The sequence below is a fragment of the Sporosarcina saromensis genome (assembly GCF_054901285.1).
In genome coordinates, this window is sequence record NZ_CM142738.1 from 2,310,782 (window position 1) to 2,772,154 (window position 461,373).

Genomic DNA, 461,373 nt, shown 5'->3' on the forward strand with positions numbered 1-461,373 from the left:
AGTTAGGGGCAGACGGTGTCATGCTCGTCACGCCATACTATAACAAGCCAGACCAAAGAGGGATGGTCGCTCACTTTGCACATATTGCGAGTGAAACAAAGCTACCAATCCTTCTTTACAATATACCTGGTAGATCGGCAGTAAATATGCAGGCCGAAACAGTCATTGAACTTTCAAAGATTCATAACATCCGTGCTGTCAAAGAAGCGAGTGGCAGTCTGGATCAAATGGCTGCTATCATTAACGGAACAGATGCAGGATTTAAAGTTTACAGTGGGGATGATGCACTCACATTGCCGTTAATGGCCGTAGGGGGAGATGGAGTGATTTCTGTTGCTTCCCATGTGGTCGGTTTGGAAATGCAACAAATGATCAAAGCGTTCCAAGCCGGTGATATTACGGAAGCTGCAAAAATGCACAGAATTCTCTTACCGGTATTTAATGCAATTTTTTCGGCTCCAAATCCTGTTCCAGTCAAGTATGCTTTGAACAAACTTGGTATTGAAACGGGTGGTGTACGCATGCCTTTAACGGATTTCGGGAAGGAATCCGAAACATTTGATGCGGTTTGGAATGCATTTAAAAAACACGATATGTTATTACCATAAAGTGAAGCCGGAAGCAGTGTCCGGCTTTTTTTGTTTGTGTACTGAGGGTATTGTCACGTATAATGGAAATTAGTCGTTCTGGACGGGTATTCAACATATTTGCACACGCGATACATGTTCGCAGGTTGACAGCTTGTACAATTATGCAAGTTGTTCAATTGATAGCATACATAGACGGTTTATTATCCATCACCAGTCTTTTTAAACAATGTATAGGAGGAAACAATGTGACAAAAACGAAAAATGAAGTTATTAAAGTAATACCCCTTGGAGGAGTAGGGGAAATTGGCAAAGCGATGTATGTAGTAGAAATTGATGACGAGCTTTTCATTGTAGATGCTGGTCTCATGTTCCCAGAGGGAGAAATGCTTGGCATCGATATCGTCATTCCCGATTTAACGTATATCGAGGAGAATAAAGAGCGGGTTAAAGGAATCTTTTTAACACACGGACACGAGGATGCGATCGGATCCATCGCTTATCTTCTCCAAAAAGTGCAAGCTCCTGTTTACGGATCAAAACTAACACTAGCGCTGGCAAAAGAGCATTTAAAATCAATGCCAGCACCAGCAGGCGTGAAATTTTTTGAGGTTTCCAATAAAAGCCGCATGAATTTCAAAAAGACGCATGTAACATTTTTCCATACGACACATAGCATTCCTGATTCGCTAGGTATTGTCTTCCATACGAGTGAAGGAGCTATTGTCCATACTGGTGAATTCAAATTTGACCAGTCTGCGAAAGGAAAATATAGACCGGATATTTCAAAAATGGCTGCTCTAGGCGATGAAGGTGTATTCATCTTGATGTCCGATTCAAATGAAGCTGAAAGACCAGGTTATACGACTTCAGAATCGGTCATTGAAGAGCAATTATCGACAACATTTTATGGAGCGGAAGGACGTTTGCTTGTTGCTTTGTATGCATCCAATTTCATTCGCATTCAACAAGTGTTTGACAAAGCTTTGGAAACAGGGAAAAAAGTAGCTGTTGTGGGAAAAAGTCTAGAAAGTTATTTTGAAGTGGGTATGCGACTTGGGTACTTACAAATCGATGAAGAGATGGTTATTTCAGTTAAGGATATTGGTAAATATCCAGATAACGAAGTCGTCATCATTGTAACAGGGAACAAAGGTGAACCACTCGATGCGTTGGAGAAGATTGTTCGGAAACATCACAAAGATATAAAAATCAAAGATACAGATACAATCCTTATTACGTTCACTCCATCCCCAGGTATGGAAGTTGCCATGTACCAAATGGCGAACGAGTTGTCTAAGGCTGGCGCGAACGTGTTAACAGCGTCGAAAAAAGTCCATGTGTCGGGTCACGGCAGTCAAGAAGACTTAAAGTTAATGTTGAACCTTATGAAGCCAAAATATTTCATTCCGATTCAAGGGGAATATAAAATGCTCATAGCCCACTCAAAGTTGGCACAACAACTTGGATTACAAAAATCGCAAATCTTCATAGCTGACAAAGGAGATATCGTTGAGTACAAGAATGAAAAGATGCGAATGAGCGGTCGAGTTCAAGCTGGAAACATCCTTATTGATGGCATTGGAGTCGGAGATGTTGGCAATATCGTATTAAGGGATCGCAAACTTCTATCGCAAGACGGTATCTTCACGGTTGTCGTTACGTTAAGCCGTAGACAGAAAAAAATTGCTGCAGGACCGGAAATTGTTTCGAGAGGTTTTGTTTATGTGCGTGAATCTGAGGAGCTTCTTGAAGAGTCTAGAAACTTAGTTCGTAAAATAGTTGAGAAATATGTGAATAAAGATACGTTCGAATGGACAAACATAAAACAAGAAATCCGTGATACATTAAGTTCTTATTTGTTCCAACAGACGAAGAGAAGACCGATGATCATACCAATTATTATGGAGTATTAATTAACTTGCATGAGCAAATGATAACCTAACCACATGATATACAACAAAAGGATTTCCAAGCCGACCGTACGGCGGGAAATCCTTTTTCTGAAAGGAGGAGGAACATGTCTAAAAAATCGAAGAAGAAAAAAAAGGCCGCCGCTCCTAAAAAGAAAAAAGATGGACCACATCCATTAGTATTTGAAGTGGCGGGACTGACGATGATTGGACTCGCTATTATTATCATCTTTGAATTCGGAATTGTAGGTAGGGGTCTATCGTCTTTTTCTAGACTGCTATTTGGGAATTGGCATAGCGCAGTTCCATTCTTATTAATTGTTCAAGCATTATTGTTCATGGTGAAAAGGAAGTCAGTTGGGTGGAAAAATCGAATTGTAGGTGGCAGTCTTTTTGTGCTTGCTAGTCTGTTGCTTTTCAGTCACATCCATTTATTTAAAGAGTTATATGAAAGCAAAGTGTTGATGTCGAATTCTGCGATTAAAGAAACATGGAAAGTGCTCATTACCAATGATGGAATCAGTTCTCGTAGTGGTGCATTAGGTGGAGGACTTGCCGGAGCGATGTTGTTTGCGCTTTTTCATGCGCTATTTGATTCCGCAGGTGCGACGGTAGCAGGTGTGCTCTTACTCATTATCGGCCTGATTTTACTGACAGGTAAAGCATTGGTTCCTTATATTGCTGAAAACTATCCGAAGGTAAAAGAAGTCGTTCAAAAGAAAATGAAGAGAAAGCCTACACCGACTAAAACAGCAAACAAAACGAATGCAGATCAAATGAGTAGAATTCAACATAAAAAGAAGAAGCAACAAGATGATGACGAACACGTAGAACAAGTTTCTGCAAGCGTTGAGACGGTAGAAGTGGTCTCAAAGCCCATTATTTCAGCATTTAACGAGAGAGTTCACGCGGAGCCGTCAGTCGAGCAAGCTCAAACTACTCGTCATAACAGCAGCGATTCGAAAGACACGAAAGTTGAACAAAAAGAAACTGCTGACATTTCAACTTATTCAGGTGTTGAAGGGGAGGAAGAAAATGAATCGTACATCTTACCACCACCTTCATTGTTGCGACAAACACCATCGAATGATCAATCTGCTGAATACGATTCCATTCATGCAAATGCACAAAAACTTGAAAGAACGTTTTTAAGTTTTGGTGTTAAAGCTACTGTTACACAGGTTCATTTAGGGCCAGCAGTCACAAAATATGAAGTGCTGCCTGATACAGGTGTAAAAGTGAGTAGAATTGTAAGTTTGGCTGATGATATTGCATTAGCATTAGCTGCAAGCGACATTCGTATTGAGGCGCCAATCCCTGGGAAGTCTGCAGTTGGAATTGAAGTGCCCAATCATGCAGTAGCCATCGTCAGCTTACGTGAAGTTATTGAAGCAAAAGAAAACAACCGACCGGATGCTAAATTGATGATTGCTTTAGGTCGTGATGTCACTGGTCAAGCAATGATGACAGAGTTGAATAAAATGCCTCACGTGCTCGTAGCAGGCTCCACTGGAAGCGGAAAAAGTGTTTGCATAAATGGTATTATCATTAGTATTTTGCTTAGGGCTAAACCACATGAAGTAAAATTGATGATGATTGATCCGAAGATGGTTGAATTGAATGTCTACAACGGTGTTCCGCATTTGTTAGCACCGGTTGTGACAGACCCTCGAAAAGCTTCCGTTGCGTTAAAGAAAGTCGTGTCCGAAATGGAACGAAGGTACGAGTTGTTTTCACATACGGGAACACGGAACATTGAGGGATATAATGAACATATTGAACAATGGAATCTTGAAAACGAAGAAAAACATCCACGCATGCCCTATATTGTTGTCATCGTCGATGAATTGGCGGATCTCATGATGGTGGCATCGAGTGATGTGGAAGATTCCATTACAAGATTGGCCCAAATGGCACGTGCCGCAGGAATCCATTTGATTATTGCGACACAGCGACCTAGTGTGGACGTCATTACGGGAATCATTAAAGCGAATATTCCTTCACGAATCGCTTTTGCGGTATCATCAGCAGTCGATTCGAGAACGATATTAGATGGAGCCGGTGCAGAAAAACTCCTAGGAAGAGGAGATATGCTCTTTTTACCAGCTGGTGCTTCGAAACCTGTCAGAGTGCAAGGTGCATTTGTGTCCGATCAGGAAGTCGAAGCGGTTGTCGACTTTGTCATTGAACAACAAAAAGCACAATATCAAGAAGAAATGATTCCAGGGGAAGTGGAAGAGGTTCAAGCATTTGAGGAAACTGACGAATTGTACGATGACGCTGTGCAACTTGTTATCGAAATGCAAACTGCTTCCGTTTCCATGTTGCAAAGACGGTTCAGAATCGGTTATTCACGCGCTGCAAGAATTGTCGATCAAATGGAGATGAGAGGAATTGTCGGCCCACCTGAGGGGAGTAAACCGAGACAAGTTCTTGCGACAAGAAATGAAACAGACAGTCATGTATAAAAAACTTCATACATTCCCATGTCGGATACACGAAATTGAATTTATTGCCTTCAGGTAGGGACCCATCTATGAACGTCTTGCCATACGTCAGGCTATAGAAGGATTATTGCGTTGCATTTTTCAGTAAAAAGAAGGTATGGAAATCATGACAAAAGAAGTACTTTTTCAAGAAATTTTAGCTGAAGATGAAAATATATGAAATCAGCTGTTTATTTTGTAGCATGGAAATGATATAGTATGAAAGATTGGTATAGTCGTTATACATCAGAGGTCTGACCTCTTTAGGGGGGATTTACATGCTGGTGAAGACAGATCAAAGACATTTATATGTACAAGTAATTGAACGGTTGAAAGAAGACATTGCTTCTGGCGTTTTTCGAGAAAATGAAAAATTCCCCTCCGAATTTGAACTCGCACGTAATCTTGGTGTTAGTAGGGCGACGCTTCGAGAGGCATTGCGCGTCTTGGAAGAAGAGAAAATTATTATTCGTAAACATGGGGTCGGTACATTTGTAAACCCTCGTCCAATTTTTTCTTCAGGTATCGAACAATTATCCAGTATATCCTCTATGATACGGGACGCTGGAATGAAACCAGGTACGATTTTGTTGGAAGTTCAAGAAAGCATTCCGGCAGAGGAATTGATTCGGAAATTTGATTGCGAAAAAGAGGATAAGCTTGTTACAATTAGAAGAGTACGAACAGCTGACGATGATCCTGTTGTGTATTGTGTGGATCACGTACTGTCAAAAAATCTTGAATTAGGTACAGAAGTGTTACAGAACGAATCCATATTCGATTCAATAGAAAAATCAGGACGCATACGAATTGTCCAAGCCATCGCCAATATCGAACCAATTGGGTATGATGATGAGGCATCGAACATTTTAAGGTGTGGTGTAGATATTCCACTTCTAGCGCTCATCCAGTATCATTACAGTGAGGAAGGCGAAATGGTCCTGTACTCAAAAAATTACTTTAGAGCTGATAAATTCAGCTTCCATGTAGTCCGGAAAAGGGTATAAGAAACAGAATGGAATGCTAGGAAACGTCATCCAACTTAATGGGAGTCTTCCTAAGTGGTGAGTTCCGTCAAGAAGGAGCCAGGCATTTCCTGCTTCCAGTCTGTTCTTTAACGACGTGCAAACGTCATATTTATATACCAAAATATAAAAACAGGGAGGGTCCAATCAGTGAGCAAACGTAAATACGGTCTTGCATTATCATTGGTTTTAGCGGCAGGTACGTTACTTGGTGCATGCGGTACGGACAAAGACAAAGACAAAAATACTTCATCTTCAACTGGCGGTAACGAATCTGATTTCTCAATCGCCATGGTAACGGACGTCGGTGGTATTGACGACAAATCGTTCAACCAATCAGCATGGGAAGGTATTAAGAAGTTTGGTGAAGATAACGGTTTAGCTGAAGGAGATGGCGGTTACGCATACCTTCAATCTAAAGACGATTCTGATTACACACCAAATTTGAATGCGCTTACGCGTCGTGACTTCAATCTGATTTTCGGTGTAGGTTTCTTGATGGAAGATGCAATCGGGACAATTGCAAGTCAACAACCAGACACTCATTACGCAATCATTGACGGTGTCGTTGAACAAGATAACGTTGCTAGCATTTTGTTCAAAGAGCAAGAAGGAGCATTCCTTGCTGGAGTAGCAGCAGCACTTATGACAAAAGAAGACAAAATTGGTTTTATCGGCGGAATGGAGATTCCGGTAATTGAGCGTTTCGAAGCAGGATTTGTTGCTGGTGTAGCAGCAGTTAAACCTGATATTAAGGTAGACGTGAAGTATACAGGTTCATTCGACAAAGCGGAATTAGGTAAAGCGGCTGCTGGTCGTATGTACTCTTCAGGCATCGATATTATTTTCCATGCAGCTGGTGGAACAGGTAATGGTGTATTCGCAGAGGCAAAAGAACGTAAAGAAGCTGATAAGAATGCAAACGTTTGGGTAATCGGTGTTGACTCCGACCAATACGATGAAGGTCAAGTGGGCGATGAAAATATTACATTGACTTCAATGTTGAAGCGTGTAGACGTTGCTGTACAAGATATCTCTAAACTTGCTCAAGAAGGAAAATTCCCAGGCGGAGAGACAAAAGTTTATGGGCTACATGATGATGGTGTTGCGCTAGCAGACTCTCGTGGTGCGATCCACAAGATGTATTGGATCAAATCGAAGAGTATAAAAAGAAAATTGCTGACGGGGAAATTGAAGTCCCTGAAACAACGAAATAATGAACTGAACAACGAAGGCCGGTTGATGCCGGCTTTTGTTGTTTACGAGTTGAAATCCACGACAAATTAATAGAGTAAAAGGTTTTTTAAAGACAAACCTTTTATTGTGTTAATTTTAATGCTATGCAACCTAAATAATATTATTGGGCAAGGAAGTGAATCCATTGGAATATGTCATTGAGATGTTGAACATTACGAAGAAATTCGGGAATTTTCGTGCGAATGACAATATTACCCTTCAATTAGAAAAAGGGGAAATACATGCGTTATTAGGTGAGAATGGCGCAGGTAAGTCAACATTGATGAATGTCCTGTTTGGGCTATATCAGCCTGAAGAAGGTGAAATACGTGTCAATGGAAAAAAGGTAAACGTGACGAATCCAAATGTTGCAAATGACCTAGGAATCGGTATGGTGCACCAGCATTTTATGCTTGTCGAGAATTTGACTGTAACTGAAAATATTATCTTAGGCAATGAACCGAAAAAAATGGGTGTTGTCAACATTAAAAAAGCTGCTAAAGATATTGAAGAGATTTCAAAGCTATATGGGTTAAATGTCGATCCATATGCCAAAATCGAAGATATTTCTGTTGGTATGCAACAACGAGTAGAGATTTTAAAAACGCTTTATCGTGGGGCAGACATCCTCATTTTTGATGAACCGACAGCATCATTGACACCTCAGGAAATCCATGAATTGATCGCGATTATGAAAAAACTGATTACAGAAGGTAAATCCATTATTCTAATCACACATAAGTTACAAGAAATTATGGATGTAACGGATCGTGTGACTGTCATTCGAAAAGGCCAAGGCATCGGAACCGTCATTACTGCTGAAACAAATCCAGAAGAACTGGCAACGTTAATGGTCGGTCGACAAGTGACATTTAAAACGGAGAAAATCCCTCCAAATCCTCAGGGAGAAGTTTTAAAAGTTGAAAATCTTGTAGTGACAGATAATCGTGGAATTGAGCGAGTAAAAGGTTTGAATCTTTCAGTTCGTAAAGGTGAAATTGTCGGATTAGCAGGAATTGATGGCAATGGCCAATCAGAATTGATAGAAGCGATTACAGGATTGCGTAAAACAAAAAGTGGACATATCTCGATTAACGATCAAAACATTACGGGAATGAAACCTCGAAAAATTACCGAAGCAGGTCTTGGCCATATCCCTCAAGATCGTCACAAGCACGGTCTTGTATTGGAGTTCTCTGTTGGTTACAATGCGGCTTTGCAAGAATATTATCATGAACCGTTTTCTAAAAATGGTGTTATGAACTATAGTTCTATTTCCGAATATGCAAAAAAAATCATTGCGGAATATGATGTGCGAACGCAAGGTGAATCCGAACCTGTACGTGCATTGTCGGGAGGAAATCAACAAAAGCTCATCATAGGTCGCGAAGTTTCACGTGATCCGGATTTACTGATTGCTGCACTTCCAACCCGCGGATTGGATGTAGGAGCGATTGAGTTTATTCATAAGCGACTAATTGAACAAAGAGATAATGGAAAAGCGGTTTTTCTAATTTCTTTCGAACTGGATGAAATTATGAATGTTTCAGATCGAATTGCCGTTATCCATGATGGTAAAATTGTTGATACGGTCATTCCTGCTGAAACGTCTGAACAGGAACTCGGCCTTTTAATGGCTGGTCATTCTAAAAGTGACCAAGCAAGTAATCACATTGAGGGTAATGAAATAGGTGGTGGTCACGATGTCTAATCGACTCATTAATGTACTTGTACCTGTTGTTTCAATCATTCTTGGTTTATTGGTTGGAGCACTTGTCATGTTATTCAGTGGGTATGACCCTGTTCAAGGGTATATTGCACTATGGAACGGGATTTTTGGAGATTCGTATGCTATTGGTGAAACAATTCGTCAAATCAGTCCATATATATTAGCAGGTCTTGCAGTAGCTTTTGCATTTAGGACCGGTCTTTTCAACATCGGTGTGGAAGGGCAATTGATGGTCGGTTGGTTTGCAGCAGCATATGTTGGCTATGCATTTGAATTGCCTATGTATATTCATTTGCCGTTTGCCCTATTGGCGGCAGCGTTGGCAGGAGCGTTTTGGGGGCTTATCCCAGGCTTGCTAAAAGCAACACTTAGAGTGCATGAAGTAATCGTAACCATTATGATGAACTACATTGCCCTACATGTTGTAAATGCGCTCATCAAAACGGTTTCTGACGGCGGCTTCAAAACAGAAAAAATTCAACCAACCGCTTCGCTTCGTTCGGAATTTCTATCAAATTTAACGGATTATTCCACGTTGCATTATGGGATATTCGTTGCGCTGGCGATGGTAATCGTCATGTGGTTCATATTAGAAAAAACGAAAACAGGTTTTGAATTGAAATCTGTCGGTTTCAACGAAAACGCTTCGCAATATGCCGGTATGAATGTGAATAAAAATATCGTTTTAGCAATGCTCATCTCAGGAGCATTTGCTGGACTTGGTGGAGCGATGGAAGCTTTAGGGACTTTTGGTAATATGTCTTCTCGTGGTGGATTCACAGGCATCGGTTTTGACGGAATTGCCGTTGCCCTATTAGGTGCGAACTCTCCATTAGGTGTTATTTTCGGTGCATCATTGTTCGGTTCTTTAAAATATGGTGCGAACAATATGCCAAATGCTGCAAATATTCCTTTGGAAATTGTCTCCATCGTAATTGCTCTTATTATTTTCTTTGTTGCCTCAGGATACATCATCCGTGTAGGTTTGCAACGGCTGAATAAGAAAAAGGAGGCGAAGTGACATGAGCTTTTTGGAAGTTCTCTATTTTATCATCCCTACTTCAATCGCTTATGCAGCCCCTCTAATCCTTACTGCAATTGGCGGCGTTTTCTCGGAACGATCTGGTGTCGTCAATATCGGACTTGAAGGCTTGATGGTTATGGGGGCGTTTGTCGGTATCGTATTCAATTTGGCGTATGCTGACGTTTTCGGTAGTTGGACGCCATGGATTGCATTACTCGTAGCAATGTTTGTATCTGCTATCTTCTCTTTGATGCATGCTGTCGCTTCAGTCTCTTTCAGGGCCGACCAAGTTGTATCTGGTGTAGCGATCAATATGCTAGGAATTGCGATTGCACTATTCTCTGTGAAAATGATGTTTGATAAAGGTCAAACAGATTTTATCCAACATAAAATACCGCGGGTGAACATCCCGATCTTACAAGATCTTCCGATTATTGGTCCAATGTTCTTTAAGTCGGTTTATGGGACGTCTGTTTTAGCCATTACTGTTGCAATAATTGCTTGGTTCGTCATTTATAAAACGCCATTCGGATTGAGGCTTCGTTCTGTTGGGGAACATCCGATGGCAGCCGATACAATGGGTATCAATGTAACGAAAGTACGTTATACGGCAGTCATCATTTCCGGTGGCTTAGCCGGAATCGGTGGAGCGATCTATTCCCAAACAATGACGGGGGATTTCGGTCATGCAACGATAAACGGACAAGGTTTCATGGCGCTAGCTGCTATGATTTTTGGTAAGTGGCATCCAATCGGTGCGATGGGTGCAGCATTATTTTTTGGATTTGCACAGACATTGGCAATTAGTGCCGGATCAATTGATATTGATTTCATTCAAAAAATACCAACCGTTTACTTCCACATTTTACCGTACGCATTGACAATTCTTGCACTTGCAGGATTTATCGGAAAAGCAAACGCGCCAAAAGCGAATGGGCAACCTTATATTAAAGGGAGCAGATAAGTTTCTGAAAAACCACTTAGATGTCATTGTTGCGTCTAAGTGGTTTTTATTGTTTAGACAGATGGTAAAATGCGTTTATTTTGCCATGTATCTGTTCCGAAATGTATAGTGAAGTAAGGTATTCGTATAATAAGGAAAAACGAGGTGCTTTCATATGTTTACGAAATTTAAATTGCAACAAGGTGTACACTTATACATTCGTAAGACAAACCAATTTAAAACAATTACAATGTCCTTTAAATGGACAAGTACATTAGAGGAAAAACAGGCTGCTCATCGAGCTGTATTATCGAACGTTATGCAAGATTCAAACGCAATGTATCCAAAGCAAAGTGATTTACGAAAAGCGATGGATGAATTGTATGGATCAGTCTTCTATATGGATGCGGGTAAACGAGGAAGTGCACATATCGTCTCATTAAATATGGAGTGCGTAAACGATGAATATCTATCGACGACTGGGTTATTCGATGACGTGCTCGAAATGGTACATGCGGTTATTTTTAAACCGAATTTATCGAATGGGCAATTTGATGAGTCCATTGTAAATCGTGAAAAACGGTCTGTAATCGAACGAATTAAATCCGTTTATGATGATAAAACTCGATATGCACAAAAGAGAATGTTAGAGATCATGCGACCGAATCATCCTGCCAGTATTTCTTCAAGCGGCACTGAGCAACACGTTTCGCAAATCACAAGTGCTTCCCTAGTAGAGGCTTATCACAAAATGATTAATGAAGATGTAATAGACATCTATGTTGTCGGTGATGTGGATGAACAGGCACTTGTTGAAAAAATTAAAAACATGTTCTCCTTTACCGCAAGAGAGGATGTTCGCAAACCGTACGAAGTGACCATTGAAGAGAAAGAGCCTCAAAAAGTATTTGAAAAACAAGACATGAAGCAAGGTAAATTGCAAGTTGGATATCATACTCCTGTGTTGTTCCATCATGATGATTATCCGAAGATGCAAGTAACCAATGGTGTGTTAGGGGGCTTTGCACATAGTAAATTATTTATGAATGTTCGTGAGAAGGAAAGTATGGCTTACACGATCAATAGTATATACGGAGCATACTATGGCATTTTGTACGTAATGGCCGGTATCGATGCGAACTTGGAGGAAAAAGCGGTTACAATGATTGAAGAGCAGCTAGCAGCCTTAAAGAAAGGTGATGTGACGTCCCTTGAACTAGAACAAACGGTCGCATTGCTGTCAAATAGCATTCGGAGCGCGTTCGATTCAGCCCGAGGTCAAATTGAAGTGTACGATCAATACAAACAAGTCGATGAGCATTTCACCGCGGATAAATTAATTCAAAAATGGCAAGCGGTGACCGTACAAGATATCCAGGATATGGCATCCAACATTCAATTAGAACTTATTTACTTGCTATCAGGAAGAGAGGCGTAACGAATGGAAAAACTCTATTTTGATCGTTTGCAGGAAACGTTATATCACGAACAGCTAGACAATGGCCTACATGTATATATATTACCAAAACGTGGCTTCTCGAAGACGTATGTTACATTTACAACGAAATACGGTTCGATTGACAGGACATTTATTCCTCGAGGGAAGAAGGAGTTCGTTACGGTTCCTGATGGGATCGCGCATTTTTTGGAGCATAAGATGTTTGATAAAGAAGATGGTGATGTCTTTCAGAAGTTTGGTGTATTAGGTGCTTCGGCAAATGCATTTACTTCTTTTACCCGCACTTCTTATTTGTTCTCAACGACTGAGAATTTGTATGAAAGCACGAAAGTTTTATTGGATTTTGTGCAAGAACCGTATTTTACAAAAGAAAAGACAGACAAGGAAAAGGGAATCATTGCACAAGAAATTACGATGTATGATGACAATCCAGATTGGCGTAGCTATTTTGGTACAATTCAAAGTATGTATCAAAACTATCCTATCAACATTGATATTGCTGGAACCGTTGAAACGATCCAAGAGATTACGGCTGAACATTTGTATATGTGTTATGAAACCTTTTACCACCCTTCCAACATGGCAGTTTTCGTAATAGGGGCAGTCGATCCAGAAGAGATGATGACGTTTATTCGAGAAGACCAAAAGAGCAAGCGCTTTTCAGAGCCTTTAGAAATTGAACGGAAGTACCCTGAAGAGCCGATGGAAGTAAAAGCGCCGAAAACTGTGCTTGAGATGGATGTACAAAGACCAAAATTCAATTTCGGGATGAAATGTAGTAACACGGCCATTGAAGGCGACGAAATGTTGCGCCAAGATTTAGCAATTAACGTAGTATTGGATATTCTTTTCGGCCGAACATCTGACTTTTACACTAAAGCGTATGCAGAGAACTTGATTGATGAAACATATAGTTATGATTTTACGTTTGAAAAAGGTTTCGGGTTTGCTATGGTCGATTCTGATACTGAACATCCTGAAGCGTTGGAAGCATTAATCCGCTCGACATTACGCGCGCAAAAAGATGAATGGTCGATTACTGAAGAAGACTTACATCGCTCTCGTAAACGGAGAATTGGCCAATTTATGCGCTCGTTGAATTCAATCGAGTTTATCGCTAATCAATTTACGCAATACAACTTTAATCAGATGAATTTGTTTGATGTTGTTCCAGCTTTAGAAAAGATGACGTTACAAGATTTGCAAGATGCATTTGCCACGATTAACGATGAAGCAGGTCATTCAGTAATGACGATCGTGCCAGGATCGAAAGGGAAGTAACGAATGAGACGATATGCAGTTGTTCTCGGAGCATCGGGAGGAATCGGGCAAGCCATTTGCCGAGAACTTGCTAAGGATGGTTGGTCGTTATACATGCACTACAACCGTCATGAACAAAAGATCCTTCAATTGCAACAAGAACTTGCGCAGCAATATGAAGCAGCCGAATTCAACATCGTTCATGCGGATTTTTCCACAGGAAATGCTGCCGATCATGTAACTGCTAACGTCGGTCATGTTCAAGCAGTCATCGTTGCATTAGGTCAATCCCTTTACCAATTAGTGTCGGATACGACAGCCGAACAGATGGACGAATTGTGGCATGTTCATGTCCGAAATCCTGCTGCCTTTATTCGTGATATCTCTCCCCAACTGCGCAGCTTTCCTGTTTCGTATGTCGTATTTATCGGGTCGATTTGGGGGGACACTGGCGCAGCGGGAGAAGTGATGTACTCCGCTGTCAAAGGTGCTCAGCATGCTTTCGTAAAAGCTTATGCGAAAGAGGCGGCGTACTCAGGGATTCGTGTAAACGCAATTGCACCAGGCTGGATTGATACGGAAATGACTGAACAATTGACAGTAGAAGATAAACAACTTGTCATGGAAGAAATTCCATTACAATCTACGGGGAACCCAAGTCAAGTGGGTGCACTAACAAGTTTTCTAGTGAGTGGAAAAGCCGATTATATGACAGGAGAAGTAGTCAAGTTGAATGGCGGATGGTATATCTAAATGCAAAAAGGGAGACAATTTTCTCCCTTCACCTTTTTTCCTTTTCATCGACAGTTGAATCCGCTATGATAGAACTAAGTTACGTTTTGTACGTCCTATACGTATAAGCATTTCCAAAGTAGAAAAAGAATGTAGACAACATGCTTGCTCATTGTCGCTGAACATTCTTTTTTCTATTGTACATTGCTTGGATAATGGATCGGAGGGTGTCGAATGGGTGAATGGTATGTCGAATATGAGGTGCAAATCAACCGACCTGGATTGCTAGGGGATATCGCCTCTCTCTTAGGCATGTTGCGTGTCAACATTGTAACAATTAATGGTGTTGATGGTGGCCATCGCGGCATGCTTGTTCGAACGGAAAACGATGATCAAATTAAACGCTTTGAACTGATTGCTTCCACGATGGAAACGATTCAAGTGAAAAAAATCAGAGAACCGAAATTACGCGATATTCTAGCTGTTCGACATGGTCGATATATCCAAAGGGATGTCGATGATCGGAAGACATTTAGATTCCTTCGAAGTGATTTAGGTGTTCTTGTCGATTTCATGGCAGAGTTATTCAAACAAGATGGCCATAAGTTGATTGGAATCCGTGGGATGCCGCGTGTTGGTAAAACCGAATCGGTTGTAGCGGCAAGTGTCTGTGCGAACAAAAAATGGATATTTCTCTCCTCGACAATGATTAAACAGACAGTAAGAAGTAATCTTGCAGGTGACGAGTTTTCATCCGACAATATTTTCATCTTAGATGGCATTGTCACAAGGAAATCAGGAGACGAACGTCACATGCAGTTAGTAAGGGAAATGATGCGTATGCCAACCATTAAAGTTGTTGAGCATCCGGATATGTTCGTTCAACATTCGGAATATGATATGGAGGATTTTGATTATATCATTGAGCTTCGGACGGATCCAGACCAAGAAATTACATATGAAATGATGGAAAAAAACCATATGATGTCCGATACTGGACAAATGGGTGGTTTTGGCTTTTCTTTTTAACGAATACGCTCACTTTTCTTTGGTAAGGTAACGCTATTGTGAAGTGTAAGTGATTACGGTAAAGGGAATACAAACTAAAATGTCGAGGCGAAATAGAAAGAGGTAGGTGATGAAATATGACCGGATTAGGTGATCGTCTGCGAGAGGCGAGAACAAGTAAAGGCTATTCATTGGATGACTTGCAATCCATAACAAAAATACAAAAAAGGTACCTTTCCGGTATTGAGAACGAAGATTACAGTATGATGCCTGGATCTTTTTACGTTCGAGCATTCATTAAGCAATATGCGGAAGCGGTTGGACTTGATGCAGATGAAATGTTGTCCTTATACAAGGATTCAGCACCAAAGGATGTAATTGAAAAAGAAACACCACAAATTGCACAACCGATGTCGAGGAAACGAGGCATAAGTAGCAGCAGTAAACTAAATGAGACGATACCTAAAATTATTGTTGCGCTCTTTATAATCGTGATCATCGTTGTTGTTTGGGTTTTATGGCAAAGCGGTTCATCCAATAAACCTGAAGAGAACCATGAAACCGAGCAACCAGTAACATTGGATAAAAATCCACCACCAGTCGGCACGAAAGATCCTGCAACGGAGCAGCCTGAAAAAGAGAAACCGAAAGAAAATCCTGAGCCTGTTGAAGAAGTGAAGGAGCAAGTGCTTACGTATCAAAATACAGTCCGTGAGGATTCTACGTATACGTTGACGGATACGGATACATTCAAGCTGAAAATTGTTGTTACTGGTGAAACATGGATTGGTGTAAGAGATAAAAACAAAGAAGAGCTTACAGACAGGGCTAGAGTCATGAACGCTGGTGAGACGGTGGAATTGGACGTGTCCGATAAAGACTACATTAGAATTCGAGTCGGCAGAACATCATATGCAGAGATCTATGTAAATGATGAAAAGTTGACGTATGGCTCTGACAAAATAACACAAAATATCATTATTGAATACAAAAAAGGAGAATAGTCATCTACAGGATGACTATTTTCTTGCTCATACATAATTGTTAGTTGAAAAATTAAAAAGGATAGGTGAGTTTGTTGAATTTACCAAACAAAATTACAGTCGCTCGAATTGTTCTTATCCCCATATTTATTTTGTTCATGGTTGTTGATTTTGGGATGGGTACGATATACATTGGTGGGACTGAGCTTTCATTTGAACATATTTTTGGGGCATTGCTATTTATTATTGCTGCTACGACCGATTGGTTTGATGGGCACTTAGCAAGAAAATATAACTTAGTGACAAATATGGGGAAGTTTCTTGACCCGTTAGCAGACAAACTACTAGTTTCCGCCGCATTGGTCATTCTTGTTGAACTTGGATCTGCAGCTTCATGGATCGTTATTATTATCATTAGCCGTGAGTTTGCGGTTACCGGTTTACGACTTGTGCTTGCAGGAGGTGGAGAAGTCGTTGCGGCCAACCAACTAGGGAAAATCAAGACAGCTACTCAGCTCGTTGCGATTTCATTCCTCTTATTAAATAATATCTTTTTCGAAGCTATCCATTTTCCGTTTGCGACAATCATGCTTTATATTGCTTTGATTTTTACAATCTGGTCTGGTGCTGATTATTTCTATAAAAATCGACGAGTGCTACTCGATTCAATGTAAGGGGATGTAGGCGTGAAGGCAGAGATTATCGCTGTAGGATCTGAATTATTATTAGGTCAAATTACAAACACAAATGCTAAATTCATCTCCGCACGACTTGCCGATATTGGCATTGATGTACACTATCAAACGGTTGTCGGAGATAATCCACATCGGTTAAAGCAAACAATTGAAATTGCCAACGAACGTGCAGATATGATCATCTTCACAGGTGGTCTAGGTCCAACAAAAGATGATTTGACGAAAGAGACAATCGCTAATTTGCTAGATACGCCGCTTGTTAGCCATGATGCAGCTTTGGTTTCCATAGAAGCCTATTTCACTCGAACAGGTAGGAAAATGACGGAAAACAATAAAAAACAAGCGCTCGTCTTACATAATTCAACCGTTTTAGAAAATCATCATGGTATGGCACCAGGAATGGCGATTGAGAAGTCAGGTCGTCACTATATCCTATTACCAGGCCCTCCACATGAAATGCAACCAATGTTTGAGCATGAGGCGCTTCCGTACCTTTTACGCATGTTAGGTAAAAAGGAAGTGATTGTCTCTCGCATATTAAATTTTTACGGAATTGGCGAAGCCGACTTGGAGTTTAGGCTCCAATCAATAATCGATAAACAATCTAACCCGACGATTGCCCCATTAGCATCCGCTGATGCAGTCACTCTTCGTTTGACAGCAAAAGCAGAAACGCGAGAAGAAGCACAACGACTTATCGTTCCAGTGGAAGCAGAAATTCGAGCGCACGTAGGGGAATACCTTTTTGGGATTAATGACGATACGTTGTCTTCAAAAACAGCTAAGCTGTTACACGAACAGAACCTCACAATTGCTGCTGCAGAAAGTCTTACTGCTGGCCTTTTCACTTCAGAACTGGCAAGTGAGCCGGGCATTAGTACAGCTCTAAAAGGGGGCGTCATCGTCTATGATGAGAAGGCGAAAATTGAACAGCTTGCTATTCCTGCTTCATTGTTACGACAATACGGTGTCGTGAGTGCTGAATGTGCGACTGCGCTTGCAGTACATGTGAAACAAAAATTCCAGTCTTCAATCGGTGTCGGATTAACAGGAGTTGCCGGTCCAGGTGCACACGGCGGGGAGGAAGCGGGGACAGTTTGGATAGGGTTAGCGTTGCCCGATGAAAAGGTTGAAACGTACCGATTACAATTATCAGGGTCCCGGAATACAAATCGATTACGAACGGCACGATTTGCGCTTTATTACCTCATCAAGTACTTACAAAGTAAAAATGCCAAAATGTAATTTTGGGCAATATTCTCAATTAAAACGTGAAATAACGAGGGTTTTCTCAATTAAATTTGGATTTTGCGAAAAAATATCGAATAAGCGTTCGTTTTTTGTTTGTGTATTTCTCAGAAAAGGAGTATAGTAGAGACAGGTATTAAAAAGAAAACACCTGTTAAGGGAGGAATTGTTGTTGAGCGATCGTAAAGCAGCTTTGGATCAAGCGTTAAAACAAATAGAAAAACAATTTGGAAAAGGCTCCATCATGAAGTTAGGGGAACAGACAGATCGTGAAATCGCCACTTCATCATCTGGTTCACTTGCACTGGATGCGGCATTAGGTGTGGGTGGTTATCCACGAGGTCGTGTCATCGAAATTTATGGTCCTGAAAGTTCAGGTAAAACAACGGTGGCATTACATGCGATCGCAGAAGTACAAGCAGCAGGAGGACAAGCTGCTTTCATCGATGCTGAACACGCGTTGGATCCCGTATATGCACAAAAACTAGGCGTTAATATTGATGAATTGCTCTTATCTCAACCGGATACAGGAGAGCAAGCATTGGAAATAGCAGAAGCGCTCGTCCGTAGTGGAGCGATTGATATTGTAATTATTGACTCTGTCGCTGCACTTGTTCCAAAAGCTGAAATTGAAGGGGAGATGGGAGATTCACACGTAGGTTTACAAGCGCGTCTAATGTCCCAAGCACTTCGTAAACTTTCCGGTGCAATCAACAAATCGAAAACAATCGCTGTTTTCATTAACCAAATCCGTGAAAAAGTAGGCGTCATGTTCGGAAACCCAGAAGTCACGCCTGGTGGACGAGCACTTAAATTCTACTCTTCTGTCCGTTTGGAAGTACGTCGCGGCGAAGCGATTAAACAAGGCAACGACATTATGGGGAACAAGACCCGGATTCGTGTAGTGAAAAACAAAGTTGCTCCTCCGTTCCGTACGGCTGAAGTGGATATTATGTATGGAGAAGGGATTTCTAAAGAAGGGGAAATCGTCGACCTCGGTGCAGAGTTAGAAATTGTCCAAAAAAGTGGAGCATGGTATTCGTACGAAGGTGAACGACTTGGCCAAGGTCGTGAAAATGCGAAACAGTTCTTAAAAGAAAATAAAGATATTCGTGCAGAAATTGCCGATAAAATCAGAAGTTCTTATGGTTTAGCAAGTGCAAATTACGTAATTGCTGGTCATGATGAAGACGACGAAGAAGAATTAGAGTTATTTGCTGAAGATAAATAATTTAATCAATGTGACTGGGACAGAACCAGAGAAAAATGCATGATGGATTTGACGTCATGCATTTTTTTGCTTTTACAATTTATATTTTCATATTCATGAGTGGACCGAACTATTCGTTGTTCGATTGGCTCAAACGCGCCCTGCGGAAAGCGAGTCTTTTGAAGCGCAGAGAAACGGACTGTTTAATGTTATGTCTCTGTTTTTTAATCCTAACAAAAAGCGATTCCGTCAAGACGATAATACAACGTCCAGCATGATTAATGTGATTTATCGGACTTGTTCGTCAAAAAGAGCGGAAAACTCCGAATAAGCTTTCGAATCCTTGACATGGCAATTTTTCATAGATACAATTAGAATTGTACTATTTCACATCATTGAAATCATTATGGCAGTATGTTGATTGTTGATATACGGGCCGACTGAAAACGAATAAGAAAAGCAGGAGGAGGTGAGCTGATGCCAGATCTCATCATGAACATCATCTCCGCCTTGTTTGGTCTGTTCGTCGGTGCAGTTGTTATCTATTTAGTTATCAAAAAGGTGAATGAATCAAAAGTGACGGGTGCCAAAAATTCAGCTGAACAAATCGTTGAAGAGGCGAAACGTGAAGCGGATGCGATGAAAAAAGAGGCATTGCTTGAAGCGAAAGATGAAAATCACAAACTGAGAATTGAAGCGGAATCGGAAATCCGTGAAAGAAGGGCGGAACTGCAAAAACAGGAAAACCGTCTTTTGCAACGGGAAGAAAATCTTGACCGCAAGGATGATGCTCTCAATAAACGAGAAGCGGGACTGGAGCGCAAAGATGATGCGCTTACCAGTAGACAACAGCATATTGAACAGATGGAACGCAAGGCGGAAGAACTTGTTGCTACACAACAGACCGAACTTGAAAGAATTTCAGCTTTGACAAGAGAAGAGGCGAAGCGCGTCATCTTGGATGAAGTTGAAAACGAACTTTCTACAGACATTGCGGTCATGACGAAAGAATCAGAGCAACGTGCAAAAGAGGAATCCGAAAAGAAAGCTCGAGAAATCCTTTCCCTTGCATTACAACGTTTTGCGGCGGATCATGTTGCAGAGACAACCGTGTCTGTGGTGAATTTACCGAACGATGAAATGAAAGGTCGTATTATCGGTAGAGAAGGTCGGAACATCAGAACGTTGGAAACCTTAACGGGTATCGACTTAATCATTGATGATACGCCAGAAGCAGTCATTCTTTCAGGCTTTGACCCTGTCCGTCGGGAAACAGCGAGACTTGCACTAGAGAAGCTTGTTCAAGACGGAAGAATCCATCCGGCTCGGATTGAGGAAATGGTCGATAAAGCGCGTCGGGAAGTCGATGAATTGATACGTGAAAAAGGAGAGCAAACGACATTCGATGTCGGTGTGCATAATCTCCATCCAGACCTTATCAAGATACTCGGTAGACTTCATTTCCGGACAAGCTACGGTCAAAACGTCTTGAAACATTCAGTCGAAGTCGCCTATTTGTCAGGACTCCTAGCAGCTGAGCTTGGAGAAGATGTAACCCTTGCAAGACGTGCAGGATTGTTACATGACATTGGTAAGGCGATTGACCATGAAGTGGAAGGGAGTCACGTACAAATTGGTGTCGAATTGGCCATGAAGTACAAAGAACACCCTGTCGTGATCAATAGCATCGCGTCACATCATGGAGATGAAGAAGCGACTTCTGTCATTGCAGTATTGGTAGCAGCTGCAGATGCCCTATCAGCAGCTAGACCAGGTGCGAGAAGTGAAACGCTTGAGAACTACATTCGTCGATTGCAGAAACTCGAAGAAATTTCCGAGTCTTATGAAGGCGTAGAGAAATCATTTGCCATCCAAGCAGGGCGCGAAGTTCGCATTATTGTTCGCCCAGACCAAATTGATGATATTACAGCGCATCGTTTGGCACGTGATATTCGAAAGCGGATTGAGGAAGAACTCGATTATCCAGGACACATAAAAGTGACTGTCATTCGGGAAACTCGCGCAGTCGAATATGCAAAATGATCCAATGACTCCTGTCCAGCACGGTGCAGGAGTCTTTTCTTTTTGTGTGAATCTGTCAATTTAAAGACAAATAGGAAGAGGTAGTAAAATGAAAGTAGTGTTTATTGGTGATATAGTAGGATCGATTGGAAGAGACATGGTTTTTGATCATATTGCACGTCTTCGCAGAAAATACAATGCAGATGTCGTTATTGCGAATGGAGAAAATGCTGCTTCTGGAAGAGGCATCACAAAAGCGATTTTTGATGATCTACTCCGAGCGGGTGTAGATGTTGTGACAATGGGCAATCATACATGGGATCAAAAAGAGATTTATGACTTTATTGACGACACGGATTATTTAATACGTCCTGCGAATTTTTCTGACGAAGCACCAGGAAAAGGAATGACTACGATATCGAAAAATGGCGTAACGCTATCCGTTATTAATCTACACGGACGTACTTTCCTGCCGCCTCATGCTGATCCGTTTGAGAAAGCCGAAAAGCTATTGGAAGAAGCACATGCTATTTCTCCTTTAGTATTTGTCGATTTTCATGCAGAAGCGACGAGTGAAAAGATTGCAATGGGTTGGCACTTGGACGGCAAGGCATCTGTAGTTGTTGGGACACATACACACGTACAAACTGCAGATGAACGCATTTTACCCGGAGGAACAGCTTATTTGACAGATGCAGGCATGACGGGACCTTACGATGAAATTCTTGGCATGAAAAAAGAGGATGTCATTTACCGTTTTAAAACAAATCTTCCAGTTCGTTTTGAAGTGCCTAAAAAAGGTCGTGGCCAATTAAATGGCTTGTATGTTGAAATTGACAACCAATCCGGTAAGGCGTTATCGGTCGAACGAATTATGATTAACGAAGACCATCCATTCGAATGAGGAAGTTGCGTCTAATTATCTCCTTGCGTTCATAAGATGATGTATGGATTAATACATTCCATAGACATCGTGAAAACAAGGAGGAAACATGGTGAGTCCATTAAAAGTATCATCCCGCTCTAATCCCAATTCCGTCGCAGGAGCACTTGTAGCGGTTATTCGAGATCAAGGGTATGCAGAAATGCAAGCGGTCGGTGCTGGTGCATTGAACCAAGCGATTAAAGCAGTAGCAATTGCAAGGGGGTTTGTTGCACCAAGCGGAAGCGATCTTGTATGTGCTCCTGCATTCACAGATATTGAAATTAATGGCGAGGGACGGACAGCTTTGAAACTGTTAGTTGAAAAACGGAAGAACCGTTAAACAGTTTGATTGAGCCAGCAATTGACCGAAATGCGAATACAATTTGTACTGACCACGGACGCAACAAGTCCGTGGTTTTTATTAAGAAAACAGTTGGATGTAAAAGATTGATTGAACTGTCACATAGTTGTCGTAATCAATTTAAACGAATGGACGCCTTCACTACAAAGTGTGCAGAAGTTCATGTATAATGGAAGTCAAGTCTGTTCAATTCCCACGAGGTTTGAAGAAAGGGGAAGGAAGTCATGAATGAAGAACAACGCCTACAATCAGGCAAACTAAAACCACTTACAGGATCTACACAGGAGACTGGAGAAAAAGATTATAGTAAATACTTTGAAACGGTTTATACCCCACCGTCCTTAAAAGAAGCAAAGAAACGTGGTAAAGAGGAAATCAAATACCATGACGATTTTAAAATTGATGAACGCTTTGCTGGTATGGGGAAAGGACGTAAATTTTACATCCGTACATACGGCTGTCAGATGAATGAACACGACACGGAAGTAATGGCTGGTATTTTTACAAGTTTAGGATATGAACCGACAAATACCGTTCAAGATGCAGACGTTATTTTATTGAATACTTGTGCAATCCGTGAAAATGCCGAGAATAAAGTGTTCGGTGAATTAGGGCATCTGAAGCCTTTGAAATTGGAAAGACCTGACTTACTCATCGGTGTGTGTGGTTGTATGTCCCAAGAAGAATCTGTTGTGAATAAAATTCTTAAAACCTATGACCAAGTAGATATGATTTTTGGGACGCATAACATCCATCGACTGCCAAATATTTTACACGAAGCGTATATGTCCAAAGAAATGGTCATCGAAGTATGGTCGAAGGAAGGGGATATCATTGAAAACCTTCCAAAAGTCCGTCACGGAAATATTAAAGCGTGGGTCAATATTATGTATGGCTGTGATAAATTCTGTACGTATTGCATCGTCCCTTATACACGTGGAAAAGAACGAAGCAGACGCCCTCAAGACATTATCCAGGAAGTACGACACCTTGCTGCGCAAGGATACAAAGAAATCATGCTCCTTGGCCAAAATGTCAATGCTTATGGAAAAGACTTCGAAGATATTGACTATCGACTTGGTGATCTAATGGACGATTTACGGACCATTGATATTCCGCGGATTCGATTTACAACAAGTCACCCAAGAGATTTTGATGATCATCTCATTGAAGTGCTCGCAAAAGGCGGTAACTTACTAGATCATATCCATTTGCCGGTACAATCCGGTTCGAGTGATATCCTGAAAATTATGGCACGTAAATATTCGCGCGAACATTTCTTAGAGCTCGTTAAGAAAATCAAAGCTGCTATTCCAACTGTAACACTAACAACCGATATTATTGTAGGTTTCCCGAACGAAACAGAAGAACAATTTGAAGAAACGCTTTCTTTATATAAAGAAGTGGGCTTTGAAATGGCGTACACATACATTTACTCGCCTCGCGAGGGGACACCTGCAGCCAAGATGGTTGACAACATTCCAATGGAAGTGAAGAAGGAACGTTTACAGCGATTAAATAAACTCGTGAATGAAATGTCTGCAGAAGCGATGAAATCATATGCAGGTAAAGTCGTCAAAGTGCTCGTCGAAGGGGAAAGTAAAAAGAATCCGGACGTTTTGGCTGGTTATACTGAAAAAAATAAACTCGTTAATTTTAAAGCTCCCCGCGATGTGATTGGACAAATTGTCAATGTAAAAATTACGGAAGCCAAAACGTGGTCGCTAGACGGCGAATTCATTGGTGTCGTAGAAGAGGATAAGGTGATGTCATAATGGAAAAGATGTATACAAAAGAAGAGATTATTGAAAAGGCAAAAGAAATTGCACATATGATTGCCAATACGGAAGAAGTTGAGTTTTTCAAGAGAGCAGAAGAACAAATTAATGAAAACCAAAAGATCCGTGAAAAAATTGCTAGTTTAAAATCATTGCAAACACAAGCAGTCAATTTCCAAATGTATGAAAAAGAAAGAGCGCTCGGCATCATAGAGAGTAAAATTGAAAAGATTCAAGAAGAAATTGATGGTGTACCAATTGTGCAGGAATTTAAACAGTCACAAGTGGAAGTGAACGGACTTCTTCAGTTGGTGACAAATACGATTGCCAATAATGTCACAAATGAAATTATTGAATCTACAGGCGGAGATGTTTTAAAAGGAGAAACAGGTTCTTACGTAAAAAGTAAACAACATAAACCATTAGCATAAAGCTGAAAAATCGGTGAGGATAAATTCCTTGCCGATTTTTTTCACTTTCTGGGCTCTTGTTGCATAGGATAAATAGAAGTCAATGAAGGAGGAAATGAACTGAAGAATTTACGACAGATTGTAACGAAGGCAGTTATCGCAAAAGGGAAGAAACGGACGGAATCGAATGTTTCATTAAAGCCGCCTAACAACCCTTCCAGTATTTTAGGGTGTTGGGTCATCAACCACACGCATCAAGCGAAAAAAGTAGGCGGCTACATTGAAATCAACGGTAAGTTTGATGTCAACGTCTGGTACTCACATCATGACCACTCAAAGACTTCCGTCTACTCGGAATCCGTGCCGTATAAGGACCGTATTAAACTGCACTATCGTGACGAGCCGACGTCAGGGCAAGAAGAGATTATCGTAAGTGTTGTGCAGCATCCGAATTGTACAGAAGCACTCATCTCAGAATGTGGCGAGAAGTTCATTATTAAAGTCGAAAGAGAATTGGTTGCTGAAATTGTCGGGGAAACAAAAGTTTGCATCACGGTACATCCTCATCAGTTTGAAGAAGAGTGGTCATTTAAAGAAGAATCCTCTTCGCATGAGCCAGAAAACATTCAGCAAGAGAAAAAGGGCAAAGACTCACCATTTTAAGCCGGGGGATTAATCCGGCTTTTTTTTATTGAGCAAAGCATGTAAACGAATTTTATTGGAAGTGGATTATATAGGATATTTATTCGTTCAACGATACGCTTCCGAATAATTCTTTATTAGGAAGCATTGCCAGCATGAAATTATCCGCTTTGTTTCTGTGTAGGAACATGTTTTGTTATAATAAGAGGAAATACAAGAGCAGTGAGGTTACAGAATGACAACATATACACCAATGATCCAACAATATTTACAAGTGAAAGCGGAATACGAAGATGCATTTCTGTTTTTCCGTCTAGGCGACTTTTATGAAATGTTCTTTAATGATGCACTTGAAGCATCTACCATCCTCGAAATTACGTTAACGAGCCGAGACGGGGGTAGTAAAGATAAAATACCGATGTGCGGGGTGCCTTTCCACTCTGCCCAAGGATACATTGAAACACTGGTACAGAAAGGTCATAAGGTCGCTATATGTGAACAGACAGAAGATCCTAAAGCGGTTAAAGGAATTGTAAAAAGGGAAGTCGTGAAAGTCATCACACCTGGAACAATCATCGAAGGAAAGTCAATCGATGCAAATTCAAATCACTATATCGGAGCAGCCGATCAATTGGCCGAAAACCAATTTTCTCTTGCCTACTTGGATTTGGCAACGGGAGAAGGGAACGTTGAACTCATAACAGGCGATGAAAGAACATTGATTAGCGAAATTGAAGCACTTGGAATGAAAGAGATTGTCGTGAGAGAACGGCTTCATTTATCGTTAAATGAACACATCTCCAAGCGGAATATTGTCCTATCCATGGATAACGGTGAAACGGATACGGATGTAAAACATTTGTTTCAATCGATTCCAAGTAATTTAACGGAAGCGTGTGAAACGCTCATTTCGTATTTACAGCGTACGCAAAAATCTGCTTTGGAACATTTACGACCTTTTGCATACATACAAAAGTCAGCAAAACTATCCATCGATGCAAACTCAATGCGTAACTTAGAACTTGTTCAATCGATTCGAAACGGGACAAAAGAGGGGACGCTATTCTGGTTGTTGGACGATACATCCACTGCAATGGGTGCTAGGAAATTGCGAAGTTGGATTCATCAGCCACTAGCAGACAAGGAACTTATTGAAAACAGGTTGTCCCTTGTCAGTAGTTTGCTAGAAGATTATTTTTTAAGAGATGAGTTAAAGACTGCCTTAAAAGAAGTATATGACCTCGAACGATTGGCAGGACGAATTGCTATGGGGAATGCAAGCGGAAGAGATCTTGCTCAATTGAGAAATTCTTTACGTAAAATTCCGTTGCTCAAGCAAGTACTAGCTCATGCAAATGAAACAAATCTTCAGCAATATGCGCAACAAATTGATGTATGCGAAGAAGTTCTTACGATCTTGGAAGCTTCAATTGCAGAAAACCCTCCACTCTCTGTGAAGGAAGGCGGAATGATTAAAGATGGCTTTCATGCACAGTTAGACAAATATCGTGATGCATCAAAAAATGGTAAAGAATGGCTCGCTCGGTTGGAAAGAGAGGAAAGAGATCGGACAGGCATCAAAAACTTGAAAATCGGGTACAATCGAATATTCGGCTATTTTATTGAAATTACCAAGTCTAATATTCATTTGGCAGACTTGAGTCGCTATGAACGTAAACAAACGCTCGCCAACGCTGAACGATATATTACAGCAGAGTTAAAAGAAAAAGAAGAGCTAATTCTGAATGCTGAAGCAGATGGCCAAGAGTTGGAATACACATTATTTTGTGAAGTACGAGAAGAAATGAAAACACACATCCGAAGAGTGCAATTGCTCGCAAGCGTATTGTCCGAATTGGATGTGTTAGTAGCATTCGCGACAGTATCTGAAAAATACCGATTTGTTAAACCACAATTTCATAGCGGTCGCGCATTGGAAATAAAAAATGGTCGTCATCCTGTCGTAGAAAAAATGATGGATCAGTCATTATACGTGCCGAATAACTGCATGTTGACGGAAACGGAGAACATGCTACTCATTACCGGACCAAACATGTCGGGGAAAAGTACATTTATGCGACAAGTTGCATTGACCGTCATCATGGCACAGATTGGTTGCTTTGTTCCGTGCGAATCTGCCAAGCTGCCAATTACCGATCAAATCTTTACGAGAATTGGAGCAGCGGATGATCTTGCTTCAGGTCAAAGTACGTTTATGATGGAAATGATGGAATCGAGATATGCCATCGCAAATGCAACAGAGCAGAGTTTATTGTTGTTTGACGAAATTGGTAGGGGTACATCCACATATGATGGCATGTCGCTGGCGCAAGCGATGATGGAATACATCCACCATGAAATTGGTGCAAATACGCTCTTTTCGACACACTATCATGAATTGACGAAGTTGGATGTAGAATTAAATCGACTAGTAAATGTACATGTGGCGGCAATGGAACAAGAAGGTCGTGTCGTATTCTTGCATAAAGTGATGGCAGGAGCGGCAGATAAGAGTTACGGAATTCATGTTGCACAACTAGCAGGTTTGCCGGATTCAATCATTGACCGTGCGAAAAAACTGTTAACAGTATTTGAGAGTACAGAGCAGCCAAAAGTTGAAAACGATGATTCAGCTCAACTATCATTTTTTGATTTGAAGGAAGAAACGTCCCCATTGGCTGAGTCGGCAAAAAAGACGCACTCAGTCCTCGAAGAAGTGAAACAAGCTGATTTGATGAATCTGACGCCGATGCAGGCGATGCAAATGATTCTAGATTGGCAACAGAAATTAAAAATGAAATAAGATAAGCTTGATCATTGGCTGAAAATAACAGCCAGTGATAAATGTCGATTGATAAATAAATTTACTAAGTGCGAGCCTCCTTCAGTCATAGGAGTAAACGATCAAATTGAAAAGGAGGGGTAAAGTGGATGTCATATCAGTGATGGACGATACGTTGTCCAATAAAATTGCTGCAGGTGAAGTAGTCGAACGTCCTGCCTCCATTGTCAAAGAACTTGTGGAGAATTCAATTGACGCTGAGAGTACTGTCATCGAAATTGCTTTAGAAGAAGCAGGACTTACATCAATCCGTGTAACAGACAATGGTAAGGGTATGTCTGCACGGGATGCTGTGGTCGCTTTTGAACGCCATGCAACGAGCAAAATTTCAAATGAGCATGATTTGTTCAGAATTCGGACACTCGGTTTTAGAGGAGAAGCTCTCGCCAGTATCGCATCCGTCTCAAAAGTGAGTTTATGGACGTCTGATGGCGAAACGGAAGGGACGGAAGTGCAAATAGAAGGGGGGACGGTCGTTAAACAATCCAATGCCGCCTACCGGAAAGGGACCGATATGACGGTTGCCCAACTGTTTTATAATACGCCTGCACGTCTTAAATATATGAAAACTATACAAACAGAACTTGGTCATACAATCGATCTTGTGAATCGACTTGCCATTAGCCATCCGCATATATCTTTTAAGTTAATGCATCATAGCCAAGTTCTACTACAAACAGCCGGCAAAGGCGATCAAAGAAGAGTGCTCCATGATATTTACGGAACTGCGGTAGCTAAAAAGATGGTCCCTTTCCACGGGGAAAATGCCGATTTTAAAGTAAGTGGCTTCGTCACACTTCCCGAAATGACAAGGGCTTCGAAAAATTATATGACGCTCATTGTGAATGGACGATGGGTCAAAAGTTACGCAGCAAACCAAGCGGTATTGGACGGTTTACATACGTATTTACCAATTGGACGGTTTCCAATCAGTGTTGTAAATGTTGAAACGGATCCTTTTCTGACCGACGTCAATGTACATCCATCCAAGCAACATATTCGATTGAGTAAAGAAGCAGACTTGTTTGCTCTCATTAAAACTGCTGTCCATGAAGCAGTGAAAAAAGCAATCATCGTCCCTGAAGCAATTAAACGACAGGTCATTCAACAACCTCCTTCAGAACAAGTGACGATGTGGAACGACATGAAGCCTACTCAAACAACTATGAAAGAAATGCATCATCAAGTCGACAGAGAAGAGAAGAAGGAAAGTTTGACAGTTCCCGATAACCTAGAGGTACATTTTGAAAAAGACGTACACAGTAAACAAGAGATTGAACAAGCTGATTCAGTGAAGCAAGCTCAGACAATATTTGAGCAACCATTCCCGATGAAAGAGTCTACTGTTGAAGAAACGATTCATACTAGACAGTTGGAAGAGCAAATCGAGCCACCTCAACAAACGGATGTAAAGATGGACAAAAGATTTCCATCTCTTGTTCCGGTAGGGCAAGTTCATGGAACGTATATCGTCGCACAAAACGAAGATGGTTTTTATTTAATTGACCAACATGCTGCCCAAGAGCGCATTAAATATGAGTTTTTTAGGGATAAATTAAGTAGACCGCAAGAAGACGAACGTCAAATGTTATTAATGCCGCTCATTTTTCATTATTCTGGGGATGAGCGTGTGAAAATAGAAGAAAATATCCAAGCATTACATGATGTAGGCGTCTTTCTTGAAGAGTTTGGCCCTTCATCTTATACCGTAAAAGAATATCCTGCTTGGTTCCCTGCGAACGAAGCGACGACCCTTATCGAAGAGTTGATTGAACAAGTACTTGAAACGCAACGAACAGACATCGGTAAGTTGCGAGAAGAGACAGCAATTATGATGAGTTGCAAAAAATCAATTAAAGCAAATCATTATTTGACGTTTGCAGATATGGAGAGGCTATTACATGATCTTTCATTAGCCGAAAATCCCTATACATGTCCGCACGGAAGACCTGTACTGATCCACTTTACAACTTATGAAATTGAGAAGATGTTTAAACGGGTAATGTAAGGCGTATACGTTCCATCATTGATTGAAGAGGAGTGAAGGTAAAATGGGAGAGTTCATCTTATCGATTGACCAAGGGACAACGAGTACACGAGCGATATTATTTGATCGGCAAGGCAAAATTGTTCATACTGCACAGCGAGAGTTCAAGCAAATTTTTCCACAGCCTGGCTGGGTGGAACATAATGCAAGCGAAATATGGGGCTCTGTATTATCGGTCATCGCATCTGTCTTAACAGAGAGTGGTAACCAACCCGAATCAATTGACGGGATCGGTATCACCAACCAACGCGAAACGACAGTCATATGGAACAAACATACCGGGCAGCCGATTTACAATGCAATTGTTTGGCAATCAAGGCAAACCCAACAGATTGTAGATCAATTACGCAATGACGACTGTGAAGATCTAATTCGACGTAAGACAGGTTTGCAACTCGATCCTTATTTTTCTGGAACGAAAGTAAAATGGATTCTCGACCATGTGGACGGAGCGAGAGCGCAAGCTGAAAAAGGCGAATTGCTTTTCGGAACAATCGATTCATTTCTTATTTGGAAACTATCTAATGGCAAAGCTCATGTAACAGATTACTCCAATGCTTCACGAACGATGCTCTTTAATATTCACGAACTACAATGGGATCAGGAGCTTTGTGAAATGCTGGATATACCAATGGCTATGCTTCCTGAAGTACGGATGTCTTCGGAAATTTATGCAGACACAGATGCATCCATTTTTTTCGGTGCTGAAGTGCCAATTGCAGGTGCAGCAGGCGATCAACAATGTGCGCTGTTTGGGCAAGCGTGCTTTCATGAAGGGATGGCAAAAAACACGTATGGAACAGGTTGTTTCATGCTTCTGAACACTGGTGCTGAACCCGTCCAATCGGATAACGGCTTGCTGACAACGATCGCATGGGGAATCGATGGCAACGTGACGTATGCACTTGAAGGGAGCGTGTTTGTTGCAGGTTCAGCCATCCAGTGGCTAAGGGACGGTTTGCGAATGATTCAAAAAGCAGAGGATTCAGAGCGGTATGCAAACAAAGTGGCATCTACAGATGGTGTATATGTCGTCCCTGCTTTTGTTGGACTTGGTACGCCTTATTGGGATTCGGATGCAAGAGGTGCAATATTTGGGTTAACACGAGGGACAGAAAAAGAGCATTTCATACGTGCAACCGTTGAAGCATTGGCCTACCAAACAAAAGATGTCCTACTGACGATGGAAAAAGATGCACAACGATCCATTGACATTTTGCGTGTAGACGGAGGGGCTGTGGCGAACGAGTTTCTCATGCAATTTCAAAGCGATCTATTACAAATTGATGTAGAGCGATCGGCATATTTGGAAACTACGGCTTTAGGCGCTGCCTATCTGGCCGGATTAGCTACTGGATTTTTTGAATCGAGTGAAAAGGTTGAGGCGTTGTGGGAAAAAGAGAAGACCTATTCACCAAAAATGGATACAGCTACACGTGACGAATATTATGAAGGTTGGAAGAAAGCGGTAGAAGCGACACGTTTGTTCAAGCTTTGAAGAGGAGGAGAACAAAAATGTTATCAGCGATTACAAGACCTAAAGTGAAACAATTCATGGGCAACTATCAATTTGATTTACTCGTCATCGGGGGAGGAATAACCGGTGCAGGAATCGCACTAGACGCTGTGACAAGAGGGTTATCAGTCGCTCTTGTGGATATGCAGGATTTTGCTGCAGGTACGTCCAGTCGATCTACAAAACTAGTGCATGGTGGATTACGGTATTTAAAGCAAATGGAGTTAAAAATCGTTGCTGAAACAGGGCGGGAACGTGAAACGGTGTACCGCAATGCACTCCATGTCACTACCCCTCAACGCATGCTTCTTCCTTTTCATAAAGGAGGCACATTCGGCAAACTGACGACATCGGCAGGTTTGCTCGTATATGACAAGTTAGCGGGTGTAAAAAAAGACGAACGCCGTGAAATGTTAACGGCAGAGCAGGCACTTGAAATGGAACCGTTAATAAGGGAAGATGGCCTCCTAGGTGGAGGGCATTATGTGGAGTATCGGACGGATGATGCAAGACTAACAATCGAAGTGTTGAAAAAAGCGTCTCAAAAAGGTGCATTGTGCCTGAATTATATGAAAGTGCAACGGTTCCTCTATCATAAAGGCAAAGTGATGGGTGCTGAAATCGTTGATACGTTAACAGGCGAATCAATGGATGTACATGCATCTGTTATCGTCAATGCTACGGGTCCATGGGTGGATGAAGTGCGGGCGAAGGATGAAGTTTCAAATCGCAAACGGCTTAAATTGTCTAAAGGAATTCATATCGTGCTCGATCAATCCATCTTTCCGTTACGGCAAGCCGTCTATTTTGATTCACCTGACGAACGAATGATTTTTGCGATTCCTCGTGGAAATAAAGTATATGTGGGTACGACAGACACATTTTTTGATGGTGACCGGGCAAATCCTTCTGCGACAGAAGAAGAAATTAATTATTTGCTAGAAGCCCTGCTGTACATGTTCCCATCTGTAGGAGTGAAGAGAGAAGATGTGGAATCCACGTGGGCTGGTGTTCGACCACTTATTTATGAAGATGGCAAAGATGCAACTGAAATTTCTCGGAAAGATGAAATTTGGGAGGCTTCTACAGGTTTATTGACGATTGCAGGCGGCAAGCTGACAGGCTACCGGAAAATGGCGGAAACCGTTGTGGATCAAGTCGTCAAACGATTTTCGAACACATCTTTCGGTCCATGCGTGACAGAGTATCTACCTCTATCAGGAGGTGAATTTGATAACGAAGAGCACTATCAATCTTTTATTGAAAGTAAATCGAATGAAGCACAATTGTATGGATTAACGAAAGAAGAAGGTAGGCAGCTCGCATCATTGTATGGAACGAACGTCGATGTCGTTTTCAATTACGTCACCGCAACGAAAAATGATCCTCATCAATTACCGGCACGTTGGAAAGCCGAAATCCTTTACGCGATCCATTATGAAATGGCGATGACCCCAGCTGACTTTTTTGTTCGTCGTACAGGTGATCTGTATTTTAATATCAGGCAAGTGAAACAGTATCGTGAAGAGGTCGCTTCTTATATGGCCGAATTGTTAACGTATGAAGCAGAAGTATATGAAAAACTGCTCACTGACCTTGATGAACGCATTATAGAAGCTGTAGGCAAAGGTGGAGAAATAGTTGAATGAAATGACAATTTCAACGTCTGATAACGTTAAGCTCCATACAATTGAAAGCCGTCCGAACAAAACACCAATTGGGCACATCCATATTTTGCATGGTATGGCAGAGCATATAGGTAGATATGAAGGCTTTATCGCTGATCTCGTATCCAGTGGTTATGTTGTAACGGGCCACGATCATCGAGGACATGGTAAGACAGCCGACTTAAACGGTAAACTTGGCCACTTCGGGGACCAAGTGGACTTTGATCGAATTGTGAAAGATGCATTCGAAGTCATTCAGTTGTATCGATTAAAATTTTCTGATCTGCCTTTCAGTTTACTCGGACATAGCATGGGTTCCTTTATTGCAAGAAGGTATGCTCAACTGCATGGAAGTCATCTTGACAAATTGATTTGCGTTGGGACGGCTGGAGACCCTGGTGTAAGTCGTATTGCGGGCGTTGCTCTTGCAAAAATGAGAGGTCGCCTAAGATCATTCGCTCAAACAGATTACGTCATTAATCGATTAGTATTTGGTCGATACAATCAATTGATCAGAAATCCGAAAACTTCCTTCGATTGGCTTTCAGCAAATGAACAAAATGTCGAATCGTACATTAATGATCCATATTGTGGATTTGTACCGACTACTGGATTTTTCAACTGTCTATTTGATGGATTAAAGAAAATACATCAACCTGAATTTGTAAAACAGGTTCCTTCTGACTTACCAATCTTATTAGTATCCGGTTCAGATGATCCTGTAGGTTCGAACAGCAAAGCCGTGTTGCAAGTTGGCCAGCAATTCGTACAACAGGGTGTAACCGATGTAACCGTCATGCTATACGAAGGAAAGAGACATGAAATTTTGCAAGAAGACAATCGTTTGGATGTATTTAACTTCATAAAGGAATGGATTACAAGAACATGAATGAATCATCGTTGGTCATTGCAATCGTTGGGCCCACTGCTTCAGGCAAAACTTCTTTAAGTGTAAAACTGGCGAAGTCGCTTGATGGGGAAATCATCAACGGAGATGCGATGCAAGTTTATAAAGGTTTGGACATTGGTACGGCGAAAATCCGTCCAGAGGAAATGGAAGGAATCCCTCATCATTTATTTAATCTGAAAGATCCGACTCAATCATTTTCAGTCGCTGAATATCAGTCTGTTGTACGCAATTGTATTGATGACATCCAAGGTCGAGGGAAGCAACCGATCATTGTAGGAGGTACGGGCCTGTACATCCAATCTGTGCTTTTCGACTTTCGTTTTACGGAGGAAGGGGCTAATCCTGTTGTACGGGAGAAGTTAGAAAAAGAATTGGAGAAGGATGGTGGGGCAGCACTACTTTATGAACGCCTCGTCAAACTAGACCCAGTAAGTGCAAAAAAGATTCATCCGAACAATCACCGTCGAATCATACGAGCGTTAGAGATAATCGAGGTGACCGGCAAAACGAAAGAGTCACAAGAGCAAGGTAAAGGACAATCGGTTGTTTACGATCATCTTCTTATCGGTTTGGACATTGAACGGAAAACGTTGTACGAGCGAATCGATGACCGTGTCGATGAAATGATTCGACAAGGTTTAGTAGATGAAGCAAGGGGATTATGGAATACGAACGTCCGTAATGTGCAGTCTGTCCAAGCAATTGGTTACAAGGAGTTGTACGATTACTTCGAAGGCAAGATGACACTTGAAGAATCGATCGATGCCATAAAAAAACATACACGAAACTATGCAAAACGGCAAATGACCTATTTTAGAAACAAAATGACCATTCATTGGTTTGATGCATTAGCCAATCAGCAAAAATGTATAGATGAAATTTTAGCGATTATGAAGGATTTTGAACACTCAAAATCGAATAGTGAGAGTAAGCACTAGAAATATAGAATGTACTGGAGGCTGGGGTGTATGGCACAAGGAAACATGCAAGAAACATTTTTGAATGCTTTACGGAAAAACAATACGTTTGTAACGGTTTTTCTTTTGAACGGTTTTCAATTAAAAGGACTCATCAAATCGTATGATAATTATACCGTTCTGCTAGAATCTGAGGGAAAACAGCAATTAATTTACAAACATGCGATCTCAACATATGTTCCAATTAAACCTGTTCAACTAAAAGACCAGGAATAATCAACATCTGACACGAGGAAAAGTGAAATTGAGTGTTCTCAATTCCACTTTTCCTCGTTCTTTTTATAGAATCAGTAAGCAACTATATATTGTGTTGAGCTGATATTTGCTCGCCTTTGAGTTTGAAGAACTATACACTTATGTGGATCTTCAAGATGTTTGTTATTGTTCATTCGTAACCTTTCCATGTGGAAGCTTCCAGTTGAATAAAAAAGAGAGGATACGTAACGTGGCGGTTGCTACAAGTAAAGCATACAAGGCAAGATCATTTTTGTAAAACCCGATTGCAACAATGAAACCAGCAGCTGCAGCCCACACTGCGTAAATATCATCTTTAAAGATTAATGGTTTACGCCCCGCAAGAACATCTCGGATGACACCGCCTCCTGCTCCAGTCAAAACTGCTGCAACCATTACAGCCGCAATAGAAAGGTCCATCTTTACAGCGAGCATCGCTCCTTGAATCGCAAAGGCTGCTAAACCAATTGCATCGAAATAAGTGCCCCATCGATTCCAATGGCTAATGACAGATTTGGAGAAATAAAAAATTAACAAAATGGACAACGTTGCGACGCCGAAAAGGAAATTCTGATCCCATAACACAGATACGGGAACACCTATTACGACATTCCGTAATGCACCACCACCAAAAGCGGTGACCATCCCTAATATGTAAACACCAAAAATATCGTAATCTTCTTCTAACGCAACGAATGCTCCTGAAATCGCAAAAGCAACCGTACCAATAAAGCTAAATACTTCCCAAGCCAATGAATTCCCTCCCTAAACTAAAACCTCTCATAGTATATACGATTCCTACGTAATTTTCTAATGGCGATTCATTCTTGAACTATTTCCTCAGACTGATAAGATAATGAGGGGACTACACGTAGGAAAGAGGAAATCAATTATGTTAATTGAGCAATTTACTGAAGAAATCGAAGACCGAGCGGAGAAGATTGAAGAGGACATCCAAACCTATTTTAAAGCTGCCGAGAAAGTGGCTTTCCATAACCAACGTAAAGTGTTAGCGGCATTTAGAAAAAATCGCGTCAGTGACTTTCATTTAACGGGTTCGACCGGATACGGGTATGATGACGATGGACGGGATGTGCTGGAACAGGTGTATGCAGATGTCTTTGGGGCAGAGGCATGCCTTGTTCGAAATCAAATTATTTCTGGTACACATGCAATTTCATTGAGCCTATTCGGAGTACTTCGCCCAGGTGATGAATTACTCTATATCACAGGCAAGCCTTATGACACATTAGACTCTATCGTGTCAGGGGGAGATGAAGATACAGGCTCGCTTTCCGATTACGGCATTACTTATCAACATGTACCATTGACTGAAAATGGTTCTGTTAATTTTGAAGAAGTGAAAAAAGCGATTCATGCAGCTACAAAAATGATTGGCATTCAACGATCAAAAGGCTATGCAGACCGTCCATCGTTCAGCATTGCTGAAATTAAGGAAATGATTGCTTTTGTAAAAGGAATTCGCGAAGATTTAATCGTTTTCGTCGATAATTGTTATGGAGAATTTGTGGAGAAGCAGGAACCGGTTGAAGTAGGAGCCGATTTGATGGCTGGTTCACTGATAAAAAACCCTGGCGGAGGGCTTGCGAGAACTGGTGGTTATATTGCAGGTCGGGCAGACTTAGTGAAGAAATGTGCGTACCGGATGACTTCTCCTGGAATTGGTGCGGAAGCGGGGGCGTCACTTGATACTTTATTAGAAATGTATCAAGGTTTCTTCTTAGCACCTCATGTCGTGAGTCAGTCGGTGAAAGGTGCGTTATTTACAGCAGCTTTTCTAGAAAGTTATGGATTTGATACGACACCACATGTCTCCAATCCGCGAACAGACCTCATTCAATCTGTCAATTTTACAACCGCTGAACAAATGATCGCTTTTTGTAAAACGATTCAAGAAAACTCGCCGATCAATGCGCATTATTCGCCAGAACCTTCATACATGCCTGGCTATAGAGATGATGTCATTATGGCTGCTGGGACGTTTATACAAGGATCCAGCATCGAACTGACGGCTGATGGCCCGATTCGACCGCCTTATACAGCGTATATTCAAGGTGGTTTAACATATGAACATGTAAAAGCGGCAGTTATGTCTTCCATGCAAAAATTACTACTCGATCAGATGATTCAACCAAAATAATAGAAAAGAGGATGTCCATTGTCGGTAGCGACTCGGACATCCTCTTTTTATTAATGAATTTGACGATAGACGCCCACAACTTTTCCGAGTATGGAAACGTGATTGACGATGATTGGTTCCATCGATTCATTTTCAGGCTGTAAGCGGAAGTAATCCTTTTCTTTGAAAAACCGTTTGACTGTCGCTTCATCTTCTTCTGTCATTGCGACAACAATTTCACCATTCGTTGCAGTATGTTGCTGTTTTACAACAACGTAGTCTCCATTTAAGATCCGGCTTCAATCATACTGTCTCCAACAATTTCAAGCATGAACAAATTATCATCAGAGGCACCATATGTATCAGGTAAAGGGAAATATTCTTCAATATTTTCAATCGCAGTGATGGGAAGACCGGCAGTAACTTTTCCGACAAGTGGAACATGTAGGACTCCGCCTTTCATCGAATCAAGTCCCTCAGGATCCAATATTTCAATTGCTCGCGGTTTTGTAGGGTCCCTACGAATATAGCCTTTGCTTTCCAATCTTGCTAAATGTCCATGGACAGTTGAACTAGAAGCTAATCCGACAGCCTCTCCGATCTCCCGCACGGAAGGAGGATATCCTTTCAATTTCACTTCATCTTTAATGAAATCCAAAATATCCTGTTGCCTTTTCGACATTTTTTTCATCTTTCCACCCCTCCATTTTTACGTAAAAAAGAATGTACTCTTGTACGAACAGAAATTCGTAACCAATGTTATTTCTTATCATAAGTATAACAGGTGTTCGGATGTTTAGCAAACAAAGGTTCGAAAGATTTGTTGACATGCGAAAAAACCTGTCCTATAATGGGAACAAGTATTCCGAACAAACATTCTTGGAGGGGTTAAATGTGACGCTAGTTAAAAAATACGGCTACATACTTTCAATTATCTTACTAAGTTCGACATTCACTTTATTCTTTGTTTTAAAAGAAACACAAGAGAGTACAATTGTTGAAGTAGAAGTTGTGCAAGGGGACACGCTATGGGGATTGGCACAAAAACATAGACCGAACGAAAAGCCAGACAAGTGGATTAAAGAAGTGATGAATTTAAATAATATGCATTCTACTTTGATAAAAAGCGGAGATACGCTAAAATTACCAGGAACGATACAGTCTACGGACGACAATCTAACGGAGTTGGCAGGTGAATAATGTTGACATCTCAATTGAAGACTTGTGTCCTTTATTGCAGAGTAAGTACTGAAAAAGATTCACAAGAAGCTTCATTGGCTAGACAAGAAGAGGAACTTCAACAACTTGCTAAGAAGATGAACCTGCAAGTAGCCCATGTTTTTAAAGAAAAGCATAGTGGTTTTGATATGGATCGTGAAGGATTATTGGATTTACTAGACTGTATCCGAAATGAGGCTATCGATACGCTTTTAGTACAAGATGAAACAAGGCTTGGTAGGGGAAATGCAAGAGTTGCAATTTTACATCTTCTTATGAAAATGAATACGACTGTCATTACAAACCATGATAGCGGTCCAATGAAATTAAACGAGATGGATCACATGCTGCTTGAGATTTTAGCGATTGTTGAAGAATACCAACGAAAGCTTCATAACGCTAAAATACGTAGAGGCATGAAACGTGCTGTGCGTGATGGTTATCGGCCAGAAGATAATTTAAAAAACAAAGGGAATGTAGAAGGACGAGAGCGAATTGACGTTCCTTTGACAGAAATTGTGTCCTTACGCAAGAAAGGACTCACTTTTGAAGAGATTGCTGGTGTATTACGAGGACTTGGCCACAACGTGAGCAAAGCGACTGTACATAGACGATATAAAGAATATGAAGTTGAGCAGGAAGGCTGATAAAATGCACTTCCTGCTTATTTTGATTACTAAACAATGAAGAGTGTTCTGCTTCTAAAAGTGTGCATAGTAGTGCTAAAATAAGAAACGGTGGAGAAAAATAAAGAACATGGTCATTGTTAACCTGCAATTAGCTGTAGGTACACATAAGATAAAGGATAGGAGGAATTCAATGTTATCACCAGATAAGATTCAACGAATTAACGAGTTGTCCAAAAAGTCAAAAACAGTTGGATTGACATTGGAAGAAGCGAAAGAACAAACACAACTTCGGAAAGAATACTTGGAAACGTTTCGTACTTCAATGCGAGAAACAATCGAAAATGTGAAAGTAATTGATCCAGAAGGTAATGATGTTACACCTGAAAAAGTGAAAGAAGCCCGTAATCCTAAATATCTGCAGTGAGCAGATGACGATGACGGATTGTAATTCACTTCTAAATTGACTACACTATAGTAGGAAATAGAAACAGGCTTCTAACAAAAGATACAGTACGGGAAAGGATGTTTTTGAATGACCGAAACTATCGATCAACTTGCTATTAACACGATTCGAACACTCTCCATTGATGCAATCGAGAAAGCGAATTCTGGCCACCCTGGATTACCGATGGGTGCTGCTCCGATGGCTTACACGCTATGGACAAAACATATGCACCATAACCCTTCAAATCCGGATTGGTTCAACCGTGATCGCTTTGTCTTATCTGCAGGTCATGGTTCCATGTTGCTTTATAGCTTATTGCATTTAAGCGGATATGGATTGCCAATGGAGGAGTTGAAGAACTTCAGACAATGGGATTCCAAAACGCCTGGCCACCCAGAATATGGCCATACAGTAGGTGTAGAAGCGACGACCGGTCCACTTGGGCAAGGAATTGGAATGGCTGTAGGAATGGCAATGGCAGAAAAACATCTGTCAGCTGTCTACAATCGACCTGGCTTCAACGTTGTTGACCATTACACATATGCACTATGTGGCGATGGTGATTTAATGGAAGGTGTAGCTGCTGAAGCAATTTCGTTAGCTGGTCACCTCCAACTGAATAAACTAATTGTCTTATATGACAGTAATGATATTTCGCTTGATGGCGATTTAGAAATGTCCTTCACTGAAAATATTAAAAAGCGCTTTGAATCTTACGACTGGAATTATATTCGTGTAGAAGATGGCAATGCTATCGACAGCGTCTCAAAAGCAATAGAAGCGGCCAAAGGAAATACAGGTGGCCCAACGTTAATTGAAGTGAAAACGGTTATTGGCTATGGTTCCCCGAACAAGTCAGGCAAAGCGGATGTTCATGGTGCGCCACTTGGTGAAGATGAAATGAAGCTTACAAAAGAATATTACAAGTGGACGTATGAGGAAGATTTTTCAGTTCCTGAAGGCATATATGAAACATTTAAACAAGCGACAGATGAATTAGGTGTTAAAAAAGAACAACAATGGAACGAGCTGTTTGCGCAATATGAAAGCGAACATGCGGATCTTGCAGAACAATTAAAAACAGCGATTTCCGGTGACATGCCTGCTTCGCTTTTAGAAGCAATGCCTGTGTATGAAGAAGGAACATCCCATGCGACACGTTCTGCTTCAGGAGATGCAATTAATGCAATTGCAAAAGTCGTTCCTTCATTCTTTGGTGGAAGTGCGGACTTGGCTGGCTCTAACAAGACAACGATTAAAGGCGCAGGCGACTTCTTGGCAAACAATTACAGCGGGCGTAATATTTGGTTCGGTGTACGCGAATTTGCAATGGGAACTGCACTAAACGGTATGGCGTTACACGGTGGTTTACATGTATTCGGCGGTACGTTCTTTGTATTTAGTGATTACGTGAGACCAGCAATTAGACTGTCTGCATTGATGGGCTTGCCTGTAACGTATGTATTTACACATGATAGTGTTGCAGTAGGAGAAGATGGGCCAACACATGAACCGGTTGAGCACCTTTCTTCGTTACGATCTATGCCAGGGTTGACAGTTATTCGTCCAGCAGATGGAAATGAAACGTCAGCAGCTTGGCATCACGCAGTTACGTCAAAAAATCGTCCGACTGTTCTCGTGCTATCACGTCAAAACTTGGACATTCTCCCTGCGACAAAGGAGCAAGCTAAGGAAGGCGTCAAACGTGGAGCGTATACTGTTTCACCTGCAGAGAAAGCAGTAGCGGATGCAATTTTAATTGCAACTGGTTCTGAAGTGAATCTAGCGGTTGCAGCACAGCAACAATTACGTTCTGAAGGAATTGACGTTGCAGTCGTCTCAATGCCTTCATGGGATTTGTTTGAACAACAAGACAGTGCGTATAAGGAAGCTGTCCTTCCGAAAGCTGTTAAAAAACGGTTGTCCATTGAGATGGGAGCTTCTCTTGGATGGCACAAATACGTGGGTGATGAAGGCGATGTCCTAGCAATCGACACATTTGGTGCAAGTGCACCGGGTAATAAAGTCATTGCAGAGTACGGATTCACAGAAGAAAATGTTGTCGCAAAAGTAAAAGCTTTGTTCAACTAAATGTAGAGCACGTTGGTTACTTACGTTAACCAGCGTGCTTTTTACAATTGTAAATATTGTTATAAATGTTCCGACAATAATAGTGCTATTCTTTAGCGTAATCTGACAAACTTTTTACAAATCCTACGGTACACTAAGTAAAAAAGGAGGGGACGGTCATGAGAACGTATGATATCTATAAAGTAAAGAAGAGATACCAATCATTCATTTTAGGAAGAGAAGGTCTTCTTTATGACTTGTTAAAAGATTATGCTCCAAAGGAACCTCTACAAGAAGTGCAATACTTGTGTGATGAAATCGAAGAAGCAGCGATTGACCAAGCGATCCTCAGGAATCTTGGTAAAAGCTTTACGACAGTTGAAAGTGACGATGGGGAATATCGACTATCGCATCCAATGAAAGGATCCATCCATATTTCTCTTACACCCTACTCCCTACAAGCGTATTGTAACGGTTCGAGAATGTTGGACTTGGATTTGTTCGTCGCATTATCAGGGACGGATGATCGATTCTTTGCTGTGATGGACGAGCATGGAGAATGGGGATGGCTCAAGCCAATTAAATACGAACAGCATGTCGGAAACGAGAAGGCATTGCTTTTTTAAAAGATTCAAGCTTTAGTAAGAAAATTGTTGCCAGACATTGCTATGTACCACTCCTTTGTTGTATAATCCATCATGGTAGAGTAAACCTGATTTAGGGAAGTGAAGGAGGTAATAGCGGATGTTAAGCACGACTTGGGTAATCCTTATTGCAGTCGTCGCATTAATAGCTGGTGTGGCCCTCGGATTTTTCATCGCACGTCAATACATGATGAAATATTTGAAAGATAACCCGCCAATTAATGAGCAAATGTTACGTATGATGATGATGCAAATGGGACAAAAACCTTCACAAAAGAAGATTAACCAAATGATGGCACAAATGAACAAAATGCAAGATAAGCCGGATAAAAAGAAGTAATTGGACAAGTAGCAAAGGTTGAGTTAACGCAGTTTGTGAGCGTTACAACAAAATGCTCACTAATTGTTCGTATACATTATTTCCTGTCACAATGGTGTACAGGTCAATCATTCTTCCGAAAATCACATTTTGTGCTTAATCTTTCTTTATGCATACAAACTAACCACTTTTCCTGGTGAAGATAAACCGGAGAGGTGGTTTTTTGTTGGAATTTGAAGCTATTAGAAGACAATGGAATCGTAAACAGAATGACGATTTCAAATGGAATCGTTTATGTACACTAAGCAATAAAGCAAAAAAGACCTTTTTCCTTGCCGTTCATTGAAAAAGAGGTCTTTTTGCGTGTATTATGTCGACGTAAATCCGAATTTGTGTAAAAATCGTGAAATTTCTTGTTCATATTCATCTGGATTCTCATTGAAAGATTTGGCATGAACGCCTTTTGGAAATAGTTTCATCATTTTGTTATCCTTTTTCAACGAGTATAATTCCTTCGTCATTTCAGGTAATATGAAATCATCCTCCAAACTATGGATGAATAACATCGGTTTTGAGATATTTCCGATCGCTTCTCGAGGGGATACTAAACTTGTCGTATAGCCATCCCTAATTCGTAAAAATAAGTTTGCTATTCGTAAAGTCATTGAAGAACGTAGTGGGGTACTTGTTCGTAAAATGTGAAGAATCTGCTCAGTAAAATCGGAGAACGGGCAATCGACAATGTAAAAATCAGCTTCGTCTCCATACGTTCCACCATAAAGGATTGTCGTTGCAGCTCCCATAGATTCCCCGTGTATACCAAGCAATGCACGTTTACCGATTCTTTCTCGAATTGCTGCGACGACAGCATGCAAATCGATTTTTTCATAGAAGCCGAAGCTTGTCGTCTTTCCTCCTGAGTCCCCATGTCGCCTATGGTCATATACAACCGAGTTAAAGCCAAGTCTTTCAAACAATCGTGCATACTTAATGGAGTTAATTTTGTTTTCCGTTACACCATGGCATATGATTACAGTTCTAGTCGTTTCAAGCGGCTGTAAAAAGACGGCACGTAACGGATAACCATTTGGCGAATCGACCCAAAAATCTTCTTTACGGACGGTTTCATACCAATGTTCATCAAAGCGTTTTGCACCAATTTCTCTTTTGAGAATAACATCTGGATCTTTAATTTTCATAAACATGAGGCGGCTCGTTGCAATGAATGCAATGATTGTCAATAATGCCGTATAAATGCTTCCAATGATTCCAGTAAAATATAGGAAGCGGCGTTTCAATCCACTTCAACTCCTTTGACATTTCTCATTCTTGTACAATTTGTACATTCCTGTTTCAATTGGTTGTGAAACATGTTTTTCAATACTTTCCACTGCTTCACAAATTTTCTCAACTTCTACACCCGTTTGGATGCCTAATCTGTCCAACATATTAACAACGTCTTCAGTTGCTACATTTCCGGTTGCTCCAGGCGCAAATGGACAGCCTCCGAGTCCGCCGGCTGAAGTATCGAATCGGTCAATTCCAGCTTGCAATGCAGCAAAAATATTTGCTAAAGCCATTTTTCGTGTGTCATGGAAGTGAGCGGTCAGCAATGTAGTGGGGAATTGCTCTTTGAGTGTAGTAAACAAAGTATAGCTCTCAAGTGGATTGGCCATGCCGATTGTATCTGCTACGCTCAGCTCATCAACACCCATTTTGACAAATTGCTCACATACTGCCAACACATCATCTTGATCCATTTTCCCTTCGTATGGACAATAGAAAGCAGTTGAAATGCATGCCCTTACAAAAATTTGTTCACGCTTTAATTTAGCAATGACCGGTTCCAAAGAATCCATACTTTCTTTCGTCGAGCGATTAATATTTTTTTTGTTAAATGAATTACTGACACCTACAAACACTGCAATACTGTCTACATGAGCCTCACTTGCTAACGTTGCCCCTTTTTCGTTCGGTGCTAATACGAATTGACGACCTATCTTCCTCGTTTTCGCTACAATTTGAGCGGCATCTGCCATTTGTGGCACCCATTTCGGGGATACAAAGGATGTGATCTCCATTTCTTTAATGCCTGCCTCTTGCAGTAAGTGGATAAATTCAATTTTATCATTCTCAGCTACAAGATTATGATTGTTTTGCAATCCATCTCGAGGTCCTACCTCGATAATTGTCACGGACTTTGGTAAAATAAACATGTCATCCCCTCCTACTACTATTGTACTGAAGGGGAGAGATAAAGGGAAATAATGTAGAAAGTATTGGTAGAGTAAGAATGAAAAAATGATATGGGGGAGAGTTTAATGTCAAACGATGTCGTAATTGTAAGCGCTGTCCGAACAGCGATCGGTTCGTTTTTAGGTTCATTAAAAAATGTGTCAGCAGTCGAGTTAGGGAGCATAGTGATTAAAGAAGCGCTGAACCGTGCCGGTGTGCAAGGTGAAGATGTCGATGAAGTGATCATGGGGAATGTTTTACAAGCTGGGCTCGGACAAAATCCAGCTCGTCAATCAGCCATTCAAGCAGGATTACCGGAAACAGTTCCGGCAATGACCATTAATAAAGTATGTGGGTCTGGCCTCAAAGCAGTTCATTTAGCTCGTCAAGCAATCCTAGCAGGTGATGCGGATATTATCGTTGCTGGCGGTATGGAGAATATGAGCCAAGCACCCTTTTTAATGCAACATGCTCGTGAAGGATTTAAGATGGGGGACCAAAAGATTGTTGACAGTATGATTTCCGATGGATTGTGGTGTGCATTTAATGATTATCATATGGGGATTACAGCTGAGAATCTTTGTGACCGATATTCTTTAACACGAGAAGAGCAGGATGCGTTTGCTGCTCAATCACAACAGAAAGCTGCAGCGGCGATTGAAAATGGCATTTTTAAAGAGGAAATCGTACCCGTTGAAATTCCCCAACGTAAAGGCGAACCATTCATTTTTGATACAGATGAATATGTAAAAGGAAATACGACAACCGAAAAATTAGGTAAACTACGTCCTGCCTTTAAAAAAGATGGCAGTGTAACAGCCGGGAATGCTTCGGGTATTAATGACGGTGCTGCTGCGTTCGTAATCATGTCAAAAAGCAAAGCGGATGAATTAGGGCTACAACCACTTGCTGTCATTGCAGCAAATGCAAATGCAGGGGTCGATCCCTCTGTTATGGGCATTGGACCGGTACAAGCTGTCAAAAATGTCTTAGTAAAAGCGAACTTGTCGCTTCAAGAGATTGATTTAATTGAAGCAAATGAAGCTTTTGCTGCACAGTCACTTGCTGTCGATAAGGAATTACAGTTCGATCAATCTAAGTTGAACGTAAACGGCGGAGCAATTGCATTAGGTCATCCAATAGGTGCAAGTGGAGCAAGAATTCTGGTGACATTGATTCATGAGATGCATCGCCGAAATGCAAAAACTGGATTAGCAACATTATGCATAGGTGGAGGGCAAGGTGTTGCGACAATCGTCCGACAACCTTAAAGAAAGAGGATAACGATATGGCGAAACGAAAAACAACTCCAAAAGTCAAAGCACGACCACAAGAGTCAGACCAAGCAACTCTGATGGATGCTCTTGATGAGACATTGGTAAAGCGGTTAAAAGCTACGAAAAAAGAACTCGTAGCTGAACAAGAAGCGAAAGAACTTGAGCTACAAGCACAGCGAACGAGAGAACGCAAGGAACGGGAAAAGAACAAAAGCTTTGCTGAATTATTGGATGAGTATGGCGATAGTGGATCTAAATATTAAATGGCTACATCAATCGGATGGGGAAACCTATCCGATTTTTTGCGCGTATTTTCCTTTTCCGCATATACTATAAAACCTCCTTGTATTGGTACTTTTTTTAGTGTATAGACCAAGATGATCTGCACATCCTACTCATGAAAAAAATGAAAAGGAGTGTAGGATTTATGAAAAAATTACTGATGTTGCCACTTACATTGTTCATGCTTTTCAGTTTAGCTGCTTGTGGTGGGGGAACGGACAATGACAATACGAATGACGGAAACACAACAGATACAACAAACGATATGGATGACCAAAACGGTACAGATGAGTCTGCCGTAGAAAACGGTGACTCTGTCGCTTCAGGCAAAAAAATTGAAGTTGCTGATGATGCAGCGGATAAAATTTCAGAGTTGGACGAAGTGGATACGGCTAATGTATTAGTGACGAATGAAAATGCTTATATTGGTGTCGTTCTTAAAGAAGGTGCAACAGATAATGAGGCATTAGAGGGGAAAATTGCAGATGCCGCCCGCAGTGCCAATGCAGAGTTTAAAAACGTCTATATTTCTTTTAATCCAGATTATGCGAAACAATTGACCGACTATGGTGATCGTGTCCGAGGAGGTGATCCTGTTGAAGGGTTCTTTGATGAATTTACAGACAGCATTGAAAGAATGTTCCCGGATGCAAAATAGTGTTCCCCACATTATTTAATAAATGATGTGGTTTATAAATAGATGGAATGGGGTATATAAATTATGTATCCCCATTCTCTTTATTTGTGACAAAGTTATGACATTTAGTTAACAAAGTGAAAATGAACCAAAATACGACATTTTTTTCACGAAACAACGAGTAAGATAGGGAAAGGTGAAAAAAAGCGTAAGATTTGTGATAAAAAATTTGATGGAGGAATAGGTAAAGATGAAATTGGTTAGCAAACAGTTGTTGTCCCTACAAATTTATATTAAGCGGTCCAAGATGATTAAAAAAGCACAAGATCAAGGATTCACACATCCAGAGACAATCGCATATAGCCAACAACTAGACACTTTACTAAATCGATATCAAAATATAGCATGAAAAAAGACATACCTGTTATGGTATGTCTTTTCTCATGCTTTTCGATGTTGTTTGTTTTAAGCAAGTTTGGCTAATTCGTTATTCAGTTGAAGTATCCATCCAAACGGATCTTCTTCATTGCCTGTCTGGATATTTGTCAGCGTATTAAACAGTTGTCGAGCTAATGGACCTGTTTCATTGTGATTGACGACCATTTTATAACCATCCCAATTCAGCTCGCCGACTGGTGATATGACAGCTGCCGTACCGGTACCAAACACTTCTTCCAATGTGCCGTTATCATACGCATCTCGTATTTCATCCATGGAAATTTGCCTTTCAGCAACTGGGATGTTCCAATGGCGGAGAAGGTGTAAAATCGACTTTCGCGTAATGCCTTCCAGAATACTTCCGTTAATCGCAGGTGTTACGACTTCACCGTTGATCTTAAAGAAAATGTTCATGCTACCGACTTCTTCAACATATTTCTTCTCAACGCCATCTAACCATAGTACTTGAGCGTAGCCTTTTTGATCGGCAACTTCTTGCGCTTTCAAACCAGCTGCATAATTTCCAGCTGTTTTTGCTCCGCCTGTTCCCCCTTTAACGGCTCTGACAAATTCATTTTCAACTAAGATTTTCACAGGATGTATCCCTTCCTTATAGTAAGAGCCCACTGGAGATAGGATAATGTAGAACTGGTATTTCTTAGCGGGGGAAACACCAAGGAAAGCTTCGTTTGCAATGACGAATGGCCGGATATACAAAGAGGTTCCTTCTACTGTTGGAATCCAATCTTTCTCAATTTGGATAAGTTGTGTTAATGCATTCAATGCCAAGTCTTCGTCAATTCGAGGCATGCATAAACGATCCAACGACAGATTCATGCGTTTCATGTTCTCTTCCGGACGGAATAAACGGACAGTCCCATTTGGGGATTTGTACGCTTTTAAACCTTCAAATACTGTTTGACCATAGTGGAAAACGATTGAAGCTGGATCTAGGGAAACGGGAGCATACGGCACTATGCGATGGCTATGCCAGCCTTTTCCTTCGTCATAGTCAGCGACAAACATATGATCAGTGAAATTTCTACCAAAGATGAGGGTTTCAGGATTCGGTTTTTCTTTTCGGTTGTCTGTAAGTTTAATCTGGATGGGTAAGCTTTTCATACTGATCAAATCTCCTTAGTTAATAATCGGTATAACGATATTATCGAATAGAATAATTATACTGCTTTTTTAGAAAAAAGAAAGACATAAAATTATTTCATTATTATTACCATTTTGAAAACGTTTTCATGGATAGCGTTTGTTTGTGAAACGTATGCCTTGTACAATAGATGAAAACAATAGGAATTAGGTGTTTAAATTGAAGGAAGTTTTAGTTATCGGTGGCGGTATTTTAGGCGCATCTACTGCTTATCATTTAGCAAGAGCTGGTGTGGACGTACGTATAATTGATCGAGAGGATGAAGGTCAAGCAACTGATGCAGCGGCAGGAATCATTTGTCCTTGGTTATCCCAACGAAGAAATAAAGCATGGTATACACTTGCAAAAGCTGGAGCTGCTTATTATGGAGAGTTGATTGCGCAATTGACTGAAGATGGTGAAACTGAAACGGGCTACCGAAAAGTTGGGGCATTGAGTATAAATACGGATACGGATAAGCTGGAAAAAATGGAAAAACGAGCACGAAATCGCAAGGTTGCAGCGCCCGAAATTGGAGCGATTCACCAATTGACAAAAGAGGAGACAAATCAGTTGTTCCCACCGTTGGCAAACACATTTGCATCTGTTCATGTGGAAGGTGCAGCGCGTGTGGATGGACGAGCACTGCGACTTGCATTGTTAAAAGGCGCGCAGAAACACGGTGCGCACTTTGTTAAAGGACATGCAGACGTAATACTGAAAGACGGAAGGGCAGTTGGAGTACTTGTAAATGGTGAACGTCTTGAAGCTTCAACCATTATTGTTGCGACAGGTGCTTGGGCTTCAACTTTCTTAGCACCTTTAGGCTTCAATCTCCAAGTGACAAGCCAAAAGGCACAAATTGCTCATGTGAGGCTAGAACAAACTGATACAAACAATTGGCCAGTTGTTATGCCACCGAACAATCAATACATGCTCACCTTTGAAGGAGGTAAGATTGTCGTCGGATCGACACATGAAGAAGCAATCGATTTTTCAGTTCGTCCGACAATTTCAGGGATGCATGAAATAATGGATAAAGCGCTAGCGATTGCACCTGGAATAGGAGATGCATTTTTCGAAGAAGTTCGTGTAGGCTACAGACCCTACACGCCAGGCTTCCTACCGGTTATCGGATATGTACCGAAGCACGATAATATCTTGTTTGCCAATGGGTTAGGTGCATCAGGTTTAACGGTTGGCCCTTATCTCGGCAAACAGTTAAGTCAAATCGTCTTAGGTGAAGAATTGGCTATCGATTTAGCGGATTATCGTGTAGAGGAGACGTTCGGTGTGGACGTGTAAATAATATACTTGCTTTTCTTGTAACAAAAGTTTATACTACAAACAAATGTTTAAAGGGTGATGGCATTGAATGAAAAAGAGCTTGCTGTGCTCGATCTAATTCGTAAAAATCCATATGTAACACAACAAGAGATGGCTGATATCCTTCAAATTCCGCGTCCGACTATCGCCAATATCATTTCTTCTTTGACAAGAAAAGGTAAGATTTTCGGAAGAGCTTATGTGCTTGCGGATGAAAAAGAAGTGATTTGCATCGGGGGGGCGAATATTGACCGTAAATTCCATTTAGACGGACAGACACAACTTGGGACATCCAACCCTGCTTCTATGACCGTGTCAGTCGGAGGGGTTGCTCGGAATGTTGCAGAAAATCTAGGTCGTCTCGATCATCGAGTTCGTTTATTATCTGTAGCAGGTAATGATAATGATTGGGAAAAAATTATGCAAGAGTGTGGAAATTTTATGGATGTAACAGATGTTGGCCTACTCTATGGCCATTCTACCGGTTCCTATTCTGCTGTCATCGATCCTGAAGGCGAACTTGTTATTGCGATGGCGAATATGGTCGTTTACGACCAACTAACACCCGAGTATATAGAAAGCAAAATGAAGTTATTTGCGAATGCTTCGATGCTCGTCATTGATTTGAATTGTCCAAAAGACACAGTAAAAGCAGTGAAGAACATTGCACAGATGAATCAGATTCCATTGACAATCGTACCTGTATCTTCGCCAAAGATGAATCGTATGCCCGAAGATTTAACGGGTGTAACTTGGTTCATTTGCAATAAAGATGAAGCTGAAGCGTATACAGGCTTAACGATCCAAAGTGATACTGATTGGCGGAACGTTGTCATTAAGTTGCTTGAATACGGTGCAGAAAATGTAGTCGTAACACGCGGTTCATCAGGAGTTATGGCAGGGTCAATAAATGACGAGCCGGTTTATTACAAAGCGTTTGAAAGCAGTCAGATAGAAGATGTGACTGGAGCAGGAGATGCATTTGTATCTGGTCTCATTCATGGCTATTTGACTGAATCTACTTTAGAAGAAAGTGTACAAATGGGTTTAATAAATGCATCAAAAACACTTGAATGCCCAACTACCGTTAGACCCGACTTAACAAAACAGCAGTTACTAACAGACTTGGAGGAGTACAAATGAAAAACTATCTATCTTATTCAGCAGAAGTACAAGAAGCTATGGCGACAGGGAAGCCGATTGTTGCATTGGAATCGACGATTATTTCACACGGTATGCCTTACCCGCAAAATGTAAAGACTGCAAGGGAAGTAGAGCAAATCATCCGTGACAACGGTGCAGTACCTGCAACGATTGCCCTCATTGATGGTGAGATTAAAATCGGTTTGTCAGATGACGAATTAGAGATGTTCGGGAATAGTCAAGGGGTTGCCAAAGCTTCGAGAAGAGACTTAGGTTATTTGCTCGCGACGAAACAACTAGGAGCCACAACAGTTGCGGCTACTATGATTTGTGCTGACTTAGCTGGTATCCGTATTTTTGTGACGGGCGGAATCGGTGGTGTCCACCGTGGGGCAGAAACAACAATGGATATTTCAGCGGATTTGGAAGAGTTAGCACAAACGGATGTCGCTGTCATTTGTGCAGGTGCTAAATCTATTCTCGATATCGGCTTAACTTTGGAATATTTAGAAACAAAAGGTGTTCCAGTCGTTGGATATGGCACGGACGTACTACCTGCTTTCTATACGCGCGAGAGTGAGTTCGGCGTCAACTTCAAAGCGGATAATCCTGAAACGATTGCTGAGATGCTTCGTGTGAAGTGGGACCTAGGTCTTCGTGGTGGAGCTGTTATTGCAAACCCGATTCCTGAGAAGGATGCATTGCAAAAAGAATTTATTGATGCAATTATTCAAAATGCATTAAAAGAAGCAAACGAACTAAAAATCGCAGGAAAAGATGTTACGCCATTCATGTTAGGAAAAGTAAAAGAGATGACAGAAGGCAAAAGTTTGGATGCTAATATTGCGCTCGTCAAACATAATGCTGTCATTGGCGCACAAATTGCAGTTGCGTTTACGAACTAAATACGAAAGATAAAAGCGGAGTGAAGTTAGATTCACTCCGCTTTATAAATATCGACTGTTAACTTGTATTCATCATCCTTACAACGAGGTCGTCAGTCGTTGTTTCTTTGTTGGGCTCGAGCCTCTCCGCCTTTGCGGCCGATTTCTTCATAGAAGTTTTTATCGTGGTTTTTGGCAGTTGCTTCGCCGCCTTTGCGACCAATTTTTTCGTAAAAACCACTATCATGCTTTCTTGCAGTCGCTTCTCCACCTTTACGACCAATATTTTCATAAAAGGTGCGATCATGTTTTTTGGCTGTTGCTTGACCTCCTTTGCGACCTGCTTCAGCTAAAGACATTTTTTTACGTTCGTTCGTGTTAGATGTATTTACCATAACAAGCAATCTCCTTTCTATATAAATAAAATTGTTTCATTCTTTCTATATCCACTCGAATCCATTTATAAACAGTTATTTACGTAAATTAATTGCCTTGAAATAGATGTCATCGGTTTGAAATATAAAGGATAAAGAAGTGGATGACTAAGAAAATTCCGTCACTATTTTTCTTTTGAAAAAAATGTTGTAACCTGTCGAAACCGTGATATAATGAGTACCTAATCAACTCAATATACTCATATAATCGCAAGGATATGGCTTGCAAGTATCTACCGACCTACCGTAAACAGGTTGACTATGAGAAGCAAAGAAAGTGGAATACTTGCCCTAGCAAGTGATTCTTCACTTCATCATTCGTTGTTTTAATCCTGAATGACATTGCTCCGCTCATAATTGACTGGATGCAAGTTGTTGAGGATTTTTTATTTTTGTTTTTAATGTATGAAAACAGAGGAGGAGTAACAGTGAAGGAATTACATGAAAAAATTATACAAGATGGAAAAGTTTTATCAAATGATGTGTTAAAAGTGGATGCTTTCTTAAATCATCAAATAGATCCCCCGTTAATGCAGGCAATCGGAGAGGAATTTGCTGCACGGTTTAAAGAAGATGGTATTACAAAAATCCTTACAATTGAATCTTCAGGAATTGCTCCTGCAATGATGACGGGTTTGATATTAGGAACTCCGGTTGTTTTTGCTAGAAAAAAGAAGTCCCTTACAATGAGTGATCATCTGTTTACATCCAGTGTTCATTCCTTTACAAAAAAGGAGACAAATGAAATATCAGTTTCAAAGGATTTCCTTCAAAAAGGTGACAAAGTATTGTTAATGGATGACTTTCTTGCGAACGGACAAGCAGTGTTAGGTCTTCTAGATATAATAGAACAAGCTGAAGCAGAGTTAGTCGGTGTAGGGATTGTCATAGAAAAAGGGTTCCAGCCAGGTGGCGCAATGATTCGTGAAAAAGGAATTCGTGTTGAGTCTCTAGCAATAATCCAATCACTAGAAGATGGGAAAGTGACATTTGCTAACGGAGAGTCTAACGAATGAAAACCGTCGTCTTAGGTTTCCAACACTTACTTGCAATGTATGCTGGAGCTGTTTTAGTCCCTTTAATCGTAGGGCAGGCAATTGGTTTAACTCCAACGCAGTTAACATATCTCGTATCAATTGACATTTTAATGTGTGGGGTTGCAACAATTTTACAAATCATGCGTAATCGATTTTTTGGTATTGGTTTACCGGTAGTTCTCGGTTGTACGTTTACAGCGGTAGGGCCAATGATCTCCATTGGTGATAAGTTTGGGATATCTGCCATTTACGGTGCAGTTATTGCATCAGGGATAATCATCGTAATAATCAGTACATTTTTTGGAAAGCTCATTAAGTTCTTTCCACCTGTCGTTACAGGTTCTGTCGTGACAATCATTGGGATTACATTAATACCGGTCGCATTGACAAATATGGGTGGCGGTCAAGGCGCAGCAGATTTTGGGTCTAACACAAATATTTTGCTAGGATTCGGCACGCTGCTCTGTATTATCTTGTTGTACAGGTTTTCAGATGGGTTTATTCGCTCGATCTCAATCTTGCTAGGCATGGCAGCAGGAACAATCACTGCAATCGTGTTAGGCGTCGTCGATTTTAGTGCTGTGCATGAAGCTTCTACGCTTCATATGGTTACACCATTCTATCTAGGTACACCGACATTTCATTTTTATCCAATATTGACGATGACGCTGGTGGCAATGGTATCGCTCGTCGAATCGACAGGTGTTTATTTTGCCTTAGGAGATATTTGTGATAAGGACATTAAAAAGAAGGACTTGGAGAGAGGGTACCGCTCTGAAGGGCTTGCATCTTTCATCGGTGGGCTTTTTAATGCATTTCCCTATACGACATTTTCTCAAAACGTTGGACTTACTCAAATGTCTGGTGTGAAATCACGTAAAGTTATTTTAGTAACTGCTATTATGTTAATCGCACTTGGATTCATGCCGAAAGTTGCGGCATTAGCGACAGTCATTCCTACTTCAGTTCTCGGTGGAGCGATGGTAGCGATGTTTGGAATGGTTGTAGCGCAAGGGATAAAAATGTTGAGTAAAGTAGTCGTGGAATCTCAAGAAAACGCAATGATTATTGCTTGTTCTATCGGTTTAGGATTAGGTGTTTCCGTTGTACCAGATATTTTTGCAAATTTGCCTGTAAACTTTCAAATTCTAACGAGTAATGGAATTGTTGCAGGAAGCTTAACGGCAATTGCATTGAATATTATTTTTAATATGCTGCCTTCTAAGAAACGGAAAGAAGCGGTACAATTAACAGAGCAAGAAGTGTAAGTCATTCGTTCAACTTTTTATAGAATGTATAAAAACCGAGTGATGCCATGTACCATGTCATCACTCGTTTTCTTAATTAGTTCTCTTTTATGAACTGCTTGTACATTATTTACTATCATCAGTCTCTGAATCAGTATCTGTTTCAGTATCCGTTCCAGTGTCAGTATCCGTTTCTGAGTCAGTACCATCTTCCATATCTAAATTAACATCTGTGTCTGAACCATCATCTACTTCGCCATCTGCTGGTGGTGTATTTACATCTACATCCGTATCATCTTCGCCATCTCCACAAGCTGCAAGTAATCCGACAGATAGAAATGCTGCTGCTCCAAGTTTCAACCATTTTTTATCCTCTGTAAGTAATTTCATTAAAATCTCCTCCAAAATTTGTAATTTTTATTCTTGCTTAGTAGTTAGATACCCTTTAAGCGATACTCTAATCATTACAATTTTGTTACGAAGAGATTGCATGTCAGTTCAAACGATGCTGATCATACTGATGAACTTTTAGTAAAGATTCAATGGATTTGTATGTGTACTGGTCAATTTCCTTGTCATAGGCGTTTATGGAATCAAGCAATTGTTCAGTTGTACTTGCACCAATTACTGTAGAAGCAACAATCGGTTGTGCTAAGTTAAACTTGATGGCCGCTGTGTGTATATCATCGGTTAAGGAATGGATAGCGGTAACCGTTTCTTTTAATGCTTCTAGCTCGTACGCTCCAAAACCTTTTGTTTCGTTTAGGCGCTGCAGTCCTTCGGTAGTCAATAATCCTTTTGCAAGTGTGCCACGTGTAAGAAGGGAAGCACCGTAGTTTGCTATAAGTGAAAAGTATTCTTCTGGACGCCGATCAAGGATACTGTATTGCATCATGACAGCGACTGCAGAGCTATCGGATAAGAAACGCTGAATGACCGTTGGACGAATGGAAGAAATCCCGTATTGTCTGATGATCCCTTCCTTTTTCAACGTTTCAAAAGCGTCAATTGTTTCATCGACCTCATCTTCCATTGTCCCACCATGCAATTGATACAAATCAATGTAATCCGTTCCTAAACGCAAGAGGCTGTCTTTTACTGCTTCCATAATGTAAGACTTTGATGGATCCCACCGCCAACCTTCCTCACCGGGGATTCTTCGATTTCCTACTTTTGTCGAAAGAATAATCTTGTCCCTTCGACCTTTTAATGCTGTGCCGACAACCGACTCGTTTCTGCTATTACTATATAAATCGGCAGTGTCGAAAAAATTAATACCGGCATGAATTGCAGCATCAATGATATTTTTTCCTTCTAGCTCATCATGAGGTAGCGACATGCACCCTAAGCTTAACTCGGACACATAGATTCCGCTTTTTCCTAATTCTCTTTTCTTCATATGAACACCTCCGCTTTTGTTTCATCCAGCTGCGGGTGGCAGCGGCTCGGGACGCTTCAAGAAAGAGGTAAAGGCAAAGAGCGCCTTTTCCTCTTTCTCTACAGCGCCTGTCCCCGCTAAACACCACCCTCCGCTTTTGTTACATGGTACAATGTGTTTGTTAGAAGTAAAAGATTCTTGCTTGTTTTGGAGGGGTTGTTATGGATAGATTTGAGGAGAAGACGTTAACGTCAACTACTTTATATGAAGGAAAGGTGATTTCTCTTCGTGTTGAAGAAGTGGAGTTGCCGGATGGGAAATGGGCGAAGAGAGAGCTGGTCGATCATCCAGGGGCAGTTGCCATACTTCCGATAACGAATGACGGTAAAATTGTGTTTGTAGAGCAGTATCGGAAAGCACTAAATCGTTCACTCGTTGAAATACCTGCTGGCAAAATAGAGCCTGGGGAATCGAAGGAGATTACGGCAATACGTGAGTTGGAAGAAGAGACAGGGTATCGATCTGACCAGTTCACCTATTTACAGTCATTTGCCACATCTCCGGGTTTTGCTAATGAAATCATTCATCTATATATTGCGCGAGGGTTGGAGAAGGTTGAAAAACCTGCCGAGGGAGATGAGGATGAATTTATTCATTTGATCGAATGTACAATAGAAGAAGCAGAACAAATGCTAGTTGATGAGCGTATCTACGACGCCAAGACGGCATTTGCTGTACTTTTCGCAAAAAATCTTTTAAAACAGTGAACTATTTTAGAACGGACAAGCATACGTTGTATAAACGATGCGGAGGTGAAGCCTATGGTCCGTTCTTTATCTTTTATTCATCTATTTATCATACTAGCAGTCGGATATATCGGTGGAGCATTATTGTTTCGTGAAGTACCGGTATCAGCATCAGAAAAACTAATTGGATTTTTTGATCCTCGAGTTGTAGCGTTAGCAGATGGAGCTTTGGCAAGACCTCTATTTACGTTAGTTGGATTTCTACTAGTCGTCTTTCTTTTGTCCATGAATGCAAAGTCGCGCTACGTTGTTTTATTGATCGGGGCGATGAAATGTGTGTTGTTCGGTTTGTCTTCCTCTTATTTACTTGCCTCTGGTATGAAACTGGTCACTTATACAATTTGGTGGTTTCCATTCCAGATGCTTATTTGTATGATGTTTTTGCTCTATTGTATTGTATTAAGCCCGCCTTATTTTCAACGGATTGCTAAGAAACAGCGAAATGTACAAGCAATTCCGGTCATTGTCGGTGTCTATTTAGTCATTATACTTATAGAGATGACAATCTATCATTTCTTTGTACGCTAAGTGACATACACGTCAAATGTTTCCTTTCTGTTGTCACATTGATGACCCTTTTGCTATAATGTCTGTAGTGTGTTGAGGGGGGCGTCATATGGAGAGCCGGATTGAACGGATTAAGAAGCAACTGCACGGGGCCAGCTATAAGTTGACGCCTCAGCGTGAAGCTACGGTCATGGTTCTACTTGAAAACGAAGAAGATCATTTAAGTGCTGAAGATGTGTTTTTACTCGTTAAAGAGAAAGCGCCTGAAATCGGACTTGCGACAGTGTATCGTACGTTAGAATTATTAACAGAGCTGAAAATTGTAGATAAAATCAATTTTGGCGATGGCGTTTCACGTTACGATCTTCGTCAGGAAGGTGCATCGCGTTTTCATCATCACCTCATTTGTATAGAGTGTGGGAAGGTTGCGGAAATACAAGAAGACCTTCTTGGTGATGTCGAAAAAATTGTCGAAAGTCGCTATGGCTTCAATATTAAAGATCACTGGTTAACTTTTCATGGGATTTGTCAAAGTTGCAAAACCAGTGGGAATGACAACAAAAAGTGAAGTGAGGGATGGCCTGTTGCTGTCCCTTTTGTCATTTGTACATGAAAGGGTGGAAAGGTATGCTGACCAATACCTGTTTGCTATGAAGGATGGGAGATACGCTTTAGAGGATTATATTCATTTTCTCAAAGTAGAACGTCAACTAACTGAAAATACAATCACTTCTTACAAGAGAGATTTAACAGACTATATGGATTCATTGGAAAGAAACGGTGTCACTTCAATCGATAGTATTGACCGCCCAAGTATCATACTCTTTTTACAACATTTAAAAGATGTAGGGAAATCTTCAAGAACAATTGCTCGTCATATTTCTTCCATTCGTTCATTTCATCAATTTCTATTGAGAGAAAAAGTGGCAACAGAAGATCCGACAGTACATTTAGAGATGCCAAAACTCGATCAAAAGCTACCAAATATGCTGTCTGTCTCTGAAATAGACAAGCTGATTTCCATGCCGGACACAAGTAAGCCACAAGGGAAAAGAGACCTTGCTTTGTTGGAGATGTTATATGGTACAGGAATGCGTGTTAGTGAATTAATTGATTTGAACCTTGAAGATATTCATCTATCAATGGGGTTTGTACGTGTGTTCGGTAAAGGACGGAAAGAGCGGATTGTCCCACTTGGCGGGAGTGCGATCAAAGCGTGTACAATATATGTAAATGAAGTTCGACCCCAATTGATCGCTAAAGCTAAAAATTCGGATGCTTATTTCGTAAATATGCGAGGAACGAGATTGACAAGACAAGGATGCTGGAAAATCCTTAAAGGACATGCTGCAAAAGCGGGTATACAACAAGAACTGACGCCGCATATATTGCGTCATTCATTTGCGACACACCTCATTGAAAATGGGGCGGACATACGAGCTGTACAAGAGATGCTTGGGCATGCAGATATCTCAACAACGCAAATTTATACACATGTAAGCAAGACGAGACTAAAAGATGTGTATGTGAAATTTCATCCTCGCGCATGATTGTGTAGAGGTCATTGAAAAAATCAGGAGGTATTTAAAATGGAAAAAAAACAATTCAACCGTGTTCATTTAATTGTACTAGATTCTGTAGGTATCGGCGAAGCTCCTGATGCCCATTTGTTTGGGGATAAAGGTGCAGATACGCTCGGCCACATTGCTGAAAAAATGGATGGGTTACATATGCCGAACGCAGGTCGTTTAGGGCTATCAAACATAAAAGAAATAAAAGGGATTAACATTGAAACGAATCCGATAGGCTTATATGGCAAAATGCAAGAAGCTTCTGTCGGCAAAGACACGATGACTGGCCACTGGGAGATGATGGGTCTTAACATTGACAAACCGTTTAAAGTTTACCCAGATGGATTTCCTCAGTCGTTAGTGGAGGAGTTAGAAAACCGAACGGGACGAAAAGTTATTGGCAATAAACCGGCGAGTGGGACTGCTATTATTGACGAACTCGGTGAAGAGCATATGAAAACGGGAGCAATTATTGTCTATACGTCCGCTGACCCTGTTCTTCAAATTGCAGCACACGAAGACATTATTCCCATCGAAGAACAATACCGGATTTGTGAGATTGCTCGCGAAATCACATTACAACCTGAATACTTAGTCGGTCGAATCATAGCTCGACCATTCGTTGGTGAACCTGGCAACTTTACAAGAACGACGAATCGACATGATTATGCCCTTAAACCTTTTGAAAGAACCGTCATGAATGAATTGAAGGATGACGGTAAAGATGTCATTGCCGTTGGTAAAATTGCAGATATTTTTAATGGTGAAGGTGTGACATCGTCAGTGAGAACAGTGAGTAATATGGACGGGGTCGACAAACTACTTGATGTGATGAAGCAACAATTTAACGGGATGAGTTTTACAAATCTCGTGGACTTCGATGCATTATTTGGACACCGTCGAGACCCAATCGGATATGGAGTTGCCTTACAAGAATTTGACGCTAGATTACCGGAAATAATGGAAGCGTTGCAAGAGGACGACTTACTCATTATTACTGCAGATCACGGAAATGACCCGACGCATGAAGGTACGGATCATACAAGAGAATTCGTTCCGCTACTCATTTATTCTCCTTTGTTCAAAGAAGGTGGGGAATTACCATTGCGCAAAACGTTTGCTGATATTGGAGCAACGATTGCTGACAATTTTGATGTGAAAAAACCTGCATATGGCGAAAGCTTCTTACATTTATTACAAGAGAAGGTGTGATTGCTTTGTTTAGAATGGTAGATATTATCGAGAAAAAGCGGGATGGAGAAGAGCTGTCCAAAGAAGAAATTGCATTCTTTATCGATGGATACACGAATGAGACAATCCCTGATTATCAAGTAAGTGCGTTACTAATGGCCATCTATTTCAATGGCATGACAGCAGAAGAACAAGGTCATTTAACACTAGCGATGGTGCAATCCGGTGACCAAATAGATCTCTCTGCAATTAATGGGATTAAAGTGGACAAACACTCTACGGGTGGTGTAGGAGATACAACTACACTCATTTTAGCGCCACTTGTTGCTGCATGTGGTGTACCTGTCGCAAAGATGAGCGGAAGGGGCCTAGGGCATACTGGAGGTACGCTCGACAAACTAGAAGCAATTGAAGGTTTCCACATTGAGTTGACAGAAGAGCAGTTCGTTAAACAAGTAAACGAGTTAAAGCTTGCGGTTATCGGGCAAAGTGGCAATCTGACACCAGCGGATAAGAAATTGTACGCATTACGCGATGTAACAGCGACAGTGAATAGTATCCCGTTAATTGCCAGCTCCATTATGAGTAAGAAAATTGCTGCAGGCGCGAATGCAATTGTCCTCGATGTGAAGACAGGGGATGGAGCATTCATGAAGACGATTGAAGACGCAGAAGCATTAGCAAACTCCATGGTAGCAATTGGTGAACAAGTAGGCCGCCATACAATGGCAGTCATTTCGGATATGAGTCAACCCCTAGGTTATGCGATCGGTAACGCCTTAGAAGTAAAAGAGGCAATTGATACATTACAAGGTGAAGGGCCTGAAGATTTAACAGAACTTTGCTATGTGCTAGGGAGTAAGATGATTGTTGCTGGTGGCAAAGCCGAGTCTGAGGAAGAAGCACGTCAGATGCTTGAAGCGGTCATACAAGATGGGTCTGCACTCGAATTGTTCGGTCGTATGATTGAGGAGCAAGGCGGTGACAGCAAAATCATCCATGATCCTTCGCTATTAGCTCAAGCGGACTTTCAAATTGAAGTGCCTGCACCAAAGTCAGGCACGATTTCCCAAATGGATGCGGATGATATTGGTGTAGCTGCGATGATGCTTGGTGCTGGAAGAGCGACGAAAGAGGATACAATTGACTTGGCAGTAGGTATTGTGCTGACTAAGAAAATAGGTGATGCTGTTGTCGAAGGTGAACCGTTAGCAATCATCCATTCAAACAATGAAAATGTAGAGAAAACGATTAGCATGTTACAAAATCATATTCATATTACTGAGGAAGTTCAAACTAAACCTGCATTAATCTTAAAAACAATTGGATAATCATCCAGTCTTCATCTTACAAACGCCTAGTTCCTAAACTTATAGGAGCTAGGCTTTTTTTGATGCAAACATTTAAATAACAATCTAAATGCACTTATTAGTTTTGCCAACTAATGAGAATGTTTTATCCTTTCATGTGTAAACGGTCCTTAAAATGGATAAGCTGATAGCGATACAAAAATCATGTCGAAAATGCGTAGTTTTAAGAATTGGATGACTAGTTATGTCGACTAGAAGGATTTTGCTGATTACATGTTGAATGTTCCGCAAGAAGGAGGGATTCAGCATGGCTGATATTATTCAAATTGATGGGTTTGTAATCGTAACATTGATGGGAGAACTGGACAATTTAGAGGCAAATAGGATTCGATCGACCATATCATCATCCATTTTTACCGGAGCAATAAAAGGAATTGTATGGGATTTGAGCAAACTCAGTTTTATGGATAGCGCGGGAATTGGGCTCATTCTTGGAAGGATGCGTGATTTAGCACCCTACAAAGGAGAGACGATCATTTTGAATCCATCTTCCACAATGGAGAAGATTTTTAATTTTTCCGGCTTAGGCTCAAGCATTCGACATGGCTCGGTGGACAGTGTACTTGGTGAAATCGGAGGGGTTTTACATGAGAAATGAGATGACATTATCATTTGTCGCAATTGAAGAGAATGAAGCGTTGGCTAGGATGGCGATGACATGTTTTATTACACCGCTCGATCCTACGATTGAAGAGATTTCTGAATTCAAAACGATTGTTTCGGAAGCTGTCACAAATGCAATTATCCATGGCTATAACTGTGACGGCGAAAGTATTGTCACAATTCACGCAACAATAGACGGTTCAAAAGTGCGTATGACAGTTGAAGATAAAGGCGAAGGGATATTCGATGTGGAACAAGCAATGGAACCAATGTTTACAACAAAGCCTTTAATGGAACGTTCAGGAATGGGCTTTACAATTATGGAAAGCTTCTCTGAAAACCTTTCTGTTGAATCTACTGTTGGCAGTGGGACAATTGTGCGCTTTGAGAAAACGTTTTCTCCGGTTACGGAAGCAAGCAGAATGAGGTGACCGATGGATACATCTGTTGAAAGACAAGATGCGTTGTTGTCTCAAGACAAGATGAGGGAACTCATCAAAGAATCCCAGGAAGGTGACAAAGAAGCAAGACGAATGATGGTCGAAGGCAATACAAGATTAGTATGGTCAATTGTCCAACGTTTCGCATCTAGAGGCGCTGACTTGGAAGATCTGTTCCAAATCGGATGCATCGGTCTCATGAAATCCATTGATAAGTTTGATTTATCTTACGATGTTAAGTTTTCAACTTACGCAGTGCCGATGATTGTCGGAGAAATCCAACGTTTCCTTAGAGACGATGGTATGGTGAAAGTGAGTCGCTCAATTCGAGAGTTGAGTTTTAAAATCCGTCATGCGACAGATCATTACATTAAACAGCATGGCCGTTCTCCTTCAGTAACAGAAATTGCAGAAGTGTTGGATGTGACAGTCGACGAAATCATTCTAGCTTCAGATGCTTTGCGAGATCCTGCTTCTCTTCATGAACAATTGTATGAGAGTGAAGGGGACAGCTTAACATTGATGGATCAATTAAAAGATGATCGATCGGAGCGGTTTTTTGACCATATCCCTTTGCGCGATGTTGTATCTAAGCTGAGTAAGAGGGATCAAACGATTATTTATATGCGTTATTACTTAGATTACACACAAAGTGATATTGCGGAACGGATTGGCATATCACAAGTGCAAGTGTCGCGATTAGAAAAGAAGATTTTAGCCCAGTTAAAGACATGGATGAGTGCACAACCAGAAGAAAGTGACTGTAAAGTGAGGACGGATTAAAACATGTCAAAGTTATTTACATCTATGAAAGACGGCGAAGAATGGTTTCAAAGTAAGTTCGGTACGAATGAAACATTTGATGCTACTGCGAAAAGTGTACATTTATGGGGAATGCCGGTCGTCGTTCTGTATATCAATGGTCTTATTGACGGTTTGACACTGACGACGCTTTTGACAGAAATGCAAGAGTCGTACAACGATAAGACGAAATATCGTGATGATCCAGAGGCGTTCCTCACTTATTTCCCTTATCATGCATTAGCGGATGTGGATGACAAGGAAAAGTTATTAAACAATCTGTTAAGCGGCCAAGTTTGTTTCATTCTACCGGATGGCTATACGTTCTTAGCAGATGTTCGAAGCTATCCGGGCAGATCCCCTGAAGAGCCGGATACTGAAAAAGTGATTCGCGGTGCACGAGATGGTTTTACAGAAAATATCATTCAAAACACTGCCCTTGTTAGAAGAAGGTTAAGGACAGAGGATTTACGATTTGAGATGCATCAGACTTCGCTAAACGGGAAGACAGATGTAGCGATCACATTTATGAAAGGTGCTGCTAACGAAGAGCATCTTTCTTATATACGTGAGAGATTGGATGAAATTAAAACGGATGGGTTGACGATGGCAGATAAATCGTTAGAAGAATTCCTATTCAAACAAAGGTTTCATCCAATGCCCTTCGTCCGGTTTACAGAGCGACCTGATATTTGTGCTGCGCATTTATTGGAAGGCCACATCGCAATTATCGTTGATACGTCCCCGTCGGTCATTCTAGTCCCTACCACAGTCTTTCACCACCTGCAACACGCTGAAGAATACCGACAAGCACCTTTTATCGGAACGTTTGTAAGGTGGATTCGGCTACTTGGTGCATCACTAAGTTTATTTCTGTTGCCATTATGGTATTTACTATCTACCTACCAACAATATTTGCCAGTTTCAATCAGTTTCATTGGTCCGAATGATCCAGGATCGGTTCCTCTTTTTCTCCAATTATTCATAGCGGATGTCGGGATTGAAGTGTTGAGAATGGCGGCTATTCATACGCCAACCCCTATGTCGACAGCAATGGGACTTGTTGCAGCGATCGTAATTGGACAAGTTGCGATCGATGTCGGATTGTTTACGGCAGAAGTAATTTTGTACGTGGCAGTCAGCGCGATTTTCACATTCGCAATCCCGTCGTTTGAATTAAGTATTACAACAAAGATTTTTAGGTTGTTTATCTTAATTTGTACAGCCCTTTTTGGAGCGGCTGGCTTCTTCTTAAGTATAGTTGTCCTGTTTTACTATTTAGCGTCATTAAAGCCGTTAGGAACACCTTATTTATGGCCAGCTGTACCATTTTTCCCGGAGGCAATGAAGCGAGTATTAATACGTTACCCAATGACGAACGACGCACCTCGGCCTTACATCACGAAGTCGCCGAATAGGGATAGGCTTTCATAAGATTGCTTCCAACCTTTCAGGTATGATAAAGTTTTATCTATATGACTTGGAGGAATGGAATATGCATCTTTACGGTACTCAATCTGTAAATAATTTAGGACATTTGACGATTGGTGGGGTAGATACTGTCGATTTGGCAAATGTATATGGTACCCCGTTACTTGTGTACGACATTGCACTGTTCAGAGAACGAGCAAAAGCTTTTAAAGAGACGTTTAAAAAAGCGGGCATAACGGCACAAGTTGCCTATGCAAGCAAGGCGTTCTCTTCAATTGCGATTTATGAAGTGGCAAAGCAACTGGACCTCTCTTTAGATGTCGTTTCTGGAGGAGAATTGTATACAGCAGTTGCTGCAGACTTTCCGCGTGAACGGATTCATTTTCACGGAAACAACAAAAGTTATTCCGAATTACAGTATGCTTTTGACGAGAAAATCGGATGTATCGTTGTTGATAATTTCTTGGAAATCGAATGGTTGAAGCAAATTTCTGAATCACGTAAAGAAAAAATGAATGTGCTCTTGCGTGTAACTCCTGGTGTGCATGCATCCACACACGATTACATTACGACTGGACAAGAAGATTCTAAGTTTGGATTTGATTTGAAAAATGGCCAAGCAGATGATGCGTTTTTAAAATTGTACAATCACCCCTATTTGACAGTACTCGGTATGCATTGTCATATTGGATCACAAATTTTTGAAACGGATGCATTCAGGTTCGCTGCAGAAGTACTAATGGAAAAAATGGTTGAATGGCGAGAGAAATTTAAATTTATCTGTCCTGTGTTGAACCTAGGTGGGGGGTTTGGCATACGCTATACTGCTGAAGATAAACCTCTTCAACCTGCTGCCTACGTGGAGGAAATGGAAAATGTTGTCCTGTCAATGACACGGAAGCATAACTACCCATTACCTGAAATTTGGATTGAGCCAGGTCGATCGTTAGTAGGGGATGCGGGGACGACGCTTTATACAACCGGAAGTACAAAACTGGTTCCGGGACTTAGGACATATGTGGCGGTTGATGGAGGGATGTCTGATAATATCCGTCCAGCCCTCTATGGTGCAAAATACACAGCAGTCTCAGCTAATCGGATGATGGACCCCCATTCGGATAAAGTGACAATTGCGGGGAAATGTTGTGAATCAGGTGACAAGTTAATTGAAGATACCTATCTTGCTGAACCGGTTGAAGGAGATTTAATAGCAATTTTCTGTACGGGTGCCTACACATATGCAATGGCAAGCAATTACAACAGGTTAGCCAAGCCGGCGATTGTATTTTGCGAAGATGGTAAACACCAATTGGTTGTCCGGAGAGAAACATATGAAGACCTTGTTAAGCTTGACATTCCTTTACAACAAATTGAATCGGAAAATGTGAAATGAGAAAACGTAATATTTGGTTGTTTTCATTCATCGTACTAACGGGCATAATTTGGGGAGCTGTATACTGGTACTTTATTGCCCCTTTTGCTTTGTTAGATAAATAACCTATCCCGCTCATTGAAAAAACGTCAGCAATCATGTACGATAATTTTTACGATATGTAGATGATTTGAAATGACAGCAATTACAAATCTTCACAGCATGATGTGGTTATCAGCTAAGAATAGTAGGATTTTTTGAAAAGAAGGGATTCCAATGATGCTTTTACGATACAAGAAGGCGTATGAAAAAATTGCCATGGGCTTGCTTTCCTATATGCCGGGAGAAAAAGCTGTAAAAAAACTTCAGGAAATGGTTCATCAATACGAAAATGATGAAGACTGGCAGTTATATCTTCTGAAGAAAGGTGAGGATTTTATCGGTCTTGTCGGGATCACATTGGACGAAGACTCGTATACCGTTATGCACTTGTCAGTTAACCCTTCGTTTCGAGGAGAAGGTGTCGGGAGCGAAATGATTTTGAAACTGAATGAACTTTTTCCCGATTTGGTGTGCAAAAGCAACGAATATACACAATCCTTTTTAAGCAAGTGTTTACCTAAGGAAAATGATGCGGAATAGGAAAAGGAGCAGATCATCGTGGTCTGCCCTTTTTCTTTTCGCGTTCTGCTAGAATATCTGAACGGTCTCTTAGCATATGTTTATGAATGACAGCATCACTGTTCATCGGAAGAAGCTGCATGCCATCTGCCGTTGTCTGAAGTAACGTAGACAAGTTGCTCGAGGTCACCTTTATGACGAACGGTGAGAAAGTTCCGGCATTCTCGATTTTTTTTAGGCTTGAATGTATATGCTCGAGTAAATGATTGACATCAATCTCTTCCGTATAACGGTTATCATATTGCGACAAACGGCTTATCTTTTGCTCTGCTTTCACCATTGTTCGATAGGCGCCTGAAAAATTCGCCCTCCTCCAATGATACAGACTCGTAGAGAGTTGAATGAAGCCTGTAAGCGGATGCTCTTTTGTACAAGGTGTAATAGACTTCCAATATTCTTCTAGTACTTCGTGACATTCAAAATAGTCTTGATTGCAATTAAAATAAACAATAAACTTACAAAATAGTGGATGATGATAAGGATGCAAACGAATCATTCCTTTCCATGTTAAATTCATTTTTGAAGCGCGGAGGAAATTGTTATGACATATAGCGTAAAGCTGGAGGCTTTTGAAGGTCCTCTTGATCTATTATTACATTTAATTAACCGACTTGAAATTGATATCTATGATATTCCAATGGCCGAATTGACAAGTCAATACATAGAACATCTACATGCAATGCGGGTATTGGAACTCGACGAACTAAGTGAATACTTAGTGTTGGCCGCTACATTACTCGAAATTAAGAGCAAGATGTTATTGCCAATCCATGAGGAGGAAGCATTGGATGAAGCAGGTACATTCGATTTAGAAGAAGACCCGCGAGATGAACTAGTTGCAAGATTGATTGAGTATAAGAAATATAAAGAAGCAGCGAATTCCTTAAAAGAATCTGCAGATGATCGTGCGGTCCACTTCACAAAACTTCCTGAGGATTTGTCTGGTTATGGAGAAGTGGCAGTTGTTGAATCTGATGAGAAACTGAATGTTTTTGACTTGATTAGCGCTTTTCAAAAGATGTTAGAAAGAAAAAAACTTCGAGCACCATTATCTGCAAGTATTATGAAATCTGAACGATCTGTAAGTGAAAAGATGGATTCAATCATGACCTTGCTCGAACGGTTAGGTGGAAGTTGTAATTTTGAAGCATTGTTTGACGATGGGGATATTGAAGATCTTGTTGTAACTTTCCTGTCACTTTTGGAGCTGATGAAGCGAATGGACATAGTTGTCAAGCAGGAAGGGAATTTTGCTAGAATGATGATTCAAGTAGGAACGGAGGACGACAATGGAAACATTGAATGATCGCATGTTAGGAATGCTTGAGAGTTTTCTGTTTATTGCTGGGGATGAGGGGTTGACGTTAAACCAACTGGCAGTCCTATTACAAACGGAAAAAGAGATTGCAGCTCAAACCGCAGAACAATTACGTCAAAATTATGAAAACAGATATGATGCTGGCATCACCGTCAGAATGTATGGTGGCTCGTATCGTCTTGTCACAAAAGCGGAATATGCAGACGATATAGTACGTATGTTGGAAAATCCGTCACGCAACTCCATTACACAAGCTTCTCTTGAAGTGCTAGCCATTATTGCATACAAACAGCCAGTAACGCGAGTGGAAATTGATGATTTAAGAGGTGTAAAGTCAGATGGGCCCATTCAAACGCTCGTTGCTAAAGGTTTTGTAATGGAAAAAGGGAGACTGGAAAGTAGTGGTCGTCCTATTTTGTATGGAACAACCGATTTGTTTTTAGATCGATTTGGATTAGAATCCATCGATAAGTTACCGCCACTTGCTGAAGACGATGAAGAGTCGTTCGGTGATACTGATTTATTTATGACCAAATTCCAGGAAGCATTTGAACTAACAGGAGAAGGAGGAACGAATGAGTGAAACGGACAATCTGTTTTGTCCTCATCCTATCGATACTGCTCATCCATCAACCAAAACAAGCTTTTGCAGGTGGAAGTGCATGGGCAGTCATCGATGCTGAAACGGGTAGATTATTAGACGGATCCAATGAAAATTTACAATTACCAATAGCGAGTCTCACAAAGATCTGGACCGCGTTAACATTTATCGAAAGTGGTTCTGTTGAAGAAGAAATCACCATTTCACCTGAGGCTGCTTCTGCTGAAGGATCATCGATCTATTTAGAACAAGGCAGTACGATTAGCAGCGAAGCATTGCTGTACGGGTTAATGTTACGGTCTGGAAATGATGCAGCATTTGCGCTTGCTGAATCAGCTGGCGGTTCTGCCGAAGGATTCATTGATCATATGAATGAGAAAGCGAAGTTATATGGATTAGAGCAGACGACATTCAGAAATCCTTCTGGTTTGCACCATGAAGAACACCTTTCAACGGCATATGAAACAGCTCTCATGTTATACTACGCAATGCAAAATGAGGAGTTCAAGAAGATTGCGTCTGCTGAGAATTTTGTTTACCGCAAAGGTGATGATGTAAGAGGATGGAGAAATAAGCACCGACTTATTCATTCTAATCCAAATGTAATTGCGGGCAAGACAGGCTTTACGAAAGCGGCTGGCCGGACGCTAGCAACCTATTTTGAAAAAGATGGTAAAAAAGTCATCGTTGTCACCCTGAATAATGGGAATGATTGGAACACGCATGAACATCTCGCGAACAAGACTTTTGCGGAGTATAAACTCGTAACCGTTGCAAAAAAAGGTAAATACAAAATACTGCCGGGCGTAATTGGGGAGATCGATAAACCCATTCGCTTGCTATTACGAAAAGATGAAATTGAACAAGTGTCACATGTTGTCTACATTCCAAGGGATCAGCACGGTAAGCGTAAAGGGACGTGGACTGTTTCATTAAACAATGAAATGCTCATTTCTGCTCCGATACAAATAAAAAAATAACCGCATCATTCTGTATGTGATGTGTTTGACAAATCTATTTCGGGAAGACTGACGAGTATGAGGTCGGTCTTCTTTTCATTTGCATGAAAATGTGACATAATTTTTTGAGGTAGAAAGAGGGTGACGAGTTGGAAAGATTACAGAAAGTTTTGGCTCAAGCAGGTGTTGCATCACGAAGGAAAGCTGAAACACTCATTGTTGAAGGAAAAGTGAAAGTGAACGGAAAGATTGTGACTGAATTAGGCACTAAAGTGACACGGGCAGACCGTGTGGAAGTTGAAGGGGTTGAACTCGTAAAGGAGCAATTCGTCTATTATTTGTTGTACAAGCCTAGAGGTTATATTTCAACCGTACATGATGATAAAGGAAGAAAGACGGTCCTAGACTTATTACCAATGGTGGAAGAGCGGATTTTTCCGGTAGGTCGTTTAGATTTTGATACATCCGGTATCATCATTCTGACAAATGACGGTGATTTTTCGTATTTGATGACACATCCTAAATACGGTATCCAAAAAAAATATGTCGCAAAAGTAAAAGGGATCCCTCAACGGGAAGCATTGAAAAAGCTTGAGCGAGGGATTGAACTTGAAGATGGTATGACAGCTCCAGCGAAAGTGAAAATGCAGTCTTTTGATAAGAAGACCGGAACTGCGCTTGTAGAAATTACGATTCATGAAGGTAGAAACCGACAAGTCCGTAGAATGTTTGACGCGATTGGTACGCCTGTGCAGAAATTGAGAAGAGAATCCTTTGCGATGTTGACGACAACAGGACTAAATGCTGGTGAGGCTCGTGAATTGACAACCCATGAAGTGAAACAGCTACGTGTCCTTGCAGAAACAGGTAAGCTAGGGTAAGTAAACGTTCACAAACCTATCACGACTTCATCTATTATCCGAATTTAGTTTTGTTATAATGGAAGTTGAATCTTATATCTGTAAGGGGGCTATCTATTTGTCCAAATCGAAAAAAAAGGAATCCCGCCTTATTTTTAGGGGGATTGTTCTTGCCCTTCTGGCAGCCGCGATCATCTTTTCCGTCTTTTCGAATAAAGACAAAGTGAAAGTGTTGGAAGTAGGGGATAAAGCGCCGGACTTTGAATTGGTGGACCTTGATGGAAACAAGCATCGATTATCTGATTTTAAAGGGGAAGGTGTGTTCCTGAACTTCTGGGGAACATGGTGTCCACCTTGTAAGAAGGAAATGCCTTACATTGAAGACCAGTATAAGAAGTTTGAAGAAAAAGGTGTCCATGTCTTATCTGTAAATATTGGTGAGTCTCAATTGAAAGTGGATTCATTCCGTCAACAGTATGGTCTGACATTCCCGATCGTCATTGATAAGACAAAGGACGTGAGGGATTTATACAACATCCAGCCCCTCCCGACCACTTTTCTTATTGACAAAGACGGGATCATTCGAAAAATACTAAAGGCAGAAATGACTGAGGCTGAAATCATCTCCTACATGGAGAGTCTTCAACCGTAAGAAGGAGTTTTCACATGAGTAAAATTAAGTGCCAATGCGGCCATGAAAATCCATTTGGAACAGTACTGTGTGAAGCATGCGGCCGACCGATGACGGAAGAGGCAAAGAATAGTGAAGTCGTCGATATGCGTTATGAAGGTTCCGCGCGACGATCACAAACGTATAAACGTTCGGTGATCGATAAAATATGGAACTTTTTTTCGAGTGTTAAAATAGGTGTTGCCATCATCGTAGCTGTTTTGGCAACGTCGGCAATCGGGACATTGTTTCCACAAAAGTTTTATGTTCCAGTTAATTCGGAAGCTGAATACCTAGCTTATTATGAACGGTTATACGGCATTTTTGGAACGTTGTATTACAAATTAGGTTTCTACGATATGTATAATAGTTGGTGGTTCAAGATATTAATTGGAATGCTCGGGACATCGATTATTATTGCAAGTATTGACCGTGTCGTTCCTTTGTACAAGTCTTTAAAGAAGCAACGGACGAAGCGCCATATGTCTTTCATGAAGCGACAACGGATTTTTGGAGAAGGTGTTCCCCAACAAGATGTAGATGTTGAAGGAGCATTTGCTAAAGCGGAAGAAGAGCTTCGAAAACTTCGCTACAATGTGAAGACGGAAGACGGTGCGATTTTAGCGGAGAAAAACCGGTTCTCAAGATGGGGACCTTACGTCAATCATACTGGACTCATCATTTTTTTATTCGGTGTCTTGTTAAGAGGGATTCCAGGGTTTTACGTTGATGAAACGATGTGGATTAGGGAAGGCGAATTACGCTCTATTCCCGGTGCGCCTGAATATTACTTGAAAAGCAATGATTTTATAATGGAAATGTATACAAAGGAAGAAGCGGATGAGGTGTTTGGTGAGGCGCTCGACCGAGTTGGTTCCATCGTTAAAAACTACCAAACCGATGTTACTTTGTATAAGAAAAAAGAAGATGTGTTACCGGGTTCCACCGATATGGAGTTTGTGAAAGACTATTCGATTATTGTAAACAAACCGTTAAAATTTGATGGCTATAATGTATTTCAAATGGATTACCGTCTGAACGAATTGAAATCAATGACGATGCAATTGATCGAAAAAGAATCAGGCAAGTCGTTCGGGGAATTTACAATTGACTTAGATGATCCCAAAGGTGTGTATGACTTAAATGAAGGTGCTCGAGTCAATTTAATTGGTTATTATGCAGATTACGATGGCGTTGAAAACGGTGAACCTGTTTCTAAATCACCAATTCCAAATAACCCAGCGTTCATCTTCGATATGATTACACCAGAAAAACCACAAGGTGAAAAAAGTTTTGTCGCGATACGTCAGACACTTGAAACTGAGGAAAATGCTTATCAAGTGAAATTCGTCAGTGCCGAAACTCGCGATATTTCCGGTTTAACAATCCGTAAAGATAAAACGCTCTACATTTTATTACTCGGTGGCATTATCTTTATGATTGGTGTCATTCAAGGCTCGTATTGGAACCATCGACGTATTTGGATCCAAAAGGACGAGCAAGGTCAGTTGGTTGTGGCTGCCCATACAAATAAAAACTGGTTCTCATTGAAGAAGGACTTGGATAAAGTACAAGATTATTCCGGATTGCCGACATATGTAGATCGTCAAGATACGGATGCTACGAGTGAGCAAGAGGAAGGAGAAAAATAACTATGGAATTAGCGTCTCTAAGCGCCAATCTTCTATTAGTTTCATTTATCGCCTACTTGGTTGCAACATTGTTTTTCGGTGGTGCAGTCAAAAAGGCGAGCTCTGAAACAACTTATAAAAAAAGTCGTTGGGGACTCATCGGAATTATCATTACGGTAATTGGATTCCTCACGAATGTTGGTTATTTCATCACAAGATGGATGGCATCAGGACATATCCCGTTGAGCAATATGTTTGAGTTCACAGCTGCATTTGGGATGATGCTTGTTGGGGCTTTCATTTTATTGTTTTATCTGTATCGGACGCCGTCTTTAGGATTATTTGCATTACCAATCGCAATTATTATGATTTCATATGCAAGTATGTTCCCTAAAGAAATTACACCATTAATTCCTGCGTTAAAAAGTCATTGGCTAGCAATTCATGTTATTACGACAGTTATCGGAGAAGCAATTTTAGTCATTAGTGCGGTTGCTGGTCTTGTCTATCTGTTAAAACACGTGGACTTGACAAAGCCTTCAAAACAACGTTTTTGGCTTGAAGCGGTCATGGTAGCACTTATTCTTGTCGTCGGATTTGTTGTGTCTTCAACAACGTTTAAACTGACGGGGTACGAAGCGCATTTTACGTATGTTGATAAAAATGAAAAACCTGCAAAGATTGAATACAATTATCCTCCGCTATTTGGTATGAACGGTTATGAAGCACAAACCGAAGGCGTAATGGAACCTGTATTTGAAATGCCTGCAATTGTAAACGCAAAAACGTTAACAACGTTTGTATGGTCCGTCGCAACTGGTATTGTCCTCTACATACTTTTGCGATTAATTATTCGACGACCGGTAGCAACCCTTCTGCAACCATTTGCAAAGAAAGCAAATTCACAGCTGATGGATGAAATCGGTTATCGATCTGTTTTAATTGGATTTCCAGTGTTTACACTAGGTGCATTGATCTTTGCGATGATTTGGGCACATGAAGCATGGTCAAGGTTCTGGGGCTGGGATCCAAAAGAAGTATGGGCACTCATTACGTGGCTCTTCTATGCTGCATTTTTACACTTGCGCCTGTCAAAAGGATGGGAAGGCGAAAAATCAGCGTGGCTTGCAGTCATCGGATTCATTATCATTATGTTTAACTTGATTGCCGTTAACCTGATCATAGCAGGTTTGCACTCTTATGCGTAAATCGATTAGACTGCACAACCGTTGAGGGATTGTGCAGTCTTTCTTTTTAAGGAAACTACTTGTACAATGAAGACAAGCGTATTTGGAAAGGGGTTTTTCGGATGGAAGAAAGCGTGAAGTTATTAGTCGTTGACGATGAAGATCGTATTCGCCGTTTGTTGAACATGTATTTATCCCGTGAAGGGTTTGAGATTGACGAAGCAGTCAATGGTGCGGAAGCGGTTGAAAAAGCAATGATGAACCATTATGATTGCATTTTGTTAGATTTGATGATGCCTGAGAAAGACGGGTTGGAAGCATTAAAGGAATTACGCGATGAAAAGAAAATGACACCTGTTATTTTATTGACCGCAAAAGGTGAAGAATCTGACAGGGTTGTAGGTTTTGAAACTGGAGCAGATGATTACATAGTGAAACCTTTCAGCCCGCGTGAAGTGGTGTTGCGCGTCAAAGCAATATTAAGAAGATCAGTCACTTTACCGGATGCCCAATCAAGTAATACGTCGAAAGATCTTGTCGTCTTTCCGCAATTGACAATCGATCATGATGCACATCGTGTTACTGCTGAAGGGAAAGAAGTCAACTTGACACCAAAAGAGTATGAATTACTCTATTTTCTTGCTAAAGCACCGGACAAGGTGTTTGACCGCGAGCAGCTTTTGAAAGAAGTGTGGCATTATGAATTTTTTGGAGATTTGCGGACTGTGGATACACATGTCAAACGTCTTCGCGAGAAGTTAAGTCGGGTCTCTGAGCGAGCAGCCAAAATGATTGTTACGGTTTGGGGCGTCGGTTACAAATTTGAGGTTCCTCATGAATAAGATATGGCATTCAATCGTCGGGAAGCTATGGGCAACCATATTGCTTCTCGTTTCATTTGTTCTGTTTATTGTGACGGTATTATTACTGGAGTTCCTTGATAACTTCCATACAAAACAAGCAGAGGACTCCCTCCGAAGAGAAGCGACGACGATTGGGAAAATTGTTGTAGATCATAAAAATGAAGATTCCATGCGACAAATCATCCAGGATATTTTAGACGATGAAACGAATGCGATGATTATTGATTCAACTAAGCAGGTCCACTATTCTTTTCATGACGGTTTAAATAAACAGAAAATTGAAGAAAAGATATTAGCTGAGCCAAAGTTTAACTTATCGCCTGAGATGAATGAAAAAGTCGTGAAAGAAATGATTCTTCCATCATTAAAAAATAACGATGTGATGGAACAATATTTAGTTTTAATGTATCCCTATCATGTTGATAATGGAATTACGCACGGAATTGTCATGTACCAAAGCTTGGATGCTGTTCACAGGACGACTAAAAGTACAACACATATCGTTTTTCTCTCTGCATTCATTGCTTTCATCCTGACGACTGTATTTGCCTTTTTCTTATCGACCAGAATCACTTCTCCATTGCGGGGTATGAAACAAGCTGCGTTTGACTTATCAAAAGGAAATTTCGATATGCGACTACCAGCTACACAAAATGATGAGATCGGCCAGTTGGCAACAGCGTTTAACCAGATGGGTAGACAGTTAAAACATCAAATGGAATTGATCAAACAAGAGAAAGAGCAGTTGTCGAGCATATTAACGTCAATGACCGATGCTGTTATTACGTTCAATCGAGATTACTCTATTTTGTTAAGCAACCCACAAGCTGAACGGTTGCTGCAAAAATGGTATTTTGCAAATGGGGCAGACGAAAATGTTTTGCCGCCAGAGATTTTTCATATGTTAGAACATGTCATCTCATTTGCTGAAGAAATTGAAGAGGAACTGGAGTTGGGTGGACAGTTTTACGATGTATCTATAAGTCCTTTATACAGTGAAAATAGTATTAGGGGAGCCGTTGCAGTATTGCGCGATATGACGGACCAACATAAATTAGAAAAACTGCGTTCTGATTTTATTGCAAATGTTTCGCATGAATTACGCACGCCGATTTCTTTGTTGCAAGGTTATAGTGAAGCGATGATTGATGATGTCGTTACTTCAGTTGAAGAGCGCAATGAAATGGCGCAAATTATCCATGACGAATCCAAAAGAATGAGTCGTCTTGTTACCGATCTGTTAGATTTGGCGAGAATGGAATCGGGACATATGCGTTTGTATAAAAACCGAATGGATTTGTATGCATTTCTTGAAAGGGTACTCAATAAATTCATGCAAATTGCACGAGATGCCAATGTGACACTTTCTGTGGCGAAAATGGAGTCAAATGCCGAAATCGTCATATGTGCAGATGCAGATCGATTGGAACAGGTATTTACGAATTTAATCGATAATGCTATTCGACATACCCCGGATGGAGGAAAAGTGACGGTCGGTGTCGAAAGAAAAGGGGAGACAATTGAAATTACAGTTGCCGATACAGGAAGTGGGATTCCTCAAGACGATTTACCGTTTATTTTCGAGCGGTTCTACAAAGCTGACAAAGCGAGAACAAGAGGTAAAGGTGGCACTGGATTAGGTTTGGCAATCGCTAAAAATATTATTGACTCACACGGAGGGCGCATCTCTGCCAGACTGGGTGAATCAGTAGGAACAGTTTTCACATGCACACTACCGCTCACAGATAATTGTAGTGAAGAAGAATACAGTTAAGTGCCACCATTTTCTTAAAACATGGTGTAACTTTATGTCTTGAAACACGACTAATGTAATGAACGGGGGGATTTCGTGGATGACTCCGTGTTCCACCGGTTATATGAGCAATATCATCACGACGTATTTAACTTCCTCATCTATTTGACTGGTGATCGTCACCAATCCGAAGATTTGATGCATGAAGTTTATGTTAGGGTGTTACGTGCGTATGCCGGTTTTGAAGGGAAGAGTTCCGAAAAGACATGGCTTTTTTCAATTGCTAAAAACGTAGCGATTGATCATTTCAGAAAGAAAGCGGTAAGGCAAAAACACCATTTTGATCAGTTTGACTGGGAAGAAAGTGTACTTGTTTCCTCCACTGGGTTGCCTGATGAAGTCGCTGCATTGAATGAAGATATGCAACAATTATTGCGTGTGTTAAATACTTGCACAGGCGATCAAAAGATGGTAATAATTCTTCGCTATTTCCAAGAACTATCAATTGCAGAAACAGCGGAAACGCTTGGTTGGTCGGAAGGAAAAGTTAAAACGACTCAGCACCGGGCGATAAAAGTGCTTCAAAAGAAATTGAATGCTCTTTCGGAAGAAGGGGGAAGATAAATGTCTGGGAACGAATGGAATGACGATAAACTTGAAAAACTTCTTCATTCAATGCCGAAAACAAAAGATGAGCGATCTGCTGATGACATATTAGCGCGTTTGAAGAAAGACGAGCGACTTGTCCCTGCTCGTCAACCGAGACGGAAAAAATGGATGCCTGGTTTCATTGCAGTTGCTGCGATGCTTGTCCTAACATTACTGGTACCATCGTTTTTAAAGGGTGGATTCGAATTATCGGACACCAGCATGGAAATGAGCGAAAAATCTGCACCTCAAAACGGTGAATCAGTCGATACTGCTCAATTTAAACAAAGCGCAGAAGAGTCTGAAACGATGGAGGAGCCTGCGACGCGAAATGCGATTCAGGCGGACTCACCAACTGCTTTTATGGCTGGAAAGGGAATGCAAAGTCATGTTGTTCTTGAAAACGATACGGATGGAATGAAGTTATTTACAATAGGATTAGTCCATGTTGTAGATGTTGTACCGATAACATTTTTAATTCCTACCGAATTGATTCAATCAGATATCTCTTCCGAAAACGTCAACAGTGTGGAGCTTTACAATCATTATGCAAAGTTGATTGATGAGGAAGGACTTGGTTTTGAAGACTACCATCCTTATAAGGGGAAGATTTCTTTCCAAGGTAATACGGTTATTCACCAAATGCCATCTGAGCATGAATATGACATGTCGCCGACAACAATTGGTGCGTACACTTTTTCTGCAATCGCATCGTTTCCGGATTTTAAGGAGATGAAAGTAGTCGATGACAAGAATGAACCTGTTGTTTTTGACTATATCGGTGAAGCGATGGAGGTAACACTTAAGAGGCCGTCTGCTTTTTACAAATACACTGTCAACGAGGAACAATCGTACTTAATCCCTTATGAGAATAGGAAGCTCGATGAAATTCAGGAAGCATTATTGGCGATGAAAAACCCTGAAAATGATATTGTCACTTCCGTTATCCCATCATCTGTGGACTATACAATCCAAGAAACAGATGATGTTGTAACAGTTTCTTTTAAACAGTTATTGGATTTAGATGCTTACCCTCCTAACGAAATACTCGAAATGGTGGAAGCGTTCATGTTAACAGCAGCTAGTTTTGACAAACAAATACAATTGCACAACGTAAAACAAGAATATTTTGAGCGATATACGCTTACAAAACCATTGCCGAAACCCGTTGCAGCCAATCCAATTGTTTGGTGAATAGAGGAAGACTGAATTGTAAACAATACCGTTTACAAATCAGTCTTTTTTCTATACAATGAAATAGTAAGTTAATATTGATTCATCTTCGGGGCAGGGTGTAATTCCCGACCGGCGGAAATAGAAAAGTAATTTTCTTAGCCCGCGAGCTTAACAGCTGATTCTGGTGAGATTCCAGAGCCGACAGTATAGTCTGGATGGGAGAAGGTGAAGGTGCAGCCGTCTTTTTGTGTTGTCTACAAAAAGGGTGCTTTCTTAAGTATGGGTGAAAATAGAGTCACAGGCTCTATCTACAACCATCTATTTAATGACGCCTTAAACTCTCCCTAAAGCATGCAATTGCTTTAGGGTTTTTTCATAGACACACATTATACGGTCAAACCTTTCCTCTTTTGAAGTGAATCGCAAAAGGAGAGAGGAACAAGTGAATAACAAGAAACTACGAAAGATGATTCTCATCGCTATGCTTGGGAGCATTTCAACGGTGCTTATGCAGTTGAACTTCCCATTGCCAGCATTGCCGCCATTCCTGAAAATCGATTTCAGTGAAGTGCCAGCCGTGGTTGCAATTTTAACGATGGGACCAGTTGCAGGAATTGCAGTTGAACTGCTAAAAAATATCTTGTATTGGTTTTTATCGGGAAGTCCGACAGGTGTACCGGTTGGCGAAATTGCAAACTTTGTAACGGGCGTACTTTTCATCATGCCAATTTACTGGATCTTTAAAAAGGTCCAATCGACAAAAGGCTTGACAGTTGGCCTTATTGTAGGAACACTGTCGATGGCTGTCGGTATGAGTGCACTTAATTATTTAGTATTCCTACCGATGTATGTCTATTTCTTGAATATGCCACCTTATACAGGGGAAGCGTTGTTCAACGTAATTGTGCTTGGTATTCTACCATTTAATCTAATTAAAGGCGTCATGCTAATGGTTATTTCTTTGTTATTGTACAAAAGTATGAGCAAATGGATTGATCAGCAACAGCGGAAATTGACGCTTCAATAAAAAAAGCTGTCTAGAAAGTGTGAAAACACTATCTGGACAGCTTTTTTCTATGTGCGGTTATTCATTTGAAGTAGTGGTGACAATTGGACTGCCGACTTCAGTTATGTAAGGGGCGTATTGCCCCTAAAAAATTAATCTTCGTATTTTAACGGATCGCCTTCAAATGGAGCATCCGCGACTTTAATTGAATCAGTAGGGCAACCATCAAACGCATCTTCCATATCTTCCATCAGTTCTTCTGGAACTTCTGTATTACCCGTGTTATCATCTAAAATAACGTAAGCGATTCCTTCGTCATCATAATCGTAGATGTCCGGTGCAGCAGCTCCACAAGCGCCGCATGCAATACATGTATCTTGGTCAACAATGGTGTATTTCTTAGACATAGACGTTCTCTCCTCTTTTCTCCGCACTATCTATTTAGTTCCTTTACTATTCTAAAGCTGTTTTCGTAAGTTTTCAACCTAAAAACATCTCAATGAGGAGGAATTGGACTTGAACTTGTCAACAATCCTATTATTCATCATAGAAAAGATGTCCGGGCAACGTTCAATGAATGCAAGCCTACACATTATTCGTGGGAAGAAATCTGGTCAAACCCTCCAAGATGTAGACTATTTCAATAGTAAGCCTTATTTTGGTATTTGGCCGAAAATTCGACAAGATTTGTTCAACGATGCAATAGAAGAACTATTTCAAGAGGGGTTCATTTGCGCGCAAGACGAATTTATACACGTAACAGAAAAGGGTCGGCAGGCAATTTCAGCGGTAGCCCCATATCAGTTTAAAGGTTGGGATTATCGAGGGAAAGAAATAGTGTTCTTTGGAAGAGTGGCGTTAGTAGTGCAAACGGTGTCGCATTTACGTGATGGAATTAGAACGTTTGTGCCTATGCGAAGTGAAACGGAGATACAAATGTTCGTTAAAAAGCTGATTCTTCAGCAATCGATCTCCAGACAGCAATTAGGCGCTTCTCTAAGGGAAGAACTGATTTTAGCCATTAATAATTGTGGAATGACGGACAGACAAAAATATCTGTTTTCTTATCGTCTAGCTGGGAGCGGGATGTCTGCAAAAACGTGGGAGCAGCTAGCTTTAACGATGGAGTCGCGTGTTGACGAAGTATATTTACTATTCATCGAAAGTTTACATAAGTTGCTTCCTCTTGTTGAAAAGAACAAGGAAGACTATCCATTACTTCATCAGTGTACAGCCGATGTGAAAGTGCACACCTACTTGACTGATTCTGCGTATCGGACGAAAAAAATGTTCGACAACGGTTATTCTATGAAGGATATTGCGACAATGCGTCAATTAAAGCAAAGTACCATTGAAGATCACTTTGTAGAAATGGCGATGAACGATAGTAAATTCCCAATTCGTCACTTTGTGGGCGAAGAAGCGATTGAGGCAGTGCAAAAAAAATCAGAAGCATTGCGAACGAAAAGGCTAAAAGTATTAAAAGATGAGTTTGAGGAGTTGTCCTATTTTCAGCTTCGTCTTATCTTAGCAGTCCAGAAAAGAGGTTTGAAGAATGAATTTGCATGACGCTTTAAAAAAACATTTGGGCTATGATCACTTCAGACCGGGTCAACAAGCGATTGTCGAAAATGTTTTGCGAGGTCAGGACACAATTGGATTATTGCCAACAGGAATGGGCAAATCTCTTTGCTATCAATTGCCTGGATACTTGATGGAAGGAACGGTGCTGATCATTTCGCCTCTTGTCTCATTAATGGAAGACCAAGTCATGCAAATGAAAAGAAACGGAGAAAAACGAGTAATTGCACTGAATTCTTCCTTGGTGCATGAGCAAAGGCAAAAAGCCTTTCGGCGACTCGCAGACTATAAGTTTATCTTCACTTCGCCTGAAATGCTGTCGCAATCTTTCATTGTTGATGTATTCAAAGAAATGAACTTGGCATTAATTGTAATTGATGAGGCCCATTGCATTTCGCAGTGGGGATTTGATTTTAGGCCAGACTATTTACGTATTCGTGAATTTCTTTCCATCATTAACAGGCCTGCCGTTTTGGCATTGACAGCAACTGCGGATCAAAAAGTGCTTGAAGATATTCCTTTTTATTTACAAATGATAAATCCGATAATCGAACGTCAATCTTTGGATCGACCGAACATTGCCTATTCGGTCGTACAGCTTGAATCGGTCGCCGATAAAACAGAATGGATTAAACGGCGACTCCTCTCCACAACAGGTCCAGGGATCGTATATGCTCCTTCAAGGAAGCGAGCGGATGAATTAGCGATCATCCTACAATCAATTGGTGTTCATGCCCAATCCTATCATGCCGGAAAGGAACAAGATGACAGGTCAATTATCCAAGATCAGTTTTTAAACGGTGAAATTGATTGGGTTTGTGCAACAAATGCTTTTGGTATGGGTGTACATAAAGAAAATGTACGACAAGTCATTCATGATCAGTTGCCAGCTACCGTTGCAGGTTACATACAAGAAGTGGGAAGGGCGGGTAGAGATGGTCGTAAATCGGTAGCCACTTTATTGTATACACCTGCTGATGAGCGTCTGACCAACTTTATTATCCAAACAGACTTACCGAGTGAGGAAGAGGTTATCCATTATGCGAAACTGTTAGAAAAAGGGGAAACGCAAACAAACGCAGCCCGTTTTTCGGGTTTGACAGACACAGCGTTAAGGGTAATTGAGTATTATAGGGAACGATGTTCAACAGAAGAAATCATTCAGAGATTCAAAATGCTTGCTATACAAAAAGATGAACAGCTGAAAAAGATGCTAGCACTCGTACATTCTACTACATGTTTACGTCGAACAATTTTGGCATATTTTAATGAAAATATTGTTACGAATTCACGAGATTGTTGTACGGTTTGTGGTCTGTCGGATATGGAATGGTTAGCAAATATCGTTCAAAAGGATGAACTGCAAGCAAAACAACGTTGGGATGAAAGAATTACAAGTCTTCTTACCTAACAGCTATGATCTCCGTTTACTTTTCCGACAAGATTCGTCATAATAGTACCAAGAGCAAGATGGATAGGAGAATTTGTCGATGAAAAATAGTGATTATAAAGTAGATTTCGAGGAACATCGAAAAGAAATAGAACTGGATGAACAATCTGATGCAATCTTGCCCTCTCGCCTTGAGCGGCATGGGAAACGGAAGAAAAGTAAGCAGAACCGTTCATCAAGCCATACGATGATTAATGTCATTTTAGGTGTTTTTACATTTATCCCTGTGTTGATATTTGTCTTTGTCATCTATAATTTTTATTTTGGATCAGATAGTAGTTCGGCGAGCGAAGATTCAGATTTCCGTGTGGAGAATAATACAAGCAGTTCGATTGACAAGAATACATCTAATTCAGGTTTATTAGGTACGGATGATAAAAACGATGATAGTGATGCAGAAGAAGAAAGTGAAAAAGAACAACAGGCAGAAGTGCCCCCTACGACTTCCGATAAAGACAAAACTGTTGTGAACAAACCACAAAGCCCAGCTAATCAGGACAAAGAGAAGCAAAATGCTACTCAACCGAAAGAAGAAACAGATAAGGTGGAAAAAAAACCTGCTACTCCTGTTAGCTCAACTACGCATACCGTAGCTGAAAACGAAACTTTGTATCGAATATCGATGAATTATTATGGAAATGATAGTGGTATTGAAAAAATCAAATCAGCTAACGGTTTGTCTTCGAACGAAATCAGAGTAGGGCAAAAATTAATCATCCCCAAAAATTAATTCTAAAAAAGAAGGAATGAAGAGGCAAAGGTAGGTTCTTTGCCTTTTTCTTATGGTAGGTGTGTAATGAAAATTGTATGGAATAGTATGCTAATTGCATTGAGTGTGTTTGGAAGTATTTTTGCTTATATGTACGCTCTTGCAAATCGGAAACAAGTCAAGCAGCATGCATTTAGTGTTAAAACCGATCAATTAGAACAGAAACAACTAACACTATTTTTTATATCCGATATTCATCGACGAAAAATTGATGAGCGCTTATTAAATAAGATTAGGAAATTTGGTCCCATTGACATGGTTATAATAGGTGGGGATTTGGCTGAAGGTGGCGTACCTGTTGCGCGGATAGAAGAAAATGTAGAAAAACTCTCTATGTTAGGCGAGCTATTTTTCATTTGGGGGAATAACGACCGTGAAGTCGGTGAAGACGTCATTCGACGTATACTCCAGCGTCATGGGGGTACTCTGTTGGAAAATAGTGCAAGCGGGATAGCGAGTCATCCAACTTGGTGTCTATGTGGAACGGATGACCCTTCAAGCAATAATGTAGATATCAGTAGGGCCTTACAAAACAGTCATCGATATAAGCATCTGATCGTTGCGACACATTCTCCAGTTTTATTCCGAAAAGTGAAAGAATATGTACAACCAGATCTTATGCTTGCGGGTCATACACACGGTGGCCAAATAAGAATCGGGCGTTTTGGTTTACATCCATTAGGGAAATTTACCGTTTCAAACGCAAAAGCTACATTAATCAGTAATGGATATGGTACGTCAATTATTCCGTTACGATTTGGAGCGAAACCCGAATGTCATATTATACGGATAAGATACTAACCAGTGGACAGTCCAAATAGGTCTTTTTGGCAAAGGAAAGGAACGATGAAGCATGAATAACCTAGACGCGATTGTCATCGGTGGAGGCCCCTGTGGACTCTCCGCCGCGATTGAATTACAAAACAAAGGCTTACATGTCATTGTTATAGAAAAAGGAAATGTTGTAAATTCATTGTATCGTTACCCGACACATCAAACGTTTTTCAGTTCAAGCATTAAATTATCGATTGGAGACATTCCTTTTATAACAGCGAAAGAAAAGCCGAAACGAAATGATGCACTCGTCTATTATCGTAAAGTGGCTGAATTAAAAGGCTTGAACATTCATAGTTATGAAACTGTTGTTAGTGTAGAGAAGCAAAATGACAGTTTTCAAGTTGTGACGGACAAAGATTGCTATCAAGCGAAGCACGTTATCGTAGCTACGGGGTATTATGACCATCCGAATACATTAAATGTACCTGGAGACGATTTGCCAAAGGTGTACAGCTATTTTAAAGAAGCTCATCCTTATTTCGGGAAGCATGTTGCCGTTATTGGCGGAAAAAACTCCGCTGTCGATACCGCAATTGAGTTAGTAAGAGCTGGTGCGAAAGTGACAGTCATCTATCGAGGTTCAGTCTATTCTCCTAGCGTAAAGCCGTGGATATTACCCAGCTTCGATAGTTTTGTAAGGAATGGAGCGATAACGATGCATTTTGAAGCTAGCGTTGTGGAAATTACACCTACATCTTTGGTATTCAAAAAGGATGGGACGCTTCATATAATTGATAATGACTACGTCTTCTCTATGATCGGTTACCATCCAGATTACAATTTATTATCGAACATGGGCATCACCATTGATGAAAGAACAGGTAAACCCGATTATGACGAAGAAACAATGGAAACGAATGTGCCTGGTTTATACATTGCTGGTGTGATTGCAGCTGGTAATAATACGAATGAAATATTTATAGAGAACGGTCGCTTACATGGTAGTCTACTAGCGAACCATATTAGTGGGAAGAATGCGTGACTGGCATAGCAAGAAATGGTTTTCTCTAGTATGCTAGATGCGTGATATACTATTAGGGAAGGGAGACCGTTGCGTGATGATTATTTTGCTGACAGTTGCGATTGCACCAGGATTGGCGCTTTTCAGTTATTTCTATTTAAGAAAACAAATTGCAAAAGACCCATCCCGTACACTCTTTCATACATTCCTTTATGGAGCGATTATGACCTTTCCGATTATGTTCATCCAACATGTGTTTGAAGAAGAACAAATTATTGAAAACGAATTTTTTCGAAATGCGCTCTTCACAAGTGGATTAGAGGAGTTTTTCAAATGGCTTATTTTGATTATAGCGATTTATAAACACATTGAATTCGAAGACGCCTATGACGGAATTTTGTATGGTGCAAGTGTTTCATTAGGATTTGCCACAGTAGAAAATATTTTGTATTTATTTACTTTCGGTTTGGATACCGCCTTTATTCGAGCATTATTACCTGTTTCAAGCCATGCATTGTTCGGAGTTGTGATGGGCTATTATATAGGGAAAGCAAAATTTGCTACAGCTAAGAGTCAAAAAGGTATGTTATTCTTCGCCTTTTTTGCTTCATTTATTTTACACTTCATCTATAACGGTATTTTAGGCGTCAATGATCATTCGTTGTACTTAATCATTCCGTTTATGTTGTTTTTGTGGTGGTTTGGTTTGACGCGTGTTAAGTATGCACATACATTTGCAATGCAACAATTTAGGAAAAAAGCACAAGTGAAATGAGATATGCAGGTAGTAATTTATCCAAAGTCTTAAATGAACTTTCGATATATTTCTTAGAGTTTTAGTTAATCACCGGATTTTTGAGTTAACGTGTTCGAAAAGTATACTTGTTGATAAATGGATATTTAATGCAGCTGGTAAGTATAAACACCTTTGTGATCCTGTCATATGACAGGATCTTTTTTTATGCCATTCAATTTATAAAAAGAATAATCTTGGACAAACTGAAAAAAAGGAGGGTATGAAATTGAAAAAACTAATACTTAGCATGTTGACAGGTATTTTATTAGTAGGAATGACGTACACGACTGCCCCTATTCAAATTGAAGCATTCAGCTCCAGGATCTTGCGAAAGGGGCAACTGGGGACGACGTCATCGAGCTGCAAGCAAGATTACAATATATCGGGTTTTATAACGGAGAAATTGATGGGAAATTCGGTTATGGAACCTATTGGGCTCTCCGTTCATTTCAAGAGAAGTACGGAATGCCGATCGACGGTATAGCAGGGACGCTAACGAAGAAGAAATTAACTGCGGCATCGTCCTATGACGAAAAGTTTGTGAAAGACAATATTAAGAAAGGCAATCAATTCACCCATTATGGTGGTAAGCCACTTGCTTCCCAAGTAAAAGAAGGTGGAGGAAAGAAGGAAAACATCCATTTGCCTTCCAAATACTCTGAACAAGATTTGAAATTGATGGCAAATGCAGTTTATGGTGAAGCGAGAGGTGAGCCTTATGAAGGGCAAGTTGCCGTAGCTGCTGTCATTCTAAACCGCGTTGAGCATCCTGATTTTCCCGATACAGTAGGGGGTGTAATTTTTCAGCCTGGTGCATTTACGGCTGTTGATGACGGTCAAATTTGGTTGACTCCGAATGAACGGGCGAAAGAAGCTGTTCTCGATGCATTGAATGGGTGGGATCCTTCCGAAAACTCCATTTACTATTTTAATCCTATTACTGCTACGAGCAAATGGATTTGGTCAAGGCCACAAGTTAAAAAGATTGGTTTACACATTTTCTGCCATTAATAAATAGGTGAAAGGAGGATTGGAATAGCTCTATGTAAGAGCTGTTTACGACAAAATGAAAAAAACAGTATTTGTTTTAGTTTATGCGTTACTCGTTGTCGGGGTATTTGCTTATAACAAGTCCGCTGAAAATGAAAATTTATCACTCGCTTTAAGTAATCAGTATGCGCAAAAAATGGCAGATGCTTCTGAGAAACTGGACGAATTGGATTCCGCAGTGAAACAGACATTACTCTTTAACGCTTCGGATGGTTCCAAGGAAGCAAAAGACGATATATGGAGATTGTCATCGGACATAAAAAATTCAGTCGCATCATTGCCGCTGGATACAAGTTTTTCAACAACGTGGATGAATTATCTTGGACGTATCGGCAATTATGCGAAAGAAGCGCAGCAATCTGAAAATCCGGATGAATATTATAAGGTCATGTCACAAGCATCCAAAAACTTAGGTGATATGAAAAATGAATGGAGAGTCGCAACAGCCAGTCTCGTTGAAGGTCAATACTCTGTGGATGAGTGGACTGAAAGGTTGAATGCTACGAATCCTGACTTCGACTGGATGAAGATGAGTCAATCGATTAAAAGTTATACTGAAAGTGATTTTCCTTTAACCGCAAGTGAATCGGATGCGATGAAAAAGAGGGAATTAAAAAACATCGACGAACCAAAAATCACGCAAGACCAAGCTGTGAAAAGGTTTCAAGGTCTCTTCCCTCAAGTGTCCAATGATGTTATCGGTGTGGAAATGAGTAAACCCGGCTCCCCATTTCCATTTTTCCACATTCGCTTCACGGATGGTGAATCTATTGGCTATATTGATATTACAGAAAAAGGTGGGCATGTCTTATCTTATTTAGCTGAACGTCCGTTTGGGAAAGAGAACTTTTCTTTTGAAGAAATTAAAAACAAAGCTGAAGACTTCTTGAAACGAGCAGAATATACAGATCTTGTCTATGAAGAAGCGCGAGAAAATAGTACGTCATGGCATTTAGTTTTTGTGCGTAAAGAACCGTTTTACGGGGCGAAAGTGTTTTCTGATGTAATTCATTTAAAAGTCGCGAAAGACACAGGGGGCATTATTGGCTTAAATGCCGCTGAATACATTCAAAAAGAAAAATTGCACCGCCAAGCAATTGATAAAATCGATTGGAAAGAGTTTTTCCACAATGATGTGAACATTGTACGAAACGAACTAGCTTACGTAGAAAATGAACGTTTTGAACAAAGGCTTTCGTATTACTTAACGGTTACGCGAGATGAACACGGCCATACAGGTACGTACAATGTAATTGTAGATACTGAAAACAAAGAGGTTATTAAAACGGAGAAACTGGATTAGTCCAAATGGATTAAAAAACAATATTGGAATTTTTGCCTACTCATGACATAATAGGATTAACTATTATAAGGTAGGTGTACCAGCATGCGTTTAAAAGTGGGTACCACAGTGACAATTGAAAAAGATTTCATCGAGGATGGAGAAAAGTATAAAAGCAAAGTCGTTGATTCTGGAGAGGATTTTGTTTTAATAGACTATCCGTCCCATATCGAAACGAAACGAACAGCTTTTTTCATGGATGGTACGCAATTGCTCATTTCATTTATTGACAACAAGTTATCGTATGTATTTAAAGCAGAAGTGACAGGCAGGATGAACAAAGGTATACCAATGTTAAAATTGTCTTACCCGGGAGACAATGAGTTGTTAAAAATTCAACGTCGAGAATTTGTGCGTGTTGAAACAGCAATAGATGTTTCAATTGATTTTGACGGAGTGTATCGCCAATTTGTTGCCGAGGATATTAGTGCAGGTGGTATTGCGATTAACTTGGGATCCAGTGAGTCGTTAGAGGAAGCGCAACTCGTGCCTATGACAATTGTACTGCCGTACGTTAATGATGAAATTAAATATATCCAATCAAAGGCGAAAGCTGTACGAATATGGGAAAAGGACGGACGAAGAATTGCTTCGATGCAATTTACAGATATTGATCTGCTAGATCGGCAACATATTATCCGTTTCTGTTTTGAAAGACAAATCAAAGAACGGATGAGTAAATGATCAGATTTGGGGAAAGTCCTGTTTACAATGGGACTTTTCCCATTTTTATATGATACAATGTTTTCGAATTGAATTCGGGGGTAGATGATATGTTAAAAGGGATTACAATTGCAATTGATGGTCCTGCAGCTGCAGGGAAGAGTACGATTGCAAAAAGGATTGCTAAAAAACTAGGTTACACTTACATCGATACAGGAGCAATGTATCGAGCATTGACGCATAAAGCGATTGTACAAGGCATAAATATGGATAGTGACAATGAATTATCCGACTTATTAAGGCAAACAGAGATTGTGCTATTGCCGGTAAATGACACGCAAGCAATCCTGATTGATGGTGAAGACTGTACGGAGGAAATTCGGTCACAGTCAGTTACTGCGGGTGTTTCTAAAGTGGCAGCGCATGGCACTGTTCGTAAACTGATGGTTGAAAAACAACGCGATTTAGCTGCTGGGATGGGCGTTGTTATGGATGGTCGAGATATCGGTACGGAGGTGCTTCCTGACGCTGAAGTAAAGATTTTTATGACTGCTTCGGTTGATGAGCGTGCAGAAAGACGCTTTATAGAAAATACGAAACGCGGTATCCATACACCTTTGGAAGAATTGAAACAAGCGATTGAAAACCGAGACAAGGCAGATAGTGAGCGGGAGATTTCTCCATTGAAGAAGGCGGAAGATGCTATATTAGTAGATACAACCTCCATGTCAATTGAAGAAGTAGTCGATGAAATCGTTGAAATCGCAGAAAAGAGGATGTACTGATGAATTTATATCCTTTTGGCAAGTTTCTCGTTAGTACGATCTTTTATCCTTTATACCGTATTAAAGTGACAGGTGTAGAAAATTTCCCTAAAGACGGTGGTGTTCTTCTTTGTGCGAACCATATTGACAATTTAGACCCGCCTGTAGTCGGAATTACAGCCCCGCGCACTGTCCATTTTATGGCGAAAGAAGAATTGTTTCACGTACCGATCCTAAAATCCATTTTACCAAAAGTTCAAGCATTTCCAGTGAAAAGAGGAATGAGTGATCGGGAGGCTTTTCGGACCGCATTGAAGCTGCTCAGAAGTGGCGAGGTTGTTGGAATGTTTCCTGAAGGGACAAGAAGTAAGACGGGCGAATTAGGAAAAGGTCTTGCTGGAGCTGGGTTCTTTGCATTGAAAGGAGAAGCGGTCGTTATGCCGTGTGCAATCATTGGTCCTTACAAAAGATTTAAACGTTTACACGTCGTTTATGGCAAGCCGATTGATATGACTCCGTATCGTGAACGTAAAGCATCTGCAGAAGAGGTGACCGAAGTAATCATGCATGAAATCCAAACCCTTTTGAAGCAAAACAAATAATTTGATAAGGTGAATTTTTTGTTTTTATGAATCGATTCGAATAATATAGAGATAGGATTCATTATGGAGGAGGACTACATATGACGGAAGAAATGAATTTGGATGCAATGAACGGGTATAAAGAGGGTGACCGTGTCACAGCGACTGTGACGAAGATTGAAGATAAATCGGTAATGGTCGAAATTTCTGGTGCACCGTTTGACGGTGTCATCCCAATAAGTGAACTGTCAAGCCTTCACATTGAGAAAGCATCGGACGCTGTGGAAGTAGGGGACGAGCTTGAATTGATCATTACAAAAGTGGAAGATGAAAATTATGTATTATCCAAACGAAAAGTCGATGCGGAAGATGCTTGGGACTCTCTTGAAGAAAAGTTCCGCAACGAAGAGACCATTGAAACTGAAGTGAAAGATGTTGTAAAAGGTGGACTCGTTGTAGATCTAGGTGTAAGAGGATTCATTCCTGCCTCACTCGTCGAAGATCATTTCGTGGAATCGTTTGATGATTACAAAGGACGTACAATGGAATTCAAAATTGTTGAAATGGACAAAGAAAAAAACAGACTGATTTTGTCCCATCGAGCAGTCCTTCAACAACAAAAAGCTACGAAGAAAGACGAGATTCTTGATGAATTGAAAGAGGGTCAAGTCCTTGATGGTACTGTACAACGGATTGCTTCTTTTGGGGCTTTCGTTGACATTGGTGGTGTTGATGGATTAGTTCACATTTCACAAATTTCCCATGAACATATTGATAAAGTTTCTGATGCAGTCAAAGAAGGCGATCGAGTGAAGGTGAAAGTCCTTTCTGTAGATCGCGATGCTGAGAGAATTTCATTATCCATCAAAGAAACATTGCCGGGACCGTGGGATGGAATTGAACAACGGGCAACAATTGGTTCGACGCTTGAAGGAACCGTTAAACGCCTCGTATCGTATGGGGCATTTGTCGAAGTGTTCCCTGGAGTTGAAGGCTTAGTTCACATTTCAAGAATTTCTCATCAGCATATCGGTACTCCACATGAAGTGTTGGAAGAAGGACAACAGGTTGCAGTAAAAGTTGTTGATGTGAATGCAGATGAGAAGAGACTCTCTCTAAGTATTAAGGATTTATTGGAGAAAGAGGAAGAAGAATCTTTTGACGGATATGAAATGAAAGAAGAATCCGGCTTCTCAATTAGTGACGTCATTGGTGATCAATTAAAAAAGTTCACAGAATAAATTTGACGGATTTATGAACATTTGTCATTGTGGCAAAACTGTGGGTGATGGTGCTTGCATAGGCATCATCGCCTTTTTTGTGTATAATAGCACAAGAGATATACTGGAAGGGTGTTAAGACGAATGAGTAAACCAACCGTAGCAATTGTTGGAAGGCCAAATGTAGGAAAATCTACAATTTTTAATCGGATTGTAGGAGAGCGTGTATCGATTGTAGAGGATGTCGCAGGCGTAACACGTGATCGTATTTATAGCTCTGCCGATTGGCTTTCTCATGATTTCAATATAATCGATACAGGAGGCATCGATATAGGCGATGAACCGTTCCTGGAGCAAATCCGTTTGCAGGCTGAGATTGCGATAGAAGAGGCGGATGTCATCATCTTTTTGACAAATGGACGAGAAGGTGTGACAGATGCTGATGAACAAGTTGCAAAGATCCTATACAAAACGAAAAAACCCGTCGTATTGGCAGTAAACAAAATTGACAATCCAGACATGCGGGATATGATTTATGATTTCTACTCCCTCGGTTTTGGAGAATCCTTATCCGATTTCTGGCTCGCACGGCATCGGTCTCGGTGACTTGCTGGATGCAGTTGCTGCTAGCTTTCCGGCACCTGGTGAAGAAGCTATTGAGGATGACGTCATACGTTTTTCGTTGATCGGAAGACCGAATGTCGGGAAATCATCACTCGTTAATGCGTTGCTTGGAGAAGACCGCGTCATCGTCAGTGACGTTGCAGGTACGACGACAGATGCAATTGATACTCCGTATGAATTTGAAGGTCAAAAGTACAAAATTATAGATACTGCCGGAATGCGTAAAAAAGGAAAAGTGTATGAAAACACGGAAAAGTACAGTGTATTGCGTGCATTAAAAGCAATTGACCGATCCGATGTTGTGTTGATCGTCATTAATGGGGAAGAAGGCATTCGTGAACAGGACAAGCGGATTGCTGGCTATGCAGAAGAAGCAGGAAAAGGGATACTTTTCGTCGTGAACAAATGGGATGCGATTGAAAAGGATGACAAGACGATGAATAAATTCACAGAAGACATCCGGAAAAACTTCTTGTTCCTAGACTACGCACCGATTTCATTTGTATCAGCGAAGACGAAACAACGGGTCACAACGTTGTTCGATCAAATCAAAATGATTAGTGAAAACCACGCGATGCGTATTCAGTCAAGCGTGTTAAATGAAGTGATTGAAGATGCCGTTGCACGAAATCCAGCACCGTCAGATAAAGGCCGCAGACTGCGTATCTATTATGCTACGCAAGTGGCAATCAAACCACCTGTATTTGTTGTTTTTGTCAATGAACCTGAACTTATGCATTTTTCATACGAACGATTCCTTCAAAACCGTTTACGTGAATCATTCGGATTTGAAGGAACACCGATTCGTTTAATAACACGAGCAAGAAGCTGAAAAAGAGGTGTCCTATTTTGGAAAAAATCACAGTACTCGGTGCAGGTAGTTGGGGTACGGCAATTGCGTTTGTATTAGCTGAAAACGGACATGATTGTTTGTTGTGGACTAGAAGAACCGAACAAGCTGTAGAAATAAACGAACAGCATACAAATGCAGCTTATTTACCAGGTATCTCCTTACCAGAAAACTTACATTCCCACGCTGACCTTGCAGCGGCAGTTGCACATGCTCAAACGATTGTCATCGCAGTGCCTACAAAAGCGATACGGGAAGTTTGTAGACAAATAGAAGCGCTTTCTAATGAGCCAAAACTTATTGTTCACGTATCTAAAGGAATTGAGCCTGATTCCTTAAAGCGTATTTCTGAAGTAATAGAAGAAGAAATCGATCATTTAAAACGGCAAGCGGTTGTTGCACTTTCTGGTCCAAGTCACGCTGAAGAAGTTGTCCTAAGACATCCTACAACGATTACGGCAGCATCAAATGACAATGCGGCAGCAGTACGTGTGCAAGACCTTTTCATGAACCAATACTTCCGCGTTTACACGAACGATGATTTAATTGGTGTGGAACTTGGTGCTGCGTTAAAGAACATCATTGCACTTGGTGCCGGGATATCAGATGGAATCGGATATGGAGACAACGCAAAAGCAGCGCTCATTACACGTGGGCTTGCAGAAATTACACGTCTTGGTGTGAAAATGGGTGCGAATCCACTTACATTTTCAGGGTTAACTGGATTGGGTGATTTAATTGTGACGTGCACGAGTGTCCATTCACGCAATTGGAAAGCAGGGAATTTACTCGGTAAAGGACAGACGCTCGATGAGGTGGTTTCTGGTATGGGGATGGTCATTGAAGGGGTACGTACAACGAAAGCAGCCTATCGTTTAGCTGAAAAGTATGATGTTTCGATGCCACTGACACAAGCGCTGTACGCTGTCTTGTTCGAAAGTGTGCATCCGAAAGAAGCTGTTGACCAACTGATGAACAGAATGAAAAAACAAGAAACAGAAGACATTTTTTATAAATGAATAATGTTGTTCTGCCGCAGAGGAAAGGATGATCCATTTGTCCCCGTTGGATAAAATGTGGCTGTCTTTTTACGCGATGGGTTTCATGGCGATTTCCATGGGACTCATCTATGTAAGCAGACACAAGCTGTCGAATAGATTTCTGAAGTTTATTTTTGCGCTAATCGCATATGCTTTGTTGCTCTTTTCGTTTTTTGCAATGATCTACCTTGTATTTAGTGGGCCTTCAGGAGGTGCGAGATGATGTTGATGCAACGAAAAAGCATACTTGCTCTCATGTTGTCCTTCGCACTACTTTTAGCAGGTTGTATGTATCCTGATAATGAGCGAGCGACAAAGGAAAATCCATACGAAGAACAGATTGAAGTTGTGCAAAAGGCGGTAGATGCGTATCAGGAAGCAAATGGTGGTCTCTTGCCGATTAAGACAAAAGACCAAGACACAGACAGATACATAAAATACCCAATAGAATTTGCAAAGATTGTCCCTGGTTATACAGAGAAGATTCCTTCGAATGCGTATGAGAATGGGGGGATTTTTCAATATGTCTTAATGGATGTAGAGGAGAACCCGACTGTAAAATTAGTGGACTTGAGAATTGCCGAACGACTTAGAGATTTGAATTTACGCAGGCAAATCAATGGTAGCCTTCCATTCAAAGAGGAAGTCGGTGAATATGTCTATGAAATCGACTATGAAAAAATGGGTTTCAAAGAGCCGTTAAAAGTCGAAAGTCCGTATTCGGATGCGCAGTTACCAATCGTAGTAGCGGCTGATGGGCATTTTTATGTGGATTATTCAATTGATTTGAATCGGATCTTGCAAGAGGAGAAACCGGACGTGAAAGCAGGAGAAGATATACGGTATTTGCTAGAGGAAAAAAGTGCAGTTGTTCCTGCTTATTCTTTGCCCTATACAGTAAATGAAGATAACGAGCCAATCTTCATGAATAAAAAATAACGTCTATTTAAAACGTTTCATGCATTTTTAGCATGAAACGTTTTTCGTTTACATAAACTAATATGCGCGAAAAAAGGGAGGGCTAAGTATGAAAGAGGAATTATACGAAAATCTTGCTAGACGGACAGATGGGGATATTTATATCGGAGTAGTAGGCCCTGTTCGTGTCGGTAAATCGACATTCGTCAAAAGAGTGATGGAAGAGGTCGTCATACCGAACATGACAGATGCTGGCGACAGGGCTCGAGCACAGGATGAACTACCTCAAAGTTCCCCTGGTCCGGTTATCATGACGGCTGAGCCGAAATTTGTACCTGCCCAAGGTACACAAGTATCGATCGGGGATGGTGAGTTATCTTTTCAAGTCAGGCTAGCTGACTGTGTCGGGTATGTCATTGACGGTGTGAAAGGCTATGAAGACGAGGATGGACCGAAATACGTCCATACACCTTGGCACAATGAGCCGATACCTTTTGAGGAAGCTGCACGGATTGGCACTGATAAAGTGATTCGAGATCATTCGACCATCGGTATACTTGTCACGACGGATGGAACCGTGAACAATATTCCTCGAGCTGCCGCTGCAGTTGCAGAAGAGGAAATTGTCGGCAAGCTAAAAGAAATCGGCAAACCTTTTGTCATTGTATTAAATTCAAAAATGCCTGCTCATGACCGGACAGTTGCCCTTAGAGAGCAGCTTCGTGAGCAACATGGTGTTCCAGTCATTGCAATCAGTGCAGATCAATTAAATGCCCAGGAGATTCAACTCATTTTAAAAGAAGCGTTATATGAATTTCCGATTACGGACATCGAATTACAAAAACCTGACTGGATGGATGTTCTCGGTGCTGAACATGACATGAATGCATCCATCGACAATGTGATAAAAGAAGGCTTTTTAGGTGCTTCAAAAATTCGTGAAGTACGGGCATTGGCAGAGCGTTTGAAAGATGAAAAGTATGTCCGACACGCGGAAGTTGTAGAAGTGGACGCTGGTAAAGGGAAAGCGACAGTTAATATTGAAATGGATGAATTGGCATTCCAGGAAGTTTGTGAAGACTTCATGCAGCAAGAAATGCGTACGAAGAAAGATTGGCTCGTTTTTATCAAAGATGCGGTGAAAGCGAAAAAATCTTATGACATGTATGCAGAAGCAATTGATACAGCCAAAAAGACCGGCTATGGGGTTGCATTGCCGACAATTGATGATTTCCAACCGTCTCCACCAGAATTAATTAAACAAGATAACTTCTACGGTGTGCGTATGAAGGCAGCGGCGCCTTCACTACACATTATCCGAATTGATATGGATGCGGAGTTCTCTCCATTAATCGGCTCCGAATTCCATAGTCACCACCTGCTCAAGGAACTGAAGAATGCATACTTACACGACAGAGAAGCACTATGGCAAACACAACTTTTCGGAACACCGTTACATGAGGTGTTGAAGGAAAGTATACGATTCAAGACATCATCTGTTCCACCGAATGCGCGTAAACGTCTCCGTGAGACAATTGAACAGATGGTTAATGATGGAAATAAAGGCATGATTACATTTATCGTTTAAAATGTCCTGACCATTCAATTTGTCAAGGAATATGCTGAAAAGACCCTTATTTTCCGGGTCTTTTTCTGTTTTTGGTCAAATTAGCTAAAATACGGCCAAAACGTCGATAATATTGTTGCACCGCCGTTTTGAGTATGTTACTCTTTTTACAGTGTTCAAAGAAAAGCGCAGAACACCGTTTAGCTCAACCGGCCACTGGAAGGATCGAGAAGAAATGCTCGCATTTCGTCCGAGAGCCAGAAGTGGACGCGTGAGCTGGTGTTCGGAGCTGGACAAAAAGAAAAGCGCAGAACACCGTTTAGCTCAACCGGCCACTGGAAGGATCGAGAAGAAATGCTCGCATTTCGTCCGAGAGCCAGAAGTGGACGCGTGAGCTGGTGTTCGGAGCTGGACAAAAAGAAAAGCGCAGAACACCGTTTAGCTCAACCGGCCACTGGAAGGATCGAGAAGAAATGCTCGCATTTCGTCCGAGAGCCAGAAGTGAACGCGTGAGCTGGTGTTCGGAGCTGGACAAAAGAAAAGCGCAGAACACCGTTTAGCGGTGTAACAGCAATCCCCTTTGAGAGGAGGTGAATGGTGTGAATAAAACAGAATTGATCAACTCAGTTGCCGAAGCGGCAGGTCTGACTAAAAAAGATGCTACTAAAGCGGTTGAAGCTGTATTCGATACAATCCAATCGACACTTGCAAATGGTGATAAAGTACAATTGATCGGATTCGGTAACTTTGAAGTGCGTGAGCGTGCTGCTCGTAAAGGACGTAACCCGCAATCAGGTGAAGAAATCGAAATTGCTGCTAGCAAGGTTCCTGCATTTAAAGCAGGTAAAGCGCTTAAAGATGCTGTTAAGTAATCTTTAAGCTTACATAGGAGTCCGTCCGCTAATTCTGGCTAACAGATCTAGGGGCGGACTCCTTTTATTATGTACGATGGACGATAGAATCCACGAACTGTACGTATGCTTGGGATTATGCTACTATCTTTGAAGGACTAGCATTTCAAAGGGTTGAGGAGGTTGTTGGCATGAATGAAATGGATCTGCCTAAAATAGAGAAAGCAGTGACAATGATTTTGGAGGCTATTGGGGAAGACCCACAACGAGAGGGATTGTTGGAAACGCCAAAACGGGTAGCCAAGATGTATGCGGAAGTTTTTCAAGGAATCGATAAGGATCCTAAACAATATTTTGAGACCGTTTTTCATGAAAACCACGATGAAGTTGTATTAGTAAAAGATATACCTTTCCACTCAATGTGTGAACATCACCTTGTACCATTTTTTGGTCATGCTCATATTGCATACATACCGCGGAACGGAGTTGTTGCAGGACTCAGCAAGCTAGCGCGTGCAGTTGAGACAACAGCAAAACGCCCGCAATTGCAAGAACGAATTACGTCAACTGTTGCGAATGCAATGATGGACATGTTGAATCCTATTGGCGTATATGTCATTATTGAAGCAGAACATATGTGCATGACGATGCGTGGTATTAAAAAGCCGGGTGCTAAAACCGTAACAACTGTAGCACGTGGAATCTATGAACATGACGATGTGAAAAGAGCTGAAATTCTGTCACTTCTTAAGTCCATCTGATGTCTTTGCGGTTAATTGGTTTTCTGTGATATGATTGGATGTATATGAATGACAGGAGTGGAAAACATGGCTCAACCTGAATTTATCGTGATTAAAGCATTAGAAGACGGTGTGAACGTTATTGGTCTCACAAGAGGGAACGATACTAAGTTCCATCATACCGAGAAATTGGATTGTGGTGAAGTGATGATTGCACAATTTACAGAGCATACATCCGCCATGAAAATCCGTGGTAAATCCGAAATTCACTCGGCCCATGGAATTGTTTATAGCGATGGGAAAGAATAACTCTGATCGTATAACTCTTTCACATTGCAATTGAATGGAGATCCGAAGATGGACAGACAACTACTCAATCGAAAGATTCAATACTATATAAGGGATGTTGAACAATCCATTCAAGAACCCATTATGACCAAAACATTAGGAAGAATGCCGTTGGACGATGCAAAGGCGTTTTTTCTATTGTTACCGTTACTGAACGGCGAAGAATGGTCAGAAGAGCTACATGTGTCTGCTCTTGCAGTTGGAGCTGTACATGCAGCTTTTGATATCCATGATAAGGTGGATATTTTAGATGCCTCTTCTAAAGAACAACAACTAATGGTCTTGTCTGGGGATCATTTTAGTGGCATTCACTACAAGTTATTAGCAACTATTTCTGATTTTGCTTTTATTACATCCATGTCTGAGATGATAGGACGGATTAATGAGACGAAAACGAATTTGTTAATGGAAGAAGTAGAAAGTGTACAATCATTGATTCAATCAATGACTTGCATCGAATCGGGATGCATTTCGGAGTTTCTAAACACGTACGGCTTTTCGCGGTATACCAAAATTACGCAGTCTGCATTGGCACTTATTTGGTTTTCCAGGAAGTTCTCCAAAAATGCAATTGTTCGATATGGTTGGACCGGGAATTCCATGAGTAAAACGGATGTTGAAAAAGCAATATCCGTATTGACGACAATCTTACAAGAAGAGCTTGAGAGTGCTGAATTTCTAAGCCCTTTTTTAAAGCAGGAAATTCTTAGGCTCGCGACACCTCTTTTAGGTAAACCCATTTAAGAAAGAAAGGGGAACCATCTTGAAAACATCTAAAGAAGAAAAAGTGCACCATGTATTTGAAAAGATTGCTACGGATTATGATAAAATGAATTCGGTAATCAGCTTCAATCAACATAAAAAATGGCGTAATGATATTATGTTACGCATGAATGTGAAAAAAGGTGCGAAGGCACTAGACGTTTGTTGCGGTACTGCAGATTGGACCATTGCATTAGCGGAAGCTGTAGGGATGGAAGGAGAAGTGAAAGGGCTCGATTTCAGCCCAAGTATGCTTGCTTCAGCCAAACCGAAAGTTGACAAATACCCTACCATTGAACTGATTCAAGGCAACGCGATGGAATTGCCGTTTCCTGACAACAGTTTTGATTATGTAACAATAGGTTTCGGTTTACGGAATGTACCTGACTATGAGCAAGTATTAAAGGAATTGTGCCGAGTATTAAAACCGGGGGGCATGGCAGCGTGTCTAGAAACATCCCAAGCGGAAATTCCTGGGTACCGCCAACTGTTCCGTTTTTACTTTAAATATATCATGCCGATTTTCGGAAAACTTTTTGCGAAAAGTTATAAGGAATACTCATGGTTACAAGAATCCGCGGATGACTTTCCAGGTGCCAAGCAATTGTCACAAATGTTCGTAGACGCTGGGTTTCGTGAAGTATCTTATAAGAAATATAGTGGTGGGGCAACAGCGGGGCACATCGCATACAAATAATTGCAAGTAGGGGAAGGTAATTGTCTTGGAGAAATTGAAGTTATTGTCACTTTATACTGGGTTTCGAAAGGACCTAACATTTATCGAAAAGGAACTTGAAAAAACCGTAGACTCCTCTTCCCCGGTCATTCGGCAAGCTTCTCTCCTGCTTTTACGTGCAGGGGGGAAAAGGATTCGTCCGATTTTCGTTATATTGTCATCACAATTTGGGCAGTATTCAAAGGAGAATGTTGCAAAAGTCGCGGTCTCCTTGGAGCTGATTCATATGGCTTCACTTGTACATGATGATGTCATTGACAATTCGGATGTCCGACGTGGATTCGAAACGGTCAAAGCACGATGGAATAATCGTATTGCAATGTATACAGGTGATTATATCTTCTCAAGAGCACTCGTGTCGATCGGTGAAATTGAAATGCCGGCAGTCCATCAGTTACTCGCAGAGACGATGTTGGAGATTTGTAAGGGTGAAATCATTCAAATAGAATTCCAACAAAAGATTGATCAAACATTCCGCGATTATTTACGCCGTATTAAACGAAAGACGGCATTGTTGTTATCCTCCAGTTGTGAATTAGGCGCACTCGTTTCAAATGCATCTCCCGATGTTGTCAGGAAACTGAAGCGGTTTGGTTATTTTGCCGGCATGGCTTTTCAAATTGTTGATGACATACTGGATATTACTTCAACAGATGAAAAACTTGGCAAACCTGCTGGTAGTGATCTGTTAAATGGACATTTAACATTACCGACACTTTACATAAAAGATGAACCGGAATTCCAGCCCTATTTGGTACGCTCCTTCAATGGAACGTTGACAGATGTTGAGCGGGGAGAGATGTTGACATATATACGTCAGTCAGGTGCTATTGAACGAGCACAACGTGTAAGTGATCAATACTTGGAAAAAGCAATTGCGGAAGTTGAAATGTTGCCGGATTGCGAGGCAAAAAAATCGTTACTACAAATTGCCGAGTTTCTTGGACAAAGAAAGTTCTAATGAAGAGATACCAGTTGAAAGTTTAGGATCTGAATGGTACGATCAGTAAGGATAAAATTCCATACATACGTGAAGGAGTGTTTATAAATGGAAAAAACATTTTTAATGGTAAAGCCAGACGGCGTACAACGTAATTTAATCGGTGAAATCGTAAACCGTTTTGAAAGTAAAGGATTTACATTAGTAGGCGGGAAATTAATGCAAATTTCTCAAGAACTTGCTGAACAACACTACGGTGAACATAAAGAGCGTCCGTTTTTCGGTGAGCTTGTAGAATTCATCACTTCAGGCCCTGTATTTGCAATGGTTTGGGAAGGCGAAAACGTTATCTCAACTGCACGTCTTATGATGGGTGCTACAAATCCAAAAGAATCAGCTCCAGGAACAATTCGTGGAGACTTTGCTGTAACTGTCGGCAAGAACATCATTCATGGTTCAGACTCACCAAAATCTGCAGTCCGTGAGATCAACTTGTTCTTCAAGGAAGAAGAGCTTGTAAGCTATGACAAAGCAATGGTCAGCTGGATTAACTAATTTAATGACTACCAGTAAGGTTTGATAAAAACAGCCAAGCGTACGAACGCAAGGCTGTTTTTATTATATGTGTCAGCATTTTGATGCTTGCAAAACCATTCTCCATGATAATTCCATAGTAGTTTAAGCAAGTAATGATTTCATCGTCAACCGAGATAGGCATAAATATGCATCCGATTTGCATTTGTCACACATTTTTCAACTCTTTTCCGCTATAATTAGAAAAAAGGTTCGGAAGGAGCGTCGTCAAGATTGACAGATTACATACAGTTTATTGAGAAAGTAAAAAACAAAACGGGTATCGACCTTTCTCTATATAAAGAAGCGCAGATGAAAAGAAGATTGACATCTTTGTATGAAAAGCGAGGATACGATAATTTTTCAGATTATTACACAGCTATACATAATGATGCAAAGTTATTGGATGAGTTCCTAGATAGAATGACAATTAATGTGTCCGAGTTTTATCGCAATGCACAACGCTGGGAAGTGCTGGATAAGAAAATATTCCCTAAACTGCTCAATGAAAATAAAAAACTGAAAATTTGGAGTGCGGCTTGTTCGACAGGAGAGGAACCTTATTCGCTCGCAATGGTGTTGTCATCACACGTACCATTAAAAGATATCTCCATACTGGCAACGGATCTAGATAGCGGCGTGATTGAACGAGCAAAGGTAGGACTGTATGCAGATCGATCCTTAAAGGAAGTACCACGAAAAATTGTCGAGCAGTACTTTATCAATGAAGGTCAACATTATCAAGTAAAAGATTCCATTAAACAAACCGTTCAATTTAAACAGCACAATCTTTTAAATGACTCATACGGATCAGGTTTTGATCTGATTGTTTGTCGGAATGTCATGATTTACTTCACGGAAGAAGCAAAAGATCAGATTTATGAAAGCTTTTCTAAGGCACTTAGACCGGGGGGCATATTGTTCGTCGGAAGCACAGAGCAAATATTCAACCCATCTAAATACGGTTTTGAATCGGAAGAGACGTTTTTTTATCGCAAAAAGTAAGAATGGTTTTTTACGACCTATTTACAAATATTTTTTAACAATAGATATAGTCAAATTCACTTTGTTCTGATAAAGTGCTATGAAACGGATATTTATCCTTTTGACAATAGAGAGAAAGAGAGGAATTGAGATGAGGTATTTTACAGCTGGTGAGTCACATGGTCCTCAACTGACAGCAATTATTGAAGGGTTACCCGCTCAAATGCCGTTAACGGCTGAAATGATTAATAAGGAACTAAAGAGACGACAAGGTGGACATGGTAGAGGTCGTCGCATGCAAATAGAGAAAGACCAGGTGTTAATCACTTCGGGCGTCAGACACGGTAAAACGTTAGGTTCTCCAGTTACGTTAACAGTCGTGAATGATGATTGGAAGCATTGGACGGGCATCATGGGGATTGAACCATTAGCGGATGATGTGAATCCGGAAGACATTAAGCGTAGAATTTCTAGACCGAGACCGGGTCATGCGGATCTCGTCGGCGGGATGAAGTATGGCCATCGCGATTTAAGGAATGTGCTCGAAAGGTCTTCTGCCAGGGAAACAACGATGCGCGTAGCAATTGGTGCAGTTGCAAAACAGTTCCTTCGCCAAATAGGGATTGAAACCGTGTCACATGTTACAGAAATCGGCGGAATTGTTACGGATCCTTCCTCTTATGAAAATTTGTCGATGGATGAATTACGTACAGTTATCGAAAACGACCCGGTTTATTGTGCGGATAAAGATGCTTCGGTTCGAATGGTGTCGGCAATTGACGATATTAAAGGAAGAGGGGATACACTCGGTGGTGTCGTAGAAGTCATTATTGACGGGTGTCCTCCAGGAATAGGCAGTTACGTTCAATTTGATCGTAAATTGGACGGCAAGTTAGCTGGAGCCATGATGAGCATTAATGCTTTCAAAGGTGTGGAATTCGGTCTTGGTTTTAAAATGGCTCAAAAACCTGGAAGTGAAGTACATGATGAGATTACTTGGTCAAAAGACCGAGGCTATTTCAGAAAATCGAATCGCCTCGGTGGCTTAGAAGGTGGAATGACAACGGGTATGCCGATTGTTGTCCGTGGAGTTATGAAACCTATCCCAACATTATATAAGCCGCTAGAAAGCGTTGATATTGATACGAAAGAACCTTTTGTCGCTACAATTGAACGATCTGATCCTTGTGCAGTTCCTGCTGCTTCAGTCGTTGCGGAACACGTCATTGCGACAGAAATTGCAAAAGCGATTATGGAAGAGTTCCGTTCTGATACAATAACGGGATTACAAAAAGAGATTGAACAGTATCGACAATATGTAAAGGAGTTCTAATATGGGCACACTTTCCGTTCAATTAGCAGATCTTCAATACGATGTGCATATTGGCAGTGATGTATATGACTTGTTCTCTACAAAGTATCGCCAATTGCTTTCCAGTGCGGATCAGGTAGGGATCATTGCTGATGAAACAGTTGCGAAACACCATTTACCTGTACTTTGTAATGCGTTACAACAAGCGGGTGTTGAACCGAAATTGAAAGTCGTCCCTTCAGGTGAACAATGTAAGACAGCTGAAGTATATATTGATTGCCAATCCTATTTTTTACGCGAAAATTTTACGCGACAATCCATTCTAATTGCATTTGGCGGAGGAGCGTGTGGAGATTTAACGGGCTTTGTTGCCGCAACGTATATGAGAGGGATTCGATTCATACAGTGTCCAACAACAATCCTCTCTCATGATAGTGCGGTGGGAGGAAAAACGGCCATCAATCTTCCAGAAGGGAAAAACATGGTTGGTTCTTTCCACCAACCTTCCGCAGTCCTTTTTCATACCGATTTGTTCCAGACGCTTCCTCCTAGAGAAATGCGATCCGGTCTTGCAGAACTGGTGAAGCATGCATTCATATCAGACTCTGATTGGTCGTATGAATTACTGCGTAAAGAAAATTTCACTTCGCCATCAGTTGAGTGGTTATCTACTGAATTGTTAAAAGGAATTCAAGTGAAGGCGGATATCGTAGCGGAAGATACATTTGAACATTCATCCAGGAAGTTTTTAAATTTCGGCCATACATTCGGCCATGCAGTTGAAGCAGTTTATGGTTATGGTGGTTTGAGTCATGGTGAATGTGTCTTAATTGGCATGGTGTATAGTCTCATCGCGAGTGAGCAATATGGAGAAATTGAGTCTTGTTTTACAAATGAATTTATTGATTTCGCTAAAGCGAATGGCTATCCTTTTGAACCAGTACATGAACACTCATTTGAAGCGTTTTTACCATACATGTTAAAAGATAAGAAAGCGACGTTTGGTAACATGCATTTTGTATTGTTACAAAACCTTGGATTGCCTTTTGTTCAACAAATGACAATTCCAGTGTGTCATCAGATTTTTGATGAATTAAAGAGAAGAGTTTGAGGGGGAGATTGGATGACAGTACGTGGGATCCGTGGAGCAACTACCGTTGTACGAGACAACAGTGAAGAAGTGTTAACAGTGACTGAAGCCTTAGTAAAAGAGATGGCGCAGTCAAATGGGATACAGCCGGAAGATATCGTATCGGTCATCTTATCCACAACACAAGATATTGAATCGGCATTTCCCGCTAAGGCTGTACGTTCGTTAGAAGGATGGAAATATGTACCTGTCATGTGTACACATGAAATGAACGTTCCCGGCGGTCTGCCGTTATGCATTCGGGTGTTGATGCATGTTAATTCGGATATACCACAAGAAGGAATTCAACATATTTATCAAAATGAAGCCCTAAAGCTTCGGCCAGATTTACAAAAATAAAACTAACAGAGCGGGGGAAGTTCGATGCAGTGGAAACAAGTGTTGAGTGAAATGAATCCATACAAACCAGGTAGATCTACTGAGGAAGTGAAGAAACGTTACGGTTTGAACGAAGTCGTTAAACTGGCTTCCAATGAAAATCCATATGGTTGTCCTTCTACAGTCGCTGAATTTTTAAGAAGCTCGCTCATGCCCTATGAGATTTATCCTGATGGACATGCAACAACTTTGCGTGAAAAGCTTGCGGAAAAACATGGCGTTTCCGAAGAATCGATTCTTTTTGGGAACGGTTCTGACGAAATTATTACAATCATCTCCCGAGCGTTACTAGATGAAAACAAGCATACCATCATGCCGACGCCAACTTTTCCTCAATATGCACATAATGCAAAAATAGAAGGTGCTGATTTTACGGAAGTCCCTCTTGTAAATGGACAGCACGATTTGTCTGCTCATTTAGCTGCGATTACGGACAAAACTGCTGTTATGTGGATTTGCAATCCGAATAACCCAACAGGCAACCTAATTCCTCATGCTGAGTTACTAGATTTCTTACAAAAAGTGCCGAAGTCCATCTTAGTCGTCTTGGATGAGGCATATTTTGAGTACGTTACAGACCCAGCGCATGTTGACTCATTAACTTTGCTGGATAAATTCCCAAATATCATCGTCTTACGGACATTTTCTAAGGCATACGGTCTTGCGTCATTCAGGATTGGATACGGTATCGGTTCATCAGAAATCATTTCACAATTAAACAAAATCCGAAATCCGTTTAATAATAATACGTTGGCGGTTGCTGTTGCAACGAAAGCATTGGAAGATGATGCATTCATTCATCAATGCCGCGATCGGAATGAAGTTCAAAGAAACCGTTATAAGGATTTTGCTAGCAAAAATGGTTTACATATGTTTGATTCTGAAACGAATTTTGTCCTGATCGAAGTACCAGGAGACGCAGATGAAGCTGCTGAATTTTTGTTGAAACAAGGATATATTGTAAGGAGTGGCAATGCATTAGGGACACCCGGCTACATCCGGATTACTGTTGGAACGGATGAACAGAACAGCGGATTGTTTGAAGCATTCGAACAATTATTACTAGAAAATAGGTAGGTAATTATGAAGAATACGGTAGCAATTATTGGATTAGGCTTAATAGGAGGTTCCCTTGGGCTTGCATTAAAACGGGGGAATCTCGATTTACATATTACTGGTTTCGATCGTTCTTATTCGTCAGCAGATGAAGCATATCGGAGAGGCATTATCGATTCAATTGCGCCATCAGCAAAAATAGCATGTGAAAATGCTGATTTCGTTTTGTTTGCGACACCTGTCAATACAACGATTGCGTTAATGAAAGAAGCGCGAGAATGGTCACTAAAAGAAGATGTCATCATTTCAGATACAGGCAGTACAAAAAGTCCAATTATGGAAGCGGCTAAGTGGTTTACGGAACAAGGCATTACATTCATCGGCGGGCATCCAATGGCGGGCTCGCACAAAAGTGGTGTAGCTGCAGCGAAAGCACACCTATTTGAGAATGCCTATTACATTTTGACACCTTTAGAAAATGAAGAACGTCTTAAAATCGATCGATTATCGAATTTATTGACTGCAACGAAAGGTAAAATCGTTGTTTTGGATGCTAGTGAGCATGATCGCATGACTGCTATTGTCAGCCATTTCCCTCATCTTGTTGCTTCCTCACTAGTCGGAAGGTTAGCGGAGCAAGAAATCGACCAACCATTCGTAAAAAAATTAGCGGCTGGCGGATTTCGTGATTTAACAAGGATTGCTTCAGCAGATCCTACAATGTGGCGGGACATTACAATCCAAAACCAAACGGAATTACTTCAGCAACTTGATGGTTGGTTGAATGAAATGAACCGCATTAAAAGCATGTTGTTAGCAAATAATCCTGAAGAGATCTTTGATTTCTTTGCAGACGCGAAGCAGTACAGGGACCGCCTGCCATCCACATATGAGGGAGCAGTGCAAGGGGCATTATACATGACATTCGATTTGCATATCGACATACCGGATCATCCGGGTGTCATTTCAGAAATCACAAAAATATTGGCAGAGGAAGAAATTAGTTTAACGAATATACGAATTGTAGAGACCCGTACGGATGTATACGGAATTCTTGTTATCAGCTTCCAAACAGCTGATGACCGAAAAGCTGCAAGAAATGCGCTATCTACAAAAACGGATTACAGCATGCACATACTTTAGTAAAAGGGGAGCTATTCATGGCTGAACAAAAAACCTTACAATTTCATAAGCCGAGATTGAACGGCTCAATAAAAGTACCTGGGGATAAATCCATTTCGCATCGTTCGATTATGTTAGGGGCGATTGCTGAAGGCAGAACAACCGTGGAAGGTTTTCTTGAAGGTGAAGACTGCCTACGGACGATTGAAATTTTTAAGCAATTAGGTGTTTCAATCGAAAGGCAGGGGACTAATGTAACAATTGATAGTCCGGGTATCGAAAATTGGACAACGCCATCAGATGAATTGTATGCGGGTAATTCCGGTACGACTGCTAGGCTGATGCTTGGAATTTTAGCTGGCTCAAACGTTTCTTCAGTATTAACAGGAGACGAGTCCTTATCCAAACGACCGATGAAAAGAGTTACAATTCCTTTACAGTCAATGGGTGCAAAAATTGTAGGCACGGAAGACGATGAATATTTGCCACTTACAGTAAAAGGTGGCGAGTTAAGTAGAATGACGTACCATGTACCAGTGGCGAGTGCACAAGTAAAGTCTGCTATTTTATTCGCAGGTTTACGTGCGTCCGGAAAGACAATCGTTTCGGAACCGGCAATTTCACGTGACCATACTGAACGGATGTTTGAACAATTCGGCGTCTCGATTGAAACGAATGGGAACACTGTAACGATTGAGGGGGGGCAAACACTTCAAGCATCATCTGTAAAAGTACCGGGTGATATTTCATCTGCCGCATTCTTCTTGGCAGCTGCTGCAATGGTTGAAGATAGTTGCGTTGAAATTGTGGAGGTTGGCCTTAATCCAACACGGACAGGAATTATTGAAGTATTGCGTCAGATGGGTGCTGCCATTGACGTACACGAGGAAACTGGTGGCAGAGGTGAATCCTATGGTACAATTAAGGTTTCCAAAGCCACTTTACATGGTATTGAAATAAGCGGAGAGATTATTCCAACGCTCATTGACGAATTGCCGATCATTGCTTTGTTAGCGACACAGGCTGAAGGTACAACGATCATAAAAGACGCAGCTGAACTTCGTGTAAAAGAAACGGATCGCATTGCAGCAGTCACGACTGAATTGAAGAAGTTAGGTGCATCCATCGAAGCAACTCCGGATGGAATGATCATACACGGACCAACGCCATTAAAGGGGACTAGCATGAACTCCTATGGTGACCATCGACTGGGTATGATGGCAGCGATTGCATCGTTAGTTGCTGACGGAGAAGTGATTATTGAAGACCCTGCTTGCATTGCAGTGTCTTATCCAAACTTCTTTGAGCATTTGACAGCGCTCGTCAACAATGGCTGATAAGAATAATTTTCCTAATGTATACAACATGAAGGAACAGGTGAAAATATGGTGCAGTTACAAGATTTTGAACAGGCAATCCTGGATGGAGACATTCAAAAACTAAATGAGTTAATTGATCAGGCGGAACGATCGCAGGATTTTGAATTGCTTTACGAAGCCGCTAGCATGATCGTGTCTTACGGGTATATTGGACAGGCGGATCATATATATGAAACGTTGCTTACGTACATGCCTGAAGAGTCGCAACTGAAAATTGACAGAGCTTCAACATTACTGGAATTGGGAGAAGAAGATGATGCGTTACTGCTACTCTCAGAAATCACGCCCGATCAAGAAGAGTATGTGCAAGCATTGATGGCGCTTGCTGACTACTACCAGATGATTGGTATGGCAGAGGCTGCGATCGGGAAAGTGAAAGAAGCTCAACGAATCGCTCCACACGAACCGGTTATACGATTCGCGTTAGCGGAATTGCTTCTTGACGGGGGGAGATATATCGAAGCGGCCAAATCTTTCTCTCAGTTGTATGATGAAGGTCATCGCTCCATCGCAGGTACAAGTATCCCATTACGCCTAGCTGAAACATACAGTGCCGGCGCAGCTTACGAAGACGCAATTCCATTCTACGAACTTCTGTTAGAGGATGAGGTAGTCCCCGATACGTTATTTGGTGCAGCTTATGCTTACTATCAGAGCGGGGATGCCGAAAAATCAAGTAACATGTTAGAGGACTTAATTGCAATGGATCCTGATTACTTTTCGGCCTATATGCTGGCGGGTCAGGCGTGTTCAAAATCAGGTAACGACAACAAAGCCTATGAATTTTTCAAAAAAGGCATTGCACGGGATGAATTTGACAAGGAATTAAGATTGTCTGCAGGAAAATCTGCTTTGAAACTCGGTTTGCCAGAGGAAGCTGAAGAGCACTTGCAGCAAGCAATTGCGCTTGACCCCGAATATATGGAAGCGCTCATTACGTTGTCTTCCCTGTATAACGAGAAGGAGCAGGACGAAAAATTGTTAAGTTTGCTGTCAGAAATGCCGGATGGACAAGTGGATCTGCCGATACTTCATGCATTCAAAGCATTTGCATTGGAACGTGAGGAACGTTTTGACGATGCATACGTATCTTACAGTAAAGCATATGCTGGTATGGAAGATGATTTAACGTTTTTGGATAAATACGCAAGATTCCTTTTAGATGAAGGAAAACGAGACGAATCTATCGAAGTAGTTAGAGCACTGTTAAAGATAGAACCCCATGAGGAATGGAGCGCTTTTCTTGAAACGTTGAATGACGAGGAGGTGTGATATGACAGCCATGATTCCTGTCGCTGCCAAAAAAGACTTTGTAAGATGGTTTTTAAAGCGCTATAAGTTAAAGCGCCGGGAATGTGTGTGGATACTGAATTATCTTCTTAGCCATGAGCAACTTCTTCAAAACGTCCACTTTACGGATGAAGCACATTATTGCCCGCGGGCGATGGTAATTTCAACGACAAATTCCGAAAGTATCCCTTTCCGTTTTTACAAAGGGAATTTGATGACAGCCGACGCGGAAAAATCATTCCATGATCTTCGGCTCCATCCTGATGAAAAAATGTATATCCAGTTGAATTTCCCAAACAGTCATTCTTGTCCACACTATGCTAGTGTACGGGAAGAAAATCCTTTCTTGCCGGTAGAGTTGCAAGTGAGCGCTAGAGATCGGAAAATTGCGGAGAAATTGTTAGAAGAGAGTGCAGCATCAATGTCCTTGGATTTACTAAGGAAACGTGTAGATGAAGCACTTGATGCCAATGATCGAGAACGTTTTCTTATCTTATCTGCGATGCTGAATGATATGATGATTACAAATGACTGATGACTCCATCCTTAAGGTGGAGTCATTTGTTTGAAATTGTTTAGGAGTGAATAGTGATGAATTGGACAGGCAAAGATATGGATACATATTTGCAACAGAAAGAATATATTGACACATTAGTCGTCCCGCTTGTAAAAGTGCAGTTGAACATGGATAATATGAAGACAAGCGCATCTTCGACAGAATTTGTCATGCAACTAAGCTCGCTGATTGAAATGCAATTTAAAGGTCGTATGATGTTTGCGCCACCATTCAGTTACACCGCTTCAACTGATCTTGCAAAAATGGCAGAAACGACATTGAGTGATTTTAGAAGAACATCATTTAAACATGTGTTTTTCCTGACAACCGATCACGAATGGAATGAAATGGACTTGCCAGGTCAAGTACTTTGGATGCCTTCAATTCCTCTTGAAAGTATGGAGCCGTCATTGCGTAATTCCATACTGGAAGATCAACTTCGCCAATTATTGCCGAAATTTACAGAACAATGGTCAAAGCAGTAATCTGATTTTAATCTTACAAGTAATCGAGATTTAGCTTCAAAATTTTGCTAATCTGACATACAGAATTCATTATTTGTTCACATTCTTGGGTAACTAAGGAATGCAGGATTGAATTTACATTAATATTGATATATCATAGATATGTCCTAGTATTACAATTAATAAAAGTATGTCCGTTGGACTGATTTTGGAGTAAGAGGAGGGAAACTGATGAGCAGCAAAGTGTCAAGGCGCCAATTCCTAAGCTACACATTGATGGGCGTCGGTGGATTTATGGTTTCGGCCGCAGTCATGCCGATGGTCCGCTTTGCAGTCGATCCAGTCTTGCAGGCAAAAGGTGAAGGTGAATTTGTTCCAACTTCCCAAAAAGTTGACGAATTGACTGAAACACCTGTGCGTGTTGACTTTACGATTAAAGATCGAAAAGATGGTTGGTATAAATCCGACGTTTCAAACACCGCTTGGGTTTATAAAGAAGGCGACGAAGTAATCGCACTTTCTCCTGTCTGTAAGCACCTTGGATGCGTCGTTAACTGGGAAGGGGACAACCATAAGAACGAATTCTTCTGCCCTTGCCATGCCGGACGTTATGAGAAAAACGGTAAAAACGTAGCTGGAACACCACCTTTAGGACCACTAGATGAGTATTTGGTTGAAATCGTGGATGGTTACGTGCATATTGGAAAAACTGTTCCAAACACATTAGTTTAAAATGTAAGGGGGTACGACCGAAGTGCTAAACAAACTATACGATTGGGTTGATGAGCGGTTGGATATCACCCCGATATGGCGTGATATTGCTGACCATGAAGTACCTGAGCACGTAAACCCTGCACATCACTTTTCCGCATTTATCTATTGCTTTGGTGGCTTGACATTCTTCGTAACAGTCATCCAAATACTATCTGGAATGTTTTTGACAATGTACTACACGCCAGATGTTGAGAATGCTTGGAAATCCGTTTACTACCTTCAAAATGAAGTTGCATTCGGTGAGATTGTGCGTGGTATGCACCATTGGGGAGCTTCACTCGTTATCGTGATGATGTTCCTACATACTTTACGTGTATTCTTTACAGGTTCTTATAAGAAACCACGTGAATTAAACTGGGTAGTTGGTGTCCTTATTTTTGTTACAATGTTAGGCCTTGGATTTACTGGTTACTTGCTACCATGGGATATGAAAGCATTATTCGCTACAAAAGTTGGTATCGAAATTGCAGCTTCCGTTCCATTCATTGGTGAGCAGATTAAAATTCTCCTAGCAGGAGATTCTGAAATCTTAGGTGCTCAAACATTAACACGTTTCTTTGCCATTCATGTATTCTTCTTACCAGCTGCTTTGCTTGGGTTGCTTGCAGCACACTTTATCATGATCAGAAGACAAGGTATTTCTGGTCCACTATAAAATTTACATCCAACTTGATGTGATTGTCTGAAACTAGAAGAAGGAGGGGACAACATGCATCGCGGAAAAGGTATGAAATTTGTTGGTGACTCCAGGATTCCAGCAAACCGGAAATCCAATGTCCCAAAAGACTACTCGGAATATCCGGGTAAAACTGAAGCTTTCTGGCCGAACTTCCTCTTGAAAGAGTGGATTATCGGTGCAATTTTCCTAATTGGATACTTAATTTTAACTGTTGCGCATCCTTCACCACTTGAACGTCAAGCGGATCCAACAGATACAACTTACATCCCACTACCTGACTGGTATTTCCTATTCATGTATCAATTATTGAAATATGAATTTGCTTCCGGACCATACAACGTCATTGGAGCAATCGTTATGCCAGGACTAGCAGTTGGTGCGCTAATGCTTGTACCATTCATGGATACTTCAAAAGAACGTCGTCCATTCAAGCGACCGTTGCCAACAGGATTCATGCTTCTTGCATTTGCTGCAATTTTCTACTTAACATGGGAATCAGTTGTGAACCATAACTGGGAACAAGCAAAAGCACAAGGTGAAATCCGTGAAGAAGTTTCATTTGATCCAGAATCTGCTGAGTATCAAATCTATGCTGGATCCTCTTGTATCCAATGTCATGGTGATGCCTTCCAAGGCGCCCTTGGACCTGCGTTAGCGGATACAGGATTAACAGCTGAAGAGATTGTTGATATTGCTCATAACGGTGTCGGCACAATGCCAGCAGGACAGTGGACAGGATCTGAAGAAGATCTTCAAGTGCTTGCTGAATTCCTTGCTAATTTAAAATCAGGTGAGTAACAAAAAAGAGTCAGGAAACTGACTCTTTTTTCTTTACAAGTTTTTAGTTGAAAGTGATACCATACATATATACATATGAAACGGGGAGCTGGTGGTCATTTCGATTGTAACGCGGATTTGGTTAATGTTATTCCACAAATCTTTTTTATGGATTTTATTATTTACCAATATCTTAGGCACAGTGTATGGCTATGATTGGTACATGTGGCAACTTGAAGACACTGAACCGATCTATTGGATTTTCGTGCCGGATAGTCCGACCGCAAGTTTGTTTTTCTCTTTGGCGATTATCGGTTGGTTGGTTGGCAAGAATTTTAAATTAATTGAAGTACTTGCGCTTATTACTCTTGTGAAATATGGCTTATGGGCAGTCGTCATGAATCTTTTAACATTAGCAGAAATTGGTGAAATCGGTTGGCAAGGATGGATGCTCATCGGTTCACATTTTGCAATGGCTGTTCAAGCAATTCTCTACATTCCGTTTTATAAATTTCGCTTTGGTCATCTTGTTATCGGTGCGATTTGGACACTGCATAACGATGTCATCGATTATGTTTTCGGGCAAATGCCGATTTATTACGATTTAATGAAACATATGGACAAAATCGGGTATTTTACATTTTGGTTATCGATCGCTTGTATCACTATTGCGTATACAGTATTGAGAAAAAAGGAAAAAGCAGGACTGTTATAGCATAATAGTAAAAAGTTGCGCTTACATGGTAGACGTTATAAAATATACGTAGAGAAAAGGGAGGGAATTGAACATGTTTTTTGTATACTTGGGCATCATCATGTTGCTTCCGTTGTATGCTCAATTCAAAGTGAAAAGTACGTATAAAAAATATGTGCAAGTGCGTTCTACATCTGGAATGACAGGAGCACAAGTCGCACGTTTAATACTTGACCATAATGGGTTACAGGATGTTAAAGTTGTCGAACACAAAGGTTTCTTGAGTGACCATTATAATCCTTTAACAAAAACAGTTGCGTTGTCTTCAGACAATTTCCATCACGCATCAGTTGCAGGTACTGCGGTTGCCGCTCACGAAGTCGGACATGCGATTCAAGATAAGGAAGCCTATGCATTCCTTCGTTTCCGCCACCGTCTTGCACCTGTAGCGAGTATTTCATCTAATATCTCATGGATTTTCATTATAATCGGAATACTTTCCACGGCGTTCAATTCATTGTTGGGCATTGGTATTGCTTTAATGGCAGTTGGGGTATTGTTCCAAATTGTAACACTACCAGTTGAGTTTAATGCATCCAATCGCGCAATGAATCAAATTATTGAATTAGGGATTATCCGAAATGAAGAAGAACCACATGCTAAAAAGATGCTTAACGCCGCTGCTATGACCTATGTTGCTGCTACTGCGGTCGCGGTCATGGAATTGGTTCGTCTGATTTATATCTTTCAAGCAAGAGATGATGCATAAAAGATTGTGTGATGTGAAACCTTTTTAGTGAAAAAGTGAAATGGAGCCCGCTCTATTTCACTTTTTTTTTGTCATCAAAACATGACAGCTTTGTAGGCAATCAGTGTTACTACTAAGAAAATTTACTGTGTGTCAGAATGGTAACTCCGTCAAATGCGGCATACCAAGCCGAAACAACGCATAAATCAGTCAAACGCGGCATAACCGCTCCAAACGCCGCATTAATCGCGCAATCGCGGCATAACCGCTCCAAACGCCGCATTGATCGCGTAAACTCCGCATAACTCCTCCAAACGCCGCATAACCGCTCCAAACGCGGCATAACCGCTGCAAACGGCGCATTAATCGCGCAAACGCGGCATAACCGCTCCAAACGGCGCATTAATCACGTAAACTCCGCATAACTCCTCAAAACACCGCATAAGCAACATTTCCATGCAATCACTCCACTAGAACTGTCAAATAATGTACTAGCATTTTCCCTACAAAAAAAAGCGTGCAGCCCAGTTTAGCGGCTACACGCAATTATATCCTTCAGTAAAAAAATGCATGACTACATCTCCAAAGGTTGCTTTTTATCATCTAACGTAAAGCCTTCCCCTAATACATCGTGAACATCTGTAACAGAAACGAATGCGTGTGGATCAACGGATGTAATAATGTTTTTTAAACGAATGATTTCATTTTTTCCAACGACGCAATACAAAATCTCTCTGTCTGACTTTGTAAAATGCCCGTAGCCACGCAATACTGTAACGCCGCGTTCCATTTCGAGCGCAATTTTCGAAGCAATTGCATCCTGCATATCAGAAATAATGAACGCACCTCTTGCAGCATAAGCACCTTCTTGGACAAAATCGATGACACGCGCACCGACAAATAATGCGACTAACGTATACATCATTGATCGATAGTCTAAGTAAACAGCCCACGATAAGAGTATGACAAAGGCATCGAACATAAACATCGTTTTTCCCATGCTCCATCCTATGTATTTGTGGGCTAAACGTGCGATAATATCTACACCGCCTGTTGTTCCGCCGAACCTGAAAATAATTCCTAAACCGATACCGATGAAAACACCCGCAAAGAGGGCGACAAGAAACATATCATCTTCCATATGTATCGTAAATTGGTATTTCATGAATACTTTTAAAAAGACTGAAACGGCGACAGTTCCGATAAGCGTATAAATGAATGCTCTTCTTCCTAGCAATTTCCATCCGATTAAAAACATTGGAATGTTTAACACGAGGTTCATGATGGCAGGATCCCATTTAAATGCAAACAAAAGAATTAGCGTAATTCCAGTGAAACCACCTTCAGCTAATTCATGTTGAATGTTAAAATGAACAAGTCCAAAACTGAATATCGCTGCTCCTAATACGATGAAAAATATGTTTTTAATTTTTAGTCCTTGTAACAAATGATGACCACCTTTCTGGATGACTTAGTTTATTATCATCGATTCTTCAATTTTTGACAATAGTTCTGCAAATGAATACGATAACAAATGGAGGGATTGAAGGAAATGAAAACAATGCAAGCTCTGCAAGAAGAAGTACATACGTATATTAACGGTTTTAAAGAAGGGTACTTCCCTCCGATGGAATTAATCGCACGTTTAACAGAAGAGTTAGGTGAACTTTCACGGGAAGTACAACATGTGCATGGCATGAAAAAGAAGAAAAATACTGAAACGGTTAAATCTCTTGAAGAGGAGACAGGGGACCTATTATTTGTCCTCATTTGTTTTGCCAATTCACAAGGAATTCGTTTAGACGAGGCATTAGAAAAAGTGTTAATGAAATTTAAAGAGCGTGATGCGGATCGTTGGACGAAAAAGGAGGAGCAATGATGACGATTAAAGTAGCTATTGCAGGGGCGCGTGGAAGAATGGGTACAACCGCCATCCAGGCAATTGAAGAAGCAAACGATGCGATCGTCGTTGCGGCACTTGATTATAAATACGATGGGTTGCATGTACATAATTCAACAGTGAACGATCAACGTCATGGCATACCGATTTATACAAGTTTGGCCGAACTTGCTGAACATCATGCACCCGATGTGTTATTGGATGTGACAGATCCAGATGCAGTGTTCGTGAACGTTCAGTCGGCAATCGAATTAGGAATCTATCCAGTCGTCGGAACGTCGGGTTTGACGAGATCCCAGTTGGATGAAATTGCTGTCTTAGTGGAGTCGCACCAAATTGGTTGTATCGTCGCGCCAAATTTTTCACTTGGAGCAGTTCTTATGATGAAGTTCTCAGCGCAAGCTGCTCGTTATTTAGGGGATGTTGAAATCATTGAGTTACACCATGACCGAAAGTTGGATGCGCCGTCCGGAACGGCTGTGAAAACTGCTGAGATGATTCAACAATATCGACCTGCCCACATACAGGGGCATCCTGAAGAGCAAGTGCATATTGATGGGGCGCGTGGAGCAGATGTGGATGGTATGAAAATCCATAGTGTTCGATTACCGGGCTTGCTTGCACACCAACAAGTTTTGTTAGGTGGAGAAGGCGAACTGCTTACAATCCGTCACGATTCCTTTGACAGAAAGAGTTTTATGCCAGGTATTATGCTTGCAATTCGTGAAGTGATGGGACGGAAAGAGCTTGTTTATGGGCTTGAACATATTATCGATTAACGTTTTATAGAAGAGGTGTTCTTAGTGAGAAAGTTGAAAGTCGGAGTGATTTGCTATCCTACTTTAGGTGGCTCTGGCGTTGTCGCAACTGAGCTCGGATTAAAAATGGCGGAAAGAGGCCATGAGATGCATTATATTACATCGAGCAGACCTTTTCGTATTCCTGATGTCCATCCAAACATTCAGTTCCATGAAGTTAAAATAGACGGGTACGCAGTGTTTAAATACCCACCATACGATATTGCTTTAGCCAATCGTATTGCGCAAGTGATTGTTGAAGAAAAACTCGATTTATTGCATGTGCACTATGCGGTTCCACATGCAATATCAGCAGCTTTAGCAAAAGATATGGCAGGTTCTACAATCGGTGTCATTACGACGTTGCACGGTACAGACGTTACGATTCTAGGGCAGGTATCCTGCTCTACGGAATACGGTGCGGTACGGTATTGAAAAATCGAATTGTGCAACAGCCGTTTCAGAATCGTTACGACAGGATACAATTGCATTAATTGACCCAACAAAAGAGATTAAGACGATATACAATTTTATAGATGAAGAAAGATACCGTCCAGTCAATCCAGGTACGTTAAAACAAGACTTGGGAATTCGTGAGGAAGAAAAAGTTCTCATTCACATATCCAATTTTCGAAGTGTCAAGCGAATTGGCGATGTCATCGACAGTTTTAAATTGATTCGCCAACAAGTCGAAGCGAAATTGGTGCTTGTTGGAATTGGTCCGGAGCAAGAAGAGATGATGGCAAAGGCAAAAGAAAACGGCTTGGATGCTGACATCATTTTTACAGGAAAGCGTGATGACTTACCTGAGTTGTTGGCAATTAGTGACCTTATGCTTTTGTTATCTGAGAAAGAAGCGTTTGGTTTAGTGCTATTAGAAGGGTTTGCTTGTGGCGTTCCTGCTATCGGAACGAATATCGGTGGCATTCCTGAAGTAATAGAAGACGGCGTGAACGGCTATCTTGTAAAGCTTGGAGACATTAAGGCAGTAGCAGAAAAAGCGTTGTCGCTTCTTCAAGAACCAAGTGTACACAAACAATTTCAACAAGCAGCAATTCATACAGTAAGGGACAAATTCAATTCTGAAGCGATCGTTATCGCCTATGAAAAAATCTATTATGAAGTGGCTGAATGTGTATGATGCAATCATTTGGTTCGCAAGGTAGTCAAGAAGTTATTCGTCAATTGGAAGAAGCCGGTTATGAAGCTGTTTTTGTAGGAGGAGCAGTGCGTGATCACCTCCTTGGGAAAGTAGCAAATGATTTCGACATAGCGACATCAGCTTTTCCGAATGAGGTGAAGAACGTTTTCTCCCAGACAATTGATGTAGGAATCGAGCATGGAACAGTGCTTGTCCTCATGCAAAATGAGCCCATCGAAGTGACGACGTATCGTACAGAAAGCACGTATTCCGACCATCGTAGACCTGATGCAGTTCACTTTGTACGGACTCTAAAAGATGATTTGCAAAGAAGGGATTTTACGATAAATGCACTAGCATTGACGCGGACAGGAGATCTTATCGATCCTTTTGGCGGCCAAACAGATTTGGCGCATGGATTGATACGGGCAGTAGGGAATCCAGATGAACGCTTCAATGAAGACGCATTAAGAATGTTGAGAGCGATCCGATTTGTTTCCGTATTAGGCTTTTCGATTGAAGAAGAAACTAGCTTAGCAATTACACGACATGCCCAGAAAATTCGGTATGTGTCCATCGAACGCATAAAAATGGAAATGGACAAATTGTGGACTGGTCAATATGTGGGACAAGCACTCAAGGCAATTGCGCAAACGAACTTATCGGCCTATTTACCCCTCTTCACTACTTCAGAAAAGTTATTGCACTGTGCACCATTTGAAGGACCGGAACAAGGGTGGGCGATGCTAATGGGAATCGGACATTTTACACCACTTGAATTAGCAAGAGCCTATAAAATGTCGAATCGGGAAAAAGGTTTTTTAACACAAGTCGCGCATGCATTTTTCAACAGACAAAAAAACGATTATACCATTGTTGACTTATACGCTCACTCAATTGACGTGTTGTGGACCGCCGAAAAGCTCTATCATGCACTTTATCCAGAAAGTAAACGTGTCAGCTACGAGCATTTGACATCAGCTTGGGAAGCGTTGCCGATACATTCAAAAGATGATTTGCAAGTAAATGGTAAAGACTTGATGGAGTGGATTGGTCAAAGAGGTGGCCGTTGGGTCGGTGAATGGATGGATAAAATTGAGTCGGCGGTGTTACATCAACAATGCGACAATGATGCATTTCGTATAAAGGAATGGTTTCTAAATGAATACAAACGTGAAAAATGAGTTACTGAAAAGGTTATTCGAAGCAGATGGACGACCAATCTCCGGACAAGAATTTGCGGATGAATTTGGGCTTTCCAGAACAGCGGTTTGGAAATATATAAAAGAATTCGAAGTAGAAGGATATGAAATAGTATCCGTGCGTAAAAAAGGGTATGTATTGATTTCATCACCTGATCGTGTACATGGTGCTACAATTCAACAATATTTAAAAACAAAGCGGTATGGTCGACACATTACTCATTTTGAAACATGTGCGTCGACTCAACTCATTGCTCACGATTTTGCACAAAACGATGCGCCAGATGGGACGCTAATTGTTTCAGAAGAACAAAGTGGCGGTAAAGGAAGGTTGTCGCGTCCTTGGAGTTCAGCTGCGCATAAAGGGATTTGGATGAGTGTAATCGTTCGTCCGGAATTGTTACCACAACAAGCGCCTCAAATGACTTTGGTCGCCGCAGTCGCCATCGTTAGAGCGATTGAGGAAGTCGTCAATATCGAAGCGACGATTAAATGGCCAAACGATATTATGCTCGATGGCAAAAAAGTGACGGGCATTTTGACAGAATTGCAGGCAGATCCGGACCGAGTAAAAGCGATTATTATTGGCATTGGTATGAACATTAACCATGAAGTGAACGATTTTCCTGAGGAACTGCATTCAATTGCTACTTCATTAAAAATTGCAACAGGGCAAGAAATCAATCGGGCAAAACTTATTGCAGCGATTTTAGGCTTTCTAGAATTGTATACGAGCATGTACGAAAAACATGGATTTGGACCAATCAAACTTCTGTGGGAAGGGTATTCAAATACGGCAGGTAAGCGAATCCGCGCGGTTATGTTAAATGAAACAATTGAAGGACTGGCACTCGGCATTTCTGATGAAGGACTGTTAGAGCTTAAATTGGACGATGGATCCATTCGTGGAATTTATTCCGCGGATATCGTTCTAGAAAGTTAATGAAGAATAAGAATTCTACAACTATACAAGGTTCTATCAATTTGGTATAGTAAGTGCGAAGGGCAGTATCAATCGGAACTGCACCTGAAGAAGTACTTTTGTTTTTCCAGTTAAATACGTTCTGCCTTGATCTTGCAAAAGACAGGGACGGAGGAAACCAAATCGATGATAACACAACCCTTCTGTCCTTTTTTGGATAGAAGGGTTTTATTTGCATGGTAGGCGTGCTTATTCTACATTCCTATGCAAGTAGAAAATTGGCTTGATTGGCAATGGTTCTACTCGAATCATCCAGTCGTCTGATCGAAGGTGGCCAATGTGTGTGATTTCCGGTTTTCTCCTTTTACTACCAAAAAAGGAGAGGGTTATTGTGAAACGTACAACCGATTTTCAAAAGATGAAGAAAGAGAATGAAAAAATTGTCATGTTGACCGCATATGACTATCCGTCTGCACAACTTGCTGAAGAAGCGGGAGTTGATGTATTACTCGTAGGCGATTCACTTGGAATGGTCGTTTTAGGGTATGAGACAACGGCAGCTGTCACAGTGGAAGACATGATTCATCACGGGAAAGCTGTGAGACGTGGAGCGAAGGAGACATTCATTGTCGTCGATATGCCTTTTGGTTCGTATCATGGTTCGGAAGATAGAACGTTACAATCAGCCATTCGGATTTTTCAAGAAACAAGAGCAAATGCGTTGAAGCTTGAAGGTAGTGGGAAAGTCATCGAAATGACACGATTGTTGACGGAAACAGGTATTCCTGTTGTCTCACACCTTGGGTTACTTCCGCAATCAGCTGCTGTAGCAGGGGGCTATAAAGTACAAGGGAAGACTGCCGACGCAGCAGAACGCCTCATTCAAGATGCAGTAGCTTGTGAAGCGGCAGGAGCTTGCATGATTGTACTTGAATGTATTCCTTATCAGTTAGGAGAAGCTGTTTCAAAAGCAGTTTCAATCCCGACAATTGGAATTGGTGCAGGGGCAGGGACAGATGGCCAAGTGCTTGTTTTCCATGATACTGTTTTATATGGAAACCATCACGTTCCGAAATTCGTAAAGTCCTATGCAACCATTGGAAACGAGATTCGGAATGGATTACAAGGATATGTGCAAGAAGTGAAGTCTGTACGTTTCCCTTCCGATCAGCATCGTTTTTCCATGCACGAACAAGAATTGGTCGTTTTATACGGAGGCAAAACAGATGAACGTTAAAACAAATACGTTACAAGTCGTCCATACGATCGAACAACTAAGACGACTGCTAGACTCTATGGATCGGTCAAGCTCTACGGTTGGTTTTGTTCCGACGATGGGGTATTTACATGAGGGGCATCTTGAACTGGTAAAACAAGCAAAGATGCAAAATGATCTAGTTGTCATGAGTATCTTCGTGAACCCTACGCAATTTGGTCCTGGAGAAGATTTCGAATCCTATCCGAGAGATTTGAATAGAGATTCCAAGTTAGCAGAAGAAGCAGGCGTTGATATCATCTTCGCTCCGTCTGTAGTAGAAATGTATCCAAATGATGGCGGCATCCGCATTTTACCGGGTCCACAAGCGAACAAATTATGTGGTGCCTCCCGACCTGGTCATTTTGACGGCGTGTTGCAAGTCGTTTTGAAATTGTTTAACATTGTCGCGCCAGATCGTTCGTATTTTGGCATGAAAGATGCCCAGCAACTTGCGTTGATTGAGACATTTGTCAGAGACTATAATATTCCAACAACAATTGTTCGTGTGCCAATTGTGCGTGAAAATGACGGATTGGCAAAGAGTTCGAGGAACGTCAATTTGACAAGTAAAGAACGGCAGGAAGCGCCTGTCATTTATCAAGCGTTGCAAAAAGGGATTGACTGGTTGTTAGAGAGTGTTTCACCTGAAGAGGTAGAACGAAGAATTGCGGAATTCATCACTTCAACAAGCAGTGGCGCCATTGACTACGTACAAGTGTTGGATTATCCAAGTTTAGGACCAGTTACAGAAGAAACGAATGAAATGATAATCGCGTGTGCAATAAAGTTTTCAACGACAAGATTGATAGATAATATTATTATGTCAACTAAGGGTGGATACAATGTTTCGAATGATGATGAACAGTAAGCTACACCGAGCAACCGTTACAGAAGCCAATTTAAACTATGTGGGAAGTATAACAATCGATCGTGACTTGCTTGATGCGGCAGGGATGTTGCCGAACGAAAAAGTCCATATTGTTAACAATAACAATGGTGCACGTTTTGAAACGTATATCATCGAAGGGGAACGGGGAAGTGGAGTTATTTGTGTAAATGGTGCAGCTGCCCGTCTTGTCCAACCTGGAGATATTGTCATTATCATCTCCTATGTGTACGTTACCGATCAAGAAGCGGCCTCACATGAACCGACCGTACTCCTAATGGATGAAAAGAATCGGATTCAACAAGTGATGAAAGAAGTCGCATGCGTAGAGGCGTAATTTTGTACTGATGAGAGAAGAACTTTCTTTCATCAGTATTTTTCAATTGCATACAAAACTGAATGCTACTTCTAACATCCGAAAAATTAAATAGAGCTGATAAGTATGTAATTGCGCAAACTTTAGGCTGAATATGATACAATCTGCTGTAGTATCCAATACAGGAAGTTGATGATTGAATGGATAATCGTACATATGCAGTCGTTGATTTGGAAACGACAGGACATTCGCCTTCAAAAGGAGATCGGATTATACAAATTGCAATTGTGTTCGTTGAGGACGGTACAATTGTCAGGAAATACTCAAGCTTTGTAAATCCCCTCCGTGAAATACCTGTGTTCATCCAACAATTGACGTCAATTACACATCGTGAAGTAAGCGCAGCACCTTCATTTGAAGAGATTGCATTGACTGTCTCCGAAATGCTACAAGGAACAGTTTTTGTCGCACATAATACGGATTTTGATCTTGCATTTTTACAAAGTGAGTTTAAACGATGCCAAGTACCGGCTTGGTCAGGCAAGAAAATTGATACAGTCGAATTGGCGAAAATTCTATTTCCATCTTCTGCTAGTTATCGGTTGCAAGACCTTGCGGAAGAGCTAGACATCATGCTTCCAACAGCACACCGAGCGGATGATGACGCTGAAGCGACAGCTTATTTGTTGTTAACGGCTTTAGCTAAACTTCGAACTTTGCCAGCAGAGACCTTGAACCTCTTACACAGACGTTCTTTTTCGTTGAAATCAAACATATCCACACTTATTCATGAAGCTTTGTCAGACGTTCGTAAAACAGGGAATGTTAACAATCTCCCTTTATTTAGAGGGATTCCTTATCGACAACCTTCATATCCTGATCGAATTGCGGTAGCACGTTGTTCATTTCCGTTTACGGATGATGAGAAAGTGAAAAAATTGTCAAAAGTTTTTCCTGCATTTGAGTGGAGGGAGTCACAACTTCGCTTTATGGATGTCGTTTGGAAGATGCTGACGACGAAAGAAGAGATAGTGGCGGAAGTTCCGACAGGCATCGGAAAAACAATCGGCTACTTATTGCCTGCGGTTATCCATTCACTACAAACAGGAAAACCCGTTATTATTAGTACGTTTACCAATCACTTAGTTGATAAAATTTTAGTTGACGAAGTTGGTAAAATACATGAAATGCTGGAAATCCCATGTACTGCTGTCGTTCTAAAAGGCAAAGAGCAATACATTTCTCTCAGCAAATTTGAGGAATTATTACGTATAACAGACGAGTCGTATGATGAGACTTTTACAATTTTGCAAATTCTCGTTTGGCTAACACAAACAGAGACGGGGGATTTGACGGAGTTAAACGTATCGGGTGGTGGACAGTTATTTATTGACAGAATCCGCAAGCGTTTCAATAAATTACGAGAAGATGAAAAAGATGCAGATTACCACGAACGTATGATGAAGGCTTGTTCAACTGCGAACCTGATCATTACAAATCATTCGTTGTTAGTGGCAGATTTTCAACAGAATCGTAAGAAGTTCCATTTGTTTTCTGGTTTAATTATTGACGAAGCGCATCAATTCATCCATTCGGCATCAAAAGTGCATGAAACGGTCTTTTCCTATATGAATTGGAAATACATTATGGGCCAACTAGGTTCAGATGCTGACGGACAATTATTGCACCGGATGATGAAGTTGCACAGGAAATTGGGTACAGGTGGTTCAGCTGTTTTTCGTCAGTTGAACGATGCCTATGAGCAATTTGTAAGTGCATTTGACAATGTAGCGATGCTATTGACAACGCGTAAATTCCCAAAACGCAATTCAAATTTAGGGAATCGAATTGTATTCCGTTTAAACGAAGTCAGTGGACTCGAACAATCCTTTTTACGAGTGGCTGAAAAGATGACCGAATATATTTACCTTGCTGAGCGTGTACGAAATGAGCTCCATATGACCGAACAGTCGATGTCGGCAAATGAACATGCTTTCATCGCAGAATGGGATTATTGGATAAGGGAACTGAAAATTAAGGCGGCTCAATGGGTTACTGTTTTCCTTGAACGAGAAGAGGAAAACTATACCGTTTGGGTGGAAAAAGATAATCGGAGTCTGCCTGGCAGTTTAACAGTCATTAAAACACCCGTAGATGGTTCAAGAATTATGAAGGAATTCATAAGTGCAGTAAAAGATGAGCAAGTAGGGCTTGTATGGACTTCAGGCACGATGACGGTAAAAGATGATGAGCGATTCGTAACCCGTCAATTAGGGATAGCCGATACGGTGCCTATTAAAGCGTTTGAAGCACCGTTGCATTTTTATAATAAGTCCTCGATTTTTATTGTCGAAGACATGCCTTCTATTCAACATGTATCCCAAAGTGCTTATATTGAAGCGGTTGCAGATGCAGTTATCCAAACCGTCATAGCTACTGGTGGCCGTTTGTTTGTCCTATTCACTTCCCAAGATATGCTTCGCAAAACATATGAATTGATTTTAGAGAGTGAATTACTAAATGATTATGCATTAATTGCTCAAGGTGTAAGTTCAGGAAGCCGTATGAAATTGCTGAAGTCATTTAGGCAGTTCGATAAGTCGGTTCTATTTGGTACGAATTCATTTTGGGAAGGGGTCGATGTTCCCGGTGAGGCACTCACTGCAGTGATAATCGTACGTCTACCGTTCTCGTCACCAGATGAAGTCGTTTTTAAAGCGAAAGCTGATCGATTGACTGCTAGTGGTGCTAATTCATTTAGTGAGTTGGCGTTACCTGAAGCGATTATTCGATTCAGGCAAGGGTTTGGGCGATTAATCCGATCGTCTAATGATAGAGGGTATTTTATCATTTTAGATCGTCGCATCGAAACAAAGTCTTATGGTCGACGATTTCTAAATGCTTTACCTAACGTACCGATAAAAAGAGTATCACTAGAACGTATGGTGAATGAGCTCGAAGATTGTTATAATGAAACAGAATGTAAGCGAAAGCAGGATGACTAGTTGGCATGCTGTTGTGTCGAGAGTAGGATGTGATGCATAATGATGAATTGGATAAAATTTTTCTCAGCATTCCTGTTAGCTTTAGCGATTGTTCTCGTTACAATCATCTTCACCAATGCACAAAAGCCGTTTTCAGCAGCGTTGCAAAATGCTGAAAAGAGTGTACAGCAGTCTGGTGAATTGCTGTCCATCGAGCATGCGGAAATATACAATGGTACGATATCCATGGTGACCGTATTCGGTAAAGATGAAAAAGGAATCGAGAAGGCAGTGTTTGTAGATGAGAAAAGTGACAAAATCCTCGATTCAGTGAAATTGGAAGACGGAATTAATTCTAAGCAAGCTATCCAAACAGTCAAATCAGAGCTGAAAGTGGACAAAATTCTTCACGTTACACTTGGTGTAGAAGGTGAATATCCTGTTTGGGAAGTTGCTTTTAAAAGTGAAAATGGAAAATTGAATTATGTATATGTGTTTTTTGAAAACGGTGAATGGTGGAAGCGGATATTAAATCTTTAACAGCTATATCCATCACTAGAGACTAGATGAGCAGGCAAAAAGGAGAGATTCAGATGACAAAGAAACTGGCAAATCGTGTAAGTACATTGAGTCCATCAACTACACTTGCGATTACTGCAAAAGCAAAAGAGATGAAAGAAGCGGGCATTGATGTAATTGGTTTAGGCGCAGGAGAACCTGATTATAATACGCCAGCAAATATCCTGGAGGCCGCATATGCATCCATGCAAGATGGCAAGACAAAGTATACACCTTCAGGTGGCTTGCCAGCGCTTAAAGATGCAGTGATCCAAAAGCTCAAGCATGACCAGGATTTGGACTACTCGCGTGCTGAGATTATGATTGGTATCGGTGCTAAACATGTGCTTTATACGCTCTTCCAAGTCATTTTAGATCCTGAGGATGAAGTAATCATTCCAACTCCGTACTGGGTCAGCTACCCTGAACAAGTTAAACTTGCTGGTGGGAAATCGGTTTTTGTCGACAGTACTTCTTCTTCACAATTTAAAGTGACAGCAACACAAATTAAAGAGGCTGTTACGGAAAAGACAAAAGCGGTCATCATTAATTCACCTGGTAATCCGACAGGAATGATTTATTCTCGTCAAGAATTAGAGCAGATCGCTTCGATTTGTCAAGAGAAGGATATTTGGATTATTTCTGATGAGATTTATGAAAAATTAATCTATGGAACAGAGCAACATGTTTCAATTGCACAATTGTCGCAAGACGCAAAAGATCGCACGTTCATCATTAATGGTGTGTCCAAATCACATTCTATGACAGGCTGGCGGATTGGCTATATTGCTGGTGATAAAGAAGTCGTTAGTGCAATGACGAACTTAGCGAGTCATTCAACTTCTAATCCAACAACAACTTCGCAATACGCGACAATCGAGGCGTATAACGGGCCACAAGATGCGGTGGAAGAAATGCGAAAAGATTTCGAATCAAGACTAGAGCGGATCTATCCTCAACTTGTTGCAATTCCAGGCTTCAAAGTCATTAAACCGCAAGGGGCATTTTATTTACTGCCTGAAGTGTCAGAAGCAATGGAGAAAACAGGCTTTTCGTCCGTTGACGATTTTGCGGCGGCATTGTTAACCGAAGCAAAAGTTGCTGTCATTCCTGGTTCAGGTTTCGGGTCTCCAAATACAATCCGTTTGTCGTATGCAACTTCCATTGACTTATTGGAGGAAGCGGTTAGCCGAATTCATTCATTTGTAAAAGCGAATTGGAAAGAATAAAATAGTATATTGTGCAAAGCGGTAGGTTAATATAGGGTGCCGCAATTAAACGAAATGTCATACTTATGGAGGAACTTATGAAAACAATAATGATACATGAAATGCCAGACCATGTTGGTGAAACGGTAAGAATCGGTGCGTGGTTGGCAAACAAACGATCAAGCGGAAAAATCGCTTTCCTACAACTTCGAGATGGATCTGGTTTTGTACAAGGAGTTGTTGTGAAGGAAGTCGTGGGAGAGGACATCTTTGCTACAGCAAAGTCGCTTAACCAAGAGAGTTCGCTTTATATTACTGCAGAAGTGACTGAAGATGAGCGCTCTTCATTCGGAGTAGAACTACAAGTGAAAGGCATTGAGGTCATTCACGAAGCAGTGGACTATCCGATCACCCCAAAAGAACATGGGACGGAATTCCTTATGGACCACCGTCACCTTTGGTTGCGTTCACGTAAACAACATGCCATTATGAAAATTCGTGATGAAATCATCCGTTCAACATACGAGTTTTTCCATATGAACGGTTTTGTGAAAATTGATCCGCCTATTTTGACAGGATCTTCGCCCGAAGGAACATCTGAATTGTTCCATACGAAGTATTTTGATGAAGATGCTTACTTGTCACAATCCGGTCAGTTATATATGGAAGCAGCGGCGATGGCACTTGGGAAAGTCTTTTCATTTGGACCGACTTTCCGTGCTGAAAAATCGAAAACACGTAGACATTTAATTGAGTTCTGGATGATTGAGCCTGAAATGGCTTTCGTTGAGCATGCTGAAAGCTTAGAAGTACAAGAACAATATGTTGCGCATATTGTCCAATCTGTACTTCAAAATTGTTCACTCGAGTTGGAACGTCTTGGTCGTGATGTATCAAAACTTGAAAAAATCCAAGCTCCATTCCCGCGAATTACGTACGATGATGCAATTACATTCTTACACGAAAAAGGGTTCGATGATATTCAATGGGGCGATGATTTTGGTGCTCCGCATGAAACGGCAATAGCCGAGAACTTTGACATGCCTGTGTTCATTACACATTATCCAATAGGCATTAAGCCATTCTATATGCAACCACACCCTGATCGAGATGATGTTGTGTTATGTGCGGACTTGATCGCTCCTGAAGGGTACGGAGAAATTATTGGTGGATCACAACGTATTCATGACTATGCGTTGATGAAACAACGTATTCAAGAACACAATTTAGATGAAAAGGCATACGAATGGTATTTAGATATTAGTAAATATGGTGCTGTTCCGCATTCAGGTTTCGGGTTAGGTTTAGAGCGGACAGTCGCATGGATTTCCGGCGTAGAACATGTTAGGGAGTCTATTCCATTCCCTCGTCTGTTGAATCGTTTGTATCCTTGATCACGCACTAACATACGAATGAGGTGTTCGACATGCAAGACGAAGAACGGCTCCGTTTATGGATTGAGCAGGGAAATGTAACCATTTCCCAGCTCTTTTTTCAGCATTACAAGTCTTTGGACATTCAAGATATCGATGCAATGTTACTCATGCATATATTTTCCTTTCAAGCTGCAGGTGCTCAATTTCCTACTCCGACAGACTTGGCAGACAGAATGCATTTAACGGAGAACCAAGTGTCTTCTATTTTACAAAAACTCATGCAAAGAGGCTTATTAGAAATTCAACAGGGTGAGGATGCTTCAGGCGTCTTATTTGAACAGTTTTCCATGTTTCCGCTGTTGAACCGGCTCCTGACAATTGCTCTGGCAAAAGAGACTGCTGAACAAGCACAAGACAATCGTACAGCGGAAGGCGAAGTCTTTTCATTGTTTGAACAAGAATTCGGTCGTCTTTTATCGCCAATGGAATGTGAAACGATTGCCATGTGGATCGATCAAGATGGTCATTCCGCACAAATCATCAAAGCTGCATTGAAAGAATCAGTGCTTGCACAAAAACTTAGTTTACGGTATATTGACAGAATTCTTTTCGAATGGAAGAAAAAGAATGTCAAGACGTTGGCTGATGTAGAAAAACAAACAAAATCATTTCGGACTATAAACGTCCAACCTCCGACAACGCATGGAACAGCTGTAAAAAAAGCACCTTTCTATAATTGGTTGGAGGAACGGGAATAGGTGATGAGGGATGTTAACAAAAAAACAGTGGGAAATCTGCTTGGATGAGATAGGTAAGATGTTTCCGGATGCGCATTGTGAATTGGTCCATGACAATCCGTTTGAATTGCTTGTAGCAACACTACTATCTGCGCAGTGTACGGATGTGCTTGTCAATCGAGTGACAGCAAATCTTTTCAAAAAATATAAGACACCTGCGGATTATGTAAATGTCACAATTGAAGAGTTACAGACAGATATCCGGTCCATCGGCTTGTATCGCAATAAAGCTAAAAATATACAAGCACTTAGCGACATGCTAATTCAGCAATTCGATGGGGAAGTTCCGGCAGACCGAGACGTGCTTACAACATTGCCAGGTGTCGGTAGAAAAACCGCAAACGTCGTTGTTTCAAATGCTTTTGGCATACCTGCACTTGCTGTCGATACACATGTTGAACGTGTAGCGAAGCGGCTTGGTATGAACCGATGGAAAGATTCGCCCCTCGTCGTTGAGGAGAAGATTATGAAGTGGACACCGATGGAAAGATGGACGGATACACATCATCAGCTAATCTTCTTTGGCCGTTATCATTGTAAAGCCCAAAATCCAGCTTGTGAAGAATGTCCGCTTCTTCCTTTGTGTAGGGAAGGGAAGAAAAGGATGAAAGTAATCGGTTAGGGAGATTTTTGTTTTATGCAAACCGATCTTTTAATCGATGTCCAGTTTACTGAAAATCACGCAATAAACAAGTTGGTTATAAATCGAATTAAACAAGTGAAAAAAGAGACAGTCGGCACGGAATGCTTCGACTGTCTCTTTTTACTATGCAATTCGTTTATCAATCGCCTGAATCATCATTCGTACCGGATCCAGGCGTTTTACTACCTTCATTACCGGTTGAGCCATCTCCAGTGCCTGAGGAATCACCGGATGAACCACTGTTATCTCCATCGTTAGACCCGTCTTCATTTCCACTTCCACTGTTGTTACCATTGTTATTGCCGTTATTATTACCGTTGTTATTGCCATTGTTGTTTCCATTATTGTTACCGTTTTCGTTTTCCTCTTGTTCTTCCTCTTGCTCGTCTTCACCGTCATCTTCTGGTTCCTCTACCTGTTCATCAACGAGTAGGGAAGTGGAAGCTGGGCTACTTTGTATATCACCTGCAATCGCTATGACAGAGAATACGTACGTACGTCCAGGCTCTACGCCATTAAAGGTAACCGAATTTTCGGCTGTAGTCGCCATATTTTGAGCGTTACTACCGTCAACAGATACCGAAACCGCAAATTCTACGTCTCCATCAAACAAATCGGAATTAGGTTCGTTATGATCCCATTCTAGCGTCACGGACTTGCTTTCGTCATCATACTCGGCTGATAAGTTTGTTGGTGCTTCCAACTCGGTAAGTACTTCTTCAGCCATTTCCGTTGGCACCGTGCCTCTAACAAATAATTCTGTGCTCTTCATTTCGTCAGGAGTGGAATTGCTAGAGAGAATCAATGGATTAGATCCTTTAACAATTGTCGCTTCTTCCACTGAACTTGGTTGTTTAAAGTGTGGTGTTGTCTTACCTCTGACAAGATCGGTCATTACGTTCCGGAAGAGGTGTTTAGGAACGTCTCGTCCCTGATCAAACGTTTTAATAGGGGTATTACGGTTTTTATATCCACCCCATACAGAAATCGTGTATTCCGTCGTATAGCCAGTAAACCAACTGTCAGGAACGTCAGTATTCTTCAAGCCATTTGCTTTCTTAACTTCTGAAGAATAGTTTGTTGTACCTGTCTTTCCGGCCATATCCAATCCTGATACATTCGCTTTTTTACCAGTTCCTTTTGTAACAACATCACGTAACATATCTGTTACCATGTAGGCGGTTGAATCTTTCATTGCTGTTTGAGGATCCGGCGCAAGGTTCCGTTCAGTTTTGCCATCGCGTAATACGATTTTTTTAATCGTATGTGGCTTTGTGTAAATGCCTCCATTTCCGAATGCGGCATAAGCGCCCGCCATTTCAATTGTAGAAAATTCTGCTTCGCCACCACCAAGTGCATTGGATCCATCAATTTTCTCGTAATTAAGTCCAAGATTTTCTGCGAATTGCTTTGCTTGTTTCCCGCCAATTTCTTCGAAAATTTTAACGGCAGGAATATTTCTTGAGTTATACAGAGCTTGTCGAATTGAAATCGCTCCGTGAAATTTACCATCTACATTGTTTATGGAAGTATTTGTCCCTTTGTATTTATAAGGTTCGTCAACGATCACTTGCCCAGTTGACCAACTTTTACTTTCGATAATTGGCCCATAAGAAAGGATTGGTTTAATAACAGAACCAGGCATTCTTGGGTTGTCACCGGATGCAAAGTTCAAATTACGACCACCGTAGTTACGACCTCCACCAATTGCGACGATTTCACCTGTTTTTGTGTTCAATACGGTCATACCAGCTTGCATCTCTTCTGATTCGTAAATATCGGAATTGATGGCACTTTCCACGGATTGTTGTGCTTTAGGATCAAGTGCTGTGTGTATTGTCACACCTTCCGATAGTAGATCCATCATTCCTGCAGCTTCCAACTCATCAAGTACAACGTCTACATACGCGAGGTATTTGGAATTACTGTTTTCTTGGCGTTGATCTTCTGGCAATAAAGTTTCAGTAACAGGAATTGCCTTTGCTTCTTCCATTTGAGCTTTTGTTATTTTTTCATGTTTGTACATGAGACCGAGGACAATGTTTCGTCGCTTTTCAGCCCGCTCTGGATTTTTAAACGGGTTGTAACCGTTCGGTGATTGTGGTAAACCAGCAAGCATAGCAATTTCGTGTAATTCAAGTTCGCTTAGTTCTTTCCCGTAAAAATGATCAGCTGCTGTACCAAAACCGTGAATTCGTCCAGACATCAATACTTTATTAAAATACATTTCAAAGATTTCTTCTTTTTCGTATTCTCTTTCCAATTTAAAAGCCAACCATGCTTCTTGCGCTTTCCGTTTCAGTGTTTTTTCATCGGATAAGAAAGAGTTTTTAATGACTTGTTGCGTTAATGTGGAAGCTCCTTGAGAACCGAATCCACTTCTGAAGTTAGCGAGAACTGCGCCTCCCAGTCTCCAAAAATCCATTCCGTGGTGTTTAAAGAACCGGACATCTTCAGTTGCAAGAATTGCATCTCTCATTTCTTTCGGAATTTCATCATACGGTACAAATTCTCGTTTTTCTTCCCCTAACTTCATGAAAACATCCCCATTAATGTCTGCAAGGGAAGAGGAGAGGGGGTCTTTCAATAAACTTTCATCAAGGTCAGGTGCGCTGCTAGCGTAAAATGCAAACAGCCCTAAACCACCGACAAACATTGCAATCCCAAGTGCTACAATGCCAAGTATGATTTTCTTTAAAAGCCCTTTTGAATTTTTATTGTTCTTTTTTCCTTTTTTGCGTTCAGACTCCATCTGTTGTCTGCGCGCTGCTCGTGATTTCATTTGATCACTCATACGTTTTCCTGCCTTTCACATCGTTCATAATAAAGATTGCAAATGATTTTCGAGAGCTGCCAAGTAATCCAACCTCGGTTGAAAACTTGCCTGCATTTCGATGGACATCTCTTCCATTTCAGCAAGAGTAATAGATTTTCTTCCTCCTGCTATCATTCTTTCCCACTTTTTTTCGAAATACTCATAGAAAAGGATGAAATACCGGTCAAGTGCGGTAAATTTAATGATAAAAAAAGCTAAACCATCTTGTTCGATCACTTGTTTCATATGTTTTACTTGGTGCTCATGAATGTTTTGCAATGGAAAAGAGGTTTTGCTTGTCGTCTCTTTTGCTTCAAAATCAATGTATAGTCCTTTCCACACTCCGTTATAGTCTGTTGTCGATGGTGATCTAAAATACGCTTCAGTAATGACGGCTGCGCTTCGGGCAGGGTATTTGACGTTTACAATTTGAATGGGTACAGGTTTTTTATGGATGACGGCAATATTGTTGGACAAATAGTATTCATTGGAATCATTCAATTCGTCTTCAAGTGTCTTACCGCGATTACTAAAAGAGATGTTCGCCGTCTTTTTTGTTGTCGACTGATTAACCGGTACATATTTTTTTCCGTTTGGATAACGAATTGTCATGCCTACCACCTCGCATTTCCTATCATACCATAATGATTGGACGGATTCGTCTTTTAAAAGTTCCGTTCTCATCGTTTTCTAATCTAAATGCGGAATGCACGTTCGTTGTAAGGTGGTGATTTGCCTCTATTTTTGGTAGACTATATAAAGGAAGTCGAAAGGAAGAGATAGCTTGTCAAACTTATATAATGATACGGTCAGACTCCTTGCAGTATGTGAAGAATGCATAACAAGGCATGCAGCAATGAGGGAATTGGACCGTGAACCCGATTTCTTTAACGAAGTAAAACCTTACGCAGATACAAATCATAAACTGTTGGACGATTGGTCCGATGAAATGCGACAGCTCATACGGACAGAAAAACCGAAATACGTACATTTGCAACAAATCGAATCATTAAATGACTCGATGAAGCAGTTTATCGTGCAATCTTTTTATGCGAAAACAGGGAAAAAGCGCTTCATCCTTTCAATTAACTCTGCAATGTATACATTAAAAACTGTCATAGATGCACTACAGTCGGAACAGGGAGATGGACAATGACAAGAAAGACTGTTCAAGATGTGGTCCAAGAAATGCTACAAGATCCGGATTTGAAAAGGAACATTAAGCATTACGAAAAAATGGATGGGAAACAAGCCCAATATGCTTCATTTCCAGAAATATTGCATCCGTCCATTGTAAAAGCACTTGCGAGTAAAGGCATTACGCAACTTTATAGCCATCAACGTGAAGCATTTGATAGTGCAACGTGTGGACAATCCATCACTGCGGTTACGCCGACTGCTTCAGGTAAATCACTCTGCTATCATTTGCCAGTGCTTCAGCAAATTTTAGAAGATGATGCATCCCGTGCATTGTATTTATTTCCGACGAAAGCACTTGCGCAAGATCAGTTGGCAGATCTGCACGAATTGATTGAAGCGAGTGGAGAAACCATTTTAAGTTATACGTATGATGGCGATACAGCACCAGGATTACGGACGAAGGTGCGCAAGTCGGGTCATATTGTATTGACGAATCCAGATATGTTGCATTCTGGTATTTTACCGCATCATACGAAGTGGGTGTCCTTGTTTGAGAATCTAAAGTACGTCATCATTGATGAACTGCATACGTACAAAGGCGTGTTTGGAAGTCATGTGGCGCATGTACTCAGAAGACTAAAACGGATTTGCAACTACTATGGGTGTGATCCAATTTTCATATGCACATCTGCGACGATTGCCAATCCGCAAGATTTAGCAGAATCGCTGACGAACACTAAGATGAAGTTAATCGCAAATAACGGCGCACCCGCAGGCGCAAAACATTTTATCTTTTATAACCCACCTGTCGTTCATAAAACGTTTGGGATTCGACGAAGTGCTATTCTTGAAGTAAGGGATATCGCTTCTTATTTATATCGAGAAGGGATTCAAACAATCATCTTCGCAAAAAGCCGCGTGCGGGTAGAGATGCTCGTCACCTATATGAAGGAATTGACGAAGAAAAAATTATTCGACTCGACGATTATGGGCTACCGAGGTGGTTATTTACCGTCAGAACGAAGAACTATTGAGAAACGGTTACGTGATGGGGAGATAAAGACGGTTGTCAGTACGAATGCGTTGGAGCTAGGAATTGACATCGGTCAGTTACAAGCATGCATCATGACGGGGTATCCAGGAAATATCGCAAGTGCACTTCAACAAGCGGGCAGGGCAGGAAGAAGACAGGACGACGCGCTAATCATCTATGTTGCGCAGTCAATGGCGCTTGATCAATACATTATTCAGCATCCAAATTATTTGCTAGGACAGACACCTGAAGAAGCGATGATCCACCCCGATAATATGTTGATTTTAATGGACCATTTAAAATGTGCATCGTTCGAATTGCCGTTTTCACTGACAGAAATGTACGGCGAATTTGAGGTACAAGAATTGCTCGCGTTTTTAGAAGCGGAAGGTGTACTTGTCCGAACGTCCGATAAGTGGCATTGGATGACCGATCGATTCCCGGCAAGTGAAATCAGTCTGCGTTCTGCGTCGCAAGAAAATGTCGTTATCATCGACAAAACGATTCCGAAAGGGACTGTTGTCATCGGAGAAATGGATCGATATAGTGCCATGACCCTCTTACACGAAGAAGCGATTTATATCCACCAAGGCAAACAATATCAAGTCGAAATTCTTGATTGGGATGAAAAGAAAGCATATGTGCGCGAAGTCGATGTCGACTATTATACGGATGCAAACTTAGCTGTCGAGCTGAAAGTAATTAGCGAAGACGAAAAGAAACCATTCGGGAAGGCAACTGTCGCATTTGGGGACATAGCTGTACTGGCGATTCCTACTATCTTTAAAAAGATACGGTTTGATACACATGACAACATCGGCTCCGGTCCGATTTCATTGCCAGCAGAAGAATTGCACACATCATCGACATGGTATTCTTTTCAAACGCCGGACGGTTGGAAGGAATCAGATTTGACAGACGCACTCACTGGTGCAGCGTATGCGATTCAATCATTCATTCCGCTATTTGTCCGTTGTGATCGTACGGATATTCATGTAGTGCCACAAGTGAAGGCCATTCATACTGGCCAACCGACGTTGTTCATTTATGACAGCTACCCGGGGGGCATTGGGTTAAGTGAAAAGCTGTTTAATCAGTGGAAAGAACTATTGGAGCGTGCTGCTGAACATGTACGCAATTGCCGATGTGAAAACGGCTGTCCCGCTTGTATCGGTGCGCAGGAAGAAGGCATACGGATGAAAAAAGATGTCATTGTTCTTCTGAATGCGCTTATTGGAGGCGAAAGCAATGTCTTACGAAGCAAAACTGATGCAAATGAAGAAGCTTCTGAAAAAGAATACAACTGAACCTCAAGTAGTCGAGGAGCAATCTGAACGTCCCATCCCGCCTCCTCCACCATACGAAGATCGTTGGTTGCATGCAGGGTTGACGAAGGAAGTCAATGAGTTTGGGATCGTCTATAAACGGATTGTGAACTACGACTTGCATCACCAACATGGGAAATTCCCACTTTCAGGGCTTGTGCATACGATTGATTCGTGGCGGACATCCCGTGAACCACATCCGTTAGCGCTGAATCCTTCAAGACCACTTGTCTTTTTTGATACTGAGACAACGGGTTTAAAAGGGGCGGGCACACTAATATTTCTAATGGGCTTTATCGAATATACAAATGAATCCTTTACATTAACACAATATGTCTTGGCTGGACCTGATCATGAAGCTGCATTTCTGTATGCTTCTAAACTTTGGGAACAACCGAAGTCGATTGTCATGTATAACGGGAAAAGTTTTGACATGCCCCAAGTCCAAACGAGATGGACGATGAATCGTGAGCACCTTCCTCCGCTAATAAAACATACAGAGATCGATTTATTGCACGGTTCCAAAAGAATTTGGAAGAATGAAATGACCACTTTTAAACTGACTGCAGTGGAACAAGAACAACTTGGTTTTTTCCGTAAAGACGATGTGCCAGGTCATATGGCGCCCATCATTTATCAAGATGCTGTGAAAAACGGACGAGCGGAACTGCTGATGAAAGTTTTGCTTCACAATGAATGGGATATATTATCACTCGTCACGCTGTATACACTGTCTACAAATTTGTTGTTGAAAAACGAACAAGCCGCTTCCTCGACTACCAAAACGAATATTGGAAAGTGGTATGCTGATTTAAAGTCCTACCATCGTAGTAAAGTAGTCTTTGAGAAGGTGATTGAGACGTATGGAGAAGATGAGCCGCGTGCCCATTTCCATATTGGATTCATCCTAAAGAGAGAAGGCGACTACACAAATGCTGTTCAAGCATTTCTTATAGGGGCTGCAGGATTGGCGAGCAAAGAAAAACTCATTGCCTATGAGGAATTGGCCAAGCTCTATGAACATAGGATGAAAGAGTTTGGAAAAGCGTTGGATTGGACGAAGGAGGGAATTATGCTTTTGCAAAGGGATTCAGACTTTACTTCCGATTACAGAAGGAAGAAGGGAAATGAGTTTGCACATCGGGAAATGAGATTGCGTAAGAAACTATTTCCCGGGGAAGCGCAGTAACCGACAAAATCCTACTTCTTTTCACGATATGGAAAGACACAGATGTACAAATTATGCTATAATTGCGATGTGTAAACATTGATGGAAGGGCGTCATTTTATGGAAATAAAACTGGATTCGAAAACGATTCTTGAAAAAGAATTTAAAACTGCAATGCGTGGATACAACCAAGAAGATGTAGATTTATTTTTAGATCAAGTCATACAGGATTATGAAGCTTTCAAAAAAATAGTAGCTGACTTACGCTTAGAAAACGAAAAGTTGAAAGAAGAAGTTGCGGCTGCGGCGAAACGTCCTGCGTCAACGAATACGAATACGACGAACTTCGATTTGTTAAAAAGGATTTCAAACCTTGAGAAGCATGTATTCGGCAGCAAATTGTATGATTACGAATAAGCAAGTTGCTTAAAAACCGTTGTGATTTGTTGAAAATTGTTGTATACTGTTGAAACCATAGTGTGAATTCAGGTAATCGCTGCAACGTTAGTTGTAGAGGAAAGTCCATGCTCGCACGGTTCTGAGAAGACCGTAGTGTTCGTGCTCGGCGAAAAAATAAGCCGGGGCTTCGCGCTTAGCGCGTTGACGGCGGGAATAAATCCTACGTTTGCTTCGACAAATATGGATGAGGTTCCCTGAAAAGTGCCACAGTAACGTAGCTGGCCTGGAAACGGGTCGGATGGAACGCGGTAAACCCCACGAGCGAGAAACCCAAATTATGGTAGGGGCACTCTTCTGAAGGAATTGAACGGAGGAAGGGACAGACTATGTCTGTAGATAGATGATTACCACCCATCGTACGAGGCGTAAGCCGTTTGAGTACACGGGAACAAAACATGGCTTATCGAATTTACGATGGTTCAACAATAACAATCAATGCTCTCCTTTTCGTTTGGAGGGCATTTCTTCATTCATAGGCAATTGAATGAATTCTAGCAACGAAACACACACTACATAAGAATGAATGTACGAAAGATCCAAGCGTGCTAGTGTCTTTTACAAAGAGGTTCTAATAAGAGTCCCTTAAACACGGCTGAACAATAATCCTCTTTTTGTAGCACGTTAGAAACGGAGTTGAAAATGTATGTCAAACTATAAATTAGTCGCCACTTCCGCGATGGGGCTTGAGTCAATAGTTGCGGATGAAGTGAAGGAACTAGGGTTTCAAACGACAACTGAAAATGGCAAAATCTATTTCGAAGGTGATGAAACGGCAATTGCCAAGACAAACATGTGGTTGCGCGTTGCAGATCGCGTACGTGTGATTGTAGGGGAATTTAAAGCAACTACTTTTGACGATTTGTTTGAACAGACAAAGTCCTTGCCTTGGGAACAGTATTTGCCTGTTGACGCCAATTTCCCTGTCGCAGGAAAATCTGTCAAATCAACGTTATATAGTGTTCCTGATTGCCAAGCAATTGTGAAGAAAGCAATCGTTGAAAGATTGAAGACAGCATACAAAAGGAACGGTTTTCTTGATGAATCCGGCCCGTTATTTAAACTGGAAGTATCCATTTTAAAAGATAAAGTTACGCTCACAATCGATTCAAGTGGTGCCGGCTTGCACAAACGCGGTTATCGAGTTGGGCAAGGTGATGCACCGCTTAAAGAAACGTTAGCAGCAGCGCTCGTCAAATTGACGAAATGGAATCCTGACCGTCCGTTCGTAGATCCTTTTTGTGGATCAGGAACCATTCCAATAGAAGCAGCAATGATCGGGCAACAAATTGCACCCGGATACAATCGGGAATTCAGTAGTGAACATTGGCCTTGGATGAAAGAAGCCATTTGGGATCGCGTACGTGAAGAAGCTGAAGAGTTGGCAAAATATGATCAGCCGCTAGACATTACAGGATTTGATGTAGATCCAAAAATGATTAAAGTAGCTCAACAAAATGCAGTAGAAGCGGGTTTTATGGATCTAATCCGATTTGAGCAACAAGATATTAGAAATTTAGCTGTAGAAGGTTTGAATGGCGTACTTGTCGGAAATCCTCCTTATGGAGAACGTTTAGGAGAAATCGAAGAAGCTGAAGATATAACAAAAACGATTGGCCGTATTATGGAGCACTATCCATCTTGGTCAGTTTATATGTTATCTTCACTTGAAAACTTTGAGACAATGTACGGCAAGAAAGCTACAAAAAAACGGAAGTTGTTCAACGGCTTCATCCGTACAGACTTCTATCAATACTGGGGTCAACGACATAAGTAAAAATTAAGTGGTTGTGACAAAATGTGAAAAATGCATGAAGGTCAACTCGCCGTCATGCATTTTTTCTATATGCCTACTTACTTTAAAACGGTTCTTTTTTAAACTTAAGAGTGGATCGGAGCGGAAAAAGGACGACTCCTGCGGGATTTAGCGCGATTGTTGAGACCCCGCAGGAAGCAAAGCGAAGCGTAGCGGACGAGGAGGCTCAAGCGCGCCCCGCGGAAAGCGTGCCTTTTGGAGCGCAGAGGAACGGTCTATATAGAGTTTTTTCTAACCTCTACCATATGCTTAAAAGAAAGGGTCGATGCCGATGAAGCGTCAAATGCCATTTGTATTATCAAAAGAAAAATCATTTTATGAATCGTTGAATGACTGGATTGGCGATACGTTGTATGACGATCTAACAGAAAAAGGTTTCGAATGTCGAGATGAACAGATTTATATGGCATTTCAAATCGAGCAAGCATTAAAAGAAAAGAAAGTCCTAATGGCGGAGGCTGGGGTCGGAACAGGTAAAACAATCGCATATTTATTACCGGCCATTGCTTATGCACGCTATACCGGAAAGCCTGCATTGATTTCTTGTGCGGACGAAACGTTAATCGACCAACTTGTGAAAAAAGAAGGCGACATCCATAAATTAAGTGAAGCATTAGCGATTGACATTGATGTAAGATTAGCAAAAGCGAGGGACCAATACCTCTGTTTGAAACGACTAGAGGAGACCGCCGATTCATCAGAGGAAGAATATGCAGATATCGTTCAAAGTGAATTACCTGAATTTGTACGAGGGAACGCATCACTTCAATCTATTTTTCCGTACGGTGAACGCTCAGATTATCCTGATTTGAATGATGAACAGTGGAAGTCGATTAATTTCCATCCAATCCAACAATGTGCAGCTTGTGATGTGCGCAATCGTTGTGGGCAAACGATCCACAGAAATCACTACCGGGAATCAGTCGATTTGATCATTTGTTCACACGACTTTTATATGGAACATATTTGGACGAAAGAGTCGAGAAAGCGACAAGGACAATTGGCATTATTACCAGAAGTATCAATGGTCGTTTTTGACGAAGGTCATTTGTTAGAGTATTCTGCGCAACGAGCATTGACCTATGAAGTGCAAAATAATACGTTATTGAATCTATTGGAACGGGTAATGGTCGATGGCATTCGTGAAGAGACATTGCAATTGATGGAGCGTCTGATTGATGCCCACGAGCATTTTTTCCGTTTGCTTCGCACAAATGCAAGCAATCATGATGAAACACGAAAAGCCATTGCGAAAACCGATGAACTTGTTGCTGTAGGAAAAGAAGCAATGACAATTTCGACTGCGCTATTGGAAGAATTCGTGTTTGAAGGTGAATTGTACATTATTCCGGAATATGACTTGACGATGGTTGAAGAGTATTTGGAACAATACATTTTCTCGTTGGAACTATTCATCTCTGACAATGAAGCAGTTGATTGGTTGGAGGAAAGAAAAGACGAAATGACGCTTATTATTATGCCTCGTCTCGTTACAGACATTTTAAGAGAAAAGTTATTCTCCTCAAATATTCCAATTGTGTTTTCATCAGCAACTTTATCGGTCGATCAGGACTTTTCTTACATCCTCGATAGTTTGGGAATTGAAGAATTCCTATCATTCTCTGTGGATTCACCATTTGACTATGAACAAGCGATGGAAGTTGTTCTAGCTGACGTCGATTCAGGTGGAAAAACAAATTATGTAGAAAGTCTCCTTGAAAATGAGGAACAAACGTTGATTTTATTCAAATCTGAAGTATCAATGCGTGCGTTCCAACGTGCACTTTCTGATGAACACAAGCAGAACATTGCGTTTGAAGGAGAACGTGAACTATCGGCGATCATTCGGGATTTCCAACAGAAGAACGTGCGCATCCTTTGCTCTTATCATTTATGGGAAGGGCTCGATATTCCGGGGGACGCTTTAACGAGAGTTGTCATCTATGATTTACCGTTTCCACCAAATGATCCGTTGTTTAATGCGCGTAGAAAAAATGCGAAGCATCCTTTTGAAGACGTTGATTTACCATTTATGCTTTTACGTTTACGTCAAGGAGCAGGCCGCCTCATTCGCACTTCCGAAGATTATGGCAGTATACATGTCTTAATGGAAGGTTCAGAAAAAGAGCTGAAAACAACTGTTTCAAAAGCTTTCCCAGTGGAAAGCAAGACAGTTGTACGCAAATGAAATAAGAGAAGCTGTCTTTCATGGTAAGAAACCCATCGTAAGACAGCTTTTGTTATGCTTGCTCATCAATTGTTAAAAGGACATTCATCGTTGTCCCGCTGTCAAAGCGAAGCGGTAACTTGAATGCTTGTGTAAAGCCATAAAGCTTCGTTTCACCAACCATAACTGTCGGCGTCGAAATGTCGAGTGAAAAGTCATGTTGTTCCAAAACGGTACACAAATTTCCTGCAACCATATTGCCTAATTCGCCTGTAAAGGATTCAATCATTTCACCTTCAATACGCATACCGAACATGGATTGGCCAATCATTTGAATGATATCACTATTTGCATCGAGGATTAATCGACCTTTTATCGCGCCAACCATCTGGATGAGAACACTTAACTCCTTCTGTTCATAAGGTTGGGACGTCAGAACTGGTGAAAGCACATCAAATTTAAGGGGTATGATTGTCGTTAAAGAGGAAATAGCACCGTTTAACACTTTTTGAATCGTTGATGAAGTACTCATAAAGGCACTCCTTTCCTTCTAATATGTATAGTCTAATAATACCATTATCGAGGGAATAAAGTATAGAGTAATTTCAAAGCACTTTGTAGGTAGTTAGATTAGAAAAAAGTGTTATGATTAGATGTGGAATCAACTAGATGGAAGGGTCGGGAATTATGTCTCATACTGATGTTTTAGAAAGAACAGCCATCCATGGACAACTGTTCAAGGAAGGTAATGACGAAGATCGAGTAAGAAAAGCACATTCCTTAGCACAAAAATTAGTAGACGAGGAATTTGTTATTGGCTTTGCTGGACACTTTTCAGCAGGGAAATCTTCAATGATTAATGCACTGACCGGGGAAGATCTCTTACCTTCAAGTCCGATACCGACAAGTGCGAATATCGTTAAAGTGAAAAAATCAAACCATGAATTTGCAATTGTACATAAGACAGATGGATCTACCGTAAAATTTGAAGGGCATGGATTTTTTGATGCTATCAAATCATTTAGCAAAGACGGAGCGGAAATTTCTCTTATCGACATTGGCCATCCGCAATCTGCACTGCCAGAAGCGATTACCGTAATGGATACGCCTGGTGTCGATTCAACGGATGATGCTCATCGCTTGTCAACAGAATCGGCATTACATTTAGCCGATCTCGTCTTCTATACGATGGATTATAACCACGTCCAATCGGAATTGAATTTTACGTTTACAAAGGATTTATTGCGTTTCAATCCGAATGTCTATTTAATCATCAATCAAATCGATAAGCACCGAGAAAGTGAGTTGTCGTTTGATGCGTTCAAGCAATCTGTGGAAGACTCATTTTCGTTATGGGGCGTAGAGCCTAAAGGGATTTTTTATACATCATTACGTGCCATGGATCATCCCCATAATGATTTTGTAAAAGTAAAAGCAATAGTAGAAGGGTCTATGGAAAACTGGAAAGAACAGTTTTTATCAAACGCCCAGCAATCATTACGGAAGTTTGAAGAAGAACACGTGAACTTTTTGGAAGATGAGATAGCTGAGCGTCAAACAGCATACGCGCATCTAATCGATGAGGATGAATGGGGTCAATCTGAAGATTTACAAAAGGAATTGAATGCAGTAAAGAAACGTGTATCGCTCCTGTCTGCAGATGCATTTTACGCAACATTCGAAAGGGAACGAAATGAGTTGTTGCGCAACGCATCTATCAGTCCATTCGATACACGCGAGTTGTTGAAACTGTATTTAGAAGCAAAATCACCTCGGTTTAAAGTAGGTTTTTTATTCGGAGCGAAAAAGACAGCTGAGGAAAGAGAAAAAAGGAAAACGGAATTAGCGAATAATCTTGCGTCCCTTATCCATACACAAATTGAAGTCCATTTGAAGGCTTTAATGAAACAAACATTGAAAAATGCAGGTCTGATGTCCGATGAACGTTCTATGGAAATCGATGAGATGAATATGCAAATTCCATTTGAGGAAATTGATGCGCATTTGAATGTATCTGATGTTATGACTGGCGATACAATCTTAAACATGGCAGATCAAATGAAAACAGCAATTCAACAAATCTTCCGTAAGCGGACGGATGACTGGAAAATGAAAATGTCTGAACTCGCTGCGTCAACCGGTAATGAAGAAGCTGAACAACTCCAGCATACCATCGATGTGTACGAACAAAAACTGTCCGCTATCTATCAGGTGGAAGAAATTCGAGAACAACTGAAACAGTTTGAAAAAAGCTTGGCGTCGCCTTCAGCAAAATTGCTTGCTGACAGTCGACAGTTGTTGAAGGAATGGCAAGTACGTGAAGACATGCAGACGATTGACCTTAGTCAGATGGAAACGGATAGTCAAGTAGTATCCGAGGATGAGATCGTACATACAGAAGAAGTTATGGAACCTGAAGTTGTACATCATACTGATGCACAAGCTGTCATCGATCGAGCACTTCACATAGCAGATGCGGTTATGCATATTCCTGGATTCTCAGATACCGCAACGTACTTACACAATAAGTCAGACCGGTTAGCCCAACAAGAATTCACTGTCGCTTTGTTTGGTGCGTTCAGTGCTGGAAAATCATCATTTTCCAACGCACTCATGGGAGATCGTGTATTACCAGTGTCACCAAACCCAACAACCGCAGCCATTAACCGTATTCGACCTATTCAGCCAGGAAAAGAGGATCGAACTGCGGATGTCCATTTAAAATCAGTTCAGCAGATGACAGAAGATGTCGCTTTTTCATTTGATGCTTTAGGCACACCCATTACATCATTAGAGGATGCATTCAACAAAGCGGAAACTGTGCTGACGAAAGCATTAGAAGATGAAAGTCTACATATCCATAAGACGTTCATACGCGCATTCCAAAAGGGATATCCAACGTACGGTGGGCATTTAGGTGAGACGATGAATGTTGATCAAGCAGAATTTACACGATTCGTTGCTGAAGAAGACCGTAGTTGTTTTGTCGATGCAATTGATTTGTTCATTGATTGTCCGTTAACGAGAAAGGGCATTACGCTTGTTGATACTCCAGGTGCTGATTCCATAAATGCCCGCCATACGGATGTTGCTTTCGAATATATCCGTAATGCGGATGCGATTTTATTCATCACGTACTACAATCACGCATTTGCCCGTGCAGATCGCGAGTTTCTTATTCAACTTGGCCGTGTCAAAGATGCATTTGAGTTAGATAAAATGTTTTTCATCGTGAATGCAATTGATCTTGCGGCAAACGAAGAAGAAGCGGAAGCAGTGAAAGACTTTGTGAAACAAGAACTGACGACTTTTGGAATCCGTCACCCGCGTGTTCATGGGATTTCCAGCATCCAGGCGCTTGAAGCGAAACTGAGCAATGAAACGGAACCTGCCATGGCCGAATTTGAGCAATACTTTGAACGCTTCTTAGAAGAAGATCTCAAAAGTTTAGCTGTTCAAGCATTGGAAGATGAAGTGTCGAAAACCGTTGAACGGCTCCGTACATTAATTGAAAGAACGGAATTGAACCAATCCCGTAAAGCGGATCGCATGCAGGAACTTGATCGATTTGAACAAGAAATCCGCTCGCATTTTTCTCAACGCTTTACAGAGGTCATTCGAAAAGCGTCTAGCAACGAATTAAATGAATTGGTTTATTATATTTTACAACGGGTATTCCTTCGATTTGGAGACTTCTTCAAAGAAGGGTATAGTCCGTCGACATTTGCCAATTATTCTTCAGACAAGGCGCTGCACATTGCGTTAGCAGAAACGGTTCAAATGGTCGGTTTCGATTTATCGCAGGAGTTAAAAGTGACGAATTTACGTATGTTGAATTTCATGAATAAGCAATTGAAAGAGCGTCAACGAAACGAGTTACGCCGACTCGCGGAAAAAGACCGATCCATTGCACCCTCTCCATATGAAACAGAGGATGCAGTAATGCTTTCATTCCCTCAACCATTTGAAGATCCTACCATCTATAAAGATGTAAATCGTGCATTTAAAAACCAAAAAGCGTTTTTTGAGAAAGGTGAACGGTTAATCTTAAGAGACTTGTTGGAAGAGCGTTTAAAAGAGGATGCCTCTATGTATTTAGGGAAAGAGAAAGAGCGGATTGAGCAATGGGCGGAGCAATGGATTGAAACGGAAGCGGAAGGTCTCCGTCTTCATTTAATGACGCAAAGTCTACAACAAATCGAATCCGAGCGCGCTCTCTTACTCGATGCTCACCAGCTGGAGGAATGGCGGCAGGTTTACGGTAAAATCCAGTTGAAGGAGATGGGTTGACATGCAAAACTTTTTTAAGTCGATTACACAAGTGGATGCTCAAGTCGTAAAGTGGATTGATACACGATATGATTTGCAAAATCCAGCACTCGGTTTGCAAAAATATGGAGAAAAACATGTCGAAGGCGCGCTCTATTGGGACCTTGAAAAGGATTTGTCAGATATGACGAAGGATGCTGGCAGACACCCGCTACCTGACAAGGAAGCGTTGACACATTTATTCAGAAAGAGCGGTTTGGAGTTGGATGATGAAATCATCGTTTACGATGACGGCGGAAGTCCTTTCGCTGCCAGAGCATGGTGGATTCTGCAATATGCTGGTTTTAGGAATGCCTTTATCGCAATTGAAGGGTTTACAACATTCGAAGAACATGGTGTACCGCTGAGTCAAGAACGAGTAAAACCGTCTCCTTCAAAGGTAGAACCAGAGTGGAAGGAAGAGATACTAGCAACTCGAGAACTAGTCGAAGAGACTGTTCATGGCAATCGGAATCATGTGTTGTTGGATGCACGCTCCGCTGAACGATACCGAGGTGAAGTTGAACCGATCGATCCAATTGCTGGACGTATTCCGGGCGCATTGAACTTTGATTGGGAACAATTGAAACAGAGTGGTTCCTTCAATTTGAATGAAGACATGAAAGACCGATTAGAGGATGTCGTTCAAACAGATCAGTCAGTCATCGTATACTGCGGGAGTGGTGTGACAGCAGCACCGCTATATGCGATGCTGAAGCAGAACGGTTTTGAACATGTCCGCTTATATGTTGGGAGTTACAGTGATTGGATTTCCAAAGAACCGATCGAAATTGAAAAAAGTTGAAAAGAAGGCGGAATGACGATGCAAATGAAATATGCCATTATCGGGGATGTTCATTCTTCGAAAGAAGACTTGAAAAGCGTATTGGCGCACATTAAACAAGAAGTACCCGATGCGCTATTGATCGGAACAGGCGATCTTTTTGAATGCACGATTAGTAAACGTCACGTTAGTGAACATCGTTATAATAATCTTGCAGAAGTCATGCTGTTACCCGATGGATTTGTCGAGTTATTAACTTTTCCATCGGTCAAAGGGAATCAGGAAGAACGAATTCTGCTTATTACAAATACAGATGACCCATTACTCGGCATTCTTTCGGCAATGCCCGAAAAAATCGAACTTGGCATGGCTGAAGTCATTCACGGCCACCAATGGAAATGGGGAGGAAATCCTTGGGCTTTAATAGAACCTGAAGTTTCTCAGCCTGTGACATTTTACGGCCATAGCCATACGTCAGGCTTACAACGAGATGGTCATGTGGAAGAGGTTTTGTTATTTGGGCAGCCCTACGAACTCGGGCAAGAACAGACGCTTGTCAATGTAGGGGCAGTTATCGACGATCAGGAATGGGTTCTTTTTGATAGCATCCAAAACACTGTGACATTCATGAAGGCAAAATAATAGAAAGAGCATTTACCGACAACAGGAGAACCTGTCAGGTAAATGCTCTTTTATTGTCCACTTTTATGGATTGCTTCGCGGGCGAGCGCATCTGCCGCTCGGTTTTCGTGATCTGGAATCCATTTTATAAAAAAGAAGTCAAAGGATTTTGCAATGGATAGAATTTTATGCAAGTACTCTTTATGTAGCTCATTTTTAACAAATTCATTCTCCACTGCTGCGACGACGACTTTCGAATCTGAACGGGCAGAAACGATTCCAGTCGTTAGTTTTGCAGCTTCTTCCATTCCTCTTAGGAGGGCAATAAATTCAGCAGTATGGTTATTTGTTGGTGCAATTGGCTCGGCAATTTTCAGTTGTTGCCCTTCACCTTTAATAAAAATACCGATTCCACTTTTCCCGGGGTTTCCAGCACTTGCTCCATCTACATATACTTCAAGCATGGCGTATCCTCCTTTCATAAGTTGCATCAGAATGGAAAGCATACTACAATAAATGTTACGATCAGGAGGCTTCTATGGATAAATTATCAATTATGAAGGAAATTGATGAACTGCTTGATACGTATTGTGAAGGGTGTTTTGTCAAACGTCAACAGAGAAAAGATAGCGGAAAGACAAAAGCCCATCAATTTTGCATTCAAACGTGTACAATCGGTGAACAATTACAGTTCTTAGGCAATGAAATGAATAAATTAACAAAATAAACCCGCCTTGTCATAGCTTGGCGGGATAATTCGTTATTTTTTACGTGATTGGTAAGACATTTGCCGCTTGAGGACCACGGTTTCCTTCAATAATCTCAAATGAAACGGTTTGGCCTTCATCCAATGTTTTAAATCCATCGGCTTTAATGCCCGTGTAATGTACAAATACATCTTCGCCATTATCCGTTTCAATAAACCCATACCCTTTTTCATTGCTGAACCATTTTACTTTACCTTGGTACATACTTATTCCTCCCTCGGCAATTCAATGTCTTCCCATTATTAACATGGTTGCATTAACTATACATGAATCGACAGTAAACGTCAATGATACGCCTAAATTTTCAGTCGACTCAACGAAAAGGAGCTCTAGCTTATGCAAACAATTATTCAGAAGTGTACAATGGCTGTCAAAAATATTTACAACGAATTCGATGCAAGTCACGATTTTGATCACATCGTACGTGTTTTAAAAAATGCTAAACAGATAGCAGGCACAATCCCACATGCTGACGTGTCCATCATTACGCTTGCTGTGCTGTTACATGATATCGAAGACCCGAAGTATCAATCAGTCAGCGCTCATTCAGTAAGTCAAATTCTATCTCAAGTTGGTGCAGACGAACAAACGATAGAGACCGTTCAAAAGACAATCAACAGCGTTTCCTTTAACGGTGGGAACGAGCGGGACATTACTTCCATAGAAGGTGCGATTGTTCGGGATGCGGACCGATTAGATGCCATGGGGGCAATCGGAATTGCACGAACGTTTGCATTTGGTGGTGCACGCGGTCGGAAATTATACGATGCGGAGGAAGTGACGAGGAAAGACATGACAGAAGCGGAATACCGCTCGAAAGAGACATCCTCTGTCACGCATTTTTTTGAGAAACTGTTATTGTTAAAAGAACGTATGGTGACGGATGAAGGAAAACGGCTTGCCGAACAACGTCATACATTCATGGTTACGTTCCTTCAACAACTGAGTGATGAAACCGATTTAGCATTGGATACACGATAAAAATCCATAGGAGTTTTTTCGTTGAAATTTGATATTTTAATAGCTATTACTTTTTCTCCTTAACATGATTTGTTAAGATGGACGTGTTAGGAGTGATGAATTTTGGATTGGAATGAATGGTTTACGAGGTATGAAGTTGTACATACGGGTATTGCATTAGGAGTCTTATTATTATTTTGGTTGTTTCGGAAAGTGTTTGCAAAATACATTTTTACACTCATTTTAAAACTGAGTAACAAAGCACCGAATAGTTTCTTTTCAACAATATTATTGTCGTTTGAAAAACCGTTTCAATGGCTTGTGACGATCATCGGTGTCTATGTAGCAATCGGGTATTTCCCCTATATCGATCAAAAAAATCTGCTATTCTTACACCTGATCAGATCGTCCATCGTCATTGTCATCGCTTGGGGTTTTTACAATTTGACAGGAGCTACCTCAAGTTTCTTTTCAGGACTGAACAATCGATTCAATATGCGAATCGATGACATATTAATACCTTTTATTTCAAAAGCATTGCGCTTCATTATTATTGTGATTACGTTGAGCATCATCGCTCAGGAATTTGGGTATAACGTCAGTACGTTCGTCGCGGGTCTTGGAATTGGCGGATTGGCGTTTGCGCTTGCAGCAAAAGACGCATTAGCACAATTTTTCGGTGGAGTGGTCATCATTACGGAAAAACCCTTTACGATCGGGGATTGGATCTATACGCCAACTGTCGAAGGAACAGTAGAGGACATTTCTTTTAGAAGTACGAAAATCCGCACGTTCGGTCAAGCGCTTGTAACGGTTCCCAATGCCACATTAGCGAATGAAGCGATTACGAACTGGAGTAAGATGGGCAAACGGCAAGTCTCCTTCACCATTCGAGTAGCGCCTACTACCGACAAAGATGCACTTCAAAGAAGCATTGAAGACATTAGACATATATTACGCAGTCATGAAGGTGTTCATCAGGAGACCATTTTCGTGAAGTTTGATGAATACAAGGAAAACGGCATGAATATTATGCTGTACTTCTTCACGAAGACGACCGATTGGGGAGCCTATCTGGATATAAAAGAAGAAGTAAATTACAAAATCCTTGATATCCTACGCGCAGAAGAAATCACCTTCGCATTGCCAAACACTAAACTGATTGTTGATGAAGAAGCATTATAAAAATAACAAACGGGTATCCCTCATTCAATGAGGATACCCGCTTTTTTTAATGCTGCTTCTGCACTTGTAATTTGACTAGGATTGTCCGCACTGACGGTATGCATATGGACGCCACCCTCTGATAAGTTGGACAAATATACGGCATTTGCTTCGGTCACTCGACGAATGAATGCTTTCACTTCCTGTCGATTGGATACCATGATCGATGCACGCAAATCTCCGTAAACAGGATGTTCGACTCGGACATCTTTTACAATTAACCCGTGATCTACAAGAATATTTAATTCCTCTTCAGTTTGTTCTGGTGTATGTTGGCAAACAAGTGTTTTTTCAATCTTATCGGGGCCGGATGATGTGTGCATATACAAATAGCCTTGACTTGTCGCGATAATCGGCTCGTCTTTTGCTTTTAACAACGTAATATCACCGACGATCACTTGGCGGCTTACGTTTGTCATTTCTCCTAGTTCTTTGCCCGTGAAAGGTTTTGTCGCTGTCCGTAATGTTTCCAATAGCAGTTCCCGTCTTTCTTCACCGGGCATCTTCATGTTGTCACTCATTTGCATCCCTCCAATCTTTCCATAATATCATATCAGTTTTTATGATTTCGTGTATAATGTAAAACTATACATACATAGAGGAGGGGTTCTGAATGGATCAATTATCTATTCACGTACAATTGACGAATCATCCGAAAGAGAAGCCGGCGTTTGATCAGCTTTCGTTCGGAACTGTTTTTACGGATCACATGTTTACAATGGACTATACAGAAGGTAAAGGATGGCATGACGCCAAAGTCGTCCCATACGAACCGATTATGTTGGATCCTGCTGCGATTGTCTTCCACTACGGTCAGACAGTATTTGAGGGATTGAAGGCATATGTCACGCAAGAAGACGAGGTGCTATTGTTCAGACCAGATGAGAATATGAAGCGGTTAAACCGTTCCAATGAACGTCTTTGCATGCCGGCTTTCGATGAAGAGCTCGCGTTAGCAGGTTTGCGGAAGTTAATCCAAATTGATAAAGATTGGATTCCTAATGTTGAAGGTACTTCGTTATACATACGTCCATTCATTTTTGCGACACAACCGTATCTTGGGGTTGCACCTTCGAAGACGTACCGTTTCATGATTATCCTTTCACCAGTTGGTGCGTATTACAAGGAAGGTATTAATCCTGTCCGCATTGCTGTAGAATCAGAATTCGTCCGTGCGGTTAAAGGTGGGACTGGTAGTGCAAAAACGGCAGGGAATTATGCAGGTGCAATGAAAGCACAAGAAGTTGCGGAGGCGAAAGGCTATTCCCAAGTGTTATGGTTGGATGGAAAAGAACATAAGTACATTGAAGAAGTCGGTGCAATGAACGTATTCTTCAAAATAAACGGAGAAGTTGTTACCCCTTCACTAAACGGTAGCATTTTAGAAGGGATTACACGCAAATCGGTGATTGAATTATTGCAACACTGGGCTATTCCGGTTACGGAGCGTCAAATTTCAATGGAAGAATTATTCGAAGCATATGAGTCCGGACTGTTAGAAGAAGCGTTCGGTACAGGAACGGCAGCGGTTATCTCTCCAATCGGCGAACTGTTTTGGCAAGATAAGAAGTTGGTCGTCAATCATGGCGAAATCGGCGAGTTGTCGAAAAAGATCTATGATACAATGACAGGGATTCAAACAGGAAAACTGCCTGATCCTTTTGGATGGCGCATGAAAGTAGAATTGTAATTCCAACAGGCGTCCTGTCATTTTGTGGCAGGATGTTTTTATGAGGTGATGAAATTGCGTATAGCAGAAGTGACCGTCCGAAGACTAAAAATGCGAATGAAAGAACCTTTTTCCACGAGCTTCGGCACAATGCAAGACAAGCAGTTTTTAGTCATTGAAGTTCAAGATGAAAACGGAAATTGTGGATGGGGCGAATCGGTGGCATTTGAAGCCCCTTGGTACACAGAAGAAACCGTCGATACGAATGTACATATGATCCTTGATTTTCTAGTCCCTTTATTGCTAGGAAAAGACATTACTCATCCAGATGAAGTTGGGACAATCTTTTCTTCCATCCGCAAAAATAATATGGCGAAAGCGGCTGTAGAGACTGCCGTCTGGGATTTATATGCTAAGCGTAACTGCATGTCGTTAGCGGAAGCGTTAGGAGGAACTCGAAAAGAGATTGAAGTTGGCATTAGTATTGGCTTGCAAGCAAGTTTTTCGGAACTGGTAGCCAAAGTACAAGGCTATTTGGACGAAGGGTATCGACGTATCAAAGTGAAAATTAAACCGGGTGTTGATGTTGAACTACTTCGTACATTACGCGCTGCATTTCCCGATGTTCCTTTGATGGCAGATGCCAATTCCGCTTATTCACTAGATGATATTGAATTGTTGAAGGAACTGGATGCATTCAACCTCTTAATGATTGAACAGCCACTTGGCCATGACGACATTGTTGACCATGCTGTGTTACAACGAGAATTGAAGACCCCAATTTGTCTAGATGAAAGCATCCTTTCCTTGAACGATGTACGAAAAGCACTCACGCTAGGAAGTACAAAAGTCATTAATGTAAAAATCGGACGGGTTGGCGGATTGTCGGAAGCGAAACGAATTCATGATTATTGTATGGAGCGGGGTGTGCCTGTTTGGTGTGGCGGCATGTTGGAAGCAGGAATTGGTCGTGCACATAACATCGCGTTGACGTCATTACCTAATTTTGTTTACCCAGGTGATACAGCCGGGTCATCACGTTATTGGGAAAAAGACATTATTACACCTGAAGTAGTTGTCCAAGATGGTGTGATTGCTGTCCCGCGTAGCAATGGGATTGGTTATGAACCAGACATGCATGCAATCGACAATTTTACAATTGGGAAGTGGTGTTTTTCGGCTGTTGAATAAAACTGTTTGCAAGTCTATGCAACTTACACGCCAGAAAAATCGTCTAAAGCATTGATGAAGTGTAATTCTTCCAGTAAAATGAACGTAGGTTTTGTAGAGAGGAAGTATATTGTGAAAAAAATACTTAGTGCGTTTGTCGTCAGTTCGCTCGTTCTTCTAGTAACGGCATGTAACAATGCAGAAGAACCACAAAAGAAATTAACAGCTGGTGACTTATTGGACAAATCTGAGCAAGCGATGAATTCTTCACTAACTTCGGTCAGTGCACACGTCGTGTATGACGAATATAATGGAACGGTTTTTGACGGCGATCCTGAAAAGACCGAAAAATCCGGTGTGAATTTCGATATGAATATGGATGCTTTTTTAGACCCAATGAAAGTCCATCGTCAAGTAACAGTCCAGCCAAGAGGCGGGGAAGTATGGAACATGGACATTTATGACGTTGGTGAACAAACGGTTGTCGCGGACAGTCGGGAACAAGGTTTGCGTGAGTCTGAAACGGATCCATTGAAAGAAGCATTCGGAACGCTTGTATCGACAACCAATCCGCTTGTCGATCTTGCCAAGTTCAAAACGTTCAACGATGATTTCAAATTAGAAGCAATCGGTTACGACTATGTATTGAAACTTACATTAGATCGTGATGAATTCCCTAGATTCAAAGAAATCTTCCCAGAAGTCGGACCGAGTGAAGAAGGTTTCCTCTTAATTGATCGCATGGAAATCACTATTAAAATTAACAAAAAAATGTCCTATGTGACGGGCTTCAATATGTATGCGGATATGAAAACATACAGCAAAGGCAACTCTTTTAAAACACGCCAAAAGTTGAACGCGACGTATAGTTATTTCAATGATATCGAAGATTTTACTGTACCGAAGGAAGTAACTGAGTTAGTTTCTCGGTAAGGTAAGTGTACGTAGAAACGTTTTACTGCTGACTGAAAAATGTAGCATAAAAAGATAAATACTGATAGAACAAGAATAAGCACCGTTAATTACGGTGTTTTTTTGTTGAATAAATTCGCACTTAGAGATGGTCATCTGTTAGTATTATTAATATAATTAAAAAAATGAAACTTTTTTTATTTTTTTGGCGTCTATACAGTAGGAGGAGAGGAGCATGCATGTATGGTATCGATCCATTTCACTGGTTGAAATTAATTCTTCTAATCATCATTATCGTGTTAGCAATATCATTGTTCAATCTTATAATGCAGAATTTGCTCAAAGTTAAGAAAAGAAGTAGTTCCTCCTATCATCACATAAATAAACAGCATAAGATGATTGATTGGACACTTCGGATCGCTTGTATTGGCTTTTTGTTCTTTGCTTATTTTATCAATATCGGTAGAATACATGAGGATCGTGATTGGTTTTTGAAATCAACCTATGTCGTTTTTGTGTTAATTGCATTAACAGAATTAACGAGAGCGTTTTTCGAATGGAAGTATGACGAAAACAAAAAAGCTTATTTGCTTACTATTAGCCAATTAGGTTTTGGCGTTATGATCTTGATTGTTTTGTTTACAACGGATTTCTTCGGGTGGCTTGGATAACTTTTATAGGGATAAGGAAATATTGCTAGCATGCCCGGGCGTTAGACGTTTTTGTAGATTTAGCGGGTTAGACTATTGGAGCAATGAAACTATTTAGACATTCATACGTATACAATTGTGAGAGGTGAGATGAATGTGAAAGGTAAAGAGTTATATGTGATGATATTCATCCTCATCCCACTGACACTATTAATGGCTTATGATTTCTTTCCTAAGTTAAATGACTTTTTGTTCTTACCAAAACCAATGCTGATTGGACTTTTACTATTGGTAGTTTTGTTAGGCTTTTTCACAATACATTTTCAAGAAGTGGAGTCAGCGCAATCTTCTTTTTGGTGGAATGTTAGCTTGGTATCTTATTTACTGAGTTTAATCGTTATATTCACGTTGCTTGGCGGCAACTCACAAGTAGGCATATCCTTGTCTAGTCCTGTCTTATGGATTGTGGTTGCCCTAACTGTTTTTGAAATGAAGAAGGAATACGAAAAGGCAAAGGCCCATGAAGTAAATGCTTAGCGAGAAGGGGTGCTGAAACAATGCCTTTCTTACTGGTTACAATTCTACTAATCACGTTTGGCTTATTTGTCGATTGGAGAAGAAAGAGATATAGGGAATTCCATCATGATGCAAAAATGTACGTGATCAATCAGAAGTGAAGTTGGATTACAAGATGGAAGGTGACCGAGAATCGCCTAGTGGGTATTTATAGAATGCATATAACATTATTGCCTGAACACCTTTTGGAAGCGTTTCTACATACAGCGCTTCTTTTTTTTATCGCTAGAAAATGAAGGGTTTTGTGTAGATTTGTGGAATCTAAAAGGGGAGAGCTTGTACAAACGGTCATGGTGATTGTTTGCTTCTTTATCAAATTACAGCACTTTTTAGCAACTAGCCTGTTTTACATACAGAATAATAAAAAGATGGGGGAGGAACACATTGAAGAAGTTTTTATATTGCATACTCGTTGTGTTTTCAATGTTTATGCTAGCGTCTTGTCAAAATAATAGTAGTATTGCATTCAAAGGGGAAAGTGACAACTGGATTTGCGAGTTAATGACTGAGTCAAATTTCTGGGGGAAAGAGACGCAGCGTATAAAAATTACGTACAAAGGAGAAAACCTTGAAAAGCTCGGCAACTTCAACTTCGATGTTGAAAGCAGTGATTTCTTAGGATGGGGTATTCGCGATGTAGTTTTCAATAATAACGGCATTTATGATAGTGGTGATGTCATTAAATTGGATCGCAAAACGCCAAATACATCTACGATTTTAGTAAATGTAGAAGGTGAATTGTCTGAAACAATTACGTTAAGATCAAGTTCATAAGTTCTCTTTTGCATAATAGGTTAGCTTTATCTAGATAAGTGACTAAAAGGAGAGTTAAAAAGTTATGGATAGTCCAATTGGAACGAGAATTAGTACAATTTTCATCCCAGTAAGTGATGTGGCAAAGGCAAGAGATTGGTATTGCGGTTTGTTAGGAGTTCCAGCAGATGGAGAAATTATGCATGGACACATCTATGTGATTTCATTGGAAAATGTCAATCTTGTGCTAGATAGTAAGGTTTTTGAGAAGTTTAAACGTGATGGAATGCCGAGATTTCACTTTGATACGCTAGACATTGAGGCTGCCTATGAATACGCCGTATCTAAGGAAGTCAACATATTGACTGAAATTGAAAATGGTCACTGGTTCAACATTAGTGATCCAGACGGTAATGTGTTAATGATTTGCCAGTGTTAAGGCAATCAAGTATTGGTTTCTCAAAGTAGATTAAAACGGAAATTAAAGATGAATCAAAGAGATGCAATACAACAAACTGGCTCGATTCCGTGAGAACAGTATGAATGGAATAGGCCAATGATGAAGTTTTAATAAAAAAGAATAGGAGTTTAACATGGAATACTGGGAGTTAATTGAGAACCCTAAAGATGAAACATATAGGCAACTAATGAAAGTTTTAACGCGTAATTCTGATAAATTCTATTTCATAACAAGAAGAGAACTCAACTATAATCAAGAAATACTTGCACACTTCGCTCCTTTCACCCTAGAAACGTATAAAACGAAAAAGTGGGCTAATACGATCACAAAAGGTCCAGCTGCAACAGTTTATGTAATCGAGTCAAATGAAGAAACGTATAAGTTGTTAACAAAATTCGCAAATACTTTATATGATTGGGTTGCGCCTAATTTACCCGAAGACATTACATTTATGAAGAATAATTTCGCTTGGTTTTCTTGTACGACACACGAGGAATTTGGCGGTTTTACGTTTCGTTCAGATTATTACAAGCATCTACTTTGTGAAATACCTGGTCTTAAAGTACAACAAATAGTGTAAGACTTAGCATTTATAAATAATCTGTACTTGGAGAGCGGGTACTAGTGAGGGGGAGTAACATTTGAAACACTGTTGTGAAGAGATGAATGTACATGCGAGTTTTACATGTGATTTGCATAGTAATCCGTTTGAATGTCCTGATAAGATTGTAATTTATGATGAAGATGACAATGATTATGGTTTGATCATTCATGATGGTGGTTCTGCAAGTATAGGAATTACCTATTGTCCGTGGTGCGGTTCGAAGTTATAACTTGGGGTAATTTGTGCTATCTCACGAACGAGCGATAGAAAGGAAAAGGTGAGCGTCAATGACTCGGTATATGGAAATTTTTAAAGAAATTGTCGATATCGTACATCATGACTACGCAGGATATGATGAGAAACGAGGCTGGGATGATCCTGCCCATTATTTTGGAGAAATTGAGAGATTGATATCCGGTCAGCAAATTACACCGCAAGTTTTTACGGATCTCGTCAGCGAATATCTCATGGCTTTTCAAGATCGACATATGTCTTTCAATCTAAAAGGGGCGGATGACGTAAAACCGAGCACTCGAGGTTTCCGGATAAGAAGATATGAAGATGCGCTCTATGTCGTGGAGACTTGCGTGGAGGATAGGTTTCCGGTCGGCTCCAAGATCATTTCAATTGATCAACAGGAAATCGAAATGATCATCACTTCGGATCGAAGCTTTTTGCGGGAGACAAGTGCAGAACGTGAGGACTGGACACATCTTCTCAATAATTCATCATCCATTGAAATAGAGGATGATAACGGCGAACGATTAACGTTCGATTTGAAGAATTATGAACCCATCTTCAAAAAGTTAGCACCTTCGTTGGAGGAAGTTGATGAGGAGACGTTACAGCTCACTTTACCAAGCTTCGCCAACGTTGACGAGACGTTGGATTTCGTGAAGAACCATGAAGAAAAGCTAAAAGCATGTACAAATCTGATTATCGACGTACGAAACAATCATGGAGGGAATGGAAAATCTTTTTCGAACTTATTGCCGTACATTTTTCCACCAGATGAACACCCAAGCACGGGCGGTGAGTTGAAGGAGTTCAATTATACCAATCGCAACTCGGAGCTGTTCATCCAACTCTGCCAGCAGCTAAGAAAAGACATCACTGATGTTGAGACACTAAAATTCTTTGATTCGATTGAAGAAGAAGGTGAAAAATATCGCGGTCAAGGTTTTGTGACAATGGACTTTTCGGATGAGTTGGAGACGGAAGCACTTGAGTTTGAAGGTACTAATTCCCCTAAGAATGTAATCGTGATGACGGATGTCTATTGCGCAAGTGCCGCCGAATATTTTGTGGAAATTTGCATGGAATCATCCAAAACGACCGTAATTGGACGCGCAACAATGGGCATCAATGACTACAGCGATTTGCTCATCAAGGAGTGGGATGGCATATACGCACTCTACTACCCGATGTCTCGCCGTATCCATAAAACGTCAAACGATCCGTTGCACGGGAAGGGAATCCAACCTGATCATTATATCCCTTGGACACCTAAGCACATAGATGAAGATTTGGATCTTTTGTATGCCATGAACATGGTACGAGAATGCAAGATTGCAGAAGGATAATTTGTAGACATTTCTGAGCGGATACGGGGAGGATTTTGAATGAAAGTTAATAAAATTTTTATTTCTATTGCTTTCCTATTAGTCGCTATTATTGTAATTATCGCGATAAAGAATATAAATTTTACTAAGCAATATTCATTTTTTGGTGAAATCGAGCGCATGAATATAGCTAGTATTGAAGTATTGGAGATTACTACTAACAAATCGGTTGTTAGCAGTGATATAGATTTCATTAGACAAGTTACATCACTATTGAGCGATTTAGAATTAGATGAAGTAACCCAAACAAGTATTAAGTCAGATAAGTATTATCAAATTTACATTAGTGAAGTTGGCTATTATCCACACCCAGCGATTGGCGTATCTGAAGGGTTAATTGAGCACAATGGAAAAGCCCAATATTTATCTGCCGAGAAGTCAACAAAATTAATTAATCTCTTAGAAGACGAGATGAATAAGTGAATTAAACGGGCATCTTTTTCATTAAAATTTGCTGATAAACTGTCGTTTAAGCAATTCAAGAAGTATAAAAATATGACATTCCGTTCGTTTGCTTAAGATGCGATGACTTTTCATTCAGTGTTTTCTATGTAGTTGCAGTTTATAAATAAAGGAGGAATAGAATGTCAAAGTCGATTATTTTTGATATGGACGGAACGCTTTTTCAAACAGATTTGATATTAGAATACGCACTTGAAGATACGTTTGAGCATTTGCGCTCTATGGATAAGTGGGATGATCCAACGCCTATCCAGCAATATCGGGAAATTATGGGAGCTCCTTTGCCGCAAGTGTGGGAAACACTTTTGCCGAATCACTCCACTAAAGATCGAGAATATATCGATTCGTATTTTTTAGAAAAATTACTGAAAAACATAAGTGCTGGCAATGGGAGCTTGTATCCGAATACGAAAGAAATTTTGAGTTATTTACATGAGAATCATTATGCCATCTACATAGCAAGCAATGGGTTAACTGTATACCTAGAAGCAATCATAAGTCACTACCAGCTGGATCAATGGATTACAGAGATATTTAGTATTCAACAGATTGACTCATTAAATAAATCTGATCTAGTTAAGAGTATTATAGAGCAATATGGAATAACGAATGCGGCGGTGGTTGGTGATCGTCTATCGGATTTCAATGCAGCTAGAGATAATGGGTTACTATCTATAGGATGTAATTTTGACTATGCAAAAGAAGATGAACTGTCCCATGCGCATTACGTTATTGATGATTTGATGGAATTAAAAGAAATATTGTCTTCGAATGAAGGGAAGTATAGCAAAAGGTACTTTCTATCGTAACAAGAAATACTAAAACTTTCTGAATGCGGGTGGGGCTATGGGAGAATTTATTGAGAACTATAAAGGGTTGCTATTGTTCATGTTTGTCTATTGGGGGATTTGTTTTGCCATGCTGTTGGCGGATGGTAGTTTCCTTTATGTGATGTTATCGTGGAATGTCTTGTTAGCTGTATTGCCTCTGTTATTCATCATAAAAGCTGAGATGTCGATCAAAAAGAGAAAACTTGGTGTATCTGTCCTTTGGCTCCTTCTTTGGTTATTGTTTTTTCCAAATTCCGTATATGTTATAACGGACTTTATTCATATATCCAATGATAAATTTTTATGGATGCTAGACGTCGGAAGGTACTCGTCGGAATCGAGTGTTGCATACAGCAACGAAATTATCGTTTGGGCAAAATTGTTTGTGATTGGATTCGGTTTCTTTTTTGCGATCGTAGCAGGGTTAGAGTCTTTGTATATTTTTGAACGGAACGTGAGAAGGAAATATTCAGTCGCCATTAGTTTTTGTGCGCTTACTGTCGTAGCTGTTCTTACGGGGCTAGGAGTGTACATTGGAAGGTTTTTGCGATTCAACAGTTGGGATCTGTTTTTTAATCCGATCGCTTTGATAAAAGAAATCATTGGTGTAGACATATTTGCATTGCAATTTATCTGTGTTTTTACAGTCTTTGTTGCGGGCAGCTATTTACTTTATCGGACAATTCGAAAGCAATCTGGACATCGAGAATATGCGTGAATAAGATCGTGCTTCTCAATCAGGAGTCATTCGTCTATCCATAAGGTATGGACTGTTCCGACTTAGGAAAAGGGTGATTACCATTAGTCGAAATATCATAATAAACAACAAACTGTTAGAAGTACATCAAAAAGGGAGTAACGGTACGCCGATTGTTATCGTCACGGGATTAGGTTGCTCTTTTGATGATTGGTATGAAATCACCGAGGAACTAAGCAAAACGAATCGAGTCATACTGTTTCATAGACCAGGTCAAGGTTTAAGCGAATTTAGGGATGAGAACAGAACTACAGAAGCAACTGTTGAAGAGTTGAAGGAGTTGTTGCAGCAACTGGATATTCAAGAGCCCATTGTTCTTGTCGGACATTCTTATGGCGGATTGTGTGCGCAACACTTTGCTAAGGTTTATCCTGAGCTGCTAAGAGGGCTGGTGTTAGTGGATTCGACTTCTGTTAATTTCGCCATTTTGGATACATTGCAGTTACCGGTTTTGGATGAGGACAATACAGACGAGACATGGATTGAAAAATACCAACTCTATTCTTCTATGACGACTGATGCGTTACGAGAAATTATTAATCCAACATTAACAGAAAAACAAAAACAATTTCCGACTGAGATCCAGCAAAGATTACTGGAATTTCAAGTGAATCCAACACTATACAAGGCTATGAGCTCAGAAATCACCTATTGGAAACGTGATGCTGAAAAGATAAAAGGATTGAGTAGTTCTCCAGACGTTCCTTTAATCGTTATCGGAAGAGATAAAGAATATTGTATAAGTCGTGGAGTAGATGAAGGTTTGCCGGAGTGGGAATTACGGATGTATGAAGAAAAATGGCAAGAACTTATTATTGAGCAAGCAAGTCTATCAAACAAATCACATTTATTTTTCGCGAAACAATCAGGCCACTTAATCTATTTAGACAGGCCTGATGTGCTAATTCAGTGCATGAATAACATTAGATTTTTATAATTCGTAACTGGATTCGTCCAAAGTTTAATCCAATTCGTTAAGGATGTGTTGCGTGGATGTGGAAGGAATATATAGGCACTATATCGAAAGAATACGCATTCAAATCTCCAGATTCTATAGCTGAAATAAGTCACATTACCGATGTGTTACATGTTGAATTACCAAGGAAGTTAGTACAATTATACGGTGAAACAAATGGCGTGTTTGATCAATTTGGCTGCCCCTTAATATGGTCGACCACTCAAATCGTAAAGGATAATTCGTTTTTTAGAAATTTCACTGACTATCAGGATTTGTATATGCCGTTTGATCATCTGTTATTTTTTTCGGATAACGGTTGTGGTGATTTATTCGGCTATCGAATACTAAACGGCTGTATTGAAACGGAAGATATTTACGTATGGAACCATGAAGACGATAGCAGGACGTGGGTCGCTTCCTCTTTGGAGACGTTTATAAAAGGTTGGATTACTGGTGAAATTTCGACGTAAATGAGGAATCATAATAGCGTCTTTTAGCTAATGTACGTTTTTAAACGATATGCGTGCGATTCAGAGTCAGAGATGGTTTGCTGTATTTTGGTTTTCAAAAGTTTCTACACTGTATGGAGTTACCGAATTTTCACAAGGGATAATTGGTTATCCTCGGTGTTCTGAATTCATTGAACGAGCAGAGAGTATGGAGAATAATGACTCACTTATCTCTGATGAAGAAAAGGGTAGGTGTCCTGTATGTTTACGAATGAACAATTACAAAATCTAATCGATGGAAAAATTATTGGGCAGCAATTCCCCTATGATTCCTATTCCGAGGAAGAAATTGAAGCACATATCCGCAGGCTATTTTATCGAATCAACCGTATTCCGAACTTGGTATGTGAAGCGGAGTGGAATCATTTTGGTAGTGGTTATGCGTCTTTTGTCGAGTTTTTTTGCTATCGAAAAGAAGATGCTACTCTCTTTGAAGAGAAGGGGAATCGTCGGACGCTCATTACAAAAGGAATCATTATTGATGTTTGTCGTTTAGCCCCTGTCGCCATCATGGGTGAGGACGACAGATATAAAACGTTCTGTACGGAAACGAACGAACTAGTTGGTGGGGCGTATGGCACTTTGTTAGATGACCCGCGACGATTGTCTGTTGGAGAGCAATTTCAAACAGTGGCACAAGCGTTAATTCAAGCTTTAGTTGAATTCGATTACAACTTGTTAGAAGAACAACATATCCATCACCCGTTAACTTTTCAAACCACTATCCCGACGATCTATCGAAGGCCGAAAGACTATTTAGTGATGGATGCCATTTTTTATTGGATTGATTAATGATGTGGCGACGGAGATTATAACGCAAAGATGTGAGTGAATTGGAAATGCTTGTTAGTTTTTTCATTGGTCTATTGTTTTTATATGTAGGTTTTCTTGCCTCGTTCAAACAGAGTTGGCCTTGGATTATTAGGTTTTTAGTTATTTTCACGGGTGTTGGATGGATTGTTTATTTCTTGTTTTTAGTGTTTCAGACGGTATTTTCTGTTTAACTTCCTTACCATTCCCCTCTATTTGCACAGCTAAATTCTCCTGCAAATCAACTACCCAATAAAAACCATTGAATATGAACGCTTGTTCTGTATATACTATAAAGAACAAGTGTTCTTTATTATGGAGGAATGCGTCATGTATGAAAATTTGCCGGACCGAAAAGTTGTTTGCCTTGATATGCGGAGTTTCTATGCAAGTTGCGCAGCGGCCATGGAAGGATTGGACGTCATGGATACGCCAATCGCTATTATTGGCAATAAAGAACGAAAAGGGGGAGTCGTCTTAGCTGCTTCGCCTGCGCTAAAGAAGGAATTTGGTGTGCAGACGGGCATGCGCCTCTATGAAATTCCTGATGATCCTTCCATTCGATTAATTGAACCGAAAATGCAGTTTTATATCGACGTATCGATGGAAATCGCGAAGCATTTAAATCGATACGTACCTAAAGAGGCGATCCATGTGTACTCTGTCGACGAGAGTTTCATCGACCTGGATGGAACGGAGCGCTTATGGGGAAATGCAGAGGATACTGTGAGACACATACAAGATGAGCTATTTGGACAATTTCAGCTGCGTTCAGCATGCGGCATGGGACCGAATATGTTGCTATCAAAGCTTGCGTTAGACTTGGATGCAAAAAAGACGGGATTTGCCCGTTGGCACTATACCGATGTTCCTGCAAAGTTATGGCCGGTAGCACCGTTAAGCAGAATGTGGGGAATCGGCAATCGATTAGAAAAAACATTAAATACGATGGGGATTTTTTCAGTCGGTGATTTGGCACATACACCACTGGAGCGCCTAGAAAAAAAGTTCGGTGTCATGGGTAATCAGTTGTATCACCACGCGCATGGCATTGACTTGTCCGATATGGGGGCACCTCTCCTTGAGGGACAAATCAGCTATGGGAAAGGGCAAATTTTGTATCGTGATTATACGAAGCGGGCAGATATTCTTGCGGTTCTGCTTGAAATGTGTGAAGATGTCGCACTGCGGGCGAGGGAAGCAAGGAAAGCAGGGCGAACCGTCCACTTGTCCATCGGCTACTCCAAAAACGCACTTGGCGGTGGTTTCGGACGTTCTCGCTCCTTGCCTGAGGCGACGAATGACACGATGGCGATTTACCGATTGTGTACGAAGTTGCTCGATGAATTCCATGACGGCCGACCGGTCAGGCGCATTGCGATCAGTCTCTCCAATTTGGAGAATGAATACACGATGCAGCTCAGTCTGTTTGATGAACATAAATGGCGCAATCGTCAGTTAGGGAAAACGATGGATGCCTTGCGAAAGAAGTACGGGTCTACCGCAATCTTACGTGCAGTCTCTTACACAGATGCAGGGACAGCAATTCATCGATCGAAATTAATTGGCGGCCATTATAAATAAGAAAAACTGTCCGGCTCATCAAGTAGCCGAACAGTTCCGCTTTTACTTTATAGAAGGCAAATGTCGGCGTTGTTTGTAGAGAAGGACAGATGCAAGCAATAGTAATACGCCTGACAGCAAATACGTAATCCGCACATCCCATAATTCGGCCAATAGACCGAACCCTACTGAGCCGATTGCAAACAAAAGGGAAACGAGCGCACTTTGCGCTGCGTACACTTTAGGCAGTTCATCAGCAGTTGCATGTTGCTGCAAATACGTATCCGAGCAATGCCCTTCAGTTGTTGGAACACACCACTTAAGCCGACAAGCACAAGGGCGACCCAACCGATCTGCGTAAAACCAAAAAGGATTGTGACGCCACAAATGCCAAATGACGAGATGAGCAAAATGCGTTTCAGCAACTTTTTTGTTGCAGATGCAAAGCGGGAAAAGAAAATTCCGCCTACGAGCATACCGACAAAAAATGCTGTATTCAAATACCCCCACCATGCTTCGGTTTCTCGTAAAATTTCTGTGACAAACACATAAAGGATGGACGCAATCCAGACGCACTGGCGACTGCCTCAAAAGCAATAGTGACGTGCAAACTTCTAAAAAGCGGCCGTTTTACAATGAGCATCCATCCTTCAACGAGCTCATTCCGTCGCCGAACAGTTGTCGTTTGCTTTGTGAAAACGGTCGGGTCAACGAGCTTCATAAGGAGCGCTGTGGCGATGATATAGACGGCAACCGTCCACAGTAAAACAAAGTGTCCGCCTGCAAACGCAACAAATAAACCGCCGAGCGCCCATCCACCTAAATTGACCGTTTCGTAAACAATCGAGAAAAAGCTGTTGGCTTTGACAAGTTCATGGGGTGCGACGAGACGCGGCACCATCGCTTGGCTTGCTGGTGCGGCCCATCCATCCAAAAAGGCAATGACGAATACGAAAACAAGTATCGACAGCACGCTGAATGACTGGAAAACGAGTACAACGAGGATGCCTAGTGCAATCGTTTTGAAAACTTGTGAATAGACGAGTAATTGCTTAAGCGGATACCGGTTTAATAACAGCGGTGACAACAATCCACTAATGAAACGGCCGATCATCGTAAGGAAAGGGACTAAAGCCAATATGAAAGGCGATTCAGTAATACGGTAAAGCACTGCGATGAGCCCGACAATATAAATGATGTCTCCGGAATTCGCCAATGCCTGGCTCATCCATAGAAGACGGAAAGACTGACTGTTCATTCTTACTACCCCTTTACAATCGTAGTTATCTGATTAATACAGGGCAGTTTTTACACACGTTTCACTCCTTATTTTTAAAAACAAAGTACTGGTCCAGGTGTGCTGATTAACATTTATAAGTAGAATTGGTCGAACTCGTTGGCTTGCGTTTCGGCGCACGCTTTCCGCGGGGCACGGGTGAGCCTCCTCGTCCGCTTCGCTTCCTCCGGGGTCTCACCATTCGTGCTATTCCCCCGCAGGAAAAGCCGTAACGTAGAACGGATTTTGCGAGCAAAAGCGTAGCGTTGGGAGCACATTTTTGCTCTTCGGCGCCTACACTCCAGCCAACTAGCGTGCGTTGACACTTTATAGTTCATGCACTTCAGAAATAAGAGTAGCTGACCCAGGATAGCATCCGCATGAGTGAAAATCCATTGGTTATTGGAAATATAAGATGAAATGTATAATCTTAAATACTATTAGTTAATCAATACGCATGTTACTTTTCATACACAAAAGATCATTTCCTACATGCTAAATAGTGTTACAGGATGGGGTTCGTAAGAAGGTTGACAGTCAATCCGTTTTAGTTGTTTCATTCCGTTTCAATTCAGCTATGTCGGCCTCTAATTGCTCTACTTTTTTCATCAGTCGTGAAGAGTCTATCGCATTGCGCACGATGAAAAAGAAAAGAAAGGAGCCGATGACGAAAGCGAAGATGATCGTCAAAATGAATGTAGTTAAATCGAGACCTACATATTCACCTCGTTTTATTGGATGGTTCTTCCATTATAGCAACTCGTTGCCGGAAAACCAATTAGATTAAGGCAAAAGTATACAAACTCAAGAAAGGACGTGATGCAATGATCCGAGATCGCGGGCGTATTAAATGGACAGCGATGATGTTGCCGGAACATGTGGAGCAACTGCGTGAATGGCAAAAGGAAGATGGCTATGAAGTCAGGAGACAGCCTGATGAGCAACAAATCGAAGAATGGAATTTGCGCATACAGGAAGCACTCGAAACGAAAGAGCAGCTTGTTGTCCACTATTGGCGGGAGCCTGATGTAGTGTGTGCATCGGGTTTCATTCAAAAAGTAGATGTGCTGGAAGGGGTCCTGCAACTTCAATCTCCAACTGGTGTAGCACATCGCATTCCATTTGTCGATATAAAAAGTATTTCAGATTCCGAATAATTTGTGTGTCGTACCTTTTCTATTGTTCACACTTTTGATAGACTATTCAAAGATAGAGAAAAGAGGGGGAATACTGTGAAAGTTCTAGTTCAGCTTGGCTGGTTTTTCAAACAACGGAAGAAACAATACGGGCTCGGAATCGCAGCGCTTGTATTTGTCTCTTTACTGCAGCTGCTTCCTCCAAAGATCATCGGTTTCATTGTCGATGATATTACTGAGGGGACATTGTCGGCGAGTGAGCTGACAAAATGGCTAATTGTTTTGTTGGTCGCAGGGGTTTTGATGTATGTGTCACGCTATTATTGGCGTGTCATGATTTTTGGTTCTGCAGTCTTGCTGTCCAGGACGATGCGGGAAAAGTTGTTCAATCATTTTACAAGAATGTCACCGTCTTTTTATCAAAAGAGACGTGTAGGGGACTTAATGGCTCATGCAACAAATGACATTAATGCGGTTCAACAAACTGCGGGCATGGGGATTCTGACATTAGTTGACTCAATTTCCACAGGAGGATTTGTCATTTTGACGATGGCATTGACCATCAATTGGAAATTGACATTGATCGCTCTCATTCCATTCCCTCTCATGATCTTCTTGACAAGTTATTATGGTCGATTGTTGAGACGCCGTTTCCGATTTGCGCAAGAGGCGTTTTCCAACTTGAACGATAAAACGCAAGAAAGTATTTCAGGCATTAAAGTCATTAAAACATTTGGGCAACAAAAAGAAGACATTGACGATTTTACAGACTTATCGACTGATGTCGTCGCAAAAAATATGCGAGTTGCCAAAGTGGATGCACTTTTCGATCCGACCATTACGGGTATTTTTGCGCTTTCCTACATTTTGTCTTTCTATTTTGGAACAAAGTTCATCATCGCAGACCAAATGACAATCGGAGATATGGTCGCTTTTGGTACATACCTTGGATTATTGACATGGCCGATGCTCGCCTTCGGATTCCTGTTTAATATTGTAGAACGCGGGAACGCATCATATAGTCGGATTACGGAGTTGCTATCCATTACACCTGATATCCAGGACATAACAGGTGCAATCGATGAACGTCCAGAAGGAAATCTTCATTTTAATATTGAGGAATTTACGTTTCCTGACGATAAAATTCCTGCACTCCGAAACGTGCATTTCACGTTAAATCGGGGAGAGACACTTGGTATCGTAGGGAAGACCGGTTCAGGAAAGACAGCTATCCTTAAATTGTTGCTAAGAGAATTTGAAGGCTATAAAGGAAAAATCATTTATGGCGGAAAACCGATTAACCAGTATAAGCAACAGCGTTTACGCGAGTCAATCGGTTATGTGCCGCAAGATCACTTTCTTTTCTCAACAACGATCGCAGAAAATATCGCCTTCACAAATCCTAAAATTGACCGCGAAAAAATTTATGACGCGGCAAGGCTCGCGCATATTCATGATGATATACTCGGTTTCACGGAAGGCTATGAAACAATCGTAGGGGAACGTGGCGTATCGTTATCCGGCGGTCAAAAACAACGGGTGTCAATTGCCAGAGCGCTCATCATGCAACCAGAATTGCTCATTTTAGATGATTCATTATCGGCAGTTGACGCGAAAACAGAAGAAGCGATTCTTGAATCGTTAAAACGTACACGTACAGGAGAGACGACAGTCATCACTTCCCACAGACTTAGTGCGATTCAACATGCCCACAAAATCATTGTCATGGATGAAGGGACGATCGTGGAAGAAGGAACCCATGAAGAGTTGATTGCACTTAATGGAAAGTATAAAGAAATGTACGATTTGCAGCAGCTTGAAGTACTTGTCGAGCAAGGAGGGGAAGAGTGATGCAAATGGAAAAACAACCGAAATTGACGGCAAAAGATCAATGGATCGTGTTTAAGCGATTAATGCGCTATGCCATTCCGCATAAGGTAAGCATTTCTATCGCATTGTTCTTCCTACTCTTAACCATTACAGGAAGTATTGTGGGGCCCTTAATTATCCAATCATTCATTGATAATCACTTAACACCGTTACAGTTTCCAAAGAATGAAGTAATGACACTCGCACTAACGTATATCGGACTCCAAGTATTCATAGTCGTTGTCACGTACTTTCAATTGTTACGCTTCCAAGACATTGCCTTGAAGGTCATTCAGCAAATGCGGATTGACGTGTTTACAAAAGTGCAGGGTCTCGGAATGCGTTATTTTGACAAAACACCTGCAGGAAGCATCGTGTCACGTGTAACAAATGATACCGAATCCATTAAGGAAATGTTCGTCAGTGTCGTCGTCACGTTTTTACAAGCGTTCTTTGTCATTATCGGCGTCTACATCGCACTGTTTTCGCTTGACGTGAAACTGACATTTGTCTCTATGCTGCTATTGCCTTTATTTATGGCGATCATCATTGTTTATCGACGATACAGTGCGGACTTTTATCAGGACATTCGTGAACGACTCAGTCAGTTGAATGCAAAGATTGCAGAATCGTTATCAGGTATGGGCATGATTCAAGCGTTCAGACAGGAGCAGCGTTTAGCGAAGGAATTTGATGATATCAATGAAGGGCATTATAAAGCAGGTATGCGAAATATTAAGTTTGACAGTATTTTGCTTGGACCGTTCATTGATTTACTTTATGCGGTAGCCATCGTTTTTGTCTTAGGTTATTTTGGATTTCTATCACTGGATAGTGCTGTAGAAGTAGGTGTTATCTATGCATTTACTACGTTGATTGGACGATTATTCCAACCTGTGCAACAAGTTATGCAAAGAATGTCCATCTTTCAACAAGCACTCGTATCCGCATCGCGTGTGTTCAAGCTAATGGATGATCCCGATATGGAGCCAGAACAACAAGACACGTCACACAAGGCAATTCAAAACGGAACGATTGAATTTAAAAACGTGACGTTCTCTTATGACGGTAAAAACGATGTGCTGAAAAATATTAGTTTTACAGCGAATGCCGGGGAAACTGTCGCGCTTGTCGGACATACGGGTAGTGGAAAAAGTTCAATCATCAATTTACTCATGCGCTTTTATGAATACAATCAAGGCGAAATCCTCATTGATGGTGTGTCATTGAAAGACTTACCGAAACCGGAACTGCGCAAGAAAATCGGCCTTGTCCTTCAAGATCCATTCCTCTTTTATGGGGATATAGAAAGCAATATCAGGTTGCACCATCAAGGAATGTCTTCCGCAGAAGTTCGCCATGCAGCAGAGTTCGTTCATGCGAATGAATTCATCGAGAAGCTGCCAGATAAGTATGCACAAAAAGTGACGGAGCGGGGTTCGACGTTCTCAAGTGGACAAAGACAACTCGTCGCGTTTGCAAGAACAATTGCAACCAATCCTAAAATCCTTGTGCTAGATGAAGCGACCGCAAATATTGATACAGAAACGGAAGTCGCCATTCAAGCTAGCTTGGAGAAGATGAGAAAAGGAAGAACGACAATTGCAATTGCTCATCGGTTAAGTACGATTCAAGATGCAGAACTAATCCTCGTGTTGCATCAGGGAGAGATTGTTGAACGTGGAACGCATCAGCAGTTACTTTCTCAAAAGGGATTGTACTATATGATGTACCAACTACAAAACGGTATTATGGACGACGTCAGTTGATGAAAAACCAGCCCTTTCACTCAAGAAATGAGTGGAACACGGCTGGTTTTCTTTGTGGACAGGAAACTCGCAAATAATTTGTTCATAAACTGTTCACAGTCAAATATCGCGTATTTTCCAGTTGAATTTGATACGATGAGGAAAGATTACGTAAAGGGGAGAGAATGATGGGTACAGATTTAAATATTTTCCTCGCTTTTGGAGCGGGCTTTCTCAGTTTTATATCGCCATGTGTCCTGCCATTATACCCGGCGTTCATATCTTACATTACCGGAATGTCCATTGAAGACTTGAAGTCGGATTCCAAACGCATGAGTCGTAATGGGATGCTTCACACTGTATTCTTTTTACTTGGATTTTCAGTCGTATTCGTCTTTTTGGGCTTCAGTACGTCTTTTGTAGGAAGTTTCTTTATCCAGTATAAAGATCTGTTAAGACAAATTGGTGCAATTTTCATCGTCTTATTCGGCTTAATGGTTATCGGGTTGTTTACGCCGAAGTTCTTAATGAAAGAACATAAACTTCAGTTTAAAAACAGACCGGCGGGTTATTTAGGAACAGCTTTAATCGGGCTTGCATTTTCAGCAGGTTGGCAACCGTGTATGGGACCGATCATTGGTGCAATCATCGGCCTAGCAGCTGCTAATCCAAGTTCCAGTATGTTGTATATGATGATGTATGTATTAGGTTTTGCCATTCCATTCTTCGTCTTGTCATTTTTTATTACACGACTGGGCTGGATCAGAAGAAACAATCTTATGATCATGAAAATTGGTGGTTATGTGATGATTGCGTTCGGTCTATTGCTGTTCTTTGACGGCATCACATTCATTACAAGTTTACTCAGCCCAATATTTGGGGATTTCCAAGGGTTTTAATAACGTTTAATGCCGTTAAGCATGTAGCTTAACGGCATGTCTTATAGAAGTGGAGGAAAAGCCGATGAACGAAATCGGAAGTTTTGGCCAATGGTTGGAAGTATCAGCAACTGAAAAACAGCTATTATTATTTGTGAAGACGGATCATTGTTCTGTATGTGAAGGGTTATACCCCCAAGTAGCAACACTGCAAGACAATTATTCGTTTCCTTTTTACAAAGTAAATGTGGCAGTTGTTCCTGAAATGGCCGGGCAATTGTCATTATTCACAGCACCTGTCGTTCTTTTATTCCACGAAGGAAAAGAAACAGCTCGGTTCGCGCGGTTTGTTCAAATGGAAGAGTTAAAGCATCGTATGAATGAGCTTGCGGAGTGGGAGCGGAACGATGTTTAAACTTGAACAGTTCGTCGACTATGTTTTCAATGAAATACCTTCCATTTACTTAATTGTCGGCTCTACACTTGTCTTTCTTTTTATGGGAACACTTGCGTTTTTCGTACGTGCAAAAGCGGCAGAAAGACCGATTAATGCTAAACGGATTATTTTACCGCCACTATTCATGTCAACCGGTGCATTCATGTTCTTATTTGAGGAATTCAGAGTACCGCTTGCACAAGTGATCGAGACTTCTCTTATCGGACTCATCTTTTCGTCAATATTAATCAGAACGACAAATTTTGAAGAACGAGACGGCAACCTCTATGTCAAGAAATCGAAAGTATTTCTCATTATTCTTTTAACCTTCTTCATCATCCGGCTCATTGCTAAATTTGTGTTAAGCAGTTCCATTGATGTCGGAGAGCTGGCAGGGATGTTTTGGATTTTAGCATTTGCCATGATTCTTCCATGGCGAATCGGGATGTTAGTGAAGTATACGAAAACATCCGCAATGAATTAAAGGAAATGTAACATGATTTCGTAATCAATATTTTGAATGAGCGGATAATGAGATAACTCATATTGAATACTTGTGGTCAAGTATCGTACGAGAAGTAAGAGCTAATGTTGTACTTCTTATTTGACTCAGTAAACCGTTTTATAGGGGTCAAGTAGGATGAAAACGCTTCTAAATGCCCGCCAACTCTGTTTATCGAGGCTCACGGGCAGATAGGACACTCCTAATTGACCATCATCTTCGTTTTTGAGCACTTCGGGGTAATTAGGACCCATCTAATTGCCCGCAGTCTCTGTTTATCAAAGTTCACGGGCATATAGAACGCTTCTGATTGCCCGCGGGCTCTGTTTATCGAGGCTCACGGGCAGATAGAACACTCCTAATTTACCGTCATATTCGTTTTTGAGCACTTCCGGGTATTTAGAAGACCTCTATGTACCAACAGTATCACTTTAAGCGCATGTTAGACTTAATAAAAATGAATTTCCCCATGATCCAATAAGTTAAGTTTTTTATCTACTTATATCGTTCGTATAAGTGAAAGCATAAAAAAGAGGCCTCCGTTATACAATAACGGGTGCGGTTGATCGGGAGAAAACGAGTAAACGCAACTGAATTAGTAACCTAATTAGCATATGATTTAAACAACAATTATCAGTAGAAAAAGCAAGTAAAAACGCACAGACGTAAAACATTGTGCGTTTTTATTTGCCATATTTTCTTGTTATAGTTTTTCTCACTCCTCAATCAGGACAGTTAGTTGATCGTATTAATATAATAAACCAGTAATGTACCAGAGAATACGCACCAAATTCCTAAATCCACAAGAGTAATAATAAATTCTTTTTCTTCTCGTTCGTATTTATATTCAAAAATGGCTCGGATTATTTTTCCAAAAATAGAAATAGCAATGAACAAAGTGAGCCATACCAAATTCAACTTGAACAAGAAAAGAACAAAGACAATGACGGCTAAAACAACCAAAGATATTTCTACCCATTTGTGTGTACCATTCACATATCTAATTCTTCGCGGGTCAATAATGTTATATTTCTGTCTTATGAATTTTGTTAACAAGTAATTGCTAACATATATGATAGCAATAAAAATATAGAACTTAAACATCTACACTCCCCCTCCACTAGTAGTAACACCCCTTACTTATCTTTGTTGCTCAACCTGTGCCGTTTGTTGATTCATCTATTATAACACGTAACCTCTAATCATTTTCGGAATATTCACTCGTTCCAAATAAGGTATTTTTACGGTAACCATTCTATCCAGCAATTTAACAAGTGTTTTAACAAGGCAATTAGCTATGACGCATAAATGTACGTGCTATTGCTAATTCGCTTCTAGTTATAGTGCGAATTCTCTCATGGAAACAGCCCATACATTGGTAGTACAACAAAAACAGGGACACTCATTCATATGTGAATCGTGTCCCAAAATGTTATGTCATATAATGTTTTTCCTTGTGTACCGAACCCGTTCGTTATACAAGAGGATTCTTTTTCGTTCAATTAAATAAATGCTCATAGGGCGTCAGGTCGACTTCCATCGAATCCAACTTCCTGCGTAAAAATTTATGATCGCGTTTTGGTGTGGCGACGATGTACCCGCGGATAATATGATCAAAGCCAATTGTGTTTGCTCGATCTTCCAAAGCAATTTGGCCGATTTTGGCAGCAATTTTTTGTTTAGCTACGTCACGGAATAATTCCGGAACGGGACTGACTAATTCGTTCAACATACTTTTCGCTTCATCATTCCAAAGATGAAGGGATTCATTGACGTAATGTTCTTCCCAATCAAGTGTCGATTTGCCATCTGCTTTCGGAAACACTTTCAGGAACTTACGGAACATGAAAAAGCCGCCGATTCCGAATAACCCTACAAGTACAATGCACCAAAACAAGATGAACCACATAAACCAATCTTGCAACTGTCTTCACCTCTTCCATTCTACTATCCATTATAAGAGCAATTAAAAGAAATTACACGAACAATGTATCCTTTTCTGCATTTCGTAGCTATATAGTGTGTGAAAGGAGGGGATGACAAATGGCGACACTCGAATTTAGACACGCAGTTGGTAAAGTGTACTTTGACGGAGGTCAGACGGAAGACGGTAAGATGATTCGTAAATCGAAGTCCTACCGCCACATCGTAGAAGATGTAACAGCAGATAGCCTGTACAACGCGCTATCGCAATTGGCTCAACTCTCTGCCTACCCATTCATTGGAGCAGAAAAAGTCGAAACAGCTGACATTATGAACTAATGGAAAAGGAGGAATGAACAATGGCAAAGACATTACAACTAAACTTCACAACAGCAGCGGGTAAGCAAGCATCCCTGACGGTGGACGAACCGAAAGAAGGTTTGACAGCGACTGAAGTTGAATTGGCCATGGCACAAATCATCAGTGCAGGTGCATTTGAAGTCGATGGATCTCCATTTGCGGCGGTCAAAAGTGCGCGCATTATTGAGCGAAATGTCACTGAATTAGTACAAGCGTAACCGATTAGCTCTCCAGTTCCGTACTGGGGAGCTTTTAGCATTTTAAAAGGAGGTTGTAAAGATGGAACAATGGCTAACTTTCATACAGCAAATCGGGTTTCCGATTTTTGTATCCTTTTACCTGTTGCACCGGCTTGAGACAAAACTCGAAGCAATCCACAATGCGCTCGTTTCTTTAAAAGTGAAGTAAACTTCACGGATCTGACAATGAATCGTCAAGAAGGAGAGGGTAGTGCGGTTGTTTGTAAATCGCCTATCCTCTATGATAAAGTAAACAGTGATGTGGAGGAATTTGTAGATGCGAAAAAAAATAGTGTTTTCAGCAATGATGTCCATTATACTTCTATTGAGTGCATGTTCATTCGGCGGGTTTAAAGCAGATCATAAATACAAAATCGAGCCGTTTGAATTTACGAATCAGCACAATGAAAAAGTTTCATTGGAGAGCTTGAAAGGAACCGTTTGGCTAGCGCAGTTTGTCTTCACAAATTGTGAAACCGTCTGTTTGCCGATGATGGCCAATATGACTGATCTTCAACAGCAACTCCAAGATGAAGGAGTAGAAGATTATAAGATCGTTTCTTTTAGTATCGATCCTCAAACGGACACTCCTGAAGCTTTACAAACGTACTTGGACTCATTCGATCCAGTTGACCAAAGTAAGTGGGAAATGTTGACAGGATATAGTCAAAAGGCAATTGAAAACTTTGCGATTGGTTCATTCAAAACGTTTGTGAATAAAGCGCCAGGGGAAGACCAAGTCGTCCACGGTACTGCATTCAGCTTAGTGAATAAAGATGGTGTTGCAGTAAAAACATATAACGGGGCAACAGAAGTTCCTTATGAACAAATCATTAAAGATATGAAGGCGTTAATTAAACAAGATTCCGAGTCATGAGTAGGGGATAGAAAAGGGTGGTGCAGTGAAGAAACGTAATCAAAAGAAGATTTCGAACAAGACAAAACTGTTCATGATCATTTTGTTAGTGCCGATAGCTGTGACCACCTTCACGCTATCTGCCATCATTTGGACAAGTGTGCAACATCCTGAACTCATCAAAAAATCGGCGAGTACATTGCTGGAGTTCCAAGACCGACATACAGGGACGACAATTCCTGAAGAGTACATTCCAATTTACAAGGATGCTGCTGAAGAATACAACATCCCATGGACACTGCTCGCTGCACATCATCGGATTGAAACGCGTTTTTCCACGATGGATCCTTTACTATCGCCAGCTGGGGCAGAAGGGCATATGCAGTTCATGCCCTGTACATTTGTCGGTTGGTCGTATCCGGGTTGCAGTGGATTAGGTAAAGGTGACATCCCGGAAAAAGATAAAACCGATCCAGCAATCATTAAGCAGCATGGTGGCTACGGCGTCGATGCGAACGGGGATGGAATTGCAGATCCATACGATATTGAAGATGCGATTTTCAGTGCAGCCAATTATTTATCCAAAAGTGGTGCAGCTGATGGAGATATCGAAAAAGCGATTTTTCATTACAATCATAGTGATAAATATGTAGAAGATGTTCTTTGGTTTTTTAATGAATTCGAAAGTCAACGGCTTGCAAACGAATAAAAGAGAGCAACTAAGAGAAAACTCTTAGTGCTCTCTTTTTTCATTCTCCTCATGTCGCTTTACGCATAGACTTCATAATGAGGCTTACAACGAACACGAGAATAATCGCACCTAACAATGCTGGTAAGATGTAAAAGTCCGATACTTTAGGACCCCATGAACCGAGCAACATGCCACCAATCCAAGCACCTACGATACCAGCAATGATATTACCGATAATGCCACCAGGGATATCTTTTCCTAAAATAAGTCCTGCAAGCCAACCGATAACGCCTCCAATAATTAAGAACCAAATAAAGCTCATTTTCCTTCATCTCCTTTTAGTAATTGATAATTGCTTACGTAGTATTTGAATATCCGATTATTTGATACCTCAAACATTTTCAGCAAAAAAAATTACTAAAAAGGATTTTTATCACCGGACGATTGTTGCCCCTAATGTTTGCTCAAAATGACGCAACGCCCAGTCATGTCCAGCTGGATCAAAGCTCGCAACACCTTTTTCATGAATGACGAGTTTGAATCCTTTGTTGTACGCATCAATAGCCGTATGCAAAATGCAAATGTCTGTACAAACACCCACAAGGTGCAATTCATTTATGCCACGTGCGCGTAGTTGAATTTCGAGAGGTGTACCTGCAAATGCACTATATCGTGTCTTGTCCATCCACAGTATTTCTTCTTTTCGTTCTTCATACAATGTATGAAGCTTTCCGTATAGATTCCGTCCAGTGGTCCCTTTAATGTTATGAGGAGGAAATAATTTTGACTCAGGATGAAAAGGGTCATTCTCTTCATGAATGTCATTTGGCATAATGACTAAATTACCGTCATGTAAAAAGTCCTTCGTTAGATTCGTAATGTAATCTTCCAGGTCAATCCCAGGTTGTCCGCAAGTTAATGCGCCATCTTCAGCAACAAAATCATACGTATAATCAATCACTAACAACGCTTTTTTCAACAGTTCCCACACTCCCTTTTATTCTTTCAATACCTATCATGCCATACAAAGACAACTATATCAGTAATTCATCAATCAGAAAAGTTCAAACGATTGCACGTGAAATGTGTTCAGAATATACTTAAACTATAGATAGATTCATAAGGGGATGAAGAAGTGCACGACGCTTTAAAATCATATGCATCATTGAAACGACCATTTGCAAGTCTTGACATGGAAGCGTTGGATTGGAATATTGGCATGGTCAACAGGCTTTCAAAAACGAAGCAAGTCCGGATCGCAACAAAATCTGTTCGCTCTGTGGAGTTGCTTCACTATATCGCCCAAAAACTGACCAATCATGTGGGGTGGATGACATTTGATTGTGAAGAGACGCAGTTTTTACTTGAAAAAGGATTCGATAATTTTTTAATAGGCTATCCCCAAATTGAAAAAGCTGCAATTGCTTCGTTAGTTCCTTATATAGCAAATGGCTCAAAAGTCGTTTTTATGGTTGATTGTGAAGAACAACTTGCGTACTTGAATAAAATCGGAGAAGCATTCGAAGTCCGTTTGGACATTTGCTTAGACATCAACCTGTCTACTGAATACAAGTGGATGTATTTTGGAACAAGACGGTCTTCTTTACACACGCTAGAAAATGTCATGCGTTTATGTACGAAACAGCAGGAATACGAATGGACAGACATCGTTGGCATTATGGGCTATGAAGCGCAAATTGCAGGTGTTACAGATCAGTCGTCTTCAAAGTGGCAGACCCCTGTCATCCGCATGTTGAAGCAACACTCCAAAAAGAAATTGGCTCAATTCCGGCAAGAAGTCGTTCGTGAAATGACGAAGTCTTGTCCTTCCATCCAATTTGTCAATGGAGGCGGCACAGGAAGTATCGAGTTTACTAGTCAAGCAGAAGAAGTGACTGAATTGACGATCGGTTCCGCATTTTTTTATCCTGCATTATTTTCGAGATATGACCACACACCCTATGAACCGGCGATGACGTACGCATTGCGTGTGACGCGGAAACCGAGCGAGCAAATTGTCGTTTGTCATGGCGGGGGCTATGTAGCGTCAGGCGCGACCGGTGTGGATAAAAATCCAGTTCCGTTATGGCCGCCAAACCTCACTTTATTGAAACATGAAGGAGCAGGGGAAGTCCAAACGCCTTTATATGATAAAGACCGCACGTTGAAAATTGGCGACACGGTATTTTTCCGTCATGCAAAAGCAGGGGAACTATGTGAACATTTCACTGAAATTCATGCGCGACGAGGTGATCGATACGTAAAAACATTTAAAACGTACAGAGGTGAGGGGAGATGCTTCATATGATGCGTGGCAAACGGGAGTATTGGCAAAATTGGGCTGAAAATCTTTCTGCACATCCTGAAAGCTTTCATTACCCACAAACAATTGAAGAAGTGCAACAAATCATTGACAGTTGCAGAATTCGCGGAAAAACGTTAAAGGTCGTAGGAGCCAGCAATTCATTTAGTGCGGTTGCCAAACCTGACGAAGAAGCACTCTCTTTGGAAGAAATGAGAGGACTCATTGCGGTCGATCGTTCCTTGATGGAAGCGACGTTTTGGGCGGGTACATATTTATATGAAGCGGCACCGCTGTTAGCATCGGCCAATATGGCTTTTGAAAATATGGGGGACATACAAGAACAGACGATTGGTGGAGCAATTAGTACAGGCACACACGGAACTGGTAAATACTTAGCATCCCTCTCCAATCAAGTCGTCGCTTGGACTTGGGTGGACGGAAACGGTCAAATTCGACACCACCGTCGAGGGGATGACGATTTATCGAAAGCGTTAAGCATCTCACTTGGGCTTTTAGGTGTCCTCGTCAAAGTGACAATACGAACGGTTCCGCTTTACAGCCTAGCCGTCACAACAGAAAAAAAGTCTTTTACACAGGCAAAGGCTGCATGGACAAACGCACTTGAAGCTCATCGGCATATTGAATGGTTTTACTTTCCGGGTGTTGAAACCGTACAAGTGAAATCAATGGACATGATTCCATTGGCTAAGCAAAACTTCCGATCTAAATCTCTTGAATTCATTAAAGATGGCGTCATTGAAACGGTCGGTTTTAAACTGATGTCTGAAATGGTCCGTGTGAAGCCACGCCTTTCAAGAAAGGTGACAAAATTTGCCGCCGCGACCATTCCGACGGGTAGTAAAGACGGCTATTACTACGAAATGTTTCCGTCAAACAGACTTGTAAAATTCACAGAATGCGAATACGCCATTCCACTTGTTGACTTTGAAGCGTGCCTGGAAGAGATGCATGACTTCCTGAAAGCACATCCATTTTACGTGCATTTTCCAATCGAATGTCGGGTGAGCGCGGGTGAAGACGCTTTTCTAAGCCCTACGCAAGGAGTAGCTGTCGCTTATCTAGCTTTCCATATGTACAAAGGGATGGACAACGGTCCGTATTTTAAATGGGTGGACACGCTTATGAAAAAATACAGTGGCCGTCCCCATTTTGGGAAATTAAACACGTTAACTTCGAACGATACAAAAAAGCTTTATCCGCATCTTAAACACTTTCATGCCGTAAGAAGACAGTGTGATCCACAAGGCATATTTCTTACAGACTATATGAAAGGCCTTTTGTAAACAAAAAAATCCAGAAAATCGGCAAATTATCAGCTGAATTGATGTTTTAGATAGAAGAAATAGGTTATAAGATGGATGACGGGAAAAAGACTGGTTACGGAATTGTTAACGTCTTTAATGAGAAAAATGCCTACTCATTGACCGCTGTCGCTAGCTAGCTTACATTGTCGACAACTATTTTCTAAGTCATTACTTTTTCTTATGAAAGACTATAATTTTTAAGTATTTTACTTATGAACGTAGCTGTATTATGATGTAATAGAGAAAAGATGCTTATTTACAGCCTTTTCAGTAGATAAAGGGAGGAATACACACATGGCTAAAAGTAATTTGCATAACAGCCGCAAATCGTTTGAGCTCAATGGTAAGACGTATAACTATTACCATATTAAAGCGCTTGAAGATGCAGGCATTGCGAATGTTTCCAAACTGCCTTACTCAGTAAAAGTGTTACTTGAATCCGTCTTACGCCAATATGACGGCTATGTCATCAAAGATGATCATGTTGAAAACCTGGCAAAATGGGGCAAAGATGCGGATAAGGATGCAGAAGTGCCATTCAAACCATCACGCGTCATCCTACAAGACTTCACAGGTGTACCTGTAGTCGTTGACCTTGCAGCGCTTCGTTCTGCAATGGCAAAAATGGGTGGAAACCCTGACAAAATCAACCCGGAAATCCCGGTTGACCTCGTCATCGACCACTCCGTACAAGTTGACCGTTACGGTTCCGATGATGCATTGCGTCTGAACATGGAACTTGAGTTTGAACGGAATGCTGAACGTTACCAATTCTTAAGCTGGGCACAAAAAGCGTATGACAACTACCGTGCAGTACCACCTGCAACAGGTATCGTTCACCAAGTAAACTTGGAATACCTTGCAAGTGTCGTTCATGCGATTGAAAATGAAGATGGTACATTTGAAACATACCCAGATACACTCGTTGGAACTGACTCCCACACGACAATGATCAATGGGATCGGTGTACTTGGATGGGGTGTTGGTGGTATTGAAGCAGAAGCAGGAATGCTTGGTCAACCTTCATACTTCCCAATTCCAGAAGTTATCGGTGTAAAACTAGTAGGGGAACTTCCAAACGGAACAACTGCTACTGACCTTGCGTTGAAAGTAACGCAAACATTACGTGCGCATGGTGTTGTTGGTAAATTTGTTGAGTTCTTCGGACCAGGTGTATCTAAATTGCCACTTGCAGACCGTGCAACGATTGCCAATATGGCACCTGAATACGGCGCAACTTGCGGTTTCTTCCCGGTAGACGAAGAGTCACTTGACTACATGCGTTTAACAGGACGTGACGAGGAGCACATTCAAGTCGTCAAGAAATATCTTGAAGAAAACGATATGTTCTTCACAGTCGACAATGAAGATCCGACGTATACGGAAGTTCTCGAAATCGACCTTACGAAAATTGAAGCAAATCTTGCAGGTCCAAAACGTCCACAAGATATGATTCCACTTTCTGATTTACAACGTTCTTTCAAAGACTCCGTTGTAGCACCTGAAGGCAACCAAGGATTCGGCCTAACGCCAAAAGAATTTGACAAGAAAGCAACTGTCAAGTTTGAAGATGGACGTACGGTTGGTATGAAGACAGGTGACCTTGCAATTGCTGCCATTACGTCTTGTACAAATACATCCAACCCATACGTTATGTTAGGTGCTGGACTTGTTGCGAGAAAAGCTGTTGAAAAAGGACTTACACCTCCTGCATACGTGAAAACTTCACTCGCACCAGGTTCAAAAGTCGTTACAGGTTATTTAAAAGACTCCGGTCTGAATGAATACTTGGATCAAATCGGCTTCAATACAGTCGGTTATGGCTGTACGACATGTATCGGTAACTCCGGTCCATTGCTCCCTGAAATCGAGAAAACGATTATCGATAACGACCTTCTCGTGTCTTCGGTCCTATCTGGTAACCGTAACTTTGAAGGCCGTATCCACCCACTTGTGAAAGCAAACTACTTGGCATCACCGCCACTCGTTGTTGCCTATGCACTTGCAGGTACAGTCGATATCGATTTTGAGAAGGATCCAATCGGCAAAGCAAAAGACGGTACAGATGTGTACTTCAAAGACATTTGGCCATCCACTGAAGAAGTACAGGAAGTCGTTAAAGCGACTGTTACACCTGAACTCTTCCGTAAAGAATATGCACGTGTTTTCACTGAAAACGAAGCATGGAACGCAATCGAAACAACTGATGATTCCTTGTACGATTTCGATGAAAACTCAACATATATACAAAACCCACCGTTCTTTGAAGGACTCTCGAAAGAGCCTGCGGATATCCAAGCGCTATCAGGACTTCGCGTCATCGGTAAATTCGGTGATTCCATTACAACGGACCATATCTCTCCTGCAGGTGCGATCGGTAAAGATACACCAGCTGGAAAATACTTGCGTGAGCGCGGCGTAGAGCCTCGTTACTTTAACTCATACGGTTCCCGTCGTGGTAACCATGAAGTCATGATGCGCGGTACATTCGCAAACATCCGTATCCGTAACCAAATTGCAAAAGGTACAGAAGGTGGATTCACAACGTACTGGCCAACAAAAGAAATCATGCCAATCTATGATGCTGCGATGAAGTATCAAGAAGACGGCACAGGCCTTGCAATCATTACTGGTAAAGATTACGGAATGGGCTCTTCACGTGACTGGGCTGCAAAAGGTACTTCCTTACTCGGCATCAAAACAGTCATCGCTGAAAGCTACGAGCGTATCCACCGTTCAAATCTAGTCATGATGGGTGTTCTTCCACTTCAGTTCATGAATGGCGATAGCGCTGAATCACTTGGCCTAACAGGTGAAGAAGAAATCAGCGTAAACATTGCGGAAGGCGTAAAACCACGTGACATCCTAAAAGTGACGGCAACTGCAAAAGACGGTTCTGTTAAAGAATTCGACGTCCTTGCACGTTTCGATTCTGATGTAGAAGTAGACTACTACCGTCACGGCGGAATCCTACAAATGGTTCTTCGTGATAAAATGAAGAATAATTAATTTATTAAGAAAAGGCATCCGAAACAATCGGGTGCTTTTTTTTTATATTTGCATTATTAGAGTGCTGGTCTATTGATCATTCAAAGATTAACTTGCAACGGAAATCAGACCCGTACACAGGTTAAAAGAACAGCATTTCTCCTCTCTCTTTTGTATAATGATTATTGAGGTGAAGAAAGTGTTCGTTAGTGAAAAAGAGATTGAAATTAGATATGCAGAAACCGACCAAATGGGAGTCGTCTATCATGCCAACTATTTAGTGTGGATGGAGATTGGACGGACGAATTTGATAAAAGATTTAGGATTCACGTATGCCGGGCTTGAAGCTGAAGGGTATCTTTCTCCTGTTATCGATTTGTCGATCCAGTACAAGGCGGCTATGAAGTATGGACAGACAGCTACCGTACGTACATGGGTGGAATCACATGGGAAGTTACGTACTGTCTATGGCTACGAAATTTTACATGAGGATAAAACAGTTGCTGCTACGGCAACTTCTGAGCATGTTCTCGTTAAAAAAGAGAGTTTTAGACCGGTTTCGCTACGAAAGATTGATCCTGCATGGGATGCAAAATACGTAGAAATTTGCCGGGTGGCCGACTAATGGCATTCGGCATCGATCGAGATGAATTGAAACAATGGAAATTGGCGGTTCGTTCTGGCGAGATGGCTTTTCTAACGCATTACTGGCTAGATGATCGTTTTCCAGGTTGCAAAACCGTTACAAAAGCAGGTTGTGCGAATGTGGAAAGACTAAAGAAATGGGGAAAGACGTACGGATTGAAGCCTGAATGGATTGATCATAAACCCGGATTTCCTCATTATGATTTGTTTGGCAAAGTAGAACTTCAAGTATTGCTGGACGAAGGGCTTGTGGAACAAATTAACCGTTTCAACTTGCTTGAAACACGAAAGACAAACTGACAAATGGATTCAATGAATGACTGAGTTGCGTTAACTTATAAATGAATTGCTATAAATGACAATAACAAGCATGAAGATGAAAGTACAAGGGAGCGACCTTTGTGCTTTTTTCTGTTGTTCGCAATTCTAACCGAGTGATTCGCCTAATTGCTCAAAAGGTGGGCCGCATACGATTACATAAAGGCGAATGTCCAACTGAAAGGTGCTGTTGTCCTGGATGGAATCGATTTTATTTATCGAATCGGCGCGATCGGGTTCAAGCTGTGAAGCATTAGCGGCAGCTACTCGATTAGGATTCAAACCCGTCCTACTCACTCGTAAAAAGCAATTTTTACGCCAGTTTGATGAAAGTACTCAAATTTACTGTGTAGATCATATAAATGAGCGCGTGATTCGGAATACGATTCAAGCACTTCGGCAACAAGGCTATACGATCCGTGCAATAATGAGCTTTGTCGATCCGTATGTCTCAATGGCGGCTACACTTTCTAATGAATTTTGCCAATCCGCTATTTCCGTAGAGGCACTGAAGGTCCTAGAAAACAAATGTGAGACACGTAACGTTTTACGAACAAATGCTACTTCTATTACCTATGAAGCGTTCATTCCTTCCGCAATCCAACCTTCATTTTATACAGCCGAGAGAAGTTTTCCCCAAATACTAAAAAAAGCTATATCTAACGGTTCAAAAGATCTCTTTATAATAGAAACAGCAGAACAAATGGAAGCGGTAATCGATAATATATTGACGATGAATAGCCACGAACAATGGCTTCTTGAAGAGTATGTCGAAGGGCCCCAATACATTATCGAGTTGGCTGTATGCAAAGGAATTCCAACCATTATTGCAATCATTCAACAGCAAATAACACATGACGTGACGTTTGTCGTAACCGGCTATGAAGTTTGTATGTCGATCAAGCGGAAAATGTATGATGAGTTATTGACAGCAGTCGAAGACATACTTCGAGCTATTGGTTTACATCACGGTACTTGCCACTTAGAAATGCGCTATACGGATCTGGGATGGAAACTCATTGAAATAAATCCGAGAATAGCGGGTGGGGCAATGAACCGCATGGTGGAAGAAGGGTTTGGTATTTCGATTGTGGAGGAAACGATTAAGTTGTTTATTGATGAAGAACCGGATTTTCACAAAAAGAAAATGCAACCCGTTTATACATCGTATATAACGCTTGCAAAGACTGGATATTTATTACAAATGGAAGGTGCAGAACAAGCGAAAGCGACACCAGGAATGATTGAGGTACACGTATCTGCAGCAATTGGCTCCCTCATGATGCCTGCTTTGTCGATGGGCTGTCGCTACGGATATGTTATGGCGAAAGGGAATTCCCAAGAAGAAGCGAAAAATCGTGCTGAACATGCGGCAAACTTACTGACGTTTTACTTGGAACCGATCGACTGAACATCCATACATAGAAGCGGAGGGATATACGTTGGATACTTGCTGTATTTGCAAAGAGATGGAAAAATTGCTGAATGAACAAAAGCTGTTGGAGGGCTTCGGGAAAGATTGCCGGTACTTGCAGCTGTCAAGAAAGATGGATACAATTCCATTCATGTTAGTCAATACTGACAAATTTAGCCACTTCCAAGCGATGTACAATAAAGGACTGACACCTTTTTTCAGAATAGAAAGCCTGATACCTTCAACTTGTTGCGCAAAACTTCGATTGCTGAAACCTTCTAACCTTGCAGGTCGGTATACGAATTGTGTAAGTGATTTGTATACGTTGCAAAAGACTGATGTGTGTATCCACGTCAACCTCTGTTGCTTCGTTGCTATTGAATCATTAGCGCCTCAACTTGTTGACAGAACGCCTCCTTTCATTGAAGTGAAAGTATAGGAAAGTTTCATGCTCTATGCGCGTGTCCTTGTCATAAACGCAAACACTTGCATGTACTAGAAGGAGCTGTCAACGAGAAAGGGAGTTTGCGAATGACGATAATTGGGATGTTGCACCATCGGAAAGATCCGACAACCGTCGTGAAAGCTTATGCATTTGCGGCAATCGCGGCGGCAGAAGGTGCACAATTTTATTATTTTTCACCGGGAGAAGTCAATTTTGTGAATCGTACCATTAAAGGACAAGTATATGAAAATGGGAAGTGGACGACGAAAATCATGCCGTTCCCGGATGTCATTTATAATGCCGGCAGTCCAGAGAAATTGGCAAAATCGAAGAACGTTATGAAGAAATTGAAAAATGACATTCCATTCACAACGCATTCGATTGGAAATAAGTGGAGCGTTAGTAGGCGACTAAAAGAAGCAAAAGACTTTGCAAGCTATTTAATCCCAACAGAAGTTGTGAAACATGCCGATCATTTCCTTCATTATATGAGTGCGTTTGAGAAAGTTGTTTTCAAACCGATCGATGGTCGAAAAGGGCAAGGGATTTATTTTATCGTGAAAGATGAAGAACAGTTTGTCGTAAGAGGACACGGTTTCTATCGTACATTTTCTACCGCACAAATCGAAGAATTCATCGCCAATCAACTGGAAAAGGAAACATTTATCGTTCAACCTTACATTCAATCTGTTACAAAAAGTGGCCAAGTGTTTGATTTCCGTCTACACGTACAAAAAGATGGAAATGGGGAATGGGTCATAACGACAATTTACCCTCGTGTTGCGCCGAAAGGTTCCATTATCGCGAACATTAATAGTGGCGGCTACACAAATTATTTGGATCCCTTTTTGGAACAGGAATTCAAGCAAGACGCCTATAATATTCGAAAAAAACTAGAATACTTTTCCTTAGCCTTGGCAAAACATCTTGATGAGTTGCAAATGGAGAAGTTTGGTGAAGTCATCGATGAAATCGGTGTTGATATTGGGATGGACGATAACCAAAAAATCTGGATTTACGAAGTGAATTGGCGTCCCGGTTGTCCTCCAACGTTTTACTTGGAAATGGATGTCGTGAAAAACACCATTCAATATGCAATGTATCTTGCAAACAACCAAGAAGTCATCAAGAAAAAAATTCGAGCAGTTAAACGAAGTCGTGCAAAACAACAGGACCAAATTCCGATCATCGGGATTACAGGAAGTGCTGGGAAAACGACAACGAAAGCGTTTCTCGCCTCAATCTTGTCGAAGAAGTGGAACGTTTTCGAATCAAAAGATTACTGGAATACAACGGAACATACAAAAAAGCATGCCGCAGAAATTAATGCTTCCCACCAGGCAGTCGTCCTTGAATATGGGATGGCTTATCCAGGAGTCATTACAGAACATTGCAACATCATTAAACCAAATATGAGTATTGTTACGAACATTGGCTTGGCGCATGTCGGTAACTTCAATGGGGACCCTCGCGGCGTTGCGAAAGCAAAGTCTGAACTAATTCACGGGATGGACCAAACTGGAATTCTTTGTGTTAATCGGGATAACGACAATTCAAAATACCTCGAAACGGACAATTTTAAAGGGAAGATTGTTACAGTAGGAATTCATCGCCATGCCCATTATCGTGCATATGACGTTCAATATGCAGAAAACGGCATGAACTTCAAAATGAAGCTTCACAACGAAGAAATTGAGTTGTTCATACCGATCTTTGGTGAACATCACATCTATAATGCTCTGTCGGCCATTGCGATTGCTGATCAGTTAGGCTTCACACCAATGGAAATCAAAACAGGACTCATTTTCAAGAAGCCGCCGAGACGGTTAACAATTTACGACTGCAAAGACCAAATTAAACTAATCGACGATACAGTCCATTCCCATCCTGAAGGGGTCCGTGCTGCGATAGACGTTCTGACAAACATCGCAAAAAAACGTAAAATCGCCATAATCGGTCAAATGCGCGAACTCGGCAACTTGCGTGAAGCGGAATACCAAAAAGTTGGGGAGTATGTTCAACAGCAAGGAATTGACATCTTGATCACGTACGGTTTCAGAACAGAAGAAATCGGAACGCATGCGATTGCTAAAGGAATGAAAGCAAGTAATGTTCATCATTTTACAGACCGCGAAAAACTCCATGCGTTACTGAAAGATTTGCTCCAAAAAGAGGATACGATTCTTATTAAAGGGGCAAGTAAAACAAACATGTTTGAAACGGTACAATTCATCGACCGGACATTTCGATAACAAGAGAGGACTCCCAATCCACTGGAGTCCTCTCTTTTAATGATCTTGTAAATGAAATTGTATTTCTTTCGCGGCTTTCTTCGCAATCACTTTAGCACTTGTCATTGTTCGTCCTTTCGCAATGACATACGCGTACCGATGTCCCATTGATAGGGGAGGTACGAGTAGCGAGCCTTTTTTAGGTTTCACATATACTTCAACGACACCGTCCATCTTTCTCGCGCGGTTTTTTCCGGTCACTTTTTCTAAGATGCCTTTCTCATGAACGATGACGTATTGCGTGAAAATGAAGTGCTTATGTTGGTGCTCAAGTTGAGGACGTTCGCCTAAGTATAGTTTTAGTGTTTCTTCAGCGAGATTAAAACCAAATGCGGCTTGCAGCATGTTGTTCATAGCACCTCCGGAAATGCGGGGATTAATTTCAATTAACCGCCATTCATTGTTCACGAAACGCATCTCTACGTGAAGTGCTGCGTTTTCAATCGCAAATTTTTCAACAATTGATTGTAATACTTTCTCAATGCCTTCTGTTAAGTGTCTAGGAATGGTTGCTAGAACCCCATATCCTGTAATAATGAATCGTTTACCGAATGTGATTTCCTGCTCGATGACACCGGCGATGTGTATTTGTTTCCGATGAACGATCGCTTCTACTAAATATTGTTGCCCTTCAATGAATTCTTCGATCATGACCGCTTCGTCTTCGTTCTTTTCTTGTAATTTACGTACATGGGAACGTAATTGGTCCAAGTTTTCAGCTCGAAGCACATCTTTTGAACCGGTCGATGACGATGATTTTACGATGAGCGGGAAGCCCTTAAAGATTTTAATCGTCTGGACGTCTACTTGCTCATTCGGCTTTATCGTTACGAATTTAGGTGAAAAAGGTAGCCCGTCTAACAATGAACGGGTGCTTGCTTTGTTCTCCATTACTTCGGCAATAGAGGAAGATAAGCCGTTCGGACAGAACACTTCGCATAGTTTTAATGCGATAGACACATGTGAATCGATGAAACTAACGATTGTCTTGATGTCATTTCCTTTTTTCTGAAGCGAGACAATCTCCTTTTTCATCGCTGGTAGATCCGTTGTATCGATGAAAATCATTTCATGTACGTCAACATACTCATGCCGTTGTTCAAGTTGTCTCTCTTTATGTGTAAATAAGACCGTAAAATAGCCGAGTTTTACAGCCGCTCTGATCGCTTCTCTACTCGACCCGGATTTATTTGAGCCGATAAAAATGATCGTTTTCAAAATGTCAACCCCTTCATATATAAGACAGTCTATATAGGTTATGAGGAGAATTTCAATCTGTATGGTTATACACCCTATAGGCGGCTGACTGAATGAAAAAAATTGCTCGGGTGTTTCGTACAAGCTACATGACTGCGAGGGACATAAAATAATAAAAGCGAAAGGAGTGAAAAAATTGAAGCCACTATCCATACGATATATACGAAAACTGATTACGGGAACAGTACTGCAAGGAAGTGAAGAATTGCTCATACAACATGGCGCATATCGACTAAAGCAAGTACGTCAACGGAATACGATTTTGTTCATTAAACGAAAAATCGTTGATTGGGAGCGTTTAAAGCCGTTTTTTCCAATTGCCATTGTAACTGACAAACCACTGCAAACCGCTTATAAAGAAGTGACCATAGTAAAAGTAGCGGATGTCGATGTCGCTTATTGGAAATTTGTCCGCAATTATCGGTCGATGATGAATATTCCAATCATTGCAGTTACCGGTACTTCTGGAAAAACGACAACAAAGGAAATGATCTATCATTTGTTATCGGGCCATCTATCCGTTGCGCATACAAATAGTACGAACAATTCACGTACCGCCCATTTGATGCATCTACTAAGTATAGATGAAGAGACGGAAGCAGCCGTGTTTGAAACTGCTGTAGGCGCTCCTGGAGATTTAACAAATGCGGCTGCCTATTTACAACCAACTATCGGGATTATTACGAATATTGGCGAACATCATCTAAATTATTGTAAAACGATCGAAGGGTACATTGCTGCAAAAGGTGAGATGCGTAAAGCGTTGGAACCGGATGGTTTATTAATCGTAAATGCAGATGATGCCAATACGAGGAGATTGGAATTAGAAAAATTTAAAGGCACGCTACTTACTTTCGGGATTAAAAACCGGAGTGATTTTCGAGCAGAAGATCTGGCCTATTCAAAAAATGGCATGTATATGACCGTTCTTCACCAAGGGAAACGTTATCGCATGTATGTACCAGGACTAGGCGAACACCAAGTGTATAACGCACTTGCGGCAATTGCAGCAGTATCGTTGGTAGGAATGGATATGTCTAGTATTGCTGAACGTTTAAGAACGTATGAACCGATGAATAAACAAGTGCAAGTGCTGCAAGGGATGAATCAATCAACCATCATCGATGATACGTGGAGTATAACGACTACTTCACTAGGGGCTGCGTTAAAAGTGTTGCAGGCAATCGGGAAAGAAAAAAAGAAAATTGCTGTCATTGGGACGATTACGGATTTAGGGTCCTGGGGTTACATTATCCATGAGCAGGCAGGGAAAATGCTTGCGACTAGTGGAATTGATGTACTGATTACAGTTGGTGAACATGCACGAATCATGGCGGATGTTGCGAAAAGAATGCATTCTGTGCCTGAAGTTCATGCGTGTATGAATCATCATGCGGCGTACTTGTTGTTGAAAGAACGGATGAACAAAGGGACGATTACACTCATTAAAGGCGATATGTATAGCGAATCGATCAAAGAGTTAGCGCAACTGATTCGAAAAGACGATGCGGGTCAACCACCTCAATAAAGAACGCCAACGTTTTGTTAGCTCAGATAGGACAAACACCAAGGGCTAACACAGCAAAGCTAATATAGTAAAGATGAAAGGGAGGGATTAGTGTGGGATTAGAATGTTTATGTGGTGTCAAAGTAGATGCCTTTTCTTGTATGCATCAAGTGAAGTTTGAAGAACAACAAGGGACTATACGAGGTGACTTGACGTATTACGCCGACGTCTGTGTAACGACGTTAGCAGCATCGTTCTTATCAATAGATTTTGAAGACACCGAAACATGTGGAGGGAAAAACAGTTTCCTGTTTGTCTCTAACGCGATTACTTCTGTCGAATGCGACCAACAAGGTCAGAATTGTGAAGTGACTGTAAGTGGCAGCGGTGTTGTGAACAATGTCCAGTATCCATTTACCGCCGTTTTTGTCGATCAAACACCGATGGCAAACGTGGACCTTGTCAAAAGTTTTGTCATAACTGGCTTTTTTGATCAGAACGGAACTGCACCAGTTGCACAAGGTTCAGTTCAAGCGCTCGGTTGTGAATGAATTGATTGGCCATAGTTGTCTTCCTACTGACGGATGGAAGAGGTGGTGAGAATTTGATGAAAGTGCTTTCTGGCAGATATGGCTATTATCAACTGTTGCAAAAAAATGCCAACATCCGAACACATTTAGTCGAGACACATCTCTTTTCGCAGGCTAGTTTAACAAAGTGCTTAGAGAAATCCAACAACCTTTTGATTCGACCGTTAGTTGGACCTTCCTGTATGCAAGTGAGACGTTTTGGAATTGACGAATATGAAGTGGAGCGTAAAGGAGAGAAGATCCAATGTAGCGATCTTCCTACACTTTATCAAGTAATCCATGAAAACCTCATTGACAAAAAACAATATGTCGTACAATCTTTCCCACTTGAAGAGCCCATCCACCAACGTTCTTTTTATACCCTTCATCGAAAAACACAGTTTGCTAATTGGCATGTCCTTCACAAAACAACGAGTAGACAAGGAAATGAGATCAAACGATATGATTTGTTCAGACAATGGAATTTAATGAACGTGTTACTCGAAATAGGCGAGACACTTGGCGAAGCTTTTCCTCGCTGCTCAACCGTTGTCGTCGAAATCGTCAATTCCGAAACTGATTTTTTATGTATTGATACGGTTGTTCATTATCGAAATAGTAAATGGAGCCAATTCCATTCCTTAGGAAACAAGTGGTTTTCCCGTTCGTTTATTCCTAAAACTGAATTGTGTACAAAATGGACTGTAGAACAATTTCTTCACAAAATGAACGATGTCATTTTAAAACCATGCATTGGGCAACAAGGGAAAGGAATTGTGAAAATCCACGTGACAACAAGTCGCTCCTACGAAGTGCAGTATAGAAACAAAAAAACAATTTTCCATACGTTTGAAGAATTATATCGCCACTTGGAACGAACGTATTTAACGAAAAATGACTATCTGATTCAGCAATTCATCCACTTACGGACGGTCGATCAATGTCCATATGACATCCGGGTCATTACACAACTGGATAGAGGCAAATGGTTAGTTACAGGCATGCTCATAAAAGTGGCTGCGCCGGAATATTTTGTGACAAATCGTGCACAGAAGCTCTTAACGATCGATACTTTGCACGATTTTTCATTAGATAGAAGTAAGAAGGCCATTGAAAAACTTTGTCTAAAAGCATCCAACATATTGGAAGAGCGTACTGCGCCGTTAGGGATGATTGGCTTTGATGTCGGTATGGATGCTAACGGCAAGCTATGGATATTGGAAGCGAATTATACACCTGCGCTGTCCATGTTTTATGGACTAGGGAATAACGAAATGTATGAAAACATCCATCATTTCATTCGATTGAAAAAGAGCAACGAAATTGAGTAGAAAGGAGTGAAAATGTGAAGCCATTACAAGTTAAGGATATTAAAAGACTCGTGAAAGGTGAACTCGTAGCAGGTCATGTCGATTGGGCGGTTCACGAAGCCATCTATTACAAACGGCATGAACATACAAAAAGGCATACGTTACTATTTGTTAGCAGAGTCGATCACGTCGATTGGACGTCAATTAATGCAAAAGGTCCTTCACTCGTAATTACCGATTTACCCGTCGATTCGTTACCGACATCCCTTACACAGACGACGATTTTAAAAGTGCAAAGCCTTGTACAATCGTATTGGAAATTCATCAACTATTACAGGAATCTATTCGATATTCCTGTAGTGACAATTACCGGGACATGCGGCAAGACGACGACCAAAGAAATGCTTAAGCATATGCTAAGTTTTGACAAAAAAATCGAAACGTCCATTAGTAGCCAGAACGAACCGCGAAGATCTTTCCCCTATTTATTGAAAATAGACGACGATACCGAAGCTGCAGTGTTTGAACATGGGCTTGGCAACTCCGGGAATATTAAACATCAGTGCATGATCTACCAACCGACAATTGGCATTTTGACGAATATCGGTGTGCATCATTTAGATGGCTGCAAAAATCTGGAAGGGTATATAAAAGCTAAAGGAGAAATTGTTGAAGGAGTTCGGGAAGGTGGAACACTAATTCTGAACGCGGACGATGAAAATACGAAGAAAGTCCGTTTAGATATGTTTAAGGGGAAAATAATCTATTTTGGGATTCGCGAAAAGGCGACGATTACGGCAACTTCAATCGTGTATGGAAATAAGGGCATGCATTTCACTGTGCAATTTGAGGGGAAAGCGTTGAAAGCCTATGTGCCTGGCTTAGGGGAACATCAAGTAAGTAATGCGTTAGCGGCACTGGCAGCAATGCATGAATTAGGGGTAGATCTCGAACTGGCAATTAGACGTTTACGCACCTATAAAGAAATGGAGCGGCACTTGGAAGTGTCTACAGGAATCAAAGGGAGTACAATCGTGGACGATACATGGACAAATAATCCAACGTCTGTGAAGGCGGCGCTCAATGTCATCGATTCAATTGGGAAAGATAAAAAAATTGTACTCATTTTAGGTGACATTAACCGTCTTGGGAACTTCGAAAAGAAATACCATCAGGAAATCGGCAGTCTCATCGCCTCGCGAGAGATTCACACACTCGTTACAATCGGGAAAAAGGCAGAAGAAATTGCCCGTCAGGCGAAAAAGGACGGGAGCAACGCAATGATAAAAATGTATGAAAGTGCAAAAGAGATTGGCCACCAACTAGATCATGTAATTGATGCTGATTCTGTTGTATTGCTAAAAGGCCCGATGTCAAGTCGAGCGATGATTGATTTTGCGAAAAGTTTAAAACGATGAGGTAAAAAAAAGAAGCACCTAACGAAATCCGTTAAGTAGCTTCTTTTACTCATTTTGATAGTACACGACGTGCTTGGACATAATTTAACTTCGCCCAAGTGGAAGATAAGCTTTGCTTCACGACTGTGCCTGAAGTTGAAAGACTGATAAACTGGTTACCACCCATGTAAATGCCTGTCTGTGTGATCCGTGTACGTTTGTTGTCTGTGGAGAAGAACAAGACGTCCCCTTTTTGTAAATTGGATTTTGCCACGGCTGTACCTACTTTTGCTTGTTGGCTGGCCATTTTATACGTTAAGTCAATTCCTTGTTTTTTATAGACATAGTACGTAAATCCAGCGCCAGTGAAAGTAAGGGACTTTTCATCATAGACATAGCCAAATTTCGCTTTTCCAGTCAAACTCGTCGCAAAATTGACGACTTTATCAGCCGATGTTGCGCTCGTACTTGGAGGTGTTGGTTTAGTTGGTGTTGTGTCCGTCTGATTGGTAACGACTCTTTTTGCTGTAATGTAGTGGTCGTTGTAGTAGTCCACAAGCAATACACGTGAGATGACACCACCTGAATTCGGAATGACGACACGATGTTCCCCTGCGTAAATACCGACTAAACTAGGGTTTGTTGACCCTTTTACACTGTTAAAGAATACGAGATCACCTTTTTGTAAATTCGAGCGGGAAACTGTAGTTCCTTTTGCTTGTAATGTTTTAAGGTTCGTTGCATTCAAGTTCACACCGTTTTTCTTGTATACGTAGTTTACAAATCCTGTGCTCGTGAATTTCTTTGCACTTTCATTATTGACCGATCCGATTGTAGCTGTATCTTTCAAATCATAGGCAAGGCTCACAACTTTGTCACCAGTCGTTGCTGGATTTGCAGGTAGAAGACTAGGAATCACTCTTCTTGCACCCATATATGTTTCGGTATAATACGGTTTGCTATCCATATCAGAAATAACGATGTTCTGTTTGGAATCAGCCATATGAATGACTTTGTTATCTCCGATGTACATGGCAACGTGGTCGGGATCTGTACCTGTTGTTTTGCTTTTAAAGAACAGGAGAATCTCCTTTTTGCCATTGTCCTTTTGCGACAGGTGTTCCTTGTTGCATCATGTAGTTCTCATTATAAGTTGCTAAATCGACACCATTTTCCTCAAATACATACATCAAGAATGTTGCACAAGAGAATTTGTAAGGGTATGTAGGCTTATATACCGCTGTACTGTAAGTCGCTTTGCCGATCAGGCTTTTAGCTGTATTTATGAGCTGGTCTGCTTTTGCATTGACCGTTTGTTGACTAGCTTGCGTAGTGAGCGTAGCAGCTGATACTGTAGTTGTTTGGTCTAACGATGGAACTGCGAATGAACTAACACTTAAACAAGTAACAAGTGCTGCAGAAAGTAGTTGTCTTTTCATCTGATACTGACCTCCAAGAAAAAGATTTGATCGCTTCGAAAACGATCGTAGCATGATTTACAATCCATTTTTGGAGGGAATATTCGCCATTCTTCGGTAGGGTTTTCGAAAACAACTGGTAGTTATACGTTCATCCAGCTTTTTTACAATTACATTACAACGAAAAATAGGTAAATTACGGAACAAAAAAACGTGTAGCTCATCGCTATCACGCTTTTTTGTATGTATACGTAAGTTCGTTCAATGCAGAATCGACAAGTACATGCAAATCATGCCCATCAAAAAACCAATGGTCTCGCTTTTCGACATAAAATAGAATGCCTTCTTTTTCAATTTGCACATATACGTCATCTGGTTGTTCTTTTGTAACACCTAATGAGAAACCTTCATGTAACGGACTTGAGCCACCGTAACGTGCAAAAAACTTGATGGCATCCCCATGTTCTGCATCCATGTCCTGTTTAAACCAGCGTAGTGCCTCGTCAGAAATTACGATTTGCATCATGCATCCACCTTTCAAGTGTCGTGCTTATTCTTACAACCATTTTACTTTCGGTTCAGTTCCGGCTTTAATGCGGCCGATATTTGCACGGTGTCGGTAAAAGATGAAAATGCCCATCAATCCGACGACAATCATTAAATAGAAATCTCCTGTCCACACATAGTAGGCAATACAGTACATGAAACCGACCACCGCAACGATCATTGATGAGAGAGAAACCATTTTCGTCATTTTGAGTGCCAACAGAAACGTCAGAAGTACAATGATGAAAATTGGCCAGTTATAGCCGAGTAAGACACCCCCTGATGTTGCAACCGCTTTTCCACCTTTGAATTTCGCGAAGATCGGAAAGATATGTCCGATGACCGCAAAAAAGCCGATGAAAAGGGGATGGATGCCTGTCGAGCTGAAAAACGGGATAAACGTGATAAGTACGGCAGCAGTTCCTTTTAAAATATCAATGATCGTAACGATAAGACCGGCTGTTTTGCCTAATACGCGAAATGTATTCGTGGCGCCTAAATTTCCGCTTCCATGTTCGCGTACGTCCGTATTGTAAAAGACTTTGCCAATCCATAATGCAGATGGAATGGAACCGAGCAAATATGCGCTCAAAATTAGTAAAAAAATGTCCATAATGCTCCCCTTTATAGCGTAATTCAATACAATAAGTGTAGCAGAAGTTAGAGAAACCGACAATGCACGTAATTTGGTCACCAACACGCTAAAAATACCCGTGAACTTTTTAAAGTTGTGCTAACATTTTCCTCATGTAATTGCAATAAAGCGGTTTCTTCTATACAATTAATTGAGCGAGCTTCTTGAAACGTTGATTTGACAACATTTAGAGGAAGCGTTACGATAACAGATATTCAACAAAGAGAACATTCGTTCGATGGGGGTTGCGATTTGACGAAGAAAGAAGAAGTTTATACGTATGATGATGATTCCATTCAGGTACTCGAAGGACTCGAAGCAGTTAGAAAGAGACCTGGTATGTATATCGGTTCGACGGATTCGAGGGGACTGCATCACCTCGTATATGAAATCGTCGACAATGCGGTTGACGAAGCACTTGCCGGGTACGGTTCAGTAGTACATGTAACATTACATGAGGACGGCAGCATCGGCGTACGTGACTATGGGCGTGGGATGCCGACTGGAATGCATAAAACCGGAAAACCGACGACGGAAGTTATTTTGACTGTTTTGCATGCTGGCGGGAAATTTGGCCAAGGTGGCTATAAAACGAGTGGCGGTTTACATGGTGTGGGTGCATCAGTAGTAAATGCGCTTTCCGAATGGCTAGAAGTGACGATTTGCCGTGACGGAAAAAAGTTCCGCCAACGATTTGAACGTGGCGGTAAGCCTGTAACGACGTTAGAAGAAATCGGAACGACGAAAGAAACGGGTACGTTGATTCATTTCAAACCGGATCCAACCATGTTTTCTACAGTGAAATACCAATATGAAATTTTAGCAGAACGGTTAAGAGAATCAGCTTTTCTTCTAAAAGGCTTAAAGATCGTCTTAACAGAAGAAGGTTCCGATAAACACGACGTATTTCATTATGAAACGGGCATTCAAGCTTTCATCGCATATTTGAACGAAGAAAAGGATGTATTGCATGAAGTCGCTTATCTTGAAGGTGAGGCTGACGGAATTGAAGTTGAATATGCATTTCAATTCAGTGATGGCTATTCAGAAACCATTTTATCGTTCGTCAATAACGTAAGGACGAAAGATGGCGGGACACATGAAACAGGAGCGAAAAGTGCGATGACGCGCGTGTTTAATGAATATGCGCGCAAGACAGGCATTTTAAAGGAAAAGGATAAGAATTTGGACGGTTCGGATATTCGTGAAGGGATATCTGCGATTGTGTCTGTCCGTATTCCTGAAGAAATTCTACAGTTTGAAGGACAGACGAAAGGGAAGCTTGGTACGAGTGAAGCCCGTACGGCGACAGACGCTATCATTTCTCAGCACCTTCTTTATTTCTTGGAAGAAAATGCGGAATTGAGCGCGAGTCTGATTCGAAAAGCGATTCGTGCACAACAAGCTCGTGAGGCAGCACGTAAAGCCCGTGAAGATGCTCGTTCAGGGAAAAAACGCAAACGGTCAGATACACTTCTCACAGGTAAGCTGACGCCTGCACAGTCTAGAAACGCTTCGAAAAACGAATTGTATCTTGTCGAGGGTGATTCAGCAGGCGGTTCTGCGAAACAAGGTAGAGACCGGACATTCCAAGCTATTTTGCCGTTACGTGGTAAAGTCATTAATACGGAAAAGGCGAAGCTTGAAGACATCATGAAGAATGAGGAAATCAATACGATTATTCACGCGATTGGTGGCGGCGTAGGAGCCGATTTTCAATTGGAAGATATAGCGTATGACAAAGTAATCATCATGACGGATGCCGATACAGATGGTGCCCATATCCAAGTCCTTTTGCTAACGTTTTTCTATCGTTATATGAAACCATTAATCGAAGCAGGAAAAGTATACATTGCATTGCCACCTCTTTATAAAGTCTTTAAAGGGACAGGCAAGAAAGAACAAATCGCTTATGCGTGGACAGAAGCTGACCTTGACGAAGCAATCAAGAAAATTGGTAGAGGGTATATGCTCCAACGCTATAAAGGTCTTGGTGAAATGAATGCCGATCAGCTATGGGAAACGACAATGAATCCTGATACACGTACGCTGATTCGTGTCACGATAGAAGACGGCGCCCAATCGGAAAGACGTGTGACGACGTTAATGGGAGATAAAGTCGAGCCACGGAGAAAATGGATTGAAAGTAACGTGGACTTCGGCACAGAAGAGAAAAATATACTTGAGAATGAATTTTTGCATGTTGAGGGGGACTTTGAATGACTTCAACTGAACGGTACCAAGATCTGCCGCTAGAAGAAGTAATCGGGGATCGTTTTGGTCGATATAGTAAATACATTATTCAAGATCGAGCACTACCAGATGCACGAGATGGTTTGAAACCCGTACAAAGAAGGATTTTATATGCAATGTTCCACGAAGGGAATACGCACGATAAAGCCTTTCGTAAATCTGCAAAAACCGTGGGGAATGTAATCGGTAACTACCATCCGCACGGTGATACGTCTGTTTACGATGCGATGGTACGGATGAGTCAGGAATGGAAGCTTCGCCATCTGATGATTGATATGCATGGGAACAATGGTTCGGTAGACGGCGATTCGGCAGCTGCAATGCGGTATACAGAAGCAAGACTATCCGCAATTGCTTCTGAAATGCTCCGTGATATTAACAAAGATACGGTTGAATTCGTGCCGAACTTTGACGATACAGAACCGGAGCCGACAGTATTACCGTCTCGTTTTCCTAATTTGCTCGTCAACGGCTCTACGGGGATTTCTGCAGGTTATGCGACAGACATTCCACCGCATGCTTTGCATGAAGTGATCGACGCTGTATTGATGCGCATGGATGATCCTACGGTATCTGTAGATGAATTAATGACAGTATTGAAAGGTCCTGATTTCCCGACAGGTGCGATTATCCAAGGAACGGATGGTATCAAAACCGCATATGAAACGGGACGAGGACGTTTTGTCATTCGTGCGAAATCCGAAATTGAGCAATTAAAAGCAGGGAAGTCACAAATTGTCATCACTGAAATTCCGTATGATGTCAATAAAGCAAACCTTGTCAAGAAGATGGATGAACTTCGAGTCGATCGTAAGCTTGATGGGATTGCCGATGTACGTGATGAATCAGATCGTACTGGTCTCCGAATTGTCGTTGAGTTGAAGAAAGATATGGACGGCAATGCGATTTTACAGTATTTATTAAAAAACACAGATTTGCAAATTACGTATAATTTTAATATGGTCGCCATTTCAAATCGTCGACCTACACTTATGTCATTACCGATGCTGCTTGATGCGTATATTGATCATCAAAAAGAAGTTGTAACGAGAAGATCAACGTATGATATCCAGAAAGCAAAAGACCGTTTACACATTGTTGAAGGCTTAATAAAAGCTTTGTCCATTTTGGATGAAGTCATTAAAACGATTCGGGCTTCAGCAGATAAACGGGATGCAAAAAACAACTTAATTACAAAGTTTTCGTTTACAGAAGTACAGGCGGAAGCAATTGTCTCCCTCCAGTTGTACCGCTTAACGAATACGGATATAACTGAGCTTCGCAAAGAAGATGAAGAGCTACGGAAACTGATCGAAAAGTTGAACGCCATCTTGACAAGTGATAAGAAGTTAGCTTCCGTCATTAAGAAAGAACTGATGGAAATTCGGAAGCAATTCTCTGAACAACGTAGATCGGTCATCGAAGAAAAGATTGAAAGTATTAAAGTAGACCTTGATATCCTCGTTCCTAGTGAAGAAGTTGTCGTGTCTGTAACGAAAGATGGTTACGTGAAGCGTACGAGCATGCGTTCGTACAGCGCGTCAAACGGCACTGGCCAGGAAATGAAGGATTCTGATTATAGTTTACTTGAAGCAGTCATGAACACACAGCATCATTTGCTATTGTTCACTTCACTCGGTAATTATTTATATCAACCTGTACATGAATTACCGGATATTCGATGGAGAGATCTAGGCCAACATATTTCGAGTATCATTTCCCTAGAACCGAATGAAGAGATCATTGCAGCAATCGGCATCGAAAGTTTCGATGAGCAAACATCCGTTCTGACCGTGGCAGATAACGGCAATATTAAATTATCGAAGTTGGTAGACTTCCAAGTACAACGCTATTCAAGGACATTTAAAGCGATGAACTTGAAGAAAGGAGACAAAATGACGAATGTACAGCTTGTAACAGGCGAGGAAGATGTTATTCTCTTCACGGAACAAGCTTATGCATTACGCTTCTCTTTAACGGAGTTATCGATTACTGGCGTTCGTACTTCAGGTGTTAAAGGCATTAACTTAAAGTCTGGCGATAAGCTTGTTTCCATGCTCGTACTGCGTGATGAAACGGAATCCATCGTCATTGGAACACAGCGAGGATCCATTAAACGCATTGCCTTGAAAGAATTTGAGCAAGCTTCAAGAGCACAACGTGGGATGGTCGTGCTAAAAGAGTTGAAGGCAAATCCGCATCGAATTGTCGGAACTGCACTCGTCAAACCTGGAGATACAGTCATTTTGACGACGACAAAAGATAACAAAATTCCAATTGAAACAGGGAATTTAAGGTTAGTCGATCGTTTATCCAATGGTAGTGCGCTCGTGGATGAAACAAGGGACGGTAAAGTACAAGCCGTCATTAAACCAGTGACAGCTGATCCAAAAAGTTAATAAATACGCTCGTCTCATCAGTTCACAATGAGACGAGCGTATTTTTCATTGCTTCGTAAAAAAAGAGTGACTTTTCCTTTGAATTGCCGTATACTAATTCGACAACCGAAATATATTGAAGAATGGGGAAGTGCCATGTGGAACAATCGTAATGTTTGGATTATCCTGAGTGGTGAGATGATTGCAGGTCTCGGATTATGGACGGGAATCATCGGTAATCTTGAGTTTCTTCAAGCAAAAATACCCTCTGATTTTGTCAAAGCCATTATCTTATCGATTGGATTACTAGCAGGTATTATTGCAGGTCCAACGGCAGGACGGATTATTGACCAATCACGTAAAAAGACTGTATTACTTATAGCAGGTATTGGGAGAATGATCAGTGTCGTTTTCATGCTGCTTGCCATTGCTACGGGCTCTGTTTGGTGGATGGTCGCATTCATCGTCTCAATTCAATTAGCAGCAACGTTTTACTTTCCAGCCCTACAAGCTGCAATTCCACTTGTTGTGAAGGATAAAGACCTGTTAGCCATGAACGGGTTGCATATGAACGTAGCAACAATAGCAAGGGTAGCAGGCACTGCATTAGCTGGCGTCATGCTTGTGTACTGGTCATTAGCATCGTTGTACTGGGTATCCTTATTGGCATACGGCTTGTTACTAGGGTTTACGCTTATGCTGAAAATTGATGAAGGGAAGGGTAGTGACGAAGGGAAAAGTGCAAAGCAACGCGAAAACAGTGGATTTATGGACGTATTCCCAGTGTTAAAAGCATTTCCTACTGTTGGTATGACGCTTGTTATGACGTTAATCCCGTTATTATTTATCGGCTCCTTTAACTTGATCGTTATAAACATTAGTGAAATCCAAAATTCTTCATCCATAAAAGGGCTCATTTATACGTTTGAAGGCATTGCGTTTATGATTGGATCGTTTGCGGTCAAATACATTGCACAGAAATGGAAGACGACGGTTATCTTATTTTTCTTTGCAACGATGGTTGCAGTTGCAGAATTCATGCTCTTTTTTGCAAGTAGTGTCGTTATGACACTTAGCGCATTTGCAGTGCTAGGTTTTGCGTTAGGTTGTTTTTTTCCAACAGCAATGGTCATTTTTCAGAAACAAATGCCAAAAGCATATCACGGCCGATTTTTCTCATTCCGTAATATGTTAGAACGGGTCATGTTTCAAGTCGTGTTAGTGAGCACAGGCGCATTTTTAGATATCGTTGGGTTGCAAACAATGGTCATACTATTTGGGATGATCAGTTTAACGTTAACGGTGTTATTTTATGTATTGATGAAAAAGAAAAATATCACTTTTGAACAGCCACAAATTGAAAAACCCGCAGCAGAAATCGTGTAAATGATTTGCTGCGGGTTTTTATGTAAAAAAACGCGTTTCATCTCACTGTTTCAAGTATACTTAATGATGATATTTAACTGCCCAAAATAAATATTATGTTAACTTGAATTCGAAAAACGAAATTTGACCCCACCTTTACAATTTGTTTTCACCAATATCCCACTTTTGTTCAACTATACGAACTTCGCTTTCCAATTAAACCTGTTAGAAAAAAACATGCCCTCTCTCAAGATCCATGAGAAAAGACATGTTGAACAATTTTATCGATGATAAACAACTCGATCGGTTGCTTGTAAAGTTTGAATATCCTTAGCGCCAATTCCAAACATGGCCATTCGTAATTCCAATTCTTTCGTTTCCATGACCGTCATTACGTCTTCAACAGAAAGTGTTGCTTCTTTCAAAATTGATCTGCCGAAGCCTACCATATCAGCACCTAACGCAATTGTTTTCGCAGCATCTAGCCCCGTATACATGCCGCCACTTGCTACGATCGATGTATTTGCAACCTGCTCACGAACGCCAATGACACAATCGACGGTCGGATTGCCCCAACCACTAAACGTTTCTGCGGCAGCGCGTTTTACTGGGTCGTTTGAACGGAATTTCTCAACTTGGCTCCAAGACGTACCACCAGCTCCAGCGACATCGACAAAAGCGATACCGACGTCACACAGTCTCTTCGCTGTTTGACCGTCGATGCCCCAGCCAACTTCCTTCACGCCGACCGGTACTCCAAGCTCTTTCGTTAACTGCTCAATCTTACCGAGTAAGTCTTTAAAATTCAAATCGCCGTTCGGTTGGATAATTTCTTGGATTGTATTCAAATGCAAGACTAATGCGTTTGCTTCGCTCATCTCGATAATCTGTTTGCACTGATCTACGCCAAATCCATAATTTAATTGAACAGCTCCTAAATTCGCGATGATCGGTACATTCGGTGCATATTTACGCACTTGAAAAGATGCACGGTGTTCTTCACTTTCGATTAATGCACGCATCGAACCTAATGCAAGCACCCATCCTCGTTCTTCAGCAGCAATGGCCAAGTTCCGATTGATGGTTTCCGCAAATGCAGCTCCACCTGTCATCGAACTAATAACGAACGGTGTCGGTCTTTGCTCATTCAAAAACTTGCTTTCAATGGAAATCTCATTAAAGTCAATCTCAGGGAGTGCATTATGAATAAATTGAACTTTTTCAAGTCCAGTCGAAATGTTTGTACCCGTTACTTTTTCATTAAGCGTAATCTCAATGTGTTCGGCTTTCCGTGTATGGATCGAATCCGTCATACGATTAAATCCCCCTTTTCTATCCTCTTTGTGCCTTCCATGCAGACAGTCAAATTCAATGGTTCGATGCCCGCTTGTCGCCACTCTCTCTTTAATGAATCAACAAACGATTTTTCTGAAACGAGCGCAATACCACAATCACCACCGCCTGCACCTGATGTTTTACCAGCTCCGTACTCATTCGCAATCTGTATCAAAGCTTGCAAACTAGGTGTTTCAATGACGGCTTCCACTTCTTCACTTAACGCTTTCAATGCATTACGATTTGCGGTTAAACTCTGTAGAGCACCCGCTAAATTGTTCGCTGAAAAATGTTCAACCATAGTTAAAACTGCCTCTGTGCTCTGGTCTATAAAAGCCGCATAGCGATGTGGCCGCTGCGTTTGTAATGCACGAATACGGTCGATCATCTTCACTGTCGACATTTCGCTCCCTGTCCATCCGACGACTAATTCCAAGTCGGCTGGTGGTTGAATAGTTGTCACCTGTAAACCAGGCCATTGTTTGGCAACAAGTGTATGGACGTCTACCCCGTCTTCGAGTTGTTCAATCAACCACTTCGCATCAAATGTACGATAATGAAGCCATCCCCCGTAAGTTGACGCTGCAATGTCAGCACAAGAACCACTTCCTTGCGTCGTGAAGTGTGCAATTGCTGCTAACTTATAAATCACTTCATGCGACAAAGGAATCCCATGCGCATAATGTTTTTGTAAAATAGCGCTTATAACTGCAACAACGACCGCAGCACTTGACCCTAAACCGTATTTTTTGCCAGTAGCGAAATCATCCAGTTCACTGTCAATTGTTAAGCTGAATGGTTCCACTTGAATACCAACATGTCGTATGTATTGATGACAAACGGTAATGGCATTTTGGATGAAGGTTAGTTTTGGCGCATACGTACAGAAGCGTAATCCGTCATCCGTTTCGGACCAAGACATTTTTGAAAAACCGATTTGGGGTAAGTTGACGACAAATTCCGGACTGTCTGTCAGATGCGCATACACATACCGGTCGATAGCTACAACAACACTATGCCCTCCTGGTTCCAACACAGCATATTCTCCTGCGATAAACAACTTACCTGGTACCCTGACGGTTAAGGTTGGTGGTTTCATACATCGATTCCTTCCTTCATGTAGTTAAATAGTGGATACCAGGTCCTGGATGGCAAAGGAATAGATCTTTCACGCACATCAGCTGTTTCAACCTGTCCATTACGACCCTTTCATCTGCGGGTTGGCAAATCACTTTAACATTCGGACCTGCATCGATTGTAAAATATGCCTGTATGCCGTCTTCTCGCAATTCCTGGACTGCTTGCATCACTTCAATCGTGGAACTCATCCAATACATGAATGGAGGGTTAGCGCCTAATGTTGTGGCGTGCATTTTCATCGCATTTCGTTCCAGCACCGTTCCTAATTGTTCAAACGTACGTTTGGCGATTGCTGCACGCGTTGCAAGTAGATCCGGTTCAAGCGAAGCTAACCAACCGTCGTAAAAAGGCGATGTTTCAACCGTCCTTTTCATCCCTTCTCGACTTAACACTTTTTTCTGTTTCGCTTCGACCATGACAGATATTATACTCAGTTGCCAGTCTTCTTCTGAAAGAAGTTGCGTAGCGAATGAATCGGTTCCATCATTCTTTTCACCCATATGCCATTCGACGAATCCCCCGTATATCGACCGACACGCAGAACCCGATCCTTGTCGAGCAAGAATGGATAGTCCTGCATCAGATATTTCATACCCAAGCGCTTTCGTAGAAGCTGCAGCCAGTGCTGCAAAGCCTGAAGCGGATGAGGCGAAACCTGCAGCAGTCGGGACATTGTTAGAGGACTCCACGACTGCATGCCCATGATGCTTCGTCGTTTTTCTGACGAGGTCTAGAAAAGTTGAAATTTTGTTTTGTTCTGCACCACCAAGTTCCACTCCGTCCAATACGAACACATCGGACGCTAAGTCGTCTTGAAAAGTAACCGAAGTTGTTGTATAAAACTGGTCGAGTGTAATGGAAATGCTATTATTCATCGGAAGGAACAATTGTTCGTCTCGTTTCCCCCAATATTTAATTAGCGCAATATTCGTATGCGCTCTTGCTGTTGCTTTCATCAAAAACCCTCACTTCATAATCTGTTCTGCTCTTGTTATGGATGGCTAATACGACTCGTCCATGTTTGACAAGCTCCAGCTTTTTCTAACGCACTTGCCAACTTTTGTGCATGTTGTTCATCTTCCGCCAAACATAACACACAGCCGCCACGACCGCCGCCCGTCAATTTAGCGCCAAGTGCACCGTTCGCTCTAGCGATTGTGATCAAATGATCCAGCTTTGTATCACTGACACCGAGTGTGACTAATTCCGTTTGTGCAAGATTCAACAACTCGCCAACTTTTGTGCTATTGCCTTCCAGCAATGCATCTTTACACGCATGCGTGTACGCACCTAGCAATTCAATCGATGCCCGAGCAGACGTCGGTTGGTTTCGATACATATGGCGTATACTCTCCACAGCCGTTCGCGTATCCCCGAATTGTCCAGAATCCGCGATGACGATATGTAAAGGTTTCTTGAAAGAAAGAGCTGTTGTCTTCTTCCCTTTTTGAAACCAAATGGGCGCTTCATTTGAAGTAGCTTCCATATCAATGCCACTCGGATTGCCGTGCGCATGCGTTTCGGCAATTTGAACGAGGTGCATTTGCACATCATGTGGCAAAGGTGCATCAAAGTAATGAAAGATCCCTTTTACGACAGCATGAGCGACTGCTGCACTCGATCCTAATCCTCTTCCTGACGGTATGGATGAATCGATCTGTATCGATAAATTCGTATCCGTGGCATGTAACAATTGCAGCGATTCTTCTACACTCGCTTTAAAACCGGATAACTCGACAGGTGCCTGTTGAAGCTCACCACTAAAATATCGACTCGTTACACAAATTGACGTTTTATTATCATTTTCAATACCTTCCCTTACAGTCGCAACGACGTTCACAACCGGAAATGGTAAGGCAATTGCAGGTTTATCATAAACAACGGAATGTTCTCCTATGAGGATTACTTTTCCGTGTGCTTTACCTTCTGCTTCTCTTGACATGCGTGTGTTCCTCACTTTTTCAACAAAATTCAACGATTCACTGGTGTAAACCTGCTAATTCTTCCTCATTATAAAGTACATAGTGCCCTATTTCAGCTATTTGGCTTTATGAATGGATCACAGCGTTTTTGTAAAAACAAAACTCGCACGCTCATACCCCATTTTTTCTTCATAAAACCGGTGTGCATGTTCTCGTTGGAGACCAGAAGATAGTGCAATCCGGTCAAATCCTTCTTTCTTTGCAAGCGAATGGACAAACGTCAATAGCTGTTCACCAAATCCTTTTGATCGAAATGCTATGTCAGTCACTAAATCACAGACCCAAATATACTTTCCGTAATAAAGCGTAATCATTGGTTGAAAACCAATCACAGCTACGATACGTCCATCTACTCGCAATGCGAATTGACGATACGTCTCGTTCTTTTGAGCTTCTTCCACCAATGCGATATAACTTTGCTCAGTAAATTGAGGTCGTAGGTATCGCATGACATGAAATCCTTCCAGTAGTTCTTGCCGTGATTGTAATTCTTCAATTGTACGATTTTCCATTCGTCGCCTCCATTCTTGAATGTTTCGAACGATTCATTTTCAGTTCAATCTATTTTACCTATCTTTCTTTCAATCCGTTCAGATTGCATAAGCTAAATTACTCTAAATACACTTCATGATAGCATTTTAAGCGCTTAAAAACGACGGTTAATCAACAATTGACGCTTTCTTGTTTATAAAAAGAGTTTGGCAAGTCGCTATTTTTGTGCTAAATTGATTGCGGTAAATAAAATACTGCAACTTCGGGGCAAGGTGAAATTCCTTACCGGCGGTGATCGAGCAATCGCGCTCGTCAGTCCGTGACCCGTTCTTCTCTACTTGAAGACGGTGGAGCTGGTGTAACTCCGGCACCGACAGTGAAAGTCTGGATGGGAGAAGTTGCAGGCGTTTTTTTGCCATGCCCACTATACGTCTGCCCTTTTCATGTTGAAAGGGGGAACAAAATGACAGATGAAACTTATATGAAACTCGCTTTAGATCTTGCAATGACTGCTGAAGGTCACACTTCTCCGAATCCGATTGTCGGCGCTGTTTGCGTAAAAGACGGCCAAATTGTCGGAACAGGTATGCATGTACGTGCAGGGACACCGCATGCTGAGGTGCACGCTTTAACAATGGCCGGCGCGCAAGCACAGAATGCCGATTTGTATGTGACACTGGAACCATGTGCACATACGGGGAAAACGCCACCGTGCACGGATACCATTATTGAGAGCGGTATACGACGCGTTTTCATTGCGTCATTGGACCCTAATCCCGCCGTCAATGGCAAAGGGATCAGGCTTCTTAGAGCTGCAGGCATTGAAGTCATTTTAGCTATTTGTACAAAAGAGGCAGATTTTAGTAACCGGGCATATTTTCATTTTATAAAACACGGAACACCGTATATCACCTTAAAAGCCGCCACATCATTGGACGGCCGCCTAGCGACGCACACTGGGGACAGCAAATGGATAACTTCGTCACACGCAAGATCGGATGTCCATACCCTCCGCCATACCCATGATGCGATACTAGTAGGTGTAAATACGATTCTTCAAGATAACCCTTTCCTCACCACCCGTTTGCCCCATGGTGGAAAGAACCCTATTCGCATAATTTTAGACAGGCATCTACGGACGCCACAAACAGCTAATGTCATTCAGGACAATGCTGCAGAAACAATCATTTTTACTGTCGGACAAGACACACTGACGAACCAGTTCGCAAAATACCCCCTCGTAACCGTTGAGTCGATTCCTCCTGATGTCGACTATTTACACGAGGTGTTAAAACGTCTCGGTAAACGTGGGATTATGAAACTACTCGTTGAAGGTGGCAGTCAAGTACACTCCAGTTTCATCACAGCAGGTTTAGCGGATGAATTGTATTTGTATGTAGCCCCGAAACTGATTGGAAACGGTCCTTCCCTTTTCATGGACCACGGCTGTACCCGTATCGCTGAAGGGAAAATGCTCGACATCCTCGATATGAAAACACTTCATGAGGATGTACGTATCCATGCCCTTTTCAACAAGCGAGGTGATGACTAATTGTTCACTGGAATTGTTGAAGAAATTGGAACGGTGCATGCAGTAAACAGAGGAAACCGCTCTATGTCGTTAACGATCGTCTGTACGACTGTTCTTGCGGATGTCAATTTCGGTGATAGTCTAGCTGTGAATGGCGTCTGTTTGACGGTTACATCTTTTACATCAACGCATTTTACTGCAGATGTCATGCCGGAAACGTTTCAGTCGACTACGTTATCCAAACTCCAAAAGGGAGACAAAGTGAATTTAGAACGAGCAATGGCCATGACGAGCCGCTTTGGCGGACATATCGTATCAGGTCACGTTGACAGCATAGGAAAAATCACTTCAAAGCGCAAACATGAAAATGCACTGTATATGGACATTCAACTAGAAGACTCGTTGTTGAAATACATGATTCCGAAAGGGTCCATTACAATTGATGGAACTTCATTGACGATTTTTGATGTGTTTTCAACTGGCTGTACAATTTCATTAATTCCAACGACGCAACAACAGTCCATTATTGGCATGAAGGTAGTTGGCCATTATGTAAATGTTGAATGTGACATACTTGCGAAATATGTAGAGCAACTATGCCGCCCATCGACTCAAAAACAGCATCAAAAAGACGTACTGACAATGGATACACTCGTCAAAAACGGATTTTACGCATAAGGAGCTGAGAACGTGTTTGCATCGGTAGAAACAGCACTCGAACAACTTAAACAAGGAAAAGCCATTATTGTTGTCGATGACGAGAAGCGAGAAAACGAGGGTGATTTCGTAGCACTTGCGGAATTTGCCACACCTGAAATGATCAATTTCATGGCGATGGAAGGTCGAGGACTCATTTGCGTGCCGATTGAAGAGGAAAAGAATGAACAGTTAGGGCTTTCCCCGATGACCGGAACGAATACAGATGCGCATGGTACCGCTTTTACGGTCAGTATCGACCATGCGAATGCACATACTGGCATATCTGCATTCGAAAGATCGGAAACGATTATGAAAATGTTGAATCATACTTCTGTGGCAACCGATTTTAGACGACCTGGCCACATATTCCCTTTAGTCGCCAAACAAGGTGGCGTCTTGACACGCCCTGGCCACACGGAAGCGGCGGTCGACTTGGCGAAACTTGCAGGCGCTGAGCCAGTAGGCGTTATATGTGAAATTATGAATGCAGATGGCACGATGGCAAGAGGACGTCAACTTGAAGAACTTGCTGAACGTTTAGGCATGGTCATTCTTTCGATTGAGCAATTGATTGCCTATCGGAAAAAGAATGAACAACTTATCGAACAGATTGTGTCAACACATTTACCGACGACATATGGAGAATTTACAGCGTATACCTATGTAGAGAAATGGACGGGTCAAGAGCATATTGCCTTTGTAATGGGTGATTTGGCTACTGTCGAAGCCCCATTCGTCAGGATTCACTCCGAATGTTTAACAGGAGATGTCTTCGGTTCTTGTCGATGTGATTGTGGCCCCCAGCTACATGCCTCCCTTGCGACTATCCAACAAGCGGGAGTCGGTGTCCTTCTTTATATGCGACAGGAAGGGCGTGGGATTGGGCTTGTCAATAAAATGAAAGCGTATCAGTTGCAAGAACAAGGCTATGATACGGTCGAAGCGAATGCCCTTTTAGGATTTGCCGATGACTGCCGTACGTATGACGTCAGTGCACAAATCTTGAAAGAGCTCGGTTGTACACAAATCCAGTTGTTAACGAATAACCCACGAAAAATGGACAGTATTGAAGCGCATGGCATTCAAATCATACGCAGAGTTCCAATTGAAATACCGACACACGAAGCGAATGAACAGTATATGAAAACGAAGAAAGAGAAACTTGGACATCTTTTATACGAAGGAGCGAAATGAGCGATGTATACAACTTATGAAGGACATTTAATAGGGGATGGCTTAAAAATAGGCATCGTCGTTTCAAGATTTAATGAGTTTATTACTGGCAAACTACTAAGCGGAGCACAAGACGCTTTAGTCAGACATCGTGTCGCACCGGAAGATATCGAAATCTGTTGGGTGCCAGGTGCATTTGAGATTCCTTTGATAGCGAAGCGTATGGCTGCCTCAAAGAAATATGATGCCGTTATCGCACTCGGTACGGTCATTAGAGGAGCAACTCCTCATTTCGACTATGTATGTAATGAAGTGGCAAAAGGAATCGCCTCTTTGAATATGACAGAAGAGATTCCCGTGCTTTTTGGTGTGTTGACGACAGAGACGATTGAACAAGCTGTCGAGCGTGCAGGCACGAAGGCGGGCAACAAAGGTTGGGATGTTGGAATGGCTGCCATTGAAATGGCAAACTTGGTGAAAGTGATGGCATAAAAAACATACTAACATTAGTAGTACAAACCAAGGCCATGGTTTGTGCTACTATTTTTTTATAGTAGAAGTGAAGAAAAGCCGACCAGCCTCTTGGACCTTTTGAGTCCGTATTTAAAACCGGCTAACTTCACGCCCTTATATGAATCAGTTTAGTATGTTGGGTCCATAGAGATCGTGTATAAGAAAGTGGAATCGATAAGGTAGTGTGGAGGCTTCTATGATTGGTCAAGAAGGAGAAATGAACATGAAACATGTCGTAGCTTTAGATGTGAGTAAAGGAAAAAGTACGATTGCGATTTATGATGGTTATCGCCAATGTGAATTTGAAGGCGAATTTCATCATACACGTGTTGAATTTGAACGATTGCACGAAAGAATGGCAGAGATCACAAAGGTAGATGGCCAGGCACCAGATATCGTGTTTGAAGCAACCGGCGTCTATTCAAAACCTATCGAAACATTTCTCAAAGATTTTGGCTATGCGTATTGCCGCATGAATCCACTTGAAGCCAATTTACAGATGGCGAAGATGCGGCGGCATAAAACAGATCTTAGTGATGCCCATGAACTTGCGAAGACCCATTTCCAAGCGGCGCGTAAACATACATATATCCAAGATGATTATTATGAACAGATGCGTGCCTTGACGCGTTATTACGATGAAATTGATGAAGAAATGATTTTACTGAAAAGCAGAATGCATTCTATTTTACATCTTAGCTTCCCGGAATTAGAAAAGCTCATTACACCAAGTTCAGCTCTGTTCTTAAATATTGTTCAGCTCTATCCGCATCCTGCACTTTTACTGGATCATTCAAAGACGGTCATTAAGAATCGTTTAAAAGCTAATACAAGAAAGAACCTTTCGTTGGCACGAGCTGAAGCGAAAGCATCCGTTCTATTGGAAGCAGCGCGAAACAGCTATCCAGCCATCAAACCGAATGATATTCGATGCGACCAGGTTCGTGATTACGCGTCCCGAATTGCCGACTTGAAGGAGAAGAAAGATACACTGATAAAACAAATGAAAAAGTTATCAGAAGGCCGAAAAGAATATCTTGTTTACCGCTCGATACCGGGTATAGGCGATTCGACGGCATGCCGATTAATCGGAGAAATTGGAGATATTCGCCGCTTTAAGAATGCGAAACAATTGAACGCTTACGCAGGCATCGATATTATGCGATACCAGTCGGGCAATACACAATATAGAGATCGTATTAATAAAAGAGGAAACAAACATCTGCGGAAGATTCTATATTTTATGATATGCGCTATGCTTATGGCTAAAAGAAAGCCGAATCATTTTGTGGATTATTACTACAAATTAAAAAAGCAACCTCAGAGGAAGCCCCATAAGGTTGCGATCATCGCCTGCATCAATAAGTTTCTGAAAGTGACATTTCAGTTACTGACGTGTGGCATTCTATACGATTATGAGTCCGCACTACCAGCTCAGAAATCGTAATCACTTACCTAGAACTATACCACAATGACCTTTCGAAAAAAATTAAAATCGTCAGGTCTTTTTGGCGTATCTAAAAAGGACGGTTAAGAGGGGTGGGATATCCCGCCCCTCTTAACCATCCTAGAAAGTATAAATAAATCTTTTAAAAAGGTTGACTAATTGTAAGAAAGAGGCTGGGACAAAACATAAAAAATGCATGAAGGCAAATTCGCCGACATGCATTTTTTCTGCTTTTACAATGTTTCTTTTTTATCTTTATAAGTGGATCGGAGCGGAAAAAGGCCGACTCCTGCGGGATTTAGCGCGAATGTTGAGACCCCACAGGGAGCAAAGCGAAGCGACGCGGACGAGGAGGCTCAAGCGCGCCCCGCGGAAAGCGTGCCTTTTGGAGCGCAGAGGAACGGTCTATTTAGAGTTTTGTCCCAGCCACCTCATTATTAAATCCCCATTTTTCTGCTTGACTGTGTGACCGGTTTTGCTTGCTGGCTTTTCATTTTAGGGCCTTGTTGAATAGGGTTGCCAGTTCGTTTGTTAACGGAAGCTTTGTTCTTCTTTGCTTCGAGCTGTTGTTTGACTGCGTCTTTTAAACTGATTTTCGTTTTTTGTTCCGTCATCGCATGTCCTCCTTGGTTTTCTTCATCGTAGTTCCTAAATCGTACCATTTCCCTTATAGCATTGTCTACATAAATTCGATGATGGAATTTACCTCTATACGTCGCTTTAGAGTTTCGTCAGTCTCCGTTCACAGATCGAGCTTGACCAGTAGATTTTCGTAAGCCTAGCCACAAAAGTGTAAAAATGAGAAACGCAACCGCCTCAAGTGAAAGAATATACCATGGATACGGTCCTAGCACGTCTAATAAACTACCGTTTTCCGGCTTGTTTCGTAAAAACATGTAATTCCCGTCAACTAACTTGTTCACAAGCAAGATCACTGGCAATAGAACATTTAAGACGAGCATCGTTTTTACAACGCCTTTAAAGGTCGGTCGATATCCTTTTATCCAGATGAAATATAAACCCGTTAGGATAATCATTGCATGGGTATAAAAGAAATGAAAATAACGGAAATGTGGGAAATCCATATCCAACACGGGTGTTACAATTGCTTGGAGCGCGCCTCCAATACCCGCAAAAACAACAAAATCGACGACATGCTTATTTCCCGTCCATAACAGAAAAGCTGTAACGAGTAGCGACAAGCTGCATAGCTCCAATGGCAATGAATCGACTAATCGCCAACGCTCCGATTGTACCATCCATACATGATAAAGGATTTCCATCCCCATTAATGAAAGTGCAATTCCCCGCTCTATACGTCTCGTTTTTTGCATGTCAAATTGGAATTTCTTCCGGAATGCAAACAAACTGATCATCAACGCTAAAATGACGCATAGTGTAGCGATGTGGACGGTCGAAAACATGATAAATGGCGCGGACAATGGAACACCTCCTCCGACAAACTTCTTTCTACTCATTAAACGAAATTGTTAGAGAATGGTTCCATCTGATGAGCGTGTAATCTTTGCGTTTCGCGTAGTAAAATCGACGTCCTTGTAATAGGCATCCTTGACAAGTAAATTGGGCCCTAGGCATTGAACAGCTGGGCAATGGCAGCTAATCGACTTGGCGAGTGGACGTTCTAACCAACGATCGAGCATGTCTGGTAACGAATCCGATGTAATGTTCCCCATCGGCGGTGTGTCACCAAAATCTGTGACAATGACATCTCCTGTGAAGATATTGACGTTCAATCTAGAGCGTCCATCCGGATCATTTCGTACGGAAACATTTTTGCTGATGTAAATCCGCTTTAACAGTTGAAGGTCTTCTTCGAGTGGGCTGCAAGGATAGAATGGCAACGTGCCAAATAGCATCCACGTATCTTCATCACGGACATCGAGCAAATCATGCAATGCTTTTCTCGTTTCTGCAAGCGACAATACTTCTAGAGAACTTGCAAAATCACTCGGATACATCGGGTGGATTTCATGACGTGCACACTTCATCTCTTCAACTACTTGCTTATGAATAGATTGTAAATGTGGCAATGTCCGTTTATTCAGCATCGTTTCTGCTGAAACCATCACACCCATATCAGCTAGAGCTTTACTGTTATCGATCATGCGTTGGAACTGCGCTGCTCTTCGTTCACGTGGCGGCTGCTTTTCCATGTTGGCAAATCCGCCTTCCACAAAATCATCTACCGTCCCCCAATTGTGGGAGATGTGCAATACATCCAAATATGGGGCTACTTGCTCATAACGTTCGAGTGGCATTGTCAAATTAGAATTCATCTGCGTTTTGACGCCACGTCCGTGTGCATATTTCAAAAGGGGTAGCACGACTTGTTCAACCGATTTTTTTGAGAACATCGGCTCGCCACCCGTAATGCTGATTGTCCGCAAATGTGGAATTTCATCCAATCGAGCGGTCAATAGTTCGATCGGCAAAGCGTCCGGATCTTTCGGTTGTAACATGTATCCGACTGCACAATGCTCACAACGCATATTACATAAATAAGTCGTAGTAAATTCGATACTCGATAACGTCAATTGACCGTGTTGTTTGACATCCATATACGCTTCCCACGGATCGTTTTCAACAGTCATCGGACGGTTTTCAATACTGTAAGTTGTCATATGATCAAAACTCCTAAATTAGATAAGTAACTTATTAAGTATGCGCTTGATCGTCTAGTTATTCAAGGGTTTACAATGAAAAAGCACCTTCCGTATGATGTTCAGAAGGCACTGTGTAGTATGAATTCATGTACTTATTCTACATCTTCTTTCTTCAATGACTTTTCCTTGCTCCATCAATAACATCCGATGCCCCAATTTTTTAGCTTCGTCTTGATCGTGTGTCACAATAATGAACGGGATTTTCCACATTTCATGGATACGAATGAGCTCATTCTGACACTCGATACGCGTTTGCTTATCCAGTGCGGATAGCGGTTCATCCAATAAAAGAATGGATGGTTCCGTCGCTAACGCTCTTGCTAATGCTACACGTTGTTTTTCGCCGCCGGAAATTTGGTGCGGATACTTGTTCAGTAAATGTTCAATTCCAAGCACATTCATAAGTTGCTCAATGATGGTATTTACCTTGACCGTTGTTTTTTTTACACCATAATAGATATTCTTCTCGACTGTCATATGTGGAAACAAGGCGTAATCCTGAAAAAGATAGCCAATATTTCTTCTTTGAGTGGGTAGTGAATTGTTCGGTGAGTGGAAAAACGGTTGATTATTTAACACGATCTTTCCGCCATCTGGATTGGCTAGCCCTGCAATACAATTGAGAATGGTCGTCTTGCCTGCTCCTGAAGGTCCAAATAGCACAAGAATTTCATCTCTCATCGTAAACGAAACATCCAATGGAAAGTGCGCAAGTTGTTTTTGTATCGTCACTTCAAGCATGGGTACACCTACTTTACTTTTCATTTGAATATCGCCTCATATTCCGTCTACTCCACCAGTTCAACCACAAAATCGTGCTAAATCCAAGCGCAACAATAATGACCACCCAAAACGTTGCCTTTTCCATTTGTCCGGCTTCTACAGCAAAATAGATGGCCATCGGAATGGTGTCTGTCTTCCCCGGAATGTAACCTGCCAACATAAGGGTCGCGCCAAATTCTCCGAGCCCTCTTGCAAATGACAGCACGAATCCTGCAAGTAATCCTGGCCAAGCGAGGGGAAACGCAATTGTCCAAAATACACGCCACTCAGAAGCACCCATCGTCCGCGCGGCGTTCTCCAATTTCACGTCTACACTCGTAAAGGCGGCTGAGGCACTTTGATACATGAGTGGAAAAGAAACCACAACGGCCGCAATGACCGCACCAATCCAAGTGAACACGACTTGATAATCAAACCATTCCAGCAGCCATTTACCAATCCATCCTTTTTTACCGAACAAGATCAACAGTCCAAATCCGACAACCGTTGGCGGTAATACAAGTGGAAGTAAAAACAACGCTTCCAAAATACTTTTCCCGAAAAATTCTTTCCTAGAAAATCGGTGTGCAAAAATGAGGCCGAGTAGAAAAACGATTGCAGTGGAAATGACCGCCACTTTTAATGATAACAGTAACGGTGAATAACTCATGTCCATCATCCGTGCACACTCCTTTGCGAATTACTTGAAACCATATGCTTCTAATGCTTTTTTTCCTTCCTCGCTACCTAGATAAGCAAGAAGTGCATGAGCTTCCGCTTCATGCTTCGTACTTTTTACGACCGCACCTGGATAAACAATCGGCGCATGCCAATTTGGATCCGCTTCCGCTAACACCTTCACCTTGTCAGAAATGAATGCATCACTCGAGTACACCACACCAAGATCTGCATTCCCTAATTCTACATGCGTTAATACTTGCCGTACATCAGAACCCCTAACAAGTTTGTTCTGCAATGTATCCCACAAGTCAAGGTGCTCTAACACCTCTTTAGTATAACGCCCGATAGGCACGCTTTCCGGCTCACCAATTGCAATGTTCGTGATTGCTGCATTGTCAATGTCCTCAAATGAAGGTACTTGGAACTGTGCATCGCGGTGGCCAATCAACACGAGCGCGTTTTCCGTAAAATTACTACGCGTCGAATCGATCAGGAGTTCTTCACCTTCTAGAACATCCATATCCTTAGGACTTGCGGATAAAAACACATCTACAGGCGCACCTTGCGTAATTTGGGTCGCCAACTTACCAGAACTGCCAAAATTGAAGGTAACCGTAACGTTTTCATGTTCATTTTCAAACGAATCTTTTAACGCTGTCAATGCATCTGTTAAACTTGCAGCCGCAGCGACTACTAATTCTACTTCCTCTTCGCCATCGTTACTACCTCTTTCCGATGAACAACCAGCCAATAATCCGACAACACAAAGAGCAATCCATATGTTCTTTAACCGAATCACGCTACTTCCATCCCCTTATCCTTTAGTGTATTTAGATATATCTAAATATAACATAAAATAACTATAGCATACTAATTATAATTTAATAGATATAAATAGTTCTCGTTCACAATCGAACATACTAATTATTATTTATTCCTATTATACATGTTCTAATCTTGCAAATTATTTTTTAATAAGGGACAATGAATAGAAGAATCCTACTAGGAGGCTACTATGAATAACCAATCTACGACATCGTTTACAACTGAAGAACTTGCTGAGCAATTGAAAGTATCAAAATTGACGATCTATGATTTGATAAAAAAAGGTGAGCTTCGCGCGTATCGTGTTGGGCGTCAAATGCGTGTCGACGCGATTGACTTAGAAGCCTATAAGGAAAGTACAAAAAGTGGAGGTGTATCTGCATCTCCTATCCCGCACACAAAAGAGCAACCAATGGATAGTACGAATGAGGTTAACGAAGTATTCACAGAGGAACCTACCCCTCACTTCCCTACCTTTGCAACCCGTCAAGTGATCATTAGTGGTCAAGACATGAGCCTCGATTTACTAGCGAGTGCAATCGAAAAAGAGAACATTGGCTACCGACCATTACGATCTTATCAAGGTAGTTTAAACAGCCTCATTGCTATGTACAATGGCAAAGCGGATATTGTGAGTACTCACCTATTTGACGGGGATACAGGAGAATACAACATTCCTTACATTAAGCGTATATTAAATGGACATTCTTTCATTGTGATGAATTTATTAGCAAGGAAGGCAGGTCTGTATGTACAAAAAGGCAATCCGAAAAACATCCAACACTGGAGTGACTTGCAAAGACCGTCCATAAAAATGATCAATCGGGAAATCGGCTCAGGGGCTAGAGTATTGTTGGATGAACAATTGCGTATGGCAGGGATAAAAGGCAATCGTATTGAAGGATACGAACAAATTGAAATGAACCATATTGCTGTTGCGAGTAAGGTTTCAAATGGGCTAGCTGACGTTGGAATCGGAATCGAGAAAGCCGCCACGTTAGTAGACGTGGACTTCATCCCCCTCATCCAGGAGCAATATGACCTTGTGATGTTTAAAAGACCTGACAACAAGCACTTGCGCGATAGCATTTTGAAGACCCTACAAGGTGAAGCTTTCAAAAATGAAATGCGTGCAATGAGCGGTTATGACCTTTCGATGACAGGCACAATACTGTATGAAACACCTTAACGTGCTCGATCTGAATAAAATAATAGGATGCTAATGAAGTACAACGACAGGTTAACATAATAATATTATGTTAACAATTGTACCTCCGATGCACATAAAAAAAGACGAGAAGGCTTTACACCTCATCGTCTTTTTTAAATGCATATTGTTATCGTGAAGGTTTTTCATAATGATACTGTTCGTCCGTTTCGAATTTATTATACCGAAGACGTAACAGTTTAAACAAATGCGTGAACACTACTTTTAGCAACGCATAGCCCGGGATACCGAATACGACCCCTACTACCCCAAACAAAGAACCACCTGTTAACAATACGAAAATGATAGTGATTGGATGGATATGCAGCGATTTCCCCATAATTTGCGGGGAAATGAACTTCCCTTCGACTAATTGTACAATCGTCCACACAATGGCAAGCTTCACGAGCATGAAAGGTGAAGTGACAATTGCAATAATGACTGCAGGTGTAATTGCGATGATTGGGCCTAAATATGGCACGACACTTGTAAACATGGCGAGTACACCTAATAGCCAAGCATAATCCATACCGATGATTCGAAAGCCGATGGAAACCATTATGCCAATGCAAATTGCGACGAGTATTTGTCCCTGAATGTAAGCGCTGATTTGATGGTCAGCGTCTTCGAAAATTTCTTGGGCATCGTCACGGAGACGCGGAGGCAACATTTTCAATAGCATTTTCGGAAATTTTTCACCTTCTAGCAATAAATAAAACAAGATGAAAGGTACAGTCACAATCGCCAGAACAAATCCGGTTAAGGCAGAGATGAATGATGTGACACCAGAAGCAAGTCCGCCAATTGCATCCGTAAATAGTTGTCCAATAGACCCTAACCGTTCATCCAAGAACTTGTTGACGTCAATATCTAATTCTTTGTAATAAGATGAAAAGATCGAAGTGCGTAAAAACGAGTCAATATTAATGAGCATCTGATTGAAATATGTAGGAAACTCATCTATTAAATTCATAAATTGAGTCTTTAAAAAAGGAAAAACGAGAAATACGAGTAAAGTGATTAAACCTATTAATGCAATGAAGAGGATTAAAATACCCCATATCCTAGGAATCTTCCACTTCTCCAATAAGCGTAAAAGCGGTCGCAGTAAATAATACGCGATTGTCGCTAAAATAACTGGTAAAACAACAGTCGAGAAAAACACTTTAATCGGATAAAAGATAAACGCCACTTTACTGAAGACTAAAATAATAATGCCAATCAGTAAAATTGAGAGAAGGACGAACATTGTCGTACGGCCTCCTAGAAAACGAATGGTTCTTGACGAGCCATTGTCCATGCGATTGGTCGCCTGTCCTTTTTCAGAAGTATGATGCGTACCCATTGCTAATCCCCTTCTCTCTCTTTAGTCATTGGTTGGTTCTAAGAAAGCGGCTAACGCTTCTTTATTTTTTTCGAGGTCCAATTCGATCACAGACCCTGCATGTTCATATCTTGTAAAGCGATAGGTTCCTTCTATCGGAATAGTTAATGTTTCAAGTTCCGGTTTTCCATTCATTAAAAGCGTCAATGCTTTTGAAATCTCTTCTTTCGCTGTTAAGTCTGTCTCAATATACCCAGTCAATGCACCAGACAACTTAGGCACATGCAACAACATGCCGGGGCGTAACGCTTCCTCTTTTATCGCCGCGAGAACTTCCTGCTGCCGGCCAACTCGCCCAAAATCCCCTTCTGCATCTGCACGGAAACGCGCATAGCCTAGAAGTTCTTTGCCGTTCAAATGTTGCTTGCCAGGCATTAACGTAACGCCGATTTTTTCGGACATTTCTTTTTTAACGTTCATTTCCACACCATTTGGAAACGCGATATCAACAATCGATTCAAAATTATCAAAGTCAATGATTGCATAATGATGGATCGGAATACCGAACATCCCAGTAATGGTGTCTTTCGCGGTTTGAACACCATTTAAATAATAGGCAGTGTTCAATTTATAGGATTGGTAGCCAGGGATATCAGCGTATATGTCCCGCATAAATGACACAAGTCGAAGAGACCCTTCTTTCTTGTTCCAAGAAAGCACCATCATTGTATCCGTACGAGACTTACCGCTTCCATCATCGTCTACACCTAGTAATAAATAATTCTCAACAGAAGGATTTTTCGGATCAATGACATCCCCTTTAAAAGGACCCGGATCAATCGCATTCCCTTCTGCTAACGATTTACCTTTCTGATATTGAATGTATGAATAGAGCCCGCCTATGATGAACATGAGAAAAAGCAGTGTGAAGAACAACCTTCCTACCCTTAATCTCCTTCTTCTCCGTCTTCTTCTCGGAACGGGACCTTCGTATTGGTCTTCTGTCAAAGTAAATTCCTCCAAAAAATGATGTCGTCAATAGGACGAATGGTAGTAATGCGGGTTGCATGACAAGATCGCCATCGTTCAATCTTGTAAGTTTCTCATGTGCAACCGGCTCTTTACCTATGTCCGTTCCCTTCCTACGCATAGTCTATAATGAAGGTGGTGGATTTTATGGGAAATGAACATGGTCATAAAACCGGTTTTTCTTTCGCGTTGTTAGTAGTGCTTTTCATACTATTGATCATCATCGGTGCAAGCTACTTGTATTAATTAATCGTCAAAATACACATACCCACTCATTAGCACCTCGGAAAGGTTGTACGCACGTTTACAAAACGTAGGCAACCTTTCTATTTATTTTACAGAATTCAAGCGACAAATCAATTGTAAAACGTTCGTCACTCTTATGGTACAATCGGTAGAGAAAAAAGGAGTGATTTAAAATGTCCAAAACGACTATTGAAAAAGCGGCATTTGCAGGTGGGTGTTTTTGGTGTATGGTGAAACCGTTCAAAGAATGGGACGGCATTCATGATGTCGTATCGGGCTATATGGGCGGACATGTCGACAATCCTACATATGAAGATGTAAAAAAAGGTGATTCTGGCCATTTGGAAGTTGTTGAAATTACGTTTGACTCTTCAATTTTCACATACGAACAATTGTTAGAAGTCTATTGGCAACAAATCGACCCGACCGATGCTGGCGGACAATTCCAAGATCGAGGGCATTCGTACAGTACTGCAATTTTCTATTATACGGAAGAACAACAGCATGCGGCACAGACTTCTAAAACTGCATTAGAAGAAAGCGGTAAATTCAATAAGCCTATCGTTACAGTTATCAGACCTGCAGAAACGTTCTATCCTGCCGAAGATTACCATCAAGATTATTATGTAAAAGAAGAACAGCATTATAAAGAGGACCGCGCAAAATCAGGAAGAGACGAGTTCATTCGAGAGAATTGGTTGAAGTGAAATGGTTAGGGGTTGTTTTCCCTCATTAAAAGTGAAACTGAGTTCGCTCAGGTTCACTTTTTTCTTTCGCACTGTAAGCGTACGAGTGCTCTCATTGACCGTGGATGCTGATTTTTCATGCTGACGGTCAGTTAAAAGTGCTCTCATTGACCGTGAATGCTGATTTTTCATGCTGACGGTCAATTTGAAGTGTTCTCATTGACCGTGGACACTGATTTTTCATGCTGGCGGTCAATTAGAAGTGCTCTCATTGACTGTGTATGCTGATTTTTCATGCTTACGATCAATTAGAAGTGTTCTTAATGACCGTGCATGATGATTTTTGAGGTTATCGGGCAATTAGAAGTAATCTTATTGACCGTGGACGCCAATTTTTGATGCTATCGGTCAATTAGAAGTCCTCTCATTGACCGTGGACGCCATTTTTTGAAGCTGACGGTCATTTAGAAGTGCTCTTAATGACCGAGTATGCTGATTTTACATGCTTACGGTCAGTTAGAAGTGATCTCATTGACCGTGAATGCTGATTTTTCATGCTGACGGTCAATTTGAAGTGTTCTCATTGACCGTGGACACTGATTTTTCATGCTAACGGTCATTTAGAAGTGCTCTTAATGACCGAGTATGCTGATTTTACATGCTAACGGTCAATTAGAAGTGTTCTCATTGACCGTGGATGCTGATTTTTGAGGTTAACGGTCATTTAGAAGTCCTCTCATTGACCGTAGACGCCAATTTTTCATGCTGACGCTCAATTAGAAGCCCTCTCTTAACAACTTCTCATTGCTTTCACATTATCCACTCACCTCTCATCCAACTTCCCCCTATTCAAACGGACACTCCTTACACATCAAAGAACTTGTGTTCGCATCGCGCTGTAGTATAATAGAAAGATAGAAAGGATGAAGAATGATGGAGCTTATTCATTGGGAATACGGTAGAAAATATCAAGTGAAAGGAATCTTTAACGAGTTTCCTTCAACCGTCGTCATCTTTCGTCAGATCAAGGATTATTATTTTATTTATACAATGTCGGCAATTGACGATACATCGCTTCCAACGAGAAAACAATATGTGCAAATGGAATATTTGCTAAATAAGGAACTAGGAACGCTTCCTGCGTATCGAAATCGGCAAGTTTTTCGGACCTCTCTTCAAAACCAAACAGATTTTCATATTGAAAAGAAAAACGCGCAAATACACATTGATGACACACCACTTTGAAAAGATTTCATGTTATAATGGGAGCATTGTGAATTTAGGAGGATTTTTCTATGATAGCAGTCAGTAATGTAAGTCTTCAATTCGGTGACCGCAAACTGTTTGAAGATGTAAATATACAGTTTAATCCAGGTCATTGTTACGGTTTAATCGGTGCAAACGGTGCGGGTAAATCGACTTTCCTTAAAATTTTATCAGGTGAACTTGAGCCGCAAACTGGAAATGTCATCATGAACAAAGATGAGCGTTTAGCGGTACTTAAACAAAATCACTTTGAGTATGAGGAAAACGAAGTGTTAAATACAGTCATCATGGGGCACAAACGCCTTTATGACATAATGACTGAGAAAAATGCAATTTATATGAAAGAGGATTTCTCAGACGAAGATGGGATGCGTGCTGCAGAACTTGAAGGTGAATTCGGTGAACTGAACGGTTGGGAAGCTGATTCAGAAGCAGCGATTCTTTTACAAGGTTTAGGTATTCCAGAATCTCTACACCATGTTAAAATGGCTGAATTGAGCGGTTCTGAAAAAGTGAAAGTGCTACTTGCTCAAGCTTTATTCGGTAAACCTGATGTACTTCTACTCGATGAGCCGACGAACCATTTAGACTTAAAAGCAATCCAATGGCTTGAAGAGTTTCTAATCAACTTTGAGAATACGGTAATTGTTGTATCGCATGACCGTCATTTCTTAAATAAAGTATGTACACAAATTGCCGATTTGGACTTCTCTAAAATTCAATTGTATCCAGGAAACTATGATTTCTGGTACGAATCCAGCCAACTCGCATTGCGTATGGCTCAAGATCAAAACAAGAAAAAAGAAGAGAAGATTAAAGAATTACAAGCGTTCGTAGCTCGATTCAGTGCGAATGCATCCAAATCCAAGCAAGCGACGTCTCGTAAAAAGGCGCTTGAAAAAATCGAGTTGGATGACATTAAACCATCTTCTCGCCGTTACCCGTTCGTTAACTTCCAAATTGGACGTGAAATTGGGAATGACGTGTTAAGTGTTCAAGGTTTATCGAAAACACAAGACGGAAAAGTAATGTTCAAAGATGCGACATTTACTATGAATAAAGAAGATAAAATCATTCTTCTTGGAAATCCACTTGCTAAAACGGCATTATTGGAAATTCTCGCTGAAGAAGCTCAACCGGACGAAGGAACATTCAAATGGGGTGTAACAACTTCACGTGCGTACTTCCCTCTTGATAACAGTGAATTCTTTGAAGGCTCAGAGTCGTCATTAGTTGAGTGGTTACGTCAATATTCACCTGAGGATCAAACGGAAACATTTTTACGTGGATTCCTAGGACGTATGCTTTTCTCTGGCGAAGAAGTGAAAAAGAAGCCATCCGTATTGTCAGGTGGCGAGAAAGTGCGTTGTATGCTGTCAAAAATGATGCTTTCTTCTGCCAACGTCTTGTTGTTAGATGAACCGATGAACCACTTGGACTTGGAATCGATTCAAGCACTTAATAACGGATTGATTGCATTTAAAGGGGCAATGTTGTTCACATCGCATGACCAACAGTTCATCCAAACAGTTGCAAATCGAATCATTGAAATCCGCGAAGACGGTACGATATTTGATAAAATGATGCAATATGATGAGTACTTGGAGTGGAAAGAGCAACAAGCAATTTCATAATAGACCGTAAAAATGGCCGTTTTCTGTACTCGCAGAAAACGGCTTTTTCCGTTGTGTCAGCTTTACACATGATCTTCTGAAGCATAGCTTTGTGTATCTCGTCAATAATAATCAAAAAGGAGTGGAAAATAGATGCGTACGATACAAAACCTATTGATTATTATGAGTATCTGCAGCCTTTTCGTAGTTGGATGCTCCCCTGCCACTACAGACCTTAATAACAGCGGAAATAGCGGCGAAAGTGCCCAGCCAAATGAAAAGACGGATAAAGAAATTACAGATGCAGCAAAAAAGAGTGAGCTCGTTGATTATTTTCTGCCTGACACTTCAAAAGCAATGTTTATTGGTGAAGGGAACGAATACGCTGACTTGGATATTGATTATGCGCATCCGTTTAAGAACTATGTCATCGTGCACGAAAATAATGGTGGTACGTTAATCCGATACATTTACAAAATCGAATCGGATCAAATTTTAAGATTGGATCAGCGAGTGATTGAGTTAAAAGAAGACTTCCCTTCTCTTGACGAATTACAAGCAATGGAACCGAATGGAATTTATTTAGAAAAACCATTTGAAGTTGGTACGACATTTGATGAATGGAAAATTGTTGAGACGGACATTACATTAGAAACACCTTATCAGACATTTGACCACGTTTTCGTCATTGAATCGACATCTGATGATGCGGTGAATCGTAAATATTTCGCTAAAGGTTTTGGGGAAGTTAAACGGGAATCCGTCATGACCATGACGAACGGAGAAGAATACAAAGTGACATCGACCTTGTCATCCGTATCAAAACCATAAAAGGCGCGCCCACTTCTTCTAAAAAAATCACAAGTAAAAAAGAGGCTACCTCGTAAAAGGCGCCTCTTTTATTTGACGAATTATTGTTTCACTACGTTAGCAGCTTGAAGACCACGGTTGCCTTCTACAACTTCGAACTCAACGTGTTGACCTTCATCCAAAGTTTTGAATCCGTCTCCCTGAATAGCAGAGAAGTGTACGAATACATCGTCTTCTCCTTCAACTTCGATGAATCCGAAGCCTTTTTCAGAGTTGAACCATTTTACAGTACCTTGTTTCATGTGTGACTACCTCCAAATAATTATACTTTCTAATACATGAAAAAAATTCACATATTACAAAAGGCACCGACAACGCCGATCACCTTTTGTAATACGTGAATCCGTCTGTTTCGGTAAAACTGATATTGTTACTGTTACTATACCATACCCAATTTAATTGTCAATATAACAATATCAAATATTCGAATTATTCTTCAGAATAATTGGAGCGGGCTCCCCATCGACAAAAGAGATAATGCCGTGAAAAATTTGCAACTCATCATCACAACCTTCACAATAGACTTTTTCTTCATCAGACCAAAATGCAAAGAAACATTCCTTACGCACTTCATGATGGTCAAATTGTCCCGAAAATTGCATTGTAACTGTATCCATATATTGTTTTGCTTCCGCTTTACAAGTAAAAACTTTTCGTGTTTGAATTTTTTCCTTCCAATCTTCAAACAACCACCACGGTTCATAGTCTGCTTTCATATAAATTACTTCATACATAGTTGATAGCTCCTCCTATCCATAAAGACCGTGAGTGGATTTATTTTAACAAATCCTTTCTCCAGTTCCAAGTAAATGGTTTCGTGTGTCCAATAGAATGTATTTCGCCTTCAAATACGTTATACTTGAACGTATAGACTGAAACTTTTCGGCCATTAAAACGTAATAAAGTAAAGAGACTTGAAGGAGGCCTGCATTCGATGCAAGAAGTTAAACAATTTTTCCTCAGACACTTTATCATTGCGCCCGTCAGCGCAGCAAGTTGGTTCACGATGATTTTTGCTGCAGGCATCAACCCATTTGCTGCAACAGGCCTAATGATTGCCATCTATCTAGGAGGTAATTTCACAATAAAACAAGTGCAACTTTCTTCAAATGTAAAACAACTCGGCATGTCTAGATCCGAATATAAGCATATTCAACATCAAATTACTGAAGCAAAAGGGAAAATAAAACAATTGAACAGCCTATATGGCCAAGTGCGATCTGTACAAGCGTTTAAACAAGTGTATGAAATGAACAACTTGGCTAGAAGGATTCTTACCATTGTACGCAAAAATCCTGCGAAATTTTACCACGTAGAAAAATTTTTCTATTCGCACTTGGATTCTGCGGTCGAGTTGACGTCAAAATACGCTATGCTTGTCAATCAACCATTAAAAGATCAAGAAATCAGGATTGCCCTCCAACATACAAGGGAAACACTTACTGATGTAAACAAGCAACTTGAACAAGATTTAAGAGGGGCTTTAGCTACAGACATCGAACAGCTTCAACTTGAGCTCGATTATGTAGATGTAACGATGAAAAACAACAAACCGTTGCTCGATATGAAAGGGGATTTCCGCAATGACAGAAAATAATTCGACGAACAATGTGAAAACAATGGATGACCTATTAGATAATCCTTTTACAATGGATGACACCTTACTACCAAAAGAGATGCAAACTGAACAACAAAATAACGGTGTCGCTGTTAAACTACTGGATCGTTTAACGCCGGAAGAACAGGATAAAGCGAAGCAATTAGCGGAACAGATTCCAGTTGGAAACTATGAAGCGATTATTACCTATGGAGCAAATGCCCAAAATGAATTATCACGCTTCTCACATAAAATGCTTGATCATGTCCAAAGCAAAGATATCGGTCCTGTCGGTGACGTGTTAAGCGATTTAATGGGAAAACTATCTGAAATTGATCCTGAAGATTTGTCCGAAAAGAAGAAATCAGGGCTTAGTCGTTTATTTAAAAAAGCAACACGTTCCATTCAGGAAATGATGACGAAATACCAAAAGCTCAGCACACAAATCGATCGAATTGGCGTCCAACTTGAACATTCAAAACGCGGGTTACTTGAAGATGTTCAAATGCTAGACAGTTTGTATGAGCAAAACAAAACGTACTTCCAAGCATTGAATGTATACATCGCAGCAGCTGAATTGAAGCGAGATGAGATTGCCAATGTCATTATTCCTGAAATGCAACGGAAAGCTGAACTTTCAAATGACCAAATGGCCTTTCAAGAAGTGAATGATATGGGACAATTCCTTGATCGACTTGAAAAAAGGTTGTATGATCTTCAGCTATCACGCCAGATCACAATTCAAAGTGCTCCGCAAATACGGATGATTCAACAGACAAACCAGACGTTAGCAGAGAAAATTCAATCATCCATCATGACATCCATTCCATTATGGAAAAACCAGATTGCGATTGCGCTTACGTTAAATCGTCAACGGAAAGCCGTTGAGTCGCAGCGATTAGTGACAAAAACGACAAATGACCTTCTTTTGAAAAACTCCGAAATGCTGAAGGTCAATTCAATTGAGACTGCGAAGGAAAACGAACGTGGAATTATTGAAATTGATACATTGAAGAAAACACAGGAAAATCTTATCCAAACGATTGAAGAAACGCTTGTCATTCAAGCGGATGGGCGTGCAAAACGAAAAGCTGCTGAAGTGGAAATAGCCCGTATGGAAGAGGAGTTAAAACAGCGATTGTTAGCGGTGCACGAGAAAACGCAAACCCCTCGCCCTTCCTAAATTAGCAAAAAGCAACTCACCTAGCCTATAGGTAAGTTGCTTTTTTCATGAAGGTATATCATTGACTAATAACGATCGATAACAATTTCCGCAAAATTCGTAGCGTCTGATCAGAAAACTCCTCGACTGATGTGGATGCTGCTGACTTATTGCCAAACATCATTGCAAACAAAGCACGTTGTTCTTCCGTCGGCTCATCTGTCGCTAAAAACAAATGAATGACCGATACGCCATTTTTCTCTGCTTCCATCACTGCTGCACGTGTATCCATTATTCCATTCCGATCATAGCCGAATGCTGAAGGTTCACCGTCTGAAAAAACAAGTAGAAATTTATGTTTCTCATTTCGATTGAGTAAGCGTTTCATCATCCATCTGATTGCAAAACCATCACGGTTATCTTCGTTCGCCTCTAGAGAGAGGATGGTTGCACCGTCATCTCTTGTCGTCTTTTCAAATGAATGCAAAATGTCAAATACATTTGGTTGCATTTCTTTGGATGCATGGTTTGCATCTTCATAGTAAGAGGAAATTTCATGATGTACAGCAAGTTGCCGTAATACATCATGAAACAATAAAACGGCTTTTTTTGTTTCATCCAATTTATCCATCATCGAAGCTGACCCGTCCACGAGTAAACCAAAAACTGCATCCAATCGCTCAGAAGGTTTATTCTTCCGATAGAACGGTTTCGGTCTTTCATCTACAACCATTGTCAGTAGATCAGCTGAAAGCCTACCCTTGCTCAATTTTGTTCGTTTGTACTCTTCCTTTTGTTCAATCCGCTTTTTCATCTCTTCTATAAATGAGCGTACAAAAGGTTTCTGTTGTTCTCGCCACTTTAACAGCTTTTCAATTGTCACTGAATCGGTTTTCGCTTCCAATACATGTTCTTTATAAATGACATGAAGATGCTCTTTACCAAAATCGTGACCTGCCTTTTTAAAATCCGACGGTCTCTGGCTTAGAACCTCTTCTTTCATAGGTTTCGCTTGGGATTCCTTTTCGTTCCCTGTCGATGTACCAGAGCCAATTTCATGTATTTCGGCATCGTCATTTCCTTCCACTGCGTCTGTCCCATTCCCTTTTCCAGCTCGACCATGTTCCAACTCATACTGCAAGTGAACACCTGTTTCCCGTTCACTTTCACGGTGCCACGTCCGAAACAGCTCTTCTATGGTGTCTTTCGTTTCTTCATCTCCTAGTTGTGCGTCCCGCATTCCGTCATGGTAATGAAAAACGTCATTTTGTTCGGTAATTGCTTCGCCCACCGCATAATATTGACGAATGAGATCTTTTTCAATTTGACCTTCCACGATGAACATGATGCGATGTACGAGTTGAACCATATCATATGTGTTTCTCGCATCCGTTGCGTGCATTGCGAGCATTTGAACTTGTTCCATTGGAAATGGCCAGCTTAACGGTTGTAACGAAAGTGAACCTGCATGTATTGTTTGAAAGAGGTAATTCAGAAAGGCATCCGCAAGAAATCCTTGCTGCCGATTTGCTGTTAATTGATCGTGATGATAATCCAGCATGACGTCTCGTCGAATTGAAAATGCTCTCTTCGTTCCGGGACGACTCTTTTCAATCTTGTCGATTAATCTAAATTCTTCAAATAACAAGAGCAAATGTTCAGCAAGCTTCTTTAAAGGATGCCTCTCATAATAGTGTCGGAACTGCAACCAATCTTTCACAGAAAAGTACTTCCAAAAACCTGCTGTTAGTAAATAGACATCAGACAATCTACCCGCATGAGTCACGACTTCATTTCGATGCCTCCAAAAAACGCTCAGTGAAATGATCCCCTCTTTAGGTTGAAACTCCACTAACTTCCGCTCCGTCAATTTTATATACGGAGCGTCTGCTAGCGCCATGCCTACCCGTTCGTATAATAGGAGTTTGTTGACGTCGACAGATTCGTCATTGAATTGAATGAATCGATTCAATTTCACCAATTGGCTCGCCTCATTTCACCCATGTAACGACTAGCTCCATGACTAAATCACGCTCTATTTTATCTTCCAATTTTTCAGCAATCGCGTATGTGATGGCCCGCTCAAGAGGCATATGTTCCGCTAATGCAAGTGCATCCAACAAACTTCTGACGGAGGCAGCTTCCTCAGCCAACAGCCCGTTTAACACTTGTTTCTTTAGGTCTTCGTGAATGTGAAGAAATGTCTCAACCATTTGCGGAGTCGCAGATGGATACAATGCTGTCATGACCTTTTCGAGTTGATCGCCCGTTAAGTAAGGGATGGAGAACGTGACAAATCTGTTTTTCAAAGCTTCGTTCATAGGTGAAGTACCGACATACCCTTCATTGATAGCTGCAATGACCGTAAAGTCTTCATGTGCATGGATCACTTCACCGGTAAATGGATTTGTCAACATTCTCCGATGGTCTAGCACACTATGGAGGATCGGAAGTGTTTCCGGCTTCGCCATATTAATTTCATCGATATACAAAATATGTCCATTTTTCATTGCCTGGACGACGGGACCTTCCACAAATTCAATATGCGTATTTCCTTCTTTCGCAATAATTGTCTTAAACCCTAACATCGACTCGGCATCTAAATCGACAGAGCAATTAATGCTTTGCATCGGTTGCTGAAAATAGGCTGAAATACTTTGTGCAAGTTTAGTTTTCCCCGAACCGGAAGGACCTTTTAATAGAATCGGTTTTTGCAACACGACTCCAATTAGAATATCTTCCCATAATGAAGGAATTGGAGAAATGTAGCCACCTTGTTGGATCAATGTGTGATCATTTTGCGTATATTGCCGATCTACACGACGTTTTTGGGTATCAAGCACAAGTTTATTCATTCGTAATCAATCCTTTTCATTCGTAAAAAGCCCAATGCCGAGCGAAGCGACATTGGGTAACATTTTATTCGAAATAGGTTTTATAATAGCCGCCGACTTTACCTGTATTGTCTACGATAAAGAAGAATTCATCCGTTTCATTTTTCACTTCGTATTCTTTGCCAGGGGTTAATACATTCGTCACCACGTATTTCTCTGCATCAGCATGCTTACAAACTACTGTACGAATTGTCGGAGCAGTTGTCCATTCTGTAAATGTCATTTCATACACTCTCCTTTGCGTTCATTTGAAAAAGACCCGAATAGATCGGGTCCTCGTTAAGCTGTTTTTATTACGAACCGAGAAGAAGGTCTTCAGGGTTTTCAATTAATTCTTTTACCATTTTCAAGAAACCAACAGAATCTTTTCCGTCAATTACACGGTGATCGTATGATAATGCAATGTACATCATCGGACGAATTTCAACTTTATCGCCAACAGCGATTGGACGCTTTTGGATAGTATGCATACCAAGAATTCCTACTTGCGTACCATTAAGGATTGGTGTAGAAAGGAGTGATCCAAATACCCCACCATTTGTAATCGTGAACGAACCGCCGCTCATGTCCGCAAGCGTTAATTTATTGTCGCGTGCTTTCGCTGCAAGTTCACCGATGTTCGCCTCGATTTCTGCGAAGTTTTTACGGTCCGCATCACGAACGATTGGTACAACAAGACCACCTTCAGTTGACACAGCAATTCCTACGTCAAAATAATGCTTCAGGATGATTTCATCGCCATCGATTTCAGAGTTGACATATGGGTATTTTTTCAATGCTGCAACGACAGCTTTCGTAAAGAATGACATGAAGCCAAGGCGCACATCATTTTTGTCGAAAAACTCATCTTTCTTGCGAGAACGTAGTTCCATGACTGCAGTCATATCTACTTCGTTGAAAGTCGTCAACATTGCTGTAGATTGCTTCACTTCCAATAGACGTTTCGCAATCGTTTGACGACGACGTGTCATCTTTTCGCGTGTTTCGCGTCCGTCTTCAACTGCTGGTGCAGCTGCTTTTGGAGCTGGCGCTGCTTGTGCAGCAGGAGCTTTAGGAGCTGTTCCGTGTGCTTCAACATCTTGCACGCGTACACGACCCATTGGATCCACGGTAGATACAGCAGCCAAATCGATTCCTTTTTCACGCGCTAGTTTGCGAGCTGCAGGACTTGCAATCGTACGATCAGTAGATGATGCTTCTTCTGCTGGTTGCGCTGGCGCTGCTTCAGGTGTAGCGGCAGGTGCTTCTTCCGTTTTTGGTGTAGACGCAGCTGATTGAGCTGCAGGGGCACCTGCACCTTCTCCAACTACCGCAATTACTTGACCGACTTCAACCGTATCGCCTTCACCAGCAAGTAGTTCTTGGATGACTCCTGCTTCTTCAGAAATGACTTCAACGTTTACTTTATCTGTTTCCAATTCAACGATGAATTCACCTTTTTCTACGCTTTCACCAGGTTGTTTCAACCATTTTGCAATTGTTCCTTCTGTAATCGATTCTGCAAGTTCAGGTACTCTAATCTCTGCCACAATAAATTCCTCCTCTGTTCTAACCGTTTAAACGGTAACTAACATTGCAATTTCATGTAGGATATAGACTTATTTTTTTAAAGCTTCATCAATAATGCGCTGTTGTTCGACTTTATGGTCTTCCCCGTTTCCTTCTGAAGGGCTCGCTCGATGAATACGGCCAACATAAGAGATGTCTTTGCCGTCTGCAAGTTCACGTAAATATGAATAAGCAAATGACCAAGAACCCATGTTTTTCGGTTCTTCCTGTACCCATACAAGTTCCTTCGCTTTCGGATAACGAGCAAGAATTTCAGCAATCTTATCGGAAGGGAATGGATACAGTTGTTCAACACGAACGATGTGTAAGTGATCGAACCCTTCTCCATCTTTCACCTTCTCAGCGAGGTCAATTGCCATTTTACCACTTGCGAAGAGGATCTTTTTCACTTTTTCAGGTTTTTGACCTGTTCCAGGTTGTTCAAGAACAGTTTGGAAATGGCCGTCTGACAAATCACTGACATCTGCTCCTACTAAAGGATGACGCAACAATGATTTTGGTGAAACGATAACAAGTGGACGTTCCACTTCCGTACCAAGCATTTTCGCCTGTCTACGTAAAATGTGGAAATAGTTTGCCGCACTTGATAGGTTGGCAACTGTCCAGTTATTTTCAGCACAAAGCTGTAAATATCTTTCAAGACGTGCACTGGAGTGTTCTGGGCCTTGCCCTTCGTACGCATGTGGTAACAACATAACCATTCCTGATTGTTGTCCCCATTTTGAGTGACTTGCCGAAATGAATTGGTCAAACATCGCTTGAGCCATATTCGCAAAATCTCCATATTGTGCTTCCCAAATGGACAACGCTTGGTCTTTCTCTAAGTTATACCCAAACTCATAACCGACAACAGCAAATTCTGTTAATGGGCTATTGTACGCTACGAATGATGCATTTGAACCGCTAATATGGTGTAAAGGTACGTATTCTTCGCCAGTTTTTTCATCATGCAACACAAGATGACGATGTGCAAATGTACCACGTTGTACATCTTGCCCTGTCAGACGAATTGGTTTCCCATCTTGTAAAATTGAACCGAATGCTAACTGTTCTGCATGTGCCCAATCCACTTTCCCTTTACCTTTAAACGGCTCTTCCCGGCGTTTCAAAATACGGTTCAATTTGCTGAACACTGTAAAGTTTTCCGGATACGTAAGCAATTCTTCATTCATACGTGTTAACTGCTCTTCTGATACACCTGTTTCAAGGTCTCTTGGATAACCGTTCAAGACGATTTCAGGTGTTGCATTCGAGCTTCGTTTAGCATTTGAAGAATGTTCTTTCACACGATCATAAGCTGATTGCATAACAGCAAATACATCAGAATCCATTTTTTCAACTTCATCTTTGCTCAGAATATTCGCATTCACAAGTTCCTCGCCATACAGTTGTCTTGCCGTAGGGTGTTTATGAATTAAATGATACATCATTGGGTTCGTAACGAGTGGTTCATCCATTTCGTTATGTCCGTATCTTCTATACCCAACTAAGTCTATTAAAATATCCTTACCGAATTTTTGACGGTATTCAAAAGCGAATGCCGCAGCTGCAATCACTGATTCAGGACTGTCTGCATTTACATGCATGATCGGTACTTCAAAACCTTTTGCAGGATCTGATGAATAATGTGTTGATCTTGAATCGTAATATTCGGTTGTAAAGCCAATTGTATTGTTCGCGATAACGTGGATGGATCCGCCCGTACGGTAACCACGCACTCGACTATAGTTAAACGTTTCCGGTACAATTCCTTGCCCAGGGAAAGCGGCATCTCCGTGAATCATAATTGCGTATGCTGCATTTGTATCTTGTACAGGAATCCCTTCATGGTCAGTTGTTTCTTGTGCAGCGCGTGTTTGTCCTGCTACGACCGGATTGACAACTTCCAAATGAGATGGATTGTACGCTAAGAAACGTTCCATCCCCGATGGTCCTTTGTACAAACCGCCCATATGGTATTTCACGTCTCCGAACCAGCCACGCGTCGTGACAAGTGAGCCGTCTTCAGGAAGAAACGGAGATGAAGGAACACCAGCGAACTCCGCGAACATCATTTCGTAAGGTTTGTTCAAAATGTGGGTTAATACATTTAATCGACCACGGTGAGCCATACCAATTAATAGTTTCTTCATTTTTTCCGCTTCTGATTTACGGACAAGTTCATCCAAAAGGACAACAAGTGAATCCAAACCTTCAATGGAGAAACGTTTCGCCCCGACAAAAGTGCGGTGTATGAATTTCTCAAACCCTTCAACTTTTGTCAATCGGTGTAATAGTTCTTTTTTATCTTCAGCTGAAAGACTAACTGAGATTTCCCCATTTTCAATTTTACCTTGAATCCAATTGCGTTCTTCTTCATCAATGACATGTGCAAATTCATAAGCGATTTTGCCAGTGTACAATGATTTCAAATAATTCACTGCATCCAACCCGGTTTCTACAGTAGATGGAGCATTTTTCATAAATAAGGAGGCCGGCATTGTCTGCAAATCGTTTTCTGTTAACCCGTAGTAAGAGAGCTCGAGTCGTGTCGAGTCTTTAGGACGATCATTGAGTGGATAAATATCCGCTGCAAGATGACCATATGCACGAATCGCATCAATTAACGTATACGCAGCTAAAATCTTTCCGAAATCGCCCGTTGGGACGGCAGCTGCTGTTGTTGCCTGCTCAACACCATCCACAGAAGGTGCTCCGTAGCTTCTGAACATTTCTGCAAGCTCTGGATCTACTGATTCTGGTGAAGTTTTGAACAGTTCATACATTTCCATTACATACCCGAGGTTCGGACCTTTGAAAACCGAATAAGGGGAACGTTGGGCACCAACATTGTTCGACATGTAAAATGACCTCCACATTTGCCTATTGGCCTGTTGTGTTTATATTTTTTATCCGTATCCATAGTACCACGCAAACAGTCTAACTAAAAGGGTTTAGAACTATTTTATTGACTTTTGCGCCGACAACAACGATACACCTCATTGCATTTGAATGCAACAGTTTATCGACAATTTTTTTACGGCAAAATGTCTCTTCCAGCTAATTTTTGTACGTTAGGATTAATTCAGCCATTTTCGCAGGAGATTTCGTATTTGCAACTTTGACCATATTTGTATGTAATTGTTGCTGATCTTGTAGAAGTTTCTCCAAACAAACTACTAGCTGTTCACGCTCAAGTTCCTCTTCCTTCACGACATTTGCAATACCGAGAGACTGGAAGAGTGATGCATTTACTAGTTGATCTCCCCTACTTTTTGCGGCCGACAATGGAATGAGTAGCATTGGTTTCAATAAGGAGAGCAATTCAAAGATCGCATTTGAACCCGCACGCGATACGGCAAAGTCAGCAGCTGCCAACAAATGCGGCAAACCTTCTGTTACATATTCGAATTGTGTGTAGCCTGTCAAATGCTCCAATGTCTCGTCAATATTTCCTTTACCGCAAAGGTGGATGATTTCAAACATCTCCAGGAGTTCATCCAAATCTTTTCTGACTGCCTCATTCAAGATTGCTGACCCTTGACTTCCCCCCATCACAATAACGACAGGTTTCGTACCAGTCAATCTTGCAATGCGTAGCCCTTCATTTCTATCTCCTGTAAAAATTTCTGGACGGATGACAGCACCTGTGCACGTCGCTTTTCCGGCAGGTACATACTCCAACGTCTGTTCAAAAACCGTGAAAATATGATTTGAAAATGGAAGAGCGAGCTTGTTTGCCAATCCAGGTGTCACATCTGACTCATGTACAACTACCGGAACTTTCGCAAGTTTAGCTGCTAGCACGACTGGGACTGATACAAAACCACCTTTTGAAAAGACAATTTCAGGCTTTAATTTTCGCAGAATCGCGAACGCTTGTAGGGCGCCTGCTCCAACACGTACAGGATCCGTAAAGTTTTTCATGGAAAAATAACGGCGAAGTTTACCACTTTGTATCGCATGATACGTAACTTCCTTATGTCTACCTTGAATTAACTCTTTTTCAATTCCATCATGGGAACCAATATAATGAATTTCATAGCCCTTCTCCAAAAATTCTGGAATAAGCGCTTCATTGACGGAAACATGCCCTGCAGTTCCGCCGCCTGTTAGTACTATAACCGGCCGTTTCATCTGGCCATTCACCTCTTCAATTGAATATAAGCATATCTAAAATGCTTCTTTGCTATTATAGCAGAGAAATCATGGTACAATGTTGATTGATTTATTTCGATCAAAATTTATGTTCTTACTGTCAACGGTCAATAAAGTTAGGAGTTCGTGCTATGGAAGAAGTTACATCACTAAAAGCAAAGTCCACAACATTTGCAAAAATCGTCATACCCATTCTCATTACGCAAGTAGCCTTATACATGATGACGTTTTTTGATATTCTCATGACTGGAAGATACAACACCGAAGATTTAGCAGGTGTAACGATCGGCTCCTCTTTTTGGGTGCCTGTATATACTGGCTTATCTGGCATTCTTATGGGCTTAACCCCAATGATTGCACACTATATTGGTGCAGGTAAAAAACACGAAACGCGACCATCTGTCCAACAAGGGCTTTACGTTTCCCTCGTCCTCTCTATAGTAGTGTTCACACTTGTATTGGTTGCCATTATTCCTGCAATCCAAAACATGCCGTTAGAAGCCCCGGTAAAAGTAGTTGCGGGTCATTATTTACAAGGGATGAGTATTGGATTAATTCCACTCTTCGCCTACACAGTGTTGCGTTCGTTCTTTGATGCGCTTGGTTCAACACGAGTGTCAATGTTTATCATTTTACTTTCTGCACCTATCAACATTGCGCTCAATTATTTACTCATCTTTGGGAATTTCGGCTTCCCTGAATTGGGTGGAGCAGGTGCTGGATATGCTTCCGGTATCACCTACTGGATTGTGCTAAGTATTGCGATCTTAATTGCTTGGAAACGCAAACCTTTTCAATCGTATCAGTTATTTAAAGGTTGGCAACGTGTTTCCTTTGCAAAATGCCTCGAAATTATAAAAATCGGTGTTCCAATCGGCCTTTCAATATTTGTCGAAATCAGCATTTTCTCTGTCGTTACATTGCTAATGAGCGGCTATACGACAGAAACAATCTCAGCACACCAAATCGCTTTGAACTTTACGTCTCTCCTCTATATGATACCGCTCAGCATCTCGATGGGTGCAACAATTTTAGTTGGTCAAGCAGTCGGTGCACGGAAAATGAAGACGGCTAAACAATATAGTTTTCTTGCAGTCGGTCTAGCGGTTCTATTTAGTTTCATTTCAATCGTCATTTTATTAGTCTTTAGACAACCCATTGCATCGTTGTATACGACAGATCAGACGATCATCGAGCTAGCCGTTCATTTCTTTGTGTTTGCTGCGTTTTTCCAATTGTCTGATGCGATTCAAGCACCTATACAAGGATCACTTCGAGGCTATAAAGATGTGAATATGACGTTCATAATGGCGATTATCTCTTTCTGGGGCATTGGGCTTCCAGTCGGTTATTTCACAGCTATGTATACGGAACTTGGTCCATTTGGATATTGGGTTGGCCTTATCGTTGGATTGACAATTGGTGCGATTACGTTAAGCTTACGTTTACGTGTGATTCAAAAGAGACATGAACTCAAAGAAACAGCTTGATGTCATACTAGCAAAATCGATTATCAATTGTCACTTCAGGTATGTTGATTAACAAATTTACGGGATATAAGAGTATATAATTTCCCTTGTACTCTCGATAAACAGCGGATTTCCGCTCCAGGCGGACGCGTTCCGCGGGCACGGCTTCAGCCAAGCGAACTGCGAAGGGTGAGCTTTGCCGTATTTCTGTGCTTTTTACAGAAATTAAGGCAGCATTTTATTCCCTCGCTTCGCTCAGTCCAGGGTCTTCAGCTCGCGCTGTTCCCGCTGGAGTCGCCGCCTTCTGCTCCAATCCTGATGAGCGTTTTCTACAGTGAGAGGCAAATAAGTTGTCGTCACAAAATAGTTAGCTGGAGTTCATGCGCCGATCCTCGAAAATGCTACGCATTTCCTTCGTGAGGTCAGTATTCGGGGGAGCCTTTTCAATGTCCTGCGGGGGATAACACGATTGGTGAGACCCTGCAGCTAAAGCCGTCACGCAGAACGGCTTTTGTGTACAAAAGACGAGCGTTGTGAGCAAGGATGTCCTTGCCCCGCGGAAAGCGTGTGCCGAAACGCAAGTCAACGGTTTCGAAGAAGTCTACTTGTTAATAAGTGTTTATTCAAACAAACGTATTGTCACTTCACTTTCTAGAAAACGTTTTTCAAGCCCCCTTATCCATATGCCTTAATTGTTGATTGCATGAAAAGCATTTCCAACCAATAAAAATTTGCTTAGAAAAAACGCATGGAACCAGATGGTAAACTGGTTCCATGCGTTTCTATTGTTAAGATACTACTTCCTAATACTGTGAAGCTTACTTCTGGATGAATTGTTGTGTCCAGTAGTGGCCATTTGCATCATATCCGATACCGATGTGTGTGAAACTTGGTGTTAGGATATTTTGTCTGTGACCAGGTGAATCCATCCAAGCTTTGACAACTTCTTCTGCACTACGTTGGCCCATTGCAATGTTTTCAGCTGCAGCACGGTAAGAGATACCGTTAGCTTTCATTTGATCGAACGGAGAACCGTAAGTTGGACTTGTATGAGAGAAATAATTGTTTTTCGCCATATCTGTTGATTTTTGACGAGCAGAATTCATTAGTTTCGCATCGATTTGCAATGGTTGAAGTCCCGCTTTTTGTCTTTCAGCATTCGTCAAGTTCAAAACAGCTTGCTCAATAGCAGAAATGGATGCGTTTTGACCTGGGTTTGTTGATGGTTGTTGTGGTGCTGGCTTGCTTGGTTGTTGTGTCGGTGGTGTAGATGGTTTCTCCACCGGTTTATTTGGTGTAACCGGTTTTTGTGGCACTACCGGCTTGCTTGGTGTTTCAGGTTTTTGTTCGTTACCCGGTTTGTTTGGAGTAACTGGTTTTTGTTGTTCAGGCTTAACCGGTTTTTCTACGTTTACAAATATATTTTCACCAAATTGTTCTTTCAGTTTATCAAGATAGGAAGTAAAGTAGTTGTTTACTTCGTTGAGAGAATTGAATTTCCCCTCATATACATAATATTGTACGTCCTCTATTGTTTTTTGAACCTTTGCATCGTTTAATTGAGTTGATGCTTCTACACTATTGTTGTTCGGCAGCAAGAGCGCCGAACCGAGTAAGATGACAGCCATCGATTTTTTCATCTCTTAACTCCTCCCTTCGCAAACTATCATATCGCAAAGTTGAAGTTGAGAATCGACAAGATTATCCAGCATAACCAAAGAATTTAAGTTTCCCTTTGTTTAAGTAGTTTCGCAAAGGCGTTTTTGGATAATTAAGGAGTGCTAGTTTATTATTTCATCTCAAGTAGGGTTGACATATTAAGATTGTTTGCTAGAAGGATATACATATTCAAGGCCCTTGATGCCTTCACCAATTACAACAAGTGAAGGATCCATTTTTACATACTCAGGAAGCCAGTTGACCATTCCGTATGCATATTGAAATAAAAACGGATGACTTGCGCCTTCAACGGGAACATATCCTTTCATACGGTAGACAGTATCCGGCAATGCTTTGACCCATTGCTCAAAATGTTCTTTTTGTACAGGTTTCTCTAAAACAATCAATTTAGATGACAACGGCAAATTTTTACCTGAAATGATCGGTTTTGTCGGTAATTGTTGCAGCTTTTGTAGCGTTTCTTCTATATAAGCAAACGAAACTTGTGCATTACTTGTTTGGATGATCGGTGCATTTTCATTGAAATTAGCAAGTTCCATCGATACGGTAGCTAATTGGCTTTCTGTCAATAAATCCGTTTTATTCAAGACAAGTAGATGTGCATGTTTAATCTGTTCCATGAATAACGCACGGATCTGCGGAGACATGGTATGACGCTCAATCCATCGTTTGGCGTCAGCAACCGTTACAATGCCTTTCACATCCAAGCGGTCCGCAAATAGCGGGGAATAGACGGCATCCAGCGCTTCAACAGGATGAGCAGCACCCGTCGTTTCAATAAGGATGACGTCAACCTCATATTCTTCTAAAAGGCCTTGTAACTGTGCCTCCGTTTTCTCAGATCCCGTACAGCAGATGCACCCATTCAACAATTCTTTAAGTGGCACATCCTTTGAATCTCCTACCGTGTCCGAATCAATGGAAATGGCACCAAATTCATTCATGAGAACGGCTGGCTTCAGCCCTTGTTCTTTAATTTGCTGTATCAAGTTCACGAGCAATGATGTTTTACCACTTCCTAGAAAACCACTTAACAAATACACATCTGTCATTTGAATACCTCCCTAATTTCTATTGGAAAAGCGCCCAACCAAAAGGATTGGACGCTTTTTATCAGTTTTGAAGCTGTTCCATTACGACTTCTTTCGCTTTTAGCAATTGTGGATCTTCGTTACGGATTTTATCTCTTAAAGCATTCATGAGACCGTAAGTTGTTTCACCAGCTAAAATACCGTTTGTTTCGATTGATAGCTTTTCTTGAAGTGCTTTTACTGCTTCGGTTGTCTGTTCGTCATACAAGCCGTCGATTTCACCTGTATCATATCCAACTGCATCCAACATTTCCTCAGCAGTTTTCACAGCTGGTGAGACGGTCCCTTCCTTCATCTCCATCGTAGGATCAAGGAAAGGTAACATTGCATAGGAAGGGTATTGCACTTCGATATCCGGCGCAATTCCTTTTTCGTGAATCCAGTTACCGTCAGGTGTTAACCATTTCGCAGTTGTAAGCTTCAAGTTCGATCCATCTGGCAAGTCTTTCGGCGTTTGGACAGTCCCTTTGCCATATGTCTTCATCCCGATCAGCTTAACGTTTGCAGACTCTTTCAACGCCCCAGCAAGTATTTCTGAAGCCGACGCACTGCCGTCGTCAATGACGAGTGTAACAGGAACGGTCACCTTTCTACCGCCTGAGGCGACGTAAACTTCTGGTTTGTTTCCTTTTCCTTCATATTGGAAGAGATTTTTTCCTTCTTCTACAAAGAGGTCTGAAATGTCAATGGCCGTATCCAATCTGCCGCCAGGATTTTGTCTGACGTCCATAATTAGACCTTCCATCCCTTGCGCTTCCATTTCATCCAAAGCAGCTTCTAGCTCTTCATACGTATGTTCAGAAAAACTTGTAATGCGAATGTGCGCGATTTTATCCGCTAACATTTCAGCGTATACGGTTTCAATCGGAATGATATCTCTTTCAATTTTCACATCAAAAGGTTCAGCCATTTCTCCTCTTCTCACGGATAATGTGACAGTTGTTCCTTTTTCACCGCGAATTAATAACACTGCTTCTGAAGAGGACATCCCTTGAATGCTTTCTCCATCCACCGCTACGATTAAATCATTCGGTAAGAGTCCCGCACGTTCAGCTGGGGAGTTCTTGATAGGTGAAACGACACTAATATAGCCGTTCAATTCCCGGATTTCCGCACCAATTCCTTCGAAACTCGATGAAATGCTTTCATTCAACTGTTTTGACTCTTGTGCATTCAAGTAGTCTGAAAACGGATCTCCTAATGCTTCGATCATTCCATTAATGGCCCCGTCAATGACGGCGGTTTCATCAATGTCATTGTAATAATTCGATTTCAATTCATCGTACGCATCATACAGCTTCTTAAATTCTTTGCGGTCAGTGGACGGATTTTGCGGGCTGACTACTTCAACTACTTTATCGTCGCCAGTTGTTAATGCAAAAAACGTTACACCTGCAGTCGCAAGGACAAGTCCGAATATGAGCATTACTAAGGAGAACGGTTTTAACTGAATATAACGTTTAGCAGGCGGTTCATAGTTTGCTTGTTCTTCTTGAGGCCTGTTGTTCTCTTTTTCGTCCATCCCATTCCCAACTTTCTTCCTCATTATGTGAGTTTATTCAAAAAAAGACCGCTTTTCATGTTGCGAGCGGTCCTAAGGTGCACTCTTATTGAATTGCAGCGTCCAATGCAACGACAATCATGTCATTGAAAGTTGTTTGGCGCTCTTCAGAAGTCGTTACTTCACCTGTAAGAATATGATCACTTACTGTCAAGACAGCCAAAGCTTGTCTGCCATATTTCGCAGCTAATGTATACAAGGCAGCTGTCTCCATTTCAACAGCAAGCACTCCGTATTGAGCTAATTTTTCATGCTCAGCGTGCTCGTTATAGAAGAAGTCTTCTGTAAATACGTTTCCGACTTGTAAGTGTAAACCTTTTTCAACACCTGCATTGTACGCTTTCAGTAACAAATCAAAGTTAGCTGTTGGTGCATAATCGACACCGTTAAAGAATGTACGGTTAATCGGAGAGTTTGTTGTCGCGCTTTGTGCCAAAATCACGTCTCTTACGTTAACGTCTTTTTGGATCGCGCCACAAGTACCAACACGAATTAATTTTTGTACATCGAATTCTTGCATTAGTTCGTTAATGTAGATGGAAATGGATGGTACACCCATTCCAGTCCCTTGAACAGAAATACGTTTCCCTTTATATGTCCCTGTATAACCGAACATATTTCGCACTTCGTTATATTGCGTTACGTCCTCTAAAAATGTTTCTGCAATATACTTTGCTCGTAATGGATCTCCTGGTAATAGAATTGTGTCGGCAATATCGCCTTTTTTCGCATTAATATGTATGCTCAATTATCACGCCTACCTTTCAAATTTCTGTCCTAATCATACAGTTTATCAGCTTATTATGCAATGAAGATGGTAAATACATCTAAAGAAACTGGTCTTCATAATGCGCATACAATTCGTCGAAAACAATACTTGGCATATTTGGATCCGCTTTGTCTTCTACATATCGAGAAAGACTATCAAAATGCTTCTCATCTTTAGGGAAACTTAGGTCGTTAAACATTGCCTCAGCAAAAATGACATTGACATCGTTTTTACCTCCACCTCGATAGGATAAAGCAAACTGGTAAAAAGATCGGTCCATCACAGCACATCCCTTCACTTATTAAATAAGCTTTTGTATTCCTCGTATCCTTCTTTGTCGAGCTCGCTCAGCGGAATGAAGCGCAATGCTGCTGAATTAATGCAATACCGAAGACCTGCAGGCCCTGGTCCATCAGGGAAAACATGTCCAAGATGAGAATCAGCTGTTTTGCTTCTCACTTCTGTCCGACGCATACCATGGCTCGCATCAAAATGTTCCGTCACTTCCGTTTCAACAATCGGTTTTGAAAAACTCGGCCATCCACAACCTGCGTCAAATTTATCTTTTGAACTGAACAATGGTTTTCCAGACACGATATCAACATAAATCCCTTCCTCAAAATGTTGGTCAAATTCATTTTGGTAAGGCGGCTCTGTTCCATTTTCTTGTGTGACATAGTATTGCATGGGTGTTAACGTCTTTTTTAGTTCATCTTTCATGCTTGATCACCCCAATGTTCTTTTTTAAAGCGCTCTCTTCCTGAACCAATTGCATAACGCTCATAGTGACTTGGATTTTTCATGTAATAGTTTTGGTGCTCCTCTTCAGCTGCATAAAACGGTTTTGCAGGAAGAATCTCCGTTTGAATGGACTTCGTGAACTTTCCTGAATCTTGTAACTGTTGTTTTGAAGCTTTTGCAAGCACCTCTTGTTCATTGGTATGCGTGAAAATCGCGGTTTGGTACGATTCTCCACGGTCAAAAAACTGACCACCAGCATCCGTTGGGTCGATTTGTCGCCAAAAGATGTTTAGCAGCTCTTCGTAAGTTATGATTGTGTCATCGAAAGTCACTTGAACTGCTTCACGATGACCTGTCGTATTCGTACATACTTGTTCGTAAGACGGATTTGGCACTTCTCCACCTGTATAGCCGGACACAACAGATAGCACACCATCATACCGGTCAAACGGCTTCACCATACACCAAAAACATCCTCCTGCGAATGTCGCTCGTTGAATCGCCATGCATTTTCCTCCTTAATTGTTAGGAATGGTTACTTCCAACTCGATCTCATCTTCCGCAAGGTTAAACGTTTTAGCTCGCACTTGTAAATTACCGGATACCGGCAGTTCAGATAAGTCGATGAAAATCTCTTCCTCTTTAGGACGAACAATCATCCATTCCGGCAAATCAATTGAATCGCGTAACACTTTTAGTACAGTAGCGGGTGGAATATTTAAATTCGCGATTTCCATAGATGATTGTTTAAGTATCAAGTTGCCGTCTTCTAACACAACCGGATCAAAATTCATATAGATAGGAGCGGTTACACCAAAAACCGTCAACTCCGAATAAAGAACCAGTTCGTCTTTCACTTCAATCGTGACAGGAAGCGGCTTGCCTTTCATAGCTTTTCGCAAATAGTTATTCGCAAGAACTTCCACATCATCTCGAGAAGCTTTTACAAGTAACACACTTCCTTTACTCGCAGAACGATCAGCAGTAGGAAGCGGTTCTGACTTCCCAGACGTATCTAAAAACAAGATTAACGCAATTACGCCGGCACAAAGCAGGCCGATCAACGTAAAAAAAGCAATTTTCCATCGATTCACAAACGGTCACCTCTACATATCCAATTTCCCATCCGATAATTCTGTCAAACCACATGCATCGATTTTTTCTATTAAGCGGTTTGCCATTGACTCATATCCTTTCGCATTAGGATGAAAGAAATCAGAATGGTACACCATATTATCATTGCCAACAAACAGGTCATTTACAGGTGCAAAACAAGCTTTTCCGTCCATGATTGTCTGAATTTCAATTGCTTCATTCCAATCCTCGATAATCGTATCGAATTCGTTCGATTCATCGGTCACGAGTGACAACGGATTGTATAAACCTGCAACAACAATTACGACATCACCATTTAGCCCTCTGATCGTCTTGAAAATCTCATCTAGACGATTTTCAAATTTCCCCAACTCCTTATAAAAGGGTTCCGCTTGTAAATTGAAGAGATGCTTTTTTACCACTTTCATAATATCATTCCCACCAATTGTCAAATAAATGACATCAGCTTCCTTAATGGAATCTTGGATTTCCGGGTCTTCAAGTTGTTCAATCAATTGATCACTCCGTCGTCCTCTCTTCGCTAAGTTGGATGCGTCCAAGTCACTTACCCCTTTCCAATTTTGCATGGCAAGGGTAACACGGCCAAAATAGCCATCTCTTTTATACTCATCTCCTACACCTTGCGTAAGAGAGTCTCCTAATCCGATAACAGTGATCTTCTCAGGGACAAAGTAATCATGAACGAAAAAGTCAGTGAGCGCTAGAGAGTTACGCGCCGAAAAAGACGGATGGACAACTCGTTCCTCTGCTTGACAACCTGCAACAACGAATGAGAAGACGAGTAAGAATAAAACTCTTCTCATGAACACAATTCCCCTTTTTTATTTAGTGAATTCTCTTACTGGTGTATCATTCAGCGTAATACATGAACCCAATCGCACCTTCTCCAGTATGTGTACTAATGATTGGTGAAGTGAACGAGAATTTCACATCTTTCCAGCCAGTCTCTTCAATTTTTTTCAGTAGTGGTTCAGCCATTGCAAGGCCATTCGCATGTGAAAGGCCAATAGAACGGACGATTTTGCCTTTCGTTTCCTCTGTAAATGCCTTAAATAAATGGCTTGCTACTTGTTTATGACTGCGTGCTTTTGCAACGGGTGTGTAGACGCCGTCTTGTAATGTGGCAATCGGCTTAATGTTTAACAAAGAACCGATCATTGCTTTCCCTTTACCAATGCGACCACCTTTTACGAGGTTATCGAGCATATCAACGACCACGTATAATTTCGTATTTTGTCTTACAACCGACAAGCGTTCAACAATTTCCTGCACACTTTTGCCTTCACTCGCCATTTGAGCAGCTTCTACAACTTGGAAAGTCAAAGCATGTGAAATATACATCGAATCGATAACCGTTACTTTTGCATCGGTCATAGCCGCTGCGGCTTCTGCTGATTTGACCGTTCCGCTCATACCACCGGTCATATGAATCGAAATGATTTCACTTCCATCTGCACCGAGCTTATCGTACAATTCTTTAAATACGCCAGTTGCAGGTTGCGAACTTTTAGGCAATTCTTTGCTGTTGTTCATTTTTTCAATGAACGTTTCTGGTTGGATATCAATGCCGTCCATATACGTCTGCCCATCAATATGAATCGTTAAAGGAACGACATGGATGGAATACTGCTCCATATAATTTTCAATCAAATCTGCTGTTGAATCCGTGACAATATGGATTTTTTTCATGAATAGCACTTCCCTTTTCATTTTGGCGACAATCATTATAATTAAGACTAATAGGTTGGAAGGAGGATGGATGATGCCCGAAGCATTTGACTATAAGACAAAAAATGAAGAACTTTGGAATGCCATTACACACGGCATAGGTTTTGTATTAAGCATCCCCGCTCTCGTTCTTTTAGTGTTAGCAGGTATTCGACATGGAACCGCGATTGCGATCGTCAGTTTCACATTATTCGGTGTGTCCATGCTGTTGCTGTTTCTAATGAGTACACTTCTACATAGCATGCCAATCAAACTGAAAAAATTGTTTTCGATATTTGATCACTCAGCAATTTATCTATTGATTGCAGGTACATATACCCCGTTTTTGTTGGTCACAATCAAAGGTGCACTTGGATGGACATTGTTCGGAATCATATGGGGGCTTGCAATCATCGGCATCCTGTTCAAAGTGTTTTTCATCCACAAGTACGAGGTCGTTTCCCTACTATTTTATATTGTAATGGGCTGGCTAATCATCTTTGCCATTAAACCACTTTACATGCATCTGCCAACTGAAGGGTTAATCCTCTTAGTTGCAGGCGGTGTTCTATACACATTCGGCTCGGTATTCTACGCGTGGAGAAAGATTCCTTACAACCATGCAATTTGGCATGTTTTCGTACTTGCCGGCAGTACCGCCATGTATTTCAGCGTCCTCTTATATGTATGAGGACGCTGTTTTTTGTACAACAGTTCGTGTGCTGCAAGTAAGAATTTCGTTCATTTCTCTAGTACTTGCCTAGTTGGGTTTATGCACTTCTTTCATACACTAAATACGTGTACGTGATGCCATCTTTCGTCATTTGCTGCTCTGATGATGATTGAAGTTTCCATTCATCCCCATAATTCGGGAAGAACGTGTCCCCTTCATACGCATGCTCGATTACCGTAATGTAAAGACGGTCTGCAATGTCCATCGCAAGGTTGAAAATTTCTGCTCCACCAATAATGACAACTTCGTCTGCATACTGCTTTCCTCGTTCAATCGCTTCGTTTAACTCACGAAAAACTTCCACACCATCTGCTACATAGCCATCATTTCTTGTCAAAACAATATTTAAACGACCTGGCAAAGGACGTCCTATCGATTCAAACGTTTTCCGCCCCATCACAATTGCTTTTCCCATTGTAACTTTTTTAAAATAGGCCAATTCTTCTGGTATATGCCAAGGCATTTCATTATTGACACCAATGACACGATTGACGTCATGCGCTACTAGTAATGAAATCATCCGTTTTTCCTCCTCGTCAAACCGCGATCGGCGCTTTTATTTTCGGGTGAGGATCATAGCCCTCGATGCTTATATCTTCAAATGTCATGTCAAAAATGGATTTTCCTTCTTTATTCAACTTCAACGTAGGCAATGCTCTCGGTTCTCTGGACAGTTGCTCTTTCACTTGTTCCATATGATTCAAGTAAATATGAGCATCCCCTAATGTATGGACGAATTCTCCAACTTCCAAACCGCATTCTTCAGCAATTAAGTGAACGAGTAACGCGTACGACGCGATATTGAACGGCACACCTAGAAATACATCAGCACTCCGTTGGTAAAGTTGACAAGAAAGCTTTCCTTCTGCTACGTAAAACTGGAACATTGTGTGACATGGCGGCAATGCCATGTCAGCTACTTCTGACGGGTTCCACGCGGACACAATATGACGTCTGGAATCAGGATTATTTTTTAATCCTTCAATTAACAGTTTGATTTGATCGATACTTCCGTCAGCTGTGGACCATGAACGCCACTGTTTCCCATATATCGGACCAAGATTTCCATACTTCTCCGCAAAAACATCGTCTTCCACAACACGACGTTTATAAGCGTCCATCTCTTGTGCATAGACTTCTGCAAATTGTTCATCCTTAACACTCCGTCTACCGAAATCCGTCATGTCAGGACCTGTATATTCCTCACTCGTCACCCACCGTTCAAAACCCCATTCATCCCAAATCGGGTTCCTTTCTTGAATAAGGGTGCGTAAATTTGTATCCCCTTTTAAAAACCATAACAATTCCGTTGCAATGAGACGGAATGCTGTTTTCTTTGTCGTCATTAATGGAAATCCTTTTTGCAAGTCAAATCGCATTTGATAGCCAAACACACTAATCGTGCCTGTACCCGTACGATCTTCCTTAACCGTTCCATTTTCAAGAATGTGTGTACATAATTCCAAGTATTGTTTCATATTTATGTCCTCCTTACTGCTTACATGTCAGTATAGCAAAAACGACGAAAAAACACCGCCTATATGGTTTTATAATAACCATTTTGGCGGTGTGTTTTTGGACCAGAATACAATGTCAGTCCCAATGTTGTGTATTTTATACTCTTTAATAGCTCTGTATTCAGCTTCTGATGGTTTCTTCGCTAAAAGAACTTTCGTATTTAAGTATATTGTAAAGAATTAGTTTGGGGTACTTATGGGGTACCGTTGGGGTACAACCGAATTTAACGTGAAATTTTTGATTCAGTGGGGGCATAGTGAGCCCTCTCTTTTTTATTGTAAACATATTCTAACCTTTATTAACCGGAAAAGCGATTTAAGCGACTGCCTCGCACGGTCGCCTTTTAATATAATAGGTATAACTCCATTAACTCCGCAGTGCGATTTTTGAGACGAGCATTTAGATACCGGCGTTGATCTTCATAACCTTGATAAATGAATGTGTATGTAGTGAACGTTTCTTCAGACTTATCTTTGATTAGCTTCATTTTGCTTTGCCGTAATTTTCCCGTTTGTATTCGACCTACTGTATGTGAAACTCCGCAGCACTCAGCAATTTCCGCAACAGTTAAACCCGAAATAATACTTGGTGGAGCTAACAACTCAGCTGCAAATACATTAACTTGCCACTCAGGATCTTTATAAGCGGGAATACTATCCACGTTTTCCGATCTTGCAAGTTCTATATTTCCAGGTCTGTGCATTACATAATGGCCGATCTCGTGAGCGATTGTAAACCTATCTCGTCCTATTCCTTCCGCTGCAGCATCGTATACATCTTCCCGAATATAAATTAAGTTTTTTTTAGGAAAAGTTACAGCATATCGGTTCGGCAATTTGTTAAATGGTAAGATCTCAAAATTGATTTTTTTATCAAATTCGGGCATACCCCACTCTAGAAATTTTACAACAGGGAAATACAATTCATCCTTTAAATCGAACATTTCCCTAATTGTATTAGTTGCCTCTCTTATTTTCTTTCTCGATGCAGGTTTTGCGATATACAATGTCATTCAGTTCCTCCTTTATTTGATTTTTGGAGGATGTTTTTTATCTTTAGACGATCGCTTTCATCGAGAGCATTAAATTCTCTAGCTAATGCCAATAAGACGCTTTTATCCTCATTGCTGTAGCCTTCAAAATCGATTGTAACAACTTTCTTTGACTCTATGAAAGATTGTTTTAACTCTTTCTCTTCTGAGTCGCTCAATGAATACATAACAGTAATTTTTTCAACCCAATCATGAGGAACATTTCTTTTTCCATTTTCAACAGCGGACAAATATGAGGATGTGACCCCTAGTCTTGTTGCCATGTCTTTTAAAAGCTCACCCTTGTCAATTCGAAGTTTTCTGCAAAACTTCCCGAATGAATTCAACATAGATGGTTCCTCCTTTCTAATAAGAAGTTTGGTACATTCATTGAATAACATCACTAGGTGAATCAGTCAACAGATATTGTTGATTATTCTCGTGAGACTGTTAATCAACTTCTAATTTAGTAGGAAAACCGATATAATAGGACAAAAAAGCACCCATCCAACCGGACAGGGTGCATAAATACTAACGTATAGTACGATGACGGCCAGACTTTCCTAAATTAGCGCAAAATACAACAGTGCCGAAAAACAGAGAAGAGTTAAACTCAATAGAATTATTATAGATAACCTCTCTTTTTGTTCCTTAATTCTATTAAGTTTAAGCAATAGTACTATACAAAGAGCGAGACTTATACCAAAAACAACAATAGGAAATATTGTTAACAAACCTATTCTCCTTTACAAATATGACCTAACATTGACTGCCGACCCAGAAAGGATCTGGGTTTTCAGTACCTGTCCATTTGATCCAAGTCCCACACCCTTGAATATTCACGAAATTCAACGTAATTGCTCCGATATCAAATAAACCTACTGCAATAATAGTTGCTAATCCAACAGGTGGAGCAATGCTGCTAATGCAAGTGTAGCTATTGCTGCTCCGATTTGAATATAATTTATAATTTTGGCAGTTTCGCAACTATCAAAAAAGGTATAAAATCCATATGATTGTTTTTCAAATGCACTTTTCCCTTTACATGATGCAAATGGCTCTACTGTATTCATTGATTCAAAATCATTTACCGTAGTCGCAATTAAATCTTCCGATATGTTTGCTTCTCTCGCTGCCTCTTCATCGAAATTAAAACCATTTTCATCGTATGTTACAAACGGTTGGAGTGTTGCAACGTCATTTGTAATTTGATTATGTTCATTTACTTTTGCAATAGCTAGCTTTATATCAGAATCAGTTGCACCTTGTTTTTTTGCTAAGTTAATATATAAAGCAACGTAGTCTCCATCCAAAAAGATTGTATTATCAAACTCACTATCTTAATCCATTATTTCTGTAAAAAGAGTTGATAATGCACCTTTTGTTTGATTTTCCACTTCAGCAGCAGCAGCAGGAACTTGAGTTACGATTGATAGCAATAACACGAGACCTAATACCATGACAAGAATTCTCTTCATAAAAAACCCTCCTAATACTTTTATTAGAATTTGCGCTAATTCTTAATAAACTTTTCTTCAGTGCAACGCAAAAATCCTTTAATTTATTCAAAATCGAGAGGAAAGTATGTCAATTTCGACATTTTGCATTATAATTTGACACGTTATCAATATAAGAAAAGCTTCTCTTCGTTATAAAGGGAAACAGAGTTCGATCTTCATTTATTTATATCAACTGTACATTTCACTGCTAATCCAAGCACGTCACCATTAGTTAGGAAATTATTTTCTAACTTCTTCTTCAAGACAGAGTGCTCTTCTTGCAATTCAAACAAACTCAATATGTATTTGCAAATTCCAACCATGATTACATGCCTTACATTTCGAATTCCCCCATACAGGGCTATCATATCTGATAGTGTTTAATTCAAGTCTCGGCTTCAAACAACTCGGATATTTACTCCCCTTAATTTGTCGAATATGAATTTGCATGCAAACGACTTGAATTGTACAAAAACAAAATTTATGCAGAGAGATATGCGAAATGGCACGCGTGAAAATGACAAAAACAAAAATAGACAGTATTTACTGGTACAAGCAAGGGAAAGAAAAAAAGTTCGCCTATCGATATAAATATTACGACTCTCTAGGCAAACGTCGAGAAAAATCAAAGCAAAACTTTGATACGATTGAACAAGCTGAACGTGCTTTAATAGATGTCAAGGCTGCTATATTAGACGGGAATAACAGTTATGTAGAAAACGATAATTTAACAGTGGCGCAATTGAAGAAATATATATTGAAGCTGCGAAAGTAAACTGGAAACCGACAACAGCAAGAAACCATGAATATATTATGGAGAACTACGTCCTAAATAAGATAGGCCGCCATAAGATTAAAAACGTCACTACTCTCATCCTGCAAAGAGAGATATTTGACCCTTTAATTAAGCAAGGATTAACTGAAGGTACCCTTATTTCTATATACCGACGAATAAGCGCAGTATTCAACTTCGCTTTTAAAAACGAAATGTTGAATAAGAAGAGAATTAACACCCCAAACCTTAAAAATGCAACTCAAGGTGTTAAGCGTGAGGCAATTCCGGTTGAAGGCATTGATAAAATTCTACAGATCATTCGAACGAAGTATAAAATATCACATTATACTTGTATATGCATGCTTGTTTTAACAGGAATGCGAATCGGTGAACTACGAGCGTTAAAATGGGAAGATGTCGACTTCGAAGGTGAATTTCTGCACATCACGGAAACAAGAGATCGCTTTGGATTAAGAGATTCCAAAACAAAAAATAGCAAAAGGAAATTCCCGATGAACGAAGGTATAAAAAAAGTATTGATCGACTACAAGGTTTGGTACGACGATAAGATGGAGCGATATGGATTTCGAAACCCTGAAGGTTATGTCATTGTAAATTATGCTGGAAATCCTGTTGGCGAACGATTTCTTAAACGCATTATTGACTTAGTATGCGAAAGAGAGAAAATCGATTATTTTACCCCCCACTATCTCCGCCACACCTATGTATCGATTCAACTATCGAATAATGTCCCCATAACAACCGTTGCTGCCCTAATCGGTGACACTCCTGAAACCGTTTATAAAACTTATGCGCATTCATTTGAAAAAGATGAGATTGCTGCTTCCAACTTAATGGACCAAATTGTCGTTTTAGATGCTTTCAATGATTGAAAAATGATTGATTTGGGGTACAAATTGGGGTACATGGTAAATTGCATTCTTTTCAACCATGCAAACAGAAATACGAAAACGTAGCAATACACCTAATAAACATTGTTAAATCAACGTTCACACAATAAAAAAACACTCGTAATTTGTACGAGTGTTAAGATAACCATTTTGGCGGTGTGTTTTTGGACCAGAAGATATCACCTAATGAGTGATGGCCTGTAAATCCATCGTTAGCAATGTGGTAATGGAAATTATAAAAATAGCCGTCTTGCGGTCTTTTTTCTGTCCGAACGTGAAAACGGATTAAATCTTCATTGGATAATGTGTCGGTTACATGAAAGATTTTTTCAGCATATTGTCCTGAAGGTGATTGTGTAATAGAAAGACTGCGATTTTCAAGTCCGCCAACCGAAATAACTGTTTGTTGGATAACTTCTTCGATTTTAGGAAAAATAACTGTGTCAAATTCTCGTTCAATGACTGGACCGATTTTCGTACCAAACTTCACATATGCCAATTCATGCGCAGGATTCAGCAAAGCCTCTTGTATGGAAGGTAGTTCTTCGGTTAACGGTACAACATCAGACAAACCGATATGGTATTCATTATTCGAGGCAGTTGGTATGTCTGTCTCTCGGGAATCATTTTTCGGTTGGAGCGTCGTCCAAATTTCATGACTTGGTGAAATGACACCAAGTGTAAGGACGGCAACTAATGCAATGACTATTTTTTGCATGTATTGTTTCATCGTTAGCACCTCGACTTATCTTGTATATGTAGGAAGTTCATATTGTAATTAAATGCATAAATTTCTATGAACTCAGTGAATTTATGTACGTTCTATGAATTATTACGTTTAAAACTTGAAAAGGTTTCATATTTCTTACTTTCATTGTACAATAAAACGGAAGATAATTGTGAGGTTTTATGAAGGAGGTTATATAAATGAACGTAGAATTGTTTATGGGAATCGGATTGCTTGCACTCGTCCTTTATTTAAGCTCATTGAACTTTACGAATTAATGAAAAAACCGTCTCATCCAAATTGGACAAGACGGTTTTTCATTTAGTAATTGTACCGAAGTGAATTTTACTACTCGGTCGAATGGTGCGTTTGAATGCAAACTGATCAAAAACGACTGAATCATACCGTTCCTTTACAACGACACTGCGCTTGCACACCCGTAATGCTTCTCTCACCCATTCTTCCGTCAATGTCTTGTGAACACCAGCTTGGCGAAGCGCGCTGAAATTTGAAGATTCTTCGATAGGCGAACTGAACATTGGATCGATATAAACAACATCCCACGAAGCCGTTTTTTGTGTTTTTAAAAATTCGACTGCCTCCATATGCATTACTTCAATTGCTGCCATTGCTTCAGAAAGCATAGAAGAATCGGTCGCAAATGTTTGTAAGCCGACTTGCGTCAAAAATGCAACAGTCGCGTCCGCTTCTAATCCCATGCATCTCCCTGATTTCCCAATATGGTTAGCCGCAATGATACTGTCAGAAGCAAGACCAAGCGTACAATCCAAGAAATGATCCCCTATTTTCAATCCACTCGCTTCTATTAATGGATCTGTTTCTCCTTGCTGCACTCTTTTCAATCGGAATGCTGCAGAGTTCGGGTGGAAGAAGAACGGTTTTTCCATTCCGATTCGAAACAACTCATATCGTTCTTTCCCTGCAACGAGAACGTCTTTTCCATGTTCTTTTTGCAGTCGTTGGACGGACCGTTTATTCCGTGGGACGATTGGGAAACCAAGTGCTCGATGCGCTTTTTGGGCCAACTCGTCCGATAACTCATCAGGTCGGCCCGCCGTAGTGATGATTGTCATTCGTTCGTGCAAACTTGCTCCAAAGCGCCTGACAAGTGTACTTGAATTTGTTCCATTTCCGAACTCTCGATTTGTTCCCTAGGTATGAAATAGGCCAATTGACCGTCTTTCCAAAGAGCGATTGAAGGTGAACTTGGCGGTACTTCTGGGAAGTAGTCTCTCATTTGAGCAGTCGCTTCTTTATCTTGACCTGCGAACACCGTTAATAAGTGATCAGGTTTTTCACTAGCTCCGTTTAATGCTTCGCGCACAGCGGGTCTGGCTAATCCTGCTGCACAACCACAAACTGAATTGATGACGATTAGCGCCGTACCTTCTAAAGCATCCATTGTTTCTTTCACTTCTTCAGCAGTAGTCAATTCTGTAAAACCTGCTCGTACCAGTTCTTCACGCATCGGCTTTACGATACCTTTCATGTATTCTTCGTATGCATTCATGCTTATCAAGTCTCCCTTTAAGTTCATTCGCTTCATTTTACTATGGAATCGTTGTAATTTCATGCATTGGAGATTGAAAATACTTTTAGTTCGTGCTTGAATACTTTTAGTTCGTGCTTGTAGACAGTTTTCGCGTTTAATCTCATAATTGTACAACTCATTTAACTTGTTTACATAATAATATTATGTGTTATTAATTAGCAAAAAAGAAGGGGAAATGACGATTACGCCATCTTCCCCGTCATTTCCGTACGATCAGTTTATCGACTCGACGTGAATCGAACGAGGAAGTCTTGTAGACGTTCACTTTGTGGATTCACGAGGATGTCTTTTGGATTGCCTTCTTCTTCGATAACACCTTCGTTGAGAAACAAAACGCGATCGGCGATATCTAAGGCGAAATCCATTTCATGTGTGACAAGGATCATTGCCATATCTCCTGATTTTGCCAAGTCGCGAATAACTTCCAACACCTCTCCGACCAGTTCAGGATCGAGTGCAGATGTCACTTCATCAAACAGCATAACTTTTGGTTTCATCATGAGGGCTCGCGCCATGGCGACACGTTGTTTCTGCCCACCAGACAATTGGTTTGGATACAGATCGACCTTGTCAGCTAGCCCGACTTTCTCTAACATTTCCAGAGCCGTTTTGCGGACTTCGCTCTTCTCTTGCTTTTTCACAATTGTTGGTGCTAACATGCAATTTTCTAAAATGGTCATGTGCGGGAATAAGTTAAAATGTTGAAACACCATGCCGATGTCTCCGCGTATAGAACGGAGATGTTTGTCATCAGCTTCCACAAGCTCACCTTTAGTATTTTTCATTTGCCATAAGTTATGGCCATTGACTTCGATAACGCCTGAAGTCGGTTGTTCCAGTGTCATGAGCAGTCGAATGATTGTCGTTTTGCCTGAACCACTCGGACCAATCAATGCCACTTTTTCACCCGGCTGAATGTCTAGATTGATGCCTTTTAGTACTTCAATGTCACCGAATGCTTTATGAATGTCTTTATATTGTACAATTGGTTCTACCATGGTAATCTCCTCACTTTATAACGTAGCCGTCTTTTTATCAAAGCGTCGATTGTATTTTTTTTCTAACTTATTAATGAGCAATGCTGAAGGATAGCTTAGCAAGAGGAAAAACAATGCAACGACGGTCAATGGTTCAACATATTTATAATATTGGGCACCGTAATCATTCGCCAAGTGCAACATGGCAACTACACCGATAGTGGATGCAAGTGGAACCTCTTTAAACATAATGATTAAATAGTTCCCCAGCATAGGAATTGTCGGTGGTATTGCTTGAGGTAAAATGATATAGCGCCATTTTTGTGCGGTTGATAGATTAAGAGCCGTCGAAGCCTCCCATTGACCTTTTTCCACACTTTCAATCCCTGATCGATACACTTCAGATGTATACGTACTAAAGTGAATACCGAGTCCTAAAATGGCAGCGACAAAAGGATGCAATGTCACGCCGATTACAGGAATGACCGGCCATGCAAAGTAGATGAAAAACAATTGTACAAGCGGTGGTGTAGAACGGATAAACTCTGCAATCCACCTGAAGAGCCAATTGATTGATTTCACGGGAATGCGGCTCATAAATACCCAAAAGAAACCGAAAATCATCGCAAATACGTAACAGGCAATCGTTAAGCCAAGTGTAATCCACAAACCTTTAAAGATTAAGGGAATCACTTCAAAGAACACTTCCCAACTCCAAGTCATCCGTGAACCACTCCTTTCTTAGCGACCTTTTCCATCTTCCGTGTAAATCCAATAAGTGGCAATGCAAGAAGAAAGTAAAGAAGTAAAATGATGATGTACACTGTCGGAGCTTCAGTTAAATGTGTACTTCTGTAGATATTTCCGTAATACAATAAATCCGTCAAACCAATTAGCGATACAAGTGAAGTCGCTTTTAAGATTTGTATTAAATAATTTCCGTACTCAGGCAACATCATCCGTATAGCTTGTGGAATAATGACGTGCCGCATTTTTTGGAACTTCGATAAATTTAGCGCAATCGAAGCCTCCGTTTGGCCAGGGGGTACGGATAAAATAGCCCCTCTTACAATCTCGGACATATATGCCCCATAATTAAGCGAAATTGCAAGGACTGCTACCCATACATCACTCCCGAGATGGATATTGAACAAACCCGGCAACGCATATGAAAACCAAAAAAGCTGGACGATTAAGGACGTTCCTCTGAAAATCTCTACGTAAAATCCAGTGAACGTTGTCAACAGCTTGTTTTGCGAAACTCTTGATAAGCCTGCGATGAGCGCAATGATGGATGATAAAATAATCGATAGGACTAGCACGATTAAGGTGATTTTGATTCCCCTCATAAGCATAAGGGTTATATCGGGTATGGAACTCATACAAACAACTCCAATTTTTTCTTTTGAATCTGAAACAACAAATTCTATTTCATGCAAAATACTCAAGAACATGGCTACTCTGCAGGAACGGTATTGCAAAAGTTCCTGCAGAGTTTGCAATGTCATTGCTGTGCCAATTTCAAAACGTTACATAGTAGCACATGAACAACGAAGATCTGTCGTTTACAATTTAGTAATTTTCACCGCTGCAAACACTTTCAGTCGTAATCGCAGGGTCTACAACGTTCATTTCCTCCGTGAATCCAAATGGTTCAATCAACTCAGCAATTTTCCCACTTTCCTTCAACTTTTTCAGTTCAGCGTTATACGCTTCACGCAATTCATCATCGTCAATTCGGAAAGCAGCTGCCCCAAAGCTCGGAACACCTTCAATGTCGGGTTGCTCAAAGTCTGTTACAAACTCCAACTTGTCTTTGTTAGCGGATTCTAATGCCATCTTAATTGTCATCTCTGTACCAGTCGTTGCATGTGCACGGCCTGATTCAACAGCTGCAAAAGACGCAGGGATATCCGGCACCATCATGATTTGACTTTCATCAACGCCTTCACGCATCATGAAGTCCTTTTCTGTCGCCCCACTCATGACAGCGACTTTAATGTCTGGGTTCGCAGCGATATCTTTGTAGCTACGCAAGTTTTCAGGATTGCCTGTAGCAACGATTAACCCTTCCCCGTATTGCATTTCAGGTTCTCCAAACGCAACACTTTTACATCTGTCTGGTGTGATGGCCATTCCCGCTGTAATGACATCGAATTTCCCTGCACCAAGACCAGGTATCAATTGACCGAAATCAGATAAATGCCCATCTACTTCTTCTATTCCAAGGTTTTTAAAAACCTCTTTAGCAATTGTTACTGCCCCACCTTGTAACTCACCGTTATCATCTTCAAATGCATACGGCTTTTCATTTGCAAATCCTACTTTCACAACACCTTTGTCCTGTAAGGATTGTAGAAGATCTTCCCCATCAGCACTTGAATCATTTCCACATGCTGCAAGAATTCCTACTAAAACCATGGCTAAAATACTACTCTTAAATTTCTTCACAAATTTCTCCCCTTTATTTTTTTATCAAACGTGCTAGTTTGATAGTTAACAGGTTACCATAGGGAATTTCAAACATCAAACGATCGTCGGTTGTTTTTATGTCTAAACATAGTCATTAAGACGGATGGAAGTTGTCATATCAACGTTCTAAAACCACAAAATAAATTTAGAATAGTTTATAGCCAAATGATAATTCTGAATGAAAACGCTATCTTTATTAATCTTTTTCACTAAACAGATAAGGTTTTTTCCAATCAAACGACACTTAATTTCTTTAAAAATAAATAAAAACCGACTAACAATTTTATCGCTTGTTAGTCGGTTGGTTTGTTTTGTATGCAATTAACCTCTATCTACTTGCCTACCATCTTTATTCTCTTGCATTTGTCATCTGTTTCCAAATGGATCCTTTTGCATCTTCCCCATCTTCAATTCGAGCAATCGCCATTTTCACTTGAAGTTTTACTTCAAACTCCGAATCATCCATTGCCGCCTTTAGTGCAGGCAAAGACGTTTCTGTTCCTGTTTCATAGAGGAACATAGCCGCACGCCACCTGACAAGTTTATTTTTATCTTGCAAAGCTTTAATAGCTGCAGCTTCAAAACCAGTAAATCCTAAATCACTCATGCAATCACCTGCCGTACGTCTGACCGCCCAACTTTTATCGTCCAAAGCTTTTTCAATATAAGGAATAACCTTTTCATCTTCAATCATGCCTAGATACACGACTGCTAGGCGACGAATTGACATTTTTTCATCTTCCAATGCTTTGTCCAATAAAGGTAAATCGGAAAGGTCTGGATCAGGCAGTTGTTCAATGAGCTGAAAGCGTTTTTCCCACTCTGCGACATCAAACTCCGCTACGGTGATTTTTCGTTTATTGCTGGAAGTTTCCTCAATTCCTTCTTCGGCGTTCCGGACGATTAATTCCAAACGCTCTTGCGGATATGCCGCTTCAACTTCCTTGACGACATTTTCACCGATTTCTTGTTTGTCCCCATATCTGATGCCGTAGTCCGCCCATTTACGAAGCAGAATATAATTCTCCACTTCTGTACTGTGCACTTGTTCCATCGCTTGCTTGAAACGATCACTCAAACCGAATCGCAGTTCCGAGTCACTATCAAACACTTTTACTTGAAGCGGTATGTCTTTATACGTTTGGACGTGCACATAAACTTCACCAAAGTGTTCATCAGCTAAATCTTCCTTTTCATCCACTACTTCACCGGATTTTGATTCTTCATTGAAAACAGCTTGCACTTCTGCCAAAATCTCTTCCCAAGCAACATTTCCAATCCGTTCCACCGCCATGAAGTTCATAACGTGGTAAATTCCTTTCACGCCTTTAATCGCCAGTAAGGATGAAACCGGGAATGGAGCTCGCTCAGCATCTTCTTTTTTGTAATTATGCCCTACCCCTGTAGGCAACTCTTCATTCAACACAATTTTCATCGAATTCGGACTTGGTGTTGGTTCGATTGTTACAATTTGCATGATAGATCACTCCTTTTAATCTGTTTCTGCTAGTTCCTGTAAATAAGACCAACGTTCAATTAACTGTTCATACTCTTCGTTCAAAGTTGTTAACTTTTCATTCAATTCTCTGATCTTGTCATAATCGGAACCCGCTTGAAGCATCTCAGCTTCCGTTGTTTCAATCGTTGCTTCAAGTTGTGCAATGGAAGCATCGATTGTTTCCCATTCACGCTTTTCCGAGTACGTCATCCGCTTTTTAACCGGTTTTTGCGGTGCTGGTGTATGATTGACACGATCAGCAGCTTGACTCGCTGGTTGCACTTTTACGTCGCTTTGTCGATCGATGTAATCTGAATAGACGTCAAAAACCGTTTCCACTTCTCCTGCTCCATCTAGTACCCACAATTTTGTAGACGTGCGATCCAAAAAGAATCGATCATGAGAAATGGTTAGTACAACGCCAGGAAACGATTCAATGAACCCCTCAAGCACAGAAAGCGTCTCAATATCCAAATCATTCGTCGGCTCGTCGAGTAGAAGGACATTGGGTTGTTCCATTAATAATTTCAGCAAATACAATCTTTTTCGCTCGCCACCTGAAAGTTTTCCAATCGGCGTGCCGTGTGACGATGTCGGGAATAAAAACCTCTCAAGCATTTGCGTAGCAGAAATCCGATTCCCACTACTGTCCTCAATATCATTGGATACTTCACGAATATACTCAATGATTCTTTTGTCTGGTTCCATTGCAGGTACTTGTTGATGGAAATGGGCGATTTTAACCGTAGAACCTTTTTCAATCGTTCCACTATCTGGCAGCAGTTCACCTGCAATCATTTTCAATAGCGTGGACTTTCCTGCTCCATTCGGACCGACGATCGCGATACGCTCTCCTGATTGCAATAAAAAGCTAAAAGACTTGATAACAGTCCGATCGTCATAGGATTTTGAAATAGCAGTTCCTTCAATGACTTTTTTACCGAGTCTAGAGGTTTGTAAGGAAACATCCATTTCTAAAGAAGCGTCACCTTTTTTCACGGCTTCTTCTAAATCCGTAAATCGATCAATCCGCGCTTTCTGTTTCGTCGACCTCGCTTTCGCCCCTCTTCGTATCCATTTTAATTCGGAACGGTAACGGTTACGCAATTTTGCATCCGTCGCTTGTTTCATCTCTTCTCGTATTGCTTTTGCTTCCAAATAATCTCCGAAATTTCCTGTATGCGCATAGAGTGTACGATCAGCCAATTCATATATGTGTGTCGAAACAGCGTCCAAGAAGTACCGATCATGTGTGATGAAAATAACTGCACTTTTTTCGTTTTTCATGTATTCCTGCAGCCATTTAATGGATTGCACGTCAAGATGGTTTGTCGGTTCATCCAATAGCAACAGGTCAGAAGGCTCAATGAGTACTTTCGCTAATAAAACACGCTTTTGCTGTCCACCCGATAACTCACCCATCTTTTTATCAAAGGTGTCAATACCAAGTTTCGTCAAAATCATCCTCGCTTTTGTATTAACATCCCAAGCAGACTTCGCATCCATTTCATTTTGTAAACGCGAAAAATTCTCTTGGTATGCGATCAAAGCAGGATTGTTCGTCAATTCCGTTAATGCATGTTCGTACTCTAAATTTAGTTGAAGAATCGGCGCATCAGAAGTAAAAACGGTTTCCATCACCGTTTTCTCTGCATCGACTTCTGGGTCTTGAGCTAAATAAGTGATTGTATATTTATTCGGATGTTCTTTCGTTATCGTATCAGCTTCTTCGACACCGGCTATGATTGAGAGTAGAGTTGACTTCCCTGTTCCATTCACTCCAATTAGTCCTACTTTTTCCCCTTTACCAATGGTGAATTCGATGTTTTTAAATAATGTTTTTTCTCCAACAGTCTTCGTTAAACCTTCAATAATCAATTGACTCATGTGAACACATCCATTTCTACTAACAACTCTCTTCATCATAACGTATCTCTACATTTTTTTGAATGTATAGTGCTCGGTACTTTGAAATATCAGTTCCCCATTACTCATGTGCATGAAGTGGTTTTTCTCGGGGAAGATACTTCTGTCAGCCGATTATTTTTCATACATACAACGAGAAATGAAAATATTTACAAATCTTATTTTTAAAATAAATCAAATGACTAAAAAGGCATTAATTTCAGCATTAAATGAAATTTAAATTTGGAAATATTTATTTTGACATTACAAAATCATTATTTATATAATAATGCAATACGAAAAGGAGGCAAATTCTCAATGTCGCAATTTACAAAAAAAGAGATTGTAGAAAGCGTTCCGCAATCTGGTTTCTTTGGGCAACCAAAAGGGTTGTTTACGTTGTTTTTCACAGAATTTTGGGAACGTTTTTCATATTATGGAATGAGAGCTATCCTCGTTTTTTATATGTATTACGAAGTTTCAAAAGGCGGGTTAGGATTAAGTGAGTCGACAGCTTTAGCGATTGTTTCGATTTATGGCTCATTAGTGTATATGTCCGGAATTATTGGTGGTTGGCTCGCTGACCGGGTTTTCGGAACGTCAAGAGCTGTTTTTTATGGCGGAATTTTAATCATGCTTGGGCATATCGTCCTTGCGTTACCTGGTAGTTTGACGCTGTTCTTTATTTCCATGGGGTTAATTGTTCTAGGGACAGGTCTTCTCAAACCAAACGTGTCAACGATTGTCGGAGATATTTATAGCGAAGACGATGTACGGATTGACTCCGGTTTCAGTATATTTTATATGGGTATCAACATGGGGAGCTTCATCGCACCGTTAACAGTTGGTACACTTGGTTTAAAGTACAACTTCCATCTCGGATTCGGCCTTGCTGCAGTAGGGATGTTCGCAGGTCTCGTACTTTTTGTCTTAACGAAGAAGAAAAATTTAGGTTTAGCCGGGACGCAAATTGCCAATCCTTTATCGCCGGTTGAACGAAGTAAATATCTGAAAATTTTCCTAAGTGCTATTGTTGTGCTCGGCATCCTCATTTTTGTATCCGCACAACAAGGTTGGCTAACATTTACGTCATTCATTGCACTCGTCGGTGTATTAGGTTTCTTAATTCCATTCACGTACTTCTTTGTCATGTACCGGAGTAAGAAGACGACTGCGGATGAAAAATCCAGAATTCTTGCTTATATCCCACTGTTCCTTGCATCCGTCATGTTTTGGGCGATCGCTGAACAAGGTTCTACGATTCTTGCACTTTATGCGGACAAGCGAACAAACTTGGATGCGCTAGGATTCCATATTGAACCTGCTTGGTTCCAATCATTGAATCCATTGTTCATCTTCACGCTCGCACCTGTTTTTGCATGGTTATGGATTAAAATGGGCAAACGTCAACCGACGATCCCACAAAAATTCGCATTCGGAATCTTGTTTGCAGGTCTTTCATTCATCGTCATTTTAGTACCAGCATTTTTAGGCGGATCCGACACACTTGTCAATCCGATTTGGCTCGTACTTAGTATCTTCATCGCTGTGTTAGGTGAACTCTGTTTATCACCTGTAGGACTTTCTGCTACAACGAAATTAGCGCCTGTAGCGTTCTCTGCACAAACGATGAGTTTATGGTTCCTATCAAATGCTGCAGCTCAAGCATTGAATGCTCAAATTGTACAGTTTTACTCACCCAAAAATGAAATGATGTATTTTGGTGTAATCGGCGGAATTGCGATCGGTTTAAGTATTCTTTTATTCGCCATCTCCCCTATTATTCTTAAATACATGAAAGGGATTAAATAAATAAGCTTGATTTGATAAAGATTGCATGAAGGACAATTTGCCCTTCATGCAATTTTTTTGGTTTAAAAGAGTCGAGTTATGATAGAGCTGGCAGGCATTTTGAATGTTTTATTTGACCGTGAGCACTGAAACATGGAGTCGACGGTCACTTAGAAGTGTTCTATTTGACCGCGACCACTGGAATATGGAGATGACGGGCATTTAGAAGTGTTCTATTTGACCGTGAGCACGGGAAAATGAAGGTAACGGTCACTTAGAAGTATTCTATTTACCCGCGACCACTGGAAAATGAAGGTAACGGTCACTTAGAAGTATTCTATTTACCCGCGAGCACTGAAATATGGAGCTAACGGTCATTTAGAAGTGTTCTATTTGACCGTGAGCACTGGAATATGGAGCTAACGGTCACTTAGAAGTATTCTATTTACCCGCGAGCACTGAAATATGGAGATGCCAGGCATTTAGAAGTGTTCTATTTGACCGCGAGCGCTGGAATATGGAGATAACGGTCACTTAGAAGTATTCTATTTACCCGCAAGCACTAGAATATGGAGCTAACGGGCATTTAGAAGTGATCTATTTGACCGCGAGCACTGGAATATGGAGATGCCGGGCATTTAGAAGTGTTCTATTTACCCGCGAGCTCTAGAGAATGAAGATAACTGGCATTTAGACTTGCTCTATTTGACCGCGAACACTGAAGTACGGATCCAACGGGCAATTAGCCAAGAAAATCCATACAGCTTACAACACGGTTCATCCTCCCTTACATCAATGAATCTGACATAACAGCCATTCTACAGAGACAATACAGCGTCGCTTCTATTTCGTCGTGGCCGTCAATACATTAGAGTAGCATCGGTATTCATTTCATCTGAAAAGAGGTTCTGTATTGATTATTGGCTTAACGATTATTCTACTGATGGTGCTATTTTTGCCGTTTATAAGCCGTTCGATTGAACATAACTTGGAGTTATTTCTATTAGTAATGGGTGTCGTAGCGGTAATTGTTGCAGACGTGCTAACGGGTGAGTTGCTTCGTAAAGCACTTGCCGAACCGCTCCACATTTCACTCGCAGTCATTGTCGCAGGCATCTTATTCAGGCTCCTTCATATTCCATTTAGTAAATCTGTTAGAAAGTTAGGGACGATTATTCCGTTTCGTTTGTTCGTTGCATTGATTATCATCATACTTGGTTTGCTTTCAAGCGTGATCACAGCAATTATTGCAGCGCTTGTTTTAGTAGCAATCGTAACCGTTCTTGGATTACCACGCAAAGATGCTATCCGTTTTGTCATACTTGCCTGCTTTTCAATCGGATTAGGCGCAGTGTTGACACCAATCGGCGAACCGTTGTCAACAATCGCAACAAGTAAATTGGACGCTGACTTCTTTTATTTGTTCCGGTTGATTGGCCCTACCGTCGTACCCGGCGTGCTCGCGTTCGGTCTATTGGCAGCATGTATCGTCCGCCCTCCCGAACGTCCAATGCACATAAAAGAGAAGCCAAAGCACGACAAACCTTTGGACATTTTCACTCGAGGCGTTAAAGTATATGTATTTGTTATGGCGTTGACTTTTCTTGGGGCTGGATTTGAACCTTTCATCCGTACAATGTTACTCGACATTCCCCCTACAACACTGTACTGGCTCAATATGATTTCAGCTGTTTTAGACAATGCAACACTGGCTGCTGCAGAAATTAGTCCTGAAATGGAAGAAGCAACGATTCAATCCATTTTGTTAGGGCTGTTAATTAGCGGCGGAATGTTGATCCCCGGAAATATCCCCAACATCATCGCAGCGAATAAACTACAAATTACAAGTGGCGAGTGGGCAAAGTTTGGGATTCCAGTTGGACTTGTGACGATGACTTTGTATTTTATCGGTATCATTCTATTCGTTTGACCTAGCTACTATCGTAAAAAAACCTGGCCCTTTAAATAAGGACCAGGTTTTCTAAATGCTGTTATTTCTTTTTTGTCAAACGTCCAAGTGCAAACGCGCCTGCCGCTAAGCCGATCATCGTGTTTGTCTTTTTGTTAAATACTTGTTTGACAATCAAATTCATATTTTGTGGACGTTCAGCAAGTCTACGCATGAAGTAGCCGTACCAATCTTGTCCAAAAGGAACGTACGTACAGAAATTGTAGCCTTCTTTCGCTAATTCGAGTTGCATATCTTTTCTGAAGCCATATAACATTTGGAATTCAAACTTGTCATTTGAAATGTTATGCTCTTTCACAAAACGTTTCACACGATTAATAACATTATGGTCATGCGTAGCGATGGACGTGAATTTACCATTCAATAAATGCCATTCAATCAACTTAATGTAGTTTTCATCAATTGTTGCCTTGTCTTGATACGCATATTCTGCAGGCTCTTTGTATGCACCTTTAACAATGCGAAGACGGTAATTTTTATGTTTATGCAAATCTTCTTCCGCACGGAAAAAGTATGCTTGAATAACGGTACCAATGTTATCATAATCCGCCGAAAGTTCATCCAACAAATCAAAAGATGGTTGTAAACGTCCATAGTCTTCCATATCGAAGTTTACAAAAATACCATACTTGTGCGCAGCTGCGACAATTTCTTGGATATTGGATTTACAGAAATCATAATCGATATCTAAGCCTAATTGGGAAGGCTTCAACGAAATATGTGCATCTACTTCGTTTTCATGGATCGCTTCAACTACTGCAAGAATTTGTTCTTTCGCAGCAAGCGCTTCTTCTTTTTCGAAAACAAACTCGCCTAAATTATCGACAGTACAAGAAATGCCATGTCTGTTCAATTCTTTAATGCTCTCGATTGTCTCTGCAATGTTTGTGCCAGCAACAACATGTTGTGCGCCCATTTTTAAACCATATTTTTTCGCTGCGCTATTCAAAAATTGATTTTGAGATAGGCCGATAAAGAAATCTTTTAACATTTCCATTACTCCTCGACATAAATATTATTTTTCCTCCTGCATTATATCACAGCATTCGCTAATCGACACCGTATTAAGCCAGAAAAAGAATATTGAATAATTTACCACCCACATAGTAAACAACCAATTATTCTCAGTATCTGTTGAAATTGAGAGAACTTCTATTTTCAGTATTTCAAAAATCTTTGTTTTTCATGAAACTTTATGGTTAAATTAATGAGAGAGGAAAACAGATGTTTGAATTTAGGGGGGCTTTTTGTGACAGAGAAAACAATTTTTGAGTTATTACATACGATTGAACAAGTAACACATAAAATGCTAGTACGCTGGCGCCAAGCATCAAATATCGACCTAGGGATTTCACACATCCTTGTCCTTCATGAATTGAAAACACACGGTGAATGCAGACCATCTGATTTAGCGAAAAATTTGAATTTCACACCTGCTTCCTTGACGCATTTATCAACAAAACTGACAAATCAAAAGCTGATTTCAAGACGACAAGATGAGTCAGATCGCCGAACGACTTACTGGGCGATTACTGATAAGGGCAAAGAAATCTTAAATGAAGCACATGAAAATGGACAAAATGTGCGGAAGGACTTGTTTTCCCATTTATCTGAAGAAGAACGACTTGCAATGTTAACCATATATAAAAAACTAGATGATGCGTTAAACTAAACTACAACAATAAAACCGGCAGAATCGAGAGCGGAAAGACCTCGTTTCTGCCGGTTCATTTATGATGTCAATTCTGCTCTTTTATACCCCAGGAATTGTTTCTCCAGCAACGCACCTAACGAAAAGATCGCGTCTTCATTCCCGTTCTTCCCTATGATTTGTAGCCCGATTGGCATGCCGTCTTCGTCTATTCCAATTGGTATCGTCAATGCCGGCAAACCCCATGTGTTGGCATACGCTGTAAAAGGCATGTATTGCAAAAATGTTTTTTGAATCGAAAAAATCTCTTTGTATACGACATTATGCCGAGGAGCCGCTGTATGATAAACCGGCATGATCAGCAGTCGGTGTTCCAAGTACGCTTCTAACAGCTTATCTCCTTCTGCTAACTCATTTCTCATTTCACTGATTCTTCGATGAGAAGGTTTAAATAGAGCCGCTCCAATGAGTGCCCAAGATAAGTAGCGGTGAATGTCGGCATTTCCTTTCCACAGCTCTTTCACAAACGCAATATGCGGACTGCTTGAACGAGAACCGAACGCATGACTTGACGTAGCCTTTCCTCCATCAATCGACATAATTTCCTGCCAAAGCAGTGCTGACTGATCTAGTAAAGGAACCGGTTCCCTCTCCGTAGAAAATTTATCCTTTAAAAATACATACACATCGTTCAACAGCTTACTCGTTCGAGTAGAAAGCGGATAATTCGTTGTACGGAATACATTAAGTGTGAATGAATCTAAAGATTGTTCTACGATGCTTTTATCACTAATTATGGAATAGAGCAGTTTCGCATCTCTAACCGACTTTGCGATAGGCCCAATTCCAAGCATGCGTTGTTGTAAGTCATTGTCGACGTAAGGAAAGCTCCCGTCTTGTGATACACTTCCATTCCCAGATTTAAAGCCAATGACGCCATTAAAATGACTAGGAAATCGAATCGAGCCCCCGATGTCCGAACCGAGTCCTACGGCAGCACATCCTAACGCAATTGCAGCCCCTTCACCGCCACTCGAACCTCCTGCAGTGCGATCGAGGTTCCAAGGATTATTCGTCCGACCGTATAATTTATTGTCCGTCTCTTGGCAAAAGCATAATTCGGGTGTATTCGTTTTGCCTAAAATAATGGCCCCTTCCGCTTTCAAACGATCTACGACTTCTGCATCTTCATCAGGAACGAAACCCTTTAACCGTTGTAATCCACCCGTTGTTTGCATGCCCATTACATCGAAAGATTCCTTCATACTAATCGGTACGCCGAATAATGCCCCTTTCGCTTCTCCTGTTGCAAGCAAACGGTCTGCCTCTTCCGCTTCTTGAAGTGCTACTGAAAAACGATCCTCAGTCAGGAAGTTAACAGCCGGATTTGTATCTTTAATCCGTTGTATGTATATTTCTGTAATCTCGGTAACTGTCATCTGTTTTTGTTCGATTAACTCTTTAATGCTGACAGCATCTGCGTCCAAAACGTTAACAGTTTTATCTTTTATCAACACATCCCCCACTTGTCTCATCCCCCTCTTTAAATTGTTCCATTTTATTCATTATAATGAAAGTTAGAACAAGAGACAATTGCAGGATTGGTGGAAATGAAATGGACACATCTTTCGACAGTCCACTTCACTCCTAGAGATCCTTTTACAGATTCAGAAAGATGACGATAAGAATAAGCAGGAAAGAACCTCCTAATGCAGCCCATTGACCACCATCAGGATTTTCTGGCCGACTATCCCATTTTTGCATACGCTTCATCTCCTTTCTGATTACCTGCTAGTAAAACTATTGCCGACAAACTTTTTGATTAAACAATACCGCTAACCAATCGGTAGCTTATGGTAAACTGATTGGTAGAACGGAGGCCATTCTATGAAATTATTTATCGTGAACCCTGCTTCTGGAAACGGTCATGCATTGAATCACTGGAAACAACTCCAACTCATTTTGGATCAGAAAACCGTCGACTACCAAATGGTTCTTTGCACAGATATCGCAACAACACAGCGCACCATTGAAGAGCGCATACACACGCTCCCTATCGATGCAGTCGTCGTTATTGGAGGCGACGGAACCATCAACGGTGTCGTACAAGTATTGGCATACTTAGATATACCGCTTGCCGTCATTCCAAGCGGATCCGGTAATGACATTTGCCGTAATTTTGCTTTATCCAACGAGCCGAATGCTTTCGTTGAAAAGTTACTCGAACGCTCGATTGTTTCGGTTGATTTGCTACGAGTAAATGATCGATATGGTGTCACGGTCGCCGGAATTGGTTTAGACGCGAAAATTGGTGCACGTGCAGAAACATCTACCTATAAAAAGTGGCTGAACCATATGAATAAAGGTGCTTTTGCGTATACAGTCGCTGCATGCATTGAATTTTTTCTGTATAAACCATTTACAGCAACGATGAAAATCGACGGTGTAGAACGTACTATTTCCAAACTATGGCTGCTTGCTGTAGGTAACTGCAGCACATATGGTGGCGGTATGGTCATTTGCCCGGATGCCGATCCTACAGATGGTTTTCTCCAATTGACGATGTTACATTCAGCAACACGACAAAAAATCATCACATCTCTCTTCCCTGCCCTGTTACGAGGAAAGAAAATTGTGCAGGAAGAAGTGTCTTATCAATCTGCCAGACAGATTTCGATTGACGCAAATCGAATCGTCCCAATTGTCATTGATGGTGAAGTTCATTATTCCGATCGATATGCGATCTCAATTGCACAAGGAGCATTACAAGTACTTCTTACTGGCAATCAGAAGGATAATCTTTTCATAAAGAAAACGCTTACATAATTAATTGAATTCCCAGTATTGAACAATTCCTTAAAATTCATATTCAATTTAGAACAATCTTATGTTAATTCCTCCACTTTCATGTTATTATAATTAAATCTTTATGAAGTAACGGAAGGAATGAGCGTATGACAAAATTAGCGAATAGTAAACCTAAAACGGTACATGTGGAAGATATCTTGATTGCCAATCAATTGCTAAAAGATGTTGTGTCCCACACACCGCTGCAAAAAAATGAACGACTCTCTGAAAAATATGATTGCCACGTCTATATTAAACGCGAAGATCTGCAACATGTGCGCTCGTTCAAACTACGAGGAGCTTACTACAAAATGAAGCGAGTGGAGCACGAAGCGAGAGAGAATGGCGTAGTTTGTGCTAGTGCAGGTAACCATGCGCAGGGTGTCGCATACGCCTGTGCCCACTTAGAGATTAGCGGCAAGATCTTCATGCCCCAAACGACACCGAAACAGAAAGTCAACCAAGTACGAATGTTTGGTAGGAATTATGTCGAAATCATCTTAGTCGGCGATACATTCGATGATTCTTTTGCGCATGCCATGGATTGTGCAACGAGTGAAAATCGAATTTTCATCCATCCTTTTGACGATGTAGACATCATTGCAGGTCAAGGGACGGTCGCTGTTGAAATTATGAATGATGTCGAAGAGCCGATCGACTTTGTATTTGGCAGTATCGGTGGTGGCGGATTGATGTCCGGAGTGAGTACGTATATTAAGAACCTGTCTCCTACAACGAAGATGATTGGTGTTGAACCCGAGGGCGCTCAAAGTATGCTCGCTTCATTTAAAAATGGAGAAGTCACTTCGCTGGAAACAATTGATAAATTCATTGACGGAGCTGCTGTGAAATGCGTTGGTCAAAAAACGTATGATATTTGTCGACAATATGTCGATGCAATCGTCAGTGTCCCTGAAGGAAAAGTGTGTACGTCCATTTTGGAATTGTATAATGAGCATGCAATCATTGCTGAACCTGCAGGCGCGCTACCTATCGCAGCACTTGATTATTATAAAGAGCAGATTAAAGGAAAAGCCGTTGTTTGTGTCATTAGCGGCGGGAATAATGACATCGGCAGAATGCAGGAAATTAAAGAGAAGTCGTTATTGCACGAAGGGCTCCTTTATTATTTCATCATCAATTTCCCACAACGTGCTGGTGCCCTTCGGCAATTCTTGGATTCCGTTTTAGGTCCGGATGATGACATTACGACATTTGAATATACAAAGAAGCATAATAAGGAAAACGGGCCAGGACTTGTTGGCATCGAAGTGAAACGCAAAGAAGATTATGACGGCTTGTTGGAACGTATGCGACAAAACGGCTTCCCTTTTACGGAAGTGAACAAAGATAGTACGTTGTTTGAGTTGTTGATTTGACTAAAATAAACCTGCAAACAACGTTTCTCTAGTTGTTTGCAAGTTTATTTATTTATTAAAAATCGAGAGTTTCTTATTTCTACTTGGAAAATCATAATATTGTTCACTAAATTACGTCATATCTCATGTGTGCCCGTTATAACTTACAAAGTTGTTACATTGTTTAATATAACGCACCACTCCCAGCGAAACTGATTTATTTTGGGGAAAGTAAAAAAGAGCAGCACATGCCGCCCTTCTGATTTTTACCACACACTATTCTTTTACAATAATTAAATTGATAGGCCCAGTATTGCTGGATGATTTGTCTATTTTAAATTTGGAATCCTCTCTTTTAATCTGTAAAGGACCATACATTTTTTCAGTTTCACTTAGTGAAACACTACCAAACCAATATACATAGTTTTGAATGCTTTCTCCTTTACAAAATAGAATAAGTACACGATCATCTCGATATGCTATAGAAAAATCACTAATTCGATTCACGGAAATGCCATAATTATTCTTTATCCTCGTTTTTTCCGTATATGGAGTGACTAAGATTATATTATCCCAATCACCATTTACTGCTTTACCAAAATCAACATATTCATCCTGTTGAACTTCTTTTTCAATCTTTGAGCGAATCATATCGTTTTCATTTATTTTATAAATATTATACGCTACCACTGCTATTGTTATAGTTAAAGAAAAAAAACAAACACTTAAAAAGTTTTTGGGATTTTAAACTCATTTTTTAGCTCCTGTACTATTTGTATTTACTAAAGATGTTTTCACACCAATGTCAGTTCCACGAATCTTTTCATTTCACCTTTTTTTACAGCTTCATTTATCATCTGAAGTGCCATTCTATCGAACAAATCAGCATTACCTGCAAATTGTGCGAGTTTAGGACCATAGCTGATTCCAACATCGTTATTATTCGAGTCCATACTTCTTGCTAATGCAGTATAATTAGGACTTGGAAAGTCATTTTCATGGGCTATTCCAAATCTCCTCGAAAAATCAGAACCTGCAACCCCAGCTGAAGAAACAGCCATCCACAAAGAATGTCTAAATGCATCTGCATTATCATCTTCTCCACCTGAATAATACTTTTGATAATGATTCATAGCGAATTTAGCTGCAGATAAAACAGCTATACCTTTCACTAAACTCTCGTTAAACACATTCTTTTCATTAGGACCTAATTTGTCTTTTATTATTGGCAAGTCACCATAAGAGAATGGTGAAATATCTGGACTTGCATTTATTAATTCTCCATCTGCGTTGATAATATTTAATTCAATCCCTCGTATTATTACTTCTGCCTTTAACAAATTATTCAATTCATCTTCTGAAAAGTCAGGGTTTTCATTTTGCTTTTCCCGAGAATACCTCTCCAAACTATCAATATCTAGCTTTTCAACTATTGAAGCATAGTCAATATCTTGCTTTGATACTTCAATATAATTGAAGTCGTTATTCAAATTGTTAGACGTTGATTCAAGTGCCAAAGCATTCACATTAGTAGACATTAATGTAATGACAGCTACAGCTAAACAGGTTGAAAAAAGTTTGTTTTTCATTTATTCCTCTCTTTTTTTAAGTAATCCTTATATTTATCAAAGGACCTTATTTAGTATTATGAGTAATATTATACCATAAATGAGTTAACGTCATATAAATTTAGTTAACTCATCAGCGCGATTTAAATGTATGTTTGGTAATTAAATGTCTAACTCTTTAATTCCCTGGACTATGAGAATGTCCAGGTTCTGCAACTCATCTACGGTTATGTCTAGTTCTTAAGATATTCTGAATGTAACATAATACATAAAATGTTACATTCGTTTAATTGATTCTATTGGAGATTTTCACTTGAAGAAGGGTGAGGTGAGGTTAGTTTAACAATATGTTACATACAAAAACTATGATTTTATTGGGTTTAAATGAGGGGAAGAAAATGATAAAGACAAGTAGTGAAAAAGAAGAAATCAAAGACCTACAACAACGAGAACTTTCAAATAGTAATAATGATACTAATCATCCAAAGGAATCAATATGAGCATTTGTTGGTGAAAAAGAAATTTTTCAGTTTCAGAATATTCTATTTTTATGTAGTTTCAGCTACAGTGTCAAAAGCACTAAACAATAGAGGATTGGCAAAGGAATGTATATTTTCCAAACCAAAAAGACACCCAAAATAATGGATGTCTTCGAACTTTACAAACCAACCGAAATATACTTCACTTCAATATACTCATCAATCCCTTGGTGGCCGCCTTCCCTTCCCAGTCCACTTTGTTTAAACCCTCCAAATGGAGCTTGCGGTGTGGATGGTAAGCCATCATTCAAGCCGACGATGCCATACTCTAGCTTTTCACTCATCCGAATACCTTTTGAAAGATTTTCCGTGAAGACATAGGCAGCCAGTCCATAAATGGAGTCATTTGCGCGTTTCAATACCTCTTCTTCAGTTGCGAAAGTTGTTATCGGTGTGACGGGACCGAATGTCTCTTCTTGCATACAAATCATGTCATCTGTCACGTTAAGTAAGACAGTTGGCTCAAAGAAAAGCCCTTCTTTCCGACTTCCACCTACGGCTACGTTAGCACCTTTTTCTTGTGCATCGTCTACATGCGATTGGACTTTTTTAACTGCAGCTTCGTCAATTAATGGGCCGATGTGAACACCTTCTTGTTTTCCGTCACCGACTTGCAATTGTTTGACCCGTTCTATGAATTTAACAGAAAACGCGTCTACGATTGATTCGTGGACATAGATACGATTGGCACAAACACATGTCTGCCCTGCGTTACGGTATTTTGCAGCGATGACACCTTCTACAGCTTTGTCGATATCACAGTCTTCCATCACAATTGCAGGTGCGTGGCCACCTAACTCCAATGATATTTTCTTCACCGTTTCAGCAGCACCACGCATAAGTAGTTTTCCGACTTCGGTTGAGCCAGTAAAAGTTAGTTTACGCACTCTCGCATCGTTCAACCATGCATCACCAATCGCTTTCGCATCTCCTGTGACGACGTTGATGACCCCTTCAGGAATTCCTGCTTCGTGTGCTAATTTCACTAATTTTATTGCCGTGATCGGTGTTTGTTCAGCTGGTTTGATGACGACCGTACATCCTGCAGCAAGAGCTGGCCCTACTTTTCTAGTAATCATTGCCGCCGGGAAATTCCAAGGCGTAATGACAGCAACAACGCCTACTGGTTGCTTATGCACAAAAATACGTTTGTTCGAATGACTCGCAGGCACCATTTCACCATATATACGTTTCGCTTGTTCTGCATACCACGAAATGAACCCATTTGCATAATTCATTTCCCCGCGGGCTTCATGCAATGGTTTGCCTTGTTCTACCGTCATCGTTTCCGCAAGTTCATCGATATGCTCGTTAATGAGCGCATACCATTTTTCGAGAAGCGCGCTCCGTTCATAAGCCGTTCGGTCAGACCATTTCTCAAAAGCGGTGTATGCTGCGGCGACTGCTTGCGTCGCCTCCTCGGCACCACCGTCAGGGACTGTCGCAATAACATTTCCTGTTGATGGATTGGTCACATCAATTTTGGAAAGGTCTTCTCCAACGTTTTTTCCGTTAATGATCATTGAATAAGCTTTCATCTTCCTACCTCCCATGTACTCTCTCTACCTATACACAATGTATCACGCTTTTTCTTCCAATTCAGTGCGCAAGCATCAATTCTATAACCTGCTAATTTATGATACATATAGAAATATACCCTTCTACAGAACTTGCTACACTAATTCATGAGATACTCGAAAGACGGTTCAAAGAGTCTTTTCCGGGCTTGCACAGCTCTATTGATTGTCTATAATTCTTGCTAATATACTTTTATAATTGTATTCATCTTTAGGAATCACAAAATTTGTTAAATATAAATTATCATCCTCATCGTATTGAATATTGACTATACTTTTTTCCGAAGAAGTGATCCATTCATAGTTGTCATTATTGAATAAGACCTTACTGATTGCCTTAGTATCATCGACATTTAAAACATAAATTCGATAATCATTTTTTAGTGCATTTTCTATTTCTTCGATAGAAACATTTATAAACTCATCATTCTCGATAAAGATATATTTAAAATTATCTTGATCTAATAGAGTTTTATTCGTTTCTACTATCTTATTACTTGTATTATCTGTAATGTAGTTAACGAAATTACTGTCACTACCGATATATTGTATATTTGAGTTTAATGAAGTGCTCATTTCATTATTTTGTGAAGTACATCCGAATAAAATCACAAATAAAATAGAGAGAAAATAAAATCTGATTTTCAATATGAATCAACCGCCCTTTTAAAAAGTAATAGAAGAGAAAGATTATTCTTTTTTCATACTTTAATCAAGCCTTTCTTTTGACGATAATTTTGATTTTTCGCATAAGATCATTTCATTCACAAGACAAGCATTTTTATTATGGTGATATTCCACAAAATAGGTAGCAAAAATTATGGAGTAATCATGTGAGGTATATCACCTTTCTATTGTATATATAATTATAGCCTATACATACGCAAATAAGTATTATATTCAGTTTTATCGAACTTATGTAATTATGTTGAAGTGAAACGAATAAACACACTCAATCCGCAGCATTTCCGAAAGTTCATTTTACTAATAATAAAGTAAAGTGTTTGCTTCCTAAATCATATTACCTTGTATAAAAGCATCTAATAAGGGTTGGGAGCAGTAAGTATTAAGCAAGACAAGAAAAATCATAAAAAAGCATGAAAGCAAGCTGTTGCCTGCTTTCATGCTTTTTCTATTCATTCTAACGAATCGTTTTCCGTTCCCTAAACAACAAAAATTGTTCAATAATAATTGCAAGAATCGTTCCAGTGATCAATCCATTGGACAAGACAGCCGTAAGAGCGTGCGGCAAATTCGACATACTCACTTGCGGGATGAACATAATGCCGACCCCTACCATGAGCCCGATTGCTGTCACTTTAAACGCGCGCTGTTCGTTCGATTCCGCGCGCAATTCGTAAAAAGCCATCTCGACCATCTTCGTAAAGATTGCAAACGTCACTGCATAGGCGACTGCCGCTGGAAGCGAAGCAAAAACAGACATGACGGCCGGAAAAATTGTAATGCCGATGAGCATGATGCTTCCAATTACAAACGGTTTTAGCGATGCCATTCGCGTTGCACCAACAAATCCTGCTGATCCTGAAATCGGTACAGGCCCAATTGCAGAAAATAGACCTGCAAGGAGATGATTGACACCTGATGCGATCGATCCTTGTTTCATCCGATCAGGTGGAGTGATCGCAAAGGATTGTTTCAACAAACTCTCCATGACGCGAATTGATGCCATCATATTGGCGATAAGTAACAGCGTGATGAATGAGGCTGTGACGACGACACCACTGTCCCAAACCGGCTTACCATATACGAATACATCAGGCAGTTTCAGGATTTGGTCTAAATTCGGTCGGACCATATCCGCTTTTCCGATGAGAAGAAATAAGATCCAACCAAACCCGATAGAGAGCAATACAGAATACCTCGATATCCATGGAACTTTATGATTCATCGTTAACATCGTAACAATGACAACAAGGAAACTGCCGATGAATAACAGACCGTCAATACGATTTTCCGGTCCCCCTACACCGACCATTCCACGCAGAAATGTTCCGCTCAACTGCAGAATAAGCAGCATTAAATACGTAAATGTCACTGCCGGCGTAAATAGTTTTTTCATTTTACCGATTAGACCTGATAAAGCTAGGAGGACGAAAAGCACACCACTCACGATCATCCCGCTTTGTAGCGACTGCAAGGCATCTTCATTCGTTGGATATAAAACACCTACCATGCCCGCATAAACAACAAAAATGCCCCACCATAAGCCGGCTGGCCCTTCATTTATCGGCATACGATGACCGAAAATGGCCTGGACGACACATGCGACTCCGAGCACAAACATTGTCCGTTGGATGAACAATGCTGTTTCAGCAGGATCCATTCCAAAAACATTTGCAATGGCAATGGGTGCAGCGATCGATGACGCAATTAAAAAAACGGCCCATTGCAAGCCACCTAATACATACTTCATAAACACACCTCGATAACGATTGAATCATTTTTTCCTGTTCAATAGTATAACACTTCAAGTACCGAAGTAATGCTTTTATTGAAAAGATTGATTTTTAGCTTTTCCCCTTATAGTAACCATCTTGTAATATTCGTCATGTTTGAAACGAATGACGAAGGGTAATTTCATGAATAGCAATTACTAAACTATGAAAATGACTAGGAGGCGTTCGATTATGGTACAAAGACATGTTGTTGGGTATTACAATACAGAAGCAGAAGCGGTGCAAGCAATCGAGGAGTTAAAGCGACAAGGTTATAGCTCAAGTGAGATATCCATTATTAGTAAGGATAAGGAACACGTAGAAAATATTGAAGCGCGAACGGAAACTCACGCTGCTGATGGAGCGGCAACAGGTGCGGCGACTGGCGGTCTTCTCGGCGGACTCGGTGGTGTACTTGCAGGACTTGGTGCACTCGCGATTCCGGGCATCGGACCAATAATCGCGGCCGGCCCAATTGTGGCAGGCATAACGGGTGCTGCTGCGGGTGCAGGTGTCGGTGGACTTGCAGGTGCATTAATTGGAATGGGTATTCCAGAAGAAGATGCACACCGTTACACCGAGTATTTTGACGAGGGTAAGATTCTCGTATTAGTTGATGGCGAGTATTTACATCCGGATAATCGTATGGACTATCCAGATCGTCCACTTGTTTAACTGCATAATAAAGGCTGTCCGCGATGTCGGACAGCCTTTTTCAATATTAATAATACGGAGAGATCATAATATAAACAAGCACACCCGTAAAACTTACATACAACCATAATGGCATCGTCCAACGAACGATTTTACGGTGACGTTCATGTTCCCTGTTCCATGCACGCGCGACACTTGTCAATGCAAGCGGCACAATGGCTGCTGCTAAAACGATATGTGTAATCAACACAAAATAATAAATTCCCGCTACGATTCCCGAACCTCCAAATGACGTGGACGGAGCCAAATAATGATAAGACACATACGTCACAAGGAATAACGATGTTGTGAAAAACGAAGCGTAGATGAATTTTCGGTGAGCATTAATGTTTCGTTTCTTAATCGCTACAAGAGCAGCTACAAGGAACAAAAATGTAAAGCTGTTAAAAATCGCGTTCAATAACGGTAGAATTGTAATATCGAATGCGGTAAATTCTTCGACTCCCCTGCGCCCTGATAGCAAAGCGATAACCCCTATCAATACGACTGACAAAATAATAATGGCAGGTTTATAATTGCGTTTCTTAAACGGTTTGCCGGATAGCCTATCCATTTCTTGATTCATAAGCAGTACATCCCTTTCTGTCCTCTATCACTTTGTAGTGTATCATATTTCATTAAAATGAGTGGCAACTTCACAGTGTTGTCAAATTCGAACAAAAAACAGCGGCTGAAGAATATGCCTCCAACCGCCGTTTCTATTCACGATTCTCTCATCGTACGTTGTAAAAACGCTTTTGTCCGTTCTTTTTTCGGATTCGTCAATAAATCAACCGGACTTCCCGACTCGATTATTTCGCCGTTATCCATAAAGAGCACAGTATCCGCTACATCCCGTGCAAACTCCATTTCGTGTGTTACGACAATCATCGTCATATGCTCCTGCGCGAGATCTTTCATCACACGAAGCACCTCCCCCGTCAATTCGGGGTCCAGTGCGGATGTCGGTTCGTCGAATAACAAAATGTCAGGGTTTCTCATTAATGCCCTAGCAATCGCAACACGTTGTTTTTGCCCACCTGAGAGCTTTGCTGGCAACACGTCGGCCTTATCAGCGAGCCCTACTTTGGCCAATAGCTCTACCCCATGTTTACGAAGGTCTGCTGTACTTCCCTCTTTCAGTAATTTAGGGGCAAGGACTAAATTATCCAACACTGTTAAATGAGGAAACAAGTTAAAATGTTGGAACACCATCCCCATTTTCGACGTAATTTGTTTTAACTGCTGCGGTTTTGAATAAACCCCTTCTTGGACAATGAACTGCCCATCTACCGCAATGCTCCCGCCGTCAATTTCCTCTAAATGGACTAAACTCCGAAGCATCGTACTTTTCCCTGATCCAGATGGTCCAATGACCGCAACGACTTCATTTTTATTCACATTAAAAGAAATCTGTTTGAGGACTTCGAGCGGCCCAAAAGATTTCTTTAAGTTCGTCACTTCCAAAATCGCCATGCTTACAACTCCTTACTTAAAAATCATCAATCAAAACGCAATCTTCTTTCCAACCATTTAAAGAATAACGTCAAACATAACGTAATGAGTAAATAAATGATCCCTGCCAATACAAACGGCACAATTGTAAAGTCACGATTGACGGCTGTTTGTGCAAAGTGTAACAGTTCCGGTACGGCTACTGCGTATAAAAGCGCCGTGTCTTTTACTAACGTAACCGATTCGTTTGCCACTGCTGGCAATGCAATTCGAATCATTTGCGGCAAAACAACTCTCGTCGTCGTCTGCCAACGATTCAGCCCAAGCACTTTTGACGCCTCATATTGTCCATTGTCAATCGCTAACAGTCCACCACGGAAGATTTCCGCAAAGTACGCTGCATAGTTTAAGATGAAACCGATCGACGCGGCCACAAAACGATCCAACACGAGGTATTCCCCGATGACCGGGATGAGCGGCAAACCAAACACGATGAAAAGCAATTGCAACAGCAATGGCGTTCCACGCATTAAATAAATATACGCATTCGCCAGCCAAGCGAGCGGTTTAATGGAACTGCGCACTGCCAATGTTAACAGGAATCCAAGTGGAATGGATACGATAATGGCGATTAAAAATAATAAAACTGTCGCTTGAGCCCCTTCTAACATCGGTTTTATAATGGATATTAAATAATCGATAGACATTTGGCAAAACTCCTTCAAAAAGCAAAACAGGTTTTCACATGGAAAACCCATTTCGCACCCTATTTACTTCAATACTTTGTCTTCGCCGAACCACTTCGTCGAAATGTCTGCTGCACTACCGTCTTCATTCATTTTATCCAACGCAGCTTGCAGTTTATCCAACAACTCTTCATTTCCTTTTTTCACGCCAACTCCATACTCTTCAGGCGCTAGTGATTCACCGATAACTTTGAATGTACCTTCTTGTTTGGACATGTAGTAATCAATGACAACTTCGTCGATAACGACTGCGTCCACACGACCCGCTTTCAAGTCTGTCAACGCCAATACATTATCAGCATACTCAGAGATTGACTTCACTTTGTCATGTACCGGATTTGCGCTCAAAGCATCAGATGCAGAAGATAGACCTTGCAAACCAACTTTCTTGCCAGATAGGTCGTCCAATTTCTCAATGGATGAATCCGTCAATGTCGCTACAACTTGTGCATTTTTCAAATAAGGCTTAGTGAATAGTACTTTCCCTTTACGTTCTTCAGTAATCGTATAACCGTTCCAAATCAAATCGATCCGACCACTGCTCAATTCTGTTTCTTTTGTTTTCCAATCAATTGGTTGGAACTTCACTTCCATCCCCATATGCTCTGCTGCTGCTTTTGCATAATCAATATCAAAACCAGTCAATTCGTTATTCTCATCCCGGAAGCCCATTGGCGCAAATTTATCATCCACACCGATGACCAACACATCATTATTTGCTGAATCATTTTTGGATGTCCCACATGCAGCTAATACAAACAGTGTCATTACGGATACTCCGACGAACAGTAACATTCTCTTCATGTAAAATACCTCTTTTCATGTATATTAAACTTCAACACTTTAACTCGTTAACGTATTGCTACTATAACACGATTGTTTCGCAATGAAAACCCCTTCTTTTATAGACGGAATATTACATAATTGTATAGCACGTGAAAAGGATAGCGTTTAAGAATGGTAGAAAACGGTTATTGAACAGTACATTGTTTTGAAAAACTGAGGAGGCGTGAAAGATGAACAAACAACCAAATGAAGTACCTGCAACAGAAGAACGTCGTCGATTGGAAGTCCAACACGTATATTCCCGTGATTCTAAAACGTATGAAAATGAACCAAAAGCTGCTCACCCAACTCCAGTGAACGAACAAGATTTTACTGGATCGAATCAAAACGACTTTGAAAGCAATGAACTCGGCCCGGAACCTAACGGCGTAGATCCGTCATTGCACGGTCAGTCTTTTCAGCAACAACCCTTCAATGAGTTCGAAAGCAATGAACTAAATCGAAATAATACAGAAACCTACGAACAGGCCAACGAACCAAACGGAATGGACCCTGCATCATCCGTATATAAATTCGAACACGGCCAAACGTTTCAACAAACTCCAGAAGAAATAGAAGTGAACGGACTCGGCGAAGAGCCAAATGGCATGGATCCGAACAAGCGTTAATGCGTGTAAATAACAAAAAGCACTAGGTACATACATCAGTATGCGCCTAGTGCTTTTTGTTTAACGACTACTCACTAAATCTTTGTCCGAAAGTATTTGATAAATCGCTGCTACTGAATGATCGGAGAGATTGTAAATCGTATGTGTATCGGTTGTCTTCATGAGCGAACCAGAATCATCGGTAATCCATAAGGCAAATTTTTCGTCATCCAAACTGAATGTGAACTGTGGATCTGCCATATTTACGATTCCCGGCTCTTTTATGGAATCTTTTACAGCTTGTTTGAAAGAAGATACATCGTCTTCTGAAAGGTCGATTTGAATGGTTGATTGGGACGCAAGAGGCATTTGTAATTCCTTTTTCGGTTGTGTGTTTTGGGAACAAGTGGCTAGCAACAAACAGAGTGGGACAAATAGGAGTAGAAAATTCTTCATCAATATTCCACCTTTTATAGAGTAGACGAGAGATGGGATAGGAAGTTACATAAGTGAGAGTATTAGCAAGTTGATAACTGCATATCCTCAATTGGGATTCTACAAACCCGTCGACTTGCGTTTCCGCACACACTTTCCGCAGAGCACGGGTAAGCCAATCGAACAACAAAGGGTTCAAGTGCTCGATGTCCTGCTTATCACGCCATGTGTTTGGTTTTAGATTATCCAGCCAGAAGATTTAATCTGTCGTATCAGGAGCAACCTGCTTTCTTACTTCTTCACAAAAATCTCCTTTGTCTTCGGGATGGATAGGAAGAATAGATCGCGCTCTGCCTGAGTAGCTTTCGGATTCTTTGCGTTCCAGATTTCTAATTAAAGTTATATTCAAGTCATACTCATCTTGCTCTATCTCCACCGAAATGTATGTCTGTTCCCAAAATTCATATCCAAGCGCTCGTTTAAGCAGCGGATTCTCTACCTCGTAATCGATTACTTCCTTTCTCTTTTTTAAAGGACTCCGCTAACTCCGGGAATTGGTTTTGGTAACTGTGAAAAGTAGAAGGGGCAATACCTAATCTTTTCGCTATATCCTCGGCAATCAGTCCATCTCTAGCCCAACATTCTATCTCAAATAGTTTCGCCTCCACGTGCGTATGATACTTGCTACGACGGCCACCTTTTTTCTTGCTCACTTCACATCACCACCCCCACCTGGTAGACTCTTCTCGTATTTTTAGACACAGAATAGAAAAAGCATCTCCGGAGAAATGCTAAAACAAAACATCATTACAATTATCTGTTTTTCACAACTGCGTCAGGATGAATAAACGTTACTCCGTCTTCAGTATTAAGTATCCCGTTTATTATTCCATAGACACTTAACTTACCTTCAAGGTTTTGACATTACCGTTTACTATTCCATTTATTCTAACAGTAGTATTTTTATGTACTTGCAAATCACCTGAAATAACAATGTGTACTGCCAAATCGGCTGTGCCATGAACTGTTACACTTCCACTTACAACGACGTAGATTACTGTATCTTCAAAACAACTCAAATCTCCTTCGTATCACCCTCTGATTACTATCATTTCTCAACCTCCCTTTTTAACACTAATCGCAAAAACCAGTGAAAATCCTTCTAATAAACCGCACTTTGTTTCATAACTTCCCCTTTGAATTTTAGGCATATAAAAAGACACCGTTACAGGTCAAATTGTCTTATTCAGTTCATCATTCAAAATGAGTTCACTATATACTTTCCGATTGATTTTCAGAGCTGTATTTCTCAATATGGACTCCATTTCGGAAGTTTTAACTTGCTTGCCCTCCTCTGTTTCAATCCGAACTCTTTCCCACTCTGCTTTAAGAATTATTTGTTGCAAATCACCTATCCGGTTTTTCGAACTCTCTACTTTGTTTTTATCGTAGTTCCCTCCAAGTAATAAGTCGGTCTGTGCTTTCATCTCTTTTATTAACTCTTTAACAAATAACTCTCTCGGATTTAATAACAGTTCAATATGATTTTGCGATGATAACACAGCCTGGTAATCCTTAGCAACATCATAACTATCATTTAAACCAACAGATTGTGAAAACCTTATTAACTCATACTTTAAGCAACGAGAATTATAATTAACAAACTCACCGCGCAACTTATTTATCCAATCGATTCTTTGAGTCCCGATTGAAGTAATAATCCTTTGTTTTTTATTAGTTGAAACAGTCATTAAATAACCAACCAATGCAATAGTTGGCGCAAACGTTCCAACAAGTACCGTTATCCATCCTGACATCTCAATTCGACCTCCTAGCCACAATATTATCAGAATAGGTGAAAATTGCCGAATTTTGACTGTGTCTGTGTCAGAAACATTCACTTCAATTCCACCAATATAAATATTTATACAGGATTCATCTGAAAACCCAAAAACTGATACACTTGCACTCTTCTAAATGCAACTATAGTAAATTCACCCTAGTATGGACATCGAGGGATAAGCTAAAAGCGGATACCGGCTAAAGACGGTGGAGTTAGGCCACGCACCCGAAAAATAAAACTGAACATTAAATCAATTCCCGAAAAAGCCGACAACTATCAGCCGACTTTAGTCCGAATATTTCCTGAACGCTTCCTCTAGTTCATCGTAAGCAGAAGGTGAGTCGCTATCGATTTTACTTAATAAATCAGTAATCTCTTTGCGTAATTTTTGAATGTTAGTAGATAATGATCCAGCTGCACGGTCATTAGCGTTAATTCCGTATACGTCTCCCTTTTCTAATCTGTAAAGTCGGTAAGCTATATCGTTGATTTCCTTACTATACTTCTTTGCAATACCTAACTTCTTTGCTTGGCTCAATTAATTTCACCTCGTTTCTTCCTGCGGTATTCCTCGATCACTTTTTCTTCTTCGATAAATTCAACCATTTGAACATTAATCCATGAAGAAACTCTAATACCCTTTTTACCTGCTATTCTACAAAACTTCATAAAATAGTGGATCTAGTGTGATATTCCCCTCTGCGTTGCCAATACTGTCACTTCCATATACATGGTAATATTGTCCATTAAATACTGTTATTTATCAATACACACAAGTAAACACTAAGACGTATTATGCTCCTAAAGCGACAAGAAGATTTACAATAAGTATTTTAAGTCATCATCGGAACCACCTGTTTCCTGGTACGTAATTTCACCTGACTCATCTAGCTTCCGAAGGAAATGATGTAGATAAAATGACTCTGCTGGATACCCTAACCGATCAGACACATCCCTATAAGTCACCTTTTCTCTATTCTTTTTACTCAATCTGAGAATTCTCATCAACTCATCTTTTTGGTTTTTAAATAGTTCATCATAATACTGTTTCGCATCCATAGTTAACTGGCCATTGTCCATATTGTAGTAACTTAGTGCACTTAGCATTTCTGCAGATTGAACCTTACTTGGATGAACGAGATATAATCCTCCGCCATAGAAATGAGCAAGTAATTCTCCCATCAACCCCTTGATTTTTTCCTCTGAAATGTTAATCATAAAAAATCCTCTCCTTTCATCCTTAGTTCGACAAAAGGGGAAAGAAGTCCTCTTTATTCAGCATCAATCAAAAACATCCACTATTAATCAGAACATCCTTCACTCCCGGTTGCAGGGTAGACGGAACCTCCGAGTAAGCAGTCTTGCCAAGGATCACACGCTGCGCAAGAAATATCGCCATCATAGTATCACCTCCCTCTAATATGAGTAATAGCCAAAACAAATAGCGGGTCAACATAATTTTGACGGTGTGTCAGAAACATTCACGTCAATTCAACCAATTTGATTATTTATACAGGAATCAACTGAAAACCCAGCAACTATTACACTTTGCATTCATCTAAATGCAATTGTAGTGAATTAACTGAATTCAACCTGGCACAGGCACCTGTTTTTAAAGTGATGCCGTCCAATTCTCAGTGATTCTTAAAGCCATTTGATAGATTGTTAATGGCTAAAACAGCCACGAAAACACCTTCCTTCTATTACATAGGATTTATTCCAAGCGTCCGATAAATACCTTCTAGTTAATACATTGTATGAATAGAGCATAATTCTTATAATAACTTGAAAAATCTTACCCCTTTTTATTAATCCATGTTCCTTACTTGTGCTGATTAGTTAAAATGAAAAGCAACCTCCCTTTATTTTATGGAAGTTGCTTTCTCATTCCTAGACGCGTTTAGGCGGCACACAACCATCCCTTTTACCGCACATTTACCTCATAAAAACTCTTATACATCTCTTCCAAATTCCGTTTACTACGATTCACTGATTGAATTGTTACTCCATTCTTTATCAACCATTCAAGATATTTCTCCAACTCATATGCCGGATCCGTAAATAAACGATTGTCCAATAGACGATAGGGCAATTGACTGTCCGACATCACTTTTTCCAATGACATTTCTGCTGGCATCCTAACTTCAATTTGAAATGGATCATTCCCGTCAATCAGCATATCATTTTTAACCAACTCACCATCTTTGATGAACCAGATCGTGCTCGTCAAATCTTCCAATATATCCAGGTTATGTGTGGAAATGAGTAGGCTAATCCCTTTGGCATGTAATACGCGGATCAATTCCTTCAGTTCAATTACACTTGTCGGATCCAAACCATTGAAAGGTTCATCCATCAAGATGATGAGCGGTTTTGTCAGGATACTTAACGCAATCAGCAGATGCTGTCGCATGCCGTATGAATAAGACTTGACAGGATTATTGACATACGTCCGGATTCCTATCAATTGTATAACTTCATCGATTTCCTTCTTGTCCAGATTATAAATACTCGCGACAAATGCCAAATGATCGTATCCTGTGAGATGCATATAGAGGTAGTTGTCACTTGGTAGGAATGTGACATATCTGAAGAATTCAGGATTCTGGTTAGAAATGCCTTTAATCCGCACTGAGCCGCTTTCTACATCTTCCAATGCTAAAACGGAACGCATCAAAGTGGATTTCCCCGCCCCATTTGGCCCCACAAGACCGATGATATCGCCTTCATTCATTTCAAACGTAATTTCTTTCAGGATACTTCGTTTCCCATAGTTCTTCGTAAGCTGATCGACTTTTAAAATCGACATATTACGCCTTCCTCCTTCCTGCTAGTAAGCCGATGATGAACAACAGGATTCCACTGACAAATAGAATGATACTTCCGTTGATGAAGTTCACAGCAGCTGAATTCGCGACAATCGATTTCCAACCATCCACGACATTCCATGTATCAAAATACGTGAATGGATTCAAAAACATATAACTTGCCGACGTATACTGACTAGCCAAGAAATAGCTTGTAAATACCAGCAGCAACGTAATGATAATCGTCACATACTGATTTTTCACCCATCTCCCCACTAAGCTAAACAAACTGTTCAAAAAGAAGGTTTGAGCCATAATCAGCATGCCGCTCTTCATGATAAGCATGAGCAAACTTTCAAAATAGAAATTGACATTATCTCCATAAGAATAAAATACCCCGTCGTCGGCACTTTCATTTGAAGTAACATCGGGCGACAATTCAAGCGTGAAGCCATCCTCGTAACTCCCCGTCGCATATACTAAAATTGGATATTGCGATTCACCTATACCACCGATTAGTGAACTGAATAGGAATACAATGCCCCCACATAGAACAAGCAATCCGTAAGCAATCATCAGATTGTAAGCCCACTTGCTTACATAGATTGAACGGAAAGAAATCGTTTTGGTTTTCATGAAATTGATGGACGGATTCGGCTGTCGCTCATCGGACAAGCTTGTCCATAATAAAAGGATGAAGACACCCATACCAAACAACATCATATTCCAATTCAAGTATTTGTAGACAGAAAACAGGCTGCTATTTCCATACTTCGTATTCCGCTCTTGATTCGCTTTGAGTATTGTGTAATGAACGTCATTAAGGGCCGTGCTTGGGTCCTGAAAATGTGAAATCCACAGAGGTCCAATCGGCCATGGCGTAATTTCCTTTTCCGCTAGAATACGTTGCTGCTCTTCAGAAGCCATTACCGTTACATCCCATAGATTTCGATCTAATTCTTTATAGGATGGTTCCTTTCGTATGGTGTTCATTGTTTCCCGAAACTTTTCAGGAAAGTTCTTTTCTCCAATTTCGTTCATTAAATCATCTAACAAGCGATAGGAGAGATCCATATTTTCAATCATAATCGTATATGGATTCTCGGCGGAAACGAACTCCGTCTCTTCACCGGATTTTTCGTGATCAGCACGCATCATTTCAATTTCCATATCAAACTCTTCTTCAAGCACTTTCCAATGCATTTGCTGTTCAACGTAAAAATTTTGCTGTTCTTCAATTACTAGCAAATACGTTTTGGGAAGATTTTGATATTGTTGATTAACAAAGATGTACGTACCTCCGATAATTCCAACTAACAGAATTAGCGATAAGAGCACATGACCTTTTCGCTTCTTTTTTAGATGTTCAAATTGAATCAGCTTCCACCTGTTTTTTGGCGCATACTGTTTTCGGATAGAATGGAGCACAGGGACTTTAAGGTACAATCCCTTCGATTTGAAAACCGGATAGGAAGCGATTAAAAAAATAATAAGCAGAACAAACATACCAACCAAATAGGGCACAAAATGATGCGTAGGCAGCAGATGCATTTCGTATGAAACAATTAAATGGATTGGATTAACGAAGTAAAAACCGAATTGAACTGAGACAATATAAGCGATTACGAGAGGCAAAGTAATTATGGTTAACAACGTACCCATACTAAATCGTTGTTTGAATAAACAAATTGCCGATACGAGCAGCAATGAAACAAAAATTCCCCAGCCTATCGGCATATAGAGTAGCCATTTCCATACAGGTACCATCAATGTATCTGCACCCACTACAACTTCAATTGGATAGTGGATTGTATTTAAATTTCCAGTGACCAAAGGAGGTAGCAATGATAAGAAGCTTGCCAGAATTATGTATCCGACTACGATTAGTAAAAATGGTATTAAATAGCCGTAATAGATAGCAGGATTCGATAACGATTTCACTTTTAAAAAATCAAATATCCGATTCTGTTCATCCGATTTATATTTATAGATGAAAATAAGTAAAAATAGAAACGCGGTAATTGGGCTGAATAATAATTGAAATAATTTCTTAGTAAACAAAGCAGTGTTATAAGGAGTCTCTTGTTCAGTGTAGGATAAATTATACTTCTTTAAGATTTCTGCTTTCCGTTGTTCGATATGCAAAACATCTATATTTTGATAAGGAATGGAAATAGTACTTTCATACACTCTGTATTCTTTAATATAATCTAGATTTTCGGATGAAATATCTAAATCTTCATCATTTAACTTACTTTCTATTGTTTTTAAATATTCTTCTTGGATTAATAAACTATCTAATCCACGTTCCGCCTCTTCTGATAAACCAATATTCCTCTTCTTGTTTAAAGCTCTTCCAATTAAAAAATCAATATTCTCTAACCGTTTTTCAAAAGTAGCCTGTAACTCTTTTTTAGTTGCCCCTGATTGTGTATTGTTGATTCCGTAAAGTAATAGTATAAAAACAATTAATACAAGCGATAGCCACAAGACGTATTTGCTTTTGATAATCCCTTTAACCATAAAGGCAATTATTTTTTTCATCAACTCACTCCCCATATCATTGAACATTATCCAGTGATTCCTCTTCGTATTTTACAAACCTTGACCTTACCTACTCTGATTCAATAGTACTTTTTTATAAATGTTCATTTTCCATTGCCAATATAAAAAAATCCCCTTTAAGCAGTAGTATAAACATTAGTGCATTTACACAATATCAACTTAAAGGGGTGCTTTAAAAAATGTTCTGTACGACTTTTCTATATATTAATTATCTTCCAGCAGATAAGGATCTACGTAAGGAGCAGCATCGAGCCAACCATTAAATATCGAGTATCCATTCGTAGAATGAAAACCTCTATTGTAATAGATACCCAGAGTACGTTTATCCGTTTCGGACTTCTGTAACCCAAATAGCTGATGTATATGTTGGAGCTTTAAGTTGTTCCACAAATATCCTATCTGCCAAGGGAGTAATTTGCGCGTTAACGTTATCAGAAGCTTGGACATTGGAGAATGGTGCTGATAATCCTAAACATATAGCGGCGATTAAACTTAAAGATAATACTATAATCTTCTTCGTAAATTTATTTCTCCATCTCTATTTTTTAGTATAAAAAAGAAACTCTTATGAAGAATATCGGCCAATAGTTCTTACAATTCAATCATTCCATATTCCACCAATATTGTCCATAACTATTTATTGCGCAAATGAGCTATGAAAAGTAGCGTTTTTAGAGCATTTTCAGACGGCGTTTTCGCAAATGATAGGCATTTTACAATTCATGCGTATATTCTTCTGAAATTCCTGGCAGTTCTTCGTCTTCTCCACTAAATTGGAAAGCAGCCGCACTCCCCCAAAGGAAAAATACAATAAGGAATCCAAACATCCATCTCATCATCTCATCCACCCTTTCAGCCAACTATCATTTTATAAAAATCCACCGCTTTTTTATATTTGCCATTTCTAGCATAGAGGTCTGCAAGTTTTTTTGCGTAATCCATCCATTGTTTATGACTACCTCTTTTTTTAAAGAAGTGGAATGCCGACAACATTGCATTTTCTATCTTTTTTTCATCTTGTGAACATACGGCTTCATATGCATTAAAGTGGTGCTCATAATACTCTCTTTTTCTCTCATGCAATTCAGGCACTAGTCCTGATCCTTCTTTCAAACATTTTTTTACCTGATCCAGTCTTCCTATTTTTTCATATTCCTTCACCAAAGAATAGATAGAGTACAACAGTTCACTCGGAAGCTCTTTATGATCGATAGCTATTTCAAAATGTGAAATGGCACGCTCCGACTCACCCATCACCGAATAAACATCGCCAATATTTTGGTGAAGAATGCCTAGTAAGGAATCCAAGTCAAACTGAATGCAAATCATTTCAACAAGATGGAATACTTCGAGAGCTTTTGTTAAATTATCATTATTTTTGTAAGCTACTCCGCAAATCATATGGCATTCCACTACCCGCTGTTCCATCATTATTGATTCAAAATAGGCAAGCGCTTGCTTAGCTTGTACAAGTGCCTCAAATTTCTGCCCATTCGCCATAAGAACGACAGATAGGACATAGGCAAAATCAGCTCGTTCAAATGGCGAGAGTGCAAGACTTTCCGTCATGCATTTCGCCTTTGAGAGCGCTTCCAAACTTTCTTTTAACTCACCGTTTGTATATAAAGACATTCCTTTCATTTTTAAAACAGCAAAGGCTTGTTGAGGTGTCAATTCCGATTGAATGTCTTGATACTTTGCAAGTTTCCTCCGTGTTTCTTTTTCTCCGCCTTTCAACACTAGACTTAACCGTATTGCCATCAGTTCTAACTCTATTCTTGTCTGTATTCCAGCTGAAGGGAACTTGTCCGTTAACTCACTAATGAGTCTAGCTGCCCCTTCTTGATCACGCGTGTTTATGATCCTTTCATAACGCACTACATAATCCTCGACACGAACCCTTTCATCTTTGAAGTCGTCTGAGATGGCAATACCCAATCTCTTGGATAGCTTATCCAATACCTCATCACGGCCCTTAATGTTCCCGTTTTCAATTCTGCTTAGTTGCGATTCAGAACAAATCCTCTTAGCCAAGACAGCCTGTTTCATTTTTTGAGAGAGCCGCTCCATCTTGATCATATATCCAACATGCATTTACATCACCTACTTATGGGTATATTCATCGACAGTCTATCCCGTCTGATGCTCCGGTAATTCCCTCATCTTAGCCTCCCCCTCCGTAATTATGCATAAACGAGATTGAATATATTTCCATTATATCATTCATTCAAACTACTTAAAAGTTCATTATTGTAAAAAAAGAGGACAACAAATATCACAGCGCAATGCTGTAATTATTGTTGTCCTCTGCTTGGTCAGAGCGTCGAATTAATTATGAATTTATAATTTTATCCAAAACATATCGGCAATTTATCACATACTGAAGAAGATCCAGTGTTTCAATGGGTTAAACGCTATGTTGAACCTTCTTCATCTGTCGGTGGTAGTCTAATTAATGAAATGAGAGAACCTCGATTCAAAGAAGGATTTGAATACCCTCATTGTATATCGGAACACGTTGTAAGGTTTGGAAAATATAATGGTCGCCAAGTCTATCCTTGTAAGTGTTGTAATAAGACATTTACCGATACAACAAATACTGTTCTTTATCGTACTCGAAAAGGTGATGTATGGATTACGTTTGTTGATTGTATGTTCAAAGGCTATTCCCTGCGAAAATCTGCTGAAAATCTAGGGGTTACTTGGGTTACTCAATATTATTGGAGACATAAATTATTAAGTCCATTAACACGAATGGATTTTAAGCAGTTTGAAAGTATCGTTGAAGTTGACGAGACCTATTTCCTATACTTTCAAAAAGGTCAACGTGGAATCTCAGAAAGGAAACCTCGTAAGCGTGGTGGGAAGTCTAAACTTAGAGGAATAAGCCACGAACAAGTATGTGTTCTTGTTGCCAGAGACCGTACCAAAGCAACAGTCTCAAAAGTTGTTTGTATGGGTCGTATTAATATCATACACTGTACAGATAAGATTTTTATCAAAGTGAAAAGGTTGTATGGTTTGAATTTATTTCCATTTTTCATTACTTATGCTTTTCCGATAACTACTGCGTCAGAAGTTTCAAATAAATTATTTCGCTATTAACGTTAGCTGGTCCTTTTGAGAAATTAAATCAATTCTGTGCCCATCTTTTTCATAAGAAGTAGACGCACCTTCTCTGCCTACATTGCTCCATCCTTTTAATTTGATTATTATCTCATATACAAACGGAATCCCATTCTCTTCTGTGGCTTTTGACCAGTTATACATAGCGACATCTTCTTTATCACTGAGTAACTCGACATTTTTGGGTATCGGAAAGTTAAAGAATTTACTGTTTTCTGCATATGAAAAATATGTGGTGAAAACGAGAATACCACCTATTAATAATATGAATATAATCGCTAAGTTAAATTTATTCTTCATGCTTTCCCTCCATCACTTTACATTTTCACTATACGATAACTTTCATAGACAGTAATTGCATTAAAACTTCTGTCCCAATAATCGCTTGTATGACAGGATAATTTCAACTAAGGTATACATCATATTCCATGGTAATTCACCTCCACTGGCACTATTCGTCAAGAAAGGTGTAAATCCCTTTTTTAAAAATTTGACTGTGCCTGCAAAAAACATCCTTGTTAATTCAACTAATTTGATGAATTATACAGTAATCAAATGAAAACCCAGTAACTGATACACTTTGCACTCATTTTAATGCAATTGTAGTGAATTAACGGAAATCAATTTGGCACCTGTTTTCCTATATTCACTAACATAAAAAAATGGAATTCACACGATTAACCCAATATTCAATAATTAATATCGGTATATGATATAATAGAGATAATAAAATGGATTGAAGGAAGGTAATTTTTCTGAATCAAGAGTTAAAGAAGCTCCTTATTCAAATAATCCAGATTTAAAAAGAACATGGTCATCAATGGAAGCCAGGGAAGGACTTGATCCATTTAAAGAAACGGATTAGTAGAAGAGATTTTCCTTTGGAGACCACTCTGCACGATTACAACAAACAGATTACTGCTATCGTTACACACGAGAAAAGTAAAATTTATATTTATCATTTGAAGCACTTTACACAACGTTATTTCATTTTCTCCCTTGGTACCTGGATAGTCATAGTTGAAGAAGATAATGTTATGGAGACAGCCATGGTTAAAAGATCATCCGAACGCTATTTATCAAATGATAAAGCGTATACTTATATATATACGGTGAAGGAGGTTATATCATGAATCGAATTGAGCTAATTAATCTATACGGTCAAGGGATTACCGATTGTGAAACAAGTCCTTTTGAAATGTTGGAGACGCTCCATATTCGCAGTGAGCTCCATCAATTGTCACTGACAAAAGAGGAAAAGAAAATGGTCGCAGCCTATGATTTAAAATTGCTAGGAAATGCTGAACAAGTTTTCGAACATACTCGCAAAGCTTACGATTTCTCCGCTTCAAAAGAGAAGATGGACGAATGGTGGTGGCACTTGGATTTGCTGTTAAAAGGAGAAATCCTATTTAACGCCACTTCCTTGTATGATGATGTGATTTAGTTGACTATTTTAAGTCAAAAGCAGCACAACAGCAATTAGCTTTCTGCTGCTTTTCCACTTACTGATCTCGATTAAACTTCGAACATTCAACTGGTCGCCAATACTCCCTTCTCTTCCCCAGAACCAACCCTAGCCTGTAAAATCCAGACTGATATCCAACTCCAACCAATAATACCGCTACTTCCACCAGTACCAAACACCCATTCTAAACCGACACACTAGGGTTATCCAGCATTGTCGACACTTCTCCATTGACGATTCTACCGATTGCATCGCTCCAATTGTAGCTGACAGAGACAAAATTGACGCTGTTTATTTACTATCGAAATTCCATTTCATTGGAAAATCCGAACAAAAAGCATTAGAAACTGCCGCACATTTTTTGGCTAAACAGATGGAACAATGAAAAACAGCCTACTCGTACCGGAGGAACCGGTATGGATGGGCTGTTTTATGCGATAGAGTTCATTGCTTTATTTCATTTGATCAACAAATTTTAAAACTTTGTTCATCCAGTCGAAAATTGCGGTTTCTCTTTCTGTTTTGTTGATATCTTTAGGTAAAACTAGCCATTGAAGATTAATTGGCAGTTCATGATTTTTTTCTCTAAGACTCCTATTATGAATTGTCTCCTCATCCAAAAAGAACAATTCTTTGTCGTTTGATAGCGTTTGATAGACACGTGCGGAATATTTGTTGCCATTTATAGAAAGTTCGTAATGCCCACGTGCATAAGGTCGACATTGAATATGATGGCCTTTTAATTTGGAGAGGGAATATTCAAATGCTTGGAAATGCGCTTCACTAATCAAAAACTCTTCCAAGTAATATTTATTGTCCACATGCTTATTCAGATTAACATCGAAAACATCATACATCAGAAGAATTTCTGGGTGACTTGAAACTGTCATGTTCAATTTGTTTCCATTACGTCTTGCAAAAGGTTTAAGGCGTTCTTTCACTAAAAAATCAATAGTATTATGGTCTAAATCACTTCCATAGCTTAGAAGGAATACAGTCTTCAAGTTACTCAGCACCCCGTTTTGACAAACTGTTATGATTAATATTACCATTGTGTTCTACAAAATCACCGTATTTAAAATGGTAATTTTTTGTGTTTTCAGCTATGTTTTTGTATACATCTTTCCATTCATCCTTAGCTCTCACTCTTATACGCAATTTTTGAGAAAACATATGTTAGTATTAGCAAAATAAATGTATACGTTCCGAGAACAAACATCCCGTTTGAATAAGAAAACGCGAAATTTTTATGCGTTGCGGCGAATTTCATCGAAATAATCTCAGGTGCCTCGAGATAAAAGAACGGAATATAGGGAGCGAACTCAATCTCGATTGCCTCACCGGCAAGCTGTGTCCCGAGCAACAGTGTGACAAGCGTCAAACCAACCGCGACAATCATCCGCTTCGTTATGATGGAATAGAGAAACAACAGCGCATAACTAAACAGTAGTGCCATGAAAAATAACGACGCTGATTTCAACAAGAAAATACCCATGCCCATAAATTTAAACGCATAGTCCTCTCCGTATATTAGAACAGGATATTCCCATTCACCGAACTGGTCAAAAGCGGCACCAAGCAAAACAGAAAGACCGCAGATTCCCACAATTAAAAGTACAGTCAGAAGAAGTACCACTAAAAACTTACTAGCAAAAATGGTATTCCAGCGAATCGGCTGCGTCTGTAGCAACTGGATGGAGCCATTACGGCCAAGCCCTTCTTTTGTTACGACATCACTGAAAAGAAGAATGAAAAAGAAAATACCGAAGAGGCTAAAAAACAGTGTGAATACATGATTCGCGAAATAGATACCTGTAGAAGAGTATTTGGCGCTACTCTTTAGAACAAAATCCTTTATCAATTCATCATCGTGTGATTCGGCAGACGGATAAAAGAGATCGTAAATCGTTCGCCAAGTATACCGGTCCAAGCGCAAAACGGGCTCAATTTGCTTGTCGAGCATCCATTGGTATTGAGCGCGAAATGTTTCCTTAGTAAACAATGTCGGCCAGGAAGATGTGTAATATTCCCTTTTGGCAATGAGCGTATCAAGCCCCGTTTCCATTCGCTCTATCTCATAAGCAAACAAAGCAGGCCAGTCTTCGTTTTCGTATCCAACTAATTCGTAATTCTCTTTCTCTAACAAATCGATGCTAAACTGCAATTCAAACGGTATTTCCTCACTCTCCCTCGTCAATTGTAAAGAATCGAGTTCCTCTTGAATTTGTTTTTCTTGACTTTCGACCATCAGCCGAATATCTGGCGTCACATCAGTGACCTGTATTGTATTTATGTATACATAGACATAGTAAACAATTACTGACAACAGCAACAAAACGGACAACAGTCTAAAATACTTTGATTTAACGATTTTACTACATTCAAATTGAAGCAGTCTCAGCAAAGAAACACCCCTTTTCCCCGCAATTCATTTTTTATATGCATAGCAAATTATTATAATACCCTGCTATGCAAGGTAGGTTATGTTGTCATTCTGCTTCTTTCTCGGACATCGCGCAAGCGCCTGAGCAATATACTGTTCCTGAGTAGACCACTAAGTAATCATCTCCAGTGGTTTGTTTGTTTGGATTCCAAGTTTAGCGTACCTTGAGTAAACGGAAGTATACGTAAACTAACCTCCCTTCATATGTGCTTACTCAACTACTATTCTATACGTTTAACAGAATTCCTTCTTTAACTTGAATATTTATGTTTTTCTGAACTAAAATGTAGTATACTAGTAGGCAACACAAAAAAGGGGTTGGACAAGTTGAAAATGTATGGAATTCTCGGACTATTCATCATCATTCTTTTTACAATGCTGGCAGCTTGTTCAGATGATAGTCGAGAGGAAGCTGAACAGCCTGGTGGATTCGATGAAACAGCCGGGCATACAGGAGAGTTACCAATTTTCTATATTGTCAATAGTAAAGAGGAAGGATATAATCCTTACCTAATCACCAACTGTTGGGACGCGGATGAGAAAGAGTGTCAGCTAACCCCGCAAAAACCTCATGACTATCTATTAGGAACACCAACAATGTCTGTGAAAAGCAATGAGCCAGTCATTTTCACACTAGCAGCCAACTCTACCTCATTTCCAGAAGAGTTGCGATCGATAGACAAAGTCGACATAGAACTCATTCAGTACTTCAAAGGCGAGGAAACGAACGTCGAAGTGGAAAGGAATTCATTTACACCCCCTGACGAGCCCGGTCGCTATTTTTATTCAATCGTTTTGAAATGGACAGGCGAAATTAAAGGTGAAGCGAATTATGCGTTCGCAATCGTTGTGAAAGAATAAACATTTGAATTCAAAAGATGCATTCACTCTTCATTATTTTCAATTCAGTCCTGCCTCTTTCACTTTATTTATTAATAAAATTCATGCGCGTATCAACTTCAGTCATAAGCACTCCGTTTGAATAAGTAAATACAAAATTTTATAATTTCGTCGAACGCCAGTATGACAACCTCAGCTCAACAAGGGTACGAAACGAAATTTGGACTCAGGAATAGTCGAGGTGATTAGGATGAATTATCTTACTTTAAGCAAATCCCAAACATCGCCGTGTAACTGTATGTCAAATCAAGCATCTTCAAGAACTCCCCTTTCAAACTCTATATAGCGAGCGCTGTTCAAAAAGGATACACATCGGTAAAGATTTTTATTGGTTTTGTTTGTTTCTGATAAAGCGAGAGATCTTTTATTTATTTTTTAAATGCTTTTAGTGCTTATAGTTCTTATAGTTCTTAGTAGTTGTTATCGCTTTGTTACAGCTTTGTTGATCGCTTGTTGGCTGCTTTGTGAATGTTCGAGTTGAATACTCGTAAACGACTGGAGTTACAAAGTTTTTGAGTCGGTTCTGCTTTGTTGTTTCGTTTGTTAGAATTCCGGCTATTCAAACGGAATCCCACACAATATAAATTTTGTAAATTCACTACAGCTACATAAATACAATCATAATGTCCGGTTGGTAAGATTTTCGATATTCAAGGCAATTAATTCAGATGAAACCTTTCCATACAAGTACCCTATAGTTACATAAACATAATCACTTCTTAGATTTCATTTCTATCCAATCCCAATATGCGTCAAATAACTGATCGTGAAGGAACTCCTCATCCTCTGGCTCATCATTTAGAGTTTTATTCACTAACTTCAGCCCTAACCATACGGAATCTTCATTTCTAAATTTAGGATCCCCTACACCATCTAAGACAGCTAAAAACTGATGAAAGGATAGTAGCATCCTTTCTTTAATAATCTTTTCAATGCCGCTGATTATATGATCATTAAGTACACTTACTTTCAACGCATTAACTTCATGTTCCGTCAACTTAAGCTCTTCCCAGAAACCTAACATTATTGCTTCCTCCGGATTGGTTAAGCTGTCACCTATTTTAGATAATTCTTCAATTGATTCGTAGATGTCCATTAACACACTCATCTGATTATCCATTTGCATCCCCCTTGGATTATAGCTGATTTACTAATAAAATGAGACGTTCCAACTTATCTGCTACACTATAAGAAGTGGAACTTAACTTTTGATATTTCTTCACCTTATTTATTAAAACAATTGCTATAATTCAGTTATAACATAAATAAGTAAAGGAAGGGATAAATTGAGTAAACATAAAACTATATCAATTATTTCGTCAACTGAATTAAACTTATTCCTCTATTTATACGCGATTAATGAAAAAAAGAAATTTCCAGGGATTGAATGTAACGTGGACCAGAAGGTTTACCAAGAGATAAAAAAGAAAATTACAGAAACTTGGAATCAAATAATTGCTGAGTCCAAACAATTCAATAGTATTGGTCGATATGATGAAATCATAAATTCCTTCTTTGGAAGTGTACCTCAGGAGAAAAGGGATGAAATTTCACATTATTTTAGAGCATGGTGGTTTGAGCAACCTCAATACGGGTTCGGCTATATGATGGAAAAGCTAGTCTTTCAACTACCACGAAAAGAATTAGAACAGGTTATTGGGAATGAGCATAGTACCATTGTTCTTGTCTTTGATGCTATACCAGAAAATTGTCAACGACAGGATGAAAAGTATTTTATCATCATCCCGTTATATCGGTTTTGTCCCATTTATTAAGCGATTAGTAAGTGGAATGGTTAGTGCGTTTGTTTTGAGTGTTTAGTACTTACCGACACAATAAATAAAATAAAAAACCTCCCAATTATAATAATAATTAGAAGGTTCTCGTTGGGTTAAAGTAGGGATAAATGCCAAGAGTTCAATTCTTGAACTTTCACCCTACCCCATCAAAACATTGATATAAAGGCCTTTCCAACCTTTTTCGAAACGTCCCAGGCAGGAATCGAACCTGCGACCTACAGCTTAGGAGGCTGTTCGTATTTAAGGACGGCACACTGGCGGTAAGTCAAACGTTGACGTGGCGCAAATTAACTATAATTTGTAGACATGTTTCCAACGCCACGACATACGGCGTAGGTTGCGGAATCTGTGATATTAACGATTATATACGAAGTATAAGCGAGCGTCAAAGCGTATCTAGTTTCGCGATCAATTCCTCGATTTCTGCGATACGTAAAAGCGCCGCAGTGTCGGTCAGTTCTTTCTCGCGTAAAATGTGTAACTCCTTCTTTAATGACGTGTAGACTAGCGAACACTCGCCTAGCGTTAGGTTTAATTTCAACGCAAATTCCTCCTTATATGTCGCGCCAATGGCGCCCGTATTGTTTTGCGTGCTGTGCCGTCAGCTTGCGGTTGTTGTAGCGCGCAGGCGACGGTGGTTTCATGTGCGCAATAAATGCCGGCTGTAGTACGCCTGCTGCGCGCAATGACACGATTGCGTAATGCTGCGGAAGTCTAACCGCCTGCTCTAGCGGTATAGTGTCTTCGAATCTATGCGCGGACAGTTCGAACGTCTTATGATGATCGTTCGCAAATAGGAATTGCTGGACGCCGCCGCCGAGCAGGTTCTCTTGTAACGTCTTAGGCAGTTTGTTCCAATGGTGAAACGCGTATAGACTGCCGAGCCGTTCCTTGCGCCCTTCCGTGCCTATGCGCCCCATTAGCTTTGTAAGACCTTCCGACGCGTACTGCTCCGGCTCGTTAAAGACGATGAAACAGCCGTTTGCTTGCGCGTCTTTCGGCATCAGCATGCGCGTCATAAACGTCTTTAGCGTAATCCAGTGCGTCAACGTGCGCGTCGCAACTTCACCTAGCTTGCGGTTAGGTACGCGCAGTATAATTACTTTGCCTTCCGCCATCCAGCGCGCAAAGTCTACGCCCTTGTGCGGTGCTTGCGCGAATATATCGTGCAGTCTATCATTGCCAAAGAACGCGTCCAACCGGTCGAGTATTGCGGCAGCCTTACCGCCAAGTTCGTCGTTGTTGCCCCAGGAAGCGAGTTCACGCGCAAGTCTTTCGTTATTTTCCGCAAGCAAACGTTCAATGGTCGTAAGCCTAAAGTCCTCGTCCTCGATAATACGCTTAATGTTATATAGCGAGCCGCCCGACGCCTTCGCAGCTTCGCGCAGGTAGCGCCGTGACCGCGTGTGATTACTGAGGTCGATTAAGTCAATTACTTCGTCCGCAAACCTTGACGCGCCCAAACGGCCAAGCGCCGTGACTACTTCCGTCAAGTCTAGTGGTATGACATGCTCGCCGTCAGCCAAGTCGAGGTCTACTACCTTTTCCGCAGGTAAGGAGTCGCGCAGTCCGTCCGCCATGCCGCGTATGCCCGGCTCGTCAATTGCGTCAATAACTACCGCCGCTATGCCGTGCGTCATACAGCCGTCGATTATCCAATTTTTAATCGCTGTATCTTTGCCTGCGCCTTGCCCTCCTATAAATACGTAGCCGCGATATAATGCGTCGGGGCTGTCTACCGGCATATCTACGTCAATCGTGCGGTCTTTTATGGACGCCTTGCCGAGCGGTATGCCGTTACCTTGCCGCAATGGCGCGGGCACGTCGACTTCAATGCGATACTTCGCGTCTAGTGCGTCGGCATAGCGCAATTGTAAGTCGCGATTCGGAAGCTGTAGCGCTAACTTCGCAATTTCGTCCGTTGATGTTAAGTTTACGTTCGGATCGAGCCGAGTATTACTGCGCAATTTAAGATTGTTTAACTCGCCAATCGTTTTCTTTGCGGCATTACCGCGCAATCTGACGCCTAGCAGTTCGTTGTCCTCCGCTGTGTCTGCGATGCCTGTGGAAAGCGTGTCAGCAAGCGTATCGCGCGTTAAACGGTCGTGTGAGTGTGCGGCGACTCGTATGTGCGTGCGGAATACGGGCAAATTAACTTTGTCGGTTGTCGAGCCGCTTATTTTACTAGCGTTAATAGCGTCGACTAATAACGTTTGCTTGTCGATGACTTGCTCTTTTTTAAACGGTTTATCCGACTTATAAAGCGTATTCTGTAAGGCTTCCATAATATCGACTAGAAGCGAATGTACTTCGTTTACCGCCGAAGCAATGCCAGACTTTAGCATAGGTACGAATTGACCGACGCCCATACGCTGTGGTACTTTCCCTTTAGATAACTTCTCACGCGCCCACAATGCGTTCTTAGTCCACTTATTGCGCGCTTCATGGTCGGCGCAAATAGACAGCCTTGCAATGTCGCCATCATACGTAAGCTCGTCAACCGTATTTAGTAGCGTCGCGATAGGTGTTTGTCTTTCGCTAGTGTTCGTATTTAACGAGAACATATCGTGCTTACTATAGCGCAATTCCTGTACGATCGTGTTTTCTTCCGGCACCTCCACGTCGGCAAGTGACGCTTCTTTCACGGTAACGTGCATCATGTTTTCGAGCCGACGTTTTAGCTTTTCCGCTTGAAATTCGGAAGTGCCTACGTAGAATTCAACCTTACGCTCGCCGCCAACCATGCGGAATACTACGTCAATCCACAGCGTATCTTTTTCGCGATAACTAAACTTTAAGCCTTCGCGTTCTAGCCGTGACTTTGGCGACGCATATAAATCGTACATCTTATGAATACTACGCCACAAACGCTTTGTATTGCCCGCCACATTTGCGTGCGGTATGACGCGATAGACGACCATTTCATTCGGCACGTAAACGACTTCAATCCTCTTACTGCGCCACCACGGCGTCTTGATTTCCGTGGCAACAACGGGTAGCAATGGTTCGCGTAGTGCTATTTCATACATTAATACACCGCCTCTAGTATGCATAATGCCGCAATAGTGCCGCCTGCAAGCACGCCCATTGGCTTTAGAATACCGCCGCGACCCACCATAGAGCCGACAATGACGCAAGCGCCCGCAACTAACGTGCTATAGCCGATAATGTCCGGCAATGATACGACGAACCAGTCCCAAGCCGCAGTGCCAACATCAGCGAAGAATTTCCCGACACGTGGGCCGACTTGATCCGCGATATACTCGTCGCCCGGCTCGATGATGTGTTTACGCTCCCATTCCGCTATACGTTCGTTAATTCCGTCCCAAAAATTCTGCATATTAAAGACCTCCCGTATCTGGCGTTAACGACTTTAAGAAGTCGCGCAAAAGGATTGCGTTGCGTATGACGATATAGCCGATTGCCGAGCCGAGCATTACTTCTAACGCCTTTGGACGATTGCCTAACGCCCATGCTGCGCCGGCAAAGATAATAACGAACACTACTCCGCGGTCAGCGACATCTAAAACCGTGTGATAAACACGCGCGAAAGTATCGCTGGATTGCGCCGAAGCAGTGGACGGCACGATGAGCGCCGTCGCCATTGCGGACATACCTCCATATATACGTTTGGCGTCCGACGGAAATACGTACTCACCGTTAATACACTGCGCCACTTCAATACGTTTCTTCTTCGCCAATAAAATCCCCTTTCGTTGTTTAAAATCGGAATACACGCGCATACTAACCGTACGACAACGTAGAAAGTAGGTGCTTCGCATGTTTCTCGGAATAGGCTTTTTGATCGGTGCTGGAATCGCTGTAGCCGCGACAATATTTGCGCCTTAAAACAGTTTCGGACCGCTAAAGCCGCCGTCCCGTTTGAGCTGCGCCAACTTGTGCTGCGCCGTAATCTCCGCAGACGACTGTGTAGGCGTAGCGGGCGCATCTTCTTGCGGGGCTTCACGGGCTTCTTGCGGTTTCGTACCCGCATTGATATCCGCCGCAATCAACCGCTTGACGTAGCCGCTAAAGTTACGCCGCTTAATTGCGCTTAACATGAGCGCGTCGAGCGGGTTTTTTACGTTGAAGCTCACGCTCTTAATTACCTTATTCGACATAGGCGTCCGCCTCCTTTGCGTTTAATACATAGTATGACCGCTATTGCCGAAATGTTACTCATGCAATTAAAAAAGACCGGGACATTTGCCCGGCCAGTCTTGGATTCGTTATTAACGTGTCGTCCCGTTATTTAACGATATGCGCGTAGTATGTAAAGTGTGACTACAATCAGCGGTAATAGCGAAATAAAAAAAGGGCGACCACCTCCGCAAGGGAAGTAGTCGCCTGTCTGTCGTTATATACGCTTGCCTTCGTTAAGTCCCGCCGCCGCAATCAGCGCAGTCAGATAGACCGCCGTGTCGACCGTCATCTTGCCCGCCCGCACGTCCGCTTCATGCTGCGCCGAGCTAAATACGCCCTTGTCGCGCGCTAACTTAAATACCGCCGCCATGTCGTCAGCCTGCCGTGTGTTCAGTTGCAAGTAACGCACCTCCTGTTCGATTGTAGACGAAATATTAACGCTTCCCGCCTTCTGCTTTAACCCGAAATGCGCCGCAATACCGTCAGCAATTGCGTAGCCTTGCGCCTTTAAGCGCGCAGGGTCGCGCATCGCCTTAATATCCGTACGCGAGTCCATAAAGCCGCCCTCGGTCAGTACCGCCGGCATCCGTGATTCGCGCGTCATATGGAAGTTCGCCGCCTTAACGCCACGGTCGCGTAAGCCCATCGCCGGCACTATGCGCGTGTGTATAGCTTGCGCCAACGCCTTTGACGCCGCGCTTGCCGTGCCTGCCTGAACGTATGTCTCAACGCCGCCGCCCGTGTGCCAGACGGCTTTAAGCGCGTTATGGTGTATGGAAACGAGTGCGTCCGCGCCCCATGCGTTAGCCTTGTTAGTGCGCGCGTGTAAACTGACGTCCGTCTTGCCGGTCGGATCGTCGAGCCTGCGTATTTGTACGCCGTCGTACGTAGACAAACGCTCGGCGCACGCAATCAATACAGCGTTGTTAAACGACCATTCGCGCTCGTCGTCGGGACTGCGCTTGCCGGGCGTGTGTAGCCCGTGACCTGCGTCTAACGCAATCTTAATCATACTGACCGCCGCCTAAACGCTTGTAGCCTAGTGCGCGCTCGCTGTCGTTAATGCCGTCCGTTGTCGGGTCAATAATAACACCAGCCGCGACAAGTACGAACAGTAGCAAGTCGACGAACGTGTTGTATTTGCCTGCGTCCCATACGCCAAACTCGCCAAGCACAAAGCCCACCAACGCAAATAGCGCTACCCAAAAGGCGCGTGACTGTAAACGTATTCTCCAGTTAATTCGCATGTAAAATGCCCTCCTTATTTATTTTCTACGCGATCTACGCGTTCATTTATCGTAACGATTGCATCTTTCGTCATCTGAACGTCTTTCTCGATGCCGATAAGACGACCGTTAATCGACGCTTGCTGCGCTTCCGTAGACTTTTGATCGAGTCTGATTTGTTCGACTCCGTGACTAATGCTATCGAGCTTAGTCGACAGTATTGCCGACTCTGTTGCGCGGCCTGCTACGTCCTTGTCGCGTGTACGCATGAAGCCTACGTAGCCTAGCGACATACCTACGATTGCGCTTATTAATCCGATAGTTACTTCCATTACCGTTTACCTCCCCGATATTTCGTGTTATACTAGTTGCAACCGCCATTATCACCCGATAGATGACGGCTAGGCACGGGCGCAATCCGTGCCGTTTTTTTTATTTGGGACGAAAAAGAACGTCCACATGGGCGTTATTGCTTACATATTTCGTGTTACGAATAATCAACAGTAGTGTCCAACATCGCAGTGATTCAGATATAACTTACAGTGTTGTAAGGATAGTCGTATGCTTTATTTAGCTGCTCGAAAGTTACTCCTTCAAGCCATCCTTCAGATAATCCTTTGTCTACCTCTGAGATAAAGTGCTTCCAATTATCGTGAGTAATATCACCGGAAACATTATCGGCAACCCCGTGAGTGTAGCAAATATATAGTTGATGCGTCTTCTTCAATTTAGCAAATGTATCGGTTATTGCCTGTTTCGTTTCATTGTGAATAGGTATTCTAGGGGTATTGTATCTGTTTAGGAACGGGAACACGCCTAGAATATATCTTCCACCTACTGGCATTGAATATGCAGGAACTAAATCACGAATAGAAGCATGCGCAGGAGCATTGTTTTGCAAGAAGGCTGCTCTCCAATGTCTTCCACTATATCCTCTTTGGGAAAGCCACTTTAGTGCTTTCATGGTTTCTATTCTAAGTTCAGTCGGCGTCATTGTTGAGTTTTGACCATCAAAACTATGGAAGGAGATACTGTTGTTATTTTCTTTTGATAATTGTATAATTTCACTCTCGGTTAACTGTTCACTAGACTGTCCAATGTTAGTTCCTAATGTGCTTATTCTCAATGCCCATGTCACTGGTATATTCCTAGCCTTTAAATCTTGGTATGCAGTATTGTAAAATGATCGATATTGAGCGTCTTCCACGAAAAGAATTTGTGCTTTAGGAAAAACCTCTCCTACAACCTTTCCTACAGTTACAGATGTTGTGTCCGAAGTAGTAACCATAACACGAATTTTATAGACAGTGCCCCAATTAGTTAGATTTTCAGCAGTTTGAGCATTCATTGCTGCATGCCATCGTATGTGATTCCATCCGTTTTTTAAACCTTCGGCAAGGACACTGTCTGACCGATTACTTGCTGCCTCCCATTTGATAGTAGAGTCGGCGCTTGCATATACCGATACCTCAACAAATCTGACTTTAGATGCGTCTTCTAAGTAAATCCATATTCCAATCGCACCCATATTAGGAGTGATTTGTGGAACAATAGCTGGAGTAACATTAAGTTGAGCCGTTACTGCGCCTGTAATGTTCAATTTATGACCTCTTGACCCCACTTTATAATTAACTGAGTCAAAAGAGTGCGTCGCATTAGATACAGTAAAAGTCTCATCTTCTTGACATCCGATAAGTACAGCCTCCGTTGAGCGAGAAACGTTATGATTCTCCTTATCTGTCAACTGTTGAGTAACTTTATCAAGACGAGCATTAAGATTTACCTCTCCGCCACGTGCTTGTACGACTTCGGGATTGTTACTTCCAGCTTCCGCAACTACTTGGTCAAATTGCGACTGTACCGTTTCTGCCGTCGTCTTTGCCGATGAGGAAATCGTCTTGGCCTCGCTCGCCTGCGTCTTTGCTTCGCCTGCTACTGCAACCGCATTACTCGCGTCAGTCACCGCCGCATTCGCCGCAGTCTTGGCACGATCTGCGTCCGTCTTAGCCGTAGCCGCATCTGTAATCGACTGCTCGATTAACGGCTTTTTATCCTCGACATATTGCGCTGCCTTTGCGCCCGACTTACTGCCTTTATCATTTGTCCACGCCATTAAACACGCACCACCAATCTGTAATCGTCAGTTGCCGTAACTTGGACGGACGTGAACGGCTCAAATAAGTCGTCAAAAGTCTCGCCCGGCTTAACAGTAATTGTGAGTCCGTGAATCATAAACGTTAAATCCGCAAGCCCGTCGTTTGTAATTGCGAATCCGAACGCTTTTTCACTGTAATTACGTACGACGCTTGTCGATCCGCTATAAGTGTCAAAAATTGTCCGACCTTTTTCGATAAAACTATTGGCTCCGTCGCGTCCTTCGATGACCTCGTAGCGGTCGTAAGTACGGTTATAGTACTGTGGTGCAGGCCTATTCTGCGCTAATACTAGCGGTTTATCTATTGCTGACATGTCGCATTACCTCCTATTTTTTTACTGATATATAAAACAACTTTCCCAACATGCGGAAATGTTTCTACGCGTAAGTCTGCGTATGTCACTTCGTACTCAAAGTGATAAACGCCCGGCACGTCCGTATCTCCGTCAGCAAATACAAAAACAACGTAGCCGTCGTCCGTTACCGTAGCTTCTCGGCATATGACCGGGTGCCCCGCTGCGTTCGCAATCTTTAGTCGGACGACGGCGCCAGTCAAATCGACGGGCAAACGATCTACCGTCGTTAACTTTGCGCGCAATGCGTGGCGTGTGTCTCCTTGTTTAATCTGCAGTAGCAACGTGTATCACCTCCGTATGTTCTTCGTCTTGCTGGAATTGCGTTATAAAATGATAATGAGTAAATACGTCTACTAACGTAACTTCCACGTTGTTACCTACTACATCTAATTCAATCATCCTATCGCCCCCAATACTAAGTCGCCTAATACCGCCACACGGTCGCCCGACTGCGGGGTATACGACGCAAGCTTAGCGTACCGTTTACCGGACGGTATAGATTCTCCGTCAAATACAAGGTTTGGTTTGCCGCCCACGTAGCCGTCAGCAATCGTTGCGTAACGCAATAGCTTAGGCACGTCCCCCTTATAAAAAGCGTCCAAAAAATCGTCTATCCTCAAGGCGTCACACCTCCTACGTCTACGATCTTGCGTAATTCGTGCGTCATCGTTCCGCCAGTCTGCAAGTCCATTGACCAGCTCAGCTCTACGTATTTACCGTCGATTCCCAGCGGACTATATTTAAACCGCAGTACATCCGCATAGCCGTGCATAGGCATTAGTTGCGTCTTAAACCGTATGCGCCCATATACCTGCGACGCCTCGAACGCAATCCTACGCACATAAGCATCCAATGCTTCCTGCGACGCAATATCGTCTAGCTCGCGTATATCAACGATGTTACGGCCGCGCGAGACAGTAGACGTTGGTGATTCCGGGTTATCGTTAATGTACGTAGACATGAGCGGAGGCTCGTCGGGATTCGATCTTATCGCGGTAAAGACGTTGTGTACGTCCATCAAGTCGAGTTCTTCTTCCGCGCCTATTAACGTAATAGATTGCGCATCGTCCGCATACGTATATTCCTCGCTACGCTCCGCAGGCGACCTATATTGGTACGTTGTATAGTAGCCGTGGACATCTACGTGCATCGGCACATAATTTAATTGCGTCAAAAGTTCGTTGACTGCACGCAACTTTTCGACCCCTGGCGCGAACTCAATATCGCGTGTCAAGGTTGCGTCCGTTTGCTCGATGTTATATTGAGTAATGCCTGCGCTTGTCAATATCGCTATAATTGCATCGTAATAACTTGTGCCTTCCGTTATGGCATGTCGGTCTGTAAACTTGTCATCGCGCAAGACGATCAGCCCGTCGTAAGCCTCTACTTCGCGCATTACGGCAACACCGTCGTCCTTACGTATAGGCGATGAAAGTAAAAAGACGCCTAGCGGGTACTCGACCCACCCTTGCGTCTGTTCATTGTCAACAGGAGTTACTTCTGCTGCGTGTATATGCGAGAAAAATGCGTATTCACGCGCAAGCACACGACTGGCCGGCATCTTAATACGCATATAAGGCTTAATGCGGTCGTTTAGCCAGTTAATTTCGCCTGCGTATTCTTCCGCAATAGTAAATACCGCCGAACGCTTTATAGTCGCGAGCGAACTGTGGTCTATACGCGCGGACAATACGCCGTCAATATCGCCTTTAACTCGGTTAAGACCGTCCAGCAGTTCATATCTAAAGTCGTATGTCAAGTGCGGCGAGTGTAACGCCGCTACGACTTGATCGCGCGTATAGTTGCCGTAACTTAAATCTAGCAAACGCTACACCTCCTCGTTAAAGTCTGTCTCTAAAAATGTCACGTTTGCACTTGATACACGGTAATTCTTATCAATGCGTAAATTGAGTATGTGACCTACGAGTAAGTTACCGTCTTCATCCCGGTAACAGACTGTTTCGCGCGCATTGACAAATCGCCGCAATACGTCCATATCTTCCATGCCTTCGCGCGACTGTATACGCACAGTTAGCGAATGTTCTTCGGCGGGACCGAATCTTACTACGGGCGACCTGCGCCCTGCGAACTGCATGACGGCTGAGTCCGGCTCGTACTCCTTTTCGTAGCCCGTGCCGTTATATTTAAAGTTAAATAACGTCAATTCTGCGTCGCGTACTGCGTGAATCCATGCGCCACTAAACGTAGTGGACGCAACTATCGAGTCGGACGTAGATGTAGTTCCATTATCGCCCAACGCCTTAAAGTAATAGCGATAACTCTCTCCGCTCTTTACGTGATAATCGTTAAACGCTGTAATAACGTTAAAAGCCACGCGTACCCACTGATTATTAATCATCTTAAATACATCGTAAGATTCTACCGTGGGTTGCGTTCCGGTCGGTTGTGGAGATTCGATATTAAACGCGATAAAGCCGTCCGCTGAATAGGCGTTTACCACGGGTTTAGCGGGTGGGGTGTAACTTACTAACACATCTTTAATAGCGTATGAGCTGTATAGCCCACCGCCGTCCATGATACGGACTTTAATGCGATAACGTCCGCCATTAACTAAGTCGACTCCAATTGTCCTTGCTTTCGCGGTAGAAATGACGTTGCCTGTGTCCCACACGATTGCGCCTAAAGAATCCTCAACGACAATCTGATACATTTGTTGCGCTCCACTTGCCCATTGGATGACCGGACGGGCTACGCTGACTGTATCACCCGGTTGTATGATTGTCGGCGTGTTAGTTGGTTCGGCAGCCGAAAAGACCGCAACACTCGACCACGGACTCGTTAAGCCTTGTTGGTCGGCTGTCTGTACCATCCACTCGATATTTCCTGCAGGCAGGGTGTTGGCAGAAAACACATAGCGTTGCGACTGTCCAACGATGTTAACGGTTGTCCACGTCGCGTCACCTTGCGCCCGCCATCTTACTGTTGCCGCTGATTGCAAGTCGTTAGGATTAGGATCATTATGACGCCACACTAACTCCTGCGGTATGGTGCGGTCCACAATCGTACCTTTAGGACTGATTGTAGACGGGGCGTTAGGTGCTACGTTGTGTTGGATAGTAAATACCCCCGCAGACTCGACTTGACCTACGAATAAAGCGCCATCATATGCAGACACCCGTACTTTAGCTAGACTTGTTTCGGCCACGGTTGAGAAGTCAAAACTTGTTGAAGAAGCTGTTATACCGTTGTCTATTATTGACCACGTTTGACCGTTGTTTAGTGATAATTCTACTTTATAATTTAGCCCCTGTGCCGGCACGTCCCATCCAATCGACTTGACGCCGTTCCACGATTCTCCGCCGTTTGGAATCAAATAAGAAGGGTTTTGCGCTGGTCTTTCCTTAACATACCAGTAACCGCCGCTGCTTCCGTTATCCGGGTACGTGCCTTCCTCAGCAACTATATGCTCAATGAAAGAGCCTTTACGGTATGATGCTGGCATGTACGTCGAATCACCCGTCACCCTAGTGATGCGACCTCCGCTCGAAGTCCATCGTGTCACACTCGACGAACTCCCGTCATAAACGGTACCGGTATAATGTTCATCTATAGCCCCCGCACCACTGTAAGAAATAACCCCGGTACTACTGTTTATCGAGTAACTTGAATAACCGATATACTGATAACCTGCGGCAGGGTATGAAGTGGACGGTCCCCACGATACATAGTAATAACCGCCTGAGGTACTAATAGTATTTTTACTGTAAACAAATAAAGCCATCTACTCACCTCCTATCTTTTGCGAGTCTCTTGGCGTAATCTACTTACAAATTCAACCACACTATTAAACTCGCCAACCGTTTTAGCGTCTATTGTAATATTCTCGAAAATAATCGTATCTCCGCCCGATCCGACTGTTTGCGTACTTCCAACTCGCGAAATACCGATTCCGCTTACTGGCGTACTATAGCCCGACACATGCGGTCTTTCCGGCGTCATCCAGCCCGTAGCCGCGTCCGCCGTATTAACGACAGCGCCGCGCATGGACTCCATACCGTCAATCCATCCGCGCATCATATTGACGCCAATAAAGTCACGCATCCATCGCGACGGCGAGTGTATATTAAACGCGCCCGCCATTGCCGCCTTCACTGCGTTAGCAATCGCCTTAGCTTTCGCAACTAGTGCCGGCTCCATCGACGCAAGGCCGTCCATAAGCCCTTTGCCCGCGTTCTTGCCGATGTCTTTTAGCGACTTTAACTCGTCATTTGTCGCCTTTGTAACGGACTGTATACGCTTAGTCCATTCGCCGCGCAACGCTTCAAGTTCCTTGTTAGCCGCCTCGCGCATCGTCTTAATGCGTTGTTCCGTGTCAGACTTTAAGCCTTCGAGTTCCTTCGCCGCCTGTTCGCGGGCAAGACTGAACTTTGCGTTGTAAAGCCCTACGTACTCGGCAAGCTGCGAATCTGATAGACTATTAAGCGCCTGTAACTCGCCTACTGCCTTCGGGCCAAGCGCTTCCAATTCCTCCAGCAACGCCTGATCGTCGATACGCGCGCCCAATGATTCGAGTGTAGCGCGCCATTCCGCCAAGCCTACGACTTGCGAGCGTAGATTGTTCAGCAAGTCGACGCCGCTTTTTTCCATTGACTTCGTAAATTCCTCGAAGATGCCGGAAAAGCCGAGGATAGCTTGTACGCGCGAACTATATGCGCTGTTGTATTCGTCGTTCAGATTGCGCTCATTAGCCGCCAAGTCGTCGTTAATTCGTTGCATCTTTCCGAGGAATTCCTCGTTAGTCGACGTAATTTCGTCATTAATCGCTTTGAGCGTCTTTTGGTACGCCTGCTGTGCTTCGACGCGTTCTTTCGTGCCCGACTTGAATAGCGCGATAGACCGGCGCCATACTTCGGATTCCGCGACGAGCGACATTTGCTCAAGCGACTTTTTGTCGTCGACATAACGCTTGATTGCGTCTAACCGCTCCTTCGCATTGCCCGCTTGTATTTTCGCGACTGCTGCGCCGTGCTTGCGCTCTAATGCGACTAGCTTTTCGCTTGCAGACGCCGTAATATTAGCAATGCGCTGATGTTCAGCCGCCGTAAGATTGCGCTTCTTCGCCTTTGCTTGCGCGTATATTGCCGCAATGTCACGGTGCTTCTTAGCGACAATCGCCTTTTCCTCCGCCGCCTGCTTGTTTGCGAGCGCCTTGATTTCTGCGCTGGACGCCTTAGCTACGCCTGCAATTGCGTTGCTGACGCCCTTGATTGCCGCAATGTTAGCGCTCTTGGTCGCGGCGATTCCGATAGCTGCGCCCTCACCGATGTACTTACCCAGCTCCATCATGACGCGCGACGGAGATTTAATTTTAAAGAACGACTTGAATGAGCCTTTAATATTACCTGCAATATCTTTGACGGCTGTTCCGACGGAATCAATCATAGAGCTGATACCATTAACGAGTCCTTTGATTACGTCTATACCGATTTGCTTCATTTCGTCGGGATCGAAATACTTCTTAATATTGTCCCAAACGCTGCCAACAACGCCTTGAATCGTTTCCCACGCACCTTCCCAATCGCCTTGAATCAGTTTTAAAATCGTTTGGATAGTGCCTAGTACGATGTCAATTGCGGTTGAAACAATCGTCTTAATGGCGCGCCAAGCAATATCGACAATCGCTTTAATTTGCGGCCACACTACTTCGAAAATACCTTTAATGACGCCCATTACGCCTTTAATAAGCTCCCAAATATTACCGAAGTGTAGCTTGACTACCGCCATTATTTGCGCGCCGTTTTCGTCCCAAAAGTCTTTAAACTTGCTGAGTATGTCCGTTCCGAAGCTAACTACGTCTTTTAAGATGCGCGTTACCGTATCTTTGACGTTATTAAACGCTTTGACCGTAAAGTCCTTAATCGCCGCCCACGCCTTGTCGACCATATTGCGAAACCATTCGACTTTGTTGTACGCGACTACTAGCGCCGCACCTACCGCAATGATAGCCGCAATAGTAAGTCCAATTGGGCCGGTTAGCGCCGCGAATACTTTAGCTACTGCGCCGAAGCCCGTGATGATTTGCGGTATGAATCCGATTAGTAAAAGTAACGGACCAACCACTAAAGCAAGTGCGCCGGCTATCGCTATGGATAGCGCAATAGTCTTTTTGACAGGTTCGCTCAATCCGTTAAATTTGTCCGCTAGGTCTTGCAAGAAACGGACAGCTTCTTTAATGATCGGTAGTAGTGCGTATCCTACTTCGGTCATGACTTCTTCAAACGCGGAAGATAAGTTCTCTAATTCGCCTAGTAAGTTATCTTTCATCGTATTGCGCATATCAATTAAGGCGTTATCCGAGTCTACTATTTTACCTTTTAGCTCGTCGTACTCTTGACCCAATCCGCCTAACATAGCACTAAAAGCCTTGCCGTGTTCTAATCCGGCTATCTGCGTTTGATAATGCGCCCGTTCTTTGTCGGAAAGACCGCTTAATGCGGATTCCACTTCCTTCATAACCGTTTCCATGCCTCGGAATTTGCCTTGACTGTCAAACGCGTTAACGCCTAATTGTTTCAGCGCCTTTGCCGACGGTCCGGTAGATGCCGTTAAACGCGTCATAATTGAGTTAAGCGCTGTACCTGCTTCTGAACCTTTGAATCCGCGATTCGCTAGTATTGCGAGGAAAGAGTTCGCTTCTTCCAGCGGTACATTAAATCTACTAAACGTTCCGCCCGCGATGACAAACGCTTCCATCAGCGCGTCAATATCCGTGTTTGCGGACGCTGACGTTTTAGCGACTTTATCGAGATATCCTTCTAGGTCGCCTACCTCAATGCCAAGCGCCGACATTGAATCCGTAACTAGGTCGGAAGCCCTACCCAACTCAAGCGCACCGGCTTCCGCAAGGTGTAGTATCGGACCAATACCGCCGAGCATTTGTTGCGTGTCCCATCCAGCTAACGCCATGTATTCGAGTCCGCTCGCTGCTTCTGACGCACTAAAAGATGTAGACGCGCCCCAATCACGTGCAGCCTTAGTGAGCGCGTCCAAGTCCTTACCTGTCGCGCCCGATACCGCCGCAACCTTTGACATGCCGGCTTCGAAGTTAGCCGCAACCTTTATTGATTTTCCGAATCCTGCCGCGACTGCTGCTCCGAAACCTGTAATGACTGCGCCTGTACTTTTAAACGCGTCAAAGGTCGCTGCGTTCTTATCCGCAAAGCCTGATAGTTGATTAGACGCGTTTTTCATTTCGCGACTAAAATCCGTTATATCCGCGCCGACCTTTACGAGTATATCGTTCAATCTGCGTCACTCCTCTCTCCAAATAGCGAAAACTGCGCCATCCATTCGCTCGCCATTCGGCTTTTTTCCAGTAAATCCGCTGTCTTTTTCTCCGCCGCTACTGCGTCGACTGGTCGCTTAAACAAGTCGCCTACTTTCGGTCGTTTCGACCTGTGCGCACCTTCACGCATGACTGCCGCAAATGCCATACGCTCGTACTCGTCAAACTGACGTTCCTGCTGCGCCCGCATAAGTATTTCAAACTCACGATGCGTCAGCTGTTCGACCTCGAAAGGCTTTAGACCAAGATAGCGCCAGCCGTCCGCTTTCGCCTTTTCCAAGTCGTTCAGACCACGTAGGTACCGCGGAGTTATTTCAGCAGTTGGTCGATTGCTTTGCGTGCTTGCTTGTTGTCCTTCAGAAGTTTTTCCACCGTCTTCTTGTAGAAAAAACTTTGCGTAATTACCTCGTTAGACAGTTTTAGGATTCCGTCTAAATCAAGCTTTTCGTTAGCTGTCGCATCAACGATAGCTTCCTCAACCTGCGCGAAAGAGAAGTTTTCCTTTGTGTGGCGTAATCCTGCGTGAATGATATGTGGGAACAAATCTAGGTCTCCCATCATCGCTTTACCGATTACATCAAAAGAACCTCCGTCATAAATTGAGTTAAGATACTGCGCAGCCTTCAGGTCGATCTTCAATTCATATTCCTTACCGTTAATTTCAAAAGTAGCCATTAAGTATTCCTCCGTTTTAATAAGTATTTTTGCGAAATAAAAAAGACGGGCAAAGCGCCCGCCGTTCGCTAGTCTTAGTTAGCAGGCGCGCCAGTCGGTAATTCCACTAGCGTTTCCGGTGTTACTACGCCGTTTAACGTGCCTTCTAGTGAGTACGTCGCAAAGTCGCCGTTACCGTATTCGCGGTTAAAGGACGAAATCATATACATACCGTGTTCAGCCTTCTTCGTGCGCGTGTCAATTTCGTAAATCTTAACGAATTCTTTCGTACGGATTGCGTTGACGATGTAGTCGATAAACTCGTCACCTTCCGTTAAGATTCCTTCAAGTGATACAGACTCGGTGATTTTACCGTAATCTGACCCACTCTTATCCTTCGTGTCCAAGTCGATAGAATCCGCGCTAATTTCCTTTGAGCCGCCTGTTTGGTTAAATGGGCGGATAACGCGATTTGCCAATTCGTCAGGCACCTCTACCGCAAAAATCTTTTCTTCGCCTCTATATTCGATTGCCATTCGTATTCCTCCTAAATGTTATTTGCGTGTAACTGTCGCCACTTCGACGTCAAAATACACGCGATGATAGTCCGCCTGCTTACTGATGTCCTCGGCAGGCATCGGCACAACGCCGGTTAATTCGCACATAAAAACGCCCTCCGCAACGAAAGGCGTTTGTAGCGTGTCATAATAGGTAAATTCGTCAAAGTTAAAAATACGCTGTAGCCGTTCTTGATTAACCGATAACTGTACGCTATTTACGTCGTGCAAGCCGATTTGATAGCGATACGTAACGGCAACAGCTTCGCGCCCCTTCGACAGTATTGCATTGCCCGCAGGCATTTGCTCGACTGTGACGTACGGCTTTTCCGCCGGCATTTTGTAGCCGTCAAATACGAGGTCTACGCGCATGGCCATGGCGTCACGCAAATGCATTACGATTGACCGGTTTAGTCCGTGCTGATGTATTACCATTGCGAAAACTCCTTTCGGATAGCCTCGCGGTAAGGCTCGCGGTTATTCCAAACCGACCGCCGTATAAAGCCTTTTTGCGACTTATGTTCGTACTCCTGCCGCCGCGCATACGCCAAGTCCGAGCCGTACTGCCATACGCCGTTTTCGACGCGTTCCGGGCTTGCCGCAATACTATTACGCAGGTCACTACTTTTGACGGGCGCCATTGCCGCCGATTCATTCGCCATTTTACGCGTGTACGTTTCCGTAATCTTGTCCGCATTTTGCAGCGCCTGTGTTCCGGCTTTCTGCGCTAACTGCTTCATTACCGCGTCGAGTCCCGTTACATTTACGTTTAATTTCATACGATCAACCGCCCAACGTACTCAATTCGATTGCGTGCGCCAATACCTTTACGGTCGCCGCCGAGTAATTCGTATTTAGCGCCGTCTATTACTACGCGCGTTAGCTTATCCGCAATGTCGCTAATGGCGTCCAGTTTAACGTCGACTTTAACGTCACCCTGTTCGTACTCAATGCCGCCCTCAACGTAACGCGAGCCGTCCTTAGAACGAATGGAAATTTCGGTCACGACGGCGCTAATGTCGCGCGGTACTTCCGTTTCGCTTATTACTTCGTTTGTAAAGTCGTCGTAAATGCGCTCAACGTAAATCACGCGCACGGGGCGTTTTCTTAATTCGTATATTTCGTCTTGTGTATCGCGCATATATACCAAGTCGCCTTGCGTTAACATCCGTCATAACCACCTTTCGTCTAGGACGTACGTGATGTAGCCCGTGCAATTTACGTGTGGCATCCATATTTCCGTGTCGGTCGTCTTAAATACGCCCGTACCCTTGCCGTAACGATCCTCGCCTGCAAGCCGTACGCAAGACTTCGACCGCTTGACGCCGTGGTGAAACTGTACCCAATGTATAATGTCGGACTCACGCGCATTGTATGTCGTAGCCGCGCGTCGAGCCGTAACTGATTCATTGCGCGCTAACCGCCGGATTTTCCACGTTTCGTTGTCGTAAACCTCACGCAACCTTGGTACTAGCGCATTAATACCGTCGCCTTTAATAATGCCGCTGCGTAATACTGTCGCAAGGTCGTCGCGTATCTCGCCGGACAGACCCCATATACGGTCGGATAGCACTAGCCCGTCGTCGCCAAACCGCTTGGTAACGTATTTAACGACTTGCCGATTAATGCGGTCAAAGTTGCCAACGCCGATGCCGATTGCCCCCGCAACCCTAGCCGTAGTCCACTCGCTCGTATCTTCGATAATCTTTTCGAGGGCTAGCGTGCCGTGTTTGCGTATAGAGCGTTCGATTTCGTCTAGGTCGCGCAGTAAACGCGCCGCCCGTTGCCGCTTGATAATGCCGTCATCGCCTGCGTAGTCTGCCAGTAGTTCCGCCAGTTCTCCGCGTACTCGCCCGATTTCTTTGATTGCATACGCCTGTTGTCGTTTAGTTAGTGCTTCATAATCACGTTCCATTCGCGCGAATATCGCATCGAGTTCGGCTTGTGTCGTTAGTATTTTCGCCATGAATAACGCCCGCTTTCTCCGCTCGGAGGCGACGTGTGCGGTCGATCAATGCGGCGCATTACGCGATAAGCCGTACCATGCTGCGTCGCCACTTCTTTGTCGTACTCAGTCTGTAAGTCGCGCGCCAGTTTTCGGTAATTGTCCGCAACCATCGACTTGTCGACCGATTCCTCGCCGTCCGTAAATTTAAAGTAATGCGCGACGGAAAAAGCGACTTGCCATGCGCCTTGTATTTGCGCGTAAAGTATTACGAGCGTAGCTTTTGCGTTGGGTACGTCCGCCGACGGCTCAAAGCCGTGATAGTCTAGCGCTTCGTCGACGAGTTCCTGCGCGTCTGCCATTGTAAAATTTGGTACGCCTTTGAAACGTCTATAAAGACGCTCTACTAAATCGTAACTAGTCGCCATCGGCGTTCCTCCTTTATTTGTCCTTCTTTTTAGCCGGTGCTTTAGCGGACTTTTTCGGCGCTGACTTGCCTTTTTCATCCGCCTTAGCTGCTGGCTTTTCCGGCTTTACTTCGTCTAGTAACTCGACGTACTTGATTGCCGCGAGTCTTTCTGCGGTATCTGCGTCGAGGGTAATCGTAGAGCCGACGGCATGGCCGTTAATAACCGCCGTCGTCTTTACGTTATATTTGCGCGACATTATCCTTCGAGAACGTCAGCATAAAGCAATAGCGACGGGTTTTCGATAACCGGGAAACCTGCCGCAGCCGTGCGCAAGATAGACTGAATAGGCTCGTTCTTGTCGTACGCTTGAAGTACGATGCCCGGTTGGAAGTTGTTCTCGACTGTTGGTCCGAGTTTGAACGTTCCGATTCCGTTAGAAACGAAAAGTACGCGGTTTTCCGGGTAAAGCGTAACCGTGTTAAGTTGACCCGTAATTGGCGACTTAACTTTCGCAGTAGTCTTTTTGACCAATCGCACTGGCGGTAAGCCATACGCGCCCAATACACTGTTAAGCTCGTCCGCATTGACGCGTGTGCGTCCGCTAGTCGTTGAGCCTGCGACTTCGTTTACAATGACAGCGTTCTTCAATAGCAACGCTTGTACCTTCCGCGTCAAGTAGATTGCGTCCGCTTTCTTACCGTTCGTTTCTTCGTACTGCTCGTTCCACGCGATTAGGTCACCGATAATGTCGTGATCCGCGTTAGCCCACGTATTGACGCCAGTTAGCGCAACCTTGTGTTCAGCCGGCATGTCGTCCGTAAAGTCAATCGTAATCTTGACGTTATTATCGTCATACGTAACTTTACCCGTTCCGATTGCTTGTAGCTTCGCCAAGTTCATACGGTCGCGCGTTTCTTTTACCATCTTCGCTCCGTTCACCGTGATTGCGTCGATAAGCGCTTTAAATTCGCCATCGTTACGCGGATTGTGAAGCTTTAGTAGTTCGTTCTCCGTGATGATGTCCTTCCAGCCGAACTTAGCAACTTCGCCCATTCTGCGTGCTACTTCGTCACGGTCGCGGATTGGTGGTTCTGCGCCGAACCCGATCATTGCGCCCATTTGTGACGTCGTTTTGACGACATTGTACGCGAACTCCAAGTCATAGTGATTCTCGTCCGGCAAAAAGCCTAGAATATCGTCTTGTACTTCGTATGCCTCTTTATCTACCTCGCGTGCTAATGCTCCTAGTGCTTCCGGTTTAAATTCTTCCAAATGCGTGATTCCCGCCATTTTTCATCTTCTCCTTTAATGTCAATTGTTTAGTAGTTTGATAGCCGTTAAAATTAAACGTGGTTAACGTAGCGAATCATTGGATTTGCCGCTTTAAACGTCGCCGGTACTGCTTGCGGTAACTTCGCCTCGTAAACCGAGCCGCGCACGATGACTTCGCCGACGATTAAGTCTTGGTCGTAGTCGTTCGTGAAGTCTTCGTTAAGTACCGCGAAGTTGTCAAACCCCGATTCCAGCGTGCCGGGCACTGACTCGACATAAGGCTCGAATTTGCCCGTCGTTGTATTGCGCGCGATAATCTGCCCAACTTCGTTGTAACCTTTCGCAAACTTCGTGTGGTCTAATGTCGCGCCACCTTCGATATACTGCAAATGTTCCGACGCGAGAATGTTCTTACCGCCTTGAAACGCTGTTTTCTTGAATACTGGTCCGTATGCCATTTTTCATCTTCTCCTTAAAATAATTTGTTTTTGATACGTTCAAATGCCTTGACTCCGATTTCCGACCGGTCTTGTGTTTCCGTCTTGCTCCGTTCGCCGTTGCCTAGCGGTGGATCAACGTAGGTCGGCTTAGGCGCGATAACTGCTTTAAGTCCTTCGATTGCTTGCGTCAGTTCTTCGTCTGATTCGCCCGCAATAGTGCCGCGCAATAAAGCTACTTGCTCGTCTGTGTAGCCGGCTTTAGCGAGCAGTGCGTCTTTCTTAGCGTTCAGCGCGTCCGCCTTTAATGCCGCTAAGTCCGCTTGCGCCTTTTCATACAGCGACTTAAATTCGTTCTGTTCCTCCAGCTTCGTCCGTTCTGCCGCTTCTTGCGCCGCTTGTAGCTCGGCTAGTTGCGTCTTTAACGAGTTTGCCTCGTCCACTTTCGCCTTGAAACGGTCGTACGGTACTTTATTGTCGACTTCGGTATCGGTTTTTTCCGCCCCCGCAGGCGTATCGTCGACTTTCGTTTGCTCTTCGTCCTGTGCCGCAAATGTCTGCAAATCTAATCGTAACCATTTTCGCTTGTTTTCCATGTCGAAAACTCCTTTCGTTTTACGCCCGAACGGCGAATTAGTCGGCATAGTTTAACGACTTTGCGGTCGCGTGTTATATTTCATGTACGGTCAAGGCAGTATACCGGTACCTAATGCGGTATGAATTAGTTTCCGTCAATGCCGTACGCACCTTTAACTCGCGCGTATTTTGCGGCGTGTATACTACGGTAAACGTACCTAACCCGCTGCCTGCACTACAAATTCCAGCGGCGTAAGTGTCCGTCGGTACTGCGTCTGTCGCGGTGTCGATCAAGTAAAATGGAATCCCGATAGCGCCCTCGCTAATATTGTCCATTTCGACGTTACAAGTGATTACGTACGTTTTTCCTGCTTCTAACGTAAAATGCCCCGTTGTTTTGTCGTACGCAATAGTGCCGCCTCGGTGGTTATCGAATACAATCGTATGTGTACCTGTAATCGTTTCGTCGGTAGTTTTGTAAGCCTGTAAAAACTTACGGTCCGGCTGTTTTGGCGTATATACAATGCCATTGATCGTTAGTTCACCCGCAGCATTGACGCCTAGCTTTGCGAGACTGTCCGCGTTAGCGTGTCCGTGCGCTTTCATCACTGCGTCGTCAATTTGCGTAATAGTTGACGTAGGCTTGTCCGTTAGTTCTGCGTACGATATTCCGCTAAATACAAGTCCATTGCCCGCGACCTTTACGACTTTACCGTCCGCGCCCACATAACTTGTCGGCGTGTCTTTCAGCGCCGTAAATGCGTCGGTAAACGTAAATTCACCGATAAATTCCCATGTTCCAAATGCGCTGGAAAAGACGTACATACTGCGCCCGCCTGTCCGGCTTTCATCCGCAAGTACAACCGCCAAGTCGCCGTTATCTTTGGCTACAACTGCGTTTAAATCCGCGCGCGTCTCGAATTTACCGATATATTTCATGCCCGCAGTTAGTGCGGTTAGGCTGTCGTTAATACCGTTAATCTGCGTTTGGATATTGCCGCTAGTCCCCGCGAGCCACGCGTTAATGTCCGCGACTCCAATGAGCAAGCCGTCCATACTACGGACTGTGAGTTCGCGTCCTTCAAGCGCAAGTGTTACGTTGTCGATACGCGTTTGGAAAAACTGCGGTTGGTCGATTTCCGTTTTCGTATAGTAACGGTCGTCGTGCGTGTGTGCTGCGGGTACTTCACCGCCGCCTGTCGGATTCATGACGTAAACCTTGTCGACCTTCGAGTAATTCGGCGTGTTGTCGACTTGGTATACTTTCTTAGGCATCCTCGTCGTCTACCCCCTCTCCGTAAGCCGCTACGCTAGTATTGCGTCGGCGCGTTCGTTCACTTTCGATTTCCTGCGTCTTGGCTTGGATATTTTCGACGCCCAAGCGCTCCATTGCGCCTTTGTTCGACTCAAATCCTGCCGCCGTTTCCATTTCGAGTAATTCTACGAGTTCCTTGCGATTGTCCGGCAACGGTAAGACAAAGCGTATTTCGTTGTCGTAATGCGTGCCGATTGCGCGTACAATGCCCTTGTCGTACGCAAATGATGGCGCGTCAAGTCTTGCTTGCATATAGCGGACGGTCTTCGCGTGTAATTCCGCCAATGCGTAGCCCCACGATAGCCAGTGTTCCTCGGTGTCCGTGATAATGTCGTGGAACATGACTTGTAACGCTTCGCCGTTAAGTCCGCCAAAATTCAGTTCTTGCGGCACGATTTGCGGTAGTCCGCTGATTTCGTGCATGGCTGCCTTAACGCGCATGTATTGATCCTTGAAGGCGTCCTTCCAACGAAAGCCGGATTCAACCTTTTTAATGTCCGCCGCCTTTGCGTCATTGCCACCGCTTATCTCCGCGAGTGCTCCCGGCGCGACTTGTATGTTTGCGCCTGCTCCCGGCGTGGCGTTCAAGATTGCCGTCATCGGGAACATTTCGAATTTCATAGAATCAATTGCGTCCTCGTTAAGCTGGTTAAGCACGTCGTTCTGCTCGCGTAGTGCGCTGATTTCCGACTCACCGAGCGTTTGCGAAATCAATTCGTTTACCGCAAACTCTTGTAACGGTATAAAGTCGAGTCCGAGCGCCGCTTCTTCTTGTAACGTCTTAATAAGCGATAAGTCACTTTCGCGGTAAAGTGCGACTTTTAAGTATGCCTGTCCGTCTACAAGGCGATAGCTTTCGATTTCTAACGCGTCGACTTCCTCGCCTTTAAATTGCGCGCGTTTACTTTTAATTAGGTGCGCGCCGATTAAGTCCTCGAAGTCGTCCTCGGAATAAACCGGCACATACTCGGAGTCCGGTCGGAATATCCAGCGCATCTTGCCCGTCGCGCGATTAAATGCGATTTTACAAACGACCCGATCCGCAATTAAACGGTCACGCGCGGCTTGTACCAACTTAGTCCGCATCTTGTTCTCGTCCCACAGGCGATATAGTAGGCGCTCAAAGTCCTCGGCGCGTTTGTTCTCCGCTTGCTGTGCCGCGCTTGGCGTGTAGCCTTCCATTAATGTCGCTTCAATTGCGTCAAGTTGGCGTCGCGGTACGCTAATGCCGTGCTTACCGCCCATTTGCCAGCGTGCTTTACGGTCGACTATCGCTTTAAAGTAGTTCGTCGCGTAGCGCGTGGGGTCGTAGTCAAGTCCCGGTGGCCGCTCAACTTCCGACGCGTTCACGAGTTCGCCGTATTGATTGCGGTGCTGTTTGCCGCTGTAATAAGCGTAGTTGTCGAGCTGCCTGTTAATACGTTCAACTGTCGTCTTACCTAGCGCCTGCTGAAACGGGCTAAAGAGCAGCGTGTCCATGTCTTGCGGCGTCATGACGTTATAGTCTGCGCGCAATGTACGTGTTTTTGCTAATAAGTGAGTTATGTTTTCCGCCTCCTTTCTACCATCGGTTCATGCGTTTGACGGTGCGTACCGTTGCTTGTCCGCTTTTGGCGACCATCGTTAGCATAGATACTGCGTCGGGAAAATCATCGTGCTTGTGCATCGGGTACATTTCGAATTGCTCCATTTCCGGCGAGTTCTTGAATTTCGCATGGAACCTGATTTTACCGCTTTGTATGTCGGGCAGTAACGCTTCTATCCGCAATGCCTTCCGCGTCCTTTGCTTAATTTGTTTAACGCGCGTGTGTGCCGGATAGCCCTTCGCCTGCAAGCGTTCCGCCATCTTGTCCGCAATAAATTCTTGAGCCATTTGCGCCTCGACCGCAAGCCCTTCGTATTGCTTTTCGAAAGTCTGCGCGACAACTTCGTCGATAAGTACGTCGGGGTGGCACCGCTCCATGAAGTTGTCGAAAATGTAAAGCGTGCCTGTTTCCGTGTTCACTGCGCCCGATACTATGTCGGAAAAGTCGCCTTTTTCCTTGCCCATTGCGATGTCCACGGCGCCGTAATTTAGCGTCTTAATGTCCGCTAGGTCGTCGTCGGTGAACCACGTTATATATTCCGGCTTGAATATCTGCCGTTCCTCGTCCGTCGGGTTGTTCTGATACTCCTGGTTAAACGCCTTGATTCCGTTTTCTTCGCGAATAACGATCAGCTCGTAATACGTAAAATAGCCCGGCCATAGTATAGCCGCGCCTTCTAACATTTCGTCCTTATGTTTTTCGTAATACTGCTGCGCCGCATCTGCCGCTTGTTCTACGTCACTGCGGTATATCTTGCGCCATTCTTCCCACAAGTCGCCGCGCGTCGAGTACGTTTCAATTGCCGCAAACTTTCGGCTTTCAAAGTCGCGCCGTTCTTCGATGACGTAATGCAATAGCGAGCCATAGCATAGGATAGTACCGAGGTATATGCAAATGCCGTCCTTCGCCATTGCCGGCAACATTTCCTCGCGAAACCACGTCTTGGACTTTTCGATAAGCTCCGCCGTGTTCGTCGATTCGTCCGACTCCAAGTCGTCCAGTATAAACATGTCCGGCCTTGACGCGCCGTGCCGTAGTCCGCGCGTTTGTGTGCCGAGTCCCTTCGCCTCAACTTTCGTATTAGACGCCGTAATGTATTCGTATTTATTGTCAAGATCGTTACGCGACGGCTGTACGTGTAATAACTCACCAAAGTCCTCGCGCAGCTTGGCGTTTAGTTTCAATTGGAACTTGCCCCACGAAATAAAGTCGCCCGCTACGTCCGTCGTTTCCGAGAATAGTACGATATATCGGCGCAACCTATACACGATTTGATGTACGAGGTAAATATTCGAGAGCCATGCGGTCTTAGCGTGTCGTCTAGGGCACGCCCACGCGATATTGCGTTTAACTACGCCTTTTGTGACGTCGTTAAGCATCTCACACAGTTGCCGGTGAAAGTCCGCCGCATTGCCGACATGTACGCCCGCCGGTATTAAGTTCTCGTCGTTGTCCGGATTGCCGTCCGCGCTAAAGTATTCCATGCCGAAATAAAGCACGTCGTGTTCGCCGCGATGTACGCGTTTCAGCCGTACAAGTTCGCGCTTGTCAGCAATTAACGTATCGACTTGGCTAGGCGTTAGTAGGCCGGCTTTGTGTAATTGCGCCAGCTTGTCCGCGCGTGACTCAATTAACGCAATACGTGCAGCGCGTGCGTTATAGTCAAGCCAAGCGCCGTTAACATAAGCCAATTACTCGTCAACCTCCTTCAACATTGCGTCGAGTTCTGCGAGTTCAGCCGCTAGTTCTTCGTCCGTACGTGCGCCGCCTTGCGTTATTTCAACGCTATGCTCCGACTTGATGAAGCCCATCATCTTCGCGTAAAGGTCTAGCGCTTTCTGCGATGGCGCTCCGTTAGTGCCGCGCATAGACGTAATAAGTGCTTGCGCGAATAAGCCTACTTCGTCGCCTAAATAGTCCTTCGCGACTTCCTTCTTAAATTCGATAAACGCCTGGTTCTCCTTGCGCCATCGGTACAAAGTTACGCGGTCAATTTCGAGTTCCGCTGCGATTTCCTCCTGCTTACGGCGCTCCTTGTACGGTAACATTTCGTTATCCAACAGTAAGTAGGCGGCTTTCTGCTGCTTGACCGTCAATTGTTCTGCGAGTTGATCGCGTCTTGTTTTACGTGCCACTGTCCGACACCTCCTTTCGCATGTTTTTAGGCGTTCTAGCCTTTCGCGGTGTATTCGTATAGGTAAACGCTTAGAGCGTCTTTTAGCATGGGTTTACTATGGCGTAATCAATACGCCTACACCCCGACTTTAAAAATCTTGGCGGAATTGTTTGCGTGCTTGGTGCGCGGCTGCACTTCCGACCGCCCCCGCCCCCTATGACGCAGCCCCGGCGAATGTATACGATATGCAAGTTAGCGTCCGCAAACAAACATTATGTAAACCTAGCGTAGTCCTAAACGCCGTCACTACGCGCTTTCACTTCTGTGCGCTTATACAACGTTTATACAACGGCATACCTACGCGGTTTATGCATTAGGCGCGTAGCATACGCATGCATATTTATACAACGCAGACCCCGTGAGTTTTGGACGCCTTCATGCGGTGAACGCGTCGCTTGCTGATTTCGCAATAACTGCGTTACACCTACGTTTAGTACCCGGTCTTAATATCTACTATATAGTGCGCGCAATAATAACGCTTTAATTACGTTGCAACATTCGTATAATCTACGTCCTTAGTCGAATGCTTTACGCAGCCCAAGCGATATAGTGTGCTGTACTGCGCCCTACTTACGCTGTGTAGCTTCTTATCGTCGTATAAATAGAACGTTATACTGCCGTCATTGTCTACGCTTTCTACTCGTACTAGTCCGACATAAATCAGATAAACGGTATCACCCGCTTTAAGTGTGTCCTTTGCGTTAGCCATACGTCACACCTCCGTTAGTAATAGTACGCCTATGTACGTGGCTTGCTACGTCGACATAAAAGAATAAAACCTTAAAACCGTTGTCGTCGGGCAAGCCCTCCGACTGTCTATGTATTAATATTCTATTGCGCCATCTTTTAAAAGAACACGCAAACAGTCAATAAACACAGACAGTCAGAAAGGCGCAAGCCTTGATGACAACGGTTTTAATCACTTATCTATTTAGGTATTAATGCGCCAAACGGTTTTACTCGTAAGAATGTCTGACTAAGATATCCCAAACGCACCTAAAACGCCCACTAACCGCACCGCTACGCCGTTTACGCCACTTTTCGTAAGGGACGTCAAGGGATGATAATTTGCGAATATAAGGACGTCAAGGGATGGTATTTTTCTCAATAAGTTCTCAATTAGCTGAATAACGCCTTTAAAGCGCGCAGCCCTTCGCCGTCGCCCGCATAGATTACGTATGGATTTACGACGATCCGATACTTGCGTCTGTCGTGCGGATTTTCAAAGAAACCGAATACGGGCTTTCCGTTAGCTTTGACGCGGTTTAGAGCCGACTTTAACTTCTGCGCGTTCCCAAAGTCGAGTAGCACCGCCAGTTTATCTAGTGACATCGGACGTACCAATTCCTCTTTCGACTCGTCCGCATTATACGCTATAATATTCGTTTGAAAGTTTACGAACGGCATTATTGCGTATATTAGCGCTAATTGACCGAGCGAACGGCCATTGTATTCAGCGTATAAACTGCGTACTGTCTTGCGGAACATGCGCGTATATTGAACGTCGTCCAGTTCGTATTGATAAGACTTTATTCCTCCGCGATAGAATACGGAAGGGTTTACGTGGATAGTACCGTCCTCTGCTTCCTGTATGATATCCTCCGTAATCATGCGCGAATAGAACTCATTAAAACGCTTGCGCGACATATTCACCAACGTATGCAGTCCGTCCTTCTTAATCGGTACGCCATTCTCGTAACGTAGCTCACCGTTCTCCCATGCTATAAACGTACCTACGAACATTAGGCGCGCTAAGTCCGGCTTAAGTAGTGAGGGAAAACGTTCTTCAATCATGCGCGATTGTCGGAAGAAGGCGAATACAAAGCCATCATTCTCCGCTTGGTGCGCAGTTAGGTCGTTAATTACGTCTAACTTACGTACTTGTGGCGCTGATAGGACGGGTGTAAACTGAATACGATTCGTCACGTCTTTGCCGTTCAAGTCCGTTGCCGTACCGTCTCGTACCGTCACATTAGCGGCGGTAGCGAATAAGCCGCGCTTAACTTTCGGATGCAAGTCGCGCCACTGTATTACGTTATTCATCGGACGGCACCTCGCTAACCTCGATAATACCTCGATAAGCGTCACGTATGATAGGCAATACTGGGACGCCCACCCCTATGTTTTGATGCGCAACTAGTACGGCAAGCATCGCTTTAGCTTCGTTTTTGTTCGCAGCTTCAACAATTTCTTCGAATACTCCGCAATTACGAAAGACTAGTGTGGATTCATTCATATTAACTAAGTCCCACGGATCATCTGCGTTCTTTACTACGTAACTCCAGTCAAGGCGCTTCTCATAGCGTATTTTATATTTCTTTAGTTTCGACACATCCATCGCTCCCTTTCGATTTCCCCTGCGAATAAACACGAAAAAGGACGGTAGGGATTCCCGTCCGTTCGTGAGCGCTAGCTAGGCGCGCACTATTTCCGCAATGTAAAAAGACGCCACAAAGGGCGTCCGCGCATTTGAGGCTATTAGCCCTTACGGCAGCGCAACGCCGGATCGTATTAGCTGCGTCGTGTTGACCGCAAGATTAGTCCGCGCAACCGATAAGATTTAGTCGGAATACAATGCGCTAGTTTTACGTCTATCGGACGGTAAAATTTCGTATTTTCACTTACACCCTTATAGGTACGGAATAGCGGAGAATACAACCTCACACACTATTTTTGCGCCATATATACTCGCAAAGTACGCAACGCGGCGCGTACGAACTTAGCTACCGCCTGCTGCGTCACGCCCATACGCTCGGCAGCGTCCGCCTGCGTCAAGTCCTCGAAGTATACGAGGTCGATTGCTTCTCGTTGTCTTTGCGTCAAACCTGCGTTATCAAGCGCATCATACAACGTAAGGTAACGCGCAGGCACCAGCGCATTGTCGCGGTTAGGCGTCATAAAGTCGTAAATGCGGTGCTTAATGCCGTCACCGCCGCGCTGCCGTCCGATTGTCTCGTCGCCCTTACCGCCAGTGTATACGTCGCCTAACGTAGTCTCGCGCTTATGACGTAGCTTTAACTGCGTGTCGCTAAGGATCGGATTTTCTACGATGTTCATTTTATCGAAGTGACTCCAAGTTAAATAGTCGTGCATAAGCGTGTCGGCTGCGGCATCAAGTAGCGCGCCATTACGTAGTGCTATTGGCGGATTGCGTAAGGCAGCGTAGTGCTCCGCCTGCGCCTCGGCATATGCGCGTGTAGCGTCGTCTAGCGGCTTGATTGCGCCCTCCGCTGTGATTGCGCCTGCCCTTACTTGCTGACGCGTGTGTGCGACTTCTTGAGCCAGTACTGCGTTATAATCTAATGTCATGTAATTACCGCCTCTCCGTCGTCGACGAAACAACCGCAGCCGCCTACGTCGAACATGTCGATTTGGTCACTACCTTGCGCATGTTCTTCGCGAAGCTCGCGTAACGTTAGTGGACTCTTTACGCCGTTCCGCTGTCTGCGTAATATTGCTACGTCTTTATCGAGGAAATCCCGCATTTCCTGCTCGCGCGCTTCATGGTACGCATACAGCTCCGGCTTTTGTTCGAGTAAATTAACGAAATGCCCTTGACCTGCACGTACGCAAAATCCTCCGCAGTTATTGTGCGAGAATCCCATACCGTAAAGGCGCGGAACTTCTATGTCCGCCGATTCCAAAGCCTTAACTGCGTCTATTTTCGTAAGTAACGGTTCTTCACACATCGGGAATTTAACTGAATATGGCGCCCAATTCTCTACTGGCGCTTTTGTTCGATGTTCTTCCGTCCAGTCAATTCCGAGGTATAGCGTGACTTCCCCCGGCGCAAAATTCGCCTCGATGTATTTTCGCGCCATATCCTGCTTCAATATGTGCGAACACTTCGCTAAACGAGAATTACCGAGGAATCGCGTAGACTTAAATACGTCCCACGGATCAATGCCGTCATTTAGCCAAATAAATCGGGGTATTCGCGCCGATACTTCAACAGCTAAATCCGAAAGGTATCGTTTACGTTCGTCCATCGTCTCGTAACTCGTCGCAGGAATCGCGTTAGCTTTGGCGATTAAGTCAACCGCAGATATGCCGTACATTTTCGATGTGGATTCGATTAGAAACCGGTACAAATCCTCGTCCTCAATTAGCGTGTCAGTGAACAGACAGATAACGTTGTCCGCGCCATACTTCGCAATAACCCGCACAGCCGTCATCCAACTACCTAGCCCTCCGCTGTAGAATATAACGTGTTGATTCGTCATTATCTCGCCCCTTTCGTTAATTGCGTGTATATTTCCTTGTATTAACGTCCATAATGCGTTATAATAGCGTAAACGCGAATCACTAAATATTGAAATTGAACGGAGGTAGTCCGCACATGCCCAACGAACTCACACTACAAACCGTACTCACGCCCGCCGCAATAGACGCCGCACTCGCCGGCTTTACGTTTGCGTCCGCTGACGGCGCGCCATTTATAACGCTAGATACGCACCGGCGATTCTACTTCAACACGGCGTTACGCAAAATGTTCGGCCTGCGCGCGTATAGCAAGGTCGCCATCGGCTACAATGCGGCAGACAAGACAATCGCCATACTGACGAAGCACCTCGACCGTGTGCCGCTTAATTACGCCTACGTGCTGGACAAGCGCCATTATGCGTCAGCGCGCAAGTTCTGCGCCGAGTTTCGCATTGACGCAAGTAAAGGACCGCTCACGTACGCATTTGATCGAGGTACTTCGACGGATGGCGTTTATATATTTCGCTTGGTTGCGCCTACCGGATCCAAGCGCAAGTCATGACTTAGGTGAGCCTATAAATCCTTGCGCAAGCAGTGCGCCGAATATCGCCTCTAGTACGCTAACTACGATGCTATTGCCCGGTAGCTTATATAGCGCCGACATCGGTATGTCCGTAGACGCTACCCGGTCGTAATCGGCATCCGTGAAGCCTAACAAACGCCAACATTCTCGCGCGGTAATCTTACGGAGAATACCGTCGTAATAAACGGCTACATTAGGGTTAGTTGTTAATGTAGGCACCATACCGCGCTGCACACGTCCGCGCCTTGTTTTACTGTTAGGGCGCTCGACGTTTATACTGTCGCCGTTGAAGACTTCTTGAAAACCACGCTTTGTATTCGCCTTAATATATAGCTGGCCGTCTGACTCGAAGAATAGCGCAAGTTCATTCGACGACAGTGCGTATTCTTCCGGATTTACGCTACGATCAATATATTCGAGTAGATTTTTCGTTAATGGCTGCGGCTCGGGAAAGTGAAATGCACGGTCATCCAGGACGCTAATAGTAAAAATACGTTCCCTAGACTGCGCCATACCGTAATCTTTAGCGTTAAGTATCTTGAATGTATTTCGATATCCAAGACGCTCCATAGTCGTTAAGTAATGGTCAAAATGCGCTATGTGACGCTTAGACACGAGTCCCGTAACGTTTTCCCAAATTACCACTTTAGGGCGTGGATTAAGTTTGCGTTCGATTATTTCAAGTGTCCGCTCATATAGGATTGAACGGCCCGTGCTCACGTCGTTCTTACCGTTTGTAGACCAGTCCTGGCAGGGACTCCCGTGAACGAGTAAGTCTACGTTTAAATTCCAATCACGAACATCTTGCGGACAATACCCGTTATCGAATATTTGATTATACGCCGTTACCGCATATGGCAATATTTCTACGTAATCAATACTTTTTAATCCGACGCCCAAGTTTTCAAGCGCTTTCCTCGGCGCCCCTATTCCTCCGAACAATTCGAGTATCTTAATCGGCAACCTAACGCCCACCCTTCGCCGTAATCTCGCCTTTCAACGCATCCACCTGCGCATATAAATCAACCAACGTGCCGTTATTGTCAATTTCGTAATCTACCGCAAAGTTATCCACGGCAAGCTCCGTCTTATGCGCCAAGTCATGCACGGTAAAGTCGTCGCCTGCCGCTATTGCGCGTTTAATACGCAGCTCGTCCGCTGCATTGACGCGCACAATTACGAAGCCATTAGCGCGACACCAGTCGTATTCATTCCGCTGTCGGATGTCGGTAACTACGATACCTTCGACATGGCGCATGTCTGCGTACACTCTATACGCGCGCTCCAGGTGCTTTACGTAAATGTCTTCGTCATATTCGCGCAATACATCCATGAACTGATATAGATCGCGCGGCTTCGGTTCGCGTGGAATCCACGGAAAAGCGTCGTGCGCTACCCGCTTTAATGCGTCACCGAACGCAATAGTAGCGAAGTCGTGCCGTAATGCCAAACGCATGGCTAAAGCGTCCTTGCCTGCGCGTAACTTACCGACGAGTGCAATCTTAATTGGCTCCGTCATAAGCGCGCCTCCAAATCCGCAATGTAGCGATTGAGTTCGTTAATTTCATGCGCGTGTTCGACGCGATGCTGTTGCTCGACGGCTAAGCTGCGTTCTAGCTCCGTTACGCGGCGCGCTAGGTTTGCGATTAGCCTCGTAAATTGCTCAACTGGCGATACAATTTCGTAATCACCGGCGTTTACGAACGCTAGAGAGTGTCTACTAGGCTTATAATTAACGTATACATCGTCTTTATCAAACCCTTCGCCATAAACATTCGGATCTATTACCGTAAATACTTCGCCTACCTTGTCGTTATACCACGCAGGCTTGTCCGAGCGTTTAGTTATCCGCACTTTGTCGCCTACTTGCGGCTTTACTGGCATTGTTTCCTCGACTAGTTCGTACTTATGGAAGTCATCATCGCCTACAAACCATGTAAGCCTACCTTCAGTCTTAAAGTTCGCGTCGCCATCTTTATCCACTTTAATTACTTCGTACACTCCGCCAACTTTCATTCCGTGACAGTAATCATCCTCACCGCCCAAATAACGTATTTTATCGCCAACTTTCGGCATTTCCTTTAACATAATAACGCCTCACTTTCCGCGCCGTATGACGCTAACTTTTACGTCTTGCCTTCCGAACTTTAACGCTTCTTCGCGCGTTTCATGTGCAATGTCGATAATAGCGCCTTTTATAGCGCCGCCTGTGTCCGCTGATACCGCTTCGAACGACGTGCCGTCCGCTAATGTGACGCGCACTACCGAACCGAGCGGTAACAGCCGAGGATCAGTCGCAATAACACGTCTGCCGTCCTTATAGATTGACTTGCGTAAGTCGTGGCCGTCCGCGGTAATGCCCGAACAGCCGGAGCAGTAGGCAGTGTATGCCGTAGCTGTAAATAACTGCGCCTGCCCTACGTAGGCTTTACTGCGGCTTACTTGCGGCTTGGCTTGTGCTTGCTTACGCCTTACTTCCGCTTCTGCCGCCTTAATTGCGTCAAGTCTTCGCCTTTCTTGCGCCGCCTGTTTAGCGGCAACCATGTCCGCCTGCTTACGTTCTTCCAGCGCGTCCTGTAAGCCAGTGTAAACGCTGGCGACCGCGTAAGCAGGCGTTATGGGCTGAATGTCCGTGTCGTCGCCTTCAACCGCGTCTACTGCGTCGGGCGGGCGCACCAATGAGTAATACCACGTTGTCAGGGCGATTAAAGATACGACGATTGCCGTTTTAATGCGCCTCATTCCGCCGTGCCGCCGATCAATGCGTCGATACTGTCGGGGAACTTCTCGCGCGCTAGTTCAAGCACGGCTTTTGCGTACGCCTGTATTTCGACCTGCGAATCAGCGGCGAGCCTTTGCGCGATAAAATGAGCGACGGATTGAAGCGATGCCGTCCAGTAGTAGCGTACGTACATTCCGTAGGCTGGTAGGAATAGACGCGCTTGCTCGGCGCAGATTCCACGTTCCATAGCCTTTTCATATAACGCCGTACCCGCGTCTATCATCGTCATTAGAAGTTCTGTGTACCTATCTCCGATTTCCAAGTCGACAACCTCACCGCTGCCTTGCTTCGAGTTTGCCGGCGCGCTACGCCATTCGTCCGGCTTTGGCACGTAGAACTCCACTTCCTCCGTAATGTAGCGCCGCGAGCTTTCGTTCCAAGCCGTCATGTTATCGCCAGTAGCCTCTTGGAACGACGATCCTGCTACATATTTCCAGTGCTGTCTTGCGACCATGAGCGGAGCGTAAAGTTCGAATTGTAGTGACGCGTGCCTAAACGGTGATGTGTGTCCTTCGCGCGCAAGGAAGGCGATTAACCTGCGGTCGCCCTCCGTGAGTTCTTCCGATTTCTTGTCGTACGAAACACGCGCGCTATTTACGATAGTTAAGTCGTCGCCCATTACGTCGTGTAAGATTACGTAGCCTTTATCTAGTACGTCAATGCGTTGTGTTTGCGAACTTGCGTAGCTCAATTATTCGTCCTCCTTCGGCGTAAACTCCGCCACTTCGTATTTAACATCCGACATCATGTGTGTCTTCATAGCCGCTCTCGCTCGACCTTCTGTTGTATACGCGAGTACCGAACGCGATCCCGAACCTTTGACGTAGTGTCCGTCACTTTTGCGGACAATCACGTAAATTACGTTATTCATATTAAATCCGCCTCCTTCACGAAAACGCCTTCAATCATCTTTCCGCGCCTGTCCTTAATCTCGTCGTAAGCAATGTCGATACATTCCTCGATAGTAAAGCCGAGCTGCTGCGACAGGATCGTCATGACAACGTACATATCTCCGATTGCGTCTTTCGTAAGTACTACGTTGCCTTTCGCCAGTCCTTCGAATAACTCACCGAATTCTTCGCCTAATTTAAGCGCCTGTTTCGTCGGGTCTGCCGTGTGCAAGTTGCGGTCAATCGCCCACTGGCGAATTAAATCCGTCTTTGTAATCGGCGCAATGGGCTTCGGCCGAACCTCCGCGCTCGGCGGCTTGAAGAAGTCCTCGCGTTCTTTTGAATACGTCATTGTGCGTCCTCCATTCTTTTATCCATTCATTCGCTTTAGCGCCTCGAATATCCGACCCGTCATCGAATTGTATATAACACTCGCCAATATTACCGTGGCCGCAACACGCGTTTAGGACTCCCGGAAGACCGCCTATACAATAGTCATGTCCGTCTTCTGTGTTATAATTAGAACAATGTCCGCAAGGCCTACTCTGCCAAGTATCAATAGTAGGCTCCTTGGTATCGCTATACACCCACTCGCCGCCGACATATTCAATAGGATGTCCTCGTAAACTGCTTATCGTATCAATCGAACTCATTCCGCTGAACCTCTTTCACAGTATATAGCTCGACAGCATCGAGCCTTACACCTGCGACGGCTTCGTCCGAATAGCAGTAGTATTGCGCGAACAAGTCCGCTCTTTCTTCGTTTAAATCCTCTTCTAAACGCGCCAGGGTTTCCTCGTCAAGTCGCAGGTAATGCTCGTTGCCGTTATCCGAGTAAACTCTTACATGGTATTGTTTCGTCATTTATGCGTCCTCCTTACGTTTAATTTCGGAAATGATGCTGTGTTCTGCGGAAAATACGATGAATATTAGCGCAAAAATTAACTGCGGCAAATAGTCGCTTAGTAAGTATAAAACTACGTGCGCGGCCGCAATAAACGCCCAAATTATCGCGTGTATAGCGTGTGTTTTCGACTTCATTCCGCCACCTCCCGCATATCACCGTCATCATCGAAGTAAAGTCCGTTACGCGCCGCAATTGCTTCGACTTCTACGTAGTCCGGCTCCGTCGTAGCGTCCGCGATTATTGCGAGCAAGCGCTTGAAGTCGCGCCGGATGCGTCTATTGCGGATTGGTGAGTTAGCCATAATTACGCCCTCCTAATCGGTAGAATTAGTGCGGTCAAGTTACCGCCAGTAAACGTGAACGGGCGCGCCTCGCCATAAAAGTTGAACTGTACTTGCGTTAAGCCTGCGTCTTTGCATAGCGCTAATGCTTCCGCTACATATTTAGCTGACGCGTACATTGTGCGGGGTTCGCGACTATACGTATTACTTGCCTCATACTTACATGCGACAGCCGCACCTTCTCCCGTAAACATTGCGAGTCCCTCGTCGTTAATTTCGAACACGATCATATCCGTAGATTTGTCGATTTTACCAGCGTTTTCAATCAGCTTAACGGCTTTTTCCGTAGTCACTACGTCAAGGGACGCTGTATACATCGCCGCGTCAGAGTCAGGTATTAGGCGCAATACATCTGGGTAATTACCGTCAATTTGCGCACCTGTTCTCGGACATTCAACCTTTTCGTCACCTTCGTACATATCCGACGCGAAGTAAAGTCGATGCGTGTCCGTCACGGCTACGTAGTTGTCGCGGTGTAGTACGCCGCCCAAGATAGGGCGCGACTTGCAAGTTGGCGACTTCACCACCTTTTGCGCGTGCTTCATAAACTTTACGTACGGAATTTTACTCATATTATCGTCCTCCTTACTAGTTATATCGTTTGAAAACGGCGACTGCGGAGTTATTTGCGTGATTTACCAGCGCAACTTGTCCGCATGTCGGCTGATTTCACCGCGGAAGTTTACGGTTAACTCGCATACTTGCGCCATAGACTGCCCACGAAAGTGTTCTAAATACGGTACGAAACCGCTCTTTGACGGGTCAGCTAAATCGTTTTGCCCGTCATGCCCGATCATAATGACCGTAACTGTGTCGTGGCAACGCGTCAGCACCTTTTTAAGCTCTCCCCGCGTCATGTTCTGCGCTTCATCAATGATTAGCGTACAGTCCTTCAAGTTAATGCCGCGCATAAATACGTGTGACTTCGCAGTTACCCACGCGCCCGCATTAATAAAGTCCGGGTTATCTTCGCGGTGAATGACAAGTCGCGGGTCCTCGCGAATCTCCTTTAGCGCGTCGATCAATGGGACGATATACTTCGATTCCTTTTCCTCGATATAGCCGGGCGTGTAGCCTAGCGCATCTTCTTCGATTGGCGCGAACGTATAGTACATCGGCTTGTCGAGTAACTTCGCCGCAGCGACGGCCAGCGTAGTCTTGCCTGTGCCGGCCTTTGCATTGACGATGGTTACGTTATTATCGAATATAGAATCGACGTAAATGCGCTGCTCGTCCGTAAGTTTAGGCGCAAATCCGAATAGTAGGTTGTCGCTTGGTAATGGCATAGTTTAACGTCCCCTTTGCGTTATAGTTTAAGCCTCACATGCCGAGCATAGCTTGTCCTTGCTGAATTGTTGCGCCGCGTTAGTACTGTGCTGGTAGTACAGCGTTTTAACTTCGTTTTCCCACGCGTGCAGATACAAGTCGTTGATTTCCTTCGCGGTCGCATGTGCGCTAATCATAACGTTAAGCGACTGGCTTTGGTCGATGAACTGCTGACGTATTGCCGCTTGGTCGATGATGACGTATTGATTAATTTCGCTGAACGTCTTGAATACTTCGCGCTCATGGTCGGTTAAGAACGTCAAGTGCTGTACCGAGCCGTCACGATCACGTATACTGTTCCACGTGTCGCGCGTATCTTTTCCGTACTTGGCGAGTACTTCCTTCAAATAAGGATTGCGGATAGTAACTTTCGCCTTTGCGACGTCCTTAACGTACGTATTCGACCAAATCGGCTCAATTGACTGCGACACTTGGCCGAGGATAAATGCGGAACTTGTCGTAGGCGCGACGGCTGTTAACGTCGTATTGCGTCGGCCATAGCCTTTTAAGATTTCCGGCTCGCCGTAAAGTGCCGCAAGTTCTTCCGACGCCTTGTATGCGCGCTCTTGTATGAATCGGAATATCCACGCGTTTAGCTTCGTCGCGTCTAGGCTTTCAAACGGTATGGATTTCGACTGTAAATACGAGTGCCAGCCGAGTGCGCCGAGTCCTAGTGCGCGGTTAGCTTTCGCAAAATTGTATGCGCGTTCCATAAATTCGAACGCCTTACGATCCTCGCGCTTGTCCGAATCGCGCAATGCTTCTAGCTTCGTCAAGAACTCCGTCATTACTGCGTCGAGGAAGTAAACCATCGTTTCTACTGCGTCCGTGTCCTTCCACTCGTCGTAATGTAAAAGATTCATTGACGATAAGTTACAGACGAACGACCAATCGGCGTTATCAGGCAGGTTTATCTCGGAGCAAAGGTTGCTATGCGAAATCCACAGCAGTAAGTCCTTGTACACGTCGACCGTATTACGATTAACCGTATCTTCGAAGAAAATATACGGATAGCCGATTTCTACGCGACGTTGAATCACCTTCGCCCATATTGCGCGCTTATCCGCGTCACCCGCAATCATATCGCGCAGCCATACGTCCTTGACCGTGACACCGTGCGTTAACTCTTGTATCGGGTCGCCTTCCGTGCCGATGTTAAGGAACTCATGAATGTCCGGGTGGTCAATCGGCAGGTACGGCGCAAAACGACCACGGCGCGTACTGCCTTGCGAAACTACGTCAATGATCGACTCAAAAAGTTTCATAAAATGTACGGCGCCGGACGACTTGCCGTTATTCGTAATGGGCGCGCCGCGGTGTCGTAGGGCACCGAAATATCCGCTAGTGCCTCCGCCGAACTTCGACATCATGCCGACCTCGGCTTGTGCGTACAAAATGTCGCCCATATTGTCCTCGATGTGCGAGCCGAAGCAACTGATCGGTAGTCCGCGCGCCGTGCCGAAATTCGTCCATACTGGCGATGCCAGCGAGTAATAGCCACGCGCCATGTAGCCGTAGAACTTATCGGAAAAGCCGTCGATGCCGAGTATGCGCTCCGCCGTGTCTGCGATTTCTTTAATACGCTGTTCGGGCGTTACTCCTGCCATTAAATAGTCGGCTTTTAGGAAATTGCGGCTTGTTTCGTTTAGCCATGCGAAATCTTTCGTCATTCAATCGTCCCCTTTTCGTTATTTATAGTTGTGCAGTTTGGTCGTACTGTGAGTCAAACACTATTTGAGGAAATGATTCCTTCTATCTCTATTCGCAATCCATCATCCTTCACATAGGGCAGACATTCGCAAAGCAATCCTATTAGCTTGTTGCTATAGACGCACTCTTCTTTATATAGCCATTCTACATATTCTCTATTAGCCTTTTCATTTTTCTTTTTCATGATTCTTTTATTCAAGGTGTCTTTCACCCCTCAACATTATTTGTCTACTACGTATCAAAACAAGTCATCCGCACTGATACTACGGCTGCGCTTCGTATAGTTGACGCTTCGTTTATTGAAAAAGTCCGTATGTTTGGTCGCGACAATTTCGTCATCGAACCAGTCGGTAGTTTCTACTGCATCCTCGTCAACATCAAAGATCGGCGCATATCCGATACTTTCCAGCGACTTGTTTAGGCGATTCTTGACGAACTCCTTGGCGGTCGCTTTCGGCATGAAGTCGAGGTCGCCATGTTCGTAAATCCAGTCGATAACGATTTCCTCCGACCGATACGCCTCTTGACACGCCGCAATAACTGCGCGCTCCAGGTTACCATCGAACCACTCCGGCTGTTCGGCGCGAATAATATTAATTAGTTCAATGCCGAATAGTCCGTGAATCTGCTCCTCCTTCGAAGTCGCTTCAATAACGTTCGATACGCCTTTAAAGATATTGCGGTGTTTATTAAACGACATAATGACTAGGAATTGCGAAAACAGCGACACGTGCTCGATGAATAGCGAGAACAATAGTAGCGATAACGCATAATCACGATCACTGCCCGTCTTAGCGAGCGCAACACCCTTCGTCAAATAGTCGACGCGCTGGTATAGCTGCGGAATCTGCTCGATGCGCTCAAACTCGCTATTAAGCCCGGTAATCTCCAGCAAGTGCGCATACGCGTCCATGTGCCGCACTTCTGATTCTGAAAAACTTGCGCCAACTGCTCCGACTTCCGGCTTAGGCAAGCGATGGTAAATGTCGCCCCAAAACGTCTTGACCGAGACCTCTACTTGCGCAATAGCGAGCATAGCGTTCTTAATCGCGTTACGTTCTGCGTCAGTTACGTTCACCTTGAAGTCCTGTATATCGGACGTATAGTTAAATTCCGTATGAAGCCAGTACGAGTGCTGTATCGCTTCCTTGTACGCAATCAAATGCGGATATTCATACGGCTTTAAGTTAATGCGGCGCTTGAATATGTCGGGCCTGCGCGCCTGCTTGCGTTGTTCGCGGTAAATAATATACGCCTTTGCCGTCGTCTTATATTGCGAATTAAGCAACGCAGTTTCTACGGCATCCTGCACGTCTTCGACCGTAATGGCTGCGTCGTCCGCCACGTTGTTCACGACTTCTTGCGTAAGCCGATTAGCTTCATCGTCGGCGTACTCGCCGCTTTCCTTGCCCGCGCGTAATAACGCCTGCATGATCTTGTCCGAATCGAAGTCGACGTAATTGCCGTCGCGTTTCTTGATTTTCCCTGCCGTCAATTTACCGTCCCCTTTAACCGTTTTCTAAGTCCTGTATTGCGTCCTCAATCTCGGTCAATTCGCGCTCCAGTCGCCCTTGCTCGACCTTTAGGCGCGACATGTCGAATAGTATCTCGCCGCGCCGTAACTCGTTAAGCCGTAATAACTCAATGCGCCGTGCTTCCGTCAGTTGCGCGCCGTTCATAAGAGTCCCACCAGGCGCAATAGTCCGAAGCATATTGCGAGTGCCAGCGTTGCCAAAACGATGAATGACAGCGCGATTAGTGAGTACGCGATAAATTCGCCTAGCAGTGTTGCGAACGGCTTTTTAGGAGGCGTCATTGTACGACCTCCCCTTCGTTTAATTTTCTGAAGTCTACACTCTCCGAATAGTACCCGTTACTCTCTCCGATCCAGCGCAATACTGCCGTCCCTTTGATAGTCGAGATTTTATAGAACGTCCATGTTGAAGTTCCCCAATCGGTATCGTCGCCTTCCTGCGAAACTTCTTCCGCAAGTAATATAGGATCGCCAATCAAGTCGTCCAGTTCGCCGTTAATATCCTCGACCCAAACGCTCTCGCAACAGTCTTGTTCGTGATACATTACGTATGTTTCACCGTCTGCTGTAATAAATCGAATCTCATCCGCGTCTTTGTCCACGTTTATTTGCGACAATATCTTACCTTCAAGATCGTTGAAATACGCTCTTTCGCCTTTACGCCAATAACTGTTCATTCCGCAATCAATCCTTTCGATTTTAAGTACGCAATGGCTATCGCTACCGCGTCGCTTTCATCATCAGTCGCAAAAACGAAGTCATCCGGCAGCTTCAATATTGCGCGCACGCCCGCTTCCACTTCGTCCTTATCCGCCTTGCCGTGCGCCACTGCCGCCTTAACCGCGCTTGGCGTGATTTCATTGTCCGTACTTATTGCGTAGCCGTAACGCCCTAGTGCGCTGTCCACTGCCGCCCATGCTCCAAAAACTAACTGCGTAGCGCGTTTGCTGCGCCCTTTCGTGAAGTGTTCGCGCACAACTACGTCAAATGGCCCGTATTCATGGACGACTTGCACCGTCTTAGCTTCGATGTAAGAATACCTTTCACTGTCCGTATTATCCGTGCTTGTAGCCGCATGATCGACGTGTATTAGCGTTAGGCGCTGCTTGCCTTTTAACTGGCGCAATTCAAGGACTGCGTAGCCGGGCGATGCGCTGATGTCGAGCGCCAGTATGCGTAATGTCTTTTTAACCGTCAAGACGCTACCTCATATTGCGCGTCGGTGTCGTCGAGGATTATCGCATTACCGTTCTTCATAGAATCTAAATTCCAGAATGAACCCCACGTGGTATACGCCTTTCCCCCACGTATCTCCGTCACCTTGCCGAAATTCAATCCGCTCGACCCCTTCGTAACCTGCCCAACGGCGAACTCCGTAGGCTTCGGCGCGTTCAAGAACTCTGCCGGCACTTTCATGCCTAATGCGCGCGCTAACGCAATTGCCTTGCCAATGTCCGCGTTAAATACGTCGTCTGGCGCACACTTTGCGATTGCCTTTGCGCGCAACTTGCCTGTATACTCTCCGAACATTAATGCGACAACCGTACGCTTTTCTGCGTTTACTTCGAACTTAACTACGCAAGTCGCTATACTTCCTTTGATAAACGTGTTACGCTTAGTTTTGTCCGTAAATTGCTCGTAGTTAATTACATACGTCCCGTTGCGCCCTTTTTTCAGCGAATCATCCGCCACAAACTCGCGCGCCTGCTTAATGACGGCAGCTCTGCGGGCGTTTGGCGTTGGGGTTTTGCCGATGTTCGCCATTAACGTAATTGCCTGCGCCAAGTCCTCCGTTGTGTACGGCGACGCGACCGACTTTACCGCAAGTTGCGTTTCCAGTTCGGCTACACGCAATTCAAGCTCGGTTACGCGCTCGGCTAGGTTTGGCGCTACTGGCGTCACTGGCGTTTCAGCTACGATCACTTCGTATTCACTGTCGCGAATGAACCGTCCGTGTCCTACGACGTATACTCCGCCGTGTCTGAAGTCGTCATCCTTTTGTGCGACAGCTACTTCGAACACATCGCCATCAGCGTAGTGGTCGCCGGTAAGGAAAGCATTCGCAATCAAAATCCGCTCACCTACGCGTGCCTTGCGTTTTTCTGTGCGGTATTGTTCAAACGGCTCCATGCTTGACGGTTTCAACCACCCACGCTCCCTGCCTCCGGAAGTCGTCTCATACTCAACCTTGTGCTGCCCATCGTCGTCTAGCCGTCCGATAATCGTAGCAGTGTCGCCAATTTTAGCCATAAACGCCGTGTTCTCCCCGCGAATCATTCGCGCCTTATCACCTACGTTAAATTTCGTCATTTTTACGTCCTCCTTTATGAGTTCTATTGCGCATCGTTCTCCTATCGAAATGCCTACCGACTTATCCCCGTCGTCGTCAATCGCGTAAATAAATCCATCGGAGTCTACCTTACATACTTCGTATTTTCTTCCGTTGGTAAACGAAAGGCGTCCTCCGCAAATCAAATTTACATCTACTACGCGAAACATATCGCCTACATTGATTTTCGCCATATCAAACCGTCCCCTTTCGTTTTTGGGCTTCGCGCTTCTCCGTAATAAACTCGATCGCTGCCGCATAGTCGCGCTTCTTCGACGCATTAATAGACGAGTGCTGCGCCTTGTGGTTAATTTCGCACAGCTCCGTAAACTCGGCGACGGACAAGTCTAGCGCGCATGCCTCCTTGTAATTGTTGAACGTCCATTCGTCGAGGTCTAGCGGAGGTGGCGTATTTTCACGCACACACCGCGTCACGTACGCAGGCTTGTCGAGTATTTGCGCAATATCTTCGTCAGTTATGCGTAGGCAGAACGCGCGCAGGTCCGGAGTCTTTGCATAATCCTCGTCGCTCATAAACCAACCCTTCTTCGCGAGGTTCAGATAAAGAACGACATAGTAATCGCAGCCATACATGCGCGCATAGGCCGTTGCTTGGGTCTTATGGCTTGCGTCCGGCTCGCGCATTGAGTAGAGCGACGTCTTGGCTGCCGTGGATGCCTTCGACTTTACTTCGAGACCTACGCGGATCGCTTCGCCGTCGTCCGTAATGTATTCCATTATTCCGTCCGGCGCGCCGCTTAGATAGAACGTTTCGCCATTGTGCGTCACCTTGACGTTCGCTTTGGCGAATTCCTCGAAGCGTGGGCGCCCTTGTTCGTCGCGCAGGAAACGGAAGCGTGGCGCGTTGCCCGTGAGCCGTTCGTAGTGCTTCTCGATGAACAGCAGCTCGCGCTGGATCATGTCGCCGGCTGCCGTTCCCATTTTCGCTTGTCGCGCTTGGTGCGGTGGGCGTCGGCCTGCGTCGCGTTTTGCGCCTTTCGCCTTCAAGTAGAGTTCGCGTGGACAACTGCCGAGACTTGACGGCGAGAAGTACGGCTTTTGTGGCCAGACCTTCGGTGGATTTACGTACCAAGCGTGAATCTGCGAGTCTAGTGCGTCGTCGAAAACCTCCGGTAAACTCTGAAAGTCGTCCAGTAACGCGATCAAGTCACCTTCTATCTGGGATGATAGATTATCCAAAACAAACCACCTCAACTTTTCTATTCAACTTCGCTTTTGTGCCGAAGATGTCGTAACTCCAAAAATCCACTAATCTTGCTGCATCTTCTTCATCTATAATTCTCCCTAAGTCATAACGCAAGTCCGTTCCGGCCGGAACATAACACCGCCATTTATTATTCGCCTTATCGTAAGTGACCCCAACGTAGTCGGAACTACACCGGTGTTCCTTACTCCAATCAATCTCTGAAATATTTAATTCATTCAAGTACGCGTATTTACCGAATAATTCCTTCGCCTTTTGATTGTAGGCAAGCGCCGCATGTTCCTCTGCATTGAATAAACCGATTGTAAGCGCCCGTCCTTTGCGTTCGATCTTAGCTACCCATTTCATATCTTTTTTGCGCCAATGCACCCCTTTATATTTAGAGGTGCTGTTTCTTCTCGGTCCGGAGTTTGCCGCATTATTACTTTGAGTGGTTATTCTTAGATTCGACCTACGGTTGTCTAATTTATTTCGGTTTATATGATCCACTACCATCCCTTCGGGAACTTCTCCGATCACTTCTCGATGCATTGATACAATATTTCCACCTTCATTAACCGGTAATCTACGTCCGGCATACCCGTTTCCAGTAAAATGCCATTCGAACATACTTAATCTACGGAAATCTTCACAATCCACTAGAGCAACTTTGCCTTGCGTTAGTTGAATTTCCTTAACGATTAAGACCGCCTCCCTTTCTCCGCCCATCTACGCGGATTTATTTCAATGTCACAACGTATTGGCACTTTCAACTTGACCGCATTTTCCATCGTCTGCTGTATTTCACGCAATGCCTCGTCGCTAATATCCGCAGGACAGTCATAGACCAGTTCGTCATGGACCTGTAGGAGGATATAGACGTCATGCCGAGCCAGTACTTCGCGCAAATCTACGATTGCCTTTTTCAGTATCGTCCCTGCGCCAGCCTGTATCGGAAAGTTGCCCGCCTGTCTTTGCGCGGAAAACAAACGCCAGCGATCCTTCTTCGATGCTTTAATGTCCTCCTGCAAACGGCGCTTCCTGCCGGCGAAATCCGTGACATAGCCGTACTTTGCAACTTTCACGTGCTGCTCGTCCATATAGCGCTTAATGCCCGGATAGCCTGCGAAGTAATTGTCGATAATTTCCTGCGCTTCTTTCGGTGTAATCTCGAGCGTATCGGCGAGCTTGCTTGCGCCCATTCCGTATACGATTCCGAAGTTTACGATTTTCGCCTGTTTCCGTAGCTTGGCGCAAGGATGGCCGCCCGTTTCCTTGTCGCGCTCGATGTCCTCGTAGGTATAACGCCCTTTACTGATTAACGCCGCAGTTGTTGAGTGGATGTCGCGCCCTTGCTCGAACGCCTCGATCAGTACCGTTTCGTTCGCCATGTGCGCCAGTACGCGCAACTCAATTTGCGAGTAGTCCATCGAAACGAGAATACGGTCGTCGGCAGTCGCTTTAAATAAGTGACGGATTTCCGGGCGTTTCGCTGGTATCTGCTGTGTATTCGGATTTGAACACGTAAAGCGCCCTGTTGCCGCGCCCCAACTGTTGTGCCACGGATGTATCTTACCGTCGCGCTTAACGTCTTTCGGTAACTTTTGCGTAAATGACGACCGCAGTTTTCCGATTTCCTTATATTCAAGAATTAACGGTATGATCGGATGTTCGTTTTTAATACGGTTCATGAATCGGCTATTCGTCGAACCTTTACCGAGGTTAGTTAGGCGCAAGTCTTCGAACAGTAATCGCGAAAGTTGTGCGGGCGAGTTTAAGTTGATTTCCTGTCCGGCAAGTTCGTAAATCTTCGCCTGTATCTCCGCTTCCTCTTGCGCCAACTTTGCGTCGAGTTTAGCCGCTCCCTCTACGTCAAAGCGTATACCGCGCAAGTCCGAATCAATAAACTGTCGCGCGACTGGCATTTCGGTTTCGTAAAACAGACGCTTAATGTCGCGCAAGTCCGGTCGCTTGTCGTACCATTGCGTAATCCAGTCGTATAGCTTTAACGTCTTCTCCGTATCGCCTGCCGCGTACACGAGCGCCACGTCAAGCGGAACTTCGTTAAATTGCGTATTCGGAAAGAGTTCGTCGAAGTTATTGGAAGGCTCGCGCAACCAATCCGTCAGCAAATCTTTCAAGCGGTGCGACCGGTTCTCGTCGAGCGACATCGCCATAATACGCGTGTCAGCATGTAAAGCGTCTTGAAGACGTAGCCCGTGCTTGACCGCGAACCACTTACAGTCGAATGGCGCATTATGCATAACGATCTTTGCCGTCAGTAGCGCAGCCGCAACCATGCCGAGTACGTCATTTACGGGGTATTTATTCAACGGCGTTTTTTCAACGTGGTCAATCGGTACATAGTAGTTATATTTGCGCGTACTTACTGAAAAGCCTGCGATTTCACCGTTCCACGGATCGAGCGCAGAACCTTTCGGCCCTTTGCCGTCGTGTGTTTCGCAGTCAAACGCAATAACGTCACTCGCCCGTATATCCTTCGCCATTGCCGCAAGTTTATCGAGTGTGTCCGCAAGTATATAGTTCGACGGAGTATTCGCGACAAGTTCCGCCAGTTTGCCTTCGCGCTCTTGTTCGGCAAGTATCGTGTATAAACGCAAAGCTTCCGCCTTTGAAAAGCGTTTACCCACGTTCTCCGGCTCACGTCCGACCTTGCCCGCGTCCATAGCGCGCTTAACCGCCTGTAAACGCTCTTGATCCGGCGCGCTGTTCTTCATCGCAAATAGGCGCGCCCATGCCTCGTCCATTGATTCGGTACTTGCCCGCTTCTTGGACGCCGCTTCCGTCAATGCGCTGCCCGTCGAAGGACTGCGCTGATTTAGCGTTAGTTTAACGTCGATCACGTCACATTCATCCTCTCATAAAACGCAATTACTACGTCATTATTCGCGTCCGCCCAATCGTAGAAGCAATCCGACGAGCAGAAGTAGCGTTGCGTATGCTCGTCGTAAATTGCGTCCGTGTGTGCGTCGTCTACGTCTAGTTGCGCGTTGCAGTAGCAAGTGTTCGTCACTTTGCGTCTAACCGACTTTCGACTGGCGCGATTAGTTCTACGTCTTTACCTAAAATAACTGCGCCTTCATTGGCTAGCTCTACGTTACCTCCGCCTCCAATTCCGTAATGACGACTTACCTCCGCTACTTTACTGATTAATCTAGGGAAGTCATCGTCTCGGAGTACGCGCACAATATCGCCCTTCTTAAATTCGCCAGGTTTGCGTCCTAGCTCCGTGAATACTGCGTCGCGTTTCGCTTTGGCGACTTCTTCTTCGGTCGCAGTCGTAAGTTCTTCCGCAGTAAACCATCGAGAACTCTTAGAATCTAGTCCGTGAGCCATATAAGGGACTTTGGAACCGTCTACTTTGACGATCCGTACGATTGTCCCTACGTCATACTTCGTATTGCGCTCTCTGTTTACGTGAGCAACTTTCGCATAATCACCGACTTTTAACGGTAATTCCTTCGGCAGCTCCGCAGGGGCGTATACGAGTGTGTTCGCTTCCGTGCGGTCAGTATATTCCGCGTAAACTTCGTAACTACCTCCGTAACTTGGCACGGCGTCAATTTTCCCGTCCTTATTAACTAAGTAATACGCGTCATTTGGAATCGCTAAGGTTCCTTTAGCTTCCTTCGTTACATAAACGACATCACCCGCCTGCGCCTTGCGATCAACTAGCGTATATTTTGCGCCTTTGTATTCGATTTCTTGCGCTGGTGCGGGCTTTTGCGGTGTGGCTTGCGCACTATCTTCGACGATTACTTCGTATTCTTCCGGATAGATTCGGCGTCCGTGTTCTTCAACGCGGACAGTACCTCCGCCACCCGCCATCCGCCATAAGTCCGCTTCCTTTACCGTAAGAACGTCACCATTCGAGTACTCTCCGCCAGTTAGCGTAGCGTCTACGATCAAAATCCGCTCGCCCACTTTTGCGTGGCGTTTGACCGTTTTGTAAATCGTAGGCTCGGCCGGCGCGTTATCCTTGCCTTCAAGCGCATCTACACGACTTTCCAGCGCAGTCACACGCTCGTCTAGTTGCGGCTTTTGTGCGGACACTTTGCGGAAATAATTGAAGCCATCCACGTAGTAATTAACGTGTTCCCCGATATAGGTGAATCTTTTACCGCAAGACTCCGTAAGTTCAGTTACTACGTGGAACTCTCCTTGTTCAACCGTCCCCCACGCATTGACAACTTCGCAAATATCTCCTACTTTCGGTCTTACAACCTTCTCATACTCCGCACCGTCATACGCAATCTTCGTGATTTCACCGTTCACCATATCTAACGTTTTTACACCGTTTAATTTCGCCATTTATACCGCCGCCTTTTCCGTAGTATTTTCTAACGTAATCCAACGCTTGCGCGCCGTCATTTCAGTCGACCAGTACTCGGAAAGACCCACGCAATCGAACATAAAAGCACGATCGCCGTCAACTCCGATTATTAAATCAACCTCGTCCGCTGTGTATGGCTCGCCGTTACCTTTGCGCGCATAGACTACGAGCGCATTGTCGCGGTCGGTGCGTTTGCGAAGCGTTTTGACCTGCACGCGGTAAACAACGCCGTTTAACGGGTCGCGCGCAAGGAAATCGTAGACCTCCGGCACCAGCGGCTTTGCGACCTCGTAGCCAAGCTGCGTCATAAGCAGCGATGCAGCCGTTAGCTCGCTGATTGCGCCTGTAATTTGTGTTTCATGCGCCAATTTGTCCGCCTTCCTTTCCGTTATATTTGCGGGAAATGAACGCCTCCCCTTAAAATGGGAGGTCGTCCGAATCCGATTCTGCGTCTGCGTCTGCGTCGTCAGCCGCGCCCGCTTGCGCCGATGCTGCACTGTAGCCGATCAAACTTACGTCAAATCCTGCTTGCGTAAGTAGCTTTACTTGCTCTTCTTCGTTAGCGAAGAATGGTGCCGTGAAGAATTGCGTCATGTCAATACTTGTAGGTGCGTCGGCGAAGTTCTTACGTTCATCCTCCGTTAAACCTTTGTCTAAGTTTATAATCGGAGTTAAGCTGACGGTTGTAGATGTTCCGCTCCCACTCTTCTTAATTGTGAACGCTAATCCTTCTATATCTTCCTCGTAGTCTTCGATAATAGACTTGATAGCTTCATGTTGCTTCTTCGATAAATCAATCGCAATAGATTCTCCTTTTGTTAAGTCGAAGAATCCCATAGCGTATCTTGCTTTAGCGCGGTACTTCGAAGCTTCCTGCCCGTGTTCGTCGCTCCAGTCCTGCGATAAATCTTTGTGATATTTCCAGGCCTTATCCCACGGCGTTAAGTCGGCAGTAGGAAATCCTTTAGCGGTCTTTTTGGACGGCTTTTCTGCCACGAAAGAGTCGATACGCTCGTAAATTCCGTAACTGTAGAACAGAAAGTAATCTTTCATTCCGATGACTTTGACTTTCAACGATGTTCCTGATTTAAGCGATGTAAATGCGGACTTGTTACCGCCGTTATCCGCTGATTCTACTACTGCGTCTGCTTCTGCTCCGACTAAGAATTGATTTTGCGTCAATATAAACGTCCCCTTTTCGTTATAATTTAGTAGGCACGCGCATTAGGTGCGCTCGGCTTCCGTTCAGAACTTTCGCCGCCTATTGCGCCATGCCCGCCGGTGCGTCAAGTGTGCGTCTAATAGCCGTTCGCGATGCCCTCGCTACCCCCACAGATGGCGCAGTCAAACGATGACCGCATTAAAGCGTTAAGGACACGGCTATTTTACCGACGCTACTACCTGCGCCCGCTAGTACGCGCAATAGGGGTCTTACGTCCGCTACTTGCCCGGACTGCCGCATTATCACACGCACTAGCCGACGCAAGTTGCCGGCTTAAATTAATTTACTTGCGATATACTCGCGGATTTCAATACGTAGATCGTGCGCCTCCCTAATCTCCAAATCTGCGTGCATTTGCGCAGTTTCATCGCGAATAATCCGTTTTAATTTAAGTACTAACTCATCTAATTCCGATTTAACTTCGTTTTTCACATCGTCACCTCCATTTCGTCATCTATTGCGCCTCCCAAGTACGTCATTGCTTCCGTTTCCACCGCGCGGTACTCACTTTCTTGCGTCGCCATTGCGTTTTGTATCGCCTTTGCTTCGTCCGCCAGTACGTCTATTTGCGCCTGTATAATTGCTTGCGTGCCCGGATGTTTGCATCGCACTTTATTTCGAAATAAAGTCGCAATTTCGAGGTTTACGTCCGCCAAACGGTGGGTATACTGTCTATAAACACGACGGTAATTTACGGTTGCTTTGCGTAGTTCGCGCTCGATCGTCGCCTTGATTGCGCCGGTGAATAGTCCGCTTTGCGTCGTTGGCGCGCCCTTCACAGTGTCCATCGAATATACTGTAATAATTACGTCTTTATCCGCAGAAAGTATCATGCGTGTGCGCGTCTTGTGATGATCGTAGATACGTCCTGCGCCGTCATTACCTTGAAAGACTGCCGTTTGCATAAGCTGCATTAATCGGCTATGCGCTTCCTTGCGCGGTATTCCGAGCCTTTCCTCGGCGCGTACCTTAGCATGTTCAGAACAAGCGTATGGCCGCATTTTGCGCGTGTCGACCGTCATGCAATCCGCACTCCTTTCAGCGGACGGTAATAATCGGCAATGTCGTCATCCGCCGGTATATTCCCGTGGTAGTCCGCATATGTTAACTTAGTTTCGTCTAAGTTGCGTTTATTTTCCGCATGTGAATCTTTTTCGTAATGTAATCCGTATATAAACATAGAAAGTAACCTCCTGTAATTTAGTTGTATTAGCTAATCGGTGTGTGCTATAATCGTAAAGGAAATTGCAGACTAGCCGACATGTTGCGTAGGCACACTTAAATAGTCGTAATAATCTCCGAACTTACTACGGTCGTAGTATTGCGCGAGTTTACGTATGCGTGTCTTTACAGTTTTGTCGGTACTTCCGATTTGCTTGGCTGCTTGTCGGTAAGAGTCTGTTAGCAAGTAGGCTGATACGGATTTGGTCGTCTGTTGGTCAGCCTGCGATAAGAGAAACGCGGTCAGTTGGCGCTGATCGTGTTTTTTTTGTATTTCGGTTAAAATATCGTCTTCGCCGGTTGTTGGCGCAACCTGCAATACTTCGTACAGTTCGAACTCATTTCCTTCGTCGTCTTCGTACATAACTTCCGTTTCATAGCTGGCGCGCCTAGTTTGTTGGCGTACTAGGTCGATGCATCCGAGCCTTACAGCGCTGTACACTGCGTTTTTAAACTTGCCTCGCGAACCGTCGAACTTGGTCGCAATGTCTAGCAACTTACTATTAATCATTGATTCTACGTCCAGCTCGTCCAATTTGTATCGGCGCGAGAACTTCCTTACTACCGCCCGCCCTCCTTCGTAAATGTGTGCGTAGATTTCTGCGAACGCGACTTCGCAACCGGTCGCTTGATACTGCTTGATTGCTGCGTTGATTGTCATGTAAATACCTCCTATACTAGTTATATCGTTTGTAAATCCAAAGTGCGGAGTAAAATCTGAAAAACTTTTAAAATATTTATTTTTACTAGCTGACTTCGGAATATACTAGTAACTATAATATAGACGTTTGATAAAGTCAAACCATTTGTGGTATAATTCTTTTAGGAGGTGAATATGATGTTTACTTACGCGCCATTACGACGCTATTTAGATTCGAAAGGACGCTCGATCAAGCAGCTAACTATCGAATTAAAACTATCAACTAACGTAGCTGTCGCGCTCAATAACGATAAATCCGTTAAATTGGAACATATTGCGCGCATCTGCAATCACTTGGACTTATCCATCGAGCGAGTAGTCGAAGTAATCCGCGACACTGACGCCTAGCCAGGCGTCTTTTTTAATGGTAAAATTATCCGCGGAGGTGGGCGGTAATCAACGTTAATCTGCGCTGTAAGCTATACGACCTTCGGACTGCGCGCGGCTATACGCAACACGACCTCGAAGTGCGCACGGGCATTAACGCTAAAACTATCTCGGCCTACGAGAATGATAGACGCTTAATGAACGTTACTACGATGGTAAAGTTTGCGATTGCCTTGCACTGCACGCTCGATGACCTCTACGTCTATAACGCGCAGTGATCCGAGTCGTGGGCGGTGTCATGCCGTCCGTCAGCAAGGTAACGTTTTGTTTACTATCATAGCGTGATTTTTCCGCAAAGTAAAGACGTTTCTTCCATAATTCGACAAACGCGCCAAGCCTAGCCGCTTAACGCTTATTTTACTGAAACGCTTCCGATTTGTATAGCTCTTTCACGCAATTTTGACACGGAAAAGTTTGACAATTGTAGTAAGGCGTCCGTCCCGTGGCGCATTAAATACTCGTTTGCGTCCGAACAGTCGCCGTAATCTATCGCACACAACGCTAACTGCCCCGCTAACTGCGCCCGTACCTTAGCGTTAAGGCGCTGCCCCGCCTCATCATTGTCGCCTCCTAATACTAAAGTCCGTATGCTCGACCGCTTGATTGCGTCGGCTTGCGCGGGACTTATGGACGCACTGCCTACCGCAATTGCAGGTACTCCGGATACGCGCCACGACATGACGTCAATCTCGCCTTCGCAAAGTACCGCCATGTCCTCACGCGATTCGTTTATTACGTCCAGTCCGTATACTAAATCAGCAATAGGTGTCGCGCCCTTGACGTAAAAGAAGTCCTTGCCGCGCGTGCTGCGGTATTTAACGTTGGCTAAACGACCTTGCGGCGTATACCACGGAATCGCCGTAAAGCCTGGCGCGGAATCACTGTAGCCTACCGCGTAAAGGCGCTGTACTTCCGCAGTGATGCCACGCGTTAGTAGATACGGGCTTACTGCTTGCGTAATAGGTTGCGGTTGCTTGTACGTCGGGCGCGTCGTTAATTGCGGCGCAATAATACGGATCGGTTCGCCGGCTTTCGTTGGCGCGCCGTATTTGGCCGTTAAATAGTCCGCTACGTCCGCTTCACACTCGCCGCGCAATTCGGCTAGTAGTGCCAGCAAGCCGCCTTTTTGCCCGCTGCCGCTGTCGCCCCAAGTGCCTGCGTGTGGCCCGTCGAGGTGGACGTAGAATGACGGCTTGTTGTCGTCACGGAACGGTGAGCGTGCAATTAGCTTGTCCGCGCGCCAGTCCGCTTGGTAGCCGAAGTCGTATACGGATAGTTCTTCGGTGATGTCGATGTTGAGCGTTTGGTTGCGTATGTTTATTAGTGCCATGCGTCTGCCTCCTTTCTTATTGCGTAGTTTGGACGTACTGTGTCACATCGCAATGAAGTGATTGACAAAGTCATCCCTTTGTATTTCCATCCACCTTCCAGTTTCATCCTCTAAGCGAATCGAATCACTATCACCTACGAATCTGTAATCACTATTATCCAATTCCCATATGCTTCCTTCTTCGATTGCCGTATGCTCATTCTCAACGCGCCACCCGTCATCATCCACAACCTCAAGTACCATTGGTATTACGCACTTATATTTAGACATATTGATCACCCTTCTGATTTCACAGTTTTTGTCTACTACTTAAAAATCGAACTCTGCCGCAATAGCTTCGCCTGTTTCCATTTCACGCACAATTCCGTAGTTTGGCAAGTATAATACGTTGATCTTCGTGCCTTCACCGCCATTACGTCCCTTACCTATTTCGATAATTCCTTCGCCATTTAACGAGTCAATTCCGAAAGTATTCGCCGCGTCCTCTAGCACGCTCTTCGTCTTCTTAATTTCCGCGCGTTTAGGGGCGCATAGAAGTCGGTCGCCTTCTTCGTCAGTGTCTTCGCGAGTTTCCTCCGCCTGGGTTACGATGTGAATGACGCATTTCTCCGAGCCTGCTATACGCCGTATGCGCTTGGAAGTATTCGCTACGTCACCGCCTGCCACCTTCGAAGTATTTGCGTCAAAGTCCATTAAATATATCGGATCTACTAGAACTACATCAGCTTTAGTCGCTTTAATATCCGCGTGTAATTGCCTTGTATCACGCTCTAGGAAGTCGCTGTCGTCCGCCGCACGCAAGATGATATTACCGGGTAGGATTTCTCCGTTTGCGAGCTTCGTTATGAATACGCGCAAACCTTCTTCGTAACCTTCCGATAATTTACCGGATAGCAGCGCTCTATTTTCGAAACCAACCTCATAGTCTACGCCGTCTATTTTCTCGATTGTTCCGCTGACTCGTGCGCTGATTGTCGAATAGGCTCGCGCCATCCATTCGAAGCGCGACATTTCCATCGCCCAAACAAGCACAGTTGCGCCTTGAAACGCTGCCTCGATTATTTCTTCCATAGTAAATACGGATTTACCGCGCCCTGAACGACCGTACCACGTATACATATTACCGCTGAAATAGCCGCCTATTTGTCCGTTAATTAGCGGAAACTTAGACTTCCATAACTTGAACGAACGACCTTCCTTGCGTTCAATATATTCGTCTAAGAATTTCGAGCCGTCCGCTTTAATGTCCGTTCCTGTCTTAGTTCGAACGCTTGTTCTTAGTTTAACCTTTTCAAGCTCCGGTTGCAAGTAATCATTTATGAAACTTTCGATAGACATTTCGTTAAGATTTCGTTCAAACTTTCCTTCCGCAAACCAACTAGCGACTATTTGTCTGCCGGTTTCTCTCTTAATTTCGCGCGCAAGGTATTCGTAATGATCGGTCACGCCTGGTATATATTCGTAGCCCGGCACTTCCGTCGTGACTAGCGCATAGCTTGGCGCTTGCCCTCCGTTCCTGGACGCATATTCCTGTATGAAACGGTAAGTATTGCGGTCAACTTCCGAAGGCATGTCGTCGAGCGTAATGTTATAGCGCGTTAGAATGTCGTATGCGTTTTCCTCTATGACGCGATTAAGCAGTAGTTTTGCGTGTTCCATTCGTTAGTCACCGTCCTTTATAGCTATAATCTCCGCCTCAATTTCGCCAATACGCGCCGCATAGAAGCCGTCTTCGTCACCTACCGCCCGTGCCTTCGTCGCATTGTCCGTCCATTCATCTAGCAGTACGTCAATGCGCGCCTCGCGTATCGCCGCTAACGTTGCTCGCGACTTGGGCGTGAGTGGTATATTTACGGTAATTCTATTATCGTCTTCGCCGCCGAACCACGGCGCAAACATTACGGAAATACCGCCGCCGTACTTTTCGGGCGCTGGCTTGTCCGCTAAGAATGCGTCGGCTTCGTCTTTAGTTGCGACGAGCGTAACGTCCTCGATATATGCAAGCACTAACCTTTCCGTGTGCGCGCAAGTCAAGTCGAGCATGTACTCGGTTTCCGTCGGTTCGTTCTCATATTCGAATATTTGCGTTTGTCTGCCGGTCACGCGGAAGTAATAGCCGTCGTAGTCCTCGACCGTTACGATATCGCCAAAGTTTATTTTTTCGATCATTGCCATATATTGCGCCTCCCTTTCGTTTGCCAAAACTGCGCCGCGTAGCGATAGCCTTCGCGATAGCCTACGTTATAACCGTCTTGCTTGCCGATTTCGTACGCGATTTTAATAGTTACGAGAATTGCTGCAATCCACACAATCATTTCCAACATTATCGCCGCCCCCTTTTTGACGCGCCAGTGAAGTGCATGTCGATACATTGATCGCGTATACGGTCGTAAAGCCGCGCATCAAATACGCCAGTTAAGTCCGCCATTGGCAAGTTGGACGTATATACCGTCGGCAGTCCGTTAGTCACGCGGTAGTTAATGACGGCGTGCAAGTACGCGCGAAAAGCCTCCGTAGCTCCCCTTATGCCAATGTCGTCAAGCACGGCAAACGGCGCTTGCTGTACGCGTTTAATGCGCTCGGCCAGCCGCTTCATGCCTGTTTCGTCTGACGTCATTGTCGCGAGGTTGTAGTCCGTTTGAAAGGCGTTCACGTCAAAGAATATTGCGCTCACCTGCGCGGGCTGCATGCCGCGTTTAATTGCCCCTAGATAGCTCGCAATAAGCCATTCATTAAGTAGCGCGCTCGCCGTCGTTGTCTTGCCGGTGCCGGGCGATTCCGACCAAAGGTAGAGCGACTTAATGCGCGGGCTATCACCAAACTGCCGCTCGAATGTCGGCACGTATCGCTCGGTCAAAGTTTCGTAAATTTGCCGCTGATCCTTGCGCGCGGGCGACGTGTTTAACGTAATGCCGCGATATTCCGCGGGCAGTCCCGACACGCCAACCCGTCCGCCGTTACCGTTTAAGCCGTTTAAGGCTATCGCGTGCTGGCAGTGCGGCGCGCAAGACTTACAGCCGCCGCGTTTGTAGTCGTTTAGTATGCACGTCATTTTAACGCCTCCGTTCCGTCTAATATACGTACCTCTCCGACTTCTATTTTTGCGCGGCAGCACACGCTTACGTATTTCGTTGGATTACGCAATAGTCTCGGGCAATCGCTGTCCCACTTGCTTCCGCATTTAGAACATTCGCAATCATAGAATTCTCCGACCTTTAGTAATCCAGTTGACGGCGCGTCACGCTTCTTTAATTCCGCTTCAAACTCTGCCTGCCCGTCGTCAAACGGTCTACATAATCGGTGCATTGCGTAATGAACGCATTCATGTCGTATTACTGCCTTTATAACGCAATCTGCCGCATACTTTAACATAAAGCCGGCTATTTCTATGTGCGATTCTTCTTCGCCGTAATACACATAACGCGCCATTGACCGCGTGAGTCGATTATTCCGCTTGATCGGTTCAACCATTTCCATACCGTAACTATTGCGTAAGAACTCACGTGCGTATTCCGTTATTTGATCTAGCGTCATTCCGCGTCCCCCTTTCGCCAGTAATCGTCTTTCTTTATTCCGAAGAACATTTCAGTAACACTCCGCTTGCCTGGTAAATAACGATTAGTCGCACTAATTGCAATTGGAATTGTCACGATATTAACGAACGGGATGAATACTGAGAATATGTCCAAAACTTCCGGCTCCTGCCTACTAATAACGCAAAATCTACGAATGAGAATCCACGTAAACACCGCAGGTACTACGTAGGTAATTATTACTATTATTAGCGTGACCATTCCGCTCACCATCCTTCATATTCCGCATAATCTTGCGCTTGGGCTGCGTGTGCCTTACGCCTTTCCTGCGCCATTTCTTCCGCTAAGATACGCTGCCATTCGTGCTTGCGGTACGTCCACATAAATCCGAACGACGTGCCCGGCCATTCGCGCGTTGGCTTGTAGGACGCAAAGGTATCGTCAATGAAGCGCTTGACCGCCGCATTGCTTGCCGTGCGTGGACGCGGTTCCTTGCGCGATTGCGTGCCGATCAGTACGCCTAGTATGCCTTGCTCCGTCCGCCAGCCGCGCATTGGTGCGTAGGGTATGCCGAACATGGCGACGTGCTTGTCCGTTAGGTACGCGCAAAAGCTGCTGACATTCCAAGTTTCTAGCGGACGATTGCGCCAGTCTTTCGCTGGTGCTAGTTTAGGCTTCGCTGACATTCGAATGTATCTCCTTTCATTTCACGCTTGAAGCGCCACTCTGCGTAATCGTACGACCATTTCCTACGTATTGATCCGCATTTTACGCACCCATAAACGTCGCGTCCACCGAATACGTAGACTTTAACAGTCCTCCAATGATGGACGCATGTTAACCGTTTAATCATACCCGCTCAACCTCCGTCCCCAAGTTCTTTTCAATCGCGTCATATGCGAAGTCCTTATGCTGTTGATTCGCGAGTCTGCGCGTCGCCCATAGCGCAATTGACGTCATGTCTTCGTAAGACGTGTGCAACTCGTTTATATACGCCTGCCTACTTCTTGCGACTTTAAAGCACCTTTCGTGCGCTTGTTCTGCGTATTTCAATCGTTCATTCTCCGCAAGTAAACGGTGATATTCCTCTACGCTAATTGTCGCCACTACTTTCGAAGTTTCTGCGTCATATATAAGAACTTTATCCTTCGCCGTCATTCCTTAGCGCCTCCTTCGCCCGTCGTCTTACTGATTCATCCATACTTCGCATGTATTCATAGAAGCCGCTCACATCGACGCAGCTTTGTATTCGACCGCCAATCGTCGGCGTAATGTCATGGCGCGTTCCGTAATTAGCCAAGTCAGTTAAAACTTCTTGCAATCGCTCAACCTCCGCAAGTAGTGCGGGAATGTCCTCGCGCGCCAACATGTCCCTCGCCGCCATGACTCTTACATCTTCAAGGATATTTCCGTCAGCATCCTCCGCCCGCTTGCGGATTTCCTCGATCTTTTCCTGCGTTAATCGATCACTCATTCCGATTCCCCTCCAATTTTAAATTCGTATACGTTTACGTACCCGTGACATTCCGCAGCCTCGCGGTCAAGATTCGCGCGGGTTCTAATATCGTCGGTGTTAATTCCATAGTGTTGAGCCAATCGTTGAATTTCATCATGTTCGCGTAGTTCCTCGATGGTGAGTTGTAGTGCGTATGCCGTTGCGCAAATCATACGGATTGCTTGTTGACGCGAACTAACTTCAACATCTCGTGATTCAGTCGGCACGGTAATTGGTTCGCTCATTCCGTTTCCTCCTTTAACCTCGCTCTTAATACGCTTTCCGCAATACATAAGCGCTCGCCCGTCGCAATATCTTCGAGTATGAATTTCGGCTCGGACAGCGCAATACGCCCGGTATGTGTGCGCCCCATAGACGCAACCGCCGTAATGACTTTGTGCGCCTTCCCGTCGATTAAATACGTTTCGCCCGGATTTATTGCTTGCATAACGTTACCTCCTTGTTTAAAAGCGTTTGCGCCATTGTTTTAGCGCGCCTAGCCGCCTGCCCTAGCGTTTATACCTCCGTAGCCCACAACGCGTTTAACTCCGCGCGAAAGGCTTGTAATTCAGCGAGCAGTCCGCGTACGTCCGTGTCCGGTCCGCTGTGCATTGCGTGTTTTAGCACGCCTTCGAGTGCCGCCGGTATTGACGTATAGTACTTGCCGATGCTGCGCCATTCCTGGCGTATTGCGGTGTCGTGTTTTGCCGGGTTAAATGCGGGCGATTTCGTTGGGTCGACCGTTACCCGCTGCTCAATCTGAATATTGTCCGCGTCAAGGGCTAGGCGATAGTTTGTATCGTTGATTGTTACGATGCGTTTTGTCATTCCGCGTTCACTCCTTCGATTTTAATGTCAAGAATATCGAGCGTCCTACTTACGCCAGTTAGAATCCCCAAGTCGAATGAAAGTCGATCACTGTCGTATTCATCTTTTATTCTTTTGTAATAATCGCGCACCTTTTCTTCCGACGTCTTTTCTACGGTGTATCCGACGACTAGTGCGCGCATCAATACATCCATTTCAGTCTTAGTATCGTACAGCCACGCCTTAATTACGTTGCCATTACGTGTGCCGTGCGTACTTATTACGTCATCTAGTACGCTGTAATCTGTATAACCTCTCTTGCGTAATGTTTCGACCGCCTCCGCAACCTCGCGCGGTACTACTACTTTTTCGATTGTCATTCCGCCTCACTCTTTCATGTAGATTTCTTTAACAGACCCATCCGCGTAGAATATCCTCGCGTCAGGAATTGTCCATCCCCATTCATCCGCATGATACTGCGCATACAATACGATATTATTTTCAAATTTATCCGCCGTACTTACCCGCGGATTAAATGACCATACACCAGACATCGCTTGCGTCCCCGAGTACCACCTATCTCCACAGCAATCACAGTCAATTCCCCTCTCAACCCCGTCGAAGTATATACCCATTTCCTGCGCTTTCTCGTCCGCATCTTCTGCCGAAATTGCTTCGATGAGTACGCGATGACAAATTTTATCATCAACGTCGAAGCCTCCGCCTGAGTTATTCTGCTGGTACTCGTAAAAATTAGTATCTTTTTCGATTGTCATAACTTCGTCCACTCCTTTGTATGTTTATCGTGTGTTTTCACCGTGTATTTGCGCTTGTAATGACGCCCCTATGTGTTTATACCCTAAAGCGCTAGAACGGCGTGTGCGACGTAAAATGACAGCGCAATAGAGTACCTTGCTTACACGCCCATCAAACGCAACTCAACGTCTTGGCGTGAACCTATTAGTCGTCGCTCGGAATCGTAATTGATTCGTCGTGGCGTACTCCGCTCGTTTGAATTGCGTTGGACGGGCGCGTGGTGCCGCCGGGCCGCCGCTTTCTTTTGCTTTAGTTTTCTTTTATTCTTTTAAAAGACTTGGCGCGCCAGTGATATGATTGCGTGTATCTTTTAATAGATAGATAGCGAGGAAACTTGTTTCCGAGCAACGGTCTTGATCTTGTCTTTTCCCTTTGCGCGCTATCTTTAGTTTAGTTAACTATAAGTATAGATAACAGTAAGTATAGTTAGTCTGTCCTTTCTGTCACCCCGAGGCTGTCAAAAACGACAGTGCCGGGCTGTCAATTACGACAGGGCTACGTCTAGTAATACGTATTGATTCGATGCTTGAAAACCTCGCTTGTCCGTCCGTTTTCTAATGTCGATATAACCTGCGTCTTTCAACGCCTGCAAAGAACGCCTAGCCACACGCTCACTACATCTTGCCTTTTGCGCAATCTTCTCGACGCTCGGGTATGATGTTTTGTCGTTGTTGTCCGCGAACATACATAGTACCGCGTACACCGCAATGTCCACCGGCTTTTGGAGCGCCGTGTCTTTATCGACTACATCGCGCGTCATTAGAAAGAACGGACGCTCGCGAAAATCTATGACCGGTTTTTCTTCTTGCGTCATCTTACCGCCCTCCTTACGCTCTTTCATCGTTCAGCGCGCCAATGTACGCCTTAATCACGAAGTATGCCGATACTGCGAAGTAAACCGCAATTACCGCCTTGCCAAATAGTGTCATCCCGTTTGCACCTCCTTACTAGCTATATCGTTTGAAATCGACAAGTGCGGAGTTATTTGCGTAAATGAACCTAAAGACCTACGCCATAAACGCAAAAAAAAGACCCCGCGCAATTAAGCGTAGGGTCGTGTTACTTCCTATATAGATGCGCGGCTATTCACGCAAGGCAGGCGCAAGCCACGTTTCGGCGTGTACTAACTTATCCTCAACGCGCGTATACGTAAACTTCGCGACATTGCCGGCGCCTTCCTTCATTATGCCGGGCAGTTCCCAAAATATGGTCAATTCGCTAATGTCGGCGTCTTGCGTTAGCTCTCCCGCAATTGCGTCGCTGTATTTCGTGATGACGCGCACAGACGACTTGTGGCCGCCCGTTGCGTCGTAAACCAAATAAGGCAATACTACGTCGTTATTGTCGGTTATGGACGACACTGACACGCGTTTAAGCTCTAATGCGTCGATCCGTTCCTCTACTGTCTTTACGGCTTCTGCTTGCGGCGCTACGGGCTTCTCCGGCTCCGCTGCCGTGCCGTCGTCCATTGCCGCACCTATTGCGCCTAGTATTGCAGTCAGACCTATAAACGCTACCAAGTAAAACCACCAGCGCTTGTAAATCGGTTTTTTCATGAAGTTACCTCCTATATTCGTATATACTTATCGTACCAATTATTTGAAAACTTATCAATATATTAACGGCGTTTCAATATCCGCTTAACTGGTGAATATTTATTGTGTTGCGCGCGAACATGCTCCGTTTCCATCTGAACGTATTTTCGCGTCGTTTCAATGTCCGCGTGATCCACGATCTTTTGTAGCGTAAACAAGTCGCCGCCATTCAGCAGGTAATTGCGACAAAAAGTGTGGCGAAACATGTGCGGACTTAGGCGCGAGAATCCTAAACGTTTCTTACGTCTATTCAAACGAGTCCTAAACGCGCCAGCCGTGAATGGTTCTCCATATGCGTTATGAAATATATACGGCGAATCACCGAAATAGCCGCAGGATTCTTCGTGTAGTTGGCGCAATAACTTAGCTACTTCACGGCTTAACGGTACTTCGCGCATACGTCGATTCTTAGCGACTTGCGACGGCACGTATACTGTGTTCAGTCGAAAGTCTACGTTATCTACCGACAAGCTGACCGCCTCGGCAATCCGCAATCCAGTATCTAGCAGTAGCATAACGAGTACCTTGTCGCGCCATTCTGCGAAGTTATTGACGTCATAGGACGCAATTAATTGATCTATCCCATCATCCGAAATGCCTGGAACTTCTTCGTATGTGTCACCGACTACGTTCTTAACGTTCTCCATCGCGTTATGCTCCGTGATACCTTCCCTCGCCCAAAAACGACACATTGTACGCAATGTTCGTAGCCGTATATTGATGGTATTGACGGACAACCCAATTCGCGTGTCTTGGCGCCCTTCCGCGCCTTCGTAGCGTGGTTTCTCCGTCCGCAAATAAGTTATATAGCCGCGAATAACCTCCGACGACAAGTCGTTCACAAGTATGTCGCGCCAACCGAGTTTAGTTCGCAGATATTCGGATAAATAACGAATATGCTCGCGGTAATTGTCGACCGTGCGCGGCCGCACACCCTCCGCTTCCTTTGCGTGTATAAAAGCGTTTAGTGCTTCGTCAAGTGTTTCGTTTGAGTTCGAAGGTTCGCCGTACATGCCTTCGAATCGTTTGCCAATAAAAGTACGTTTCAACGCGTTTACACCTCCGTTAATGTTACACGGATTCCGCCGAAACAAGACATACGGCTTACGCGCTAATCTGCGTGACACTGCCTCTAAGTCAACGAGTGACGAATCGTTAATAAACCGCGGTGTAATGCGATTTGTAGAGCGATAACGTCCCAGGCAGGAATCGAACCTGCGACCTACAGCTTAGGAGGCTGTTGCTCTATCCCCTGAGCTACTGAGACAAAATAAGTACTTTCCTATTATAATAAATGTCTTTCCAAGGAGCAATCCCTTTGCTTCACTCCCTTACTTTTTCTCCACGTATATTTTATCAAACACAAACCCACACTACATGCAAAATGACAGTTGGGGTGAAAAGTTATGGATCGTGTTGAACGCAAAGTAACGAAGCGCAACGAGATTCGGATGCGTAATAAGATGGCAGCTGAGGCTGCTAACGAATTTGCGACCCTCGGTGATTATCGGGAAGCGCTGAAGGATACGTATCAAAAAGCAGAAGAGCAACGAAAACACAACAAGCAAAAATAATAGCCATCCAGCGGACGCGTACTTCGCTGGATGGCTATTTTACTTCTTTTATTAGAATGTAGAAAGTAAGAATACCATTACAATCGCCACAATAATAATTGTAATGACCGTGATTGGTAAAAGTACCACAATCACTGCTTTCCAGGTCGCCATTTCATGCATTTCTGCAAGCGCAGCTACGAGAGCCACTACTGACCAGACCGTAACGACAGCTGTGATAGCGACAGAAATAAACAGCCATATCGCTTGTAAAATAGAAAACTCATAATCAGATGTGAACATCCCGTTCCCGATAATGAGCAAATCAGGGATCCATAATACACCAAGCATTATGAAAATAACGTTGGAAACCGTTACCGCCATCATTGTCGCACGGAACTCTCCACTGCCGCGGAACATTTTTGATAGCAGATGCAATATGCCGCCTCCGACATATAAGGAGAGTAGCCCTCCTATTGGACCTAAAATTAGCGACAACAAGAAAATAATACCTATTGACATCGAGTCTCCGACATCATTACCAGAAGCTTGATCTAACGTATTAAAAACACCTGAAATCATTGCAAAAATCAGCGCAAACTTGACTGTCTTGTTTTCATAAAGATAGCGTGCCGTTTGCCGAGGATGCAGCCAAACCGATTTCCAAATGTTAAGCGGTTTTTGTTCGTTTCCATTTTGTTGTTCAATTGTAACCATTTTATACCCTCTCTCTTTTGAAACTATATGTACTTCTCTATTAGCTTATACGAATAGATCGTAATATAGTTTCATAAAAAACTGAGATTAGTTGTCATCCAGTCCTTTACCCATTCCTCTGAGAAAATCCAATCCGTATTTAATGGACCGATTAATGTGAGGGTCGTTAAGTGCAGTCATTAGCTGAAAGATTGATACTTTATCATTGTTCCCTTCAAATAACTCCGCTTCTTGCACTCCTCTTGATACACTCTTTTTCAATTTCTCAGTCACTTCAGGGTCAATGGTAGTTAAAATGCCGGTCATGTTCATAATATTGTTTAATAGATTCGTAACAGGTTCGCGTGATGCTTGTGACACCGCGATTCCAGCAATTTCATCCTTTGCTTTTACCATGGCATTTACCGCATCAAGAACACCCGCTTTGTCCAACTCGGCTGTCAGTTCAAGAATCTTATTCATCGATTCTTGTTGGTCGGCGATAACCGCTTGTAGTTCTTGAATTTTAGCTTGTTGCTGTTGTTCGGGTGTCAGTTCGACCCGTTTGATTTTCGTAATTGGAGCAGCCATTTAACTCACCCTTTCTCCACGTGATCGGTAAGATGCGCATAGCCTGGTCGTGCCCATTTGCGCTCCACTTCTACCCCGTCTTGCGGATGGCGTTTTTTGTTTCGGTGGTTTGTTGCAGGCAATGGATTATCCACTCGTTCTTTCAACACTTCCATTCTCACTTTCGCTTGTTTGAAAGCAGGTGTATTCGTTCGTTGGTCTACTGCTGTCCCCGTCAAGAAATTAATGGCGGATTCTTTTTCGACAGAGTTCATCGGCAAAAATAACTCGTTGCCCTTCACGCGATCTGTAACGAGTGCCGGTAGGCGTAATGCGCCATGTGGAGAGATCAGTCGTACCATCGATCCACTGACGACACCTCGTTCTTTCGCAAGTTGTGGTGACACTTCGACAAATATTTCAGGAACTTTTTCTTGAATTCCTGCAGATTTGTTCGTTAAGTTCCCTTCATGGAAATGTTCCAACAACCGGCCGTTGTTAATATGCAAGTCAAATTCATCGGAATACACGACAGGTTCTACCCAATCGGACAATGCAAAACGCGCTTTTTTATCCGGGAAGTTGAAACCATCTGTATATAAGAGTGGCGTACTTGCGCCATCATGACTTCCCCAGAAAAAGCTGTCCCAGTCCTCTAGGTTCGTATAGTCCGCTTGACTGAACAGTGGTGCCAAACTTGCCATCTCTGCAAAAATGTCTCCTGGATGTGAATAATTCCAGTCTGCTCCTAAACGATTGGCCACTTCTTGGATGATCCACCAATCCGCTTTCGCATCACCTAACTCTGGTAACGCTTTATACAACCGTTGGACCCGTCTTTCCGTATTTGTAAAGGTTCCATCCTTTTCCAATGAAGGGACGGCAGGCAAAATAACATCTGCATAACGCGCTGTGCGTGAGAAAAACAAATCTTGTACAACTAAGAACTCCAGTTTGGACAACACATCATGGACATGATTCGCATTGGAATCCACAAGTGCCATATCCTCCCCGACAACGTACATGCCTTTCATAATGCCTTCGTCTACGGCATGCAACATTTGAATGTTGTCTTTCCCAGGTCGATCCCCAATTTTCACCCCATATGCACGCTCAAATTTCGCTCGAGCTGCATCATCTGTAACGTGTTGGTAACCTGGCAACCAACCTGGCAGCGTCCCCATATCACAAGCACCTTGCACATTGTTATGCCCGCGAAGTGGATAAGCTCCTGCACCTGGTCGACGGTAGTTGCCTGTTGCGAGTAATAAGTTGGAAATAGCGGCAGACGTATCCGAACCGCCTGTATTTTGCGTGACACCCATTCCCCACAAAATACACGTTCCATCAGCATCGCGAATCATTTCGGCTGTTTGGATGAGCTTTTCTTTGGATACCCCAGTTACATGCTCCGCAAAATCGAGCGTGTACTTCTTCAGCACTTCCTTGAATTCACCAAAATGATTGACGTTCTCTTGAATGAATGCAGCGTCATGCCAGCCTTTGTCAATCATGTATTTCGTTACAGCCATAAGCCATACTTGGTCAGTCCCTTGCTTCGGACTGATAAAAATATCGGAACGATCGGCCATTTCGTGCTTGCGCAAGTCTGCGACAATCAATTTTTGGCCATGCAATTTATGTGCACGTTTCACACGAGTTGCCAGTACAGGATGACCTTCTGCCGGATTCGCACCAATTATAATGACTAGACCAGCGCTAGCAATATCCTTTATTGTACCGGCATCTCCACCCATACCGACTGTCCGGAAAAGTCCATCGGTTGCGGGTGACTGACAATAACGGGAACAGTTGTCGACATTATTCGTTTTAAACACTTGCCTTGCCAATTTTTGAATGACGTAATTCTCTTCATTCGTAATTTTTGAAGATGAAATGACGCCGATACTGTCTTCGCCATTCTCTTTATGAATGGTCCCTAATCGTTCTGCTACGAGATCTAACGCTTCTTCCCATGTCGCTTCGACAAACGAATCCCCTTGTCGGATTAATGGTGTCGTAATCCGCTCTTTGCTGTTCACGAAATCCCAACCGAACTTCCCTTTCACGCACGTCGAAATGGCGTTTACAGGCGCTTCAGATACAGGCTGGATTTTAAGGATTTTACGGTCTTTCGTCCACACTTCAAATGAACAACCGACACCACAGAACGTACAAACCGTCTTCGTTTTCTTTGTTCGGGTATCACGCATCGCTGCTTCCGCATCCGAAATCGCCATAATACCGCTATAGCCCGGCTCAACATCTTTAACGAGTTCAATCATCGGACTCAACACTTCGTCTTTTAAGCCAGTCATGAAACCCGCTTCTCCTAACATGGATTTCTCCATTAAGGCATTACACGGACAGACCGTCACACAATGACCGCACCCTACGCAGGATGAATCATTGATTTTAGCGCCGCCATCCCACAGTACGATCGGTCGCTCCCTCTCCCAATCCATACTTAGTGTTTCATTCACCTGTAAATTTTGACAAACCTCTACACATTGCCCACATGCAATGCATTGATTTGGATCGTAACGATAAAACGGATGTGTAAAATCCACACTGTCTTTTGAACACTTCGGCTCATAAGGATACTTCTGTTCCTCAATGCCCATCATGTCGACTGTGTTATGTATTTTACAGTTCCCGTTGTTGTTGTCGCACACCGTACAGTACAACAAATGATTTTCCAAAATACGATCCATCGCTTCCGTTTGTGCAGCTTTCGCTCGTGTTGATGCTAACAACACGTGCATCCCCGGTTCAGCTTTTGTTGAACACGCACGTGTCAAGCTTCCGTTTACTTCGACAATACACGTGTCACATGTTTCGATTGGGTCCACTTCAGGCAAGTAACAAATTTGCGGATGTTCGATTTTCAGCGCATTAATTACTTGTAAGATCGTCATGCCCTCCGTAAACGGATACTTGACGCCATCAATGTTAATGAACACGTTAACGCCTCCTTTGCAAAATAAAAACCACCATGACAAAACACACCTGATAGGCAGGTGGGATTGCGTCATGGTGGAAGAGTCTCCTAGCAGGTCTTGCTAAATAACCGATCCAAATGTAAAGTAATGACATGATAAGGCTACAGCAGGTTCGTACTCTAGCATCATCGTTAGTAGTATTATAGTCCATATAATTTGAAAATACAATGCATTTAAAAATTTATTGAGTGAGTATTCTATATTTTAGAAAAGGAGTACGATTCATGTCCAAGCAAGTACATGATTTCAATGCAATCATCCGTAAACTACGAAAAGATTTATTCGGAAAAGGTCCGGATCGCATTCATACCATTTTTGTCGACAATATGGTCATCTCCACATTGTATGGCAATTTGACACCGACGGAAAAATTCATTGCCCGAACAACCGAAGGAAAAGAGATGATCCATATGGCACGAACCAAAATGATTCAAGAAGTCTATTTGGAGTCTCCACCTGAAGGCTTGGAAGACGTTGTAGGTGCTAAATTTGTCCATTTGTTTTCGGATATTAAAATCGAAGATGACATTGCCGTTTCAGTATTTTTATTTGACAGAACGATCGAATGAAGGAGGCAAATCGATGGAAAAGACACATAAACAACAAATATGGCGCTTTACAAATGGCCAGTGGGAAGTGAAAGAAGACACGATTGCGACTGAATTTCCTGTTACAGTAAAGTTGAATGGCAAAGAATTATTGACCATCGTCTGCACCCCTGAGTTTATTGAGGATATGGTCATCGGTTTCCTTGCCTCTGAACGCATCATCATTGATTACAATGACATTCAAGACATTCGTGTGGATGAAGCTCTTGGCATCGTGCATGTAACGACGAGCAAAACCTTTCCCTTCTTCGAACAACTGCAAAACAAGCGGTATATTACCTCTTGCTGCGGCATGAGTCGACAAGGATTTGTATTCGCTAATGATGCGCTAACCGCGAAACAAATGACTGAACAAACAGTGACACTCCAACCTGCACATTGCTTTCAACTCATGAAAACTTTAAATGAACAAGCAGACTTGTTTCATCAAACAGGTGGTGTGCATATTGCAGCGCTGTGTGATACAGATGGATTTTCGGTGACACGCATGGACATTGGAAGACATAATGCACTGGATAAGATTTATGGACATTGTATCCAAAATTCAATTTCAGTCCGTAACAAAGTAATCGTCTTCAGCGGCCGCATTTCTTCAGAGATTTTGCTGAAAGTTGCAAAAATCGGCTGTGAGATTGTTTTATCCAAATCCGCACCGACTGAACTTGCAATTCAACTAGCAGACGAGTTAGGTATTACAGCAGTTGGCTTCATTCGCGGCCAATCATTTAATGTATATACGCACCCTGAACGAATTCACACACTATAAAAAACTCTCTAAAAATTGTTCGTGACAAATGAGTTTCTTGGTGGTACGATGTCTGAAATGTGACAGAATTATGTCTCCTGTCTACAAGAATTCTACATCAAACTTCATAGAGTATCATTTTTTCATAAAACAAACACTTCAGGAGCGAACGATGTCACATGATTCATTCCGAAGGGAGAGTTAGCAATTGAAAGGTAAAAAAGTGAAGAACAGATGGTTGATCGCCGCATCTGCAGTCGGGATCCACATTTCCATCGGATCGGTGTATGCATGGAGTAATTTTACAAATCCGCTCATTGAACAATTCGGTTGGTCCACAAGTCAAGTGCAGTTGACCTTCAGCTTAGCAATTCTATTTCTAGGCTTGTCTGCAGCATTCCTTGGACATTTCGTGGAGAAGTATGGACCCCGAAAAGCCGGATTGTTTGCGGCGATTTGTTTTGGGATTGGTGTCATGGGTGCAGGTGTTGCAGTTAGCGCAGGCTCGCTCCCGCTACTCTATATTTTCTATGGTGTATTAGGGGGAATCGGCTTAGGGGTCGGTTATATTGCACCTGTTTCAACGCTCGTAAAGTGGTTTCCAGATAGACGCGGACTTGCAACGGGACTAGCTATTATGGGCTTCGGATTTGCCGCGGCAATTAGTAGTCCGATCATGGAAGCACTCATTACTTCTGTAGGACTACAAAATACTTTTTACATTCTCGGTGCATCTTATTTTATCATTATGATTCTCTCCTCATTGTATCTTGAAAAACCGGAAGAAGGATGGTTGCCAGCAGGATATGATGCGAAACTTAAGAGTGGAAAAGTGGAACCAAAAACCGATTTAGCACAGCTCACAGCAAACGAAGCCGTAAAGACAAAGCGTTTTTATTATTTGTGGCTCATGTTGTTCATTAACGTAACGTGCGGCATTGCCATTTTGTCTGCTGCTAAACCGCTAGCCATCGAAAGTATCGGCATGACAACGATTCAGGCGGCTGCACTTGTTGGGGTGTTGGGACTCTTTAATGGGGCTGGTCGATTAGGTTGGGCGTCTATTTCCGATTATCTTGGTAGGCCGCATACGTATACAACATTTTTTGCCATCCAGATTATTTTGTTTGCTCTATTGCCTTTCACGACAAATGCACTGTTTTTCCAAATCATGCTCGCTGTCATTTACACATGTTACGGCGGAGGATTTGCTTGTATCCCTGCATACATCGGTGACATATTCGGAACGAAGCAACTCGGAGCAATCCATGGATACATTTTAACCGCATGGTCGGCTGCAGGAATTGCAGGTCCGATGTTTGCAGCTTGGATGAAAGATACGACGGGTAGTTACGAAAGCAGTCTGTTATTTTTTGCCGGTTTGTTTGCAGTCGCGTTAATCATTTCAATTTTAATACAAGTGGATATTAAGAGAGTGAGAGCGAATCAAAAAGAAATCACGGCAAAAGGTATGCAACCTGTTAAAAATCTTTAAGTTTTCAACTTTGAACAATCTACTTAAGTAAAAATGTAAGCGATCACAGGATCATCCCGACCAAACTTTAACGGAATTTGTTGAAGTTTGGTTTATTTTTATCATATGTATTTTCCGCACAAACTTGGGCATTCCTAAAGCAAAATTCATAGAGGGAGAACGATATGAAACGTCTACTCTTTTTAGTTTGCTTAACATTAGGCAGCCTCCTCATCTCCTTAACAAGTTTTAAACCGTCTACAACAGAACAACTTACGATTCCTGTCAGTAAAAATCAGCAAACCTTACACGAGAAGATAAAAGATTACGCAGAAACACATAATGAACAACCAATTGACGCAGTCATTGATCGCGTTTGGAAAGCAATACCTGGTTACAATGGTCTGTTCATCGATGTCGATCAAAGTTTCAAACAAATGGCTTCTGCGAATCAATTCGACAAAGAGTTACTCATTTATAAAGAAGAACGACCTGCTGTTACACTAGCTGATTTACCGCCCTCCCCCATTTTTAAAGGAAATCCAGAGAAAACGATGGTCGCTTTTTTAATTAACGTCGCATGGGGCAATGAATTTATCCCACCCATCCTGAAAGCACTGGAAACACATGACGTAAAAGCAACGTTTTTCTTGGACGGGAGTTGGACAAAAAATAATCCTGAAATGGCAACAATGATTTTTGCTCAAGGGCACGAAATTGGCAACCATGCTTTCACCCACCCTGATTTAGCTCAATCGTCGCTCGACAAAACAAAAGAAGAACTCCACAAAACGAATGAAGTCATTCAAGAAACAATCGGTGTTAAACCCAAATGGTTCGGTCCACCAAGTGGAAGCTTCAACCAGCAAACAGTCGACGTTGCTCGTCAGTTAGACATGTATACAGTTTTATGGACAATCGATACGGTTGACTGGAAGCAACCTGAAACGGCTCCTATGGTAAATAAAATCGTAAATGGAGTGGAAAATGGTTCGATGGTTCTCATGCATCCGACAAAACCGACTGCCGAAGGGATGGATGAAATGATTCGACGCATTAAAGAAAAAGGATTATCCATCGGGACAGTTTCTAATCTACTCAGTGAACAAAGGATGGAAACACCCGAATCTGCAAAGAATTTTATTCCATGAGAATATCGATAAGGTCATTACGTACTCTCCAAATAAAAAGGAAAAGTGTGATTGAGTCTGTTCAATCCACTTTTCCTTTATTGCTATTCTGCAAACTTACTCACTTTCTTTTTTATAGTTCTCCCAAAATGTTGCATTTTTAATCCCGAGCTTTTTAGGATCAAATACGGAATCCAACCCCAGTTTCTTTTGTTGCTCGTAATCTTTTAATGCTAGCAATGCTGGTCTAGCTAAAATTACAATTGCTATGACGTTCAACCATACCATAATGCCAAGACCAACGTCACCAAGTGCCCATGCTAGTTCAGCTGTTCGAACGGTACCCCAAAAAGTTGCAATCAAAATAACAATTTTTAAAATGAACATAACGGATTTTGTATTCCGTTTGCGGAACAAGTAAGCGATGTTCGTTTCTGCAATGTAGTAATACGCCATAATCGTTGTAAAGGCGAAAAAGAATAATGCTATCGCTACGAAACCTGCACCAAATCCGGGTAGAATACTGTCGACTGCTGCTTGCGTATAGCCAGGTCCTTGCTCCACACCTTCCAAATTATGCACGATAAAACCTTTCCCATCTTCCGTTTGCGTGTTATACATACCAGTAAAGAGAATCATGAAAGCGGTTGCAGAACAAACGAAGAGTGTGTCAATATAAACCGAGAATGCTTGCACAAGTCCTTGTTTTGCCGGATGGGAAACCTCAGCCGCCGCTGCTGCATGTGCACCAGTCCCTTGACCTGCTTCATTCGAAAATACCCCGCGTTTAACTCCCCACATAATCGCCATCCCGATGATTCCACCAAAAGCAGAATCTAACGCAAAAGCACTTTTAAAAATTAATGCAATTACTTCAGGAAGAAGTTGTATATTCATTGCGATTATAACAATCGAAAAAATCATATAGCCAATCGCCATGAAAGGGACAAGTATTTGTGCCGTTGAAGCAATTCGTTTCACGCCACCTAAAATGATAAAACCTAATAACGATATAATGACGATGCCCGTGAGCCATGGTGGTATATTGAATGCATTATCCATTCCTGCAGCGATGGAATTTGATTGCACCCCTGGCATTAGTATCGCCATCGCAATTAAAGCTGCAATGGCAAACAGCATGCCAAACCATTTCCAACCGATGCCACGTTCAATAAAATACGCAGGGCCTCCACGATATTGGCCGTCTTGTTTCACTTTGTAAATTTGCGCAAGCGTAGACTCTACGAACGCACTGGATGCACCGATAAACGCAATTGCCCACATCCAAAAGACCGCTCCTGGGCCTCCATAAAAAATTGCTGTCGCCACACCTGCAATATTCCCTGTACCGACCCGCCCAGATAAGGCGATCGATAACGCTTGGAACGAAGAAACACCTGCTGCAGAACTTTTCCCTTTAAACATGAGCTTAACCATTTCTCGAATATGCCGCACTTGCAAAAATCGAGTCAACACAGAAAATACGAGCCCCACACCGAGAAGAATGTAAATGACAGGCGTACTCCATAAAATTGCATTCAATCCATTGACAATGTTCTCCATTCAATTCCCCCATTTCATGACGTACTGATCTTGCGACTAACTTATGAATCTTATATTGATAATATACAATTATCTGATTATAGTAAAGCGCTATATTTTCCGACTGTAAACGACAAAAACCAAGCACCCCTTTTATCGGAATACTTGGTTTTACATTGTCTACTTTTCAACATGCACAATTTATTGCATCGCAGCAAATTCTTTATCCGAACATAATACAAAATGCTCGGGTGCAACTTCCCTAAATTGTACATTTTCATTTGGACCGTATTGATGGTCTGCCGGATTGTACGATTTTCTCACGCGTGTCCGCTCGTAGTTCGGATCCGGTAGCGGAATCGCCGACAACAATGACTGCGTATAAGGGTGCCTTGGGTTTTTATACAACTCTTCAGCAGGTGCCATTTCGACTAACTTTCCGAAATACATAACACCGATTCGATCGGAAATGTATTTTACCATCGACAAATCATGCGCGATGAATAAATACGTTAACCCTTTTTCTTTTTGCAAGTCTTTTAACAAGTTGACGACTTGTGCTTGAATCGACACATCGAGTGCTGAAATCGGTTCGTCGGCAATAATGAATTCAGGATTTACAGCAAGTGCTCTCGCAATCCCAATCCGCTGACGTTGTCCACCAGAGAATTCATGTGGATAGCGGTCTGCGTGTTCCTTATTCAGACCGACCGTTTCCAATAGTTCAACGACTTTCTGTTTCCGTTCTTTCGCATTTTTCACAAGACCATGAACGTCCAGGCCTTCTGCGATAATATCGAGTACCTTCATACGCGGATTCAAGGATGCATACGGATCTTGGAAAATCATTTGCATTTTTTGATTCAAGGATTTTACTTCTGCTTTAGATTTATTGCCATGAACGCTTACTCCGTCATAGAGAACTTCTCCATCTGTTGCATCGTACAGTCGAATAATCGTTCTTCCAGTTGTCGACTTACCACAACCGGACTCCCCTACTAAACCGAATGTTTCCCCACGACGAATATCAAAACTGATGCCATCAATCGCACGCACTTCAGAAGGCTTCCCTACGTTAAAATACTGTTTCAAGTTTTTCACTTCGAGCAGTTTTTCTGTCATTATGCCTCACCTCCATGCGCTTGTTTGTAATACTTGCTTCCCTTGAACGTTTTCATACGCTCAATAATCGTTGCTGGTGGATCCACTTCAGGTGCATTTGGATGCAACAACCACGTTGCCGCATAATGCGTGTCACTCACTTTAAAGAATGGTGGCGCTTCTTCTAAATCGATTTGCAACGCATATTCGCTTCTTAAAGCAAATGCATCCCCTACTGGCGGGTTCAGCAAATCAGGCGGTGTACCTGGAATGGCATACAATTTCTCTTCAGATAATTCAAGTGAAGGCATGGAACTGAGCAATCCCCACGTATAAGGATGCTGAGGATTATAAAATATCTCATCCACCGTACCGACTTCAACAATTTTCCCACCATACATAACCGCTACACGATCCGCAACGTTCGCCACGACACCTAAATCATGTGTAATGAAAATGATGGACGTGTCGACTTTGTTTTGAATGTCTTTCATTAATTCCAAAATTTGCGCTTGGATTGTTACGTCCAAAGCCGTCGTCGGTTCATCCGCAATAAGCACTTTCGGGTTACAAGCAAGTGCAATTGCAATGACGATCCGTTGTCTTTGACCGCCGGAAAATTGGTGAGGATACATTTTGAATCGTTCTTCCGGATTAGGAAGTCCCACCATTCGAAGCAAATCGATGACAACTTCTTTCGCTTTTACTTTGCTCAATTTTTGGTGCTTTAATATCGGTTCCATCACTTGTTTACCGATTGTCATTGTCGGGTTCAAGGAGGTCATTGGGTCTTGGAAAATCATCGAAATGTCTTTTCCACGGATTTTTTGCATTTCTTTCTCTGACAACTTCGTCAAATCTTTGCCGTCAAACAAGATTTCACCATTTTTAAATTCAGAGCTACTTTCAGGTAACAGCCGCATAATAGATTTCGTCGTAACGGATTTACCCGATCCAGACTCCCCTACAATCGCTAACGTTTCCCCTTTTTTCAATTCGAAGTTGACTCCTCGAATCGCTTTCACTTCACCTGCAAACGTATGGAAGGAAAGCTCCAAGTCTTTTACTTGTAATATCGTTTTCATCTCGGCTTTCCTCCAATCAATCTTTCATTTTTGGATCAAGTGCATCTCGTAATCCATCACCAATTAAGTTGAACGCAATCATTAAAATACTAATAACTAACGATGGAAATAATAGTACATACGGTTGGAATTCCATCACTTTATATCCGTCGTTAATTAACGTCCCTAATGATGCATCAGGAGGTACTAACCCAATGCCGATGAAACTTAGAAATGCTTCAAAGAAAATCGCGCTCGGTATCGTGAACATCGTGTTAATGATGACAATCCCAAGGATATTTGGCAATAAATGCTTAGTAATAATTCGTCCATCACTTGCTCCTAATGTTCTCGAAGCGAGGACAAATTCCTGTCCTTTATACTTAAGGATTTGCGCACGGACGATACGTGACATGCCGATCCAGCCTGTTATCGATATGGCGATAATAATCGCAAGAATTCCCGGATCCATGATTAAAATCATTAAGATTACGACAATTAGCGTTGGAATACCAATCAGGATTTCAACGATTCGCTGCATCACGTCGTCTACACGTCCACCAAAATAACCGGAAATCCCACCATAAGCCACACCAATGACCATATCAATCAATGCAGCGACAAAAGCGATGAGCAAGGAAATTTGCGTACCTTCCCACAGACGCGTAAACAAGTCACGACCAAGTCCATCTGTACCGAACCAATAGTACTCGTCCACTTTTTTCAGTTCATAAAGATCGACTGTTTCTTGACCAAGTTTCCCATGTCCGTCAAAAATTCCGAGATGCTCGATACCAGGAATTTTCGGTGGCAAGTTCGCATGTCGAAGATTTTGTGCGTCCCCTTCATGTCCGCTCATTAACGGACCAACAAATGCCATGGCAATGAGTAAAATTAAAACAAAGATACTGACGACAGCCCCTTTGTTTTTACGCAAACGCAACCAAGCATCTTGCCAAAAGCTTAGACTAGGTTTTGCAATGCGCTCAGCTGAATCGCTGTCAATTGTAATTCTTTCAAACTTTTCCGGCGGTAATTGTTGTAGTTCTTTTTTCATTACCCTTTACCTCCAGACAAACGGATTCGTGGATCGATGATTCCGTAAAGAATATCTACAATGAAAATGATGAAAATCAGTAATGCTGAGAAGAACAGTGTTGTTCCCATGATTGTCGCAAAATCATTCGTCATAATAGATGAAACGAATTGTTCTCCGATACCAGGAATCGCGAAAATCTGTTCAACAACTAACGAACCGGTTACTAATCCAGCTGCTACTGGCCCTAAAACCGTAACAAGCGGAATGAGCGCGTTACGGAAAGCATGTTTGAAAGCAATTTCAAAACCGTTCGCACCTTTCGCTTTTGCTAATGTAATATAGTCAGAACTTAATACTTCAATCATTTCCGTTCGAATGAAACGTGCCGACAAAGCTAACGGCCCCATTGCCAATGCAATTGACGGTAAAATACTCGACTTCCATCCATCTTCCCAAAGTCCTACAGGTAGTAAATGCCATTCAGATGCAACCCAATATTGAAGAAGTGATGCAAATACGAATGACGGAATGGAGATTCCTAGAATCGCCAAAAACGTACTTCCATAATCCCAAAATGTGTTTTGTCTAAGTGCAGCGATCATCCCCAATAAAATTCCCGCTAACGTTCCAAAGACCATCGCTTGTGCACCAAGAATAAATGATGGTTTCACACGAGCTGCTAAAAGTTCGTTTACACTTTTGCCTTTAAATACAAATGACGTGCCAAGATCCCCTTTTGCAAGGTTTTTCATATAGATTGCATACTGAACAGGCTTCGGTTTATCAATTCCATACTTTTTCTCAACGATCTCCCGTTGTTGTTCATTCAGCTTGCTGTAAGAGGCGATTGGTGAGCCTGGTAGCGTTTGCATTAAGAAAAATGTCGTAGTCGCAATGAGGAATAACGTGAGAAACATATAAATGAGTCGCTTTCCAATATACTTAAGCACAGTGCACCTCCAAAATAGTTTTTATACATATACTTGTGAGTTGATTTACTACTTTGCACAGATCGAGTTATTTAAACTTCATTTATCTACAATCGAAAAAAACGATGTATTTTCATAAGTCATTTACTTATTTACTTTCAATCAATTCCCTTTTACTAAAAAGAGAGTATACGAGGTTGCCCATACATATACTCTCTCCTATTTAGTTCAACAAATAGTTTCCTTATTCTTTACCGGAAATATATGCCCACTTGTAGCTATAGTCAGCTCCGAATGGGTGAATCCCTAGATCTTTGAAGTAAGGTTTTTCAAGTTGGATTAATCCACGTTGGAAAATCGGAGCAATTGCTGCTTCTTCTTCCAATAAGATTTTCTCAGCTTTTGCAAACGCTTCAAAACGAGCTTTTGGATCTAAAGCAAGTTCTTCTTTCGACGCTGCAATCAACTCATCGTATTCTGCATTAGAGAATGACATTAAGTTGTTTGTGCTATCCGTTACGAACAAGTCTAAAAATGAAATCGGATCCTGGAAGTCAGGGCTCCAACCTGAAACTTGAATGTCGTAATCTTGGTTTGTATCAAGTTCTAAACGAACACTGAATGGTACTTCTTTAAGTGTGATTTTTAAACCTTCAAGATTTTTCTCTAGTTGCGCTTTGAAGTATTCATCCATTTTCTTAGATAGTTCAGTATCTCCGCCAAGAATTTCTAATTCTAATTCAGAAACACCTAGTTCTTCTAAGCCTTTTTTCCAGTAGCTTTTTGCTTCTTCTACATCGTAGACAAGGTGATCGCCACTCAATTCACGGAAATCTTTTCCGCTTTCATCGTATGCGAAGTTTTTCGGTACGAAGTAGTTTGCAGCCATTGATCCGTTTGCAAGTACTACATCTGCTAAGTCTTCTTTTTGGAAGGCTTTCGCAATTGCTTTACGGATATTTACGTTCGCAAGAGGCGTCTCTTTGCCGTCACGCTCTTGGTTAAACTTGAAGTAGAACACGCCAGTGTCCGGTTGTAATACAGCTTCCTCGTGGTTTGCATATTGCAACGCTAAGTCGCCTGATACGCCAGCACGATCTTTCTTACCATCGTTGTAAAGCTTCACTGCTGTAGCAGAGTCTTTGACAACGTTTACATTAATTGTTTCAAGTGTAACGTTCTCAGCATCCCAGTAGTGTTCATTCTTTTTGTACACCCAGCTATCGCCAGTACCATCCCATTCAGTAAGAACGAAAGGACCGTTGTAAAGCAAGCTGTCAGAGTTTGTCGCATACGCATCACCTTTAGCTGTTACGAACTCTTCCTTCTGTGGATAGAAAGTTCCGAATGACATTAAAGATAAAAAGTATGGTACAGGACGTTCAAGTGTTACGACTAATGTTTTGTCGTCTTCGGCTACTACACCAAGTTCTGACTTGTCCATTGTTCCTTCACTAATTGCAGTTGCATTTTTGATAACTCCAGACATCATGAATGGACCATATGGTGACCCTGTAGCTGGATCAATTGCACGTTGCCATGCAAAAACGAAATCATGTGCAGTTACAGGTGTTCCATCCGACCATTTTGCATCGCGGATTTTGAATGTGTACGTTAAACCATCTTCACTAACTACTGCCTCTTCAGCAGCCATCGCTGGTTCAGCAACATTCTCTAAATTCAATCGATATAAACCTTCGTTAACGTTATTCAATACGTTAAATCCTACTGCGTCTTCTACGATTGCAGAGTCAACAGAAGGGATTGCAGCAGACTCCATCAAGTTTAAAACTTGCTCTGCGTCCGGCTCACTTTTTGTGTCTTGTTCTGTGTTTTTGTTATCATCTGCGCCAGATGAAGCATTGTCTTTCGCTTTATCATCAGAACCACATGCCGCAAGAATGACACTTAGTACGAATGATAATGCTAATAGCAATAACATTTTGTTTCTTTTCATCGCATTGACCTCCTTTTGAAATTGTCTGAAGAATTATCACTTTTTATTATACAACCAAAATGTATGAAGTCAAAGTATTTTTTATGCTTTTTTTCTGAAACAATATAATTATAAAAGAATGTTTTATCAAACAATTTAGGATAAATATGAATAAAGCTTTGAAAACAAAGGTTTTGTTGCTAGGTATTATAAATTCAATATGCTACAATATACAATAATAATGTATAATAAAAGCAAAACAGAAAGAGGCTAAATTATGAAGAGAATCGCAATAAATGTTATTGTAATACAATTATCAATTTTGTTACTTTCACTAATCTTCTACAGTAGAATTACAATTCTCCATTACATTAATATTTCATTTACAATAGGATTGTTGTTCCTATGTATCGGCATTCTTGTGTTAGTGTTACAATCAGGATTTTTCGATTTCTTTACAACTAGTATGAAGAAAGTGTTGTATCGAAAAGAAGTTCAAGATGAGTTAAAGACGATGCGCGCTCCATCAGAGGTTGTCACAGTGAAAGCTGCCTATTTCTTTCAAGTTGGCATTCCCATTATCGTTTTGATGCTCATCGCTTTGTTTTTCTATTCATTCGGAAACCACTAAATATGTATAGTGAAAGGGCTGGAAATTGTTAATTTCCAGCCCTTTCAACATTTCTTAGGAAGCTTCTATCCGCTCCCTACCCTCTATACGATTACATATCCCACACTAAGATGAGTAATGTACCTAAGATCGTTACAAGGGCAATCGCAACTGCATAATAGATGTTCATGTAAATCGCATGTTTATCCTCCGTCTCGCCTGCATGCATGAAGACGACGAGTTGTACGCCGGCTTGTACGAATGCAGTGACTAGAAGGACAGTCATTCCGACAGCAAAAGAAAAGTCAAAGAAGTAAACTGTCAGTGCAGCTGCAGTTAATACTAGCGAAAAGACAAAGCCCATTACTTGTTTACGCGGGAATAATTCGCTCATATCACATCATTCCTTTCAGATAGATGAAGCTGAAAATGAAAATCCAGACAACATCTAAGAAATGCCAGTACAAGGAGAAGATGAAGGCTTTGTTCGCCGTTTTAGGCGTCAATCCTTGCTTCTTCACTTGCATAATGATGAACAAGCCCCAGAACAGACCAAGCGTAACGTGCGCTCCATGTGTCCCTAACGTTGTTAACAGAATACCAGTGAACGCACTCACTTGAAGGCCAGCTCCAATATGCGTGTAATGTGTGAATTCATAAATCTCCACACCTAAGAATGCAAGTCCGAGTAATAACGTGACTACAAAGAAAGACATCATCGCTTTCTTATTTCCGATACGCATTGCATGCACGCCTAGACCGATGGTAAAACTACTCGTTAAGAGCAAAATCGTCTCGATCAATACGGGCGTGAGTTCAAAAATCTCTGCACCCGCTGGTCCATTACCTGTACGATGCTCGAGTGTAAAATACGTCGCAAATAACGTAGCAAAAAGCATAACTTCAGCAGCAAGGAAAATCCAAAAACCTAAAATGTTTAGCTTATTTTGCCCAGTGCTATATTCAAGCGGAAGTGAATTATCTACTTTCATCAACTAACACCTCGCTATTTTTTTCTGTTTCTTCTATTTCTTCTACAGAAATATAGTACCCGTCGTCTTTTTCGAACGAACGGTGCGCTAGACATGCAAAAATCGCAATGGTTGTAATAATTAACGGAATCCACATACTAAAGACGAATGAGAATCCCCACACAAAGAAGATGCTGCTAATAATAAACGGCATACCGCTACTATTTGGCATATGGATTTTCTCGATTTTGTCTTTAAACAAAGATTTTCCGCTTTTCTTGTGATCCCAAAACGCTTCAATTGAATCCACTTCTGGTGTTTTCGCAAAGTTATAATGCGGAACAGGACTATGTGTCGCCCATTCAAGTGTACGAGCGTCCCAAGGATCAGAACTGATATTACGTGAAGCGTAACGTGTGCTGTAATACACATTGTAGACAAGCGTTGCAAAACCGATTGCCAACACGACCGCACCTGCAAACGAAAGCAAGTTGAGCGGACCAAAACCAGATGCTTCAGAGTACGTATACATACGACGTGCTTGTCCGTCTAATCCAGTGAAGAACATCGGGAAGAATGTTACGTTAAAGCCAATCGCAATGAGCCAGAACGACCATTTACCGATTTTCTCACTAAGCATATAACCGAACATTTTTGGCCACCAATACGTTAGTCCTGCAAGCATCGCAAAGACTACGCCTGGAATAATCGTATAGTGGAAATGCGCCACTAAGAACATCGTATTATGGTATTGATAATCGGCACTTGCCATCCCTAACATAACACCAGTTACCCCACCAATTACGAAAATCGGAATAAATCCAACTGCATAAAGCATCGGTACAGTAAAACGAATCTTCCCTTTTCGCATTGTGAGTAACCAGTTAAAGATCTTAATACCTGTAGGAATTGCAATGGCCATTGTTGTAATTGAGAAAATACTGTTTGATAGCGGCCCTTGCCCCATTGTAAAGAAATGGTGCATCCAAACTAAGAACGACATGAACGATATGACAACGATTGAAACAACCATTGACTTATACCCGTAAAGGTTACGGCTTGAGAACGTTGAAATGATCTCACTATATATACCGAATGCCGGTAAGATAAGGATATATACTTCAGGATGACCCCAAACCCAGAACAAATTAGCCCAGAGCATGTCCATTCCGCCGTTAGTCATCGAGAAGATGTGCGTACCAAATAGTCGATCCATTGTTCCTAACAACAATGTTACCGTTAAGACTGGGAAAGCAAATACAACGATCGCATTCGTAATAAGAGCCGTCCATGTGAACATTGGCATCTTCATTAGCTTCATACCTGGTGCTCGCATGCTCCAAATTGTCGCCATGAAGTTAATCCCAGAAATCAATGTACCGATACCAGCAATTTGGATCGATAATAGATAGTAGTTTGTTCCAACAGATTGGCTGAAATCATTTCCTGCTAGCGGGAAGTACGACGTCCAACCAGCATCAGGTGATCCACCAATAACGAATGAAATGTTAAAGAGCATCGCACCCATAAAGAACAACCAAAAGCTAAGTGCATTCAAACGTGGAAATGCAACGTCTCGTGCACCAATTTGTAACGGTACAACAAAGTTCATCAATGCATAGATGAACGGCATAGCCATGAAGATGATCATGACAACTCCATGCGTAGTAAAAACTTCATTATAATGCTGCGCATCCAATAGCGTGTTTTCAGGTACGGCTGTTTGTGCACGCATCATCAGCGCATCTACCCCACCTCGGAACAACATAAGCAAGGCAGCAAGAAGGTACATGATACCAATTTTTTTATGGTCAACTGTCGTCAACCACTCTCGCCATAAATACCCCCATTTTTTAAAATAGGTTAACCCGACGAGAATTGCGATCACCGTTAGACCAATGGCCACCATGGATGCATAAATCGCTGGACTTGGATGAGGTATGGCAAATCGATCAAAGTAATCCATACGAATAGAACTCCTTTCAGTTAGATGTTGCGTAATTTTAGTGGCATCTACTTATCATTCTTAAACTCCACAAAGAGTCTGTTTTTTAAAGAATTGAAGCACTGCGTTTACATACATAAGCACTTTTCCAACCATCCTTACGAGATGGAAAAGAATTATTCGTGATGTGTATGGCTTTCTTCATCAGAAGCCTTCTCTTCATGGCCATGTCCGTGATGACCTTCAGGAGCAGGAGAGAACTCCAAGTGCGTTCCACTGAACGTCATTCGACCAAGATGTCCAGGCTCTAATAATTCTTCAAATTTCTCTTCAGTGATCGGTTCAGCTGTTGTTTTCACTTCTTCGACCCATTCGTCAAATTCTTTCGGAGACATCGCTTCAACATCAAAAATATTTTCCGCAAACCCTTTTCCGCTGAAGTTTGAGTTTCTTCCCATGTATTCACCAGGCACTTCTGCTGCTAAATGTAATGTGGTTACCATGTCTGACATCGCATATTTTTGTCCACCTAATTGCGGAATCCAGAAACTTGTAATCGGTCCAAATGAGTAAAGTCTAAATTCTAACGGACGGTCAGTCGGGATGTATAAATAGTTTACTGTTTCAATATTTTCCTCTGGATAGCTAAAATGCCATTTCCAATCAGAAGAGGAAGCATATACAACTAGAGGTTCTTGGTCTTCGTACCCTTTCGGTGTCGCTTCAACTTCATATGTCGATTTAACCGTAACAATTGAAAGGAAAATAATGATGATAATCGGAATACCGACAATCAACCCTTCTACAATCGGATTCCCTTCGATATGAGGCGGTTCATAATCGTCACTCTGTTTCGATGCACGGTATTTCACTAAGATGTACACCAACATTGCGAACACAACAATTACAACAATCGCCATTGTCGCGATCGATATCCAAATAACATTTGCAATTGTGTCGGCTTGCGGTCCCTTCGGATCTAAAACCATTACTGGCTCACAACCTGTTAAAACAGCTAGTAAACCAACTATCAAACCTAAAAAAGTCCATTTCAATTTCATTAGTGTACCCCTTTCTATTGTTTTATAAGTTTTACAAGAATAATGTCTTGTATTTTATATGGCAATTACCATAACACAGGTTACATATTATTATATTAAAATGCTAAAAACAATTATCTGGAGCGCTCGTCACAAAACCTTCACCATTATAAGCATAATTACGACACAAAACGTTCATATGACACATTTTTACCTTTCTTTTATAATCAAATATATTGACTAATATACAATATTACGATTATCAAATTTCTTAAATAAAACTTCATTTACCCTACTATTCAAGTCATTAACCAAGCAATAAACTATTGCGAAAATAATATTGGAATCCGAAAAGTTGCTTTTTCTCGATTTCATAGCATTTATCATTAAGGAATCGTTTGTGCTTACGTATGTAGCACACACCCAGTTGAACTATTAAGGTTCAAATACTTACTGTGTTAAACTCTTACACCTGTCATCTTTTACTATCGCTTACCTACGGGATAGTTTTTCGGTTCGAGGACATCCTAATGGCTGTAGGGAAGCAGAAATTCACCTAACAACATAAGAAGGAGTGAACATATCCATGCGCGAAGAGAAAAACCAAGAGCAGCAAAACCGTCAAAAGCAAAACAACCGCCAAACGAATCAAAATCGTCATAGAAATAATCGCACTGAATTCGGCGAAGAGTTCTTTGGCAGCATTGAAACGCAAAACGATTTCAATCCAACTCCCCAAAAGCAAACAAAACCGAAAAAATAACAAACGCCTCTATAAATCTAAAAAACCCGTATCGCCAATTTCTATGGCAATACGGGTTTTTCAAGTTGTTATTAGGTTTTAACGGCGTTCAGATTATCCATATTCCCCTCGCATAGAAAGGCTTCATATGAAACACTACTCTGTTAAGGTTTTTCGCTTAAACCATTTTTAGCAGCGCTTCTTCACCAATCATCCCTTTATGAATACCAAGTTCCTCCGCTTCATAGGTAACGGATTCTAAAGGTGCTTTTAAGAGTTGTTCAATGGTTTTAACCCCAACAGCTCTACCTGAAACAATTTTCCGATCGGCTAATACATTATTTAACAGTCCGACATCTAATGCACCACACATAATATAGCCTACTTCATTCGAAACAGTTAGTAATGTAGTTTTTGGCAATGAAACAGTCACCGCTGTAAACGGATGTCCCTCAATAATAATCGGCGTTAACGTTACCATCCATCTCTCCCCTTTCCATTTATACATATGGGTAAGATTCTTGAAATGTGCATTGCAAGACGATTCTTTTCCCAACTACCCGTTTTACCTGTACTTTTTGTTATACTACTACTAGACACATAATTGGTAGGAAGTGATGTATCGATGTCAGAAGATGAAAAGGTGACGGCACCTAACACATCGACGGAATCTGTTGAAGAAAGCGAACTGACAGAAGATGAATTCAATGAACTCGTCCTTGAAGCACAACGTGAAGCACTTGCAAAAAAAGAACCAACCCCTAAAAGGCAAGTCCCGAAATGGTTCATTTGGTTATTATCCAGTGTATTGGTAATCAGTACATTTGCAGGCTTGTTTCAAGTTTTTTCAATTCCAGCAATCGAATTTTTGCGTACTTCCGCTTCCCTGTCTACTGATCCAGCAGTTTCCAAGATGAAGGAAGCCGTCGTTGTTGTGATCACTGAAGACGGGAAAGGAACGGGCTTCTCAATTGATGATGAAGGATTAATCCTAACGAACTCACACGTAATAGAAGGAAACCGATCCATTTATGTCAAGTTTCCTGAAGCCGGCCGTTTTGAAGCAACGGTCTTAGACGACTTTCCTGAAATTGATCTTGCAATCTTACAGATCGATGGAGAAAACTTGCCAAGTTTACCGCTGGCCCAAGTAAGTAACCTATCCAAAGAAGATCACGTAACGTTTATAGGAAATCCGTTAAGCTTTAAAGGGATCGTCAATGAAGGATCCATTATCGAGCCCATTAAATTGGACGATTGGACTGAAGAAGTTTACATGATGGAAGCGCCCGTCTATCGAGGGAATAGTGGAAGTCCGGTGATCAATAAAGAAGGAGAAGTAATTGGCATCGTGTTTGCTACGTTAGATCATGAGGAACACGGAAAAGTCGGTTTGTTCATTCCGATTGACCTTTACTATCAATATACAAATGACTAAAACTCTGGCATAGGCAGTCACCTGTCACCAGAGTTTTACCGTTTAAGGTTGTATGATTTCATCCAACACGCGGCCATCTGTCTTCCCTAAATCTACCCCTAACAACTTTGCAAATGTCGGCCCCTCATCTACTAAGCTCATCGATTCAATTGTGCCATTAGGCATTATTCCTTTTCCCTTGGCTATAAAAACGGTGTTATAGTTCAATTTGTCAGGAGAATATCCATGGACGGCTTTGCAATATGTCCCTGTAACAACATCTTCTTGTGAAATTTCTACGATTGCTGGTCCATCTATCTCTTCCGTGAAATAAAACCCTTCACGTGCTTCCAGCATAAATGCAACATCGTTATCAGCTCCTACTTCCAATGCCTCATCACTTGATAAGATGCGTTCAATTCCATTTTCTCGATTCATCCGTAGCGAATGCAACAACGCACTGATTCGCTCTTTCGTTTGAAGATTCGAAGGGTCTTTTAAATAAATCGATGCCGCCCCATCATTACTTTTACAAAATGCCTGCCAAGAAGAAATCTTCCCTTTGTCATTCACTTGAATGAAACCACTTTCCTTCAAAAGCACATTCAATTTGATGACCCGTGACACATCAAGGGAACTATGATCCCCAAGTACAATGACTGTAGACCTCTCCATCATCTCGCCTTCTTCAAGTGCGTCTAAAATAGCACCAAGTCTTTTATCATGACGCTCAAGCGCTTCAGAAGATTGTTCAGCTGAAAAACCATAACGATGTCTCTGCGCATCAAGATCTACAAGGTGAACTAACAATAAATCAGGTTTCTTCGTTTTAATCGTGTGAACAGTTGAAGCAGTTACAAAATCATCTAACCACGGTTGCTGAATTCCTTTTCGCAAATGTCCAAATCGAAAGTTCATGTCCAATGTATAGTAGAAACTACCGTTTACTAGCGAAACAGCCGTTTGTGAATGCCATTTCCTGTTCGCAAAAATTTCAGGAATATGGTAGTTAATATTCGCTCTCGCCGTCACAGGCCATAACAATGCACCTGTCTTCATCCCTCGTTTCTTCGCTTCATCGTACAAAGTTGTCCCTTTTATCTCTTTTCTTTTCCAATACCAATCAGGTGAAAGGCGACCAGGTTGAAGTTTTGTGTTATTAACAATGCCATGTTTAGTCGGATAATTTCCTGTAATGATGGACGTATGACATGGATAGGTCGTGGATGGATAGATGGTTTTCACTTCGTCGCAAACAGCAGCACCGTTTAAAAAACGTTTGAAATTCGGCAGTTCTCGCAAGCGTGGAATATCTTTTGACGATAAACAATCAAATGACAACACGATTAAATGATCCGTCAGTCGTTGCATTTTCCTTCTACCTCCCTCCGTACAATAAATCATGAACTTGGCTGAAACTTATCTAGTCCAACATGCTAGCGTTCTTTTTTATAAACCACTTCTCATTTTCAATAAAAATCCGTTCTCTTCTCTTCATGGTACACGTTTAATTTATCAACATTCAAGTATTAATCTGAACCTGGATGATCGATTTACTTGACTCTGCCGCTAACTATCGGCTCCAAAAATTTCTAGTCGGCCAGGACAGATACTTTTTCGTTCCCTAAAAGTCGAATGGTTTTTTTGGAGTGAAATGTGGAACGCTACGTTAAAAGGAGGTGCATTCAAATTGAGTCAACGTATACTATGTGAAGTAAACAATTGTACGTATTGGGGCAGCGGAAACAAGTGTCATGCTGAAGTGATTTATGTTGTTAACCAAACAGGTACAGAGGCCAGTGATAGTGAAGACACAGATTGCAAAACCTTCAAACCTGAAGCCTAAGCCACGCAAAATCCACCACGATTGCTGAAAACGCACTCGAAATTTATACGGTGACTTCCTCATCACCGTATAAATTTGGGTGGTTTAAAGAGAACTCCTCCCCTAACACTCCAAAAGAAACTGATCGTCCTCCCACTACTACATAAATTCAACGCATTGGGGATTGATTTTTTCAATTAAATGAAATTACTACTTGAAAATGGTATTCTCTATGATTTATCATAGTAAAATGTTAGAGAAAGCTCTAACAATTATAAAAAGGAGAGTGGTATGATGAGGAATTTTAGTAAAGATGATATCCGTAAATTTGTAAAGGATGAAAACGTTAATTTCATTCGACTGCAGTTTACCGATATTTTCGGGATGATAAAAAACGTGGAGATTCCAGTCAGCCAACTCGAAAAAGCGCTGGATAATAAAATGATGTTTGACGGTTCTTCAATTGATGGATTTGTGCGTATTGAAGAGTCCGATATGTATTTAATTCCAGACTTGAATACATGGATGGTGTTCCCATGGCCATCGGGAAAAGGAAAAGTTGCTCGGTTAATATGCGATGTCTCTCTCGCAGATGGCACACCATTTCCAGGGGATCCTAGAGGAAATCTAAAAAGAATAATTAATGAAATGAAAGAACTTGGCTTTACGGAATTCAATTTAGGGCCTGAACCGGAGTTCTTCTTATTTAAATTGGATGACAATCAACAACCTACTTTAGAATTAAATGATAATGGCGGCTATTTCGACTTAGCACCGTTGGATTTAGGCGAGAATTGCAGACGCGATATCGTATTGGAATTAGAAGAGCTTGGTTTTGAAGTGGAAGCTTCTCATCATGAGTGTGCACCAGGGCAACATGAAATCGATTTTAAATACGCGGATGTGTTAACAGCTTGTGATAACATTCAAACGTTTAAACTTGTTGTTAAAACAATAGCACGAAAACACGGATTGCACGCAACGTTCATGCCTAAACCAATTTTCGGCGTGAGTGGTTCAGGTATGCATTGTAATGTATCGCTGTTTAAAGACAAGGAAAACCTATTTTTTGATGAAAACGGGGAAAGAAAACTAAGTGAAACCGCTTATCAATTTTTAGCGGGTGTGTTGGAACACGTACAAGGATTTACTGCCATTACAAATCCGACAGTAAACTCTTACAAACGACTCGTCCCAGGTTACGAAGCACCTTGTTACGTCGCTTGGTCTGCTCAAAACCGCAGCCCGCTCATCCGTATACCTGCTTCCCGCGGAATGAGTACACGAATTGAAGTCCGTTCCGTTGACTCATCTGCAAATCCATATCTTGCAATGGCGACTATTTTGGCAGCAGGCTTGGATGGGGTTAAACGTAAGCTCGAGCCACCTAAACCGATTGACCAAAATATTTATGAGATGAAACCCGCTGAGATCGCTGAAAACGGGATTGGTCTATTACCGACAGACTTGGATCATGCCTTAATCGCATTGTCTGAAAACAAAGTCGTACAAGAGGCGCTTGGCAACCATATCTATTCAAATTTCTATGAAGCAAAGAAAGTCGAGTGGGAAAGTTTCCGAACGACCGTTCACTCATGGGAATTGGAACGGTATATGAAGATTTATTGATAGAATTAATTTAACTCAAAAAAGAACACATATGCAAAAGGTACTTTGACAAACACACTGTCAAAGTACCTTTTTTAAAATGATTATGTATGAATGGTCCTTTCTACAAATCGTTCAAATTCTTCTTCCTCTTCTAGAAAAGGATAGTGGTTACTTTTTTCAAAAGACATGAACCGCGCATTTGGCAATAACTTAGCGATTTCCATGCCAAATTTGTGTGGACATTGTGCATCATGAAGACCCGAATAGATGAAGGCAGGAAGCTGAACAGATGGTAATTGTTCACGAAGGTCAAACGTTTTACAATCTACCGTCCTAAAGTAAGTGAGTCGATCTCCAACAGTTTTACCACTGTTCGGCTTTTTGTACGCTGCTTCCATTTTTTCTTCCGAATAAAAAGACATCAAATTCCATTCCCTGCTTATCGCTTGTCTTTCCTCAAGTGGCACATCAGGTGTATCTAGCCTATTCATGATTTCAATAATGCGCTGAAAGTGAGGATTTTCACGACAGTAAATACTTCCCGGGTCGGCACTATATGCAATACTTGCTGCAGCTCCACCTGCAATGATTTTTGTCAAGGAATCAGGATAGTTAACAGCATATTTCAATGCCAACATTCCACCGGTTGAATGACCCGCAATTCCCCATTTGTTATGACCTAGCGCAATACGAATTGCTTCCAAGTCTAACACCGTCTCTTCCATACTATATTGCGCATCCATTTCAGCAGCGACAGAGTGTCCTGCGCCTCTTAGGTTAATTAAATAGACATGATAATGTACTGTAAATGGATTCGCGAATGCATTTCCTCGCTCATCATACTCGCTATATAAATGCGTGACCGCAAGCGGCTCCCCTTCCCCTTTTTCAAATACTTCAAAGGTTCCTCGTTCTGTGTCAATCAATCGTTGTTTCCACATTTCATTTCCCCCCACCCAAATTATACCTTCCCTTTTTATAGTAATCGAAGAACGTTCACAAAACTAGTAAGAATTAGTAAGACTTTAGGAAGCAATTAGGTTTGGGATAAAACAGGTTAATGCCGAAGTGACGTACTACTTTAAATGATCCGGTTCATTCTGATGATGGCCTTGCTCAATTTCAGAAAACAACGTTGCTTGCTCATTTAGTTGGTCTTGGTGATGCGCTACATATTCTTTTCCAATTCTATCGCGTAATAGGACGTCTAACATGGCACGCAACTGGTCAATATCTTCTTTCGTAGCGAATTTTTTATGTTCTTTTAGTGTATAGCCTAATTGCCCGCTTGGTTCGATTGTTGCCCATTGGACATCCTCAATTCTCTCAATTCCATTTTGACGCAATCTCATCTCAAGTTTATCAACCGTAAGTTTCATCTTTTTAAGGTTTTTTTCATGAAGGACACCATTTTCAATCACAAGCTGAGAACGACCTGTGAAAAACGTTTCCGTAACATCCCATTTCATTTGCATGTATTCAATTACCTGTAACGTTCCTATCAAAATGCCCGCAATAACAAAAGTAACCCAAAGATTTTTTTCGCTCACAGGTTGAATTAATAACGTCCCAATCGAAATCATGATCACCGTTTGTGAAATGGTCATTTGTGAAATTGAGCGTCTCCCTGAAAAACGAATAAGCAGAATGCCAAAGACGATAATAAGTATCGACTTCCACACTACATTGAAATCCATTGTACCACCGCCAAATAGGTTTACTACTAGGCTGTGTAATGCGCAGATGATTATGTACAATTTGTCATTGTGAAGATTTCATGACGATTGCATGTAACAATCTCTTCTCGAATAATCGTCTGATTACCGTTTAGACGTCAAATCATTTATAATGAATGTATGGCATCAAAAATAAAAAGATGCTCAAACAGATGGAGGGAAATGAATTGAAAAAACTAGTATCGGCGCTACTTGCTGTAACACTCATCATGTCACCGATCGGCAACATCATCTTTACAGACGACGTCTCAACCGTTGAAGCGAAAGGCTACAAGTCTGGTAAGAAAAACTTTAATACGACGAATAACTTTAACAAACCACAAGTGGACAAGAAAAAAGAAGATACGTCTTCACTGAATAAATCCACAAATAATACGAGCAATACGGCGAAAAAAGGCGGCTTCTTTTCAGGTGGCCTTATGAAAGGGTTGTTTGTCGGTGGACTTGCAGGACTTTTGTTTGGTAGCTTGTTTGCCAATATGGGAATGTTAGGCTCCATTCTTGGATTGATGGTCAATGTATTGGCAATCGTTCTGATCATCGGCATTGTACGCAAGATTTTTGTAATGATTAAAGAGAAGAAAAAACAAAAAGAGGATATGAATCCATGGCAAACCAGATGATTTCTGAACAAGATATCGTAAATGCAATTTGCATGGAGCAAGGCCACTCTCATAACGTACAACCCGAAACGGTTGAAGTCGAACTAATGTATGACGATGAAGACGGCTTTTCAGCAGAAGTGCATATTGCTGGCCAGGTCCACATTCTCAACTCTTTTCATATGATCCAAGCGATTCGTTTTTGGATTGAACACGTATTGAATGAAGACCCCTACGCAGCAGGCATCAACCTTCTATTAGATCGAGAAGAAGGAATTATTGCAGCTGTTCATTAAAATGTCCCCCAATCCATGCGATTGGGGGCTTTGCAATTTTCAAGCGTTTACTCGTTGAATTTTTGCTTATTCATGTATCACTTCTATCTCCTCATTCAAATCTTTCAAATACTCATGTACTTCTTCTGGAACTCTATCCAAGCCTAAAACCTTCAATTTCATTGTACCTGGAGATGTTTCAATGAAATACGTTTCATTTTCATATTCAAACACTGTGAATTGCCTAACTTTCTCTGGAGACAAATCTGTATTTTTCACCTCATTATACAACTCTTCCGATACATTTCCTTCGTATCCTTCTAGCACATGCCCTCTTACTTCGTTGAAATCCTCCGCAAATTTCACCATTTGATACATTTCAAGTGCGTTTTTTGGTTGAATCACGACTTTATAAATGAATGGTATTGAAATCAGAAGCACCAAAATGAGTATTAGTGCAACTTTTTCATATTTCCTTTTCACTTTCTAATCCCCCTCACTCTATTTATCTAAAAAGAATTGCTTATCTAAATTTATTCAGGTACGCTAATGATAACAGTAAACGTTTTCCAAATCTAGTAACTAAGTTAAGAGGGGGACTTCTTTTGAGAATTATTGTGATCGTTTTCCTTGCGCTTTTCCTTTGTGTAGGATGTAGTGTGGAATCTAAAGACTCATCGTCACAGAAGGATGATGTAGCCGTTAAACAATCGATAGGACATGCGAATGTCGAAGGAAATTTAGTGAAAGAACTTTCGTTTGAAGATGGTAAGAGCGGTGGAGGAGAAATTACGGATAACGTCAATATTTATCGTATTACATTAGAACAAGTTGAAAAAGCGGAACATATTCTTATTAATTTTACGCAAAGAAGTGAAGCGACAATCCAAGAACCACAACTCAATGCCCCTCATTTCACTGTAGACGTACAAGAAAACCCTTACACAATGTCCTTCACAATGAGTGGCGTGCGAGCGTTTGACGCTAGAGATTTTACAGCTTTAAAGGATAGTGATTTGATTGCAGATGCTTATTGGGTAGTCACACACGATGACTCTGCTTGGCGATTTGTGATTGTATTCAACTCCCCTGTCCAATATGAAATCCGAGAATATGCAGATCCGTCACAAGTTGTTATCAGTGCTCAACCGTTAACTGAAGAAGAAAAAGATCATGCAATTCATACAATCAGAACGGAAGCTTTTCCATTCGGGGGTAAACTGGCCAATTTGGAAGAAATGATCTTTGAAGAAGCAGACATCCGCTACTTACGTGAAAGTGGCACTCCTTTTAACACAACGGAAAGTAGTTTTTATATGGAATTAGGCCGATACCAGTCAGTTAAAGCTGCAGAAGAAAAAATGGCTCAGCTCCAAAATCTATTGGGCTCTGACGTTAAACTGTTTATAGAGGAAAAATGAACAATCGGCTAGCAAGCTTTTTTAGCTTGTTAGCCGATTGTTTCTAGCCAATCACCAAATGTATACATCACTACCAATTACATAAGCAAGGACAATAAGCCCGAGCAGAACAGGTTTTAACAACCACCTTTTGGTCGTGATGGTGGCATGTCTAGGCGTCTTTAGTAAAAGGATGATAAAGATCGTGCTAACCGTCATTAAAAGCAGAAGCTGAATGAGCATCCCCGATTGTTCGGCGTTTATCATCGCACCTAACATTGCACCCATCATCCCCCCCATCATGCCAGCCATGAACCCTTCAAGAATTGCTAACAGTCCAAACCAAACACCACAAAGTGAACCTGCAAGCACGCCGATTCCAATCGCTATCATTGTAGAGTGAAACAAATTTCCGTGATAGGCAACACCGTACAACACGCCCACCGTCAAACTAACACTCATGCCAAAAAACATGGAAATGATCATCCCTTGCATCGGAAGCAAAACATTTCTAAACCGAGCCGCTAACCAAATGATGAGTAAGGTGATAACTGCAAGAGAAACTAACACAAATAGTTGAGGATTTCCTATCATGACCGCCACCTTTTAATTTTTTGTATACCTTATAAGGGTATGTGATAGGTGTGATTATCATGATTCGTTACAATTGATTCAAACGATTTTTTAAGATGTGTGCAAGAAATCGCCCAAGTATTGTAAAATGCCCAAGTTTTTTAGTGCATGTTCAATTGGACTCTATTTCCAAGAAAACACGTTCCATTTTGGGGTTTATTGCGTAGACAACAATTGTGTATTAGTACACGAATATATTCGAGATTTGGTAATAACCTTCTTTATCGATGACAATCGTATATTCCTTTTCCTGCTCGATAAAGCTCGTCGCATTTTGGGCATTTGTCATGTAAAACGTTTCATACGTAGAGACAACAACTTCATCATCCATGTATTCGATATAGGTGACATCGAACGAATCCAATTCATAATGAAAGCCTTGCTCAGAGAAGTTACGAACGTACGTTTTTAACTGGCTGTAGATTTCAGATTTAGGTAAAATCATATCTTCAATCCAGAAGAAATCATTCTCATAGAGAGCCATTTCGTAATAGTCCCCGAACTCCATAATAAATTCTGCCAAATATTCATCCGTATAATCGTAATATTCTTCTTCAGTTGTGGAATTGTCTGTATCTGCATACAACTCAAAGTTCTCATAAACAGCAAATACGTCATGAATCTCGTCATCAGTCATCGGTCGACTAATCCAAGAATCGACCAAGTCTATCATGCTATACATCGGAATCGAAAATGCAAAACTGTTTTGATTCGTATACATGAGTGAATTAATGCCAATTACTTTACCAGTTGATGCATCGAGCAACGGACCGCCACTGCTGCCTTGATCAATTTGCGCATCGACTTGGTACAAATTCGTATACGAAAATCCAAATTCAATATCTCTTCCGATTCCCGTTAAATAGCCGATGGAGGCAGAATTTTCGAAGCCTTGAGGACTACCAAGTGCTATGACTTCCAATCCAATATCCGACTCATTCCTATCAATTGATAAGGGTTCAGCATTGTGATAATCTGGCGCTTGAACTAACGCTATATCCGAGTCGACAGATAAACCAATTACTTTACCAGTTGAATCCTCACCAGCTGAATTGCGAATCACCACTTCCGTATTTCCTGCAACAACATGTGCATTCGTGATAATATAGCCGCCCTTTTGGTAAAGGAAACCTGAACCAATACTCTCTTCCGTAAAGATTGTAAACACTTTTGGCATCGCTTCTTTAATAAGAACGGTTTTATCTGTTTTGTCTGCATGATTTGTTTCAATTTGCTCAGAATGACCTGTTGTTGACTGCTCGATGTTAACCACTGTTTCATTACCGATTTCCTGCGCACCGGTAAGAGGATCAGTAGAACTGAACGTACGCTGAATTAAAAAGTACGATCCAAAACAAATACTCAGAAATAAAACAACAGAAGCAGTTAGTCCTACCCATGCCCAAATCCGTTTCTTCGATTTCGGTTCTTCATTTAACGGAGTCCCACAGTTACTACAGAAATGTCCCTCTTCCTTCTGATGACCACATTTGTTACAGAACATTTCTTCACCTCTCTTCATCCTTTGATTCCTATTCTCAAATCATTCTTGAACAGCAAACTATATCTAGTATACGAATAGAGATGCAACAAGTTTCAAGTATTTACTACTATTAGTTCTTTAAAAAACAGTGGTATACCTTTAGCGATAGTTTAGTTTACCTGGTTTTCGGCCAACATACTAGTTATATAAACAGCCATAAATTAGTACATACATGTTAATGGACCAAATTATTAGTTGCCAAAGACTATACAATTATCCTTGATAAAAACATAAAGAGAAGTGAACCTTTCCGTCACAAATTCAATCTGCAAGTAAATCAAGAAACTCTTCAAGATTTTTTTCAGATACAACATTAAGCCCATTTCTTCTAAGTAAAGCTGTCGTTACGCCGATTCCAGAAATTTTTTCACCAATGAAATCGCCATTGTAAATCATTGAACTGCCACAAGATGGACTGTACTCTTTAAGAATGATTGTAGTGGCCCCTAACTCTTGCGCTATCTCTACAGTTCTTTGTGCACCCTTTATGTATAGATCCGTCACATTTCTTCCTGATTTTTCGATAACCCTCGCAGTTCCGTCTAAGACATCTTCCCCATCACCACCAACAATTTCAGCAGGTTCTCTTGGTGTACTAAAGCCCCCAAGTAACTCAGGACAAACAGTAATTGCTTTTTTGTCCGACAAAAGTTTTTCAATTCTAGCGTCCAGACAACCGGTTCCATTATAACGAACCTGTAATCCTGCTAAACAAGAACTGACAAGTATCAATTCATCCACCTCAATTTCATAATTCACTTGTCTGACAAAATATAAAACGATCATCATGCTCCCAAACATGCTCATCATCCGCAACATAACCTCTTAACCCTAACTCGCCATCTATCTTCCTGAGATAAAAACCTTTTGGAAAATCTTCGTCTTCGTTAATACTCTGCGATGCAATCGTAATCGAACCATACGGAGCTCGCTTAGTATATGCTGGTTTTTCAATGAATCCTTCTGGCTGATCCACATACATTAGTCGAAGATGAGGACCCAGTTCGAGGGGACACAATTGTAAACCAACCTGATTGGCCGCAACGTAAATTTGTTGTTAGGTAGCTCCGTTTGCAAATCCAAGCTCGCTCACTGCAAGTTCAACGGTTCTCAGTTCATAGGAATGCTCAGAAGTCGTAAAACTCTTATCAGCAACCAACCGATTTCCTAGTTCGTTTATATGAATAGACTGTTGTTGTAATTTATCAAGAAGCTGCGGTTTGGAAAGCCCCCCTACTTGAATAACTCGAACAATGGCATTGCAATTAGGATAGACATTGTCTCTCCGCTCACCCATTCGCTTCCCTCCTTTAGAATGAAAATCATTCCGAACTTTTTTGTTTGATATGATACAAAACATGCCTTCTTAAAGGACTCTCTATCGGAAGTTTAGGATGATCGAAGTATGTAGTAAAATCCATTCCAATCTTTCTCATAACATTTTGGGATGGCGTATTGATTTCAGCAGTAAAACTATAAACATCATGAAATCCTAACTCGGTAAATCCATAATGCAAACAAGCTTCCGCTCCTTCGGTTGCATACCCAGTTCCCCACGCTTCCTTTTTCAGTCTCCAACCGATTTCAATACAAGGTGTAAAATCCGCCTCAAATGTCGCCTCATGAAAACCAATGAAACCGATAAACTCGTTCCTTTCCTTTTCTTCGACAGCATAAAAACCAAAACCATAATCATGAAATTTAGAAACAATAGCTTCATAGAATTCATATGATTCATCGGCTGATAACGTTTTAGGAAAATACTTCATTACTTCGTTATCTGCATTCATTTCAGCAAAAGAAATAATATCTGCCTCTTTCCAATCACGAAATCGCAATCTAGCTGTTTCAAAATAGATCATTCTTACACCTCCAACGAAGTTTGTCTGATATACTTCGTCTACATTTTATCCCTATTGTATTACAACTTTACAGTTTCTAAAAAATACTCAATTGAACGCTTGTCCATATCATTTAGCTGTTCCGGCAACTGATTCAAAGGAAAATACTCCATTCCCTCTGATTCCTCATAATTGATTGCCAAATCACCACGAATGTCTTCTGTATAAAATACGGCAGTTGCGGAATACAATTCATCTCCATTCGCTACTTTTAAATAACAATCTGCTCCAGAGTTGACACTGAGTAACTTAAGATTACCAACGACTAATCCGGTTTCCTCAAAAACTTCTCGCTTTGCCACTTCCTCAAAACTCTCCCCTAAATCCATCAAACCACCTGGCAATCCCCAATATCCATCACGTCTTTTTTGCAATAAAACTACTTTCTTCTCATTAATCATAATGACGACTGATCCAGGTAATATGATCGGTTGATGACCGACATATTGTCTCAAATATTTGTAGTATTCCAATGCTGTCCCTCCACAAACTAAAGTAATAAGGTAATGCTAGTAAATCATCACAAGATAGTAGATTATAATTAACAGAGTAGCAATAATCGATCTGATGATGATTTTTTTTTTAGGAACGCCAGCTTTTCTTTCAATATAATTCAAGTAAATCATAACGAGAGGAAAACCTAATAGAGCAAGTATAGATCCCAAACTTCTAGTTTCAAAAAATTGATGAAGTAATGCGAAACCTATTATCAAAAGTCCAAGCGTCCCAACGAACATATGTGCATACAAAACACCTTTGTCTTTATCCTTCAATCGCTTCACTCCTAAATAGTGTTTTAGCTAAGGGTAATGATTCTAAACTTTTCTATTATGTATTGCGTCAAATAAGTAAGGTTGCTACACCAATTTATTCAAGTAAAAATTCATAACCGACATATTCAAACACTTTTTTAAATCCTATATTCTCTGCAACTGCAACAGAAGGTTTATTCATTTCCATGCAATCCCAATAAGGAACTGCATTATTCTTCAAGCAATCATTTACAAAGTGATGAGCAACGAGTTGAGCTAACTTTTTTCCTTGATGAGGCTTTAGTGTCTCAATATTGATACAATGAACATTTCCAACAACAAAACCAGAAAAACAAATACTTACCACTTCATTTCGATGAATTATACAATACCCGATGCCACAATCTAAAAAGTTTTCAATCGAAGTCCAGAACTCAAGTAATTTTCCTTTTAGAAAATCAATATTCTTGATCAAATCATCTTTAAAGAGATTCGTTTCTATTTTAATCACATCATAATCTTCATTAATAACCGGTTCGGAATGCAAATAATAATCGGATCGTTTCAATGTGTAAACCCTTTGAACCCAGCTCCCTAATTGCCTGTGATCAAAAACATGTTTAATCATTTCATTCCATCTATCATGATTACCAACACCTTCAAACCACTTAAGTTGAACTTTTTTTGCTTCAGGTATGATTACACTGTCTATAAAACCATTAATTTCACGAATAAATTTCTCGTTTTGTTCATCTCCAAAAAAGATAAACCCATCATTATTTCCTAACCAAATAAGCCCCGTTAGCGGATGATTCCGATCGTCGACAAATATACGTCCCGGGTTGAAGGATTCAACAACAGCAATTGCCTCTATTTGCCCATTATCATTTACTAAATTTCTACACTTCTTAAATTCGTCTTTTTGCAATTCTACAATCACTTACTTACACCTACCTTTTCACTTAACCTATAACGATCAACGTTTCAATCTCACACTGTAATAACGCATCGCTTTAAGACTTCCTTCTACTTCAAAGACTCCTGCTTCAATCAGTTTTTTCAGACGGAATTCTATAAATGAGTCACCTACATATTGTTCTAGATGTCCTAGAACCTCACCGATTAGTCTTGCAGATTTCATGAAGTCATTCAGCTTCGTTTTTCTATGTAGACATTCCGCTCTTTCAATAATTAAATTGTCATAAAAGTCCTCTGCAACACTCAGTATTTGTCCGTTTGTCCATATTCTTAATGAATCTTCACTTTTTGACAAAGAAAGCCAATCGTTTTCTAAATCTCTTCGCTGATGCTGCGAAAGAGGTGATTGCTTTTTACTTTGTTCATAAATCACTTGTAGTTTTTCTAGCGAAATTTCGCCCGTATGTAAAATAGTAAATTCGATATCTTTACTAGTAAAAAGTTCGCTATATTTCTCAGTCGTATTGATAACTGTAATCTTGTTACCCTTATTTTTTAATAGATAAAGAACGTAAAGCAGTCCAGTTTGCTCATGAGCGCTATCAGAGATCCAAACGGTAATTGGTATATCCTCTTGGACAGAGCTTATCTGAATAACTAATTCTTGAAATTCCTTCACATAATAGTCGAGAGAATCACCATTCTCGTCATTCACAATACTTTTCATCCAATTAAATCTAAACTCTTGCCCTTCCTCTTCATGCAGCCTATACACTGGGCCAATTGAATAAATATCCCTTATTGAAATAATCTTTTCTAATGGATATAGACCTTTCTTTTTTAAGGCTATCTTTAAACTTCCTGCACACGAATCTCCGAATAGAATATGAATCCTTTGACAATCCTCTTCTTTTTCCTTTTCTGACCGTTCTTTTGATAATTTGAAGAGCGTTTCATATAAATTTTCCACATCATTTATAAAATCCATTTCTGAATAAGTCGTTTCTTTCACAAACTTTAACCGTAATAGGATATGAAACAGCAGAGATTTTACTTCCCCTTCTGGCATCTCTTCGACAACTCTTTTTAATTCTTCAATTTTCATTTCGTTCTTCATAAACGTCACCTCTACAAACTATTGGCATATGAGTGATCTATTTAGTACTAAAAATAGTGCACCGGCATAAGTAAATTAGACAAAATAAATTACCGAACACACAACAAAATTCATGTGAAAGCCTGTAATGTCATTTAACCATTAAAGGGATGTTTTTCATTTCATATATTTTTTGGAGAGTATGGATGTGCTTATTCTTCTCCTCATCAGAGTCTGCGTATAGATACCCTTATACAAGTCTGTATCCGAATATAAGTAAGATCATCTCATATACACAATGATTTGTGATTCGAGTAACATTTGCAGACTCTGAAAAGCCATTGTAATACGCCGGGATGCATCGCTGGTAGTTGTCTACCATACTTTCGATAACAGGTTCATCCGCAATCAAGCTTGCGATATCCTTACCTAAGTAGCCCCATCCACAAGTATCCCAATCAATAAGTGCAATATTCCCTTCAGCGTAGATAAGATTGGTTACCCAGAAGTCTCGGTGACAGAGCACGAGGGGCAACTGTTCAATACGAGCAAATATCTCGTCTGTTTGTTCATCGATGTCCATGAGCATTTGCCGCACGTACAAGGGTAATTCACAGTCTTCCGAACGTACATAATCATAGACGACCGGCCATGACCGATAATGAAAATACGTATTTTCATGAAATCCGGATGGCTCAGGTTGGTCAAGTTCTCTAGCATGGCGGGTTTCTCCGCATACAGCTTACCTTGAAAGCGCCCTAACTCTAGCGCAGCCTTTTTCATACATGTCACCCGTCAACGCTAAACCGGTTACGCAATCGATATATTCAAGCCACAGATGGTATTCAGTAACTTCGGTATTGAACTCAGCGTGATAACATATCGGCCAACGGAAGGCTTTCGAGAAAGTCTCTCCCAAGATAGATGTATAGAGATCAAATTCCCTGCGCCATGAACCTGGATCGCCGTACCGATCCCATTTTTTCTGGATTTTACGTACGTTACGGTAAGGCAACCTTTCACCATCCACCGTTTCCGCTATCCCGGTTAGTAAGCAAACATCCCCCACAGTTACGCCCTGTAACGGTATAGTTTGAAAGTCAGTAGAGATGATAGTTTTATTAAAACGTCGGCTTAACACATAGATCAGCTTTTCAAGATTAATATTCATTAAATCCCCCATTTTCCTTTGATAGTCCTTGGACCGGAATACAGATACATCCGGTAAATATGATTTACTTATATTCCCTATATGTTTTACATAATTTTAACAGATAAGCTCATACATTCATATACTTATAAAAATTTGCCAGCCTTAAATTGGATGTCTTTGTCTTTCTTCATTTGTGAAAAGCTACTTCTAGTTTTATTGTATATTCGAAAACGTAATTTTTTCTATTAAGTCCGCGATAGTCGAATCCTATTGTTATTCTCAACAAGTTCTTATTCAATTAAAAAAACCGAAATCCCATCTTTTTACAGACGGGAAATTCCGGTTTATCTTTTATATAATTTATCTTCTAATCAAAGCCGCTTTTTCAATACTTAATCCAAACTCACTCCACCGTTACACTCTTCGCCAAATTCCTGGGCTTATCAACATCACAGCCACGATGTAACGCTGCATAGTAGCTGATGAGTTGCAGTGGCAACACCGATACTAAAGGTGTCAGCAATTCGTGCACCTTAGGGAGGACAAAGCGATCGTCTTCTTCCTCCATTCCTTCCATTGAAAGGATACAAGGGTTTGCCCCTCTTGCGACGACTTCTTTGACGTTACCACGAATGTTGAGGCTCACTTGCTTTTGTGTGACAAGCGTGATGACAGGAGTACCTTCTTCAATTAACGCGATTGTTCCATGTTTTAATTCGCCGCCTGCAAAGCCTTCAGCTTGGATATAAGAAATCTCTTTTAACTTCAACGCACCTTCTAGACTAACGTAATAATCCATGTTACGTCCGATGAAGAAGGCATTACGAGAAGTTGCTAAAAAGTCTCTCGCAATTGTTTCCATTTCTTCTTTGGAATCGACAAGCGTTTGAATGGCATTTGCTGCGATTGAAAGTTCTCGTTTCAAATCAAATGCTACTGATCTACCAAATGCTTTTGCAACAACGTCTGCTGTAATTGCAAGCACGGCAACTTGAGCTGTGTACGCTTTTGTGGAAGCGACGGCGATTTCAGGCCCAGCATGCAGCAAGAGTGTATGGTCTGCTTCACGTGATAATGTGGAGCCAGGGACGTTCGTCATTGTAATGGTCGGATAGCCGAGTGCTTTTATTTTCACGAGCACTTGCCTGCTATCAGCCGTTTCCCCTGATTGGGTAATGAACAAGAACAGTGGCTTTTTCGATAATAACGGCATGTTGTAACCAAATTCACTTGAAATGTGGACTTCGGTCGGTATGCCTGCCACCTTCTCCATGTATTGCTGACCGATTAACCCTGCATGCAAACTCGTACCGGCTGCGATGATGTAAAGCCGATCTGCTTCCTTGAACGCATCAACAATCGCTTCATCAATCGACAATTCACCATCAGCATTTGTATAGGCCGACACGATATTTCGAATAACACCTGGTTGTTCGTCGATTTCTTTTAACATGTAATGTGGATACGTCCCTTTTTCGATGTCGCTCATATCGAGCATCGCTGTATAAGGCGCACGCTCAATCGTTGTACCGTCTACTGTTTTGATTTCAATTGCTTCTTTTGTAACGATGACGACTTCTTCATCATGCAGCTCAATGAACTGGTCAGTCACTTGCAACATCGCCATTGCGTCTGACGCAACGACATTGCAATCTTCACCAACGCCAACTAACAACGGGCTTTTGTTTTTGGCAACGAAAATCGTTTCACGTTCGTTTTCGTCGAGCATCGCAATTGCATAAGATCCATGAAGAAGTGTTAACGTATGACGGAATGCTTCTTCTGTGTTCATACCTTCCAATACAAATTTCTCGATCAGTTGAACAATTACTTCAGTATCCGTGTCAGATGTCATTTGTACATGAGATAAATACTTTCTCTGCAATTGGACATAGTTTTCGATTACGCCATTATGAACAAGTGTAAATCGGCCTGAAGCACTCTGATGCGGATGTGAATTTTTCTTATCCGGTACCCCGTGTGTCGCCCACCGTGTATGACCGATTCCCATTTTTGTTTCGATGGATGAATCAACTGCATTCCGCAAATCCGCAATGCGTCCTTTTTCTTTCACGACGTGAACACCTGTTTCAGTATGAAGTGCTAAACCAGCTGAGTCATAGCCTCTGTATTCTAGTTTTTCAAGTCCTTTTAACAAGATTTCCATCGCGTTTGACGTTCCGATATATCCAACAATTCCACACATAGTGATTCCTCCGATTGAAGCAATGACAAAGCACACCTCGTTAAATTCAGAAGTGTCATTTGTCTGCTTATATGATTTTGCCTTTTTGCTTCTTTGTCCGTCTGATCACTCAAACGTTTTTAAAGCAAAAATTACAATCGGGCAATGTCGATCGGGAGGCATCCGCCGAACAGTTCGATATTCCTCCACCTCGTCTGCTGAAGATGTGTGTCGTCCGATTTCTCCAGCACTGGCGCTATAATTGTTTTCCGTTTACCTATTAACCGGCCCCCTTTTAGTATATGGGTCGGACACTCGATCCGACCCGTTTATCATACAAAACTTCTATTTTTCTTGTCAATCTATTGTATTGCACTACTTAATTTGTCGAATCTTTTCTGTATTGTCTCTTTCCAATCTTCGGCGAGTTCAGGAAGGCTTAACAATTTTCGCATGCCGTCGAGATCTTTCGGTCTATGAAAATAGACTTCATTGCCAAATAGGATGGACACGCCTTCTGGATGTCTTTCGATCAATTCAATCTTCGAATCTCTTCTCACGATACCTTCCTCTAAGACACGGCACAGATATCCTGTGTAGCCGGTTTCAACGATCCTCTTTAACAAACCAGGCAGATTTGTCCGTTTCGTAATCGTGCTGCATGGGACTCTACCTTGCGCAATCTGAATGACCGCTTCCCCAATTTGATAGATATCTCCAATATGTACATCCTTCTCTAACATGTTGCCAACTGTAATATTTTCCCCAAAAGTTGCCTCAGGAAGTTTTGTTTGAAATTCTTGTTCCCACAAGACATAATGCTCATAAGGATACATGCAAACTGCACGATCTGGCCCGCCATGGTGTTTAAGGTCTGCTACCCCATCACCACGGAACCCGTTTTTTGTTAGATACGCTTCAACTACTTGCTCTTTGCAAATCGCTGAAATTGTTTCTTTGTTTTCACCGTGTTTCATCGTTTTTGGTAATCCAATTGCAAACTTTATAATGTTGACCAAACTTTGCCCATCCCTTCTATTATTTTCTTGCAATTAGTATAACATGGCTTCCAAAGAACAATATACTTTTCCTTGTTCACAAGCAATAGTCGTGCTCTTTCTACAACGAAGAGATGAGACGACCATTTCCTCATCGGATACAACTTTTTTGGGGAGTACGATAAAAAACTTGTTTCAAACTTGGCTCATTGAAAATGTAGTCAAATTACGTCGTATCTTCATCTGACTACAGCGTTCCTTCTGTTGAACGATTTGTTTGATTCACGAACGTTTGTCCATCTGCACCATGTTCAACCAATCTAGCAGCAATCCTAAGTAGCTCCTGTAAATCGGATGCTTGCTTCAATAGACTCTCTCCTCATATATACCTAAGGAAACTTTTATCTTTCCAAAAAAGTACATTTTTGAACCCTGTGAAACCCTAAAATTATCAGAAGTTGATAAGCCAAGTTTGGCGGAAAGCTTTCAAATGATTTATTACAAGCGAACTGGAACAATCAATTATGAGATTGATCCTATGAACTACGAAAAAACAAAGCCATTGCAAAAGAATTGGGTTGCTGGGATTAAGAAGTACGCGATAAACTGGCCAGTTAGTGGAGTAGGACTTACGAATTTATTAACAGGTAATTAAAACATAAAGGTGGTTAGTATGAGAGATAGAGGTTCTGCCGTTCTTATAGAAAATAAAAAAGTGGCATTAATAAAGAGAATAAAGGGCGATTTGCTTTACTACGTCTTTCCAGGTGGAGGTATAGAACAAGGTGAAACTCCTAAGCAGGCAACTAATAAGAGAAGCATATGAAGAATTAGGAGTTGAAATAGACATTCATGATTGTATTGCTGAAATTGAGTTTAAGGGTAAGCAATTTTTCTTTTTGGGAAATATTGTAGGTGGCGACTTTGGTACTGGTCAAGGCGAAGAATTTTCCGATGAAAATAGTGAGACCTACATTCCTATGTGGGTGGATGTAAGTGATTTATCCACCATAGATATTAAACCAAAGGAAGTTGCCGAAATAATACAATCTTTGTTCAATTAACGGTCACGATAGTTGAAGATCGAGAGGGACAGTATTTGATGTCATTTTAACTTTGACCAAAAGTGAAACTTGCTGCAGAAGAAAAAACGTGGCAATTGTCAACGATAAATGTCTGACTGACCAACGAGAAGGAAATTAAGGAGCTGACAATTTCACTGCACCCGAACCCTCTTGGCTCGTCAAAAGACAACACTCCTTTCATTCCCGTAGTAGGTGTACATAAACGTCATCATAAAACCCAAATAAAAAACGCCTCACAATAACGTGAGACGCTGTTCCTTAAAAATGACTATTCTTCATGTTCGATCGTTCAGCTGTTTTATAGGCATCATAGATTCCCCATACCCAAACAATCGGATAGGTAATAAAACCAATTAGTACAAACATCAATAATGCATTAACCATCTGCACACCAATTAATATAAGACCTTTTAAGATTTGGCCATTGTAGATTTGACCTACACCTGTCCAAAAAAAGCTTAACACCGCAGCAATTCCAGGATTTTTCATGTCACTTCTCCTTTTCTCTTTCATACGTATTGTTAGTGTATCAAACTCAACGACCATGTACTAGCGTGTTTCGACAATTCATCAATTTATTTGCACCAACGGGTTTCAAGCAACCAATCGAGGGAATGATTGGGTAGATGAATATTTTTCCTTTGCAAGTAGTAATTGTACAAGAACTTTATTGCCACTCGTACGTCTATATATACGGAATAATTATCTTGCCGAATTGCTAGTTAGGTGATATGATAACGCGGGCTTAAGTATACTATAATTGTTTTAATAAATGAGGTGGTGATGCACTTGAGTAGACAAGAAATTCGAAAAACGAAAAAACGAAAAAAACTTGGCTTTATTATAGGAATTGTGGTTCTGTTACTTGGCGCAGGTGTGTTTTACTGGGTTACCCAATATAACCAAGGGCTTGCATTATCGGACGATGGAACATTAAAAGAACAAAATGAAGACTACGGAATCTTTGACGGTCCTGAGCCGAAATTTGGCGAGATCAACATTCTATTGCTCGGCTCCGACGCGCGAAAAGATGAAGATGGCCGTTCAGACACATTAATGATTGCAAACTACAACCAAGAAACAAAGAAAATGAAACTCGTATCCATCATGCGAGACACCTATGTGGATATCCCTGGTCACGGGATGCATAAAATGAATTCCGCATTTACATTAGGTGGACCTGAGTTAGTCCGTCAGACGATTAAAGAAAACTTTGGTTTAGACACACACTACTACGCAATGGTTGACTTTAAAGGCTTTCCGAAAATCGTGGACATTTTAGCTCCAGATGGCATTGAAGTGGATATTCCTTACACAATGTCTCACGGAATTTACATGACATTGAACCCTGGTGTCCAAACATTGCATGGAGACCAACTATTAGGTTACGTTCGTTTCCGTCATGATAGTCAAAATGATTTCGGTCGCGTAGCCCGCCAACAAGAAGTTATTTCAAAGTTAAAAGACGAAGCAGTCAGCGTGCATAGTTTAACAAAACTACCAAAATTGCTAGGTGCAGCCGATGCCTACATTGACACAAACCTTGATAAGATGAAAATGCTTTCGATCGGGAAAGGTATGCTTGATAATAAATCAGAGAAAATTGAAACACTACGGATTCCTGTCGATAAATCATTTACTGAACGTCGTGTAAATGTCGGGGAAGTATTGGAACTTGATTTCGACAAAAACATTGAAGCATTGAATGCCTTTTTAGATGATAAGAACGATCTAGCAGATACAGAAGAACCAAAAGTGGATTAATCGGTTCTCCTTGTCCGAATCAACACGTAATGTAATTAACCACAGGAATCCAGTATGCTTGGGTTTCTGTGGTTTTTTGCATATCACTCGATTCTCTTTGTATGAACGAGGTCAAAGATACGTAACAATTGCTTCCTCCACTAGTCCTCGTTTAATTTTATAGTGTGTTGCTTGCCAAGCGCCTCGACCACCTTTCATAAGTATGACTTGCGGGGATTCGTGTTTTACCCCAAGCTCCTGTGCAATCGTATTTGAAACTATTCTCGCTGATTGCACAACGACTACGTAAATTTGAATATCGCTATCGAGTGATCTCAATTCTTTTACAGCTGAAAGACTACTCAAACATGTTTTACTAAATTTGAACAATAAAATAGGCATCTCTTCAGATTGTTTCCGTACTTCATTCCAATCTGCTAACGTTTGGATCTTTTGCATAATTAACCTCCAATCAACATACCCCCACTAGTATATCACGCATATATATTTTCACTTACCTTATTGCTTTTCAGTTCACATTTCTTCATATTTCCTATAGCATACTTGTAAGCAATCAATAGGAGCGATTGAAAATAAAGGAGAATAGGTGGGATAGATATGCTAAAGTTAGCGTTTCATCCAGTGTGGGAACGAGTTGTGGACGATCAGGAAAAAGACCGTTATAAACGTGCTTTTGAGTTAATGCAACTTGAACAAGCGTCAATTTACATTACGCCAATTCGGATCATCCAAAAGAAAAAAGGCGGTATCTCTGCAACTGTATTTCTCGTGAACAATCGTGAATTCCCTCTCGAACTCCAGCAATTTAACGTACAAATGATCGATTCAAACGGCAAAGTGATCGCTCGCCAAACTTTTAAAGAGAATCTAACAATTCAAGCGTACCAAGCACTTCCCTGGTCATTTGTATTTAACGCAGCTTCAATGCTGTTAAATGAATTTGATACCGATTCTTGCACCATCCTTCTTGAGAATACGTAGAAAAAGAAGAAGAGTGTAGACAAAGTGAATTTATGACTTTGTCTACACTCTTTTTAATAAAATTAGTAATGCTTAGGAAGTTCTTCAGCCTGATTGAAAACGCTTGTCAGCCTAGGCGCGAAGACGAGCGAAGACGCGAATAGAACTAAAGTTCATGAGCGGACGAGCAAGACGAGCAACAACGGATGCGAGCGTTTGTCAACAGGCTGAGGCAGGAGGCAATTTGTAACATTGCCCCTGCCTTTACTATCAGGAATTTGGTCAGACCGTCTCGCCTTCTTTTCGAAAGAACCCGAAAATCCCGACTGTCTGAACGATATTCGTGAATGCTTGCGGATCTACTTCATTAATAATTTGCTCTAAATCATAGAGCTCATAACGTGTAATGACCAAATACAACATGTTCTTGTCTTCCTTTGAATAAGCACCTTTCGCAGGAACAATCGTAATACCTCTCACCATTTTGTCATGGATTGCCTGTTGCAGTTCATCCGCCTTATGCGTAATAATCATAGCTGTCACTTTTTCGTGACGTGTATGCAACATATCAATGACAGAAGTGGTGACATACAATGCAACCATTGTGTAAAGTGCATTTTCCGGTTCATACAAAACACCAGCGAGAACAATGATAATCCCATTCAGTAACAAGAAGTAGACGCCTATCGGCTTATCTTGTAAGCGTGATAACACCATCGCCACAATATCCATACCACCTGTTGACGCTCCTAGCTTTAACGATAATCCAACCCCTACACCCGCAATCACACCGCCAAACACAGCGTTGAGGATAATATCATCAGACAGCGACAGCACCGGTAACAGTTCAAGGAAAAGCGTTGTGAAAACGACCGAAACAATGCTATAAATCGTAAATCCTCTTCCGACTTTAAACCAGCCAAGAATGAATACAGGAATATTAAAGATGAACAGTAAAATCCCCGTACTCACAAATACTCCTAACTGATCATCTAAAATACTCGAAACAAGCTGCGCTGCCCCGGAAAAACCACTTGCATAGACATTTGCATTTATTAGGAAAAAATTCAATGACACCGCCATTAATAATGCGCCAAATATGACGACAATAATCCGTTTCGCTTCAATAAAAAACATAAGTACCTCCTACTCTTCTCAATAGCCAGTATTTGATTATACTCGAAACGCCATAATTATTCTTGCCTAAACCATCGAAAAACAAAAGAAAAACACTAGCAATTGTGCTAGTGCTCAAGAATGAACGATCTGTTTTTTATAATTCACATAAAAAAGCGACATAATACCGAAAACAAGTGTAATGGTCAGGAGTCCGATTGCTACTCCTTCCATGTCGAAGCCTTTCCAAAGGGAAATTGCAGACATACTACTAATAGAACCTATAAATAGTGCTAAAATCATAATTCGAAACATCGAGCCCATCCTCTCCATCCCAACTTGCATTTAACTGAGAAGTTTTCTCACAACCATCATACGTCAATTGAGAATATTTATCAATCATAATCAAAAAATTTTTTTTATCCTAAATACAACTTATCTGTAGCTGATTCTTTAATGATATTTTGAAAAAAGCTTGTTTTCTAGTAATAGAGGTATATAATTTTGATTTGAGAAGTAGAAAAATTTTTCAGAAACACGGTGTGCAAATGCGAACATACAATGAAAAGATCAGTATTTATCATGGGATGGCAACTACGATCGCCGTCAATTTCACAAACAATTTCTTCCCCATTTTTGCAATGACAATATTGGGGGCGACAAATTATCAAGTAGGTCTCATTAATTCTTTACCGCCCTTCATGGCCTTAATAATGACAATTCCCGCTGCAATCTTGTTAAACCGTGCACACTTACAGAAAAAGCTTGTAGCGATGTCTGTATTAATTGCTAGACTGATGTTCTTGCTCATCATTGCTCTTGTGTACATCCCCTCTCAACCAGCACAAGCTTGGTTATTCCTCATCATCGTAGCACTCATGAATTTGCCGAATACGGTGGCGAATATTGGTTGGCAGACGTTTATTAGTAGCTTAGTAAAAGAATCAAGACGCGGACAATTTTTTAGTGATCGAAACCGATTGTTGACAATTGTCGGATTGATTTCAACACTGAGCATTGGCATCATCATGAAAGATGCTTCCGCCAATGTCGTAGCTTATCAAGTATTGTTCGGTATTGCGTTCTGTTTCGGATTACTTGAAGTGTATTTATTGCTAAAACATGAGGAAGAACCTGTAAAAACAGACGGACTCGTTGGGAAAAAGAAAGCAATGGATTGGACAATCTTCAAACATAAAAATTATGTCGCATTCCTGATCGCTGCGCTAGTCTTTAACCTAGGTTGGCAAATGGCATGGGGTATTTTCAACATCTATCATGTACGGGTTGTAGGCGCAACGATCTTTTGGATTAGTATGTTTTCAGTCGGTAGTATGCTCGCGCAATTCATATCGTTTCCATTATGGCGTAAGTGGGCAGAAAAACGGTCCAACACGCTCGTATTTGTTTGGGCTGCGATCGGAATGGCTACAACGCCCTTTCTTACGGTTCTGTCCACTAACCTTTTTTACATAACGCTTATTCAGACGTCATCAGGCTTTTTCTTGGCAGGTATCGTTCTGTTATTGTTCAATTTACTACTCGAGCAGTCACCTGAAGCGGTGAGGACCTATTGTATTACGACTTACAATGTATTACTCTCGGTTGTGGCCGTGATCGCGCCACAAATTGGTATTCTCTTATTGGACACACTCGGTGTGGACGTCGCTATGTACATAAATTCATCCGTACGATTCTTCAGTGCCCTGTTGTTTTTCATTGTCTATCTTAAGTATGCGAAATCAGTGAAACAGTTGACGTCATAAAGAAAAGAGCGTCTGTCAAAATGGACAGCGCTCTTTTTGTGTTAGATAAACATTTCGTACAATCCAATGATGATGAGTAAAATTCCAGCGATTGCATCGGAATGACGACCAAACCAAGACCGTCCAAGTTGTTGGCCAAGTTGGACACCGATGACAATTGAAATTACAGAGAACACGCCGATCGATAGCGCAGCAGGAAATGGCGGTACCCCGGTAATCCCTGCACCAAATCCGATTGACAAACAGTTTATGGCGAGGAGAAAACCGAGAAGGATAGCTTCTTTCCAACTAATCGCTATCAATCGATTTGGTTTTTCGTGTTGCGTACCCAACAAGTTTTTATACAAAAGCCAAATGCCAATACAGATTAATAAACTTCCCCCAATCAAATTTGCAAACATGACAGGCAGCGTTTCCGCCAACTCTGCTCCTATCCTTAACGCGACATAAGCAAAGAGAGCCGAAATCGCTGAAATGAATAACGTGTATTTCATTGGGATTTTGTTAAAACGCAACCCATACGATATGCTAATACCGACATTATCCAAGTTCGCAACAATACCAAGTAATAGGATTGTTAGCACAATCATTGTATCCCTCCGCACTCGTCTAGCATCCTTTATGTATATGTCCAGAAGCAACGGAGACGGTAGGCATTGAAACAGGTTTTACATGTTGTTTTCCATAGTAGAATGCATTTTCGTTATTTGATAAGCTATAAAACATATATAACGATAGGAGGAAGAGCCAATGGCAGAACACCAATTTCATTTATCTGCAAGCTGGCCAGGCTTGAGAAATGATGTAGGTACAATTGAAACAGCTAATTTAAAAACACACGTATCCATTCCACCTGAGATGGACGGCCCCGGAGTAGGGACAAACCCGGATGAAATGCTGCTTGGCGCAGCAGCCACTTGTTATATCATTACGCTAGCTGCCATGATGGAAAGAAATCATATTGAGAAAACGAGTTTAACGATGGAATCTGTAGGGATAGTAGATGTAACGAATGGCGTCATTACATACAAAGAGATACTCCATAAACCGCTCGTTGTCTTACCAGCGACTGCTTCTGAAAAAGAGATAGAAAAAGTTGAACGGTTAACGAAAAAAGCGGAATCGTCTTGCATGATTAGCCGTGCTTTGCAAGGAAACGTACTTGTAACCGTAGAAGCAACGATTACTCTGCTATAAGTTTGTGGTTTTTTTGTTTAATGACTCGTGACGCGGTTATTTTACTGCTTGCGCGTCGATAAAAGCAGCTTATTGACGCGTGACACAGTTATTTCTCTACTCGCGCGTCATTAAAAGCACTTATTGACGCGTTACACAGGTTTTTCACCGCTCCCGCGTCTTTATAATCCACTCTTCAAACAAGCTCTTACCTCTCATAACATTCAACATCTTCCACATGCATACCTATCGACAAAAAAACCGTGTGAGACGTCATGCATTTGTCTCACACGGGTTTATCATGAATTTATTCAAAATCAGCGTAAATTCTTCACAAGGAATCCACCGTTAAACGTAGTGGGTTCATACGAAATGATAAACGCTTTTGGAGCGATTCCAAGTATCATATTCCGCAATTTTTGTTCATCTTTGCGTTTTGCAAGTACTTTCATGACAAGCCGTTTACCGTCTTTGCCATCTGCAAACCAAGAGGTTACGCCATAATTCTTCTCTCGCAATTGTCTACAAATATCCATATCCGTATCATTTACAACAACTTCAAATACGGTATAACCAAGCGCAAGTTTTTTCTCAATTCGGCTTCCGACATAAACACCTAATCCCCACCCAAAACAGTATGCTGCAATATTGATAGGCTTGTCGAGGTTATCAAGTACTAACGTAAGCCCCATTAAATAGATAAATACTTCAGCCATTGAAACAAAAGAGGCAATCACACGTAATCCTTTAAATGTAAAGAGAACACGCAATGTAAACAATGAGACATATGCCAAGTTAATGACAATTATCGTTAATATCATGGACAGCATACTTTTCCCCTACTCTACGTTTAATTAAAATCGCATACTTTCAAAATCTCGAGCATGTTTAGTAACCGAAAAACTTCCATTGTTCGTTAGAATAACCGTATCTGAATGACGGAATCCACCAACACCTGGAACGTAAATTCCTGGTTCAATTGTATAAACCATTCCTTCTTGCAAGATCAAGTCATTGTCAAACCGTAAATAAGGTTCTTCGTGTTCTGATAAACCAAGGCCGTGTCCGACACGATGTTGAACGTAATCAGCCAGTCCAGCTTTCTTAAAAACATTAAAACAGGCAATATCTACTTCACCTGCAGTAATACCAGGACGAATGAGTTCCATCCCTACTTGCTGTGCTTCAATTGCTAATTTGAGTAGATCTTTTTGTCTTTCAGTTACATTTCCAATCAAAAATGTCCTTTCGTTTTCTGCACGGTAATTGTTAAACCATACTTGACGGCTATGGACAACAACATCTCCATCCTTGAATTTACGTGTACTGGAGTATAGATGCGGCATCTCACTTCGAGGTAAACCAGAACATGTCCAGTCCTCATAACCGATTAATTCGTCTGGATAATCCTTTGAAGCCTTTTCGAGAAGAAGTCGGTCTCCATACGAATCAAATTCAAGCTCGCTCATACCGATCTGCACATTTTTCAATGATTCACCAATCGCTAAATCGGACAAATGACCCGCCACTTTTAACAGTTCAATTTCATGAGCATCCTTGATGGAGCGCATTTCTGTTATTTTAGCTCCAATATCAACGAGCAGGAAACCCATATTTTGCACAAACAAATAAACGGATGCTGGTAACACACCGACCTCTACACCAATTTTTGTATTCCGCGGATACTGTTGCAAAATGTTTGTTAGATGTTCAATGTACGTCAACACTTGTTCTCGCAAACCATATTGCTCATAGTAAACATGGATTCGATCCACGTTCGCTTTTTCATCGGCATGCGCTTCTTCTAGACCTGGAATAATTAACTGCACTTCATTCTCTTCTAGCAAAGTGACAATTGGGCGTGAGTAGGAGATGGCTCGAAAACCCGTCAAATAAAATTGATTATCTGGCTCCCACACAATGGAAAGCTTTACATCATTAACGTCCATAAACTTTCTAATTTGATTGACTCGCTTTTGAATGACCACGATTAAACCCTCACTTCACATTGATTATTTACTAATCATGATTAGTAAACCTATAAAAAAATTTATCCAGTGAAAAGGAGACGAATAATCGCCTCCTCCAATCATGTCTTCCTTTAAACAAATTCTCTTTGGATTGCAGTATTCCACGTACGATCGAATACTACCTCGTCCCCTTCATATGCAATTAACTGATTGACTAAATAGAAATTCTTTTCATCGGCTGTCATGACACTTGAAGTTTCTAGGCTTGTTTGCCAATCATCTCGACCGACTGTTAATGTCCAATCACATTGTACTTTAGCAGATAGCGGATCATTTTCTTTAACTGTGTAGATATTGCGATTCGTACTTCCATATTCAATGCCATTACTATGCAGTTTCCTTGCTCCTTCATCTGAAAAATCATCGAGCGTCCACGTATTTGTGACCACATCATGTATGATTTCCCTAGTTCGATTTGCTTCGCGTAAAATGTCCTTCTCAAGAACTGGAGCTGTTTCAGGATGCTGGAATGGTGTTAATTTGAAATCTAACGGTTTTGGTTCACGTACAGGCAAAGACAAGTACGTTTTTTCGTTAGAAGAGACCGTCAATGTCACTTCTTCTGGTGAAGGCCAAGCATGCGGCCAGTACGTTGGAGAAATCGCTAACTCCCACCGATGACCTTCAGCTAATGTGTGACCGATTGCATTCATCATCACAGCTATTTCATAGGTTTTTCCTGGCTCTAATAATTCAGGGAATTCATGGCTATTCCGATGTGTTAAGTTTAATAATCCCCACGTAACTCTCGTTGATGAACCATCAGGCGCGACATCATTCAACCGCACTGACAATAATGCGTTCGGTTGGTTAGATGAGAGTTCAACATGAAACGTAGGATGTCCTAAAATATGAACCTTCTCTTTTGTCGGTTCCGTTGTAAATACAACTGCATAGCCGTTTTCAGTCCGTTGGTCACCAGGTAAATCTCCCGGTTGACCAAACGGGCAAAATACACCTGCATGGAGTCCATGTTGTTGGACACTGCCGACAATAATCTCCTCTTCTGCTCCTACTTCACACTGTAGTTTAGACCCGTTGAGATAGTATTTCTTATCAATCAAATCAGCCGGTGGCCATTGCTCTTCAGCAACCCAGTGTCCTGGACGGACGAAATAATCTGTTTGTGGCGGGACACTATCCTGGATCCAAGCTCTAAGCTTCGGCTCGTCCATGATGCCTGTGTCAATTCCCTTTAACCAGTGATCGTACCATCGTAGACATTCTTGCAGGAATCCAATTTGCGGTCCAGGAACCGCCATTTCTGGGTATTCATGCGCCCATGGTCCGATCAAGCCTTTAGAGGGTCCTTTGAGTCCTTCCAATAACCGTGGGATGGCGTTTGTATACCCATCTGCCCAGCCCCCTACTGCAAATACAGGGATGTCAATGTCATCATAATTCTCACAAACTGACCCGTGCTTCCAATAGTCATCACGACGCTGATGTTTTACCCATTCTTCTACATACGGCGGGGTCTTTTCTAATCGATCAAGCCAATTTTGACGCCAACTCTCACCCACAACAGCCGGATCTGCAGGTCTTGCATTATAAGCAAACATTGTCGATGCCCACCAAAGCATGTCAGAGGCAAGCATTGCTCCTCCTTTGTAGTGAACATCATCTGCATACCGATCATCTGTTGAACAAAGGGTAATCACTGCTTTTAAAGCAGGATGGCGTCGTGCAGCAACTTGCAAGCCATTAAAGCCACCCCACGATTTTCCAATCATCCCTACGCCTCCTGTAAACCACGGCTGTTGTGAAATCCACGTGAGGACTTCAAGGGCATCATCTTGTTCTTGTTTTAAATATTCATCGTATAAAATCCCATCTGAATTTCCAGCACCTCTAATATCGACACGAATACTTGCATAACCATGTCCAGCAAAATAAGGATGACGTAACGAATCGCGAAGAGCGGTGAAATCATCTTTTCGATAAGGAATATATTCCAAGATTGCCGGTACGGGATGTTGTTCTGCATCTTCCGGTAACCAAATACTTGCAGAAAGACGAGTGCCATCAGACATCGGAATCCAAATGTTCTTAATTTCCTTTACCTTTCTCGGAAACTCTTCCCGAATAATGCGATTTGATTCACGTACGTTGAAAACCATTACGATTACCTCCAGAAATTGAGATTTTCCTTATTGCTTTGGAAAGTCCTGTTTTAACCATTTTAATAGTGAAACGATAAGTAATAAATAGAATACATAAATTGGGATGGATACGACAACTGCTGATGTTTGAATAACGCGTAATCCACCTATTAAGAGTAGAGAGAGTGAAATTGCTGCCAAAATTATGCCCCAAACCATTCGGTGCCATCTTGCTGGCTCTTGACCTTCATTCAATTCTTTCGTAGCAATCGCAGAAAGAATATATGTTGCTGAGTCCATTGATGTTGAAAGGAAAATTACGGCTAAGACAACAAAAAACACTAGTACAATTGCACTTAACGGTAAGGATTGTAAAATCGCTACAACCGCTGCTGGACCGCCACTGTCTGCCAAGATGTCTTTAACTGGTACGATATTTTCCAATTGCAAGTTCATCGTATATCCGCCGAATACCATGAAGTATAGCCAACCACCGATAGATCCCCACAATAGCATATGGGTGATAAGTTGACGTAACGTTCTCCCTTTTGAAATGCGCGCTACAAATAAGCCCATGAAAGGAGCTGTAGCAGCAAACCATGCCCAATAAAAGACCGTCCAACCTTGAGGGAAGCCACCCTGACTAATTGGATCTGTATAGAAGCTCATCATTGCGAAGTTTTGAATCATCATACCAAAACTATTCGTAAAGTACGTTAAAATAAATAACGTTGGCCCTGCGATAAATACAAAAATAGCTAGCGCTAGTGCTAAATAGACATTAAGGTCACTTAAGCGTCTAATCCCTTTATGCAGCCCCAAATAAGCACTCGCAGAGTAAATAATCGTAATACAAATTACGATAATAGCATCTAACGTTAAGGATTGTTCAAGTCCAAATATCGCTCCGACTACTGCAGAAACCATTGGAACACCTAATCCTAGTGACGTTCCTAGTCCCCCAACGAGACTCCAAATGACCAATATGTCAATTAGCTTACCTACCCAACCATCCGCATACTTACCAAGCGCCCCACTTAGTGCAACACTCATTTTTAATGAAGGTCGCTTTTTGATGAAGTATGAATACGCGATGACGACAGTTGGAAATGCATAAAGTGACCATGCGGAAATCCCCCAATGAAATAGACCATACGTCAATGCCCATTCCGCTGCTTCGTTACTCTCAGGTTCAATGCCAAAAGGCGGGCCGGTGAAATAATAGAGTGGTTCCATCATTGACCAGTACATAATACTTGTTCCCATACCTGCAGTGAACAACATTGTTCCCCAGCTGAAAGTTGAGAATTCTGGTTTTCCATCCCCTAACTTAATCGCTCCATATCTACTAAAAGCCAACCAAATCAGTAAAATAAACAAACCAATTGTTAAAAACTGAAATGCCCAATCCATTTTATAAGTAATGGCCGTCATTACATTATCCAATATGGGTTGTGCTGTAGATTTGTTTAGTACTAGTAACACGGTTACAGCTACGATAACTACGATAGACGCCCAAAAAATTGTTGAATCAATACGTGCTTTTTTCATGTCCTCACCCCTATTTTGACAGTTAATTGATTGCAAAGGCTTTCATCATGTTTGACAACGCTTACAAAACCACCTCACGGACGCTAGAAGTAGTTTTACAATAAACATCGAAAGCATCATTGCAACAATAATCACAATCAGATAAGATAAACTAATCATGATTATTTATTAATATCGATTATTCTACCACAGTCAAAATTGAAGAACAATCTAAAATTCTAATAAACTGATTTGTAAATATTGTATACTGAATGATAAAGTGGTTTAAATTGATTACTAGAAGATGCGGGGTGTATGAATGAGCAACAAGACGATACAAATGAGTAGAATGTGGAAATATTTCATTGAAGCTACCGTGGAAATTATTCAAGAAGACGGTATTGAGCAAGTGACCATTCGGAAAGTAGCTGATCGAGCGGGTTACAACAGCGCGACGATTTACAATTATTTCGGTGAGGTTTCTCATTTAATATTTTTTGCTTCCATGAAGCTCTTACAAGATTACGTGGAGGATGTGAGCAATTATATTAAAAACGGACAAACGCCATTAGAAAAGTATTGGCTCTCCTGGGAATGCTTTTGCAAGCACTCTTTTAAACAACCGAGCATTTTTCATGCCGTGTTCATTATGAACTTAGGGATCATCCGGAAAAATTGATTGAAGATTACTATGAGATGTACCCTGCTGAATTAATTAACGTTCCCGATGAATTAAAACCTATTTTATTCGAAAGACGCATTACAATGCGTGGCAAATCGCTATTGCAACAAGCTGCTCAACAAAAGCAAATCGCAGAAGATCACATCGAATCGCTCAACGACATGTCAATTCTTGTTTGGCAAGGAATGCTGACAAACATCTTAAATAATCGTCTCGATTATGATTTAGTTACAGCAGAGAAAAAAACGCTCGATTATATTCATCAACTCGTGGAAATGGCAAAAGTTCGCTAATTCCAATAAGTACCTAATCATGTATTTTACGAACAAAAACCGATAGACATTGCTCCAATGCTGGAGAAAGTCGATCGGTTTTTGTTTATGCGTTTTGCCATCTTTCAACAAAGAAAGCAACTGTGTTGCGGAGATTTGGAGTTCGATGGCTTTTCTTTAATGCAAAGTAAAATGTTTTCATGAACTGGAGACTGTTAGTGCGTGCATGATAATACGAACGGTCATACCCGTCTACTCGTGTCTTTTGTTCGAGGCGATCAAAAACTTGTTCCACCCACTCGATCAGAACTTCCTCTTCATATTCGGCAGTTACCAAAGTCATTAAAACTGCGACTAATCGTTCGTCTTCATCATCAACGTACACGCGACCTTTCCAAAAACAAGAAGTGATTCCTTCCAACACAACAGGTATTAATCTCTTCTCTATATCTGGATGATCGACAATCATAGCAGCTAAGTCCGCACCATGCGCAATACTATGTGCCCAACCTTTATCCTCCACAAAACCACGTGTATCGCGTTCCTTTAGCAAGTAAGTCGCACATCTTTTGAACGCATCATTTCGCATTGGTTGTTCTAGAAATGGCTTTTGTTTGTCAATCCAAAAAAGGCCCGTCAGCCATAACGTGGAAAATGATCTTGTGAACACATCATCCGATTCTCCATCGTCAATCCCACGCATTAAATATTCATCACTGATGATCAATCGGAAGGCCTGTGCCAACTGTTCTTCACGTAGCAAGTCATACGTAATTAATTTACAAAATGCCTGGTAGATGAGTTGATCTCGTAATTCACTATCGATCGTTCCTAAATGAGTAAGCATGTATGGAAATAGCGTATCGCCATGCCTCTCCATGTAATTTTGGAGCTCCGCTTTCTCCATTTTTACGAGGTCTAGTAATTGCTGTTTCATTGTTTATCACCCAGTCCCTCTACCCTTATGCTTTAATCGTTAAATTCAGGTTCCAACCTTTTCATGAATTCTTCAACTGCGCTGTATCCTTGTTGTTTCAAATACCAATTATTTGCGGCTGCTTCGATCAAACCTGCCACATCACGCCCTGGCTGCAATTGAATTTGAATATGTGGGATTGGGACGTCCATATACGTCTTGAACTTCGTGTCCAATTCCAACTCGTTGTTCAATGCGTTATCTTGCCATTCAGTCAGTTCAATATCGAGTGCGATTCTACTTTCCTCTTGAAACGCCGCCCTTCCGTATAACCGGACAACATTCAGTAGGCCGATGCTTCGAAGCGCTAAAAATTCCTTATTTTTTTCATCATGCGTACCGAGAAGCGTTTGAGGGCTCAGTTTTTTTAACACAACAATATCATCTGCAATGAGTCTGTGTCCCCTACCGATTAACGTATGTGCCGTTTCACTTTTACCTACACCCGATTTCCCACGCAAAAGAATACCAATGCCCGAGACATTGACACACACACCGTGGACGGCAATTTCCGGCGCCATCTCTTTTGTGACAAATGCATCCAATTTCGCACTCATTTCACTTGTTGAGTCAGGGGTGCGCAATACTGGGATATGTTCTTCCATACAATATTGTCTTAACCCGAGAGGCTCTTCCTGGTTAGATGTGATGACAATACAAGGCGGATCGTATTGTACGATATTCGCTATTCGCAATTTGCATTCTTCATCAGTCAGTGTATGTAAGTAATTGATTTCGTTTTTGCCAAGAATTTGAACGTGTTCCGTTGCAATGAAATCGAATTTGTCCATGAATTCCAAGCCGGGTCTACGCACTTTTGTCTTTTTTAATTGGCGATGTAATTCGTGATGTCCGACCAACACTTCCATTTTAAATCGCTTGACGATGTTTTCTATTGTAACAACCTTCACTCGCTTCGACCTCCTGCTAATTAACCGCGAATTGCTTCGTCCTAGTATAACATGGAAACCGACAGCACGAATTGGAATAAGATTCGTCTCTTTTACCTTGCTGCCATAGTCTCTTTGCACGTCAATTTTCAAAGAGAACAATCCATTATTAGAGGTCTATAGATACGCTATACATCCACAATCCACCCCTTCAAGCAACATAAAAGATAGCTGTATTTACTTCATAAAACACAAAAAGCAAGTAGCTAATCAATCAACACTAATTAGCCGGATTTTCATTTAATCCACTTATGATTCAAAAAAACAAGTAACGCTATTTCTTCATAAAGTACTTTCTTCCTAGCTTCTCCACAAGCGTAGGGGCAAGTCCGTACAGTTTACTCGTAAAGCCCATAATTCCCGGTAGGTTCACGTCCCTTTTTGGAGTTGAAATCGTCTCTTGAATACAATCTGCCACTTTATCGATCGTCAATAAATGTTTACCAAGGGAAGCCCGATAAGTGCCCGTCGTGTCTGCCCGATCTATGAATGGCGTATCAATCGGGCCCGGGTTTACAACGGATACTTGTATATTGAATGCTGCAACTTCCATTCGTAGAGCATTCGTATAGCCGAGTAAAGCATGTTTGGAAGCTGCGTAAACAGAGGCTTTTGGCGTTGCGACTTTTCCAGCTTGAGAACCGATATAAATGAGATGCCCACTGCGTCGTTCCATCATTGCAGGCAACACGCGTTTCGTCAGTGCAATAGGGGCAAGGACATTCGTTTCCATCATGTCTCTACTCACATCGTCCGGTAATAGATGCGCTGCTTGAAACAAGCCCACACCTGCACAAAATAGAACGATTTGTGGAGAGGGACAATTGTTGACTAGCCGGTCCATGTCCGCTGGATTTGTCAGATCGGCTCCGATTGCGACTGCTCCTAATTTGGTAAGAGCCGCCAACTTCTCAATCGATCTACCCGTAACGAATACCTCGAAATTCTCCTTTTCGTTTAGCAACCGTTGCGCAACAGCATACCCAACACCACTCGTTGCACCTGTAATTAACACTGTCTTACGCTTGTTCATAATGCAAAATGCCTTCTTCGTTCCTAGTTTGTCGAATGAACCCCTCTGCGAGCAAATAGTCTGTCTGACCAATTGTCTCGGATAATGTAAGTCCTAATTCTTTTTCATACACTGTTGGGAACAATTCCTGCGTCAATTGGAAAATTGATTTCGGTCGATCAGCTAGCATTCCGTGTACTTTCATCGCACGTTCATGTTGTTGGGTCAATCTTCTCTCAATGAGCGGGTGAACGTCTTTTACTTCATTGCCATGACCACTGTAAATGAGTGAGACAGGTATATCGAGAAGTCTTTTTAACGAATCGTTATATTGCAGTAAAGATTTTGGTCGATTATCCTGTTGGTTGTACGGTGGTTCAACAAGTGGATTGGAGGACACTTTTTCAAGTACTAAATCTCCGCCGATCATTTCACCCGTCTTTTCATTGAATAAAACAAGGTGACTTTGAGCATGGCCTAATGTTTCCATTATTGACCAGCCAGGATGACCGCTCCACTCCTCCCCTTCGCCCACTTCCCTGTCCAGCGTTCGTTCACCCATTAGCTTTATCGGTCGTTTCATCTTTTCAACCCAATGAAAATACGTTTCAGGAACCCCTTCTTCTTTTAGACGGTCAAGGTAAAACTGATCGTGAAAAGCCATAAAAGCTGGATCCCTTTTTAACCAGATGTCTGTGTAAGGATGACCGAGGATTTCAGCACGATCAAATGCATCCATCCAACCTGCATGATCTGGATGATGGTGCGTAAGAAATACTTGTTCAATGTCCTTGAATGAATAGCCGAGTTCTTTTAGCCCCCGTTTTAAGGCTTCATAGGCTTCAGGCGTTTTTGGTCCTGCGTCAACAAGGGATAATGCATCCCCTTTAACGACGTATGCATTAACATCCCCTACCGCAAACGGCGTGGGAATCGTAAGTTTATGGATCATATGATTACTCCTTTAAAACAATTTTTAACTAAGTTTATGAATCATCATTCATTCTATTGTACCGTTTTTTGGCATGAACGTCACTTTTTCATTCTCTTTTCTTGAAACCTTTGGGACTTTCATACGTATGCTATACTACTTGTAAAGAGGAAGAGGGGGATGACAATGGGTATTTTCAATTTTTTTAAAAGCCAATTCATTGAAGTCATTGAATGGACAGACCAAAATACGGATACAATGGTGTACCGTTTTCCGGTACAAAATAATGAAATAAAAATGGGTGCGAGCTTAATTGTACGAGAATCTCAAGTAGCCATTTTCGTCAATGAAGGTGAAATTGCAGATGTATTTTTACCGGGCAATCATCTTTTATATACGCAAAACTTACCCGTCCTAACGAAACTAAAATCATGGAAAACGGGTTTTAACTCGCCATTTAAAGCGGAAGTCTATTTTGTTAACACGAAACAATTCATTAATCAAAAATGGGGAACGTCGAACCCGATTATGATGCGTGATGCTGAATTCGGCATGATTCGTTTACGTGGGTACGGCATTTATTCTTATCGAGTAGCAGATCCCGTTGTATTTTTGAAAGAGTTGTTTGGTACAAATGGATCGTTTGATACGAAGAGTGTAGAAGAGCATTTGAAGAAAATGATTCTTTCCGGTTTGACGGATTTATTTGCAGAATCCAGAATTCCCGCTCTCGACCTTGCGATGTATTACGACGAATTAAGCACACAAGGGAAACAGAAGATGGAAGAACGGTTCGCTGCGTTCGGATTTGAGATTACTTCACTGTATATTGAGAACTTGTCGTTACCTAAAGAAGTTGAACAAGCGATGGATAAACGCACTTCCATGGGTGTTTTAGGAAACATGCAAACGTATACACAATTCCAAGCCGCAGAAGCGATTCGAGAAGCTGCGCGCAATGAAGGCGGAGGAATGGCGGCAACTGGCGCAGGTATTGGAGCCGGAGCAGCGATTGGTAATGCGATGGCAAGTGCATTCAATTCGAACAATGCCCAGCCAGCACCAGTGGCCAAAGAAGAAACCAAGCAGTCTTGTCCACATTGCCAATCATCCATCAGGGCATCCGCTAAATTTTGTCCAGATTGTGGGCAAGCCGTTCAACAATTGAAAGTGCCATGCATTAATTGTAAAACATTGATCAAAGAAGGGTCGAAGTTTTGCGGAGAGTGCGGGACCCAACAAGTAACGGAGAAACAATGCACAGCTTGTGGAGCTGTGAACAACGTTTCTGCAAAATTTTGTGGCGAATGTGGCGAAGGGCTTTCGGGCCAATCGTAATGAGGTGAAGCGATGACGAACATTGAGAAGGATTCAACTGAAAATGGATTCGTTGAAAAAACAGAAGTGAATCAGTGTGCATCTTGTGGCGGTAATGCCTTGTATGATCCGGCGACAAGAGGATTGAAATGCCCATTTTGCGGTACTGAAACAACGATAGAAACGACACAACATAATACGACTGAACATGACTTTCTTGAAGCACTTGAAGGCTCGTCTCATAGTTGGACCGAAGAGAAGCGTGTATTCAAATGTGAGAATTGTGGCGCGGAAACGGTATTGGATAAAGATAAAATTGCTGATTTTTGTGCCTTCTGTGGTTCTTCGCATATTGCTGTAACCAATCATGATGCGGGCATTCAACCGGCACTACTCATTCCCTTCCATGTGGCAAAAGAAGATGCTGTTCAAAAGTTCAAATTGTGGATTCGTAAACGATACTTTGCCCCCAATAAACTAAAACATGATTACGAGTTGCAAAAAATTAGTGGAGCGTATATCCCCTACTGGACATTTGACGCTCAAACTCACTCTGCTTATATTGTCAAAATCGGAACGTATTATTATGTAACCGAAACGAGAACAGTCCATCGAGATGGAAAAACCGAACAAGTAACGGAGCAAGTTCGTAAAATTAGATGGCGTACACAAAGTGGTACGTACCAAAAATTTTATGATGATGTCCTCGTTAAAGCTTCTAAAAATGTCGCATCCACTTTAATTGACAAAGTTGAGCCCTTCCAATTAAATCATTTAGTCGACTATCGGATGGAGTATTTATCGGGTTTCTTGGCTGAACGCTATTCCATTCCGTTGAAAGACGGTTGGGAAGATGCGAAGGATATAATTGATAACCGTATACGTAATGGAATCTTCCAGAAAGAGATTGGAGATGAAGTGCGTATCGTGAGCGTCGATACGAATTACGATGCCATCACTTTCAAGCATTTATTACTCCCGATTTGGGTATCCTCTTTCCAATTCAACAACAAAGTATATCGGTTTCTCGTCAATGGACAAACAGGGAAAGTAAGCGGACAAGCACCCATAAGCATTTGGAAAGTATCGATTCTAACCGCCATCATTCTTTTCATTATCGGCATCATTTATCTTTTTCAAGAAGGCTTTTGACGATTGACAAGTTGTCGAACAAGTGCAATAATCGTTAGTAATCAAAAAAGAGCGTTGAGGAAGACGAGTATGGATAGTGAAGGAAATCAGGAAGTGCGGTCATCGACTGAAAGCCGCATATCCCTCTCCTATCTTGAACCTACTTCTGAGCTGCTATGAAAACATAGCCGGTTGCTTTCACGTTATGAAAGATTCAAGTTGTGCTGACAACGATCAGCAAATTTAGGTGGTACCGCGGAAACATGCGTTTTCGTCCTGATGATTCAGGATGAGAACGCATTTTTTTATGGAGAAAGGAAGGATATAATGGGAAAAGTCGTATTTGTAGGTGCTGGATCGATGGCAGAAGCAATCATTGCAGGGATTGTTCATCAGCGTGTCATGCCTGCAATAGAAGTGTTTGTCATGAATAAATCGGATGAAGAACGATTAATACATTTACAACAAACATATGGAGTATCGATCGTTCGTGCAGATCGACGTGAATTGGCACAAGCAGAGTTAGTCATCTTGGCAACGAAACCAAAGGACGTCCAACAAGCGATGCAAGATATCTCGCACTTATTGCAGGATAACACTGCAGTTTTATCTGTCATCGCAGGGGTGTCTATCTCGACAATTGAAAAAGGTGTGGGCAATCGAGCAATTGCACGGTCCATGCCGAATACTTCGGCAACAATCGGTCTGTCTGCTACAGGAATTGCGTATAATTCTTCAGTTTCGCTGGATATGAAACAGCGAATCACAAATTTATTATCCGCCATCGGCATTGTTGAAGAGGTAGAAGAAGATGCTTTACATCTCGTTACAGCCCTCTCAGGTAGTGGACCTGCATACGTGTATTACATGGCTGAGGCACTTGAGGAAGCAGCGTTAACGAAGGGCCTGTCAAAAGAAATTGCGCGTGAATTAATTATCCAAACATTGCTCGGTGCAGCTACGATGTTAAAAGAAACACAAAATGAGCCATGCGAACTGCGACGTAATGTGACGAGTCCAGGGGGTACAACCGAAGCGGGCGTCAATACATTGGCGGCTCAACGATTTAAAGAAAGCATTGCAGCTTGTATTGACAGTGCTGAAAATCGCTCACGTGAACTTGGCGCACTGACCGATACGATTTCAAATTGATGGTAAACGTTTTAGCTAACGAATACACGCTCTTTTGTTATAATTTGCATATATGAAGGAGGTCATATTATGGCAATGCTTTTTTCTCCGTTAACAATTCGCGGAGTGGAATTCAAAAATCGAATTGTAATGGCACCGATGTGTATGTATTCAAGTGAGCAGAAGGATGGTCAAGTGGAAGATTGGCACAAAATCCACTATGCTTCAAGAGCAGTCGGGCAAGTCGGCCTCATTCTTGTTGAGGCAACAGCTGTACAGCCGGAGGGACGGATTTCAGATAAAGATCTCGGGATTTGGTCAGACGATCATATTGATGGCTTGTCAGAGGTTGTCCGTCTGATGCAACAACACGGTGCAAAAGCTGGTATTCAACTTGCACATGCCGGAAGGAAATCGACTGTGGAGGGTACGATTCATGCGCCAAGTGCCCTACGGTTCAATGAACAATATAAGACACCTGTCGAAATGACGATTAGTGCTATTCAAACAACTGTACATGCGTTTAAAGAGGCAGCGATCCGCTCCAAAAAAGCAGGTTTCGATGTCATCGAGTTGCACGGTGCCCACGGGTATTTAATTAATGAGTTCTTATCGCCGTTAACGAATAAACGGGACGACCAATACGGCGGTTCTTCTGAAAACAGATATCGGTTTTTACGAGAAATTATTGATGCCGTTCGTTCTGTTTGGGATGGTCCCCTCTTCGTCCGGATTTCAGCAGAAGACTATGCTGAGAATGGAATGGACACTTCCCAATACGTCGAAATGGCACGTTGGATGAAAAGTCAAGGTGTGGATTTAATTGACGTCAGTTCGGGTGGTGTCGTGCCGGCCAAGATTGACACATATCCGGGTTACCAAGTGAACTTTGCAGAGCAGTTAAAGAAAGAAGCGCAAATTCCGACAGGCGCTGTTGGCTTACTAACGTCCGGTTTGCAGGCCGAAGAACTACTTAAAAACGGTCGTGCAGATGTCGTCTTACTCGCACGTGAGCTGCTTCGTAACCCGTATTGGGCGTATTCAGCAGCGAAAGAATTAGGGTACAACATTGAAGCGCCCACACAATATGACCGTGGATGGATTTAATCCCTTATGAAAAGAAGCTGTCGCAGTCGATTCGACATTGCGACAGCTTCATTTTGATTCAAGAAAACCATTTTTCCATTCATAATGCGAAAAGTCTTCAGCTATCAGCAATTCAGGGAAAATTGCTTGACCTTGCTCCTTCAACTTCGCTAAATCACTTGGCATGAAACGAGCACTGATGTGATTGGCAATTAACACATCAACATTTGCTTCTTTTGCTGTTTGCGCCGCATGCCCAATCGTTGAATGCCCGTACTCCTTCGCCAAATCTCCCGTTTCCATATCAAATGTCGCCTCATGCACAAGAATGTTAGCATCTTGTGCCAATTCCTTCGCCGCAGAACAAATTCGAGTATCCCCTAAAATGGCAACCGTGAATCCTTTTAGCGCTTCTCCAGTCACATCTTTACTGTAGACGATTGTGCCATCGTCTAAACGGACGTTCTCTCCCTCTTTCAAACGTTTTAATAATGGACCTTTCGGAACACCTGCTTCAAACGCTTTTTCAATAAATAATTTGCCAGGAAGCGGTTTTTGCTCAATCCGGAACCCAAAACATTGAATGACGTGTTGCAACTCTTTAGTCGTTACTGTAAAATGCTCATTTTCAAATAAAACACCACCTTCTTGCACCTCAATGATGTCAAGAGGATAGGTCAAATGCGTCCTTGTAATGTGCATTGTTACTTCAATCCATTGCTTAATACCGACAGGCCCATAAATCGTCAATTTTTCTTCTCCACCTAGAAAAGACCGGGAACCTAAAAATCCAGGTAAACCGAATAGATGATCACCATGAAGATGTGTGATAAAGATCTTATTGATTTTCCTTGGCTTAATAGACGTTCTCAGTAGTTGGTGTTGTGTCGCTTCCCCACAGTCGAACATCCAATAGCCTTCTTTTTCTGCTGATAAATTCAACACAACAGAAGATGTATTTCGTTGTTTGGAAGGCATTCCTGCACCTGTCCCTAAAAAAATCAATTCCATTTGATTGCCTACCTTTCTCGAAAACCTCTCTTGACAGCATTTGGACCAAACTTCTTCTCTAAACGGGAAACAAGTTGCTCCATCTGATCCTCTTTTGCATAGTGCTCAAAACTGTCAATGGATAATTGCACATTTAATTCACTCATTGGGATAACGTTTGAAACGGTGATTCCCAACAAACGAATCGGATCTCCTTCCCAATGCCGCTGAAACAGATCTTTCGCTTCCTCATAAATAGCGTGTTCCTTATAGATTGGATTCATGACTGTCCGGCTTCTCGACTGGTTCATCCAGTCAGACGTCCGCATTTGAATCATAATGACTTGGCCGGCCAATTGCTGTTTTTCCAATCGTTTCGCCACTTTGGCTGCCAGACGAGCTAATACTGCCAAACAAGGTTGCAATTCAGTTTCATCAATCGGCAATGTAGTGGAACTGCCAACACTTTTTCGTTCTGCTGCGGCTTCTGGATCCACAGGTCGATTATCAATCCCATTCGCCCTTTCGCGAAGACGCTGACCATTCTTCCCGAGTTTCACCTTAATGAGATGTTCATCCACCGTCGCCAATTGACCAATTGTTGTAATGCCAATCTCTTTTAGTCTTTGCTCCGTACTCTCCCCTACACCATGCATCTCGATAACTGGCCAAGGCCATAACACATCTTGGATTTGCCTTTTTCGTAAGACGGTTATTCCCATCGGTTTTTTCATATCTGATGCCGTCTTAGCGAGAAACTTATTTGGCGCAATTCCGATAGAACAAGGCAAGTCCAATTCCCGTAAGATTCGCTGTTGCATTTGCATTGCAATGTTCATCGCATCCGTTAACCCGCCGATCTCCGTAATGTCAATATACGCTTCGTCGATCGACACGGGCTCCACAAGATCGGTATACGTCCGAAGTATGGCAAACACTGCATTCGAAGCGACCCGGTATTTTTCATGATCGGGTGGCACGATTACAAGTTCAGGACAAATGCGCTTTGCTTCGCCAACAGACATTGTCGTATAGATGCCTAATGCTCGTGCTTCATACGAACACGTAACAAGAATGCCACGCCTCTCTTTCGGATTGCCAGCAACAGCCATTGGTATCCCTTTCAACTTTGGGTCGTGCGCTTGTTCGACTGAAGCAAAAAAGCTATTCATATCTAGATGTAAAATAACACGTGCCTTTGAATGCGTGAAGTTTGGCATGGACTCCACCTCCATTTGTAGAAGAAAAACCGGATGAAAACCACCCGGTCAATTCGTTACATTTCTTTAGATTTTTGTGCCTCGACATAGTCACCAATTGCATCTATTCCTGCTAATGTGCGTGACAAAATATGTGGATCGACAATCGTAATGACGCGATCTTCCAAATTTGCAACTGTCGTAAAGTATGGAGTGCGTGAGTAAGCCATAAGGCCTGAAGAGGTCAATCGATCGCCTGGGATGTCTAGTATTTCTTTGGCATCGAGGACTAACAACCCCATGACAATGTCTTCAGTCTCAACGACGACGACTCGCGCCTGTTCATCATTTTTCGCCGAGTTGCCATACAGAATCTGTTGAAAGTCAAGAACTGGTACTAACTCTCCTCGGTTTTTCATTAAACCAAGCATGTATTCCGGTAAATGAGGAATTGGATTTACGTGCTCCAATTTCTCAATTGAAATGACTGTCTCCACAGGCAATGCATATTCTTCCTGCCCGCATTGGATAATAACCGCTTTAAAATCGTTCATCATGAAGCCCCTTTCGTCGCAACAACCCGAACAATCTCAAGCAAAAGTTCGGTCAACTTATTCAATTCTTCTCTTGGCATCCGTTCGTTCTTCGTATGAATCTCTTCATAACCAACAGACAATGTCACCGTTGGAACGCCAGCGCCGTTAAATACATTACCGTCACTGCCACCGCCACTTGTCATTAATTTTGGCGTCCTTCCAATATTGCTAATTGCATGCATTGCCGTCTGGACGACTTCATCTTCTTCACTAAAACTGAAACCAGGGTACATCAATTGAAGATCCGTTTCTGCGTGTCCACCCATTGCAGCTGCAGTCTTCTCAAATGTTTCCATCATATGTGCAGTCTGTTTGTTCAATTTTGTCTCATTAATTGAACGCGCTTCTGCGAGAATTTTCACTTCATCACAGACGATATTCGTCGCTTGCCCACCTTCGAATCTGCCTATGTTCGCTGTAGTCTCACTGTCAATTCGACCTAATGACATCGCTGCGACGGACTTGGCAGCAATCGTAATTGCTGAAACGCCTTTTTCGGGCGCGACACCCGCATGAGCAGTCTTGCCATGAATGGTCGTCCAAAGTTTAGCTTGATAAGGAGCGGCCGTCACAATCCCTCCAACTTTCCCATCGCTGTCCACTGCATAGCCATACTTCGCTTTCAATAATGATGCATCCATGGCTTTTGCACCGACGAGACCACTTTCTTCGCCTGCCGTAATAATGAATTGGATATCGCCATGCGGCATGCCGCTTTCTTTCAGGACTTTTGCCATTTCGAACAACGCAGCGATACCGGCTTTATCATCTGCCCCTAGAATTGTTGTGCCGTCCGAGTAAATATACCCGTCTTCACGTAACTCAGGCTTGATGCCTTTCCCAGGGACGACTGTATCCATATGACAAGTGAAGTAGATTGGATCTGCCTCCTCAACAGTACCTTTCAACGTTGCAATAAGGTTCCCTGCACCATGTCCTGTCACTTCTTTCGTTTCGTCTTCAATCACATCGAATCCGAGTGCTTCCATTTTCTCTTTTAAGATTGTCACAATTGTTCCTTCGTGTTTCGTCTCTGAATCAATTTGAACGAGTTCAAAAAATTCATCGAGTAGTCGTTGTTCATTCAAACCCTATCACTCCTTGCCTTCAAATTTTTATAACGGGATATTTCCATGTTTCTTTTTCGGTCGAGTCTCTTGTTTGTTGCGCATCATCTCCAATGCTTGCAGAAGTTTAATGCGCGTCTCACGTGGATCAATGACATCATCAACCATCCCGTGTGATGCCGCAACATATGGATTCGCAAACTTCGTCCGGTATTCTTCAATTTTTTCGTTTCGTGTCTGTTCAGGCGTATCACTATTTGCTATTTCTTTTGCAAATATGATATTCGCAGCCCCTTCTGCGCCCATCACCGCGATTTCAGCATTTGGCCATGCATACACAAGGTCTGCCCCGATCGCTTTGGAATTCAACGCGACATACGCACCCCCAAAAGCTTTGCGCAAAATGACTGTAATTTTCGGCACTGTCGCTTCAGAATAAGCATACAAGATTTTTGCACCGTGACGAATGATTCCGCCATGTTCCTGCTTCACGCCCGGGAAGAAACCTGTCACGTCTTCAAATGTAATAATCGGTATGTTGAACGAGTCACACGTTCGTATGAAACGAGCAATTTTGTCAGATGAATTAATATCGAGACCACCCGCCATCACTTTCGGTTGGTTACAAATTAATCCGACCGCTTCACCTTTCATGCGCGCAAAGCCGACAACCGCATTTTTTGCAAATTCTGCCTGTACTTCCATGAATGAATGGGCATCCACGACTTGATCAATCACTTTACGGACATCGTATGGACGAATCGTTTCAAATGGCACCACATCCGCTAAATCCTTGCGATAGTCCTCTTCATCTTCTATCGGCAAAATCGGTGTCTTTTCTTCATTGTTTTGTGGTAGATAAGACAGCAACTTTCGAACTTGAGCTAGAACCGTCTTCTCATCTTTTCCTCGGAAATGTGCATTTCCACTAATTTGATTATGTACTTTCGATCCACCTAAATCTTCTGAAGTAATCTTCTCCCCTGTAACCGTCTCAATAACTTTTGGACCCGTAATGAACATTTGGCTTGTCTCGTCCGTCATGAAAACAAAATCTGTAATCGCAGGGGAATACACTGCACCGCCAGCGCAAGGGCCTAAAATAACGGAAATTTGAGGAATGACACCTGAATAGATCGCATTCCGATAAAAGATTTCTCCATAACCATCCAATGACACGACACCTTCTTGGATACGTGCGCCTCCTGAATCATTTAAACCGATAAACGGTGCACCATTTTTAGCTGCTAAATCCATGACGTTCGCAATTTTCATCGCATGCATCTCCCCTAATGCACCACCGAAAACCGTAAAATCTTGTGAAAACAGATAAATTGGACGGCCATCGATCTTGCCATAGCCCGTAACAACGCCATCGCCTGGCCCCACTTGCTTGTCCATTCCGAAATCGCGTGTGCGATGGATAACAAATGGATTTAACTCGACAAATGTGCCTGCATCCACCAATAACTCAATGCGTTCACGAGCGGTCAATTTTCCTTTTTCGTGTTGCTTTTCAATCCGCTCATCGCCGCCCCCTAATTCAATCTCTCGTTTTTTATCATATAACTCATTAATTTTGTCGTATATATCCATTCTTATTTCTCCCCCTTGTCGCATAGTTCATATAAGACACCAAAAGATGCTTTAGGATGCATAAACGCCACAGCTGCTCCACCAGCACCTTGTTTTGGCTGATCTTGCAGTAGTTGAACACCTTTCGCTTTTAACTCTTCCATTCTCTCCTGGATAGAAGTGACGCCAAACGCGATGTGGTGCATGCCTTCCCCACGTTTTTCAATGAATTTTGCAACTGCCCCTTCTTCTCCTATTGGCTCCAATAGCTCAAGTTTAATGTTTCCCGCATCAAGAAATGCGACCGTAACATTTTGACTTGGAACTTCTTCGATTCCTAGTAATGGCAACTGTAAAACTTCCGTATAGTAGGGTAATGCAAGTTGCAAATCCTTTACCGCAATGCCGATATGATCTACCTTTTTCATTCATACGCCCCCTTTTTTCTATTGTAACGTTTTCTAAACCAATGTGCTACATCTTGAGAATTTCAGTAAATCTGTTAAAATGGAACTATCTATAAGCGTAAGGAGATTTGCCAAATGAGCAATAAAAAATTCCAAAAGGTTGTCGTCTACTTAATGGTTGCTGCCATGGTCGCTTCAAGTGTTATGATCGGATTAAGTATGATTCTTTAATAAAAGGACTGTCCTAAAGAGTGCGAAAGCAAACTTTACAGGACAGTCTTTTTCTATAGCGAGGATGTGCCCGTTCTTTTTGGTGTTATCACCGATTCTTGAGCGGTTATCACCGGTTCGGGAAGGTTTATCACCGGTTTGACCGACTTTATCACCGATTCTCTGCATGTTATCACCGATTCACACGACTTTATCACCGTCTCACCAAGTTAATATCGGTTATGAGACAACACGTGCTCGCCCCCTCTTTCATTCACAATAAAAAGCAGATGAAGAAAAACAATCCGTTTTTCTCCATCTGCTTTTATAAAAAATTACTCAACTTAAATCTCTTCACAATGTTCTTCAAAGTGGCCTTGCAAGTTTACGACGACCGACATTGGATCATGGCCTTCGATTTCATAACGACCTACTTCAGCTACCAACTTCCCATCTTTCATCAATGCAAATGATGGAGAAGACGGCAGGTGATCTTCACCGAAAAGCATACGTGCATAAGCTGTTGCTTCTTTATCTTGTCCCGCAAATACTGTCACGAGGTGATCCGGGCGTTTATCATAATGGATGGCATGTGCTGCAGCTGGGCGAGCAATGCCTCCTGCACAGCCACATACAGAGTTAATCATAACAAGCGTCGTTCCCGGGCGATTAAATGCTGCTTCCACTTCTTCCGGTGTCGTCAATTGTTCGTAGCCGCTTGCTTCCATTTCAGAGCGTGCTTGTTTCGTTATATCTTCCATGTAGAAGTTAAAATCCATTGTCATTTCTTTGTCCCCTTTCTATATGCTTTCATCATAGCAGGAGAATCGGGTACTTGCAAAAAAGTATGTCTGCCAATAAGCGTTCAAAACCCATTGTCCGAAACTAACAGATCTACCGCGCTTGCCACTGTCAATTCTCCTACAAGCAATTCCTTTTCGAGTGTAGTGACAAGTTCTTTCTTGCCTGCCTGTGCAAAAAAATTGTCGATGAGTCGGTCCCTGATCATCGCATGGAACCAATCCTTCGTCTGCTTTTGTCTACGGAGCTGCCATTCCCCGCTTTCTTCCATCGTGGATTGAAATGAAAGGACCGTTTCCCAAAAGACATCAAGACCTGTATTATGCAACGATGATACCGGAATTGCGGTCGTTGTCCAACCGGGTGATGCCGGTTGAAGAAAATGCAAGATTTGCCGGTATTCTCGTACCGTCTTTTTGGCAAGTCTTTCATTATCCCCATCAGCTTTATGGACAACGATTGCGTCTGCCAACTCCATAATGCCTTTTTTCATCCCTTGCAATTCGTCGCCTGCACCTGTCAATACGAGCAACGCAAAGAAATCGACCATTCCGCGGACGACCGTTTCACTTTGTCCAACACCGACCGTTTCAATCAGAATGATGTCATACCCCGTAGCTTCGCACAGTAACATCGTTTCTCGCGTCTTTTTATGCACACCACCTAATGTTCCTGAAGAGGGTGAAGGGCGGATGAAAGCGTTCGGATGACGAGCAAGTGCTTCCATCCTTGTCTTGTCGCCTAAAATGCTTCCACCATTCACTGTAGAACTCGGATCGATGGCAAGCACCGCCACTTTGTAGCCCTTCTCAGCAAGCATGAGTCCAAACGTTTCAATGAACGTACTTTTACCGGCACCCGGCACCCCGGTTATACCAATGCGAATACTCGAACCGGTTTTAGGCAGCAGCTTTTTCAGTAACGCTTGCCCTGCCTTCTTGTCATCTTCATGGATACTTTCTAAGAGTGTAATCGCTTTTGATAAATGCAATCTCGATCCTTCACAAATCTTGGCATACACTTCATCCACATCAATGACACGCTTTTTCTTCGCAAACCGCTTTCGACGAGAAGAGACCATTCCGTCGTGCTGGGATTCAATGCCATTCTTCACATGTAACGCACTTTCTCGATTTGTTTCGTCTATCCGACTCACTCGATCACTTCCTCGTACCCAAGCGCACGATAAATGTCTTCAATTACCTTTTGAGCGGCGACTGGGATAACAGTTCCCGGCCCGAAAATTGCGGTCGCCCCGTTTTCTCTTAAAAAGTCGTAGTCTTGAGCAGGAATCACCCCACCTACGACGATTAGAATATCTTGACGACCGATTTTGGCCAATTCATCCCTCAAAGACGGCACAAGTGTCTTATGCCCTGCAGCAAGTGAACTTACACCGATAACGTGTACATCGTTTTCAGCCGCCTGCAAAGCTGTCTCTTCAGGGGTTTGGAACAACGGCCCGATATCTACGTCAAAGCCTAAGTCCGCGAACGATGAAGCGATGACTTTTGCGCCACGATCATGTCCGTCCTGCCCCATTTTGGCAATTAAAATCCGCGGACGGCGACCTTCATTTTCCATAAATTCTTCCGTCATCTGTTTTACTTCTTCAATTTCCTCTGCATTCGAGAAATTGGAACTGTATACGCCACTGACCGAGCGGATGACCGCTTTGTGCCTTCCACATACTTTTTCAATTGCATCCGAAATTTCTCCGATTGTCGCACGCACACGGGCTGCATCTACTGACAAGGCCAATAAATTACCCGTTCCATTCTTAGCAGCATCCGTCAAAGCAGCAAGTGCTTTCTTTACCGCTTCTTCATCACGTGAAGCCTTCATCGCATGAATCCGTTCAATCTGTTTCTGTCGGACAAGCGTATTATCGATGTCTAATATATCAATCGCTTCTTCTTTGTCGAGTCGGTATTTATTCACACCAATAATCGTTTCTGTCCGCGAATCAATTTTCGCTTGACGTTTTGCGGCTGCTTCTTCGATCTTCATTTTCGGTAAGCCCGTCTCGATCGCCTTCGCCATTCCACCAAGTTCTTCGATTTCCTCAATTAATCCCCATGCTTTTTCCATCAACTCAGCAGTCAGTTTTTCAACGTAATACGATCCTCCCCACGGATCGATCGTCTTCGTCATGTAGGTTTCTTCCTGCAAGAAGAGCTGTGTATTTCTCGCAATCCGTGCAGAGAAATCGGTCGGCAAAGCAATCGCTTCATCGAGCGCATTCGTATGCAGCGATTGTGTATGCCCCATTGCTGCGGCATTCGCTTCAATTAATGTACGCGTCACATTATTGAATGGATCTTGTTCAGTCAAACTCCAACCAGACGTTTGCGAATGTGTTCTTAATGCCAATGATTTTGGATTTTTTGGAGAGAAGCTCGCCATCATTTGCGCCCAAATTTTACGGGCTGCTCGCATTTTTGCAATTTCCATGAAATAATTCATGCCAATCGCCCAGAAAAATGAAAGACGCGGAGCAAAAGCATCAATATCAATTCCAGCTTGCAAGCCAGTCCGTACATATTCGAGTCCGTCTGCCAATGTGTACGCCAGTTCGATATCTGCCGTTGCACCTGCTTCTTGCATGTGATAACCGGAAATGGAGATAGAGTTGAATTTCGGCATATGCGCAGACGTGTATTGAAAAATATCTGCAATGATCCTCATTGACATGTCAGGCGGGAAAATATACGTGTTCCGTACCATATACTCTTTTAAAATATCATTTTGAATCGTCCCAGCTAATTTATCTGGAGAAACCCCTTGTTCTTCGGCTGCAATAATATAAAACGCCATAATCGGCAACACGGCACCGTTCATTGTCATCGATACAGACATTTGGTCAAGAGGAATGCCGTCGAATAGGATTTTCATATCTTCTACGGAGTCGATTGCAACGCCGGCTTTTCCAACATCGCCTGTCACTCGCGGATGATCCGAGTCGTATCCTCGATGTGTCGCTAAGTCAAAAGCAACCGATAGACCTTTTTGTCCCATCGCTAAGTTTCTTCGATAAAATGCGTTACTCTCTTCTGCAGTTGAGAAACCGGCATATTGCCTTACTGTCCATGGACGGGATACATACATCGTTGGGTAAGGTCCCCGTGTATTAGGTGCAATGCCAGGTAAATCTTCTAAATGTGTGAGTCCTTCTGTATCTTTCGCTGAATAAGCGGATTGAATTTCAATCTCTTCATTGCTAACAAAAGGTTGTCCTTGAATGCCTTGTTTCTGTTCAACGAGGAGAGATGCAATGTCGACTTTACTAAAATTCGGTTTCTTCATTTGTCATCCACTCCTTTCCAAGCCGCATAGATGCTTTGCAATTTAGCAATTTTGTCTTGACCTTTCAGTATAAATCCATTTAAGCCTTTTTCTTTCCATCGTTGGGCACTTGGCTCATCTACTTTCCCTGCAACGTCGACAAGGCAATTTGCCGGAATGTGTTCGAGCAGTTCGTCCATGATAGTGTGTAATTGATCATCTTGCGCACAAACGACGATGTACTCCGGTTGTTCGTGTTGCATCCATTCAATTGCTTCCTCTACACGTTGAAAAGCTGGACTCCACGTTGTTTTCACACCACCAGCAGACAAGTAACTCGTCACAAAATCTGCGCGTGGTTTAAATTCTTTCAGTAAACCGAAAGTTAGAATCACTGTCTTTGGCTGTTGGACACTAAATTGCTTTCGCATATTTTCAAATGGAATCGCCAACCGTTGAAAAGCTTCAATTCCTTCCCAGTCATGAAAGTTTGTATCCGTCAACTCGGCATAAGCATTCGTGCCAATTAATGCTTTTTTCCCTTTTGCTACTTCTCCTTGGCGTTCTTGGCAAATACCTGCCAGTCGCCTATCAATGAATTGATTGATATCTTCTTCCTGTTCCAGTTGCAAGAAAAGCGCCCATGCTTTTTCAACTAGCTCGTTCGTCAACTGTTCGATAAAGTAAGACCCCCCTGCAGGATCAATAACTTTATCAACATGCGTCTCCTCTTTTAACACTAATTGGATGTTTCGAGCGTATCGAATAGAGCTGGCATCTGGTTCTGTGAGAACCGTATGCGGGTGTGTTGTAATGATATCCGCTCCACCTAAAATAGCAGCAAAAGTTTCATTTCCAGCCCTTAGGAGATTTACATAAGGATCCAACTTCGAATACGATCGGACAGATGTAACCGCCATGACAGGAATCTCCGGCACTTCAGTCTGTTCAAATGCTGTTGAAAACGCTTTCCATAATAGGCGGAAAGCACGGAGCTTGGCGATTTCCATAAAGAAGTGCGTGTCCACGGCAAAACGGGCGAAAAATAGATTCGAAAATGCCTTAAATGAAGTTGAGTGTGTCACAAGTCGAGATGCTTCCGCCAATGCAAATGCGAGTTCTGTCACAGCGTCAGCACCTTGATGGTGAATATTCCATGTGTCTACACCAATCGTCCGTAAGTTGTCATAACCGACAGGAGCTGTCCATTCGTGGCAATCCACTATGCCACTGACGGAAGATCGCACTTCATGAGGGACACGGTCAAACGCTACTAGTACGGGATCAGATTTATCGATATTCAAGAAAATTACAGGGTAATCAGAAAAATAGGAAGACAATTCATCTAAATCCGTAGCTGTCCAATCAATTTTCAACATACCATCGTAGACGATTGCTTCATTCCCTCTCTCAAGTGAATGGCGTAATTGTTGAATGAACGTAGCACCGTCTTTTGCAATTGTTTGCTGCGCAATTGTCCATCCTGACTCACCTTTCATCTGTTGAATATGCAAAGCATTATTCGTTGGCGTTTCTCCAATATAAAGCGGTTGAAGTTCAATTCCTTCGAAAGTCTTTGTCAACAACGTCTCATAAGGTTTTCCTTTGAGTGATTGTTCAGTGAGATCTTTCCATTGTTGGAAATCTACTTTGTCAAATGAAGTATTTTTCATATGTTCGATCGACATAGCTGTTGCTCCTTTCTTCCTTTGGAGTCGTGAGATAATGCGAAACGGTGTGTCGCGTCTCACTTTTTAGCATATACCCTACCCTTTGCAATAAGTGAATGCTCTGGCGGATGAATGCTAGATAACTACCTATGTACTTCTATTACTAGTGTAACTGACATTTTCACACTTTTAAAGTCAAATTGTTAGGCAAGTCAAATAGCTGAGGTAGATTCGAGGGGTATATCATTGGTTTATTACTAGTAGTTGTAAACTAATGCATTTCTCTTAAGAAACATTCATAGGCGCAAAAAATCAATTGGAAGAACAATCTATTTCGCGGAATCAAACAAAAAAACAGTAAACAACACTTCGGTTTTATAATTGTATGATAGACTAGTAAATGTTCTACTCAATATTTTAGATAAAATCAGAGGTTTTCTATTGAAAGGAGCTATTTAGCATGGTACTGACCCGAAAAACGTTTTTCTGGAAAACATTCTTTGTTATTTTCATACCTTTTTCACTAGTTGGCATTCTATCTGAGCCCTATATAAGTAACAATCCCTTTCATTCTCTAGAGGATTATGGAGAATTTTTGTTCTTTCTATTTTTCTATCTTGTTGTCATATCAGGTATCTCGGCTCTTATCTCTTTCTTTGTATATGGTTATAAATGTAGACAAAATTAACCAACCATCTTTAAGATTAAAAGTTTCGATTTAAGAAAAGCACGTGAGGACTCGCTTTCTATTCTTACTAAAAGACATAGAAAAGTGACTATTTAATATAGATTCTTTTTCCAACTAGAATTAGAACATTTACCCTTTTGAGCATCGGTTCAAATTTAATAACTTCCTCAACCAATGAAAATTTACTTTTAAAGTGGATAATATTCTTAAAAATATCTAATTTGTTTGATTTACTAAAATAAATGGTAAAATGATATAAACATGAGCAACCATAAGGAAGGATGGATGGATGACTAATAAAATATATTTAATGATCTGGAGATTTTTTATATTTGTGGTAGCATTGTCTCTATACCTTTTCAATGTGATTGGTACAGAAGCCCTTTGGACACTAGTAATAAGGTTTATTTTTTTATTATGCTTCCTGAAATTATTATTAAAACATGGAAAAAACGCCACAACAAAATCAAGGAGTGAGGTTATAACTTTTTTTTGGATATTATTGACGAATAGAAACGACGGAGTGATGTTTTACTCCATTCATCATGAAAAAAGCTGCCCACTGAAAATGTAGCCACTGATTTTTTTTTGAAGTTGGACTGTGCACAAAAATAAAAAAAGGCGACAAATCGGTTCAATTTCGACCAATCTGTCGCCTTTTTCTATGTTGTTTTCCTACTCTATTTACTTCATTTAGGTCAAGATTTGTTTAAGATTTACTACGTATCTGGTCATGGCACCTTCCATTTGCACGCAAAATAATCCCGTGTAGGTGGGAATCCGCTGTTTTATGTCCGACACGAGCATCAAGATTCTTAGAGAAATCAAACTGTTCTTTGAGCTAGTGGACTTTGTTTATCTAACTCTTTGAAAAACCAATCCTGATTCCTGGTAGTCTCCGTTGATTGCAGCGTAAGTCGGCGACTCCTGGGGGATAAGCGGGACAGGTGAGACCCCGCAGTGGAGCGAAGCGACCGAGGAGGCTCACCGCCCGCCCCCCCGGAAAGCGTCCGACTGAAGCGGAAATCAACTGTATTGGACTTTTTCAATGGCCTCCGCAAAAATCAGTGTTCACTGACTTTCTGGACAGCTCTTCTTGTAGTCATTAATAAATAGACGTATTCGCAGGCGTGATGTTTTCGAGGATCTCTTTTACGCGAGCTAAGAAACGGCCAGCTACGAGACCATCCAATACACGGTGATCTAGTGACAAACAAAGGTTTACCATATCACGCGCAGCAATCATGCCACCATCCATAATAACAGGACGTTTCACGATCGATTCCACTTGTAGAATTGCCGCTTGTGGATAATTGATGATTCCCATTGATTGTACGGAGCCAAATGATCCCGTATTGTTTACGGTAAATGTGCCACCTTGCATTTCTTCGGATTTCAACTTGCCGGAACGGACTTTTGAAGCGAGGTCATTAATATCGCGTCCAATTCCTTTAATTGTCTTTTCATCCGCATGCTTAATAACAGGTACATAGAGCGCATCTTCCGTAGCAACTGCAATGGATATATTGATGTCTTTCTTTTGAATGATTTTGTCGCCAGCCCACATGGAATTCATCATTGGGAACTCTTTTAACGCTTGTGAAACTGCTTTGACAAAGAACGCAAAGTACGTCAAGTTGAAACCTTCACGTTGTTTGAATTCAGTTTTCAAGGAATCCCGGTATTGAACGAGATTTGTCACATCGACTTCAATCATTGTCCAAGCGTGCGGCGCTTCGTGTTTGGAGCGTAGCATATTGGACGCGATTGCACGACGGACTCCAGTCACTGGAATTTCAATATCGCCGGCTGCAGTAGGTATAGACGGCTGCTCAACAGGCTTACTTGTCGGTTGTGGAGAAGCTTGTGTCTGTTGCTGTTCAGCAGGAGCTGCAGACGTCACTTCCGCAGGAGCAGTTGGAATTTCACCTGATGCAATGATTGCTTGCAAGTCTTTCCGTGTAATACGGCCTTCTTTCCCTGACCCTTGCACGAGCGATAAATCAATTCCATGTTCTTGAGCTAAGCGCATGACCGCTGGTGAATAGCGCGCCGCCCCAGCTCCTTTTGCAACTGGAGTAGCGGGTTTTGTACTACGTGCTGCAGGCATCTCATTAGCAGGTTCTTCTTTAGCAGGAGCTGCCGCTTCGTTGTCTGTCGCAACTGACGGCGTTTCTCCTCCACCTGCCGTCTCGATTGTACAGACGACGACACCTACCTCAACAGTTTGACCTTCTTGGACGATAATCTCTTTAATCGTCCCTTCAAAAGATGACGGAATTTCAGCTGTTACTTTATCTGTATTCACTTCCGCCAACGGATCGTATTTATTAACAGTGTCCCCCGGCTTAACGAGCCATTTTTCAATGGTTCCTTCTGTGACACTTTCACCTAATTTAGGCATTTCAATTTTTTCAATTGCCAAAACGACAACCTCCTGTCAATTAAAACTCTGCAAGTTCACGTGCTGCTTTTTCAACTTTGTCCGGATTAACCATGAAGAATTTCTCCATTGTCGGCGCATATGGCATCGCCGGAATATCCGGTCCTGCTAATCGTTTAATCGGTGCATCAAGCTCGAACAAGCAATTTTCTGCGATAATAGCAGACACTTCACTCATAATGCTGCCTTCCAAGTTGTCTTCTGTTACTAATAATACTTTGCCAGTTTTAGAAGCAGCTTCAATGATCGCTTCTTTATCCAACGGGTAAACAGTTCGTAAATCTAGAATGTGCGCTGAGATGCCATCTTCAGCAAGTCTTTCTGCCGCTTGTAATGCGAAATGGACACAAAGACCATATGTGATAATTGTTAGATCGTCACCTTCACGTTTAACATCTGCTTTTCCGATTGGCAACACATACTCTTCTTCAGGCACTTCCCCTTTAATTAACCGATACGCACGTTTATGTTCAAAGAAAAGAACAGGATCGTCGTCACGGATTGCTGCTTTTAACAACCCTTTCGCATCATACGGTGTAGATGGGATGACAATTTTCAGACCCGGTGTACTCGCAAACATCGATTCAACGGATTGGGAGTGATAAAGCGCACCGTGAATCCCACCGCCAAACGGCGCACGGATTACAATCGGACATGACCAGTCATTGTTCGAACGATAACGGATTTTCGCAGCTTCCGAAACGATTTGGTTCACAGCAGGCATGATGAAATCAGCGAATTGCATTTCAGCGATTGGACGCATGCCATACATCGCAGCTCCAATACCGACTCCAGCAATTGCAGACTCTGCTAACGGAGTATCGAGTGCACGGTATTCGCCGAACTGATCGTATAAGCCAGTAGTCGCCTTAAAGACGCCACCTTTGCGACCGACGTCTTCTCCAAGAACGAAGACATTTTCATCACGTTCCATTTCTTCTTTCATCGCAAGTGTAATTGCATCGATGTACGATAAAACAGCCATTATTCGTTCCCCCCATCCTCTTTATACACATGACGGAGTGCATATTCCGGCTCTGCGTAAGGAGCTTTCTCTGCATATTCAGTCGCTTCGTTGACGATGGACATAATACGTTTTTCTAATTCAGTTTCATATGCCTCATCCATGAGTCCTGCTTCTTTTAAGTACGCTGCAAATTTAGGGATTGGGTCCAGTTTCTTTTCGGTTTCCAATTCCTCTGCATCGCGGTATAAACGATGATCATCATCCGAAGAGTGTGCTGTCAATCGGTAGCAAACTGCTTCGACGAGACTCGGCCCTTCACCGCTACGTGCACGATCAGCTGCCTCTTTTACAACTCGGTACACTTCAAGTGGGTCTGTTCCGTCTACTGTGACGCCAGGCATACCATAGCCGACTGCGCGATCAGAAACGTTTTCACATGCCAACTGTTTCTCAAGTGGTACGGAAATTGCATATTTATTGTTCTCTACCATGACGACTGTCGGTAACTTATGAACACCTGCAAAGTTCATCCCTTCATGGAAATCCCCTTGGTTGGAAGACCCTTCACCCAATGTAACGAACGTGATGAAATCTTCTTTCTTCATCTTCGCCGCCAGTGCCACACCAACTGCATGCGGTAATTGTGTCGTTACAGGAGAAGAACCCGTCAAAATCCGATTTTTCCGTTGACCGAAATGCCCTGGCATTTGTCGACCACCTGAGTTTGGATCTTCTGCTTTCGCAAAAGCCGATAACATTAAATCTCTCGGTGTCATTCCAAAATGTAAAACAACGCCCATATCACGGTAATACGGTGCAATCCAATCTTTTTCTTTATTTAACGCATAAGCAGCTCCGGCTTGAGCCGCTTCTTGACCTTGACAGGAAATAACGAACGGAATTTTCCCAGCACGGTTTAACAACCACATACGCTCATCCAATCGACGCGCCATAACCATTGTTTCATAAATTTCTAATACGTCCTCTTTCGTCAATCCTAGTTCTTCGTGACGCAGATTTGCCATTATAGAATCCCCCTTCTACTCTTAAATTCAATTGTTCATATGCTTTCGGATTACATGTGAATGGCTTTACCGTCAACCGCTAAGGACGCTTCACCAATGACTTCAGATAAGGATGGATGCGGGTGAATAGTAGACGCCACTTCCCAAGGCGTTGCGTCTAGCACCATTGCAAGACCAGCTTCGGAAATTAAATCCGTTACGTGTGCACCAATCATATGAACACCTAACAAGTCATCCGATTGTTTATCGGCAATCACTTTTACAAACCCATCAGCATTCCCATTTACAAGCGCTTTACCGATTGCAGCAAACGGGAATTTTGCTACTTTCACGTCATATCCTTGCTCTTTCGCTTGTTTTTCTGTCAAACCAACGCTTGAAGCTTCTGGACTTGAATAGATACAACGCGCGATAGTTGTATAATTTATCGGTTCAACGTTATTACCTGCAATATGTTCCACAGCAGTAATTCCTTCGTGGGAGGCGACGTGTGCTAATTGCAGACCACCGATACAGTCACCAATTGCATAAATGTGACTCTCTTTCGTCTGGAAAGTCGTTTTCGTCTGGATATAGCCATTTTCGATTTGAATCTCCGTATTTTCAATGCCAATTCCTTCTGTGTTTGCCTGTCTTCCAACAGAAACTAACATTTTTTCTGCTGTAAATTGTGTAGTTTCACCAGATACATCTGCAGCAATGGAAATGGAATCCTCGGACTTTTCCAATGAATCCGGCAACACTTTTGCACCTGTTACAAATGTAATCCCTTTTTTACTCAATAGCTTCTTCATTTCCTTAGAAATGTCTTCATCCTCTGTCGGGAGAATGCGGTCTGCGTATTCAACGACTGTTACTTCTACACCGAAATCATTTAACATGGATGCCCATTCAATTCCGATGACGCCGCCACCAACAATTAGCATTGACTTAGGCAACTCGGTCATTCGTAACGCTCCATCAGATGAAAGGATTTGTTGTTCATCCAACTCAAGACCGGGTAGTGTACGTGGTCTTGAACCTGTCGCGATAATCAAGTTTTTCAAAATAAGCATTTCATTTTCTTCGCCATTATTCATTTCCACTGAAATGGTTCCTGGCATTGGTGAAAAGATTGACGGTCCTAGCATTCTTCCATGTCCTTCATAGACATCAATTTTACCTTTTTTCATAAGGGCTGTAACGCCTTTATGTAACTGGCTGACAATCTCGTCTTTCCTAGCTTGCACTCTTGAGAAGTTCAACGTCGTCCCCGTTGTATCTACGCCAAAATGCGTTGCTTCGTTTTTTGTCATTTGATAGACTTCAGCGCTTTTCAGTAATGCTTTACTAGGAATGCATCCTCTATGCAAGCAAGTGCCTCCAAGTAGATCTTTTTCAACTAGTGCTGTTTTTAAGCCTAATTGGGCTGCACGGATGGCGGCAACATAACCACCAGTCCCTCCGCCTAATATCACTACATCGTATTCTTGTGCCATTCTTTACACGGCCTCCTTCAACTATCCTTTTACCCAGGATACGTTTTTGCGTTTTCTTCACCTTGCAATACTCGTAAAGCACCTTCAGCTAATGCTTTTAGTTCATCTTCTCCAGGGTACACCGTAACATCCGCAATCCACCGAACTTTGGATGCAATCATTTCGACATATTGTTTTCCGTATGCAAGACCACCCGTCAAGATGATTCCATCGACTTTTCCGCCCAGTACGACTGCAGCACTACCGATTTCCTTCGCAACTTGGTACGCCATCGCTTCGTAAATAAGCGCAGCGTCTTCGTCACCTTTATCGATACGCTTTTCAACTGTGACGGCATCATTCGTCCCTAAATAGCCGACAAGACCACCTTGACCAACTAATTTTGCCATAATTTCATGGCGATAATACTTACCGGAATAACACAGTTCTACTAATTCTCCTGCTGGAACCGTTCCAGCACGCTCAGGACTGAAAGGACCATCCCCATGCAAACCATTGTTCACATCAATCACTTTCCCACCGGAATGGGCACCTACTGTGATTCCACCACCCATATGTGTAACGATGAGATTTAACTGATCATAGTTTTTACCAACTTGTTTCGCATATCTTCTCGCAACTGCTTTTTGATTCAATGCATGAAATATCGATTTCCTTTGGATGAGGGAGAAGCCGGACACCCTTGCGACTGCCTGCAATTCATCGACGACGACAGGATCGACGATAAAAGCTTGAACACCTAGAGATGAAGCGATTTCACTTGCCAGGATGCCGCCTAAATTAGAGGCATGTTGCCCAGCGTACCCTTTCTTCAAGTCAGTGAGCATCGCCTCATTCACTTCATACGTTCCTCCTGAGATTGGACGGAGCAGTCCACCTCGCCCACAAACAGCTTGCAAATCCGTTAATACAACCCCACCCTCTTGTAAGCTTCGGAGAATTGCATCTTTACGGAAACTATATTGGTCAATAATTGAAGCATATTGTGCAAGTTCCTCGTTAGTGTGTCTGATGGTCTGTTCAAGTACTAATTGTTCGTTGTTGTAGACACCTATTTTCGTTGATGTTGAGCCTGGATTGATGACAAGGATTGTATAACTGTTTTCTTGCACAATAATTCCCCCAATGATGTTAGCGTTGCTATTATTTCTTTTGAGTCAAAACACTTTTTTCGTTTTGTAAAAACTGGCTACGTGACTTCGCTACCCGAGCAATTCGTTCCTCAGCTAAACGATCCGCTGCAACATAAGATGGGATATTGTCACGTTTTGAAATCGCGAAGATTTTTTCAATCGTATCGTAAATTCCAGCTACACGCTTTAGCGCACGTTCACTATTGTAACCCGCTAGCTCATCTGCGACATTAATAACACCACCAGAGTTAATAACGTAATCAGGCGCATAGACGATGCCCATTTCGTGAATCAAATCTCCATGTTCCGGGTTTTTCAATTGGTTATTTGCTGAACCTGCAATGACTTTCGCTTTTAATTGTGGAATCGTTTCGTCATTAATGATTGCCCCTAATGCACATGGTGCAAAAATGTCTGCATCTTGCGAATAAATTTCGTCTGTTTCAACTGCAGTTGCGCCAAACGCATCTACTGCACGTTGCACAGCTTCCTTGTTAATATCCGTTACGATCAATTTTGCGCCTGCTTCATGTAAATACTCACAGAGTGTATACGCCACATTTCCTACACCTTGAACAGCAACGACTTTACCTTCAAGAGAATCTGTTCCGAATGCTTCTTTTGCAGCTGCTTGCATGCCTTTAAATACTCCGAATGCAGTTACAGGAGATGGGTTGCCTGAAGAACCGAATTCAGCTGATACGCCTGTTACATAATCTGTTTCCAAATGAATTAAATCCATGTCCGCTTCTGTTGTCCCAACATCTTCAGCAGTAATATAGCGTCCGTTCAACCCTTCAATGAAGCGGCCGAATGCACGGAACATTTCATCGTTCTTATCGGTTCTAGGATCTCCAATAATAACCGTCTTTCCTCCACCAAGATTTAGACCAGCTGCAGCATTTTTATACGTCATACCTTTCGCAAGACGAAGTGCATCTTCAATCGCTTCTTCTTCACTTGCATATGTCCACATGCGAGTACCACCTAAAGCAGGTCCTAATGTCGTATCGTGAATGGCAATAATCGCCTTTAACCCCGATGTTTTATCTTGACAGATGACTAATTGTTCGTAATCGTGTTTCTCCATATAGTTGAAAATTTCCATGAGTAATATCCTCCTTCGGTTTGCCCGATGTTATTGTTTTGATGTTTGGATTGCAAGTGCTAACGAATATAATTTACTTTCCGCACTGTCCGATCTGGACGTGAGGACAATTGGCGCTTTAGCACCTTGTATGATACCGCCTACTTTTGCGTTGGCGAAATACATCAATGATTTATACAAAATATTCCCTGCTTCGATTGAAGGCACAAGTAAGATGTCCGCCTTACCTGCTGTATCGCTTGTTATGCCTTTATGTTTTGCAGAGTCGATGGACACTGCATTATCGAGAGCTAACGGTCCATCCACGATGCAATCCGTTATTTGGCCACGATTGTTCATCACGACGAGTGCAGCGGCATCCATCGTCGGCGTCATTTTTGGATTGACTGTTTCAATTGCAGCTAAAGGTGCTACAATTGGCAAGGTTACGCCACAAGCACGTGCTGCAACGACAGCATTTTGAATGATTTGTGCTTTCTCTTCTAGCGTAGGAGCAATGTTCATGCCTGCATCTGTCACGAACAATAACCGCTCATACCCCGTCACTTCAAAAGCAGCTACATGTGACAATACTTTACCGGTCCGCAGCCCGTAGTCACCATTCAATACAGCTTTCAACAGTGTAGCAGTCGGTACGTTCCCTTTCATTAACACATGTGCTTGCCCGCTCGATACAGCTCGCACTGCTTTTTCCGCAGCGTCTTTCTTCGAGTTGCTTTGAACGATCTGGATGGCTGGATGACGGACAAGTTCAGGAAATTCCTTGTTGATCATCGTATGTAAATGGTCTTCGTCATCAATTAAGATAAACGAAGCAATCCCTCTCATCATCGCCATTTCAACAGCAGCAAGTACTTCCTTATCTGCTGCACATGCTACGGATACAATGCGTGTACCGGATGTAGCTGTTTCATCGACTAACGCTTCAAGTGTTTTCATCAGTTGCCTCCTTGTCATTAGATGAGTTTGTATTTCTCTAGTTTGTAGTATAAGGAACGCAACGAGATTCCTAAACGATTTGCTGTCAGTGATTTATTGCCATCATGTTCTTCCAATGCCTTCTCCAAAACGGATCGTTCGTATTCATCCATTATGGATGCGAGCGTGCTCTTCTCAGGTAATACAGGCTCTCCCGTTTTCTCACCATTTGTGGAAAGTGATCTTTTAATGTCTGTGTCATGGATTTTTGTTGTGCCGGGTTTCATATAAATCATCGCTCGACTAAGAACATTTTCCAATTCACGTACATTTCCCGGCCAATCATATTGTTGTAAATTGTCCAAGGCTTCTTCCGTTAATGTCTCCACATTCATGCCAAACTCTTGGTTCAACTTGACTAACAAGTGTTTTGCAATAGCGGGAATATCAGACTTTCTCGTACGAAGAGGTGGAATTTGGATGGATAGACGATTTAAAAAATAATAGAGCTCCATGTTAAAGGTTCCATCATTTATGGCCTTTTCCAAATTCTTTGAAGTTGCGACAATGATTCGTGCTTTCTTCGTTCCCGTCATTTCGTCGGGTGACAAAGGAATATTCGTTTCTTGTAAGTAGTCAAGCAGTTTTGTTTGGGTACTGATCGGCAAATCAGTCACTTCATCTAGAAAAAGCGTCCCATCAGCTGCTTCCTCCAACAATCCAATTCGTCGGTTTTTCAAACTTTCATGCTGCGCTTCCCCGAACAGTTCTCTTTCCATAATGGAAGGATCGATTGCACTGCAATTCAGTCGAATGAATTTGTGTGCTTTCCGCTCACTGCCACTATGAATTGCATTTGCAAACAATTCTTTGCCAGTACCCGGTTCCCCCCTCAACATGACAGGAATGACCGTTTTTGCTGCTATTTCAGCTTGGTCGATCGCAATTGAAATATTCATCGACGTGCCTCGGATATCCGAAAATGAATATGTCGCCTCCAACTTACGGATGATTTGTCGAGCCCAATCCAATTCTTTCATCAAGCTCCGCATTTCTGTAATATCGTGGATGACACCGATACTTCCCTTCATTTGCTTGTCAACGATAATCGGTGCGACATTGACGATAACATCTCGGTTGTCTTCTCCAATGCGCATATTGACACCACGAACCGGTTGCTGTGTTTGGAGTACCTTCATATGGATACTTTCGCCTTCATTAATATCTACAGTCGCCGGTTTACCGATCACTTCGTCTTCTGTAAGTCCTGTAATTCGTGTATACGCAGGGTTGACCATAATGCCATTGCCTTTTTCGTCTACGACAGAAATGGCATCGTCACTTGAATGGATAATCGCTTCAAGCATCGTTTTAATGGATTTCAAATCGGTAATTTCTTCGGCCAACTGAACAACTTCCGACACATCTTTAAACACCGCAAAAGCTCCGAATGCTTCTCCCTCGGCAGTTAACAATGGGTACCGAGAACTGACAATTTCCAGCCCATTCGGCAGCACGAGTTCAATGTTCAGCTCAGGCTTACCTGTTTTGAAAACTTTTGGCAAATTACTTTCAGGGATAATCGTGTGAATAGGCTTTCCTAATGCATAACTATCAGAAACTTCTAACATCATGCAAGCGCTTTCATTAATAAAATCAATTGTCCCGTGACGATCGATTCCGATCATCCCTTCATCGATTGAATTAAAAATAAGCCGTTGACGATCCATTTGCGTTTGCATACTTCTAATGAACCGATCATTTTCGTTCAACAAACCAACCAAAAGATTTGCAACTGACCCCGGGATAAGTAAAGTGCTCGGTTGAACACTTGCTAATAACGCATTGAAAACCGCATCATCCCCTGTGACATCAAAAACGATGTCAATGTCATCTACCATGAATTCTTTCCAATCCGTGCCGTATGAAATTCCTTTTTCTTTTGCAATAAGCAGTCCAGGTGCTTGCTCGTCTTTGTCAATTATTGCTTTTACTTTCATGAAATCTAAATTCAAGAGGAGATTCAGAATGATTGTACCACCAGAACCCGCTCCTACGATGAGAACATTTTGCAAGGATATTCAATCTCCTTTTTGCAGCATGCAATCTTTTGCAAATCTATTTCTATCATACACGACTGCGCCTGTCTTGACAATATTTCATGAGCAGGTAAAATTAAAAACAGTAAGGAGATTGATAATATGGCACGTATGGCAGCGTTTATTGTTCTTTTAATCCCTATATTGGTCACGGCTGGTGGCATTAAATTAATGCGTGATTCCATATTTGGCATTCAATTTAGTCTGTTCCCTTTCATTTGGCTTCAGTTTACGGTAGGTTTTCTGATGTTTGGTGCAGGGCTATGGTTTTTTGCAGGATTTCTATTACGCAGAGATCGTAGAAAAGGGCGAGTACAAGAACGATTGAAATAAAACTTTTCTTCATAGGTAAAGGGCTATCGGATATTCCGATAGCCCTCAGCCTGTTGACAAACGCTCGCATCCGTTGTTGCTCGTCTCGCTCGTCCGCTCATGAACTTTAGTTCTATTCGCGTCTTCGCTCGACTTCGCGCCTAGGCTGACAAGCGTTTTCAAGCAGGCTGAAGAACTTTCTATGTATTACAAATTTCATTAAAAAAGTGTAGACAAAGTAAAAATCGACTTTGTCTACACTCTGAGGTCTATGGGATTACGATAGCCCTTTACCTTCGTCCTCAAGAAAATCGTTGCGGGAAATCTGTAATCCATCCAACAACTGCTGCAGAGGGAGATTGTACAAATGGCTCGTTCCCCGTTACACCATAAACCCGTAAGCGCTTTCCACTCGCTTCTAGCTTACTCAAATAAGGTTCCTTGTACAATCTTTTATGAAAGTGAAAGCCATCTGCAAACGTATACCTGTGTAATGAATCCCAATCTGTCGTTTTCTTTCGTAGAAGTAACGCGGTCTCCATTTGTGGATGCAATGTCTTAATTTGTTGAATGAGTGTTTCATCAAACGAGGAAATATGTACGTTATTCAACAAACCTGCCATGTCAATGATCTCCTCTAAAATTGAACAATTCTCTGCAACAGAGGCTTTTAGTTCAATGTTGAGTGCCAATTGATTGATTGCACAAAAAGAGATCGATTCCCGTAATGTTGGAATTGGATGCCCGAATAGAGAGCGGATAAATCGCTTTCCGACTCGAATGTTTTGCAATTCACTCGCATACATGTCGGAAACTTTACGTCGAATACCCGCAACACGTACCAAATCCTCATCGTGCACAACAACCGGGATACCGTCTGCTGTCACTTGCACATCGAGTTCGATTCCATCTGCACGTTGTTGCACTGCTGCACTAAACGCAGATAACGTGTTTTCAAATCGGCTACCTGAGGCTCCTCTATGTGCAAACACAAGCCGTCTAGACATGTAACACCTGGTCAATCACTTCAAATGTCCCCGTAGTCGTTGACGTAATTGTTCTTGAAAGTTGACCAATTTGAATGACGACACCCGCGTGAGCCTCTTTAGCTATATGAATTCGTGGTGGTTCTGCGACCTTTATTTTACGAAGTCCCATTTGAATGTCTTGGTCTAGTTCGAACATTTTACTTCTACTTGCATCTAGCGTTGCTCTTAACTTTGCATAGACATTTGCCTGCTCACCGAGTAACTGGTTTCCGCTAAGTTGATCGATTTTAGCCAATTGTTCTTCGAGAGTTGAAACAGTTGTCTGTATATCTTTCAATTCTTGCGCAATCTGTTGGATGTCTTCGTAAATTCGATCTTTGTCAATCCCTTTTGCAATTAAGTGCGTCAAGCGTTCATGTACATTTCCGGCATATGCGGATTCGATACTAAAAAGTGCTTCGATTCGGCCACCAATGATTTTCCCGCGATTTTTATCCACAAAAACGTGATCAGCGACTACTTCAGATCCGAGTATATATAAACCTACGTACAGATTTTTTGCATAGATTTTGCAATTGTTTGCGTGCTTAATGAACAAATCACCACTTGCTTCGATTAAGGACATGTCTCCACCGAACGCGCCGCCTTTAATATAAATATCACCTTCTGACGAGCAAATTTCTTTTGCATTCGTTACGCCTTCGTTTCCTTCAATCGATATATCTCCTGTTGCTTTAACTGAGTAGCCCGCCAAAACTGTTCCATATATTGTGACAGCACCTTCAAAGGTGATCGAACCGGTTTCTGGACCTACATCCCCATTGATAATCAGCTCGCGACTGACACTCACAACATCGTCATCTGTGAATTCTAGTGCGCCCCCGAACATTGCACGAAGAACAGTTTTACCATCCTCGTCTACTTCAATGACAGCTTTCCGATCATATAGTAATTTTGCGTCCGTTCCTCTTAACGCTGCAATTTCCACACCGAAAATATCTCTTCCTGGTGTTCCCTCTTGTGGAGGAATTTTTTCACCTAACCAATCCCCTTCTTGCACATGAGTCACAAAGTTCATTTCATAATAATCCGCTATCCCATCTTCACGAATGACCGGTTTTCTTTCAGGTCGCGCAATATAGGTAATTTTCGCATCTTGCCCTTTAACAGGATCTTGTCCGACAGCTGCAACAATAGGTGTGCAAGGGTAAATAGCAGATTCAGCTAAATTCGTTCTTCCAAAAACGATTCCATATTCATCAAGTGCTTTCTCAGCCTGGCTAATTAAACGCGCCTTCTCATTTTCCAACTGACTAGACGTCACATTAAAGAGTACGTCCGCACGCATTTTGTTTTGGCTTACTTGAATATCTATAATCGGTAAATAGTAACCGATTTTATGTTTTTCCCCTACTTCCATAAGCGCTTTGCGCAATTCTGGGAACGAACTGATTTTTATTCGTGGATGCTGATTTGTTATCAATTCAAAAGACTTTAACGGGAATCCGATTTTTTGTAAGTCAATGAACACTTCTTCTCCCTCGATATATAAAGTGAAAAAATCATTTTCAACTAACATAGTTGGACACCTCTTTAATTCAAGCTATTCTAACCATTATAGTACGTTGGGGCATGTTTTAATAGTTGATAAATGAAAATTTTCGTCATTACACTGCAAAACAAAAAAAACGCCCCCTTCTACTTTCGTAAAAGAATGCGTGGATTGTACAAAAATCGATTTGTATGAATGCAAGAATAATTGTTTAAGAAAATTAGCTTACTAGATGTTCCAATCGTATTTTGTCAGCAATCATTGCAATGAATTCACTGTTGGTAGGTTTGCTTTTCAGGTGATGGACAGTATAACCAAATGTTTTAGAAATCACGTCATAATTTCCTCTGTTCCAAGCCACTTCAATTGCATGACGAATTGCTCGTTCTACACGAGATGGCGTAGTTTTATATTTATCGGCAATATCGGGATAGAGCACTTTTGTAACTGAACCGAGTAATTCAACATCCATGTAAACCATTTGAATGGCTTCCCGCAAAAACGCGTACCCTTTAATATGAGCCGGAACACCAATCTCCTTAATGATGGAAGTGATTGTTGTATCTAAAGCACGTTGTGTTAATGCAGGGTCTTGTTCACTCGGTTGTTGAAGAGTTGGTTTCACTTGCTTTTGCGCGCCGACGACTTGGAATATTTGAGAAACTAGCCGATCGAACTCAAATGGCTTCAACATGAAGTAAGAAGCACCGAGTCCTCCAGCTTGTGCCATTACGTCTTCTTGACCAAATGCAGTTAGCATAATGATATGCATATCAGCAAAATCAGGATTTCCTTTAATGGTGTCTAGAACTGCGATTCCATCAAGGTGAGGCATAATAATATCGAGAAGCAGGACATCCGGCTTTTTGTCCTCGAGCATCGTTAAACAGACCTTCCCATTATGTGCATTCCAAATCACTTCAAGCTCTTCATGTTGATCAAAATAGACATTCATCGTTTTTACAAGTTCCTTATTGTCATCCGCTATTGCAACTTTCAATTTGCCCATCCCTTTTTCCCCCTACTCATTTTTCATCCATGGCAAAACGTCTTGTTCCATTATTTGCATGAATTTAGTTTGCTGTAAAGGAAAAATTCGACAAACAAATAGATTATCCTCTTAATTCTTTAAAAATAGACCTTCCGTACGATGGTTTCGCTAATTTTCGACGGAAATTTATAAAAAAGGCCAATCCACGCAGGATTGACCTTTTTTGTAGCCATTGTTCATGTAACACTTACTTGTTTTTTTCCCCACTTCTCATCGTTACTAAAAACAACCCTGCACCTTTCGTCGGTTCATCCACAAACATGTGTGTGACTGCACCGACAAATTTTCCTTCTTGGATAACAGGACTTCCACTCATTCCTTGTAAAATGCCACCCGTTGTTTTCAGCAATTCGGGGTCCGTTAATACAAAATGAAATTGTTCGTCTTCAATTTGCGTAATCCGGATGGAGAACGTTTCGACTTCGGTCCCTTTTACAGTTGTAAAAATCTCTGCGTCCCCTGTTTGTAATTCGGATGGTTGCATAATATCGAGTGGTTTCGCTAACACTTTCTTATAAGCATCATTCCAGATGCCGAAAATCCCATAAATCCCATTCGTTTGAATGGTGCCTAAATAGTCTTCATCAGCAATGATGGTGGAAATTTTATAACCCGGGGTTCCTGGAGTACTTTTCTTAATTTGTTCAATTTCAGAGAGGTAAATTGCGCCGTGTCTAAAGGTAGGTGGAGATTTCAAAGAACTGTCCACGATTTGATGGCCAAGCGCACCGTACGTCCCTTTTTTCGGATCGACGTAAGTTAACGTACCTGTCCCTTCTGTCCGGTCTTTCAAGAAGGGTAAGAGGCGTTTTACGGCTTCTTGGTCTGCTGAAATTTCAAGTGTCGAATCGTGTCGCTTCACTTTCAACACATTTTGCTTTGATGTAGCTGTTGCCATAACGGATTCAAAATCCTTCAGATTACTTATGACAGCATCATCAATTTGTTCGACAGCATCTCCGGCCCGTAACCAATTATCGCCATTCAATAGCACATCGTTCGTGACAAACACACCCGACAATTCCATTTGAATCCCTATGGAATGCCCCATCGGTATCACTTGTTCACTTGCCAATGCTGATGTTTCATGATGGAACGGGAGAAAAAACAAAATCGCAGCGAACGAAACGGACAACTTGACTCGTTTACTCCATCCCATGGTTCACCTCCTCGGCTGAAAGATACTATTGGTATGTCCTTTCAAACCGAACTTATGAAAGGTTAAATAAAGAAAAAACGCATACAAAAGTATGCGCCACCGATTCCAGTTAATCCGTTAACGAAATTGCTCTTTTCTATCTTCTGCCATTGTCAATAACTCTTCGGCATGTTGAAGTGTTAGCGCAGTAATTTCTGCACCAGAAAGCATTCTTGACAGCTCTTTCGTCCTGTCAAGATCCACAATTTCGGTTACAGCTGTCGTTGTACGGTTACCTTTTACATCTTTGGAAATGAAGAAATGATGATCTGCCATCGCCGCAACTTGTGGTAAATGGGAAATGCACAATACTTGCGAATGTGTAGCAATCATTGCGATTTTGTCCGCTATTGCTTGTGCGACTCGTCCACTCACACCTGTATCCACTTCATCAAAAATGATGGAAGTAATACCTTGATGTTTTGAAAAGATTGTTTTTAACGCTAACATAATCCTTGAAAGTTCGCCACCTGAAGCAATTCGCACTAACGGTTTTAGCGGTTCCCCGACATTTGTAGAGATGAGAAACGCAATATCATCAAAACCACTTGCATCAAAATTGCCCGCACTTTTTCGTTCAATGGAAACATGAAAAGTCGATTTGGCCATATGCAATTCGGTCAGCTGTGTCATAATTGCTTCCTCTAATCGCACTGCCGCTTCTCGTCGAATCATCGATAGCTCATTCGCTTCAACTTCCAAATCCTTCTTTAACTGTTCTAATTTTTCTTCCTCTGCATGTATCCGTTCGTCACGATTCAACAACTGATCAAGCTCATCCGCAATTTTTTCGCGATAAATAACAATGTCTTCGATTGTCTTGCCGTATTTTCTTTTTAAAGCATTAAGCATTGCTAACCTATTTTCCACTTCATCCAAGCGTAAAGGGTCGAATTCCATTTCATCAATTAGACTCTTAATCTCGTGTGCAGTATCTTGCAATGCATAGAAACTAGTAGAAACCGTTTCTGCGTGAGCAGCAAGTTGTTTATCAATCGAAGCGGCATCTTCCAAATCACTCATTGCAGAGCCAACCCAATCCAGCGCATGATTGTCTCCACTTATTGACTCGTATGCTGTATGTAACCTTTCGAACAACCGATTAAAATGTTGCAGTTTCAACTTCTCTTCTTCCAACTCTTCTTCTTCATCAATTCTTAACGAAGCAGCATCAATTTCTTGCAACTGGAAAGAATACAAGTCAATACGCTGGGCAATTTGTTGTTCGTTTTGAGAAGTTGCTGCCAGCTTCTTTTTTAATCTACTGTACCGATCGAAAACATCCATGTAGTTCGCATGTGCTTCGGCAAGTGGTTGTCCGGCGAATTGATCAAGTAAATGGATATGTCGTTTTTCCTGCATTAGTTCTTGATTATCATGTTGCCCATGAATGTCAATTAATTGTGAACCAATTTCACGTAACGTCGCGATGGTGACAAGTTTACCATTTACTCTGCAAGTCGTTTTTCCGTTTGAATTTATATCCCGTCGTAAAATAATGCTCCCGTCTTCTGCGTCAATCCCAAACTCCCTCATCTTTTCAAAAACAGGGTGATCTTCCGCTTCTACGGTGAACATTCCTTCCAACTCCGCTTTTTTTGCACCATGCCGTATGAATTCTTGAGAGCCTCTGCCACCTGCGAGAAGTTGCACAGCGTCAATGATAATCGACTTACCTGCACCTGTTTCACCTGTCAAAACCGTAAGCCCTTCATCAAAAGGGACTTCAAGATGTTCGATGATGGCAAAGTTATTGATGGCAATTTCATTTAGCATTTAGGATGCATCTCCTTTGTCGAAAGTACCGTTAAAGTAACGCTAATAGTCTTGATTTGACCTCTTCTGTTAGTGCCTCTTCCCGACAGATGATCATACATGTATCATCTCCGCAAATCGTCCCAAGCATTTCTTCCCAACCGAGATTATCGACAAGTGAACCTACAGCGTGTGCGTTACCCGGGAGTGTTTTTAAGATGATAAAATGACTTGCACTATCCACACTAACAAAAGCGTCTGTTAGCATGCGCCGAAGTTTCTCTTCTGTATTGTATTTTTGGACAGTCGGCAAACTATATTTGTATCTTCCATCTTGAACAGGCACCTTAATGAGGTGCAATTCCTTTATATCCCTAGAGACTGTCGCTTGCGTCACGTCAACGCCTGCACGTTTTAGTTTATCGACAAGTTGATCTTGCGTTTCAATTTCTTCGTTAGAAATTATGTCACGAATTCTTAGATGCCTCTGCCCCTTGTTCATGAATATCACTCCAATGCAAAGTTGTTTATGTTAGGTGGTTATAAGCTTCATGCAATAACTTTTCAAAATCGTCGGTCGTGAATCCATTCACAGGGGTGGATTCAGATTTCAAGTGATAGAGGAACTCAATATTCCCTTCTCCCCCTGTAACAGGGGAAAAAGAAATACCGGTTAAGGAAAATCCATTCGCGATTGCAACATCGGCTATTTTTCGCAATACTTCCAAATGCACAGACTTTTCCCTGACAATGCCCTTTTTCCCTACTTTTTCTTTTCCTGCTTCAAACTGAGGCTTCACGAGCGCAACCACATCTCCACCGGGTAGTAGAATTGTTTTTAATGGTGGAAGTATAAGTGTCAATGATATGAAAGAAACGTCGATTGTCGCAACATGTGGCAAACCGTTTGT

At 42.0% G+C, this 461,373-nt stretch carries 477 protein-coding genes, 1 tRNA gene, 1 other RNA gene, 7 pseudogenes and 3 riboswitches (2 of these 489 only partly in view); of the genes and pseudogenes, 237 read left to right on the top strand and 249 right to left on the bottom strand.

Annotated elements, in window-relative coordinates; genetic code table 11:
* From dapA to hfq, 29 genes and pseudogenes are all read left to right on the top strand, one after another.
* A protein-coding gene (gene dapA, locus ACVHUV_RS11625; RefSeq protein WP_317941610.1) for a 4-hydroxy-tetrahydrodipicolinate synthase crosses the window boundary here: on the top strand, positions 1 to 608 show its 3' portion. 283 nt of this gene lie to the left of the window's left edge; only the last 608 of its 891 coding nucleotides appear in the window; its start codon lies off the left edge, out of view; it ends in the stop codon at positions 606 to 608.
* Between the two features lie 227 nt (positions 609 to 835).
* Positions 836 to 2,503: a ribonuclease J gene (locus ACVHUV_RS11630; RefSeq protein ID WP_317941609.1), complete on the top strand. Its 1,668-nt coding sequence runs from the start codon at positions 836 to 838 to the stop codon at positions 2,501 to 2,503.
* Positions 2,504 to 2,607: 104 nt separating this feature from the next.
* On the top strand, positions 2,608 to 4,968 hold the full coding sequence (locus tag ACVHUV_RS11635; protein ID WP_462084686.1) for a DNA translocase FtsK: 2,361 nt from the start codon (positions 2,608 to 2,610) through the stop codon (positions 4,966 to 4,968).
* Between the two features lie 296 nt (positions 4,969 to 5,264).
* Positions 5,265 to 5,993: a GntR family transcriptional regulator gene (locus ACVHUV_RS11640; RefSeq protein WP_317941607.1), complete on the top strand. Its 729-nt coding sequence runs from the start codon at positions 5,265 to 5,267 to the stop codon at positions 5,991 to 5,993.
* 168 nt (positions 5,994 to 6,161) lie between these two features.
* Positions 6,162 to 7,228: pseudogene (locus ACVHUV_RS11645) on the top strand (BMP family lipoprotein).
* A 164-nt stretch (positions 7,229 to 7,392) separates the two neighbouring features.
* On the top strand, positions 7,393 to 8,958 hold the full coding sequence (locus tag ACVHUV_RS11650; protein WP_371389938.1) for an ABC transporter ATP-binding protein: 1,566 nt from the start codon (positions 7,393 to 7,395) through the stop codon (positions 8,956 to 8,958).
* Complete coding sequence (locus ACVHUV_RS11655) at positions 8,951 to 9,997, top strand: ABC transporter permease (RefSeq protein WP_317941604.1); 1,047 nt, start codon at positions 8,951 to 8,953, stop codon at positions 9,995 to 9,997. The genes ACVHUV_RS11650 and ACVHUV_RS11655 overlap by 8 nt, the downstream gene beginning before the upstream one ends.
* Position 9,998: 1 nt before the next feature.
* On the top strand, positions 9,999 to 10,964 hold the full coding sequence (locus ACVHUV_RS11660) for an ABC transporter permease (RefSeq protein WP_462084687.1): 966 nt from the start codon (positions 9,999 to 10,001) through the stop codon (positions 10,962 to 10,964).
* A 154-nt stretch (positions 10,965 to 11,118) separates the two neighbouring features.
* A complete protein-coding gene (yfmF, locus tag ACVHUV_RS11665; protein WP_462084688.1) occupies positions 11,119 to 12,381 on the top strand; it encodes an EF-P 5-aminopentanol modification-associated protein YfmF in 1,263 nt (420 codons plus the stop codon).
* 3 nt (positions 12,382 to 12,384) lie between these two features.
* The gene (gene yfmH / locus ACVHUV_RS11670; protein WP_462084689.1) at positions 12,385 to 13,683 is read left to right on the top strand and encodes an EF-P 5-aminopentanol modification-associated protein YfmH; all 1,299 of its coding nucleotides are present in this window, start codon (positions 12,385 to 12,387) and stop codon (positions 13,681 to 13,683) included.
* A gap of 3 nt (positions 13,684 to 13,686) precedes the next feature.
* Positions 13,687 to 14,415: an elongation factor P 5-aminopentanone reductase gene (ymfI, locus tag ACVHUV_RS11675; RefSeq protein ID WP_462084690.1), complete on the top strand. Its 729-nt coding sequence runs from the start codon at positions 13,687 to 13,689 to the stop codon at positions 14,413 to 14,415.
* A 213-nt stretch (positions 14,416 to 14,628) separates the two neighbouring features.
* Positions 14,629 to 15,423, top strand: a complete 795-nt coding sequence (locus ACVHUV_RS11680; RefSeq protein WP_371389942.1) for a YmfK family protein — start codon at positions 14,629 to 14,631, stop codon at positions 15,421 to 15,423.
* A gap of 116 nt (positions 15,424 to 15,539) precedes the next feature.
* Positions 15,540 to 16,406 carry a helix-turn-helix domain-containing protein gene (locus tag ACVHUV_RS11685; RefSeq protein WP_462084691.1) on the top strand — a complete coding sequence of 289 codons (867 nt, stop codon included), beginning with the start codon at positions 15,540 to 15,542 and terminating at the stop codon, positions 16,404 to 16,406.
* 74 nt (positions 16,407 to 16,480) lie between these two features.
* Positions 16,481 to 17,059 (top strand): CDP-diacylglycerol--glycerol-3-phosphate 3-phosphatidyltransferase, encoded by a 579-nt coding sequence (gene pgsA / locus ACVHUV_RS11690; protein ID WP_462086902.1) that lies wholly within the window; start codon positions 16,481 to 16,483, stop codon positions 17,057 to 17,059.
* Positions 17,060 to 17,071: 12 nt separating this feature from the next.
* Complete coding sequence (locus tag ACVHUV_RS11695) at positions 17,072 to 18,325, top strand: competence/damage-inducible protein A (RefSeq protein WP_462084692.1); 1,254 nt, start codon at positions 17,072 to 17,074, stop codon at positions 18,323 to 18,325.
* 175 nt (positions 18,326 to 18,500) lie between these two features.
* On the top strand, positions 18,501 to 19,559 hold the full coding sequence (gene recA / locus ACVHUV_RS11700) for a recombinase RecA (protein WP_317941596.1): 1,059 nt from the start codon (positions 18,501 to 18,503) through the stop codon (positions 19,557 to 19,559).
* Positions 19,560 to 20,015: 456 nt separating this feature from the next.
* Positions 20,016 to 21,581, top strand: coding sequence for a ribonuclease Y (rny, locus tag ACVHUV_RS11705; protein ID WP_462084693.1), 1,566 nt, complete (start codon positions 20,016 to 20,018; stop codon positions 21,579 to 21,581).
* An 88-nt stretch (positions 21,582 to 21,669) separates the two neighbouring features.
* Entirely contained in the window at positions 21,670 to 22,464 is a 795-nt protein-coding gene (locus ACVHUV_RS11710) for a TIGR00282 family metallophosphoesterase (protein WP_317941595.1), read from the top strand.
* 91 nt (positions 22,465 to 22,555) lie between these two features.
* On the top strand, positions 22,556 to 22,825 hold the full coding sequence (locus ACVHUV_RS11715; protein WP_317941594.1) for a stage V sporulation protein S: 270 nt from the start codon (positions 22,556 to 22,558) through the stop codon (positions 22,823 to 22,825).
* Positions 22,826 to 23,070: 245 nt separating this feature from the next.
* Complete coding sequence (gene miaB, locus ACVHUV_RS11720; protein ID WP_317941593.1) at positions 23,071 to 24,621, top strand: tRNA (N6-isopentenyl adenosine(37)-C2)-methylthiotransferase MiaB; 1,551 nt, start codon at positions 23,071 to 23,073, stop codon at positions 24,619 to 24,621.
* Entirely contained in the window at positions 24,621 to 25,055 is a 435-nt protein-coding gene (locus ACVHUV_RS11725) for a YlbF/YmcA family competence regulator (protein WP_317941592.1), read from the top strand. Before miaB ends, ACVHUV_RS11725 begins: the two co-directional genes overlap by 1 nt.
* A 117-nt stretch (positions 25,056 to 25,172) precedes the next feature.
* Positions 25,173 to 25,697 (top strand): outer spore coat protein CotE, encoded by a 525-nt coding sequence (gene cotE, locus ACVHUV_RS11730; RefSeq protein WP_371390062.1) that lies wholly within the window; start codon positions 25,173 to 25,175, stop codon positions 25,695 to 25,697.
* Between the two features lie 214 nt (positions 25,698 to 25,911).
* Positions 25,912 to 28,479 carry a DNA mismatch repair protein MutS gene (gene mutS / locus ACVHUV_RS11735; RefSeq protein WP_462084694.1) on the top strand — a complete coding sequence of 856 codons (2,568 nt, stop codon included), beginning with the start codon at positions 25,912 to 25,914 and terminating at the stop codon, positions 28,477 to 28,479.
* A 124-nt stretch (positions 28,480 to 28,603) separates the two neighbouring features.
* The gene (mutL, locus tag ACVHUV_RS11740) at positions 28,604 to 30,526 is read left to right on the top strand and encodes a DNA mismatch repair endonuclease MutL (RefSeq protein WP_462084695.1); all 1,923 of its coding nucleotides are present in this window, start codon (positions 28,604 to 28,606) and stop codon (positions 30,524 to 30,526) included.
* Positions 30,527 to 30,569: 43 nt separating this feature from the next.
* Positions 30,570 to 32,063: a glycerol kinase GlpK gene (gene glpK, locus ACVHUV_RS11745; RefSeq protein WP_462084696.1), complete on the top strand. Its 1,494-nt coding sequence runs from the start codon at positions 30,570 to 30,572 to the stop codon at positions 32,061 to 32,063.
* Positions 32,064 to 32,080: 17 nt separating this feature from the next.
* Positions 32,081 to 33,730, top strand: coding sequence for a glycerol-3-phosphate dehydrogenase/oxidase (locus ACVHUV_RS11750; protein ID WP_462084697.1), 1,650 nt, complete (start codon positions 32,081 to 32,083; stop codon positions 33,728 to 33,730).
* A gap of 1 nt (position 33,731) precedes the next feature.
* A complete protein-coding gene (locus tag ACVHUV_RS11755; protein WP_462086903.1) occupies positions 33,732 to 34,637 on the top strand; it encodes an alpha/beta fold hydrolase in 906 nt (301 codons plus the stop codon).
* Positions 34,634 to 35,596 carry a tRNA (adenosine(37)-N6)-dimethylallyltransferase MiaA gene (gene miaA, locus ACVHUV_RS11760; RefSeq protein WP_462084698.1) on the top strand — a complete coding sequence of 321 codons (963 nt, stop codon included), beginning with the start codon at positions 34,634 to 34,636 and terminating at the stop codon, positions 35,594 to 35,596. The genes ACVHUV_RS11755 and miaA overlap by 4 nt, the downstream gene beginning before the upstream one ends.
* Before the next feature lie 30 nt (positions 35,597 to 35,626).
* Entirely contained in the window at positions 35,627 to 35,851 is a 225-nt protein-coding gene (gene hfq / locus ACVHUV_RS11765) for an RNA chaperone Hfq (RefSeq protein WP_317941587.1), read from the top strand.
* Positions 35,852 to 36,013: 162 nt separating this feature from the next.
* Here the strand turns inward: hfq and ACVHUV_RS11770 are convergent, their stop codons facing one another.
* Positions 36,014 to 36,622, bottom strand: a complete 609-nt coding sequence (locus tag ACVHUV_RS11770; protein WP_462084699.1) for a trimeric intracellular cation channel family protein — start codon at positions 36,620 to 36,622, stop codon at positions 36,014 to 36,016.
* A 139-nt stretch (positions 36,623 to 36,761) separates the two neighbouring features.
* Between ACVHUV_RS11770 and ACVHUV_RS11775 the strand changes: the two genes are divergently transcribed.
* A complete protein-coding gene (locus ACVHUV_RS11775) occupies positions 36,762 to 38,030 on the top strand; it encodes a methionine gamma-lyase family protein (protein WP_462084700.1) in 1,269 nt (422 codons plus the stop codon).
* A 50-nt stretch (positions 38,031 to 38,080) separates the two neighbouring features.
* Here ACVHUV_RS11775 and lexA read toward each other — a convergent pair.
* Positions 38,081 to 38,700 (bottom strand): annotated as a pseudogene (gene lexA / locus ACVHUV_RS11780) (transcriptional repressor LexA).
* 203 nt (positions 38,701 to 38,903) lie between these two features.
* Between lexA and yneA the strand changes: the two are divergent.
* From yneA to ACVHUV_RS11810, 6 genes are all read left to right on the top strand, one after another.
* Entirely contained in the window at positions 38,904 to 39,209 is a 306-nt protein-coding gene (gene yneA, locus ACVHUV_RS11785) for a cell division suppressor protein YneA (RefSeq protein ID WP_371389957.1), read from the top strand.
* Entirely contained in the window at positions 39,209 to 39,874 is a 666-nt protein-coding gene (locus tag ACVHUV_RS11790) for a YneB family resolvase-like protein (protein WP_462084701.1), read from the top strand. Before yneA ends, ACVHUV_RS11790 begins: the two co-directional genes overlap by 1 nt.
* 172 nt (positions 39,875 to 40,046) lie before the next feature.
* Positions 40,047 to 40,280: a DUF896 domain-containing protein gene (locus tag ACVHUV_RS11795; protein WP_317941581.1), complete on the top strand. Its 234-nt coding sequence runs from the start codon at positions 40,047 to 40,049 to the stop codon at positions 40,278 to 40,280.
* Positions 40,281 to 40,388: 108 nt separating this feature from the next.
* Positions 40,389 to 42,392, top strand: a complete 2,004-nt coding sequence (gene tkt, locus ACVHUV_RS11800; protein ID WP_462084702.1) for a transketolase — start codon at positions 40,389 to 40,391, stop codon at positions 42,390 to 42,392.
* A 158-nt stretch (positions 42,393 to 42,550) separates the two neighbouring features.
* On the top strand, positions 42,551 to 42,997 hold the full coding sequence (gene sirA / locus ACVHUV_RS11805; protein ID WP_317941579.1) for a sporulation inhibitor of replication protein SirA: 447 nt from the start codon (positions 42,551 to 42,553) through the stop codon (positions 42,995 to 42,997).
* A gap of 118 nt (positions 42,998 to 43,115) precedes the next feature.
* A complete protein-coding gene (locus tag ACVHUV_RS11810) occupies positions 43,116 to 43,355 on the top strand; it encodes a YneF family protein (RefSeq protein ID WP_317941578.1) in 240 nt (79 codons plus the stop codon).
* A gap of 347 nt (positions 43,356 to 43,702) precedes the next feature.
* Here ACVHUV_RS11810 and ACVHUV_RS11815 read toward each other — a convergent pair whose 3' ends face one another.
* Both ACVHUV_RS11815 and ACVHUV_RS11820 read right to left on the bottom strand, forming a co-directional pair.
* Positions 43,703 to 44,632 carry an alpha/beta hydrolase gene (locus tag ACVHUV_RS11815; protein WP_462084703.1) on the bottom strand — a complete coding sequence of 310 codons (930 nt, stop codon included), beginning with the start codon at positions 44,630 to 44,632 and terminating at the stop codon, positions 43,703 to 43,705.
* A gap of 6 nt (positions 44,633 to 44,638) precedes the next feature.
* Positions 44,639 to 45,550, bottom strand: a complete 912-nt coding sequence (locus ACVHUV_RS11820; RefSeq protein ID WP_462084704.1) for a hydroxymethylglutaryl-CoA lyase — start codon at positions 45,548 to 45,550, stop codon at positions 44,639 to 44,641.
* A 105-nt stretch (positions 45,551 to 45,655) separates the two neighbouring features.
* Here ACVHUV_RS11820 and ACVHUV_RS11825 point away from each other — a divergent pair, with 105 nt between their 5' ends.
* The 4 genes from ACVHUV_RS11825 (at position 45,656) to ACVHUV_RS11840 (ending at position 48,174) form a co-directional block, all read left to right on the top strand.
* Positions 45,656 to 46,840, top strand: a complete 1,185-nt coding sequence (locus ACVHUV_RS11825) for an acetyl-CoA C-acetyltransferase (RefSeq protein ID WP_462084705.1) — start codon at positions 45,656 to 45,658, stop codon at positions 46,838 to 46,840.
* Between the two features lie 17 nt (positions 46,841 to 46,857).
* The gene (locus ACVHUV_RS11830; RefSeq protein WP_371389962.1) at positions 46,858 to 47,109 is read left to right on the top strand and encodes a YqkE family protein; all 252 of its coding nucleotides are present in this window, start codon (positions 46,858 to 46,860) and stop codon (positions 47,107 to 47,109) included.
* Positions 47,110 to 47,273: 164 nt separating this feature from the next.
* Positions 47,274 to 47,786, top strand: a complete 513-nt coding sequence (locus ACVHUV_RS11835; RefSeq protein ID WP_462084706.1) for a YhcN/YlaJ family sporulation lipoprotein — start codon at positions 47,274 to 47,276, stop codon at positions 47,784 to 47,786.
* Between the two features lie 229 nt (positions 47,787 to 48,015).
* On the top strand, positions 48,016 to 48,174 hold the full coding sequence (locus ACVHUV_RS11840) for an aspartyl-phosphate phosphatase Spo0E family protein (RefSeq protein WP_317941572.1): 159 nt from the start codon (positions 48,016 to 48,018) through the stop codon (positions 48,172 to 48,174).
* Positions 48,175 to 48,230: 56 nt separating this feature from the next.
* On the opposite strand, the gene ACVHUV_RS11845 is transcribed toward ACVHUV_RS11840, so the two are convergent.
* Entirely contained in the window at positions 48,231 to 49,325 is a 1,095-nt protein-coding gene (locus tag ACVHUV_RS11845; RefSeq protein WP_317941571.1) for a branched-chain amino acid aminotransferase, read from the bottom strand.
* Between the two features lie 190 nt (positions 49,326 to 49,515).
* On the opposite strand from ACVHUV_RS11845, the gene ACVHUV_RS11850 reads away from it, so the two are divergent.
* The 3 genes from ACVHUV_RS11850 (at position 49,516) to ACVHUV_RS11860 (ending at position 52,718) form a co-directional block, all read left to right on the top strand.
* The gene (locus tag ACVHUV_RS11850) at positions 49,516 to 50,649 is read left to right on the top strand and encodes an NAD(P)/FAD-dependent oxidoreductase (protein WP_462084707.1); all 1,134 of its coding nucleotides are present in this window, start codon (positions 49,516 to 49,518) and stop codon (positions 50,647 to 50,649) included.
* Positions 50,650 to 50,715: 66 nt separating this feature from the next.
* Complete coding sequence (locus tag ACVHUV_RS11855; RefSeq protein ID WP_462084708.1) at positions 50,716 to 51,813, top strand: carbohydrate kinase family protein; 1,098 nt, start codon at positions 50,716 to 50,718, stop codon at positions 51,811 to 51,813.
* The gene (locus ACVHUV_RS11860; protein WP_317941568.1) at positions 51,810 to 52,718 is read left to right on the top strand and encodes a pseudouridine-5'-phosphate glycosidase; all 909 of its coding nucleotides are present in this window, start codon (positions 51,810 to 51,812) and stop codon (positions 52,716 to 52,718) included. Before ACVHUV_RS11855 ends, ACVHUV_RS11860 begins: the two co-directional genes overlap by 4 nt.
* Before the next feature lie 92 nt (positions 52,719 to 52,810).
* Here ACVHUV_RS11860 and ACVHUV_RS11865 read toward each other — a convergent pair whose 3' ends face one another.
* Entirely contained in the window at positions 52,811 to 53,092 is a 282-nt protein-coding gene (locus ACVHUV_RS11865) for a general stress protein (RefSeq protein WP_317941567.1), read from the bottom strand.
* Positions 53,093 to 53,311: 219 nt separating this feature from the next.
* A riboswitch (purine riboswitch) is annotated at positions 53,312 to 53,413 on the top strand.
* 146 nt (positions 53,414 to 53,559) lie between these two features.
* On the opposite strand from ACVHUV_RS11865, the gene ACVHUV_RS11870 reads away from it, so the two are divergent.
* Both ACVHUV_RS11870 and ACVHUV_RS11875 read left to right on the top strand, forming a co-directional pair.
* Positions 53,560 to 54,147 (top strand): xanthine phosphoribosyltransferase, encoded by a 588-nt coding sequence (locus ACVHUV_RS11870; protein WP_462084709.1) that lies wholly within the window; start codon positions 53,560 to 53,562, stop codon positions 54,145 to 54,147.
* A complete protein-coding gene (locus ACVHUV_RS11875; RefSeq protein ID WP_462084710.1) occupies positions 54,144 to 55,436 on the top strand; it encodes a nucleobase:cation symporter-2 family protein in 1,293 nt (430 codons plus the stop codon). The genes ACVHUV_RS11870 and ACVHUV_RS11875 overlap by 4 nt, the downstream gene beginning before the upstream one ends.
* 105 nt (positions 55,437 to 55,541) lie before the next feature.
* On the opposite strand, the gene ACVHUV_RS11880 is transcribed toward ACVHUV_RS11875, so the two are convergent.
* On the bottom strand, positions 55,542 to 55,805 hold the full coding sequence (locus ACVHUV_RS11880; RefSeq protein ID WP_317941564.1) for a hypothetical protein: 264 nt from the start codon (positions 55,803 to 55,805) through the stop codon (positions 55,542 to 55,544).
* Positions 55,806 to 55,908: 103 nt separating this feature from the next.
* Positions 55,909 to 56,814, bottom strand: coding sequence for an aldo/keto reductase (locus tag ACVHUV_RS11885; RefSeq protein WP_462084711.1), 906 nt, complete (start codon positions 56,812 to 56,814; stop codon positions 55,909 to 55,911).
* 200 nt (positions 56,815 to 57,014) lie between these two features.
* Here ACVHUV_RS11885 and ACVHUV_RS11890 point away from each other — a divergent pair, with 200 nt between their 5' ends.
* The 12 genes from ACVHUV_RS11890 to ACVHUV_RS11945 all read left to right on the top strand — a co-directional run bounded on the left by ACVHUV_RS11890 (position 57,015) and on the right by ACVHUV_RS11945 (position 67,527).
* A complete protein-coding gene (locus ACVHUV_RS11890) occupies positions 57,015 to 57,560 on the top strand; it encodes an NUDIX hydrolase (RefSeq protein ID WP_317941562.1) in 546 nt (181 codons plus the stop codon).
* 54 nt (positions 57,561 to 57,614) lie between these two features.
* Positions 57,615 to 58,127 (top strand): hypothetical protein, encoded by a 513-nt coding sequence (locus ACVHUV_RS11895; protein WP_462084712.1) that lies wholly within the window; start codon positions 57,615 to 57,617, stop codon positions 58,125 to 58,127.
* An 88-nt stretch (positions 58,128 to 58,215) separates the two neighbouring features.
* Positions 58,216 to 58,674 (top strand): ferric iron uptake transcriptional regulator, encoded by a 459-nt coding sequence (gene fur, locus ACVHUV_RS11900; RefSeq protein ID WP_317941560.1) that lies wholly within the window; start codon positions 58,216 to 58,218, stop codon positions 58,672 to 58,674.
* Between the two features lie 82 nt (positions 58,675 to 58,756).
* A complete protein-coding gene (gene xerD, locus ACVHUV_RS11905) occupies positions 58,757 to 59,656 on the top strand; it encodes a site-specific tyrosine recombinase XerD (RefSeq protein WP_462086904.1) in 900 nt (299 codons plus the stop codon).
* A 39-nt stretch (positions 59,657 to 59,695) separates the two neighbouring features.
* Positions 59,696 to 60,889 carry a phosphopentomutase gene (gene deoB / locus ACVHUV_RS11910; RefSeq protein ID WP_462084713.1) on the top strand — a complete coding sequence of 398 codons (1,194 nt, stop codon included), beginning with the start codon at positions 59,696 to 59,698 and terminating at the stop codon, positions 60,887 to 60,889.
* Positions 60,890 to 60,903: 14 nt separating this feature from the next.
* The gene (locus ACVHUV_RS11915; protein ID WP_462086905.1) at positions 60,904 to 62,199 is read left to right on the top strand and encodes a pyrimidine-nucleoside phosphorylase; all 1,296 of its coding nucleotides are present in this window, start codon (positions 60,904 to 60,906) and stop codon (positions 62,197 to 62,199) included.
* 286 nt (positions 62,200 to 62,485) lie between these two features.
* On the top strand, positions 62,486 to 62,836 hold the full coding sequence (locus ACVHUV_RS11920) for an anti-sigma factor antagonist (RefSeq protein ID WP_462084714.1): 351 nt from the start codon (positions 62,486 to 62,488) through the stop codon (positions 62,834 to 62,836).
* The gene (gene spoIIAB / locus ACVHUV_RS11925) at positions 62,826 to 63,272 is read left to right on the top strand and encodes an anti-sigma F factor (protein ID WP_317941557.1); all 447 of its coding nucleotides are present in this window, start codon (positions 62,826 to 62,828) and stop codon (positions 63,270 to 63,272) included. The genes ACVHUV_RS11920 and spoIIAB overlap by 11 nt, the downstream gene beginning before the upstream one ends.
* Before the next feature lie 3 nt (positions 63,273 to 63,275).
* Complete coding sequence (locus tag ACVHUV_RS11930) at positions 63,276 to 64,064, top strand: SigF/SigG family RNA polymerase sporulation sigma factor (protein ID WP_317941556.1); 789 nt, start codon at positions 63,276 to 63,278, stop codon at positions 64,062 to 64,064.
* A gap of 3 nt (positions 64,065 to 64,067) precedes the next feature.
* Positions 64,068 to 65,516 carry a spore germination protein gene (locus ACVHUV_RS11935; protein ID WP_371389974.1) on the top strand — a complete coding sequence of 483 codons (1,449 nt, stop codon included), beginning with the start codon at positions 64,068 to 64,070 and terminating at the stop codon, positions 65,514 to 65,516.
* Positions 65,517 to 65,577: 61 nt separating this feature from the next.
* The gene (lysA, locus tag ACVHUV_RS11940) at positions 65,578 to 66,906 is read left to right on the top strand and encodes a diaminopimelate decarboxylase (protein WP_483316075.1); all 1,329 of its coding nucleotides are present in this window, start codon (positions 65,578 to 65,580) and stop codon (positions 66,904 to 66,906) included.
* A 255-nt stretch (positions 66,907 to 67,161) separates the two neighbouring features.
* Positions 67,162 to 67,527 (top strand): GNAT family N-acetyltransferase, encoded by a 366-nt coding sequence (locus ACVHUV_RS11945; protein WP_371389976.1) that lies wholly within the window; start codon positions 67,162 to 67,164, stop codon positions 67,525 to 67,527.
* A gap of 13 nt (positions 67,528 to 67,540) precedes the next feature.
* Here ACVHUV_RS11945 and ACVHUV_RS11950 read toward each other — a convergent pair whose 3' ends face one another.
* Positions 67,541 to 68,083, bottom strand: coding sequence for a DUF309 domain-containing protein (locus ACVHUV_RS11950; protein WP_462084715.1), 543 nt, complete (start codon positions 68,081 to 68,083; stop codon positions 67,541 to 67,543).
* A gap of 24 nt (positions 68,084 to 68,107) precedes the next feature.
* Between ACVHUV_RS11950 and ACVHUV_RS11955 the strand changes: the two genes are divergently transcribed.
* The 12 genes from ACVHUV_RS11955 (at position 68,108) to ACVHUV_RS12010 (ending at position 80,259) form a co-directional block, all read left to right on the top strand.
* On the top strand, positions 68,108 to 68,872 hold the full coding sequence (locus ACVHUV_RS11955; RefSeq protein ID WP_462084716.1) for a segregation/condensation protein A: 765 nt from the start codon (positions 68,108 to 68,110) through the stop codon (positions 68,870 to 68,872).
* Entirely contained in the window at positions 68,856 to 69,467 is a 612-nt protein-coding gene (gene scpB, locus ACVHUV_RS11960) for an SMC-Scp complex subunit ScpB (protein ID WP_371389979.1), read from the top strand. Before ACVHUV_RS11955 ends, scpB begins: the two co-directional genes overlap by 17 nt.
* The gene (locus ACVHUV_RS11965; RefSeq protein ID WP_462084717.1) at positions 69,464 to 70,465 is read left to right on the top strand and encodes a D-alanyl-D-alanine carboxypeptidase family protein; all 1,002 of its coding nucleotides are present in this window, start codon (positions 69,464 to 69,466) and stop codon (positions 70,463 to 70,465) included. The genes scpB and ACVHUV_RS11965 overlap by 4 nt, the downstream gene beginning before the upstream one ends.
* Before the next feature lie 128 nt (positions 70,466 to 70,593).
* On the top strand, positions 70,594 to 71,325 hold the full coding sequence (locus ACVHUV_RS11970; protein WP_371389980.1) for a pseudouridine synthase: 732 nt from the start codon (positions 70,594 to 70,596) through the stop codon (positions 71,323 to 71,325).
* A gap of 58 nt (positions 71,326 to 71,383) precedes the next feature.
* Positions 71,384 to 71,956, top strand: a complete 573-nt coding sequence (gene resA / locus ACVHUV_RS11975; RefSeq protein ID WP_462084718.1) for a thiol-disulfide oxidoreductase ResA — start codon at positions 71,384 to 71,386, stop codon at positions 71,954 to 71,956.
* A 14-nt stretch (positions 71,957 to 71,970) separates the two neighbouring features.
* Entirely contained in the window at positions 71,971 to 73,626 is a 1,656-nt protein-coding gene (gene resB, locus ACVHUV_RS11980; RefSeq protein WP_462084719.1) for a cytochrome c biogenesis protein ResB, read from the top strand.
* A gap of 2 nt (positions 73,627 to 73,628) precedes the next feature.
* On the top strand, positions 73,629 to 74,813 hold the full coding sequence (gene ccsB / locus ACVHUV_RS11985) for a c-type cytochrome biogenesis protein CcsB (RefSeq protein WP_317941545.1): 1,185 nt from the start codon (positions 73,629 to 73,631) through the stop codon (positions 74,811 to 74,813).
* 101 nt (positions 74,814 to 74,914) lie between these two features.
* Positions 74,915 to 75,634 (top strand): response regulator transcription factor, encoded by a 720-nt coding sequence (locus ACVHUV_RS11990; protein ID WP_462084720.1) that lies wholly within the window; start codon positions 74,915 to 74,917, stop codon positions 75,632 to 75,634.
* Positions 75,627 to 77,429, top strand: coding sequence for an ATP-binding protein (locus tag ACVHUV_RS11995; protein ID WP_462084721.1), 1,803 nt, complete (start codon positions 75,627 to 75,629; stop codon positions 77,427 to 77,429). Before ACVHUV_RS11990 ends, ACVHUV_RS11995 begins: the two co-directional genes overlap by 8 nt.
* A 75-nt stretch (positions 77,430 to 77,504) precedes the next feature.
* Entirely contained in the window at positions 77,505 to 78,032 is a 528-nt protein-coding gene (sigX, locus tag ACVHUV_RS12000; protein WP_462084722.1) for an RNA polymerase sigma factor SigX, read from the top strand.
* A complete protein-coding gene (locus ACVHUV_RS12005) occupies positions 78,033 to 79,250 on the top strand; it encodes a hypothetical protein (protein ID WP_462084723.1) in 1,218 nt (405 codons plus the stop codon). It abuts the gene before it with no gap.
* An 80-nt stretch (positions 79,251 to 79,330) separates the two neighbouring features.
* A riboswitch (FMN riboswitch) is annotated at positions 79,331 to 79,463 on the top strand.
* A gap of 211 nt (positions 79,464 to 79,674) precedes the next feature.
* Positions 79,675 to 80,259, top strand: a complete 585-nt coding sequence (locus ACVHUV_RS12010; RefSeq protein WP_317941540.1) for an ECF transporter S component — start codon at positions 79,675 to 79,677, stop codon at positions 80,257 to 80,259.
* Between the two features lie 131 nt (positions 80,260 to 80,390).
* On the opposite strand, the gene ACVHUV_RS12015 is transcribed toward ACVHUV_RS12010, so the two are convergent.
* Positions 80,391 to 80,645, bottom strand: coding sequence for a ferredoxin (locus tag ACVHUV_RS12015; protein ID WP_317941539.1), 255 nt, complete (start codon positions 80,643 to 80,645; stop codon positions 80,391 to 80,393).
* Between the two features lie 109 nt (positions 80,646 to 80,754).
* Here ACVHUV_RS12015 and ACVHUV_RS12020 point away from each other — a divergent pair, with 109 nt between their 5' ends.
* From ACVHUV_RS12020 to ACVHUV_RS12210, 39 genes and pseudogenes are all read left to right on the top strand, one after another.
* A complete protein-coding gene (locus ACVHUV_RS12020) occupies positions 80,755 to 81,807 on the top strand; it encodes a YpbB family protein (RefSeq protein WP_462084724.1) in 1,053 nt (350 codons plus the stop codon).
* Positions 81,794 to 83,230, top strand: a complete 1,437-nt coding sequence (locus tag ACVHUV_RS12025) for a RecQ family ATP-dependent DNA helicase (protein WP_462084725.1) — start codon at positions 81,794 to 81,796, stop codon at positions 83,228 to 83,230. The genes ACVHUV_RS12020 and ACVHUV_RS12025 overlap by 14 nt, the downstream gene beginning before the upstream one ends.
* A 79-nt stretch (positions 83,231 to 83,309) precedes the next feature.
* A complete protein-coding gene (locus tag ACVHUV_RS12030) occupies positions 83,310 to 83,999 on the top strand; it encodes a LysM peptidoglycan-binding domain-containing protein (protein ID WP_462084726.1) in 690 nt (229 codons plus the stop codon).
* Between the two features lie 66 nt (positions 84,000 to 84,065).
* Positions 84,066 to 84,839 carry a metallophosphoesterase gene (locus ACVHUV_RS12035; RefSeq protein WP_462084727.1) on the top strand — a complete coding sequence of 258 codons (774 nt, stop codon included), beginning with the start codon at positions 84,066 to 84,068 and terminating at the stop codon, positions 84,837 to 84,839.
* Between the two features lie 52 nt (positions 84,840 to 84,891).
* A complete protein-coding gene (locus ACVHUV_RS12040; RefSeq protein WP_462084728.1) occupies positions 84,892 to 85,857 on the top strand; it encodes a YpdA family putative bacillithiol disulfide reductase in 966 nt (321 codons plus the stop codon).
* A gap of 76 nt (positions 85,858 to 85,933) precedes the next feature.
* Positions 85,934 to 86,611: a glutamic-type intramembrane protease PrsW gene (prsW, locus tag ACVHUV_RS12045; protein ID WP_317941933.1), complete on the top strand. Its 678-nt coding sequence runs from the start codon at positions 85,934 to 85,936 to the stop codon at positions 86,609 to 86,611.
* A 295-nt stretch (positions 86,612 to 86,906) separates the two neighbouring features.
* Positions 86,907 to 87,643 (top strand): annotated as a pseudogene (gene sleB, locus ACVHUV_RS12050) (spore cortex-lytic enzyme).
* A gap of 55 nt (positions 87,644 to 87,698) precedes the next feature.
* Positions 87,699 to 88,985, top strand: coding sequence for a PepSY1/2 domain-containing protein (locus ACVHUV_RS12055; RefSeq protein WP_371389993.1), 1,287 nt, complete (start codon positions 87,699 to 87,701; stop codon positions 88,983 to 88,985).
* An 84-nt stretch (positions 88,986 to 89,069) separates the two neighbouring features.
* Positions 89,070 to 89,708 (top strand): flagellar brake protein, encoded by a 639-nt coding sequence (locus tag ACVHUV_RS12060; RefSeq protein WP_317941531.1) that lies wholly within the window; start codon positions 89,070 to 89,072, stop codon positions 89,706 to 89,708.
* 89 nt (positions 89,709 to 89,797) lie between these two features.
* Entirely contained in the window at positions 89,798 to 90,472 is a 675-nt protein-coding gene (gene cmk / locus ACVHUV_RS12065) for a (d)CMP kinase (protein WP_462084729.1), read from the top strand.
* On the top strand, positions 90,472 to 91,053 hold the full coding sequence (locus tag ACVHUV_RS12070) for a lysophospholipid acyltransferase family protein (RefSeq protein WP_317941529.1): 582 nt from the start codon (positions 90,472 to 90,474) through the stop codon (positions 91,051 to 91,053). The genes cmk and ACVHUV_RS12070 overlap by 1 nt, the downstream gene beginning before the upstream one ends.
* An 80-nt stretch (positions 91,054 to 91,133) precedes the next feature.
* On the top strand, positions 91,134 to 92,273 hold the full coding sequence (gene rpsA / locus ACVHUV_RS12075) for a 30S ribosomal protein S1 (RefSeq protein WP_371389996.1): 1,140 nt from the start codon (positions 91,134 to 91,136) through the stop codon (positions 92,271 to 92,273).
* 123 nt (positions 92,274 to 92,396) lie between these two features.
* Positions 92,397 to 93,708, top strand: a pseudogene (gene der, locus ACVHUV_RS12080) (ribosome biogenesis GTPase Der).
* Between the two features lie 17 nt (positions 93,709 to 93,725).
* Positions 93,726 to 94,745, top strand: coding sequence for an NAD(P)H-dependent glycerol-3-phosphate dehydrogenase (locus ACVHUV_RS12085; RefSeq protein WP_462084730.1), 1,020 nt, complete (start codon positions 93,726 to 93,728; stop codon positions 94,743 to 94,745).
* Between the two features lie 55 nt (positions 94,746 to 94,800).
* Entirely contained in the window at positions 94,801 to 94,989 is a 189-nt protein-coding gene (locus ACVHUV_RS12090) for a DUF2768 domain-containing protein (protein ID WP_371390068.1), read from the top strand.
* Positions 94,989 to 95,705 (top strand): YphF family lipoprotein, encoded by a 717-nt coding sequence (locus ACVHUV_RS12095; protein ID WP_317941524.1) that lies wholly within the window; start codon positions 94,989 to 94,991, stop codon positions 95,703 to 95,705. The genes ACVHUV_RS12090 and ACVHUV_RS12095 overlap by 1 nt, the downstream gene beginning before the upstream one ends.
* 88 nt (positions 95,706 to 95,793) lie before the next feature.
* Complete coding sequence (gene spoIVA / locus ACVHUV_RS12100; protein ID WP_317941523.1) at positions 95,794 to 97,272, top strand: stage IV sporulation protein A; 1,479 nt, start codon at positions 95,794 to 95,796, stop codon at positions 97,270 to 97,272.
* Between the two features lie 578 nt (positions 97,273 to 97,850).
* A complete protein-coding gene (hbs, locus tag ACVHUV_RS12105; protein WP_037561579.1) occupies positions 97,851 to 98,123 on the top strand; it encodes a non-specific DNA-binding protein Hbs in 273 nt (90 codons plus the stop codon).
* Positions 98,124 to 98,293: 170 nt separating this feature from the next.
* Positions 98,294 to 98,863 carry a GTP cyclohydrolase I FolE gene (folE, locus tag ACVHUV_RS12110; RefSeq protein WP_371389998.1) on the top strand — a complete coding sequence of 190 codons (570 nt, stop codon included), beginning with the start codon at positions 98,294 to 98,296 and terminating at the stop codon, positions 98,861 to 98,863.
* Between the two features lie 66 nt (positions 98,864 to 98,929).
* Positions 98,930 to 99,151 (top strand): trp RNA-binding attenuation protein MtrB, encoded by a 222-nt coding sequence (mtrB, locus tag ACVHUV_RS12115; protein WP_317941932.1) that lies wholly within the window; start codon positions 98,930 to 98,932, stop codon positions 99,149 to 99,151.
* A 48-nt stretch (positions 99,152 to 99,199) separates the two neighbouring features.
* Positions 99,200 to 99,934, top strand: a complete 735-nt coding sequence (locus ACVHUV_RS12120; RefSeq protein WP_462084731.1) for a heptaprenyl diphosphate synthase component 1 — start codon at positions 99,200 to 99,202, stop codon at positions 99,932 to 99,934.
* Positions 99,935 to 99,953: 19 nt separating this feature from the next.
* The gene (locus ACVHUV_RS12125) at positions 99,954 to 100,649 is read left to right on the top strand and encodes a demethylmenaquinone methyltransferase (protein ID WP_317941520.1); all 696 of its coding nucleotides are present in this window, start codon (positions 99,954 to 99,956) and stop codon (positions 100,647 to 100,649) included.
* A 25-nt stretch (positions 100,650 to 100,674) separates the two neighbouring features.
* Complete coding sequence (locus ACVHUV_RS12130) at positions 100,675 to 101,649, top strand: polyprenyl synthetase family protein (protein ID WP_371390002.1); 975 nt, start codon at positions 100,675 to 100,677, stop codon at positions 101,647 to 101,649.
* 87 nt (positions 101,650 to 101,736) lie between these two features.
* A complete protein-coding gene (gene ndk, locus ACVHUV_RS12135; RefSeq protein WP_462084732.1) occupies positions 101,737 to 102,183 on the top strand; it encodes a nucleoside-diphosphate kinase in 447 nt (148 codons plus the stop codon).
* A gap of 252 nt (positions 102,184 to 102,435) precedes the next feature.
* Positions 102,436 to 103,206 carry a CheR family methyltransferase gene (locus ACVHUV_RS12140; RefSeq protein WP_462084733.1) on the top strand — a complete coding sequence of 257 codons (771 nt, stop codon included), beginning with the start codon at positions 102,436 to 102,438 and terminating at the stop codon, positions 103,204 to 103,206.
* Between the two features lie 130 nt (positions 103,207 to 103,336).
* Positions 103,337 to 104,518, top strand: coding sequence for a chorismate synthase (gene aroC, locus ACVHUV_RS12145; protein ID WP_317941516.1), 1,182 nt, complete (start codon positions 103,337 to 103,339; stop codon positions 104,516 to 104,518).
* A 1-nt stretch (position 104,519) separates the two neighbouring features.
* Positions 104,520 to 105,608: a 3-dehydroquinate synthase gene (gene aroB / locus ACVHUV_RS12150; RefSeq protein ID WP_462084734.1), complete on the top strand. Its 1,089-nt coding sequence runs from the start codon at positions 104,520 to 104,522 to the stop codon at positions 105,606 to 105,608.
* A gap of 12 nt (positions 105,609 to 105,620) precedes the next feature.
* Positions 105,621 to 105,986, top strand: coding sequence for a chorismate mutase (gene aroH, locus ACVHUV_RS12155; protein WP_371390007.1), 366 nt, complete (start codon positions 105,621 to 105,623; stop codon positions 105,984 to 105,986).
* 24 nt (positions 105,987 to 106,010) lie between these two features.
* Positions 106,011 to 107,102 (top strand): histidinol-phosphate transaminase, encoded by a 1,092-nt coding sequence (hisC, locus tag ACVHUV_RS12160; RefSeq protein WP_371390008.1) that lies wholly within the window; start codon positions 106,011 to 106,013, stop codon positions 107,100 to 107,102.
* Positions 107,103 to 107,108: 6 nt separating this feature from the next.
* Positions 107,109 to 108,224 (top strand): prephenate dehydrogenase, encoded by a 1,116-nt coding sequence (locus tag ACVHUV_RS12165; protein WP_462084735.1) that lies wholly within the window; start codon positions 107,109 to 107,111, stop codon positions 108,222 to 108,224.
* Positions 108,225 to 108,241: 17 nt separating this feature from the next.
* Positions 108,242 to 109,540, top strand: a complete 1,299-nt coding sequence (aroA, locus tag ACVHUV_RS12170) for a 3-phosphoshikimate 1-carboxyvinyltransferase (RefSeq protein WP_462084736.1) — start codon at positions 108,242 to 108,244, stop codon at positions 109,538 to 109,540.
* Positions 109,541 to 109,588: 48 nt separating this feature from the next.
* A complete protein-coding gene (locus ACVHUV_RS12175; protein WP_462084737.1) occupies positions 109,589 to 110,854 on the top strand; it encodes a tetratricopeptide repeat protein in 1,266 nt (421 codons plus the stop codon).
* A 1-nt stretch (position 110,855) separates the two neighbouring features.
* Positions 110,856 to 111,407 carry a ReoY family proteolytic degradation factor gene (locus ACVHUV_RS12180; protein ID WP_317941509.1) on the top strand — a complete coding sequence of 184 codons (552 nt, stop codon included), beginning with the start codon at positions 110,856 to 110,858 and terminating at the stop codon, positions 111,405 to 111,407.
* A 56-nt stretch (positions 111,408 to 111,463) separates the two neighbouring features.
* Positions 111,464 to 111,913: a DUF2487 family protein gene (locus tag ACVHUV_RS12185; protein WP_462084738.1), complete on the top strand. Its 450-nt coding sequence runs from the start codon at positions 111,464 to 111,466 to the stop codon at positions 111,911 to 111,913.
* A gap of 207 nt (positions 111,914 to 112,120) precedes the next feature.
* Positions 112,121 to 112,624, top strand: a complete 504-nt coding sequence (locus ACVHUV_RS12190) for a Rieske (2Fe-2S) protein (RefSeq protein WP_317941931.1) — start codon at positions 112,121 to 112,123, stop codon at positions 112,622 to 112,624.
* Positions 112,625 to 112,646: 22 nt separating this feature from the next.
* Positions 112,647 to 113,321, top strand: a complete 675-nt coding sequence (gene qcrB, locus ACVHUV_RS12195; protein ID WP_317941507.1) for a menaquinol-cytochrome c reductase cytochrome b subunit — start codon at positions 112,647 to 112,649, stop codon at positions 113,319 to 113,321.
* A 54-nt stretch (positions 113,322 to 113,375) separates the two neighbouring features.
* Complete coding sequence (locus ACVHUV_RS12200) at positions 113,376 to 114,143, top strand: menaquinol-cytochrome c reductase cytochrome b/c subunit (RefSeq protein WP_317941506.1); 768 nt, start codon at positions 113,376 to 113,378, stop codon at positions 114,141 to 114,143.
* Between the two features lie 124 nt (positions 114,144 to 114,267).
* Complete coding sequence (lhaT, locus tag ACVHUV_RS12205) at positions 114,268 to 114,837, top strand: lipoprotein heptaprenylglyceryl N-acetyltransferase LhaT (protein ID WP_462086906.1); 570 nt, start codon at positions 114,268 to 114,270, stop codon at positions 114,835 to 114,837.
* Between the two features lie 73 nt (positions 114,838 to 114,910).
* Positions 114,911 to 115,585, top strand: coding sequence for a zinc metallopeptidase (locus tag ACVHUV_RS12210; RefSeq protein ID WP_462084739.1), 675 nt, complete (start codon positions 114,911 to 114,913; stop codon positions 115,583 to 115,585).
* Between the two features lie 553 nt (positions 115,586 to 116,138).
* Here ACVHUV_RS12210 and ACVHUV_RS12215 read toward each other — a convergent pair.
* Positions 116,139 to 117,011, bottom strand: a complete 873-nt coding sequence (locus tag ACVHUV_RS12215; protein WP_462084740.1) for a YitT family protein — start codon at positions 117,009 to 117,011, stop codon at positions 116,139 to 116,141.
* 105 nt (positions 117,012 to 117,116) lie between these two features.
* Between ACVHUV_RS12215 and ACVHUV_RS12220 the strand changes: the two genes are divergently transcribed.
* From ACVHUV_RS12220 to nth, 14 genes and pseudogenes are all read left to right on the top strand, one after another.
* A complete protein-coding gene (locus ACVHUV_RS12220) occupies positions 117,117 to 117,443 on the top strand; it encodes a nucleotide pyrophosphohydrolase (RefSeq protein ID WP_462084741.1) in 327 nt (108 codons plus the stop codon).
* Entirely contained in the window at positions 117,443 to 118,243 is an 801-nt protein-coding gene (dapB, locus tag ACVHUV_RS12225) for a 4-hydroxy-tetrahydrodipicolinate reductase (RefSeq protein ID WP_462084742.1), read from the top strand. The genes ACVHUV_RS12220 and dapB overlap by 1 nt, the downstream gene beginning before the upstream one ends.
* Positions 118,244 to 118,267: 24 nt before the next feature.
* Positions 118,268 to 119,402: pseudogene (gene bshA / locus ACVHUV_RS12230) on the top strand (N-acetyl-alpha-D-glucosaminyl L-malate synthase BshA).
* Positions 119,399 to 120,586, top strand: coding sequence for a CCA tRNA nucleotidyltransferase (locus ACVHUV_RS12235; protein ID WP_462084743.1), 1,188 nt, complete (start codon positions 119,399 to 119,401; stop codon positions 120,584 to 120,586). Before bshA ends, ACVHUV_RS12235 begins: the two are co-directional and overlap by 4 nt.
* The gene (locus ACVHUV_RS12240) at positions 120,564 to 121,547 is read left to right on the top strand and encodes a biotin--[acetyl-CoA-carboxylase] ligase (RefSeq protein WP_462084744.1); all 984 of its coding nucleotides are present in this window, start codon (positions 120,564 to 120,566) and stop codon (positions 121,545 to 121,547) included. The genes ACVHUV_RS12235 and ACVHUV_RS12240 overlap by 23 nt, the downstream gene beginning before the upstream one ends.
* 370 nt (positions 121,548 to 121,917) lie before the next feature.
* Positions 121,918 to 122,763, top strand: a complete 846-nt coding sequence (panB, locus tag ACVHUV_RS12245) for a 3-methyl-2-oxobutanoate hydroxymethyltransferase (protein ID WP_462084745.1) — start codon at positions 121,918 to 121,920, stop codon at positions 122,761 to 122,763.
* Positions 122,753 to 123,652: a pantoate--beta-alanine ligase gene (gene panC / locus ACVHUV_RS12250; RefSeq protein ID WP_317941497.1), complete on the top strand. Its 900-nt coding sequence runs from the start codon at positions 122,753 to 122,755 to the stop codon at positions 123,650 to 123,652. Before panB ends, panC begins: the two co-directional genes overlap by 11 nt.
* Entirely contained in the window at positions 123,627 to 124,007 is a 381-nt protein-coding gene (panD, locus tag ACVHUV_RS12255) for an aspartate 1-decarboxylase (RefSeq protein ID WP_462084746.1), read from the top strand. The genes panC and panD overlap by 26 nt, the downstream gene beginning before the upstream one ends.
* A gap of 179 nt (positions 124,008 to 124,186) precedes the next feature.
* Positions 124,187 to 126,991: an ATP-dependent DNA helicase DinG, 3'-5' exoribonuclease type gene (gene dinG / locus ACVHUV_RS12260; RefSeq protein ID WP_462084747.1), complete on the top strand. Its 2,805-nt coding sequence runs from the start codon at positions 124,187 to 124,189 to the stop codon at positions 126,989 to 126,991.
* A gap of 39 nt (positions 126,992 to 127,030) precedes the next feature.
* Positions 127,031 to 127,510: a cell wall elongation regulator TseB-like domain-containing protein gene (locus tag ACVHUV_RS12265; RefSeq protein WP_462084748.1), complete on the top strand. Its 480-nt coding sequence runs from the start codon at positions 127,031 to 127,033 to the stop codon at positions 127,508 to 127,510.
* Positions 127,511 to 127,563: 53 nt separating this feature from the next.
* Positions 127,564 to 128,757: a pyridoxal phosphate-dependent aminotransferase gene (locus ACVHUV_RS12270; RefSeq protein ID WP_462084749.1), complete on the top strand. Its 1,194-nt coding sequence runs from the start codon at positions 127,564 to 127,566 to the stop codon at positions 128,755 to 128,757.
* A 77-nt stretch (positions 128,758 to 128,834) separates the two neighbouring features.
* Entirely contained in the window at positions 128,835 to 130,130 is a 1,296-nt protein-coding gene (gene asnS / locus ACVHUV_RS12275) for an asparagine--tRNA ligase (protein WP_462084750.1), read from the top strand.
* Between the two features lie 32 nt (positions 130,131 to 130,162).
* A complete protein-coding gene (locus tag ACVHUV_RS12280; protein WP_462084751.1) occupies positions 130,163 to 130,870 on the top strand; it encodes a DnaD domain-containing protein in 708 nt (235 codons plus the stop codon).
* A 10-nt stretch (positions 130,871 to 130,880) separates the two neighbouring features.
* Complete coding sequence (gene nth, locus ACVHUV_RS12285; RefSeq protein ID WP_462084752.1) at positions 130,881 to 131,531, top strand: endonuclease III; 651 nt, start codon at positions 130,881 to 130,883, stop codon at positions 131,529 to 131,531.
* Positions 131,532 to 131,691: 160 nt separating this feature from the next.
* Here the strand turns inward: nth and ACVHUV_RS12290 are convergent, their stop codons facing one another.
* Both ACVHUV_RS12290 and recU read right to left on the bottom strand, forming a co-directional pair.
* A complete protein-coding gene (locus ACVHUV_RS12290) occupies positions 131,692 to 134,346 on the bottom strand; it encodes a PBP1A family penicillin-binding protein (protein ID WP_462084753.1) in 2,655 nt (884 codons plus the stop codon).
* Positions 134,347 to 134,370: 24 nt separating this feature from the next.
* Positions 134,371 to 134,979, bottom strand: a complete 609-nt coding sequence (recU, locus tag ACVHUV_RS12295) for a Holliday junction resolvase RecU (RefSeq protein WP_371390025.1) — start codon at positions 134,977 to 134,979, stop codon at positions 134,371 to 134,373.
* A gap of 172 nt (positions 134,980 to 135,151) precedes the next feature.
* On the opposite strand from recU, the gene ACVHUV_RS12300 reads away from it, so the two are divergent.
* The 7 genes from ACVHUV_RS12300 to ACVHUV_RS12330 all read left to right on the top strand — a co-directional run bounded on the left by ACVHUV_RS12300 (position 135,152) and on the right by ACVHUV_RS12330 (position 143,493).
* On the top strand, positions 135,152 to 135,523 hold the full coding sequence (locus ACVHUV_RS12300) for a YppE family protein (protein ID WP_371390026.1): 372 nt from the start codon (positions 135,152 to 135,154) through the stop codon (positions 135,521 to 135,523).
* Positions 135,520 to 137,847, top strand: a complete 2,328-nt coding sequence (locus ACVHUV_RS12305) for a DEAD/DEAH box helicase (protein WP_462084754.1) — start codon at positions 135,520 to 135,522, stop codon at positions 137,845 to 137,847. Before ACVHUV_RS12300 ends, ACVHUV_RS12305 begins: the two co-directional genes overlap by 4 nt.
* Positions 137,789 to 139,054 carry a ribonuclease H-like domain-containing protein gene (locus tag ACVHUV_RS12310; protein ID WP_462084755.1) on the top strand — a complete coding sequence of 422 codons (1,266 nt, stop codon included), beginning with the start codon at positions 137,789 to 137,791 and terminating at the stop codon, positions 139,052 to 139,054. The genes ACVHUV_RS12305 and ACVHUV_RS12310 overlap by 59 nt, the downstream gene beginning before the upstream one ends.
* Positions 139,055 to 139,153: 99 nt before the next feature.
* The gene (gene gpsB, locus ACVHUV_RS12315) at positions 139,154 to 139,450 is read left to right on the top strand and encodes a cell division regulator GpsB (RefSeq protein ID WP_317941474.1); all 297 of its coding nucleotides are present in this window, start codon (positions 139,154 to 139,156) and stop codon (positions 139,448 to 139,450) included.
* 64 nt (positions 139,451 to 139,514) lie between these two features.
* Positions 139,515 to 139,900, top strand: an RNA gene (rnpB, locus tag ACVHUV_RS12320) — RNase P RNA component class B.
* 235 nt (positions 139,901 to 140,135) lie between these two features.
* Positions 140,136 to 141,266, top strand: coding sequence for a THUMP domain-containing class I SAM-dependent RNA methyltransferase (locus ACVHUV_RS12325; RefSeq protein ID WP_462084756.1), 1,131 nt, complete (start codon positions 140,136 to 140,138; stop codon positions 141,264 to 141,266).
* Between the two features lie 310 nt (positions 141,267 to 141,576).
* A complete protein-coding gene (locus ACVHUV_RS12330; protein WP_462084757.1) occupies positions 141,577 to 143,493 on the top strand; it encodes an ATP-dependent DNA helicase in 1,917 nt (638 codons plus the stop codon).
* 52 nt (positions 143,494 to 143,545) lie between these two features.
* Here the strand turns inward: ACVHUV_RS12330 and ACVHUV_RS12335 are convergent, their stop codons facing one another.
* On the bottom strand, positions 143,546 to 144,004 hold the full coding sequence (locus tag ACVHUV_RS12335) for a chemotaxis protein CheX (RefSeq protein ID WP_317941471.1): 459 nt from the start codon (positions 144,002 to 144,004) through the stop codon (positions 143,546 to 143,548).
* Positions 144,005 to 144,159: 155 nt separating this feature from the next.
* Here ACVHUV_RS12335 and ACVHUV_RS12340 point away from each other — a divergent pair, with 155 nt between their 5' ends.
* From ACVHUV_RS12340 to ACVHUV_RS12350, 3 genes are read left to right on the top strand one after another with little or no spacing between them, the layout of a single operon-like run.
* Entirely contained in the window at positions 144,160 to 147,762 is a 3,603-nt protein-coding gene (locus ACVHUV_RS12340; RefSeq protein WP_462084758.1) for a dynamin family protein, read from the top strand.
* 1 nt (position 147,763) lies between these two features.
* Positions 147,764 to 148,585 (top strand): sulfurtransferase, encoded by an 822-nt coding sequence (locus ACVHUV_RS12345; protein ID WP_462084759.1) that lies wholly within the window; start codon positions 147,764 to 147,766, stop codon positions 148,583 to 148,585.
* Between the two features lie 18 nt (positions 148,586 to 148,603).
* Positions 148,604 to 149,206: a metallophosphoesterase family protein gene (locus ACVHUV_RS12350; RefSeq protein ID WP_317941468.1), complete on the top strand. Its 603-nt coding sequence runs from the start codon at positions 148,604 to 148,606 to the stop codon at positions 149,204 to 149,206.
* Between the two features lie 50 nt (positions 149,207 to 149,256).
* On the opposite strand, the gene ACVHUV_RS12355 is transcribed toward ACVHUV_RS12350, so the two are convergent.
* Complete coding sequence (locus ACVHUV_RS12355; protein ID WP_317941467.1) at positions 149,257 to 149,649, bottom strand: ribonuclease HI family protein; 393 nt, start codon at positions 149,647 to 149,649, stop codon at positions 149,257 to 149,259.
* Positions 149,650 to 149,723: 74 nt separating this feature from the next.
* On the opposite strand from ACVHUV_RS12355, the gene ACVHUV_RS12360 reads away from it, so the two are divergent.
* A complete protein-coding gene (locus ACVHUV_RS12360; RefSeq protein WP_317941466.1) occupies positions 149,724 to 149,912 on the top strand; it encodes a zinc-finger domain-containing protein in 189 nt (62 codons plus the stop codon).
* A 40-nt stretch (positions 149,913 to 149,952) separates the two neighbouring features.
* Here ACVHUV_RS12360 and ACVHUV_RS12365 read toward each other — a convergent pair whose 3' ends face one another.
* Positions 149,953 to 150,156, bottom strand: a complete 204-nt coding sequence (locus ACVHUV_RS12365; RefSeq protein ID WP_317941465.1) for a cold-shock protein — start codon at positions 150,154 to 150,156, stop codon at positions 149,953 to 149,955.
* 132 nt (positions 150,157 to 150,288) lie between these two features.
* Between ACVHUV_RS12365 and ACVHUV_RS12370 the strand changes: the two genes are divergently transcribed.
* Positions 150,289 to 150,933 (top strand): HD domain-containing protein, encoded by a 645-nt coding sequence (locus ACVHUV_RS12370; RefSeq protein WP_462084760.1) that lies wholly within the window; start codon positions 150,289 to 150,291, stop codon positions 150,931 to 150,933.
* Between the two features lie 102 nt (positions 150,934 to 151,035).
* On the top strand, positions 151,036 to 152,097 hold the full coding sequence (locus ACVHUV_RS12375; protein WP_462084761.1) for a mechanosensitive ion channel family protein: 1,062 nt from the start codon (positions 151,036 to 151,038) through the stop codon (positions 152,095 to 152,097).
* A 20-nt stretch (positions 152,098 to 152,117) separates the two neighbouring features.
* Here ACVHUV_RS12375 and ACVHUV_RS12380 read toward each other — a convergent pair whose 3' ends face one another.
* On the bottom strand, positions 152,118 to 152,657 hold the full coding sequence (locus ACVHUV_RS12380; protein WP_462084762.1) for a transcription repressor NadR: 540 nt from the start codon (positions 152,655 to 152,657) through the stop codon (positions 152,118 to 152,120).
* 92 nt (positions 152,658 to 152,749) lie between these two features.
* On the opposite strand from ACVHUV_RS12380, the gene ACVHUV_RS12385 reads away from it, so the two are divergent.
* The 17 genes from ACVHUV_RS12385 (at position 152,750) to ACVHUV_RS12465 (ending at position 166,462) form a co-directional block, all read left to right on the top strand.
* On the top strand, positions 152,750 to 153,826 hold the full coding sequence (locus tag ACVHUV_RS12385; protein ID WP_462084763.1) for a branched-chain amino acid aminotransferase: 1,077 nt from the start codon (positions 152,750 to 152,752) through the stop codon (positions 153,824 to 153,826).
* 54 nt (positions 153,827 to 153,880) lie between these two features.
* Positions 153,881 to 154,996, top strand: a complete 1,116-nt coding sequence (gene menC / locus ACVHUV_RS12390) for an o-succinylbenzoate synthase (RefSeq protein ID WP_462086907.1) — start codon at positions 153,881 to 153,883, stop codon at positions 154,994 to 154,996.
* Between the two features lie 111 nt (positions 154,997 to 155,107).
* Complete coding sequence (locus ACVHUV_RS12395) at positions 155,108 to 155,908, top strand: DUF6612 family protein (protein ID WP_462084764.1); 801 nt, start codon at positions 155,108 to 155,110, stop codon at positions 155,906 to 155,908.
* A gap of 218 nt (positions 155,909 to 156,126) precedes the next feature.
* Positions 156,127 to 156,558: a DUF4181 domain-containing protein gene (locus ACVHUV_RS12400; protein ID WP_462084765.1), complete on the top strand. Its 432-nt coding sequence runs from the start codon at positions 156,127 to 156,129 to the stop codon at positions 156,556 to 156,558.
* Positions 156,559 to 156,693: 135 nt separating this feature from the next.
* Positions 156,694 to 157,074, top strand: coding sequence for a hypothetical protein (locus ACVHUV_RS12405; protein ID WP_462084766.1), 381 nt, complete (start codon positions 156,694 to 156,696; stop codon positions 157,072 to 157,074).
* A 423-nt stretch (positions 157,075 to 157,497) separates the two neighbouring features.
* Positions 157,498 to 157,887, top strand: a complete 390-nt coding sequence (locus ACVHUV_RS12410; protein ID WP_462084767.1) for a hypothetical protein — start codon at positions 157,498 to 157,500, stop codon at positions 157,885 to 157,887.
* A 64-nt stretch (positions 157,888 to 157,951) separates the two neighbouring features.
* Positions 157,952 to 158,305 (top strand): VOC family protein, encoded by a 354-nt coding sequence (locus ACVHUV_RS12415; protein WP_462084768.1) that lies wholly within the window; start codon positions 157,952 to 157,954, stop codon positions 158,303 to 158,305.
* Between the two features lie 154 nt (positions 158,306 to 158,459).
* Complete coding sequence (locus tag ACVHUV_RS12420; protein ID WP_462084769.1) at positions 158,460 to 158,906, top strand: hypothetical protein; 447 nt, start codon at positions 158,460 to 158,462, stop codon at positions 158,904 to 158,906.
* A gap of 61 nt (positions 158,907 to 158,967) precedes the next feature.
* Positions 158,968 to 159,159: a DUF6980 family protein gene (locus ACVHUV_RS12425; protein ID WP_462084770.1), complete on the top strand. Its 192-nt coding sequence runs from the start codon at positions 158,968 to 158,970 to the stop codon at positions 159,157 to 159,159.
* A 58-nt stretch (positions 159,160 to 159,217) separates the two neighbouring features.
* Positions 159,218 to 160,513 carry a S41 family peptidase gene (locus ACVHUV_RS12430; protein WP_462084771.1) on the top strand — a complete coding sequence of 432 codons (1,296 nt, stop codon included), beginning with the start codon at positions 159,218 to 159,220 and terminating at the stop codon, positions 160,511 to 160,513.
* 39 nt (positions 160,514 to 160,552) lie between these two features.
* Complete coding sequence (locus ACVHUV_RS12435; protein ID WP_462084772.1) at positions 160,553 to 160,975, top strand: hypothetical protein; 423 nt, start codon at positions 160,553 to 160,555, stop codon at positions 160,973 to 160,975.
* A gap of 161 nt (positions 160,976 to 161,136) precedes the next feature.
* Positions 161,137 to 161,823 carry an HAD hydrolase-like protein gene (locus tag ACVHUV_RS12440; RefSeq protein WP_462084773.1) on the top strand — a complete coding sequence of 229 codons (687 nt, stop codon included), beginning with the start codon at positions 161,137 to 161,139 and terminating at the stop codon, positions 161,821 to 161,823.
* Positions 161,824 to 161,860: 37 nt separating this feature from the next.
* On the top strand, positions 161,861 to 162,562 hold the full coding sequence (locus ACVHUV_RS12445; protein WP_462084774.1) for a DUF1361 domain-containing protein: 702 nt from the start codon (positions 161,861 to 161,863) through the stop codon (positions 162,560 to 162,562).
* A 73-nt stretch (positions 162,563 to 162,635) separates the two neighbouring features.
* Positions 162,636 to 163,538, top strand: coding sequence for an alpha/beta fold hydrolase (locus tag ACVHUV_RS12450; protein ID WP_462084775.1), 903 nt, complete (start codon positions 162,636 to 162,638; stop codon positions 163,536 to 163,538).
* 56 nt (positions 163,539 to 163,594) lie between these two features.
* Positions 163,595 to 164,029, top strand: coding sequence for an SMI1/KNR4 family protein (locus tag ACVHUV_RS12455; RefSeq protein ID WP_462084776.1), 435 nt, complete (start codon positions 163,595 to 163,597; stop codon positions 164,027 to 164,029).
* A 240-nt stretch (positions 164,030 to 164,269) separates the two neighbouring features.
* A complete protein-coding gene (locus ACVHUV_RS12460) occupies positions 164,270 to 164,860 on the top strand; it encodes a hypothetical protein (RefSeq protein WP_462084777.1) in 591 nt (196 codons plus the stop codon).
* A gap of 348 nt (positions 164,861 to 165,208) precedes the next feature.
* A complete protein-coding gene (locus ACVHUV_RS12465) occupies positions 165,209 to 166,462 on the top strand; it encodes a Y-family DNA polymerase (protein WP_371391369.1) in 1,254 nt (417 codons plus the stop codon).
* Positions 166,463 to 166,504: 42 nt separating this feature from the next.
* On the opposite strand, the gene ACVHUV_RS12470 is transcribed toward ACVHUV_RS12465, so the two are convergent.
* A complete protein-coding gene (locus ACVHUV_RS12470) occupies positions 166,505 to 166,954 on the bottom strand; it encodes a hypothetical protein (RefSeq protein ID WP_462084778.1) in 450 nt (149 codons plus the stop codon).
* On the bottom strand, positions 166,938 to 167,699 hold the full coding sequence (locus ACVHUV_RS12475) for an MFS transporter (RefSeq protein ID WP_462084779.1): 762 nt from the start codon (positions 167,697 to 167,699) through the stop codon (positions 166,938 to 166,940). Before ACVHUV_RS12475 ends, ACVHUV_RS12470 begins: the two co-directional genes overlap by 17 nt.
* Before the next feature lie 649 nt (positions 167,700 to 168,348).
* Between ACVHUV_RS12475 and ACVHUV_RS12480 the strand changes: the two genes are divergently transcribed.
* The 7 genes from ACVHUV_RS12480 (at position 168,349) to ACVHUV_RS12510 (ending at position 174,268) form a co-directional block, all read left to right on the top strand.
* Positions 168,349 to 168,504 carry a hypothetical protein gene (locus tag ACVHUV_RS12480; RefSeq protein ID WP_462084780.1) on the top strand — a complete coding sequence of 52 codons (156 nt, stop codon included), beginning with the start codon at positions 168,349 to 168,351 and terminating at the stop codon, positions 168,502 to 168,504.
* 37 nt (positions 168,505 to 168,541) lie between these two features.
* Complete coding sequence (locus ACVHUV_RS12485) at positions 168,542 to 168,874, top strand: YolD-like family protein (protein ID WP_462084781.1); 333 nt, start codon at positions 168,542 to 168,544, stop codon at positions 168,872 to 168,874.
* 75 nt (positions 168,875 to 168,949) lie between these two features.
* Entirely contained in the window at positions 168,950 to 170,704 is a 1,755-nt protein-coding gene (locus ACVHUV_RS12490) for an ABC transporter ATP-binding protein (protein ID WP_462084782.1), read from the top strand.
* A gap of 5 nt (positions 170,705 to 170,709) precedes the next feature.
* Positions 170,710 to 172,491: an ABC transporter ATP-binding protein gene (locus tag ACVHUV_RS12495; protein WP_462086908.1), complete on the top strand. Its 1,782-nt coding sequence runs from the start codon at positions 170,710 to 170,712 to the stop codon at positions 172,489 to 172,491.
* A 167-nt stretch (positions 172,492 to 172,658) separates the two neighbouring features.
* The gene (locus ACVHUV_RS12500; protein WP_317946157.1) at positions 172,659 to 173,369 is read left to right on the top strand and encodes a cytochrome c biogenesis CcdA family protein; all 711 of its coding nucleotides are present in this window, start codon (positions 172,659 to 172,661) and stop codon (positions 173,367 to 173,369) included.
* 64 nt (positions 173,370 to 173,433) lie between these two features.
* Positions 173,434 to 173,763, top strand: coding sequence for a thioredoxin family protein (locus ACVHUV_RS12505; protein ID WP_462084783.1), 330 nt, complete (start codon positions 173,434 to 173,436; stop codon positions 173,761 to 173,763).
* A complete protein-coding gene (locus tag ACVHUV_RS12510) occupies positions 173,756 to 174,268 on the top strand; it encodes a CcdC family protein (RefSeq protein WP_462084784.1) in 513 nt (170 codons plus the stop codon). Before ACVHUV_RS12505 ends, ACVHUV_RS12510 begins: the two co-directional genes overlap by 8 nt.
* A 753-nt stretch (positions 174,269 to 175,021) precedes the next feature.
* Here the strand turns inward: ACVHUV_RS12510 and ACVHUV_RS12515 are convergent.
* Positions 175,022 to 175,390: a DUF4181 domain-containing protein gene (locus ACVHUV_RS12515; protein WP_462084785.1), complete on the bottom strand. Its 369-nt coding sequence runs from the start codon at positions 175,388 to 175,390 to the stop codon at positions 175,022 to 175,024.
* 394 nt (positions 175,391 to 175,784) lie between these two features.
* Positions 175,785 to 176,195 carry a DUF2621 domain-containing protein gene (locus tag ACVHUV_RS12520; protein ID WP_317946162.1) on the bottom strand — a complete coding sequence of 137 codons (411 nt, stop codon included), beginning with the start codon at positions 176,193 to 176,195 and terminating at the stop codon, positions 175,785 to 175,787.
* Positions 176,196 to 176,329: 134 nt separating this feature from the next.
* Here ACVHUV_RS12520 and ACVHUV_RS12525 point away from each other — a divergent pair, with 134 nt between their 5' ends.
* From ACVHUV_RS12525 to ACVHUV_RS12545, 5 genes are all read left to right on the top strand, one after another.
* Positions 176,330 to 176,548: a DUF1659 domain-containing protein gene (locus ACVHUV_RS12525; RefSeq protein ID WP_317946150.1), complete on the top strand. Its 219-nt coding sequence runs from the start codon at positions 176,330 to 176,332 to the stop codon at positions 176,546 to 176,548.
* 20 nt (positions 176,549 to 176,568) lie between these two features.
* On the top strand, positions 176,569 to 176,787 hold the full coding sequence (locus tag ACVHUV_RS12530; RefSeq protein WP_462084786.1) for a DUF2922 domain-containing protein: 219 nt from the start codon (positions 176,569 to 176,571) through the stop codon (positions 176,785 to 176,787).
* 61 nt (positions 176,788 to 176,848) lie between these two features.
* Entirely contained in the window at positions 176,849 to 176,977 is a 129-nt protein-coding gene (locus ACVHUV_RS12535; protein ID WP_283732055.1) for a YvrJ family protein, read from the top strand.
* A gap of 108 nt (positions 176,978 to 177,085) precedes the next feature.
* A complete protein-coding gene (locus ACVHUV_RS12540; protein WP_462084787.1) occupies positions 177,086 to 177,685 on the top strand; it encodes an SCO family protein in 600 nt (199 codons plus the stop codon).
* Positions 177,686 to 177,710: 25 nt separating this feature from the next.
* Complete coding sequence (locus tag ACVHUV_RS12545) at positions 177,711 to 178,373, top strand: lytic transglycosylase domain-containing protein (protein ID WP_462084788.1); 663 nt, start codon at positions 177,711 to 177,713, stop codon at positions 178,371 to 178,373.
* Between the two features lie 49 nt (positions 178,374 to 178,422).
* Here the strand turns inward: ACVHUV_RS12545 and ACVHUV_RS12550 are convergent, their stop codons facing one another.
* Together ACVHUV_RS12550 and ACVHUV_RS12555 are read right to left on the bottom strand one after the other, a co-directional pair.
* On the bottom strand, positions 178,423 to 178,677 hold the full coding sequence (locus ACVHUV_RS12550) for a GlsB/YeaQ/YmgE family stress response membrane protein (protein WP_317946142.1): 255 nt from the start codon (positions 178,675 to 178,677) through the stop codon (positions 178,423 to 178,425).
* Positions 178,678 to 178,788: 111 nt separating this feature from the next.
* A complete protein-coding gene (locus ACVHUV_RS12555) occupies positions 178,789 to 179,334 on the bottom strand; it encodes a cysteine hydrolase family protein (protein ID WP_371391376.1) in 546 nt (181 codons plus the stop codon).
* A 156-nt stretch (positions 179,335 to 179,490) separates the two neighbouring features.
* Between ACVHUV_RS12555 and ACVHUV_RS12560 the strand changes: the two genes are divergently transcribed.
* The 8 genes from ACVHUV_RS12560 to ACVHUV_RS12595 all read left to right on the top strand — a co-directional run bounded on the left by ACVHUV_RS12560 (position 179,491) and on the right by ACVHUV_RS12595 (position 190,047).
* Positions 179,491 to 180,663, top strand: a complete 1,173-nt coding sequence (locus ACVHUV_RS12560) for a type III PLP-dependent enzyme domain-containing protein (protein WP_462084789.1) — start codon at positions 179,491 to 179,493, stop codon at positions 180,661 to 180,663.
* On the top strand, positions 180,660 to 181,964 hold the full coding sequence (locus ACVHUV_RS12565) for a D-arabinono-1,4-lactone oxidase (protein ID WP_462084790.1): 1,305 nt from the start codon (positions 180,660 to 180,662) through the stop codon (positions 181,962 to 181,964). Before ACVHUV_RS12560 ends, ACVHUV_RS12565 begins: the two co-directional genes overlap by 4 nt.
* 315 nt (positions 181,965 to 182,279) lie before the next feature.
* Complete coding sequence (gene acnA, locus ACVHUV_RS12570; RefSeq protein WP_462084791.1) at positions 182,280 to 184,994, top strand: aconitate hydratase AcnA; 2,715 nt, start codon at positions 182,280 to 182,282, stop codon at positions 184,992 to 184,994.
* A gap of 178 nt (positions 184,995 to 185,172) precedes the next feature.
* A complete protein-coding gene (locus ACVHUV_RS12575; RefSeq protein ID WP_462084792.1) occupies positions 185,173 to 185,598 on the top strand; it encodes an acyl-CoA thioesterase in 426 nt (141 codons plus the stop codon).
* Entirely contained in the window at positions 185,598 to 185,918 is a 321-nt protein-coding gene (locus tag ACVHUV_RS12580) for a hypothetical protein (protein ID WP_462084793.1), read from the top strand. The genes ACVHUV_RS12575 and ACVHUV_RS12580 overlap by 1 nt, the downstream gene beginning before the upstream one ends.
* Before the next feature lie 217 nt (positions 185,919 to 186,135).
* Positions 186,136 to 187,347, top strand: coding sequence for an ATP-grasp domain-containing protein (locus tag ACVHUV_RS12585; protein ID WP_462084794.1), 1,212 nt, complete (start codon positions 186,136 to 186,138; stop codon positions 187,345 to 187,347).
* Positions 187,348 to 187,378: 31 nt separating this feature from the next.
* Complete coding sequence (locus tag ACVHUV_RS12590; protein WP_462084795.1) at positions 187,379 to 187,789, top strand: CotY/CotZ family spore coat protein; 411 nt, start codon at positions 187,379 to 187,381, stop codon at positions 187,787 to 187,789.
* A 92-nt stretch (positions 187,790 to 187,881) separates the two neighbouring features.
* Positions 187,882 to 190,047 carry a YheC/YheD family protein gene (locus ACVHUV_RS12595; RefSeq protein WP_462084796.1) on the top strand — a complete coding sequence of 722 codons (2,166 nt, stop codon included), beginning with the start codon at positions 187,882 to 187,884 and terminating at the stop codon, positions 190,045 to 190,047.
* 36 nt (positions 190,048 to 190,083) lie between these two features.
* Here ACVHUV_RS12595 and ACVHUV_RS12600 read toward each other — a convergent pair whose 3' ends face one another.
* Positions 190,084 to 191,304, bottom strand: coding sequence for an ATP-grasp domain-containing protein (locus tag ACVHUV_RS12600; RefSeq protein ID WP_462084797.1), 1,221 nt, complete (start codon positions 191,302 to 191,304; stop codon positions 190,084 to 190,086).
* A gap of 175 nt (positions 191,305 to 191,479) precedes the next feature.
* On the opposite strand from ACVHUV_RS12600, the gene ACVHUV_RS12605 reads away from it, so the two are divergent.
* From ACVHUV_RS12605 to ACVHUV_RS12620, 4 genes are all read left to right on the top strand, one after another.
* The gene (locus tag ACVHUV_RS12605; protein ID WP_462084798.1) at positions 191,480 to 192,871 is read left to right on the top strand and encodes a Mur ligase family protein; all 1,392 of its coding nucleotides are present in this window, start codon (positions 191,480 to 191,482) and stop codon (positions 192,869 to 192,871) included.
* A 92-nt stretch (positions 192,872 to 192,963) separates the two neighbouring features.
* Positions 192,964 to 193,401 (top strand): hypothetical protein, encoded by a 438-nt coding sequence (locus ACVHUV_RS12610; RefSeq protein WP_462084799.1) that lies wholly within the window; start codon positions 192,964 to 192,966, stop codon positions 193,399 to 193,401.
* A 56-nt stretch (positions 193,402 to 193,457) separates the two neighbouring features.
* On the top strand, positions 193,458 to 194,750 hold the full coding sequence (locus ACVHUV_RS12615; protein ID WP_462086909.1) for a YheC/YheD family protein: 1,293 nt from the start codon (positions 193,458 to 193,460) through the stop codon (positions 194,748 to 194,750).
* A 14-nt stretch (positions 194,751 to 194,764) separates the two neighbouring features.
* A complete protein-coding gene (locus tag ACVHUV_RS12620; protein WP_462084800.1) occupies positions 194,765 to 196,147 on the top strand; it encodes a Mur ligase family protein in 1,383 nt (460 codons plus the stop codon).
* Between the two features lie 49 nt (positions 196,148 to 196,196).
* Here ACVHUV_RS12620 and ACVHUV_RS12625 read toward each other — a convergent pair whose 3' ends face one another.
* The 4 genes from ACVHUV_RS12625 to plsY form a co-directional block, all read right to left on the bottom strand.
* Complete coding sequence (locus ACVHUV_RS12625; RefSeq protein WP_462084801.1) at positions 196,197 to 197,159, bottom strand: C40 family peptidase; 963 nt, start codon at positions 197,157 to 197,159, stop codon at positions 196,197 to 196,199.
* A gap of 37 nt (positions 197,160 to 197,196) precedes the next feature.
* Complete coding sequence (locus ACVHUV_RS12630; RefSeq protein ID WP_462084802.1) at positions 197,197 to 197,565, bottom strand: hypothetical protein; 369 nt, start codon at positions 197,563 to 197,565, stop codon at positions 197,197 to 197,199.
* A 208-nt stretch (positions 197,566 to 197,773) separates the two neighbouring features.
* Positions 197,774 to 198,067: a HesB/YadR/YfhF family protein gene (locus tag ACVHUV_RS12635; RefSeq protein ID WP_462084803.1), complete on the bottom strand. Its 294-nt coding sequence runs from the start codon at positions 198,065 to 198,067 to the stop codon at positions 197,774 to 197,776.
* A gap of 33 nt (positions 198,068 to 198,100) precedes the next feature.
* Entirely contained in the window at positions 198,101 to 198,703 is a 603-nt protein-coding gene (gene plsY / locus ACVHUV_RS12640) for a glycerol-3-phosphate 1-O-acyltransferase PlsY (RefSeq protein ID WP_462084804.1), read from the bottom strand.
* A 273-nt stretch (positions 198,704 to 198,976) separates the two neighbouring features.
* Between plsY and parE the strand changes: the two genes are divergently transcribed.
* The 3 genes from parE to ACVHUV_RS12655 all read left to right on the top strand — a co-directional run bounded on the left by parE (position 198,977) and on the right by ACVHUV_RS12655 (position 204,741).
* Entirely contained in the window at positions 198,977 to 200,947 is a 1,971-nt protein-coding gene (gene parE, locus ACVHUV_RS12645) for a DNA topoisomerase IV subunit B (protein ID WP_462084805.1), read from the top strand.
* Positions 200,944 to 203,376: a DNA topoisomerase IV subunit A gene (gene parC, locus ACVHUV_RS12650; RefSeq protein WP_462084806.1), complete on the top strand. Its 2,433-nt coding sequence runs from the start codon at positions 200,944 to 200,946 to the stop codon at positions 203,374 to 203,376. Before parE ends, parC begins: the two co-directional genes overlap by 4 nt.
* 135 nt (positions 203,377 to 203,511) lie before the next feature.
* A complete protein-coding gene (locus ACVHUV_RS12655; RefSeq protein ID WP_317946107.1) occupies positions 203,512 to 204,741 on the top strand; it encodes an MFS transporter in 1,230 nt (409 codons plus the stop codon).
* Positions 204,742 to 205,001: 260 nt separating this feature from the next.
* Here the strand turns inward: ACVHUV_RS12655 and fni are convergent, their stop codons facing one another.
* The 5 genes from fni to ACVHUV_RS12680 all read right to left on the bottom strand — a co-directional run bounded on the left by fni (position 205,002) and on the right by ACVHUV_RS12680 (position 209,689).
* Positions 205,002 to 206,033 carry a type 2 isopentenyl-diphosphate Delta-isomerase gene (gene fni / locus ACVHUV_RS12660; RefSeq protein WP_462084807.1) on the bottom strand — a complete coding sequence of 344 codons (1,032 nt, stop codon included), beginning with the start codon at positions 206,031 to 206,033 and terminating at the stop codon, positions 205,002 to 205,004.
* Positions 206,030 to 207,154 carry a phosphomevalonate kinase gene (locus ACVHUV_RS12665; protein WP_462084808.1) on the bottom strand — a complete coding sequence of 375 codons (1,125 nt, stop codon included), beginning with the start codon at positions 207,152 to 207,154 and terminating at the stop codon, positions 206,030 to 206,032. Before ACVHUV_RS12665 ends, fni begins: the two co-directional genes overlap by 4 nt.
* A 16-nt stretch (positions 207,155 to 207,170) precedes the next feature.
* Positions 207,171 to 208,151 carry a diphosphomevalonate decarboxylase gene (gene mvaD / locus ACVHUV_RS12670; protein ID WP_462084809.1) on the bottom strand — a complete coding sequence of 327 codons (981 nt, stop codon included), beginning with the start codon at positions 208,149 to 208,151 and terminating at the stop codon, positions 207,171 to 207,173.
* A gap of 35 nt (positions 208,152 to 208,186) precedes the next feature.
* Complete coding sequence (gene mvk / locus ACVHUV_RS12675) at positions 208,187 to 209,137, bottom strand: mevalonate kinase (RefSeq protein WP_462084810.1); 951 nt, start codon at positions 209,135 to 209,137, stop codon at positions 208,187 to 208,189.
* A gap of 117 nt (positions 209,138 to 209,254) precedes the next feature.
* Positions 209,255 to 209,689 (bottom strand): GNAT family N-acetyltransferase, encoded by a 435-nt coding sequence (locus ACVHUV_RS12680; RefSeq protein ID WP_317946095.1) that lies wholly within the window; start codon positions 209,687 to 209,689, stop codon positions 209,255 to 209,257.
* Between the two features lie 234 nt (positions 209,690 to 209,923).
* Positions 209,924 to 210,073: riboswitch (FMN riboswitch) on the top strand.
* A 59-nt stretch (positions 210,074 to 210,132) separates the two neighbouring features.
* Between ACVHUV_RS12680 and ribD the strand changes: the two genes are divergently transcribed.
* The 5 genes from ribD (at position 210,133) to ACVHUV_RS12705 (ending at position 215,032) form a co-directional block, all read left to right on the top strand.
* Complete coding sequence (ribD, locus tag ACVHUV_RS12685) at positions 210,133 to 211,221, top strand: bifunctional diaminohydroxyphosphoribosylaminopyrimidine deaminase/5-amino-6-(5-phosphoribosylamino)uracil reductase RibD (RefSeq protein WP_371391400.1); 1,089 nt, start codon at positions 210,133 to 210,135, stop codon at positions 211,219 to 211,221.
* On the top strand, positions 211,222 to 211,878 hold the full coding sequence (gene ribE / locus ACVHUV_RS12690) for a riboflavin synthase (RefSeq protein ID WP_462084811.1): 657 nt from the start codon (positions 211,222 to 211,224) through the stop codon (positions 211,876 to 211,878).
* 12 nt (positions 211,879 to 211,890) lie between these two features.
* Positions 211,891 to 213,093: a bifunctional 3,4-dihydroxy-2-butanone-4-phosphate synthase/GTP cyclohydrolase II gene (locus ACVHUV_RS12695; RefSeq protein ID WP_462084812.1), complete on the top strand. Its 1,203-nt coding sequence runs from the start codon at positions 211,891 to 211,893 to the stop codon at positions 213,091 to 213,093.
* A gap of 3 nt (positions 213,094 to 213,096) precedes the next feature.
* A complete protein-coding gene (gene ribH, locus ACVHUV_RS12700; protein WP_462084813.1) occupies positions 213,097 to 213,564 on the top strand; it encodes a 6,7-dimethyl-8-ribityllumazine synthase in 468 nt (155 codons plus the stop codon).
* A 244-nt stretch (positions 213,565 to 213,808) separates the two neighbouring features.
* Positions 213,809 to 215,032, top strand: coding sequence for an IS110 family RNA-guided transposase (locus tag ACVHUV_RS12705; protein ID WP_371391898.1), 1,224 nt, complete (start codon positions 213,809 to 213,811; stop codon positions 215,030 to 215,032).
* A 437-nt stretch (positions 215,033 to 215,469) separates the two neighbouring features.
* Here ACVHUV_RS12705 and ACVHUV_RS12710 read toward each other — a convergent pair whose 3' ends face one another.
* The 6 genes from ACVHUV_RS12710 to modA form a co-directional block, all read right to left on the bottom strand.
* Complete coding sequence (locus ACVHUV_RS12710) at positions 215,470 to 215,646, bottom strand: hypothetical protein (RefSeq protein ID WP_371391403.1); 177 nt, start codon at positions 215,644 to 215,646, stop codon at positions 215,470 to 215,472.
* Positions 215,647 to 215,763: 117 nt separating this feature from the next.
* On the bottom strand, positions 215,764 to 216,474 hold the full coding sequence (locus ACVHUV_RS12715) for a YwaF family protein (protein WP_462084814.1): 711 nt from the start codon (positions 216,472 to 216,474) through the stop codon (positions 215,764 to 215,766).
* A gap of 48 nt (positions 216,475 to 216,522) precedes the next feature.
* Positions 216,523 to 217,674 carry a radical SAM/CxCxxxxC motif protein YfkAB gene (yfkAB, locus tag ACVHUV_RS12720; RefSeq protein WP_462084815.1) on the bottom strand — a complete coding sequence of 384 codons (1,152 nt, stop codon included), beginning with the start codon at positions 217,672 to 217,674 and terminating at the stop codon, positions 216,523 to 216,525.
* A gap of 126 nt (positions 217,675 to 217,800) precedes the next feature.
* The gene (locus ACVHUV_RS12725) at positions 217,801 to 218,457 is read right to left on the bottom strand and encodes an ATP-binding cassette domain-containing protein (protein WP_462086910.1); all 657 of its coding nucleotides are present in this window, start codon (positions 218,455 to 218,457) and stop codon (positions 217,801 to 217,803) included.
* Positions 218,458 to 218,470: 13 nt separating this feature from the next.
* Positions 218,471 to 219,157, bottom strand: coding sequence for a molybdate ABC transporter permease subunit (modB, locus tag ACVHUV_RS12730; protein WP_462084816.1), 687 nt, complete (start codon positions 219,155 to 219,157; stop codon positions 218,471 to 218,473).
* Between the two features lie 21 nt (positions 219,158 to 219,178).
* Positions 219,179 to 219,958, bottom strand: coding sequence for a molybdate ABC transporter substrate-binding protein (gene modA / locus ACVHUV_RS12735; RefSeq protein ID WP_462084817.1), 780 nt, complete (start codon positions 219,956 to 219,958; stop codon positions 219,179 to 219,181).
* A gap of 216 nt (positions 219,959 to 220,174) precedes the next feature.
* Between modA and ACVHUV_RS12740 the strand changes: the two genes are divergently transcribed.
* Positions 220,175 to 221,173, top strand: coding sequence for a substrate-binding domain-containing protein (locus ACVHUV_RS12740; RefSeq protein WP_462084818.1), 999 nt, complete (start codon positions 220,175 to 220,177; stop codon positions 221,171 to 221,173).
* Positions 221,174 to 221,321: 148 nt separating this feature from the next.
* On the opposite strand, the gene ACVHUV_RS12745 is transcribed toward ACVHUV_RS12740, so the two are convergent.
* Positions 221,322 to 222,536 carry an AI-2E family transporter gene (locus tag ACVHUV_RS12745; RefSeq protein WP_371391409.1) on the bottom strand — a complete coding sequence of 405 codons (1,215 nt, stop codon included), beginning with the start codon at positions 222,534 to 222,536 and terminating at the stop codon, positions 221,322 to 221,324.
* Positions 222,537 to 222,557: 21 nt separating this feature from the next.
* Positions 222,558 to 223,523, bottom strand: coding sequence for an LCP family protein (locus ACVHUV_RS12750; RefSeq protein ID WP_462084819.1), 966 nt, complete (start codon positions 223,521 to 223,523; stop codon positions 222,558 to 222,560).
* Between the two features lie 168 nt (positions 223,524 to 223,691).
* Here ACVHUV_RS12750 and ACVHUV_RS12755 point away from each other — a divergent pair, with 168 nt between their 5' ends.
* The 5 genes from ACVHUV_RS12755 (at position 223,692) to ACVHUV_RS12775 (ending at position 228,186) form a co-directional block, all read left to right on the top strand.
* Positions 223,692 to 223,790, top strand: a complete 99-nt coding sequence (locus ACVHUV_RS12755) for a YjcZ family sporulation protein (RefSeq protein WP_317946075.1) — start codon at positions 223,692 to 223,694, stop codon at positions 223,788 to 223,790.
* Between the two features lie 173 nt (positions 223,791 to 223,963).
* Positions 223,964 to 224,497: a peptide-methionine (S)-S-oxide reductase MsrA gene (gene msrA, locus ACVHUV_RS12760; protein WP_462084820.1), complete on the top strand. Its 534-nt coding sequence runs from the start codon at positions 223,964 to 223,966 to the stop codon at positions 224,495 to 224,497.
* Between the two features lie 912 nt (positions 224,498 to 225,409).
* Positions 225,410 to 225,721 (top strand): protein YuzH, encoded by a 312-nt coding sequence (locus ACVHUV_RS12765; protein WP_317946072.1) that lies wholly within the window; start codon positions 225,410 to 225,412, stop codon positions 225,719 to 225,721.
* A 50-nt stretch (positions 225,722 to 225,771) separates the two neighbouring features.
* A complete protein-coding gene (locus ACVHUV_RS12770; protein WP_371391412.1) occupies positions 225,772 to 227,376 on the top strand; it encodes an ABC-F family ATP-binding cassette domain-containing protein in 1,605 nt (534 codons plus the stop codon).
* Positions 227,377 to 227,508: 132 nt separating this feature from the next.
* A complete protein-coding gene (locus ACVHUV_RS12775) occupies positions 227,509 to 228,186 on the top strand; it encodes a hypothetical protein (protein WP_462084821.1) in 678 nt (225 codons plus the stop codon).
* A gap of 80 nt (positions 228,187 to 228,266) precedes the next feature.
* Here the strand turns inward: ACVHUV_RS12775 and ACVHUV_RS12780 are convergent, their stop codons facing one another.
* Both ACVHUV_RS12780 and ACVHUV_RS12785 read right to left on the bottom strand, forming a co-directional pair.
* Positions 228,267 to 228,467: a cold-shock protein gene (locus ACVHUV_RS12780; protein ID WP_184210741.1), complete on the bottom strand. Its 201-nt coding sequence runs from the start codon at positions 228,465 to 228,467 to the stop codon at positions 228,267 to 228,269.
* Positions 228,468 to 228,641: 174 nt separating this feature from the next.
* Positions 228,642 to 228,959: a DUF1033 family protein gene (locus ACVHUV_RS12785; protein WP_317944248.1), complete on the bottom strand. Its 318-nt coding sequence runs from the start codon at positions 228,957 to 228,959 to the stop codon at positions 228,642 to 228,644.
* A gap of 200 nt (positions 228,960 to 229,159) precedes the next feature.
* On the opposite strand from ACVHUV_RS12785, the gene ACVHUV_RS12790 reads away from it, so the two are divergent.
* Both ACVHUV_RS12790 and ACVHUV_RS12795 read left to right on the top strand, forming a co-directional pair.
* Complete coding sequence (locus ACVHUV_RS12790) at positions 229,160 to 229,822, top strand: 5-bromo-4-chloroindolyl phosphate hydrolysis family protein (RefSeq protein WP_317944250.1); 663 nt, start codon at positions 229,160 to 229,162, stop codon at positions 229,820 to 229,822.
* The gene (locus tag ACVHUV_RS12795) at positions 229,809 to 231,005 is read left to right on the top strand and encodes a toxic anion resistance protein (RefSeq protein ID WP_317944251.1); all 1,197 of its coding nucleotides are present in this window, start codon (positions 229,809 to 229,811) and stop codon (positions 231,003 to 231,005) included. The genes ACVHUV_RS12790 and ACVHUV_RS12795 overlap by 14 nt, the downstream gene beginning before the upstream one ends.
* A gap of 58 nt (positions 231,006 to 231,063) precedes the next feature.
* Here ACVHUV_RS12795 and ACVHUV_RS12800 read toward each other — a convergent pair whose 3' ends face one another.
* The 6 genes from ACVHUV_RS12800 to murG form a co-directional block, all read right to left on the bottom strand.
* Entirely contained in the window at positions 231,064 to 232,965 is a 1,902-nt protein-coding gene (locus tag ACVHUV_RS12800; RefSeq protein WP_462084822.1) for a vWA domain-containing protein, read from the bottom strand.
* A 10-nt stretch (positions 232,966 to 232,975) separates the two neighbouring features.
* The gene (locus ACVHUV_RS12805) at positions 232,976 to 233,839 is read right to left on the bottom strand and encodes an ATP-binding protein (protein WP_462084823.1); all 864 of its coding nucleotides are present in this window, start codon (positions 233,837 to 233,839) and stop codon (positions 232,976 to 232,978) included.
* Between the two features lie 64 nt (positions 233,840 to 233,903).
* Positions 233,904 to 234,101: a DUF6501 family protein gene (locus ACVHUV_RS12810; RefSeq protein WP_317944255.1), complete on the bottom strand. Its 198-nt coding sequence runs from the start codon at positions 234,099 to 234,101 to the stop codon at positions 233,904 to 233,906.
* A 70-nt stretch (positions 234,102 to 234,171) separates the two neighbouring features.
* The gene (gene odhB, locus ACVHUV_RS12815; protein ID WP_462084824.1) at positions 234,172 to 235,407 is read right to left on the bottom strand and encodes a 2-oxoglutarate dehydrogenase complex dihydrolipoyllysine-residue succinyltransferase; all 1,236 of its coding nucleotides are present in this window, start codon (positions 235,405 to 235,407) and stop codon (positions 234,172 to 234,174) included.
* Positions 235,408 to 235,476: 69 nt separating this feature from the next.
* A complete protein-coding gene (locus ACVHUV_RS12820) occupies positions 235,477 to 238,287 on the bottom strand; it encodes a 2-oxoglutarate dehydrogenase E1 component (RefSeq protein WP_462084825.1) in 2,811 nt (936 codons plus the stop codon).
* A gap of 199 nt (positions 238,288 to 238,486) precedes the next feature.
* Positions 238,487 to 239,563 (bottom strand): undecaprenyldiphospho-muramoylpentapeptide beta-N-acetylglucosaminyltransferase, encoded by a 1,077-nt coding sequence (murG, locus tag ACVHUV_RS12825; RefSeq protein WP_462084826.1) that lies wholly within the window; start codon positions 239,561 to 239,563, stop codon positions 238,487 to 238,489.
* A gap of 152 nt (positions 239,564 to 239,715) precedes the next feature.
* Between murG and ACVHUV_RS12830 the strand changes: the two genes are divergently transcribed.
* Positions 239,716 to 241,074, top strand: a complete 1,359-nt coding sequence (locus tag ACVHUV_RS12830) for an MATE family efflux transporter (protein ID WP_462084827.1) — start codon at positions 239,716 to 239,718, stop codon at positions 241,072 to 241,074.
* A 797-nt stretch (positions 241,075 to 241,871) separates the two neighbouring features.
* Here ACVHUV_RS12830 and ACVHUV_RS12835 read toward each other — a convergent pair.
* From ACVHUV_RS12835 to fakB, 10 genes are all read right to left on the bottom strand, one after another.
* Positions 241,872 to 242,693: a CAP domain-containing protein gene (locus tag ACVHUV_RS12835; RefSeq protein ID WP_371391423.1), complete on the bottom strand. Its 822-nt coding sequence runs from the start codon at positions 242,691 to 242,693 to the stop codon at positions 241,872 to 241,874.
* 177 nt (positions 242,694 to 242,870) lie between these two features.
* Positions 242,871 to 243,785 carry a CobW family GTP-binding protein gene (locus ACVHUV_RS12840; RefSeq protein WP_371391424.1) on the bottom strand — a complete coding sequence of 305 codons (915 nt, stop codon included), beginning with the start codon at positions 243,783 to 243,785 and terminating at the stop codon, positions 242,871 to 242,873.
* A gap of 61 nt (positions 243,786 to 243,846) precedes the next feature.
* Positions 243,847 to 245,346, bottom strand: coding sequence for a lmo1851 family serine protease (locus ACVHUV_RS12845; RefSeq protein ID WP_371391425.1), 1,500 nt, complete (start codon positions 245,344 to 245,346; stop codon positions 243,847 to 243,849).
* Between the two features lie 85 nt (positions 245,347 to 245,431).
* Positions 245,432 to 246,133, bottom strand: a complete 702-nt coding sequence (gene deoD, locus ACVHUV_RS12850) for a purine-nucleoside phosphorylase (RefSeq protein ID WP_462084828.1) — start codon at positions 246,131 to 246,133, stop codon at positions 245,432 to 245,434.
* A gap of 79 nt (positions 246,134 to 246,212) precedes the next feature.
* Positions 246,213 to 246,434 carry a YozE family protein gene (locus ACVHUV_RS12855; protein WP_462084829.1) on the bottom strand — a complete coding sequence of 74 codons (222 nt, stop codon included), beginning with the start codon at positions 246,432 to 246,434 and terminating at the stop codon, positions 246,213 to 246,215.
* Between the two features lie 14 nt (positions 246,435 to 246,448).
* Positions 246,449 to 246,874, bottom strand: coding sequence for a peptide-methionine (R)-S-oxide reductase MsrB (gene msrB / locus ACVHUV_RS12860; RefSeq protein WP_371391428.1), 426 nt, complete (start codon positions 246,872 to 246,874; stop codon positions 246,449 to 246,451).
* Entirely contained in the window at positions 246,871 to 247,401 is a 531-nt protein-coding gene (gene msrA / locus ACVHUV_RS12865) for a peptide-methionine (S)-S-oxide reductase MsrA (protein ID WP_462084830.1), read from the bottom strand. Before msrA (ACVHUV_RS12865) ends, msrB begins: the two co-directional genes overlap by 4 nt.
* Positions 247,402 to 247,413: 12 nt before the next feature.
* Positions 247,414 to 247,989 carry a YpmS family protein gene (locus ACVHUV_RS12870; protein WP_317944270.1) on the bottom strand — a complete coding sequence of 192 codons (576 nt, stop codon included), beginning with the start codon at positions 247,987 to 247,989 and terminating at the stop codon, positions 247,414 to 247,416.
* Between the two features lie 12 nt (positions 247,990 to 248,001).
* On the bottom strand, positions 248,002 to 248,814 hold the full coding sequence (locus tag ACVHUV_RS12875; RefSeq protein ID WP_462084831.1) for a GDSL-type esterase/lipase family protein: 813 nt from the start codon (positions 248,812 to 248,814) through the stop codon (positions 248,002 to 248,004).
* Between the two features lie 46 nt (positions 248,815 to 248,860).
* Entirely contained in the window at positions 248,861 to 249,700 is an 840-nt protein-coding gene (gene fakB / locus ACVHUV_RS12880) for a fatty acid kinase binding subunit FakB (RefSeq protein ID WP_317944274.1), read from the bottom strand.
* A 73-nt stretch (positions 249,701 to 249,773) separates the two neighbouring features.
* On the opposite strand from fakB, the gene trhA reads away from it, so the two are divergent.
* Entirely contained in the window at positions 249,774 to 250,409 is a 636-nt protein-coding gene (gene trhA, locus ACVHUV_RS12885) for a PAQR family membrane homeostasis protein TrhA (RefSeq protein WP_317944276.1), read from the top strand.
* 79 nt (positions 250,410 to 250,488) lie between these two features.
* On the opposite strand, the gene ACVHUV_RS12890 is transcribed toward trhA, so the two are convergent.
* The 6 genes from ACVHUV_RS12890 to ACVHUV_RS12915 all read right to left on the bottom strand — a co-directional run bounded on the left by ACVHUV_RS12890 (position 250,489) and on the right by ACVHUV_RS12915 (position 254,477).
* Positions 250,489 to 250,971 carry a dihydrofolate reductase gene (locus tag ACVHUV_RS12890; protein WP_462084832.1) on the bottom strand — a complete coding sequence of 161 codons (483 nt, stop codon included), beginning with the start codon at positions 250,969 to 250,971 and terminating at the stop codon, positions 250,489 to 250,491.
* A gap of 16 nt (positions 250,972 to 250,987) precedes the next feature.
* Positions 250,988 to 251,929 (bottom strand): thymidylate synthase, encoded by a 942-nt coding sequence (locus ACVHUV_RS12895; RefSeq protein ID WP_462084833.1) that lies wholly within the window; start codon positions 251,927 to 251,929, stop codon positions 250,988 to 250,990.
* 383 nt (positions 251,930 to 252,312) lie between these two features.
* On the bottom strand, positions 252,313 to 252,981 hold the full coding sequence (locus ACVHUV_RS12900) for an ImmA/IrrE family metallo-endopeptidase (protein ID WP_462084834.1): 669 nt from the start codon (positions 252,979 to 252,981) through the stop codon (positions 252,313 to 252,315).
* Positions 252,978 to 253,349, bottom strand: a complete 372-nt coding sequence (locus ACVHUV_RS12905; protein WP_462084835.1) for a helix-turn-helix domain-containing protein — start codon at positions 253,347 to 253,349, stop codon at positions 252,978 to 252,980. The genes ACVHUV_RS12900 and ACVHUV_RS12905 overlap by 4 nt, the downstream gene beginning before the upstream one ends.
* Positions 253,350 to 253,895: 546 nt before the next feature.
* Positions 253,896 to 254,312 carry a hypothetical protein gene (locus tag ACVHUV_RS12910; protein WP_462084836.1) on the bottom strand — a complete coding sequence of 139 codons (417 nt, stop codon included), beginning with the start codon at positions 254,310 to 254,312 and terminating at the stop codon, positions 253,896 to 253,898.
* A 27-nt stretch (positions 254,313 to 254,339) separates the two neighbouring features.
* Positions 254,340 to 254,477 (bottom strand): hypothetical protein, encoded by a 138-nt coding sequence (locus ACVHUV_RS12915; protein ID WP_462084837.1) that lies wholly within the window; start codon positions 254,475 to 254,477, stop codon positions 254,340 to 254,342.
* 523 nt (positions 254,478 to 255,000) lie between these two features.
* Here ACVHUV_RS12915 and ACVHUV_RS12920 point away from each other — a divergent pair.
* Positions 255,001 to 255,273, top strand: a complete 273-nt coding sequence (locus tag ACVHUV_RS12920; protein ID WP_462084838.1) for an Arm DNA-binding domain-containing protein — start codon at positions 255,001 to 255,003, stop codon at positions 255,271 to 255,273.
* On the top strand, positions 255,255 to 256,166 hold the full coding sequence (locus tag ACVHUV_RS12925; protein ID WP_462086911.1) for a site-specific integrase: 912 nt from the start codon (positions 255,255 to 255,257) through the stop codon (positions 256,164 to 256,166). The genes ACVHUV_RS12920 and ACVHUV_RS12925 overlap by 19 nt, the downstream gene beginning before the upstream one ends.
* Positions 256,167 to 256,320: 154 nt before the next feature.
* Here the strand turns inward: ACVHUV_RS12925 and ACVHUV_RS12930 are convergent, their stop codons facing one another.
* The 9 genes from ACVHUV_RS12930 to ACVHUV_RS12970 all read right to left on the bottom strand — a co-directional run bounded on the left by ACVHUV_RS12930 (position 256,321) and on the right by ACVHUV_RS12970 (position 265,318).
* The gene (locus tag ACVHUV_RS12930; protein WP_371391435.1) at positions 256,321 to 256,914 is read right to left on the bottom strand and encodes a YpjP family protein; all 594 of its coding nucleotides are present in this window, start codon (positions 256,912 to 256,914) and stop codon (positions 256,321 to 256,323) included.
* A 314-nt stretch (positions 256,915 to 257,228) separates the two neighbouring features.
* Positions 257,229 to 258,005: a class I SAM-dependent methyltransferase gene (locus ACVHUV_RS12935; protein ID WP_462084839.1), complete on the bottom strand. Its 777-nt coding sequence runs from the start codon at positions 258,003 to 258,005 to the stop codon at positions 257,229 to 257,231.
* The gene (locus ACVHUV_RS12940) at positions 258,002 to 258,442 is read right to left on the bottom strand and encodes a BrxA/BrxB family bacilliredoxin (RefSeq protein WP_317944512.1); all 441 of its coding nucleotides are present in this window, start codon (positions 258,440 to 258,442) and stop codon (positions 258,002 to 258,004) included. The genes ACVHUV_RS12935 and ACVHUV_RS12940 overlap by 4 nt, the downstream gene beginning before the upstream one ends.
* Before the next feature lie 260 nt (positions 258,443 to 258,702).
* Positions 258,703 to 259,482, bottom strand: coding sequence for an ectoine/hydroxyectoine ABC transporter ATP-binding protein EhuA (gene ehuA / locus ACVHUV_RS12945; RefSeq protein WP_371391437.1), 780 nt, complete (start codon positions 259,480 to 259,482; stop codon positions 258,703 to 258,705).
* A gap of 15 nt (positions 259,483 to 259,497) precedes the next feature.
* Positions 259,498 to 260,184: an ectoine/hydroxyectoine ABC transporter permease subunit EhuD gene (ehuD, locus tag ACVHUV_RS12950; protein ID WP_317944416.1), complete on the bottom strand. Its 687-nt coding sequence runs from the start codon at positions 260,182 to 260,184 to the stop codon at positions 259,498 to 259,500.
* Complete coding sequence (locus ACVHUV_RS12955; protein ID WP_371391439.1) at positions 260,181 to 260,843, bottom strand: amino acid ABC transporter permease; 663 nt, start codon at positions 260,841 to 260,843, stop codon at positions 260,181 to 260,183. Before ACVHUV_RS12955 ends, ehuD begins: the two co-directional genes overlap by 4 nt.
* Positions 260,844 to 261,033: 190 nt before the next feature.
* The gene (ehuB, locus tag ACVHUV_RS12960; protein ID WP_462086912.1) at positions 261,034 to 261,882 is read right to left on the bottom strand and encodes an ectoine/hydroxyectoine ABC transporter substrate-binding protein EhuB; all 849 of its coding nucleotides are present in this window, start codon (positions 261,880 to 261,882) and stop codon (positions 261,034 to 261,036) included.
* 400 nt (positions 261,883 to 262,282) lie between these two features.
* Positions 262,283 to 263,410, bottom strand: a complete 1,128-nt coding sequence (locus ACVHUV_RS12965; RefSeq protein WP_462084840.1) for a conserved virulence factor C family protein — start codon at positions 263,408 to 263,410, stop codon at positions 262,283 to 262,285.
* Between the two features lie 15 nt (positions 263,411 to 263,425).
* Positions 263,426 to 265,318, bottom strand: a complete 1,893-nt coding sequence (locus ACVHUV_RS12970) for an ABC-F family ATP-binding cassette domain-containing protein (RefSeq protein WP_462084841.1) — start codon at positions 265,316 to 265,318, stop codon at positions 263,426 to 263,428.
* 336 nt (positions 265,319 to 265,654) lie between these two features.
* Here ACVHUV_RS12970 and ACVHUV_RS12975 point away from each other — a divergent pair, with 336 nt between their 5' ends.
* Positions 265,655 to 267,148, top strand: coding sequence for a peptide MFS transporter (locus tag ACVHUV_RS12975; protein WP_317944425.1), 1,494 nt, complete (start codon positions 265,655 to 265,657; stop codon positions 267,146 to 267,148).
* Positions 267,149 to 268,040: 892 nt separating this feature from the next.
* Complete coding sequence (locus ACVHUV_RS12980; protein ID WP_462084842.1) at positions 268,041 to 269,057, top strand: DUF1646 family protein; 1,017 nt, start codon at positions 268,041 to 268,043, stop codon at positions 269,055 to 269,057.
* A gap of 61 nt (positions 269,058 to 269,118) precedes the next feature.
* On the opposite strand, the gene ACVHUV_RS12985 is transcribed toward ACVHUV_RS12980, so the two are convergent.
* Positions 269,119 to 270,087 carry a proline dehydrogenase family protein gene (locus ACVHUV_RS12985; RefSeq protein ID WP_462084843.1) on the bottom strand — a complete coding sequence of 323 codons (969 nt, stop codon included), beginning with the start codon at positions 270,085 to 270,087 and terminating at the stop codon, positions 269,119 to 269,121.
* 258 nt (positions 270,088 to 270,345) lie between these two features.
* On the opposite strand from ACVHUV_RS12985, the gene ACVHUV_RS12990 reads away from it, so the two are divergent.
* Positions 270,346 to 270,768 (top strand): MarR family winged helix-turn-helix transcriptional regulator, encoded by a 423-nt coding sequence (locus ACVHUV_RS12990; RefSeq protein WP_317944431.1) that lies wholly within the window; start codon positions 270,346 to 270,348, stop codon positions 270,766 to 270,768.
* Between the two features lie 59 nt (positions 270,769 to 270,827).
* On the opposite strand, the gene ACVHUV_RS12995 is transcribed toward ACVHUV_RS12990, so the two are convergent.
* The gene (locus ACVHUV_RS12995) at positions 270,828 to 272,273 is read right to left on the bottom strand and encodes an amidase (protein WP_462084844.1); all 1,446 of its coding nucleotides are present in this window, start codon (positions 272,271 to 272,273) and stop codon (positions 270,828 to 270,830) included.
* 361 nt (positions 272,274 to 272,634) lie between these two features.
* Here ACVHUV_RS12995 and ACVHUV_RS13000 point away from each other — a divergent pair, with 361 nt between their 5' ends.
* A complete protein-coding gene (locus ACVHUV_RS13000) occupies positions 272,635 to 273,573 on the top strand; it encodes a diacylglycerol/lipid kinase family protein (protein WP_462084845.1) in 939 nt (312 codons plus the stop codon).
* A gap of 128 nt (positions 273,574 to 273,701) precedes the next feature.
* Entirely contained in the window at positions 273,702 to 274,973 is a 1,272-nt protein-coding gene (gene ilvA / locus ACVHUV_RS13005) for a threonine ammonia-lyase IlvA (protein ID WP_371391448.1), read from the top strand.
* Positions 274,974 to 275,228: 255 nt separating this feature from the next.
* On the opposite strand, the gene ACVHUV_RS13010 is transcribed toward ilvA, so the two are convergent.
* The 5 genes from ACVHUV_RS13010 to ACVHUV_RS13030 form a co-directional block, all read right to left on the bottom strand.
* Positions 275,229 to 275,603, bottom strand: a complete 375-nt coding sequence (locus ACVHUV_RS13010; protein ID WP_462084846.1) for a hypothetical protein — start codon at positions 275,601 to 275,603, stop codon at positions 275,229 to 275,231.
* Between the two features lie 143 nt (positions 275,604 to 275,746).
* The gene (locus ACVHUV_RS13015; RefSeq protein WP_462084847.1) at positions 275,747 to 276,541 is read right to left on the bottom strand and encodes a DUF6973 domain-containing protein; all 795 of its coding nucleotides are present in this window, start codon (positions 276,539 to 276,541) and stop codon (positions 275,747 to 275,749) included.
* Between the two features lie 637 nt (positions 276,542 to 277,178).
* Positions 277,179 to 278,597 carry an NAD-dependent succinate-semialdehyde dehydrogenase gene (locus tag ACVHUV_RS13020; RefSeq protein WP_317944441.1) on the bottom strand — a complete coding sequence of 473 codons (1,419 nt, stop codon included), beginning with the start codon at positions 278,595 to 278,597 and terminating at the stop codon, positions 277,179 to 277,181.
* A 198-nt stretch (positions 278,598 to 278,795) separates the two neighbouring features.
* Positions 278,796 to 279,284, bottom strand: coding sequence for a hypothetical protein (locus ACVHUV_RS13025; protein ID WP_462084848.1), 489 nt, complete (start codon positions 279,282 to 279,284; stop codon positions 278,796 to 278,798).
* A 493-nt stretch (positions 279,285 to 279,777) separates the two neighbouring features.
* A complete protein-coding gene (locus ACVHUV_RS13030; RefSeq protein WP_462084849.1) occupies positions 279,778 to 281,070 on the bottom strand; it encodes a purine/pyrimidine permease in 1,293 nt (430 codons plus the stop codon).
* 214 nt (positions 281,071 to 281,284) lie between these two features.
* Here ACVHUV_RS13030 and ACVHUV_RS13035 point away from each other — a divergent pair, with 214 nt between their 5' ends.
* Positions 281,285 to 281,767 carry a general stress protein gene (locus ACVHUV_RS13035; protein WP_317944446.1) on the top strand — a complete coding sequence of 161 codons (483 nt, stop codon included), beginning with the start codon at positions 281,285 to 281,287 and terminating at the stop codon, positions 281,765 to 281,767.
* A 46-nt stretch (positions 281,768 to 281,813) separates the two neighbouring features.
* Here ACVHUV_RS13035 and ACVHUV_RS13040 read toward each other — a convergent pair whose 3' ends face one another.
* The 4 genes from ACVHUV_RS13040 to ACVHUV_RS13055 form a co-directional block, all read right to left on the bottom strand.
* Entirely contained in the window at positions 281,814 to 282,371 is a 558-nt protein-coding gene (locus tag ACVHUV_RS13040; protein WP_462084850.1) for a DUF420 domain-containing protein, read from the bottom strand.
* A 137-nt stretch (positions 282,372 to 282,508) separates the two neighbouring features.
* Positions 282,509 to 283,261, bottom strand: a complete 753-nt coding sequence (locus tag ACVHUV_RS13045; protein ID WP_462084851.1) for an amino acid ABC transporter ATP-binding protein — start codon at positions 283,259 to 283,261, stop codon at positions 282,509 to 282,511.
* Between the two features lie 26 nt (positions 283,262 to 283,287).
* Positions 283,288 to 283,947 carry an amino acid ABC transporter permease gene (locus ACVHUV_RS13050; RefSeq protein ID WP_462084852.1) on the bottom strand — a complete coding sequence of 220 codons (660 nt, stop codon included), beginning with the start codon at positions 283,945 to 283,947 and terminating at the stop codon, positions 283,288 to 283,290.
* Between the two features lie 63 nt (positions 283,948 to 284,010).
* Positions 284,011 to 284,790, bottom strand: a complete 780-nt coding sequence (locus tag ACVHUV_RS13055; RefSeq protein WP_462084853.1) for an amino acid ABC transporter substrate-binding protein — start codon at positions 284,788 to 284,790, stop codon at positions 284,011 to 284,013.
* A gap of 212 nt (positions 284,791 to 285,002) precedes the next feature.
* On the opposite strand from ACVHUV_RS13055, the gene ACVHUV_RS13060 reads away from it, so the two are divergent.
* Complete coding sequence (locus ACVHUV_RS13060; RefSeq protein WP_317944452.1) at positions 285,003 to 285,440, top strand: hypothetical protein; 438 nt, start codon at positions 285,003 to 285,005, stop codon at positions 285,438 to 285,440.
* Between the two features lie 60 nt (positions 285,441 to 285,500).
* Here the strand turns inward: ACVHUV_RS13060 and ACVHUV_RS13065 are convergent, their stop codons facing one another.
* From ACVHUV_RS13065 to ACVHUV_RS13105, 9 genes are all read right to left on the bottom strand, one after another.
* Positions 285,501 to 285,875 (bottom strand): YhfM domain-containing protein, encoded by a 375-nt coding sequence (locus ACVHUV_RS13065; protein ID WP_462084854.1) that lies wholly within the window; start codon positions 285,873 to 285,875, stop codon positions 285,501 to 285,503.
* A gap of 458 nt (positions 285,876 to 286,333) precedes the next feature.
* Complete coding sequence (locus ACVHUV_RS13070; protein WP_462084855.1) at positions 286,334 to 286,567, bottom strand: hypothetical protein; 234 nt, start codon at positions 286,565 to 286,567, stop codon at positions 286,334 to 286,336.
* A gap of 519 nt (positions 286,568 to 287,086) precedes the next feature.
* The gene (locus tag ACVHUV_RS13075; protein WP_462084856.1) at positions 287,087 to 287,671 is read right to left on the bottom strand and encodes a hypothetical protein; all 585 of its coding nucleotides are present in this window, start codon (positions 287,669 to 287,671) and stop codon (positions 287,087 to 287,089) included.
* Between the two features lie 312 nt (positions 287,672 to 287,983).
* Positions 287,984 to 288,235: a hypothetical protein gene (locus ACVHUV_RS13080; protein ID WP_462084857.1), complete on the bottom strand. Its 252-nt coding sequence runs from the start codon at positions 288,233 to 288,235 to the stop codon at positions 287,984 to 287,986.
* A 281-nt stretch (positions 288,236 to 288,516) separates the two neighbouring features.
* Positions 288,517 to 288,915 carry a hypothetical protein gene (locus ACVHUV_RS13085; RefSeq protein WP_462084858.1) on the bottom strand — a complete coding sequence of 133 codons (399 nt, stop codon included), beginning with the start codon at positions 288,913 to 288,915 and terminating at the stop codon, positions 288,517 to 288,519.
* Positions 288,916 to 289,621: 706 nt separating this feature from the next.
* Positions 289,622 to 290,506, bottom strand: coding sequence for an ABC transporter ATP-binding protein (locus ACVHUV_RS13090; protein ID WP_462084859.1), 885 nt, complete (start codon positions 290,504 to 290,506; stop codon positions 289,622 to 289,624).
* Position 290,507: 1 nt separating this feature from the next.
* A complete protein-coding gene (locus ACVHUV_RS13095) occupies positions 290,508 to 293,048 on the bottom strand; it encodes a hypothetical protein (RefSeq protein WP_462084860.1) in 2,541 nt (846 codons plus the stop codon).
* A 734-nt stretch (positions 293,049 to 293,782) separates the two neighbouring features.
* Positions 293,783 to 293,905, bottom strand: a complete 123-nt coding sequence (locus ACVHUV_RS13100; RefSeq protein ID WP_462084861.1) for a hypothetical protein — start codon at positions 293,903 to 293,905, stop codon at positions 293,783 to 293,785.
* Between the two features lie 16 nt (positions 293,906 to 293,921).
* Positions 293,922 to 295,163, bottom strand: a complete 1,242-nt coding sequence (locus ACVHUV_RS13105; RefSeq protein ID WP_462084862.1) for a helix-turn-helix domain-containing protein — start codon at positions 295,161 to 295,163, stop codon at positions 293,922 to 293,924.
* 267 nt (positions 295,164 to 295,430) lie between these two features.
* Here ACVHUV_RS13105 and ACVHUV_RS13110 point away from each other — a divergent pair.
* A pseudogene (locus ACVHUV_RS13110) lies at positions 295,431 to 296,036 on the top strand (IS1595 family transposase); the annotation flags it as partial.
* Positions 296,037 to 296,159: 123 nt separating this feature from the next.
* Here the strand turns inward: ACVHUV_RS13110 and ACVHUV_RS13115 are convergent.
* A complete protein-coding gene (locus ACVHUV_RS13115; protein ID WP_317944479.1) occupies positions 296,160 to 296,495 on the bottom strand; it encodes a hypothetical protein in 336 nt (111 codons plus the stop codon).
* An 829-nt stretch (positions 296,496 to 297,324) separates the two neighbouring features.
* Here ACVHUV_RS13115 and ACVHUV_RS13120 point away from each other — a divergent pair.
* Both ACVHUV_RS13120 and ACVHUV_RS13125 read left to right on the top strand, forming a co-directional pair.
* Positions 297,325 to 297,642, top strand: a complete 318-nt coding sequence (locus tag ACVHUV_RS13120) for a hypothetical protein (RefSeq protein ID WP_462084863.1) — start codon at positions 297,325 to 297,327, stop codon at positions 297,640 to 297,642.
* Between the two features lie 226 nt (positions 297,643 to 297,868).
* The gene (locus ACVHUV_RS13125) at positions 297,869 to 298,048 is read left to right on the top strand and encodes a stage V sporulation T C-terminal domain-containing protein (protein ID WP_514132987.1); all 180 of its coding nucleotides are present in this window, start codon (positions 297,869 to 297,871) and stop codon (positions 298,046 to 298,048) included.
* A gap of 67 nt (positions 298,049 to 298,115) precedes the next feature.
* On the opposite strand, the gene ACVHUV_RS13130 is transcribed toward ACVHUV_RS13125, so the two are convergent.
* The gene (locus ACVHUV_RS13130; protein ID WP_462084864.1) at positions 298,116 to 298,667 is read right to left on the bottom strand and encodes a hypothetical protein; all 552 of its coding nucleotides are present in this window, start codon (positions 298,665 to 298,667) and stop codon (positions 298,116 to 298,118) included.
* Positions 298,668 to 298,798: 131 nt separating this feature from the next.
* Entirely contained in the window at positions 298,799 to 300,067 is a 1,269-nt protein-coding gene (locus ACVHUV_RS13135; protein WP_462084865.1) for a hypothetical protein, read from the bottom strand.
* A gap of 366 nt (positions 300,068 to 300,433) precedes the next feature.
* Between ACVHUV_RS13135 and ACVHUV_RS13140 the strand changes: the two genes are divergently transcribed.
* On the top strand, positions 300,434 to 300,967 hold the full coding sequence (locus ACVHUV_RS13140; RefSeq protein ID WP_462084866.1) for a hypothetical protein: 534 nt from the start codon (positions 300,434 to 300,436) through the stop codon (positions 300,965 to 300,967).
* A 751-nt stretch (positions 300,968 to 301,718) separates the two neighbouring features.
* On the opposite strand, the gene ACVHUV_RS13145 is transcribed toward ACVHUV_RS13140, so the two are convergent.
* Positions 301,719 to 302,126, bottom strand: coding sequence for a hypothetical protein (locus ACVHUV_RS13145; RefSeq protein ID WP_462084867.1), 408 nt, complete (start codon positions 302,124 to 302,126; stop codon positions 301,719 to 301,721).
* Positions 302,127 to 302,292: 166 nt separating this feature from the next.
* On the opposite strand from ACVHUV_RS13145, the gene ACVHUV_RS13150 reads away from it, so the two are divergent.
* Positions 302,293 to 302,781, top strand: coding sequence for a hypothetical protein (locus ACVHUV_RS13150; protein ID WP_462084868.1), 489 nt, complete (start codon positions 302,293 to 302,295; stop codon positions 302,779 to 302,781).
* A 409-nt stretch (positions 302,782 to 303,190) separates the two neighbouring features.
* Here ACVHUV_RS13150 and ACVHUV_RS13155 read toward each other — a convergent pair whose 3' ends face one another.
* From ACVHUV_RS13155 to ACVHUV_RS13330, 36 genes are all read right to left on the bottom strand, one after another.
* Positions 303,191 to 303,346: a hypothetical protein gene (locus ACVHUV_RS13155; RefSeq protein ID WP_462084869.1), complete on the bottom strand. Its 156-nt coding sequence runs from the start codon at positions 303,344 to 303,346 to the stop codon at positions 303,191 to 303,193.
* 13 nt (positions 303,347 to 303,359) lie between these two features.
* On the bottom strand, positions 303,360 to 305,834 hold the full coding sequence (locus tag ACVHUV_RS13160) for a type IV secretory system conjugative DNA transfer family protein (RefSeq protein ID WP_462084870.1): 2,475 nt from the start codon (positions 305,832 to 305,834) through the stop codon (positions 303,360 to 303,362).
* Positions 305,834 to 306,145: a hypothetical protein gene (locus ACVHUV_RS13165; RefSeq protein WP_462084871.1), complete on the bottom strand. Its 312-nt coding sequence runs from the start codon at positions 306,143 to 306,145 to the stop codon at positions 305,834 to 305,836. The genes ACVHUV_RS13160 and ACVHUV_RS13165 overlap by 1 nt, the downstream gene beginning before the upstream one ends.
* 1 nt (position 306,146) lies before the next feature.
* A complete protein-coding gene (locus ACVHUV_RS13170) occupies positions 306,147 to 306,542 on the bottom strand; it encodes a hypothetical protein (RefSeq protein WP_462084872.1) in 396 nt (131 codons plus the stop codon).
* Between the two features lie 108 nt (positions 306,543 to 306,650).
* Positions 306,651 to 306,926, bottom strand: coding sequence for a hypothetical protein (locus tag ACVHUV_RS13175; RefSeq protein WP_462084873.1), 276 nt, complete (start codon positions 306,924 to 306,926; stop codon positions 306,651 to 306,653).
* A 236-nt stretch (positions 306,927 to 307,162) separates the two neighbouring features.
* The gene (locus ACVHUV_RS13180) at positions 307,163 to 307,960 is read right to left on the bottom strand and encodes an N-acetylmuramoyl-L-alanine amidase family protein (RefSeq protein ID WP_462084874.1); all 798 of its coding nucleotides are present in this window, start codon (positions 307,958 to 307,960) and stop codon (positions 307,163 to 307,165) included.
* Positions 307,953 to 308,195, bottom strand: coding sequence for a phage holin (locus ACVHUV_RS13185; RefSeq protein WP_462084875.1), 243 nt, complete (start codon positions 308,193 to 308,195; stop codon positions 307,953 to 307,955). Before ACVHUV_RS13185 ends, ACVHUV_RS13180 begins: the two co-directional genes overlap by 8 nt.
* Positions 308,196 to 308,209: 14 nt before the next feature.
* Entirely contained in the window at positions 308,210 to 308,506 is a 297-nt protein-coding gene (locus ACVHUV_RS13190) for a hypothetical protein (RefSeq protein ID WP_462084876.1), read from the bottom strand.
* 194 nt (positions 308,507 to 308,700) lie between these two features.
* The gene (locus ACVHUV_RS13195) at positions 308,701 to 310,287 is read right to left on the bottom strand and encodes a hypothetical protein (RefSeq protein WP_462084877.1); all 1,587 of its coding nucleotides are present in this window, start codon (positions 310,285 to 310,287) and stop codon (positions 308,701 to 308,703) included.
* On the bottom strand, positions 310,287 to 310,643 hold the full coding sequence (locus tag ACVHUV_RS13200; RefSeq protein WP_462084878.1) for a hypothetical protein: 357 nt from the start codon (positions 310,641 to 310,643) through the stop codon (positions 310,287 to 310,289). Before ACVHUV_RS13200 ends, ACVHUV_RS13195 begins: the two co-directional genes overlap by 1 nt.
* Positions 310,631 to 310,966: a hypothetical protein gene (locus ACVHUV_RS13205; protein ID WP_462084879.1), complete on the bottom strand. Its 336-nt coding sequence runs from the start codon at positions 310,964 to 310,966 to the stop codon at positions 310,631 to 310,633. The genes ACVHUV_RS13200 and ACVHUV_RS13205 overlap by 13 nt, the downstream gene beginning before the upstream one ends.
* The gene (locus tag ACVHUV_RS13210; RefSeq protein ID WP_462084880.1) at positions 310,950 to 311,084 is read right to left on the bottom strand and encodes a hypothetical protein; all 135 of its coding nucleotides are present in this window, start codon (positions 311,082 to 311,084) and stop codon (positions 310,950 to 310,952) included. The genes ACVHUV_RS13205 and ACVHUV_RS13210 overlap by 17 nt, the downstream gene beginning before the upstream one ends.
* Positions 311,081 to 311,305 carry a hypothetical protein gene (locus tag ACVHUV_RS13215; protein WP_462084881.1) on the bottom strand — a complete coding sequence of 75 codons (225 nt, stop codon included), beginning with the start codon at positions 311,303 to 311,305 and terminating at the stop codon, positions 311,081 to 311,083. Before ACVHUV_RS13215 ends, ACVHUV_RS13210 begins: the two co-directional genes overlap by 4 nt.
* A complete protein-coding gene (locus tag ACVHUV_RS13220) occupies positions 311,302 to 312,510 on the bottom strand; it encodes a hypothetical protein (protein ID WP_462084882.1) in 1,209 nt (402 codons plus the stop codon). Before ACVHUV_RS13220 ends, ACVHUV_RS13215 begins: the two co-directional genes overlap by 4 nt.
* Before the next feature lie 3 nt (positions 312,511 to 312,513).
* The gene (locus ACVHUV_RS13225) at positions 312,514 to 314,427 is read right to left on the bottom strand and encodes a fibronectin type III domain-containing protein (protein WP_462084883.1); all 1,914 of its coding nucleotides are present in this window, start codon (positions 314,425 to 314,427) and stop codon (positions 312,514 to 312,516) included.
* An 11-nt stretch (positions 314,428 to 314,438) separates the two neighbouring features.
* Positions 314,439 to 317,951: a phage tail tape measure protein gene (locus tag ACVHUV_RS13230; RefSeq protein ID WP_462084884.1), complete on the bottom strand. Its 3,513-nt coding sequence runs from the start codon at positions 317,949 to 317,951 to the stop codon at positions 314,439 to 314,441.
* Positions 317,948 to 318,271 (bottom strand): hypothetical protein, encoded by a 324-nt coding sequence (locus tag ACVHUV_RS13235; RefSeq protein ID WP_462084885.1) that lies wholly within the window; start codon positions 318,269 to 318,271, stop codon positions 317,948 to 317,950. The genes ACVHUV_RS13230 and ACVHUV_RS13235 overlap by 4 nt, the downstream gene beginning before the upstream one ends.
* Before the next feature lie 29 nt (positions 318,272 to 318,300).
* Positions 318,301 to 318,666 (bottom strand): tail assembly chaperone, encoded by a 366-nt coding sequence (locus tag ACVHUV_RS13240; RefSeq protein ID WP_462084886.1) that lies wholly within the window; start codon positions 318,664 to 318,666, stop codon positions 318,301 to 318,303.
* 74 nt (positions 318,667 to 318,740) lie between these two features.
* On the bottom strand, positions 318,741 to 319,181 hold the full coding sequence (locus ACVHUV_RS13245; RefSeq protein WP_462084887.1) for a phage major tail protein, TP901-1 family: 441 nt from the start codon (positions 319,179 to 319,181) through the stop codon (positions 318,741 to 318,743).
* An 18-nt stretch (positions 319,182 to 319,199) separates the two neighbouring features.
* Positions 319,200 to 319,637 (bottom strand): hypothetical protein, encoded by a 438-nt coding sequence (locus tag ACVHUV_RS13250; protein WP_462084888.1) that lies wholly within the window; start codon positions 319,635 to 319,637, stop codon positions 319,200 to 319,202.
* Entirely contained in the window at positions 319,631 to 319,981 is a 351-nt protein-coding gene (locus ACVHUV_RS13255) for a hypothetical protein (RefSeq protein ID WP_462084889.1), read from the bottom strand. Before ACVHUV_RS13255 ends, ACVHUV_RS13250 begins: the two co-directional genes overlap by 7 nt.
* Entirely contained in the window at positions 319,978 to 320,298 is a 321-nt protein-coding gene (locus tag ACVHUV_RS13260) for a hypothetical protein (RefSeq protein ID WP_462084890.1), read from the bottom strand. Before ACVHUV_RS13260 ends, ACVHUV_RS13255 begins: the two co-directional genes overlap by 4 nt.
* Positions 320,299 to 320,373: 75 nt before the next feature.
* The gene (locus tag ACVHUV_RS13265) at positions 320,374 to 321,168 is read right to left on the bottom strand and encodes a hypothetical protein (RefSeq protein ID WP_462084891.1); all 795 of its coding nucleotides are present in this window, start codon (positions 321,166 to 321,168) and stop codon (positions 320,374 to 320,376) included.
* The gene (locus tag ACVHUV_RS13270) at positions 321,153 to 321,575 is read right to left on the bottom strand and encodes a hypothetical protein (RefSeq protein WP_462084892.1); all 423 of its coding nucleotides are present in this window, start codon (positions 321,573 to 321,575) and stop codon (positions 321,153 to 321,155) included. The genes ACVHUV_RS13265 and ACVHUV_RS13270 overlap by 16 nt, the downstream gene beginning before the upstream one ends.
* 13 nt (positions 321,576 to 321,588) lie before the next feature.
* On the bottom strand, positions 321,589 to 321,813 hold the full coding sequence (locus ACVHUV_RS13275; RefSeq protein ID WP_462084893.1) for a hypothetical protein: 225 nt from the start codon (positions 321,811 to 321,813) through the stop codon (positions 321,589 to 321,591).
* Entirely contained in the window at positions 321,813 to 322,847 is a 1,035-nt protein-coding gene (locus ACVHUV_RS13280) for a major capsid protein (protein WP_462084894.1), read from the bottom strand. Before ACVHUV_RS13280 ends, ACVHUV_RS13275 begins: the two co-directional genes overlap by 1 nt.
* 53 nt (positions 322,848 to 322,900) lie before the next feature.
* Positions 322,901 to 323,287 carry a hypothetical protein gene (locus tag ACVHUV_RS13285; RefSeq protein ID WP_462084895.1) on the bottom strand — a complete coding sequence of 129 codons (387 nt, stop codon included), beginning with the start codon at positions 323,285 to 323,287 and terminating at the stop codon, positions 322,901 to 322,903.
* A 14-nt stretch (positions 323,288 to 323,301) separates the two neighbouring features.
* Entirely contained in the window at positions 323,302 to 323,862 is a 561-nt protein-coding gene (locus tag ACVHUV_RS13290; protein WP_462084896.1) for a hypothetical protein, read from the bottom strand.
* Between the two features lie 73 nt (positions 323,863 to 323,935).
* Positions 323,936 to 325,117, bottom strand: coding sequence for a hypothetical protein (locus ACVHUV_RS13295; protein ID WP_462084897.1), 1,182 nt, complete (start codon positions 325,115 to 325,117; stop codon positions 323,936 to 323,938).
* Positions 325,110 to 326,651 (bottom strand): phage portal protein, encoded by a 1,542-nt coding sequence (locus ACVHUV_RS13300; protein WP_462084898.1) that lies wholly within the window; start codon positions 326,649 to 326,651, stop codon positions 325,110 to 325,112. Before ACVHUV_RS13300 ends, ACVHUV_RS13295 begins: the two co-directional genes overlap by 8 nt.
* 67 nt (positions 326,652 to 326,718) lie before the next feature.
* On the bottom strand, positions 326,719 to 328,434 hold the full coding sequence (terL, locus tag ACVHUV_RS13305) for a phage terminase large subunit (protein WP_462084899.1): 1,716 nt from the start codon (positions 328,432 to 328,434) through the stop codon (positions 326,719 to 326,721).
* On the bottom strand, positions 328,435 to 328,878 hold the full coding sequence (locus ACVHUV_RS13310) for a phBC6A51 family helix-turn-helix protein (RefSeq protein ID WP_462084900.1): 444 nt from the start codon (positions 328,876 to 328,878) through the stop codon (positions 328,435 to 328,437).
* A gap of 1,160 nt (positions 328,879 to 330,038) precedes the next feature.
* A complete protein-coding gene (locus tag ACVHUV_RS13315) occupies positions 330,039 to 330,962 on the bottom strand; it encodes a hypothetical protein (RefSeq protein WP_462084901.1) in 924 nt (307 codons plus the stop codon).
* Complete coding sequence (locus tag ACVHUV_RS13320) at positions 330,955 to 331,251, bottom strand: hypothetical protein (RefSeq protein WP_462084902.1); 297 nt, start codon at positions 331,249 to 331,251, stop codon at positions 330,955 to 330,957. Before ACVHUV_RS13320 ends, ACVHUV_RS13315 begins: the two co-directional genes overlap by 8 nt.
* Before the next feature lie 335 nt (positions 331,252 to 331,586).
* Positions 331,587 to 332,228, bottom strand: coding sequence for a sigma factor-like helix-turn-helix DNA-binding protein (locus ACVHUV_RS13325; protein WP_462084903.1), 642 nt, complete (start codon positions 332,226 to 332,228; stop codon positions 331,587 to 331,589).
* Positions 332,225 to 333,142 (bottom strand): hypothetical protein, encoded by a 918-nt coding sequence (locus tag ACVHUV_RS13330; RefSeq protein WP_462084904.1) that lies wholly within the window; start codon positions 333,140 to 333,142, stop codon positions 332,225 to 332,227. The genes ACVHUV_RS13325 and ACVHUV_RS13330 overlap by 4 nt, the downstream gene beginning before the upstream one ends.
* 116 nt (positions 333,143 to 333,258) lie before the next feature.
* Here ACVHUV_RS13330 and ACVHUV_RS13335 point away from each other — a divergent pair, with 116 nt between their 5' ends.
* Positions 333,259 to 333,684 (top strand): hypothetical protein, encoded by a 426-nt coding sequence (locus ACVHUV_RS13335; RefSeq protein ID WP_462084905.1) that lies wholly within the window; start codon positions 333,259 to 333,261, stop codon positions 333,682 to 333,684.
* Here ACVHUV_RS13335 and ACVHUV_RS13340 read toward each other — a convergent pair.
* The 26 genes from ACVHUV_RS13340 to ACVHUV_RS13465 all read right to left on the bottom strand — a co-directional run bounded on the left by ACVHUV_RS13340 (position 333,679) and on the right by ACVHUV_RS13465 (position 354,185).
* Entirely contained in the window at positions 333,679 to 334,668 is a 990-nt protein-coding gene (locus tag ACVHUV_RS13340) for a DNA cytosine methyltransferase (protein WP_462084906.1), read from the bottom strand. The genes ACVHUV_RS13335 and ACVHUV_RS13340 overlap by 6 nt on opposite strands.
* Before the next feature lies 1 nt (position 334,669).
* Entirely contained in the window at positions 334,670 to 335,224 is a 555-nt protein-coding gene (locus ACVHUV_RS13345; RefSeq protein ID WP_462084907.1) for an AAA family ATPase, read from the bottom strand.
* Complete coding sequence (locus ACVHUV_RS13350; RefSeq protein WP_462084908.1) at positions 335,221 to 335,793, bottom strand: hypothetical protein; 573 nt, start codon at positions 335,791 to 335,793, stop codon at positions 335,221 to 335,223. Before ACVHUV_RS13350 ends, ACVHUV_RS13345 begins: the two co-directional genes overlap by 4 nt.
* 9 nt (positions 335,794 to 335,802) lie before the next feature.
* Positions 335,803 to 336,249 (bottom strand): 3D domain-containing protein, encoded by a 447-nt coding sequence (locus tag ACVHUV_RS13355; RefSeq protein ID WP_462084909.1) that lies wholly within the window; start codon positions 336,247 to 336,249, stop codon positions 335,803 to 335,805.
* Positions 336,250 to 336,443: 194 nt separating this feature from the next.
* Positions 336,444 to 337,178 carry an FAD-dependent thymidylate synthase gene (gene thyX / locus ACVHUV_RS13360; RefSeq protein ID WP_462084910.1) on the bottom strand — a complete coding sequence of 245 codons (735 nt, stop codon included), beginning with the start codon at positions 337,176 to 337,178 and terminating at the stop codon, positions 336,444 to 336,446.
* Positions 337,179 to 337,358, bottom strand: coding sequence for a hypothetical protein (locus tag ACVHUV_RS13365; RefSeq protein WP_462084911.1), 180 nt, complete (start codon positions 337,356 to 337,358; stop codon positions 337,179 to 337,181).
* Positions 337,355 to 337,654: a MazG-like family protein gene (locus tag ACVHUV_RS13370; RefSeq protein ID WP_462086914.1), complete on the bottom strand. Its 300-nt coding sequence runs from the start codon at positions 337,652 to 337,654 to the stop codon at positions 337,355 to 337,357. Before ACVHUV_RS13370 ends, ACVHUV_RS13365 begins: the two co-directional genes overlap by 4 nt.
* Before the next feature lie 362 nt (positions 337,655 to 338,016).
* Entirely contained in the window at positions 338,017 to 338,241 is a 225-nt protein-coding gene (locus ACVHUV_RS13375; RefSeq protein WP_462084912.1) for a hypothetical protein, read from the bottom strand.
* Between the two features lie 173 nt (positions 338,242 to 338,414).
* Positions 338,415 to 338,585: a hypothetical protein gene (locus ACVHUV_RS13380; protein WP_462084913.1), complete on the bottom strand. Its 171-nt coding sequence runs from the start codon at positions 338,583 to 338,585 to the stop codon at positions 338,415 to 338,417.
* Between the two features lie 2 nt (positions 338,586 to 338,587).
* On the bottom strand, positions 338,588 to 339,196 hold the full coding sequence (locus ACVHUV_RS13385) for a hypothetical protein (protein WP_462084914.1): 609 nt from the start codon (positions 339,194 to 339,196) through the stop codon (positions 338,588 to 338,590).
* Between the two features lie 63 nt (positions 339,197 to 339,259).
* Positions 339,260 to 339,910: a PhoH family protein gene (locus ACVHUV_RS13390; protein ID WP_462084915.1), complete on the bottom strand. Its 651-nt coding sequence runs from the start codon at positions 339,908 to 339,910 to the stop codon at positions 339,260 to 339,262.
* 27 nt (positions 339,911 to 339,937) lie between these two features.
* Entirely contained in the window at positions 339,938 to 341,620 is a 1,683-nt protein-coding gene (locus tag ACVHUV_RS13395) for a ribonucleoside-diphosphate reductase subunit alpha (protein ID WP_462084916.1), read from the bottom strand.
* Positions 341,621 to 341,898: 278 nt separating this feature from the next.
* A complete protein-coding gene (locus ACVHUV_RS13400; RefSeq protein ID WP_462084917.1) occupies positions 341,899 to 343,155 on the bottom strand; it encodes a ribonucleotide-diphosphate reductase subunit beta in 1,257 nt (418 codons plus the stop codon).
* A 317-nt stretch (positions 343,156 to 343,472) separates the two neighbouring features.
* Positions 343,473 to 343,871, bottom strand: coding sequence for a DUF7448 domain-containing protein (locus ACVHUV_RS13405; protein ID WP_462084918.1), 399 nt, complete (start codon positions 343,869 to 343,871; stop codon positions 343,473 to 343,475).
* Positions 343,868 to 344,392 carry a crossover junction endodeoxyribonuclease RuvC gene (locus ACVHUV_RS13410; RefSeq protein WP_462084919.1) on the bottom strand — a complete coding sequence of 175 codons (525 nt, stop codon included), beginning with the start codon at positions 344,390 to 344,392 and terminating at the stop codon, positions 343,868 to 343,870. The genes ACVHUV_RS13405 and ACVHUV_RS13410 overlap by 4 nt, the downstream gene beginning before the upstream one ends.
* The gene (locus tag ACVHUV_RS13415) at positions 344,389 to 345,504 is read right to left on the bottom strand and encodes a hypothetical protein (protein ID WP_462084920.1); all 1,116 of its coding nucleotides are present in this window, start codon (positions 345,502 to 345,504) and stop codon (positions 344,389 to 344,391) included. The genes ACVHUV_RS13410 and ACVHUV_RS13415 overlap by 4 nt, the downstream gene beginning before the upstream one ends.
* A 214-nt stretch (positions 345,505 to 345,718) precedes the next feature.
* Positions 345,719 to 346,723: a hypothetical protein gene (locus ACVHUV_RS13420; protein WP_462084921.1), complete on the bottom strand. Its 1,005-nt coding sequence runs from the start codon at positions 346,721 to 346,723 to the stop codon at positions 345,719 to 345,721.
* The gene (locus ACVHUV_RS13425; protein WP_462084922.1) at positions 346,716 to 347,456 is read right to left on the bottom strand and encodes an HNH endonuclease; all 741 of its coding nucleotides are present in this window, start codon (positions 347,454 to 347,456) and stop codon (positions 346,716 to 346,718) included. Before ACVHUV_RS13425 ends, ACVHUV_RS13420 begins: the two co-directional genes overlap by 8 nt.
* Positions 347,429 to 349,414: a DNA polymerase gene (locus ACVHUV_RS13430; protein ID WP_462084923.1), complete on the bottom strand. Its 1,986-nt coding sequence runs from the start codon at positions 349,412 to 349,414 to the stop codon at positions 347,429 to 347,431. The genes ACVHUV_RS13425 and ACVHUV_RS13430 overlap by 28 nt, the downstream gene beginning before the upstream one ends.
* Before the next feature lie 343 nt (positions 349,415 to 349,757).
* Positions 349,758 to 351,059 carry a hypothetical protein gene (locus ACVHUV_RS13435; protein ID WP_462084924.1) on the bottom strand — a complete coding sequence of 434 codons (1,302 nt, stop codon included), beginning with the start codon at positions 351,057 to 351,059 and terminating at the stop codon, positions 349,758 to 349,760.
* Positions 351,060 to 351,449 (bottom strand): PDDEXK-like family protein, encoded by a 390-nt coding sequence (locus tag ACVHUV_RS13440; RefSeq protein WP_462084925.1) that lies wholly within the window; start codon positions 351,447 to 351,449, stop codon positions 351,060 to 351,062.
* A gap of 49 nt (positions 351,450 to 351,498) precedes the next feature.
* Positions 351,499 to 352,263, bottom strand: a complete 765-nt coding sequence (locus tag ACVHUV_RS13445; RefSeq protein WP_462084926.1) for a hypothetical protein — start codon at positions 352,261 to 352,263, stop codon at positions 351,499 to 351,501.
* A gap of 313 nt (positions 352,264 to 352,576) precedes the next feature.
* Entirely contained in the window at positions 352,577 to 352,735 is a 159-nt protein-coding gene (locus tag ACVHUV_RS13450) for a hypothetical protein (RefSeq protein WP_462084927.1), read from the bottom strand.
* Positions 352,732 to 353,217: a hypothetical protein gene (locus ACVHUV_RS13455; RefSeq protein ID WP_462084928.1), complete on the bottom strand. Its 486-nt coding sequence runs from the start codon at positions 353,215 to 353,217 to the stop codon at positions 352,732 to 352,734. The genes ACVHUV_RS13450 and ACVHUV_RS13455 overlap by 4 nt, the downstream gene beginning before the upstream one ends.
* A 104-nt stretch (positions 353,218 to 353,321) precedes the next feature.
* Positions 353,322 to 353,483, bottom strand: a complete 162-nt coding sequence (locus ACVHUV_RS13460; protein ID WP_462084929.1) for a hypothetical protein — start codon at positions 353,481 to 353,483, stop codon at positions 353,322 to 353,324.
* Between the two features lie 72 nt (positions 353,484 to 353,555).
* Positions 353,556 to 354,185, bottom strand: coding sequence for an RNA polymerase sigma factor (locus ACVHUV_RS13465; RefSeq protein WP_462084930.1), 630 nt, complete (start codon positions 354,183 to 354,185; stop codon positions 353,556 to 353,558).
* A gap of 177 nt (positions 354,186 to 354,362) precedes the next feature.
* On the opposite strand from ACVHUV_RS13465, the gene ACVHUV_RS13470 reads away from it, so the two are divergent.
* Both ACVHUV_RS13470 and ACVHUV_RS13475 read left to right on the top strand, forming a co-directional pair.
* Entirely contained in the window at positions 354,363 to 354,572 is a 210-nt protein-coding gene (locus ACVHUV_RS13470; RefSeq protein ID WP_462084931.1) for a helix-turn-helix domain-containing protein, read from the top strand.
* A 59-nt stretch (positions 354,573 to 354,631) separates the two neighbouring features.
* Positions 354,632 to 354,829: a helix-turn-helix domain-containing protein gene (locus tag ACVHUV_RS13475; RefSeq protein ID WP_462086915.1), complete on the top strand. Its 198-nt coding sequence runs from the start codon at positions 354,632 to 354,634 to the stop codon at positions 354,827 to 354,829.
* Between the two features lie 134 nt (positions 354,830 to 354,963).
* Here ACVHUV_RS13475 and ACVHUV_RS13480 read toward each other — a convergent pair whose 3' ends face one another.
* From ACVHUV_RS13480 to ACVHUV_RS13575, 20 genes are all read right to left on the bottom strand, one after another.
* A complete protein-coding gene (locus ACVHUV_RS13480; RefSeq protein WP_462084932.1) occupies positions 354,964 to 355,941 on the bottom strand; it encodes a toprim domain-containing protein in 978 nt (325 codons plus the stop codon).
* A gap of 42 nt (positions 355,942 to 355,983) precedes the next feature.
* Positions 355,984 to 356,211, bottom strand: coding sequence for a hypothetical protein (locus ACVHUV_RS13485; RefSeq protein ID WP_462084933.1), 228 nt, complete (start codon positions 356,209 to 356,211; stop codon positions 355,984 to 355,986).
* 39 nt (positions 356,212 to 356,250) lie between these two features.
* Complete coding sequence (locus tag ACVHUV_RS13490; protein ID WP_462084934.1) at positions 356,251 to 357,600, bottom strand: AAA family ATPase; 1,350 nt, start codon at positions 357,598 to 357,600, stop codon at positions 356,251 to 356,253.
* 3 nt (positions 357,601 to 357,603) lie between these two features.
* On the bottom strand, positions 357,604 to 358,116 hold the full coding sequence (locus ACVHUV_RS13495) for a hypothetical protein (protein ID WP_462084935.1): 513 nt from the start codon (positions 358,114 to 358,116) through the stop codon (positions 357,604 to 357,606).
* Entirely contained in the window at positions 358,107 to 358,265 is a 159-nt protein-coding gene (locus ACVHUV_RS13500) for a hypothetical protein (RefSeq protein ID WP_462084936.1), read from the bottom strand. Before ACVHUV_RS13500 ends, ACVHUV_RS13495 begins: the two co-directional genes overlap by 10 nt.
* On the bottom strand, positions 358,265 to 358,993 hold the full coding sequence (locus ACVHUV_RS13505; protein ID WP_462084937.1) for a P-loop NTPase family protein: 729 nt from the start codon (positions 358,991 to 358,993) through the stop codon (positions 358,265 to 358,267). The genes ACVHUV_RS13500 and ACVHUV_RS13505 overlap by 1 nt, the downstream gene beginning before the upstream one ends.
* The gene (locus ACVHUV_RS13510) at positions 358,990 to 359,475 is read right to left on the bottom strand and encodes a SprT family zinc-dependent metalloprotease (RefSeq protein ID WP_462084938.1); all 486 of its coding nucleotides are present in this window, start codon (positions 359,473 to 359,475) and stop codon (positions 358,990 to 358,992) included. Before ACVHUV_RS13510 ends, ACVHUV_RS13505 begins: the two co-directional genes overlap by 4 nt.
* Entirely contained in the window at positions 359,472 to 359,630 is a 159-nt protein-coding gene (locus ACVHUV_RS13515) for a hypothetical protein (protein WP_462084939.1), read from the bottom strand. The genes ACVHUV_RS13510 and ACVHUV_RS13515 overlap by 4 nt, the downstream gene beginning before the upstream one ends.
* A gap of 110 nt (positions 359,631 to 359,740) precedes the next feature.
* Positions 359,741 to 360,160: a hypothetical protein gene (locus ACVHUV_RS13520; RefSeq protein WP_462084940.1), complete on the bottom strand. Its 420-nt coding sequence runs from the start codon at positions 360,158 to 360,160 to the stop codon at positions 359,741 to 359,743.
* Between the two features lie 163 nt (positions 360,161 to 360,323).
* Positions 360,324 to 360,632, bottom strand: coding sequence for a hypothetical protein (locus ACVHUV_RS13525; protein ID WP_462084941.1), 309 nt, complete (start codon positions 360,630 to 360,632; stop codon positions 360,324 to 360,326).
* Positions 360,616 to 360,948: a hypothetical protein gene (locus ACVHUV_RS13530; RefSeq protein ID WP_462084942.1), complete on the bottom strand. Its 333-nt coding sequence runs from the start codon at positions 360,946 to 360,948 to the stop codon at positions 360,616 to 360,618. Before ACVHUV_RS13530 ends, ACVHUV_RS13525 begins: the two co-directional genes overlap by 17 nt.
* Positions 360,945 to 361,214 (bottom strand): hypothetical protein, encoded by a 270-nt coding sequence (locus tag ACVHUV_RS13535; RefSeq protein WP_462084943.1) that lies wholly within the window; start codon positions 361,212 to 361,214, stop codon positions 360,945 to 360,947. Before ACVHUV_RS13535 ends, ACVHUV_RS13530 begins: the two co-directional genes overlap by 4 nt.
* A complete protein-coding gene (locus ACVHUV_RS13540) occupies positions 361,211 to 361,417 on the bottom strand; it encodes a hypothetical protein (RefSeq protein WP_462084944.1) in 207 nt (68 codons plus the stop codon). The genes ACVHUV_RS13535 and ACVHUV_RS13540 overlap by 4 nt, the downstream gene beginning before the upstream one ends.
* Positions 361,418 to 361,485: 68 nt before the next feature.
* Complete coding sequence (locus tag ACVHUV_RS13545) at positions 361,486 to 361,797, bottom strand: hypothetical protein (RefSeq protein ID WP_462084945.1); 312 nt, start codon at positions 361,795 to 361,797, stop codon at positions 361,486 to 361,488.
* Positions 361,794 to 362,156, bottom strand: coding sequence for a DUF1642 domain-containing protein (locus ACVHUV_RS13550; protein ID WP_462084946.1), 363 nt, complete (start codon positions 362,154 to 362,156; stop codon positions 361,794 to 361,796). Before ACVHUV_RS13550 ends, ACVHUV_RS13545 begins: the two co-directional genes overlap by 4 nt.
* Before the next feature lie 6 nt (positions 362,157 to 362,162).
* On the bottom strand, positions 362,163 to 362,552 hold the full coding sequence (locus ACVHUV_RS13555) for a DUF7296 family protein (protein WP_462084947.1): 390 nt from the start codon (positions 362,550 to 362,552) through the stop codon (positions 362,163 to 362,165).
* A gap of 524 nt (positions 362,553 to 363,076) precedes the next feature.
* Entirely contained in the window at positions 363,077 to 363,406 is a 330-nt protein-coding gene (locus ACVHUV_RS13560; protein WP_462084948.1) for a helix-turn-helix domain-containing protein, read from the bottom strand.
* Positions 363,407 to 363,674: 268 nt separating this feature from the next.
* On the bottom strand, positions 363,675 to 364,148 hold the full coding sequence (locus ACVHUV_RS13565; protein WP_462084949.1) for a hypothetical protein: 474 nt from the start codon (positions 364,146 to 364,148) through the stop codon (positions 363,675 to 363,677).
* Between the two features lie 62 nt (positions 364,149 to 364,210).
* Positions 364,211 to 365,236 (bottom strand): tyrosine-type recombinase/integrase, encoded by a 1,026-nt coding sequence (locus tag ACVHUV_RS13570; RefSeq protein WP_462084950.1) that lies wholly within the window; start codon positions 365,234 to 365,236, stop codon positions 364,211 to 364,213.
* A gap of 145 nt (positions 365,237 to 365,381) precedes the next feature.
* Positions 365,382 to 365,454, bottom strand: a tRNA-Arg gene (locus tag ACVHUV_RS13575).
* Positions 365,455 to 365,593: 139 nt separating this feature from the next.
* On the opposite strand from ACVHUV_RS13575, the gene ACVHUV_RS13580 reads away from it, so the two are divergent.
* A complete protein-coding gene (locus ACVHUV_RS13580) occupies positions 365,594 to 365,761 on the top strand; it encodes a hypothetical protein (RefSeq protein WP_462084951.1) in 168 nt (55 codons plus the stop codon).
* Between the two features lie 51 nt (positions 365,762 to 365,812).
* Here the strand turns inward: ACVHUV_RS13580 and ACVHUV_RS13585 are convergent, their stop codons facing one another.
* The 3 genes from ACVHUV_RS13585 to fdhF form a co-directional block, all read right to left on the bottom strand.
* Positions 365,813 to 366,457 carry a YIP1 family protein gene (locus tag ACVHUV_RS13585; RefSeq protein WP_462084952.1) on the bottom strand — a complete coding sequence of 215 codons (645 nt, stop codon included), beginning with the start codon at positions 366,455 to 366,457 and terminating at the stop codon, positions 365,813 to 365,815.
* An 87-nt stretch (positions 366,458 to 366,544) separates the two neighbouring features.
* Positions 366,545 to 367,027, bottom strand: coding sequence for a helical membrane plugin domain-containing protein (locus ACVHUV_RS13590; protein WP_462084953.1), 483 nt, complete (start codon positions 367,025 to 367,027; stop codon positions 366,545 to 366,547).
* Positions 367,028 to 367,032: 5 nt separating this feature from the next.
* Entirely contained in the window at positions 367,033 to 370,041 is a 3,009-nt protein-coding gene (gene fdhF, locus ACVHUV_RS13595) for a formate dehydrogenase subunit alpha (RefSeq protein ID WP_462084954.1), read from the bottom strand.
* Positions 370,042 to 370,232: 191 nt separating this feature from the next.
* On the opposite strand from fdhF, the gene ACVHUV_RS13600 reads away from it, so the two are divergent.
* From ACVHUV_RS13600 to ACVHUV_RS13615, 4 genes are all read left to right on the top strand, one after another.
* A complete protein-coding gene (locus ACVHUV_RS13600) occupies positions 370,233 to 370,577 on the top strand; it encodes a Na-translocating system protein MpsC family protein (RefSeq protein WP_371389638.1) in 345 nt (114 codons plus the stop codon).
* A 13-nt stretch (positions 370,578 to 370,590) separates the two neighbouring features.
* Positions 370,591 to 371,382: a formate dehydrogenase accessory sulfurtransferase FdhD gene (gene fdhD / locus ACVHUV_RS13605; RefSeq protein ID WP_462084955.1), complete on the top strand. Its 792-nt coding sequence runs from the start codon at positions 370,591 to 370,593 to the stop codon at positions 371,380 to 371,382.
* Between the two features lie 202 nt (positions 371,383 to 371,584).
* Positions 371,585 to 372,856: an L-lactate MFS transporter gene (locus ACVHUV_RS13610; RefSeq protein ID WP_317944514.1), complete on the top strand. Its 1,272-nt coding sequence runs from the start codon at positions 371,585 to 371,587 to the stop codon at positions 372,854 to 372,856.
* 164 nt (positions 372,857 to 373,020) lie between these two features.
* On the top strand, positions 373,021 to 373,986 hold the full coding sequence (locus ACVHUV_RS13615; protein ID WP_462084956.1) for a polysaccharide deacetylase family protein: 966 nt from the start codon (positions 373,021 to 373,023) through the stop codon (positions 373,984 to 373,986).
* A 96-nt stretch (positions 373,987 to 374,082) separates the two neighbouring features.
* Here the strand turns inward: ACVHUV_RS13615 and ACVHUV_RS13620 are convergent, their stop codons facing one another.
* The 6 genes from ACVHUV_RS13620 to ACVHUV_RS13645 all read right to left on the bottom strand — a co-directional run bounded on the left by ACVHUV_RS13620 (position 374,083) and on the right by ACVHUV_RS13645 (position 381,597).
* Entirely contained in the window at positions 374,083 to 375,528 is a 1,446-nt protein-coding gene (locus ACVHUV_RS13620; RefSeq protein WP_462084957.1) for an alanine/glycine:cation symporter family protein, read from the bottom strand.
* 180 nt (positions 375,529 to 375,708) lie between these two features.
* Positions 375,709 to 376,629, bottom strand: a complete 921-nt coding sequence (gene oppF / locus ACVHUV_RS13625) for an oligopeptide ABC transporter ATP-binding protein OppF (RefSeq protein WP_317946729.1) — start codon at positions 376,627 to 376,629, stop codon at positions 375,709 to 375,711.
* Positions 376,629 to 377,693 (bottom strand): ABC transporter ATP-binding protein, encoded by a 1,065-nt coding sequence (locus tag ACVHUV_RS13630; RefSeq protein ID WP_462084958.1) that lies wholly within the window; start codon positions 377,691 to 377,693, stop codon positions 376,629 to 376,631. The genes oppF and ACVHUV_RS13630 overlap by 1 nt, the downstream gene beginning before the upstream one ends.
* Positions 377,694 to 377,709: 16 nt before the next feature.
* Positions 377,710 to 378,729, bottom strand: coding sequence for an oligopeptide ABC transporter permease (gene opp3C / locus ACVHUV_RS13635; RefSeq protein ID WP_462084959.1), 1,020 nt, complete (start codon positions 378,727 to 378,729; stop codon positions 377,710 to 377,712).
* Entirely contained in the window at positions 378,729 to 379,661 is a 933-nt protein-coding gene (gene opp3b / locus ACVHUV_RS13640) for an oligopeptide ABC transporter permease (RefSeq protein ID WP_317946723.1), read from the bottom strand. The genes opp3C and opp3b overlap by 1 nt, the downstream gene beginning before the upstream one ends.
* Positions 379,662 to 379,884: 223 nt before the next feature.
* Positions 379,885 to 381,597 (bottom strand): peptide ABC transporter substrate-binding protein, encoded by a 1,713-nt coding sequence (locus ACVHUV_RS13645; protein ID WP_462084960.1) that lies wholly within the window; start codon positions 381,595 to 381,597, stop codon positions 379,885 to 379,887.
* A 256-nt stretch (positions 381,598 to 381,853) separates the two neighbouring features.
* Here ACVHUV_RS13645 and ACVHUV_RS13650 point away from each other — a divergent pair, with 256 nt between their 5' ends.
* Positions 381,854 to 382,207 carry a DUF3899 domain-containing protein gene (locus tag ACVHUV_RS13650; RefSeq protein WP_462084961.1) on the top strand — a complete coding sequence of 118 codons (354 nt, stop codon included), beginning with the start codon at positions 381,854 to 381,856 and terminating at the stop codon, positions 382,205 to 382,207.
* Between the two features lie 91 nt (positions 382,208 to 382,298).
* Here ACVHUV_RS13650 and qoxD read toward each other — a convergent pair whose 3' ends face one another.
* The 4 genes from qoxD to qoxA form a co-directional block, all read right to left on the bottom strand.
* Positions 382,299 to 382,580 carry a cytochrome aa3 quinol oxidase subunit IV gene (qoxD, locus tag ACVHUV_RS13655; protein WP_317946717.1) on the bottom strand — a complete coding sequence of 94 codons (282 nt, stop codon included), beginning with the start codon at positions 382,578 to 382,580 and terminating at the stop codon, positions 382,299 to 382,301.
* 1 nt (position 382,581) lies between these two features.
* Entirely contained in the window at positions 382,582 to 383,178 is a 597-nt protein-coding gene (gene qoxC / locus ACVHUV_RS13660) for a cytochrome aa3 quinol oxidase subunit III (protein WP_462084962.1), read from the bottom strand.
* On the bottom strand, positions 383,165 to 385,123 hold the full coding sequence (qoxB, locus tag ACVHUV_RS13665) for a cytochrome aa3 quinol oxidase subunit I (protein ID WP_371389630.1): 1,959 nt from the start codon (positions 385,121 to 385,123) through the stop codon (positions 383,165 to 383,167). The genes qoxC and qoxB overlap by 14 nt, the downstream gene beginning before the upstream one ends.
* Before the next feature lie 155 nt (positions 385,124 to 385,278).
* Complete coding sequence (gene qoxA / locus ACVHUV_RS13670) at positions 385,279 to 386,163, bottom strand: cytochrome aa3 quinol oxidase subunit II (protein WP_317946711.1); 885 nt, start codon at positions 386,161 to 386,163, stop codon at positions 385,279 to 385,281.
* A gap of 565 nt (positions 386,164 to 386,728) precedes the next feature.
* Here qoxA and ACVHUV_RS13675 point away from each other — a divergent pair.
* Positions 386,729 to 386,905: a hypothetical protein gene (locus ACVHUV_RS13675; protein ID WP_462084963.1), complete on the top strand. Its 177-nt coding sequence runs from the start codon at positions 386,729 to 386,731 to the stop codon at positions 386,903 to 386,905.
* Between the two features lie 157 nt (positions 386,906 to 387,062).
* Here ACVHUV_RS13675 and ACVHUV_RS13680 read toward each other — a convergent pair whose 3' ends face one another.
* Positions 387,063 to 387,365 (bottom strand): YunC family protein, encoded by a 303-nt coding sequence (locus ACVHUV_RS13680; RefSeq protein ID WP_462084964.1) that lies wholly within the window; start codon positions 387,363 to 387,365, stop codon positions 387,063 to 387,065.
* 144 nt (positions 387,366 to 387,509) lie between these two features.
* Here ACVHUV_RS13680 and ACVHUV_RS13685 point away from each other — a divergent pair, with 144 nt between their 5' ends.
* Positions 387,510 to 388,322: a S1C family serine protease gene (locus ACVHUV_RS13685; RefSeq protein ID WP_462084965.1), complete on the top strand. Its 813-nt coding sequence runs from the start codon at positions 387,510 to 387,512 to the stop codon at positions 388,320 to 388,322.
* A 42-nt stretch (positions 388,323 to 388,364) separates the two neighbouring features.
* On the opposite strand, the gene ACVHUV_RS13690 is transcribed toward ACVHUV_RS13685, so the two are convergent.
* Entirely contained in the window at positions 388,365 to 389,672 is a 1,308-nt protein-coding gene (locus ACVHUV_RS13690; protein WP_462084966.1) for an alkaline phosphatase family protein, read from the bottom strand.
* A 319-nt stretch (positions 389,673 to 389,991) separates the two neighbouring features.
* On the opposite strand from ACVHUV_RS13690, the gene ACVHUV_RS13695 reads away from it, so the two are divergent.
* Both ACVHUV_RS13695 and glnA read left to right on the top strand, forming a co-directional pair.
* A complete protein-coding gene (locus ACVHUV_RS13695) occupies positions 389,992 to 390,147 on the top strand; it encodes a DUF1540 domain-containing protein (protein WP_317946703.1) in 156 nt (51 codons plus the stop codon).
* A 273-nt stretch (positions 390,148 to 390,420) separates the two neighbouring features.
* On the top strand, positions 390,421 to 391,755 hold the full coding sequence (gene glnA / locus ACVHUV_RS13700; protein WP_462084967.1) for a type I glutamate--ammonia ligase: 1,335 nt from the start codon (positions 390,421 to 390,423) through the stop codon (positions 391,753 to 391,755).
* A gap of 83 nt (positions 391,756 to 391,838) precedes the next feature.
* Here glnA and ACVHUV_RS13705 read toward each other — a convergent pair whose 3' ends face one another.
* Together ACVHUV_RS13705 and ACVHUV_RS13710 are read right to left on the bottom strand one after the other, a co-directional pair.
* Positions 391,839 to 392,678 carry an alpha/beta fold hydrolase gene (locus tag ACVHUV_RS13705; RefSeq protein WP_462084968.1) on the bottom strand — a complete coding sequence of 280 codons (840 nt, stop codon included), beginning with the start codon at positions 392,676 to 392,678 and terminating at the stop codon, positions 391,839 to 391,841.
* A 135-nt stretch (positions 392,679 to 392,813) separates the two neighbouring features.
* Positions 392,814 to 393,434 carry a DUF421 domain-containing protein gene (locus tag ACVHUV_RS13710; RefSeq protein WP_462084969.1) on the bottom strand — a complete coding sequence of 207 codons (621 nt, stop codon included), beginning with the start codon at positions 393,432 to 393,434 and terminating at the stop codon, positions 392,814 to 392,816.
* A 206-nt stretch (positions 393,435 to 393,640) separates the two neighbouring features.
* Here ACVHUV_RS13710 and ACVHUV_RS13715 point away from each other — a divergent pair, with 206 nt between their 5' ends.
* Both ACVHUV_RS13715 and ACVHUV_RS13720 read left to right on the top strand, forming a co-directional pair.
* Positions 393,641 to 394,096 (top strand): hypothetical protein, encoded by a 456-nt coding sequence (locus ACVHUV_RS13715; RefSeq protein WP_317946695.1) that lies wholly within the window; start codon positions 393,641 to 393,643, stop codon positions 394,094 to 394,096.
* Positions 394,081 to 394,371, top strand: a complete 291-nt coding sequence (locus tag ACVHUV_RS13720) for a DUF2653 family protein (protein WP_371389621.1) — start codon at positions 394,081 to 394,083, stop codon at positions 394,369 to 394,371. The genes ACVHUV_RS13715 and ACVHUV_RS13720 overlap by 16 nt, the downstream gene beginning before the upstream one ends.
* A 66-nt stretch (positions 394,372 to 394,437) precedes the next feature.
* Here the strand turns inward: ACVHUV_RS13720 and ACVHUV_RS13725 are convergent, their stop codons facing one another.
* A complete protein-coding gene (locus ACVHUV_RS13725) occupies positions 394,438 to 394,833 on the bottom strand; it encodes a hypothetical protein (protein WP_462084970.1) in 396 nt (131 codons plus the stop codon).
* 122 nt (positions 394,834 to 394,955) lie between these two features.
* Here ACVHUV_RS13725 and ACVHUV_RS13730 point away from each other — a divergent pair, with 122 nt between their 5' ends.
* The gene (locus ACVHUV_RS13730; RefSeq protein WP_462084971.1) at positions 394,956 to 395,771 is read left to right on the top strand and encodes a hypothetical protein; all 816 of its coding nucleotides are present in this window, start codon (positions 394,956 to 394,958) and stop codon (positions 395,769 to 395,771) included.
* A 51-nt stretch (positions 395,772 to 395,822) separates the two neighbouring features.
* Here ACVHUV_RS13730 and ACVHUV_RS13735 read toward each other — a convergent pair whose 3' ends face one another.
* The 13 genes from ACVHUV_RS13735 to ACVHUV_RS13795 all read right to left on the bottom strand — a co-directional run bounded on the left by ACVHUV_RS13735 (position 395,823) and on the right by ACVHUV_RS13795 (position 406,908).
* A complete protein-coding gene (locus ACVHUV_RS13735) occupies positions 395,823 to 396,344 on the bottom strand; it encodes a hypothetical protein (protein WP_462084972.1) in 522 nt (173 codons plus the stop codon).
* A gap of 220 nt (positions 396,345 to 396,564) precedes the next feature.
* The gene (locus tag ACVHUV_RS13740) at positions 396,565 to 397,905 is read right to left on the bottom strand and encodes a S1C family serine protease (protein WP_462084973.1); all 1,341 of its coding nucleotides are present in this window, start codon (positions 397,903 to 397,905) and stop codon (positions 396,565 to 396,567) included.
* Positions 397,906 to 398,187: 282 nt separating this feature from the next.
* A complete protein-coding gene (locus ACVHUV_RS13745) occupies positions 398,188 to 398,658 on the bottom strand; it encodes a 2-thiouracil desulfurase family protein (RefSeq protein WP_462086916.1) in 471 nt (156 codons plus the stop codon).
* Positions 398,659 to 398,983: 325 nt separating this feature from the next.
* Positions 398,984 to 399,223 carry a hypothetical protein gene (locus tag ACVHUV_RS13750; RefSeq protein ID WP_462084974.1) on the bottom strand — a complete coding sequence of 80 codons (240 nt, stop codon included), beginning with the start codon at positions 399,221 to 399,223 and terminating at the stop codon, positions 398,984 to 398,986.
* A 25-nt stretch (positions 399,224 to 399,248) separates the two neighbouring features.
* Positions 399,249 to 399,788 (bottom strand): GNAT family N-acetyltransferase, encoded by a 540-nt coding sequence (locus ACVHUV_RS13755; protein WP_462084975.1) that lies wholly within the window; start codon positions 399,786 to 399,788, stop codon positions 399,249 to 399,251.
* A gap of 59 nt (positions 399,789 to 399,847) precedes the next feature.
* Positions 399,848 to 400,300, bottom strand: a complete 453-nt coding sequence (locus ACVHUV_RS13760) for an NUDIX hydrolase (RefSeq protein ID WP_462084976.1) — start codon at positions 400,298 to 400,300, stop codon at positions 399,848 to 399,850.
* A 36-nt stretch (positions 400,301 to 400,336) separates the two neighbouring features.
* Complete coding sequence (locus ACVHUV_RS13765; RefSeq protein ID WP_462084977.1) at positions 400,337 to 400,600, bottom strand: hypothetical protein; 264 nt, start codon at positions 400,598 to 400,600, stop codon at positions 400,337 to 400,339.
* 94 nt (positions 400,601 to 400,694) lie between these two features.
* Positions 400,695 to 401,519 carry a GNAT family N-acetyltransferase gene (locus tag ACVHUV_RS13770; RefSeq protein WP_462084978.1) on the bottom strand — a complete coding sequence of 275 codons (825 nt, stop codon included), beginning with the start codon at positions 401,517 to 401,519 and terminating at the stop codon, positions 400,695 to 400,697.
* Between the two features lie 36 nt (positions 401,520 to 401,555).
* A complete protein-coding gene (locus ACVHUV_RS13775; RefSeq protein ID WP_462084979.1) occupies positions 401,556 to 402,614 on the bottom strand; it encodes a DUF1835 domain-containing protein in 1,059 nt (352 codons plus the stop codon).
* Between the two features lie 229 nt (positions 402,615 to 402,843).
* Entirely contained in the window at positions 402,844 to 403,182 is a 339-nt protein-coding gene (locus tag ACVHUV_RS13780) for a phosphotransferase (RefSeq protein ID WP_462084980.1), read from the bottom strand.
* 153 nt (positions 403,183 to 403,335) lie between these two features.
* Positions 403,336 to 403,764, bottom strand: coding sequence for a hypothetical protein (locus ACVHUV_RS13785; RefSeq protein ID WP_462084981.1), 429 nt, complete (start codon positions 403,762 to 403,764; stop codon positions 403,336 to 403,338).
* Between the two features lie 385 nt (positions 403,765 to 404,149).
* The gene (glmS, locus tag ACVHUV_RS13790; RefSeq protein WP_462084982.1) at positions 404,150 to 405,952 is read right to left on the bottom strand and encodes a glutamine--fructose-6-phosphate transaminase (isomerizing); all 1,803 of its coding nucleotides are present in this window, start codon (positions 405,950 to 405,952) and stop codon (positions 404,150 to 404,152) included.
* Between the two features lie 341 nt (positions 405,953 to 406,293).
* On the bottom strand, positions 406,294 to 406,908 hold the full coding sequence (locus ACVHUV_RS13795) for an MOSC domain-containing protein (protein ID WP_317942319.1): 615 nt from the start codon (positions 406,906 to 406,908) through the stop codon (positions 406,294 to 406,296).
* Positions 406,909 to 407,602: 694 nt separating this feature from the next.
* Between ACVHUV_RS13795 and ACVHUV_RS13800 the strand changes: the two are divergent.
* A pseudogene (locus tag ACVHUV_RS13800) lies at positions 407,603 to 407,993 on the top strand (NUDIX hydrolase).
* 279 nt (positions 407,994 to 408,272) lie between these two features.
* Here the strand turns inward: ACVHUV_RS13800 and ACVHUV_RS13805 are convergent.
* The gene (locus ACVHUV_RS13805; protein WP_462084983.1) at positions 408,273 to 408,503 is read right to left on the bottom strand and encodes a hypothetical protein; all 231 of its coding nucleotides are present in this window, start codon (positions 408,501 to 408,503) and stop codon (positions 408,273 to 408,275) included.
* Between the two features lie 294 nt (positions 408,504 to 408,797).
* Here ACVHUV_RS13805 and ACVHUV_RS13810 point away from each other — a divergent pair, with 294 nt between their 5' ends.
* Positions 408,798 to 409,778, top strand: a complete 981-nt coding sequence (locus tag ACVHUV_RS13810; RefSeq protein WP_462084984.1) for an LCP family protein — start codon at positions 408,798 to 408,800, stop codon at positions 409,776 to 409,778.
* A 111-nt stretch (positions 409,779 to 409,889) separates the two neighbouring features.
* Here ACVHUV_RS13810 and ytxJ read toward each other — a convergent pair whose 3' ends face one another.
* Complete coding sequence (gene ytxJ, locus ACVHUV_RS13815) at positions 409,890 to 410,216, bottom strand: bacillithiol system redox-active protein YtxJ (RefSeq protein ID WP_462084985.1); 327 nt, start codon at positions 410,214 to 410,216, stop codon at positions 409,890 to 409,892.
* Between the two features lie 159 nt (positions 410,217 to 410,375).
* Between ytxJ and ACVHUV_RS13820 the strand changes: the two genes are divergently transcribed.
* A complete protein-coding gene (locus ACVHUV_RS13820; RefSeq protein ID WP_462084986.1) occupies positions 410,376 to 410,759 on the top strand; it encodes an SLAP domain-containing protein in 384 nt (127 codons plus the stop codon).
* A 261-nt stretch (positions 410,760 to 411,020) separates the two neighbouring features.
* On the opposite strand, the gene ACVHUV_RS13825 is transcribed toward ACVHUV_RS13820, so the two are convergent.
* Together ACVHUV_RS13825 and ACVHUV_RS13830 are read right to left on the bottom strand one after the other, a co-directional pair.
* Positions 411,021 to 411,875: a YitT family protein gene (locus ACVHUV_RS13825; protein WP_371389600.1), complete on the bottom strand. Its 855-nt coding sequence runs from the start codon at positions 411,873 to 411,875 to the stop codon at positions 411,021 to 411,023.
* Positions 411,876 to 411,989: 114 nt separating this feature from the next.
* The gene (locus ACVHUV_RS13830) at positions 411,990 to 412,169 is read right to left on the bottom strand and encodes a hypothetical protein (protein ID WP_462084987.1); all 180 of its coding nucleotides are present in this window, start codon (positions 412,167 to 412,169) and stop codon (positions 411,990 to 411,992) included.
* A gap of 194 nt (positions 412,170 to 412,363) precedes the next feature.
* On the opposite strand from ACVHUV_RS13830, the gene ACVHUV_RS13835 reads away from it, so the two are divergent.
* The gene (locus ACVHUV_RS13835; protein WP_462084988.1) at positions 412,364 to 413,620 is read left to right on the top strand and encodes an MFS transporter; all 1,257 of its coding nucleotides are present in this window, start codon (positions 412,364 to 412,366) and stop codon (positions 413,618 to 413,620) included.
* Positions 413,621 to 413,661: 41 nt separating this feature from the next.
* On the opposite strand, the gene ACVHUV_RS13840 is transcribed toward ACVHUV_RS13835, so the two are convergent.
* Complete coding sequence (locus ACVHUV_RS13840) at positions 413,662 to 414,210, bottom strand: manganese efflux pump MntP (RefSeq protein WP_371389597.1); 549 nt, start codon at positions 414,208 to 414,210, stop codon at positions 413,662 to 413,664.
* Between the two features lie 160 nt (positions 414,211 to 414,370).
* On the opposite strand from ACVHUV_RS13840, the gene ACVHUV_RS13845 reads away from it, so the two are divergent.
* A complete protein-coding gene (locus tag ACVHUV_RS13845) occupies positions 414,371 to 414,817 on the top strand; it encodes an OsmC family protein (RefSeq protein WP_462084989.1) in 447 nt (148 codons plus the stop codon).
* Positions 414,818 to 415,113: 296 nt separating this feature from the next.
* Here the strand turns inward: ACVHUV_RS13845 and ACVHUV_RS13850 are convergent, their stop codons facing one another.
* The 4 genes from ACVHUV_RS13850 to ACVHUV_RS13865 all read right to left on the bottom strand — a co-directional run bounded on the left by ACVHUV_RS13850 (position 415,114) and on the right by ACVHUV_RS13865 (position 420,479).
* Complete coding sequence (locus ACVHUV_RS13850) at positions 415,114 to 415,626, bottom strand: DUF2179 domain-containing protein (RefSeq protein WP_317941975.1); 513 nt, start codon at positions 415,624 to 415,626, stop codon at positions 415,114 to 415,116.
* Positions 415,627 to 415,650: 24 nt separating this feature from the next.
* Complete coding sequence (locus ACVHUV_RS13855; protein WP_462084990.1) at positions 415,651 to 416,784, bottom strand: M24 family metallopeptidase; 1,134 nt, start codon at positions 416,782 to 416,784, stop codon at positions 415,651 to 415,653.
* Positions 416,785 to 416,897: 113 nt separating this feature from the next.
* A complete protein-coding gene (locus tag ACVHUV_RS13860) occupies positions 416,898 to 418,946 on the bottom strand; it encodes a CocE/NonD family hydrolase (RefSeq protein ID WP_462084991.1) in 2,049 nt (682 codons plus the stop codon).
* A gap of 30 nt (positions 418,947 to 418,976) precedes the next feature.
* Positions 418,977 to 420,479: a BCCT family transporter gene (locus tag ACVHUV_RS13865; protein ID WP_317941978.1), complete on the bottom strand. Its 1,503-nt coding sequence runs from the start codon at positions 420,477 to 420,479 to the stop codon at positions 418,977 to 418,979.
* Positions 420,480 to 420,777: 298 nt separating this feature from the next.
* Between ACVHUV_RS13865 and ACVHUV_RS13870 the strand changes: the two genes are divergently transcribed.
* Together ACVHUV_RS13870 and ACVHUV_RS13875 are read left to right on the top strand one after the other, a co-directional pair.
* A complete protein-coding gene (locus tag ACVHUV_RS13870) occupies positions 420,778 to 421,137 on the top strand; it encodes a TetR family transcriptional regulator (RefSeq protein ID WP_462084992.1) in 360 nt (119 codons plus the stop codon).
* The gene (locus ACVHUV_RS13875) at positions 421,134 to 421,433 is read left to right on the top strand and encodes a hypothetical protein (protein ID WP_462084993.1); all 300 of its coding nucleotides are present in this window, start codon (positions 421,134 to 421,136) and stop codon (positions 421,431 to 421,433) included. The genes ACVHUV_RS13870 and ACVHUV_RS13875 overlap by 4 nt, the downstream gene beginning before the upstream one ends.
* A gap of 85 nt (positions 421,434 to 421,518) precedes the next feature.
* Here ACVHUV_RS13875 and ACVHUV_RS13880 read toward each other — a convergent pair whose 3' ends face one another.
* From ACVHUV_RS13880 to ACVHUV_RS13895, 4 genes are all read right to left on the bottom strand, one after another.
* Positions 421,519 to 422,349 carry a DUF2785 domain-containing protein gene (locus ACVHUV_RS13880; protein WP_462084994.1) on the bottom strand — a complete coding sequence of 277 codons (831 nt, stop codon included), beginning with the start codon at positions 422,347 to 422,349 and terminating at the stop codon, positions 421,519 to 421,521.
* Positions 422,350 to 422,381: 32 nt separating this feature from the next.
* On the bottom strand, positions 422,382 to 423,299 hold the full coding sequence (gene hprK / locus ACVHUV_RS13885; protein ID WP_317941981.1) for an HPr(Ser) kinase/phosphatase: 918 nt from the start codon (positions 423,297 to 423,299) through the stop codon (positions 422,382 to 422,384).
* A 313-nt stretch (positions 423,300 to 423,612) separates the two neighbouring features.
* Positions 423,613 to 424,371, bottom strand: coding sequence for an SDR family NAD(P)-dependent oxidoreductase (locus ACVHUV_RS13890; RefSeq protein WP_462084995.1), 759 nt, complete (start codon positions 424,369 to 424,371; stop codon positions 423,613 to 423,615).
* Positions 424,358 to 425,302 (bottom strand): MBL fold metallo-hydrolase, encoded by a 945-nt coding sequence (locus tag ACVHUV_RS13895; RefSeq protein ID WP_462084996.1) that lies wholly within the window; start codon positions 425,300 to 425,302, stop codon positions 424,358 to 424,360. The genes ACVHUV_RS13890 and ACVHUV_RS13895 overlap by 14 nt, the downstream gene beginning before the upstream one ends.
* Positions 425,303 to 425,467: 165 nt before the next feature.
* Here ACVHUV_RS13895 and ACVHUV_RS13900 point away from each other — a divergent pair, with 165 nt between their 5' ends.
* The 4 genes from ACVHUV_RS13900 to namA all read left to right on the top strand — a co-directional run bounded on the left by ACVHUV_RS13900 (position 425,468) and on the right by namA (position 429,967).
* The gene (locus ACVHUV_RS13900) at positions 425,468 to 426,619 is read left to right on the top strand and encodes an SPFH domain-containing protein (protein WP_462084997.1); all 1,152 of its coding nucleotides are present in this window, start codon (positions 425,468 to 425,470) and stop codon (positions 426,617 to 426,619) included.
* Between the two features lie 12 nt (positions 426,620 to 426,631).
* Entirely contained in the window at positions 426,632 to 427,750 is a 1,119-nt protein-coding gene (locus ACVHUV_RS13905) for a TFIIB-type zinc ribbon-containing protein (RefSeq protein ID WP_462084998.1), read from the top strand.
* A 306-nt stretch (positions 427,751 to 428,056) separates the two neighbouring features.
* Positions 428,057 to 428,881 carry a pyrroline-5-carboxylate reductase gene (proC, locus tag ACVHUV_RS13910; RefSeq protein ID WP_462084999.1) on the top strand — a complete coding sequence of 275 codons (825 nt, stop codon included), beginning with the start codon at positions 428,057 to 428,059 and terminating at the stop codon, positions 428,879 to 428,881.
* 66 nt (positions 428,882 to 428,947) lie between these two features.
* Complete coding sequence (gene namA, locus ACVHUV_RS13915; RefSeq protein ID WP_462086917.1) at positions 428,948 to 429,967, top strand: NADPH dehydrogenase NamA; 1,020 nt, start codon at positions 428,948 to 428,950, stop codon at positions 429,965 to 429,967.
* A gap of 48 nt (positions 429,968 to 430,015) precedes the next feature.
* Here namA and rnz read toward each other — a convergent pair whose 3' ends face one another.
* The 6 genes from rnz to mce are packed head-to-tail and all read right to left on the bottom strand — an operon-like array spanning position 430,016 to position 435,801.
* On the bottom strand, positions 430,016 to 430,957 hold the full coding sequence (gene rnz, locus ACVHUV_RS13920; protein ID WP_462085000.1) for a ribonuclease Z: 942 nt from the start codon (positions 430,955 to 430,957) through the stop codon (positions 430,016 to 430,018).
* An 8-nt stretch (positions 430,958 to 430,965) separates the two neighbouring features.
* Entirely contained in the window at positions 430,966 to 432,156 is a 1,191-nt protein-coding gene (locus ACVHUV_RS13925) for a DNA polymerase IV (RefSeq protein ID WP_462085001.1), read from the bottom strand.
* A 56-nt stretch (positions 432,157 to 432,212) separates the two neighbouring features.
* Positions 432,213 to 432,689 carry a chemotaxis protein CheW gene (locus ACVHUV_RS13930; RefSeq protein WP_462085002.1) on the bottom strand — a complete coding sequence of 159 codons (477 nt, stop codon included), beginning with the start codon at positions 432,687 to 432,689 and terminating at the stop codon, positions 432,213 to 432,215.
* A complete protein-coding gene (locus ACVHUV_RS13935) occupies positions 432,689 to 433,819 on the bottom strand; it encodes a M20/M25/M40 family metallo-hydrolase (RefSeq protein WP_317941990.1) in 1,131 nt (376 codons plus the stop codon). Before ACVHUV_RS13935 ends, ACVHUV_RS13930 begins: the two co-directional genes overlap by 1 nt.
* Before the next feature lie 27 nt (positions 433,820 to 433,846).
* On the bottom strand, positions 433,847 to 435,394 hold the full coding sequence (locus ACVHUV_RS13940) for an acyl-CoA carboxylase subunit beta (RefSeq protein WP_462085003.1): 1,548 nt from the start codon (positions 435,392 to 435,394) through the stop codon (positions 433,847 to 433,849).
* Positions 435,395 to 435,396: 2 nt separating this feature from the next.
* A complete protein-coding gene (gene mce, locus ACVHUV_RS13945) occupies positions 435,397 to 435,801 on the bottom strand; it encodes a methylmalonyl-CoA epimerase (protein WP_317941992.1) in 405 nt (134 codons plus the stop codon).
* A gap of 114 nt (positions 435,802 to 435,915) precedes the next feature.
* On the opposite strand from mce, the gene prli42 reads away from it, so the two are divergent.
* On the top strand, positions 435,916 to 436,011 hold the full coding sequence (prli42, locus tag ACVHUV_RS13950; RefSeq protein WP_317941993.1) for a stressosome-associated protein Prli42: 96 nt from the start codon (positions 435,916 to 435,918) through the stop codon (positions 436,009 to 436,011).
* A gap of 323 nt (positions 436,012 to 436,334) precedes the next feature.
* Here prli42 and ACVHUV_RS13955 read toward each other — a convergent pair whose 3' ends face one another.
* The 12 genes from ACVHUV_RS13955 to ACVHUV_RS14010 form a co-directional block, all read right to left on the bottom strand.
* Positions 436,335 to 436,775, bottom strand: a complete 441-nt coding sequence (locus ACVHUV_RS13955) for a BrxA/BrxB family bacilliredoxin (protein ID WP_317941994.1) — start codon at positions 436,773 to 436,775, stop codon at positions 436,335 to 436,337.
* 80 nt (positions 436,776 to 436,855) lie between these two features.
* Positions 436,856 to 437,938 carry a methylmalonyl Co-A mutase-associated GTPase MeaB gene (gene meaB / locus ACVHUV_RS13960; protein ID WP_462086918.1) on the bottom strand — a complete coding sequence of 361 codons (1,083 nt, stop codon included), beginning with the start codon at positions 437,936 to 437,938 and terminating at the stop codon, positions 436,856 to 436,858.
* 5 nt (positions 437,939 to 437,943) lie between these two features.
* Positions 437,944 to 440,097, bottom strand: a complete 2,154-nt coding sequence (gene scpA / locus ACVHUV_RS13965) for a methylmalonyl-CoA mutase (RefSeq protein ID WP_462085004.1) — start codon at positions 440,095 to 440,097, stop codon at positions 437,944 to 437,946.
* A complete protein-coding gene (locus ACVHUV_RS13970) occupies positions 440,094 to 441,764 on the bottom strand; it encodes a methylmalonyl-CoA mutase family protein (protein ID WP_462085005.1) in 1,671 nt (556 codons plus the stop codon). Before ACVHUV_RS13970 ends, scpA begins: the two co-directional genes overlap by 4 nt.
* 1,775 nt (positions 441,765 to 443,539) lie before the next feature.
* On the bottom strand, positions 443,540 to 444,859 hold the full coding sequence (locus tag ACVHUV_RS13975; RefSeq protein ID WP_462085006.1) for a dihydrolipoamide acetyltransferase family protein: 1,320 nt from the start codon (positions 444,857 to 444,859) through the stop codon (positions 443,540 to 443,542).
* Between the two features lie 19 nt (positions 444,860 to 444,878).
* Positions 444,879 to 445,862: an alpha-ketoacid dehydrogenase subunit beta gene (locus ACVHUV_RS13980; protein ID WP_371389572.1), complete on the bottom strand. Its 984-nt coding sequence runs from the start codon at positions 445,860 to 445,862 to the stop codon at positions 444,879 to 444,881.
* Positions 445,862 to 446,869: a thiamine pyrophosphate-dependent dehydrogenase E1 component subunit alpha gene (locus ACVHUV_RS13985; protein WP_371389571.1), complete on the bottom strand. Its 1,008-nt coding sequence runs from the start codon at positions 446,867 to 446,869 to the stop codon at positions 445,862 to 445,864. Before ACVHUV_RS13985 ends, ACVHUV_RS13980 begins: the two co-directional genes overlap by 1 nt.
* Before the next feature lie 50 nt (positions 446,870 to 446,919).
* The gene (gene lpdA, locus ACVHUV_RS13990; RefSeq protein ID WP_462085007.1) at positions 446,920 to 448,347 is read right to left on the bottom strand and encodes a dihydrolipoyl dehydrogenase; all 1,428 of its coding nucleotides are present in this window, start codon (positions 448,345 to 448,347) and stop codon (positions 446,920 to 446,922) included.
* A gap of 29 nt (positions 448,348 to 448,376) precedes the next feature.
* Positions 448,377 to 449,459: a butyrate kinase gene (gene buk / locus ACVHUV_RS13995; RefSeq protein ID WP_462085008.1), complete on the bottom strand. Its 1,083-nt coding sequence runs from the start codon at positions 449,457 to 449,459 to the stop codon at positions 448,377 to 448,379.
* Between the two features lie 31 nt (positions 449,460 to 449,490).
* Positions 449,491 to 450,588, bottom strand: coding sequence for a Leu/Phe/Val dehydrogenase (locus tag ACVHUV_RS14000; RefSeq protein WP_371389568.1), 1,098 nt, complete (start codon positions 450,586 to 450,588; stop codon positions 449,491 to 449,493).
* Positions 450,589 to 450,618: 30 nt separating this feature from the next.
* Positions 450,619 to 451,527, bottom strand: a complete 909-nt coding sequence (gene yqiS, locus ACVHUV_RS14005; RefSeq protein ID WP_462085009.1) for a phosphate butyryltransferase — start codon at positions 451,525 to 451,527, stop codon at positions 450,619 to 450,621.
* A 17-nt stretch (positions 451,528 to 451,544) separates the two neighbouring features.
* Complete coding sequence (locus ACVHUV_RS14010; protein WP_462085010.1) at positions 451,545 to 453,581, bottom strand: sigma 54-interacting transcriptional regulator; 2,037 nt, start codon at positions 453,579 to 453,581, stop codon at positions 451,545 to 451,547.
* Between the two features lie 126 nt (positions 453,582 to 453,707).
* On the opposite strand from ACVHUV_RS14010, the gene ACVHUV_RS14015 reads away from it, so the two are divergent.
* Positions 453,708 to 453,938 (top strand): DUF2627 domain-containing protein, encoded by a 231-nt coding sequence (locus ACVHUV_RS14015; RefSeq protein ID WP_462085011.1) that lies wholly within the window; start codon positions 453,708 to 453,710, stop codon positions 453,936 to 453,938.
* A 281-nt stretch (positions 453,939 to 454,219) separates the two neighbouring features.
* On the opposite strand, the gene ACVHUV_RS14020 is transcribed toward ACVHUV_RS14015, so the two are convergent.
* The 7 genes from ACVHUV_RS14020 to ACVHUV_RS14050 all read right to left on the bottom strand — a co-directional run.
* Complete coding sequence (locus ACVHUV_RS14020) at positions 454,220 to 454,924, bottom strand: glycerophosphodiester phosphodiesterase (RefSeq protein WP_462085012.1); 705 nt, start codon at positions 454,922 to 454,924, stop codon at positions 454,220 to 454,222.
* On the bottom strand, positions 454,917 to 456,485 hold the full coding sequence (locus ACVHUV_RS14025) for a flagellar assembly protein A (RefSeq protein WP_462085013.1): 1,569 nt from the start codon (positions 456,483 to 456,485) through the stop codon (positions 454,917 to 454,919). Before ACVHUV_RS14025 ends, ACVHUV_RS14020 begins: the two co-directional genes overlap by 8 nt.
* Before the next feature lie 193 nt (positions 456,486 to 456,678).
* Positions 456,679 to 457,467: a sporulation transcription factor Spo0A gene (spo0A, locus tag ACVHUV_RS14030; RefSeq protein WP_317942008.1), complete on the bottom strand. Its 789-nt coding sequence runs from the start codon at positions 457,465 to 457,467 to the stop codon at positions 456,679 to 456,681.
* A gap of 229 nt (positions 457,468 to 457,696) precedes the next feature.
* Complete coding sequence (locus ACVHUV_RS14035) at positions 457,697 to 458,668, bottom strand: SpoIVB peptidase S55 domain-containing protein (protein ID WP_371389564.1); 972 nt, start codon at positions 458,666 to 458,668, stop codon at positions 457,697 to 457,699.
* A gap of 117 nt (positions 458,669 to 458,785) precedes the next feature.
* Positions 458,786 to 460,483, bottom strand: a complete 1,698-nt coding sequence (gene recN / locus ACVHUV_RS14040) for a DNA repair protein RecN (protein ID WP_462085014.1) — start codon at positions 460,481 to 460,483, stop codon at positions 458,786 to 458,788.
* Between the two features lie 31 nt (positions 460,484 to 460,514).
* Positions 460,515 to 460,964 carry a transcriptional regulator AhrC/ArgR gene (ahrC, locus tag ACVHUV_RS14045; RefSeq protein WP_317942011.1) on the bottom strand — a complete coding sequence of 150 codons (450 nt, stop codon included), beginning with the start codon at positions 460,962 to 460,964 and terminating at the stop codon, positions 460,515 to 460,517.
* Positions 460,965 to 460,989: 25 nt separating this feature from the next.
* Positions 460,990 to 461,373: the 3' end of a TlyA family RNA methyltransferase gene (locus ACVHUV_RS14050; protein ID WP_462085015.1), read on the bottom strand. The gene runs 438 nt beyond the window's last position; 384 of the gene's 822 nt are visible here — the last part of the coding sequence; the start codon falls outside the window, past its right edge — the gene reads right to left on this strand; it ends in the stop codon at positions 460,990 to 460,992.

Excerpts from the sequence above, each read along its gene's own strand:
- ACVHUV_RS11635 (WP_462084686.1), top strand. The coding sequence starts at position 2,608 with ATGTCTAAAAAATCGAAGAAGAAAAAAAAGGCCGCCGCTCCTAAAAAG.
- ACVHUV_RS11640 (WP_317941607.1), top strand. The coding sequence starts at position 5,265 with ATGCTGGTGAAGACAGATCAAAGACATTTATATGTACAAGTAATTGAA.
- ACVHUV_RS11655 (WP_317941604.1), top strand. The coding sequence starts at position 8,951 with ATGTCTAATCGACTCATTAATGTACTTGTACCTGTTGTTTCAATCATT.
- ACVHUV_RS11660 (WP_462084687.1), top strand. The coding sequence starts at position 9,999 with ATGAGCTTTTTGGAAGTTCTCTATTTTATCATCCCTACTTCAATCGCT.
- yfmF (WP_462084688.1), top strand. The coding sequence starts at position 11,119 with ATGTTTACGAAATTTAAATTGCAACAAGGTGTACACTTATACATTCGT.
- yfmH (WP_462084689.1), top strand. The coding sequence starts at position 12,385 with ATGGAAAAACTCTATTTTGATCGTTTGCAGGAAACGTTATATCACGAA.
- ymfI (WP_462084690.1), top strand. The coding sequence starts at position 13,687 with ATGAGACGATATGCAGTTGTTCTCGGAGCATCGGGAGGAATCGGGCAA.
- ACVHUV_RS11680 (WP_371389942.1), top strand. The coding sequence starts at position 14,629 with ATGGGTGAATGGTATGTCGAATATGAGGTGCAAATCAACCGACCTGGA.
- ACVHUV_RS11685 (WP_462084691.1), top strand. The coding sequence starts at position 15,540 with ATGACCGGATTAGGTGATCGTCTGCGAGAGGCGAGAACAAGTAAAGGC.
- rny (WP_462084693.1), top strand. The coding sequence starts at position 20,016 with ATGCCAGATCTCATCATGAACATCATCTCCGCCTTGTTTGGTCTGTTC.
- ACVHUV_RS11710 (WP_317941595.1), top strand. The coding sequence starts at position 21,670 with ATGAAAGTAGTGTTTATTGGTGATATAGTAGGATCGATTGGAAGAGAC.
- miaB (WP_317941593.1), top strand. The coding sequence starts at position 23,071 with ATGAATGAAGAACAACGCCTACAATCAGGCAAACTAAAACCACTTACA.
- ACVHUV_RS11725 (WP_317941592.1), top strand. The coding sequence starts at position 24,621 with ATGGAAAAGATGTATACAAAAGAAGAGATTATTGAAAAGGCAAAAGAA.
- mutS (WP_462084694.1), top strand. The coding sequence starts at position 25,912 with ATGACAACATATACACCAATGATCCAACAATATTTACAAGTGAAAGCG.
- glpK (WP_462084696.1), top strand. The coding sequence starts at position 30,570 with ATGGGAGAGTTCATCTTATCGATTGACCAAGGGACAACGAGTACACGA.
- ACVHUV_RS11750 (WP_462084697.1), top strand. The coding sequence starts at position 32,081 with ATGTTATCAGCGATTACAAGACCTAAAGTGAAACAATTCATGGGCAAC.
- ACVHUV_RS11755 (WP_462086903.1), top strand. The coding sequence starts at position 33,732 with ATGACAATTTCAACGTCTGATAACGTTAAGCTCCATACAATTGAAAGC.
- miaA (WP_462084698.1), top strand. The coding sequence starts at position 34,634 with ATGAATGAATCATCGTTGGTCATTGCAATCGTTGGGCCCACTGCTTCA.
- hfq (WP_317941587.1), top strand. The coding sequence starts at position 35,627 with ATGGCACAAGGAAACATGCAAGAAACATTTTTGAATGCTTTACGGAAA.
- ACVHUV_RS11775 (WP_462084700.1), top strand. The coding sequence starts at position 36,762 with ATGTTAATTGAGCAATTTACTGAAGAAATCGAAGACCGAGCGGAGAAG.
- ACVHUV_RS11790 (WP_462084701.1), top strand. The coding sequence starts at position 39,209 with ATGTTGACATCTCAATTGAAGACTTGTGTCCTTTATTGCAGAGTAAGT.
- ACVHUV_RS11795 (WP_317941581.1), top strand. The coding sequence starts at position 40,047 with ATGTTATCACCAGATAAGATTCAACGAATTAACGAGTTGTCCAAAAAG.
- tkt (WP_462084702.1), top strand. The coding sequence starts at position 40,389 with ATGACCGAAACTATCGATCAACTTGCTATTAACACGATTCGAACACTC.
- sirA (WP_317941579.1), top strand. The coding sequence starts at position 42,551 with ATGAGAACGTATGATATCTATAAAGTAAAGAAGAGATACCAATCATTC.
- ACVHUV_RS11810 (WP_317941578.1), top strand. The coding sequence starts at position 43,116 with ATGTTAAGCACGACTTGGGTAATCCTTATTGCAGTCGTCGCATTAATA.
- ACVHUV_RS11820 (WP_462084704.1), bottom strand. The coding sequence starts at position 45,550 with ATGTTTATTTTACCAAAGTCCGTGACAATTATCGAGGTAGGACCTCGA.
- ACVHUV_RS11825 (WP_462084705.1), top strand. The coding sequence starts at position 45,656 with ATGTCAAACGATGTCGTAATTGTAAGCGCTGTCCGAACAGCGATCGGT.
- ACVHUV_RS11830 (WP_371389962.1), top strand. The coding sequence starts at position 46,858 with ATGGCGAAACGAAAAACAACTCCAAAAGTCAAAGCACGACCACAAGAG.
- ACVHUV_RS11835 (WP_462084706.1), top strand. The coding sequence starts at position 47,274 with ATGAAAAAATTACTGATGTTGCCACTTACATTGTTCATGCTTTTCAGT.
- ACVHUV_RS11840 (WP_317941572.1), top strand. The coding sequence starts at position 48,016 with ATGAAATTGGTTAGCAAACAGTTGTTGTCCCTACAAATTTATATTAAG.
- ACVHUV_RS11845 (WP_317941571.1), bottom strand. The coding sequence starts at position 49,325 with ATGAAAAGCTTACCCATCCAGATTAAACTTACAGACAACCGAAAAGAA.
- ACVHUV_RS11860 (WP_317941568.1), top strand. The coding sequence starts at position 51,810 with ATGAAAAACTATCTATCTTATTCAGCAGAAGTACAAGAAGCTATGGCG.
- ACVHUV_RS11865 (WP_317941567.1), bottom strand. The coding sequence starts at position 53,092 with ATGGTAAATACATCTAACACGAACGAACGTAAAAAAATGTCTTTAGCT.
- ACVHUV_RS11875 (WP_462084710.1), top strand. The coding sequence starts at position 54,144 with ATGAAAACCGTCGTCTTAGGTTTCCAACACTTACTTGCAATGTATGCT.
- ACVHUV_RS11880 (WP_317941564.1), bottom strand. The coding sequence starts at position 55,805 with ATGAAATTACTTACAGAGGATAAAAAATGGTTGAAACTTGGAGCAGCA.
- ACVHUV_RS11885 (WP_462084711.1), bottom strand. The coding sequence starts at position 56,814 with ATGAAGAAAAGAGAATTAGGAAAAAGCGGAATCTATGTGTCCGAGTTA.
- ACVHUV_RS11890 (WP_317941562.1), top strand. The coding sequence starts at position 57,015 with ATGGATAGATTTGAGGAGAAGACGTTAACGTCAACTACTTTATATGAA.
- ACVHUV_RS11895 (WP_462084712.1), top strand. The coding sequence starts at position 57,615 with ATGGTCCGTTCTTTATCTTTTATTCATCTATTTATCATACTAGCAGTC.
- fur (WP_317941560.1), top strand. The coding sequence starts at position 58,216 with ATGGAGAGCCGGATTGAACGGATTAAGAAGCAACTGCACGGGGCCAGC.
- xerD (WP_462086904.1), top strand. The coding sequence starts at position 58,757 with ATGAAGGATGGGAGATACGCTTTAGAGGATTATATTCATTTTCTCAAA.
- deoB (WP_462084713.1), top strand. The coding sequence starts at position 59,696 with ATGGAAAAAAAACAATTCAACCGTGTTCATTTAATTGTACTAGATTCT.
- ACVHUV_RS11915 (WP_462086905.1), top strand. The coding sequence starts at position 60,904 with ATGGTAGATATTATCGAGAAAAAGCGGGATGGAGAAGAGCTGTCCAAA.
- ACVHUV_RS11920 (WP_462084714.1), top strand. The coding sequence starts at position 62,486 with ATGGCTGATATTATTCAAATTGATGGGTTTGTAATCGTAACATTGATG.
- spoIIAB (WP_317941557.1), top strand. The coding sequence starts at position 62,826 with ATGAGAAATGAGATGACATTATCATTTGTCGCAATTGAAGAGAATGAA.
- ACVHUV_RS11930 (WP_317941556.1), top strand. The coding sequence starts at position 63,276 with ATGGATACATCTGTTGAAAGACAAGATGCGTTGTTGTCTCAAGACAAG.
- ACVHUV_RS11935 (WP_371389974.1), top strand. The coding sequence starts at position 64,068 with ATGTCAAAGTTATTTACATCTATGAAAGACGGCGAAGAATGGTTTCAA.
- lysA (WP_483316075.1), top strand. The coding sequence starts at position 65,578 with ATGCATCTTTACGGTACTCAATCTGTAAATAATTTAGGACATTTGACG.
- ACVHUV_RS11945 (WP_371389976.1), top strand. The coding sequence starts at position 67,162 with ATGATGCTTTTACGATACAAGAAGGCGTATGAAAAAATTGCCATGGGC.
- ACVHUV_RS11950 (WP_462084715.1), bottom strand. The coding sequence starts at position 68,083 with ATGAATTTAACATGGAAAGGAATGATTCGTTTGCATCCTTATCATCAT.
- ACVHUV_RS11955 (WP_462084716.1), top strand. The coding sequence starts at position 68,108 with ATGACATATAGCGTAAAGCTGGAGGCTTTTGAAGGTCCTCTTGATCTA.
- scpB (WP_371389979.1), top strand. The coding sequence starts at position 68,856 with ATGGAAACATTGAATGATCGCATGTTAGGAATGCTTGAGAGTTTTCTG.
- resA (WP_462084718.1), top strand. The coding sequence starts at position 71,384 with ATGGAAGTTGAATCTTATATCTGTAAGGGGGCTATCTATTTGTCCAAA.
- resB (WP_462084719.1), top strand. The coding sequence starts at position 71,971 with ATGAGTAAAATTAAGTGCCAATGCGGCCATGAAAATCCATTTGGAACA.
- ccsB (WP_317941545.1), top strand. The coding sequence starts at position 73,629 with ATGGAATTAGCGTCTCTAAGCGCCAATCTTCTATTAGTTTCATTTATC.
- ACVHUV_RS11990 (WP_462084720.1), top strand. The coding sequence starts at position 74,915 with ATGGAAGAAAGCGTGAAGTTATTAGTCGTTGACGATGAAGATCGTATT.
- ACVHUV_RS11995 (WP_462084721.1), top strand. The coding sequence starts at position 75,627 with ATGAATAAGATATGGCATTCAATCGTCGGGAAGCTATGGGCAACCATA.
- ACVHUV_RS12005 (WP_462084723.1), top strand. The coding sequence starts at position 78,033 with ATGTCTGGGAACGAATGGAATGACGATAAACTTGAAAAACTTCTTCAT.
- ACVHUV_RS12015 (WP_317941539.1), bottom strand. The coding sequence starts at position 80,645 with ATGTCTAAGAAATACACCATTGTTGACCAAGATACATGTATTGCATGC.
- ACVHUV_RS12025 (WP_462084725.1), top strand. The coding sequence starts at position 81,794 with ATGAATTTGCATGACGCTTTAAAAAAACATTTGGGCTATGATCACTTC.
- ACVHUV_RS12030 (WP_462084726.1), top strand. The coding sequence starts at position 83,310 with ATGAAAAATAGTGATTATAAAGTAGATTTCGAGGAACATCGAAAAGAA.
- ACVHUV_RS12035 (WP_462084727.1), top strand. The coding sequence starts at position 84,066 with ATGAAAATTGTATGGAATAGTATGCTAATTGCATTGAGTGTGTTTGGA.
- ACVHUV_RS12040 (WP_462084728.1), top strand. The coding sequence starts at position 84,892 with ATGAATAACCTAGACGCGATTGTCATCGGTGGAGGCCCCTGTGGACTC.
- prsW (WP_317941933.1), top strand. The coding sequence starts at position 85,934 with ATGATTATTTTGCTGACAGTTGCGATTGCACCAGGATTGGCGCTTTTC.
- ACVHUV_RS12055 (WP_371389993.1), top strand. The coding sequence starts at position 87,699 with ATGAAAAAAACAGTATTTGTTTTAGTTTATGCGTTACTCGTTGTCGGG.
- ACVHUV_RS12060 (WP_317941531.1), top strand. The coding sequence starts at position 89,070 with ATGCGTTTAAAAGTGGGTACCACAGTGACAATTGAAAAAGATTTCATC.
- cmk (WP_462084729.1), top strand. The coding sequence starts at position 89,798 with ATGTTAAAAGGGATTACAATTGCAATTGATGGTCCTGCAGCTGCAGGG.
- ACVHUV_RS12070 (WP_317941529.1), top strand. The coding sequence starts at position 90,472 with ATGAATTTATATCCTTTTGGCAAGTTTCTCGTTAGTACGATCTTTTAT.
- rpsA (WP_371389996.1), top strand. The coding sequence starts at position 91,134 with ATGACGGAAGAAATGAATTTGGATGCAATGAACGGGTATAAAGAGGGT.
- ACVHUV_RS12090 (WP_371390068.1), top strand. The coding sequence starts at position 94,801 with ATGTGGCTGTCTTTTTACGCGATGGGTTTCATGGCGATTTCCATGGGA.
- ACVHUV_RS12095 (WP_317941524.1), top strand. The coding sequence starts at position 94,989 with ATGTTGATGCAACGAAAAAGCATACTTGCTCTCATGTTGTCCTTCGCA.
- spoIVA (WP_317941523.1), top strand. The coding sequence starts at position 95,794 with ATGAAAGAGGAATTATACGAAAATCTTGCTAGACGGACAGATGGGGAT.
- folE (WP_371389998.1), top strand. The coding sequence starts at position 98,294 with ATGAATGAAATGGATCTGCCTAAAATAGAGAAAGCAGTGACAATGATT.
- mtrB (WP_317941932.1), top strand. The coding sequence starts at position 98,930 with ATGGCTCAACCTGAATTTATCGTGATTAAAGCATTAGAAGACGGTGTG.
- ACVHUV_RS12120 (WP_462084731.1), top strand. The coding sequence starts at position 99,200 with ATGGACAGACAACTACTCAATCGAAAGATTCAATACTATATAAGGGAT.
- ndk (WP_462084732.1), top strand. The coding sequence starts at position 101,737 with ATGGAAAAAACATTTTTAATGGTAAAGCCAGACGGCGTACAACGTAAT.
- aroC (WP_317941516.1), top strand. The coding sequence starts at position 103,337 with ATGAGGTATTTTACAGCTGGTGAGTCACATGGTCCTCAACTGACAGCA.
- aroB (WP_462084734.1), top strand. The coding sequence starts at position 104,520 with ATGGGCACACTTTCCGTTCAATTAGCAGATCTTCAATACGATGTGCAT.
- aroH (WP_371390007.1), top strand. The coding sequence starts at position 105,621 with ATGACAGTACGTGGGATCCGTGGAGCAACTACCGTTGTACGAGACAAC.
- hisC (WP_371390008.1), top strand. The coding sequence starts at position 106,011 with ATGCAGTGGAAACAAGTGTTGAGTGAAATGAATCCATACAAACCAGGT.
- ACVHUV_RS12165 (WP_462084735.1), top strand. The coding sequence starts at position 107,109 with ATGAAGAATACGGTAGCAATTATTGGATTAGGCTTAATAGGAGGTTCC.
- aroA (WP_462084736.1), top strand. The coding sequence starts at position 108,242 with ATGGCTGAACAAAAAACCTTACAATTTCATAAGCCGAGATTGAACGGC.
- ACVHUV_RS12175 (WP_462084737.1), top strand. The coding sequence starts at position 109,589 with ATGGTGCAGTTACAAGATTTTGAACAGGCAATCCTGGATGGAGACATT.
- ACVHUV_RS12180 (WP_317941509.1), top strand. The coding sequence starts at position 110,856 with ATGACAGCCATGATTCCTGTCGCTGCCAAAAAAGACTTTGTAAGATGG.
- ACVHUV_RS12185 (WP_462084738.1), top strand. The coding sequence starts at position 111,464 with ATGAATTGGACAGGCAAAGATATGGATACATATTTGCAACAGAAAGAA.
- ACVHUV_RS12200 (WP_317941506.1), top strand. The coding sequence starts at position 113,376 with ATGCATCGCGGAAAAGGTATGAAATTTGTTGGTGACTCCAGGATTCCA.
- lhaT (WP_462086906.1), top strand. The coding sequence starts at position 114,268 with ATGTTATTCCACAAATCTTTTTTATGGATTTTATTATTTACCAATATC.
- ACVHUV_RS12210 (WP_462084739.1), top strand. The coding sequence starts at position 114,911 with ATGTTTTTTGTATACTTGGGCATCATCATGTTGCTTCCGTTGTATGCT.
- ACVHUV_RS12220 (WP_462084741.1), top strand. The coding sequence starts at position 117,117 with ATGAAAACAATGCAAGCTCTGCAAGAAGAAGTACATACGTATATTAAC.
- dapB (WP_462084742.1), top strand. The coding sequence starts at position 117,443 with ATGACGATTAAAGTAGCTATTGCAGGGGCGCGTGGAAGAATGGGTACA.
- ACVHUV_RS12235 (WP_462084743.1), top strand. The coding sequence starts at position 119,399 with ATGATGCAATCATTTGGTTCGCAAGGTAGTCAAGAAGTTATTCGTCAA.
- ACVHUV_RS12240 (WP_462084744.1), top strand. The coding sequence starts at position 120,564 with ATGAATACAAACGTGAAAAATGAGTTACTGAAAAGGTTATTCGAAGCA.
- panC (WP_317941497.1), top strand. The coding sequence starts at position 122,753 with ATGAACGTTAAAACAAATACGTTACAAGTCGTCCATACGATCGAACAA.
- panD (WP_462084746.1), top strand. The coding sequence starts at position 123,627 with ATGTTTCGAATGATGATGAACAGTAAGCTACACCGAGCAACCGTTACA.
- dinG (WP_462084747.1), top strand. The coding sequence starts at position 124,187 with ATGGATAATCGTACATATGCAGTCGTTGATTTGGAAACGACAGGACAT.
- ACVHUV_RS12265 (WP_462084748.1), top strand. The coding sequence starts at position 127,031 with ATGATGAATTGGATAAAATTTTTCTCAGCATTCCTGTTAGCTTTAGCG.
- ACVHUV_RS12270 (WP_462084749.1), top strand. The coding sequence starts at position 127,564 with ATGACAAAGAAACTGGCAAATCGTGTAAGTACATTGAGTCCATCAACT.
- asnS (WP_462084750.1), top strand. The coding sequence starts at position 128,835 with ATGAAAACAATAATGATACATGAAATGCCAGACCATGTTGGTGAAACG.
- ACVHUV_RS12280 (WP_462084751.1), top strand. The coding sequence starts at position 130,163 with ATGCAAGACGAAGAACGGCTCCGTTTATGGATTGAGCAGGGAAATGTA.
- nth (WP_462084752.1), top strand. The coding sequence starts at position 130,881 with ATGTTAACAAAAAAACAGTGGGAAATCTGCTTGGATGAGATAGGTAAG.
- ACVHUV_RS12290 (WP_462084753.1), bottom strand. The coding sequence starts at position 134,346 with ATGAGTGATCAAATGAAATCACGAGCAGCGCGCAGACAACAGATGGAG.
- recU (WP_371390025.1), bottom strand. The coding sequence starts at position 134,979 with ATGACAATTCGTTATCCAAACGGAAAAAAATATGTACCGGTTAATCAG.
- ACVHUV_RS12305 (WP_462084754.1), top strand. The coding sequence starts at position 135,520 with ATGACAAGAAAGACTGTTCAAGATGTGGTCCAAGAAATGCTACAAGAT.
- ACVHUV_RS12310 (WP_462084755.1), top strand. The coding sequence starts at position 137,789 with ATGTCTTACGAAGCAAAACTGATGCAAATGAAGAAGCTTCTGAAAAAG.
- gpsB (WP_317941474.1), top strand. The coding sequence starts at position 139,154 with ATGGAAATAAAACTGGATTCGAAAACGATTCTTGAAAAAGAATTTAAA.
- ACVHUV_RS12325 (WP_462084756.1), top strand. The coding sequence starts at position 140,136 with ATGTCAAACTATAAATTAGTCGCCACTTCCGCGATGGGGCTTGAGTCA.
- ACVHUV_RS12330 (WP_462084757.1), top strand. The coding sequence starts at position 141,577 with ATGAAGCGTCAAATGCCATTTGTATTATCAAAAGAAAAATCATTTTAT.
- ACVHUV_RS12335 (WP_317941471.1), bottom strand. The coding sequence starts at position 144,004 with ATGAGTACTTCATCAACGATTCAAAAAGTGTTAAACGGTGCTATTTCC.
- ACVHUV_RS12340 (WP_462084758.1), top strand. The coding sequence starts at position 144,160 with ATGTCTCATACTGATGTTTTAGAAAGAACAGCCATCCATGGACAACTG.
- ACVHUV_RS12345 (WP_462084759.1), top strand. The coding sequence starts at position 147,764 with ATGCAAAACTTTTTTAAGTCGATTACACAAGTGGATGCTCAAGTCGTA.
- ACVHUV_RS12350 (WP_317941468.1), top strand. The coding sequence starts at position 148,604 with ATGCAAATGAAATATGCCATTATCGGGGATGTTCATTCTTCGAAAGAA.
- ACVHUV_RS12355 (WP_317941467.1), bottom strand. The coding sequence starts at position 149,649 with ATGCTTGAAGTATATGTAGATGGAGCAAGTGCTGGAAACCCCGGGAAA.
- ACVHUV_RS12360 (WP_317941466.1), top strand. The coding sequence starts at position 149,724 with ATGGATAAATTATCAATTATGAAGGAAATTGATGAACTGCTTGATACG.
- ACVHUV_RS12365 (WP_317941465.1), bottom strand. The coding sequence starts at position 150,156 with ATGTACCAAGGTAAAGTAAAATGGTTCAGCAATGAAAAAGGGTATGGG.
- ACVHUV_RS12370 (WP_462084760.1), top strand. The coding sequence starts at position 150,289 with ATGCAAACAATTATTCAGAAGTGTACAATGGCTGTCAAAAATATTTAC.
- ACVHUV_RS12380 (WP_462084762.1), bottom strand. The coding sequence starts at position 152,657 with ATGAGTGACAACATGAAGATGCCCGGTGAAGAAAGACGGGAACTGCTA.
- ACVHUV_RS12385 (WP_462084763.1), top strand. The coding sequence starts at position 152,750 with ATGGATCAATTATCTATTCACGTACAATTGACGAATCATCCGAAAGAG.
- ACVHUV_RS12400 (WP_462084765.1), top strand. The coding sequence starts at position 156,127 with ATGTATGGTATCGATCCATTTCACTGGTTGAAATTAATTCTTCTAATC.
- ACVHUV_RS12415 (WP_462084768.1), top strand. The coding sequence starts at position 157,952 with ATGGATAGTCCAATTGGAACGAGAATTAGTACAATTTTCATCCCAGTA.
- ACVHUV_RS12420 (WP_462084769.1), top strand. The coding sequence starts at position 158,460 with ATGGAATACTGGGAGTTAATTGAGAACCCTAAAGATGAAACATATAGG.
- ACVHUV_RS12430 (WP_462084771.1), top strand. The coding sequence starts at position 159,218 with ATGACTCGGTATATGGAAATTTTTAAAGAAATTGTCGATATCGTACAT.
- ACVHUV_RS12435 (WP_462084772.1), top strand. The coding sequence starts at position 160,553 with ATGAAAGTTAATAAAATTTTTATTTCTATTGCTTTCCTATTAGTCGCT.
- ACVHUV_RS12440 (WP_462084773.1), top strand. The coding sequence starts at position 161,137 with ATGTCAAAGTCGATTATTTTTGATATGGACGGAACGCTTTTTCAAACA.
- ACVHUV_RS12445 (WP_462084774.1), top strand. The coding sequence starts at position 161,861 with ATGGGAGAATTTATTGAGAACTATAAAGGGTTGCTATTGTTCATGTTT.
- ACVHUV_RS12455 (WP_462084776.1), top strand. The coding sequence starts at position 163,595 with ATGTGGAAGGAATATATAGGCACTATATCGAAAGAATACGCATTCAAA.
- ACVHUV_RS12460 (WP_462084777.1), top strand. The coding sequence starts at position 164,270 with ATGTTTACGAATGAACAATTACAAAATCTAATCGATGGAAAAATTATT.
- ACVHUV_RS12465 (WP_371391369.1), top strand. The coding sequence starts at position 165,209 with ATGTATGAAAATTTGCCGGACCGAAAAGTTGTTTGCCTTGATATGCGG.
- ACVHUV_RS12470 (WP_462084778.1), bottom strand. The coding sequence starts at position 166,954 with ATGGTGGGGGTATTTGAATACAGCATTTTTTGTCGGTATGCTCGTAGG.
- ACVHUV_RS12475 (WP_462084779.1), bottom strand. The coding sequence starts at position 167,699 with ATGAACAGTCAGTCTTTCCGTCTTCTATGGATGAGCCAGGCATTGGCG.
- ACVHUV_RS12485 (WP_462084781.1), top strand. The coding sequence starts at position 168,542 with ATGATCCGAGATCGCGGGCGTATTAAATGGACAGCGATGATGTTGCCG.
- ACVHUV_RS12495 (WP_462086908.1), top strand. The coding sequence starts at position 170,710 with ATGGAAAAACAACCGAAATTGACGGCAAAAGATCAATGGATCGTGTTT.
- ACVHUV_RS12500 (WP_317946157.1), top strand. The coding sequence starts at position 172,659 with ATGGGTACAGATTTAAATATTTTCCTCGCTTTTGGAGCGGGCTTTCTC.
- ACVHUV_RS12505 (WP_462084783.1), top strand. The coding sequence starts at position 173,434 with ATGAACGAAATCGGAAGTTTTGGCCAATGGTTGGAAGTATCAGCAACT.
- ACVHUV_RS12510 (WP_462084784.1), top strand. The coding sequence starts at position 173,756 with ATGTTTAAACTTGAACAGTTCGTCGACTATGTTTTCAATGAAATACCT.
- ACVHUV_RS12515 (WP_462084785.1), bottom strand. The coding sequence starts at position 175,390 with ATGTTTAAGTTCTATATTTTTATTGCTATCATATATGTTAGCAATTAC.
- ACVHUV_RS12520 (WP_317946162.1), bottom strand. The coding sequence starts at position 176,195 with ATGTGGTTCATCTTGTTTTGGTGCATTGTACTTGTAGGGTTATTCGGA.
- ACVHUV_RS12525 (WP_317946150.1), top strand. The coding sequence starts at position 176,330 with ATGGCGACACTCGAATTTAGACACGCAGTTGGTAAAGTGTACTTTGAC.
- ACVHUV_RS12530 (WP_462084786.1), top strand. The coding sequence starts at position 176,569 with ATGGCAAAGACATTACAACTAAACTTCACAACAGCAGCGGGTAAGCAA.
- ACVHUV_RS12535 (WP_283732055.1), top strand. The coding sequence starts at position 176,849 with ATGGAACAATGGCTAACTTTCATACAGCAAATCGGGTTTCCGATTTTT.
- ACVHUV_RS12540 (WP_462084787.1), top strand. The coding sequence starts at position 177,086 with ATGCGAAAAAAAATAGTGTTTTCAGCAATGATGTCCATTATACTTCTA.
- ACVHUV_RS12550 (WP_317946142.1), bottom strand. The coding sequence starts at position 178,677 with ATGAGCTTTATTTGGTTCTTAATTATTGGAGGCGTTATCGGTTGGCTT.
- ACVHUV_RS12565 (WP_462084790.1), top strand. The coding sequence starts at position 180,660 with ATGATGCGTGGCAAACGGGAGTATTGGCAAAATTGGGCTGAAAATCTT.
- acnA (WP_462084791.1), top strand. The coding sequence starts at position 182,280 with ATGGCTAAAAGTAATTTGCATAACAGCCGCAAATCGTTTGAGCTCAAT.
- ACVHUV_RS12580 (WP_462084793.1), top strand. The coding sequence starts at position 185,598 with ATGGCATTCGGCATCGATCGAGATGAATTGAAACAATGGAAATTGGCG.
- ACVHUV_RS12585 (WP_462084794.1), top strand. The coding sequence starts at position 186,136 with ATGGAATCGATTTTATTTATCGAATCGGCGCGATCGGGTTCAAGCTGT.
- ACVHUV_RS12595 (WP_462084796.1), top strand. The coding sequence starts at position 187,882 with ATGACGATAATTGGGATGTTGCACCATCGGAAAGATCCGACAACCGTC.
- ACVHUV_RS12615 (WP_462086909.1), top strand. The coding sequence starts at position 193,458 with ATGAAAGTGCTTTCTGGCAGATATGGCTATTATCAACTGTTGCAAAAA.
- ACVHUV_RS12625 (WP_462084801.1), bottom strand. The coding sequence starts at position 197,159 with ATGTACATCGGAGATAACAAAGTCATTCATATGGCTGATTCCAAACAG.
- ACVHUV_RS12630 (WP_462084802.1), bottom strand. The coding sequence starts at position 197,565 with ATGAAAAGACAACTACTTTCTGCAGCACTTGTTACTTGTTTAAGTGTT.
- ACVHUV_RS12635 (WP_462084803.1), bottom strand. The coding sequence starts at position 198,067 with ATGCAAATCGTAATTTCTGACGAGGCACTACGCTGGTTTAAACAGGAC.
- plsY (WP_462084804.1), bottom strand. The coding sequence starts at position 198,703 with ATGGACATTTTTTTACTAATTTTGAGCGCATATTTGCTCGGTTCCATT.
- parC (WP_462084806.1), top strand. The coding sequence starts at position 200,944 with ATGACTTCAACTGAACGGTACCAAGATCTGCCGCTAGAAGAAGTAATC.
- ACVHUV_RS12655 (WP_317946107.1), top strand. The coding sequence starts at position 203,512 with ATGTGGAACAATCGTAATGTTTGGATTATCCTGAGTGGTGAGATGATT.
- fni (WP_462084807.1), bottom strand. The coding sequence starts at position 206,033 with ATGACGGATTCGATCCATACACGGAAAGCCGAACACATTGAGATTACG.
- ACVHUV_RS12665 (WP_462084808.1), bottom strand. The coding sequence starts at position 207,154 with ATGAAACCACCAACCTTAACCGTCAGGGTACCAGGTAAGTTGTTTATC.
- mvaD (WP_462084809.1), bottom strand. The coding sequence starts at position 208,151 with ATGAAAGCAACAGCAAGAGCGCATACGAATATTGCGCTAATTAAATAT.
- mvk (WP_462084810.1), bottom strand. The coding sequence starts at position 209,137 with ATGTCAAGAGAAGCAGAAGGTAAAGCACACGGAAAAGTAATCCTCATA.
- ACVHUV_RS12680 (WP_317946095.1), bottom strand. The coding sequence starts at position 209,689 with ATGGAAAATCGTACAATTGAAGAATTACAATCACGGCAAGAACTACTG.
- ribD (WP_371391400.1), top strand. The coding sequence starts at position 210,133 with ATGACAGATGAAACTTATATGAAACTCGCTTTAGATCTTGCAATGACT.
- ribH (WP_462084813.1), top strand. The coding sequence starts at position 213,097 with ATGTATACAACTTATGAAGGACATTTAATAGGGGATGGCTTAAAAATA.
- ACVHUV_RS12705 (WP_371391898.1), top strand. The coding sequence starts at position 213,809 with ATGAAACATGTCGTAGCTTTAGATGTGAGTAAAGGAAAAAGTACGATT.
- ACVHUV_RS12710 (WP_371391403.1), bottom strand. The coding sequence starts at position 215,646 with ATGACGGAACAAAAAACGAAAATCAGTTTAAAAGACGCAGTCAAACAA.
- yfkAB (WP_462084815.1), bottom strand. The coding sequence starts at position 217,674 with ATGACAACTTACAGTATTGAAAACCGTCCGATGACTGTTGAAAACGAT.
- ACVHUV_RS12725 (WP_462086910.1), bottom strand. The coding sequence starts at position 218,457 with ATGCTTGAAGTGACGATACAAAAACAACTTGCGCACTTTCCATTGGAT.
- modB (WP_462084816.1), bottom strand. The coding sequence starts at position 219,157 with ATGATGGACATGAGTTATTCACCGTTACTGTTATCATTAAAAGTGGCG.
- ACVHUV_RS12740 (WP_462084818.1), top strand. The coding sequence starts at position 220,175 with ATGAATAACCAATCTACGACATCGTTTACAACTGAAGAACTTGCTGAG.
- ACVHUV_RS12745 (WP_371391409.1), bottom strand. The coding sequence starts at position 222,536 with ATGGGTACGCATCATACTTCTGAAAAAGGACAGGCGACCAATCGCATG.
- ACVHUV_RS12755 (WP_317946075.1), top strand. The coding sequence starts at position 223,692 with ATGGGAAATGAACATGGTCATAAAACCGGTTTTTCTTTCGCGTTGTTA.
- msrA (WP_462084820.1), top strand. The coding sequence starts at position 223,964 with ATGTCCAAAACGACTATTGAAAAAGCGGCATTTGCAGGTGGGTGTTTT.
- ACVHUV_RS12765 (WP_317946072.1), top strand. The coding sequence starts at position 225,410 with ATGGAGCTTATTCATTGGGAATACGGTAGAAAATATCAAGTGAAAGGA.
- ACVHUV_RS12770 (WP_371391412.1), top strand. The coding sequence starts at position 225,772 with ATGATAGCAGTCAGTAATGTAAGTCTTCAATTCGGTGACCGCAAACTG.
- ACVHUV_RS12775 (WP_462084821.1), top strand. The coding sequence starts at position 227,509 with ATGCGTACGATACAAAACCTATTGATTATTATGAGTATCTGCAGCCTT.
- ACVHUV_RS12780 (WP_184210741.1), bottom strand. The coding sequence starts at position 228,467 with ATGAAACAAGGTACTGTAAAATGGTTCAACTCTGAAAAAGGCTTCGGA.
- ACVHUV_RS12785 (WP_317944248.1), bottom strand. The coding sequence starts at position 228,959 with ATGTATGAAGTAATTTATATGAAAGCAGACTATGAACCGTGGTGGTTG.
- ACVHUV_RS12790 (WP_317944250.1), top strand. The coding sequence starts at position 229,160 with ATGCAAGAAGTTAAACAATTTTTCCTCAGACACTTTATCATTGCGCCC.
- ACVHUV_RS12795 (WP_317944251.1), top strand. The coding sequence starts at position 229,809 with ATGACAGAAAATAATTCGACGAACAATGTGAAAACAATGGATGACCTA.
- ACVHUV_RS12805 (WP_462084823.1), bottom strand. The coding sequence starts at position 233,839 with ATGAATAAACTTGTGCTTGATACCCAAAAACGTCGTGTAGATCGGCAA.
- ACVHUV_RS12810 (WP_317944255.1), bottom strand. The coding sequence starts at position 234,101 with ATGACATTTACAGAATGGACAACTGCTCCGACAATTCGTACAGTAGTT.
- ACVHUV_RS12820 (WP_462084825.1), bottom strand. The coding sequence starts at position 238,287 with ATGTCGAACAATGTTGGTGCCCAACGTTCCCCTTATTCGGTTTTCAAA.
- murG (WP_462084826.1), bottom strand. The coding sequence starts at position 239,563 with ATGAAACGGCCGGTTATAGTACTAACAGGCGGCGGAACTGCAGGGCAT.
- ACVHUV_RS12830 (WP_462084827.1), top strand. The coding sequence starts at position 239,716 with ATGGAAGAAGTTACATCACTAAAAGCAAAGTCCACAACATTTGCAAAA.
- ACVHUV_RS12835 (WP_371391423.1), bottom strand. The coding sequence starts at position 242,693 with ATGAAAAAATCGATGGCTGTCATCTTACTCGGTTCGGCGCTCTTGCTG.
- ACVHUV_RS12840 (WP_371391424.1), bottom strand. The coding sequence starts at position 243,785 with ATGACAGATGTGTATTTGTTAAGTGGTTTTCTAGGAAGTGGTAAAACA.
- ACVHUV_RS12845 (WP_371391425.1), bottom strand. The coding sequence starts at position 245,346 with ATGGACGAAAAAGAGAACAACAGGCCTCAAGAAGAACAAGCAAACTAT.
- ACVHUV_RS12855 (WP_462084829.1), bottom strand. The coding sequence starts at position 246,434 with ATGGACCGATCTTTTTACCAGTTTGCTTTATCCTATCGAGGTGGAGGT.
- msrB (WP_371391428.1), bottom strand. The coding sequence starts at position 246,874 with ATGAAAGATGAACTAAAAAAGACGTTAACACCCATGCAATACTATGTC.
- msrA (WP_462084830.1), bottom strand. The coding sequence starts at position 247,401 with ATGGCGATTCAACGAGCGACATTCGCAGGAGGATGTTTTTGGTGTATG.
- ACVHUV_RS12875 (WP_462084831.1), bottom strand. The coding sequence starts at position 248,814 with ATGAGAAGAGTTTTATTCTTACTCGTCTTCTCATTCGTTGTTGCAGGT.
- fakB (WP_317944274.1), bottom strand. The coding sequence starts at position 249,700 with ATGAAAAAAATCCATATTGTCACGGATTCAACAGCAGATTTGATTGAA.
- trhA (WP_317944276.1), top strand. The coding sequence starts at position 249,774 with ATGCCCGAAGCATTTGACTATAAGACAAAAAATGAAGAACTTTGGAAT.
- ACVHUV_RS12890 (WP_462084832.1), bottom strand. The coding sequence starts at position 250,971 with ATGATTTCATTACTAGTAGCGCATGACGTCAATCGTGTCATTGGTGTC.
- ACVHUV_RS12895 (WP_462084833.1), bottom strand. The coding sequence starts at position 251,929 with ATGAAACAATACTTGGAATTATGTACACACATTCTTGAAAATGGAACG.
- ACVHUV_RS12900 (WP_462084834.1), bottom strand. The coding sequence starts at position 252,981 with ATGACATTGTATATCGCAAAACCTGCATCGAGAAAGAAAATAAGAGAG.
- ACVHUV_RS12905 (WP_462084835.1), bottom strand. The coding sequence starts at position 253,349 with ATGTTGAATTCATTCGGGAAGTTTTGCAGAAAACTTCGAATTGACAAG.
- ACVHUV_RS12915 (WP_462084837.1), bottom strand. The coding sequence starts at position 254,477 with ATGAAGAGAATTCTTGTCATGGTATTAGGTCTCGTGTTATTGCTATCA.
- ACVHUV_RS12920 (WP_462084838.1), top strand. The coding sequence starts at position 255,001 with ATGGCACGCGTGAAAATGACAAAAACAAAAATAGACAGTATTTACTGG.
- ACVHUV_RS12930 (WP_371391435.1), bottom strand. The coding sequence starts at position 256,914 with ATGAAACAATACATGCAAAAAATAGTCATTGCATTAGTTGCCGTCCTT.
- ACVHUV_RS12935 (WP_462084839.1), bottom strand. The coding sequence starts at position 258,005 with ATGACAATCATCACTACGGCGGGCCGACCTGATGAGTTATCGGACGAG.
- ACVHUV_RS12940 (WP_317944512.1), bottom strand. The coding sequence starts at position 258,442 with ATGAATGCATACGAAGAATACATGAAAGGTATCGTAAAGCCGATGCGT.
- ehuA (WP_371391437.1), bottom strand. The coding sequence starts at position 259,482 with ATGGTAGAACCAATTGTACAATATAAAGACATTCATAAAGCATTCGGT.
- ehuD (WP_317944416.1), bottom strand. The coding sequence starts at position 260,184 with ATGACTTGGAGTTGGGAAGTGTTCTTTGAAGTGATTCCCTTAATCTTT.
- ACVHUV_RS12955 (WP_371391439.1), bottom strand. The coding sequence starts at position 260,843 with ATGAGTTCCATACCCGATATAACCCTTATGCTTATGAGGGGAATCAAA.
- ehuB (WP_462086912.1), bottom strand. The coding sequence starts at position 261,882 with ATGGTTTTAGTAGGAATTCTTGCAGCATGTGGAAATGATTCAAGTGCT.
- ACVHUV_RS12965 (WP_462084840.1), bottom strand. The coding sequence starts at position 263,410 with ATGCAAATTGTAACAATCGAACCAACACCAAGTCCGAATTCGATGAAA.
- ACVHUV_RS12970 (WP_462084841.1), bottom strand. The coding sequence starts at position 265,318 with ATGAGTCAATTGATTATTGAAGGTTTAACGAAGACTGTTGGAGAAAAA.
- ACVHUV_RS12975 (WP_317944425.1), top strand. The coding sequence starts at position 265,655 with ATGTCGCAATTTACAAAAAAAGAGATTGTAGAAAGCGTTCCGCAATCT.
- ACVHUV_RS12985 (WP_462084843.1), bottom strand. The coding sequence starts at position 270,087 with ATGTTAAAAGATTTCTTTATCGGCCTATCTCAAAATCAATTTTTGAAT.
- ACVHUV_RS13000 (WP_462084845.1), top strand. The coding sequence starts at position 272,635 with ATGAAATTATTTATCGTGAACCCTGCTTCTGGAAACGGTCATGCATTG.
- ilvA (WP_371391448.1), top strand. The coding sequence starts at position 273,702 with ATGACAAAATTAGCGAATAGTAAACCTAAAACGGTACATGTGGAAGAT.
- ACVHUV_RS13010 (WP_462084846.1), bottom strand. The coding sequence starts at position 275,603 with ATGATTCGCTCAAAGATTGAAAAAGAAGTTCAACAGGATGAATATGTT.
- ACVHUV_RS13015 (WP_462084847.1), bottom strand. The coding sequence starts at position 276,541 with ATGAAAAACAAACTTTTTTCAACCTGTTTAGCTGTAGCTGTCATTACA.
- ACVHUV_RS13020 (WP_317944441.1), bottom strand. The coding sequence starts at position 278,597 with ATGAAAGCTTATTCAATGATCATTAACGGAAAAAACGTTGGAGAAGAC.
- ACVHUV_RS13030 (WP_462084849.1), bottom strand. The coding sequence starts at position 281,070 with ATGAAGTATGTATTAGGTGGCTTGCAATGGGCCGTTTTTTTAATTGCG.
- ACVHUV_RS13035 (WP_317944446.1), top strand. The coding sequence starts at position 281,285 with ATGGTACAAAGACATGTTGTTGGGTATTACAATACAGAAGCAGAAGCG.
- ACVHUV_RS13040 (WP_462084850.1), bottom strand. The coding sequence starts at position 282,371 with ATGAATCAAGAAATGGATAGGCTATCCGGCAAACCGTTTAAGAAACGC.
- ACVHUV_RS13045 (WP_462084851.1), bottom strand. The coding sequence starts at position 283,261 with ATGGCGATTTTGGAAGTGACGAACTTAAAGAAATCTTTTGGGCCGCTC.
- ACVHUV_RS13050 (WP_462084852.1), bottom strand. The coding sequence starts at position 283,947 with ATGTCTATCGATTATTTAATATCCATTATAAAACCGATGTTAGAAGGG.
- ACVHUV_RS13055 (WP_462084853.1), bottom strand. The coding sequence starts at position 284,790 with ATGAAGAGAATGTTACTGTTCGTCGGAGTATCCGTAATGACACTGTTT.
- ACVHUV_RS13060 (WP_317944452.1), top strand. The coding sequence starts at position 285,003 with ATGAACAAACAACCAAATGAAGTACCTGCAACAGAAGAACGTCGTCGA.
- ACVHUV_RS13065 (WP_462084854.1), bottom strand. The coding sequence starts at position 285,875 with ATGAAGAATTTTCTACTCCTATTTGTCCCACTCTGTTTGTTGCTAGCC.
- ACVHUV_RS13075 (WP_462084856.1), bottom strand. The coding sequence starts at position 287,671 with ATGTCAGGATGGATAACGGTACTTGTTGGAACGTTTGCGCCAACTATT.
- ACVHUV_RS13085 (WP_462084858.1), bottom strand. The coding sequence starts at position 288,915 with ATGATTAACATTTCAGAGGAAAAAATCAAGGGGTTGATGGGAGAATTA.
- ACVHUV_RS13090 (WP_462084859.1), bottom strand. The coding sequence starts at position 290,506 with ATGTCGATTTTAAAAGTCGATCAGCTTACGAAGAACTATGGGAAACGA.
- ACVHUV_RS13095 (WP_462084860.1), bottom strand. The coding sequence starts at position 293,048 with ATGAAAAAAATAATTGCCTTTATGGTTAAAGGGATTATCAAAAGCAAA.
- ACVHUV_RS13100 (WP_462084861.1), bottom strand. The coding sequence starts at position 293,905 with ATGAGATGGATGTTTGGATTCCTTATTGTATTTTTCCTTTGGGGGAGT.
- ACVHUV_RS13105 (WP_462084862.1), bottom strand. The coding sequence starts at position 295,163 with ATGCATGTTGGATATATGATCAAGATGGAGCGGCTCTCTCAAAAAATG.
- ACVHUV_RS13115 (WP_317944479.1), bottom strand. The coding sequence starts at position 296,495 with ATGAAGAATAAATTTAACTTAGCGATTATATTCATATTATTAATAGGT.
- ACVHUV_RS13120 (WP_462084863.1), top strand. The coding sequence starts at position 297,325 with ATGAATCGAATTGAGCTAATTAATCTATACGGTCAAGGGATTACCGAT.
- ACVHUV_RS13145 (WP_462084867.1), bottom strand. The coding sequence starts at position 302,126 with ATGGATAATCAGATGAGTGTGTTAATGGACATCTACGAATCAATTGAA.
- ACVHUV_RS13160 (WP_462084870.1), bottom strand. The coding sequence starts at position 305,834 with ATGTATGAAATAGCACTACGCGAACCATTGCTACCCGTTGTTGCCACG.
- ACVHUV_RS13165 (WP_462084871.1), bottom strand. The coding sequence starts at position 306,145 with ATGCAGAATTTTTGGGACGGAATTAACGAACGTATAGCGGAATGGGAG.
- ACVHUV_RS13175 (WP_462084873.1), bottom strand. The coding sequence starts at position 306,926 with ATGTCGAATAAGGTAATTAAGAGCGTGAGCTTCAACGTAAAAAACCCG.
- ACVHUV_RS13180 (WP_462084874.1), bottom strand. The coding sequence starts at position 307,960 with ATGATTAAGATTGCGTTAGACGCAGGTCACGGGCTACACACGCCCGGC.
- ACVHUV_RS13185 (WP_462084875.1), bottom strand. The coding sequence starts at position 308,195 with ATGCGAATTAACTGGAGAATACGTTTACAGTCACGCGCCTTTTGGGTA.
- ACVHUV_RS13190 (WP_462084876.1), bottom strand. The coding sequence starts at position 308,506 with ATGGAAGTAACTATCGGATTAATAAGCGCAATCGTAGGTATGTCGCTA.
- ACVHUV_RS13195 (WP_462084877.1), bottom strand. The coding sequence starts at position 310,287 with ATGGCGTGGACAAATGATAAAGGCAGTAAGTCGGGCGCAAAGGCAGCG.
- ACVHUV_RS13200 (WP_462084878.1), bottom strand. The coding sequence starts at position 310,643 with ATGTCAGCAATAGATAAACCGCTAGTATTAGCGCAGAATAGGCCTGCA.
- ACVHUV_RS13210 (WP_462084880.1), bottom strand. The coding sequence starts at position 311,084 with ATGATTGAATTAGATGTAGTAGGTAACAACGTGGAAGTTACGTTAGTA.
- ACVHUV_RS13225 (WP_462084883.1), bottom strand. The coding sequence starts at position 314,427 with ATGGCTTTATTTGTTTACAGTAAAAATACTATTAGTACCTCAGGCGGT.
- ACVHUV_RS13240 (WP_462084886.1), bottom strand. The coding sequence starts at position 318,666 with ATGGCTACTTTTGAAATTAACGGTAAGGAATATGAATTGAAGATCGAC.
- ACVHUV_RS13245 (WP_462084887.1), bottom strand. The coding sequence starts at position 319,181 with ATGGCAATCGAATATAGAGGCGAAGAAAAGATTTTTGCGGTAGAGGTG.
- ACVHUV_RS13250 (WP_462084888.1), bottom strand. The coding sequence starts at position 319,637 with ATGGTAATACATCAGCACGGACTAAACCGGTCAATCGTAATGCATTTG.
- ACVHUV_RS13255 (WP_462084889.1), bottom strand. The coding sequence starts at position 319,981 with ATGAAATTAAACGTAAATGTAACGGGACTCGACGCGGTAATGAAGCAG.
- ACVHUV_RS13265 (WP_462084891.1), bottom strand. The coding sequence starts at position 321,168 with ATGGCGAAAATACTAACGACACAAGCCGAACTCGATGCGATATTCGCG.
- ACVHUV_RS13270 (WP_462084892.1), bottom strand. The coding sequence starts at position 321,575 with ATGGCGACTAGTTACGATTTAGTAGAGCGTCTTTATAGACGTTTCAAA.
- ACVHUV_RS13275 (WP_462084893.1), bottom strand. The coding sequence starts at position 321,813 with ATGTCGCGCAAATATAACGTAAAGACGACGGCGGTTATTAACGGCCAT.
- ACVHUV_RS13280 (WP_462084894.1), bottom strand. The coding sequence starts at position 322,847 with ATGGCGGGAATCACGCATTTGGAAGAATTTAAACCGGAAGCACTAGGA.
- ACVHUV_RS13285 (WP_462084895.1), bottom strand. The coding sequence starts at position 323,287 with ATGGCATACGGACCAGTATTCAAGAAAACAGCGTTTCAAGGCGGTAAG.
- ACVHUV_RS13290 (WP_462084896.1), bottom strand. The coding sequence starts at position 323,862 with ATGGAAAACAAGCGAAAATGGTTACGATTAGATTTGCAGACATTTGCG.
- ACVHUV_RS13295 (WP_462084897.1), bottom strand. The coding sequence starts at position 325,117 with ATGCCTAAGAAAGTATACCAAGTCGACAACACGCCGAATTACTCGAAG.
- ACVHUV_RS13300 (WP_462084898.1), bottom strand. The coding sequence starts at position 326,651 with ATGACGCCGCAAGACATGGACACGCTGCTCTTTAGCCCGTTTCAGCAG.
- ACVHUV_RS13315 (WP_462084901.1), bottom strand. The coding sequence starts at position 330,962 with ATGAATAACGTAATACAGTGGCGCGACTTGCATCCGAAAGTTAAGCGC.
- ACVHUV_RS13325 (WP_462084903.1), bottom strand. The coding sequence starts at position 332,228 with ATGACATTAGATTATAACGCAGTACTGGCTCAAGAAGTCGCACACACG.
- ACVHUV_RS13330 (WP_462084904.1), bottom strand. The coding sequence starts at position 333,142 with ATGACGAATCAACACGTTATATTCTACAGCGGAGGGCTAGGTAGTTGG.
- ACVHUV_RS13335 (WP_462084905.1), top strand. The coding sequence starts at position 333,259 with ATGCCCAACGAACTCACACTACAAACCGTACTCACGCCCGCCGCAATA.
- ACVHUV_RS13345 (WP_462084907.1), bottom strand. The coding sequence starts at position 335,224 with ATGACGGAGCCAATTAAGATTGCACTCGTCGGTAAGTTACGCGCAGGC.
- ACVHUV_RS13350 (WP_462084908.1), bottom strand. The coding sequence starts at position 335,793 with ATGTTAAAGGAAATGCCGAAAGTTGGCGATAAAATACGTTATTTGGGC.
- ACVHUV_RS13355 (WP_462084909.1), bottom strand. The coding sequence starts at position 336,249 with ATGGTTGCCGCTAAACAGGCGGCGCAAGAAAGGCGAAGACTTGACGCA.
- ACVHUV_RS13365 (WP_462084911.1), bottom strand. The coding sequence starts at position 337,358 with ATGAATAACGTAATTTACGTGATTGTCCGCAAAAGTGACGGACACTAC.
- ACVHUV_RS13375 (WP_462084912.1), bottom strand. The coding sequence starts at position 338,241 with ATGACGAAACAATACCATGTAAGAGTTTACTCGGATAACGGCAACGAG.
- ACVHUV_RS13380 (WP_462084913.1), bottom strand. The coding sequence starts at position 338,585 with ATGGCTAACTCACCAATCCGCAATAGACGCATCCGGCGCGACTTCAAG.
- ACVHUV_RS13385 (WP_462084914.1), bottom strand. The coding sequence starts at position 339,196 with ATGAGTAAAATTCCGTACGTAAAGTTTATGAAGCACGCGCAAAAGGTG.
- ACVHUV_RS13390 (WP_462084915.1), bottom strand. The coding sequence starts at position 339,910 with ATGCCATTACCAAGCGACAACCTACTATTCGGATTTGCGCCTAAACTT.
- ACVHUV_RS13395 (WP_462084916.1), bottom strand. The coding sequence starts at position 341,620 with ATGACGAAAGATTTCGCATGGCTAAACGAAACAAGCCGCAATTTCCTA.
- ACVHUV_RS13405 (WP_462084918.1), bottom strand. The coding sequence starts at position 343,871 with ATGAACAGTTATTGGCGTAAAGGCGAAAGAGCGTATTTCAACGATCTT.
- ACVHUV_RS13415 (WP_462084920.1), bottom strand. The coding sequence starts at position 345,504 with ATGACGAAATTTAACGTAGGTGATAAGGCGCGAATGATTCGCGGGGAG.
- ACVHUV_RS13425 (WP_462084922.1), bottom strand. The coding sequence starts at position 347,456 with ATGGGCGGAGAAAGGGAGGCGGTCTTAATCGTTAAGGAAATTCAACTA.
- ACVHUV_RS13430 (WP_462084923.1), bottom strand. The coding sequence starts at position 349,414 with ATGGACGCGGGCAAGGTCGGACGTGAGCCGGAGAACGTGGGTAAACGC.
- ACVHUV_RS13435 (WP_462084924.1), bottom strand. The coding sequence starts at position 351,059 with ATGGCGAAATTAAACGGTGTAAAAACGTTAGATATGGTGAACGGTGAA.
- ACVHUV_RS13455 (WP_462084928.1), bottom strand. The coding sequence starts at position 353,217 with ATGCAGCTTATGCAAACGGCAGTCTTTCAAGGTAATGACGGCGCAGGA.
- ACVHUV_RS13460 (WP_462084929.1), bottom strand. The coding sequence starts at position 353,483 with ATGTTTATATACGGATTACATTACGAAAAAGATTCACATGCGGAAAAT.
- ACVHUV_RS13465 (WP_462084930.1), bottom strand. The coding sequence starts at position 354,185 with ATGACAATCAACGCAGCAATCAAGCAGTATCAAGCGACCGGTTGCGAA.
- ACVHUV_RS13470 (WP_462084931.1), top strand. The coding sequence starts at position 354,363 with ATGTTTACTTACGCGCCATTACGACGCTATTTAGATTCGAAAGGACGC.
- ACVHUV_RS13480 (WP_462084932.1), bottom strand. The coding sequence starts at position 355,941 with ATGGCACTAATAAACATACGCAACCAAACGCTCAACATCGACATCACC.
- ACVHUV_RS13485 (WP_462084933.1), bottom strand. The coding sequence starts at position 356,211 with ATGTCTAAATATAAGTGCGTAATACCAATGGTACTTGAGGTTGTGGAT.
- ACVHUV_RS13490 (WP_462084934.1), bottom strand. The coding sequence starts at position 357,600 with ATGGAACACGCAAAACTACTGCTTAATCGCGTCATAGAGGAAAACGCA.
- ACVHUV_RS13495 (WP_462084935.1), bottom strand. The coding sequence starts at position 358,116 with ATGGCAATGATCGAAAAAATAAACTTTGGCGATATCGTAACGGTCGAG.
- ACVHUV_RS13500 (WP_462084936.1), bottom strand. The coding sequence starts at position 358,265 with ATGTTGGAAATGATTGTGTGGATTGCAGCAATTCTCGTAACTATTAAA.
- ACVHUV_RS13505 (WP_462084937.1), bottom strand. The coding sequence starts at position 358,993 with ATGACGTGCATACTAAACGACTACAAACGCGGCGGCTGTAAGTCTTGC.
- ACVHUV_RS13510 (WP_462084938.1), bottom strand. The coding sequence starts at position 359,475 with ATGACGCTAGATCAAATAACGGAATACGCACGTGAGTTCTTACGCAAT.
- ACVHUV_RS13520 (WP_462084940.1), bottom strand. The coding sequence starts at position 360,160 with ATGTCAGCGAAGCCTAAACTAGCACCAGCGAAAGACTGGCGCAATCGT.
- ACVHUV_RS13525 (WP_462084941.1), bottom strand. The coding sequence starts at position 360,632 with ATGACGGCGAAGGATAAAGTTCTTATATATGACGCAGAAACTTCGAAA.
- ACVHUV_RS13530 (WP_462084942.1), bottom strand. The coding sequence starts at position 360,948 with ATGAGTGATCGATTAACGCAGGAAAAGATCGAGGAAATCCGCAAGCGG.
- ACVHUV_RS13535 (WP_462084943.1), bottom strand. The coding sequence starts at position 361,214 with ATGAGCGAACCAATTACCGTGCCGACTGAATCACGAGATGTTGAAGTT.
- ACVHUV_RS13540 (WP_462084944.1), bottom strand. The coding sequence starts at position 361,417 with ATGCAAGCAATAAATCCGGGCGAAACGTATTTAATCGACGGGAAGGCG.
- ACVHUV_RS13545 (WP_462084945.1), bottom strand. The coding sequence starts at position 361,797 with ATGACAAAACGCATCGTAACAATCAACGATACAAACTATCGCCTAGCC.
- ACVHUV_RS13550 (WP_462084946.1), bottom strand. The coding sequence starts at position 362,156 with ATGACAATCGAAAAAGTAGTAGTACCGCGCGAGGTTGCGGAGGCGGTC.
- ACVHUV_RS13555 (WP_462084947.1), bottom strand. The coding sequence starts at position 362,552 with ATGACAATCGAAAAAGATACTAATTTTTACGAGTACCAGCAGAATAAC.
- ACVHUV_RS13560 (WP_462084948.1), bottom strand. The coding sequence starts at position 363,406 with ATGACGCAAGAAGAAAAACCGGTCATAGATTTTCGCGAGCGTCCGTTC.
- ACVHUV_RS13565 (WP_462084949.1), bottom strand. The coding sequence starts at position 364,148 with ATGAAAAAACCGATTTACAAGCGCTGGTGGTTTTACTTGGTAGCGTTT.
- ACVHUV_RS13580 (WP_462084951.1), top strand. The coding sequence starts at position 365,594 with ATGGATCGTGTTGAACGCAAAGTAACGAAGCGCAACGAGATTCGGATG.
- ACVHUV_RS13585 (WP_462084952.1), bottom strand. The coding sequence starts at position 366,457 with ATGGTTACAATTGAACAACAAAATGGAAACGAACAAAAACCGCTTAAC.
- ACVHUV_RS13590 (WP_462084953.1), bottom strand. The coding sequence starts at position 367,027 with ATGGCTGCTCCAATTACGAAAATCAAACGGGTCGAACTGACACCCGAA.
- fdhF (WP_462084954.1), bottom strand. The coding sequence starts at position 370,041 with ATGACGCAATCCCACCTGCCTATCAGGTGTGTTTTGTCATGGTGGTTT.
- ACVHUV_RS13600 (WP_371389638.1), top strand. The coding sequence starts at position 370,233 with ATGTCCAAGCAAGTACATGATTTCAATGCAATCATCCGTAAACTACGA.
- fdhD (WP_462084955.1), top strand. The coding sequence starts at position 370,591 with ATGGAAAAGACACATAAACAACAAATATGGCGCTTTACAAATGGCCAG.
- ACVHUV_RS13615 (WP_462084956.1), top strand. The coding sequence starts at position 373,021 with ATGAAACGTCTACTCTTTTTAGTTTGCTTAACATTAGGCAGCCTCCTC.
- ACVHUV_RS13620 (WP_462084957.1), bottom strand. The coding sequence starts at position 375,528 with ATGGAGAACATTGTCAATGGATTGAATGCAATTTTATGGAGTACGCCT.
- oppF (WP_317946729.1), bottom strand. The coding sequence starts at position 376,629 with ATGACAGAAAAACTGCTCGAAGTGAAAAACTTGAAACAGTATTTTAAC.
- ACVHUV_RS13630 (WP_462084958.1), bottom strand. The coding sequence starts at position 377,693 with ATGAAAACGATATTACAAGTAAAAGACTTGGAGCTTTCCTTCCATACG.
- opp3C (WP_462084959.1), bottom strand. The coding sequence starts at position 378,729 with ATGAAAAAAGAACTACAACAATTACCGCCGGAAAAGTTTGAAAGAATT.
- ACVHUV_RS13645 (WP_462084960.1), bottom strand. The coding sequence starts at position 381,597 with ATGAAAAGAAACAAAATGTTATTGCTATTAGCATTATCATTCGTACTA.
- ACVHUV_RS13650 (WP_462084961.1), top strand. The coding sequence starts at position 381,854 with ATGAAGAGAATCGCAATAAATGTTATTGTAATACAATTATCAATTTTG.
- qoxD (WP_317946717.1), bottom strand. The coding sequence starts at position 382,580 with ATGAGCGAATTATTCCCGCGTAAACAAGTAATGGGCTTTGTCTTTTCG.
- qoxC (WP_462084962.1), bottom strand. The coding sequence starts at position 383,178 with ATGAAAGTAGATAATTCACTTCCGCTTGAATATAGCACTGGGCAAAAT.
- qoxB (WP_371389630.1), bottom strand. The coding sequence starts at position 385,123 with ATGGATTACTTTGATCGATTTGCCATACCTCATCCAAGTCCAGCGATT.
- qoxA (WP_317946711.1), bottom strand. The coding sequence starts at position 386,163 with ATGAAATTGAAATGGACTTTTTTAGGTTTGATAGTTGGTTTACTAGCT.
- ACVHUV_RS13675 (WP_462084963.1), top strand. The coding sequence starts at position 386,729 with ATGCGCGAAGAGAAAAACCAAGAGCAGCAAAACCGTCAAAAGCAAAAC.
- ACVHUV_RS13680 (WP_462084964.1), bottom strand. The coding sequence starts at position 387,365 with ATGGTAACGTTAACGCCGATTATTATTGAGGGACATCCGTTTACAGCG.
- ACVHUV_RS13685 (WP_462084965.1), top strand. The coding sequence starts at position 387,510 with ATGTCAGAAGATGAAAAGGTGACGGCACCTAACACATCGACGGAATCT.
- ACVHUV_RS13690 (WP_462084966.1), bottom strand. The coding sequence starts at position 389,672 with ATGCAACGACTGACGGATCATTTAATCGTGTTGTCATTTGATTGTTTA.
- glnA (WP_462084967.1), top strand. The coding sequence starts at position 390,421 with ATGAGGAATTTTAGTAAAGATGATATCCGTAAATTTGTAAAGGATGAA.
- ACVHUV_RS13705 (WP_462084968.1), bottom strand. The coding sequence starts at position 392,678 with ATGTGGAAACAACGATTGATTGACACAGAACGAGGAACCTTTGAAGTA.
- ACVHUV_RS13710 (WP_462084969.1), bottom strand. The coding sequence starts at position 393,434 with ATGGATTTCAATGTAGTGTGGAAGTCGATACTTATTATCGTCTTTGGC.
- ACVHUV_RS13720 (WP_371389621.1), top strand. The coding sequence starts at position 394,081 with ATGGCAAACCAGATGATTTCTGAACAAGATATCGTAAATGCAATTTGC.
- ACVHUV_RS13735 (WP_462084972.1), bottom strand. The coding sequence starts at position 396,344 with ATGATAGGAAATCCTCAACTATTTGTGTTAGTTTCTCTTGCAGTTATC.
- ACVHUV_RS13740 (WP_462084973.1), bottom strand. The coding sequence starts at position 397,905 with ATGAAGAGAGGTGAAGAAATGTTCTGTAACAAATGTGGTCATCAGAAG.
- ACVHUV_RS13750 (WP_462084974.1), bottom strand. The coding sequence starts at position 399,223 with ATGGGTGAGCGGAGAGACAATGTCTATCCTAATTGCAATGCCATTGTT.
- ACVHUV_RS13755 (WP_462084975.1), bottom strand. The coding sequence starts at position 399,788 with ATGATCTATTTTGAAACAGCTAGATTGCGATTTCGTGATTGGAAAGAG.
- ACVHUV_RS13775 (WP_462084979.1), bottom strand. The coding sequence starts at position 402,614 with ATGAAGAACGAAATGAAAATTGAAGAATTAAAAAGAGTTGTCGAAGAG.
- ACVHUV_RS13780 (WP_462084980.1), bottom strand. The coding sequence starts at position 403,182 with ATGCTCATGGACATCGATGAACAAACAGACGAGATATTTGCTCGTATT.
- ACVHUV_RS13785 (WP_462084981.1), bottom strand. The coding sequence starts at position 403,764 with ATGAATATTAATCTTGAAAAGCTGATCTATGTGTTAAGCCGACGTTTT.
- glmS (WP_462084982.1), bottom strand. The coding sequence starts at position 405,952 with ATGTGTGGAATTGTTGGATATATCGGAACGTCAAACGCGATGGAAATC.
- ACVHUV_RS13795 (WP_317942319.1), bottom strand. The coding sequence starts at position 406,908 with ATGAAACACGGTGAAAACAAAGAAACAATTTCAGCGATTTGCAAAGAG.
- ACVHUV_RS13805 (WP_462084983.1), bottom strand. The coding sequence starts at position 408,503 with ATGAAAAATCCTGGAATTGCTGCGGTGTTAAGCTTTTTTTGGACAGGT.
- ACVHUV_RS13810 (WP_462084984.1), top strand. The coding sequence starts at position 408,798 with ATGCACTTGAGTAGACAAGAAATTCGAAAAACGAAAAAACGAAAAAAA.
- ytxJ (WP_462084985.1), bottom strand. The coding sequence starts at position 410,216 with ATGCAAAAGATCCAAACGTTAGCAGATTGGAATGAAGTACGGAAACAA.
- ACVHUV_RS13820 (WP_462084986.1), top strand. The coding sequence starts at position 410,376 with ATGCTAAAGTTAGCGTTTCATCCAGTGTGGGAACGAGTTGTGGACGAT.
- ACVHUV_RS13825 (WP_371389600.1), bottom strand. The coding sequence starts at position 411,875 with ATGTTTTTTATTGAAGCGAAACGGATTATTGTCGTCATATTTGGCGCA.
- ACVHUV_RS13830 (WP_462084987.1), bottom strand. The coding sequence starts at position 412,169 with ATGTTTCGAATTATGATTTTAGCACTATTTATAGGTTCTATTAGTAGT.
- ACVHUV_RS13840 (WP_371389597.1), bottom strand. The coding sequence starts at position 414,210 with ATGATTGTGCTAACAATCCTATTACTTGGTATTGTTGCGAACTTGGAT.
- ACVHUV_RS13845 (WP_462084989.1), top strand. The coding sequence starts at position 414,371 with ATGGCAGAACACCAATTTCATTTATCTGCAAGCTGGCCAGGCTTGAGA.
- ACVHUV_RS13850 (WP_317941975.1), bottom strand. The coding sequence starts at position 415,626 with ATGCTGTCCATGATATTAACGATAATTGTCATTAACTTGGCATATGTC.
- ACVHUV_RS13860 (WP_462084991.1), bottom strand. The coding sequence starts at position 418,946 with ATGGTTTTCAACGTACGTGAATCAAATCGCATTATTCGGGAAGAGTTT.
- ACVHUV_RS13865 (WP_317941978.1), bottom strand. The coding sequence starts at position 420,479 with ATGAAAAAAGCACGTATTGATTCAACAATTTTTTGGGCGTCTATCGTA.
- ACVHUV_RS13870 (WP_462084992.1), top strand. The coding sequence starts at position 420,778 with ATGAGCAACAAGACGATACAAATGAGTAGAATGTGGAAATATTTCATT.
- ACVHUV_RS13880 (WP_462084994.1), bottom strand. The coding sequence starts at position 422,349 with ATGAAACAGCAATTACTAGACCTCGTAAAAATGGAGAAAGCGGAGCTC.
- ACVHUV_RS13890 (WP_462084995.1), bottom strand. The coding sequence starts at position 424,371 with ATGAACAAGCGTAAGACAGTGTTAATTACAGGTGCAACGAGTGGTGTT.
- ACVHUV_RS13895 (WP_462084996.1), bottom strand. The coding sequence starts at position 425,302 with ATGATCCATAAACTTACGATTCCCACGCCGTTTGCGGTAGGGGATGTT.
- ACVHUV_RS13900 (WP_462084997.1), top strand. The coding sequence starts at position 425,468 with ATGGGTATTTTCAATTTTTTTAAAAGCCAATTCATTGAAGTCATTGAA.
- ACVHUV_RS13905 (WP_462084998.1), top strand. The coding sequence starts at position 426,632 with ATGACGAACATTGAGAAGGATTCAACTGAAAATGGATTCGTTGAAAAA.
- proC (WP_462084999.1), top strand. The coding sequence starts at position 428,057 with ATGGGAAAAGTCGTATTTGTAGGTGCTGGATCGATGGCAGAAGCAATC.
- rnz (WP_462085000.1), bottom strand. The coding sequence starts at position 430,957 with ATGGAATTGATTTTTTTAGGGACAGGTGCAGGAATGCCTTCCAAACAA.
- ACVHUV_RS13925 (WP_462085001.1), bottom strand. The coding sequence starts at position 432,156 with ATGCCAAACTTCACGCATTCAAAGGCACGTGTTATTTTACATCTAGAT.
- ACVHUV_RS13930 (WP_462085002.1), bottom strand. The coding sequence starts at position 432,689 with ATGAACGATTTTAAAGCGGTTATTATCCAATGCGGGCAGGAAGAATAT.
- ACVHUV_RS13940 (WP_462085003.1), bottom strand. The coding sequence starts at position 435,394 with ATGGATATATACGACAAAATTAATGAGTTATATGATAAAAAACGAGAG.
- mce (WP_317941992.1), bottom strand. The coding sequence starts at position 435,801 with ATGAAAAAGGTAGATCATATCGGCATTGCGGTAAAGGATTTGCAACTT.
- prli42 (WP_317941993.1), top strand. The coding sequence starts at position 435,916 with ATGAGCAATAAAAAATTCCAAAAGGTTGTCGTCTACTTAATGGTTGCT.
- ACVHUV_RS13955 (WP_317941994.1), bottom strand. The coding sequence starts at position 436,775 with ATGACAATGGATTTTAACTTCTACATGGAAGATATAACGAAACAAGCA.
- scpA (WP_462085004.1), bottom strand. The coding sequence starts at position 440,097 with ATGAAGAAACCGAATTTTAGTAAAGTCGACATTGCATCTCTCCTCGTT.
- ACVHUV_RS13970 (WP_462085005.1), bottom strand. The coding sequence starts at position 441,764 with ATGTCGATCGAACATATGAAAAATACTTCATTTGACAAAGTAGATTTC.
- ACVHUV_RS13980 (WP_371389572.1), bottom strand. The coding sequence starts at position 445,862 with ATGGCTGTTTTATCGTACATCGATGCAATTACACTTGCGATGAAAGAA.
- ACVHUV_RS13985 (WP_371389571.1), bottom strand. The coding sequence starts at position 446,869 with ATGGCAAATCTGCGTCACGAAGAACTAGGATTGACGAAAGAGGACGTA.
- lpdA (WP_462085007.1), bottom strand. The coding sequence starts at position 448,347 with ATGGCACAAGAATACGATGTAGTGATATTAGGCGGAGGGACTGGTGGT.
- ACVHUV_RS14000 (WP_371389568.1), bottom strand. The coding sequence starts at position 450,588 with ATGGAAATTTTCAACTATATGGAGAAACACGATTACGAACAATTAGTC.
- yqiS (WP_462085009.1), bottom strand. The coding sequence starts at position 451,527 with ATGAAAACACTTGAAGCGTTAGTCGATGAAACAGCTACATCCGGTACA.
- ACVHUV_RS14015 (WP_462085011.1), top strand. The coding sequence starts at position 453,708 with ATGGCACGTATGGCAGCGTTTATTGTTCTTTTAATCCCTATATTGGTC.
- ACVHUV_RS14020 (WP_462085012.1), bottom strand. The coding sequence starts at position 454,924 with ATGTCTAGACGGCTTGTGTTTGCACATAGAGGAGCCTCAGGTAGCCGA.
- ACVHUV_RS14025 (WP_462085013.1), bottom strand. The coding sequence starts at position 456,485 with ATGTTAGTTGAAAATGATTTTTTCACTTTATATATCGAGGGAGAAGAA.
- spo0A (WP_317942008.1), bottom strand. The coding sequence starts at position 457,467 with ATGGGCAAATTGAAAGTTGCAATAGCGGATGACAATAAGGAACTTGTA.
- ACVHUV_RS14035 (WP_371389564.1), bottom strand. The coding sequence starts at position 458,668 with ATGGGATGGAGTAAACGAGTCAAGTTGTCCGTTTCGTTCGCTGCGATT.
- recN (WP_462085014.1), bottom strand. The coding sequence starts at position 460,483 with ATGCTAAATGAAATTGCCATCAATAACTTTGCCATCATCGAACATCTT.
- ahrC (WP_317942011.1), bottom strand. The coding sequence starts at position 460,964 with ATGAACAAGGGGCAGAGGCATCTAAGAATTCGTGACATAATTTCTAAC.